Genomic DNA, 461,373 nt, shown 5'->3' with positions numbered 1-461,373 from the left:
CTCTCTTACAAACGGCTTGGTTAGATAATCATCGGCTCCGGAAAAGAAACCAGTAATTTTGTGATCCGTATCCGTTAAGCTAGATAGAATTAAGATTGGGGTTTTTATTTTTGCAGCACGCAATCTTAGTAATATCTCAAAACCATTAATATCAGGTAACATAAGATCTAAAATCACTAGATCATAACCACCGACTTTACCAAGCCTTAAACCTTCTACACCAACTGAAGCTTTATCGCACACTATACCCTCTGAAGCTAAAGTTAGCTCAATTAAGTTAGCCATTTCCGGCTCGTCTTCCATTAACAAAACTCTCATTGTTTTTCTCCATAAAATTCAATTTTTATATTGTGCTATAATTTAATTACAGTTAATTATTGTTAATTAAATTATAATTTTTTATCTAGTGCTTTATACATTCATTAATCACATAAGTAAAGAATATAATCATATTGATAAAATTTTTACTATTAAGCTCTATCCGTGATTTAAAAACCATGGCGTTTAAAACGAAGTTTATAAAATAATTAGATGATTTTCTTAGTTTTGATGCTCCGACATTTTCTTATGATATAAGGCACCAAAGTCTATAGGATCAATCATTAAAGGCTGGAATCCTGCATCTTGAGTACAACTAGCTATAATTTTTCTAGCAAATGGAAATATCATTGCCGGACAATGAACGGATAATAAAACCGGATGTTGTTCAGAATCAATATTAATTAAATTAAATACTCCGGCATATTTTAATTCTATCTGAAATAATTTATATTTTTCATTTCTTGCAATTGCTTCGATATTTAACTCTACTTCATAGAAATTTTCTTCCGATAAATTAGTAATATTTATATCTAGAGATAAATCAATTTGAGGGCGTTGATCCAAAGCCGCAAGAGAAGATGGGGCAGAAGGGTTCTCAAGAGATAAATCTTTTATATATTGTGCATTAACGGAAATATGAGGCATTGCCTCATTCGTATTGGTATTTATTGTACTCATAAAAATCCTTATTAAAAATTTAATATTTATAATTACTTACTTAATAGTATTGTTTTTTAAAGTAAGAACTAATAAAATTTTTACATAAAAAAGTTATGTTAACGGTAAAGTTACGCCTACTTGTTTCATATATTTTCCTTGTCGATCGGCATATGAAGTATCACAAATTTGATCACCTTTTAAAAATAAAAACTGACACGCTCCTTCATTTGCATATATTTTAGCAGGTAATGGAGTAGTATTAGAAAACTCTAAAGTTACATGTCCTTCCCACTCCGGCTCTAACGGAGTCACATTTACTATTATACCGCACCTTGCATAAGTGGACTTGCCGACACAAATAACTAATACATCACGCGGTATTTTAAAATATTCTATAGTTCTGCCAAGGGCAAAACTATTAGGTGGAATAATACACACATCTACTTCTCTATCAACTAAATTATATTCACTGAAATTTTTTGGATCAACCGTAGTAGAATTAATATTGGTAAATATTTTAAATTCATTAGATACTCTAGCATCATAGCCGTAAGAAGATAAGCCGTAAGAAATAATCTTTTCTTTATTATGAACTCTTACCTGCTTTTCCGCAAAGGGCTTAATCATACTTTGATTTATAACAGCTTCTTTTATCCACTTATCTGACATTATAGCCATAATCCAAACTTAATTTAATTAATAAACTAATGGTTATAACTCATAATTATTTACAATACAAAATTTTTCTTTAAAACTATAAGTCTAAGGCCACTTGAATAATGATAGTGATAATAATACAACATTATCTATTTAAAATTAAATTATTACAAATTAAAATAGTTTTTTATTGTCAATTATGAAAAAGTATTATTATATTTTAGTGTAGTTAGATTTATATTTATAATACTAAAAATTTATTTTGTATGGTAAATTTTATTATTTAGGTTTATGGAGGCTTTATAAAGTGAAAAATTTATTATTAGCTGCAAGTATTATTTGCTTTGCATCGGCTGGTCTTGCCGAAGAAAATCCAACATCCGTTATTTCTAATTCTGATACCGAAATAAAATTAGAAGGATTTTATTTATTTGAAAGTGGTTATATTAAACAGGATCATTTAATTTTATTTGATAAAAATGTAACCGATAACAGGAAAAAGCTAGGGTTTTACACGGAAGCAGCGTTTGCGGCAACTATTACTAAAACTATCAATGATGTAATAGCAGGTGCTAAAATAGTGCTTCAACCTACTACAAGAGCAAAAACCTCTACAAGTTATAATGGATCACATATCTTTATTGAAACTAGTTACGGTAAAGCAGAACTCGGCTCTCCTGCTGACGCAAGTACTAAATTGCGTATTACCGGCTCTCAAGTAACTGCAGGTACCGGAGGATGGTCTAGATATGCTCTACTCGACGGTCAGTATATGAGGTATAAAGGCTTAAAACCGGATTTTGACACTAGTGCTAGCTTTTATCTTGCATCATACTCGAATTATTTTGATCAAATCAATGATAAAGCTGAAAGAGCTAGAAGAGTAAACGTTTTTACGCCTAAAATGAAAGGCTTCCAAGCCGGTATCTCTTATACTCCCGATACTGCTAATACGGGCGGTAATAGAGATATAAATAATTTAACGCTTGAAAGCTCAGGAAGAAACGGGATTAGTGTTTCTAAAACCGGAATAAAGACGGTTAAATTAGAAAATAATGAAACTATGACTATCAATCAGAATATTAGAGATGCTTTTTCTGCCGGCTTAACTTATGAACATGAAATTAGCGAAGATGTAGACTTAAAATTATCTGTTACCGGAGAATACGGCAAGCCTGCTCGTCGTCTTATTCATGCTAAAATGGACGGAACTAAAGTAGTAGAAGTTCTAAATACTTATAAGCTTTCTAATTTAAAAGCATATAATCTTGGAGCAGTATTTACTTACGGTAATTTCTCTTGCGGGGCTTCTTACGGTAGTTTAGGTAAAAGCTTAACCGCTAAGGAATATTATAAAGTTGGTCGTGATACCTATTATTACAATGGAGCAGTTGCTTATGGACAAGGACCTATAAAAACAAGCCTTGAATATCTCAAAACTTCAAGATATAAAAACACCGTTGATACTGTAAGCTTAGCTACTGAATATAAGATCATGCCTGGTTTATTACCATATGCTGAAATTTCTCATTTCCAAGCTAAAGGTAAGCCTGTATATTACCCTAAAGCACCTAGTAAGACAACACGAGGTACTGTTGGTCTTATAGGTACAAAACTTAAGTTTTAATTGTGTACAAATTGACATCGTTTTATAGCTGATTAGCATTATTGTAAGAGTTAACAAAATTACTAACAAACTCGTTATGCTCTTCATGAGAATAAAAGAATTCCATCACTATTATAATCAAGGCTTAGAGTAATCTTATGCCTTGATTATTCAACTTTTTTAATCGAACTATCAATAAATTTTTATTATAGTTCGTCGTTGCAATAGCCTTGTTTACTCTTCTGTTAAACCTCTGAACCATTCTATTAGCCTGCAGCTTTCTAATTCTTGTCAAATTATGCTTAGCTTTGTACTTCATTTACTTAAAATATTTCAGAAAGCTACAGCCAAGATGAATTTAAAGTTGAGCCTACACAGCGTAAATTACGTGAGTACCGGCGAATCCTGAAAAATTCGCTTGTATCACGCGATCGAGAATATGCTGTACTGCCTTTTGATTAAATAAAATTATATATTTTACTTTTTTTATTGTTAGATGTTGACTTTTTTTGATTACAATATATTGTGGCACAACCATAATATATGGTAATCATGTGATATGTGATTTTTATTATTTTAAAACAGGAGTAACACTATGAATCATGCTCAACTTACAAGCTCAGGATATTCCTTTGTAAATGGATTAAAAGCAGTTACAAGATATGCAACCGCTTCTAAATTATTATTTAAAGATGCATATAATTTTGTTTCTAGTTCCAACTTAAAAAAAATATTTACAATATTACATGCTTTAAATATTCAGAAAGTCTATACAAAAGATGGTGATTTTGAGGCAGCGTTGAAGTTTTTTAATATGAGACAGGATAATTCTCTAAAGATAAAGATAGATGTAACTCAGAACATAGAAAAACCAGCGTCAGAGGACAATGAAAATTTTTTTCTCCTATATTAAATGTATTTAAAAACATGATGGAAACAAGTAATATTATAGATAAATATATTACAGCAATCCCTCATTTAATGAGTATAGGTTTTACCTTAAAAAAAATTTCAAGCCCCAACCACGTTATAAGCAAATTTGATGCAATAAAGGTACCAGCACTTATGGCAGCTGCTACCGCCATCGGAAAACCTTTGATAGATACAATTAGAGAGGATTGTTCTACTATAATTCAATTTTTCAAGGATAGTAATAAGCTCTTAACTGGTGTTTATAACCTTTTCGGTAATAATAATGAAGATTTTGCATATTATCCGTTAGAGGAAGGTCATCAGGATGATCAAGTTGATGTTATAGGAGTGGGGGATAGTAACATCTATTAATTTGAACTAGGCAAGATGAATTTAAAAGCTTACAAAAACTTTTAATAATAGACTGGTACAAGCGAATTTGTAAAAAATTCGCTTGTATCAAACCATATAAAATATGCTGGGTTTCTTGTATACACTCAATCTTTATTACAATTATGATGAAAACCTATTATTTTTAGGGAAACCCATAGGCGGTAATTTACCTGCACCACCTCTTTTCCCTAAAAATGCAATAATATTTTTCTCGAGCTTTACTTTTCCATTGTTATTCCAGCCTAAACCATCTTCTTTATTAAATATTTTAATATCTAGAAGCTTTGCATTTTTAAATTTTTGTAACGTTACGCCTTGTCCTTTTTTCATTTCAGGTATTTCATCTATATTAAACACCAGCAATTTACGGCTCTCACCGATGCAAGCAACACTATCTCCATTTGCAGGCAAGCAAATAATGCATATATGTCCGTTTGGTACGTTCATAATTTGCTTTCCTGTTTTTGTTTGAGCCATTACTTCGTTTGAATTAACTAAAAATCCCTTACCTATGCTACTTGCAAGTAATAAAAGCTGATCAGGTTTATAGACTAAAATATTTGTAATATCATTATTCCCTATATCCACAAGTAACTTTATAGATTCCCCCGTTCCTTTACCTTTGGAAATATTATCGGCAAGTAACGTAAAAAACCTCCCTTCTGAACTAACTATTAATATTTTATCGGTCGTATAAGCTTCTAAAATAAATTTTTCTGCGTCACCTTCTTTATATTTAATATTCGATAAATCAGTGTTATGACCTTTTAACGAACGTACCCACCCCATTTTTGAGCAGATAATAGTAATCGGTTCTTTAGTAATGAAAGCCGTTATATCAACTACTTGATTCGTAAGCGTTACTTCTTCAAAGTAGGTCCGCCTTGCTCCTATTACTGTATTGAATCCAAATTTTGTTTGTACTGTTTTTATTTCTTTTTTAACTACTTTCCATAGTTCTTTAGGATTATTTAAAATCTCTTCTAATATGGCTTGTTGTTTTTGTAAATTACTATGTTCATTAATAATTTCCTGCTCTTCAAGCCTGCGAAGCGAACGAAGACGGGTATTTAATATTGCTTCTCCCTGTATTTCGGTTAGCTTAAACCGCTCCATCATTCTCGCTTTCGGCTCATCCTCTTCACGAATAATTTTAATGATTTCATCAAGATTTAGATAAGCTATTCTAAGCCCTTCTAGAATTTCTAAACGATGCTTGATTTTATTTAAAAGATAAGTTGACCTGCGAGTCACAATATTTTGTCTATGATCTAGAAACTCTTGTAAAATCTCTAAAATATTCATTACTCTCGGTACGTTATTACTGCCTATTACATTCATATTTAGTTGAATTCGGCTTTCTAAATTCGTTAGCTTGAATAGAGATTCCATAACTATCTGCGGATCACAACTACGATCTCTTGGCTCTATAACCAACCTGATAACGTCGGTTGATTCATCTCTAATATTGCTAACAAGCGGGATTTTTTTATCCTTTAGTAATATCGCTATTTGTTCTATGAGTTTTGATTTTTGAACTTGATAAGGTATTTCGGTTACAACTATCTGATATGTACCGTAACTTAGCGCCTCTTTTTCCCATCTGCTTCTCACTCTAAGACTACCACGTCCCGTACTATATGCAGCATTAATAACTTCAGCTTTATCAATAATTATGCCGCCGGTCGGAAAATCAGGACCTTTGATAAAGTTCATTATATCGTTAATTTCAGCTTTCGGATGGTCGATTAAATGTATTAGAGCATCACATAACTCATGTAAATTATGCGGCGGTATATTGGTTGCCATACCGACTGCTATCCCTTCAGAACCATTAGCTAGTAAGTTCGGAAAACGTGCCGGCATTATTACCGGTTCTAAATCGGAATCATCATAAGTAGGGCGAAAATCTACCGTATCTTTATCAATATCATCCATTAATAACATACATATTTCGGTCATACGTGATTCGGTATAACGCATAGCTGCTGCATTATCACCGTCTATAGAGCCGAAATTGCCCTGTCCGTCAATTAAAGGATAACGTAATGAAAAATGCTGGGCAAGACGCACTAAAGTATCATATACCGCACCATCACCGTGCGGGTGATATTTACCGATCACGTCACCGACTACTCTTGCACATTTCTTATAGCCGGAATTCGGCTCAAGCCTTAGCTGTAGCATTGCGTATAATAACCTACGATGTACAGGCTTAAGCCCGTCACGTACGTCAGGAAGCGAACGTGACATAATTGTTGATAATGCATAAGCAAGATAACGCTCCGATAATGCATTACCAAAGTCAATATTTTCTATTTTAGCTTCTTTCATAAAATGTTTAGTATTTGTTTTTGTTGTATTGACTCCTATTTCATTCCCGCGAAAGCTTTGTTGCATGGCTCGATTTTTTTGTTGTCATCCCGCGACTTGATCGCGGGATCCAGTTAAAAATACTAAAATTATTAGTATTTTAAGTTGTAGATACCGTGGTCAAGCCACGATATGACAATAAAGCATCATTTTAACACACAACTCTGCTTGTTATAAGCTAATTTCTTACAAACCGCTTTAGCTTGGCTAAGACTACCATAATCACCGGCTAAGATTAAATAGAAAAATTTGCCGTCGTCATATTTAACTTTTTTGGTTGTGATAACAATATTTTTAAGAATTTTCGGGAATTTCTTTTTTATTCTTGCCCCTTCCTTTATTGCTTCTGCTTCAGATTTTACCGAACCAAGTTGTACTTTATAACTTTCATTATTTTTACAATTTTTAGCATTACTAGCCTTATCTTTACTTCCTTTTTCAAGCTTTATTATATTTAAATCCGTTTCATTTTTGGAGTTATTACTTGGCTCTATTAATGCAATAAGGTTAGATATTTCATCAAAAGATTCATCGCTTTGACTTTGGTTGCGAGAATCTATATTCATAGGTTTCTCAGGATCAGGAAGCAATTTTACGGTTTTAATATTTGTATCTTTAGCAATAAGATTTTCATATATCGTACTATGTACTGCTGCTATTTGGTTATTTTCTATTATAGACGGTTTTATTTTTGTAGGCAGCTCATCAGGATAAATAGTAATTACTGGCTTGCTATTCTGATAATATTGATAAGCAAAATAAATAGCGGATATACATATTAAACACCCTAGACATATTTTAACAAAAATATTATTGATCATAAATAAAATACTCTGGCTGTCATTCCCGCGAAAGCGGGAATGACATAGCAAGTTTAGTACTAACGTCTTACAATAATTACATTTTATTCATTGGTTCTACACCTATCACTTCAAGACCTCTAGCTATAACTTTTTGTATAGCTTTAGCAAGAGCAAGACGAGCGGTAGTTAATTCGTTATTGTTTTCAATTACAAATCTATAGTCACTATTTTCTTTACCGAAATTCCATATAGAATGAAATTTTGAAGCTAAATTTATTAAATAAAATGCTATACGATGCGGTTCAAAATATTTTGCAGATGCTTCTAATGTTTTTGTCCACGCAGCTAAAAGTTTTATGATCTCAATTTCTTCTTCTGATGATAATAATGATAAATCATATATACCGGCTTCAAAGCTATTATAAGATTCCGGCATTAGTTCCATAGCTTTTGATAAAATTGATATTGTTCTTACATGTGCATATTGTACATAAAAGATAGGATTTTCTCTTGATTGTTCTTTCACTTTTTCTAAATCAAAATCAAGCGGCTTATCATTTTGTCTAGTCAACATCATAAACCTTATGATATCTTTCCCCACCTCATGATTTACATCTTGCACACTAGCAAAGCTTCCAAGACGTTTTGACATTTTAACCGGCACACCGTTTTCAACAAAATTGACCAATTGACAGATTTTAACATCTACTTTAACCTGCTCTTTGCCTAGAGCTTTAACTATTGCCTCAATTCTTTTAACATATCCGCTATGATCAGCACCAAGTACATAAATTAAGTGATTCGCTCCTCTATCTATTTTATCCTTAGCATATGCAAGATCGGAAGCAAAATACGACCAACTTCCGTCAGCTTTTTCTATAGGGCGATCTTGACTATCACCATACTTGGTAGATTTAAATAATTTTTGAACTCTGTTATCCCATTCTTCATGAATTTTACCTTTAGGAGCAGGTAGCGTACCTTCATAAATTAGCCCCATATTAGTAAGTAATTTCACTGTTTCCTCTATTTCACCTTTATCATGCAATGACTGTTCAGAGAAAAATATATCATGTTTAATACCTAGCTCTTCTAAATCTTTTCTATTTAAATCAAGCATCTTTTCTACGGCAAAATTTTTGACTATTTTGAATCTTTCCGCTTCATCCATCGCTAATAATTTATTACCGTATTCTTTCACTAAAATTTGCCCAACCGGAATTAAATACTCTCCCGGATATAAACCGACAGGGATAGTAATTTTTTCGCCTAACGCTTCTCTATAACGTAATAATACTGTACTCACTAAATCATTTATTTGTGATCCTGCATCATTAACATAATATTCTTTTGTAACATTGTAACCTACCTTTTGCAAAATTCTTGCTAACACATCGCCATATACTGCTCCTCTAGCATGACCTATATGCATTGGACCCGTGGGATTGGCCGACACATACTCGATATTAATATTTTTGTTCTTATCTATATCAATTTCAAAAAACTTTTCTTCGTGCTGTAGAATATTTTTAATTGCTATCTGCCAACTTTCAGCTTTTATAGTAAAATTAATAAAGCCTGGTCCTGCTATTTCTATACTTGCAATATAAGGTAATGTTATAAGTATTTCTTTAAATTTCAGTGCCACCGTACGGGGAGGAATATTTTTTTTAGCAGCAATGATCATTGCAATATTACTTGATAAATCACCGTTAAAATTATCTTTCGGCGTTTCAATAGTAGCAATATTCGCTATTTCCTGATTATTATATAATTGCCGGCTTGCTGCAATTATGTCTTGTTTCAATTGATTAAATATATTCATAATTTTAGATGTTATTAAAATGTACAGAATAGACTTCCTGCATAACGTAGCTAATAAGGAGGAATTTGTAGGAGACACTTCGCTGCGAACCGCAGCGTACACTGAGTACGTGAGGATTTGAGCACTGGAGCGACGTACAAATTACCCTTAGAAGCACGTTATGCAGGAAGTCTAACAAAGTTGATTATATTCCTGAATAGCAAAACGATCTGTCATACCTGCTATATAATCGGCAATAACTCTAGCTTTACTATATATTTCATTAGAGTCTATTAGCATTTTCCAATTAACCGGTAATAAATTAATATCATCCATATAAACCTTAAACAAACCTTGTACGATTTTAGTACATTTAAGGCTGATGGCCGTAATTTTATTACTTTTATAAACTCGCTCATGTAGAAACTTTTTAGTTTCCTTAATACGTTCATTAGTTTTTTCCGTAAAATCCACTAGCTGATAATTCAAATTACGTATCTCATCTATATCAGTAATTTTTTCTTTATTTAAATTTTCTTTTGTTTGCCATAATAAATCGGTAATCAATTCATGCATTAGCTTACGTACTACCTCATAAATAAGACACGAGGAGCTAATATTTTTAAATTTTGACTTGAGTTCAAAAACATGCTGATCAATATATTTAAGTTCACCAAGACTATTAAAATCGATAATTTTAGCACCGATACTATCTTCCAAATCATGCGAAATATAACTAATGTCATCGGCAAGTGCTGCTATTTGAGCCTCTGCAGATGCATATGTATCAAGCTCTAAATCATTTTGCTTATTATACTCTGCTATATATTCATTTATCTCACCGGTTATAGGACCGTTATGTTTTACGATTCCTTCTAAAACTTCCCATGTTAAATTCACTCCGTTATAAGCCGCATATCTTTTTTCAAGTAGTGTTAGTATCTTTAAAGATTGAGCATTATGGGAAAAGCCGTTATACTCTCTCATACATTCGTTTAAAGCTCTCTCGCCCGCATGACCGAAAGGCGTGTGACCAAGATCGTGAGCAAGTGCTATTGTTTCGGCTAAGTCACTTGATAAATTTAAAGTATTAGCAACCGAACGTGCAACAGTCGAAACCTCTAGAGAATGAGTTAACCTATTTCTATAATGATCTCCTTCGTGATTAATAAAAACCTGAGTTTTATACTGTAAACGCCTAAATGCATTAGTATGAATGATGCGATCACGATCATGTTCAAACTCATTTCTATACGAGGTCGGGATCTCTTTATATAATCTCCCCCTACTTTTAAGAGGATCGGAAGCATATGAAGCTAGCATCGTTATCCTTTATTTTGAAAGGCGTTGTTGCATGATTCTGATGTCATTCCCGCCTTCGCGGGAATGACATCAGAATCATGCAACAACGCCACCTTGAAAAATATCAAAATATACTATATAATTTATAAGACTTTTACAAGGTAATTTTAAGTGACGATAACAATTACGGATAGAGCTTTTCAGCGAGTCCGCGAGTTAATAGGGCTAGAAAAAGATAAGAATTTAGTATTGCGAGTTTCTGTTGATAGCGGTGGTTGCTCAGGTCTGATGTACAATTATGAATTAGTCTCAAAAAATACTATAGAACAGGATGATTATGTCATTACTAAACATAATGCTACAATTATTATTGATCCTATCTCTCAAAAATTTATGCTGGATTGTACTTTAGATTTTATAGAAGAACTCGGCAGCTCATATTTCAACGTTAGCAACCCTCAAGCTAAGGCAAAATGCGGTTGCGGTAATTCTTTTGCAGTATAGATACGAATATTACGAGTGAACATCATAACTCCAATGTCATTCCCGCGAAAGCGGGAATGACATAATCGATCCACGCAACAAAACCCCGCAGTAATAACATTCACAAACATTTACTATAGTCTAATGTAGATCATTAGGTTGAAAGATACCACCAAGCCCATCCACTTCATTATTATCACCATAAGGAAGAAGGTCTACTTAATATATATTTTGAAAGGTAAAATTTGAGGTTATTTTTCTTTTGTAATTTTATCATATTTTTTCAGTTTGATAAGAATGGACTCTAGATTATCCAACTTAATCATACATGGACCGTCACTTGGAGCGTTATCCGGGTCTTGATGTACTTCCATATACATACCGGCAATACCTACAGCCGTTGCTGCCTTTGCAAGTAACTCTACATATTTTCTTTCCCCTCCGGTACTACCTCCTAGCCCTCCAGGTTGCTGAACAGAATGTGTTGCATCAAAAACTACAGGTACATTTAGCTCTGCCATTATTGCAAGACTACGCATATCAGATACCAAATTATTATAGCCAAAACATGCCCCACGCTCTGTAAATAATATATTTGCTGCTCCAAAAGCTTCTAGTTTTGCTTGTACATTTTTCATATCCCAAGGAGCTAAAAACTGTCCCTTTTTTACTTTTACTATTTTACCGGTTTTCGCTGCGGCTTGAAGTAAGTCGGTTTGTCTGCATAAAAATGCCGGAATTTGTAAAATATCTGCTACTTCGGCTGTTTCGGTACATTGGCTCTCTGAATGGACATCAGTAACAATAGGACAATCAAATTCAGCTTTTACTTTTGATAAAACTTCCAAACCTTTCTCAATACCAAGCCCTCTAACCCCATTTATAGAAGTTCTATTAGCTTTATCAAATGAAGATTTATAAATAAACGGAATATCAAGCTTGCTAGTTAATTTAACAAGTTTTTCTGCCATAAATAAAGCATGATCTTGTCCTTCAATCTGACATGGTCCTGCAATTAGGATAAACGGCAAATCATTTCCTATTTTGATATTGTTAAGTTTTACTACTTTTTGCATAATTCTTAGATTTAATTATTGAGTGAGGCACGGATTAGTATTTCTCTGTTATATCAGTTGCTGATTCATTTTCTATTAAGTCATTGTTAATTACTAACGTATAATATTTTTCTTTTATTGTCGTTAAATCATAATCACCATGATAATAACCTTCTAGGTTAATAATTTTTTTTAAATAAAAATTTAATTGTTCTGTTTCTAACGGTTCATCTATATTTTTTATAATAGAAGACTTAATATTAATTAAATACGCTTTTATTTTTTTAAATTCTTTAATAATTATAAAAATATCACTCGGTTTTGTTACCAATATTCCTACAAACAAAATTAATAATATTTGCGTTAAAGACATATTTATATTAGTTTCTTATGTTTATATTTTGGATTTAAAATACTTTCCCCGTTAGTACTTAGCATATACTCATGATAATCTTGATAATTTCCTTCAAACCATGTAGCATTATTTTCTTTATCATATGATATAATATGAGTGGCTATTCTATCTAAAAACCACCTATCATGACTAATCACTAATACACAACCTGCAAAATCTAAAATAGCATCTTCAAGTGCTCTTAAGGTATCAATATCTAAATCATTAGACGGCTCATCTAATAATATAACATTTGCTCCTTCTTTTAGTAATTTTGCTAAATGCACTCTGTTACGTTCTCCACCTGAAAGTTGCCCAACTTTCTTTTGTTGATCACCGCCTCTAAAATTAAAAGCTGCACAATAAGCTCTACTTTTAACTATTTTATTACCAAGTTGCAATTCGTCTAAACCTTCTGAAATTTCTTCCCATATAGTTTTATTATCATCCAAATGATCACGTGATTGATCAACATATCCTAATTTTACCGTTTGACCAATTTTAATAGAACCGCTATCCGGTATTATTTTACCTGTAATAATATTAAACAAAGTAGACTTACCTGCTCCATTTGGTCCAATAATTCCTACAATAGCTCCACGTGGAACTTTAAAACTAAAATCTGATAATAATATTTTATTGTTAAATTTTTTAGCTATATGCTCTGCTTCAATAACAAGATCACCTAAACGAGGTCCGTTAGGTATTATTATTTGAGTAGGGTCATTTTTTTGCTCTTGTTGTTTATTTAATAACTCTTGATATGCTGTAATACGTGCTTTATTCTTTGATTGTCTAGCTTTTGGAGTTTGACGAATCCATTCAAGTTCACGACTCAATTGTTTTTTTCTATCATCGTCTTCTTTACTTTCTAAAGCTAATTTTTTTTGTTTCTGCTCAAGCCAAGAACTATAATTTGATTCCCACGGTATACAATTTCCACGATCTATTTCTAATATCCATTCTGTAACATTATCTAAAAAATAACGATCATGGGTAATTACTATTACGGTGCCTTCATAATGATTTAAATAATCTTCAAGCCAAGAAACTGATTCTGCATCCAAATGATTTGTAGGTTCATCAAGTAACAACATATCAGGTTTCTCTAAAAGCAATTTACATAAAGCTACTCTTCTTTTTTCTCCACCGGAAATTTTTGTAATATCTGCTTCTTTTGGCGGACAACGTAAAGCAAGCATTGCGATTTCTATTTCACGTTCTAGATTCCATCCATCACAATTGTCTATTTTTTCTTGCAATTCTGCTTGTTTATCAAAAAGCTTTTGCATTTCTTCATCAGTGATTTCACCGGCAAATTTGTCACTTATATCATTAAATTCTTCAATAAGTTTTTTCTTTTCATGAAGGCCTTCTATGATATTGTCAAAAACATTTTTACTAGGATCAAGATACGGTTCTTGAGGTAAATATCCTACTTTTATACCAATTTTAGCTGTTGCTTTACCTTCAAACTCTTTATCAATACCTGCCATTATTTTTAATAAAGTCGATTTACCTGCTCCATTTGGACCTATTATACCAATTTTAGCTCTTGGTAAAAATGATAAATTTGTTTCTTTTAAAATTCGTTTACCATTTATAATTTTGCTTAAACCAACCATTTCATAAACATATTGATATGACATAAATTACTTATTTCCTTATATTATTATTTTACACCGATAAATATATCTACTACCGCATTGTATGAATTTATTGCTCTATGATCATATAATTCAAAATCAGATATTATAATTTCTATCATTGGTTTTTCTCGTTCAGATATTTGATTTGCCAAATCTTAAGAAATAAAATGCTGTATACATGCTTTAATTTTAGCAGCTTGAGGATTAAACTCTTTATTATTGCTTGTACATACTTTTATACCTACTAACTTTATTTCGTTCAAGCTTATTGATGATTTTTCCATATTGCATTTTAATTTAATTTAAATAATATCAAGTCTAATTCTTCCAAATCTTTATAATGAAATATTAATTTTCCGCCTAATGGATAATTTTCTATTGTTATTTTTATACCAAATTTTTCTGATAAAGCTTTTACTAATAATTCTAGATCATTGTCTGTAGTACTGTCCTTTAAAAAACGCTTTCCTACTTTGTTATTATTGTTAGGAGATTTCGTATACTCATTTTTATACCATTGTCTTACTAGTTCTTCTGTTTGACGTACATTTAAATCATTATTTATAATATGATCGGCTATTACTTCTGCATGTTCATGATTTATTAAACATCGAGCTTGACCCATACTTAGTATATTTTCATTTACTTTATCTTGAATAGACTGCGGCAAATTATTAAGCCTTAACAAATTAGCTATATGACTACGACTTTTACCAAGCCTCTCAGCTAATTTTTCTGCCGTATAATTAAAATTTTCCACTAAATATTTAAAACCACGAGCTTCTTCCATAACTGTTAAATCAGTTCTTTGTATATTCTCAATTAACGCTATTTCCATACTCTCTTTAGCATCTAAATTTTTTATAATTACCGGTATCTCTAAAACTTTTGCTAATTTACATGCACGCCAGCGTCGTTCTCCTGCTATAATTTGGAAATTATTATCAACAATAATAGGCTGTAATAAACCATTATTCAATATAGAATCTGCTAATTCTTTTATTTTATCATATTCAAAGTTTTTTCTAGGCTGATTCTCATTCGGTCTTATTTTATCAATATTTATTATTTGTATTATTTCTGATTCTATAGAAATAACTTCTTCTCCAAGTAATGAAGATAATCCTCTTCCTAGTCCTTTATTTTTCGCCATATCTTTCTAAGATTTCTTTTGTAAGTTCTATATATGCAACTGCTCCCGAACATTTATAATCATATATAATAGCCGGTTTTCCATATGAAGGAGCTTCAGATAGTTTAATATTTCTTGGAATAACGGTTTTAAATACTAATTCTCCTAAGCATTTCCTAACATCATCTTCTACTTGCTCAGTTAAACGATTACGCTTATCATACATTGTAAATAATATACCTGCAATCTTTATCCTAGGATTTAATTTTTTCTCTACAATTTCAATTGTTTTTAGCAAATGGCTTAATCCTTCTAAAGAATAAAAATCGCATTGCATTGGAATCAGCACTTCATCGCTTGCAACTAAAGCGTTTACCGTTAATAAATTTAACGAAGGAGGACAATCAACAATTATATAATCATATAATATTTTTATTTCTTTCAATAACTTCATTAAAATATATTCTCGGTCCTTTAATTTTGTTAAATCTAATTCAGCCGCAGATAGATTAGTGTTTGAAGTAATTATTTCTAAATTTGGTATATTTGTAGAAATTATTGCATCTTTCAATTCTATTAGATTTGTTAATACTTGATATATAGTATTTTTGCGTTGTTGCTGACTAATGCCAAAACCGGTACTACTATTCCCCTGAGGATCAAGATCTATAACTAAAACTTTTTTATTTACAGCAGCAAAAGCTGTAGCTAAATTTACAGTGGTTGTAGTTTTAGCTACTCCTCCTTTTTGATTAACAATAGCAATAACTTTCATATAATTTTTGTTAAATTACTAACTTCTAGAATTTTCCCTTCTCTAAAAGTAATACTTTGATGTATTAAATAATCAAATAACCACTTCTCTTTAGCTTCTACTATTTCAGTTAAATAATTTTTTCCTTTTAATAACAAAAATTTTTCTTGTACTGAAATATTCTTTATACAATTACATATTGTATTTAAGTTAGAAAAAGCCCTACAAGTTAATATACTACAATCCATTTCTACTTTTTCTATTCTTTGATTGATTATTTGTATGTGTTATTATTTGATATCTTTGATGCTTTTTCTAAAAATATACATTTACGTAAATCCGCTTCTATTAAACTTACTTTCGCTACACCTGCTATAGATAATACTATACCGGGAAAACCGGAACCACTTCCTATATCAACCAAGTGTATCTCTTTATCATCAATGTATTGTATTAATTGTAATGGGTCTAATATATGACGTTGCCAAAAATTATGTATATTATTATCCGATACAAGATTGATTGCTTTATTCCATTTTTTTATTAATTCTTGAAAAATTTCTAACTTTTCAATTATTTCATGTGGAACTTCCATCACTATATTTAGTTTTTAAATAAATTATAATAGCCGTAATTGCTGCAGGTGTAATCCCTGGAATTCGACGTGCTACGCCAATAGTAGTAGGTTTATGGTAAGAAAGTTTTTCCTGTATCTCTAATGATATACTTGGTATTTTAAAATAGTCAATATTTTTAGGTATTAATTGCATTTCCTCATTTTGAAACAAATTAATATCTGCTTGCTGTTTAGCTAAATATGATGCGTATTTAGCTTCAATATATAACAATTGTAAAATATTACTATTAATTTCTTGAAGCTCAGGAAAAATTTTAATAGCCTGCTCAATAGTAAAATTAGGTATTTTAAATAAATCTAAAACTGTTTTATACGTACCGTCTTGTGCTACTTGCACTCCTATTTTAACAAGCTTACTAGTAGTGAAAGATAATGTTTTTAATAAATTTCTTGTTTTTTCTATATTATAACATTTTGTTTCAAATATTTCTTTACGTTTTTTTGATACAACTCCAATATTTATTCCTAATTCCGTTAAACGTAAATCCGCATTATCTGCCCTTAAAGATAACCTGTATTCCGAGCGGGAGGTAAACATGCGATAGGGCTCCGTAGTGCCAAATATTGTTAAATCATCTATCATTACCCCAATATAACTATTTGTTCTTGTTAATATAAAAGGTGGTTGATTTTTTATTGCCAAAGCAGCATTAATGCCTGCAACTATACCTTGTCCTGCTGCTTCTTCATATCCTGTAGTACCATTAATTTGCCCGGCAAAATATAGTCCCGTTATTTTTTTTGTCTCTAGAGTAATACTTATTTCACGTGGATCAACATAATCATACTCTATAGCATAACCAGGACGTAAAATAGTTGCTTTTTCTAGACCAGGGATTGTTTTTATTAATTTGCATTGTACTTCTTCAGGCAAAGAAGTAGAAATACCGTTTGGATAAATCGTATAATCATCTAGCCCTTCAGGTTCCAAAAATATACGATGTTCTGATTTTGTGCTAAATCTGACTATTTTATCTTCTATAGAAGGGCAATATCTTGGTCCTATCCCTTCTATTTGTCCTGAATACATAGCAGATTTATCAAGATTCTCACGTATAATATCATGAGTTTCTGAGGTTGTTTTTGTGATAAAACAATTTATCTGAGGAACATCAACAATATTTGTTAATGCCGAAAAAGGACGAGGAGTTTTATCGCCGGGCTGTAGAGCTGTTTTACTATAATCAATTGTACGCCCGTCAATTCGCGGCGGTGTACCTGTTTTTAAACGGGCAATCTTAAATCCTACTCTTTTTAATGTATTAGATAATCCATAAGAAGGTTCTTCATCTACTCTACCGGCAGGAATTTTTGTCGAGCCGATATGAATAAGACCTGTTAGGAAAGTACCTGTAGTTAATATAATTTTTTGACCAGGAATTTTACTACCATCATTTAAAACAACCGCTTCAACTTTAGAAGATTTAATTTCTATATCTTCCACTTTTCCGTATAATATATCTAAATTTGGGTAATTTGTTAATATTTGATACATCGCTTCTTTATAAAGCTTTCTATCAGCTTGTGCCCGAGGCCCCCAAACTGCCGGACCTCTAGTTTCGTTAAGCATTTTATAATGTATACCGGCTTGGTCTATAACATAACCCATTAACCCATCAAGTGCATCGATTTCTTTAACTAATGTGCCTTTTGCAATTCCACCGATTGCCGGATTGCAAGACATTTCACCTAAATTTTCCGGTTTTAACGTAATCAATAGAGTAGAAACTCCAAGACGTGCAGAAGCAGCTGCAGCTTCTGCTCCTGCATGCCCACCGCCTATAACTATTACGTCATATTTTAGCATTAATTATTCTATAATTTCAGATTTATTAAAGAAAAATTCGATTTCTCTTTTTGCACTATTTTCACTATCAGAACCGTGAATACTATTAGCTTCAATTGATTCACCGAAATCTTTTCTAATAGTTCCGGCTTCAGCTTCATCAGGATTAGTTGCTCCCATAATCTTACGATTTAAAGTTATAGCATCTGTACCCTTAAGAACTTGAAGCACTACTGCTCCTGAAGTAATATATTCAACTAAGCTATTAAAAAACGGTCTTGCTCTATGCTCATCATAAAAACATTCTGCTTCATATTTAGTTAAATGCTTCATTTTTTGAGCTACTATTTTTAAGCCTGCATTTTCTAAATAAGTATTGATTTGCCCTATTTTGTTCCTTTTAATAGCATCAGGCTTAATCATTGAAAAAGTATATTGTATTGTCATTTTGTAACCTATTTATATAATTATTAAATTTATTTTTTAGCTGAACGATTCCATGTTAAAGCGAATAAACCGCCCCCTAAAAGAGCAGAAACACTAAAAAAGATAAACACCCCATTCCAATCGTAATTATCGCTAATCCATCCTACACCAACACCCGCAATGGCTGCTCCTAAATAACCAAATAATCCTGATAATCCGTTAGCAGTACCGACAGCTTGACGCGAGCTAAAATCCGCAGCAGCAATACCTACAAGGAGCTGTGGTCCTGAAACAAAAAAGCCTATTAGAGAAAGAATTACTATGCTTAATAATTCACTTTGAATAGGTATTTTCCAAAACAAGACTAGCAATAAGCTAAGCGATACCATACATATGGCAGCAACAGGACCTCGACGTCCTTGGAATAGTTTATCTGATAAAACACCTGCTATTAATGCCCCTGGGATACCTATCATTTCATATAAACCGATTTGTAAACCTGCATTTGCAAGACTTATATTACGTAAATCTCTTAAAAATGTCGGTGCCCAATAAATTACACCGGAACGTATTATATAAACAAACATGTTAGCTAGACAAACATACCATATTAGCTTGTTACAAAAAACCATTTTAAGTAATTGCGGAGTTAATAGCTTTTCATAATCACCTATGGATTCAGGTGGATATTCTTTATATTCTTCCACGGTAGATAAGCCTACTTCTTTTGGAGAATGACGAAGCCTATTATATAAGAAAAGCGATACTATACAAGCAACAACACCGGGAACAAAAAAAGCAGCTCTCCAGTCGAATTTATCGATTAAATAACCACAGCTTACCATAGCTAAAGCCCCGCCTATTTGGTTGGAAGTTGCACCCATAGCCCATTTAGTGCCAAGCTCTTTTGGAGCAAACCAGTGAGTAAGCATTTTTGTTGCAGGAGGCCAGCCCATAGATTGAAACCAATTACTGACTATCCATAAAATTCCTATAAGCCATAAAGAATCTGAAAAGCCTATTAGAATAGTAATGATCCCGACAAGTAAAAGCCCTAATACCATAAATATACGTGCATTAACTTTATCACTAATAAAGCCGTTACAACCTTTACTAACTCCATACATTATAGAAGAAGCTGTTAATATCCAACCAATTTGTGTTTTAGTAACCCCAAAATATTCTCTTATAGCAGGAGTTGCTATGTTAAAATTCTGACGACAAAAATAAAAAGTCGCATAACCTATAATAATAGAATACAAAATCCTTACTCGCCAACTATTATATTTTTTTACATATGGCGATCTTGGAGTTTTAATTTTGGATTTTGTACTTGTCATATTATAAACTCTCCGACTATAAAAAAAGCAAGTTTCTTAGAAGCTTGCTTTTTTTATAATATTAAATTTTAACAAATTCTATTTTCGGTTTTATTCACCAAAACTTGATACTCTTTATTTAAACTTTTAACGGCATATATCCATAATATTACTATTACAAAGAATATAGAAGCAAAATAAGGAGTCGCCTCTACAAAACCGAATACAGGAAATAAAATAAAGAATGTAGATTGAATAATAGCACCGCCTGATTTACCGAATCTTCCGCCGATAACTTCAACGGCAGCTTGTCCTTTTACACGTAAATCTTTATCAAGCGGAATATATGCCATATTTTTAGTCGCATCAAATAAAGAATATTTTACACCTTTACTTAAAACATTCTGAATCATACCGATCATAACCGCAAGTGCTAAAGAAGGACCTGAAGCAAGAATTCCTGTTAAATACATAGCAATAACGCTATCAAAAAAGATAAATGCAAAAAATGCAGCACCGGTCAGTAACATCATTAAAGGAGTAATCATTGCAGCAGTCAACCATGATACCTTTCTTAGAATATTACTTCCTACAATCATAAAAGCGATAGCAACCCAACCTTGATAAAATTGGAATCTGCCCATATACATAGTATAAGCTTCTTTTGTTGGATATAATTCTTTTACTTTTGACTTCCACACCCCTTCAACTAAATTTACGGAAACACCGTAAGCAATAAGGAGTAGAGCAATATAGCCCACATATTTAGACGTAAAAATCATTTTAAAGCTATCTAGGAGCGACATTTTTGCTTTAGATTTCTTTTCTTTTACAAGTGCAGGATCATAAAGAAGCGGGTCAGTCAAAACATTTTTATTCATCCATCTATATGTTAATATTATTAAAAAGCTGCTTGTTATCATAATAATAAATAACGGAACAAATTTTAGATGTTCTGCAACTATTTGTGTTTCTTCATGCAAGAAATATCCAATAATAACAGATGCTACAGGCAATGCTAAATTAGCAAGTAAACCGAACATTGAGTAAAAACGTTTAGCTTCGTCGGTTTTAGTAATTTGGTTAGCAAATTGCCAAAATAATAAACTAAGCATCATTGTTCCCCAAAGCTCTGCCATAGTATAAAAAGATGCAAAACTCCATTTCCCAACTATTCTTATAAACCATTTGAAATTAGGATAAGCTAAACTCAAATGTTCAATCGTTTCAGGATCAGGATGTACTAAATCAGGATAAGGGTACAGAACAAATGCAAATAGTGCAAAATACCCTAAGAAAAATGCAGTAATGACATAAAACACGTTTTCTTGCTTTAAAATATCGCAAAGTTTAACATAAATTACCATAGCAATTACGGCAGCAGGTAGTACTATATATGTTTTTAAGAAACTTATTGCTTCTGCCCCTATATCCGTTACTACAAACCCGTCTTTAATTGAGCGAAGGGTTGAGTAGTTTAATAAAATACAGAACATCATAAACGCCATAGGAAGAAACTTCTTATTTTCATATCTTTCTATAGGCCAAATTACTTTTCTCAGTTCCGAGATATAATTATCGCTTTTCGTAGTACTCATAAATTAAATTTTTCTATTTATTGTGAAGATAGATATTATACTAGAATATGTTAGAAAAGTCAAACCTGTTGATTTTTACTCAAAGGAAATTAAATAAAATTATTGATGTTAAGGTAAGGAAAGAAATTCATCTGAATGTAGCATATAGATGGTTTTGTGATTTAGGTTTGGATGATAAGGTACCCGATCATTCATCATTAAGTAGAATAAGAGATAGATATGGAGTAGAGCTATTTCAACAGATATTTGAAAGCTTAATTAAGCGATGGTATAAATTAGGTATTTTAAAAGGAGAAACCATTATTTCAGATGCATCTTTAGTTGAAGCGTATGCATCTATAGATAGTATGATATTAAGAAATGATAAAGATGATACACAAAAACGAGAATTAAAAATATATGAACGTCGTTATCATGATTTTAGAGAAGGGAAAAAAGTAAGAAAAATATCTAACCAACCTCATGTAAGCAAAACAGATCCTAATTGTAGTCTTGTATCAAGAACTAGTGGCTATAAAAAGCTATGTTATAAAACACATTACTCGATTGATAGCGGTACGCGTATTATAGTAGATTGTTATGTAAGTACAGGATCACAACATGAGTGTGTTATACTGCCAAATAGGGTTTGTTATATATTAAATAATTTTTCTTTTAAAATAAAAGAATGGATAGCAAATAAAGGTTACGGTAGAGGTCCAACTTATAGATACTTTCAGTTGCTAGGAATTACTACTTATATACCTTTACACGTAGACAATCTTGGTGAAGGAAAAATAAGTAGAGGTGAATTTAAATATGACAGAAAGAACGATAGGTATAAATGTCCTGAAGGACATTACCTTTATCCTTATACAAAATTAGATAAAAACGAATAAAGCGTTATCGTATTACGGGTGGACATTGTAAAAATTGTCTATTAAGACAACGTTGTATTTCTGATAATTATAGTAATAGAGCAAGATTTATATACCGTAATCCTTATCAGGATGAAATAGATGAAGTAAAAGCAAGACAGAACAGCATTGATTTTAAGCAAAAACTAATTGAGAGCAAATGGAAAATAGAAGGCATCTTTGCTGAAGCTAAAGATAATCATGGCTTACGAAGAGCACAATTTAGAAGTATACAAAAAACACAGATTCAAGTCTTCATGATTGCAATAGTGCAAAATTTCAAACGGATACTTAAAATTATTTTTTGGTTTTTTATCTATTGCTACTAAAAATAAAAAATATTTGCAACCTTGATGACTTTTTCAACAGTCCGTATAGAGACTTTAAATAGTTCAGAGGATAAAACTATCAGAATAAAGGCAAAAACTTTAAACTTCCCGTTATCTCCAGCAGATTTACGTGATATATCTATTTTAGAAAAGCAATATGATCAAGAAGAAAATTGTGCAGGACTTGCTGCACCACAAATAGACATATCAAAATGTATAATAATATTTGCAGTACATGAAAATGAAGAGTTAAAAAAATGGCATCCTGACCTTACGGATACAATACCTCAAACTATATGGATCAACCCCTCATATAAACCGATAGGTATTGACAAACATGAAGATTACGAAGGATGCTTTCCTGTTGAAAATGCTACAGGACCGATAGCAAGATATAAGAAAATTCATTATCAGGCATATGATATAAATGGAAATCAAATTCAAGGTATCGTAGAAGGATTTTTAGCAAGAGTTATCCAGCATGAAATTGATCATCTAAATGGAAAAGTATTTTTAGATTATGTAGCTCCCGAAAAAATCTTGAGTAAAGAAGAATATTTAGAAAAACGTACAAAAGCTATGCAACAGAAAACTACAACTATAAAACCTTAGAATTTTCTAGGTTTGCTAAGCTTTACAAATTGACTTTTGCATCACTCAATAAAATAAAAGTGGCACAACAAATAATCTTGAACTTTTAGTTTCTATAATTTAAATTATTTGCATTTTTAAATTACTGGATTCCCGCTTTCGCGGGAATGACATTAGAGAGACGCAACAAAATCTACCGAGGCTTATATATTTTAGTAAAATAGGGCAGTTTTGATTCTACTGTAAAAAACTTTTTCAGGCAATCTACAGATTTGAAATCTGTTATATCATAACGAGCATATTTTGCTTTTTGGCCTTGCCATGTCATATTTTCACCGGAATAATCAATCTCATGCCACTAACGTCCGATAATATGAGACGTATTTTCATCAAATGCTGCAACATTTTGGAAATTATAAGATTCTATTAGTTCTTGCAAATATTTTGCCATTAACGCTGCTTCTTTTTTATCTAACCCTCTTGCATTTATTGCTATTAATAATGCTAAAGTAGTTTTGGGTAGAAAATTTTGTAGTTCTGATAAATATACAAAATTATAATCAGTAGAATTTAGAAATTGCTCTAAGCTTTTGACATTTGATGCTTGTAGCTTCATTTTCTTAGCAGTTTGTGCTACCCTTGCTTCTAAAATAGGACAAAGCTTCTGCCATTGAGCCGGTAAATCACAATCCCTTGCTATGGCTGTTTCTGTTAAAAATAAAGTTATAATTATAATCAGGAAACGCATAAAATTTATTCTATATTGGAATAACTATTGCATCGGATACGGGGCGTACTATATGTTCTCCTAACGCTTCATCTTCATCGCCTGTAACATTATTTATAATTTTTCCGTCCATAAATAACGTGGAAGAGCCACCGCCATCTAGGTTAATTGCCGATTCACATCCAAGGCTTAGCATATAATCTGCAAGCTCTGTTTTAGTTAGCCCTACCACAGTATCATTAACAAGATGTTTTTCTAGAATTTTTAAAGCTTCGGGCATTGTTAATTTCTCAAGAGTTACCCCCTTTTCTTTTCGTAGAATTGATCTAACTTGTGCAAGCTTAAGGTCTTTTACGTGTTGCTTATAAATATGTTCGGCTACAACTATAACTATAGTACCGTCATTACGCACTCCTCAAGCAGTACGAGCATGAGCCGGATCATTTTGCTTTGGATTATCTATAACATTTTTACCATTTTGAACCAACAAGGGAATACCGGTTACTACTGAAGCATTTTTACTTAAATTTATAGGTTTATTTTCTTTATCGATAAATTCTAAATTCAGCTTTACGGAATCATTTATATTTACTGCCGGCAAACTTGTTTCTTGTGGAAAGGACAATATAAAGCCTTTAAATGGAATTTGATTATCACCATACCCACTTATTTCTGTAACAATAAAATTCCGGTCAATCAAAATTTCTTTATTAGTATAAGGCGTTAATGTAGTAGATGCCCAAACATCATTATAGAAAGTAATATCTTTTGGATTTGAAAAATAATTAACTTGATTTGGAATAATAGATTTATCGCCTATTTCTAATGAAATTTTTGCATTAGCTTTAGTAATTTGAATATTACCTTAATCTATGATTAACAAACTTTGTAATTGTTTTCTAAGACTAAATAGCTTGCCGTCAATCATTAAAGTAAGGCTTGGTCTACCGTCATCGCTACCGGCGATCTCAAAGAATCCGGCATTAATAGCAGCTATAGCATTATTACGCAGTGCCATAGCGTCTACTGTTTCTCTGCCTATAACTTGGTTATGTGCTTTAACTAATTTTAACCCAAAATTCTTAGGATCAATAGTTAATACATGAATAACATGCTTATCTTTTTCATAACGATTATAGGTTAAGCCTTTATGTTCCTTTGCGTATATTTTAAAACTGAGTATTAAAGCGAGAAATAAGTAAACTAATCTGATCATATTGTTTTACTTTTTTTCACAATAAAATTTAACCATAATGCCTCTTTACTTGGAGAGAATCTATTACTCTTTTCCGTCCATATTTTAGCCCGACAAAATAAGGCTTTATTGTATCTTCATTCATATTGTAAAAATCGCGATCATCACTTTGTATAATATCTGAACCATATCCGTAAGAAGCATAAAAAATTCCTGCCGGCTTTAATGCACTGTGAATTTTTTATAAACATTGGTTGTTTCATTATAAGGTACATGAAGGAGAGTTGCTTGAGCCCAAACACCATTAAACAACTCCTTAAAATCGATATCTTGAAAAGTTGAGTGCAGTACATTTATTCCGGTTTCTTTTGATGCTAATCTGACCATTTCTTTAGAAGCATCAAGAGCAGTTACTTGATAATTTTGATTTAAAAAATATTTCGTATCACGATCAACACCGCAAACCTGCATCTAAAATATGAGCTTTTTCAGGTAAATAGCTAGTAAATGCTTTATAGTTATCAGATAAATCTGCATTAATCGTTCTATCATAAAACTCTTGAGCATTATTATTATTTTATTATATATCTTTTCATTGACTATTAGACTTAAACATGGTCTACTTGTTAGGGATGAAATTATCGCCAATAGCAAATTACTTTTGTAATTTGCTATTGATTAAAAAGTTCTAGAAATCGGGGTTTGAAGCGGTTCTTCACCCCGATTTCAGAATAAAATGTTATTATTTTTAGTAAAAATTTATATAAAAGGTGGAAGCCGTCTTTCACCTTTTATATTCAATATTTCTAACCAAATAGCAGATTATGTAATAATTCGCTATTCGCGTAAATTAAGGTTTATATGACAAGAAAAATAATTAAAAATATCATATTTGGAATAGCTTTTTTACTTAGTACAAGCAGCTTTGCTAACAGTGTAACTTCCGACGGCTCCAAAAAAGATGCAGCAAAAACTAATGATGTTACAACACAAAAAATTATAGATGATTTTTCTGCTTACGCCGGTACTATAAAACCGGAAGTACGTGAGGAAATACAAAAATATAGAGTAGAAATAGTTAATATTAACAAAGAAAAACGTGAATTATATAATAGCCTTTCCAAAGAGGCTCAAAATTTTTTAGCAGAGCAACAAAAATATAAACAAAAACTATCTCTCTCTAAACTAACAGCAGAAAACGACCCCAAAAATAATGCTGCTAATTCTAACGATAATAAGGATAAAGATACAAAATAAATTCTGTTATTTTGCGAACTTGTAGGTATATGGTATGGGTAGGTAAAACCTGCTCTATGTCATTCCTGCTTTCGCAGGAATGACATCTTCATAAATTTGTTCTACTACGCCGTCAAGCCCCATTAAAAAGGTATAAACTTTTAATTGGGGGAATTTTTCTTTAATTATGTTACGTGCCTTATTTAAAATTTCTGCATGTGCTGCCGTTTCGTTTTCCTTGGTATTTAGCTGTTCCTGACCTATAAGTATTTTATAAGCTCCGCATTCTCTATGATCAAGAAAAACAATCTGTTTAATGTTATGTAATTCTTGCAAAATCTCGATAGTATCTTCTATTGTTTTTCTCCAATGAGTATATTTCTCATTAACAAGGGCAAGCGATGCACCCGGCAGTGATACTTTATCAAAATTATCTTCCAATCCTAATTGCTTCATTAATTTATCTGTTTCATCTATTAGTCTAAAATCTACACAACTAATTAAAAGAGTAGAAGCTTCATTTAATGTTTTTAAATGTTCATTACTTACTTCTACCTTCACGACTTTCTTATCGGCAATTATATCATTGTTAGCAGCGTAAAGATTTAAACTAGACACCATAATAAACCCTAAAATTATATATTTTACATATATCATAAAATTCTCCTTAATGCGAATAGCTAATTATACAATAATTAGCTATTCGGTACGAAATAAGTAATATCCAAGGAGAAAGGCGGCTTCCTCCTTGGATATAAATTTTAATTTTATACCAAGCTTGATTTGTACCACCTTTCAATCAATAGCAAATTACCTATAGTAATTTGCTATTGGCGTTTTTAAAAATATTTCTTACATGCTTTAAAATAAGAATAACCTGTGATGATTGTTAAAAAAGCAGCAATCCATAAAATTATTTCCCCTACTATATCTAAATAAATAATTCCTGAACCTTTTGAACCTAGTATCAATATCGATAAAGCAAACATTTGTAAAAACGTTTTTACCTTAGCGAGTCTCGATACAGGCACACTAACCTTTACTAGAGCTAAAAACTCCCGAAGACCGCTAACTAAAAATTCTCGTGCTAAAATTAATAAGCAAGGTATCTCATCTACATTATCTTTTTTTAGTAGCATTATAATAACGCAACCTACGAGTAGCTTATCTGCTATAGGGTCAAACATCTTGCCAAAACTTGTAACTAAATTATATTTCCTTGCAATATAACCGTCAAAAAAATCCGTAATACTAGCTAAAACAAATAATAATGCCCCAAATTTACGTGCAAGTGAATTATTTATATAAAATGCCAGTATAATAACCGGAATTACCATTATTCGAGCAATAGTTAGATAATTAGGTAAATTTTTATCTATTCTCATTAATTAAATTTATTAATATAATATTGTTGGATTATAGATAGAATATTATTCCAAGACCAATATATTAAAAGCCCCACAGGAAAACTACTAAACATTACTAAAAAAATTAACGGCATAAATTTCATTACTTGTGCCTGCACGGGATCGGCAGGTTCAGGACTCATTCTTTGCTGTAAGAACATAGTAATAGCCATTAAAATAGGCCATGCTCCAATCATTAAAAATGACGGCGGCGAAAATGGTAATAAGCCGAATAAATTAAAAATAGTAGTAGGGTCAGGTGCAGATAAGTCTTTAATCCAACCGTAAAACGGTGCTTGCCGCATTTCAATAGTTACGTACAATACTTTATATATAGAGAAAAATACGGGTATTTGAACAAGTATGGGCAAACAACCTGCTACCGGATTTACTTTTTCTTTTTTATATAAAGCCATAATTTCTTGATTTAAACGTACTTTATCATCACCGTATAAATTTTTTATCCTATCTATTTCCGGCTGTAAATTTTTCATTTTTTTCATCGAACGATAAGATTTATTCGCTAAAGTAAACATTAGCAGCTTAATTATAACCGTAACGATTAATATACTAATCCCGAAATTACCGACATAACCATAGAAAAAATTCATGGCGTAGAAGACCGGTTTAGTAATTACATAAAACCAACCGAAATCAATAGCTCTATCGAATAACTTAATATCATATTGTTTTTCATATTTATCCAGTAAGTCTACTTTTTTTGCTCCGGCAAAAATTCTGCTTTTAATGGAAAAATTTTCGCCGGGCTTTATTATTTGTACCGGTGAAATAAAATCTACCTGATATCTTTCAGCACCTTGCTTAAGAGCATAATTAAAATTTGAGCTGTAATTACTTGATTTATCCGGAATTAAGGAAGATAACCAATATTTATCGGTAATTCCTATCCAATCAACTTTACTTGCTGCAAATTTTTCGCTTTTCTTATCTTTAATATCATCATACGAATATTCTTTAAGATTTTCGTTTATACAACCTATAGGTCCTTGATGTAATATATTCACCGCTTTCTCTACGGCAATATACTTACGGTTTATTAAACCGTAAGATTGCACAGGAAGTTCTTTATCACTATTATTAACGATGGTTTGCTCTATAGTAAATAAATAGTTTTCATCGACAGTAATAGTAACTAAAAATTTAACTCCGTCTTCATTAACCCAAAACAAATTAACGGGTTTTTCAGGGCTTAATATTTCACCGTCGCTATTCCATATAGTATCGTTGTTAGGGAGTTTTACACTAGATAAATTACTAACTAAGCCAATTTCGGCAAAATAAGCATTCTCTGTATTAGCCGATGAAAATAACCTTACTTCAGGACTATTTTTAGATAAATCTTGTTTATATTTCTTCAATATTAAATCGTCGAATCTAAGTCCTTTTAATGAAATAGAACCGGTGAGCGATTCAGATTCTATTTTTATACGCTGTACTTGATTTTCTTCTTGAACAACAATATCAGATGCAGGTTCGACTAAAGCTTTTAACTTTTGTTTCTTTAAATTTTCTGCTTTCTGCACTGCTATTTGCTGTTGCTGTTTTTTTTGTTCAGGTTTTACAACAAAATATTGCCAACCGAAAATTATACTTAAAGACAGTACAATAGCGGCTATTAAATTAATTATATTATTATTCATTCCTAGATCTTAAATTTTCATATTTTTAAAGCTTTAAGTTTTAAAGCATTTAGAGAAAATAATCAAGTAGTATATAATACTACTTTTGAAAGAAGTTGAAAATAATGAATATCCACGATGAAAGGCGGCTTCCATCTTGGATACAAATTTAATTTATTTTTCTATTTTTACTACTCGTCATTTACTCGGATATACTATACCACTCCTACATTCTGAAATATTTTTAATTTAAATTCAGGAAGTATAGAAATTAAATGTTCAGAAATATCGTCTTGTATATTTTCATAATCTACTAAATTCACTTCTGTAACGAAGATATATATTTCTATAGGCAACCCGTTAATCGTAGGTTCAAGCTGTCTTACTAGAAAAGTAAACCCTTCGGTATAAACTGCCGGATTATTTTTCAGATATTCCTGAACGTATAATTTGAATAGTTTAATATTAGTTAAATCTTTCTCTTCTTTATCAAGAGTGATTTTATTGATTACATCCTGTGATATATAAGGAGATTTTTTTAGTTCTTTTAAAATAGTAGCATCACAGAAGTTAATAGTGGCCATATTAATATTAAATACTCTCTTTACCCTTCTTGCTCCTGATTCACTAATTCCTCTATAATTAGTTACGTTAGAATTTAAAATGCTGTAAGTAGGAACTGTAGAAATAGATTGATCAAAATTCCTAATTGTTACTACAGAAATAGTAATTTTTTCAACTGTTCCTTCAATTTCGCCGATACGTACCCAGTCTCCAATATTAATAATTTCTTGAGTAGTTAGTTGCACGCTTGCAAGTAATCCTAAAACGGTATCTTTGAAAACAAATGTTAAAAGAGCTGCGGCTGCACCTAAACTTGTTAGGAATGTACTAAGTGAAATATTTAATATGTAGGAAATAGTTATCATGGCTGCAATAACCATGACAATGATTTTTAATATTTGAAAATATAAGCTAAGCGGTGCATTTTTTGTAACGGCTTTGATCCTATTGTGATACAGATCTGCAAAAGCATCTATAAGCGTTAATAATAACATAGTCACGGATATACTAGTATATAAGATCACTATAGTATCTTTGATTCCAAGTAACACATGTGCTTTAAAAGAAGTAGGATGGACAATATTTCCCCAACATGCAAAGTACAGTGCTAATAAAGTGTGTAATAAATAACGAAATATAGGATATTTTTTTAGTATCCTTTCATAATCATCATAATGATGTCTAGTTAAATAATTTTTTACAGGAATAAAAATTAATCTTTTAATTAGAAATATCACCGGTATAAGAGATACTAACATAACAAACAATAATACTAACTCCGTACTTGAGGTATGATATAGATCCATTAAATATTGCATATTTTACCTATCATTATTATTATAAAATATAAATCTTTTTTATTATTACTAAAAATTTTATTTTTATCAATAATTTTAACTCAAAAGAATAGATTTTTTGTATAACGTAGATAATAAGGAGAAATTTGAAGGAAACACGGAACGCAGCACCGCAGCATATATAGACATATGTGAGGATGCAAGTACCGGATTGACGTACAAAAATTACCCTTAGAAGCAAGTTATGCAAAAAATCTAATTAAATAACTTATTTACTATGATATTTCCAAATATTAATCCTGTTATTTTTTCTATAGGTCCGTTTACTATATCTTGGTATTCCCTTTCATATGTAATAGGAATTTTACTAGGCTGGTTTTATGCAAACAAAATTATAGTAAAATTTAAGCCTCAAATTACCAAAAAAAATCTAGAAGATTTCATTACTTATGCAGTTATAGGCATAATAATCGGAGGTAGACTAGGGTTTGTTTTATTATATAACCCTTCTAGATATTTTTCAAATCCAATAGATATCTTAAAAACTTATGAAGGCGGGATGTCTTTCCATGGCGGAGCTTTAGGAGTAATTATTGCGGCTTATTTGTTTTGTCGAAAATATAAAGTTAATTTTTTAAGTCTCACGGACATAATAGCACCGGTAGTACCTATCGGATTATTTCTAGGTAGAATCGCTAATTTTATTAACGGTGAACTATATGGACGTACTACAAATTCTTCTTTTGGTATAATTTTTCCAAATGGTGACCTGAGCCCGCGTCACCCTAGTCAATTATATGAAGCTTTTTTTGAAGGTTTAGTATTATTTTATATCTTAGCATATGCAACATTTAAGCACAAAACTCTTGAAAAACGTGCTTTAAACTCAGGACTATTTTTAACATTTTATGCTCTTTTCCGAATAACTATTGAAATATTTAGAGAACCCGACGTGCAGATTGGGTTTATTTTAGATAGCTTAACTATGGGACAGATTTTATCAATACCGATGTTAATCTTAGGAAGTTATTTAATATGTCGATCGACTCCAAAATAAGACAATTAATCGATCAAAACAGTTATATTACTTGCGATGTTCTCATGCAAGAAATATTATATTCAAATCCTGCTTCATATTATAGACAAACAAAATCTTTGGCTAGCGAAGGTGACTTTATTACGGCTCCTGAAGTTTCACAGCTATTTGGCGAAATTATCGGCTTATGGTGTATCAAAGAGTGGCAAAGAATCGGTTGTCCAAAAAGTCTTAGTTTAGTTGAGCTTGGACCTGGTCGAGGCCTATTAATGCGTGATTTACTACGTACCGCAAAATTAGTACCGGAATTTTACAAAGCTTTATCAATTGAACTAATAGAAATTAATCAAAATTTTATTGCTCATCAAAAGTCTAATTTACAAGATATTAATTTACCGATTAAACACCTATCATTTATAGAAGATATACCCAAAAAACCTACCATAATAGTAGCTAATGAATTCTTTGATGCTATGCCGATAAAGCAATATATTAAAGTCAAGGAATTATGGTATGAAAGAATATTTGTGGTACAGCCGGTAGACGGAAGAATTAAATACGATAAAATAAGCGTTAATAAGCAATTACAAGAATATCTGCTGCGAACTCATATTGAAGCAAAAGACGGAGCAGTGCTTGAAGAATCTTATAAATCGATAGAAATTATAAAATTTATAGCTAAACATCTCAAAAAACTAAGCGGCAGCTGCTTAATAATAGATTACGGCTATGATATAGCTTCGAGTAACAGAACTAGATATCAATATAATCCAACATTACAAGCAGTTAAAAATCATAAATATTGTCCCATCCTTGAGAATCTTGGAGAAGCCGATTTATCGGCACATGTGGATTTTTATACATTAAAAATGGTAGCTAAAAATAGCAAAATAAATGTAATAGATACAATATTGCAACGTGATTTTTTAATAGAAAACGGAATCTTATTACGCAGTAAAACATTGCAAGACAAGCTTAACGATGAGCAAGCACAAATAATAGAAAAGCAGGTAGCAAGACTAATATCGCCAAAACAAATGGGAGCATTATTTAAAGTCCTACAAATAATGAATTAATATTAATCTCTCTGTAGCAAGTCTCATAATTTAGTTCTTATCTATATTAGTAGGGGTGTTAGAAGTGTTTTCTCCTGAAGACGTTTCTCCTAATAAATTTTTTGCATTTTCTTCTTCTTTACTTAAAGTTGTTATATCGGTTTTACCGGTAGTAACTTTTGAAACTAGATTTTCAGCTTTTGCATGTGACTCTTGTTCTATTTTTTGTACTTTGTCTTTAAAATCTTGAGAATTACTATAGTTTTGAACGAAAGGCTCTAATTTTTGCAAAGTGGGTTTTAAAGCTTCTTTGTTTTCTATTTGTATTACTATTTATAATAGCAATAGATGCGTATTTTGCCATAAGTGTTGCCGGTAAGCTAGCCACATCAGTTAAACTCGCTAGTGCCTGTTAATCTTATATGTTCAGCTGTAGTCCTAGGAGCGTTTTCTGAATTTTTAACTATGGTAGGAACTTCTTGTCCCATTTTAGTATTGGCTAAATTCTTTGCTGCCTCAACAGAATTCATTCCAGTAACTTGCCAAGCTGACTTATTTGTATTATCTTTCATAATTTTACTTTATAGTTAAATATAAATATATTTATATAACTATAAGTATAGTTATACACATAGTAAAATTTTATGGTTAGTTATAATTTTTTTTAAAAATATGTATTTTTATCACTTTATACAAACCGTTAAAAATAGACCTCTTGAATAACCTTTTTTATAAAGAGAAATTTGGAAGAAACACTTCAATCCCAACGTAATCAAACCTATATGAGGATTCAAACTATCTTCTAGACGTACAAATTACCTCTAGAAATAGAGTTTATGTCTGAGCAAACACAAATAATAGAAAAACAAAGTAGAAAACCCAATACCACAAAACAAATGGGAGAATTTTATTGAATTTATTATTGATGTTATAAATGATAATTTAGATAATATATGTGATTTTTTTGAAATTAGTGAAATAATAAAATTAATTAATTTAATCGAGTCTTATAACAAAAAATATTAAGAAAGGGACGAATAGTTCTTAATAATTTATACCGCAAATAGCAAATTACATAAATAATTTGCTATTCTCAATTATCTAGGTTCTGCGTCTTGATTATAAATGGACAACTTAAGTCGCCTTCTTTACATTTCAGCATGGCTTCAAATTCTTTGATACGCTCTTCGGTTTTTCCTGTAAAACACGTAAGCAGTATCATTGGATATACAGAACCGCCATAAACTCCAGAACTCTGAAATTCACACTCAGCTTTTCGGTACTTAATCCATAAGTTTTGGGGTTTTTTAAGCAAATTAACTTGTTTTTGTTCGTCTGAAATATGTTTTAATATTTCTTGGTATATTTGATTTAGTTTCTTATCAACTTTCTTATATTCTTCACCGGCACAATAATTCATGTCACCTTGTGTTAGGGCATTATTACAATCAACGGCAAAAACGCAAGATATAGAACTAAGAAATAGCCAACAGAAAATAATTGCTTTTTTCATTATTTTATCATTTTGAGAAATAATTAATTAAGAATCACACCCCATGACGTTCTGCAATTAAACTTTTTATTTTACCGATAGCTTTAGCAGGGTTTAAGCCTTTAGGACAGGTTTTAGTGCAGTTCATAATCGTATGGCAACGATAAAGCTTGAACGGGTCTTCTAAAGCTTCAAGACGTTCGCCGGTATGATCATCCCGTGAATCGGCAATCCATCGATAAGCCTGCAATAAAATCGCAGGGCCTAAATATTTATCACCGTTCCACCAATAGCTAGGACAGGAAGTAGAACAGCAAGCACATAATATGCACTCATATAAACCGTCAAGATTTTCTCGGTCCTTAATCGACTGTAACCTTTCAGAGTTTGAAGGAGCAGGGCTATCGGTTTTAAGCCAAGGTTCTATCGATTCATATTGTGCGTAAAAATGCGACATATCAGGTACTAAGTCTTTCACTACTTTCATATGAGGAAGCGGATAGATTTTGATATCGCCTGATATATCTTCTATTGGTTTTATGCATGCTAAAGTATTTGTGCCGTCAATATTCATTGCACAACTACCGCAAATTCCTTCTCGACAAGAACGTCTAAATGTTAGAGTCGAATCGATTTCATTTTTGATTTTAATTAAAGCATCTAAAACCATTGGTCCGGTTTTACTTAAATCTATCTTAAAACTATCGATAGTAGGATTCTCATCAAGGTCAGGATTATATCTATAAATCTTTACTTTACGAGGTTTTAGCATTTCCTCGTTTTCTTTATGCTCTCTACCCTTTTTTACTACTGAATTTGGCGGTAATCTTAACTCTGCCATTTAAGTACTCTCTTTTTTAGCTTTAGTTGTTTTTGCTTTTTCAGGTGATTTTTCTTTATCTATTTTTATAGTAGATGAATCATTAAAAGGAAATTTATTTTCCTCTTCTGAATCTAAAGCTCTACCGCTAAGTAAATTTTTAATTTGCTGACCGGATAATGTCTCATATTCAATTAAAGCATTAGCTAGCGTATGAAGCTGATCTATATGCTTTGTTAAAATATCTTTTGCAAATTCATATCCTTGCGTAATAATGCTTTTAACTTCGGCATCAATTAACTCTGCAGTAGCTTCCGACGTTTCATTATTAGGTTGTCTGCCATACATATCATCACTGCTTGAACCATGAAATATCGGTCCTATTAAATCACTTAAACCTGCTTTTGTAACCATCGCTCTTGCAATATTGGTTGCACCTTTTATATCCGATGAAGCTCCCGAGGTAACTTTATTTCTACCGAAAATGATTTCTTCCGCTACTCTTCCTGCCATATAAACTGCTATAGATGATTCCATTTGTTCACGATTCTGAGAATATTCATCAGTTTCAGGAAGTCTTTGCACCATCCCAAGAGCATTACCGCGCGGTATAATCGTAGCTTTATGAATAGGCGATGCTGCAGGGCAATAAAGCCCGACTAATGCATGTCCTCCTTCATGATACGCAGTCAACCTTTTTTCTTTCTCCGACATTGCAATAGAGCGACGTGCAACTCCCATCAGCACCTTATCTTTTGCCTCTTCCATGTCGTGCATATCTACTTCTTTCTTACCAAGCCTTGCAGCAATAAGAGCAGCTTCATTAACTAAATTAGCAAGTTCAGCACCGGAAAAACCTGGGGTACCACGAGCAATAATTCGTGCTAGTACCGTACTATTATATTTAATTTTCTTTAAATGTACTTTTAGAATTTGCTCACGACCATTTATATCGGGATTTGCAACGGCAATTTGACGATCAAACCTACCGGGACGTAGTAAGGCACGATCAAGAACGTCAGGGCGGTTCGTAGCTGCAATGATCACGACTCCCTCGTTTGCTTCAAATCCGTCCATTTCAACTAACATTTGGTTTAAGGTTTGCTCACGCTCGTCATTACCGCCGCCCATACCGATACCTCTATGGCGACCTACGGCATCAATCTCATCGATAAAGATAATACATGGAGCATTGCGTTTACCTTGCTCGAACATATCACGCACACGGCTTGCACCAACACCTACAAACATTTCAACAAAATCAGAACCGGATATGCTAAAAAACGGGACATTCGCTTCGCCTGCAATTGCTTTAGCAAGAAGTGTTTTCCCTGTTCCCGGAGGACCGATAAGCAAGCAGCCTTTCGGTATTTTACCGCCAAGTTTTTGGAACTTACTTGGATCTCTTAAAAAATCTACTATTTCAGTTAATTCTTCTTTTGCTTCATCGATACCTGCCACATCTTTAAAGGTAATTTTGGGTCCTTTATCCGATAACAATCTAGCTTTAGATTTTCCAAACCCCATGGCTTTCCCGCCTCCATGCATTTGACGCATGAAAAAAACCCAAACACCTATCAATAAAAGCATAGGAAACCAAGAAATTAAGAAACCTAAAAAGGTGTTCATTCTTGTTTCAAGAGGCACGACTTCAATATTAACGTCATTGCTAGTAAGACGATTTACTAAATCAGGATAATCAGGAGCATAAGTGCTAAAAGTAGAGCCGTCATTTGCAGTGCCTTCAATTACTCTACCTTGAATTTTTACCGAATTAACGGTCTTTTCATCAACTCGTGTTAAAAAATCCGAGAAAGTTATATTATTTCTTCCGCCAAGTAAACCGTCAGATTGGAAAACATTAAAAAGTAATATTACAAAAACGAAAAGTGCTGCCCAAGCTAAAATACTTCTACCTTGATTATTCATCGATATAAAACCTAACAAAATATGTATAAAATGCAAATTCAGTATTAAGATTAAATTTTAAAATCTTATCTTAATACTGATATCAGCAAAAATGTGTAAAACGAGATACAAAATTCGGAGCAAAAGAGACTCCAAAATTCCTCATATCGTTATCATAATATGATATATGTGGTATTGCTATAACTTTTTCAAGTATTTTAACGATAGGTAAGGTAAATAAAATTGCATTGTGGTTTTTGCAGGATAGATTTTTCAAAGGTTCTAAATCTAATTGTTTCTTTATCGTTTTATAATCTTCTAACGATAAATGAGTTACAAAACAATTTGGAGTTTCTTGATTTTTTGTAATACAAAATCTATTATCCCAAATAACGGATTTATCTAGTAATATCTTACTCTCAGGTAATTTTCTACCGAATTCCCTGTATATAAGTAACTCGTTTTGTATACGCTTAATTACACAACCATGAAGTGTATTCTTAAAGTTTACGTCTTGAGTAATTAGCTCCAAAATAGGAGATACTGAATAAAAACGTGCTACTCTAGATTGTCCGCTAATTATTATCAGTAAAAAATTAATTAGTTGTACTTTTACCTCATTTGAAAACTTATCAAATTTTACTAAATCAAGAAAAGCAAAACCATATTCAAAAATCTTGATCGCTTCAGCTATTGCTGATATTAACTCCGGTTTAAATTTATCATCCAGTAGATTATTAATTTTAAGCTGTTGCAAGATTATATCGGCTTTAATATAATCTTCTTCTTTAGCTAATTTTTGTCTAATAAGATTCCGCTTATATTTATCTGATAAATTCGATTCATCTTCAAACCATTTTATATTATGGCTGACTAAATATTCTACTAATTCACTTTTTGGAATATTATATAGAGGTCTAATTATTTGTGTATTATTATGCCAATTTATATTGCTGCTACTAAGACCAAATATACCGCTATTGCGTTCTAACCTCAAACAAAAATTTTCTACGTAATCATCCTCATGGTGAGCAGTTAGAAGTGCTAATATATCGAGTTCCAGGCATAGATTTGTCATTAAATCATAGCGTCCTTCTCTTGCTCTTTCTTGTAAATTGGAAAAATTATTTTGATGATCAAAAGATAAATTATAATGCTTACGATTTAGGCTGTTACTGATGTTTTGGATATAATGGGTCTCTTGCTTCGACTGTTCCCGTAAGTTATGATCAACCGATATAACAAATAATTCTATATTATTTTTTTCTGCCCAAATATTAGTAAGATAAAGAAGTGCTACCGAATCACTTCCACCGGAGACTGCAACCGCTATTTTAGATAAACCAAAATTACCTATTAGATTATTGATATTATACTCAAATTTTTCATATATACTCGCCTTACTTGAAAAATTGGTGACAATGTCTTTGAAAGTCCTCGGATGCCGAACGTGTATTATACGCTCCGCTCCTCGGCTTACAGACTCCTTGCTCTTTTCCAAGTTGATCTTCGTATCCCAACTCTTCATTTCACAGGAGTATATAGCGTCATTCAAAAAGCTTGATACAGGCGAATTTTTCGAGTTAAGTCTGTGCTCACGTACTATTTGTACTGCTTTCGCAGACTTACTCTTAAATTCATCCTGTCTGAAGCGATCGAGATTTAGCTGTAGCATGGTTGAAAAATATCTAGTATTATCCGTGGTCAAACGCAGTAATGTACGAACGTTGCTGTTATGACTTGTTTTTCGTCATTGCGAGGAAATTTACAATAGTAAATTGACGAAGCAAGGAAAAATAAAAATGCTAATTTATAGCATTTTTTAATTATTTTGCTGGATTGCCACGTTCCTTTCAGTCGCTTAGCTTATGACGATTTTGTATCCATACAGCTAGATGATAAAGAAAAATTTATGCTGATTCAGCTAATGTTTCTGAAGTTTCAGTCTTTTGTTCACGTAAATAATCTTGTGCTTCTGATTCTGATCTTGCAACAATAACCGTAACTATAGCATTAAGCTCTGCATGGAGTCTTATTTCAACCGTATAAATTCCGGTAGATTTAATTTGTTTATCAAGAATAATATTTGAATGAGAAATATTATAAGATACATTTTCAGATAATTTATCGGCTATTTCTTTATTAGTAACCGAACCGAAAAGTTTACCGTCATCTGATGTTTGACGGATAAAAACTAATTTTTGATCTTTAATAAGAGCATTGATTTTTTCTACTTCTTCTCTTATTTGCTTATCTTTTGCTTCAAATTCGTGTTTTTGTTTAACTATTAGCTCTTTATTAGGCTCAGTAGCTCTAATAGCTAATTTTTGCGGTAAAAGATAATTACGACCAAATCCGTCTGCTACTTTGAGTATGTCGCCAATTTTACCTAATTTTCTTACGGGTTTTATTAATATAATTTCCATGTATTATGCCTTTATTTAGCTTGAAATACAAAAGGTAATAACGCTAAAATTCTTGCAATTTTAATAGCATTATTTAGCTTTCTTTGTTTCTTTGCACAAACATTTGTGATCCTGCTTGGTAGCATTCTACCGCCTTCAGAGACAAACTTTATTAAAAGTTCAGGATTTTTATAATCAATAACAGGTGCATTAGGCACAGAAAGAGGGCATCCTTTACGTCTTCTAAAAAATACTTTTTTAGTAGTTTTATCTCCTACTTTGCGGGTAGCTGTTTCACTAGCATTATTACTTTTTAACATTCTTTAACCTTAATTCTTACAAATTTAATTATTAATCGTTACGTCAATTACCGGAGTATTCTCTGTACTCTGATTTTTTAATATCGGTGAAGGTTCACTACTAATTGAATCTGCTTTAATTGTAAGAAATCTAATGATATTTTCATTAAGCTTCATTTTTCTTTCTAGTTCTTCTTTTACATTCCGAGTAATGTCTAGACCTAAAAAATAATAATGTCCTTTTTTGTTATTACCGATTTTGTAAGCTAAAGTTCTTAACCCCCAATATTCTTTTTTTATGATAGTGCTGTTATTATCTTTAATAATTTTAGCAAAATCATCAACGATTTTATCTATATCGTTTAATGATACGTCTTGGCGTACAATAAAAACTGATTCATAAAAGCTCATGATATATAAGGATCTCCAACAAACAAACTTTAAAATAAAGCTATTTATAGCAACTAAAACTATTAAATTCAAGTATTATCTTTAAAAAATTATCATTTCTTTGTTTCTTTTTGTAAAAAGTTTGCTATAAACCCTAATAAATTAGAAAATTATTACAAAAGTTTTTAATTATTTGCCTAATATTAATGGAGATTAATTCAGTGTTTGATAAGCTATTACCTGAAGTTTTAATTATAGAAGAAAAAAATACAAAAAGTGTTAATATTTCTTTAAGTAATGATATAGAGCAGGCTTTAATATAATTAGGGCTTCAACTCTAGAAAAAGCATTAACTTATTTTTTTAGTCAACCGCTTGCTATCATGATTATTAGTGCAGAATTACAAGAAAATCCTTTAATAACAATAAATAACGTTAGAAAAATTAATAAATTTTCTAAAACGCCCATAATCTTTTTATTATCAAAAAAGCAATTAAATTTAATAGAAATAGACAATAACGTGCTATTTATTTTTTTTTATAAGCCTTTCTTATCGGAGCAGATAGTAGGTACTTTAAAGAGTTTATTGAGACGTTCTAAATCAGTTTTACAAGATAACATTATTAATTTATTATTATAAATATTGATTTAAATACTGAAAAAGTATACAAAGACGGACTGAATATTCGTCTAGGTCCTACTGAGTTTAAAATTTTACGACTTTTTTTCAGTTTCCAAATGAAGTATTTTCGCGTCAAGAAATAATAAAATTTATGGGAAAGTGAAGAGGCCTTTAATGAACGTCTTATAGATGTTCATATAAATAGGATTAGAGAGGCTTTAGAAAAAGACAATTTAATTATTAAAACCGTTCGGTTTATCGGTTATTGTTTAAATAAGGATAGCAACTAGAATTTTGTCGCCTAAATTTTAAATTAACTCAATAAGCCAAAATTTTCTTTGTATTTACACATTAAGTATGTTAATATCTATTAATTATATTTATGTATACTAATAATATAATAAGATTTTAAATAAAATCTTATGTGTTGCCGATTTATATATTTTATAACTAAAAACCGTAAATTTTATGTTAAGTAAACTAAATAAGCCTGCTTTATTTGCTTTAATATTTTATCCTATTTTTATTATATCTCTTATAGTTAAATATTCGTTTGATTATGGAATAGGATTAGCTGAAGTTATTTTTATAATTGCTAGCTATTATATTAATAATATTACCGTTGGGATCGGTTTACATAGGCTATGGTCTCATAATTCTTATAAAATAAATAAATATGCCGAGTTTATTTTAGTTATGCTGTCTGCCGGAACATTACAAGGACCGGCTTTATCTTGGGCATCGAATCATTATAAACATCATATTTTTACAGATAAAGATCAAGACCCGCATACTCCTTTAAAATTTGACAATAAATTTTTAGGTTTTATGTGGGCTCATATAGGATGGATGTTAGTCGGAAGCGGTAGCTATAAATCTATTGATCGCATTACTTGGGCTAAGCACGGGAAGAACAATTTATTAAAATGGCAGCTAAAATATTATTGGCAAATAGCAGCTTTTATGAATATTGTCGTACCTTTATTTATCGGTTATTTAGTCGGCGGTACTATGCAATCAGCATATGCAGGATTTTTATTTATGGGACTCGGTAGATTCCTGCAACAGCAAGCAACATTCTGCGTCAATTCTTTATGCCACTTTGCCGGTAGTAAAAAATATTACAAAGGCACTGCTGGAGATATTTGGTGGATGGCATTATTCTTACTCGGTGAAAATTGGCACAATTACCATCATGCTTTTCCTTCAGATTATCGTAACGGTGCAAAATGGTATCATTTTGACGTTCACAAATGGATAATATTTTTAATGAGTAAAGTCGGTTTAGCTTCAGAACTCGAACGTACTACAAAAGTACGGATACAGGCAAAAATGCAAGAAACTTTAAGCTATCTTAGTGAAAAGCAAAAGCAAAAATTGAGCTCAATGCAAACTAAAATAGATCAGCTTCTAGAAAATTTATGCTTAAAAATTAAAGAGCTTGAAGAATCATCTATTACAATTAAAGAACAATTTAAAAAATCTTTTGTAGAAATACAAGAATCGCTTAAAAATTTAGCGGAGCAAATAAGTTCTGCAACACAAATAACAGAAAAACCTTCGGAAAAATTACTAAAAATAGTTAATAAAAAAATTATTGATGCTGAACAATCTATTTATAAGCTGTATAATCAATTAAATACCTTAAAGGTATCTCATTAATTTTAATTTGAATGACAAAAATTTTAGGTATAGAATCAAGCTGTGATGATACAGCTGTTTCTATAATCACCGAAAACCGAGAAATCTTATCTAATATAATCATTTCACAAAATACAGAACATGCAGTTTTTGGAGGGGTAGTACCTGAGATTGCTGCACGTTCTCATTTATCGAATCTAGATAAAGCATTAAAAAGTGTTTTAAAAGAAAGCAATACCAAATTAACGGAAATTAGTGCAATTGCTGCAACTTCCGGTCCCGGTTTAATCGGCGGTGTTATAGTGGGTTCAATGTTTGCAAGATCGCTAAGCAGTGCTTTAAAAAAACCCTTTATTGCAGTTAATCATTTAGAAGGTCATGCCTTAACCGCAAGATTAACCGATAATATCCCTTATCCTTATTTACTCTTGCTAGCTTCAGGTGGGCATTGCCAATTTGTAGCAATCTTAGGACTCGGAAAATATAAAATACTAGGGTCTACTATAGATGATGCCGTAGGCGAAGCTTTTGACAAGGTAGCAAAAATGTTAAATTTAGATTTTCCCGGAGGACCTGAAATTGAGAAAAGAGCAAAACTTGGTAATTCTCATAAATATAAATTTCCAAAACCTATAATTAACAGCGGTAATTGCAATATGTCCTTTTCAGGACTTAAAACTGCCTTACGTACTTTAATAATGAGTCTAAAGGAAATTAATGATGCTGTAGTTAATGATATAGCGGCAAGTTTTCAGTTCACAATAGGAGAAATTCTAAGTAGTAAGGTACAGGATGCTATTAGAGCATATGAACAAATGATAAATAATTGTGATAAGAAAAATATAGTAATTGCCGGCGGTGTTGCTGCTAATAAATATTTACAAGAAATATTAAGTAGTTGTGCTAAAACATATGGTTATCAGCTTATTTATCCACCTATCCACTTATGCACCGATAATGCCGCAATGATTGCATATGCAGGACTTGAGCGTTACAATAATAAGTTATTTACTCCTTTGAATTTCTGTCCAAAAGCTAGGTGGAGCTTGGAAGAAATATAGTAAACTCAGCCCCATTTTGTGACAGACGTGAGGAGCGAAACCTATAATAGCGAGTCGACGAACAACGTGCTACAGCGTTCAAATCAGTTTACTATATAATTTTTAATATTGACACTTCTTAATTTAGTAGTATGATATGTAATGACCATGTTTCATGGTAATTATCTATATAAAAAAGAGGTAAGTTTATGAGCAATAACAATTATGAAAACATATACAAAGCATTTAATTGTTTTTCAGAAGCAACAAATTCTGCCTATTCAGCTGTAAATAATTTTTTAGAATTACCTAATGTATTTAATAAATATCCTACTGTTATTTCTTTAATTTTTTCTAAAACAGCAAAATTAGACTCTAATATAACCAATATAATTAAAAACGGTGTTATTATATATGAGATATCAACAACCTTAATAGGTGCCGTAAATACTTTTTATAATGATAAAAAACTAGTCGATAAAATATTAAAAGACGGACAAAATGCTATTAATAAACTTATTGAAACAACAAACTACTTATCGCCAATAGTTACAGATATTACAAACTCTTACTTAGTTGATCCGTATAAAGAAGAAAAAGCACTATTATTTGACTTACAAATTCCTAACTCTACTAGTAGTGATTATTATAAATTTTCAGGAGAAGTAATAAATTTAGCTGAAATTGAAAGTTATTAACCCTAAATTTAGGATAAGATTTAAATCTTATCCTAAATTTAATAAATATAAACCTAGATGAAGTTTTAAAGACATTGCCTGCATGGATCGAAAAATAGTCAAAATATCATACCGTGGGCTTGATCACGGTATTTAGCAAAACAACTCAAAGTACTAATAATTTTAGTATTTTTAACTGGACCTAGTTCACAAGCTTTATCCTTAGCTCTTCTTTTTCTCTACTTATTTTAACCGTTTTACCGCTACTTATTTCGCCTGCTAAAATCATCTTGGCTAAATTATTTTGTATTTCTCGCTGGATAAGGCGTTTTAAGGGTCTAGCTCCAAAGCTTGGATCATAGCCTTTTTCGGCTAAATAATTTAAGGCAGATTCATCAAATTCAAGAGTAATATTTTGTGCTAGTAAAATTTTCTTTAAGCTTTCAAGTTGTATCTTAACGATGTCGTGGATATTGTTGCGATTTAGGCGATGGAATAATATAATCTCATCTAGCCTATTTAAAAACTCAGGTTTAAATACTGCTCTAACATACTCCATAACCTCATCCTTAACTTTATAACTATCTTCACCTTCTTTTTGGTTAACAAGTATTTCTGCACCTAAATTAGATGTTAAAACTATAATAGTATTTTTAAAATCAACCGTTATACCTTGACTATCGGTTAATCTTCCCTCATCAAGTATTTGCAGCATAATATTAAAAATATCGGGATGTGCTTTTTCCACTTCATCAAATAATATTACCTGATAAGGACGGCGTCTTACTGCTTCTGTTAGTACCCCGCCCTGATCATATCCGATATAGCCCGGAGGAGCTCCTATCAGACGAGAAATAGCATGCTTTTCCATATATTCCGACATATCTACACGAAGTATTGCATTACGATCATCAAAAAGAAAAGCGGCTAAGGCTTTGGTAAGCTCTGTTTTACCGACTCCGGTCGGTCCTAAGAATAAGAACGAACCAAGCGGGCGGTTAATATCCTGAATACCTGCACGTGATCTTCTAACCGCATCACTAACGCCTTTAATCGCTTCATCCTGACCTATAACCAATTCTCGTAATTTCTGCTCCATTACAAGCAAACGCTCACGCTCACTTGACAGCATAGTATCAATCGGGATTCCGGTAATACGAGAGATAATACTTGCTATATCACTTTCCGATACAATTTCTTTTAACAACCCTTTATTATCCATACTTTCGGCTTCCTGAATCTTTTTCATAATCTCAGGTATAATTCCGTATTTTAGCTCACTAGCTTTAGCGAGATTAGCATCACGCTCGGCACGCTCTAGATCGATTCTTGCTCGTTCTAACTCTTCTTTGAGTTTTTGGGCTTGCTGTAGTTTAGACTTTTCCGCCTGCCATTTAGCGTTCATATCATATGATTTAGATTCTAACTTTTCGAGTTCTTCTGTTAAATGGGTAATTTTCTTTTTAGAATGCTCGTCATTTTCCTTTTTAAGTGCTGCAAGCTCAATCTTTATCTGAATAATACGACGATCTAATTCATCAAGCTCTTCAGGTTTACTTGACAATTCTATTTTCATACGGCTACAAGCTTCATCGATCAAATCAATAGCTTTATCAGGTAAATAACGATCGGTAATATAACGATTTGAAAGCGTAGCTGCTGCAACTATTGCACTGTCGGAAATTCGCACGGCATGATGTAGCTCATATTTTTCTTTAATTCCTCTAAGTATTGATATAGTATCCTCAACCGTCGGCTCACTCACGTAAACAGGCTGGAAACGGCGGGCAAGTGCCGCATCTTTCTCGATATATTTACGATATTCATCTAAAGTAGTAGCACCGATGCAGTGTAGCTCGCCACGAGCAAGCATCGGCTTTAGTAAATTCGCGGCATCCATAGCACCGTCGGTTTTACCGGTACCGACTAATAGATGCAATTCATCGATAAATAAAATAATCTCACTGCTTGATTCTTTGATTGCACTAAGTACTGCTTTAAGACGCTCCTCAAATTCGCCTCGATATTTAGCTCCTGCTATTAATGCTCCCATATCAAGCTCAATAATACGGCAGTTCATAAGCGATTCAGGTACATCTTTGCTAAAAATTCTTTGAGCTAAACCTTCAATTATAGCAGTTTTACCAACTCCAGGCTCACCAATCAATACAGGATTATTTTTCATGCGTCGTGATAGTACCTGCACGGTTCTTCTTATTTCTTCATCACGCCCGATTATTGGATCAAGCGTGCACCTTTCTGCAAGCTCTGTGACGTCTCTGCCGTATTTTTTTAGAGCATCATAGCTATTCTCTGCCGATTCGGTATCAGCTCTTTTACCTTTGCGAAGCTGCAAAATGCTAGCTGCTACTTTTTTACTACTAACTCCGTTATTCGTTAAAATTTTACCGGCTATAGTATTATCATAAGTTAATGCTTCAAGTATACGCTCTATGGTTACAAAACTATCACCGCTATCTTTAGCAAGGCTGCTCGCTTTTTCTAAAGCTTTAAGAGCTTCAGCAGAAGAATAAACTTGTCCTCCGCCTGCAACTTTTACTTGCGGTATTTTATTTAGCTCTGCTTCGACTTGAGTGTGTATTATATTTAAATCACCACCGATATTATTAATAATACTCCTGATAATGCCTGTTTCTTCACTTAAAAGACTAGATAATAAATGCAAAGGTAATATTTGCTGATGATCGTTTTTAGCAGCAAGCGATTGGCTACTAGCTATCACTGATTTAGCATGTGCAGTAAATTTATCAATGTTCATGTAAATAATATATTTTAATAGATTATGTTTATATAATTATATTAAATTAAAATAACAAGGGATGAAATAATTATAAAATATTAACTTATGACCGTATCACCTCTAAAACAAAATTTTGATAATGATAAAAAATTTTTAATTGATACAACTCAAGAATTTTTAAAAGATAGTAGTAAATTCGGTGAACCTTTAAGAGCTAATAGAGAAGAGGTCAATAAGGCAGTTAAAAACGGTAATTTTACTGAGGCATTGCAAAAACTCAAAATTTTGCGTGAAGACAAAACCGGTATAAAACTTATCAAAATTGAAAGAAAAGACGGTAGTACTCCTATATTAATACGTGACGGTCGAGAGAACCCTAACGAATCACGGGTTTTAGGCACTGAAGCTTTTGAAATGCAATATTTAAATGCCATCAGAGGAGCGATCGACATAGCAGAGGGTGAAAATAAACCTGAGCTTGTGCTGAAATTAAATAAAGAAGAAGTGAAATTTATTAATAGTTTTAATGCCTTGAATATGAAAGAATCTCAAGAAAATCTTTCAAAGAAAATAAAAACAGAAATTGACGGTGTAGCAAAATTACTAAGCGAAAACGGTGTTAAAGATGCCCATAAGAAACTGAATGTCGCTAAGGATTTTCAAAATTTTAACGATCACAGCATTATAATATAGTAACACTTTCTAAAGTTACCGATAAGCAAGGAAAAGATCATACGGTAGTTGAAGCAGAAGTAGCTTTAAAAGGTTTAACGGACAAGCAAAAACAAGAATATCAAAACCGAGTCGATAAAAAATGGTTTACCAAAATGCCGGTTTGGGAAAGAAAACTAGTCAATAAATATGCTGATGTAATTCAAAATGGTAAGCATGTTATCCCAACGCAATTACGGCAAATAGTCGGTATGAAGAATGCTTTTGAGAAAATTACTGCAATAGCCGACAAAGACGGTGAGAATTTTAAAGAATTACATAATTCAAAACATGCAGGCACACTTGCCTCCCTTTCGTATGATAAGGGTTCTAGGCAAGAAATTACTAATTTAAATGCAAAACAAGCACAAGAATTGATGGAAGATAAAATACTCCATACAAATACGTTAAATTCAGGACCTATCGGTGCAGGTAACGATCCGGAGATTGTTAAACTTACACGTGAAGCTATGAAAAATGTGGGAGGTAAAAACACTAACACGGCTTTTAATTTAGCAAGACTTGCAGGAGGTGCAAATAATTTATCCGGTACTAAAGCTTTTCTTGAAAAAATAGCAGAAAATTCACCTGAGGAACTTAAAACACATATTAAGCCTAGAGGCAGATTTGAGAGGCTTTTTGGAATTAATAAACCTATGGGAAATACAGAGGAATTGATAGAGAAATCATCATTAGAACTCCGCAATAAAGAGATATTAAGAAATGCCGTAAAATTAAGAGAAGAGGTTGAAAAAGCTGATATACCCTTTAGGTTATTTGGTGATAAAGAAAATATTAACCTTAAAATATCAACTACATTTAATTTTCTAACAGAGAAAATAGCAAAGACAAGTAGTACTTTGCTTAATCAAAAAGAAGAAATACTAACCATGTGTGCAAGCGGTAAGGATAGAACAGGTCTTTCTATGCATGATCAGACAGCGTGGGCGGTAGCAAATGAGTTAAATATATCAATATAGGTGAGCTAGATAAGCAATTGCTTAAAAACGATCATACTGCCAAGCAGGCAGGTAGTATTTACGCCGGCGGTGCAACTATCGGCTGTTATGGCACAAAAGGCGAAAATAAAGCGGGTATTCCAAAAAGTAGAAAATACCTTGATGCTATAATGGAGGTAACGGCTAAAACAAATAAAATTGAAGATAAAAAAAGGATGGATAAAAAGTTTGATAGGGAATATGAGAAAAGCCATCCTCAAGAATCTGTCACAATACGCAGTGATAGGAAAGTTGTTAAACCGGTAACTAAATCAGTATCACGACTTAAACCTTCGATAACACCACCGGTTAAATCTAATAAAGATCAAAATATAAGTATATAAGGAGAAATAATGTCAGAACTTGCAATTGTAACAGGCAGTACTAGAGGAATAGGAAAAGCTACTGCTCTAGAATTAAAAAATAAGGGTCTTACGGTAGTGGCTAATTTTTTCAGTAATTACGATGTTGCTAAAGAAATGGAAGAAAAATACGGCATAAAAACTAAACGTTGGAATGTAGCAGATTTTGAAGAATGTAGAAAAGCAGTAAAGGAAATTGAAGAGGAGTTTAAAAAACCGGTAAGTATTCTTGTAAATAATGCCGGTATTACCAAAGATAAAATGCTACATAAAATGAGTCATCAAGATTGGAATGATATGATTAATGTTAATCTTAATTCTTGTTTCAATATGTCTAGTAGCGTGATAGAGCAGATGCGCAACCAAGATTACGGTCGTATAGTAAATATCAGTTCAATTAATGCTCAAGCAGGGCAGATTGGGCAAACTAATTATTGTGCCGCTAAGGCTGCCATTATTGGTTTTACTAAAGCCTTAGCACGTGAATCTGCTTCTAAAAATATCACCGTTAACTGCATAGCTCCGGGATATATCGCAACAGAAATGGTAGGAGTAGTACCTGGAGACGTGCTTGCTAAAATCGTTAATAGTATCCCCAAAAAAAGACTAGGTACGCCGGAAGAAATAGCTAGAGCCATAGCATTTTTAGTTGATAAAAATGCCGGTTTTATAACAGGTGAGACTATTTCCATCAACGGCGGTCATAATATGATTTAAACAATTAACTAATATAGATTAGAATATGATAGAACAAATATTGCAAGATATTAAAGCACTCTGTAAAGCCGGTAATTATAAAGAAGCATTTAATAAGTTAAAACAAATTAAAGAACTAGCTGAATATAAACAATACTATTACTATGGCAAGGGTATGATTTATGATTGCCAAGCAGACGCTACTCATGATCCAAGAGATAAGCAAGATTTTTATTATAAAGCAGACACTTCATTTCGACAAGTAGCTCAATATCAATCTAAGCCTGAAGATACTTATTTTTTATTAGGAACCACTCTTTATAAAGCAGGTAAATTAAAGAAAGCTGCGAGTGTACTTAAAGAGTATACACCTTGCCAAGAGAATGAGGCAACAGTTCAGGAAATGCGCAAGCAAATAGACGAAAAACTTAATAATAACAATTCACCACCGTTATTGAGAGAAAGTTATTTATATAATAGTCAATTAATTACGGTTAATAATAAATATAACACTAATGAAGATCTTGCGAGAAAAGTATCAATACTAGCAGACAAAGTAGCTAAACATGATCAAGAGATTACAGAAATAAAGCTAATATTGTAGACATAAAAAAACTGTTACGATCTGCAAATATCCCTCTTACTGCAGATATAAACGATCAAATTACAGAATTGAAAGGCATTAATCCTAAATTAGAAGAATATTATAAATGTTTTAATATGGCTTTACACAATGTATTTGTTGCTGCTAGTGCTGTAAGTAGCGGCTTAGTAGTTCCTGATGCGGGGCATTTGGAACGCCTGGAGCCTATTTCTGTTATAAAATGGCTTTGTTACCTTGGTGATATAGCGGTATCCGGTTTTTACATCCTATTGTCACTGCTGTAATAGCAGTTCTGCATGATGCCGGTGATAATATGTTTAACTCTAGGGTAGAAACAAAGCTAGTAGGTGTACTTACTAATTTTAGCAAAATGATTAATAAACAATCTGATATAACCGTACCTATAGGACAAGATTTACAGAAATTAGCTTTATTTTTTTCTAATTTAAGGAGTGTGGAAATCTCAAAAATTAATAAGGCAGATACGCAAAGTAGTTTCAGTAATTTTTTTACGGCTAAACTGCCGATGCAAAATAAATTTTTTCGTTATGATACCAAAGAAATTAATAGTAATCCTATAGAAAAATTAGCGTTTCAAGATGTTATTTCTTTGATTAGTTATATGCATCATCATTCAGAGGATATACTAAAGAGTTTTAAATCGTTTTTAAAACAGATTTTAACTACTTTACAAGAGGGATTAAACACATCATGGGATGATATGAAAAGTACTCCCGGTAATGTAGAGTATGATTTATGGCAAATAGAAAAGCAAATACCTGAATCTCAAAAAATAACTGAGAAAGCAAAAAACGGACAGTTGAAAAGTATAAATATACCTTACATTTCAGTTGATCTCTCAAAACCAATTTTTCAAAAAGTAATACTTTCTTCAACGGGGGTCAGAAGAGGAATTGAAGATTTTCTTAATCAAGATATTATGCAGATAAACTTACTCAAGAAGAGCAAGGCTGTTTCTTCTTATTCTTAGCATATAAAATATTTAGATATGGTAATGAGGAATGTCTCAAATATTTTAGTAGTCAATATCCAGCACTGATTACACAAGTTCTAAAGGATTATCCTCATTTATTTTTTAGGAAAGATGCAATTAACACATGTATTAAAAATGAAGAGGATAAACAAAAAGCATTACTTGAATTACAGTTAAAATCGTCAGATAAATTTTTTAAAAATTGCTTTGAAAAAGTATTCCTTAATTTAGATGTTGTTAAAGTTTTTGTAAAACTTATATTAGAAGAAGAACCTAAACCGAACCCTGCACCTGAACCTGAACTTGTATTTGAAGCTGTAACACTACCTTTTGATATAAATAGTTCGCATTCCAGAGATGATGTTGAAATAGCAGGCGTGAATTACTAAATAAACAAGATGACCAGCATATACCACATTCTTGACCATGTTCCTGCTATTTATAAGCAGGACATGGAAATAGAGTATGAGCATTTGGCAATGCAATTAATTAAGTCCGGTAAATTACGAATAGAGACCGATGATTGCTGCAATTTTGCAAGGTTTACCGAGCCTGCTCTTAATATAAGCTTAATGGTTAGTAAAGAAGAACTAACAAACCCGCATTTAATCCCTGAAACTACCAAGCTTTTTCAAAGTTTATACAGAAATTCCGCTTCAGATCAGAAAATAAAATCAATTTTTGACAATTTAAAAAAGCAAATACAAAAGCTACAGCCGGTTAAGAAAGAAGTAACCGAAATGTTGGCACGTATTTTTGTCCAATCTGCCCATCCGATCGTAATAAGATGGCTTCTTCTTAATAAGACGGAAGTATTTCTTACCTATTCGCATAATATCGGCGATATGATGGATATGGTTAACTGGCAACAGGTAGGAGCTAATAGCGGCATGCAAAGTACTAACGGCAAGGATGTAGCTATTTTTGTTTCATGCGGCGGCAATCCTTTTGCTGAAAACAATAAAGATTATCCGACTTACGGCAACGGCTTTGCTGCGGCAGCAAGACTCCAGATTATCGCAGCTCAAGAACTTGGGCATTTTGCCGATATAAAAAGAGATGATAGAGGTCAGCAAATTACTCGCCATTCGGCTAATTTTTCCGGTACTAAAGCTACGGATAAAGTAAGAATTGCTAGAAGCAATGATATAATACATTGTCATAATTTGCTTCATAAGCTCCTTAAAGCAGGTATGAAAAAGCAGCTAGAATATGAAACGAAACTTAAATTTTATAATGCAAATAAAGTTAGCGGTTTAAAAGTTTACGCTATAAAATTCATGATTTTTATATATAAATTTCGGCTTTTAAATTATAGCAGTAGGCATAATCTAATATTTGTGAAAAAATTTAAAACCGATAAATATATGGCATTAATGATTGATGCTATGTTTAAAGATATGCAAGCTAATTTATCACCGGCAGCTGACGTGTATAAAAATAAAAACCCTGAAATTGCAGAAGCGATAGCCTGCATTGAAGCCTTAGCAAGAGTACCTCAACAAGCCGTAAAATGGGGATATTTAACTACCAAAGAAACTATGCAAGACCTTTATAAAATATATTATAATGAGGTTATACCTTCTTTAATTACTAGCTATAATGCCGTTACCGGTGAAGATTATAAACGTGATTTTAAAAAGCCGAAAAGTAATTTCTTTTCTAAAATTAATATTTTGAGTAACAAGAAATTAGTACTAAAACCGGTTAGGGAATTATGAGCTATTGCTTTAGTATGTCATTCCTGCCTTCGATGAGCTTTGGTGTATGTCTTTATGTCATGCCCGCGTAGGCGGGAATCCAGTAATCAAAAAGCATAAATGCTATTAGTTATTAAAACTAACAAATTTAAATTGCTTCACTTTTTTCTAGATTCCCCGCCTACGCGGGAATGACATACTGAAAGTTGGTACAACACATGATCAAGTCACGGGGTGACACATTTTTAGAACAATATCTTCAACTTTAATGAACCTTGATGGCTAGTATATTTGCTGCACAAATTACAGTTATACGTTGCAAGTAGCTCACTATTCTTATGAGCCGTAAGTAAACTTGCACCTACATTATAGCCGACTTTCAGTGTACTGCTACTTGTAGTGTTCTCAAAGTAATTATCTGCCCAAATAAATTTAGCTTTTACCTTAGGTTGCTTATTGTTGAAGCTATTTTCTACGGAAGCATGCAGCCCCGGTACTATTTTCGTTTGATAATCTCTTAGGAGCGGTTATTTTTATGCCCGCAATCCCTGTAGTTAAATTACCGGACTTACCTGCGATATACATATTATTCACGCCTGTACCAGTTTCGGTATAAGCATTATCTTTATATGTATTATATCTAATACCGATATTAGGCATTAAATTTATACTATCAACAACAGAGAATTGATAACCGACCATTACATTACCCTCAAAGCCGTAAGCTTTACTTGTATATTTACCGCTAGCCGTTTTATCGCTATTAGGCCCGACTTGTCTTAAATTCTTTGTGTTAATTTTACTGTTACTGTTACTTGCAGAGAATATTTCTTGTAATATAAAACCGCTACCAAATTGTTGCTGACCATATAGAGAAATAACATCGCTTTCTGCCGATAATTTATCACCCATACTTGAACCTTTAAACTTAAAGTCAGAGTTCATACGGCTATATGCAATACCGACAAGACTGTTTTCCCCGATATAAAGATCACCGCTGATTGGGTGTACCGCCTGCTACCGTGCCTTTATAGCTAGGATTACCTTTATATGCATCTTGATTACTTGAACCGAAAGTACCGGCAACCCATAATCCTTTTTTAGTAACTATAGGGTTTTCTTCATCACCTGCTGCAACTGCTATCATACTACCGCCTGATAGGTGATTATTAATGTTAGAAGTTACTGCTTCATGTAACAGGTACTACACTAAGCGATCTTGTTCCTTGTTCTGCTAAATGCTGTACTGTTGCTTTTTCTTTATTAGGTGCGATTTGAGCTAAGTGTGCTACGAATAATAAAGATTGCTCTTGCTTTGTTTTAGCCTTTATAACCGTATCATCACTAGCTACTTTAGCAACTTCTTTAAGCTCAGCTTTATTATTTACTAATTCCTTAGCAAGTTCTACCGCATGTTTTTCAGGATTTTGCATAACAAGTGCAAATTTCTCTCTGATCACTTCTTGGTGTGCTTCCACTACCTTAACTTCTTACGATGCAGCAGGAGCAGCAACATTAGCAATAACATTTGCTAGTTCCGGCTTTGGTGGTGTAACTGCTACTTGAACTTGTTGGCTCTGGCTGTTGAGCTTGCTGATTTATCTGAGCTTGTACTTGAGCATATTGCTGCTGATCTTGTTGATTACCTTGTTGGTTTTGCTGCCCCTGTCCTTGTTGCTGGTTCTGCTGCTGACCGCCTTGTTGATTCTGCTGTTGAGCCTGAACCTGTGCTTGTGCATTGATCGGTAAAGTTAAAGTTTCCTGTACCGGCATCATAATTATGACCTACAGGAGCAAACGCAGCTCCATTAACCGTGAAAAGAGCGAGTGCCGCTACTTCATCTGCCGGACGTGCACCATCAACAGTAATTGTGATATTTGTAGCGGCTGCAGCAACAGGTGCATTATTTTGGAAAATTAAACCGGTTCCTGCAACGGCATTTAAGGTAATATTATTAGAAAATACTACGTCACCGGTAAAAATTAAGTTATGTCTAAGATTGAATGTTGAACCGTTAATATTAGCATTTCCATAGATTGTAACAGGATTAGCGTGAACATTATAAGTTCCTGCATCAAAATTAACTTGAGCCGCATGAATATTTTTATGCAGATTGTGGACATGATTACCTGTAAATATTAGCTTCTCTATTCTTTTATTTACTGCACCGACACCGTAAATATCAGGAGTATTTACATAAGTTACTTCACCTTGATTAGCATTTTTAGTAGTAATATCACCGATGAAATCCTCATTGAATTTGACTTTACCACGGCCTGTAAATTCTAAATTACCGGTATTTACATTGCCTGCATTATCAACAGCATGCATATCAAGTTTTTCTTCAAATATAATATCATTGACTGCTACTTTAATTTTCTTTGCATATACATCGCTTTTAAATGTAGTTTTCTTCCCGGTTTCAATATCTATTTCAGCAACTCTTTTATCCCTTATACCTATATCCATAGAAAAATCTACAGTATTTTTGTTATGTCCTTTCACTTGAATTTTACCATAACCATCCCCCATACTTCCAAGCTCATCAATAGCAACCCCAGATTGTACATTTATATTTTGTTGAGAAGGATCTACGATTAGTGCGGAATTTTTTTCCAGTATAATATCTCTAGAATGAACATCAGATTTTAAAGTTATTGATTCATAATCATCTACTTCCATTAGATAAATACTATTACCCATTTTACCGATAGCTTTTTCAAAGACAGCATCGTTCTTTATTCCTATTATTCCTCTAGCAATACCGTTAGAATATATTGGAGCATTTACCGTAATGGCATTTTGAAAAACGAGTTTAGTACTCCCTCCTGCCATTTCTAAAGAATCAACAGCACTAATATCATCACCGGTAATAATTAATTCAGAAACCTATACCCTGACCGCTTCGAAGTCGTATCTGTACTTTTGCATTGTGTTATTACCTCCAAATGCAAGAGGTGCTCCTAAAGCTTTTTGAACTGCCGTTTGGGCTTGGTTGTTATTAACATTAACTATATTATTAATACTAACTGTACGAGTTGGATTATTCGCATGAATTACAAATCCATCTGAACTATAACCGTAAAGATTAATATTACCTATATTAATACTTGTATCAAAATTTATGTTCTGCCTATTTTCTATTAGAATAATATTATCGCCATTTTGTGGAGCATAATTACCTCCATTATGCTGCCAAGAACCCTGATTCCACATATAAACGTGTCCTCCTACGGCAGCAATATCCGCTGCCGAGCTTTCCATGCTTGCAAGTAGTCCAATACTACTGGTTGCTAGTAAAAATTTATTTAAAAAAGTTTCTTCTTAATAGTCATAATTTCCCCCTATAACTTGTTGTTTTTAATAGTTTGACCACTTAACTTATTGCATATAATATACTATTTATTTACGACATATAACAATTAATTAATAAATTTACTATTGATTAATATTTATTAACTATTTATGATTGAGCGATTTATGCAATAACACTTTATTCATCATCTATATTAGAAAGCTCATCTTGTAATTCTTGAGAAAATACATCCTCATCATCGTTAGAATCATTCAATTTCTTAAGAGAGTTTTTGAAATTATTTAAGTCTCTATTTTCAAATATTTCAATAGATTTTAAAGTCTCGTTTGGAATTATAACTATAATATTTTTACTTAATTCATCTAAATAATCAGTGGTGACGGAAACTTTCAGCACTCCTGAATATTTGCTCTGTTTGCTACTTACTATAAAATCTTTTAAAGATTTACTTTTAAAATAATTTTCAGAAGTAAAGATCATTGTTATAAAAAATAGTACTACCGAGATAGTAACGCCTACGGCAAATCCTGCTAATAGCCCTAAGAATCTGTCAATAAAACCGTTTCTCATAAACGAAATTATAGCAAGAAATTTGTAAACTATAAAAACACATAAAATTAAAGAAATAACATAAGATATAACACCGGCAATAATTATTCTTATAACCTCATTATCCATATATTTCCCGATTAATTCAGAAATATATGGATATAAGAAATATGCTAGCATTATAGAAGTAATAAAACCGAGTATTCTAGTTGAAAACCCGATTATGCCTTGACATAACCCAAAAAATGAGAAAATAGTAATAATAGCAAAAATAGTAATATCAAAAAATGTGATCATTATTGTTAACTTCTATTGAATAATTTGATTTAAATCTTATATATTAATTATTATAATTAAAGTTTTATTTATGAGCGATAAAATTTTTCATAACTTATCCGGTAAAACACTCGTTGCTACACCGCATGTAATTACAAAGGGCATTTACCATAAGTCCTTAATTTATATGTTATCACATACGGAAGAAGGAGCAATAGGATTAATTTTTAATCGTTTAGTAAATCATATAGATTTAAAATCATTTTTTAAAATAAAAAATGACGAAATAACAAACCCCGTGATGGTTCCTATATATCTTGGCGGACCAGTAGAACATGAAAAAGGGTTTTTTCTTCATTCTAGCGATTATAATAAAAATTTGTTATTGGATTTCCATAACGATTTAGCAGTAAGCTCTAATTTAGAAATTTCGGAAGATATAGCTTTCGGTAAAGGACCTAAAAATAGCTTATTCATTGTCGGTTATACCTCATGGAAATCGGGACAGCTTGAAGAAGAATTAGAAAAAAATCTATGGCTGGTTATGGATTGTAATAAAGAATTTATTTTTGCCGATAATCCTGAAAGTAAATGGCATAATGCATTAAAGCACTTAGGTATTGATGAAATACATTTCTCATCACAAATAGGAAATGCTTAGATAACGTCATTGGGCATGACTCATATGTCATTCCTGCGAAAGCAGGAATCCACACACAGTCAAAAGCACAAGTACCATTGGTTTTTAAACTGATATGGCTAAACTGTCTCACTTTTTTCTGGATTCCCGCTTTTAGCTAGGAATAACATTTTTATTTAATCAATATTTTTCGGTAAGCCTAAGCAATAATGCTTTAAAAATTTTCCCTGACTACTAATTAAATACACAAAATTAGAATGTTGTAATTCATATTTGTTTGTTTTCATATCGAATATTTTTAATGTATAAAAGACCTTAAATTGATCTGCTAATTGTTCAATATCTTGTACTTTTCCTGTTAAACCTATAAAATTAACATCTATTTTTTCTAAATATTTTTTTAACACCTCACTTGTATCATGCTCAGGATCTAGAGTAATAAAAACTACTTGTACTAAAATATTCTCTTTCTTCAAAATCTTAATAATATCTTCTACTTTTTTTAGTGCTTGATTGTCATACAAGGAATAAGTAGTACCAAAATAAATTAAACTTAAATGACCTTGCAAATGGGTACTATCAAATTTCTTTCCTTCTTGATCTATAAGAGTAAACTTAATTTTAAGCGCATCATCCATATTACTAGTTTTCGCACCGATCTTAAGCTTAGACGGCGTTAATGAAGAATAAAATAGACATCTTAACTACTCCTGCACGTGAAAATCAACCAAATTTAATGGTTTATAACAGTAATTATTTAAATAACAATAATTCATTTGCCCAGTCAATTCTTAATACGTTTTTTACAAAAGATTTTAGATACTCTGCCAACTAAATTTATTTTAGTAATAAAAGACTATTGCAATAAAAAACGATCAATCTCCCAATACTCAAAATAAGGTAAAAGAACTTGCTAATATATTATGGGAATTTACTAATTTATTTGAAGCCATAGATACAGATAATAATCTATCCGTAATTTTTACCGACACGATAAATGACAAAGAACCAGTTCAAATATCTAATATTTTTAATGAAGCTCTTAAAGAAAAAAGCTTCAGTGAAAAACAAAAATCTATTATTGCTAAACTAGCATTCAATTCATATGTTCTCTCTCAGCCTAGTAATAAGCCAAAATACGGAACAATATTAAAGCTTCAATAAAGATTGAATCACACCTAATGAAAGTAATAAAATAACTATAAATGACCGTAATTCAGAAAATATTTTAAGTGCTACAAAGATGATTAATCTAGAAATAAAGTCTAATATAGATGCGCTGAAAACAGAAATAAATAAAGTATGGAATAAAGAAAAAAATACAATATTTGATCCAGCTAAAAATCAAAAATTAGCACAACTAATAAAAATCCTAAAAAATTCTCAAACTAGGGACAATAAAGACAAAACTATAGAAAATTTTCTCAAGGTTAGTGATGAATTATATCCTATTTTACAAATTTCAAAACCGGAAAATAGTTTAAATGCTCTTATAAATTATTTGAAATATTTTTCCAATATCAACAATTTTCAAGAGAATTCAAATTTAATTAATTCTTCAGAGTGGTTTGATAATTTATTTAGCGAGGTAGCAGGCTATAATATAAATGAAGAATTATTAGTAGCTTTTATAGCGACGATAGATAATACTAAAGATGCGTTTCTTAAAAAATTAAATGAAGCTGTTCAGAATTTTTATAATAACATAAAAACTAACAAAACTTTAGATACCGCAGAAGTTAATAATATATTTAAGCTAAGAGGATTTTTAACAAAAATTAAAAGCGCTAATATAAAAAACTTAGCGGATATTAAAACTAACTTAAAATCAAATTTAATAAATTTATCTCTGACTTTATCTATAGATAAAAATATTACTAATTTACAAAACTTAATAAATCCCATCAATGAAGAAGATGCTAAATCGCTATGGGAATATATTATTGGTTCTATAACAGAAATTAGCAAAGGTGAAGATATTAATTTAGTAATCTATAACAAGCTGCTCAATTCTGAAATATCCCCACGACAAGAGATAGATACTTATAACAAGTTAGAGGAATTATTAAAAAACGCTTTTGAATCTATACCTCAAGAACATAAAAAAGGAGCATCTTATAAGCAGGAAGAGAAATCTTATAAGCGTCAATTAGATAAAATTCACTGCCAAGAAGCCAAAATATCCACAATGACGCCAGATCAATCAATAGAGTTATATAAAAAAGCTGCCGAACTTGGTTCTGTTAAAGCAAATATAGAACTCGATAAGAAGAATTATTCTGAAGCTATCAAATATTTACACAATACTAATGATACAACTAATACATCAATAGCTTTTAAAAACTTGATCAATGAGCAAAAATCGAAAATAATAAACAAACTACAAAGCAATACTCAAGATGCAATTAAATTATCTTCGGAATTAACTGAATTATCTTTAAAACAAGCTAAGTTTAAGTGCCACGGTCAAACAATATCCGCAACAAAAGCACAAGAATCAACAAAAAGAGCGTTTTATGACGTGATAACGGCAATAGAAAGGATAGGAGAAGATAGCAATTATGAAATGTTAGTTCATCTTTATAAATGTTTAGGTGATTTATCTTCATCATTTCATGATAAACTTAAATTTAATAAAAAAGCTAAAAAATACGATAATTTAGCCCAAGGGTTTAGTAGTAATATAGAAGAAGAGTCAGAAGATGAATCATCTGTTGATCTATATAATACAGAATATAATCTCCTTCACTCTAATAGAGATACGGCTCATTCATGGAATATAGCTACATTTTCTAAAGAAAATGTAGATTTTTTAGGCAATTATAATTATGACGCAGAAAAAAATATCTAATATTATATTCAAATTAATATCTCTTAATACAATTTTTATAGACAAGTAGAAATGAGTTGCTAGTATAAAAATAAGCTATATTTAACTATGAATTAGATTATGACAAATAATCAATTTTCCGAAGATACCAAAAAAATCGCCGATCAAATAAAAGATGCATTAATGGGTATTAGTGACGATCTTGTGCTTGAGAATAAAGAGGTAGAGGAAATTTTTGAAGAATTAAGCCAAAATGAAGAATTGGAGTATGAGATAGAGCGAATACTTGCTATCTTAAACGAACAAACTATGGATTTGACTCAACTGCAAAGCCGAATTATCTTATTAATCCGTAAGTATTTAGGTAAAACTAAAAACTTAAAGCTTAAAATGCTTAAAGTGGATGAGAAGCTCATTAACAAGAATGTTGCCGAAGTCAGTAATTATTTAATGCATCAACATTCTAAAATAGTTAGAGATGCTAATAAAAACCTTGCAAACCCAAAAGATAAATTGCAAGGTTTAACCAAACAAGCTAGAATAGACTTAAAACGTTTATTAAAAAGCTTTGCCGTTTATCAAATTTATATGTTTATGAACCCAAAAAGAATAGCAGGCGAAACGAAGCTAATGAACTTTTCCTATAATATGATCAGAGGTGGAATGAAACTCGCTAAAAAATATGAAGGTGGCAAGGAAAAAGACATTAAATCATATTCACCTAAACTTATTAAAAAGCTTGAAAAAGCTCATGCCGGCTTTAAAAAAAGCGGCGGTATATCAATTTAACTATTCTTCTCTTCTTTCTACTAAATGAAAAATATTTTTCTGCACTCCTTAATTCTCGAGAATTATCGTAATTTTAAAAATCTTGAACTGAAAACAGATAATTCCCCTATAATTCTTATAGGGGAAAACGGTAGCGGTAAAACTAATATTTTAGAAGCAATATCGCTGTTTTATCCAGGAAGAGGACTCCGGTCGGCTAAACTTGCCGATATATGCAAAACTTCAGAAGATCATTGCTCTATTAAAGCTTTATTACAAAGTAAATTAGGGCTTGCAGAGTTCACTACACAATTCAAGCGTAGTTCAAATAGAAGAATAACCGAATATAACGAAAGTAAAATAGCCAATAACGAGTTAAGTAAATTCACTAGTATGGCATGGTTAACTCCGCAAATGGAAGGAATCTTTACAAGCGGAACCGTAGAAAGAAGAAAATTCCTTGATAGAATAGTTTATAATTTTGATCCAAAGCACGCAGAATTAGTGGGCAAGTATGAATATTATATGCATGAGAGAAATAAAATTCTAGCAGAAGAAATACAAGATGATAATTGGCTGAAAATCATCGAAGAAAAGATGGCTGATATTTCTAACCATATTGCCGTTAACCGCTTAAAAACCTTAGAATTTATGCAGCAAGCAATAGATGATCTTGAAAATGAGTTTCCAAAAGCCGATTTATCGATTGACGGCATTGTTGAACAAAAAATATTAGACGGTGAAGAGAATATTGTTAGTGTTATTACGGCAGAACTTTATAAAACAAGAAGCAAAGATAAATTAATCGGTCGCACTAGTTTTGGAGTTCATAAAAGCGACTTTCTAGTGAAGCATAAAAAGAAAAATATCTTAGCAAAACTCTGTTCTACCGGTGAGCAAAAAGCCATATTAATTGCGATAATTCTTGCTGAAATGAATTATGCTATAAAGCTAACTAAAATAGCACCGGTTTTACTTTTGGATGAAGTCTTTGTGCATCTAGACGATAAAAGACGTGAGTATTTAACTGAATTTTTTACCGATTTAAATTTGCAGTTATGGATTACCGCTACCGATTTAGAAAGTATAGAAAATTTTGCAAGTAAAGCACAATTGATTAAATTATAATTATGATCATTTAGTTTGTATTATTTTCAAATAACCTAAATTAGCATACTCTATAATTTTTTGATCAAAAGTAAATAAATACGCATTAGCCGTTCTAGCAGCGGCTATAATAAATCTATCTGCCGGATCTTTATGTTCATAATGAGGCAAAAGGCAGCTTTGTATTAAAATTGAAACCGAAAGGTCAATTAAATTTAAGCCCGGTATAGATAGTAACTTATCAATCCAATCATTTAACTCAATTGAAAACGCTATTTTACCTTTATTTTCAAGCATTACTATTTCCCATATAGATATAGTAGAGATATATAACTTATTTTCTTCTCTTATTTTTTCTATTAAATTTATTTGTGCTTCAGATAATCTAATTCCTTCTACATACCAAATTAATATATGAGTATCTAAAATTAAACTCTCTTGGTTGCTAGCTTCAATATCAGTCATTATTTACTTCCCAATCAGATTCACAAGAAAAATTTACTATATCGTCATTAATTTTAACAGTGCCTCTTAAACAGCCAAAATAACTTTTTTTATTTTCTTTGGCATCAATCTCTAGAGGTACTATCTTAGCAACCGGCAGTTTTCTTTTGGTTATAATAAAAGAATTATGTTTACTTTTAACTTGATCAACTAGATTTAAGAAATGCTTTTTAAACTCGGTAGCAGATATTTGAACATTACTATTTTTCATAATATGAATATAATTAATATTTACCTTAAATACTATATGACCACTAATATAGGTTATATAGTACTTAAAGTATAGTCATTAAATATAAAAACATCAAATTAAATTTAATAAATGTATTGCTTAATCTTTTGAAACTGCTTAAAATTAATTTTTAATTTATGTAACTACTATGACAAAACAAACCAATAAAATATCCTATGATGAAGTACCTTATTCCCCATTTACTTTCAGTTATACTTCTCCGCCGTATTTAAGAACTATCGGCAAGCTATTTGGGCTAAATCCACCGCCTCTTGAAACTGCTAAAATACTTGATATCGGTTGCGGGGTTGGAGTTAATCTACTTAACTTTGCTGAAACATATCCTAAATCAAATTCTCTTGGTATTGATTTATCCAAAACACAAATAGAATTAGGCAAAAAAATTATCAGTGATTTGACAATAAAAAATACCGAACTAAAGGCATTATCTATATTGGACCTTGACGAGTCATACGGTAAGTTTGATTACATAGTTTGTCACGGCGTATATTCATGGGTACCTGAAGAAGTACAAAATAAAATACTTGAAGTTTGTAATAAGCTGCTAAATCCAAACGGTATAGCTTTTGTAAGTTATAATACTCTGCCTGGTTGGAATATGCAGAGAACAATACGTGAAATGATGATGTTTCACTCAGAACTTTTTAATAATAGCCACGATAAGTTACAGCAAGCTAGATTACTTTTAAAGTTTATCAATGACTCATTAGAAAGTTCTATAACGCCTTATTCTAGCTTTTTACGTGACGAAACAAAATTATTATCTGCATATACTGATTCATACGTACTACATGAATATTTAGGCGAAATTAATACAGGTACATATTTTCACCAATTCATAGAAAAAGCTCAAAAAAATCATTTAAATTACTTAGGAGATACGTCGCTTGCTTCAATGTTTATCGGTAATTTACCTGCTAAGGCAGCAGAAAAGCTACAAGCTATTGATGATATTGTTCGTACGGAGCAATATATGGATTTTATTACTAATAGAAAGTTTCGCTCGACATTGTTATGTCATAAAAACATACCTATAAACAGAAAAATTGAATTTAACAATTTAAAAGAGTTTTATACTAGCCTTAATATTAGACCGGTAACTCTGGAAAAAGAGGTTGATTTAACTAACGAACAAGAAAATATCAGCTTCTATTATGAAAATTTACCTGACCCTTTTATTTCAAGCACTTCACCGATTATAAAAGCTATTTTATATGTATATGCTGAAAATATTAGCAATCCGATAAGCTTAGAACAAGTAGCAAAAGAAGCTTTAAAAAAGCTTGGTAAATATCGATTACAAGATTTCCTAGCTGCACTAGAGCAACATTTTATCAAATTCATTTTTCAAGGTTATCTAAAAATATTTGAGACCAAACCACATACTATAGCTACTATCACCGAAAAACCTAAAACCGGTGAATTTGCAAGATACCAAGCACGACAAGCACATTTTAATAATGCAACTAATGTGTTTAGCATCACTAATAGACTTAATGATATGATAGGTATAGCATTACATGAAAAATATATTTTAGAAATGTTAGACGGTACGCATAATATTGATTATATTAAAAAAGGAATTCTTGAAAAGATTAATTCAAAACTCTTAACTGCTCGTGACGATAAAGGACAGGAAGTAACTGATCCAAAATTGTTAAAAGAATTTATTGACTATATAGTTGCTGCGTCCCTTGAGAAATTCCGAATGAACTATCTTTTAGTAGGGTAAGTTAGTATGGCTTTGTCGTCATTGCGAGCGGGCTTTGTTGTGTGGCTAAGCTTTCTGTTGTCATCCCGCGACTTGATCGCAGGATCCAGTTAAAAATACTAAAATTATTAGTACTTTAAGTTGTTTTCTGGATCCCGTGGTCAAGCTACGGGATGACCTAGAGCGTGTTTTTCGATCCACGCAACAATGCCTACTCGCAATGACAAAAAGTGCAGCTACGCTACTAATTTTTCACGCAATACTTCAACTAACTTATTAATTGCTTCGGTTGGATGTATGTTTTCAAGGATAGCAAGTTCGCCTGCAAGTCTATTTAAAGCTGATTCATAGAGTGTTCTTTCACTGTAAGAACGATCATTATCGACATTTTTATGTAAGTCACGTAATACTTCAGCTATAGCTACAATGTTACCTGAGTTAATTTTGCCTTCATATTCTTGTGCTCTTCTGCTCCACATTCTATTTCCTTGTTTTGGTTTACCTTGAAGAATCGAATATATGACATCTAAATCTTTTCTACTTGCGACCGCTCTAAGACCGACAATTGTAGCCCTATTAACCGGAACTTTTAACGTCATTTTATCTTGAGAAAAGGAAATTACATATACTTTAATTTCAGTACCTGCTATAGTATGATATTCTATATTTGTTATTGCACCCACTCCATGTGCAGGATAGACAATTCGTTGCCCTATTTTAAACTCGGATTTTTGTTCCGTTTTATGTTCGGATTGTGTTGTATTTGCCATTATTAATTCCTCCGTAGTGGTTTTAGTGCCTAAGAACTTAATGTTAGACTATTATTTTCTATAGCATAGCATATTTTGCTTTTATTATAAAGTAGATATTTTTATTGAAATAAAATTGATACAATCTTATTGTAAATAAAGTTAACGTTAATATAAGGTAAGAATAAATATGCGAAGTATTTTTATTGTGCTAATATTTTTATTATTTTTGAGTAGCTGTTCAGAAGAAAAAGCACAAGATAAGAACCACGAGGAGAAACAAATAATAGAGCAAGAAACCGTACAAAATAACGAAACTTCTCAAGAGATAAATCAAGAAGCCGTAAATTCCGAAAATGCAGCTGAATCGATAGTACCTGCTAATGATAATAATCAGACTAATGAAGTATCAACGCCGGATTCACAAGAACAAAAAAATCCTGAAATAAAGCCTATTAAAGTCACTTTTAAAGTTGATGATAATGATATGGTTCTCGGTAACAAAAAATCAAATGTTATAGTAGTCGAGTATTTTTCTCCTACATGCCCACATTGTGCTTATTATCATCAGACCATTTTTCCGGAACTTAAGAAAAAATATATCGATACTAATAAAATTGCATATGTGGTTCGTGAATTTATTGCTACAAAACAAGATTTAGACGCTGCAATTTTAGCCCGTTGCAAGGGTGATATAAATAGTTTTGTACAGTTTCATAATATTATATTAAAACAACAAGATAAGTGGGCATATAGCAATAAATACAGAGAATTATTAACCGATATAGGTCAGCTTGGCGGCATTTCTCCGGAAGAATATAAACAATGCTTAAATAGCGATAAAATTACTGAAACACTAATTGCTAATACTAATTTTGTAGCAAAAGCACCAAAATTTATAGGCACTCCTTCTTTCTTCGTTAACGGAGTACAAACCGGAAATTATAGTATAGATAATATTTCTACGGCAGTGGATAAAGCTTTAGATGAGCAAAAAGAAAAAGCAAAAAATGAGATGAATTTATAATTTAATATTATGATTGCTAGACGAAGTTTAATTTGGAAAAGAGCAAGGAGTCTATAAGGCGAGGAGCGGAGCGTACATTTAGTGAGCACCGCAGAACTTTTATACAGATAACGTAGCCAATTTTTCAAATTAAACGAGTATAGCTGTGGATACGGAAAAACTAAACAATATCAAAGCAAGAATTAAAGACTTAAAAACTTCTAAACTTTCTAATTCTAAAGTTCAGCAAGAAATTAATCCGTTCACTATCGCTATAGATTTAGTTTCAAGTACAATGGTAGGTGTCGTGAGTGGAATATTCACGGATAAGTTCTTTAATTCTAAGCCTTTATTTCTTATTATATTTACAATAATAGGAATGATTGCCGGTTTTAATATTATAAGGCAAAAAGTAAATAATAAAAAGTAAGGAAATGACTCATAGCCCTTTAGTACAATTTGATATCAAAAAATTGATAGAAATCAAAATTTTCGGTTTTGACGTCAGCTTTACTAATTCGAGTATCTATATGTTACTTGCTAGCATCTTAGCTTTAACTTATTTTTACTTAGCTTTTTATAACCGGAAGTTAATACCTTCTAGATTACAAGTAAGTGCTGAAATAGTTTATAATCTTGTAACTGATATGTTAAATCAGAATATAGGAACAAAAGGACATAAATTTATTCCCTTAGTTTTTAGTTTATTTATTTTCATTTTATTCTGTAATTTACTTGGTATGACACCCTATAGCTTTACTGCTACTAGTCATATTATCGTTACTTTTGCCTTGGCAATTTTAGTATTTTTAACGGTAACTATAGTCGGTTTTGTAAAACACGGCTTACGTTTTTTAACTCTTTTTTTACCGCACGGTACTCCTTTATGGTTAGCACCGCTAATAATAGTAATTGAACTGTTTACATATTTAGCAAGACCGGTGAGTTTATCTTTGCGACTTGCTGCTAATATGATGGCGGGGCATGTTTTATTAAAAGTAATAGCCGGTTTTACCGTTGCATTAATGATTTACTTGAAATTTCTCCCAATCCCTCTTATGGTTATATTGATTGGGTTTGAAATTTTTGTTGCAGTACTTCAAGCTTATATTTTTACTATTTTGTCTTGTATGTATCTTAATGATGCTATTAATTTACACTAGACTTCTTACAAAACTCTACTTCTAGAGGTAATTTGTACGTCGATCCGGTACTCGATCCTCACGTACGTTTGTGTACGCTGCGGTTCTGCGTTCCGTGTCTCCTTCAAATTCCTCTCTATAAGCGAATTTTGTAAGAAGTCTTAAATATTTTTAATTAAAGTTGGAATTTCTTATGGATATAGTTTCTTTAAAATTTATTGGTATAGGGCTTATGGCTATTGGTATGTACGGTGCGGCTCTAGGCGTTAGTAATATATTTAGCTCTCTACTTAATTCAATAGCACGAAACCCTTCAGCTGCAGAAAACTTACAAAGAATGGCTCTTATCGGAGCAGGTCTTGCTGAAGCAATGGGGCTTTTTTCCTTTGTGATTGCTATGTTACTTATTTTTTCTTAAAATTCATTTTTAAATAAGATGCCTCAATTTGATATTGCTACCTATTATTCGCAAATTTTTTGGCTTATCGTTACTTTCGGCTTATTGTATATCTTTGTTTATAAATTTATCACTCCAAAAGCCGAAGAAATTTTTAATAATAGACAGACAAATATTCAAGATAATATTACACAAGCCGATACACTGACCTTAGAAGCAGAAAAGCTAAATAAATATTATAATGAGGAAGTAGAAAAAACAAATACCGAAATAGATAGGCTAAAAAAAGAAAAAATAGACTCTTTAGAATCAGAATTCTTAATTAAAAAAAAGAATCTAGAACAAGATTTAAAAAATTCTATAAATCAAAATATTGAAGATATAAATTTAGTTGCTAAGCAATTTAGAACTAATAAAAGCGAAGCAATCATAAAACTTGCAGTTAATATTATTGAAAAAGTAGCCGGAACTAAAGCAGATATAGATTTACTAAAAAAAATAAAATAATGAATTTCCTCGATGAAAGCTTCTGGCTTGCCGTTAGTTTTGTAATTTTTGTATATTTAATTTATAGACCGGCAAAAAAAGCTATTTTAAATTCTTTGGATGCTAAGATTTTAGAAGTCCAAGAAAGAGTTCTAAAAGCTGAAAAGTTAAAAGAAGATGCTACCTTACTCTTTGAACAAACCAACGCACAAATAAAGAAATTAGAAACTTTACGCTCTCAAATGATAGAAGAAAGCAATGAAGTTACAAAAAAAATCATGCAAGAAAAAACTAAAGAAATTGAAGAATTTTTAGAGCATAAAAAATCTGATGCTATGAAATTAATTCAAAACCAAAAATTAATCGCAAGTAAAGAATTACAAGATGAATTTTGTGATGAAGTGATAAAACTTGTCTCCGAATATTTTCAATCAGTTAAGCTTTCAGAGAGCAACATTGCTAAAAATTTAATGGATAAATCTGATTTTTCCCATAATGATGATAAAGTTACATAGCCACACTAACCACTATCTAGCAATTTGTTTAAAATTGCTTCATCATTAACACATACCCGTAATATTGAACCGTCAATAAAATATTCAGGATGCTCATTTGTTATCTTGTTTGTTAGTTCAGGATAAGCTCTAGCAAATTCTTTTACACAAGTGAAATTTTTATTAGGGCTGTTAATCGCTCCTAGGCAGATTGCTTCAAAACACAACATTTTGGCTATTTCTATATTCTTAGCATTAGATAAAGCCCCTAATTGCTTTGTAAGTAATTATCGCTTAAATAACCTTTCACTCCGCAATTTCCTAAAATCGAGAACCTACTCCATTTCCCTTTAACAGCATTAATAAATATTTTATTTAAAACTCTTTTTTGTAATTTTTGTTTAATTTCTAATGTAACTTCCTCAAAATCGCCTCTTTGCAATATAAATTCCCCAGTTTCATTATTTCTTATAAATTCTGGTACATTATCCTCAAGATAACTTTTTAACTCCTTAGTACTAGCATAATCTGAACCTGAAGTTTGTATAAACATTAAATAAGCTTGTTTATAAAGTTCTATTGCCTTGTTTGTATCACTTCCTTAAGCTTCTTTGATATTATTTTATAGACCTTGCAATATCAGGACGGTCGTCTTGATATAATGCTTGAATTGTTCTTAGACCTTTCTCGAAACATTTTATGGCTTTTTCCCCATCATCATAAGCAAAACCAAGATTAAGAAGAGTGCTAGCAATATCATGATGTTTACCTTGATATAATCTTTTACGTTAAGTAATTTATTTTCCTTTAAATACGCTACCGCTTTAGATAATTTAAATGGTAATACGGACTCTTTATCACCACGTTCTTTTAGTAAATATTAATATCTTGATTACTGAACCTGTTCCCTAAGGATTTCTCTAAATATATTATTGCTTCATCTTGGTTAAAAGGCTCTAATGTAATATTTTCTATATCGTCACTTAATTTATTATTTTTAGTAGTAATTATTGCTTGTGCTTTATCTTTAGATATATTCATTATACCTTTAATATAAGGCTCAATGTCTTTATATGCTTCTACGTTATCAAAAATAAATAATGTATTTGAATTTAAATTGGTAATACTTTCATGTACTAATCTTATTATGTCTTCTTCCTTTTCATCTATTACGTAAATAGTAAACTCTTTGGCAAGTTGTCTATATGCTTCAAGGATTTTGTCTGCGGAATCTGCATTAAGAAAACGTACTATTTTCTTTGCTTCATCTCTTTGTTTACAACCATATTCTATAGCTAGCGTACTCTTACCTGTTCCGGCGAAAGCACTAATTATTACACATTGCTCTTTACTTAAAATATTATCTATTTCTTGCAATACTTTTTCACGAGTAATAAGATTATAAACTGATAAAGGCGGTAAATTACTGTTTATGTTTTTTATATAGTTGGAAGCGTAAGCATTTCGATCTTTCAATATTTCTTTTGCTTCAGGGCTAACTTCAATTAACCTTAAAATTTGCTCTCTTAAATCATCTACTTTAATATTAGGGGATTTTGTAAATATATAATATTTGCCATATTGAGGTTTTATTTCATATAGTTCTTTTTTTGCTTTTAACTGTTGTTTAATTAAACTCGATATTTCCTTTGCTTCAAGGTTTAATTCTGCTAGTTGCCCTAAATACCAATCACTACTTCCTTTATTATTCGTGTTTATTATATCAGTAGACAAATTTACTTCTTGCGAGCGGTAATGACCTTTGTAAGACAGTTCAAATTGATCTTTAGCGGATATTATATCTTTTTTTGACGGGTATCCTTGTGCAGGATCGTTTTCTAAATGCTTATAAACTTCTAAAAATTGTCCACCGGTGATATTACCTATTACAAATTGGTCTATTACTTCTAACAAACTTCCTAATGTTGTTGCTGTAATATTTCTATGTATTAATTTACTTGCCAAATCTTTAATCGTACTACTAACAGGTATAAAATCAAGCACCTTATCTATTGCTTTCTTACCTAATGTGTCATCTTTAGGATCATATTCTATGCAAGGCCAATCTAATATTTTCTCACATTTTATAGGTTTACCTGTTTCGGGATCAAAACTATCTAGCATTGAATCAAGTAAGTCACCGGTTAATGATAGTAGAGGAATGTAATTTTTAATAGATATGGCTTTATTTAATGTGTTTATTATTTTACTGCTATATTCAGCTGCGGTAATTTTAGGAAATAATTTATATGCTTTATGAATATGCAGGTTGCAAATATTCACAAAATTCGGTGCAGATAAATAAGTTGTTATGTTTAGATTTCTTACATCAAAATCAGTTTCATGACTATGAACATTTGATTTAAAGTTATCCATAATTTTTGCAGAACCCGGACTATCAAAAGTTATTGCTTTTGCTTTTGAGTAATTAAAATCTCGATGAGCAAAATATAAACTAAGCTCTGCAAACCAAGCACCTAAAGAATAACCGGTAAAAGATAGATTATAATTATTCTCTTCAGCGTATTCGATAATTTCCTTTGTAGCTTCATATGCTGCGGGCGCCGGCGGGGGGGGCGCGGGGGGCCGGCTTGCTGTGCTACTATTTGCCCACCCAAAACACTTTTAAAATGAGCTTTAAGCTGAGCTTTAAGCGGTGAATTAGTTTTGAGCAAATCTAATTTTTCAAATGTAGTACCACGGTGAGCAAATACTATTTGTTTTAACTTTTCATTTATATATGCTGCTGCGTAATATCTGCCTATTTTAGGCTCGTTAAATATTTTAAATACTTTCCAATCTTCTAATTGTTCATTTCGGATTCTTACCTTTTCATCATTGTCTGTAGAATCTATATAAGCATGCAAACTAAATAAACCATGCATAAAGTCATTAGGGTGATGCTTATAATTTTGATTATTTAAAATAATCCTACTTTCAATTTTTTGTACAAGATCGCTAGAAGCATTAGGCATTTTGCCCCAGCTTACATTACCGATAAAATCATTACTTTGGATTTTGCTTGCGAGTTCCCTTAACTGTTCTTGGTTCAAATGCATATTGCTAAGATCAAGATGAATAAATGAAGGATCATTCTTTTCTAGACACGCTATAATTGTTTGATAGTCACTTATATTTTGAGAATAGTTAACTGGATTTTTTGAAAAAAACCTACCTGCTTTCATAAATATACTTCATAAAATTTTATTAGCTGTATTGTATAGCTCTAATTGAATTGGACTTTACGTTTTCAACCAATTTTTTTAAGCATTATAAATTAAAAGTTATTGCTTTCAACTATTATTTTATGATTAATGATTTTTTTAATTTCTAGTTACAATTAGAATCTAAAATTAGATTATTGAGGTAATGAATTTATGGAAAAATAGAGAATGGTGACCCCTACGGGACTCGAACCCGTGTTCCCACCGTGAAAGGGTGGTGTCCTAACCGCTAGACGAAGGGGCCTGAATTTTATAAGTAGGCAGGTAGATGTATTAAAATCGTGTCATACCGTGGCTACGACCACGGTATCCAAAAAATTTTATATTTTAATGGATCCCGTGATTAAATCACGGGATGACAGTAAGTTAGAAGTTTTATACAACACCTTTGCAAATATTGCAAGTATAAAAATTATAGGTTTACCTTAAGCTTAACGCTACCTTGATGACTTCGATAATGTTTATTTAGATAATAATTATAATCCAAAGAAATAGTAGTATTTTTTATACTTCCCATAACCCCTGCTCCTAAATTATAGGATGTTTTCGGTTGTTTCGGTATTAGATAATCCTGCTTGAATGTATTATCAAATATTTTAACAACTCTATTTATTCTTTGGGTTTTCTCTTTAAAATTATGTTCTACAGCTCCTTGAAATGTTAGCCCTAAATTATTAAATTTTAAAGCATCTTTCAAAGGTACTTTAACTTTAGTGCCGACAATTCCGGACAATATATTATTCTCTTTCATTGTAAGAGCTATTTCTTGTACGTTAATACCGGTTTCATTATATACCCCGTCTCGTGACTTACCGTATCTTAAGCCGATATTTGGAGTAATAACGAGATTGTTTTTAACAAGATAATTATAATTCAGTAATGCTTCCGCATTATAACTATGATTGCGATGCTTTACATTACTTCTAATTTTAGTATCACCGTATGAATAAGTTGTCTTATCTTTAATAAAGTTTTTAGCAGCAGATACTAAAGCTTGTGCTACAAAATTCTTCGGTAATTCTTTTTGTCCGTAAATAGAAACTACATGACTATTAATAAGTTCTTTGTCATTATTTTTACTATTTTTAAATTTAAATACTGAATGAACATTACTATAAGCTATACCTACAATATTATTGTCGATTTCAACGTCAAACCCGATAGTAGCCCCTTTATTAATACCTCTATAACCGGTCATATTGTCAACACGTCCATGATTATTAGTGCCGTACATACCACGCATCCACAAACCTCTTTTTATACGAGGTTCTTCTTCATCACCGGCTGCAACGGCAGTAAGAGCTTCAGAAGAATCTAACCTTGCACCAAGAATAGACTTACTTATATTTTTAACGACTTGAACTCCTTGATTAAGGGTAGGAGCAATTGCTGCAATACTCTTTTTTGCTTCTTCTATTACTTCCTGTTTAAGAGAAATAACCGTATCAACTTCTGTTGTTTTAAGATTATCCTCTCTAGAATCAGGTAATTGATCTACTACTTCTTCTTCAGATTCTGAATCTATGCCTGAGTCATTATCGTCATCTTCATCTTCGCTACCATCGCCTAATGCTAAACATTCCTTTTCTCTACCGTCACTTAATGCTAATGCATACTCATTACTTGATGTAGGTAGTGCAAGTAATCGCTTACCTCCTGCTTCTTGAATACCTGCTTTTGTTACCTCTTCGTCTTCTGATGATTGTTCCTCTCCTGATGGCAAAGAATGTATAGTTGTATCATTGTTTGAACTTAACATTTCCTGTAATGTTGATCCATCCAAAATAGCTTCAGGATCTTCCTGGGCTTTAGATTCAAGGACATTAATAACTGATTCGGAAATCCCTGAACTCAATTTCTTAAGTGCTTCATTTATTTCTTCAAAAGAAACATTATTTAATTTTGATGGATCTGCTATACATGCATTTATAGCATCGTGCATAGTTACTTCTTCTTCTTTCAGCGCTTTAATCTGCTGAGCAGTTTGATCAGCTCCTGAGCTTGTACTTGGCAATTGTTCCAGTTCTTGCCTTTTAACCATTACTGCCATTTGATATGTCCGTAAAGCAGCTATTTTATTTTCGATTGATGTTGTTGAATCATTTGTATTAATATAATCAACACCACTAGATACACTGTTTATGCTGTCAACTGAAGATGAACGTGATAGCTCTGAGCCACCTGTGTCTGAATATCTAGCAGCTTGAAATAAAGAATCTATGGCTTTTATATCTTGTTCTAACTGTGACTGTTTTTTCTGTAGCTCCATATGTTCTATAGCTAATTTCTCAAGTTTTAGATCATCTTCACGTTGGTTACGTAATACAGAGTATTGTTCTTCCGTAGCTCTCTTAGAAGCAATCACTTTTTGGAAGTCCTCATCTAAAGCATCATATTCTCTTAGAGGTGCAAGCTTTGCTTCAAGTACTAGATCTAAGTGTTCTAATGGTTTTTGTACATTATTATTTTTTCTATTATTTTCTTTATTATCCTCTAAAGCTTTTTTAACTAATTTTATATCCGTATTATATTTTTCCAATAATTTATCCACTAATACTGCTTGCTCTTTTGCTTTATTATCATTTGGATTATTTATTACATGCAGAATGGCTTGCTCTGCTACCACCTTAGTTTCTTGCTTTCTTCTTTCTAAATCTTTGAGTAGGTCCTGAAATAATATAGGACGTTTTATACTATCTGCTCTAGCAACTGTGTCTAATGTCTGATTAATATTATCTTGATCCCCCAAAGCTTTCAAAGCAGCCAATTCAAACGAAAATTCTTTCCCAACTTGTGTATAATATGTACCTTTACCCCAACTTGGATTAAATCCAACATCTGCATCTGTTTCTTTACCTAAACTCACAAAGCCTGAATCCATACTTTTAGGGTCTGCTACTTCTTGATTCGGCAACACTGTTGTATAAGTTTGCGGCTGAGTTTGGTTTGGCAATAAGTACCCTTCTTCCTCCTCCAGTTGTTTGCCTAAAACTCCCTGAACTCCACGAGTTAATGGCATGGTTGGCTTCGCTTTTGGCGGCTGCTTATAAGTAGAACCGGTAGAACTATAAACAACAGGAGTTAATAACTTTAGATTTTCCTCTATCTTATCTAATTGTTCAGAATAACCATTCATTTTATCTTGCATGGCTCGTAATGCCGTTCTACTTGTTTCTGTTTCTGCATCATTTACTACTTTTGCTGCCTTACTTACTAATTTTTCTATATTTTTTAGTTCTTTTTTTATTCTTGATACTTCATTTTTTGCTTCTATTTTTTCCGCTTCCTGCACTTTTGTCTTATAATCCAACATTTGTGTCAGTTGCTCTGAAACGGTCAATTTTATATTTCTTGTCTCTTCAGCCTTTTCGGCTTGTTTATTTTTTTCTTTTCTTGCCTTTTCTGCTGCGGCTCTAGCCTTTTTGTCTTCAGCAATTTTCGTTTCTTCCTCAGTCTTAGTTAAGTATATTTTCTGCCAAAAGGTTTTTTCTTGTCTAACTTTATCTGCTTTTGATTTATTTTCATTCTTTATTTTTTCGCGTTTATTTGATGTCTCTGCTTTTCTTTGGTGTTCTGCAACAATATGTCGTTGATTTTGTTCTAATTGAACTTGATTCATTTGAGTTATGAGTTTTTCCGCATCTGCACTATTTCTTTTTACTTCATTTGCTTCCGCTTTCTTTTTATCAACTGCAGCGTGTCTAGCAGCATTGACGTTCTGCTGTTGAGTAAGCACATCTAGTTGTTGTTGCTGATTTAAGAATGGTCCAGCTGTCGGTATCTCCGTAACCGGAGCTTTTTCTTGGGGTTTTGTTAAAACTACTTTATTTACTGAAATATCTATTTTTTGAGATAACTTATCTGCTTCATTTTTTTTACTTGCTAACTCTTTTTCACATTGCTTTATTTTTTCTATATTTTTTGCTATTTGTATTCTATTTTTTTCTCGCTCATTATCACTTTTTATCCCGTTGTTACCATCTCGTAGACTTGTATTTGTTTCAACTAATATTATTATTTCTTTTTCTATATTTTTTGCTTGTGATTCTACTTTTTGTATTTTTTTCTGGTCAGAGGCTATTGCTGCTTTTATCTTTCGTGCTAATTCTTTAGCTTTTTTATCTGATGTCTTTTCAATAGCTGTCGTTATCGTACTTAACTTGCTTTTTGCGTTTTCATTATGTTTAGATATGCGATTTACAATTCCTGCTGTAATTTCAAGTGTGGTCGGTTTTGGAGGCATTGCGGGTTTAATCGGTGTAGTAGCTTGCCCTATCTGTTGCGGCTCACTAAACGATAATCTTCGTGCTACTGCTGGGTTGAACTGTTTATTATCTGCTACTGCATGTTGATTATTTGGAGTAGCATGCGGGGTAGGCTCATACGGAATACTAGGTGCAGTATAAATATGTTCCGGTGATGTTGGTGGAGTTGAGAATATTGGTGTAGTATTTGGGGTGTGAGGTGCAGTGACAAAGCTATTTGAAGTTGGGCTAACAGTAGGTGAAGATGCTGTTATTATAATCTCTGGTTTTTGAGGCATTTGCTCTGTCGGTTCAGGAGTATAAGTATTTTGATTTTGTTCTGTTGTTTCATTACCTACTAATGTTTTCCTTCTAGTAGGAGGTCTTTTTCTCTTATTATCAGTAGCACCAAAAGATTTAGCACGCTCAAATTTATTATTTATAACAGGTTGTAATAAACCATTATCTCCTCTTTCAATAACATCTAAATTAATAGGTTCACTACTCGCCATACCCTCAAAAGGTACTGCGATTATTGCCCCTACTGAGATAGAGGCCAGCAGAGAATATTTTAAAAATCTTAATTTTTTTAGCGGGTTTTGTTCTATTAACTTACTCATTACAAATACCTCAATTTAAATTAATATTTTATAGACATAAACGTTGGACGTTATAATAAATAAGTTAATAAAAAGCAATATATGAGTTAATTTACCTTAACTTTTAATTATAAGAGAATTTTGTTCTCATTATTGAAAATATAACGGATATGATATATAGTGCATTTTTAACTTTTAATTAAAAATGCTACGATCATTATCATCTATTTTTTGCTTGATTTTGAGCTTTCATTTACAACAATTTTTATCATTTTCTGTGTTTGCTTAATATTAACCTTTACTAGAAACTCTAACATATTTTTACAGTTTACTTATTGGATGATTATTGCTTTTATTTTTGGCATATTTATCTCTAAATATCGTGTGACAAATTTACATAGGCAAACTCTTTACAAACCAATAATCACAAAAATTAGCGGCAATATAGAATCTATAAAACCGACTATTATAGGAGGACAAGTAGTATTAAATAACATCAAGATCGAAAAAATTAATAGACATCTTTCCAAACTCTACTTCTAGAGGTAATTTGTGCGTCGATCCGATACTCGCATCCTCTCACGTACACTTTTGTACGCTGCGGTGCTGCGTTTCGTGTCTCCTACAAATTCCTCTCTATAAGCGAATTTGGAAAGATGTCTATTAATTTTTTCGATCTTGATGTTATTTAATACTACTTGTCCTCCTATAATAGTCGGTTTTATAGATTCTATATTGCCGCTAATTTTTGTGATTATTGGTTTGTAAAGAGTTTGCCTATGTAAAATAGTTTACCTTCAAAAGATTTTGCTTGACAAAATTCTTGAAATAATTCCATTATTCTATTTACTAAAACTTCTTTATTATTTTCTATATAGTCCTTAGGTAGTCTATAAGTAAGCCTTTCAAATAAAGTAGTGGCAGGAGGAGAAAAAGGAGTAAAACCACAGAAGATAAGTGGATGCGCTTCGCCATTTAAAGAGGGGTAAGTGACTTCTCCAAAACTTGTGAAGCTATTACTCATACATTTAGCAATATCATTTAAAAAGTTGTTTTACCGGTACCGATTTTTCCGGTAATTGCATATATTTTTTGTTCAAGTTCCAAATGATTAATATAAAGCATATCATTATTTTCATTTGACTTTTTTAAATGATATTCATCGATAATTAAATTACCGCCATTACTTATATTACGCTTTAATTCAAAAGGAAATGGAGTTTTTAACTGATTCAAAATTTCCTGAGTTCTAGCCAATGTTTCTAAAAGAGTTGTATCATTATAATAATTATTTGGTTCTGATTTAGATATACCGAGTAAATTATAAAAAGAATCAAGCAGATACTTAATTTCTTGCATTTTTTCAGGAGGAACTTGTAAGGCATATATTTGCCCAATGTACCCAAGAGTATCAATTATTTGTTTAAGAAATTCTATACTGCTACTTATTAAAGAGCCATTTGTGGTTGAAGCAGTATGTGCTCCCGATTGATCTCTTATATAATCTATTAATTTATGAAGCATAAATTCATTCGCCCCTATTTTGGTAATTTCCTGAATATTAGGATATGCATAACTTTCGGGAGTAGATATTGTTTTTAAAGAACAGTTAGAACCTGGCAATCGAGTTACCATAGATTCAGTGTGCTTATTTTGCTCGGTATTATTAGCAAAAATAATTTCTTGTAAATAATTATTTATGGCACAAATATTGTTACTGTTAAAAATTGAAAAAGACAAACCCTTTAATAGCATGAAAGAAGGAAATTTATTTAACATATCCTCTACTGATATTTGGTTTATAAAATTATTAGTAGTTATGCAAGGCAGCATTAAACTTCTTGTAATAGAAGAAAAATCAGTAAATAGATCTTGAGAGATAAAAGACAAATTATTTGCAATTGTATTAATATTCTCAATTTTTAAAATCTTTTCACGATTTTCACCATCAAATGCTAAATTAGCTACTTGAAGAGCAATTTCCTGTTTTATAGTACTAATTAATTTTCCTTGAATTTTATTATTTCCTAAAGTAATTAATTGACTAAAAAAGTTAGTTAGTATTACTTTGCCGATTTGTTGCATAGGATTATTGTCTTTAAATGCTAAAAATATTGCTAACTCTCCTATCTCCTTTGCTGGTAAAAATTTTTGAGTAAGTATTAAATTCCCCACCTCTGTTGCTTGGCTAGCTAAGGCATATAAAATGAATTTATTGGTAATTAATGATGAATAATTATGTAATATATAAGCTATAGCTTTCATTATAAGCAGTAATCAAACCAGCTATTACTGTATTATTGTCAAAGAATTCAGTAGTTAAACCGATAGATTTAGTAAGTTTTTCAGTATCATATTTATTAGCAAAAATATCTTTATCGTGTTTGGTCATCACTACTGCACTTCCGATAGAAAACAAATCTAATAAAAGCTTATATTTATTGTCTATTTGGGTACCATGAATTTGTCTTATAGCTTTATAAACGATATACCCCCAAAAGCTTCCGGTGCTAATATAATATTTTTTCACTCCATGAAAAGCTAATAGCTTGTCACCTATCATTGGCAATAGCTGTAGGGATTGAACCTACAGTATTATATATCCTTGCTAGATTAATTAGATCAGAAAAAGCAGGTTTTAAAAAATTTAGAGTTTTTGTTATATTAGAATATAACTGATTATTAATATTAGCGGTCATAATAATTTATCTTAATTTTTATGCAATTACCATATAATATGATAATTAATTGTCAATAAAAATTAAAATAGTCATGTGTTCAAAGAAATTGTATTATCTTACTCAAAATATATTCATTATAAAAGATGCAAATTATACAAAAAACATTAAAAATTTCTTCAAAAGGATATAAAAAAATCTTGAGCCTCTTAAATGAAAAAGGACAATCAAAACTTATAGGCGGATGCGTGCGAGATGCTCTACTTAAAAAGGATAGCTACGATATTGATATAGCTACTACTTTGATACCAAGTGAAGTAATGAATATTTTGTCTAGAGCTAAAATAAAAACTATCCCGACCGGTTTAAAATTCGGTACAATTACGGCTATTTTAGATAAGGAAAAATTTGAAATTACAACTCTCAGAAAAGATATTGAATGCAACGGCAGACATGCCAAAGTAGTATTCACAAATGATTTTGCCGAAGATGCCGCAAGACGAGATTTTACTATTAATGCTTTAAGTTATTGTCCCTTTAAGAACGAGATATATGATTATTTTGACGGGGTTAAGGATTTACAGCAGGAAAAGGTTGTATTTCTAGGGGAAGCTCTAGATAGAATTAAAGAAGATTATTTACGAATTCTACGCTTCTTCCGTTTTTCTAGCTATTATGCTAATCAGCTTGATAATGAAGGTTTAAAAGCATGTAAAGCTTTAAAAGACGGCTTAAAAACTTTATCACGAGAGCGAATAAAAAGCGAAATGGATAAAATTATTGTTTCAAAAAGAGCAGCACAAATTTTAGAAGCTATGTTTGAAATAGGAATATTAGAACTAATATTTTCTATACAAAATTATAAAATAAAATTTTTTGAGCAGGCAAATGATTTTAAATTAGAATTAGCTACTCGATATGCACTCTTATTATATAATCAAAAAGATTTAAACTTAAAGGTTTTTCTAGATTGGAAATTCTCAAAACATGAGGCAATGCAAATATTATCAATAACGCACTTTCTGAATGACGCTGAATTTAATATGAAGAAAATTTGGTTAGAAAAAAAGAATTATAAAGAATATTTATTAGCTGCTAGCATAATAGGTAAACTAGATTATTTACAAGTAAAAGAATTTATACGTAAATATGATGCGGTGTTACGTCCTAAATTCCAAGTAAACGGTAATGATTTGTTAAATATGAATATAGAAAAAAAAGAGATAGGTGCAAAATTAGAATATCTAAAAAATTTTTGGATAGAGCAGGATTTTAAACCTAGTAAATTAGAATTGTTACGTGTTATATCATTCCCGCTTCCGCGGGAATCCAGTAGTCAAAAGGAGTAAATATGAAAAATAGAAATTGCTTTACTTTTTTTCTGGATTCCCGCTTTCGCGGGAATGACATAAAGGAACGAGGGAATGACATCGGCAACCTGCAACAACGCCGATCAAGTCGCGGGATGACATACATAATATTAATATTCTTTACATTCTTCAGCTTTGCTAGTTATGCTAAGCCTAAGATAGTTGTAAGCATTACACCAATCGCTAGTATCGTTTCAATGCTTGTTAAGGATAAAGCAGATATAGAAAGTTTAGCTATTAGTAACGATTGTCCTCATCATTATAATTTAAAACCTAGTGATTTAGCAAAAGTTAAAAATGCGGATATAGCTATTTATATTAATGAACAATTTGACGGTTTTGCTAAAAAATTAATTGATAATCATAGCCAAAATATTATAAAAATCAGTGATATTAAATCTTTAACCACTATAAAAGATAATTGGCATATTTGGCTTGATCTTAATAATGCTGCGATTTTATTACAAGAATTTGCACAAATATTTAGCGAGAAGTTTCCTGAGCTACAAGAAGATATTAATAATAACCTTTCAGCAGCACTTAAAGAATTAAACAAGCTACAAGAAATTAAAAATAATGAGCTTGCTACTTTAAAAGACGTAATTTTATTAAGCGATAGTGCAGAGTATTTTTTTCTTAATACTAATATTAAAACTGCAAAATTATATAGCGAAAGTCAAAAAAGCCTCCAATATATAAGTAATTTAGAAGCTTTAATTAAAGGGTCTAATAACAAATGTGTTTTAAGTAATGAACAAACTTCACAACTATATGACAAATTAAATACTAAAATAATAATATTAAATAGCGAAAACTGGAATGTGAAAAATATTAATTCAAACACTTTTCAAAATCAATATTTACAAATAATTGATCAAGTTAAAAAATGTTTATAAACTTAAATAACGAAGAAGAGACAAAGAATCTTGCAAAACTCTTTGCACAAAACTTAAAACCAAATGATATAGTTTTACTTAACGGTGATCTTGGTTCCGGTAAAACGTTTTTTTGTCGTGAAATTATTAAATATTTTTGCGGTGAAAATACAAGCATTATAAGCCCAACTTTTAATTTACTCCAAACATACAAAGCCTCTAACTTCACTATTTATCACTACGACCTTTATCGTCTAAAATCACCTGAAGAAATCTATGAGCTTGGATTTGAAGAGGCGTTAAACGGTAATTTAATTTTAATAGAATGGTCTGAAATAATTAAGCACCTACTTCCCACTACTTTAATTGAGGTAAACCTAGAGGTATTAGACGAAAACAAACGTTTGTGTAGTATTATAACAAATTATAAAGAAAATTCACAAGAATCTTCCCTTATTGATTTTTTACAAAATTCTCCGCTATTCGGTACAAAGCTTGATATTCAAAGAGATAAAAGCCTTTCTAAAAAAATTGAATTATAGTCATATCTATTCCTTTAATATCTTATCTAAAAAATCCTTACTCTCTTTCTCTGATAAAAAACCGCTTTTACTTGCATTTTTTGCTTGCCTTGCCCAATACATATCTTCAAGCTGATTAAATTTCTCATATTCTTCATGCGATATAAGAACCACTGTGGGTTTACCGTATTTATTTATAATTACCGGCGATTTTACTGCTTGATTCATTTATTTAGTTTATATAATTATTAATATTTAGCTAATCAATTAGTACATGGTAAAAATGCTTTTTCAATAGGAAATAATTTTAGTTTTGGTAACATCGGCATAATTAAGTCTATTCCGGCTTTTTCGTTACTATTACCGTGTACTAATATAAAAAACCATCTTGAACTTTTTCGCCTTTAGCAAGCCAAGCATTACTACCGAACGGAATAAATCCAAGATCTTTTAGTTTTTCTATTAATGTTTGATCAGAAACTAATCCCGGAAAACGAAAGAAAGGCGATAGAGCAATATTATAACTTACCAATATTTTTCCTGCTTCTAATACTTCATTTTCAAAATCCTCTTTATTGGAAAGAAGGAAATTATCTTCAAGTGGTTTATCTTTAAAGTAAGGATGGCTAAATGAATGATTAACCCATGTTATTTGTAGATAACCGTTTTCTTGTTGCTTTATTAGCCACAAAAACTCTTCCGTGTGTCTGTTAATCCATAAGCCTGAAACACATATAGCAATCGGAATAGGCTTATTTAGTTTGATCGATAATTCTACAAGCGTGTTAAAAAACTCTTCTTCAAAATTTTTAGAAGAAGGACACATATCAATTGTAAGAAATTGTCCTTTTACTTTATGCATGCTACTCGTAGCACCGTAATTTTGTTGTATATAAGGTGCAGAGCTATATTTATTTAAAGCTTTAATATACGGAGTTTTAATTTTTTTAGAAGATTTTGTTTTTCTATTTTATTCGTAGGTTAAAATTACCCGTTCTTGTAGGACTAGCTCAGTTTTAAAAGAATTCGGATCTACTAAAACGAAATATGATTTTCATTACTTAAATAAGAACGAATAGCAATTTTCATTTTTTTATTTTCAGCAATTACAGGCAAAAATACCGGTTTATAATCAGTTATAATTGCTGCTTTTTCACTTACATAGCGTAAATTAAAAAACAATATTATAAAAATAAAACTTAAAATTCTTTTCATTTATTCGTATCCATAACGCTCGTATAAAATTCCTTGATTTTCTCTTTTACCACCACAGAATCGTTCATTAAATTAACGGCACCTCTAAACTCTGCTGAATTAGGCAGCCCGCTACTATACCAACCAATATGTTTACGAGCAATAGGTACGCCCACGGATTCGCCGTAATAATCAAGTATTGCCTCATAATGCTCTGTTACGATATCTAGCTGCTCTGCTATAGAGGGAGCAGGTTTTTCTTCACCTGTTTTAAGGTAATGATCAATCTGTGAAATAAGCCAAGGTTTGCCGTATGCCCCTCTACCGACCATAATACCGTCCGCACCGGATTTTTGCAGGGCTTCTTTTGCTTTGGTAAAATTAGTAATATCACCGTTAGCAATAACCGGAATCTTTACAACTTCTTTAACTGATCGTATAAAATCCCAATCGGCATTACCGGAGTAAAATTGACATCTCGTTCTGCCGTGAACGGTAACCATCTGAATACCTGAGCTTTCGGCAATTTTAGCTAAAGTCGGAGCATTTTTCGTTTGATCATCCCAGCCCATACGCATTTTAACCGTTACCGGAATTTTTACCGCTTTAACGGTTGCTTCAAAAATCTTAGCTGCAAGCTGCTCATCCCTCATTAGAGCCGAACCTGAATAACCTCCTACTACCTTTTTCGCTGGACAGCCAAAATTAAGATCGATAATTTTTGCACCCATATCCTCATTCATTTTAGCAGCTTCTGCTATTACATTCGGTTCACAGCCTGCTAGCTGCACGCAAGCACTTGTTGCGTCATCACGCATAATGGCACTTTTTTGTAGCGATTGTCTAGATTCCACAATCATTGCTCTACTTGCAACCATTTCAGAAACTACCAGCCCTGCACCGAATCTTTTTACTAATCTTCTAAATTCCAAATCCGTAACACCTGACATTGGAGCTAGTATAATATTTGAAGAAAGTACAATATCACCGATTTTGATCATAAAAACCGTTATAAAATAAATTCGTATAATATCATAATTAGGTATTTTTGTCTAATATTACTAATTAAGAATAGACAAAAGCCGATTAATCTATTATAAGCTTAAGTTATATTTCTTTCTGAGTAAAATGTCATTCCCGCTTCCGCGGGAATGACATCCAATTATTATGGCCACGTAGCTCAGTCGGTAGAGCAAAGGACTGAAAATCCTTGTGTCGTTGGTTCGATTCCAACCGTGGCCACCACCATTTTTGCTGAAGTTTTATATGGCAAGTAGTAATTTTTATAAAAATCTAGGACCACGAAAACTAACGGCAATTATAGATTTTTTACACGATATTATAGAGCCTCCTAAGATTCATAAAGATATAGCTATTCATGATATTAAAATTCTGCAAGAAGCATCCCCAAATGATATTAGCTTTTTAAGTAACACAAAATATTCCGAATTTTTAAAAACTACTAAAGCTGCTGCCTGTATCGTGCCAAAAAATTTTGCGGGAGAAGTAAATCCAAATACTCTTTTAATACATGCTGAGAACTCGTATTTTGCTTACGGCAAATTGATTGATTTTTTTTATGCTCCTATTAAATCATATCCTGCTAAAATAATGAAATCAGCTATTGTTGCAGATTCGGCAATTATAGGCAAAAACTGTTACATAGGTCACAATGTAGTTATTGAAGACGATGTTATTATAGGTGATAATAGTATTATAGAAGCCGGAAGTTTTATAGGTAGAGGCGTAAACTTAGGCAGAAACGCTAGAATAGAGCAACATGTTTCAATAAATTATGCAATTATAGGCGACGACGTTGTAATACTCGCAGGTGCAAAAATAGGACAAGATGGGTTTGGATTTTCTACTGAAAAAGGCGTACATCATAAAATATTTCATGCAAGGATAGTTAAAATCGGCAATAATGTCGAAATCGGTGCGAACACTACTATTGATAGAGGGTCACTTCAAGATACAATTATAGAAGATTTATGCCGTATAGATAATTTAGTACAAATAGGGCATGGCATAAAAATAGGTACAGGCTCTATTATCGTAGCACAAGCAGGTATAGCAGGTAGTAGCACGATTGGGAAATATTGTGCTCTTGGAGGACAAGTAGGAATCGCCGGGCATCTAAATATAGGCGACGGGGTACAGGTAGCGGCACAAGGCGGCGTAGCACAAAATATAGAGGCAGGTAAAATTGTCGGCGGCAGCCCTGCAGTTCCTATCATGGACTGGCATAGACAATCTATTATTATGAAACAATTACTAAAAAAGAGACCTAAATAAATGATGATTGATATTACGGAAATTATGGATTTGATACCTCATCGCTATCCATTTTTATTAGTAGATAGAGTACTTGAAATTGATCTTAACAAATCAATACTAGGTATTAAAAACGTTACCGTTAACGAACCGCAATTTACAGGGCATTTTCCGGTAAGACCTGTTATGCCTGGCGTTCTAATGGTTGAGGCTATGGCACAGCTTGCGGCTATATTAGTTGCTAAATCTTTAGGTTCTACTAAGAATAAAGAAGTATTTTTAATGGCAATAGAGAACTCAAAATTTCGTAGAATTGTTCAGCCCGGGGATACTATGCATATCCACGCTGTTATTGATCAGCAAAGAGCTAACGTATGGAAATTTTCAAGTACAGTTAAAATTGAAGGTGAAATAGCCGCAGAAAGTAAATTTACCGCAATGATTAAAGATAAAGCATAGGAACATAGTGTCAAATTCTAATATACATCCTACAGCTGTAATTGCCGAAGGTGCAAAGCTCGGTAAAAACGTAAAAATCGGTCCGTACTGTATTATAGGTGCTGAAGTAGTACTTCATGATAATGTAGAGCTAAAATCTCATGTGGTAATTGAAGGGATTACCGAAATCGGTGAAAACACGGTTATTTATCCTTTTGCATCAATTGGTCAACCGCCGCAAATCTTAAAATATTCTCATGAGAGATCAAGCACGATAATCGGCTCTAATAATACTATTAGAGAATATGTTACGGTGCAAGCAGGAAGCCAAGGCGGCGGAATGATAACAAGAATAGGAAATAATAATTTATTTATGGTCGGCGTTCATATCGGCCATGACTGTAAAATCGGCAATAATGTAGTATTTGCTAATTACGTAAGCCTAGCAGGTCATATTGAGGTAGGTGATTACGCAATAATCGGCGGGCTGTCTGCCGTACATCAATATGCTAGAATCGGTGAATATTCGATGATCGGCGGGCTATCACCGGTCGGAGCAGATGTAATACCGTTCGGACTTGTAAGTAGTAAACGTGCGGTGCTTGAGGGTTTAAACCTAATCGGTATGAATAGAAAAGGATTTGATAAAGCAGAGTCTTTAAGTGCTTTAAAGGCTATCGAAGAAATCTTTTCAAGCGAAGGTAATTTTGCTGAGCGTATTAAACAAGTTGCAGAGAAGTATAAAAATAATTCTATAGTAATGCAAATTATTGATTTTCTTAATCAAGATAGTAGTAGAGCATTTTGCCATTTTGAGAAGTGATTTATATGTTCTGTCATACCGCGACTTGATCGCGGAATCCAGTAAAAACTAGACAAATACTAATATTATAAGTTGTTTTTCTAGATACCGTGGTCAAGCCACGGCATGACTGCCTATCAAACTAATCTTCTCATTTTTTCTTGTAAAGAATTTTGGCATAAACGAGTTTTTAAACTCTCAAAATCAACTATTTCTGCTTTTTGATTTTGACAGCTACATGCAAAAATATATTTCTGCTCTCCTTTAACTTTTTGTATACATTGTCCACAAATTCCTTTCATCATACATTGCATCGATGAATTAACGCTAACTATTAGCTCCGTATTTTCACCGAATATTTCATTTTTTAGACTTTGCAATTCCTCTATTATTTCAGGAGAAGCATTAATTATTACTCTATCCACAGAAGTTAATTTACGGGTTTTTATATCAGGATAGGTAAAAAATATAACTTCATTATTATTTTCTTTTAAAACTTTCAATAAGCCTACATTACCGACTTCGGAATCAACAATAACTATTTTTTTATTTTGAGGTATTTCTAGCGGCATGCCTGTCGGTCCCATTAAAATCACTTTCTCATTTTCGGATAATGTTTTACATAAGCTAGTAGACTTACCTACTTCAAAAACTATAAAACTAATTAAACCTTTTTCTATATCAATATCTGTAGGGCTTAAGGCTACCGGTTCTATTAATTTAGCAGCATCTTCAGAATAATTTTGTAAGCGAAAGAACTGACCGAACTTAAAATTTTTAGCAGCAAGAGGTGAGTGAATCACCAACTCAAAAGTTTTATCATCTAAAATATTTATTTTATGGATTCTGCTGATCAATAAATAATCAAGCTGCGTTATAAAGTCTTTGTGACTATCTTTAAAACTAGGGTTATTATTTATAAGTCTTTTGTTAATATTTTCATATCCTTCCTTGCTACTTGCAAGTGCCTTAACCACACTACCTGAATATTCAGGGTTACAATCACCGAAATAACTATATTTATTCTCATCGAGTTCAAGGTTATTTTCTATACCGATTGCCATAATCACGGTTTTGGCTTTAAGTACTTCAGTGTCATCCCGCGACTTGATCGCGGGATCCATAATATTGTCCTGATACTTTCCCTGGATCCCGATCCAAGCTCGCGGGATGACACTGAACGTCACAGACTCTACATGACCGTATTTATCGGTGTTAATCCTTAAAGGCTGCATATTTTCTCTAAAATCAACACCAAGTGCCATAGCATATATTAGCTCTTCGTGATTTAACTTATATGCAGGTGATTCTTGCAATTTTCCACGATAATAGATGGTGCTACCGCCAAGCTTATTAAAAACCTTTCTTAATTCTTCATTATTCTTAGCTTCTTTAAATAATCTTGCATGAGCAATAAATTCTTCAGCTATTTCTTTATCTTCCTCCGTTAAATCTTTTTCTATATAATCTTTGCCGTATTTTTGAGCAGCAAGCTCATAATCTTTAAAAAATCTCTCTACTTGCATTTTATAGTAATATAGACTTTCCGTTGCCGCATCAATTGAAGTAAGACCACCGCCTATGATTGCAATCGGTATCCTAATTAGCATATTAGCATTAGAATTTTCTAAAAATGCTCCTCCGCTTTGCAGAGTCATTAAAAAATCAGAAGCCGTTTTTACGCCTTTAGCTTCAAAATTTTCTATATCTAAAACTTTCGGCTGACCTGCTCCAATGCAAAAAGCTATATGATCAAAGCCTAAACTAAAAGCTTGTTCTTTCGTTATATTGCTACCTAAAGTCACTCCGTCATAATATTTAAAGTTATCATTTCTCTCTAATATTAGCCGCAATATATCAAGGTTATTTTTATCCCAGCGAACAGTTATACCGTATTCTGCTACCCCTCCAAATCCCCTTGTCATTCTTTCCGATAACAAACTTTTATATTCATGCCAAAATTTGATAGGTTTATTAATATCAAAAGGCAGGAGAGAAATTTTTAAGCCGTCAATAGCCGTGACATTGTGACCTGACCGTAATAAATAATAGCTAAGGCTAAAACCTGCAGGACCAAGACCGGTAACTAAAATATTATAATTAGTAGATTCTTGCGGAAGCGGTGCATAAATATTAAGCGGATTCCAGCGGGTAAGGAGTAGATATATCTCTAGACCATAAGGTAATTTAAGCGTTTCTTCCAAAATATTTGATTCTATTAAAGGAATATTTACCGGATCTTGCTTTTGATAAATACAAGCTCTCACACAATCATTACAAATCCTATGACCCGTTGCTGCAACCATCGGATTATCAATAACAATAATAGCAAGAGCACTTAGGTTAAAACCTTGTGCCTTAACATAATTCATTTCGGAAATTTTTTGCTTTAAAGGACAACCGGTTGTCATCCCGCGATCGAGTCGCGGGATGACACTTATCCCCTTAGAACATGAATCCTTATCCTGCTTATGACAATAAATGCAATAATGAGAATCATTTAAAGCTTCCTCTAAATTTGAAAAGATATCGATATAATTAAAATCTATTCGTTGATTCCTTTGATATTTTAATATTTTTTTATCGTCTATTAGATTTTCTTTATCTAGTTTTTGTGGGAGATTGAATAATATACTATCGTTTCTTATGTTATCCCCGTGAAAACGGGGATCCAGACTTAATTTTTCTAGATTCCCGCTTACGCGGGAATGACAGCGATCGTAAAGAGAATGACATTGACCATAAACCCTATAAGCTGCATATTGTGCTGCTATGTCTAACTCTTCTACGAAACTCTCTTCCTCCTGTTGCCATATAATTATTTGTTTTGCAAATTCTCTAGAAGTAAAATTCGTACCTATAAAATCAGTTAGCTTTAAATATACCTCTTCAAAATCAATATTTTTTATTTTTTCCGGTGGATATTTTTTTACGGCAATACGCTGAACAAATTTTCTTTTACATTCATAAATAATATCAAAATCTTTATGTTTCAGCCTTGATATTATTACTTCTTTTGAAATACAAAATAACTCTGCTAAAAAATCATCTAAATAAGGGGAAATTTTTAACAAAAACTCAGAATAATCTTGTGGAATAATAGAGAAAGGAGTTGATCTAAATAATATTAAATCTTTATGCAGAGATCTATCGGCTTTAAAGAGATAATCTAAAAATATTTGATCTAATTTTTTAAGTCCGGTTAAATCTAATTCATTAAAATCTAGATTAAAACCAAGTTTCATAAATAATAAATAACTCTTTTAGAAAATTGTCTGTAAATAAAATAACTTATACAAACAGTGATAAATGCGACTATAACAGACTTAACTATTAACATCATATCCGGTAATGTTCCGTCAATCACCAATGCTTGTACAGGTCTTATAACTAAAAAGAACGGATTAAACTCAAAATATATCCTTTTAGATTCTGGAATTAGCGAATAGGGATAAACTATCGGTATACTCCAATAAATAACTCCAAGAATAACATTTAATATTTGCGGAATATCTCGAATATACGGCGTTAAAAATGCTACTGCGATAGAGCCGCTAATCACGCATATTATTAAGGGCAAAATTAATATCGGCATAAATATTATTTGCCAAGAAAATTTTTCCGGAAATAATAAAATAAAAGCAAAATACATTGCCGAAAATGAACAAATTAAAGTATATAATTGCCCTAAACTATCCGCAACAGGAAAAAAAGTCTTAGAAATTCTAACCTTTTTTATTATTTGATCACGTGTAACTAAAGAACTTGAACAAATCGTTAGGCTGCTTACTATAAAACTCCATAAAGGAATACCGCCGACTAAGTTCATTACCATAAATTCTCTTGGTTGTCTTAATAAAAAACCGAAAAAATATGAAATTACCATTATGTGAATAAAAGGCTGAATTAAACTCCATAAAGAACCTAAAAAAGAATCCTTATTTTGTCTAATTATAGAAGCTTTAACCAATAATGCTATTGCCCGCCAGTATTTTTTAGAAAAAAAATACTTTATCATTTATGAGTTTCTCCATTAGACTTCTTGCATAACGTAGCTAATAAGGAGGAATTTGCAGGAGACACAGAACACAGAACCGCAGCGTATTAGACATACGTGAGGATTCGAGTACCGGATCGACGCACAAATTACCCTTAGAAGCAAGTTATACAAGAAGTCTATTATAAATTTTAAACATTTCTGATGGGGTTCCATTACCTATAATATTACCGTCTTTTAATAAAATACATCTATCGCAATTATCTTTTATAATTTCTTCTTGATGACTTACTATTATTGAAATAGGAGTATTTTTAAATTTATTCTTCATTAAACTAAGAGATTTTTCTATAAAATAGCTATCGCCTGCCGCAAAAACCTCATCAAGTAACAAAATTTGCGGATTTTGAAATATTGACACGGAAAAAGCAAGGCGTGATAACATACCTGAGCTATAAATTTTTATCGGCAAATCAATTTTACTGCCGAGTTCTGAAAAATCTATAATCTCTTTTTCGATTTTTTTGCTATATTTATCCAGCATATTATTATATAGCATTAACATTTTTATATTTTCACGACCGGTTTGTTCTGGCTCAAAACCGACTCCCATATCTATAATTGCTGCAATATCTCCATAAACTTTTATTGTACCTGATTTTAACGGATATATTCCGGCGATTAGCTTTAGAAGTGAACTTTTTCCCGAACCGTTACTTCCTATAAAAGCTATTTTTTCTCCTTCATAACAAGAAAAATTAATATTATTTAATATGGGTATATTTGGAGAAAGAGAAACTCCTTTTTTCAAAAAAAAATGTTTTAAACCTTGAGCTCTTTTGTGAGTATCTATGCCTTCTACATAACCATTGGTTATCTCTATAAATACTTTTGAATGGCTAAGTGACATAAAATAAATATTAAATAGATTTATTAATCCAATCTAAAAGAGAGCTTTTTTGCTGCAAACCTATTTTAGTATCTTTCTGTTCACCGTTTTTAAATAACATTATTGTCGGAATACTACGAATACTGTATTCTGAAGGAGTGTTAGGATTTTCATCAATATTCATTTTAAGTACTTTTACTTTGCCTTGTAATTCTTTACTGATTTCATCTATTATCGGTGTTAACATTTTGCATGGTCCACACCATTCTGCCCAAAAATCGACTAGTACCGGTAAATCCGATTCTAATACTTCCTTTTCAAAAGAGCTATCCGTTACGTTATTTGCCATATTTGTCCTTTATATTTTTGTGGTATTGTCCATATGGCTTCTATGTCATTCCCGCAAAGGCGGGAATCCAGAAAAAATTTGAAAATATAGGACTATTGAAGTTTTTAAATTTATATAAAACTTTCTGTTTTCTTATTGTTAACTGGGTTCCCGCTTTCGCGGGAATGACATAGCGTTGTTTTCTGATCCATGTGGACAACATCTATATTTATAAATAAAATTATAAAGTACAGGCTTCTACTTGTAAATAATGAAAATCTTTTTATTTATTATATTTATTTTTTCTATTATAATACATCCGCATTATTAAAGCCGCCGTTTCCTCTATTGATCTAGTAGATACGTCAATTACCGGCCAATTTCTTTGCTCACAAATTTTTCTGACTTCCAAACACTCTTTTTGTACTATATTAAAATCCGTATAGCTTTTATTTTCATTAATTTGCAATAAATTTAACCTAGCTTCTCTTATCTCAATTAACCTATTTGGATTAATGACGAGCCCTACCACCAACTGATCTATATCTTTTTCTATAAAATCAGGAAAAGGACAATTATAAACATAAGGAATATTGGCAGCTTTTAGACCGTTATACGCTAAAAATACGGAAGTCGGAGTTTTGGAAGTCCTAGAAGGGCCTATTAATATTATATCGGCTTCCGGTAACTCATTAAGCATTTGTCCGTCATCATGTCTTATGGCATAATCTATAGCATTAAGCGTATCAAAATAAGTTTTATCGAATTTATAATTATAATTCTGTTCTTTTTCTATTTCAATACCTGAAAAAACAGACATTTCTTTAATAATTTTACCTATTACGGAAATACACGGGATTTTTAATTCATAACAAAATTTTGTCAATGTCTTTCTTAATTCTTGATAGGCAATCGTGTATAATACTATCCCATGTTTAGATTCTATTTTACTTAATACTTCATTTAGCAATTCCAAATTTCTAATCATTGGCCAATGATATAATTTTGGTTTTACGGAAGTAAATTGTGCAAGAGCAGAATTTGCTGCATATTTTGCAGTTTGCACGGAAGAGTCTGAAACCAAGTGAATAATTAGCTTTGTCATACTTTACACATGTAATTGTGGATAAATTTTTTAATAACTTGTTATTTTTCCTATTAAAATCTATTAAAAATTTCCTCAAATCCTTATTAAATCAAGTAAATCTAGTGTATTTTCTTTTAAATAAATAGTTTGTGGATAAAATTGTGAATAAATATCATTTTTCTTTGAAAAAATAGTCTTTTCTAAGCTATAAATGAATTTTACACTTAATTATCCACTTGTATAAATTCATTACAAACTTATGTGAATTATAATTAAAAATACTAATATTTTTGAGAAAATCTTAATGAAAATTTTGTTGATAACTCTGTTCAAAACATTTAATCTACATAATTCTGTTTACATAAACAAGAAATAATAAATATATTTATTAATTTAATATTTTTAGTAATAGTATGAAGCAACCTTTAAATCCATTAAAAGGAAATAGTGATAAAATACCTGTTTGGTTTATGCGTCAAGCAGGTAGATATTTACCGGAATATAAAAAAATAAGAGAAACAACAAAAAATTTTCTAGATTTTTGTTATGATGTTAACAAAGCAACGGAAGTAACATTACAACCGATAAGACGTTATCATTTTGATGCAGCTATTATCTTTTCCGATATATTAGTTTTACCTCATGCTCTCGGATGGGAAGTGGATTTTAAAGAAAACATAGGACCTATATTAAGACAATTTAGATCGCAAGAAGATTTTAAATATCTGCAAAGCGATCCGAATAATAAATTAGAAAAGGTTTATGAAATAATAAAAAAAGTCAAAAAAGAATTACCATCTACTACTTCTTTAATAGGATTTGCAGGAAGTCCTTGGACAGTGATGAGTTACATGCTAGAAGGGAAAGGAAAACAGGATTTTAAAACGAGCAAAAAATTTATCTATGAAAATAAAGCATTAGCTAAAGAATTATTGAATTTTATAATAGATAAAACAACTTATCATCTTATAAATCAAGTAGAATCAGGAGCAAATATTTTAAAGCTTTTTGATTCATGGTCAGGAGTACTTGCAGAAGAAGAATTTACAGAATTTGTAATAGAGCCGACAAAAAAGATTATACTAAAAGTAAAAGAAGTTTTTCCAAAAACTCCTATTATTGCTTTTCCTAAAGGAGCGGGATTGTTGTACGAAAAATTTATAAAAGAAGTACCGATAGATATTTTAGCCGTAGATCAAATGATCCCTCTTGAAAAAATGAAAGAGTGGAGTGATAAAGTAATAGTACAAGGTAATTTAGATCCGGTTGTATTACTTACTAATAAAGAGATTATTAAAGAAAAAGCGTACGAAATTCTTCAGGTAATGGAAGGAAAGAATTTTATCTTTAATTTAGGACATGGTATTTTGCCTGAAACACCTCCGGAAAATGTAGAATTTTTAACAGAATACGTTAGAAGTTTTAAAGAATGAAATAATATGAAGAAAAGAATAGCAATAGTACTTTTTAACTTAGGAGGTCCAAATAGCCTTGAATCCGTAAAACCTTTTTTATTTAATTTATTCTATGACAAAGCTATAATTAATCTACCAAATCCCTTGCGTTATATTATCGCCAAAATAATTTCTATTACTAGAGAGAAAAAATCTCAAAAAATTTATTCTTTAATCGGCGGTAAATCTTCCCTACTTCAGGAAACGCAAGAGCAGCGGTTAGTACTAACCGAAAAGCTAAAGCAACTTATAAAAGAAGATTTTGCTGTTTTTATAAATATGAGATATTCAGCACCATTTGCTAAAGAAACAATAAATCAAATAAAAAAATATAATCCAAGCGAAATAATATTATTGCCTCTATACCCTCAATTTTCAAGTACTACGACGGGATCGTCGGTTAAAAATTTTTTACAAAATCTTGATATTGATATTCCAATTAAAACAGTTTGCTGTTATCCTCTAGAAGAAGATTTTATAAAGGCTCATGTTTCCTTAATAAAAGAAAAACTATACGATAAAAATTTTCGTATATTATTTTCTGCTCACGGGCTACCCGAAAAAATAATAAAAGCAGGCGATCCTTATAGTTTTCAGATAAAAGAAACAGTAAAAGCAATAGTCAAAGAATTAAATATAAAAGATCTAGATTATAAGATAACTTATCAAAGCAGAGTAGGGCCTATAGAATGGTTAAAACCGAATACAGAAGACGAAATAGAGCTAGCGGGAAAGTTAAAAAAAGACATAATTATTGTACCTATATCCTTTGTATCCGAGCATGTTGAGACGCTTGTAGAGCTTGATATTGAATATAAATTAATCGCAGATAAATATGAAATTCAATATACTCGAATCCCGACGCTTGGGACAAATAAAATTTTTTTTAATAGTTTGACAAATATATTGCTACAATTTATTAATAAGGTTGATACTAATTTAGTTACGAGTAGCTCTAGTACAAGAATATGTCCAAACGAATTTACTAAATGCTTGTGTAAATTAAAGAATTAATAAGGGAAAAAATGGCAAGTTACTATCTATGGTTTAAGTCAATCCATCTGGTATCTGCTATATGTTGGATGGCAGGACTTCTTTATTTACCTAGAATATATGTTTACCATACCAAAGCTAAAATAGGTAGTGAGCTAGATAGTACTTTACAAGTAATGGAGCTAAAATTACTCAGATTCATTATGAATCCGGCAATGATTAGCACATTTATATTTGGTTTAATAAATGCTCATATTTACGGATTTGTTGCTCTTGACACTTGGTTTCACGTTAAAATGCTTGCAGTGTTAATTTTAGTGATTTTTCACGGTTTACTTGCAAGATGGAGAAAAGATTTTGCAAACGGTAAGAATGTCCATTCAGAAAAATTTTATCGTATAGTCAACGAGATTCCTGCTATTTGTATGGTTATTGCAGTACTAATGGTTATAGTGAAACCATTTGACTAGTATAATGTAACTTTTCGATGTTATACTGTGGCTTGACCGGTATTGTTGCGTGGAACGATTTTTTTGTTGTCATCCCGCGACTTGATCGCGGGATCCAGTTAAAAATAATAAAATTATTAGTATTGTAAGTTATATTTTTGGATACCGTGGTCAAGCCACGGTATGACACCTGAGCGTGTTTTTCAATTTGTGCAATCAAACTAAGTATTTAACACCATTTTACTTCGGGTGGTAGTGACATTAATATTGCTTCAACATTCCCATCGGTCATTAAACCGAATTTAGTACCGCAATCATATAGTAAATTAAATTCTACATATCTACCTCGCCTTATAAGCTGGTATTCTTTCTGCTCAGCAGTCCAAGGCAAAAATAGCTTATTTCTAACGATTTCAGGATATACCGATAGTAAAACCTTACCTACATCCTTAGTGAAAGCAAAATCCTGCTCAAAATTACCGCTATTTAAGTAATCATAAAATATTCCGCCTACTCCTCTTGGTTCCTTTCGGTGCTTTAGATAAAAATATTCGTCACATTGCTTTTTGAATTTAGGATAATAGCTAAAATCATATTTATCACATGCTTTTTTAAAAGCTGCATGAAATTTTGTGGTTTCGTTTTCTTCCGGATAATACGGCGTTAAATCTCCTCCTCCGCCAAACCAACTTTTAGAAGTTTCTATATAACGAGTATTAAAATGCATAGCAGGAATTAACGGTGATTTAAGATGTGCAACTACTGAAATACCGGTTGCAAAGAATTTCCCGTCTAGCTCTGCTCCTGGAATTTCTGTACGAAATTCGGGAGAGAATTCACCGAATACGGTAGAAATATTAACTCCTACTTTTTCAAATACTTCTCCTTTCATAAGAGACATAACACCGCCGCCTCCGCCGTTACGTTCCCAGTTTGAACGCACAAATTTAGCAGGTTCTATATCTTTTTCTTTTGCATATTCTTCTTCAATTTTTTCAAATTCCGCACATAATAAATCACGTAAATCAGTAAACCAATTACTAGTTATTTTTCTATTTTCCATATTCACATACCTACATAAATGAGGAGTCAATAGACGAAGTTTAATTTAGAAAAGAGCAAGGCATTTTGAAGCTTATAACCGCAGCGTAGTTTAATCTACGTGAGGATTATAAGCAAAAAATAACGTTGCCAATTTTTTAAATTAAACGAGTATACTATCCGATATTCGTTTAATTACATTTCTCATCATATACATAATCACTAAAAATGCGGCAGCAATAATCATGATATAAAAAGCCGGAGCATAAAATATTCCCGTATGCTCCACAAGCCAACTAGAAATAATCGGTGAAGTTCCGCCGAATATCGCTATTGCAAAATTGTAGCTGAAAGCAACACCGGTAAATCTTTGTTCTGCCGTAAATAAGGATATAACGAATATATAAGCCGTGCCTGCTATACTTCCTGCAAGCATACCAAGAATTGTAAGTGCTATAAATTGTTGCCACGTCTCTTCTGCCGACATAAGTAACATAGTAGGTAAAATTAATATCAAGATAGCAACTCCGACAAACATTGCCATTTTAAATTTTCCAATGATATCAGAAGTACAGCCGGCAAGCGGCATCGCTATCATTGCAATAAACGAGCTATAAGCCAAATATGATAAAGCAATAGTATTACTAAGATGCATAACATTATGATAGAAAACATTTATGTAAGTTTTCACTAAATACATAACGCTGCTAGCAATAGCACCTATACACATAGTTAAAAACATAGATCTCCAAGCAGTTTTAATTACGTTGGAAAAAGGTGCTTTAAGAACTTGTTTCTTTTTCTCAAGCATTTTAAAAATCGGTGTTTCCGATACACGCAATCGCAAGTAAAATCCGGCAAGACCCATAAAGCCGCCAAGCAAGAAAGCAAAACGCCAAGCAAAATCTATATGAGAAAAATAACGCTCGATTATAATACCGATAAATGTTGCAACTAAAGTACCTGCAATATTTGAACTGTGAACCAAACCAGCCGTAAAGCCGGGTCTTAAATTTTGACGATGTTCTAGAATAAAAATAGCCGCTCCCGTTCCTTCACCGCTAATACATAAACCTTGAATAAGCCGCATTATAACTAGCGTTATAGGGGCATAAATCCCAATACTTGCGTATGAGGGTATGAGACCCATAATAAAGGTTGGAATAGTCATACCTAGCATCGAGATTATTAAAGCGATACGTCTGCCGTATCTATCACCGATATAACCAAATAATATACCCCCTATCGGTCTTGTCAGAAAACCGACCGCAAATACTCCAAGGCTTAGAAGAGTTCGGATAAATTCTGACTCACCCGGGAAAAAAACTTGTCCAATAATCAGCGAAAAAACTGAATATACCGTAAAATCATAATATTCGAGTACATTACCTGAAATAGCAGATAAAAAAATAAACTTAGATCTATTCATCGAGCTTTAAATAACTTAATTACTAATTAGTTATTATAGACAAGTTACATCATTTATAAAGTGTAAAGTGTTAATATACTCGATGAACTTCAAAAATTGGCTACGTCGTCCTATAAGTTCTGCGGTACTCACGTATTAAGTATACGCTCCGCTCCTCGTCTTATGGACTCCTTGCTCTTTTTGAAGTTGATCTTCGTATACCTCCTACTCTGCATTTACTTGTAGTATATTGGCGATCTTTAAACTAATTGGGATAAGAAAGTCTTTGCCGGCACAATTATAGGGTAATTATAACTGAAGCAGTCAATTTCTTTATATTCCATATTAAGTGCTACTTGGAATACAAAAGGGCAATTTAAAAGTTCTTGAAAATATTTCAATTTTGGATTTAATTCTTGATTTGAAGAAGTTTTTGCTTCAACTAGCATCCATGGTTTTTTATCTTTTGTTACTAAAAAATCTACTTCTTTCTTTTGTTTATCTCTAACAAAATATAATTCATATTCGCCAAACCCTAAATCACTCCAAAAATGACAGAACTTTAATAAATGATTTGCAATAAAATTTTCATATTTTGCTCCTATATCCTCTATAAGCGACCAATCCCATAAATATATTTTCGGCTCTTTTATTAAACTTCTTGGAATATTATTTGACCATGGATAAATACGATAACTATAAAAAAATGACTCAAGCCATCTTGTAATGGTTGGAATTGATACTTTAATTTTATTTGCAAGAGAGCTATAAGATGCTAGCCCTCCTATAGAGGAAGTCAAAAAACTTCCTAAAACTTCCATTTGAGATAACTCTTGGATTTGTGTTAACTCTCTAATGTCTTCCTTAAAAAGTTGAGTACTTTTAGTTTTCTTCCATCTGTGCCAAAATGTGAAAGATCCTTTAAGATAAGGGTCAGGAAAACCACCAAACTTAAATAAAGATTCAAATTGTTCTTCAGATATTTTTTTTGGCAAATTTATTTCTTTGGTTAGATTACTAAAGTTTTCTATTACTTCAGCAATTGATAAAGGGTGCATACGATATGGAAAATATCTACTCATCATACTATCACCGCTTTTTTTATAAACTCCTAGTTTTGAGCTACCTTGTAACTATAATGTGAGTTCGTTCTCCGTAAACATCGTAAAACCCTTTTAAAAAAGTTTGCCAGTTTGAGAATTTATGTAACTCATCAAAAATAATAATGGAATTATTTTGATCCGGAATATGTAAACCAATCAAATCTGCTATCGCTGTTGTTCCTTTTAGAATTAGCAAACGAGCCTTTTCTTCATCCCAATTTAAATAGTAGTTTTTTCTATTACTTTTTTAGCTAAAGTAGTTTTACCAACTTGACGGGCTCCTTCTATGAAAATCATTTGCTTGTTTTCGTGCAAGTGATTTTTTATTACTACTTCATAAATCCTTTTCATATATTTATTATGACTATTATAATGTGCATATTAATTTGGTCATAACTATTATAATATACACGTTATAATGGTCAAGTACTTATAATCTAGTTATCTGTCTAGTAGGAACTACCGGAATTCCTACTTTTGTAAGTTTAGCACCTTTTGGCTTTTTAATTCCCGCAAACTTCTTTTCTTCTTGTTGTTTTCGTAGTTTTTCTCCTATTTTTGCAGCTTCTCTGCTACCTTTAAGAGCACTTCTTGCGGGCTTTGTGTTAAGATTCGTAATATCTTCATCTTTATCAAAATATTTTATGTCTGTAGCACCGCTTAAATGATAAACTCCGCTACCTTTTTGTATAAACTGATTTTGCTTTTGTAAAGCTTTACCTTCTAAATCTAAGAACTTACCATTTTTTTCAATAGCAAATACTTTTCCATCTTTTTGAAGAATAGTTTCATTATAATCAATTTTAATATTTTCATTTCTTACTAAATTTCCTTCATTATTAATATAATCAGTTTCATTATCGTTAAGGTCATAAGCTTTAGCCCCTTTATATTTTTTTAATTCTTGTACAAAGTCATTTATTGACTCTTTGTAAAATCACCTAAACTATGAAATCCGATAATGTCTTTTTTTTTGGTGACTACATCTTCTCTATATATTTCAGTTATAGTAATTTTTTTGTATTTTTAATAACACCAAGATAGGCTAAAAATTTTTTAAATTTGCCAAGGTTACGCTTTACTTCAACTTCTTTAGGTCTTTCAAAATTTTGTTTTTTTACTTCCTCTATTTCTCCTATAATTAATTGTCCATCTATATTATTACCGTTTTCATCTTTAAAATGAATTAATTTGGCATTTTTTACTCTATTTAATTCAATTTCTTCAGTTTGAAAATTTACATGTTTTTTTCCTGACATAAATTCCTCCTTGGATAAATTTTGGTTTATTTCAAGTGTAAAGGAGTAAATCAAATTTTTGCAAGAAGTTTTTATTGTTAGTTATTTCTCAATAACTAACAAATATTAAGAATTAAAAACTACTGTGCCGTCCAGCCGCCATCTATCAAGAGTCCGCTACCTGTTATTGATGATGCTTTTTCGTCACATAAGAATATTACTAAGTTTGCTATTTCATCAGCTTCAACAAATTTTTTTGTGGCTTGAGATTTTAGGACTACATCTTTTAATGCTGATTCTTCACTGATATGTCTAGCTTTAGCAGTATCTGCTATTTGATTCTTGACTAGGGGAGTATTAACGTAACCCGGGCAAATAGCATTAACTGTAATATTATGCTCAGCCACTTCTAAAGCAACGGTTTTGGTAAGTCCAAGGATACCGTGCTTTGCTGCTACATATGCCGACTTAAAGGGTGATGCAACATATGCATGAGCGGAAGCGATGTTAACGATTCGCCCAAAGCCGTTTTTTTTCATAATCGGTATTGCGTATTTTGTAGTATAAAAAGAGGCTATTAAATCTATATGTAATTTGCCTCCCATTTATCTTTAGGAAATTCATCGATAGGGGCAACATGTTGAATACCTGCATTATTTACTAATATATCTATTTTGCCGAATTCTTTTATTATTCTCTCGAACATAGAACGAATTTCATTGGGCTTTTCCAAATTTATTCCTTGATAAAATACGCTACTTGCACCAAGTTCTTTCAATTCTGCTGAAATTTTGGCTACTTCATCTTCTTTTGCAAAACCGTTAATAACTATTTTAGACTCAAGTTTTGCAAAATGTTTTGCTATCTCAAGACCGATACCGCTAGTAGAACCGGTAATAACTGCTACTTTGTCTTTCATTTATACCTCCTGTTGTGTTATGCCATGGTCAAGCTGGTCTTGTTGTATGGTGTTCGATGTCATTCCTGCGAAAGCAGGAATCCAGTAAAACATAGAAAAAACTTGTTTTTTCTATGTTTATTTTATCAAATATGTACTTATATCAATGTTACTTTTCTAGATTCCCGCTTTCGCGGGAATGACATTATGCCGATCTTTGATCCGCACAATAACTAGTCAAGTATTATTTGTCTTTTATTTAAAAGTAACTTATATTAGATTTCACTTAAAGAAATAATGTATAAATCTATGGAAATTGTTAATAGCGTTGATGCATCTGTATCTTGTTGCGGCAAAGAACCTCCATATGACCACCCAAAAGTTTATTTAGAGATAGATAAAGAAAAAAAGGAAGTTATCTGCCCATATTGTAGTAAGAAATTTAAATTAGTAACAAAATGACTATCAAGTTTCTTTCAGAAAGTACTATTAACCGAATTGCTGCCGGTGAGGTTATAGAAAGACCTGCATCAGTAGTAAAGGAATTAGTGGAAAATGCTGTTGATGCCGGTAGTACCAAAATAGATATTATTTTAGAACGTGCAGGTAAAAACCTAATCATTATTTCTGATGACGGTATCGGTATGACTGATAAGGAATTAGAAATTGCCGTTGAACGTCATACAACTTCTAAGCTTGATGAAAGCGATTTTCTAAACATTCATACTTTCGGTTTTCGTGGTGAAGCATTATCTTCGATTGCCGCTATTAGCAAAATGCTAATTACTTCTAAAAAACGAGGAACTGACAAAGCATTTCAAATTAAATTAATTGGCGGCAATGAAAAACAAGTTACTATTTCTGTCCATAATGAAGGTACTAAAATAGAGATACGAGATTTATTTTTCGCAACACCCGCACGTTTAAAATTTCTTAAAGCTGACAAAACTGAACTTGCAGCAACTGTGGATATAGTTAAGAAAATCGCTCTAGCACATCCTGAAATTTCTTTTAGTTTAACACATGACGGCAAGAATTTATTAAAACTAAAGGGACAAAATAAAGATGCAGAAACTAACCTAAAACAGCGTATAATCGATGTAATAGGTGATGATTTTATAAAAAATGCCGCTTATATAGATTTCAAAACACCGGATTTCTCTATTTGCGGCTATACTAGTATCCCGACATATAATAGAGCTTCAAGTGAAGATCAGTTTTTATTTATCAATAATAGACCGGTAAAGGATAAATTACTAAAAGTAGCTTTAAGGGTAGCATATCAAGACTATTTGGCCCGTGATCGTTATCCGCTATGTGCTATATTCTTACAAATTGATCCACAACTTGTTGATGTTAATGTACATCCGGCAAAAGCAGAGGTAAGGTTTCATGACCCAAATTATGTACGAAACTTATTAATAGAAGCGATTAAAAATGCTTTAACAAATAAAAGCCATGTTACTTCTACTACTATCGCCTCTGATACTCTTGAGTTATTTAAAAACCCTCTGATCAATAAACAACCGACTATAAATAAAGAGGTAAATGTTAATAGTAAATCGGCGGATTATAGGTCTTATAGTTCAGCTAGTACGCCTAAAATACCGCAAAATCATATTTGTCAAAAACTAATCGATACATTGCCACATGCTAAAATAGAGCAGGAAGTAGAAAATCGTATAGAACACGAGCAGCAAATCCGTAAACAATATAAACTTGGAGCAGCTAAAGCTCAGCTTCATACGACTTATATTATTTCGCAAACCGAAGATAGTATAGTAATTACCGATCAACATGCAGCACATGAGCGTCTTGGATATGAAAAAATAAAGAACTATATTAAGACGGAAGAACTCATAAAGCAGCGTTTACTTATTCCTGAAATAGTAGAGCTGCCAAATGAAAAAAGAGCAGATTGCTTGTATGAGCATAGGGAAAAATTATCTAAACTTGGTTTAACTTTAGAAAAATTCGGTGAAAAGTCTATTATAGTAACCGAAATTCCAAATATCCTTGGAGATGTAAATGTACAAAAGTTAATCCAAGATCTCGCCGATCATTTATCGGACTTTGGCGAAAATATAGCTTTGACGGAGTTAATCGAGCATGTAACCGAGACTTATGCCTGTCATTACTCTATTAGAGCAGGGCGAAAATTATCGGCGGATGAAATGAATGCTTTACTGCGTCAAATGGAAAATACGCCGTTTTCAGGACAATGTAATCACGGCAGACCTACTTATATTGAATTAAAACTTAAAGATATAGAACGTTTATTCGGTCGCTAGTTAAATTATTTCATTTTACTTGACTATTTTTCAATTTCGTTTTATTCTGCTCTTCTTAGAATAATAAATAATATCTTGATTTAAGGTGTCAGCTAATGGCAAAGAAAAATAAAAATGTTTTGGTAAGGCTAGTAAGTACTGCTGGCACAGGTGTTTTTTGGGTAAAAAAACGTAATCCGAAGACCCAAACCGAGAAGCTTTCTTTTCGTAAGTATGATAAAGTAGTTAGAAAACATGTTCTTTTTAAAGAAGAAAAAATAAAATAATTGTAAGTAATATATGGCAGTAAAAATTCGTTTAGCTAGAGGCGGTGCTAAAAAGCGTCCTTTTTACCGTGTAGTAGTAGCTAACGCAACAGCACCTCGTGACGGTGACTTTTTAGAAAAAGTTGGAACTTATAATCCAATGCTTGCTTCAGATAATAGTGAGCGTGTGGTTTTAAAAAAAGATCGTATAGAATATTGGCTTAGTACGGGTGCTAAACCAACCGAGCGAGTCGCAAAATTTATTGAGCAAGCGGGCGTTATTCTTCCTGAGAAAGTCAAAAAAGAAATGGCAGTTAAAGCAAAAAATCGCAAACCTAGACCAAGTAAAAAGGAAGCTAAAGAAGCTTAGTTTGTTTCTGTATTGTCATTCCTGCGAAAGCAGAAATCCAGTAACCTGTCATCCCGCGACTTGATCGTGGGATCCAGTAAAGCAACTTAGAAAATACGTTGTTTTAGCATTTTTAAGTGGATCCCACGATCAAGTCGCGGGGGGATGACAATGGAAAAAATTGATCGATGCAACAACAGCTCTTACAATCAGGGAACTATATACTTATTTCTAAATAGTTCCCTTTTCTCTATAATCATATTAATATGCCGGATTAGCTCAGTGGTAGAGCAACCGCCTTGTAAGCGGTAGGTCATCAGTTCAAATCCGATATCCGGCACCATCAAAAAATATCTCTAACTTATTAAACTTTAATATGGTATTGTTACTATATGAACGTTATATCGATGTCATACTGTGGCTTGACCATGTGTTGTACAAACGTTTAAGATGATCCCTAGCTAGAAGCGGCGTTGTTGCATGGCTCGGAAAGCCTGCTCGATATCATTCCCGCCTACGCGGGAAGGCTTTGTTGCGTGGATCAAAAAACGCGTTCGGTGTCATACCGTGGCTTGACCACGGTATCCAAAAAATAACTTTTAGTATATGTTTTTTGACATTTTTATCTGGATCCCGCGATCAAGTCGCGGGATGACAACCGATTTACCGAGCCACGCAACAATGCTTACGCGGGAATGACATAGAAGCCGTGCAACCAGCACCGCTTTTAAATAAGATTAACATCTTTTATTAAATTTTATCCTATGATAGTAATCGATAAAACATCTTATAGAGCTGTGGGGTTTGATAAACGTATTAAATTCCTAGTGCTACATTATACACAGTGTGATTTTAAGCAATCTTTAGATTTTCTAACCGGTGAAAAGTTAAGTAGCCATTATTTAATAAACGATGAAAACCCTGAACATATATTTCAATTAGTAGAAGAGCATGATAGAGCATGGCATGCCGGAGTAAGTTACTGGCAAGGTCATGAGCGTATTAATGATACATCAATCGGCATTGAAATCGTGAATCCTGCTTTTAAAGTAGATGCAAAAAATAATGATGTAATGTGGTTACCTTATTCGGAAAGGCAAATTAATAGTGTTATAAGTTTGTGTAAACAGATTATTGCTAGATATGATATTAAACCTACTAGAGTGGTTGGGCATTCTGATATTGCTCCAGGTAGAAAACAGGACCCAGGTCCGCTATTTCCTTGGAAGCTATTATATGATAACAGTATAGGAGCATGGTATGATGAGCAAACTTTTAACGAATTGCTGCCGCAAATCGATATAACCGATATTATGGCAATTCAGCAAAAATTTATTACATACGGTTATAAACTTGAAGTTACCGGAGTTTTAGAATCTAAAATGAAAGATGTTATAATTTCATTTCAAATGCATTTTCGTCCTAGTAATTTTTCCGGTAATTTGGATGCTGAAACCGTAGCAATTTTAGATGCATTAATATTAAAATATAAATCCGAGTTAAGCAGCTAATATGGTACAGTTTGTAACTATACCGAATCTTACAGATTATCAGGTTACTTTGAAATTAATGGAAAACTATGTTAATAAGGTAATTAATGCTAATGAGCCGGAAATTGTTTATTTAGTCGAACATTCTGAAGTATACACTGCCGGTACTAATTATAAACAAGAAGAATTATTAAATTACGGTGATATTCCGGTAATTTACACAGGACGTGGCGGTAAATTTACTTTTCATGGACCGGGTCAGCGTGTTATTTATCCAATTCTTAATTTAGCTTCACCGAATCGCAGCAAAGATTTAAAGCTATATATAAAAATGCTTGAAGAATGGATTATAAATAGCTTAAATTATTTTGGAATTAAAGCATATATTATTAAAGATAAAGTAGGTATTTGGATAAAAGTAAGGAAAGATGAATTTGCTAAAATTGCTGCAATAGGTGTTAGAGTAAGAAAATGGGTTACATATCACGGTGTAGCTATAAATATTTCAACAGATTTAAGTAAGTTTTGTGGGATTATTCCTTGTGGACTTGAAAATTCTTTAGTAACATCTTTAAATCAATTAGGAGTTCATATTGAAATGTCTAAATTTGATAAAATTATTCAAACTGAATTTAACAAAATATTTAAATGATCAGAAAATTTTTACTCACAATTTTAGCAATTTTTGCTCTTTGGATCGGTGGTTTTGGTTATTATGTATATTTAATAAATTCTTATAAGCTTAACAGTAACACTACTAATGCAATAATAGTATTTGCAGGAGGAGGGCATAAAATTGAAACCGGTATTGCGATGCTTAAGGCAGGCTATGCACCTATATTATTTATTACCGGTATAGAATCTGCGGGGCAATTAAAAAATTTGCTAAAAGAACATAGCGTAATAGAACAACAAGTAATACTTGCTCCGAATAAAACAATTTCTGAAGAAGATAATATTAAGAAAGCGGTTGATTTTATTGTGACTTACAATCTTACTTCAATAATTTTAGTAGAGCATAATTATAATATGCCTTTTATGCTAAATAAGCTTGAAAAAGCGATTCCTTCTTCTAATAATGTCTATATAGTACCATATCCTGTTTTTTCCAAACAAAAATATGATGTATTATTTAAATCCTATCATCGTTATTTAATGAGTATAGTAAACTGATCCCCACTTTGTGCTTCGTTGTTCGTCGACTCGCCTATTAGTATAGGTTTCGCTCCTCACGCCTGTCACAAAATGGGGCTGAGTTACTATATATACTCCTTTTGAAAGAAGTTTAAAATAATGAGTATTCGAGATGGAAAGCGGTTCCCATCTCGAATACAAATTTAATTTATTTTTTATTTTGACTACTTTTCATTTATCAGGAGTATATATCCTATTCCTTAATTTGCCACTTTACTCTTTTCTAGTACAATATTTTAGAACGATTACGACGAATAATGCAGAAATTAAAGAGCCTATTATTACTGCAGCTCTCATAGAGTTTGAAGGGCAACTACTCTCAAACGTAATACTACCTATAAATAAACTTAAGGTAAATCCAATGCCTCCAAGTATAGTTATAGAATAAAATTTTAACCATGAAGTATCGCTTGGTAAATTACAGAATTTGAATTTTACAAATGGATATGAAAATAACATAATGCCTAACTGTTTACCTATAAATAAACCAAATATTATTTCGTAGATTAAAGCAAATATTGAATTGGAACAAGTGCCTTTAAATAAAAAATATTCTGAAAGAATAACGGAATTCATAAATACAAAAAGAGGTAAAATAAAGTAATTTACAAAAGGACGAGTTAGGTTTTCAAGTTTTTTAAAAGAAGTGTTAAATTCTCCTTTTATATTAACAGGTATAAAAAGTGCCATAATGGCTCTACATAAAGTACCGTGAATACCTGACTCAACCATACTTACCCATAATAACGCCCCTATAATTATATAATAAAGTAGTTGTTTAACTTGTCGATAATTCAATATAAATAAGAAAATTATGATTGCAAAAGAAGCTAATAAAGCCGGAGTATTGATTGTTTTAGTATAAAACACGGCTAATATAATTAATGCAAAAGCATCATCAATTAATGAGAAACCTATAATAAAAGCTCGTAATTCTAAAGATATATGTCGGCTGAAAAAAGATAAAATACCAAGGACAAAAGCAGTATCGGTTGCTATAGGAATAGCCCATCCTTTTATTAATTCGGGTTTATCATAATTAAAAAACATGTATACTAAGGCAGGAACTACCACACCGCCAAGGGCCACAGCAGCAGGTAATATTAGTTTTTTTATTTTTATATTCACCTTTTACTAGATGAAATTTCATTTCTAAACCTATTAATAATAAGAAGAAAGTCATGAGACCGTCATTAACTAACTCTATAAAAGTTGTTTGTAAACTTACGTTTCCTATTGTTAAAGAGATTTTACTGTAGATAAAAGAAGAATAATATTTTCCTAGGCAAATATTATTGCTGACGACTATTGCTAAAGTAAAAGCAACAATTAATAATATACCGGCAAAAGTACCTGATTTAATTAATTCTCTTAACTGATTATTTATACGCATGATTTTAATATTAGTTATAACAAGCTCATAATAATAAGTTATTTAAATTCATTAAGAAAGTCAAAAATCTATATAAATCTATGGCAATAATTTATTTTTAGTGAGATAAAAGTTGTTTTTTGTACTTCTATAAGCTTGTATAATAAGTGTAAGAATATATAAATATAATATATTATGTACATTAACTACTTCAAAGATTTGATCGGTTTTAAGTCTGTAACTCCTGAGAGTAACGGGACTATTGAGTATATTGATGGTTTGCTTAAAAAACACGGCTTTAAGACCGAAATAAAAATATTCGGCGATTCTAAAAGCGAGCAAGTCACTAATCTTTATGCCGTGTATGGTAACGGCAAACCTAATATTTGCTTTGTTGGGCATGTAGATGTAGTGCCTGCGGGTGATTATCACCTTTGGCATAATTCCGCTCCGTTTAAGGCTAATGAACAAGGCGGAAAGATATACGGCAGGGGCGTAGTTGATATGAAAGGAGCTATAGCGTGTTTTCTAGCTGCAGCTTTAGATCTTATAAAAAATAACCCTGATTTTAAAGGTTCCGTTAGTTTCTTACTTACTAGTGATGAAGAGGGAAAAGCAAAACACGGTACTAAAGAAATGCTGCAATATATTTATGATCAAGAGTATAAGATTGATTTTGCCGTTGTCGGTGAGCCTACTTGCGAAAAAGAAATAGGCGATACAATTAAGATCGGCAGAAGAGGAAGTGTTAACTTTAAATTAAATATAGAAGGCTTAGCAGGGCATGTAGCTTATCCTCATAAAGCTAATAATCCTTTGCCTTGCTTAATAAAAATATTGAACGAGTTTATAAATATAAAACTTGATGAGGGAACAGAGTTTTTTCAAAGTTCAAATCTTGAAGTGACGAATATTGATGTTGGCAATAATACTTCAAACGTAATTCCGGCAAGTGCGGAAGCATATTTCAATATACGTTTTAATAATTTACATAATGCAGAAACTTTAGGGCAATTAATAGAGCAAATTGTTAAACGATATTGCAAAGAATATAAAGTAGACTATAAGCTAGAATATAGTAGTGCTGCTGAAAGTTTTATTCAGAATCCTAACGATAAAATAAAAGATTTTGCTGATATAGTAGAGAGAACGTTAAAAATAAAGCCCGAATTCTCTACAAGCGGCGGTACCTCGGATGCAAGATTCGTTAAAAATTATTGCTCCTTGGTAGAGTTCGGTTTATTATCCGAAACGGCACATAAAATAAACGAATACACCCAAATTAGCGATTTACAAAAATTATATGATGTGTATTATAATTTTTTGATGGAAATGCTGACTAATAAATAGTTATTCCTGTTATAGGCTGTTGTGTGGATCAGAAAAGTAAATTATTGTCATACCGTGGCTTGACCACGGTATCCATAAAAACAACTTGTAATCCTAGTAATTTTAGCATTTTTTACTGGATCCTGCGATCAAGTCGCGGGATGACAACCGATTTATCGGTCTATACAACAATTCTTTTACGGAAATAGCATCATTATATGCGGATGTGATGGAACACTGGTAGACATGCAAGATTTAGGTTCTTGTGCCGCGAGGCGTGGGGGTTCAAGTCCCTTCATCCGTACCACTTAAATTTTCTCATAAAAAATAATATAAAATTTTTATGCAGCAATTTAGTATTTATCAAACAAGCGATGAATTACTTCTAAAATCGATATTGCTTCTGATAGAAAAATGTTATCACTCTGATCTTAAAAGCGTTATACTTGCGACTGATAAAGAACAGCAGGAAATGCTCAATAAAAATCTTTGGACTTATTCACGTAAGCAATTTATACCTCACGGTAGTAAGCTTGATCCACAGCCTGAAAAACAGCCGATTTATATTACCGATGAGTTACAAAATCCTAATAATGCTAGTGTGCTTATCATTATTTCACCCATAGATATAGGAAAAATTTTACAAGTTAAGGACTATATAGAAGTTTTTAAAAGAATAATTATTATAACCGATTTACCGGAAGATTTAAAAGAATTAACAGTTAAAATAAATAAATTTACCGAGCAGGAAAATAAAATCGATTGTTTTAAACAAGATATGCGGGGTTCGTGGAATAAAGTAAAATAAGCTTATATTTTTTTACGTACAAATAAATATAATCCGATCGTTAAAGCAATAACCAAATTGGAATAACAAGCAAAAATAAAATCTAGATTTTTTGAAGCAAAATTTTGTAATATAAAATGAATTGAAGTAACAAGCAATACTGTCAAAGCTGAAAATAATACCGGCATAAAAGTTGTTTTTTTGCTATAAGGATATCTCAAAAAAACTGCAAGTGCTAAAAAAGGTAATACAAAATTATATAAAGGCCAAATTATTCTTTGATGTGCTTCAGCAATTAATTTAATTTTTGTAGTAATAGCTAAATCATGAGGGGGGGCAAGTAATTCGCTTATATAATATTCGTTTGCTTCTTTATTATGTTTAGTTCTTTGTGATACTAAAGGATTATCATTTTGTAGCTTTATCATTAAAGAATCGAAAGTTAGTTGTGTTAAATTACCGTTTACGTCATATTCTTGTCTTAGGCCTTTATTAAGTTCAAAAATCGGGCTATTATCATATATATTAAGAGTACCTGAATCCGTAAATACTACTGATGGGTTATCGGCGTTGCGATTATCAAATATTATTACGCCGTTCATAATATTTCCTGCTGATTTTTTATCTATAAAAACAGTGATATCTTTAGTTACTTTATTAAAAGTTTTCTCTTCAATCATAATTGATATATAATTATTCTTTATAAAGCTTAAACGTGATTTTAAGTTTATATGAGATAAAGGCATGATGGTAGAAGATATATAATAAGCAAGTAGCATAACTATTAATGCTACATACAAAGCAGGCAATGCCAGCTGTACGTTGTTAACTCCCGAAGCTTGTAATATAATTAGTTGTCGCTCGACTTTTAAATTATTATAGATATAGATTACGGCAATAACCGTTATTACCGGTAATAGAATAAATAATAAAGTAGGAAGTACTAAAACTATTAAACTGAAGAAGTCCATAACTTTTATACCTTTATCAAATAAATACAAAAGTTTTAATACTTGCGTTATCCATACTATACTAGTCACCGAAAAAGTAATGACTATAAGCAGCGGTAAAATATTTTTTATAAAGTATTTTCGGTATAGTAACATAATGTTTGTTTGATTTTTTGATATCATTCCTACTGTTCTCTTATGTCATTCCCGTCTGCACGGGAATGACATCGAGAGCCATGCAACAATACCGACCGACCTTTTTTATTACATTATTTGCAAAGATTCGATAAATTAATTTACCTATCAGTATTGTTATAAATGCAATAGCAATGCCGTAGATTATATCACTTGGGTAATGCATAGCAAGGCTTATGCGAGATAAAGACACGAGTATAATAACACAAATCATTAAGATTTTTAACCGTAATTTAATATAATCCCAAGCAAAATACGTTACCAAAACGCTAAGAGCCGCATGGCTGCTTGGAAAACTTGAAAAGCATCTTTCGTTTGCAGTATTTATTACGGTCATGAAACTATCTATAGGAAGACTGCAATAAGGGCGAGGTAAATTAACGGAAAATTTAAGAGTCGTAAAAACTAAACCGAATATTGCGTATATTATACCGACTTCGACTAATTTATTATAGTTATCCCAAAATTTATTTTGTCGCTCATTATCATTTTTGATTTTCTTTAGTTGAATATAAAGATATATACAGTATAAAATATATATTAAGGCGAAATTAGCGATATTAAAACAAAAAGAAATTATTTTCAGAAAATAAGGTATAAAACCTATATTAGTAATTTTATTTAAAAATAAGAATATTTCTTGATTTAAGCCGCAAAAATTATAAAAAACTTCAAACATTATTTTAAATATTTATGTTACAAGTAACAATACTTGGGTGTGGAGCATCTATAGGCGTACCGGTGATCGGATGCGATTGCAGTACATGCACATCGCCTTCAAAGTACAATAAAAGAACTAGATCAGCAATATATATCAATGATGAAAATAGTCAAATATTAGTTGATTTCGGTTATGATATTAAATATCAGCTAGTTAGAGAAAAAATTAGTAAGCTTGATTGTGCGATATTAACCCATGATCATTCCGATCACGTTAACGGTATTGAGGATTTGCGGGTATTTTCTTTTACCTCAAAAAAGCCGTTAGAAATCTATACCGATTATAATACAGTAGCAAAGCTACATAAGAAATTTGATTATTTATTTAAGCCGGCATCAGTTATGCCTTGGCAAGTGCTAGCTACTAAACCTATTGATTTTTTTAATAAAATTAAGATTTCTACTATAGAAATACAATTTTTTAGACAGCATCACGGTTCTATAGATAGTTTAGGGTTACGTATAGGTGATTTGGTCTATTCGCCTGATGTAATCGATTTTCCGCTTGAATCGGAAAAATTTTTAAAAGATATAAAAATATGGATATTAGATTGTATGGATTACAAATCAAATCCGAATCATGCAGGGCTTGATAAAGTTCTAGAATGGCGTGAAAAATATAAACCTGAGGAGATATTATTAACCAATATGAGACACACGATAGATTATCATGAAATTACGAAAATGCTCCCAAGTAATGTTAAGCCGCTTTATGACGGTTATAAATTTACGGTTTAGCGTATGATAGTTTTAGAAAAAGTCTGTAAGCGTTACGGCAAAAATTACGCAATTAAAAATATTGATTTAAGTTTTACTACTAAGGAAACTACTGTAATAATAGGTCCTTCGGGAAGCGGTAAAACTACTCTGCTACGAATTTTGAATAATTTAGAAGAACCAAGTAGCGGTACTTTTTTGGTAGACGGAAAGAAGCTACTGCCAAAAGATAGAAGAAAGCTTCGTTTAAAAGTAGGTATGGTTTTTCAAAATTTTAATCTCTTCCCACATTTAACGGTAGGAGAAAATCTAATATATACACCGATAAATGTTTTAAATTTGCCAAGAGAACAAGCAATTCTTAAGGCAAAGGAACTACTTGAAAAATTTAAGCTAACGCAAAAATTTGACTCATATCCGGCAAGCCTATCAGGAGGACAGAAACAACGTATAGCAATAGCAAGGGCTTTAATGATGAAGCCGGAAATTTTGTTATTCGACGAACCAACGTCAGCCTTAGATCCCGAAAATATTAAAGATGTTATAGAGAATATAAATTTATTAAAAGACCAAATGAGTATGGTAGTAGTCACTCATCATTTGAAATTTGCAAAATTAATAGCAGATCGTGTTATTTTTATGGATCAAGGGCAGATTTTAGCAAATCAGGCTGCACCGGACTTTTTTAATAAACCGGCATCGCATCGAGCTAGGTTGTTTTTGGAAAATATCGGTGATTTAATGTAAATCTTCTCTATGCAAAAATGTATTTTTTCATAGAGAAGAGTAAACAAAGAGTATCAAAGGTGAAAGGCGGCTTCCACCTTTGGATACAAATTTAATTTATTGTCTGTATGGATCGGTTTTTTCGTCTGAGCTAAGGAAAATTACGAAGTAATTGACGAAGCAGGAAGAATAAAAATGCTAAAGATTAGCATTTTTTAAATTTTTTTTGGATTGCCACGCTCCTTTCAGTCGCTCGCAATGACGATTTGGTATCCACGCAACACCGCCTATGTAGGAATGACATCGAATCAATAAACAATATTACCATATGAATAAAAAACTCATAAAATTTGTTTTTATCGTTTGCAGTACCATAATTGTAAGCGGTTTATTATACAAATATATCAATCAACATTATCCGAAATTTTTTAAAGCACCACAAAATATAGGAAGTTTTTGTGCGTCGTTATTAATATTATTTAGTATAATTTATAGTACTATTAGCCAAAATGAGGTGCGCAAATTTTGCTTACAATTAGCAATGTGGGCAGCAATTTTTTTAGTTATAATAACCGGTTATGCTTTTAGGTTTGAGCTGAACTACGCTTATCATAGAGTAATGTCTGCTTTAATTCCATCATATAAATGGTCTACTGAAGTCGGAGAAATTATTATAGCCCGTAGCGGAGACGGGCATTTCTATATCAATGCTTTTGTAAATAACATTAAAATAAAATTTATGGTAGATACCGGTGCAAGTGATATAGCTTTAACTAAAGAAGATGCCCAAAAATTAGGCTTTGACTTAACTAAATTAAAATATACTAGAACTTACCTAACAGCTAACGGTGAAAATAAAGCCGCACCTATAACCTTAAATAGTGTAGTAATCGGTACGGAATTTAAGAACATCAAAGGTCATGTAGGTCTTGGTGATCTTGATATTTCACTGCTTGGTATGTCGCTATTAGAACGTTTTAAAGGTTTCAGGATTGATAAGGATTTATTGATCTTGAATTATTAGACATCTTTCCAAAGAAGTTTACAGAACTTAGAAGGTTTTGTTGCATGGCTCTTAAAAAGAGTTCGATGTCATTCTAGCTAAAAGCGGGAATCCAGAAACCTTTTATTGTCATACCGCGAGCTTGTAGCGGTATCTTAGGACGCAATCTAGGGTACAAGACCCCGGGGGGTGACAACAGCCTAGATTCCTGCTTTTAGCTAGAATGACATAAGAGCCGTGTTAGAACGGCATTTTAAAACCCGGTGGTAAATTTATGCCGTTTAAAGCTCCTGATAAAGAATTTTGGGAATCTTCATCACATTTTTGTTTAGCATCATTAAAGGCAACTTTAATTAAATCCTCAAGCATCTCTTTTTCTTCTGCTTTTAATAAAGATTCATCAACCGAAACCTTTTCTACTTCACTACGACCGGTGATAGTAATTTCAACAAGCCCGCCTCCGGCTTTACCGGTATATCTTGCATTTGCCATTTGCTCTTGGGCTTCTTGCATTTTCTTTTGCATTGATTGGGCTTGTTTTAAAAACTGATTAAAATTTACCATAATTCTATCCTTTAATTTTTAAGTAAAATATCTGAAATCATTGCATTTGGGAAATGTTTTTTAATTAAAGCAAAATCGTTACTTGCTTCAATCTTCCCTATGAGCTGATTCTTTAAGGTTTGCTTGTTCTGCTCTTTTATTATTATAACCTCAAATTTTTCCTTGCTAAAAGCAACCAATAAATCTTCTATTTGTTTTTTTATCTTGCTTGTAACTTCAAGACTGAAGAACTCTAGTCTATTATCACCAAAATTTTTAAGTTCCGTATGATTGAGCAGGAAGTAATATATATCTATTTCATTATTTTTATATAGATATTCAAGAAAATCTACAATTTCAAATTTTTTTTTTATTGCTGGATTAATTGATTGATTTAAATTTTGATTATTAACGTCAAAATCTGCAAGCAATGGTAGCGACGTCGAATATATAGATTTTATAACTAACATTTCCGTTTCTGTCAGTTGATTATAGGAAATTTTTATTTCCACGACTCCTTTATTATATATTTGCCATAAGATTGACAGATACGGCAAACTAATTTCACTCAAGATATTTTTAATTCTATCATTAAAGGATTCATATATAGGCAAACTATAATTAGGTAACATTTTTACTTTATTAAGATAAGCAATAAAATCTGCTACCGATTCTATAAAAATCTCAAGATTAACCGAAAAACCATAAAGCTTATTTATTAAATTTATAGCTTTTTCCGTCTCTCTACGGATAATATATTCGAAAAATTCTATTATAACTGAAGTATCAACAAGTCCAAGCATTTGATTAATTACTTGAGGGCTAATTATATTATCGGATTTTGCCGACATACTAGCTGCTTGATCTAAAATAGATACTGCATCACGTGCTGAACCTTCTGATTTAAAAGATATAATTCTTAGTGCTTCTATATCGGCTTTTAAATTTTCTTGCTTAGTTATATATTCAAGTAATTTAAAAATCTCTTCAAAACTCAGGCGCCTTAAATCATAACGTTGACATCTTGAAATAATAGTTGCAGGTATTTTTTGCACTTCCGTCGTTGCAAAAATAAATATTATATGAGGCGGCGGTTCTTCCAAAGTCTTAAGAAGTGCATTAAAAGCTCCTTTAGAAAGCATATGCACCTCATCAATAATGAAGATTTTATGTTTACCTTGTAGAGGTTTATACTCAGCTGATTCTATAATTCTACGTATATCATCTACGCTAGTTTTACTTGCCGCATCAATTTCGATTATATCAGGATGATTATGATTGTTAAAACTAATGCAATTCGTACATTCTTCACATGTTCTAATAGTGTAGTCAATTGATTTAAACTTGCCTACATTGTCGCTTGTCGCTCTCCTATTATCTATAGGCTTCGCTCCTTGCTCCTTGTATTCAAGCTTAACTGAATTGACTACAGTGTCTTCAGTAATTAAAGCAGAACAGTTTACGGCTTTAGCAATAATGCGGGCCGAGGTAGTTTTACCGACCCCTCTAATACCTGTTAAAAGATAACCTCCGGCAAGCCTATTGTTTAAAATAGTATAGCTTAAAACTTTGACTAGTACCTCTTGCCCCTGAAGCTCGGCAAAGTTACTAGGACGATATTTCCTTGCAAAAGGAATATACTGATTAGATGAATTTATATCGGTCACGATTGTTATAAGATCTAGTTACCTTTAATGTCATCCTAGCTCACTTGTAGGCGTTGTTGCACGATTCGAAAAAAGTACTCGATGTCATACCGTGGCTTGACCACGGTATCCAAAAGTATAACTAATAATCTCAGTATTTTAGACTGGATCCCGCGATCAAGTCGCGGGATGACAATAAAAAATAGGTATGACATCCAATCCTTTTAAGAATAATGCTAGTAATGACCCACCAAATCCCGCTCCGGCTGCTTCCTTTCAGACCTGACCGACTAAACAGGCACAATGCCCACTACTAGCATAATTAACATAACCTGTTTATCTAGAAGAAACAATATATTTTTTTTCTATTTCTGATTTTGTTAACCTTTCAGGCGGACCAAATATTTCAGGGTTTTTTAATTTAAACAAATCATCGGCAAATTTTTGTACTTTAGCTATTTTATCAAAAGTAATAGTAACTATATTATTATCTTCAAATATTTTGAGTAGCTCAATTTGTTTAGTAGCTTTATTAAAAGTAATTTCGCTACGCTTTTCTGTTAGAGTATGGTAGATAGTAATTTTAAAAATATTTCCTTCATTAATTACTGATTCAAAAACAAAATCCTTGTCAAAATTCTCATTATCTTCTAATAAGAAATTAAATATATTTTCACTTCTATTAATACGACTTACTTGTTCCATATCATAATCATACATCGATACGAAATTTTTAGTACCTATTATAACTAAAGGAAACGGGGGATAATAATTACATCTAAAATTATAAGGTTTTCTTATTAATAATTTTCCTTTAGCTATATTATCCTTAGAATCTTCTTGAGTAAAATCTATCGCAACTGATTTTATCGTACGTAGATAAGTTTTTAGCTCTAAAATAACAGTATGATCATTTGCATATACCGTAATAGAATTTGCAAAAAAACAAATAACGGCTAAGAACAATATTTTTTTCATTTTTATTGTTTTATATTTTAAATTATGTTTAAAATACCTTAGTTATATTGTTAAAACAAATAATATTTATGAAAATCGTTGCTTTAAAAGAAAAAGCCAAGCATGAAACACGAACTGCTATAACGCCTGAAGTAGCAGGATTGCTAGTCAAAAAAGGCTATTTAGTTACTGTAGAAAAAGATATAGGGCTTTCTGCCGGTTTTCTTGATGAAGAATATATTGCCGCCGGTGCTAAGATATCTTCAGTACCGCTCGAAATTATTTCCGATGCCGATATTATATTAAAGGTACAACCTTCATCTGTTACGGATAAATATAGTAAGCTTGAATTTGCAAAAGCAGGTGCAATTATTATCGGTCTTCTATCACCTTATTTAAATCATGATTATATAAAAGCGGCAGCTAAAAAAAACCTTACGACTTTTGCTATGGAGTTCGTGCCGAGAATTACTAAAGCTCAAAATATGGATGCTTTATCTTCTCAAAGTAATCTAGTAGGGTATAGAGCGGTAATTGAGGCAAGCTATCATTACACAAAAGCTTTTCCGATGATGATGACGGCAGCGGGGGCTATTTCACCGTGTAAAACTTTAGTGCTTGGTATCGGTGTTGCGGGTCTTCAAGCTATTGCAACGGCAAAAAGGCTTGGTAGTATAGTTGCAGGATACGATGTAAGAGCTGCTACCAAAGAGCAGGTAGAAAGCTTAGGAGCTAAGTTTGTTTCACCGGCGCTACAAGAAGATTTGCAAGATAAATCAGGTTATGCTTCAGAAAGTTCGGAAGATTACAAAGTTAAACAAGAAGAGTTTTTAGCAAAAATTATTAAAGGATATGATATAGTTATTACTACTGCACAAATTCCGGGAAAAAAAGCACCGTTACTTGTTACAAAAAAAATGCTGGAATCGATGAATCATGGTTCGGTAATTGTTGATATAGCGACCTCTACAGGTGGGAATGTCGAGGGTTCGGAAATGGATAAGATCGTTACTAAACACGGAGTTACCATAATAGGTTTATCAAATCTTGCTGCTAAAATTGCTACCGACAGCTCAAAATTATATGCTAAGAATTTATATAATTTTCTAAGTTATGCTTTACAAGATGGTAAATTTAATATGGATGATGATTTAGTACGTGATATGTTGATTACTAAAGACGGCAAAATAGTAAATGAGAAAATCAATGTCATTCCCGCTTTCGCGGGAATGACATCCTAAACGTTCGTACGGTAGAGAGCCAAGTGAACTAGGTAACACTGAACAATAATAACCAAGAGAGAAATATGAATCAATTACCGATAATAGCGAAGCAGGCTGCCGAAATTGCCCATAATACCCAAGAATTATCAGACAAGTTAAAAGACTTAGTAATAGACGCTAGTTGGCAAACGAACACAAGCACTATAGACCCGCTAGTATTTGCTATAACAATTTTCGTATTAGCTTCTTTTGTCGGATATTATGTAGTGTGGAAAGTAACACCCGCACTCCATACCCCGCTTATGTCTATTACTAATGCTATTTCAGGCATTATAGTTCTTAGCTCTATGATCGCTGCAAGTAGCTCTGCTTTAGGGGTTTCCGGTCTACTTGGGTATTTTGCCACTTTACTCGCTTCTATAAACATTTTCGGCGGATTTATAGTGACAAAAAGAATGCTAGAAATGTTTAAGAAGAAATAGACTCGTCTATTAACTCTTCATTTACTTAGAGTATAAACCTAGATAAGCATAACGTAGCTAATAAGGAGGAATTTGTAGGAGATGCAGGACGCAGCACCGCAGCGTACATAAAGTACGTGAGGATGCGAGTACCGAATCGACGCACAAATTACCCTTAGGAGCAAGTTATGTAGCTAAAGTTCTAATTCTTTATATTCAACCTCAACTACTTCATATGATTTTGATCCTTTCGGTGTTGTGACTTCTACAAAATCACCTACTGATTTCCCAATCAAAGCTCTGGCTATAGGAGAAGCTATTGAAACTCTTTTTCTAGTTATATCGGCTTCATATTCTCCTACAATAATATATGTTACTTCTTCTTCAGTATCGTCGTCGATTAAAGTAACTGTAGCCCCGAATTTTATGTTATCTCCCGATAGTTTACCAATATCAATAATTTCCGCTCTTGCCGTCATATCTTCAAGCTCTTTAATACGCCCTTCTATAAATGCTTGTTTCTCACGTGCTGCTTCATATTCCGCATTTTCGGATAAATCACCGTGTTCTCGTGCCTCTGCTATATCTTCACTAATTTTTTTACGCTCTACATGTTTTAAATGTTTAAGCTCGTGTTCTAATTTTTCAAAACCTTTAGTAGTGATAGGAAATTTTGTATTCATAATTATATTGTGTAGATTTAGTAATTTTAGTATACTATTTTCAATAATATAGATCTCAGCAAGTATATTTGTAATAGTTAAATTTGTCAAATAAGCCTTTTTTAATTATTTGGTATTGCTAACTAAATATAGATATCGTTATTGCGAGCAGGCATTGTTGCGTGGATTCTGTTATGTCATTCCCGCGTAGGCGGAAATCCAGTAAAACATATAAAAAACTTGTTTTTTTATATGTTTATTTTACCAAATATGTAATTTTTGTGCCAATATTAAGGTTATTTTTTCTGGATCCCCGCTTTCGCGGGAATGACATCGAATGCTTCTCGCAATGACGCAGGCATTATTTTTCACATATCTAAAAACATATTAATGATTCTATGGAAATTAAAGATTTTGACTTCGAGAAAAAGCGTAAAATTTTCCACCTATCGGCTATAATATTTCCGCTACTTTATTTGTTTATTCCAAGAACCGCTATTACGCTCTTATTATTTATAATAACGGTTATTACATTATATTTAGATGTATCACGTCATAATAATGCAAAAATTAGCGAATTTGTAACTAGATTTTTTTCAAAAGTTATAAGGCCCCAAGAAAATAACGGCTCTTTTGCTCTAAGCGGCATTAGCTTTATGATGCTCGGTTTTTTCTTAACTGCTCTTCTTTTTCCTAAAAATTTAGTAATTTGTTCGTGGCTAATTTTAATTATTTCAGATTGTTTAGCGGCTCTTGTCGGCGTTAAAATAGGCAATAGTTTAAGTGGTAAATCGATAGCAGGTTCTATTACCTTTTTAGCTTCTGCAATTTTTATAAGTATATTAGTGTATTTCTATTTAGGATATAATACAAGTTTTATTATTATCATTATAAGCTGCATAGGGGCTACGGCAGCTGAATTTTATTCAAAAGATTTAAGAATTAACGATAATCTATCTATACCTCTTTCTTATTGTCTTTTTACTGCTATTCTTTTTTATATAATATAAAATATGCGAGTTGCGCCTGAATTTTATGAGTTCTTAAGAAACCGTATTAACATATCTGATGTAATACGGCAAAAAGTAGTTTTAACTAAAAAATCCGGTAACTATGTAGGTTTATGTCCTTTCCATCAAGAAAAGACTCCTTCTTTTACGGTTAATGATAGTAAGAGATTTTTCTATTGTTTTGGTTGTAAAGCAGCCGGTGATGTTATAAAATTTACTTCTAATATTAGCGGTTTATCCTATAATGAGTCTGCTATAAAGCTTGCAACCGATTACGGTATAGAGATACCAAAATTAACTGTGAAACAGAAAGAATTTTATGAAGAATCCGATGAAATTCTAAATATTCTAGAACTCGCCAATAAGTTTTTCAGGACGCAATTAACGTCCGAAATATTACATTATCTACACGGAAGAAATATTACCGAAAAAACAGTAAAAGAGTTTTCAATAGGCTTTGCACCGAAGAATAATAAATTTGAAAAGTTTTTTCATGATAAAAATATAGATATTGTAAAACTCGGTAAAGCAGGTTTAATCGGCAAACGAGAAAACGGAGAAATATATAATTTATTTTCTAACCGTATTACCATTCCAATTAGAAATATTTACAATAAAATTGTAGGCTTTGGCGGTAGAGTACTAGGGGAAGGGATGCCTAAATACTTAAATTCACCTGAAACTACAGTATTTCAAAAAAGCGAAACACTATACGGTGAGCATAAAGCGATAAGCAGTAGCTATAAAAAAAATCACTCGATTTTAGTAGAAGGTTATTTTGACGTTATAGCACTACATCAAGCAGGTTTTAGCGAAGCGGTTGCAAGCCTTGGTACTAGCGTCACCGAGAATCACTTATATAAATTATGGCGTGCCGGCGATGAAATTATATTATGCCTTGACGGAGATAATGCAGGCATAAAAGCTAGCATAAGAACTATTAACCTAGCATTACCGCTTATTAATAGTGAAAAGAAAATTTCTTTTATTAGGTTACCAAGCGGATTTGATCCCGACGATGCAGTAAATAAAAACGGTGCTGATTTTTTTGCAAAGCTTATAGATAAAAGAATAAGCCTATCAGAAATGATTTGGCATATAGAATATAGCGGCAAGAGTTTTAAAACTGCAGAAGAAAAAGCTAATTTAGAAAAAAAATTAAAAAATTATTGCAGCAAAATATCGGATAGTGATTTAAGAGCAAGTTATTACAGATTTTTTAAAGATCAAATATGGCAGAATTTAGTCATAAAACAGAAGAAAGTTATAACTAAAAGCTCAAATTTGACTCCTATAGTTTCAAGTCACGGCTATTCGGAGCTTGAAATGCTAGAACACGCTTTTTGTGCTTTGTTGGTTAAGTTTCCTACAATACTTGAAGAAAAAGATATTAAAGATTTCATCCTAAATTTAAATTTTAATAATAAATCGCTTGAAGAATTCCGTAATTGGTATTTAAACGAGATTATAGATAATAACGTAGAAGCAAGTGAAATTACTGCAATTGTGGAAAAAACTAGCTTTTGTGATATTTTTTTATTATTATCAAAAACGGATAATTTGTTTTTAGATATCTCATTTAATAAAAATAATATCAGACTAGATTTATTATGGCAGTGGCTACATAAAAAATATTATCTAATAAATTTACAACAAGAATACACGTACACTATAAACAGTACTGATAATCACGATTTTGAAAAAGTTTTACTATATAAAAAAGAAATTCTGAAGATTGCAAATGAACTTCAAGTTTTAAACGAATCTCTTATTAACCACACTATAATTTAATACTTCTATACTTCAAGTATAATGAAGAGTAAAGAAAACAAAAAATATAAATTAAATTTGTATTCGAGATGGGAACCGCTTTCCATATCGAATACCTGTTATTTTAATTCTTCTTTCAAAAGTAGTATTACATACTCCTTTTGAAAGAAAAAAGCATATAGGTATTTAATGAGCAATAGTAATATAGATAATGATCTAGATAAAATAGATAGTTTACTTAAAAAAGCTAAATCTAAAAAGATACCGGTCACTTACGATGATATAAACAAAGCTCTTCCTCTTAATAAAAATCCTTCAATAAGACAATTAGAGGAAGCTATATTAAAATTTTCCGATGCGGGAGTAGATATTTTAGAATCTAACGAAGATGATGAAATTAAGCTTGATATCGGAATGGATGAAGAATTTAAGCTATCTATCAATGTTGATAATGAACCTGAGGACGAGGTAGAAGAAAAAAATATAGGTACTACCGATGATCCTGTAAGATTATATCTTAAGGATATGGGAGGAGTCGATCTTTTAACTCGTGAAAACGAAGTAAAAATAGCAAAAAGAATTGAGGAAGGACGTAAAACAATGACTGCTTCCTTATGCAGAAGCCCTATTGCTATGCGTTGTTTTATAGTATGGTATGAAGATTTAGTTAATGAAAAAATGTTACTACGTGATCTAATAGATTTGGAAGCTAACATGTTACATGACGAAACACCCGAAAATGATGAAGAACATAGTAGTGATACCGAAGGAGAAGAGCATGAGGATAATCACTTATCTATGTCTAGAGTAGAAACGCAGATATTACCTAATATTATAGAGCGTATGAAAAAGATTTCTTTTATCTGCGAAGAACTACTAATTGAAGCTAAAAAATGTTATGAGAAATCTTTTGAGCCGAAGGTTTTACAAAAGAGCAAAAAATATAATAATAACTTGGAATTATTAATAAATGAAGTTTCGGAAATACATTTTAATTCTAAAAGAACAGAAGAAATTTTAGGTAAGATGTATGGAATAAATCGTGATTTAATTAATAAAGAAACAGCTTTTTTAAAACTTGCCGAAAAATACGGAGTAACTCGCCAAAATTTCCTTGATGAATATATAGGATCGGTTATCAATGCAGCATGGAAAGAAAAAATGCTGAAAAATAAAAAAATCGCTTGGAAAGAGTTAATTACTAAAGAATCGGATTATATAGATCAAATGATTACCGAATTATCGGTTATAGAATCTAATACCGGTCTTTTAGTTAATGATTTTAAAAAATTAGTGAATACTATACAAAAAAGCGAGAGACAAACACTGCAAGCAAAAAAAGATATGATAGAAGCGAATTTACGTTTAGTTATATCTATTGCTAAAAAATATGCTAATAGAGGATTGCAGTTTTTAGATTTAATTCAAGAAGGTAATATAGGGCTTATGAAAGCGGTGGATAAATTTGAATATCGCCGTGGCTATAAATTCTCTACCTATGCTACTTGGTGGATTAGACAAGCTATAACAAGAGCTATTGCCGATCAAGCAAGGACTATACGTATTCCTGTGCATATGATTGAAACAATTAATAAGATATTGCGTACTTCAAGACAAATGCTTAATGAACTCGGCTATGAACCGACGGCAACGGAAATCGCTAACCGTCTTTCAATGCCGCTTGATAAAGTGCGTAAGGTCATGAAAATAGCTAAAGAACCTATAAGTCTTGAGAATCCCGTAGGTGATGATAGTGACGGCGGTCAATTAGGCGATTTTATCGAAGATAAGAATGCAGTAGCGCCGATTGATGCGGCAATTCAGTCAAATTTACGAGAAGTTACCACTAGAGTACTTGCAACTCTTACACCTCGTGAAGAAAGAGTGCTTAGAATGCGTTTCGGTATAGGTATGAATACTGACCATACATTAGAAGAAGTAGGGCAGCAATTTCAAGTAACTAGAGAACGTATAAGACAAATCGAGTCAAAAGCTTTAAGAAAGTTACAGCATCCTATTAGATCTAAAAAGCTTAATAGCTTTAGAAGCGGAGGAAAGCGTAGTGATAGTAATCCATCGGATGTGCTAGAGGCGTGATAACACTTATATTGTTATACCGCGGCTTGATCGCGGTATCTCAGGAAATAATTCATAATATTAGATGCTTTAATACTTTTTGGATACCGCGATCAAGTCGCGGTATGACATCAGGCTAATTATGTATCGATATAAGATCACCATTGAGTATTTAGGCACGGATCTTGCAGGTTGGCAAAGGCAAGCAGGAGTAATGTCGGTACAGCAAATATTAGAAGAAGCAATTTATAAATTTTCCGGTGAACAGGTAGTATTGTTTGGATCAGGAAGAACAGATGCCGGTGTGCATGCTATAGGTCAAGTAGCACATTTTGACCTTTCAAAATATTTAGAACCTCACAAAATTATTACAGCTATCAACTATTTTGCACGACCTTATGCAGTAATAGTATGGAACTGTGAAATGGCTCCAAATAATTTTCATGCAAGATTTTCAGCTATCTCTCGTCACTACATATATAGGATTCTTAATAGACCTTACTCATCGGTAATTAATCGTGATCGTGTTTGGTGGATTAGTTCACCTTTAGATGTTCTAGCTATGCAAAAAGCTGCAACTTATCTCTTAGGTAAACATGATTTTACTTCATTTAGGGCTAGCTTATGTCAATCAAAATCACCGATAAAAACTTTAACTGAACTTAATATCATTAAAGAAGACGAAGAAATAAAATTATATCTTTCAGCACCCTCATTTTTGCATCATATGGTACGTAATATTGTCGGTAGTTTAGTACTTGTCGGTAAGAATGTTTGGCAAGCAGAATACATTAAAGAGGTTTTAGAAGCAAAAGATAGAAAAGCTGCGGGTCCTACTGCTCCCGCATCCGGTCTTTATTTTGTGAGAACGGAGTATTAACACTTTATTATATATATTCGCCCCACTTGAAAAATTGGCTACGTCGTCTTTGTAAGTCCTCGGATGCTGAACGTTTAATCCTCGCTTGGCATTGTTGCATGGCTTGGTAAAACCCGCTGTGTCACCCCCGTGGCTTGACCACGGACGGGGTCCATAAAGACAACTTAAAATACTAATAATTTTAGTATTTTTAACTGGATCCCGCGACTTGATCGCGGGATGACAATCGGAAAATCAATCCACGTAACAATGCCTACGCGGGAATGACAATAAGGTCTTTTTTAAAAATGTTCACAGAGCCTATAATACTGTTAATAAACTATATAATTTTTCATGTATTTTAGTTAGCTTACCTATATCATTTCCGCCGGCTTGAGCAAGGCTTGCCTGCCCACCGCCTCCTGTGCCGCCTAAGAATAACGAGAGTTCTTTTGCAATATTACCGGCGTTGAACTTATCTGTTATAGCTTTACTCACCGCAACCGTAATAGATAATTTATCGCTATTACCCACAATATATACTACTATTAAATCCTCTACTTTTTTCGTTAAATTTTCTGCAGCCTGACGTAGTACTTTATTGTCTAAATTCTCTATATATCGATAAATTAACTTAACTCCTTTTATCTCTTCAGCTTCTTTATTAATCTGCTCTATGCTTAAATCTAAACGGGCTAAATGGACTTGTTCAAGCTCTTTCTCAAGACCTTTATTCCGTTCTAAAATATTGTTCACTTTGGTAATAAGCTCATTTTTATTAGTTTTTAAACTGCTTTCTACCGATTTAAGTAAATTCTCTTTTTCTCTCATTAATTTAATTACGAATTCACCGCAAACTGCTTCAATTCTGCGAACACCGGCAGCTATAGCACTTTCGCTTGTAATCTTAAAGCAACCGATATCGCCAAGGCGTCTAACATGCGTACCGCCGCATAATTCTAAAGAGTTATCGCCCATCTTAACTACTCTTACCTCAGAGTCGTATTTTTCTCCGAATAATGCCATAGCTCCTTGTTTGACTGCATCTTCAGTTGCCATTAATGTAGTATTTACTTCATGATTAGCTCTAATAATCTCATTTACCTTATCTTCGATCAAAGTAATTTCTTCATTAGTCACAGCTTTAGAATGGCTAACATCAAAACGTAAATAAGTCGGAGCGACTAACGAGCCTTTTTGTGTCACATGTTTACCAAGCACCTCGTGCAGTACTGCATGTAATATATGCGTTGCCGAATGATGAATTCTTAAATTCTGTCTATATTTTATGTCTATACTAAAATTAGCATTTTCTCCTACATTAATTTTGCCTTTCTTCAAAATACATTTGTGAACTATAATAGAGCCTAAATATTTCAAAGTATCTATTACTTCTACTTCAGAATCTTTTGCAAATATCGTCCCAATGTCACCCATCTGACCGCCGGACTCACCGTAAAAAGGAGTTTGGTTGCTGATCAACAAAAATTGCGTATCTGTTTCCTGAATATTATTAACTAAATTATTATCTTTGATTAATACAATTATTTTACATTCTGTTTCATTAAGCGTATATCCTAAAAATTCCGTGCTACCATATTGCTCTTTGATATCAAACCATAGCTGATCGGTTTTGGACTCACCGGAACCAAGCCAAGATTTTCTAGCACGTTCTTTTTGTGCAAGCATTTGCTCTTCAAACCCTTTATGATCAACAGAAATATCACGGTTTTTTAGAATATCTTCGGTTAAATCAAGCGGAAATCCGTAAGTATCGTATAATTTAAATGCTATTTCTCCTGATAATTCATTACCTTTTGTTAGCGTTGCTGTTTCTTCGGAAAGTAATTTTAATCCTCTTTCTAAAGTAGTTTTAAATCTAATCTCTTCCTGTTCTAAGATATTACTTATAAAGCTTTCGGCTCTTTTAAGTTCCGGATAAACATTCCCCATTAAATCAACAAGCTTTGGCAGTAATTTATACATAAGCGGCTCTTTGCTACCTAACATATGAGCATGCCTCATGGATCTTCGCATAATACGGCGAAGTACGTAACCGCGTCCTTCATTTGAAGGGATGACACCGTCAGCTATTAAAAAGCTACTTGCTCTTAGGTGATCAGCAATAACCCTATAAGAAAATTTAGCTTCTCCCTCTACTTTCACTTTTACTATATTTTCGGTAAAATCAATTATTTCCTGAAATAAATCTATATCATAATTATTGTTAACATGCTGCAATACCGCAGTCATACGCTCAAGACCCATACCGGTATCAATAGATTTTTGCGGTAACTCTATTCTAGTATCCTTATCGACTTGTTCATATTGCATAAATACCATATTCCAAATCTCGATAAATCTATCACTGTCTTCATCTTTAGTACCGGGAAGTCCACCATATATATTTTCGCCGTGGTCGTAAAAAATTTCGGAGCAAGGACCGCAAGGACCGGTATCGCCCATAGACCAAAAATTATCGTTTGTTTTGATCCTTATTATGCGATCATCCCCAAAACCTGCTATTTTTTTCCAGTAAGAAGCTGCTTCGTTATCGGTATGATAAATTGTTGCATAAAGCTTGTTTTTCGGTAGTTCAAATTCTTTAGTTAATAAATTCCAAGCGTAATATATAGCTTGTTCTTTAAAGTAGTCACCAAAAGAAAAATTACCTAACATTTCAAAAAATGTGTGATGTCTTGCAGTATAACCGACATTCTCAAGGTCGTTATGCTTGCCGCCGGCTCTAAGAGATTTCTGACTAGTTACCGCTTTGTTATAAGGTCTTTTTTCCTGTCCTGTAAAAACATTTTTAAATTGCACCATTCCGGAATTAACAAACATTAAGCTAGGGTCATTGTGTGGAATTAACGAGCTAGCCGGTACATGCGTATGATTATTTGTTTTAAAGTAAGTTATAAATTTACTTCTAACTTCTTCGGTGGTAAATTTAGTCATATAAGTTATAATAATTTAAAGTTTCTTTATATACTTCGTTTCTTTTAAAAGTAGTATTGCATACTTCTTTTAAAAGAAGTTTAAAATAATGAGTATTAGAGATGGGAAGCGGTTCCTATCTCTAATATTAATTTATGTTTTATTTTGACTATTCTTCATTTATCGGGAGTATACTCTGAATCATGAGTAAAATAAATTTATTTATGAAAAATATTTTTGATTCGATCAAATTACATTTTGTTAAATTTGCTACAAAATTAAAAATATTTTCTTTCAAAAGAAAAAATATTGTGGTGTTACTAGGTAATAAAGGGGTGTTTCTTAGTACTTTTCTCGATAATAAATTATTAGATAAATTATTTATCCCTAATCAGGAACAGATAGACTTAAACCCTTATAAAAACTTTTTTAGTAAATTTCCAAAAAGCGATATTTATTTTTTACTTGACGGCAGCGAATGTAAAACACGGCACGATCAAATACCTATATTACAGTCAATAGTAAAACTTGATCCTATTGAACAATTTATCGAAGGTTATTTTAATAAAGAAGACATTATAGCACATTGTGTTTACGAAATTACTACTACACCAAGTGAAATTTGGTCGACTTTAATTATGTCGTGTCCATTTGAAACACCTTTAAGCGATATAATTTCATGCATTATAGATAAAAGATCGCTTGATTTAAAAGGAATTTATTTTTTAACATTAGAGCTAAAAGTTATTATAAATAAAATAGTGCAGAATATAGAAAATGATAAATATAACGATTATTTTCAAATTTGTGTATATGCATCACAAGCTAGCGGTATAAAATTTATTATCAAACATAAAAATAATATAATAACAATTAGAAATCTTGAGTATCCATTTGATAAAACGGTCGGCTATATTCAAGGTATTATAGAACAAGAAATTAATGATTGCTTTATATTATTTAAAAACTATATAAGTAATCTTGATCAAAAAGCCTGTATAATTCTTATAGTAGATGAAGAGTTGAAATCTTTATTAGAATCAACAAATTTTGAAGATCGCCCTGTAATCTTTATACCGGTTGATAATATACTAAATAAGCAAACTCTAGAAAAAGAAAGATTTGTAGATACAAATATTAGTAGGCTGTTTCTAGAATATAAGAGCTTTCCTGCTTATAATAATAATTTAAAATCAATAAAAAAACTAGTTACTATAAAAGATCTAACATTTAAATTATATGGTACATTACTTATAATATTAATATTAGTGATCGGTGTTATCACATATAATACAAAACAGAATTACAAAGACATACACTCTATTAATGAAAAATATTATGCAACAAATCAAGAATATGATAATATAAAATATAAATATCCTTATATTAAAAATACTACTAGTCTAGCTGATTTATATGTAATAGAAAAATTACTAGAAGCACCGGTACCACTGCCGTTTGATTTACTTAAAAGACTAATAATTACTTTAAATCCAGCTTTTAAATTAGAAGAAATTAAATGGGAATTAACAAATATAGATAATATTTTGCTAGTTTCTAAGAGACACTTAATAATCAAATTAATATTTAAATATCATACTAATAATCTATCGGTAGATGAATCTCTAAAGATGCTAGATGATCATATGCAAAACGTAAAAAATAAATTATCTAATTTGCAAATAGATTATGTTATATACAAGGATAAAATACTTGATATATTCGGTAAGGTAGTAATTCCTTTGTCGGTTAATATAATTGACGATAAAACGTAATATTCTATGTCATTCCTAGCTAAGGCGGGAATCTAAAAAACTTATTTTTTTATAGGTTTATTTTGTCAATTAATGTGTAATTTTTGTACTAGTATTAAAGTTATTTTTCTGGATTCCCGCCTTCGCGGGAATGACATAAACCATGCAACAACACTAATAACCCAAGGTAAAAATAATGTTTGAAAAATATATTATGTATCTAAAGAATCTTATATTTTTTCAATTTATCATATATTTTTTCTTTATTTCCTTAACTATTTGGATAATAAAAAATTTTCAGCAAGAATACAGTAAATCTATTCTTGATAAACAAGTTGTACAAGAAAATCTAACGGAAGAAGTTTTAAAGCTTTATTCTGTCATTAACTCTAAAGAAGAAATATTAGAATCTTACAAAAAATATGTAGATTTAAGCGTGCCAAGTAGTGTGAGTTGCTTAAATTATCAAGAACTAATTCCCAAAATAAAAAGCTTAAGCAATAAATATAATTTAGTAGAACCTATAGATGTATCTATAAATTCAGTATTTTTTAAAAATAATGTTCAGGCGATTGAAGGAGAAAGTGAATCGATTCATGTAAATAATTATAGTATAAATATAAAATATGCATGTGCAGATTTTTTGACTTTTCTAAAAATATTCTCTGAAATTTATTCTTATATGCCTCCTAATACTCTTATATCTTTTGTACGAGTGCGTAATGAAGAAGTATTAACGCCTAAGAATATCTATAAACTTTCAGTAAATCATGCTCCTAATCTTATTTATGCTAAATTAATATTATATATCAGAGAATTAGCCTCAAAATAAATTACTAAAATGAATAATGCAATAATACTTAATAACGTAAATACTAATTTATTTAAAAAGGATATTGTTAATAATTTTGTCAATAATCTTACGAAATCTACTTGCTCTACTATTGCAAATATGCTTGCTATAGATTATACGCTAAGGCTTAATTCTAAACTGGAAGCCGAAAAATATATTAACAAATGTATTTCTAGACTCAAAAATTATTTAGGTATGCGGGTTATTAACGATGATAATTTTTCCGTAGCACTAGAGTTATTTGCAATAATGATTACTTCTGAAGACGAAAATGAGCAAAATAAGAATAATATTTTAGAGCAATCACAAGATATAATAGCAGAAAATCTTGTAGAAGTTTATTTTGGAGATGAAAAAATAAATAGTACTGAAAAAGAAAAAATTAAAAATATATTTAAAACTCTTTTAAAAGAGAAGAATTTTGACAAAATAATACATTATGCGGAATCTCATAAAAAATTATTTAAGGCTTCCATAATGTATGCAATGAAGAAATATAATAATATTGATGAAGCCACCACGTATATAAAAAAAGAATTTAATAAAATATTAGAGATGTCTTTAGCATTTACACAAAAAAGTAATGTATTTAAACAAGCAACCGGAAAAATCGCCGGTGCTGTTTGTGCTTTATTAGTCGGAGCAATTAGTGTTGCGACTGCGGGAGCGGCTTTTTCTATCATAGTTGTACCGGCATCAATTTTTGCCGTTAGATATGCACCTGAACTTGGTGAAAAAATTGGAGAATTAATTTTGAATAATGATAATGCAATAAAACTAGAACAAAGCAATATAGATAAGTTTATGAAAACATTACAAAATAATAAAGAAAGTCTTCTATCTCAAGCAAAAACAAAAAACATCAAACAAAATATTAAAGTTTCTCCTTCTCAAATAAATGCTAAATTAACTAAGAAAGCGGTTAATGAAAAACATAGATAAAGCTATTTTTACTTGAGAATATAAAATATTACTCTTATTATCTTTTTTTTAATCAATACAATAACTTCAATGAGAAAAGTAGTAATATCCGGCATGATCGGTAACGCTTTAGAATGGTATGATTATGCATTATATGCTCAATTTGCTTATATTATAGGGCAGCATTTTTTTCCGGATTCAGAAATGCGGGATACTTTAACTTTTGCAGTATTTGCTGCGGGCTTTGTAGTACGACCGCTTGGCGGTATTATTTTTGGTAATATAGGTGATAAATTCGGCAGACGTACTGCTTTGGTAATGGGTATTATAACTATGGCAATACCGACTACCGGAATAGGTCTCTTACCAAGCTATAAAACTATTGGAATTGCCGCTCCTATTATTTTAACTATTATCAGACTCATACAAGGTTTTTCTTTAGGAGGGGAATTTAGCGGTTGTATTTCGTATATTGTAGAACATGCTTCGACAGAAGAGCGAGGACTTGCAGGGAGTAGCTCATTTGTTAGTATGTGCGGCGGTATGCTCCTTGGACTTGGTACAGCAGCCGGTTTTTCTTATTTTATGTCTGCTGAGATGCTTTTTGAATGGGGCTGGAGAATACCTTTTATTGCCGGTTTATTTATTAGCTCCGTAGGTTTATATATTAGAAAAAACCTAGCAGAAAGTCCTATTTATAAAAAAGCTAAAGAGAGCGGACGCTTAGCACGCTTTCCTTTGCGTGAAACATTAACCAAATATCCGAAAGAATTAATAGTAGCACTTGGAATCTATATTACCGTAACTGCTCCTTTTTATACTTCTACGGTTTTTATCGGTAATTTTATGCAAACACTCGGTTATACCAGTCAGCAAAGCACAATTGTTAGTAGTATAATATTAATCGTAATGATGATTGTATTACCGATATCGGCATATATTTCTGATAAAATCGGACGTCGTCCTGTGCTAATATGGGGTATTATATTATTAATTGTATCTGTCTATCCTATTTTTATATGTCTTGGATCAATGAATTTTGCTTTAGCTATAATATCTCAAATAGTATTTGCCGGAATTATCAGCATTTATATGGGACCTGTCCCAACGATTCTAGTAGAAATATTTTCAACTAGTATAAGATTTACCGGTGTTGCACTTTCTTATAATCTTGCTGCTGCCATATTTGGCGGCACCGCACCGATGGTGGCAATGATATTAACGAAAGTTACCGGCGATAATTATGCTATTGCATATTATTTAATTGCACTTGCTTTATTATCCTCTATAATTTTGAAATTCTATAAAGAGACATATAAGAAAAACTTGGTAAACTAATTATGAGTGAAGTTTTTGAAATACCAAACGGTGAAAGCAAGGTTTTACTCCATTGTTGTTGTGCTCCTTGCGTCGGTCCTTTAATGGAAAAAATGATAGATAACGGCATTAAGTTTACGCTATTTTTTTATAATCCTAATATACATCCTAAAAAAGAATATGAGCTGCGTAAAAACGAAAATATACGTTTTGCCGAGAAGCATAATATAGAATTTATCGACGCGGATTACGATCCGCAAAATTGGTTTAGAAGAGCTAAAGGAATGGAGTTTGAGCCTGAACGAGGTAAACGCTGCAGCATGTGTTTTGATATGCGTTTTGAACGTACGGCTTTATATGCTTATGAAAATGGCTTTAGGGTTATTACTAGTTCTCTTGGTATTTCTAGATGGAAAGATATGAACCAAATTAATGAATCAGGAATTAGAGCCGCATCTCATTACGAGGGGATAACTTATTGGACTTATAATTGGCGTAAAGACGGCGGTGCTAGTAGGATGTATGAAATCGCTAAAGAAGAGCATTTTTATAAGCAAGAATTTTGCGGTTGTGTTTATTCTTTCCGTGACACTAACGATTGGCGAGTAGCGGGTTGCTCGTCCTAAGATTGAGATCGGTAAGGAGTATTATTAAGACCTCTGTGTCCATAGCACGAGCTTGTAGTGGTATTGTATGAATTTTCCTGTGTCATTCTCGCGAAGGCGGGGATCTAGTAATTAATAGGTGTAAATAATTTAAATTCTTTTATTTTTTTGGATTCCCGCCTTCGCGGGAATGACATAATAACCATAATTCTTATGAAAAAACTATCATTTCAGCAAATTATACTGACATTACAAAATTATTGGCAGGATTACGGCTGTGCAATACTGCAGCCTTACGATGCACATGTTGGAGCAGGTACTTTTCATCCTGCAACGGTGCTTCGATGTCTTGGCACTAAACCTTGGTCTGTCGCTTACGTGCAACCGTCTAGAAGACCCGGGGATAGCAGGTACGGTATGCATCCTAACAGAATGCAACATTATTATCAGTTTCAAGTTATCTTAAAGCCGTCGTCGGATAATATTCAAGAGCTATATCTTAAAAGTTTAGAATGTTTAGGTATAGATTTAAAAACGCATGATATTCGTTTTGTTGAAGATGATTGGGAATCGCCGACACTAGGTGCTGCTGGGCTTGGCTGGGAAGTGTGGTGTAACGGTATGGAAGTGTCGCAATTTACTTATATGCAGCAAATCGGGGGTATTGAATGCTGTCCCGTTGCCGGTGAAATCACTTACGGGCTTGAGCGTCTTGCTTTATATATTCAAGGTGTTGATGAAGTAAAAGAACTTGACTGGAATGGGCAAGTAGGAGAAAAAGCTTTAAAATACGGTGAAGTAGCTTTTGAGGCTGAAAGGCAATTTTCAAAATATAATTTAGAGCTTGCAGATAGTGAAATGTTAGTACGGCATTTTAAAGATAGCGAAGAACAATGTGAGTGGTTAGTAGAGAAAAATGTGCCGTTAGCTGCTTATGATGAATGCCTTAAGGCAAGTCATGCATTTAATCAATTAAATGCACTTGGGGTGATTAGTGTAACTGAGCGTGCTTCCTACGTTTTAAGAGTGCGTCATTTAGCAAAAATTTGTTGCACAAAATGGTTGGAGATGAACGAGTGAGTGAGTTATTATTAGAGTTATTTAGTGAAGAAATACCTGCATTCATGCAAAAAAATGCTGAAAAGGGTTATTTAAACATATTCACAAAAATTTTTGAAGAAAACGAAATATTTGCAAAAGTAAAAGTGTTTGCAGGACCTCGCAGGATAACTCTGCATGCTACCCACTTGCCGAAAGTAACGTTACCAAAAGAAACGGAAATTAAAGGACCTAGCTTAGATGCTTCGGCAGCCGCTATTAATGGCTTTTGTAAAGCTCATAATGTTAGCAAATTAGAGCTTTCTACTAAATTAATTAATAATCAGCTATATTATTTCTTCATCAAAAAAACAGAAGAAAGAGAAATAAAAGAGATTTTACCGGAAATTATTATAGAGGCTATTAATAAATATAGCTGGGCAAAGTCGATGTTTTGGGGTGATTATAATATAAAGTGGGTTAGACCTCTGCGTAACATTTTATGCATATTTGATGGCGAAATATTACCGCTGCAATTTGGGCATTTAACCGCTAATAATATTACGTACGGGCATCGCCTAACTGATAACAAAAAAATAGAAGTAGAAAATTTTGAGGATTACAAAAATAAACTTTCAGAAAATCATGTTATTTTAGAAAGAACAAAGAGAGAAGAAATAATTAAAACCGGTTTATCAGAACTCGCAAATTCTCATGATTTAACTATAAAAGAAGATAATCGTTTAATCGAAGAAGTAGCAGGGCTTACTGAATTTCCTGTTGTGCTACTTGGAAGAATACCGCAAAAATTCTTAGAGTTACCTAAGGAGGTATTAATTTCCTCGATGCGTACGCATCAGAAATATTTCTGTCTATTCGATAAAGCGGGAAATTTCGCACCGTATTTTCTGTTTGTGAGTAATGGCAGATTTGCAAATGCTGAACTCGTTATTAAAGGTAACGAAAAAGTATTGGCAGCACGTCTTTCTGATGCTTTATATTTTTATAAGCAGGATATAGCTAAAACTTTAGAATCAAATTTATCTAAACTGCTAGCTGTAACGTTTCATGCAAAGCTTGGTAACTTAAGAGAAAAAGTCGACCGCATAACCGATATTTGTAATTATATAGCTCCAAATAATAAAGATTTAATTACGGCAGCAAAACTTTGCAAAAGCGATCTTGTTTCGGAAATGGTCGGGGAATTTCCTGATCTGCAAGGTATTATGGGTTATTATTATGCAAAACATGAGGGGTTAGATGAAGAAGTAGCTACAGCAATTAAGGATCATTATAAACCGCAAGGTCTGAGCGACAATGTACCAAACGGGAATGCTGCACTTCTTGCTACTGCTGACAAAATAGATAGTTTAGTCGGTTTAATGATAGCAGGAGAAGCTCCGACAGGTTCAGGTGATCCATATGCCTTAAGACGTCAAGCTCTTGGTATAATAAGAATAATAATTGAAAATAAATTAGAGTTAAATTTAAATGATTTAATTAATTTTTCTATAAACTTATATAAAGATTCATCTGATAAAAATAAGGATTTAATAATATCTTTCTTTGAAGAAAGAATAAAATTCTATTTCAAAAATAATTATGATATTTCATTAATTAATGCAATTCTTGATTTAAGCACAGAAGATTTGGTTAGTGTAAGTCTAAAACTTAACGCCTTACAAAAATTTTTAGCAGAAGACGCAGGAAAGCAATTATTAAATGCTTATAAACGAGCAAGTAATATAATCGGCGATCAGAAAATTACCGGTTTAGTTGATGGGAGTCTCTTTACTACGCAGCCCGAAAAAGAATTATTTGAAGTGATGCAAAAACTTTCGCCGCAAATTATAGATAGTATAACTGATAAAGATTACGAGAGAGCTTTAAATTTATTATCATCTCTATTAGCTCCGATTACTAGCTTTTTTGACAACGTACTCGTTAATGACCCTGATCCAACAATCGCACAAAATCGTTTATCGTTATTACAAAATACTTGCGAATTATTCCATAAAATAGCTAAGTTTAACTGCTTATGATTGAAATCTGTCATACCGTGGCTTGACCAATTAGTGTACGAACGTTCAGGATGTCATTCCTGCGTGATGTTGTTGCGTGAATCGATTTTTCCGTCATTGCGAAAAACTGTAAGTTTTGATGAAGCAATCCAGTAAAAAATGCTAGTTTATAGTATTTTTTTAATTTTTTTCTGGATTGCCACGCTCCTTACAGTCGCTCGCAATGACGATTTAGTATCCACGTAACAACGCTTCGCAGGAAGGACATATAAGTAACAAACTTAAATAACTAAATTAATGATTAATAAAGCAGTTCAATTTATAAAATCCGGTAAAGTGGTTGTTTTTCCAACCGAAACAGTCTATGGAATCGGAGCGGATGCTACTAATAATGAGGCTTGTTTAAAGATTTTTCAGTTTAAAAATCGTCCTGCTATTAATCCGCTTATCGTGCATGTTGCATCCATAGAGCAAGCAAAAGAAATAGGTGAGTTTAATGATTTAGCTACAAAAATAGCAGAAAAATTTTGGCCGGGACCATTATCGATAGTTGTTCCTTTAAAAAAGAATGTTAATATAGCATCGTCAGTTACGGCAGGGCTTAATACAATAGCAATTCGGATGCCGTCTTATCCTTTAGCATTAGAACTTATCAGACAATCAGGTAAGCCTATCGCAGCCCCAAGTGCTAACCCCTCAAACTATATTAGTCCAACTAACGCCGAGCATGTTACGAAACATTTTAAGGATAATGAAGAAATTTTTATTTTAGCCCCTGAAATTTATCAATCTGAATATGGGCTAGAGTCAACGATAATTGATACTACAACCGCTACTCCTACTATTCTTAGAGAAGGGTTTATAACGGCTGAAGTTCTAGAAAAAACGCTTGGTATAGAAATTCTTAAAGCTTCAGAGAAAAGTACTATAAAAGCTCCTGGAATGCTTGCAAAACACTATTCGCCAAAAGTACCAATTAGATTAAATGCTACAAATTTAGAGGATAAAGAAATTGGATTAAATTTTGGCAATAGCAACCTTACGGGAAGATTCTTGTTAAATCTAAGCCCCAAAGGTGACCTTATAGAAGCTGCTGCAAATCTTTATGCATATTTAAGAATACTTGACGATTATGCTGCTAGTCATGATATAGAATATATTGCAGTTGCTCCGGTGCCTTCTACAAATATCGGAGCTGCAATTAACGACAGATTGAAACGTGCTGCAAAATTATAAATTTCGGTGTATCTATTCGCCTTAATAGCTTTTTGATGATATTTGGTAATTATATAATTATCATGCGGCTTTAAATAATCATCTTTATTCATAATTTCAAAATTACCGTTCTGCTCTATTAACTCTATTACTTCATAAAAATAATTTTCAATATCGGAAGCAAATACTAAATTACCGTTATCTTTTAGCTTATCTTGCAAAACCTTAAGCCGCTCTTTATTGAAAATGCGTTTCTTTTTTTGCTTATTTTTTGTCCATGGATCAGGAAATAAAATATAAATGCTGTCAAGGCTATTATTAGGTAGATCGTTTAATATAAAATCTAAATTGTTGGGGAATAATAAAAAATTCGTGATATTCTGCCCGCCCGCAAGCTTTAAAACATTTGCAACGCCGTTTAAATATACCTCTACCCCAATAAAAAGTGCATTAGGATTCATTTTAGCTTGGTTAATGAAATGCTCACCCATACCAAAGCCGATTTCTATAAATACTTTATGTTTTTCATCAATAAGCTTTTTTTTTGAAAATAAATATTTCGGTAGTTCCGTATCTAACAAATTTTGTTGCAAGCTTGATAGGCTTTTACCGATACGTCTTGCATATGAACGATTTAAGTTAATAGGAGAAAATAATATTACCCTACTGTAACCTTGTAGATCCTTATAAACGCTTTCAATATTATATCCTTGATCTAAGAAAATTTGAGTTACCGTTTCTTCCTGTTTAAACCCTATCTCTAATGCCAACTTACCGTTTTGTTTCAAGAATTTTTTTGCATTTTCGGCAATTGTTTTATAACTCTGTAAGCCGTTTTCTTCGGCAAATAATGCAAGATGCGGTTCATAATTTATTGTTTCAATTGCCATCTCTGATTTTTCGGTGTTCGATATATAGGGCGGGTTGCTAACGATAAAATCAAACTTCTGATTCTCAATATTCTCAAACCAATTACTGTGAATAATCTGAATGCGATCCGTTACGTGATGTTTTAGAGCATTGTTTCTAGCAACTTCTATTGCATCAAGACTTATATCAGTTGCAATTACATTAGCATTCGGTAACTCGCATAATAGGCTGATAGCAATGCAGCCGCTACCCGTACCGAGTTCTAGGATTTTTATATTGTTAGTCTGTAGCCTTTCGGTGTCATACCCGCGTAGGCGGGTATCCATATAGTGATTTACTGGATTCCCGCTTTCGCGGGAATGACATCTCTTTACCAATTCTACTACAATATCAACCAACAATTCAGTATCGCCTCTTGGAATTAATACATGTTTATTAATGATAAATTCACGTGAGTAAAATTCTTTTACACCTATAATATATGCTATCGGTTCATGCTTTAATCTTCTCTCTAACAATTTTTCAAAAGCTTCTATCTCTGACTGATTTAATTGTTCATCAAGATTAATAAGCAAATATTGAAGCGGTTTATTTATAACATGCCGTAGTAAGATTCGTGCTTCTAATTGCGATGAATTGATCCCTATTTTATTTAATTTATCTGTTGCGTCACTGAGAGCTTGCTTTATGGAGTATTGCATGAATAGTAAAATATTAAATTATTGAGTTGTTATCTTCTAGCCCCTTGATCGTAGTATCTAATTCCATTAGACCCCGTGATCAAGTCACGGGGTGACACTTATTGTCCATGGGTTCCTGCTTTTGCAGGAATGACATCAAGCGAAATTATCTCTTCCATATCTCTTGGCAGCTCACAAGAAAATTCCATAATCTCATTACTAGTTGGATGAGTAAAACTTAAATACCAAGAATGCAGAGCTTGGCGTTTAAAATCAATTAATTTTGCTTTTAATTCAGGTGGGGAATGAGCAACTTTTCGGTCGTTATTGCCATAAGTTTGATCACCGACTACCGAATGCTTTAAATGGCTTAGCTGCACCCTGATTTGATGAGTTCTACCCGTGCTAAGCTTGCATTCCACCATACTAATAGTGCCACCGTAAAACAATTCTAGAGTCTTATAATGTGTCACGGCTTCTTTACCGCCGTATTTTAATATGGTCATTTTTTGTCGATCGCTTCGGCTGCGACCTATATTATTCTTAATCACTCCTTCTAGCGGATTAATTACTCCCCAAACTAACGCTTTATACTTCCGTATTACCTGTCTTTGCTCTATCTGATTTGCAAGTAGCATATGTGCTTTATTATTTTTAGCAACTACCATCAAGCCTGTAGTATCCTTATCTAAACGATGCACTATTCCAGGTCTTTCTGATGAACCGATATCCGATAAATTCTTCGTATGGTGCAATAAAGCATTAGCTAGCGTATCATCATGATGACCCGCCCCTGGGTGTACCGTCATACCTGCAGCTTTATTAATTACAATTAGATCATCATCTTCATAGATTATATCGAGTGCTATATTTGCTGCCTCAATTTTTAGTTCTTCAGGTTCTTTAAAAGAAAATAATATAACATCATTCTCCTTGACCAAAACATCAGGATCAGAAATAATTACATCATTAACTAGTACTTGCGAATCTTTAATAGTTTTTTGGATTTGATTCCTTGAAACATTTTCAAGAAGCAATGATAGAGCTTTATCAAGCCTTATGCCGTTTAGTTCGTGCGGTACGGAATGTTTTAACATATTTTATTTTAAGATAATGAATAATACGCTTAAATGGTTAAGTGCAATCGGTGTTGAATATTACTGCTCTACGCAGCCACAAAAATTAAATATTGATAAGCCCCAAGAAAACAATCAAATTAATCCTATGCCACGAAAAACAATTGATAAAATTCTTGAAGTAGATACCGGTAAAATGCATAATAATATTAGTTTAGCAAGATCTCTTGCCGACAAAGCTCATAATATAGAAGAACTAAGAGAATCTCTACTAAATTTTAATGGCTGTGAACTTAAGAAATTTGCTACTAATACCGTTTTTGGTGACGGTAATCAGAAAGCTCAAATTATGTTAATAGGCGAAGCTCCGGGAAGTACTGAAGATTTAAAAGGTATACCTTTTTGCGGTGAAAGCGGGAATTTACTTGATAATATGCTGCATAGCATCGGAATTTCACGGAAAAATAACGCTTATATTACTAATACGGTATTTTGGCGTCCTCCTGCTAATAGACAACCGACACTCGAAGAAGTCGATATTTGTAGACCGTTTGTTGAGAAGCATATTGCTCTCATTAACCCCAAATTAATTATCTTAGTCGGTAGTACGGCTGCAACTAGCTTACTTGGGAAAAATTCGGGTATTACTAAAATTAGACAAGAATATTATTTTTATACCAATAAATATTTATCTTCACCCATTCAAACTACTGCAATCTTCCACCCTGCCTATCTACTACGCCAACCTATGCAAAAACGTACCTCATGGTATGATTTACTAAAGATTCAGGAGTATTTAGTAAATAATAAACTCATTCTTAATTGATTTTTAAATCTCATGTTTTAAGCAACTAATTTTAGTTGCTTTGTATTAGTAAATATATTATTTTGAAATTAGAAGTAGTAGTGTACAAACGTTCAGAATATCATTCCTAGCTAGAAGCATTGTTGGGTGGATCGAAAAACGTGTTCTAGGTCATACAGTGGCTTGTACCTGAGGTATCCAAAAATACAACTAAAAAGTATGCATCGTTTAAACATTTTTAACTGGATGCCGTGATCAAGTCACGGCATGACAATAAAAAAAAGAGGGACTAATATGATAAAAACCGATTTTATGAGTTATAAAGGTTATTTAGGATCAGTGCATTTTAATACTTCAGAAGAATTATTTTTTGGCAAAGTAGAATTTATAAGAGATTTAATAACTTACGAAGCATCTGATGCTAAAACTTTAATAAAGTCATTTCATGAAGCTATAGATAGTTACTTAGAAGATTGCAATATAGTCGGTAAAACTCCCGATAAACCGTTTAAAGGTAGTTTTAATGTTAGAATCGAGCCTGAATTACATAAAGAAGTAAGCTTATATGCTATGCAACATGGTTATACCTTAAATGGAATAGTTAAAAAAGCTTTAAATGAATTTATCAAGTGTTAGTTAATAGCTATAAATTATATAAAAAGATCGCCTAAACTTTCTTATAGTAACATATAATGTTATGCTAATATTAATTATTGTTCTTTTTAAGGTAATATATGAATATTTCTTTAACCCCTGAACTTGAAAAATATGTAAATAAACAGGTAGAAAGTGGCTTTTACCATTCTTCAAGCGAAGTTATAAGAGCAGCCTTGCGTTTAATGGTTAAATCTGAACATGTTTCTCAAAACGCTCAGTTTGAAAACTATAAAATGTGGCTTAATCAAGAAATTCAAGTTGGTTTAGACCAAGCTGCTGAAGGTAAATTAATTCCCGGAAAGAAAGCTTTACAAAATATTAAAAATTTTCGCAAAGAGCAGTAAACTCTAATGTCTAATTATAGTTTTTCATTAACCTTGCAAGCTGAGCAAGATATCAAAGATATTTGGCTTTATATAGCAAGTGATAGTGTTAGGGCAGCTGAAAAAAGGTAATAGAATATTTTGAGCAATCTTTTTATAAATTAGCTGTTAATCTAAGTATGGGAAGTAGACGTGAAGATTTAACAAATAAAGCTGTACGCTTTTGAAATCGCAATATAGAAAATTTTTAAATCCTCATAGATCATAATTCATTGCTAATTTCCTTAAAGTAGGGTTATACTTACTGATGTATAAAAATAAGGTATAGCACATATGACCAATGAAAATAATAATGATTCAGAATTTGCCGAATTAAAAATCAGAGGAAAAATATTTAAATTACCTATACTTAAAGCAAGTATCGGTGAGGATGTAATCGATATAAGTAGGGTATCTTCGGAAGCTGATTGCTTTACTTACGACCCCGGCTTTATGTCTACTGCTTCTTGTAGATCCACAATAACCTACATAGACGGTGATAAAGGAATCCTACGACATCGAGGATATGATATTAAGGATTTAGCCGAGAAAAGCGATTTTTTAGAGGTAGCATATTTATTGATTTACGGAGAATTACCAAGTAGTGAGCAGTATAATAATTTTACTAAAAAAGTCGCTGTTCATTCATTAGTGAATGAACGACTACATTATCTGTTTCAAACATTTTGTAGCTCTTCTCATCCTATGGCTATTATGCTTGCGGCTGTCGGTTCTCTTTCGGCATTTTATCCTGATTTATTGAAGTTTAAGGAAGCAGACTACGAACTTACCGCTATTAGAATGATTGCTAAGATACCGACCATTGCTGCAATGTCTTATAAATATTCTATAGGACAACCCTTTATTTACCCTGATAATTCGTTAGATTTTACCGAAAATTTCTTACACATGATGTTTGCAACGCCTTGTACGAAATATGAAGTAAATCCGGTAATAAAAAATGCTCTTAATAAGATATTTATTCTGCATGCCGACCACGAGCAGAATGCTTCTACCTCAACAGTAAGAATTGCCGGCTCATCCGGAGCTAATCCTTTTGCTTGTATTAGTACAGGTATTGCCTCACTTTGGGGACCTGCTCACGGCGGGGCTAATGAAGCGGTAATAAATATGCTTAAAGAAATCGGTAGTTCTGAGAATATCCCTAAATATATAGCTAAAGCTAAAGATAAAGATGACCCGTTTAGGTTAATGGGCTTCGGTCATCGTGTCTATAAAAACTATGACCCACGTGCCGCAGTACTTAAAGAAACTTGTAAGGAAGTATTAAAGGAACTCGGGCAGCTAGAAAACAATCCGCTCTTACAAATAGCAATAGAACTTGAAGCTAGTGCTCTTAAAGATGAATATTTTATTGAGAGAAAATTATATCCAAATGTTGATTTTTATTCGGGTATTATCTATAAAGCTATGGGTATACCGTCACAAATGTTCACGGTACTTTTTGCAATAGCAAGAACCGTAGGCTGGATGGCACAGTGGAAAGAAATGCACGAAGACCCTGAACAAAAAATCAGCAGACCGAGACAGCTTTACACCGGTTATGTACATAGAGAGTATAAGGGTATTCGAGAGAGAAAATGACTCGTAAAAATTTAAAACCTATTCATCCGACTATTGAGAAATTAAACTTATCTCACAAAGTAAAAGCGTATTTTAATAAACTAGAATTTTATGAAATCATAGAAGATAAAATTATTTTAAGTGATGAATTTAATGATTTAGATGAAGCATTAGAAAATCGTTGGAGTTTTGGAGTTGAATTAAAATATTGTACTTTTGATGATTTAAAGGTTTTTTATCAGGCTATAATTAATGCACGCAAAAATTTTTTAGAAAAAAATCATATTAATAAAAAGATGATTTTTTATACTTGGTACGATCCAATGTCCGGTAATTTTTACTTTTCAACTGTACCAAAAGATTGGAAAAAATTACCAAAAGACAAAGAAGTACCTCTTGGCTGTATTGTGTATAGAGCCGAAACTATTGACGATATTATATTGGAGTTTATCAACGATAAATATAAAGGAAGAATACCATTAGATGAATTAACTCCTGTTGATCCTTCAGAAGATGATGACAATGACGTAAGTAATTTCACACTAAATGTATATTGGACAGATTTATAATAATAAAACTTACTAATAACTATTAAATTTTTAAAAACTTATACGAATAACAAGAAAATAAAATGAATTTTATTGATGAAGTTAAAATATACATAAAAGGTGGGAACGGCGGCAATGGTTGCGTTAGTTTCCATCGTGAAAAATTTATTGACAGAGGCGGACCGGACGGCGGTGACGGAGGGCGTGGCGGTAGTGTTATTTTTAGAAGTAATCACCATCTTAATACGCTAGTAAATTATCGATATAAACAGCATTTTACCGCTGAAAACGGCGAAAACGGTAAAGGTTCAAATAGAAGCGGCAAATCAGGAAAATCGTTAGTTCTTGATGTCCCGATCGGTACGCAAATCTTTTCGGAAGACGGTAATATATTATTGCATGACTTTACTGAGGATGATCAAAGCTTTGAAATAATTAAAGGAGGAAGCGGCGGTCTTGGTAACAGCCATTTCAAAACATCGGTTAATCAAGCTCCAAGGAAGCGTACAGAAGGAGAGGTCGCCGAAGAAATGTGGATTCATTTAAGCTTAAAACTTCTCTCTGATGTTGGACTTGTGGGTCTTCCAAATGCCGGTAAATCTACTTTTTTATCAGTTGTAACTGCCGCTAAGCCTAAAATTGCCGATTATCCCTTTACTACTTTAGTACCGAATCTTGGAGTGGTATATGTTGATGACGAAGAGTTTGTCATAGCCGATATTCCGGGCTTAATTGAGGGAGCTCATCAAGGTCATGGTCTTGGTGATAAATTCTTAAAACATATAGAGAGATGTAATGTATTAATACATTTAATAGAAGGCTCTAGTAATGATGTAGTTGCAGATTATAATACGGTACGCCTTGAACTTGAATCATATTCCGATTATCTAAAAAACAAAATCGAAATCATATGTCTTAATAAATGTGATGTTCTTACCGATGAGGAAATACAGGCAAAAATAAATAAGTTGCGGAAAGTTACTAATAAAGCAGTTTTTCCTATCTCTACCTATACTAATACCGGAGTAAATAAAATAGTCAAACTTGCTTTAGAGGCTATAAAAAATCAGGAGTAATATTACCTAGCGAGGAGGTATTGTTGCGTGGATCGAAAAACGTACACGGTATCCAAAAAACAATAAAAAAGACCAATAATTTTAGTATTTTAAACTGGATCCCGCTACAAGCTCGCGGGATGACAGGGGGGATCGAGTCATGCAACAAGGTCGATCAAGTCACGGAATGACAATAAAAAAATCGATCTATGCAACAAACCATATAGTCGCTCGCAATGACGATTAGCAAACTTTAAATCAAAGTAATACGTTGCTCTTCTGCTTCTAGATATTTCTCTAGTTCTTCCTTAGTATATTTCTTTTCTTTAAGCTTTATTTCATTATTAAATATATATTGTACAGCTTTATCTTCTAAAGCAGGGCCTTTAAGTCCCTCAATTGCTCTAGGATTATTTTTATAAAAATCAAAAATCATATTTTCCTGCCCGGGAAAATTACGTGCTTGTTGCATAATAACTTTTCTTAAATCATTAGGCTCTAATTGCAAATTTTTAGATTTTGCATATTCAGCAAGTAATAAACCTATTCGCACACGGCGTAATGCTAATTTGTTATAATATTCTGTTATTTCTTTAGAGGATTTATCTTTCAATAATGATTCATCTTGTTCATTTTTATCGGTCTCTGACTTTAAAATATTTTTTTCTTGCTCTAATAAAGATTCCGGTACATCAAAATCTAACAATTTTTCTAACTTATCAAATAAGTTCATTTTCATTATAGTATTAATAGCTTCTTCCGACTCATTTTCTATTTGTTTAGCAAAATGTGTACGCAATTCTTCAAGGCTATTACTTTGGAATTTTTTAGCAAATTCGTCATCAATAAGGGTAGGTTCTGCAGTATGTACTGCTTGAATTTGTACTACAAAACGAGCATCCTTACCTGCTAAATCTTTAGCATGGTAATTTTCAGGAAAAGTAACATTAACATCTACTTCACTACCTGTTTTAGAACCTATTAATTGTTTCTCAAAACCGGGAATAAGTGCATTACTACCTATTACTACCTTAAAATCATTTAATTTACCGCCTTCAAAAGTTTCATCCTTAATATACCCAATTGCATCAATAGTAACCTGATCTCCGTCCTTTATTTTTACTTTACTTTCTTTGGTATAACTTTTTGTTAATGCAGCAAGCTTTTCTAGTTGTTCTTCAACATCTTTAGGGTTTACTTCTAATTTTGGACGATCTAGTGAGATTTTCTTTAAATCCGGAATAGTAATTTTAGGTAATAGCTCTATTTTTACGGTAAATTCTAAAGCTTTGTCGGGTTCATTTTGCAATTCTTCAATTTTGGGTCTACCGATTATATTTAGATTATGCTCTTTAATAACGTGATTTACCGAATGGTTAATTCTTCTTTCTATTATATCATTCCTGACGGAAGTACCGTATTTTTTCTTAACAATTGAAACCGGTACTTTACCGGCTCTAAAACCTGCTATTTTAACTTTTTTGGTTAAATCAAGCAATTCTTTTTGAATATCGTCATCTATCTCACTTAAAGGAGTAGAGATTTTTGCATGAAAATCCAATCCTTCGTTTTTTAATACGGTAATTCCCATTTTAATAATCCATTAATTCTATATGTAGTTTGCTAATCAAAATAAACCAAAGAGTCGAAATATGCAATAGTTTTTATATACTCGATGAACTTGAAAAATTGGTGACAATGTCTTTGTAAGTCTTCGGATGCTGAACGTTTATTATACGCTCCGCTCCTTGGCTTACAGACCGATTACTCTTTTTCAAGTTGATCTTCGTTTAACAACTTTTTATTTTACAGGAATAGAGAGTACAAGCTTATTAAGCAATAAGATTCAAACGTACTTCTTCGTTAAGTTCTTTTGTAGACGACAATTCTATGCCAAGCTCGGCAAATATCTTGACTAAAGCTACAGATAAATCATTGATCATTTCATCGGTATGGGCAGGGGTTGGGATGATCCTTAAGCGTTCTGTACCCCGCGGTACAGTTGGAAAATTTATATGTTGAACGTAAATGCCATATTTATTAAGTAACATATTTGAGGCTTTAGCCGCTTTGATCGGATCGCCGATAATTATCGGTACTATATGACTCTCATTTTTCAAATAAGGTATATTAAAACGTTCAAAAGAGTTTTTAAGCTTTGCAACTACTTCTTGATGTTTTATTCGTTCTTCATTCGATTCTTTAAGATGTCTAATACTATGCGTTGCAGCGGTAGAAATTACCGGCGGAAGCGCAGTAGTAAAAATAAATCCTGAAGCGGTTAGTCTTATAGCATCGACTAAATTATGATCGCTCGTGATATAACCGCCGATAGTGCCGTATGCTTTGGCAAGCGTACCTTGAATAATATCGATTTGATTGCTACAATTAAGAAGCTCTGCAATGCCCCCGCCATGCTTACCGTATAAACCGACCGTATGAACTTCGTCGATAAAGGTTAAAGCGTTATATTTTTTGGCTAAGTTAATTATATCTTTGATAGGTGAGAAGAAACCGTCCATAGAGTAAGCCGATTCAAAAACAATAATTTTCGGCCTATTAATATCGACTGATTGCAGAAGCTCTGCTAGATGCTTAACGTCTAAATGTCTATATATATATTTCTCGGCTCTTGAACTTGTAATTCCTGCAATTATTGATGCATGATTTAGCTCATCGGAGAAAAATACTATATCCGGCATGATTTTAGCAAGGCTTGCAAGCGTTGTATCATTTGCAACAAAACCGGATGTAAAAACTAAAGCTGCTTCTTTATTGTGTAAACTTGCAAGCTCTTTCTCAAGTTCAAGAATGGCGGTATTATTACCGCCGATATTGCGGGTTCCGCCTGATCCAACACCGTATTTTAGTAAAGCATCTATAGAAGCTTGCATTACTTTTGTATGTTTACTCATACCCAAATAGTCATTAATGCACCACATAACTATTTGTTTATCTTCATGCTCTGCAAAAGGAAAATTATCTGCTTGTCTTTTTAAAGCTTTAAATTCTCGATATCTTCCTTCGCTTTTGATCTTATCTATATGTTTGCTAAATATAGTATCGTAATAAAACATTAGAACTATTGGTTTGTTAGAAATTTTTTACGTGAATTGTAAAACGCACTGTGTCATACCGTGGCTTGACCACGGTATCTATAAAAACAATAAAAAATATTATTATTTCTACTAGATCCCGCGATCAAGTCGCGGGATGATAACGGATTTCACGTTTGCAACCATTCTACATTAAAATTAAAGAAGTTTAAAGTTATAATATGGCTTTTTGTACAATATCGTTTAATCTCTTTGAAAACGCACCGGTATCAGCGACAGGTTCGCCCTCTAAAATACAGGCTTGATCAAATATTAGATTAACTAGCTCTTTATTATTTTTATTATTTGCTTTTAAGTCGTGAAAGATTTTCTCTATAATTTTATTTTTAGGATTTAGCTCTAAATTTTTAGCGGAGGCATTAGCTATTTGCTTTTGCTCTATTAAAAACCTCTCCATACGAATATCCATAGCAGATTCGCTAACTGCAAGACAAGCAGGGCTTGAAGTAAGTTTTTTGGATATCTTAACATCACTAACTAAATCCCCTAGTGTCTCTTTAAAATAATCGGTTAGCAATTTATATTCATCATCGGATTTTTTACTATCTGTATTTTTTTCCTCAGATGGTGAAGTAGTTTGCTCTACATCGATATCGCTTCTAGTAGCAGATTTAATAGCATGCCCTTTATATTCGCTATTAACATTTACCCAAAAATCATCAACAGTATCGGTGAAAAGTAATACATCGATATTTTTACTCAACAATCCTTCGATTTGCGGGCTTGAAAGTAATTTATCGGGATTATCACCGCTTAAATAATATATAGTATTTTGCCCTTCTTTAAAATTCGCTATATATTCGTCAAGGCTGATCATTTTATTATGCAAGGCACTTCTGAATATACATACCTCTAATAATTTTTCATGATCGGTAGTAGCCTCACATAATCCTTCTTTTAAAGCACCGCCGAAATTAGCCCAGAACTTATTATACTCTTCAGGTGATTCTTCTTTCTTTTTCTTAAGTTCACCAAGCACTCTTTTTGTAATAGCATTTTTGATTTTCTCAAGTACGCTATTATGCTGTAGTGATTCACGGCTAATATTTAGCGGTAAATCTTCTGAATCAACCACACCTCGTAAAAATCTTAAATATGACGGAATTAAATCAATATTCTCATCAGAAATAAATACTCTTTTTATATATAATTTTACTCGCCTTTTGTGATCAGGATGGAATAAATCAAATGTTTTGCTTGAGGGAATGAAAAGTAGGTTAGTAAATTCTATAGCACCCTCGTTTTTATTATGCAGAGTAATCCACGGATCGTCTATGGCGTAAGATAAGCTTTTATAAAATTCTTTATATTGTTCTTCCGTAATTTCTGATTTCGGTCTTGTCCATAATGCAGATGCGGAATTTAATTGTATTTCGCTGTTGCCGTTCTCATCAAAGAAATATATCGGTACTGCTATGTGATCGGAATAGCTTTTAACAATATGCTTTAACCTGAAATGATCAAGGAAATTATCTTCTTCCTTTTTGATATGTAAAACGATTTCCGTACCTCTTGTGAATTCTTTATCTGAATTTGAGACGGTATATTCACCAAGCCCGTCTGATTCCCAAACATGGACTTTATCTTCCCCTGCTTTTCTTGAAGTTACAGTCACTTTATCGGCTACCATAAAACTTGAATAAAACCCAACGCCAAATTGACCGATTAGCATATTATCTTTTTTAGAATCACCAGATAAGTTTTTAAGAAAATTTGCCGTCCCTGATCTTGCGATGGTACCAAGGTTCTCGATTAAATCCTCTTTATTCATGCCTATACCGTTATCACGAATAATAATTTGTCCGTTATTCTTATCAATTTTAACCGTAATTTTAAAGTTACTATCGCCTGCTACTAATGTATTATTACTTTGAGATAAATAACGTAGTTTATCGCAAGCATCTGAAGCATTGGAAATTAACTCTCTCATAAAAATTTCTTTATTACTATAAAGAGAATGAATCATTAAATTTAAAATCTTGCCAACCTCGGCATCAAATTTTTTCTTTTCTTGTGTCATATTAAACCAATTTATAAATTATTTGTTCCTCATTTTAAGGAAATTTAAGCTTTGTTGCATAGCTTGGTAAATACTCTTAATGTCATTCCCGCGTAGGCGGGAATCCAGTTATCAAATATGTAATTTTTGTACCAATATTAATTTTGTTTTTCTGGATTCCCGCCTACGCGGGAATGATATCGGCAGCCTAGCAACAACATCCTCTTATTTAATATAGGAATTAATAATCGAATTTAAATAGTCTTCATCAATATTTTTTATCAATATCGTTTTTAAGCTATGAGTATGACCTTTAATAATTTTGATATTACTGCGTGATAATTGCCATTCTTTTGCTAGGTAATTTATGATTTCTTCATTAGCTTTACCTTGCTCAGCTGCAGCTTTTATAGATAATTTTAGATACGGAATATTGTTAATAATTACAAAATTGCTAATTAGATTCTGTTTAGAATTAGGCTTTACTTTAAGATTAAGTAAAGCCTGATATGAAGAAGAATTGTAATTGTAGAACTTATCCATGAATATTTTTTATCACATTTGCTTATTATTTCTAATAAAAAAAGAATCCTTGAAAAATTTTGCTTAAACTGATATAAAGTTTACCGTAAATGTTTAGCACCCTTAGCTCAGCTGGATAGAGCAACAGATTTCTAATCTGTGGGTCAGAGGTTCGAATCCTTTAGGGTGCGCCATTCTTTATTTTTCGATAAATTTGTAAGTGTATAAACCAATCACACTTTGAACTGTATCGATTATCCTTGATTAACTGCTGAATCTTTTACAAACCAATAAACTAGGATTATAGTTGCTAAAATGCAAAATAACTAAAAGTTATTAATATACCTAAAGTTAAAAAGCTACTTATTATTGCAATTTTTTAATTTTTGTTTTTAATTGTAATCAACTATTATTAATATAAATAAAATAACTTTTTATGGAAGATTTAAGCTCTTGGAAAGAAAAGTTTGAAATTTGTGTTTATGGTAAAAAATTACTTGATAAACTTGAATATTTAAACACTAAAGTAAAAAACCCTGTTGATATAGAGGAAATTAAAAAAGGTATCTACTACGCCCGCAAATATCACGGCTCTCAAATGCGTAAATCGGGTGAACCTTATTATTCTCACCCGATCGAAGTGGCTTATATGTTTGCTGAATTTGTAGCCGAAGAAGTACCTAAGCTCTATAACGCTATTATGCTGCAAGCCGCACTGCTTCACGATACTATTGAAGATACAGAACTTACCGAAGAAGTAATAACCACCATTTTTGGGCTAGAAGTTGCAAAGCACGTAGAGGGTTTAACTAGAATCAAACCTTACGGAAAAATAAGTAGTGAGGAAAGTCTGAATTTGCTAGTTAGACAAAAAAGATATGATACTGCACTCATAAAATTATTTGATCGTATACATAACATCCAAACTTTGGGAGCTAAATCACCTGAGAAAGCGAAAAAGATTATTGAAGAGACTTTAGCAAATTTTGTGACTTTAGCTATGTATTTGGAAATACCAATTGTACAAAGTAAAATCATACAACTCTGTTTTCAATATTTACATATTATACAACAGTCTTTTGGGTATAATTTACAAATGGCTCTTTAGGATAATTTCCAACCTCTTTTTCTAATTTTATAAAATGATCTAATCCAAATATATAACCTACACCTATTGGAATTGTTATGATAACTAATCCCCAATTACCACAAATTTTTACTAAATACATAAGACCACACGTATTTATTATATGCATTAAAGCATGGACTATAGCAAAAATATAGCTAGTTGCTCTAAAACGCTTAAATATAGGAAAATGTTTAAAAAATATAGGTATTGCTGAAGATATATCAGGTCTAAGTAACATGGTAAGAATTTGGATTATAAAAATCTCAGTTACAGAACTTGCGTGGTTCAATAAGTATGGGCTGGTTAAGCTAAAAATAAAGTACATGTATAATTGCACTTTAAGAACTTTCAACGGATATATTTTATAATTTAAATAAGTTAAAAATGTTAATCCTAGTAAATAAACCATTGAAACATAAAAATTTTGTCTTATAACATCTGCAGCACTATATTCAAAGTTAGTTTTTAAAATGTTACCGCACAAAATATAAGCTATGTAAAAACATACAGGCCATATGCATTGTATCAAGAATAAAGATAAAATGGTTTTTTTGTTAGTTTTCATTGTCCATATTATATTATTTTGAAGTAATTTTTTATCTAATTTAACTTGCTCTAAAATTTTTTGTAGTTGAAGCTTTGCATTGGCAAATTCAGGCGTTTCTCGTAATGTGCGGTTCTCGCTAATGTTCCTACAACAGCAATAATTGCACCGATACCAAATGCATAACGCCAATTAAAGCCATAAGAAGTAACAATAGTAGCAATCCCTAAAGCCGCGAAAGTTCCTACAGTAGCGAAAACCGTAGCTAAGGCTACAATAGGATATTGTATTGGAGTTGAGTAAACTCGGTTAAATAAACTTCTGTTCCTATTACCTTTCCCATTGAGGACATACCTTGAACAATTCTACATAATATTATTATAATAGAAGCTGTTATACCAATTTCATTGTAAGTAGGAAGTAATGCCATTACTAAGTAGCCATCATCATAGTTGTTATAACTACTGTAGTTTTTCGCCCATATGTGTCGCCTAAATATCCAAAAACGAGTGCCCCTAAAGGTCTAAAGATAAAAGTAGCACATAAAGCTGCTATAGAGTAAAGCGAAGTAGCATAAGTATCAGCTTTTGGAAAAAAAAGCTCATTAAGAAGTACAGACATATGGACATATAGTATAAGATCAAAATATTCCAATAAGGTTCCTACCGATCTAACCCTACAGCTTGTTTCTGCTCTTTAGTTAAGCTTCTTTGTTCTTTTTCGTAGCCTAGCATAATTTTTGTATAAAAAATTAAATTGTAAAAAAACTTATACTGTTTTATATAAAAGTCAATAGGAGATTTCGCCTTGTATTAGGTATTGCCTAAAAAGAATTGTTTGGGGTAGCCTAGTGCTTCTATGTCATTCCTAGCTAAAAGCGGGAATCCAGAAAAAGGCGAAATTATTTGAACTTTTAATTTTAAAGATTCAGCGTATTTATACTTTTTAGCGAATGGATTCCAGCTTTTAGCTAGGAATGACATAGAACGCTTTTTTAGAACCATGCAACAATATCGGTTTCTTTTCGCCGTGATTATTCTGAATTCAAATACTAATTATCACAAATCAGAGGAATATCTAATATATTAGACCAAACTTTATCCCAACCTTTTGCGTGAGAAATATTAGGAAAAGTTTGCTTTTTTACACACGGTGAGCTGCTTGTTTTTACGTAAAGTTCTGCTATGAAAGGCGGAACGCTTTTGTCATCCATGCCGGCGAGATGTAATTGCGGGATATTATTAACCTGCTTTGCATAATTTATTGGGTTTAACGATTTAACTAAGTAACCACGATAATTATGATATTTATCAAACTTTTTAGTATCTAAATTACCGGCAATCGTTATAATATCTTTCACATTACTATTTTGACTAGCGATTAATATTGTAAGTCCACCACCGCCTGAAAAACCGACTAAGCTAAATTTTTGTCCGTTATTAATAATATTTATGACATTGTTAATTGCATCTACGACTTCTTGCCCCATTCTTTTATCTAACCAATAATCGCTAATGCATTTTGGGTTCATTTCTAAAGGCGTATATTGACAAGGTCTTGCTATATAAACGACATTCGGTCTTTTATCGATTGTAGCAAGCTTCAAGAGCATCGGATTAACGGGAGTAGGATTATCGGAATTAGCGGATCCATCTGCAAGATGCCCATCCCCTTCAATATAGAATACAAAAGGTAAGTTACGGTCGGTAATACGCTGATAAGTCGTAAGAGTAAAATTACCTCCGTTTACTAGCTGCATCTGAAAGTTATTGTGAGTTGCTATATCTTGCGAATGCTTTACCCTACTAGCTACATCATGAGTAGTAGAACACCCTGAAAGAAATATTGGTATTAAAAATATTATTGCCCAAATAAAATTTTTCATAACAATTTTGATTAAAACGGTATTTCGTCGTCTAAGTCGCTATGATCAAAGGAATGATTTTTAGTTTCAGGATGTTTATATTCGTTATGTCCTGAATCTTGAGTATGATTATTAGAGTTTTTACTATCTAATAATATTAATTGTGAATTAAAGTTTTGTAACACAACTTCCGTGGTATATTTTTCTTGACCTGAATTATCATTCCACTTACGGGTTTGCAATGAACCTTCAATATATAATTTACTACCTTTTGTAACATAGCGTTCTACAACAGATACTAACCCTTCACTAAATATCACTACTCTATGCCATTCGGTTCGTTCTTTTCGTTCGCCGGTGACGCGATCTTTCCAAGTTTCGGTTGTTGCTAAGGAAAGATTAATGATTTTTTTTCCTTCTCCCGTAGTTCTAATTTCAGGATCACGCCCTACATTACCTATTAATATTACTTTATTTAAACTACCTGCCATAGATTACTACCTATTTTAAAATATTATTATTGCAATAATAAAATAAAAGAGCCTATAATACTACAGGTTTTTTAAAAAATATCTCAAAAATTTTGTAGTGCAGTGATTATGAACCAAGAATATATTAAGGTACGTGGTGCTAAAGAGCATAATCTAAAAAATATAAATGTTGATATTCCAAGGAATAAATTTGTTGTTATCACCGGTCTTAGCGGTTCAGGCAAGTCTTCTTTAGCGTTTGATACTATTTATGCAGAAGGACAAAGGCGATATGTTGAAAGTTTATCTTCATATGCAAGGCAATTCTTACATTTACAAAATAAACCGAATGTGGAATCTATTGCCGGATTATCGCCTGCTATTGCAATTGACCAAAAAACTACTTCTAGAAATCCGCGTTCTACGGTCGGAACTATAACGGAAATTTACGATTATCTTAGGTTATTATATGCAAGGGTGGGTATTCCTTACTCTCCGGCAACCGGTCTTCCTATACATAGCCAAACAGTTTCGGAGATGGTAGATATAATTAATGAATTACCTAAAGGTACGAAAATATATTTACTCGCTCCTATTGTTAGAGGACATAAGGGTGAGTTCAAGCGTGAAATTATGAATCTGAAAAAGCAAGGCTTTCAGAAATTAATAGTTAACGGGGAAGTTTGCGAAATTGATGATTTACCGAAACTTGATAAAAATAAGAAGCATAATATAGAAGTAATCGTTGATAGAATAGTTCTAGACGAAAATTTAGGTAATAGGCTTGCAGATAGCTTAGAGAGTTCGTTAAACCTTGCCGAGGGGATTACTTATTTAGAAATTGTAGAATTGCCGTCGGCAGTTAAGACCGAGTTTGAAAAAAATCAGCGTATTACTTTTTCCGAGAAATATTCTTGTCCGGTATCTGGTTTTCAGCTTACTGAAATAGAACCTCGAATCTTTTCTTTTAATAGCCCGTTTGGAGCATGCCCTAAATGTGAAGGAATAGGTAAGGAGTTGTTCTTTGATAGAGACTTAATTGTTCCGGATCAAAGAATATGTATTAAAGACGGTGCAATAGTGCCTTGGGGTAGCACATCCTCTAAATTTATCCTAGAGACATTAAAGGCTCTTGCCGATCATTATAAATTTTCTATTGAAGTACCTTTTGTAAGTTTATCACAAAATGTTAAGGACATTTTATTTGAAGGTTCAGGAGAAGAAGCAATACAATTTGAGTTTTACGACGGTTCTAAAACGCAAATAATAAAACAACCTTTTGCTGGTATAATACCAAGTTTGCAAGAAAAGGATCGTACTATAGAATCGGTTTTAATTAAAACAGAACTTGCTAAATTTAAGTCAAAACATAAATGTACTGCTTGTAACGGATATAGATTAAAAGACGAAGCATTATGCGTTAAAATAGCAAATCTTCATATAGGCGAAGTAGCAGGTATGAGTATTGCAGCCTTGCAAAAATGGTTTAGTCACTTAGAAGAAAAATTAAATAAAAAGCAATTATTTATTGCCGAGCGTATACTTAAAGAAATTACCGAGAGATTAAAATTTCTTATGAATGTCGGGCTTGATTATCTAACGTTATCACGAGAAGCCGGTACTTTATCGGGAGGGGAAAGTCAGCGTATTCGTCTTGCATCTCAAATAGGTGCAGGACTTAGCGGTGTTTTATATGTACTTGATGAGCCGTCTATCGGTCTTCATCAACGAGATAATACAAGATTAATTGAGACACTAAAAAGGCTTAGAGATCTAGGTAATACCGTTTTGGTAGTCGAGCATGACGAAGAAACAATGTATAACGCAGATCATATTATTGATATAGGACCAGGAGCCGGTATTCACGGTGGACGTGTTATTGCGGAAGGGAATGCTGAAGAAATAAAGAATTTTGAAGAAAGTATTACAGGTAGGTATCTAAGCGGTCGTCAAACAATTAAAGTACCTTCTGAAACACGAGTAGGGCATGATAATAGGGCAATCGAACTACTGGGAGCGGTTTCTAATAATTTAGATAATGTTGATATCAAAATTCCGCTTGGTACGTTTACTGCTATAACAGGAGTATCGGGAAGCGGTAAATCAAGCTTGATGATTCATACGCTATATAAAGCGGCTTTAAAGCATTTAGAACCAACTAGCAAAGTATTTCCCGGAAAATATAGAGAGTTAAAAGGACTTGAATATGTTGATAAAATTATCGATATTAATCAATCTCCAATAGGTAGAACTCCTCGTTCAAATCCTGCGACTTATACAGGTGCATTTACTCATATTAGAGATTGGTTTGTAGAATTACCTGAATCAAAAGCTAGAGGGTATAAAGTAGGCAGATTTTCGTTTAACGTTAAAGGCGGTAGATGCGAAGCATGCCAAGGTGACGGGCTAATTAAAATAGAGATGCACTTTTTACCTGACGTATATGTAAAATGTGATATTTGTAATGGTCACAGATATAATAGAGAAACTCTTGAAATAAAATATAAAGGTAAATCAATTGCCGATATATTAATGATGACGGTAGAAGATGCGATGCAATTTTTTGAGAAAATCCCGTTAATCTACGAAAAACTAATTACCTTAAATGAGGTCGGGCTTGGCTATATTAAAATCGGTCAATCTGCTACTACTCTTTCAGGAGGTGAGGCACAGCGTGTGAAGCTTGCTAAAGAATTATCAAGACGTTCAACCGGTAAAACGCTTTATATACTTGATGAACCGACTACGGGATTGCATATCGACGATATTAATAAATTGTTGAAAGTGTTACATAAACTTGTTGATATGGGCAATACCGTTTTAGTTATCGAGCATAATCTAGATGTTATAAAAACAGCAGATTATATTATTGACGTCGGTCCTGAAGGCGGTGACAAAGGCGGTAAGATAGTTGTATGCGGTACTCCTGCCGACATTGCTGCATGCATCGATAGCCATACCGGTAGATATTTAAAGCAGTATTTGAAATAAGTCTAATGCCTATGATCGTGGTGGTGAGTATAGAAGCCTAGAGAAGAAAGTGCATTTGAAAATTCAGAGTTAGGAGTTATTTCGTTTGGTATTCCGCTGCAACATATGTGACCGTTTAAGCATATCACTTGATCGGAGTTTTTTATTACGGTAAATAAATCGTGCGAGATCATAAAAACCGTAATATTTAGCTTTTTACGAAGCAGAGTAATAAGCCAGTAAAATTCTTGTTGACTCGTTACGTCTAAAGACTGCAACGGTTCATCTAAAATAATTAAGTCGGGCTTATTAACTATTGAACATGCAAGAACCACTTTCTGAAACTGCCCTCCTGAGAGCTTAGAAATTTCTTGATCTTTTATATGTTCTAAATCAATAAACGAGTTCATCTCTTTAATATTGTTATTGAAGTTACTTGGTGCTAATAGATCTAAAAATTTTTTCACTGTGATAGGTAAGTCAGGGCTTAGCCCGAACTTCTGCGGTACATATCCGATTTTTAATTTGGGATTAATTATAATCTCGCCGCTTGTCGGTTTTTCAAGCCCAAGCATTAATCGTACTATGGTAGTTTTACCTGCACCGTTAGGTCCGATTAAAGTAGTAATGTTATTTTTTCTGACAGTGAAACTAACGTTATTTATCGGCAATTTATTACCGAATTTTTTAGATACGTTACGAAACTCTATTATAGGTTTTTCCATTTATTTATCTATGGAATAAATTCCTATTAGTTCTGCCTCGGCAAGTAGTTTTTGCAAAGCTAACACTAAATCTTGTTTGCTAGCATTCTCATCAAGTTCAAGATAATCATTTAGAGCGTATAGTTTGAAAAAATAACGATGAGGTTTACCGGCAGGCGGACAAGGACCGCCGTATTTTTTTTCTTTCCAGCTATTATTTAAAATTTTAATATTGCTATCTATTTGTCCTTCTGAAAGCTCAGTAATAGAAGCAGGAATATTATATATTATCCAATGATCCCATATACCGTGCGGCGGTGCTATTTCTACCGGTGCATCCGGATCATCCATGATAAGTGCAAAAGATTTAGTATCTGAAGGAGCATTATTCCACTCTAAATGCGGTGAAACATTCTGTCCTTTACAAGTGAATTTATCAGGAATACGGTCATTATGTTTAAACGCCGTACTTGTTATTATAAAAGTCATAATTATTTACTTCTATGAGTGTTGTGTATGTCATTCCCGCGAAAGCGGGAATCCAGCTTTTTTGGGTGTCATCCCGCGAGCTTGTAGTTGGGATCCAGTCTTTTTTAGTTTTTTCTGGATTCCCGCTTTCGCGGGAATGACATAGAACTACTTATCAATTCACAACTTGCCATTGTCCGTCAGGTTGGCGGCATGCATTACCGTATGCTTTTTGCTGTTTTCCGCCTATTACAACTGTTTGAGTGTACTCACGGCAATATTGACCAGCGCTATTTTTATAAGTTTTGCTAGGCGTTACATAACCGTAATTACCGTTATCCGGATTACGCCATTCTACGCTAGTACCGCTAGGCGTTGCTTCTAAAGCTCTTTGCGAGGTGAGTTCTGCAAGTCTTCTATCCTGCTCATCCATACCTACACCGATTTGATTACCAAGGATAGCACCTAGTAACGCTCCGGCACCTACTCCAATAAGCTGTCCTTTACCTTTACCGAACTGAGAACCAAGTAACGCACCTGCCGTACCGCCGATTAGCGTACCGCTACCTTGCTTATTCATACCGCCCGGACCGGTACATGCTTGTAACATAAAAGCTGCAAGAGCTATAATCATAATTTTAGATAATAGTTTCATATAAATTCTCTCTAAATTAATATATAATTTAATAAGTATATGGTTTTTAGAATTTTGTAAAGTATAAAACTCATTGAATTTTATATTTTCTTTGTTAAACTAACAAAACTAAATTGGAAAGATTTGTCATGGATACTAATAGCCGTAATCGGTTAATAAAATCGGCATCTTATTTATCTGTTACTACGGCATTAATTATTTTAAGTATAAAATTATATGCTTGGGTTGTTACCGATTCGCAATCAATACTTGCTTCTTTAATTGACTCGATGCTTGATATAACTTCCTCCTTTATTAATTTAATAGCTTTAAGGTTTGCTCTGCAACCACCTGATCATCATCATCGATTCGGGCATGAAAAAATGCAGGATTTAACAATTTTTTCTCAATCGATATTTTTCTTGGCTTCGGCTTTTTTTGTAGGTTTTTCTTCGGTTAAATCTTTATTTGGAAAAACAAAACCGGAGAATATTAGCGACGGTACTACTGTAATGTATGTATGTATATTCCTAACAATTATTTTAGTACTTTATCAAACTTATGTAATTAAAAAAACAGGATCGGAGATAGTAAAAGCCGATAAGCTTCATTATTTCACGGACTTACTAACTAATGTTATAGTAATTATCTCTGTAAATTTAAGCGATCATTTTTGGTTTGTTGATCCATTATTTGGGGTAGTTATTTCGTTATATATATTTCACGCTTCTTATTCTTTATTTAAAAAGGCATTTAAAAATTTAGTAGATCATGAATTACCTGAACAAGATAGGCAAAAAATTATCTCGATAGTTAATAACCATTTAGGTGTGAAAGGTATGCACGAAATGAAAACTAGATATGCCGGTCAAAAAGCTTTTATCCAGTGCCATTTGGAAATGGACGGCAATATGTCGCTTTATAATGCTAATAAAATTAGTGATGAAATTGCTTTTGAAATATTGCAGGAATTTCCGGAAGCTGAAATAATTATTCACCAAGATCCGTATGGACTCGAAGAACATGTAAATTATCGTGAATATATTGTTAGATAAAGAAACTAGTTTTAATAACTTTTTCATGCAGCAAGCTTTAAAACAAGCCAGGATTGCTTTTGATAAAAATGAAGTTCCGGTTGGAGCAGTGATTGTAGATAGATTAAATCAGAAAATTATTGCTAGTAGTCATAATAATGCCGAAGAAAAAAACAATGCTCTTTATCATGCTGAAATCATTACTATTAATGAAGCATGTAACATTATATCTTCTAAAAATTTAAATGATTATGATATTTACGTTACTTTAGAGCCTTGTGCTATGTGTGCGGCAGCGATTAGCCATAGCAGGTTGAAACGTTTGTTTTATGGAGCATCTGATCCTAAACATGGGGCTGTTGAAAGTAATTTGCGATATTTTAACAGTAGTGCTTGTTTTCATAGACCGGAAATATATAGCGGAATTCTTGCCGAAGATTCGGGGCTATTAATGAAAGAGTTTTTTAAAAAAATAAGAACTGCTATTCCTAATCATGGTAGAGCATTGTTACGTAACTCAAATGATGTCATTTCAGTGAAAGTGGGACATTGTTGCATGGCTCGAAAAATAGCCCAAATGTCATTCCTGCGTAGGCGGGAATGACATAATAGTCATGTAACAGCATCGCTTTTAACTAGGAATGACATCGAGAGTAAGAAAATAAAATATGTTAAAACTATTAACCCCCTATTATTTTAATAAATTATCAAAGGTTATAATACCTATATTAACTATATCTACTTTCGTAATGACGGTTATAGGTCTTTATTTAGCCCTCATAGTTTCGCCGGTAGATTATCAACAAGGTGAGTTTGTACGCATTATGTATGTTCATGTACCTGCTGCTTGGATGGCCCTTGGTATTTATGTTTTTATGGCAGCATGCAGCTTTAGTTATTTAGTATGGAAAACTACTATTAGCTATTTGCTAGCTGTAGCTTCTAGTTACATTGGAGCTACTTTTACTTTGATTAGTTTAGTAACAGGCTCTTTATGGGGAAAGCCTATATGGGGAACATGGTGGGTTTGGGATGCAAGACTTACCTCTATGCTTATATTATTTTTATTATATTTAAGCTATATTATAATAGTGAATAGTGCGGATAATATAAGAAAGGCACAAAATCCTGCTTCGATTATTGCTCTTATCGGTTTGATTAACATACCGATAGTAAAATTCTCGGTAAATATTTGGTATAGCCTGCATCAGCCAGCTAGTGTTTTAAGACTTGGTTCTCCTACTATTCATTCTTCAATGTTGAAACCCTTAATTATTATGTTTATAAGTTTTGTGCTATATTTTTTATTAATACTAACTATGCGAACTTCTGTATTAATTTATAAAATTAAGAATCGATAATAAAATGACTTATGTTGTAACCGATGAATGTGTAAAATGTAAATATACCGATTGCGTTGAAGTATGTCCCGTAGACTGCTTCTATGAAGGGGAATTCATGCTAGTCATTAACCCCGATGAATGTATAGATTGCGGCGTATGCGTTCCTGATTGTCCTATATATGCCATCAAACCCGAATCACCGGCGTTAATAGAATGGGTAGAACGTGCAAAAGATTTTATAGAGAATAAGGGATGGAAAAATATTACCAAAAAAAAGCCTGCTTTGCCTGATGCCGATAAATTTAAAGATGAGAAAGATAAGTTTAATAAATACATGTTTGCTGAAGTATACTCCGAAGTAAAATGAAGAGTTAGTTATACGAAGTTCAACTTGAAAAAGAGCCAGGAATCCACAGAGTGAGGAACGGAGCGTATTAATACGTGAGTACCATAGTTCTTGTAGGATTACTTAGTCAATTTTTCAAGTGGGGGGAGTATATATGTGTTTATTTGGTCACAAAACTTAATAAAAGCTTTTTATATGAATCTAATTGCCGATTAAATATAGAACTAAAAAATATAATATGTTATATATACCATTAAGATAATGTTTAATTATTTAATTTGAGGTGCTAATCATGAAAAAGTTACTTTTAATAGCTGCTACAAGTGCAACAATTTTATCTTCTACCGTATTATTTGCTGATGGCATGGATAATGAGTGGTATTTAAGAATAGATGCCGGTGCAGCAATGTTTAATAAAGAAAAAGATAAGGCAACCGGTGTTAAATTAAAATCTAATACGACTGTTCCCGTTGATTTAGGTATCGGTTATTATATTTCCGAAAATTTTAGAGCTGATTTAACTTTAGGTACTATAATCGGTGGAAAGGTAAAGAAATCCGGAACTGCGACTAATGCACCTTTTTCCGGTACTAATGTTTCAGTAAGCCATAAACCTACTATTACACGTTTACTTATTAACGGTTATGTAGATTTAACTAATTTCGATATGTTTGATGTTTTTGCTGGTGCCGGTGTTGGTCCTTCATTAGTTAAAGAGAAAATTACATATAACGGGATAACCGGTCTTGCATCTACAACTCAAAACAGAACTAATATCTCTTACAAGCTAACTTTAGGTACTTCTGCACAAATTGCCGACGGTGTCAAAGCAGAATTAGCTTATAGCTGGATAGATGACGGTAGAACAAAAAGTAAAAACGTAGTGTACCAAGGGCAAAACGTACAAACCGGTGGAATGCGTTATCAAAGCCATAACTTAACAGCAGGTATAAGATTTGATATATAATTACACAAGAATATATTAATAGTTTTAAGTAATAACCTAGTGTCATACCGTGGCTTGACCACAGTATCCAAAAAAACAACTTAAAATACTAATATTATTAGTATTTTAAGTTAGATCCCGCTACAAGCTCGCGGGATGACAAGTCAGGAATATCACTTAAAACTATTTTTTATCGAATTTAGGTAAAAATTGTAAAATATTATCTAATATCGTTTTTACTAACAACAAATAAAATTTAAAGGAAAAATTTAACAATATGAAAAAATTACTTTTAATAGCAGCTGCAAGTACAGCACTTTTAACTTCCGGTCTTTCATTCGCTGATTGCGATATGAATTCCTCTGTAGATTCATCTACTAATTCATCGATATCATCATCATCTATGGAAAATCAATGGTATTTAAAACTTAATGCCGGTGGCGTGATTTTTAACAAAAAAAAACCTAAAGGTACAGATTTTAAACTAAAATCTAATACTGGTTTTATCGGTAATATCGGAGTAGGTTATTATATCATGGATAATTTAAGAACCGATTTAACACTTGGAACAGTAACAAATGTTCATCTGAAAAAATCAATAACTGAAACTAGTCCAAGAGGTACTACTCCTACTCAGTCAGTAAAACATAAGCCTACTATTGTAAGTGCGTTACTTAACGGTTATGTAGATTTTGTTGATTTAAGTATGTTTAAAGTTTTTGCCGGTGCTGGTGTTGGTCTTGCAATGGTAAAAGAGAAAATCACAGAAAAAGACGTTACTACAAATGCTAATGGTATAACTTTGACTGTTAATGATCCTAGCCTAACTACTAAAAATAAAACCAATTTTGCTTATCAATTATCTTTAGGTACTTCATTTGAAGTAGCACAAGGAGTAAAAGCAGAACTCGTTTATAGCTGGACAGATTACGGTAAAACAAAAAATACCACTAAAACTATTGATGGAGTCACATATAAATTTGGCGGCACCCGTTATAAAGGTAATAACCTAATGGCAGGATTAAGATTTGATATGTAATTAGCTCTCAAATCTTTTTACAAGCTATTAACACGAAAAAGGAGTCTTTAATTAAAGACTCCTTTTTTTGTTTGTGTGCTTTGGCTTTGTTTTGTCATTCCTGCGAAAGCAGGAATCCAGAAAAACATATAAAAAACAAGTTTTTTATATGTTTATTTTATCAATAATATGTAATTTTTGTACCAATATTAAGGTTATTTTTTCTGGATTCCCGCATACGCGGGAATGATATTAACCGCTTTTAAGAAAACCACACAACAACAATGTCATAAGATTTGTGGGAACGCATGCAGAATATGATAAGATAAATGTTAAGGAGATTTGAGTATGGAAATAAATATTATAAAAACAGAAAAAGAATATGAAGAAGCATTAAAAGAAATAGATAATTTATTAGATGCAAAAGAAAATTCCTCAGAAGCTGAAAAATTAGAAATATTATCAATATTAGTAGAAGATTATGAGAATAAACATTATAAAATAGAAGCACCTGATCCAATTGAAGCAATTAATTTTAGGATAGAGCAGCTTGGTCTTTCTAGAAAAGATTTAGAAAAGAGCATAGGTTCGAGAAGTAAAGTATCTGAAATTCTTAATAAAAGAAGACCTCTTACTTTGTCTATGATTAGAAAATTACATAAAAATTTAAATATTCCGGCAGATATTTTAATTCAAGAAATTCACAAGAAGAGAGCATAATTTAATTGTCATGCCTTAGAGGCTGTCTGTAAAGTTATTTTAAAGCTAATTAAATTCTTTTTTGCTATAAATTATAAGTTTTTTTGAAATAGGAACAGCTATTCCAGCAAAAAACTTATTAATTTTCGCTATAAAATCTCTTTAATTATCAATTAAAATAACTTTACAGACAGCCTCTAAGGCTTTTGCTTATAAAACGTTACGTTCATTTGATGTATTGCTTCAAAGCCTAAATAAATTTTAATACGTTCTAGTATAATATCTTGATAATAAGGTAATTCTGCTGCAATAGCATTATCTTCTGCTTGTATAAATAGCGTATTAATTTTCCGTTTTTTATAAGTATATGTGGTGATTTTTAAAGGTAAGGCTTTAGTGCTGAAGTTAAACCCGACTATTTTATTCCAGTTAATCATGATTTCAGGCAGCAACGGATGTTGTTTGGCAAATATACGTCTAACTATTTTATCAATATCCTCTTGAATTAGCTTCATTTTAATAAACTCTGCACTGTTAAAGTTATGACGGCTAAAGCAAGCATTATAGATATTACGGGAAAATATAAAGATGTAACCGATATGATCATTAAAAATATATTACAAACTGCTATAATCGATACTACTTGTTTATGAGACTTACCTTTTTGTACTGCTTTTTGAAAAAAATGCTTTAAATGAGGTTGCCAAATTTTTTCTTTATTGAGTAGCCGAATTAATATGGTTAGCACGGCATCGGTAATGTAATATAAGCTAGCAATAACACAAGCTATAAATAAATTAGTATTTGTAAGAGCAAGTAAGAGCAAACAAAGACCCGTTAAGAATCCAAGGCTAATACTTCCTACATCTCCTAAAAATATTTTTGCCGGATGCCAATTAAATATTAAAAAACCACAAGAACAACCAAGAATAATAACATTTACACTAGATATAAAATACGGGTTATCAATAGCCGAAAATTGTAAAAAACATAATATAAGCATAGTGCTAGCGAGATGAATAGATTCTATGCAACTCATACCGTCTATACCGTCCATAAAATTATATATATTAATAAAACTGCTTAAAGCTATAACTAAAATAGAATATATTAGTATATGCACGTAGTTTACCTGCGAGAAAAGAAAAATAGCAAAAGCTGCACAAATTAAATGGACTATTAAGCGAATTAGAATAGGTACGGCTTTTAAGTCATCTAAAAAAGAAACCGCGGAAATTACCAATAATAGTGGTAATATTTTTATTGAATTAACAAGGTTATTGCTCGTTATATATTCAAACCCGCTCAAAGCAATCATTACAACAATTACAATAGCAAGACCGCCGCCGCGCGGTGTTATCTTATCATGAGAGCGACGACTACTCGGTACATCAACTAAACCGATTACAGGAAGATATTTAGTTAATATATATGTTAATATAGCGGTTGCTATAAAAGAAAAAATAAATAATGTGCTATAGCTATTTATATTCATAGTAACATATTAGATTTAAAACTATAATATTTGTTATTACTTATAATGACATGATCATGTACTATAATATTTACGGTTTGGCATGTCTCTACTATCTTATTTGTCATATGAATATCGGCTTTTGAAGGTTCAGGGCTACCACTTGGATGATTATGCACAAGTATAAGGCTGCTTGCTTCATTAAATAAAGCTCGTTTAATTATCTCGCGTGGATATACCGCAGCTTGGTCTATAGTTCCTTGGCTTAAAACCTCATCGGCAATTAAAATATTTTTCTTATTCAAAAATAATATACGAAATTGCTCTAAACGCATATTGCCCATATTAACTTTTAAATAATCAATCAAAGAACTCCAAGAAGCAATAATATTTTTATTTATTATTTTTTGTTTCAATACTCTATTTATCAACTCACGTATTAGAGCAAAATTAATATATAAATTTTCATTGGTACCTTTAATACTAAGTAATCTTTCCTTATCAAGATTAATTAAATCCGTAATATCAAAATGGTCAAGTAACTTTTTAGCAAGAGGTTTTACGTCTTTACGAGGGATAGCCGAAAATAGCATTATTTCAAGTAATTCGTAATCGGAAAAATGTTCTGCTCCGGCGGCAACGAAGCGTTCTTTTACTCTTTTGCGGTGACCTATATAATGAGGTATACTCGATGAACTTGAAAAATTGGCGACGTCGTCTTTGTAAGTCCTCGGATGCTCACGTATTATTATACGCTCCGCTCCTCGGCTTATAGACTCCTTGCTCTTTTCCAAGTTGAGCTTCGTATAACCATTCTTTATTTCACAGGAGTATACGTCTATTTCATTATTGCAGAATTCTATCAGCTTATTATTTAACATATGGAGGATAATCAAGTTTTTTATGCGATAACGTAAATATTTCAAAGCCGTCTTGAGTCACGCCTATAGTATGCTCAAATTGAGCTGATAATGATTTATCACGCGTGGTAACCGTCCATCCATCTAGCTTACTTAATATTGTGTCGTAATTACCGGCATTTATCATAGGTTCAACGGTGAAAAACATCCCTTCTTCTAACGTTAGACCTGTGCCGCTGCGACCGTAATTTAATATTGACGGCTCATCATGAAAAACTCTTCCGATACCGTGACCCGTATAATCCCTCACCACCGAATAATTATGCTTCTCGGCATAGCTTTGAATAGCATGCCCAATATCACCGAGTTTAGCACCAGGTCTCACTACTTCAATGCCTTTCATCATTGCATCATAGGTTACCTGAATAAGACGTTTTGGCTTAATTGCTACGTCACCGACATAATACATACGGCTAGTATCGCCGTACCAACCGTCTAAAATTACCGTAACATCAATATTTACTATATCACCGTTTCTTAAAGGCTTATCGTTTGGAATGCCGTGACAAACTACATGATTTATCGAAGTACAAATCGATTTCGGAAAGCCTTTATAATTTAACGGTGCAGGAATAGCATTATGAGAAGTGATAAAATTATGACAAAGGTCATTTAAACTATTGGTAGTAACATTCGGTTTTACGTGATCAGTAATAAAATCGAGCGTCTCTGCAGCCAATTTTCCTGCTGCCCGCATCTTTTCAAAATCTTGTTCCGTGTGGATTTTTATGGTCATGAATTTTAATTACCTTTCATTATAAATTACTTGAGAGTTATATAATCAAGTAAAAAAATATATTTTTCATAATACAAAATGGTTCTTTTAATGTAAATAACTTATCCTATTATTGAGAAGTGCTGCTATGTTACTTGATTTAGGTTTTGGATAATATATAATTGCTAATATAATTATTATTTAACATAATGGGTGTAGTTAGGTTATTATTGGTTCTTTCTGTTGTGGCCGCACATTCAAATTCTCATCCATTTCTTAAATTTGTAGGCGGAGAAATCGCAGTACAATCTTTTTTCATGATTTCCGGCTTTTATATGGCTATGATTCAAAGCAATTATACAAGCAAAATAAAATTTTGGAAAAGTAGATATTTAAGGCTTTATCCTACTTATATCTTCTGTATTTTAACTACTTTCTTCTTGCAGCAAAAATTTTCTTCTTTAAGGCAATTATATACTATTCCATTGCCAGCTAGTTTTTTTTAATTTTTACAAACCTAACAATGTTGTTTCAAGATGTAACAATGTTTATTGGAATTAATAATAATACAGTACATTTTACAAAATACTTTATTGACTCTACACCTTCTCTTTATCAATTTTTGTTGATGCCTTCTGCTTGGTCAATTGGGTTAGAAATTTCTTTGTATTTAATAGTACCTTGGATTCTAAAAAAGAAAAATATCTATATTTTATCCATAATTTTTATATCTTTAATTACTAGAATTATTCTTCAATTTAATGGATTTATAGGAGATCCTTGGTCTTATAGATTCTTTCCTTCTGAACTTGCAATTTTCTTAATTGGCAGTCAAGCATTTTATATTTATACTAATAAAGAAGTAAATGAAGAAAAGTCTTGGCTTAGTCAATTACTCTATTTATATATTATATTAATAATTATTACTTTTCCGTTTATCCCAATAGAGCCTCAATTAAAAAAATTACTTTTTTATTGTTTATTTGCTCTATCTTTAGGAAAAATATTTGACTTAACCAAAGATAATAAGTTAGATAAATTAATTGCTTTACTCTCTTACCCAATATATTGTTGTCATTTAATTGTCTTGTATAATATATTACCTGCTATTTCATATTGGGCTGATAATGGGAAATTTCTTAATACATTAGTTACTTTTATAACAGTAATAATTATTTCTTTATTGAAAAGCCTATAGAGTATTATAGAAAAAGATATTAAATTCATAATTTAGCTTAATATTTAAAACTATGCTATATTACATAAACAAAATTCTTGCAAACAATAAAATACAAGCTGTTATCTTAGGGATAATCGGGCTTGGTATTGTTACTGTTCTCACATCATATAATATAGACGATCCTTCTTTTAACTCGGTCACAACAGAGTATCCTAGTAATTTAGTCGGAATTTTTGGCTCTTATTTATCGGATTTTTTATATCAATTTTTTGGGTTAGCTGCTTTTATCATACCGCTTGCCTGCTTTGTTTGGGGGAGAAATTGTTGGTATGGAAGATATCGTGCATCATTTATACGTGTGTTTGTAATGTTGTTTGCTCTCTTAAGCAGTAGCACATTATTATCTAATCTCAAACTAGAATTCATACCGGCAAATGCAGGCGGAGCTATTGGAATAATAGCCTTTAATTTCTTTGAACGATTTACAAATCAACTTTACTTATTATTAATATTTTGTACCTTTATTATATTAGTCGTTTTACTTGAAATTAAATTTACTTCTTTAGGTAATTTTATTATTAAGCTAGGTAAATTTTTAGCCTACCGGATACAATCTTTTTTACATAATGTATTTTCACGGTTGTCTTCAGTAAGATTATTCCCTAATAAGAATAATGATAAGATAAATATCACTTCTTCTTACCAAAAACCCGTGAGTAAAAAAGTAAAATTCGTTGAAGAAAATAAACCTGTACCTGCAAATCCTATAAAATTCTTTAGCAAACCCCCTGCTCCTAAAATATCTCAAAGTGAAATAGCAGAATTGCCGCCTATTTCGTTATTACGTGATCCTGGAAACCATCATGTAAAAGGGGCTTCTTCCTCAGAGCTTAAACAAAAAGCCGAAGAGTTATTAACAGTGTTGAATGATTTTGGAGTTAAGGGACAAATTATTAATATAAACCAAGGACCGGTGGTAACTCAATATGAATTTGAGCCGGCAGCAGGTACTAAAACTTCAAGAGTGGTAGGCTTATCAGACGATATAGCACGCTCGTTATCTGCTTTATCAACAAGAATAGCAGTAATACCGGGAAAAAATGTACTTGGTATTGAACTTCCTAATAAGCAACGTGAATTCTTCTGTTTAAAAGAACTTATAGAGACACCTGAATATCAAGATAAATCAACTTTATTGCCGTTAGTCTTGGGTAAAGATTTGGCAGGTAAGCCGCTGATTGCCGACCTTGCTAAGATGCCTCACTTGCTTGTTGCAGGAACCACCGGTTCAGGTAAATCGGTTGGGATTAACGCCATGATCGTCTCGCTGTTATATCGCTATACTCCTGAAGAATGCCGCTTTATCATGATTGATCCGAAAATGCTTGAGTTATCAGCTTATGATGGAATACCGCATTTGCTAACGCCCGTGGTAACCGAGCCTTCTAAGGCGGTAGTTGCTCTTAAATGGGCAGTTAAGGAAATGGAAAACCGCTATAGAATGATGAGTAATATCGGGGTTAAAAACATCGCAGGTTATAATGCAAAAATCTTAGAAGCTGTTAAAGAAAATAGAGTAATTGAGCGTTCGATTCAAACGGGTTTTGATCCTGAAACCGGCAAACCTATTTATGAAACCGTTACGATGAATATGGAAAAACTACCTTACATAGTGGTAATTGTTGATGAGATGGCTGATTTAATGCTAGTTGCCGGTAAGGATATTGAAATGCTGATTCAAAGGCTTGCTCAAATGGCAAGAGCGGCAGGTATCCATATTATTATGGCAACGCAAAGACCTTCGGTAGACGTTATTACCGGCGTCATTAAAGCCAATTTTCCAAGCCGTATTAGCTTTAAAGTTACCTCTAAAATCGATAGCCGAACGATTTTAGGCGAGCAAGGTTCCGAGCAGTTACTCGGTATGGGTGACATGCTATTTATGGGGAACACTTCAAAGATAAGTAGGGTACACGGACCATTTGTTAATGAAGCCGAAATTGAGAAAATTACGGAATATTTGAAAGAAACCGGTACACCTGAGTATATATCTGCCGTTACCGAGCAGCCTGAGGAGGACGACAGTAGCATTGATATCGGCGACGGTACATCTGATGAAGTACTTTACAAAAAAGCTGTGCAGATAGTGCGTGATGAGCGGAAATCATCCATTAGCTATATCCAAAGATCGCTTAGAATCGGTTATAACAAAGCTGCCAATTTAGTTGAGAAAATGGAAAAAGAGGGGATAGTTTCACCACCGAACCATACCGGTAAGAGAGAAATATTATTGCCTGAGAGATAGAGGGCTTGTGTCATCCTGCGACTTGATCGCGGGATGACATCGAACATGCTTTATGCTCTACAAAACAAAGCAATCCCCATATTACCAACATTTATTATTGACATTATTATTAATATATTTATTAATAATTGCCGCCGAAATATATTAAATAATGGAGATAATCTATGACTGTTCTAAATTCCTTTAAACCATTTATTCATACTGTAAAAAATTATCAAAAAAATATTTCAAATCTGCTCAACATAATAATTATTATATAGAAGAGCCGGCAAAAACCTTACTTACACCGGAAATTAATTCTAATAGTGATATAATATCTTGGAGTCCAAAAGCAACGTTCAAACTTCAAACATTAGTAAAAGCTTTAATGGATAAAGGAATAGATATTAATAATTTATATTTTGATGGTCAAACTCCTCTACATTTAGCTATCAAAGCGGGAGATTTAGGAACAGTAAAATCCTTAGTCCAGATTGGAGGTAAAATCGCTCCTAATGAAGGTAACTGGTCGGCTATTAATATAGCAATTAAAGCCGGAAATTTAGAGATTGTAGAGTATTTATATGAGAATACGGAATTTGGAAGATACGATGAAATATGGTTGATCTCTAATACATTGGGCAGCAGCTAGCGGAAATGTACAAATAGTACAATTTTTCCTTGATAAAGGTCATAATCCTAATGTTATTACCGATAATCATAAAACTCCTTTAGATTTAGCTGTAGAATCGAAAAATATCTCATCAGTAAAAGCATTAATTAGCAAAGGTGCTAAATTTGATATTAAAAGCGAACTCGGCTATAAGATTTTTGATCTCGCTATTGATTCTGAAGATGTGAGATTAATAGGGTATCTAGTAAATCTACGCTAGTCGGTAAAAACACTAAACAACAAACTCTTCTAGAAAAAGTAACGCAAATTTATGACAAGAATATAAATACCTCAAAACTAGTAAAAATTTTGATTAAAGACGGTGCAGAATTTGATAAAGCTTTAGGACAAAAGCTTTTACAAAAAGCAATATATGCGAGTGACTTAGAATTAGTAGCAACTTTACATAGTAAGGGTATTAATATTGACTACAAAGACCATTAGGACGCCTAGCTCTGCATCATGCTATAAAAGCTAACTGCGGTGAAGAATTAATACAGTTTTTAATTGAACACACTACTGATATTAATTGTCGTGATAAATCAGGCTCAACTTTCCTCCATTGGGCAGCAAATAATCATCATACTCTAGCTACAAAATTACTGCTTGCAGCCGATGCTGATTTTTATATTCTGGATTATTTAGGGCAAACTCCCTTAAGCCTAGCTAAATATTATGGACATGATGATATTGCGGATATTCTAGGAGCGGTTGTTCATAGCTCTTGAAAAATGCTCTGATGTTATGCCGTGGTCAAGCCACGGGATGACACCGAATATACTTTAATAATGCTACACTGTCCCCGCCTACCTACTTCTATTATGAAATAATGCCACAAATGCATACCAAATATTGTAAAAATATCATCTATATTGTTAATTATAATAGACATATTTAAAAAGTTACTTTAGAATCGGGGTAATGTCTAAGTTATTTAATTTTTATTAAGGTTTATATATGGCGAATATTTCTCCAAAACTATTTCAAAAAGTAATTCAAAAAGGTCTTAAAACCGCTTTATTCACCACCTCAACCGCAGCATTAATGCTGAGTAGTAGCGGGGCATTAGGCATTGCCGCAAGTGGTGTTATTTCTACTAATAATGCAGCATTTAGTGATGATGCTGGTACCGGTAATTGGCATGATATAACGGATGCAGGAGCAGATTATGGTATTCTTGTTGACGGACCTCAAGACGATGATGCATTTACTTTCGGTGGTAATCATACTATCACTGCAGATAAAGTTGACCGTATTATTCAGGCTATAAATGTTGCAGGTACTAATCCCGGAGGTCTAAATATCACTCAAAATACCAACGTCGGTTCTATTGTTACAGAAGGTAACTTGTTGCCTGTTACTATTACTGCCGGCAAAGATTTAACTTTAACCGGTACAGCTGCAGTTAACATGCATCATGGTTTTAAGGCTGCTGCTAATATTTATACTGGTTTAGGAGATATAACTTTAGGGGGGGCGAATGCTGGATTAACCATTCACTCTAAAACGCCTGCATTGATAACGCTTGCAGGAAATATAGATGGAAGAGGTATAATAACTGCCGATACAGATACTACAATTAATGGAACAATAGGTAATGCTAATCCATTAGCTGAAATAAGTGTTGGGGCAACTACACTTTCTCTTGGAGGATTGGTAGTAAAAGCGAATGCGATAAATTTAACGGATGATGCATCAGCATTGACATTTACAAATCCAGTAGTAGTAACCGGAGCAATAGATAACACGGGTAATGCTAATAACGGTATAGTAACCTTTACAGGTGCAAGTACAGTAACCGGAAATATAGGTAATACAAACGTCTTAGCAACATTGAGTGTAGGAGCCGGCTTAGTACAAGTACAGGGCGGAGTAGTAAAAGCGAATGCGATAAATTTAACGGATAATGCATCAGCATTGACATTTACGAATCCAGTAGTAGTAACCGGAGCAATAGATAATACGGGTAATGCTAATAATGGTGTGGTGACCTTTAACGGTGCAAGTACGGTAACCGGAAATATAGGTAATACGGCAGCATTCGCAACAATGAATGTAGGAGCCGGCTTAGTACAATTACAAGGCGGCGTAGTAAAAGCGAATGCGATAAATTTAACGGATGATGCATCAGCATTGACATTTACAAATCCAGTAGTAGTAACCGGAGCAATAGATAATACGGGTAATGCTAATAACGGTATAGTAACTTTTACAGGTGCAAGTACAGTAACCGGAAATATAGGTAATACAAACGCCTTAGCAACATTGAGTGTAGGAGCCGGCTTAGTACAAGTACAGGGCGGCGTAGTAAAAGCGAATGCGATAAATTTAACGGATGATACATCAGCATTGACATTTACAAATCCAGTAGTAGTAACCGGAGCAATAGATAATACGGGTAATGCTAATAACGGTATAGTAACCTTTACAGGTGCAAGTACAGTAACCGGAAATATAGGTAATACAAACGCCTTAGCAACATTGAGTGTAGGAGCCGGCTTAGTACAAGTACAGGGCGGCGTAGTAAAAGCGAATGCGATAAATTTAACGGATAATGCATCAGCATTGACATTTACGAATCCAGTAGTAGTAACCGGAGCAATAGATAACACGGGTAATGCTAATAATGGTGTGGTGACCTTTAACGGTGCAAGTACGGTAACCGGAAATATAGGTAATACGGCAGCATTCGCAACAATGAATGTAGGAGCCGGCTTAGTACAATTACAAGGCGGCGTAGTAAAAGCGAATGCGATAAATTTAACGGATGATGCATCAGCATTGACATTTACAAATCCAGTAGTAGTAACCGGAGCAATAGATAATACGGGTAATGCTAATAATGGTGTGGTGACCTTTAACGGTGCAAGTACGGTAACCGGAAATATAGGTAATACAAACGCCTTAGCAACATTGAGTGTAGGAGCCGGCTTAGTACAAGTACAGGGCGGAGTAGTAAAAGCGAATGCGATAAATTTAACGGATAATGCATCAGCATTGACATTTACGAATCCAGTAGTAGTAACCGGAGCAATAGATAATACGGGTAATGCTAATAATGGTGTGGTGACCTTTAACGGTGCAAGTACGATAACAGGTAGTATAGGTAATACGGCAGCATTAGCAACAGTGAATGTAGGAGCAGGAGCAACATTACAAGCTGGAGGAAGCCTAGCTGCGCATAATATAGATTTTGGAGCCGGTGGTGGTACATTAGAGTTTAACGGTCCTGCTGGTCCAACTTATAACTTAACCGGTGTTATAGCAAACGGTAATAACGGTACACTTAATATTAATGCTGCCAGTACAGTGGTCGCAAATGATGCTAGTATCGGTGAAGTTGCACAAATTGACATTCAAAATGGTAAGAATTTTGGAATAAATGCTAAGAATGCTGATGTTAATTTATTAAACGGTCAGGTGATTAGTTTTAAAGGGGCAAATTCAAGCCTTTTATTACGTAACGATAGCACTACAGATGATAGAGTTATAACTCTTAAAAATGATTTACCGGCGTTTGCAACCGGCGGCGGTAAGTTAACTCTTATTGGTACAACAAAACTTATAACCTTACAAGGTGACGGTGGAGCTAAAGCAATAGGTACGGGAGGAAATGAATTAGGATCATTAAACATTGTTGGTAATGTAGCATTTAATAATATAGATACTACAAATGTTATTGAATTTAATATCCTAAGTAATACAAAGTTTGTTGATGTAGGCGGTATTACTAACCAAATTAATAGAATAAATATAGGAGCTGCAAATGCACTAGTTGCTGCCGGTGAAGGTTCTTATACTATTGATACAGAAGGTGCTAATGCAATAAATATTTTAGCCAATGGTCAGACTATTAATTTTGCACATGAAGATGCTGAATTAGTATTACAAAATAGTGCAGCCGGTAATGGTACGATAACATTAAATGCCGTACTTGACCCTCTTGCTCCGAATAAAGGTAAACTTGTTGTAGATTCAGGAGCTGCGGGCGGGAAAATAATACTTGCAAGTGTCGGTGGTGCTACTTACGGTACTGCAGTAAATAGGTTAAAAGAATTAGAATTTAAAGGAAACGGAACATTCCAAATAGATACGGATATATTTGCTAACGATTTAGAATTATCAGTACCGGCAATTACTTACAATAAGGATATCAATTCTAATTTAACATTTGGAGCTAATACTGCTTTAACTCAAAACGGCAATATTAACGGTAATGTAGATTTCAATAATCAAGCAGCGGTTATAACACTCGGTGCAGGTAAAAATATCAACGGTAGCGTTACAAGCAGCAACGGAGTTAACGGTACGATAATTGCAAGCGGTGCTAGCACTATTAAAGGAGCTATTACGAATCTCGCTATGTTAAAAGTAGGTGCGGGTAATGTAACTATAACCACAGGCGGTAATACTAGCATCACTGAAATCCAAGGTAACGGTATGGGAATGTTAACAATGCCCGCTATTAACTTAACAGGCGGTATAAATAAAACCGGAGGTCAAGCGTTAAAGTTGAACTTCACTGGTGGTAGTGTCAGCGATGTTGTCGGTAATGCAAATAATCCAGTGGGTGATATTACCACCGCAGGCACAATGAGTTTTGCAAGCAGTGTTAACGCAAAAGGTACTGCGACATTTGGCGGTACTACAAGTTTTGCCGATACGTTTACTAATACAGGACCAGTGACTTTAGCCAAAGGTTCTACCTATAATTTTGCTAAAGACGTAACGGCGACGAGCTTTAAAGCTGACGGTGCTACTATGAATTTCGGTAATAGCCTAGCGTTTAACAGTGCCATAACAGGTAGCGGTACTACTATTACCTTAGGAGCAAATCAAGTAACCTATACAGGACAAGGTAGCTTTACCGACACATTAACCTTAAACACTACTTTTGACGGAGCAGCTAAGTCAGGCGGTAATATCTTAATTAAATCGGGTAGTACTCTTGATTTATCAGGGGTTTCAACTTTAGCACTTGTTGTTACTGCTACTAATTTCGATATTAATAATATAGATCCAAATACAAAATATACAGTAGTATCTGCAGAAACAGCCGGCGGTTTAAAGCCTGCTCCCGCAGATAATGTTAAAATAACTATTAACAATGAAAACCGTTTTGTCGACTTTACTTTTGATGCATCGTCTTTAACTTTATTTGCAGAAGACGTATCTGAAGAAGTGATAGCAAAAGAGTTTACAGGGGTTACTCAAACATCGTTTGAAAGAATGGCACAAGCACAAAACGGTTCAGATGCACGTCAGGCTCTTAATGACTTTGGATGTATGACAAATTCACAGGTAGTAGATGCCGTAAGTCATCTGATACAAGACGTTGTAAAACCTAGCGATACTATAGCTGCTGTTAATAATCAAATTATAGCAAGTAATATATCAAGTAGCTTAATTAATCTAAATGCTAGAATGGATGAACTACAGCCGGCTGCCGTAGCTGCAGGTGATGAGGATAGAGATGCTAAGTTTGGTGCGTGGATCAGCCCATTTGTCGGTAATGCAACGCAAAAGATGCGTAATAACATAAGTGGTTATACGTCTGATACAACCGGCGGCACTATAGGTTTTGACGGCTTAGTTAGCGATGATTTAGCGTTAGGGCTTGCATATACAAGGGCTGATACCGATATCAAACTGAAAAATAATAAGAAGGGCGATAAGAATAAAGCACAGAGTAACATCTATTCTTTATACGGTTTATATAACTTACCTTATGAAAATTTCTTTGTTGAAGCTATAGCATCTTACTCGGATAATAAAATAAGAAGCAAATCAAGACGTGTTATTGCAACGGCAGTGGATACTATTGCTTATCAAACTGCAAGCGGTAAGTATAAATCCGAAAGCTATACAGGTCAGTTAATGGCAGGCTATACCTATGTAATGCCTGAGAACATTAACCTAACACCGGTAGCAGGGTTTAGATACTCAGCTATCAAAGATAAAGGCTATAAAGAAACCGGAGCTACTTACCAAAATCTTATCGTTAAAGGGAAGAACTATAACAGCTTTGACGGAATATTAGGGGCTAAAGTATCAAGTAATATCAATGTCAGTGATGTAGTTCTAACACCTGAGCTTTACGCAATGGTTGATTATGCATTTAAGAACAAAGTTCCGGCTATTGATGCAAGATTACAAGGTATGGCACAACCGTTCCCGACTAACAGCTTCAAGCAGAACAAAACAAGCTTTGATGTCGGCGTTGGTGTTACTGCTAAGCACAAAATGATGGAATACGGCATTAACTACGATACAAATATCGGAAGTAAGTATTTCGCACAGCAAGGTAGTGTAAAAGTTCGTGTAAACTTCTAATCAACTATTCTATATTACAGAAAAAACCTATATAGTTTTTGACTATATAGGTTTTTTTGCTTTATAATATGGTCTTGAGATGTAATGGTTAAAATGTCATTCCCGCGAAAGCGGGAATCTAGACGTGAGTGTCACCCCGTGGCTTGACCACGGGGCCCATAAAAATAACTTTAAAATACTAATAATACTGGATCCCGTGGTCAAGCCGTGAGTCTTAAATAAAAAATTATGTTAGATAATATTAGAAAAACTGCCGATAGTTTTATAATGCGGGTTTTATTCGCAATGATCGCTTTTGCTTTTATCGGCTTTGGTATTAAAGATGTATTAAACGGAAGAAGAGGTGGCGATATTGTTACTTTTTCTCATGCGAAAAATATATCTCAAGAAGATTTTTTGCGAGCAAAATCTTTGGAAATTAACGCTATAAGTAAGCAAACTGGAACAAGTTTAACCGATGAAGAAATAGCACCGTTAAATATTGATAACCGAATCCTAAAAAGGCTTGTTTACGATAATGTTTTAGATTATTTAGTTAGTTATTATGACTTAGATCTAAGTGATGATACAGTTAAAATTTTAGTTAAAGAATCACCGGTTTTTAAAAATGAGCAAGGTGTTTTCGATATAAAAACTTTTAAAACTTATTTTAGAAATTCTTATATGGATGAAGAAAAATATTTATTAAATTTCAAAGAAAAAGCTTTAAAAAATATTTTTGTCGGTACTTTTGCAGAAAGTTTCTATGTTCCTAAAGCTATGACTGACAATATAGTAGATTATATGGCTGAAAAAAGAGAGGTAGAATTAGTACAAATAGATTTACAAAATAAACCGAAAGATTTACAAATTCCTACTCCTACCGATCAGCAATTAAAGGATTTTTACCAAGATAATAAAACCTCGTTTGAAGTACCTGAGAAACGCAGCTTTTCTTATATTAAAGCTAATAGTAAGGATCTAAAAGTCTCAGTTACTCAAGATGAGTTGTTAGAATTTTATAATGAAAATGAAGATGAATTCGGAAATCAAAGTTTTGAAGCGGTACAAAAACAATTACATGATTTATTAAAGGCTCAAAAAATCGACATACTTAATATGGAATTTGCTAAAAAGCTGGAAGATGAGACGGCAGCCGGTTCTAGCTTAGTTGAAATTGCTGAAAAATATAAGCTACCGATACAAAACGTTCACTATGTCAGTTATGCAGAGCTTATTGAAGATAAAATAATTGCCGAAAATGCCGATAGTATTTTTGAGCTTTCGGAAGGAGAATTATCTTATCCTATAGAAGCAGAAGATAAAAGCTATCTTATATTGGTGGAATTAAAATCAATTCAGCCGGCAAAAATACCTGAATTTGATAGTATTAAAGAGCAGGTAAATAAAGTTTGGATAAAGCAGAATATCGCAGATGTAAACTTAAAAATTATCAAAGATTTAGCAAAGGAATATAATTCAGATCAAGAGAATATAGAAGAGCTTAAAGCTACCGGAATAAAAATAAGCAAAAAAAATTATATTAGATTCGAAATGGAAAATGAGCTAACATTAACTCCTGAGATATTATTATCAATTTTTAATACTAAAATAGGAAGCAATACACCTGTATTTCAGGTAGGCGATGAAGTATATTTTGCACATATTAAATCTAGAAGTATAGATGAATTAACGGCTAAAAATATTCGTGTCAATTCAGAAAAAAATATAATATATAATATTAAAAATTCTGTAATTGATGAGTTAATTAACTATGCAATTATTCAGAATGATATGCAGGTAAAGGCTAATTTTAGTAAGTAGGGAAAAGTGTCTCTGATGTCATTCCCGCGAAAGCGGGAATCCAGCTTTCTCCATTGTCATCCCGCGACTTGATCGCGGGATTCAGTCTTTATTTTTTTCTGGATACCGTGGTCAAGCCACGGTATGACACTCATTTCTGGATTCCTGTTTTCGCGGGAATGACATAGGAGCCATACAATAAGCCACGTATTATAAACAAAAAAATAAAACTATGAGCTTTAAAGATTTACTGGAATTTTTAAAATTTTTAGAAAAAAACGGTGAGTTAAAGCGTATTTCTACCGAAGTTAAAACTGATTTAGAAATTACCGAAATTAGCAGGAGAGTATTAGCACAAGGCGGACCTGCCTTACTTTTTGAAAATGTTATAAAAGCCGATGGCACTAAGTCCGATATACCTGTTCTAACTAATCTTTATGCTCGCATAAAGCGTATTTGCATGGGGCTCAAGCTTCAGAATGTCGAGGAATTAAGAGAGCTTGGCGTTTTACTAGCATTTCTTAAACAGCCGCAACCTCCGGCATCTTTTAAAGAAACATTGTCAATGTTACCGCTTGCTAAGCGTATATTTGCTATGTCTCCTAAAACCATATCAAAAGCAGCTTGTCATGAAGTCATTATTGACAAACCGAATATCAATATATTACCGATTCAAAAATGTTGGCCTGATGATATTTCACCTTTAATTACTTGGGGGATAGTAGTTACTAAAGGTCCAACTAAAGATAAGATTAGACCTCTTTCCAAATTACCTCTAGAAGTAGAGTTTGGGAAGAGGTCTATTGATAATTATAATCTTGGCATATATCGAATGCAGGTTATTTCAGAAAATAAGCTATTGATGCGTTGGCTTAAATTGCGGGGCGGAGCAGAGCATCATAAACGTTGGAGGGAAGCAAAAAAAGAACCATTTCCTGCTGCTATCGTTATCGGGGCAAATCCGGCAGTAACTTTGGCAGCGGTTACGCCTATACCTGAAAATATTTCAGAATATAATTTTGCCGGTTTACTCGGTAATGAAAAAGTAGAGTTAGTACAATGCAAAACCATTGACTTAAAAGTACCGGCACATAGTGAAATAGTGCTGGAAGGCTATGTAAGTTTAGAGGAATATTTGCCTGAAGGTCCTTTTGGTGATCATACCGGATATTATAATGATGTTGAGGAATGTCCGGTATTTATCGTAACGGCAATAACGATGAAGAAAAACCCCGTATATTTAAGTACTTATACAGGTAAGCCGCCTGATGAGCCGTCAATACTCGGTGAAGCATTAAATGAAATTTTTATTCCTATCTTGCAGCAACAATTCCCTGAAATAGTCGATTTTTGGCTTCCCTCTGAAGGATGTTCATATAGAATTGCAGTAGTATCAATTAAAAAATCTTATCCCGGTCATGCTAAAAGAATAATGCTTGGTATTTGGTCTTATCTGCGGCAATTTATGTATAGTAAGTTTATTATTGTTGTAGATGATGATATTGATGTTCGTAATTGGCAAGAAGTAATTTGGGCAATAGCAACAAGAAGCGATCCAAGGCGTGATACGACTTTTATAGATAATTCTCCGATAGATTATTTGGATTTTGCATCACCGCAGTCAGGGCTTGGTAGTAAAATGGGAATAGATGCAACAGATAAAATATACCCTGAAACAAATAGAAAATGGGGTAAAAAAATAGAAATGAGTCAGGAAGTTATCGACAAGATTGATAATATGTGGGATGGTTTAAAGATATAAGCTTTGTTTATGTGTCATCCCGCGACTTGATCGCGGTATCCAGTCTTTTTTAATTATTTTTTGGATACCGTGGTCAAGCCACGGTATGACACACCTGATTTTAATACCGGAACTCAATATGTATAATATCCCACACGAGACGATAATTAATAATTTCAAAGAAATTGCCGATAAATATCAAGAGCTTATTTTGCATTTCATGCAAGGTAGAGGGAGTATGATTCCTAGGCGTCTAATTGATAGTGATAAAAACAGAATTATAGCCTCTTTAATGGTAGAACAGTTTTGGGTAAATCCTGAAAAGTTTTGTAGGCTTAATGTTGAGTATATTGATAAATTAAGAGAGCTTACAGCGAATAGCTTTGCAAAATTTGTCGGTAGTCCGGCAAAAGCTGTATTTTCTCCGGATAATCGAGATAAAAGATTTAAAGATTCTTCATGGGAGGATAATGCTTATTTTAACTTTGTTAAACAATATTACCTGCTTTCTTCGGAGTGGCTTAAGAAGAATATAGAACAGTATGAGCTATCAAATGATCTCAAGCAACATTTAGAGTTTGCAACTAAACATTTTATAGATGCGTTTTCACCTTCAAATTTTGCTTTTTGTAATCCAAAAGTTTTACGTGAGACATTAGAAAGCGGCGGTCAAAATCTAGTACAAGGACTAGAAAATTTCTTAAGAGATATAAAAAGTTCCGGTGATATATTAAATATTAAAACTACCGATAAATCCGCCTTTAAACTCGGTAAAAATATTGCGGCAACAAAAGGAAAAGTTATATTTCAAAATGATTTAATGCAATTAATATGTTATGAACCGAAAGAGCAAGTTCACAAAATTCCGATATTTATTATTCCGCCATGTATAAATAAATATTATATACTCGATTTATCTCCGCATAATTCTCTAGTATCTTTCCTAGTAGAAAATAATTTTCAAGTTTTTCTTATTTCATGGGTTAATCCTGATATCTCTCTATCGGAGAAAGGCTTCGAGGATTACTTAAAAGACGGTATTTTCGCACCTTTTGAGTATGTTAGAAATCTTGGTTTTAAAAAAATTGATTTTATCGGATATTGCATGGGCGGTACATTTCTTGCTATAATTATCGCCTACTTCAAAGCAAAAAAATAGATTCTGTCCATAGTGCTACTTTCTTTACTACTTTGCTTGATTATGCGAGTCCGGGCGAGCTTGGAATATTTTTTAATGAAGCTACGATTAATTACATTAAAGAAGATATAAAACTAAAGGGTTATTGTGACGGGTAGTATTTATCAAATAGTTTTAGTTTGCTAAGGGCGAATGATTTAATTTGGACGTTTTTTGTCAATAATTATTTGCTTGGTAAAAAACCAATGCCTTTTGATTTGCTATATTGGAATGCGGATTCTACCAACTTACCGGCAAAAATGTATGAGGAATATTTGCAAAATACATATTGTAATAACTTGCTAAAAGAGTCTAATAATTTAGAGATACTCGGAACAAAATAGATCTTGGAAAAGTTGATTGTAATTCTTTTTTTGTAGCAGCAAAAGAAGATCATATAGCTCCGTGGCGTTCAATATATGATGGAGTAAAATTATTAAACGGACATAAGATTTTTTGTCTCACGGATTCAGGGCATGTAGCAGGCGTAGTTAATCCTCCGGCTAGTGCTAAATATAATTATCGGCTTAATGATGACTTAAGTTTAAGTAGTTATGAGTGGCTTATGAAAGCTACGGAATATAAAGGCTCATGGTGGAATCATTGGTTTGTAAAAAATAATGATAATAAGCTAGTAGATTCTTTAGATTATCAGAATCTAAAGGCTATTGAAGCAGCTTCGGGAAGTTATGTAAAAAAATAGACGTTGTTGCGTGGATCGGTAAATACTCTTTATGTCATTCCCGCAAAGGCGGGAATGACATCAGGTTCCATGCAACAAAGCCTTTAGTCGCTCGCAATGACGATTTACAAGTCTACAGGCAATGTCTAAAATATAAATAAGTCATGAAGAGAAAAAATAATAAGTTTATAGAAATAAGTATTGTCTTTATCTTGGGAGTTGCTTTAGGTATTTATGGACAGAATCCGGATTATTTTACTAATCTAATAAATCAAAAATTATTAGTTTCATCTGCTCCACAAATAAAGCATTACAATATTTCAGAGCTTTCAAGAAGTAAAGTTAGTACATGTTTTACCCCGCCTGCCGGCTGTACTAAGTTTATAGCCAATCAGATAGATAGAGCTGAAGAATCTATTTATATGCAGGCATACGGTATGAGTGATGCATTGATTACTACTGCACTTATTAACGCACAAGCACGAGGAGTAAAAGTCAGAATATTGCTTGATCGTAGTAATTTAAAGCAGAAATTTTCTAAGTTACACGAATTACAACGAGCAAAAATTGATGTAGGTATAGATAAAGTACCGGGAATCGCTCATAATAAAGTTATAATTATCGATAAAAAGAAAGTAATAACCGGTTCGTTTAATTTCACAGCTGCCGCTGATAAACGTAATGCCGAAAATGTAATTATTATAGAAGATCAGGAACTAGCAGAGTCTTATTTACAAAATTGGTTAAACAGAAAAGCAAGTAATGGAGGGGAATTTCTACCATGTCATACCGCAACTTGATCGCGGTATCTTTTGAGGTATACTAACTGCTTTACAAGATACCGCGATCAAGTTGCGGTATGACAGTTTTAGTTATTTTTTAAGCAGATTTCTTATTGAAGTTTTTTGTACTTGTTCTGCCATATTCTGCACATTATTAGAAGCATGATGAACATTCTCGGCAATATGCTTATTTGCGGCTTCTAATATTTTGGTTGAAGACTCATAAGCTATATTAGCGAGTTCCTTAGCATTATCCATAGATGTTTCATAAATAGATTTTAAACATTTTTGATGACATTCACTAGCTTGTTTGAAATCTTTAGAATTTGCTGCTTCTTTAGTAGTATTCAAAATAGTATTAACATTATTTTGTATAATCTCGGAATTTTTCTTAAGCAAAGATTGCATGCTTTCCGTAGCAATTTGGTTAGTTGTTAAAAGAATATTCATAGCTCTTTGCATTGTACTTGCGATAGATGAAAGGTCTACACTAGGGATATTTTTCATAGAACTCATATAAAATTCCGGATTCATATAGGACTGCATTAAATCTAAAAATTGTGTATTATTTAACATTATTCATTCTCCTAAAATAAATTAAATTTTGTAAATATTTTTACTTAAGAAATTGTGTTGCTTTTGTGTTTTATAGGTCACGTAATGTAAACATAAACCCTTAATTCATGCTAACATTTATAAAATTATGAGTCAATAATTGTTAGCATTAAGAATAATATTAAAAATAGTTAAGTTTTTATAAATGTTAGATACATCAATTCAGGAATTAATAAATAAGTGGCAAAAATACCTCATTTTGCAAAAAAATTACTCTAATTATACAGTAATTTCTTATAATAATGACCTTAAGCATTTCCTGGAGTTTATGAATTATTATAATGCAGACCTTGTGACGATAAATCATATTAAAACCGCAGATATAAGATTAATCAGAAGTTGGCTTGCAAAACGTAACTGTAATAATTTTACTACATCTTCAATTTCACGTGGTTTATCTGCGGTAAAAAATTTTTATAAGTTTTTAGAAAAAACAACACAATTAAATAGCCATATAATTTTTTCTATAAAATCTCCTAAAAAAACTAAATTGTTACCAAAAGCTTTATCGGAAGATGATGTAGTAATATCACTTGAGTATATCGAAGAATACGGGAATGTTAAGTGGGTAGAACTTAGAAATAAAGCTCTACTTGTTCTTATATATGCTGCAGGGCTTCGTATATCGGAAGCATTATCAATTACGAAACTTCATCTACAAAATCTAGAATTTATAAGAATAATAGGTAAAGGTAGTAAAGAAAGAATAATTCCATGGTTACCGATTGCTAAAAATTTAATTACCCAATATTTAGAAATATTGCCATATAAGTTAGGTGATAATGAACCGATATTTAGAGGAAAGCAAGGTAAGAAATTGCAACCACCGGTATTTAATCGTGAATTAATTAAATTAAAGCGTTTTTATGGTTTACCTGAACATTTAACTGCTCATTCATTTAGACATAGTTTTGCTTCACATTTGCTTGAACATGGTGCAGATTTACGCTCTATTCAAGAGCTATTAGGTCATAAAAGTCTATCTACTACACAAAACTATACTAAGACAAGTATAAAGCATTTAGAATCTGTATACACTAACGCATATCCAATTAAAAAATAAAATATATTAATATTCATAATCTTCTTGCGTTAATTTTAAGTTATATATTATATTATTTTAAAAACCTTATAAACATAATAGATTAAAGCTAATATTGAGATATTAATATGCTAGAAACACCTAAATTACCTATGGGATATAAACCTTCTAAGGATGAAGAATATATGTGTCCTAATCAACGAGAATATTTTAGACAAAAACTTTTAAGATGGAAAGATGATTTAAGATGGAAAGATGATTTATTAAAAGAGTCTCAAGAGACTTTAAATAATTTAAAGGAAGAAAATTTGAAAGAATCCGATCTTAATGATTGTGTTACTCATGAAACAGAAAGAGCTTTTGAGCTTCGTAGTAGAAATAGATATTGTAAATTAATGAGTAAAATAGAAGAGGCATTATTACGTATTAAAAATGGGGAATACGGTTACTGTGAAGAAACAGGTGACCCAATAGGTATAAAAAGATTAGAAGCACGACCTATTGCTGCATTATGTATTGAAGCTCAAGAGCGTCATGAAAATTATGAGAGAAGTCATTTTGATGAGCCTGGAAACTGAGCAGCTAGGTAATTTATGTGCGTGGATTAGTTTTTTATTGTCCCATATCCCCCCCGCGAGAAAGACTGGACCCCGTGGTCAAGCGAACTAGGTGACACTGTGCGATATAAAAATCTTAATGATATACCTTAAAACCTAGAGAAGTTAGAGCATTTACCGTTTCAAATAAAGGTAATCCCATAACATTTGAATATGAACCGGAAATAAATGAGATAAAAGCTTCTGCATAACCGGAAATTTTACAGCCGCCAGCTTTGTTTATTCCTTCATCTAAAGAATAATAAAAGTTAATCTCTTCATCACTTAATTTTTTGAACTTAACAATAGTCTGAACTATTTTTTGTCTAACTGTAAGCCTGTCATTCTCTTTTTTGATAATACATAAACCGGTATAGACACGATGACGACGCCCTGATAACATCTTAATACAATTCTTGACTTCGTCGTAAGTAGTAGCTTTCGGCAATATTCTTCTACCTACTGCTGCTACGGTATCAGCAGCTATAATTATAGCTGATTCTTCTATTTGAGATACAACTTTTATAGCTTTTTCGTAAGCAAGCCTTACGGCTAAGGGAGCAGGTAATTCACGCAAATTAGGTGTTTCGTCTATATCTGCCGGAATAATTCGTGAAGGGATGATTTTTATTCTGTTTAATAACTCAATTCTTGCAGGAGACCCGGAAGCTAATATAATCGGTAAGGTTTTTTGGTTCCGCTTCATACTTTAAGATTAGTGACGATGAATCACACGCCCCTTAGTTAAATCATAAGGAGTCATTTCTACCGTAACTTTATCCCCTAGTAATATTCTGATACGATTTTTACGCATCCTACCGGAAGTATGAGCAATAATTAGATGATCATTCTCAAGCTTTACTCTGAAAGTAGCATTAGGTAAGAGCTCAAGTACCTTACCCGTAAACTGAATTAGGTCGTCTTTTGACATTATAATTTATGTTTTTATGGTCGGGGCGGAGAGATTCGAACTCCCGACCCTCTGGTCCCAAACCAGATGCGCTACCAGGCTGCGCTACGCCCCGAGAATTAATTTATGTTTATACTATATACTCTATTATTCGTAGCAAATCAATTTGTTTATTTAAAAATTTATAGATTTTGCCTAGAAAAAGTGGTTTTGTTTATATCTAAGTGTCATTGTGTCAAGCAGGAATTCAGTAAAACATATCAAAAACTTAGTTTATTTTGTTAAAGATGTAATTTTTGTATCAATATTAAGATTATTTTTTCTAGATTCCTGCTTACGCAGGAATGACATAAGAGTCACAAAAATTAATAAAATTTTGCTGTTTTCATTGAGGAGCCAAAATATATAGGTTTTATCCTCGTATTCTTTAAGTTGTATATACGATTTACCAAATTTTTATAAAAAAATAATTTATTTTAAATATAAAAAAGTAACTTATAGTTACCTTTTTTTATGTAAAAATTCTTTATTTTTTTTTAAGTATTTTTATAGATCATTTAGTATTTAATTAATGTTTTTCAACTAAAAGTAATGTGTTATTTATATAACAAAATTATAAGTTAGAAAAATTTTTGTTCTTTTAATAATTATTAATCATTTCTTCTTATCCTCTTTTATTATTAATATTAATTAAAGCCCTGAATAAAAAAAGCCCTGAATAAAAATTTAATTTTATTATTAACTTTTTCTAAAAGTGCAACATAACGAAAACATTAAGATTTTTTATCTTAATCTACATTTTGTTAGAAGTTTTCACAAAATCTTCCTGCAATGCAGAATATTTATATTTGTTAAGAAATACTAGCCTAAAATTTTAATTTCGAAATTAAGTCCAAACTTAGGAGATGTTATGTCAATTCAACACAAAAATACTCTAAAAAATTTAATAAAAAAAAGCATGTTCGCATCAACTGCAGCAGTGATGCTTGCAAGCACGAGTGCCCTTGGTACTGCTAACCGAATCGTAACAACACCGGGTTTAATATCTGATGGGAGTGCTTTTGGCGGAGTAAATAATTTTACCGCGGATGTACCGGCAATTCCTGCTATGTATTTAGATACCTTTGACAACGCAGTAATGACTGTGTAGAATGACCTAATCCTTGGACCTATCGTAACTATTAATCTTAATCATGATCCTCTTCAACCGATTGTAGGATTGAAGGTAAATGTTACTGCTCCTTCAAACATCACTTTAACAGGTACGCCGGTTACACAGGCAGAAGCAGCTGCGGCGGTTCCTCCTTTTGCACCAAATCAAGTACCGGGACCAGGGGAAGCACCGGGGAACACTTACTATTTTCACAGCTTTAATTTTAATAACACTGCTAGTAATTTAATTTTTAAGTCTACATCCATTTTTCCCGGTAGTGATGATAAAATTCCTTTTAACGCAAATAGTATAGTAGCTGATGTTCAGGGCCAAGCAAATCTTACGGTAGAGCTTACTACCGGCTTCATATATAAAAATCCTCACTGGTCTGAAGTAAAAGCGTTTAATATTGGAAATGCAGCGGTGCTTGAGTTTGCCACTGATACTTCAGATCCGACACTTTATCCTCCGGGGCCTCCTGAAATTATGGATATACAGCCTGTAGAAAATATTAACTTCCTTGATCAGGATTCTACCTATATAGTGAGTAATGAGTCTGCAAATCCGGCAGAATTTGCAGCTACGATACCTGTAGTTCCAGCAAATGATTTAGTTGGTGAATTGATAGTACACGTCTCTAACGCTAGCCGGAATATTACACTGAATGCAGGTAGCGGTAATGGAACCGGAAATATAAAAAGGCTTAACATATTTGCGATCGATGGGATGAGGTCGGTGGTCCTGCGAATTTAGATCCGGCTACAGTTACAGGAACTATCTTTGCACAAACTATTGTGATGGGTAGTGCGTATACACCTCTAGTTGGAGGGGATCCTGCTTACGGTATAGATTGGGCAACGGCAATTGATACAGGTGTAGGAGGGTTAGTAAAATTTACGAGAAACTCCTTAGTACGATTTCAACAAAATGTAACTTCTGATATAGATTTTAACGGTACTGCCGGGCAGATTACTTTAAATAACGGAGTTAATGTCGGAGGGGTTACCGACGGTAATATAATTAATTCTGTAGCAGGAGGAAATAATGCATTGAATTTTGTCGGTAATAGTACGGTTAGTGGGGATATAGGAGGTCTTAACGGCATTGGTGGGAACACTACAGGGAGCTTTCCGGTTAATATATTAAATGTTCAAGGAAACAATGGTACAGCTGTTGATTTAAATGGAGCTTCTAGTACAACTAATCTAACAATAAATGATGCAGGTGTGGTAGCTACTGCAGCAGCAGGTTTTACCGGTAATGTTGCAGTCGGAGCCGGTCAATTGACTACAGATACTACAGGTAACGTAACTGTCGGAACCGGTATATATACTGGAGGTATTACAGGTACGGCAACTTTTGGCGGAGCCGGTACCATTAATGCTACAAATATTGGTGGACAAACGGATTTTGCAAATAACGCCGGTACGGTAAACCTTGCTAATAACGGACAATTAGCAGCAGTAATAAGTACCGGAGGTGTTAACGGTACAGTTAACCTAGCAGGAGCAAGTATTATCGGACCTGTGACGGGTATTGCGGCTTTAAATCTTAATGGAGCAGGAAATGTTACGATAAATGGAGCTTCTAGTGCAACTACGCTTACCATAAATAATGCAGGGGTAGAGTAGCTACTGCTGCCGGTGGCTTTACCGGTAATGCTCAAGTAGGAGCCGGTCAATTGACTACAGATACTACAGGTAACGTAACTGTTGGAACCGGTATATATACCGGAGGTATTACAGGTACGGCAACTTTTGGCGGGAACGGTACTATTAATGCTACGAATATCGGTGGACAAACGGATTTTGCTGGTAATGCAGGTACGGTTAACGTTAATGACGGCGGTAATTTAGCGGCCGTAACAAGTAGTAACGGCATTAACGGTGATTTAGTATTCGATGGAGCAGGTACTGTTACCGGTGCTGTTAATAATATTAATGCAATAGAGATTAACGGAGTAGGCGGTGATATAGTCACTTTCCAGCAAAATGTTTCAGCTGCTTAATTAACACTTGGTAACGGAGGAACGGCAAATTTACAAGGATCACTCACTACATCAGGTGATGTAGATTTCGGTGCTGGCGGTATCCTAGAATTTTCGGGAGCAAATCCTGCGGGTTACACATTTAATAGTGTTGTTACAAACGGTGCTAATGCAACATTGAACGCCTATGCTAACTTAACGGCTACGGACGTATCTATCGGCAGCGTACAAACAATTAATATTGGGCAGGGAAAAATGCAGCTAACACATTTACGGTAGATGTTAGTAAAGGTCTGCTAACTCTGCTGTAGCCACCGGGTAGTACTATCACTTTCGGTAATACTAACTCCGTATTTGGTTTAACTACTAACAACAATCAATAAGTTACCTTTGCTAATAGTTTTGGCGGAGTTGCTAATGGAGGCGGTAGCGTCAATTGAAGTAGTACGGGTGGTGCCGTGCTTGAGCTTCAAGGTCTTACCGGTGCTGAAACACTTGGTAAGGGAGGAGTTGCACTTGCTGCTATAAATGTTACCGCAGGTAGTGAGGTCGGAGTTGTAGGAGGTGCTAATAGTCTTGACGTAAGTAACACGGCAGTACTTAATATTGCAAATGGAGCTGTATTCGCCGACCAATCAATTACTTCGGCTAAGATTAATAAAATCAATATCGGTATAATGCGGGCTTCGGTACTTACGCACTTGATGCATTAAACGGTGATTTCCCATTAAATGCTCCGGGTGTAACTTTTGTAAATCCTGCATCGGTATTTAGATTAATGACTACCCCGTAGCTAGCGGCAAGAATAGTACTATAACCTTAACAGGTGATATAGATCCGGGTGCTCCAAATACCGGGGTAGTTGAAATAAATGCTAATACGAAGTTAACAATAGACGGTACGGCTAATGGGTATGCTATCGGAACAAAAGTAAATCCGATGAGTAAAATACAATTTACGGGACTCGGTACAATAGAAGTAACTGAGATTAATACCAAGAGTATAGACGTCTCGGTGCCGAAGCTTGCTATAGGAATCGTCAATGCAGATGCTTTCTTCTCAGGTGCTACTAAGCTTGGGGTCGTACAGGTTAACGGTGATATGGATTTCCAAAATAATGCCGGTACTGCTGTATTTGCTAGTGATATAGCAAATAATATACCGGCAGCTATTACGGGTAACATAACAAGTACCGGCGGTACTAACGGTACTGTAGTGTTTATGGATAACGGTACTATAGGTACGGTTGACGGTAACGGAAACTCAACGAATACAATTACAAACCTTGTAATGCTGCCGGGGCTGACAATAGCACCGTTACGATTAACGCCGGCGGTAATATGTCAATTGCTGAAATTCAAGGAATCGGCACGGGCGATATAATATTTACGCAAGCTACTAATTTAACCGGTAATATCCACGAAACCGGTGGTACAGCTGTTAACTTAACATTTAATCAAGGCGGTAGTGTCCGAGGTAATATAAGGTAATAGCCGGTGATATTACGATTCTAGATGGAACCTTAAGTGTTGGTGTACCTAATAGCAATCCTGATAGTATTATTAAAGGCGGTAACATTTACCTAGGTCCAAATGCAATAATTGATTATGATTCAAGTAATATATCATTTACAGGAGTGTTCAATTATACCCCTCTTGGTCCTATCAATCCTGCTCCTATTAATATAAAAGGTGGGGTAAGATTTGATGATGCTGATCCTAAAACATATAATTTTGCTAAGGGTTATGGTACGGCGACTAGTCCTTTAGGGATAATACAAATAAACGGTGGAGATGTAACACTTAATAACCAAGTATATATTAACAATGTCAATTTCACCTCTTCACAATCTGCTACATTAACTTTTGCTAATACAAGTGTAGTTGGTGGGGCTACGACTACCGGCAATAAAATTCATACTCTTGCAATAACAAGTGATTTAACAACAGGTACTTCGCCGTTTGGTTCAGACTCAAATCACCTTAAAACCGTGCAGCTTAACGGTGACGGTACAATCACAATCGACAGTGAAGATTTTTACTCTAGTATAACAACCAAGACAAAGGATCAAGGTACGGCAATATTTAATGCCGATAACGGTTTTACCGATGATTTAGGTACTGAGAATTTAAGTCTTAAACTAGTTCAGTTCAGTAGTAATAAAGGCACGGTAAAAGGGGATATCTATGCTAAAGATATTACTATTGATGCCGGTAAATCAGCCGTATTTACCGGTAATAACAGTAGAAGCTTAGATATACCTGCGGCAACCGTCGGCGGTGTTAAAGTGCCGAGAGCAACAACGAAATTTAATTATAAAACAAAAATCGTTTCAGATAGTTTCAAAGGTAGCAGTAGCCACTCTTCAGCCGAATACACTAATGCCGCGCTTGTACAAGCGCCGATTAACGGCGGTAGTCATAAATTTAACGATGACGTGTGGCTACAAAAATCGCTAACCGGTACTAATGTTATTACTTTTGCACCGAAGAAAACAGCCTTCATCCAATCAGATTTAGGAGCAAATACCATAGTTGCCGATCAAGCAACGATGATGTTTACCGGAGATAACACTAGCGTAAATGTTGGGGGTAATATCTCAGGAAGTAATATAACTTTTGACCTTGGTAATAATAAGATCACTTATAGGGATCGGCAACTCCTACCAGTGAGATTATTAATGTCTTCTATGATACGACAAATGCCGATCAAACAGGTAATGCTAATAGCGGTAATATAGTCTTAGCAAGCGGCGGTACTATAGATCTATCAAATGTTTCTTCAATCAAAGTATTTTTAACTGCACAAAATAATCCTTCTGCTATCGGGCAAGGTAGTGCTTATCCTATTATTAGTGCAGCAGGAGGTAATATAATAGTCGGTAATGCGGCAAATCTACCGTTTAACGTTACAGCTAATGAAGGAGGTTTTGTCAGATGGCAGATCACCGGTAATTCATTTGTACTTTTACCTATAGAACCAACAGGGGATGTAACAATAGATAATATCATCAAAATTTTAATAACGGTAATGTTATAGTAAATACCCCTGTAGGACAAAGACGTGAAGTAGTTGAACACCTATTACCTATAATTCAAAGACCTTCAAATGAAATACATAGAATAACTACACCGCTTATTACTCCAATGAGTCCGTCTGTCGGTCCCAGCGTTGGAGGTTTCAGTCCTGTACAACCGCCTCCAACTGCCGGCAATGTAGTTAACAATCTATATGTTCCTCCTAGTGTGCCTGGCGGTTACGACGTAACGCCTAGCAATCCGGCAGGATATAATACTCCATCTACTCCGATTACAGGCGGTGTGGCACCGGTGGATTTGGTCCTAATGGTTCTGGTACGGGAGGTGGTAGCCCGACACGGGCGGTTCTATAATTGGAGGTGTATTTTACCCCAAGTGACCCAAGCAATCCCGCTAATAACACTGTCCCTGTCGTGGGTACCGGCGCTTTGGTCCTAACGGTCCCGGCACAGGCGGAGCTACTGGAGGTGGTAGCCCATCAATCGGTAGCGGCGGTACTACTCCAACAGGTGTAACTATTCCAACCTCAAGTGTAGGGGGTAGCCCGGCAGTTGGTACAGGCGAAGCTACAGGCACTACGGGTAGTGGTCCTGCTAATGTCAGTATAATACCAACTTCAAGCGTAAGAGATAGTCCGACAGTTGGTATAGATGGTAGCCCATCATCAACCGGTGGTGTAGGTAACAGCGAAACTACTCCAAGCGGTACAGGTTCTAATATTGGTACGGGTGGTAACTCACCTGCAGGTGGTAATAACGTATATAGCCCATCAACAAGCGGTACTCGTAATAATGTTGGAGGATATACTCCTTCTGTAGGTCAGGGTGGATCTACAGGTAGCACAGGCTATAATGGCCCAGCATCAACTGGTGGCGTAGGTAGTGGTGGCTCAAGCTACGGCGGTACAGGCTCTAACGGCGGTATCACCAACGGTGGAAGCAGCCCATACGGTAATAACGGCAATCCTGCTACAACAGGTGTATCAATAATAACGGTATAGGAGGTAGTGCCGTAAGCGGTATGTCTGCTATAATAGGTACTAGCAGAGATAACTCTACAGGTACAGGTAGCGGTGGAAAACCAGGTAGCGGAATAAGTCGTTCTAACGCGAATGACGGCTTTAATGCTGCACATGATAATACAAACACACCGGTGCTCAAGAAGTAGGTAAGAGATTAAGACTCTTAAAGATGCAGATGACGGTACAAATCCTGCAGCAGAGGAAGCTACTTCTAGAAGACGCGGTGCAGCTGTCGGAGGCGGTGACTGTGAACTTGATGAAAATTCCGTTTACGGCGTATGGGCTAGCCCATATTACGGCAAAGCGGTACAAAAAGCCTTTAACGGACTTAGCGGTTATAAAGCTAAATCTACCGGTGGCTCAATTGGGGTCGATACCGTTATAAACGATAATATAGTTCTTGGAGCTGCTTATACTAGAGTCGATACGAAGTTACGTTACCAAAATGCCAAAGCCGGTAATACTACTAAGGTCGGAACTAACATGGGTTCTATATACGGTTTATATAACTTTATAAATAACTGGTTTGTAGAAGGCGTAACTACCTATTCACGAAGCGATATTAAAACCAATGAGCTACGTAATATTATAGGCGGTTATGAGACGGCACACGGTAAGTATCATTCAACTTCTTATAGTGGTCCAGTAGTTGGGGGTTATAATTATCTATGGAAAGAAACTTCATTTGCACCGATGGCAGGTTTAAGACTTACTAAGATTAAAGATTCCGGTTATCAGGAATACGGTACTTCTTTCCAAAACTTAACTATTCAGAAGCGTCAATATAATAAGGTTGAGAGTATACTCGGCGGTGAAATTACAACAACTTTCTATAAGGATGAATTTATAATTAGACCGCAAGTTCATGCCTTTATTAATTACGACTTCAAAGGTAAAACGCCGGCAATCGTTGCAGATCTTAACGGTCTTAATGAACCTCTACCGGTACCGTCACCTAAACCTACTAAAATGCTATATGATTTAGGAGCAGGGGTAGTAGTTAAGAAAGGTAGAATGGAGTATAGAGTACATTATGGGCTGAACTTAGCTAAAAAATACCATGCTCAATCCGGTACGCTAAGACTTAAAGTAAACTTCTAAAAATCTGCATTAATTAAGGATAAGGACTCTAAAATTCTTATCCTTAATTGAGCGGTAAATTTTTATTTTATAATCAAGGGCGAAGCTTAATGATATCCTTAATTACTTAATTCGCTATTCGGTTAGCAATACTGAATATAAAAGGTGAAAGACGGCTTTCACCTTTTATATAAATTAATTATATTGTTTTTTATTAAACACTTATCAGCTTTTACTTAAAATAATAATATATAATTTTGAAATCGGGGTGAAGAACCGCTTCAAACCCCGATTTCTACAATTTTTAAATCAATAGCAAATTACAAAAGTAATTTGCTATTGGTGATAATTACTATTCAGGATAAGTTTTTATCCTGAATAGCTCGCTATTTAATATTTTCTATCTATTATCCTCATGGCTACCTTTATGAGAAGCATGTCCTCCTTTAGCGGCTATTTCTTTCACTTTTTCTTTATCCATAGAGGCGAAGACCTGTTTTCCTGATCCGTGATCATGATCGTTATGACTATGATGTCCTCCGTGCGAAGCATGCCCTCCTTTAGCAGCTGTTGCTCTTACCTTTTCTTTGTTCATGGCAGCAAAGCCTTTGTTATTATTAGTCATAATTCCCTCCTAAATATTCGGGTTAGTTAATAATACAGAACTACTTTTATCTCGTTTTCAGTAGTTCCATATATGATGGTAGAAACATTTATAGGGTAAGTCAACCTAAATTAACAATAAAACATTATAAATTATTATTCTTAACAATAAAGTTAATTTTTGTTTATTTATAAAAAATTTATTTTTATTGTTGTTTTTTAAACCTTGACTCAAAAAAAATTAAGGAGTAGGCTTATAATTACAACCAAAAATTAAGGAGGCTAACATGACAACTTTAGTAGGAACCCAAAATAATTTTGCCGATGCAATAAAAGAACTTATTGAACTTGATTATGATGCTATCGAAGCATATAAAACTGCTATTAATAGAATTACTAATGAAGATTATAAAAAACAGCGGGATGCATTTAAAACAGACCATGAAAGATACGTAAAAGAGTTAAATGAACTTTTATCAAAACATAACGAGAAGATAGTAAAGGGACCGAGTAGTAAGCAATGGCTAACAAAAGGTAAAGTGATACTTGCTGATTTAGTTGATGATAAAGCTATATTATATGCTATGCATACAAATGAAGAAGATACTAATACTGCTTACGAAAGATTAAATGAGTATAATAATAAATGGCATGATGCATCAAAAACCTTAAAACAAGGTCTTTTAGATGAACAAAAACATAAAAAATGGATAGAAAAACAACTGGAAGAGTAAATTTTAAATGTAAATAGACCTCTTGCCTAACCTATCTTATAAAGAGGAATTTGAAGGAAACACGGAACGCAGCACCGCAGCGTATATAGACAATCGCACAGATGTGAGTACCGGATTGACGTACAAATTACCTTTAGAAGGAGGTTATGCGAGAGGTCTAATTAATAAGGAGTAAAATTTAATTTTACTCCTTATATAATCAAAAGACAATAATGAGGCACCCCACAAAATCCCAATAGACTCAGGACAATCAAAATCTAATATCAACATCACCTTATCCAAAATAATTTATAATAAAGAAGAGTAAAAATATCAAGGCTACAAGAGTTGCTAGCTTGAAAATTAAATAATAGGTTGAATTTGTACAGGATTTATTATATTTATATCTGTAATTATTTTTTAGAAATCTTTACAGAGACTAGGAACTGCGATAGTTTTTATGGTAATTGCATGTAGTTTTTTATTTAATATTTCAGACAGGGCGTTTTTTACTAATTTATGTTGATTAATTAAAGAAAGTCCATTAAATTGAACATCTGATATTTCTAATGCATAATGGTCTTGATCTCCTACTAAATCAGTAATTTTTATTATACTGTTTGGAAAGGATTCCTTAAGTATTTTTTCTAACTCTTCTTCAGATATTGCCATTATTTTATCAATATTAATTTAAATATTAATTAAAGTTTTTTTTGCTTAAAGTAAAGCTTTATATGAATTTTTATTACAGAATTTTAAACATTCATTGATAAAAGCTACTCTTATGCATATAATAATTAATATTAAATTATGTCATTTATTAATTATTATGAAAAAAGAAGCCGAAGAATTAAAATTATTTATCTTAGAATGTTTGCGTGAGAAAAAAGCAGAAGATATTGAGGTAATTGATTTAACAGGAAAACATAAATTAGCCGATTATATTATATTTGCTAGCGGTCGTTCGACTAAAAATGTTGGAGCAATTGCTGAATATGTAGCTTTAGAATTAAAAAATAATGCCGGTATAAATAGTAATATTGAGGGGCTTGGTAAATCAGAATGGGTGCTGATAGATGCAGGTACTATTTTAATTAATATTTTTTATCCTGAAGCACGGGAGTATTTTAAGCTAGAAGAAATTTGGAAAAGATGAACGATCATATTCTTATTAACGTTATAATTTTACTCGGTACTGCGGTTTTTATCGTGGCTATACTTAAGCGTTTTAGGCTAAGTCCGGTACTTGGTTACCTAATTGCCGGAGCTGCAATAGGTGATCACGGTTTAAAAATCGTAACATACGATCAAACTAAGTTACTAGGCGAGCTTGGTGTGGTATTCCTATTATTTGCGATAGGTCTTGAGTTATCTTTTGAGCGATTAAAAGCTATGAGACGATATGTCTTTGGTCTCGGTAGTTTGCAAGTTTTAACGACTGCTATAGTAATTGCCGGTGCAATGGTACTTATAGACGGTAATAGTAGTGCGGCTATTATTACCGGTGGCGGTCTTGCTCTCTCATCTACGGCACTTGTTATGCAGGTTATTGAGGAAAATCGTAGCCAATCGACACAAATAGGAAGAATTTCTTTAGCAATTCTTTTACTGCAAGATTTAGCCGTAGTGCCATTGCTTGTGATAGTTCCGTTACTTGCCGGTAACAATAAAGCCTCGCTTGCAGCTGCCCTGGGTATTGCACTCTTAAAAGCCGTAATGGCCTTACTTACAATATTTATTGTCGGTCGTGTTTTACTTCGCCCTGTATTTTCATTCATTTCATCAGAAAGTAATAATGCAAGCGAGTTACCTATTTCGCTGACTTTGTTAATAGTACTTTCTGCTGCTTGGGCTACCGAAACATTTGGTTTATCTTTAGCTCTTGGAGCGTTTGTTGCCGGAGTATTAGTTGCAGAAACTGAATTTAGATTGCAGGCGGAAGAAAGTATTTATCCTTTCAAAAGTTTATTTTTAGGACTGTTTTTCATGACCGTCGGTATGAATATCGATGCTCTAGAAATGTATGAAAAAATATCTCATATCCTTACTTTATCTATTGCTTTAATAGGTATAAAAACCTTAATTATAACGGCTTTTTGTATTTTATTCGGTTTTAATAAAGGAGTTGCTTTTTATTCGGGCTTGTTATTATCGCAAGGCGGGGAGTTTGGTTTTATATTATTCAGTTTAGGCAAAGATAGTGGAATATTAGAAGAAAGTACTGCCGATATATTATTACTCGTAGTTACTTTTACTATGGCACTTACACCGTTACTTGCAGCTTTAGGGAAAAAGATTGCTGAGAAAGTTGATAAAGGATTCAGTAAAACTCCGACTCAAATGATTGAGCTTGGTGCAAGAGATTTAACAAACCATATTATTATTGCCGGACTCGGTAATACCGGTAAAATGGTAGCAAGAGTTTTGGAAGCAGAAGGTGTAAGTTACGTAATACTTGATTTAGATGATGATAGAGTCAAAGAAGAGCTATCAAACGGTTTGCCGGTTTTTAAAGGTGATGTATCGCAAGCCGATACTCTAAAGGCGTTAGGTACGGAAAGAGCATTCGCTATAATACTTACTATGAATAATCAAGTAACTATCAAGAAATCGCTTAAAACAATTAGCGGTAATTATCAGGATATACCTGTTGTCGTTAAGTTAAAAAATTTAAAAAATGCTAGAGAGTTTTATGATTTAGGGGCCACAACTATTATTCCGGAAAGCTATGAGACGGGATTACAAATCGGTGGAACAGTCTTAAAACATATAGGTATTAGTGAGCAGGAAATTAATAGAATAAAAGTGCAATTTAGGCTTGGTAATTATATAATAGCAAAAAAAGAGGATGCTTTATCTGAAGCGGAAGATAATGATTAAAGTTTTTATCATTTTAATTACGATAATATTATCAACAACAATTAATGCCGATAATAAAAAATTGCCTGTTCCGAGATTTGTTTCAATAAAATCTAATGAAGTAAATGCAAGGAGCGGACCAACCACTAAATCTGCCGTAGAATGGGTTTTTATTAAAAAAGGCGAGCCGGTAGAAATAATTGCAGAGTACGAACAATGGCGACAAGTACGTGACATTAACGGCGAAGGTGGCTGGATACATTCAAGTGTTTTATCAGGTAAAAGATCAGTAGTTATTATGGGTGATAAAGAAATAGAGCTTACCAAATCCGTCAATCCTAAAAGCCGAGTTATAGCAAAATTAATGCCTAAGGTTCGTTGTGGCTTGAAAAAATGTAAAGAACAATTTTGCCAAATTACTTGTAAGGATTACACAGGTTGGATTTCAAAGCAAGTAATTTGGGGAGTGTATAATGATAAGGATAGGTATTAGAATTTAAATGAAAACCACTTTACCCGAATGTTCTCTTAAAATTAGTGCTAGACTTAATTTTATAGTGCAGCAAATTCTAGATATTGCACAAGATAAAATCGCTATGATTATCTTGTATGGCTCTTTTGCTAGAGGTGATTGGGTGCGTGATCTACCTAACAGCTATCATAGTGATACTGATATTTTGATTATACTGAAAAAAGTAAATATAAAGGGCATGCTACTTTAAGATTAAAAGATAAAATATATAAAAGATTAGAGAAGACGGGAGTAATAAACCCTAAGCAAATTATTCCGTATGATTCGTTAATATCTATAATTCTTGAGTCAATAGATGAAATAAATAGGCAGTTAGAAAAAGGACGTTATTTTTATACGGATATCAAAAAAGCAGGTATTCTTTTATATGATAGCGGTGAATTTACACTTAGCGAAGCTAAGGAGTTACCTTGGAGCGAGATGAAAGAAATTGCTAAAAAATATTATGAAGAGTGGTTTAAACATGCTAACGAATGTCTTATTGATGTTCATAATATTTTACTAAGAGGTAATTTAAACAAATATGCTTTTGAGTTACATCAAGCTACGGAAAGTCTTTACAGTACTATTTTATTAGTTTTTTTTAATTATAAACCGAAGTCGCATGATATAGAAGAATTAGGTAGTATGGCAGGAAATTACGATAATGAATTATGGACGGTATTCCCTCAGTTAACCGAAGAACAAAAAAATGTTTTGAGTTGCTTCAAAAAGCATATGTTGATGCAAGATATGATAGAAATTATAAAATGAGTAAAGAACAGCTTTTATATTTAATTGATAAAGTAGAAAAGTTGAAAGAAATAACCGAAAGAATCTGTACAGCACGAATAAATCAGTAAATTATAACACTATTGCAGTTCTGTTTTTAATAGATCAAGAAGATGATGCAAAGGCACTACTTCAACTTGTGAATTTAAGTAATATTTATCATTTCCCGGGTATACTATATAAGCTTTCTTTGGTTTTAAATCTTGTAATGCATTATAGAAACCTTTTGATATAGAAGGAGTAAGAGACCTTTTAATTTCAATTGTCGTAAGATTATTTATGCTTGATTCTAGTATTAAATCTACCTCTGCCCCTCCGGCGGTTCTATAAAACCAACTATTCATTTTATTCTTAACTATAGATAAAATGTTTTCTATTACAAATCCTTCAAAGCTTCCTCCGAGAATATAATGTCCGAGTAGTTCATCATAAGATTTAATATTTAATAATGCATGTAGGATACCGCTATCACGAATGTATAGTTTAGGGGCTTTGACTAATCGTTTCTTTACATTACTCGACCAGGGTCTTAGCAATCTTATGAGAAATAAATCTTCAAATAGATCTATATATCTCATTATAGTAGGTACTGATATTCCCAGGCTTGCCGCTATTTTGCTAGCATTTAATAAATCACCTTGGCAATGAGCGAATATAGTCCAGGTTCTACGTAAAACTTCTGTAGATATATTATAGCCGAGTTGCGGTATTTCACGTTCTAAATAAGTCATTATGAAAGATTGACGCCAATTCATACTGCTATTATCCGAAGCACTGAGAAAGCTGTCGGGAAAGTTACCTCTAAGCCATAATAAATTATCATCAATATATCCGGCTTTTCTAATTTCTTGAACATTAAAACCACAAAGCTGAGTATAAATTATACGACCTGCTAACGATTCCGAAGAATGTTTTAATAATTCTTTAGAAGCAGAACCAAGAAGTAAGAATTGTTTAACTTTTTGTCCCTGCTGACGTCTTGCATCAATAACGCTACGTAACACTTGAAAAAGCTGAGGCATTCTTTGAATTTCATCAATAATAACTAAGTGGTTAGTATGAGTTTGAAAGTAAAGTTCAGGATCGGATAATTTTGCCAAATCTGAAGGCTTCTCTAAGTCTAAATATAAAGGTGTAGGAAATATCCGTTCTGCTATTTCTTTTGCTAAAGTAGTTTTACCTACTTGTCTTGGTCCTAAAATAGCTACAGCTGAAAACTCGTTTAAAAAAAATTCAATTTCTTTTGCTAAAAAACGCTCAATCATTATCCATGCAAATTTAATATTTCATGTTAAATTTACATGGATAAAATTAATACGTCAAGATGTTAATTTAATTCTCTTGCACGCGAGCTTAAAAGATATTAAAAGACATTTTTATCGTTATTTGACAACATTTAAAAAATAAGATGAAAATAATATTCATCATTAAATATTATTAACATGGCAAAAAAACGAATAAAGGACAAAATTCATAAAAAAGAGAATTTTGAAGAAGTTATGCGTACTAAGCTTGGTTAGGGGGAGAGTTATTATTCCTTCAGCTTTTAGACAAAGCCTTCATCTCTCAATCGGTGATGATATAGTGCTACATATGAAAGAAGATGTAATTTATATTACTACTCCAACTCAAGCTTTAGCAAAGCTGCAAGCAAAAGTAAAAGATTACACGGATGGTACAGGAGAAAAAATTTCTCTAGTGGATGAATTGATTAAAATAAGAAGAGCAGAGGCAAAACATGAATAATATAGTACTAGATACTTCAGCTTTACTTGCTTTAATTCAAAATGAAAGAGGTAGCAAAATAATAAAGCCTCTACTGTCATATGCGGTTATGTCGACGGTGAATATTACCGAGGTGTTAACTGCTTTAATAACGCACTAATATAGATACTGCGGAGATATTAACTTTAATTACGGATTTTATAGCAATAATTGTTCCGTTTGATTTAGAGCAAGCAAAATATGCTGCGGAGTTGCAGGCATATACACAGTATAAAGGATTATCTCTTGGAGATAGAGCTTGTATAGCTTTAGGTGTTAAACTTAATATACAATATATACTGCCGATAAAATATGGGCAGAGTTAAAAATAAAAGATGCTAATATTAAACTAATTCGCTGATTGTAAAGACTTTGTTGTATGGATCGCAAAACGCATTCGGTGTCATACCGTGGCTTGACCACGGCATGACACATGCCTGCTTTCAGTTTATTTAAAATTTGATAAAATTATTTAAATATATTATAATATAAAACTTTTTATAATATTAAAAATTTTATGAGTAAGAAGCTTTATATTAAGACCTACGGATGTCAGATGAATGTTTATGATTCTGTCAAGATGCAAGATTTGCTTTATCCCTTTGGTTATGAGTCCACGGAAAATATTGAAGAAGCAGATGTTATTATTCTAAATACCTGTCATATCAGAGAGAAAGCAGCCGAGAAAACTTATTCTGAACTTGGTCGTATTAAGAAACTGCAAGATACGCGAAAAAAACAAGGTTTAAGCTCTGCAATAATAGTTGTAGCCGGTTGTGTTGCTCAGGCAGAGGGGGAGGAAATTTTTACAAGAACTCCTTATGTGGATATTGTTGTCGGTCCACAATCTTACTATAATTTACCGGAATTGATTTCTAAAGTCGTTAGACATGAAAAACATTTAATCGATCTCGATTTTGTTGAAGAAGCAAAGTTTGATCAGCTACCTGAGCAATTATATCCGCAAGGAGCAAGTGCCTTTATATCGGTACAAGAGGGGTGCGATAAATTTTGTACTTTCTGCGTAGTGCCTTATACTAGAGGTGCTGAATTTTCAAGGAACGTAGAACAGGTCTATAGAGAAGCGTTAAAAGTAGTTAGCAGCGGTACTAAAGAAATTATGCTACTTGGACAAAATGTAAATGCATATCACGGTAAGGGCGTAGGCGATAAGATATTTAGTCTAGCCGATTTAATAAGACATTTAGCACAAATTCCAAATTTAGAAAGATTGCGTTATACCACGTCACACCCGATAGATATGACGGATGATCTAATAAAACTGCACGGCACTGAACCCAAATTAATGCCATTCCTACATTTACCGGCGCAATCAGGTTCAAATAAAATATTAAAAGCAATGAACCGCAAACATGATAGAGAATATTATTTTGATATAATTAATCGCTTAAGAGAAGCAAGACCCGATATAGTGTTATCTTCTGATTTTATTGTCGGTTTTCCCGGTGAAACAGATGAAGATTTTGAAGATACTTTAGATTTGGTACGCAAGATAAAATACGGTCAGTGCTATTCATTTAAATATAGTCCTCGTCCAGGCACCCCTGGAGCAACTCGAACAGACCAAATACTCGAACATATAAAATCAGAGAGATTAACTATATTGCAAAAAGAACTATCAAGCCAACAATTAGCTTTTAATGAAAGTTGTATTGGTAGTACCATGAAAGTTCTATTTGATCGCAGCGGTAAATTCGACGATCAAATAATAGGTAAAACTCCATATATGCAGTCCGTATATATCACAAATCCTAATAAAGATTTACTTTGTAAAATTATTGATGTAAAAATTACAAAAGCTGCAAGTAATAGCTTAACCGGTGAAATATATACTTAGATAGAACTTCAAAAATTGGCACAAAGTCCTTACAAGTACGGTGGTACGAACTATATTAATATACGCTTCATTCCTTGTCTTGTGGGCCGATTACTCTTTTTGAAGTTGATCTTCGTCTATTTTATTATAATGTAAAAAAATATTATCTATAAATGTATAAATCTCTATTTTTTTGTTTAAAAATTTTTGCCGTACTTATTTTAATTGGCTGCGTTGTTGTAGGGTATATAATATATTACTATTCACGTGATTTACCTGATTACTCACAGCTTGCACGTTATTACCCTCCGTCAGTAACGCGTATTTATTCCTGTGACGGTAAATTAATGGAGGAGTACGCTTTTGAACGCCGAGTATTTGTACCGATTAATAGCGTGCCGAGTTCATTAATAGAAAGTTTTATCGCCGCTGAGGATAAGAATTTCTATAACCACCCGGGGGTCGATTTGCTTGGAATAATTAGAGCAGCATTTTTAAATATATCTAATTATCTACATCATAGGCGTATGGAAGGAGCGTCTACCATTACTCAGCAAGTGGTCAAAAATTTTCTACTAACTAACGAGGTTTCTCTTGAACGTAAGATTAAAGAAGCGATTCTTTCTTATATGATTTCGAGAGTATTTACTAAGGATCAAATTTTAGAATTATATCTTAATCAAACATTCTTTGGTTGTGGTGCATACGGGGTTGCAACAGCTGCACAAAATTATTTTAATAAATCGGTAGAAGAGCTTACCATTGCAGAATCAGCTTTTATTGCGGCACTGCCTAAAGCTCCTTCCGAACTTAATCCAGAGAAAAATTATGTTAGGGTAAAAGGGCGTCGTGATTACGTAATAACACGTATGTTTGAAGATGGTTATATAACAAAAGAAGCTGCAAAAGAAGCTATAGACAGTCCGATAGTTCTACGTAAACGAGCTAAAGAAGAAACTGTTGCGGCTGATTATTATGCCGAGCAGGTGCGAGAAGAAGTAATTAAGATGCTAAATAGTAAGGAAGAGTTTTATACCGGAGGTCTTACTATTATTACTTCTTTAGATGCCAAGATGCAGCAATTAGCCGAAAATTCTTTAAGAAAAGGTCTTAGGGAGTTTGATAGAAAACGCGGTTTTAGAAAACCTATAGCTAATATCTCTATCCAAAACTGGCAAGAAGAGCTAAAAAAATTATCCCCGCCTCAATCCCTTTTAGAGTATAAATTAGCTGTAGTTCTAGATGTAACCGATAACCATGCAGAGATTGGACTTATAGACGGCAGCAAATCTAAAATTCCTATTTCTGAAATGAAATGGGCAAGAAGTAACCTTAAGTCAGTTAAGGCTTTGCTTAAAAAAGGTGATGTAATAGTAGTTGAGGCTATAAAAGAGGGGTATGCTCTTCGTCAAATCCCTGAGGTGAATGGGGCTATTATGGTTATGAACCCAAATACTGGACAGGTACTTGCAAGCGTCGGCGGTTATGATTTTTCTACCAGTAAATTTGATAGAGTAACTCAAGCACTTCGTCAACCGGGTTCTTTGAGTAAAACCTTTGTTTATTTAGCAGCTCTTGAAAACGGTGTTAAGCCGAATCAGATTTTTAACGATGGACCTATTGAGATCTCACAAGGTCCACGTATGCCTAGTTGGCGTCCTAAAAATTATGAAGGTAAGTTTTTAGGTGAAATCACTATGCGTGCCGGACTTGAAAAATCTCGTAATCTTATAACCGTAAGAGTTGCAACTGCCGTTGGACTTACAAAAATCGTTGATATAATTAAGCGTTTCGGTATTAATAATGAACCAAAAAAAGTCTATTCTATGGTACTTGGTTCAATTGAAACCACGCTTGCACGAATGACTAATGCTTATGCAATTATTGCTAACGGCGGTAAAAAAGTTGAACCTCATTTTGTAGAATTAATTAAAGATCGTAACGGACGTATTATTTATCGTAGAGATAATAGAAATTGTCCGTCTTGCATTGTTTCGGATAGTAATTTAGATACCGCAATATTAGAAATACCCACAGAAGATATCTATAGAGTTACGGATGAAGCTAGCGACTATCAAATTACTTCGTTTTTAACAGGAGCAATAGATAGAGGAACCGGCTATGCTGCAAAGAAGTTAGGGAAAATTATCGGTGGAAAAACCGGCACTAGTAACGATAGTAAAGATACATGGTTTGTAGGCTTTACGCCCAAAATAGTAGTCGGCAGCTATGTTGGCTATGATACCCCAAGAACCCTTGGACAAAGAGCAACCGGATCAAACGTTGTATTACCGATCTTTATTGATTTTATGAGTAACGCTTATAAGGATGAACCGGTGCTGCCTTTCAAAGTCCCTGATTCAATAAAATTATTAGCAGTAGATAGGGCGACCGGTAAAATTACGCCAAACGGTAGTGTGATAGAAGCATTTAAAATCAATAACGTTCAAATGCTTGAGAATGAAGACATGATCGATAATCGTGATAACAGTGATATTTTTGATTATGTGCCGAGTATAAAGGATCAGTCTCAAGAAATTTATTAAACTGTATACTTGTTTAATTTGAAAAATTGGCGGCGTTACTTTTCGCTTATAATCCTCACGTAGTATACCTACGCTGCGGTTATAAGCTTCAAAGTGCCTTGCTCTTTTCCAAATTAAACTTCGTCTATCCACTTTTCATTTACTTGGAGCTTAATATATGAAAAAATTATTTTAACATCTAACTGCCCTAATATCACTTACTATACCTTTTATAACTAAAGCGGATTGTTTTTTAGTTAAAGAAAATGATAAATTTATTAGACAGGAAGGTAATTGCAATTCACGTTCTGCTCCATGCTCAACATTTAAAATTGCTATAAGTTTAATGGGTTATGATGATGGGTTTTTAATTGATGAAACTCATCCAAAATTACCTTTTAAAGAAGGATATGCTGACTATCTTGAAGTTTGGAGGCAACCTCAAACACCTAAAGACTAGATGAAGAATAGCTGTATTTGGTATTCTCAGGTTATTACCAAAGAATTAGGTATTGAAAAATTCCGTGATTATGTAACGTAATTTAATTACGGTAATCAGGATATTTCCGGTGATAAAGGTAAAAATAACGGCTTAACCAATGCATGGCTTTCTAGTTCTGTAGAAATTTCACCGGAAGAACAATTCACTTTTCTTCAAAAACTAGCAGAGAGTAAATTACCTGTAAGTCTTAAAGCCCAAGAAATGACTAAAAATATTTTGTTTATTGAAGATTTTGTAGATGGTTGGAAGCTTTACGGTAAAACAGGCAGCGGTAATAAACTGAGTCAAGATAGAACTCAAAAGTTACAAGATAGGCAAATCGGATGGTTTGTAGGTTGGTTACAAAAAAATGACAGAACAGTTTTCTTTGTACATTTCATTGAAATAATAAAACTTATGATCTTATGCAGGACGACGCTCTAAAGAAGCAGCGAAAGAAAAGCTAAAAGAATTGATAAAAAAAGAATTAAAATAAACCTCAATTTTGCGGCTTCGGGATAATAAATCCTTTGCAGCCGCTTTGCACACTTCTAATAAACTCCTACCGATTTTTATACTTGTATTGTCTGAGTGACGTAAAACTGTTACAATTACGATATTAATCAAAAAATTAAATCTCTTAAATTCCAAAAAATTAATGCTTAATACTCTTGAAATGAGAGAATATTTATTTTTATCAAAAATTGCTAAAAAACTTGATAAAGAAAATGCTAAAACTTACTCTCATGAAGAAACGTGGAAATGAATTATAAATTTTGTTATCTCTTGAAGTATCTAAAGAAATGTTATAAAGTCAAAAAGTTCATAGAAATTTGAGGGTGTTATGCAAGTCGTAAAAGCTTTAGAGCAAATTTTAGCAGATAGCTATGCTTTATATTTTAAAACACAGAATTATCATTGGAATGTAGAAGGAGCAGAGTTTAGAAGTCTACATTTATTATTTGAAGGACAATATGAAGATTTAGCTGAAAGCTTAGATGAACTTGCCGAAAGAATAAGAAGTTTAGGTGCTAAAGTCCCCGCATTATCAAATTTAATAAAACTTACCTCTATAGATGAGGCAAATCCAAACGCAACAGCGAATGAAATGCTTAAAGTTCTCACAAAAGATCAAGATATTATTAGAGATACATTATATAAAGGTCTTAAAATAGCACAAGCAGAAGGCGATGAGGGTACAGCCGATATGATTATTGGACGGATTAAAGTGCATGAGAAGAATAGGTGGATGCTAAAAAGCAGTATGGTTGCTTGAAAGTTGCTTATGTCATTCCCGTGGGGAGTTGTTGCGTGGATCGGTAAAATCCGTTGTGTCACCCCGTGGCTTGACCACGGGGTCCATAAAAAATTAAAAAAAACTGGATACCGTGGTCAAACCACGGTATGACAATATAAACAAATTAACGAAATAAAAATAAAATGGAACAATACGATGTAGCCGTTATAGGCGGTGGTCCCGGTGGATATGTTGCAGCAATTAGAGCAGCACAATTAAAGAAAAAAGTTGTATTAATAGAAAAAGAACATTTGGGCGGGGTATGCCTTAATTGGGGATGTATACCGACTAAATCTCTGCTTAAATCTGCTGAGGTTTTTGAGTACATAAGACATGCTAAAGATTATGGAATTGATGCTAAAGGTGCTGAAATCAATCTTAAGAAAATAGTTGAGCGTTCAAGAGAAATTTCAGGTAAGCTTGCAGGCGGCGTTAAGTTATTATTAAAAAAAAATAAAGTTACCGTGATAGACGGAGTAGCAAGCCTTGCAGGACATAAGATAATAAATATAGATGGACAAGGTAATAAATTATCTATAAAAGCAGAGAATATTATTATAGCTACCGGTGCTAGATCTAGAATATTAAAAGGATTCGAGCCTGACGGTAAACAAATTTGGACGTCTAAGGAAGCTATGATACCTCAGCATGTGCCGAAATCTATAATTATCGTAGGTTCGGGGGCAATCGGTATAGAATTCGCTTCGTTTTATAATAGTATCGGCGTCGATGTTACCGTAATTGAAGCTCACACTAGAATATTGCCTGCCGAAGATACGGAAATTGCCGGAATCGCTCATAAGAGCTTTGAGAAAAAGGGAATAAAAATTATTACAAATGCTAAGTTAATTAAGCAAACAAAATCAAAAGATAAGATAGAAGTGGAGTTAGAGTTAGGCGGGAAAACACAAAAATTACAAGCTGAAATCTTACTTATGGCAGTAGGTATTACGGCGAATACGGAAAATTTAGGACTAGAGAAAACAAAAGTTAAAGTAGAAAACGGCTATATAGTTACTAACGGATTAATGCAAACTGCGGAATCAGATATTTATGCTATAGGAGATGTAGTAGGAACACCTTGTCTAGCACATAAAGCAAGCCATGAAGGTATTATTGCAGCGGAAAGCATAGCCGGCTTAAAACCCCATGCTATTAATAAACATAATATTCCCGGCTGTACTTATTCTGCACCGCAAATAGCAAGCGTCGGTTTAACCGAAGAAGCAGCAAAAGCCTTAGGTTATGAGCTTAAAATAGGCAGATTTCCTTTTATGGCTAATGGCAAGGCTTTAGTAAGCGGTGATAGCGATGGGTTAATAAAAACCATATTTGATGCTAAAACCGGTGAGTTACTCGGAGCTCATATGATAGGCTCGGAAGTTACGGAATTAATACAAGGATACGTGGTTTCAAAAAATTTAGAAGGAACCGAACTGGATTTAATTAATACTATCTTCCCGCACCCGACTTTATCGGAAATGATGCATGAGTCGGTACTCGCTTCTTATGATAGAGCAATACATATATAATCCCAGTAAATGAAGAGTAAGAAAAATAAAAACATAAATTAAATTTGTATTTGAGATGGAAACCGCTTTTCATCTCAAATACCCATTATTTAAAACTTCTTTTAAAAGTAGTATATATATGAATAAAAATAATTTAATAGGGAATTATGCCATAGCTTTATTTAATAATGCTATGGTTGATAATATTCAGGATAAGGTATTTGAGGAAATCACCTCTATAAATAGTATAATTACCGATAATTTTTATATTAGAGAGTTCTTATTTTCTCCTATAGTAAATAAGAATGATAAAATTAATGCAGTCAATTCGTTAGCAAAAAATACCAAAATTAACACAATAGTACATAATTTTTTATTATTATTGATAAAAAATTCCCGTATGACTATCTTATCAGATATAGTAGGTGTATTTAATAAGTTACTATATGAAAGTAAAAATATAAAGATAGTTCAGGTTATTTCTGCAAATAAGTTACAACCTAAAGAGCAAGAGTGGATTAAGTCTCATATAGAAAAAGAATTAAATCAAAAAACAGAAATATTATTTGATATAGATAGCACTATTATTGGTGGTATTGTAATTAAATATGATAGTATGTTGCAAGATTACTCAATAAAAGGTAGTTTAGATAAAATAACGAAAGCTTTAAAGAAAGTTAATATTGCTGCTTGAATATTGTTGTCATACCGTGGCTTGACCACGGTATCCAGAAAAACAACCTGTAGTAGTCAAATTTTACTAGATCCCGCGATCAAGTCGCGGGATGACAATGTGCATATTAGGGAGACGTAAACCACATGAAACTAAAGCCTAGTGAAGTAGCTGAAATATTACAAAAGGAAATAGCTAATATTAATTGCTTAAGTGAACTTGAGGAAGTAGGGCAGGTAATAACCGTCTGTGACGGTATAGCTAAAATTTACGGTCTTGCTAATGTAAAATCCGGTGAAGTAGTAGAATTTAAATCCGGTGTTAAGGGTCTTGTTTTAAATTTGGAAAATGATAGCGTCGGTGCTGTAATTATGGGGGATGATAACCAAGTACAGCAAGGCGATAATGTCAAAAGAACTAAAGAAGTTTTAGAAGTACCGGTAGGAAAAGCTTTACTTGGTCGCGTTGTTGATGCTCTTGGTAACCCCATGGACGGCAAAGGCGATATTGCAAGTAAAGAGTACAGACATATCGAAATGAAAGCCCCGGGGATAATAGAAAGAGCGAGTGTTAGTGAATCTGTGCAGACCGGTATAAAGGCTATTGATTCTTTAATTCCGATAGGCAGAGGACAAAGAGAACTAATAATAGGTGACAGACAAACCGGAAAAACGGCTATAGCTGTCGATACTATTATTAATCAAAAACAAGCTCATTCACTTACTAATGAACACGATAAAATTTATTGTATTTATGTAGCTATTGGGCAGAAAAGATCAAGTGTTGCACAGATAGTAAGAAAACTAGAAGATGCCGGAGCAATGGACTATACAATTGTTGTTTCGGCTACTGCATCAGAAGCTGCTGCTCTTCAATTCATTGCCCCTTATTCTGCCTGTAGCATGGGTGAATATTTTCGTGATAACGGCATGCATGCACTTATTATTTATGATGATTTAAGTAAGCATGCTGTAGCATATAGACAAATCTCATTATTACTTAGAAGGCCGCCTGGGCGAGAAGCTTACCCGGGTGACGTATTTTACTTGCATTCAAGATTGCTTGAGCGAGCCGCTAAAATGTCAGAGGAAAAAGGTAGCGGTTCACTTACGGCACTTCCTATAATCGAGACGCAAGCAGGTGACGTATCCGCATACATCCCGACAAATGTTATTTCAATTACCGATGGACAAATCTTTTTAGAAAGCGAGTTATTTTATAAAGGCGTAAGACCGGCTGTTAATGTTGGTATTTCAGTAAGCCGAGTTGGTTCTGCAGCACAAATAAAAGCTATGAAGCAAGTGGCAGGTTCGGTAAAGCTAGAACTTGCTCAATTTAGAGAGCTTGAGTCTTTCTCGCAATTTGGATCAGATCTAGACCCTGCAACTAAAGCACAAATCGACCATGGTAAGAGATTAGTTGAGATATTAAAACAAGCACAATATCATCCTTTTCCGGTAGAAGAGCAAATAGTAAGTATTTATGTTGGAACTAAGAAATATTTAAATGATGTACCGCTTCAGAAAGTAAAAGAATTTGAAGATAAAATGCTTACGGAAATAAGGTTAAATAAAAAAGATATTTTGGAATCAATAAAAAACGAGCAACGTATAACCGAAGAAACTGAGCAGAAACTAAAAGCATTTTTAGAAAATTTTGTTAAGGATTTTGTTAAAGCCGGTTAATTAGCGTAATGTCATTCTTGCACTCTATGTCATTCCCGCGAAAGCGGGAATCTAGAAAAAAGCGAAATTATTTGAGCTTTTAATTTTAAAAATTTAGTATGTTTATACTTCTTAATTACTGGATTCCCGCTTTCGCGGGAATGACATCAGCAGTCTAGCTTTTGGCTAGGAATGACATAGAATTTAAAAGAACTAAAGTATATGTCAAATTTAAAGCAGTTAAGAACTAGAATTAAAAGCGTTAAATCTACACAAAAGATTACTAAAGCAATGCAACTAGTATCAGCTTCTAAGATGATAAAACTAAAGAGTCAAATAGCCAATTCAAATTTTTATATTGAGGCTGTTAGTAAAATGATGTCTGCTATATTATCAATTGATATGTATGAGCTATCTATAGAAGAACAAAAATTTTTTAATACCGTACCGAATAAAGCAAATTTATTGATAGTTATGACATCACAGCGTGGTTTATGCGGAACGTTTAATTACAGCATAATTAAGCAAGTTAAGAATGATATTAAAGAGTTAGAAAATAAAGGTGAACAAATAAAACTTATCATTATTGGAAAAAAAGGTTACGCAGCACTAAAAAGGCAGTATGCAAATTATATTGATAGTTATTTTGAGTTACCCAAAATTCATGATGAAAATCTGATGCTACAAGTAAAACAAAAAATTATGTCGGCAGCCTACAATTTGGAAGTTAGTAATTGTGTTATATATTTTAACAAATTTAAAAACGCAATGACTCAAATTATGACTAGACAACAGATTTTACCGGTAGAAAAATATCAGGATGATTCTACAGTAAAAAATGATCATTATGAGTATGAAGGAGAAAATTTAATTTCTAACTTGATTAATTTATATGTTAATTCCCAAATAAATTACGCGCTGCTGCAAAATAGAGCAAGCGAGGAAGGGGCAAGAATGACTGCTATGGAAAATGCAACAAATAATGCTAATGATTTAATAAGCAAGTTAGTTTTAAAGCTGAATAGATCAAGACAGGCTATTATTACTACGGAGTTGATAGAGATTATAGCCGGCTCTGAGGCTGTTTAGATATAAGGCTGTGTCATCCCGTGGCTTGATCCACGGGAGATCCAGTCTTTTTGATTTTTTATGGATCCCGTGGTCAAGCCACGGGATGACAAACCTTAACAAAAGAAAAAATAATGACAAAGAATATCGGGAGCATTACTCAGATTATTTCAGCGGTGGTGGATGTAAAATTTATGAATAACGGCAAATTACCGGAAATTTTAAATGCCCTTGAGTGCTATAGCGATAATCAAAGGATAGTGTTGGAAGTAGCACAACATATAGGCGATGATACAGTGCGTTGTATTGCTATGGATTCTACTGAAGGATTAGTAAGGGGGCTAGAAGTAGTGGATACAGGCAGTCCTATTCGCATTCCTGTAGGTACTGAAACGTTAGGGCGTATTATGAATGTTATAGGTGAGTCGATTGACGGCAGGGGAGAAATTAAAAGCTCAAATGTTTCTTCTATATATAAACCAGCACCTAGCTTTACCAATCAATCAACCGAGCGTAATATATTAGTAACCGGTATTAAAGTAGTCGATCTACTTGCTCCTTATACTAAAGGCGGTAAAATAGGATTGTTCGGCGGTGCAGGAGTCGGTAAAACCGTGTTAATAATGGAGCTTATCAATAACGTAGCTAAGGCTCACGGTGGATATACGGTATTTGCAGGAGTCGGCGAGAGAACTAGAGAGGGTAATGATCTTTATCATGAAATGATTGACTCGGGTGTTATTAATCTTGAAGAGCCTGAAAAGTCAAAAGTGGCTCTTGTGTATGGACAAATGAACGAGCCGCCCGGAGCAAGGGCAAGAGTTGCGTTAAGCGGGCTTACTATTGCAGAAAGCTTTAGAGATATGAAAGAGGGACAAGATGTTTTATTCTTTGTGGATAATATTTTCCGTTTTACTCAAGCAGGCTCTGAAGTATCGGCACTGCTTGGTAGAATTCCATCGGCGGTAGGGTATCAGCCTACTCTTGCAACCGATATGGGAGCACTACAGGAGCGTATCACCTCTACTAAGCACGGCTCAATAACTTCCGTGCAGGCTATATATGTACCGGCGGATGATTTAACCGATCCTGCGCCTGCTACTTCTTTCGCACATTTAGATGCTACAACAGTACTTAGCCGTCAGATAGCCGAGCTTGGGATTTATCCAGCAGTTGACCCGTTAGATAGCAATTCTCAAGTACTTGATCCGATGATTGTCGGGGAAGAACATTATAGCGTAGCAAGACAAGTGCAGCAGGTTTTGCAAACTTATAAATCGCTGCAGGATATTATTGCTATTTTAGGTATGGATGAGTTATCTGAAGAAGATAAATTAACCGTGTCACGTGCTAGAAAAATACAGCGTTTCTTATCGCAACCTTTCCATGTAGCCGAAGTATTTACCGGAGCGGAAGGAAAATTTGTTGATTTAGCCGATACTATAGCAGGTTTTAAAGGACTTGTGGAAGGTAAATACGATGATTTACCGGAAGCTGCTTTTTATATGGTCGGAACTATAGACGAGGCTATTGAGAAAGCTCGGACTTTAAAATGATGTTGATATCATTCCCGCCTACGCGGGAATCCAGCTCTTTTGTGTGTCATCCCGTGGTCAAGCCACGGGATGACATTAAGGATAAACCAAAATATGAACGAAACAATTACCGTTAAAATAATTACTCCTTTAAGTATTGCATTTGAAAAGCAGGCTAAAATGGTAACGTTACCTGGTGAGGAGGGTATGTTTGGGGTGTTGCCGAGTCACGCTCCGATGCTTGTTAGTTTGAAAACTGGTTTAGTGCAGGTTTATATAGATGATATGCATAAACCCAAAAACACTTATCTTATTTCCGGCGGCGTAACCGAAGTAACAGGAAGTTATATTAATATAGCTACAGACACAGCTATCAACGTTACGAATTTAAGTGAAGCGGAAATAGCAACTAAGCTTTTCGATCTTCAAACAAATTAGCATTAAGTTGTTTGAAAAAGATGTATTTTAGGATAGGGTTATTTTAACATCATTGCGAGCGAATGTGGCTTTGTTGTATGGATCAAAAAACGCGTTCGGTGTCATACCGTGGCTCGACCACGGTATCCATAAAAACAACTTGTAGTAGTCAAATTTTATTAGATCCCGCGATCAAGTCGCGGGATGACAACGGGAAATCGATCCACGCAACAACGCCTACGCGGGAATGACATAGCTGGCAATGCCACTAAGTACCACATAACGAATATTAGAATGAGGAACGCATGCAAAAAGTGCATAATTCAGAATATCTTAAGGAATTATCAGTCAATAATATTTTATATAAAATTTACGATATAAATAAAGCTGCAGATGATATCGATTTTCCCTTAAAAAAGCTTCCGTATAGTTTAAGAGTGTTATTCGAGAATGTATTACGTTCTAATGGTTCAAAGCAAAACTTACTTGCATTTAAAGAATGGTTAAAAACTAAAAAATCTGATGCGGAAATAGATTTTATGCCGGCAAGAGTTTTGATGCAGGATTTTACCGGCGTGCCTGCTATTGTAGATTTGGCGGCTATGCGTGATGCGATGAAGAAAATAGAAGGCGATCCGTTAAAAATTAACCCGCTTATTCCTGTTGATTTGGTAATAGACCATTCCGTAAGCGTTGATTCTTACGCAGCTAAGGATTCATTCGATAAAAATGTTCAAATGGAAATGAAACGTAATATAGAGCGTTATGCATTTCTTAAATGGGGGCAGCAAGCATTTAATAATTTCAAAGTAGTGCCGCCAGGTACGGGTATTTGCCATCAGGTAAATTTAGAGTATTTAGCAAAAGTCGTGTGGCATAAAGACGGACTTGCTTATCCTGATAGTTTAGTTGGAACGGATAGCCATACAACTATGGTAAACGGGTTATCGGTACTTGGTTGGGGAGTCGGCGGCATAGAGGCGGAAGCTGCAATGCTTGGTCACCCTCTTACTATGATCCTACCGGAGGTAATTGGAGTGAGACTCACCGGTAAATTAACCGGTATTGCTACTGCAACCGATTTAGTTCTAACTGTTACTGAATTGCTACGTAAGAAAAAAGTAGTAGGTAAATTTGTTGAGTTTTTCGGTGAAGGGCTTAAAAATCTAACGATTGCCGATCGTGCAACTATTTCTAATATGTCGCCTGAATACGGTGCAACTTGCGGCTTTTTTCCGATTGATCATGAAACAATAAAATATCTAGAACTAACAGGAAGAGAAAAAGCACAAATTAAATTAGTAGAAGAGTATGCTAAAATGCAAAATCTTTGGTATGATTCTTCGGAAACGCTAGAATATACCGAGGTTTTAGAGTTAGATTTATCGCAAGTACAAAGTTCTTTAGCCGGTCCGAAACGTCCGCAAGATAGGGTAAATTTAAACGATGTAGCAAATAATTTTAAACAAGAATTACCGAATTTTGCTATAGAAAATAAAGACATTGATAAAAAATATGTCGTAGCAAATCAGAGTTATGAAATCGGTAACGGTGATGTAGTAATTGCAGCGATTACTAGCTGTACTAATACCTCAAATCCTAGCGTTATGATCGGTGCAGCACTTCTTGCTAAAAAAGCACTAGAACACGGATTAAAGGTAAAGCCTTGGGTTAAAACTTCTCTTGCTCCGGGTTCACAAGTTGTAACAGAATATTTGAAGCTTAGCGGTCTTGATAAATATTTAGATGAATTGGGGATTCACCTAGTAGGGTACGGCTGCACTACTTGCATCGGTAATTCCGGACCTCTAAATCCGGAAATAGAGGAAACTATTAACAAAAATGGGTTGGTTGTTGCTTCCGTTTTATCGGGTAATAGAAATTTTGAAGGACGAATTAATCCCCTTACTAAAGCAAGTTATCTCGGCTCGCCTATTTTAGTCGTAGCATACGCACTTAGCGGCACTCTTAATATAGATTTAAATAGTCAACCGATAGAAAAAAATATTTATTTAAAAGATATTTGGCCAAGCAAGGAAGAGATAGATAACGTTATTGCAAATTCAATTAATTCCTCTATGTTTATAGAAAAATATTCCGATATATTTACCGGAACGAAAGAGTGGAAAGATTTACAGGTTACTACTAGCTCTACTTATAACTGGAATAAGAATAGTACCTATATTAATAATCCGCCTTATTTTGAGGATATAGACAGCAAGAATAATATAAAAGACATAAAATCTGCACGAATTTTAGCAATTTTCGGTGATTCTATTACTACCGATCATATTTCACCGGCAGGCAGTATTAGTAAAACTAGCCCTGCTGCTAAATATTTAACGGATCATCATATAGAGCTTCTAGATTTTAACTCTTACGGATCACGTAGAGGAAACCATGAAGTAATGATGCGTGGCACATTTGCTAATATCCGTATAAAAAACGAGATGTGTAAAGGTGTAGAAGGTGGTTTTACTATAAACCAGTTAAGTGGTACGCAGCAAACTATTTATGATGCAGCTATGGACTATAAAGCACATAACACACCGGTAGTGATTTTTGCCGGTAAAGAGTATGGTAGCGGCTCATCAAGAGACTGGGCAGCAAAAGGGCCGCAACTGCTTGGCGTAAAGGCAGTGATTGCCGAGAGCTTTGAGCGAATACATCGTTCAAATTTAGTCGGTATGGGTATTTTACCGCTAACTTTTACCGGTAACAATACAAGGTTAGATTTAAAGTTAGACGGATCGGAATCTATTGATATTATAGGCTTAAATGAGCATATAAGACCTTATAATCCTGTTAAATGCGTGATAAAAAAACAAAACGGAGAGACTCAGACAATAGATTTAATATTGCAAATATTTACGGATAATGAGATAAATTATATAAAGCACGGAAGTATTATGCATTTTGTGGTAGAGAGTTTGAAATGATGTCATTCCCGCGTAGGCGGGAATTTAGAAAACAGTAAAGCAAAAATAATAAAAATGTATTGGGTACATATATTATGTTCTGATCGTAATGGTACTTTGTATATTGGTATTACTAATAATATGCTGCGTCGTGCTTATGAACATAAGCAAAAAGTGATCAAGGGATTTACAGCAAAATATAATGTTATAAAGCTTGTCTATACAGAAGAATTTGCTGATATTAAAGAAGTACTTGCTAGAGAAAAAGCATTCAAAAAATGGAATCGTAGTTGGAAAATAAAATTAATAGAAAAAATCAATCCTGATTGGAAAGATTTAGGTAAAGATTTTTTTGGATTCCCGCCTACGCGGGAATGACATAAGGAGGTAAACATATGGATAAGCATCTTAAAGAATATACCGAGAGCGGTAAGAAAAATTTAATTGTAGTATATATATTATATCTATGTGGGATAGTAGCTCCGATATTGCCATTAATTGGAGTATTTTTTGCATATCTCAATAAAGATAAAGGGGATAATCTTGCTATCAGCCATTATGTATTTCTATTTCGTACTTTTTGTCTCGGAGTTCTTGGGTGGATTGTATGTTTCATATTTACGTTTATCATTATTGGAGTAGTACTGTACTTTGCATTGGCAGTTTGGTATATACTTCGTGTTGCCATCGGTTTTAAGTATATGATAGCAGATCAAGTTTATCCGAACCCTATGACTTATTGGATAAAATAATACGAATAGCGAATTATTACATAATCCACTATTCGGAAAAAGTAGTCAAAAATTGTCTTGTAGCGGTACAGCGACAATTTTTGAAATTAATAATTTTAGTAAATTTTTGTAAAAAACAATGATTTTTTTAAAAATTTATTTCCAAATCAAGCGAAGAACCGCTTCAAGCTTGATTTGTACAACTTTTAAAGCAGTAGCAAATTACTTAAGTAATTTGCTACTGGAGATAAATAAAAGATGATAAAGCTTACTATAGACGGCTCTGAAATAGAAGTATCAGAAGGTAGCACCGTTTATCAAGCCTGTACACAAGCAGGCAAAGAAATTCCTCATTTTTGTTATCATGGGCGTCTAAAAATCGCCGGTAATTGCCGTATGTGCTTGGTTGAAATGGAAAAATCTCCAAAGCCTATAGCTTCTTGTGCAATGCCAGTCAGCAGCGGTATGGTTATTCATACCGATACACCGATGGTTAAGAAAGCACGTGAAGGGGTGATGGAGTTTCTGCTGATTAACCACCCTTTAGATTGTCCTATTTGCGATCAGGGCGGTGAGTGTGATTTGCAGGATCAGGCTTTTAGATACGGTAAAGGTACTAATAGATTCCATGAAAATAAAAGGTCTATTAAAGATAAATATATGGGTCCGCTGATTAAAACAGCGATGACTAGATGTATACAATGCACTAGATGTATTAGATTTGCCAATGATATAGCGGGAATAGAAGAAATGGGAGCTATTCATCGTGGAGAACACATGGACGTAACATCTTATCTAGAACAAGCGCTCGATTCAGAAATTTCCGGTAATATGATTGATATTTGTCCCGTTGGTGCTTTGAACTCTAAGCCATATGCCTTTAAAGCCCGTAAATGGGAGCTAAGACACACAAATTCTATAGGCGTGCATGATGCCGAAGGCTCTAATATTCGTATTGATAGTAGAGGTGATGAGGTAATGAGAATATTACCTCGTGTTAATGAAGAAATAAATGAAGAATGGCTTTCGGATAAAAATCGTTTTAGCTATGACGGGTTGAAATATCAGCGTCTAGATCGTCCTTATATCAGAAAAAACGGTAAATTAGTAGAAGCTAGCTGGAGTGAAGCTTTAAATACGATAGCTGATAAAATTAAATCTATTCATCCTAAACAAATTGCTGCTTTTGCCGGCTGTTTTGCACCAGTTGAAGCAATGTTTATGCTAAAAATGTTACTTCAGAAACTTGGCAGTAATAATTATAGTGTTAATCAGTTTAACTATAAAATAGATACAAGCGAGAGAGGAAATTATTTATTTAATACAACTATTGCCGGCGTAGAAAAGGCGGATTTATGTTTACTAATCGGAGCAAATCCAAGACAAATAGCACCTATATTAAATAGTCGCATAGGGCAAAGGGTGCGTGCAGGTTCATTAAAAGTAGCAAGAATAGGAGAAGGGCATAATCAAACTTATGAAATTCAGGATTTAGGAAGTGATATTAAGATTATTGAGGAGCTAGCCATTGGTACTCACGAATTTACGAAAGCCTTAAAAGCAGCAAAATATCCGATAATTATAGTAGGTGACGGTGTATATGCAAGAGATGACGGATATGCTATATTGTCGCTTATTCATAAGATAGTAGCTGAATATAATATTATGCGTGATGATTGGAAGGGCTTTAATATATTGCATAATCACGCTTCTATAGTTGGTGGTCTTGATATCGGTTTTAATAGCTCGGTTGATGAATTAAAGGAAATAAAATTAGCTTATTTACTAGGTAGCGATGAAGCCCTATTTAATAAACTTAAATCGGCTTTTATAGTATATCAAGGACATCACGGGGACGCAGGTGCTACTAATGCAGATGTAATTTTACCTGCGGCTGCTTATACTGAGCAGAGCGGAATTTACGTAAATTTAGAAGGTAGACCACAAATAGCAGAAAAAGCAGTATCGCCTGTAGGAGACGCTAAAGAAGATATAGCAATTATTAAAGAGCTTGCCGGTTATTTAAAAATAGATATTGGAATGGATAATTTGCAAGCAGTACGGACTAAGCTTGCTGAAGAATATAAGGTGTTTGCTAGTATTGGTAAAATTATAGAGAATAAATTTACTAAATTTAGCTCTAAAGATAAATTATTAAAAGAGCCTATAACTGCAGAACCTATTAATTATTATATGACTGACATAATTAGTAAAAATTCGGTAACTATGGCTAAGTGCGTAGAGGCTAAGCAAAGTAGAGAAAATATAGTGTCATACCGCGACTTGATCGCGGTATCTAGTATTTAAAAATGAACGAATACTATGTTTATATACTTTCAAATAAATACGATGGTACTTTATATATCGGTGTTACTCCTGATATTATAAAACGTGTTTGGCAGCATAAACAAAAAATAATAAAAGGATTTACTACAAAATATAATTTAGATAAATGAGTTTATTTTGAACAGTTTAATGATATTAATCTAGCAATTAGTCGTGAGAAACGCTTAAAAGAATATAAAAGAAAATGGAAATTAGATTTAATCGAAGCTAACAACCCTAATTGGCATGATTTATATGAAGATATTATAAAATAAAATAATTTTGCTTAGATCCCGCGATCAAGTCGCGGTATGACAATAAAATATGACAGAACTCTTTTTTGAATATATTTTTCCGTTAATTATAATCGCTTTAAAGGTGGTGGCGCTCACTATCCCTTTAATATTGTGCGTTGCGTATTTAACATATGCAGAACGTCGCGTAATTGGTCTTATGCAACTTAGAAGAGGTCCAAATGTTGTTGGACCGTTTGGGCTTTTGCAGCCTATTGCCGATGCGGTTAAGCTCTTATTCAAAGAGCCGATCCTTCCAACCAATTCCGATAAAATATTATTTATTTTAGCACCGATGATAACTTTTATATTAAGTTTAATCGGTTGGGCGGTTATACCTTTTGCAAAGGGCGTAGTTCTTGCAGACATTAATGTCGGTGTTTTATATATTCTTGCTATTTCTTCCTTAAGCGTTTACGGCATTATTATTGCCGGCTGGGCTAGTAACTCAAAATATGCATTCCTTGGTGCTATACGCTCATCTGCTCAAATGATTTCTTATGAAGTATCGATGGGACTCGTTATTATTACCGTGTTGCTTACTACCGGTACTCTCAATTTAAGTGGGATCATTGAAGCACAAAGAACAATTCCATGGTGGATCGATTTAATGCTATTGCCGATGGGTGTTGTATTTTTTATCTCGGTGCTTGCCGAAACAAATAGATTACCTTTTGATTTACCTGAAGCAGAGTCAGAGTTAGTTGCCGGCTATAATGTTGAATATTCCTCTATGGGATTTGCTTTATTTTTCCTAGGCGAATATGCTAATATGATACTTGTTAGTGCAATGACTACTACTTTCTTTTTAGGTGGTTATTTACCGCCTTTTAATATCTCGTGGTTAGATTGTATTCCCGGTTTCTTTTGGTTTGCTTTTAAAGTCGGATTTTTGCTGTTCTGCTTTTTATGGATCAGAGCAACGCTACCAAGATATCGCTATGATCAGCTAATGCGTTTAGGGTGGAAAGTATTCTTGCCGCTCACGCTATTTTGGGTGGTATTAGTGTCAAGCGTGCTTATGTATACCGATAATTTGCCGAGTGTTTAAGAATAATAACATTAACTATAGTAAATTGTGAATGAGTAAAGATATTAAATCATACTCCTTTATTGAGAAATTGAAATCTTTACCGTTTATAAAGGAAATATGGCTTTTTGGTTCTCGCAGTCGAGGTGACAATAAAAAGCGTTTCTGATATTGATCTTGCAATTATTTGTCCCAATATTACAGATCAAGAATGGTTAAAAGTTGTAGATATTGTAGAAAATGCAGATACTCTTTTAAAGATAGATTATGTTAGGTTCGAGTCTACAAAAATAAGTCCTGAGCTTTATGAAAATATATTGAAGAATAAAAAAGTTATATATGTCAAAAATAAACATCAAGCTTGAAAATTTTCGTAGAGCTTTTATGAAGCTTGAAGCTATTTATTTAAAACCGATAACAGAAGATCGAGCATATATTGATGCAACAATTCAAAGATTTGAATTTACTTTTGAACTTGCATGGAAATTTTTGAAAGAATATTTTGCGGAGCAAGGTATAGTCCTTAATTATCCTAAAGAAGTTCTCAAAAGAGGCTTTTACTGCTGGTATAATAAATGATGAAGATCTATGGATTTATATGCTCGCTGACCGTAATATGACATCGCATACTTATGATGAGAAACTTGCAGATGAAATTTATAAACGAATAAGAGATTATGTTCCTGCTATTAAGGAATTACTTAATACTATCGATTCAAACTTAAAATTTTAATAGATATAATCTAAAAATGATAAACTACTTAAAATCGTTTTTTCTATATGAGATAGTAAGAGGGATGGCTTTGACTTTAAGATATTTTTTCAAAGCTAAAGTTACAATCAATTATCCTTATGAAAAAAGCCCTGTTAGCCTAAGGTTTAAGGGTGAGCATGCACTGCGTCGTTATGAAAACGGCGAAGAACGTTGCATTGCTTGCAAACTCTGTGAGGCGATTTGTCCTGCACAAGCGATAGTGATTGAAGCAGACGAACGAGATGACGGCAGTAGGCGTACTACTCGTTATGATATCGATATGACAAAATGCATTTATTGCGGGTTGTGCCAAGAAGCTTGTCCCGTAGATGCAATAGTTGAGGGGCCTAATTTCGAGTTTGCAAGCCTTACCCATACCGCACTTATTTACGATAAGGAAAGATTATTGCAAAATGGCGACAAATGGGAACAGGCACTCGCTAGTAAATTACATAAGGATTATGAGTATAGGTAAATTACACAAGTGTTACTATATCCTTAACCGGAACAACAGTGATATTACTTGATAATTGGTATTTTTTCTGCCCGAAATATATAACAAATAGTTCGTCTAATTTTAAATATTCTACTGCTTTATGCATCGAAGAAGTAAGAGTAGGAGCATCGCTAAACTTAAATTCGAAGCCCAATTTTAAACCTTTATGCCTTATAAATAACTCAAGTTCTCCTTCTTGATGTATTCCCCAGTAATAGCAATCCTCGCTGCGTTTATTAAAAATCCGTATTATTTGTTCTAGAGCAAATCCTTCAAAACTTGCTCCTAGTTTTGGATGTCTTAATAATTGCTCAGGTGAATAAATATCAATTAAATGATGCAATATCCCTGAATCAGTACAATATATTTTAGGTCGTTTTTTCTGACGTTTAGAAATATTTTCAAACCAAGGATATAATTGACGTACCATAAAAGTACCCGATAAAATATCTAGATAATTTTTTATAGTATGATCGCTTACTGCTAAGGATTTCCCAATTTCAGAAGCATTAAAAATATTTCCGTGATAATGAGCAAGTATAGTCCAAAAACGACGTAATGTAGCAGGCGGAATTGAGAAAGCCAAGATTTGGAATATCACGCTCTAAAAAAGTCCTAATATATTGCTCTAACCAGTCAAAACCTGTTTTTGGATAGAGATAACAATTTGGAAATCCACCAAAAAAATGTAATTGTTCTACATTATCTACTTCTAATAAAGAAAAAGGATGCACTTCTATATAAGATATTCTGCCTGCAAGTGTTTCTGAAGATTGTCTAATTAAATCTCTTGAAGCACTACCTAGTATTAAAAAACTCTGCCCTGCATCTTTGTCTGCTAAAACTCGCAAAGTAGGAAATAAATCGGGTAATCTTTGAATTTCATCAATAATAATTAAGCTTTTTTACCCTCAAGTGCTATATAAGGGTTTTCTAAGGCAGCTAAATCTCTTATATCTTCCAAATCAAAAAAATGTACATCTTTTTGCTTATCGGCAAATTGACGGGCTAAAGTAGTTTTCCGCATTGCCTTGGTCCTAAAAGAGCTACAATCTTATGGCTTGAAAATTGCGTTGTTATCTTTTCTAAATAATGAGTACGCTTAATAATTGCTTTCACGGATTATAATACTTATTTTTTTAAAAAGACTATATCATGAAAATTCGAACTTTGCATTCGAAATTTCATAAACCTTTATAATTTAATTATTGCTTTTCTTTTTTTGACTTCTATTCTGTTAGTTGTAAACAATTATAAAAACTAAAAAATTATGTTTATAAAGCAAATTTATAGTATGGTAGTTTGTTTTGTTACTACTATCGTTCTATTAATAACACTTTCTATTACATTTAACGCATTCATTACATTATTTCTACCGAAATATACTAAATAAAGAGGAGCTGATAAAGTACAGTACTAATGAGCAATATTTAAAGCTAAAATCATATGATAAGGATTTATATTAACAATTAAAAAACTTGCCTCCAAAAGAGCTAGAAGAAAAGAGAATTAGTTATAAGAATGAATATATAGAAGTTACTAAAGCACGTGCTGTAAGTACAATAATTAATTGTTCAATTTGGATTATAGTTAGCCTTGTATTTTTTATTTTACATTGTAAGATTTATAAAAATACAAAACAATAATAATTAATCCAGTTGTAATATCTGTGCAGATTTTATAGAACTTTCTAGATGAGAGGAGAGGAGAACAATACCGCCGCTATTTGCTTTCATGACAATTAAATTATTTAGCAAATCTCTATTTTCTTGGCTTAAGTTAGTTTCAACTTCATCAAGTAACCATAAATCCGATTGGCAAGCAATAAGCCTTGCTACGGCTACGACTTTCTGCATCCCGCTAGATAAACTATAGCATTTTTCATCCAATAAATCGTGTAATTTGAAATAATGAATAGCGGCATATAGGGTTTCAGCGGAATTATAAATTTCTGACCAAAATTTTAGATTCTCAAAAACAGTCATTTCAAGCTTTAGACCTAAATTATGACCTACATAAGTACAATAAGGTTTAGCTACAGCATATTTCGTAAAGCTTGATACAAGCGAATTTTGCAGGATTCGCCTTTGCTCACGTATTTTTATACGCTGCGCAGGCTCACCTTTAAATTCATCTTGTCTGAAGCTTTCTGAAATATGCTGTGTATTGTTAATATTACAGTTTTTATAGTAGATATTACCGCTACTCGGTTGCATAATTCCTGCTATCATGCGTAGCATCGAACTTTTACCGCAACCGTTAGCTCCTTTTATATACGTAATAGAAGAAGGAAGAAAAGTAAGGCTTAGATCAAATAAATTTCTTTGTTCTATGTTAAATTGTAATTGATGAAGTGATAGCATGCTTTTATTACTATGTCATTCCCGCGTAGGCGGGAATCCAAAAAAATAATCTTAATATTGGTACAAAAATTACACATTAATTGATAAAACAAACCTAAAAAAACAAGTTTTTTATAGGTTTTACTGGATTCCCGCCTACGCGGGAATGACATTAAGTGCGTTTCTTGATCCATGCAACAAGACCCAGCCGTTGCTGGAATGACAAAAGAATGCAGAAATAACATTAATCATCAAAACCTAACTAACAAACTTTCTAGCGATAGACGGAATATATTTAGAATAGAATTCGGCATTAGACCAAAGTAAATAATCAATAATATTAAAGGAGCTATTGAGATTATTTCGTATTTATATAAATCTCTGAAATGCATAATTTCTTTATTGGTAATTTCGCCCAGCATAACCTCTTTATATAATTTCAGCATGTAAACCGCCCCAAGGATTATGCCGAGAGCGGCTACAAAAGTTGCTGCTACATTCACCTTATAAATTCCAAGCAAACTTAAAAATTCTCCGATAAATCCGCTAGTACCAGGTAGTCCGACAGAGCCAAGCATTGCAATCATAAAAAATGTAGCAAGCACAGGCATTTTATTTGCTACACCACCGTATTTAGCTATTTCTTTAGTGTGTAGCCTTTCATATAAAGTACCGACTATTAAGAATAGACATGAAGCAATTATGCCGTGGCTAAGCATCTGAAATATTGCTCCACTAATTCCAGCTTCAGTAAAACTAAAAATGCCTATCGTAACATATCCCATATGTGCAATTGATGAATAGGCTATCATCTTCTTCATATCTTTTTGAGCGAGGGCTACGAGTGATGCGTATATTATAGCAATTACACTAAGGCAAATTACGTAAATTACAAATTCTTGTGAAGCAGTCGGTAGTAATGGAAGTAGTACTCTTAAAAAACCGTAGCCGCCAAGTTTTAATAGAATACCGGCAAGAATAACCGAGCCGCTGGTTGGAGCTTGTACGTGTGCATCAGGTAGCCAAGTATGACAAGGAATCATGGGGATTTTAACGGCAAAGGCTATAAAAATTGCCCACCATAAAACTTTTTGAGCAAATAATGGAATATTACCGGTAAGCTCAGGAATATAGGTTAAATCAAAACTATGAATTTTGCTATAAATATAAATTAATGAAAGTAGGAAAAATACTGAGCCGCAGAAAGTATATAAAAAGAATTTAAGAGCCGCATATATTCTATTGTCGCCGCCCCATACACCAATAATAATATACATCGGCACTAATATTGCTTCAAAAAACAGATAAAATAATAGTAAATTTATTGAGGTAAATGCTCCTATACAAAAAGATTCCATTAATAAGAAACATACTAAATATTCCTTAATATATTTTTTAACGGTAAATAAGCTTCCGATTATGCAAATAAGAGTAAGAAAAGAAGTTAGAACCACGAAAAATATCGATATACCGTCAACACCTACATGAAATTCAAGACCAATCTTATCAAGCCATGCATAATGTTCGACAAATTGATAAGCGGGATTTGAGGAGTCAAACTCTACTAAAATATAAATAGTTGAGATGAATGTTAAAACAGAACTAAGCACTGCAACATACATTACATATATTGGTTTATCTGCCTTTTTACTTTGACTAATAAACAGCAAAATATATAGCACGCTTATTAGCGGCAGAAAAATACTGATAGATATAACAGGTAATTCTAGCATCCTTGTATATAATATCCCAATAAATAAAGAATAGTGAAAATAAAAAATAAATTAATTTGTAATAAAGATGGAAGCCGCCTTTCATCTTTATTACTCAATATGGCTTAATTCTTCTTTCAAAAGGAGTATGAAATACTACTTTTGAAAGAAAGTAAAAACAAAATAACTAATTGTTACAACAATAAACGATACTATATATAAAGCATAATTAAAAACATATCCTGTTTGTGTTTTGCCGGTAAGAACGCTAAAACAATTAACGACTCGTGAAAAACCGGTCGGTCCAAAACGATCGATTATTTTCTGATCACCAAGATAAAATAAACAGGCTAGGCAGTTAATAGGCTTCACAATTAAATAATTATATAATTCATCAAAGTAATATTTGTTATATAGGATATTACCTATTAACCTGAAAGGTGTCATTTTGCTAAAAAATGTCATACCGCGGCTTGACTGCGGTATCCAGTTTTTGATATTTTTACTGGATTCCCGCTTTCGCGGGAATGACATAACAGTACTTGACTTATATAAGTAAATCCCCGTAATAATCCCTATTATACCAACCGCCATAGGTAGTAATTTTATATATAAAGGTGGATGGCTAATTAGTAATTTATAAATATGTAAATTAAATAGGCTTTCATGGAAATAGCCGTTTGGTTTATCCATAGAGAGTAAATAATAGCCGATCATACCGCTAAAAAAGCTCCCTGCGACGAGTAATATAAGTGGATTATTCATTGTTTTAGCCGGTTCGTGAGCTTGCTCAAACACATCTTTTTCTAGCTTAGTTTTGCCATGAAATACCAACATAATAATCTTCATTGAATAAATAGCAGTAAGTATTGCTGCCGCTATTCCAAAAATAAACATAAACGATCCGCTACTATAAGCCGCTTCTAAAATCGAGTCTTTAGAGTAAAATCCTGCAAGCGGATAAATTCCTATTAATGCAAGTGAACCGATTAAGAAGTTTCCGTAAGTGATCGGCATCTTATTCCGTAAGGCACCCATTTTAAAAATATCCTGCTCATGAACTGCATGTATTACGCTGCCGGCTGATAAAAATAATAAGGCCTTAAAAAAAGCATGAGTTACTAAGTGAAATATCCCGCTATTATAGGCAGATACTCCGCAAGCCATGAACATATAACCAAGCTGACTGCAAGTTGAGTAGGCAATAATTTTCTTAATATCGCTTTGCATAATAGCAATGCTTGCTGCAAAAAGACAAGTAATTCCGCCGATAATTGTAATAAATTGTAGAACTATAGGGCTGTATTCAAACAAATACGAGCAGCGTGCCACTAAAAATACTCCTGCCGTTACCATAGTTGCTGCGTGAATAAGTGCAGATACCGGAGTTGGTCCTTCCATCGCATCAGGAAGCCATACATGTAAACCAATCTGTGCAGATTTACCCATGCAGCCGATAAATAATAATAAACAAATAATATCGAGAATGGAAAACTGTAACAATATTTTTGTATTAGATAATAACTCTGTAGATGAAAATACATCTTTATAATTTGCCGAACCACAGTAAAAAATTATTGTTATTACGCCTAAGATAAAAGCAAAATCGCTGGCTCTATTTGTTATAAAAGCTTTAATTGCTGCTTTATTGGCTGATTCTTTTGAATACCAAAATCCGATTAGTAAATATGAGCAAACTCCAACGCCCTCCCAGCCAAAAAATAACTGTAAGAAATTATCTGCCGATACTAGCATTAACATAAAGAAAGTGAATAAAGAAAGAAATGATAAGAAACGTACAATCCCTTTATCTTCTGCCATATAGCCAAGCGAGTAAATATGCACAATGCTTGATACCCATGTTACGGCTATAAACATTATGCTAGTGAGCTGATCTACATAAATAGCAAAGTCTACTTTGAATTGCTCTAAGACAATCCACGGGAATAATTTTATATGGATAATATTCCCCTCTAAGCCCGTATGGCAAAATATTATTAATGAGAATAAAGCAGATAAAGATAAAAAACCGGTTGCAATTACTTGAGCTAATTTTTTATCTATTACTCTTGAGAATAACCCGTTTATTATCGTAGAGGCAAGCGGTAACATGATGATCATTATGGCAAGGGTCTTATACATCTTTATCCTTTCATCTGATTAATATCAGTAATTTCAATTGAGCCTTTATTACGGAAATATATAAATAATATTGCAAGCCCTATAGAGGTTTCGGCTGCTGCTACGGTTAAGATTATGATACTAAAAATTTGTCCCGATAATTCTTGCATATACACGGAAAATGCAACAAAATTTATATTAACTGCAAGCAGCATTAACTCAATGGACATTAATATATTGATAATATTTTTGCGATGCATAAATAATCCAAACATTCCGATAGTAAAAACTAAGCTGCTTAAGATTAAATAATGATTAAGCGAAATATATTCATTCATATTTAATATCCTCAATTCCTTTATTGAGAAGAGGTTTTGTCATTAATACAGCATTTTCTTTATTGTGGCTTAATTGTTTTGATATATCTTGACGTTTTACTCCCTCACGCTTTCTAAGAGTTAATACAATGCAACTAATCATAGCAACAAACAAAATAAGCCCCGCCATTTGAAACGGTAGCATAAAATCAGTATAAAGTATATTACCTATTGCTTTAGTATTTGAGATATTATTTGTTATGGCAAACGATATATCGGAGCTGAAATTAATATTTTTAGTACCAAGTAAAATAATTGTTACTAAATCAGCAAACATTATTAGAGCTATAAAAATACTTAAAGCCAGATTTTCTTTTAACTGTGTTATTGCCTTATTAAAATGCATATCTAGCATCATTATCACAAATAGAAATAATACCGCTACAGCTCCAACATAAATCACTATCAGCATCATAGCTAAAAATTCTGCACCAAGCAAAATCATAAGACCTGAGCCGTTGAGAAACACAAAAATTAACCATAATACCGAATATACGGAATTTTTGCTTAAAACAACGCAAAAGCTGCTTATAGTTATTAATGTTGCAAATAAATAAAAAAATATGGGCATGAGTTATTTTTATGTTTTTCAGTATCGCTTTGGTGTCACCCCGTGACTTGACCGGCGTTGTTGCATGGATCAATGTCATTCCCGCTTTCGCGGGAATGACATTGATCCATGCAACAAAGACTTCAGTCGCGTAGCTCATGATGAAATATAATATTACACCAACAAAGCGTTAGAAGAAAATTTCTCAATCATCGGAGTAAATAATACTTCGAGTTCTTTACGTATTTCTTCTTTGTTTTCTACTTTTTGACCTTCTTTACTTAAAGTTAATTCGCCTTTTTCTACATGACCAAGTACAGCCTCAATGATTGCTTTTTTATCATGTTTTCCGTCCATATATCTAAGCGCAAACTTCTCAAAGAAATTAACGCCGATCGGCTCATGTTTTAAATTTGTTACCCACATATAAGGTGTGTGGCTTGCTTGATGTATCACCATTTTTGTTGTTTTAGGTTTATCAAGCTCAGGGTTATTTCGATGTGTCTGATTTGTAATACTAATATAACCTTGCAATACTAGCTTCATTGCATTATTTAAAAGCTCAGCTTTGATTTCGTTTAATTTAGTATTATGTAGCTTTTTATTGGCTTCTGCAGTTATTTTCTCAAAGCTTAACGGGTTATTTAGATTCTCGCTGAAAGTGTATAAAATAGCTTTCATATAAGGTGAGCTAGTTGTTAAGTTAGAGTCTTTATTACCGTTTAAAAAGAATTTTAAGCTTTCAGAAGCATTGTTAAGATCCACTTCTTTAAGTGGCTTTTCAGGTACTATATTAAAGATCATATTAAATTTCGTTATATCATCATTATTAATATTTCTATTAATTTTGATATTACTATGACATAACAAAGTAGTTCTAAAACGACGATTCGTAATAAAATCCATATATTGTTCGGTTCTAACTATATCGTTCACCGCTTTTAACTGCTCTACTACTTTTGGCGGCATATTACCGAGATACATAGTCGAGAGATTACAATCGGCTAAATATTGTAAATTGTGCTTTCTTGCCTCATTCATAAATTCATGGAAGTAGAATTGAGCATTGTCTTCTTCTAGATGATCATGACGTAAGTAATGATCGGTTTGTTTAGCAAGCAGCCCTGCTTCGGTTTTTAATACTTCTGCATAAGGAGTTTTGGAGTTTTCTAAGCTATCCTTAACAAATTCTAGTAACAATCTAGATTGAGCTATTCTATCCCGCACATTTGCAAAGGAGCTAGAATGATACATCATCATATCTCTAATAGTACGGACCATATTCCAGCCTGGTAGCGTATTATAGCTAATATATGCTATTCCGTTTGGGCTAAGATTTTTATTACAAACTTCAAAAATTTTATCTCTAACGGTTTTTGGTACCCAAGAAATTACGCCATGGCAAATTATATAATCAAACTTACCGAAAGAATCGTCAATATCGGTTATCGAACAATGATGGCACTCTATATTTTTTAATCCTAGTCCTTTAACATTTTTGTTTGCTTCGTCAATTTGTACCTTAGACAAATCAACACCAACAAAATGAGCTTTTGGGTAAAGAACAGCGTGCGGTATTAAATTACCGCCTGCAGCACAACCAAGCTCTAATATTCTGCTATTTTCAACTTTAGGAGCATTTACACCGAAAAGGGTTGCAAGTGTACTTAAGTGATAAGGATTGGTAAGGGCATACGGGTAGCTTTCATATGGTACTTCATCATAAGTGTTATGATCTGAAATCGCACCGTTAACAACGGATTGTACGGAATGCGGTTTTTTTGCCGTCTTATCATGACCGTTAGAGGTAGAAGAAGAGTTAGTAGCTTTTGGGGACATATTTTTTCCTTATATAGTTGGTTTATATTTGTGTTATTGCATGGAGCGGAAAAAGTCTTCTGTGTCATCCCGTGGCTTGACCACGAGATCCAAAAAATATAACTTAAAATACTAATAATTTTAGTATTTTTTACTGGATCCCGTGGTCAAGCCACGGGATGACAACGGAAAGAACTGAATTCCGGCTTTTTTCATGTAAATATTTCACAGAATTCTTAAAATGGCAATCTATAAGTAAATCCTACGCCAAATTCTCCAACGGCTATAGTTTTTTTGATAGGATTTGCCGGCACGAATTGTCCCGTGTTTATATCAAGCGTATCATAATTAATCCTTACTCTATATGCCGTTTGTAATTTTGCAGTTGCATCAATACTTAAATTTGAAGTTACATCTTGTGAAACCCCAAGCCCTGCTTGCCAAGCAACACAATTTTTATGAGTTCTTCTTAATTTAAAATAATCACTATTTATAACACTCCACCTAGAATAGGTAGGCTTAACTTTTACTTGTGCTATTCCGCCTCCAAGTATTACAAAAGGTGTAAAAGTTTTTATTTTTTCCAAATCATAAATAAGATTTAGCATATATATATTTGATAATACTTTAGTGTTGCCTGGAGTAGGGGGGATAGTAAGACCGTTACTTAAATTTTGCTGAGGTAATACGTAATGTAGACGATATTTAGGTTGATAAGTTGCCGAGAATTCAATAGCTATCTGTGGATATATTATATAGCCTATTTTCCCGCTATACATGCTTGATTTTTTTAAAATTATTTCGGTATTTGAGTGTTTATGTCGGAATTTACTAACGACCGGCTCAACTATTCCGCCTTCTGCTCCTATATACAAACCTGTTTCTTTTGCAAAAGCAATGTTATTAAAAATGATGATGGTAATAAAAAATAATGTTAGTAATTTAGTCATTATAATTGTTTAAAAAATAAAAGAATATTATATACCCCCTTTATTAATGGTCAATCATATTTTTTCTAATTATGGAAGCAATTATACCAAATAGTAATAAAGTAATAGTTACAGTGAGGGAAACATATGCCGGAATCGCTATATAATGATGAATAAATATTTTAAAGCCGATAAATATTAAAATTAAAGCCAAAGAATATTTTATATAACTGAAACGTTCTACAATCTCTGCTAAACAAAAGAATAACGCTCTAAGCCCTAAAATAGCAAAAATATTTGAAGTATAAATTATATAAACATCATTAGTAATTGCAAATATTGCCGGTATACTATCTATAGCAAAGACTAAATCTATTGCTTCTATCAGTACTAGAGATATAAAAAGGGGAGTAAAATATAATTTGTTATTACGTTTAACAACAAATTTATCCCCTTCAAGATTAGGAGTAATATTTAGATTTTTTATTATTGACTTGTAAATATAAGAATTCTGTATATCAAAAGTTTTATGTGATACATAAAAAGTTTTTATACCGGTAGCAATAAGTATTACGGCGAAAATATATAATAACCAGGCAAATTTATTTATAAGAATAATACCGCCGTAAATCATTATGGCTCTGAATATTATTACGCCTATTATACCGAAAAATAAAACACGATATTGATATTTCCCGGGAATTCTAAAAAATTGGAAAATAATCGAGATAACAAAAATATTATCAAGTGACATAGCTTTCTCAATGAGAAAGCAAGTATAATATTCACGAGCATGATCTGCCCCCGTATTATAGTAAACATAGATACCGAATAAACAAGCTATTATAAAATAGAAAAGACTAAAAAGTACGCTTTCTTTAAAGCTCATTACGGTGTTTTTGTTGTGTACTATTCCCAAATCGAGAATCAGTAAAGCAGCAATGACCGTATAAAAAATAATCCAACTCATTTATTTATCTCTTCATTTTATATTGCATGTGATAATATAGCCCTCCGCCGTTCATCACTCTTAATTGGAACTTTATGAAATTTTCACCTTGATGTAGATAGGGTCTGATGTCAATAGGATTGCTTGTACTAATAGGTTGGTTATTAACTTTAGCTTGTAATGCCTTACCTTGATCTCTACCGTTATTACATTGGTTTGGACTGTCTAAAGAATCAATAGAAGGTATGGGGGCACTAAGAAGTTTTGTGCCGTTGACATATACTAATGTACAATCGTCGTACCATAAATCTAGTATTTTGAAATAATCTATATCATCCATAATTGCATCTAAAGTTACTTTAAAAGTTATAGTATATAATTTTGTACCTCCTGGTTCATTTGATGCATCTATAAAAGTATCCGGATTATTAGGAAATGCTATAACTTTCCATTGTGAACTCCATTCTGGTACTACATTTAAAATAAAGTCGCCTGTTTTAGTTGCCTGATCATAAGGAGTGTTAACTAATTGTGTTGGAAAGGTATTTTCAATAATATCTACCGGTAATCCTTTTGATTCTCTACAGCCGACATTTTGACCTAAAGGTTCGAACTCGACAACCTTTCTATCAAAGTATGATACACAATAGCGTTCTAAAGGTTTACTAGGGTCAATAACTACCCAATTAATCGGGCATGTTCCTTTTGCAAGTTCCCCTATATCGCTTTCAGGCCATAATGCATTACCATGTTGATCTGAAGGAGTATTAATTGCCTTACAAGTAGGTACTAATATAGGAGCACAAAGATTTAGCTCTTGCCAAGTTTTATCTCTTACATCTGAAACTTCAGTTTTATATGTCGGCTCAGGAGGAGTATTTTCATCTCCTTTTGTATATGTCACTGTATAATATCTTGAAGCATCTAATATTGGTCCTATGCTCGGTTCTGGCTCGATTCTATCTGTATAATCCCTACTTAAAACACATATTGGAGTATTAGGGTTATCGTTATTGGTATAGCAGTTACTCGGAATATTATTTATATTGCAAGTATAAATAGTAATGCCTCTTCCTGGACCTGATACTGTTTCTTTTAGAGTGCAGCTACTTGTATCTCCGCATAATCCAAGATTTGGATAGGTAACGTTATATTTATTTTTAAAATCCTTACAATTTATAGTATCTTTGCTATTTAGTTTAGCAAGTACGCAATTTATCGAGTCATTATTGTAACCGGGAATAGGCGAGCCATCAGGTAAGGTAGGAATCGGAAGAGGGTTACAATGTTGGAAATTTTTCGGCATCAAGCAGGCATGCGTTCCGCCTTGGATATATTTACCGTTTATATATTCTAAATATTTTAAATATACCGCATTTGGGTTTGAATTTCCCTTATTATCGTAAGGTTTCTGATCATCTTTATATTTACCGTGGATGGTCAATTGATTTAGAGCATTCTCTCCTGAAAACGGCATAGCAATATATTTATCTTCCGTCGGATTTTTTGGCGGATCTTTAGGTATAAACGCAACGGAAGAACTATAAGTATAACCGGCAAGCATTACTATGCTTTCTGTGTCAGTGGGGGTGGGAGGTGGAGGTCCGGCGTATGATAACGGCGTTACAAGAGTGCTTGTTTCATCTATAATATTGTTGCCGTCCCTTACCTGCACTGAAGCAATGAATTGCGGTTTATAATAAGCATCGTTGGAATTGTTATTAGTACAGGTAATCCCGGCATATTGTTTTGCACATTCATAAGCAGTTAAGCTGTAAGAATGATTTACTCGCGGTACGCAATCTATTAAATTACTAGACTCAAATAAGCAAATATTATTAGGATTTTGCTTATCGTCTTCGGTATTACTAATAGAGACATAAAGATTTCTCTCTTTACCGTTATTGTCTTTTAAAGTGAATCTTGTCGGTTCAGGTTTACTTAAGCCAGCTTGATCTTGTCCTTGTATTTTAGGAAATTGTACGCTTACATCTTTAAATTCGCCAATGTTAACTCCCCACACTTTTTGGCAGGTAGTTGAATTAGAACTTGGACAGTCCGGTATATCGCTTATGTAATAATCGCTAGGTGTTTCTACAGTTCCAATTTTCTGCGAATATACTATTCTAAATCCATCATTACAACCGTCAGCCGTAACACTACATGGTGTAGGGATTTCTGTATTAATACATGGGGTGCCGCCTGAAGTGTTCTTACACGATTTGATAAGATCTCTAAAAGCCGTATTAGTATGAGTAATTTTTGCTGAAGAAAAATCTATATTATTTGGTTGTACACAAGTTTTGAGGTCAGGGGTAGGTCCTGTGCAAAGTGGAACAAGATTGCTAAAGCTAACACGTATGGTATTATTAACAATATTGTTTCTAACATTAGACACCACACAAGCCGGACTAGTAGAAGATTGGTCAAACTGGCCGTTGGCATCTTTTATGCTACATACATTATTAGCGTTAGCATTAATGCTAATATAATCTAAATTTGGACAATATGGTGGTGGAAAAGGTCCTAAAGGTATTTGTACACAACCAAAAGAATAGCTATCTACAGAACCGTTCAATGATCCAAGTGCTTCAATAACTTTTATTATTAAACTAGGAAAAAAATTAAAAACCTCTCCTATTGCATTAAGTATTGATTGAAGTACTTTTATAAATTCTGAATCTTGAGTTATCATACCAAGAAGCTGTCCTAATAAACTTGGTAAACTTGCTCCTTTTACCGTTTCAACTAAAAATTTTAATACTTTTGCAATAGGGCTAAGTTCATTAGTTTGGTGAAGAGGTTGACGATTAGGATTCCAGTCCATCGGATCAAGATGTGCACCGGAATCTGAAACAAGGTTAACAAGTCCAGGATCACTATAAGCACAAAGTTTAGGAGATTTTAAAGTAACTATTTTTCCGTCTACACCGATTATCTTATTATCACTTTCTGTGTAACCGACTTTATTGAGATGTACTCCATCGGTATAACCTGGATCTGCAGGAGAAGGGTTAGCATTTATTCCGGGAAGCGGAGGCATGTCCGGTACGGCAATTCTAGCACAAACTCTAGTGAGAGGTAGACCATAACCTGTAGGCCATAATACACATTCTCCATCCCAATTTAAAGTAGAGTTTTGGTGCCAACAAGCTGCAGCATTACAGCTTTGAACTCTAATACGAATTTTTGGAGTAAAGTAACTACTATCAGGGGCTTCTTCCGCACATCTATTGAGTAAAAAACCAATAAATCTACCTGGGTAATCAAATTTTAATAAACAAGTATCATTACCGCGACCGTCGCTTTTATTCCAAGGAGGACACAATGTATCGGGTTTAAAAGGTCCTCTTTTTACTTCATTGTTGCCGCCCTTATTCCAAATTTCCGTTCTTTCACTTTGACCACAATTACATGGGTCGCTAAGACAGTCGGCTATATCACCCCAAATAGATGCATATATATTAAATGAGAAAAATGAAAATAAGAAAAATAGTAAATATTTTTTTAACACTTTGAGTATTCTTTATGCTCGTTGTTTTTATAATTAGTTACTTTGTAATTATCGCCAATAACATATATAATTAATTTATATAAAAGGTGGAATCCACCTTTCACCTTTTATATTCTATATTTTAAACCGAATAGCGAATTATGTAATAATTCGCTATTCGCATTAGTCTGTATTTAACGCATTATATAAGTAATTAACCCAATTATCCGGAGGACCTTGGTGTTGTTCAAGTATTTTTTTATAAATATCCATTTCCTCTTGTCTGCTTGATAAAATACGGACAATTCCTATTAAAGCGGCAATACTTAATTCAGAAGCTATAGATTCATTATCCTTACTAATTAAGAACATCCTTGCAGAAAGTATTAGCTGTGATAATTTTCGTATTTCCGGTTCGCTTAAACCTAAAATTTTGTCTAAATCTTCTATTTTAACGTCAGACGGTAGAATAATTTTAGTATTAATTAAATCAAGCCAAGGTTTTATAGTATATTTTGGATATGACTTAAGATAAATAAAATTGAAATTACTGACGAAAATACCGTTATTTTGAGATAAATTATTAAAAATTAAATTTATATTATTGTAATAAACTTCAGGTTTGTAAAGTTTATCAAAATTATCGGCAGCAAATATTTTAGGTTTTGTGCCGACTAGGCTTAAATGATAAGTAAAAGCATAAATTACTGCTACACTAATACTTTGGTGCTTCTTTAAATTATTATTAAACTGTTCTAAAAATTTTCTCTCCGTCGGGTAAAATTGTTTAGAAAACGGCTCGTCAGAAAGTTTATATAAATTAAACCCTATGACTTCCCCTTCTTGAATGTTAAGAGACGGTCCGTCAAATAATCCATAATATAATTGTCCTTCGGTAAAAACTTTAAATTTATCAAGTATTTGTATTCCCCCTTCCTCTTTAAAATCTGCTAATTTTAAAATATCGGAAAAAATACGTTTTTCTTTTTCAATTGATAAAATTTTATTTTTTAACTTCTCTAGGAAAGATATCTCTATTTCACTAAGAGGTGAAATATAATGACCGCTGATTAATTTTAAAAATTCTAAAATGAAGGCTTGTGATTTTTCTGTATCATCTACTAAAAACGGATTGATAATTTGTTTGTCCGGTTCTAACCATTTGCCTTCTATTGCTTCAATAAAAATTTTAGCATCATTATTATTAGAGATATAAATTATTGTTGGGTCATATTTAGTCGATTCTGATATTAGAAAGTTCAATAATACGGTTTTGCCGGTTTTTTCCGTACCAAAGATGCAAGTATTACCTTTATTCGTTTTATCATGAAAATTCATGAAATATGGAGTACCTTTTTCAGTTCGCAGTAAAGTGATAGCTCTACCCCAAGGATTATATTGATTACCGAGTGTAGTATTATGAAGAGCGGCAAGAGAAGCAATATGTTCTACGGATAATGGTGACATTCTACGGATAAAGGCAAAGTTAGCAGGTAATTGCGACCAAAATATTTGTTCAATATTAAGATCTTCTTTTATATGCATAATGCCAAGTTTAAAAAGTTCGGTTGATGCTTTAGCTACGGCTGCATCGAGTTTATTTTCATCTTCTTCTATAACGGCAATTGAAATTTGCTGATTACAAAATTGAAAAGCTAAGTTAGCTGCATCAAGCTTATTAATCCCTTTGTGATTAAGTAAAGTTGAGTCGTTGGTAATTTTTAGAATATAATCTTGACCTTGCAATTTGGATGTTACTTGTTTTTTGCTAACAAAGTAAAATATTTCAGTTATTATTAATTCAATCGGTAACTGTAAAAATTTATCAAGTGCGTTAGAAGGAGTTTCTTGATATTCTTTTATAGATAGTAAAGAAGCGAATTTGTTATTTTTCTCATGATCCGTAACTACCATTTTATCGCCGCTAATTGTATAAGTACTTCTACCTAGTGCATCAGATAAATCTATTATAGGTACCAAACAATCATTATTATTAAGGTTAGCTATTCGATTATATAAAAATAAAGGGTTAGAAAAAACATTATCATTTTCAAATATTATACCGAGTTTTTCAGCACCGAATTCATTTAAATCTTTTAAAATATTATTAGTGATATTTTCTAGTTTTTGAAAAGCTGAATCTAAGTAGTTATTTTCAAAATCAGTAATTAATTTATTAGATAAGGAATTTATTAAAGAGTTAAAATTGTTGATATTAACTTTAGCGGAATCATGTACTATAGATACATATAAAGTATTAACGAATTTATCATTCCAATGATTTTTGCTTTGCCATAGTGCATGAATATTTGCCGGTAATAATTTTTTGTAAGGAGTGGAATCGTCTAAATTTTGTTTTTCTCGTATTGTATGTAGCCAAAAAGCAAAATCATAATCGGTTATATTCTTTTTTATAGAAACTCTAACCATTTCACGTAAATTCTGTAAGTTATCGCTAATTTTTTCTGAATTAATGCCGTGTATTTTGATAATTTGTAGTAATTTACCGTCTTTGGTAAGTAAAGTATTTTCATTATAATGACATGCTATAGGTATAAAATTAGGAGCATTATAATTGTATATATCCTTATCACACTTTCGTAAATCACTAAACACAAATAACCTGAATTTAAATTGCCATTTTGTAAGGGCTTAGTATTAGTTTTCATAGTTCTTGAAAACTTCTCTATGTCATTCCCGCAAAAGCGTTGTTGTGTGGATCAATTTTCCGATTGTCATCCCGCGATCAAGTCGTGGGATCCAGTTAAAAATACTAAAATTATTAGTATTTTAAGTTGTTTTTATGGACCCCGTGGTCAAGCCACGGGGTGACACAGCGGGTTTTACCAGTCCACGCAACAATACCTTCGCGGGAATGACATATAAACTATATAACCATCTTGATCTAGCTTACTATAAACCCTAGCATTATTACAAAACTTTACCTTATTATTTATATTTAATAAACAATTATTCACTATATGTAGTGATTTTTTGTAACCCTCCCATGTAATTTATCAAGACATCAGGTATAGTTATTGATCCATCTTCATTCTGATAATTTTCTAATATTGCAACCATAGTTCTTCCGATAGGTAATCCTGAAGCGTTTAAAGTATGAACTAAGGTAGTTTCGTTACTGCCGAATTCTTTATATCTTGCTTTCATTCTACGTGCTTGAAAATCTCCACAATTAGAACAGCTCGCAATTTCACGATATTGCTTTTGTCCCGGAAGCCATACTTCTATATCATAGTTTTTTTTTGCTGCAAATCCCATATCTCCGGTGCAAAGTAACATAACACGATAAGGTAGATTAAGTTTTTGTAAAATAGTCTCTGATGCATTAGTTATATATTCATGTTCATTTTTTGACTCTTCCGGAGTAGTAATAGATACAAGTTCTACTTTACCGAATTGATGTAATCTAATCATACCTCTTGTATCTCTACCGCTACTACCTGCTTCTGATCTAAAGCACGGGGTGTAAGCAACGTAACGCATCGGTAATTTTTCTCTTGGTATAATAGTATCGGCGACTATATTTACTAAAGATACTTCTGCGGTTGGAATTAGTCTGTAACCGTTTGTTGTTGCAAAAGACTCTTCGGCAAATTTAGGTAGTTGTCCTGCATTATACATAGCATTATCTCGAACTAATACCGGAGGTGATATCTCAAAGAAGTCAAACTCTTTAGTATGAACATCAATCATAAAGTTAATTAAAGCACGTTCTAGCTTTGCTAAATCGCCTTTTAACGTTACAAATCTAGCTCCTGAAATTTTAGCAGTTTGTTCAAAATCCATTAAATTTAATTTTGTGCCTAGTTCAAAATGCTGCTTATTTAAAGCATTTGGATTTATCTCTCCGTAAGTACGAACTAATTTATTCATACTTTCATCAATTCCGTAAGGTACTTCCTCGTCCGGAATATTAGGAAGCATATTTAATAGCTCATTTAATTCGTTATTATTATTTAGATCCTGTTCAAGTTCTTCCAACTTCTCATTTATATGTTTGACATCTCTTTGTAACCCTTCAAACTCTTCACCGCTTTTAGAGGCCATATTACCTAAAATCTTTGATTTCGCCCTACGTGCATGCTGAAATTCTTGAATTAAACTCGTAATTTTTCTTTTCTCTCTGTCGAGCATAGCAATTTTACTAGACATAGGTTCAATAAATCTTTGGCTAAGCTTTTCATCGAACAATTCTTGATTTTCTCTAATCCATTTGATATTTAACATTTAGTGTCCTCGGTTTTTCTATAAAATTACATATCATTATTGAAGTTTCATATAATAAAAGTAGCGGTATTGCAAGAGCAAACTGGCTTAAAATGTCAGGAGGTGTTAATATTCCCGCAATAATAAAGTTAATTACCACGGCAATGCGTCTTTTTTGCTTAAGTGTCTGTACCTTAACTATTTTTAGTATATTTAATATTATTATCGCAACTGGTAGTTGAAAAGCAACTCCAAAAGCAATAATTAAATGAATAACTAAACTTAGATACTCGCTAATTCTTGCTTCCAAAACTATCGGTACTATCATATCACGTTTTTCAAAACTAAGAAAAAAATTCCAAGCTTTCGGCATTACAAAATAAAAAACAAACATACTACCGCACCAAAATAAAATAGGTGACATAAAAAGAATAAAAGCGATAATTTTTTTTTCATGGCGGTGTAGCCCGGGACTGATAAATAAATAACACTCTAAAGCAATTATCGGTATAATAATATTAAAAGCAGTAAAGGCTGCGAGTTTAATATAGGTAAAGAATGCTTCCGTAAGCCCTGTGTAAATTATATTGCGCACCGTATCACCGCTTAGCTTAGCAAGCGGTTTTAATAAAAAACTATAAATATTGTCGCTAAAATAATAGCAAATAGCAAATATAATTATAAAAGTAGTAAATATTCTAAGAAGCCTTATTTTTAATTCTAATAAATGTTCTTGAAAACTATATAATTTCATAAAAATTCCGACTCTTCATTTCACAGAAGTATATATATTATAAACCTTTTTTAAGAATTGTCATATTTTTTTAATAACTAGTTTCTTTCTATATATTTTATAAAATATTGGTATAAATAACATACTAAACAGAGTATTACCTAAAAAGAATACAGGCCAAGTAAGATATTTTGCACAAATACCGCCAAGGCTAGCTAGAAGAATACGGCTAAGAGAGCTAAAAGATGCAATAATGGAATATTGCGTGGCAACAAATGCACTATTGCAAAGGCTAGCAAAATAGATAGAGATAATAGTTCCTGCAAAGCCTGCACAAAAATTTTGCACTGTAACGGTTATTATAAATGTCCTTATATCATAGCCGATAGTAGCAAGAATCATAAACATAAGAGGTGACAATAATTGAATAACTCCACCAATTAAGACACTATGAAATATACCTATTTTTGCAGCTAAAACGCCGCCTAAAGCTCCCCCGACGATCATGATTAGTAACCCGTAAGCTTTGTAAATAACGGCAATTTCATGAGTAGTAAAACTTAAATCTAGAAATAAAGGCGAACTCATAGCCATAGGTATAGAATCCGCAGCTTTGTACAAAAATACAAACAATATAATTAGCAGGGAATATTGCTGTTCATTTTTTAAGGATATAATACTTTTTTTAATAACTTCAAAATATTGTTGTAATCCTATTAAATTAGTAGTTGTATGACGTATTTCTTTTGATTTTGGTTCTTTGATACATAAAATTACTATAGGTCCAAGTATAGTAATGAATAGAGCAAATTTATATACAATATTCCAGCCAAAAATAATTGATGAATATAAAGCACCGACGCTGCCAAGTAACATACCTAAACGAAACCCTATGCTACTAAAAGTAAAAGCCATTGAAAGTTCTTCTTTCGATGTAGGTCTCTCAATTCTATATGCATCAAGTACAATATCTTGAGTAGCACTGCAGAATGAAATAATAAATAAGATAACGGCAGTAATATATAAGTTATTGCAAGGGCTTATGTTTAAGAACCCCGTCATTGCTAGGATTAAACATATTTGCGATACTAATGCCCAGCCACGCCTGTGACCGAAGTTAGAGCATAAAAAAGGTATAGAGTATTTATCTATAAAAGGTGACCATATGACCTTTAAGCAATACGGAAAAGCAGCTAATGATATCGAACCTATTACATCAGTGGTGTATTTTGCTTCGGATAATTGATATGGAACCGTGAAAAAAATTAAATTAAACGTAAGACCGGAAATTAAGCCTAAAAGTAAAATACCGATTAAATATGTATGGCTATGTATGTTATTCCCGCGAAAGCGGGAATCCAGAAAAAAGTAAAACAAATTAAGTTTTCTAACTTTAGAAGCTGTGGTTATTTGAGCTTCTTGATTTCTAGATTCCTGCTTTCGCGGGAATGACATAAAGGAATGATTTAAAATTTTGTACACGAAATCTAATAGCTTTAAATAGTTACTTAATATTTCATTTTTAGTGAGTAAGGGGCTACTTTGGAAAATATTTTACCGACTACCGGTATTTTGGTTACAATAGTGCTGATTAAGAAAAAGGAAGGAATAACGTTTCCTTTAACCGTAATTAATTGCTGCTTGGTATCAATATTACCTTTCATAGTAAAATCAAAAAACGGTCCATGTGCTTCTGTATCGAAAATTGTAATAATATTCCCTCTATAATTAAATTTACCGGTCATATCTTCAAATAAAATATTTTTATTATTAGTTATTGAACTAAGAAAACCCGGTAGAGAAACAAAGGAAACAAGCCGTGTTAAAAAAGGAGTATCAACTACCGTAAAATGTTTTATAGAAAATTTGCCGTCTAATATCGGCACTATTTCGCCTTTTTTTACTTCATATCTTTTTGTATTTAAGGTGATGTTAATCTGACCGTTTTGCATAGTGGTATACAGTCCGAGTCCTTTAAGCAATGCTCCGGCATTATCGGATTCAATTAGCCATTGTTCAAAAGCTTCCTTAGCGGTAAGCGACATCTTAACTTTTTTATTAGCAATATTAGCATTTAGAAAACCGGAGAAACACCGTACTTTATCACATTTAATTGCTAAATCAAGATTACTTAGAATTATATTATTCTTTAAAAGGATTTTTGATATATTAGTTTTTAAATTAATATTACGTGTAGAATCCCCCTCTTTTTCTAAAAACTGCATCATATTAGCATTTGATAAATCTAATCTGCTTCCATAAAGTTCCGTATTAAGATTATGGTTATCTATGATTATTTTTCCTTTTAAATCCGTATGATTATGTTTAACAGAGGCTAGATTAATATTATAAATATTTTTCTTAATTAAGGCATTACCGTTAATTTTTAGATTATCCTGCCCTGAAAGGTTAAATTCGATATTTCTATCGAAATTTTTATCATTTAATTTAGTATATAAATATAAATTGGCTTTTTTATATAATTTTTTATGAATAGATACTTTATCTATATAAAATTCTAAATTATCAAGATTAGAATTAACGGTAATAAAACTCTCATTATTATGCTGTTTTTTATACTCAAAATTTAGAACGGTACTGCCTGAAATTAATTTAAATACTCCAAATCTTTGATTATTTGCCGCAATATTGCTTTTTATTTTAAGTAAACACTCATTATTTTTATCTGATATATCATGATCATAAGTAAAGCTACTTGCATAATTATTAATTTTACCTTTACCGCTAATATTTAGTTTATTATCTTTAAAGCTACCTTTGGCTTCGCCGTTTTGTAATAAAATATTATTGTCTAAAGTATTAAAAGAAATATTTGTTAATGTCGATAAAACATTATAACTATTAGGGATATTTGGGCTAATAGGGATTATTAACTCTATTATTGAATTTGCCGTCCCTTTTATTTTTTTTAGATCAATATTTTGATATGCATCACTTGGAACAAAGGCAATTAAGTCGTTAATTTCACCTTTAGCAGTAGCATTAAAAACAAATTGCGATTTATCCGGTCCTTCCCATTTGAAAGTCATAATACCATCTGAAATAACACTTTTACCTCTATATGCTTCATTAATTAGAAATTTTATTTCCGGTCCTGAAATGATTATATTAGTATCAACTTTAGTTAAAGGCGGTAAATCTTTATGATATTTATATTCAAAATTCGAGATATGTAAATTTGCTTTTAAATTATCTTCTACTAAAATATTTTTTTTAAAAAATTTTTTATCTAATTTAATATTTAATTCTCCGTTTTGGATGTAACCTTGTTTTATATGTTCTCGTAAATATGAGATTATAGGATTATCCGGAATAATTTTTTCGACTGTTTGATAAATTATTAAAGGCATATTTGCGGCAGCTGCACTTGCGTCGATATTTTTATCAGTTATTATACCGTTTAGTGATAAAAAAGCTTTGTCTCCAAAGGTAAGTTTGCAATTAACGCTTTTTGGATTATCTGTAGAATAGGTGGTTTTATACGAACATAAAGCATTTCCTAGAGGTAAGCCTGCTCCTTGCTCATCGGCTAAGATATCACTTTTTATTGAAGTTAACCGTATGTCGGTTAGAACATCTTTTTTGATTATATTTAACGAGTAATCACCGGTCGTTGAAGCATTTATAATTGCTTCATCGTTATTTGAGATTACGGAAAATTTATCAATATTAAAATTAGCCTCTATTAACGAATTAGAGAAGAAATTTTTGAAATTAAAGAAAAGATTAAAATCGTTAATTTCTCCTCTAGCATTATCTATAAGACTTAAGGAAATTTTATCTATAGATAATCGGTTTTCTTTAAATTCTAAATTATGTAGTACAGCCTTTATATCATTTTTACTTAAATAAAATTCAATTATTTTTTTCAAAGGTTCATTTAAGTATCCTTTGTTTGCACTATAAACAGTTAGAGTTATAGCAACAAACAATGAAATAAGAATTATAAAAATACTAATAAAGGTTTTTTTAATAAAATTCATTTGAGCTTGTAAATCTATTGAAATATGATAAAAGCTTTGTATACTCGATGAACTTCAAAAATTGGCGTTGTCGTTCTACAAGAGCTACGGTACTCACGTATTAAGTATACGCTCCGCTCCTCGCCTTGTGAACTTTTAGCTCTTTTTGAAGTTATGTCGAAGTATACTGATCCTTCATTGACTCGAGGTATACTTGTCACGTTAGTTTAATATAACGTATAATCTAAAAATTTAATATAAAAATCACAAAAATTATGAATATTACATTTATCGGTAGCGGATATGTGGGATTAGTCTCAGGTATTATTATGAGCTATTTAGGTCATAATGTTACTTGTCTTGATAATGATGAGGTTAAAATATCCAAGTTAAATAAGCAAATATTACCGATTTATGAGTTGAGCCTTGATGAATATTTACAAAAAGCTCTGCTAGCTAGAAGATTAAAATTTACAAATATTTATAATAATGAACTTCAAAATGCCGCAGCAATATTTATTACGGTCGGCACGCCTTCAAAAGAGTCGGGAGCAGCGGATTTAAAATATGTTTATGATGCTATTGATAAGGTATCAGTGCATATAAATAAGGATTGTTTAATAGTCATCAAATCCACTGTTCCGCCTGATAGCTGCAGTAATATTATAGCCTATTTAAAATCAAAAGGTTTTTCATTTAATGTTGCTTCCAATCCTGAGTTTTTAAGGGAAGGCAGTGCGGTAGAAGATTTTTTATATCCTGATCGTATAGTTGTCGGTGTAAATAATGAAAAATCAGAGGAGATCTTAAGAAAAATTTATGCACCTTTAATAGAACAAGGAGCAAAGTTTGTGGTTACTGATTTAGTGACAAGCGAGCTTATTAAATATGCTTCAAATAGTTTTTTAGCTACCAAAATTGCTTTTATTAATGAAATGGCTGATTTATGCGAAAAAATTGGCGGTAATATTAAAGATTTATCTAAAGGTATAGGGCTTGATCAAAGAATCGGTCAAAATTTTTTAAATGCAGGACCTGGTTTTGGTGGTTCGTGTTTTCCGAAAGATATTCTAGCATTAAATAATCTTGTAGAAAACCATCATATCGATTGTAAGATTCTTCAGGCAGTAATTACAAGCAACAAGCAGCGACCAAGTAACATGGTAGATAAGATAGCTACTTTGTTAGACAGAGATTTAAAAGGTAAGAATATAGCAATTTTAGGCTTAACATATAAAGCAGGGACAGATGATGTTAGAGCAAGCCCTGCTATCGAAATTATAAAGATTTTATTAAATAAAGGTGCATATGTTAAAGCATTTGATCCAATTGGTCGTGAAAATGCTAAAAAGAATTTTGAAAATAAAAATTTGCTATATTTAGACTTAGCAGTTGAAGCCTGTAAATCAGCAGATATTATAGTTATTGCAACTGAGTGGTTAGAATTTAAAGAACTTAATTTTCAAGAAATTTATGATTTAGTAAAATCTCCGATAATAATTGATCTTAGAAATATACTAGATAGTGAAGCAGTGAAAAAAATCGGTTTTAGATATTATGCAGTCGGAAGTAAACTCGATGTCATTCCCGCGTAGGCGTTGTTGCGTGGACTGAAAAACGCATTCGCTGTCATACCGTGGCTTGACCACGGTATCCAAAAAACAACTTATTATACTAATAATTTTAGTATTTTTAACTAGATCCCGCGATCAAGTCGCGGGATGACAGAGGTGGAATTGATCCACGCAACAATGCTTCGCAGGAATGACATAAAAAACCATATAACATTAATTTAAAATGCAACCTGAATTTATTCATTTAAGAACACAAAGCTCTTATTCTTTTCTAGAAAGTGCATTAACAATCGACAAAGTAGTAGAGCTTGCTTCATCAAATAAAATGTCTGCTATTTGTTTGGCAGATAGGGGGAATTTATTCGGCTCATTAGAATTTGCGTTATATGCAGTAAAAAAAGGGCTGCAGCCGATACACGGGGTTATTCTCAACATACAATATGATATCAATATTTTTGCTCAAATTTTGCTTATAGCTAAAGATGAAGTCGGCTATAAAAATTTACTCAAACTATCAAGCCTTACTTTCACTAAAAATGATCGTAAGATCTGCGATCACATTAATTGTGAAGATTTAGTAAAATATCAAGAAGGGTTAATAGCATTATGCTGTTATACCGACGGTATTGTCGGAAAATGTTTACTGGCTCGTAATGAAGAGCAAGCGATGCTGTTTGCACGTAAATTACGGGAAATTTTAGGAGATCGATTTTATTTTGAAATTATGAGGCATGATTTACCGGAAGAACAGTTTATTGAGGATAGTTATATTAGAATTGCTGCCGAGCTTGCTATTCCGCTTGTTGCTACTAATAAAGTTTTGTTTAGTGAGAAAAGCATGCATGATGCACATGATGTATTGTTATGTATATCAGCCGGCGTTACTAAAGAATATCCTGACCGTAAAACAGTTAGCGAGAATTGTTATTTTAAATCACCACGTGAGATGATAGAGCTTTTTTCCGACTTACCCGCTGCTATTGAAAATACCGTGAATTTAAGAGAACGTTGTTATTTTGCAGCACATGCAAACCCGCCGATGCTGCCTAATTTTGCCACCAAAGATATTAGTGAAACGGATTTAATTAGAAAAGAAGCAAAAGAAGGGCTACTTGCAAGGCTTGCTACAAAGTTTAAATCCGAAAATATTTCGTTAGAGAATCAAGAAGAATTGAAAACAGAATATTTTTCTCGTCTTAATTATGAGCTGGATATTATCTGTAATATGAATTTTGCCGGTTATTTTTTGATTGTATCAGATTTTATTAAATGGAGTAAACAAGAGGGGATTTTAGTTGGACCGGGTAGAGGTTCGGGAGCAGGCTCGGTTGTTGCTTGGAGCTTGCTTATTACTGATCTCGATCCGATTAAATTTGGCTTATTATTTGAAAGATTTTTAAATCCTGAACGTATTTCAATGCCTGATTTCGATATTGATTTTTGTCAAGAAAGGCGTGAGGAAGTAATTAATTATGTACGTTCTAAATACGGCAATAATAGAGTAGGGCAGATTATAACTTTTGGTAAGATGCAGGCAAAGGCTGTAATTAAGGATGTTGCTCGTGTGCTTAGCTTACCTTATAAATTCGCTGATTATCTAACAGAACTTGTACCTTTTAGTGCAGTTAATCCCGTTACGCTTGAACAGGCGATGCATGAAGTTCCGGAGCTTGCAAATGCTGCTAAAGGTAATGGACTGTATAATTTAGAGGGTGAAGCGGAGTTAATTAAGCTGGTGCTTGATACTTCGTTAATTCTTGAGGGGCTACATAGGCATTCCTCGACTCATGCTGCAGGAATCGTAATAGCAGGCACTGATTTAGTCGATATAGTACCGGTATATAAAGATGCTAATTCCGATATGCTGATAGTCGGTTATTCTATGAAATATTCCGAGATTGTCGGTTTAATTAAATTTGATTTTTTAGGTCTACAAACCCTAACGGTTATTACCGATTGTAAGAAACTGCTTAAAGAGCGAGGGATAGAAGTAGATTTTAACAATATGACGTTTGATGATAATAAGACCTATCAAATGTTATGTAAAGGTAAGGGAGTCGGAGTTTTCCAATTTGAAAGTGTCGGGATGAAAGATGCACTTAGACGCCTTAAGCCTGATTCTATACATGATTTAATAGCTCTTGGTGCTTTATATCGCCCGGGTCCTATGGAAAATATCCCTACCTATATAGCTTGTAAGCATAAATTACAGCAGCCTGATTATTTACATGAGCTATTAAAGCCGATTTTAGAAGAAACTTACGGAGTGGTGATATATCAGGAACAAGTACAAAGAATAGCACAAGTTCTTGCCGGTTATACACTAGGTGCTGCCGATTTGCTTCGTAGAGCAATGGGTAAGAAAATTAAAAAAGAAATGGAGGAGCAGGAAGAAATTTTTGTTAAAGGGGCAGTTGCTAATAATATTTCGGAATCTCAAGCTAAATCCATTTTTGCGACCGTGGCTAAATTTGCCGGATACGGTTTTAATAAGGCACATGCTGCGGCTTATGGCGTTATTTCATATCAAACTGCATATCTTAAAGCTAATTATCCTGCAGAATTTTTGGTTGCCTGCTTAAATCTTGAATTAAATAATCACGATAAAATTAATTTATTTTTACAAGAAGCAAAAGACAGCGGAATAAAAATTATTGCTCCTAATATTAATATTTCTGAAGGGTATTTTAGTGTAAAGTCTGTCATACCACGAGCTGCGACTTGTCATTCCCGCGAAGGCGGGAATCCAGAAAAAATTAGTGAAATGAAAATGGATTCCCGCTTTCGCGGGAATGACAAAGAAGGTACTGAGAATGAAATAAAAAGTTGTGAGTATGACAAAGAAGAAAGTGCAATAATATTTGCTTTAGGTGCTATTAAAGGAGTTACGCCGAATTTCGGTAAGTTAGTAACAGACGAGCGAAAAGCAAGAGGAACGTTTAAATCAATTATCGATTTTATTGAACGATTACCGCCAAAATCTATTAACAGTAAATTACTGGAAAATTTAATTAAATCCGGCTGTTTTGATGCGTTACATGATAATCGATTGCAATTATTTTCAAGCATTCCAAAATTACTTTCTTATTCAACTTCATATCACGAAGAGCAGGAATCTAATCAATTTAGCTTAATTAAAGTTTCTAGTTTAAGGCCAACTATTTTAATAGCTAGTGATTATGCAGATAAAAATACTTTAGCTTTTTATGAATTTGAGGCTATGGGTTTATTTATTTCTAATCATCCTCTTATGCAGTATCAAGAAATATTTAGCCGTTTAAATATTTTAAATACTGCGGATTTGCATAATAACTTGCCCGACGGTACTAACCGAGTAAACCTTGCCGGTGTAATACAAAAAAAGGATTCTCGTATGTCGGCAAGAGGTAGGTTCGTGACGCTCGTGCTTTCCGATCCTGAGAATATCTTTGAACTTAGTATTTTTAGTGAGGAAGTTCTAAAAGCTTATGTACATTTACTTGATGTTAAAAGTTTGGTAGTCGTTAATTGTGACATAGTTAAAGATGCAGGAGGAATAAAACTAACGGCAAAAAGCTTTTCGTCAATTGAGGATGCAATTAATAATAAACAATTTGAACTACAGCTTTACCCACAAAATTATGAAGAATTACAGCAGATAGTAACGATACTTGCATCTTGCACTAATAATAATGAAAGTAATGCTAAAGCTACGATATATTTACAAAGTGAAGAGGTAAAGAATTTTGTAGCAAAAATTACATTACCGGCAAAATTCTTTCTCCAAGCACAAGATTTTGAGATTTTAAAAGGATATAGTAAATAGTGGTGTTGTTGCATGGCTCGCTTTATGTCATTCCCGCGGAGGCGGGAATCCAGTAAAACATATAAAAAACTTATTTTTTATATGTTTATTTTATTAAATTATATCAATATTAAAGTTATTTTTCTGGATCCCCGCTTTCGCGGGAATGACATCGAAGCCAAACAATACCTAAGCAAGACCCCTAATGTAGTTCTCACAATTTAATAGAAATATTCTTTGATGTTTTTTTACCGCTAAATACTGCATTATTATTTTTATTATCGCTAAGCTCCATATATTTTGTTAGTCGATGTTTTTCTGCTATTAACCTTGCTTCTTTTTCTAAATTGATATTTTGCTCAAGATGCAGATCTTTAATTAATTCTTTAAAATAATTACTTATGGATTTTAGTTCCAATTTTTCCGTTAATTTACTTAAGTACTTATAAAATTTATTTTTGATAGTTTGTTTTTTAGGCTCTGAGTTTTTATTGAATATATTATCAGTTTTAACTTCCTGTTTTTTGTCTTCTAATACTCCCGTATTATTAGGTAGATTTTTATTAACTTCAGTTATTAGTTCATTTACTAAATTTTGTTTTTCTTCTTTAGGAAAACTATATCTAAGTTAAGGTTAGTAGGTTCTTGTTTTTCTACGTTTGGGAGCGGTATATTAATATGCTCGTTTTTTGTTTCAATTATAGGTGAGTCTGTTAATTTATTCTCTCCAAAAATATCTAGAGTTTGCTGCGTAAATTCATCTACTCATTTTTGAGCTTTTATAGGTGTTATTTCTTCATTAAATTTATTTCCACTATAATCTTTAACCACCTGAGTAATTTCTTCGGATGCTTTTGCTTCCGGTATAGTCATTTTGTATTTTTGTGCCATATCTTTTATGACGTCATCCAATTTCTGATGTTCTTCTGATAGCTCTAGCGGTTTAGGGTTAGTATTACTTTGTTTCATTTGCCGGAAAACATCTATAGCAGGGCGATTTTCTATTTTTGCTTGCCTTTAATAAGTATATTTACATCTTTATCATTTAAGCATTTTTCCGATAGCTCCTTAATAATTTGTTCTTTATTAGACTTATATAAATTACAGTTTTCTGAAAATGTTTTATTAGAAGTGATCCCGTGATCTTCAAAACAAGTCTTAATATGCTTTATGGTAGGATTTAAAAGATCTTCAGTAATAGGTAAATCATTATCTTTATAAGGAAACACTGTAGATAAGAGATCTACTACTCTACCGCGGCTTCTTTATAGGCAATTTTATTAAATAATCTTTCCTTTGTGCCTTGCGTATGTCCTTCATTATAAAAAGAAGTATCAAAATAATTGATAGCTGAAATAATAGGAGTATTTTGCTGAATTTTATCTTTTTTTGCTAAACCGGTAGCTAAGAAATGTTTGGCATTAATTTTGGCAAATTCTATTTGTGCTGTCTGTTCGTACCTTAAAATTTTATCGTAAGCTGGTAATTTATCTTTTTCAATCGTTGTAGATAAGCCAAGGCTTTTATTTATTGCTTCTTGAAATTTATTGATAAACAAATCAGTTTTATTTGATAAAATCTCCTCTTTAACTTCAGGTTCTTTTATTAAAGGTATATTTAGTGTATTTGCTAGGTGTTTTTGTTCTTGTTCTAGGTTTAATATTATTTGTGATACTTGATTTTGTGTAATGAAATCATATATTTCGCGAAATTCTGAATCCGGTACATTATCTCTTAAAGCCTCCCTTATTGACCTGCTAATACAATTCCCTAAAGTTTGTCCGGTAACTGTTCTATCAACATTAACTTTAGGGTTAGTAAACTCTTCTAAATTTGCTTTATTAATTTTATCGTTAAGAGAAGTAATATTATCTTTATTTTTACTAAATAACGTGGAAAATAAATCATTTTCTATTTCCCTAGATATTACATTTTTTACTCCTTTATCTGATTGATCCTTAAATTCATATTTAATTGTACTAAATATTGGAATATTTCGTACATCTTCTTCTTTATACATTGGTAACTGAGCTTTCAATCGTGTATCTAGTTTTAAATTATCTGAAACTGCTCCCCCTCCGGCATTATAAAAAGTGCGATAAATTTTTCCATCTTCTTTAGAATATTTTATGACATTTCCGTGTAAGCCTGCATTATTAGGAGCATTAGTATATGACAAATATGCCTCTCCGGTTTTTTGCAGTTTATCATATATTTTGTCTGTAGTTTCTTTTAAAAAATTTTTTAGTTGTTCTGTGGGTAGTGATTTAGTTGAGTCGGTTAAATTACGAACTAAAACTGATTGCTTATAAATTTCATCTAAGCCATCCATAAAATTTTCTAATTTTTTCTGTATTTTCATCGGGATGTAAAGCTTTATAAGCTCCCAGCAAGGCTTTATAACCGCTAGTCGTTATAAAATGAGCTGAGCCTAAATCATAATTTTTTGTGGATTTATCATAGGTGCGGGCATCGTCAAGCATTTCGCGGTACTGAGTTGCCTTCGCTTCATATTCCCGTATGTTATTTAAGGCCTGAGTGATATTTTCATAATGCTCTTTCAGCTTATTTTGGTTATGCTCTTTTAGGGCAGTATTTATAAGCTCATTTTCATAGTTTTCCGAGTTGCCGAACTTTATATCATTATTTATATTCTCAGTCATATGTTTAACTAATTAGTTAAACAAAGATAAAAATAATCATGTATTATGAATAAATAAATGTCAATAATTATACTCAGATAGAACTTCAAAAATTGGCGCAAAGTCTTATAAGTTCTGCGGTTATTATACGTTCTGCTCCGAGGGCTTTAGGTTCCTTGCTTTTTTTAAAGTTGTGGCGAAGTATCTCTACTCTTTCTTTACTTAGGATATCTCACTCAATATATCTACTTTATCTAATTGTTCCCATGTAAAATTTTCGTCTTCTCGACCAAAATGACCGTAAGCAGCCGTTTTTTGATACATGGAGTACGAAGTTTAAGATGTTTAATAATTCTGCCTGGACGCATATCAAAATGCTGTGTTATTAGCTTAGTAATTTGTTCGTTGCTTTCATTTGCTAATACCGAAAGTTTCAGCGTAAACAGATACGGGAGCAGCCACGCCTATTGCATAAGATATTTGTATTTCACATCGATCGGCAAGCCCTGCTCCCACTATATTCTTAGCAATATAACGTGCCATGTAAGCAGCCGACCTATCTATTTTAGTTGGGTCTTTTCCTGAAAAACAACCCCCGCCGTGTCTTGCCATTCCTCCATAGCTGTCCACGATAATTTTCCTACCGGTTAAACCGCAATCTGCAACAGGACCGCCTATAACAAACCTACCTGTCGGGTTAATTAGGTATTTAGTGTCTTTATGAAGCAAATTGCTTGGTAATGCCTGTTTAATGATTTCTTCCATTACTGCTTCAATAAGGTCTTTTTGCTATATTTCTGGATGATGCTGAGTTGATAAAACTACTGCATCAATGGCAACTGGTTTGTTATTTTCATATCGTAACGTGACTTGTGATTTTGCATCGGGTCTAAGCCAAGGAAGTATATTTTGTTTACGTGAATATGCCTGTCTTTTCATTAAAAGATGAGCGTAGTAAATTGGTGCCGGCATTAAAACTATCCGTTTCATTACAGGCATAACCGCAAACCATGCCTTGGTCTCCTGCACCTATTTCATCTTCATTGTTATTATCAACCCCCATAGCTATATCGGGTGATTGTTTAATTATAGACGAAATTACGGCACAACAATTACCGTCAAAACCGTAACTTGGGTTGTTATAGCCGATTTCTTGTACTTTACTGCGTACTATTTGTTCAATATCTACATAGGTACTAGTAGTAATTTCGCCACCCACAAGAACTAGACCGGTTGTTACAAAAGTTTCGCAGGCGACTCGACCGCCAGGGTCTTGTTTTAGAATTTTATCAAGTACCGTATCTGAAATTTGATCGGCAATTTTGTCCGGATGCCCTTCAGAAACTGACTCAGACGTGAATATAAAATTTTTCATACATTACTCTCTTTTTAATTTAATGTTACTGCTAGATTTTGAAAAACATTCAATTTGTCATCCCGCGACTTGATCGCGGGATCCATTTTTATTTTTTTCTAGATACCGTGGTCGAGCCGCGGTATGACACCGAGCGTGTTTTTCGATCCATGCAACAAGGTCGATCAAGTTAGCTAGGATGACAACGGAAAGCTTATCCACGCAAGCAAGCCATAACATATTTATTATATTACCTAATGAATCTCCATCCAGTTATTACCAGCCCTCATTTCAGTAATAATCGGTACGACCATATTAGTAGAGTTTTCCATGATTTTTTTGATAATAGGTATTACGAGTTCTACTTCATCAGGCGGTGCTTCAAACAGTAATTCATCATGAATTTGCAGCACTAGTCTTGTTTTAAGCTTAAGTTTTTCTATTTCTTGATCTAGATTGATCATGGCAATTTTAATTATATCGGCATTAGTTCCTTGAATAGGTGCGTTAATAGCCGCACGCTCTGCAAATTGTTTAAGCTTTTTATCATGAATTAAAGGTACAAAACATTTCCTGCCAAAGAAATTTGTAACATAGCCGTTGCTATTTGCAAAAGCTTTTGTTTGCTCCATATATTCTTGTACTCCTTTATATTCGGCAAAATATTTCTTAATATATTCGGCAGCTTCGCTATTAGTAACGTTTAATTGTTTAGCAAGCCCAAAAGCACTAATACCGTAAATAATACCAAAATTTATAGCTTTTGCTTTACGTCTATGTTCACTAGTTAGTTCATCTTTTTGCAAATTAAAGATCTGACAAGCAGTTTGAGTATGTATATCGTCTTTATTGGTAAATGCTTGTTTTAGTGCATCTATATTTGCAATATGGCTTAATATTCTAAGCTCAATTTGAGAATAATCGGCAGATATTAATTTATAACCTTCTTCAGCAATAAAAGCTTGTCTGATTTTATTCCCCTCACTAGAGCGAATAGGTACATTTTGCAAATTAGGTTCTTGTGAGCTAAGCCTTCCTGTAGTGGTAGAAGTTTGTAAAAATGTCGTATGTACTCGCCTAGTTATATTATCTATTTGTTTTGGTAAACTATCAGTGTAAGTATTTTTTAATTTTGTAAGTTGCCGCCACCTTAGTAACAAATCGGCAATATTATATCCATGCTCGCTAAGTTTTTCTAGTATTTCTGCCCCTGTGGAGTAAGAGCTTGCTTTAGCCGAAGCTTTACCGAAAGGTAATTGCATTTTTTCAAACAAGATTTCGCCTAATTGTTTTGGCGAACCAATATTAAATTTAGTTCCGCTAAGAGCAAAAATTTCTTCTTCAAGTCTAGCTATTTCTGTTCCAAATTCAGCGGATAATTGTTTTAAGTAATTAGCATCTACTTTAATACCGACTTTCTCCATTTTATCTAAAATAAAACAAATAGGTAAATCAATGTCGCTGTAAAGTCTAAAGGCTTTATTATCTTTAAGCTCCAATATATTTTGCTTATAAAGTGAGATAAAATTTATTACTATTTTTGCCGATTCATTGATTATATTTTCTATTACAGTTTCTTTTTGAGCTTCTTCAAATAAATTTTTCTGTGATAAACCTGCCGATAATGCATATTGTATTAGCTCTAAATCTTCAATCGCCGTAATCTCATGAGATTGGTTTGCATAAAACTTAAGTAAAGGTTTAAGAGAGTAAGTAATTTTTTTTATGGATTTATCGGTTAGTAAATTAAAAATAATATCCGAAAACCAGCTGTTATTAGTTTTAGTATTATAGGAAAAAAGGTCATTGGTCGTATTTGAAATTTTAATAATATAACTTTTATTTTGTAGTGATAAAATAAAAGCAAGATTATCTCCTTTATACTGTAGTAAATATATTCCGAATATTCCTACTGTTTCAGCTTCTTTAGCAACATTTTCAAGTTCAATTTTATTACTAATTTCTTTTATTTCCGCTACTTTATTATCTACTATCTCTTTGTGGTCATTAATTTTAATATCAAATAAATTTTCTGCTCTTCTATATAAAGATCTAAAACCGTATTCCTGTAAAAATCCTGTTAATTTATCGCTATTTGGAGGTGACCATTCTAAATTATTCAGCTGAAAATCCAAATTAACATTAGAATCAAGCCCTATTAACTGCCATGAAATTAAAGCTGCTTCTCTTGAATTGTGTAAAGTTTCACGTTGTTTTACGCTTGAGATTTGGTCTAAAGAGTTAAATATATTTTCTATCGAACCAAATTGCGTTATAAGACTACTTGCCGTTTTTGGTCCAATAGAGGGTACGCCTGGAATATTATCCGATCTATCGCCGATTAAAGCCATTACTTCACGTAATTTATTAGAAGTAGTGCCGAATTTTTTAACAACATCATCCTCTGTAATATATTTCCCTTTTAGTGGATCATATATTTTGATGTTTTCATTCATTAACTGCAATAAATCTTTATCGGAAGAGATAATGACTACATCTTCGCCGAGTGCAGCCGTTTTAGTAGCAAAGGTTGCGATAATGTCATCGGCTTCATAGCCGTTTTTCTCTAGAATAGGAAAATTTAAGTTACTTGCAACATCACGAACTAATGGTAATTGCATTATTAAATCTTCAGGGGGAGGGGGGCGATTAGCTTTATATTCAGGATAAATATGATGGCGAAAATTTTTCCCGCCGCTATCCAATACTACAGCGACATGTTTAGGCTTAAAGTCGCTCAGTAATTTTAGCAGCATTGAAGTAAAACCGTAAAGAGCACCGACAGGCTCGCCTTTCGGCGAAGTTAAAGGCTGTTGTGCATAATAGGCTCTAAAAACAAATCCGTATCCATCTATTAGTAATAAGGTATTTTTTTGGGTCATTTTATGATTTAAGTGTTTTTTATTCTCTGTGTCATACCGTGGCTTGACCACGGTATCTAGTAAAAATAAGAAGATAAGTTATTCATCTCTGTAAGTTGTTTCTTAAGATACCGCGATCAAGTCACGGTATGACAATAGTAATTTTTATAAACAAAATCTCACAGCCCTACTAAACTTTTAGCAAAATCATGTCGATCGAATATTTTTAAATCCTCTATCTTCTCGCCTATGCCGATAAAATACACCGGTAAATTAAATTTTTGTACTACTCCGACAATTACGCCTGCTTTAGCACTTCCATCTAGTTTAGTCACGATAAGTCCTGTTAAGTTAGTAGCATCATTAAAATGCTCGGCTTGGTTATAAGTATTTTGTCCTGTAATAGCATCAATTACTAAAATGCTATGAGTAGGTGTGCCCTCATCTAATTTTTTTATAACTTTTACGATCTTGGCGAGTTCATCCATTAAGTTTTTTTTATTATGAAGTCTACCTGCCGTGTCAATAAAAAGTATATCGATATTTTGTTTTATCGATTCTTCCATCCCGCGGTAAGCAACACTTGCAGGATCAGCCGATTCTTCACCGGTAATAAGTAGTGCATTTGCTCTATCTACCCAAGTACTTAGCTGATTTACGGCAGCTGCTCTAAAAGTATCGCAGGCAGCAACCGCTACTTTTTTTCCTTGTGCTGAGTACATTGCAGCAAGCTTACCTATAGTCGTAGTTTTTCCTGCACCGTTAACACCGCAAACTAATACTACATTTAATTTATTTGCAGCTAGAGTAAAAGGAATTTCTGATTTTAACAGCTGCTCTTCTATCAATTTAGCCAGGGCTTCCTTTATTGTACTACTATCTATTTCTTTGTCAAATTTTACCTTTTTAAACTCTTCAATAATATTAGTTACTACCGAAACGCTCATATCGCTTGAGATAAGTAGCTCTTCTAGCTCTTCTAGAGTTTCTTCGTCTAATTTTTTCTTGTAAAATATTTTGTCGATACCTTCTGATATTTTATTAGAAGTTTTAGATAAACTTTGTTTTAATTTACTAAATATCGAAATCATATTAGATAGTTTTTGTTATGGGTGTTGGTGTCATTCCTGCGTGGATCGGTTTTTCATCATTGCGAGGAAAATTACGAAGTAATTGACGCAGCAATCCAGTAAATGGATTGCCACGCTCTCTACGTTCGCTCGCAATGACGATTAAGGTACTTATCTCTTCTTCTTATTCTTGCTTTTATTTTTATTCCCGTCGGTAGTTTTATTGAATCTACCTAAATTTTTAACAAATTTTTGTAGTCCGTTAAGTTCCGTTCCATATGTCCTAGTATATTCACGGACTATTTCTATATCTTGTCTATGAGAATCATCTATTATTACTACTTCCTGCATAAAATTATTAGCATCAAAGGTAATTTTGACTATTTTTTGCTTTTCAATTTTTGGATTAAGCCAAGCTCTTTGAGACATAACCCTTTCAACATAATACCAAGTATTTTGGGAATATTCCGGTACCATAGTAGGCGTACCGATTAATTCTACGACTTCTGCTTTATTTAGTTTTTTAGACTCTAATTTTACAAGTGCCGCATCATCTATGGATTGTCCTCTATTTTCGATAGTTTTGCAGCCGCTTAAGGAAAAAAAAGCTAATATACTAAAAATGTATGTTATAAAAATTTTCATAAGTTTAATTTTATCTAGATTTTATTACAAGATTATAATATACTGCTTCACTAATTTGACAAATACTTTTTAATTTATATTTAGAGAGGATAATAATGGCAGTTCCAAAGAAGAAAACATCAAAATCAAGACGTAATATGAGACGTTCGCACTTAGCACTCGGTAAAGTTAACGTAATAGTTGACTCACAAACCGGTGAATATAAACTTCCGCATCACGTTTCTTTAGTTGACGGGACTTATAATAATCGTCAAGTAATAACAAAAAAAATTGAAACTGAAGAAGAAGTAGCCTAAAGCTTAAGATTTATGACCTGTAAAATTATTGGTTGCGGCGGATATCTTCCTTCAAAAATAGTTAGTAATGACGAGCTTACAAAATTCGTAGATACTAACGATGAGTGGATTAGAACAAGAACAGGTATTACGCAGCGTCATATAGCAGGCGATACAGAATATACTTCCCATTTTGCTTTAAAATCAGCTGAAAAAGCTATAGAAGATGCAGGGATATCGGCAAATGATATCGATTTAATAATTACATGTACTACTACTCCGGATAATAGCTTCCCTTCGGTTGCCACTAAACTTCAAGGCTATCTTGGTTTAACTAATATACCGTCTTTTGATTTACAAGCAGTATGTGCCGGTTTTGTGTATGGGTTGCAAGTAGCAAATTCTCTTATTGCGTCCGGTAAATATAAAACTGTTTTGCTTATAGGTGCCGAGAAAATGACATCGCTATTAGACTGGAATGATAGGTCTACCTGTGTTTTATTCGGTGATGGAGCAGGGAGTGTGATATTGCAGCGTAGTAGCGATGATTCCGGTTTAATAGATAGTAATATTTTTTCAAGCGGTATCGATTATGAAATACTATATACAAACGGTGGTGTAAGTATGAATGGTACTAGCGGTAAAATCATTATGCAGGGTCAAAAATTATTCCGTCATGCAATAGAAAAAATGCAACAATCTATAGAAGAGTTATTGCGTGCTAATCAATTCAGCGTAAGCGATATTGATTATTTTATACCTCATCAAGCAAATGTCCGTATTATCAATAAACTCGCTGAGTTGTTAAATATAGAAGAACATAAGATAATAAAGACCGTAGAGAAACACGCTAATTGTTCAGCGGCTTCCATTCCTCTTGCTTTAAGTACTCTCAAAGCATTAGGTAAAATAAAAAAGGGCGATATTCTACTATTTTCAGCTATCGGTGCCGGTTTAACTTGGGGCAGTGCATTAATAAGATGGTGAATATACTCGTTTTATTTGAAGGTCTGCGGTGCTCACTATAATATATATATATATATATATATATATATATATATATATACGCTCCGCTCCTCGACTTATATACTCCTTGCTCTTTTCCAAATAAAACTTCGTCTATCTACTTTTATTTATCCAAAGTATCTACTAGCATTATCAAAATGATATTTTTACCACATTTATACATAAGTAATTGCATTTTATAATATTTTAGCCTTTAAACTAATAAAATAATAATATATACTAACTCACATAGCTTTTGGTTAGTTTGAGTTTATAACTAACTAAAATGAATTCAATATTAATAAATTATAATCTCAAGGAGTTTAATTATGAAAACAAAAATTACATTAGCTTTTCTTGCATTATTTGTGCTTGCAGGGTGTAATACAACAAAAAGAGCACCACAATTTGACGGTGGGATGAATCAAGGAGAAGAAACATCATTAATGAAAGATTTCGAGAAGCATGCAGGGAATGCAGTATGGTTTGCTTTTGATAGTTCTGCTTTATCACCAAAGGCTAAAGAAGAACTAGAGAGACAAGCTTGCTGGTTATCAAAGCATCCTGAAGTAAAAGCTACCGTTGAAGGACATTGCGATGAAAGAGGTACTAGAGAATATAACTTAGGTTTAGGTGAAAGAAGAGCAGCAGCAGCGAAAAAATTCTTAGCTCATAAAGGAATCGATCATAACAGATTAAATACAATCTCTTACGGTAAAGATAGACCTGCTATGATGGGTAATACTGAAGAAGCTTTCGCTTATAATCGTAGAGCTGTAACAGTTGTACACCACTAAAATTATTTACTAATTATAGTATCTTAAAAGGTCGAGTTTACTACTCGGCCTTTTTTTATTTATAACTTGATGTCATTCCTGTGGAAGTGTTATTGCGTGGAATGATAAAATCCGCTGTGTCACCTAGTTCGCTTGACCACGGGGGCCATAAAAATAACTTAAAATACTAATAATTTTAGTATTTTTAACTGGATCCCGCGATCAAGTCGCCGGGATGACAAGCAGAAAATCGATCCACACAAGCAAGCCTTTGCGGGAATAACATAGAGTAGGTTTCTTGATCTACATTGCCCTCTTTTTTAGGCGATATATCAAAAAGATAAAAATTTTACTAGACTTAACTGCATAATAATTATATAAATTTCAAATGAAAAGGGGCTGTAGCTCAGTTGGTTAGAGCACGCCGCTCATAACGGTGTGGTCGTAGGTTCAAGTCCTACCAGCCCCACCACACAAATTCTTATTTAAATTCGCATTAGACCTGAATTTATAATGATTAATCTAAAAACACTTTCTTGGTATCTGACTAAATTATATTCTAAGTGTTTCTTTATTATATTATTTCTTTTAATCGGGCTGTTAATTATCTCAAATATTTTTGATCTTTTGCAAAAATTCAAAAATATTTATGTTCCTTTTAGTTTTTTTTGGAGACTTATCTTATATAAGATTCCTTATTTACTAGGTCAAGTATCTTCGTTAATTAGTTTTACCGCTATGTTATTTTTTCTTAGAAATCTAACAAAAAATAATGAACTAACGGCTATATTATCTAGCGGTATTCATATTTGGCAAGTGCTTGTTATTCCATGTATCGTAACTTTAATTTTAGGTATAGTTTTTACGACCATATTGAATCCTATCGGTACTATAGGTTTACAAAAATATGAGTTATTAGAGGCAAAACTGACTAAAAAAGCCTTGAGTGAGGGTATAATATCTAAATCAGGTTTATTATTTTTTGAATCTTTAAATGATGCAAATCAAATTATTCAAACACAATTTATTAATGTTGCCGAGAAAAAATTAAATAATATTACAATTTTATTTGTTGATAGTAATAATTCTTTTTTAAAGAGAATTGATGCATTATACGGTATTATTGAAAATAAAATGTTACATTTAAATAGAGTTAAGGTTTGCACAAAAGAGGAAACTAAGGCTTACAACAATTTAACTATACAGACAAATTTATCAATTAATAGTTTAGTAAATAAATTTATTCGTCCTGAAATGGTTTCTATTTGGGCTTTACCTAAATTAATTAATGAATTATTAAATTCAGGTTTACCGGCTATTAATTATCAAATTTATTATTACAAGCAATTATTTCAGCCTATAATGATGATGGCAACCGTAATTTTAGCAAGTTGTTTTATTAGTCTTAAACAACGTGATAATTCCCAAGAAAAAATACTGATATTAGGTTTATTTTCAGGTTTTATAGCATATTCGTTATCAGAAATATTATTAAAAATACTTACTTATAATAATTTGTCTTTAATGGCTGCTATTTTATTACCTAGTATGCTAATATTTTGTATTAGTCACTTTATTATTTTACATTATAAAGAAATTTAAGATATACTCGTTTAATTTGAAAAATTGGCATCGTCGCTTCTCATTTTTGATCCTCACGTAGTATCGCTGCGGTCAAAAATTCCGAGGCTCCTTGCTCTTTTCCAAATTAAACTTTGTCTATATTAAATTTTTGTTTACTGTAGAAGTGTTTTTAGCATTTAGAGAGAAAAAATAAAATGATAATGAAATTTTTGGAAGGGTTTTCTTCCGGTATGGCCATAGACCTTGGTACGGCAAATACTATTGTCTATCAAAAAAGTCGTGGAATTGTTCTAAGGGAACCTTCTGTTATTGCTTTAATAAAAAAAGATGGTGCTTTTGTGCCTTATGCTTATGGTCATGAAGCAAAAATGATGCTTGGGCGTACTCCTACGGATATTGAAGCAAAAAGACCTTTAAAAGACGGTGTTATAGCCGATTTTAAGGGTGCAGAAGAAATGATAAAGTATTTTATTAGAATGGTGCATAATCGTCGCTCTTTTTTTGGTCCGACAATTGTTATTTGTGTACCTTCCGGTTCTACGCCGGTTGAGCGTCGTGCTATCCAAGAAGCAGCAGAAAGTGCAGGTGGTAGGGATGTCTATTTAATTGAAGAGCCTATGGCGGCGGCGATCGGAGCAGGGCTACCCGTAACGGAAGCGACCGGTTCGATGATTGTGGATATCGGCGGTGGTACTACGGAAGTTGCAGTTTTGTCACTAGGGGGCATAGTATATGCAAGGTCGGTAAGAGTCGGCGGTGATAAGATGGATGAAGCTATTATCGCATATATAAGAAGGCACTATAACCTATTGATCGGTGAGGCTACTGCCGAAAAGATAAAGCAAGAAATAGGTACGGCTTATGTAGATGAAAATGCTGAGCCGAGAAAGATGGAACTTAAAGGACGTGATTTAATTTACGGTATTCCTAAAGAAATGATATTGAATGAAAGACAAATTGCTGATAGTCTAATTGAACCGGTAAGTCAAATTGTTGAAGCGGTAAAAGTAGCACTAGAGGCAACGCCTCCTGAGTTATCTTCAGATATAGTCGATAAGGGAATTGTTTTAACAGGCGGCGGTTCATTATTACGAAACCTTGATTTTGTTCTTAGTGAAGCCACTAAATTGCCGGTGATAGTTGCAGATGATGCCCTCTCTTGTGTAGCACTTGGAACAGGAAAAGTACTTGAAGATTTTACAAAGCTAAAACATGTACTATTTAAACAGGATTAAAAATGGCAATACTTGCAAATAGAGTAAAAAATTCTTCAAATTCGTTAGAATTAATAAGAATAATATCAAATACTCTTAAGCGTTTTTTTGTTATATTTGGGTTTGGATTGTCTATATATTTATTTTTTACTACGCCTAAAAAAATATCTAGTATATCTCTTGAGGTAACCGGTAGTATATTATCAACCGGTTTAGCAGTTTATGAAGATATATTTGAATATATAAATTCAATAACACAAAAATTTGTTTATTTTCAAGATTTAGAACGAAAAAATGTAGAGCTTAAACTTGAGATAGCAAGATTACAACATTTGCAAAGTGAAGTAGAATCGGTAAGAGCCGAAAACATTGCATTAAAAGATTTGTTAACGATTGCCGAGGAAGAAGAATTTGAATATGTTACTACTAAATTACTGAGTGTTTCCTTTAATCCTTTTTCTAGAACTGCTTTGATTTCTGCAGGTAAAAAGCAAGGCATTGAACCTGATCAAATCGTTGTTAATTCAGGAAAATTAGTAGGAAAAGTAATAGAAGTGAGTAATAATTATGCTAAAGTGATGTTAATTAGCGATGTTAATTCTAGAATACCTATTAAAGCTAATTCTTCAAGAGAACAAGGTATTTTAGCAGGTAATAATAATAATAGTAAAATTTTATACTTGCCTAACAATCATTTAGTACAGAAAGACGAGGAGATAGTAACCTCCGGACACGGTAATATTTATCCTGCAGGTATTTTAGTAGGCTATGTGTCTAAAGTTACGGAACATGACGTTATAGTGGATATAGCAGCTGATCTATCTAAAACGGAATTTGTACAGATATTATTGCCTAAAGAGTAATTTCTGTTCTTTCAAAGTTGCACTCAATGTCATTCCCGCGGAAGCGGGAATGACATAGATCCATGCAACAATGCCCATCTTTAAATTTATTTTACCTAGTATGAAAAAGGATTATTTCGGCATTATTGCCGAATATATTTGTATAATAATCTATAAATTAAAATTTTATCAAATCCTTCATCATAGAAAACGTTATTATGTCGGCGAAATAGATATTATTGCATTACGTAATAAAGAAGTTGTTTTTATTGAAGTCAAAGCAAGAAGCTCTAAAATTGATGATAGATTTGTATCTTTCAATCAGCAAAAAAGAATTACTAGGGCTGCTGAAATGTTTTTAAGTAGCGATTCTAAATATAGAAATTATAATATCATGTTTGATTTGGTAATTATAAACACTTATAAATTACCTATAATTATAAAAAATGTTTGGTAATACTCGATTGAACTTCGTATACTATTCTTTATTTATCAGAGGTATATAATATGGCACTTGCTACTAAAGTAAAAGAATTTTTAGAAGAAAAATTAAAACAAGAAAAGATAGATCGTAAATATCTTGCTCAAGTTACTGATATCCCTTACACGACCGTTAGCAGAATTATGAGAGCAGAAGTTAATCGTGAATTTAATCCTGAAATAGATACTATTTTAAAAATAGCAAGATATTTTAATTGTACTATGGATGAGGTAATAAAAAGAAAAGTACCTACAAAATAAAACATAAAATATGACAACAAAAAATAAAGGACTGATTATAATTTTGTCTTCTCCTTCAGGTACAGGTAAGTCAAGTTTAGCTAAAGAATTATTGAAAATAGATAATAATTTGCGTTTATCTATTTCGGCAACTACAAGAAAACCACGTTTAGGAGAAGTAGAGGGCATAAACTATTACTTTAAGACCGGTCTAGAGTTTGAAGAATTAGTTAAGCAAAATAAATTCCTTGAATATGCTAAAATATACGATAATTATTACGGTACGCCTAAAGAATATGTCGAAATGTTATTAAATCAAGGTTTGGATGTTTTGTTTGATATTGACTGGCAAGGAGCAAGGAGTATTAAGAAAAATGTTACTAATGTTGTTGCTATATTTGTATTGCCTCCTAGTATTGAAGTACTGGAACAACGCTTAAGAAATAGAGCAACCGATAATGAAGAAGCAATAAAATTACGTATGCAGTCAGCACAAAACGAAATATCACACGCTAATGAGTATGATTATGTAGTTACTAACGATGATTTCGACCATACGCTTAAAAAAATACATGCGATTATAGTTGCAGAGCGAGGAAAAAGTAAATAATAACTTGACCCTAGCGTTTATGCTATTATACTGAAATTTGGAAGGTAAGCTTCCAAATGTCATAGATAATTAACTCAAATGATTAGAACAGAATTTCTTTCTTTAATTACAAAGCATTTTAAAACTCATAAAGTTTGTGCTTTGTTAGGTACCAAGGCAGTGCGGAAAAACTACTCTTTCTAAACAATTTATAGAAGCTCATAATATTCCTCAAATCAATATTTTTGATCTTGAAAATCCTTTAGATTTAGCAAGATTAAATGAACCGATGCTTGCTTTGTCTTATCTAAAAGGATTTGTTATTATTGATGAAATCCAGTATAAACCAAATCTATTCCCTATTTTAAGAGTTCTTGTTGATACGGCTGATATTAAATTTTGGTACTGGGTAGTGCATCAAGAGACTTAATGAAACAAGGTCCTGAAACACTAGCAGGTAGAATAGGTTATATTGAAATGACACCATTTACCTTATCTGAAGTGTCAGGCACTCAGAAATTATGGATACGTGGTGGATTGCCTTTGTCATATCTTGCAGATGATGAAGAGTTAAGTACTTTATGGCGTCAGAATTACATTAAAACATTTTTAGAAAGAGATATACCAAATTTGGGTTTTACAATTCCGTCTATGCAGTTACGTAGGTTTTGGTTAATGCTTTGTCATTATCACGGTATATTTAATGCTTCTGAACTTGGAAATTCTTTATCTATATCACATCATACCGCAAAATATTACCTTGATATTTTAGAGGGAACTTTTATGATCCGTGTTTTGCAGCCCTGGTATGAAAACCTTAAAAAAAGACAAGTTAAAACTCCAAAAATTTTTTTTAGAGATAGTGGAATATATCACGCTTTATTAGGTTTAAATAATTATGAAGCTTTAAGTACTCATCCTAAAATGGGTGCATCATGGGAAGGATTCGCCTTAGAACAAATTATTAGATATTATAGCTGAAGCAGAGGAGTGCTATTTTTGGTCATCTCATAATAGTGCAGAAATAGATCTTTTAATTTTTAAAAATGGAAAACGTTTGGGGTTTGAAATTAAATATACAAATACACCGAGTATTACAAAATCAATGCAAATATCCTTAGAAGATTTAAAACTTGATCAAATTAATATAGTATTCCCGGGAAATATTAGCTTTAAATTGTCAGACACAATATAGGCAATAGGTTTAGATATATTAGGTTCTGTGTGAATTTAAAATAATACGAGAACTACGACTATATAGTCGTAGTTCTTAGAATGTTATATTATTTCACACACGCTTTTAGAACCTTTACCGGCAAGTTTGGTATCTTGCATCTTATAAGCATTATCCACACAATGACCTAAATCTTGATTATATTGGTGGATTTGACCACTTGCTTGTGTAGCTTCTTTAAATATTTCGTTATGTTGTTGCTGTTTTTGTTCAATTTGCACTTTTGCAGCTTCTAAAGCTGCTTTTCTTTGTTCAGGAGTTAAATTTTTAAATTTAGACATAATAATAATATTATTTAGTTAAATTCCTCTCGTTTGATTATGTGTAGGATTATTAGGAGTACGAGAAGGAGATAAACTCCTAATATTAGTATCTTTTACTTGAGTTTGCTCTCTTATTTTATTAGCTAAAGATTTAGTTTTATCCGCGTTAATTTTATTTATTACTTTATTATGATGTTCTGTATCCTTTACAACGCCGTCTGTCTCAATTGCTTTATGCTGATTTTTTAGAGCTACATATTTTTCATATGCTGCTAAATATTTTTCTGGTTCTTTTTTATGACGCTCTTTAATATCACTTCCTAATTTCTTTATTTTATCTTTATTTATTTTTTGTTCTTTTTCACGTTTAATAATTTCTTGATCTAATATTTTTTTACTATTTTCAATCTGTTCTACATATGGCTTATGTATTTTTAGCATTTCTTGGTGAAATTCTAATTCTCCTTTTAATTCTTTAACTTTTTCCGGTGCTAAGCCTTTTTCTTGCAATTGTTGTGTTAAATTTGTTATTGCTGAATTTAATTCATTTAATTCTGTATGTGCTTGTTTATGTTCTTCAGTTATTTTTTTATGGTTTGCATGTAATACCTTATGTTCTTGATTTAGTTTAAATATTTCTTCATGAGTTAATATTTCACGATTTAACTCTTCATGATCAATAATATTTTCTTTTTCCAGTTTATTTATTATCTTATCTAAACGTTTATTACTTTCTTCAATTCTTTTAGTATCTTTAGTAATATTTTTTATAAATTCATTATGAAAATTATTAAGTGCAGCAATTCTTTGTGCGATTTCTTTTTCTTCTTCGGCAAGTTTTATTGCTCTTTGTGATTGTAGAAATTCTGCTTCTTGAGTTTGAGCTTTATCAATATTTTGTTCTACTTCAAAATTTTGGATCTTAGTTTCGGCATTCTCTTTTAGATTGGATATGTCAAAATTCAAGCCATATGAAGCTGCCTCGCTTTGCAAACTACTTAATTCTCCTAGAATTGTTTCTATTTGAGAGCGAGAATAAGAATTTTTAAGATGCTCTTTTAAATTCTCGAATTTATATTTTAATGTAGCTGTGATATCAGACATATATGCCAATCATCTTGAATATTAACACCAAGAAACGTTAACAAAAGTTAATAATTAAGTCAAGAAAATTTTAACAAAAATTAATTTTGTATTTCTAGCCACTGATTTAATAACTCGTCTAGTTTCTTTTTATCATTAATTAATTGGCTAGTAATGTGATTATATTTTTGAGGATTATCTAAATATAAATTAACATTCTCAAGTTCTTTTTCTAAGCTTTTGATTGATATTTCTAGTTTTTCAATATCATTTGGCAATGTTTCAAGCAAACGCTGATATTTGTAAGATAATTTTTTATTAGGAGGGTCTTTTTGAGAAGTTGATGGTAGTGGTTTGGAAGCTTTTTTAGCTATAGAAGACGTAGTAAAATACTGCTTATAATCTTCATAACCTCCTGTTAGGTCATGAATTTTACCTTGAGCGAAAACTAAAGTTCTAGTAACTAACCTATCTAGGACGTCACGATCATGGCTAACTACGATTAAAGTGCCTGAATAATCTGCAAGTATATCTAGTAAAATTTCTAGACTATCCATATCGAGGTCATTGGTCGGTTCATCTAATATGAGTAAATTACCTGGATTTATTAAAATTTTTGCCAGTAATAACCTATTAGCTTCACCGCCTGATAAAATAGCGGTTTTTGCATTAAGTAGTTTAGGATTAAACATGAATTGTTTTAAATAACCGGCAAAATGCATGGTTTTACCGTTTGGTAAAAATACTTGATCACCGCCTGTAGGACATAAAGTTTGTTGTAATGTATGATTAAGGTTTAGTTTTTCTCTATGTTGATCAAAATATGAAATATCTAAATTACCGCCATATATAATTTTACCTAAATCAGGCGTAAGCTGCTTTGTAAGTAATTTGATAAAGGTAGATTTACCTGAGCCGTTTGCACCGATTATGCCGATTTTCTCACCTTTTTTTACACGAAAGCTAAAATTATCAATAATTTTAGTATTTTTATAACTAAAAGTAATATTATCTGCTTCAATAATGAATTTACTTTTAGCTATATTTTCGGCAAGCTCCGCCCTAACTCTTTGTTTTGAACGAGCTAGTTTTTCGGTCTGCTCTCGTGCTATAGCTCTTAAGGCTTTCAACTCCGCAAGCCTTTTTTGATTTCGTTTACGTCTAGCCGTAACACCGGCATTTAACCACTCGTTTTCTTGAGATAGTTTTTTATTTAATTTTCGAAGAGCTGCTTATTCTTGCTCTATGATAATTGTTTGCCATTCATCAAAAAATTTAAATCCTTTATCGGATTTACGCAAAATCCCACGATCAAGCCACCAGATTTTATTAGTAACATTTGAGAGGAATGTTCTATCATGACTAACGCAAATAATAGCACCGTTATAAGATTTAACAAATTCTTCTAGCCACTCGATTGTTTCAATATCTAGATGGTTGGTCGGTTCATCAAGTAATAATATTTCCGGCTCTAATATTAAAGCTTTAGCAAGGCTTGCTCTTCTAAGTTGACCGCCTGAATAGGTGGATAGGTTATCCGCTCCGCTGATTTGTAATTTTTCTAGGATTATATCGATTTGGTATTTATCTATTTCTTTTGTACTATCTGTTTGTTGTAAGACAAAATCATAAACATTTAGATTAGTTTTTATAGAAATATCTTGTCTTAAATAACCGGTTGTAACTAAAGGATCTTGAAATAGCTCGCCATTATCTAGTTCATAATCACCTGATATTACTTTCATTAAGCTTGATTTGCCGCAGCCGTTACGACCTATAAGACAAATCTTATCGCCTTTGTACAAATAAAGCTCTAAATCAGATAAAATTACTTTATCCGCAAAACTTAAATTACCGTTTTTAATGTAATAAATTGGGGTCATGAAGGATATTATCATCCCGCGACTTGATCGCGGGATCCAGTAAAAATATTAAAAAATGCACATTATAAATTATTTTTATGGATACTGTGGAGGGGTCACGGTATGACAATGATTTAGACTAAATCTTCTTAATCACTAAACTAGCATTAGTACCGCCAAAGCCGAAAGAATTAGACAGTACATAGTCTATTTTAGTTTCTCTAGCTTTTAATTTTACTAAATCTATCTTAACCTCATCCATAGGGTTTTCTAAGTTTAAGGTTGGCGGTGCAATCTGATCTCTAATTGCAAGAGCTGAAAAGATAAACTCAACGCTGCCTGCTGCACCAAGCAAATGTCCTATTGATGATTTAGTAGAAGACATTAAAATTTTTGGATTAGCTTCTAAAAATAATTTTTGCACAGCGTTTAATTCAATTGCATCACCAAGATTAGTAGAAGTACCGTGTGCGTTAATATAATCAATCATATCGGGAGTGATAGCTGCATCTAGCATTGCGTCTCTCATTGCTCTATAAGCCCCTCTACCTTCAGGATGTGGGGCTGTCATATGATATGCATCACCTGTCGAGCCGTATCCTATAACTTCACCGTAAATTTTAGCCCCCCGATTTACGGCATGCTCATATTCTTCTAAAACTACAACGCCTGCTCCTTCACCCATAACAAAGCCGCTGCGGTCTTTATCCCAAGGTCTTGATGCTTTTTCAGGATTATCGTTATATTTAGTACAAAGAGCTCTAGCTGCAACGAAACCTGCAACTCCGACAGGTGTAACGGGAGCTTCTGCACCGCCTGCGACCATAACGTCTGCATAGCCGTGCTTTATCATACGCATAGCATCGCCTATAGCATGTGCCCCTGTAGAGCAAGCTGTTACTGCTGCTTGGTTCGGGCCACTAAAACCGTATTTTATAGAAACAAGACCCGCTAAAAGATTAATTAATGAAGCCGGAATAAAGAATGGACTAACTTTGCCGTTATTTTCTTGATAAAGTTTGATAGAGGTATCTTCGATCATTTTCAGTCCGCCGATTCCTGAACCTAATATCAAGCCGGTTCTATCACGAGATTTTTCATCTTCGGGTAACCAGCCGCTATCTTCAACTGCTTCGGTTGCGGCTGCTACTCCGTAATGGATAAATTTATCCATTTTACTTAGTCTATTAACGTCATCAGCCTGCGTGAAATTTTCAAGTTTAAATCCATCTTTCTCCGAGTTATCTATAAATCCGGCAATTTTACACGCAAGTTTGGAAGTGTCAAATTCCGTAATAGTTTTTATACCGCTTACCCCATTTACAATATTTTTCCAAGATGAGCTAACATTAAGCCCAACAGGAGTAACAAGTCCAAGTCCGGTAATAACTACTCTTTTATTTACTCTTTGATTCGACATTTTTAATGATCTATCAGGGATTTAATTTATGCAGCTTAAGATTGGCGTTCTTTGATATATTTTATAACATCGGATACAGTTTTAATTTTAGTTGCTTCATCATCAGGGATATCAATACCGTATTCAACTTCTATTGCCATCATTAACTCTACGGTATCAAGGCTATCGGCTTTCAAATCTTCTATAAATCTCGAATCCGTAGTTATTATCGATTTATCTTTATTTAGCTTTTCAGCAACCATTGCAATAACTTTCTGTTCGATCTTGTCCGTTGTACTCATAATTTTGAACTCCATAAATCATTTAAGTTTATATGCCGTATAATAGAGGTTATTCAGCTATTAGGCTTTATTTTAACTTGTATGAATATTTATTTAAAATATTCATAGCATTTTATCTTTAAAAGAACTTCTAGCACAAAAAATTATTTTATGCTAGCACAAAATAATCTTATTAATTTTTATACCATTAACATACCGCCGTTTACATGTATAGTTTGACCGGTAATATATGATGCTTGATCGCTTGCTAAAAATGCGACTGCGTTTGCCACGTCTTCCGGCATACCGTAAGTGCCTAGCGGAATTTTCTGCACTATCATTTCTCTTTGTTTTTCGTTCAGTTTATCAGTCATATCAGACTTAATAAATCCTGGAGCTACTGCATTAACCGTAATACCTCTGGTTGCAACTTCATAAGAGAGCGATTTGGTCATACCGATTAAACCTGCTTTAGAAGCACAATAATTAGCCTGCCCAGGGTTGCCTGAAACCCCTACTATTGAAGATATGTTAATAATGCGTCCATACCTGTTTTGCATCATTTTTTTTATTGCTTCACGATTTAAAATAAAATTTGCTTTTAAATTAATATCAATAACTTTGTCAAAATCTTCATCTTTCATTCTAATTGCTAGCGTATCGCTAGTAATACCGGCATTACATACTAAAATATCTAGCTTTGATGCTTTAGATATTAAATTGCTGCATTCTTCCTTATTTGCAAGGTTGCATATTTCTATCGTATAATTATCTTTTAAAACATTTCCAAGGGATTTTAATTTTTCCTCATTACTACCGCTAATAATTACATGGCTTCCGAGTTTGTGCAGTAACCTCGCTATAGCTCCGCCTATACCTCCTGAAGCTCCTGTAATTAAGGAAGTTTTACCTGTTAAATCAATCATTTTCTTCCTCCGTTTGATCAAGATTGATATTAGTAATTTTTGATGATCTTTCACGTATTATTTTCTCAATTTCGTTGGAAATTTGTGGATGTTCTTTTAAATATTGTTTGACGTTTTCACGCCCTTGACCGATGCGTACGTTATTATAGGAAAACCACGAACCGGATTTCTCAACAATATCAAGCTTAACTCCAAGATCGATTATTTCACCTTCTTTTGAAATACCTGAGCCGTACATTATATCAAAATCTGCGGTTTTAAACGGAGGTGATACTTTGTTTTTAACTACTTTTACTTTAGTTTGACTACCTATTACTTCTTCTTTATCTTTAATAGAACCGATTCTTCTTATGTCTATTCTGACTGAAGCATAGAATTTTAAGGCATTACCGCCTGTTGTAGTTTCAGGGCTACCGAACATTACTCCTATTTTCATTCTGATTTGGTTGATGAAAATGGCAATACAGTTAGTACGGGAAATTGAAGCGGTAAGCTTACGCAAAGCCTGGCTCATTAATCTTGCTTGAGATGCCATTTGTGCATCGCCCATTTCTCCCTCAATTTCTGATTTAGGTACTAAAGCGGCGACACTATCTATTATTATCATGTCAATACCGCCTGAACGGATTAAAGTATCGGTAATTTCTAAGGCTTGTTCACCTGTATCGGGCTGCGAAATAATAAGCTCGTCAATATTTACGCCTAATTTTTTAGCATAAGCAGGATCAAGAGCATGCTCGGCGTCAATAAAAGCACATGTGCCGCCTTTTTTCTGTGCTTCGGCAATTAAATGCAATGTTAGAGTAGTTTTACCTGAGCTTTCAGGACCAAAAATCTCGATGATTCTACCTTTGGGAACGCCGCCGATCCCAAGAGCTATATCTAGCCCAAGTGAGCCGGTCGATACGGCTTCTATATCAACATTCGGACGCTGCCCTAGTTTCATTACCGAACCTTTACCGTAGCTTTTTTCGATTTGTGCGAGTGCTGCGGCAATGGCTCTTTCTTTATCTGTATTTGACATAAATTTCCTATTATAAACTTATCAATTAAAATATAAGCTTGAGAAAAAAAATCAAATTTTATTTATTTTATTGTGCTTGTAAGATTAAATATACGGACTGTTGAAAAAGTGATAAGAAGGAGCGGAATGCAGTTAAGTTAAGAAATAAGATGTATTTTTATGCTTAAATAAAGGTATAAAGATGCATGGTTATAAAGCTGATCAAGATGTAATGAGTGGTAGTATTAGCTTAAGGCAAATGATACCCAATGATCATTTATTAGTAAGGATTCATGAAAATAAAGCATTAGATTTTTCTTTTATCTATGGAATAACCAAAAAATATTATTGTGCTAACAACGGACGTCCATTAATTGATCCTGTATTATTTTTCAGGATGAAAATAATATCTTACTTATATGGTATAAGGTCAAATAGAAGATTATGTAAAGAAATTCATCTGAATGTAGCATATAGATGGTTTTGTGATTTAGGTTTGGATGATAAGGTACCCGATCATTCATCATTAAGTAGAATAAGAGATAGATATGGAGTAGAGCTATTTCAACAGATATTTGAAAGCTTAATTAAGCGATGGTATAAATTAGGTATTTTAAAAGGAGAAACCATTATTTCAGATGCATCTTTAGTTGAAGCGTATGCATCTATAGATAGTATGATATTAAGAAATGATAAAGATGATACACAAAAACGAGAATTAAAAATATATGAACGTCGTTATCATGATTTTAGAGAAGGGAAAAAAGTAAGAAAAATATCTAACCAACCTCATGTAAGCAAAACAGATCCTAATTGTAGTCTTGTATCAAGAACTAGTGGCTATAAAAAGCTATGTTATAAAACACATTACTCGATTGATAGCGGTACGCGTATTATAGTAGATTGTTATGTAAGTACAGGATCACAACATGAGTGTGTTATACTGCCAAATAGGGTTTGTTATATATTAAATAATTTTTCTTTTAAAATAAAAGAATGGATAGCAAATAAAGGTTACGGTAGAGGTCCAACTTATAGATACTTTCAGTTGCTAGGAATTACTACTTATATACCTTTACACGTAGACAATCTTGGTGAAGGAAAAATAAGTAGAGGTGAATTTAAATATGACAGAAAGAACGATAGGTATAAATGTCCTGAAGGACATTACCTTTATCCTTATACAAAATTAGATAAAAACGAATAAAGCGTTATCGTATTACGGGTGGACATTGTAAAAATTGTCTATTAAGACAACGTTGTATTTCTGATAATTATAGTAATAGAGCAAGATTTATATACCGTAATCCTTATCAGGATGAAATAGATGAAGTAAAAGCAAGACAGAACAGCATTGATTTTAAGCAAAAACTAATTGAGAGCAAATGGAAAATAGAAGGCATCTTTGCTGAAGCTAAAGATAATCATGGCTTACGAAGAGCACAATTTAGAAGTATACAAAAAACACAGATTCAAGTCTTCATGATTGCAATAGTGCAAAATTTCAAACGGATACTTAAAATTATTTTTTGGTTTTTTATCTATTGCTACTAAAAATAAAAAATATTTGCAACCTTGATGACTTTTTCAACAGTCCGGCTTGACTTCCATACCAGGTGATGCTTAGATGTTAAATTTACTTGTGTTATAGTCAATTGATTTGGGCTCGCGCCTACTATGTCACTCGTCGCTCTCCTATTAGTTATAGGCCTTGCTCCTTGTATGCAAATCCAACTGAATTGACTATAGTTCCTGAAAAAGATAGAGTTAGTATAATCCTTATTAAATAACTTATCACATATGGTATCACAATTCCCACAAACTGAATATATCGCTAAAAAAATAGATAATTCATCATCTTCGTCTTATAAATTTAGATGGCATATTTTAATTATTTTAAGCATTTGCTTACTTTTGGTATCGATGGATGCTACAATCTTGCATGCTGTTATGCCTACTATAATTCTTGATTTAAAACCATCTAATTTACAACAATTATGGATAATCAATGCATATGCATTAGTATTATCAGATCTTCTAATTACCGTAGGTGCACTAGGAGATAGATTTGGTCGTAAAAGATTATTACTTTGGGGGCTTTTAGTTTTTTCCATCGCTTCAATATTAGTTTATGTATTTGATAACCCATGGGGATTAGTATTATGCCGTGCTTTACTCGGGTTAGGAGGATCAATGATTATGCCTTCCACTTTATCTATATTGCGTAACATTTTTACTAATATGCATGAACGTATGATCGCAATATCTGTGTGGGGAATAATGGCAACCGTAGGGGCAGCTATAGGACCTGTACTAGTGGAGTATTGGTTGAGCTTTTAAGTTGGCAATTTGCATTTTTTGTGAACGCTCCTATTGCATTAGTAATTATTGCTTTTGGCATAGTTTGGATTTCTGAATCATCTAATCCTAGTAATGAGCCATGGGATTGGATAGGAGTATTGCAGTCATTTTTTGGGATGACAGCTTTAGTTCAAGGCATTAAGATGTCGGCTAAATACGGTATTATGAATCTAGCATCCGGTGGAATGCTCTTAATTGGCATTGTATTACTGATAATATTTACCTTACGTCAACTTAAAAGTGATGATCCATTAGTGGATATGCGTCTATTCTTAATTAGCAATTTTAGTATAGGAGTAATAGTTTATTTGCTGATTACTTGTGTCTTAGGATCCATAATGTATCTCATGTCCTTATGGTTACAGTTTATCAAAGGGTTAAGTCCTTTGCATGCAGGTCTTTATATGTTGCCTGCAGCAGTTTTTGCTTTAATTGCATCTTTAGTTATGCCATATTTACTCACACGATTTACCGCACGTGTAATAATGTTTAGTGGGCTTATCTTTACTACTGTATCATTGATTTTACCTAGTATATTAGACTATAGAGATTTACTATCGAATACTATATATCTTGGACTGCTTGGTATAGGAAGTAGTCTATGCCTCTCTACCACCGTAACAGTTATGATGAATGCAGTAGAGATCCGGAGGTGCAGCAGCACTACAAGAAACAGTATATGAATTAGGTAATGTATTAGGTATAGCTGTTATTGTGAGTATTACGTCTTTTATATATAGTAACAATATAGTAATCCCTCACGGTGTTTCTGTATCAATGGCAGAAATAGCTCGTGACTCAATTGGCGAAGGAATAATTATTGCTCAGCAACTACCACCTTCATTTGCTCACGAATTAATTAAGGAGGTTAATATTGCTTTTATAAATGCATTCAATATAGTAGGTATTATTCTAGGAATAATCATGCTAATTGGCGGGTGTGATTATGTATGTTCTTCCTCCTTTTAAAGCATCAACTCCTCTACATTAATGGCTTTGTTACATGATGAAGCGGGTATAGAAACCTTACCGCCTTTTGCTATTTTTGAACTATTTACCATAATGGTTACTATAATTATTTTAGTGCTTATTTTTGTAGTAGGTAGTTAATAAAATGAGATGATGATATTTTCAAGTCTATAAATCATTACTAAATATTTTCTCTAATTTTGCTAAGTGATGCTCTATCACGTCTATATCCCTCTTGTTTATAGGTCTTTCTAGCAAATCTGCTATATCAGCTCTTAGATTTTTTTTATTTTCATTGGACATGCATTTGCTCCCGATTAATTAAACTTAAATTGCTCAAGTTTTAACCACCGAAGAGAAATAAACTCTTGGTGGTCGGGGAGGTCGAAAACTGCAAAAAGTCAGCCACGCTAGATTTTAAGCTCAAAGTAATACTTTAAGCTCTGGACATGCCTAACATCTCCCCGACCGTGAAGTCGAGGATTACATCGGTTTTGTGAGCGATGTTCTCACTTTTTGTAGAGGCTTCGACGCCCCGAAATAGCGTTTTGCTATTTTCGAGTATCATTTTATATATAACTTTCAAAAAGTCAATGATGGTTTGTGGCTCTTTTTATGTCATTCCCGCGTAAGCCGGGAATCCAAGAAATAATATGGAAATAGAGTATTTCACATAAATTTTTTAAGAATAATTATCAAAACTCTTTAACCTTATATTCTCAAGGTTTTTTTTGGATTCCCGCTTTTGCGGGAATGACATACTTTAAATCCATGCAATAAGGTCTTAATTATACTGAATCTGAGCTTACACCTGAGCTTGATTCCCCTATTAAAAAAGTATCTTCATGTGCATAATCAGCGTAGGTATTCTCAATTGGTAACATACTGAATAGTTGCTGAAAACTATCTTCATAAAGAGGAAATTGCGCTTTAATACTAATTTTATTATTGTCTAGATTTCTAATATTTTGCAATATCTCTTCAAAGGTTTTTATTGTTATTTTATACGGTAGAATAGGATTATTAGTAGGACAGTTATTAACACTAGGCTTTATAAAAGAATATATATTATTCAGTATCTCGCCTAGAGAATTTATATTAGAGAATATTTTATCTAAAGAATTTAAGTTTTTAAATTCTTGGTTTAAATTTTTCATTATTGTTTTTAGACCTACTAAATCGTAGTCTTGTGAAGTTAATGTTATTATACTTTTATTATTTATTTGTGTACACTCATCAGTATTCTCTAATTTATCTAACATTTTAATTATATCATCTAAGTCTTTAATTTTTAAAATGGTATCTAATATATCTTTATCAGAATTTAAAATTTGATATTTTAAATTTCCATATTCTAGTTGTGAGAATTCTTTATTCTTAGTTCTTCCCTTATACCAATCCCATCCATATTTAGCTACCATCAATGAGGCTGCTATAAATCCTACTGCTCCAATAACATAACCCCACGATCCACCGCCATTTGTATCATCGTTAGGGCTTTCTGTAGTGGGAGTGGTTGCCTCAGTGAAAGGTTTACTTAGTAGATCTAAAATATTTTTACCTACTTCTGTAGGGGATATATCGTCCAAAGTTACGTTGAAAGCCTCTAGAATAATCTTAAGATTATCAGTAGTGAATTTGACTGGTATATTCAATAAATTAAAAATTTTTACCCCTACTTCTTGAACATTGTTCAAAGTTATTTCCAAATGATTTAAAATATCTCTCAAATTATTAACAAGCATTTTGGCATTATGCTCTCGTAAAACGGCTTCGCCTTCGGTAGTAGTGCATTCCTTTAACTCTACGAGGGTATCGTTTTGAAGTAAGTGCTTGCCTTCTTCTAAAATAACGCTAGTACTGTTTCCATAAGTAACAATAGACTTTATAGGGATTTTAATCCCTGTACATTGTTGAGTTACTGCTGATAAATCATTATGTACTTTTGCTAAATGATTAAAGATTCCTGCCCAATTACATTTTATATTCTCAACTAAATAACCATTAGTAAAACTTCCTTCAACAGTATTATATACTGATGAAAGTATAGTATGGCCTAACTTATAAATAATATGCTTTGTATTTCCAGGTAAGCTACTCACCATTTCATTTGCAAATATAGGCATGAAACAGTTTAAGTTTATATTTAATACAGGTGCCATAATACTACTCCTTCAATTTAAATTAATAAAACCATGAAACGTGATTTCTAAAGCATGTTAATATTTTTGTCAAGAGAAGTTAAAATAAATTAATATATAAAAAGAGGATTTGAGAGGGGTTATTGTGGTTGGACCTTTATGTCATTCCTGCGGAAGGCTTGCTTGCGTGGATCGATTTTTCCGTTGTCATCCCGCGACTTGATCGCGGGATCCAGTTAAAAATACTAAAATTATTAGTATTTTTTATTGTCTTTTGGATACCGCGGTCAAGCTGCGGTATGACAATAAAGATACTAGACCCCGTGATCAAGTCACGGGGTGACAACGGAAAAATCATTTCCCTATGCAGAAATTTTTAAAGATCTCGCCTAGTATTTCTTCCACATTAATAACGCCTGTAATAGTACCGATGCAGCGTACCGTCATTCTAATATCTTCAGTTGCTAGGACTAAATCATTATCTAGAGTGAAATTTTTTAAATAGGTAAGAGCTTGTTTTAAATAATGACGATGACGCTGATTTGTTATGTAAGGCGTTTCGGTAAATCCTGCCATATTTTCGGCAATATTTTCAATATTTTTCAATATATCGTTTAAGGCTATATTATTCTTAATCGAAACTCTTAAGCATTTATATTTATCTTCAATTAAAAATATTTTGCTCGGTTCAATTAAATCGATTTTATTAATTATAATGATAGTATTTTCATCAATTAAATCGATAATATCTTCATTTATAGATGAATCTAATTTCTCGGCATCAAACATAATAATTTTAATATCCGCTGTTTTAGCTGAATTTATAGCTCTTTTTATACCTTCTTGCTCTATAATGTCGCTACTTTCTTCTCTTATACCTGCTGTATCTTGCAAAATAATAGGATAGCCGCTAATGTCTAAATGACCCTCAATTATATCTCTAGTAGTGCCTGCGATATTTGAGACAATTGCTATATCTCTTTGCATTAAGAAGTTTAGTAGGCTAGACTTACCTGCATTCGGCGGTCCGATAATTGCAAGCTTAAGACCGCTATTTAGTAGCTCTCCTCGTCTATTGTCGTTAAGATAATTAGATATTTCATTTATAAGGTTTGTATGAGTGTTATTAACATCGTTAAGGACGCTATCCGGTATATCTTCATCAGGAAAATCTATATAAGCCTCAAGTAAAGAGATAATTTGAAGTAACTGTTCTCGCCAATTATTATATAATTCTTCAAGAGCCCCACCTGCTTGTCTAATTGCTTGCCTATGCTGCATAATAGTTTCAGCATTAATTAAATCGGCTATTCCTTCAGCAGCCGTTAAATCAAACTTATTATTTAAAAAAGCTCTTTTGGTAAATTCTCCAGCTTCCGCTAAACGAATATTCGGTATATTTAACAATGCATTAATAAGCATTATAGAAATAGCTTTACTGCCGTGCGTATGAATCTCTGCTACGTCTTCGCCTGTAAAGCTACCCGGTGACTTAAAATAAACGACCATAGCATTATCAATTAGTTCGCCGCTCTTAGGGAAAGTAATTTGTTGATAATACATTAATCTCGATTTAAAGTCCTTTCTACCGGTAAGTAGCTGCAAAACTTCTAAGCTTTTAGGACCGGAAATCCTAAAAACCGCTACGCCTGCTTTACCGAATGCAGAGCTTTGTGCAAATATCGTTTCCACTTATTTTTTATGCCTCTTGCTCAAGTTATTTTATATAATATAATAACAAAAGAAATAATCATATTATTATTATTACTTGAGAAAATCATGACCCCAAAAACAACCTCTTTAAACTTTAGTCGTTTAAATTGTCAAATCCCGAATTATAAAACTAAAATTCTAGAACTTAGCAAGGAACGTGAATCAAATTCCATATATATAGATTTTGTTCAAAAATTTTTAAATTATATTCCGATCGATTATGATTTTGAGAATAGAGAAAAATTATTCCAAAATTTTGCAGATGAAGCCTTTAAGTTTTTTAGGCAAAGGGTAGAAAGAGCAAGAAAAATAGCAATAACAAAGGCGGTTATAGAAAATAATCCGGCAATAAATGTCTTGATATTACTTGATAATAAACCGCATATTGTTGATTTTATCAGATGTTTGCTTAAAAACATGAATTTGCAAACTAAGTTTTTACTCCATCCGGTAATAAACTGTATCCGAAATAGTAAAGGAGAATTAGAAAAAATATTAGAAAATTCTGCACCGAATGAAAAATCAGAATCGATATTACATTTAACTATATTAGGAAATTTTGACGATAAAACTACTACATTTTTAACTGGGGCTATAAATGAAAGATTAGAAGAACTAGAGCAAAGCTATAGAAGTTTGCCGCATTTACTCACCAAATTACAAGATTTATCTAAAAATGTAATTAGTAACGATAAATTAAATTTTGAAGAGGCTAAAGAATTTTTAAATTGGCTGCAAAATAACAATTTTGTTTTATTAGGTGCCCTTGATTTTAAAGTAGAATCTTTAAAATTAAACAATGAAATCGGTGCAACGGAAATATGGCAAGATATCAATACCGAAATTGAAGATATTATAAAATGTTCAGCAGATCTACCGTATCAAAATCAATTGATAATACTAGGTAAAATAAACAGTGGCTCACTTATGCATCCGGACAATTTAATCGATTACGTGTTAGTAAAGAATTTTAATTCTTTGGGTGAGTATATTTCAGGAAGTATAATATTTGGGATATATAGTTCAAATATGTACTATCATTCAATAAGTACTATCCCAATCCTCAGACAGAAATTTAATTTTGTAATAGAGAAAGCAGGATTCGCCCTATCAGGTTACAATGCCGATAAATTAAAAATTTTAATGGAATCATTGCCGCGTGAAGCTTTAATACAAATCGATCAAGGCGATTTATATTGTATGTGTCTTCATATGCTTTCAAGTATGATGAGTAAAAAGCTTAAATTGTTTATTCAATATGACTGGTCGAGTTCTTTTCTTAATATCATAATTTTCTTACCGAGAGAACGTTTAACGGCTGAAATACATAATGTGATAGATTGTTATTTAGCGGAAAAATTCGGTAGTAAAATTTTATCCAATTATATCACCGAAGTAGCCGGTAATTTTTCTTATCTTTTTGTAACTCTTGAAGCACAAGGTGAACATAAAATAAATTTTGAAGCAGAAATAATACAGCAAGATTTAGATCGTATCTCTACACGTTGGAGTGAAGATTTTTATTTTAAGCTTTCTAAAAAATTCGGCGAATATCAAGCAGGTATTAATTTAAAGCGTTTTGATAATATTTTTCCGGCAGACTATAGGCAAAAATTTTCTCCGGAAATAGCTTTGGTAGATATTGAATATCTAACGGAAGCAAGCAAGTTGCAAAAATATATGTTTAATTTAGTCGCTGTAAGTGAATCGGAATTTTACTTAAAAATATATAGTCCAAAAGTAAAACTTGCACTTTCTAACATATTGCCGCCAATCGAAAATTTAGGTTTTAAAGCAATTGATGAACAGACTTTTGTCATTAAGGAAGCCCTCGAAATCAAAGAAAGCTGGATATATAATTTTCTCTTAACTTCTATTGTACCCGTAAAGGATAATATTACCGAATTAAAAATAAATGTTGAAGAAGCTTTAGATAAAATGGCACTTGGGGTGCTTGCTAATGATTCTTTAAGTAAACTGATAGTGCTTGCCGGTTTTAATTGGAAGCAAGTTAAATTAGTAAAAGCTTTAACAAGATATTTACATCAAACAGGATTTAGTTACGGCAAAGGTTATGTACAGTTAACGCTACTTAAACATTCCGAATATACAAAAATGTTGGTAAATCTATTTGACATAAAATTTAATCCTAAACATTCTGATAATAATTGTGACGTAATTAAAGATAAGCTAACTAATTACTTAGCAACCGTTGATATGAGTAGTGAAGATAAAGTACTACGTAATATGCTTGGTATAGTTAATGCTATTACTAGAACAAATTACTATCAACTACATAAACATATTTTTTCATTTAAGTTTGATTCTTCAAAAGTACCGAATTTACCTAAACCGATTCCATTCGCCGAAACCTTTGTTTACTCTAGAAATTTTGAAGCCGTTCATTTAAGAGGCGGTCCCGTATCGCGCGGAGGACTTAGATGGTCAGATAGAGCAGAAGATTATAGGTTTGAGGTCCTTGGGCTTATGAAAGCACAAATGACGAAGAATTCCGTTATTGTCCCTGTCGGCTCTAAAGGAGGTTTTTATGTTCATTTTACTGAGGAAGGGCTTACTCGTGATGAATATATGGAAAAAGTCATTGAATGCTATAAGAATTTCCTGAGAGGTTTATTAGACATAACCGATAATATCGTTGAGGGTAAAGTAGTACATCCGAAAGACACTATTATTTATGATAAAGAAGATCCTTATTTAGTGGTTGCTGCCGATAAAGGTACAGCCTCATTTTCGGATTACGCTAATAGTGTAGCAAGAGAATATAATTACTGGCTTGATGATGCGTTTGCTTCAGGTGGTTCTGCAGGTTACGATCATAAAAAAATGGCTATTACTTCTAAAGGAGCTTGGATTTCCGTAACTAATCACTTTAAAACTTTAGGGTTAGATGTCCAAAAAGACCCTATTACCGTCGTAGGTATAGGGGATATGTCGGGAGACGTGTTCGGTAACGGTATGCTAAGGTCAGAGGTTATTAAACTAGTCGCTGCCTTTAACCATAAGCATATATTTATTGATCCTACTCCTGATCCTTTATCAAGTTTTAATGAGCGTTTGCGTTTATTTAATTTCAAAGGTTCTAATTGGTCTGATTATGATTCTAAGCTTATTTCTAAGGGAGGCGGAGTATTTGAACGCAGTAGTAAATTAATAAAATTATCGCCGGAAATTAAAAAATTACTTGATATAAATGATAATGAGATATCACCGGAAGAGTTAATTAAAGCTATTTTAAAAGCAAATGTTGATCTGTTATGGAATGGCGGAATAGGTACTTATATTAAGGCTAAAACGGAAAATCATTTAGAAATCGGTGATAAAGCAAATGATAACCTTAGATGTAATGGGGAGGAAATTAGAGCAAAGGTTATAGCAGAAGGCGGTAATGTCGGTGTATCACAGAGAGGTAGAGTTGAGTATGCTAAAAAAGGCGGACGCATAAATGCCGACTTTATTGATAATTCAGCAGGTGTTGATTGCTCCGATCATGAAGTAAATATTAAAATTGCTTTAAGTAGTGCGGTAACCTCAGGAAAAATTACTTTAGAAGAACGTAATAAACTTCTAAACGATATGACAAAGCAAGTTGAAGAGTTAGTATTGCTTGATAATTATAAGCAAACCGAAGCAATAACGATTATGCAACTATCTCCTACTTTAACCGTTAATATACTTAGTCAATTTATAGACATTTTAGAAGAAGAAAAAGTATTAGAACGGGAAAATGAATTCTTGCCTAGTGTAGAAGAATTGAATAGAAGAGCTATCAGCGGGGAAGTATTAACTCGTCCTGAGCTTTGCGTACTGCTATCATATAGTAAAAGGTCGGCTTATCACGAGTTACTTAATTCTACTTTTTCCCATGATAAATATTTTGACGCATATCTTATAGATTATTTTCCGGAAATGATGCAAAAAAAGTTTCGTAATGAAATTTTATCTCATCCTCTTAAACATGAGATTATTAAAACCGTTACTATAAATAAAATAATTAACCAGCTTGGAGGACCGCTTATTAGTATTGTAAAGCGTGAGATTGGGGCTCCTCTGTGTGATATAATAAGGTCATATACCATTATTTGTGAAATTTTTGATCTTGATGACATATGGGAAACAGTGAGCAATTTACCCGCTAATATTGATTACAATGTAAAAATTGATATGTTTACCGAAATAACAAAATTAATGCGTCGTGGTATTTCTTGGTTTATTAAAAATTTAAAACATCCTATTAATATTAGCGAAACTATAGAAGAGTTTAGAGTGCCTGCACAAAACTTAAGAAAAATGGTAGGTACTTTATTAGTCGGAGAAACTAAAATAAGATTTGAAGAAAAATTAAATTATTATACAACTAGCGGAGTAGAGGAATCATTTGCTGCTACTATCGCTACATTTGACAATTTAATTTCAGTATTTGACACTATATACATAACAAAACAGACTTCAGGAAATAATAAAGAGATAGCAGAAGCCTATTTTGCGATAAGCGATATGTTTAGTCTTGATTGGTTACGTAAAGCTTGCGATAGGCAGTTGAACGATTCATTTTGGCGTCGTCTTGGAATTCAATCGCTAAAAGATGATTTATATGACAAACAACGTAGATTATTAATAAAAATAATTAATAAATCTAAAACAACTCTTGATTTAGATTTATGGATTGATAATAATAATAATTTAGTTAGAAATTTTCTTGATTTTATTCAAGAAATTAAATCTCAAGAAACTATAGACTTAAATATAATTATTTTAGCAAATAAGAAATTTGAAATATTCTTACAAAAACTTGAGTAAATTATGTCGTCAATGCTTAAGCAAATTAGGTTAGATTCAGGTAAAACTTTAAATCAGGTATCTAGTGATTTAAAAATTAGAAAAAAATATTTAGTAGCTTTAGAAGAGGGTGATTTTGACGTTTTACCGGGAGAAGTATACGTAAGAGGTTACTTAAAATTATACTTAGATTATCTTAATGTAAAAGATCGAAATGCAGAGCAGATAGAAGCTACTAAACAGAACGAGACAGAAAAATTATTAAATAATAAAAGAGCTACGGCATTAATAAATTATAAACGTAAAAAACAATTAGTACTTATATCTATTATAATGTTATCGATTATTATTGTAAGTCATCCATTCATAATTAATGCTTAGACAAAAATGGATAATGAAATATTAGACTGCTTACAGAACGAAGCGCATAAAGAGGAATTTGAAGGAGACAAGGAACGCAGCACCGCAGCGTACAAAAAAGTACGTGAGGATGCGAGTACCGGCTCGACGTACAAATTACCTTTAGAAGCAAGTTATGTAAGCGGTCTAAAGAAATTAATGGAAGAAGTGGAGTATAAACTCGATGATTTATTGAGTATGCTTGTAAATAATCAAAATGAAATTAAAAAATTACAAAACGAAAATAAAGAATTAAAAGATAATTATATAAAAATGCTAGATCAAATTAACATTTATATTAATGAACTTGAAGAAATAAAAAAACAGCAAAAATAATTATGTCAATTGTTACAGTAACATTAAATAACAAGAGTTTTCAATTATATTGTAATAATGGAGATGAGGAAGAATTACTATCTTTAGCGAATAAATTGAATGATAAAATAACTGACATTAAACTTGTTAATCCTACAGCCTCTTTTGAGCTATTATTAGTTATGGCATCCCTTAATGCTCAAGCTGAAATAGCAAGCCTAACAGAAAAGTTTGAAAAAAACGGTTTTCAAAAAAATCATCCCGATGAAGAAAAATTCGCAGAAACCTTAACTACTATAGCAGGTTATCTAGAAAACCTTGCACGTAAAATGGGAAAGTGATATATTAGCACTTGGCTGCTTGGTTCGTGAGCTTAATATTAACCTAGGACTACCACTAACTTTTAGGACATCGTCCCTGTCTAATACTCATTTAAGTTTAGACATATGAAGTCCACCTTTACATCAAGGTCTTTGAAGGATTTTAAGTAACGGCCAAAGCGGTCATGTATACTCGTTTAATTTGAAAAATTAGCTACGTTGTCTCTTGCTGATAATCCTCACGTACTAGTATGTACGCTGCGGTTATCAGCTTCAAGACATCTTGCTTTTTTCCAAATTAAACTTCGTCTACCTACTTTTCGTTTACTCACAGTATACCTTTAAAATGAAACAAACAAAATCAAGCAATAAAGTTCTCGGTGCTTTTTTAGGCACTATCATTGAGTATTACGACTATAGTTTATATGGTTTCTCAGCGGCAATTATTGCCGACAAATTCTTTTCAGCCGGTACTGCTCCATTAACAAAGCTTGTAAATGTTTTTGCCGTTTATGCGGCGGCATATTTATCAAAGCCTATCGGGGCTTATATTTTTGGATGCATAGGGGATATATACGGTCGAAAGAGAGCATTAAGTTTTACGATTATCGGCATTGTAATTCCTACCTTAATAATCGGTTTATTGCCTGATTATTCTTCGATAGGAGTTTGGAGTACAATAATTTTAGTTTTATGTCGCTTCATGCAAGGTATTTTTATTGGAGGGGAATATGACGGTGCAGCGATTTATGTTATTGAACATTTAGGGGCAAAATACCGATTTACTGTTTCAGCTATAACTAGATGTACGGGGGTGATGGGTTTATTATGCGGGATTGGTGCAACTAATTTCTTTAATTCTCATATTTTTCCGGAGTGGGGTTGGCGTATTCCGTTTTTGTTAAGTTTACCGCTTGCATTAATAACTCTTTATTATCGTCAGAAATTTGATGAAACACCGGAATTTAAAGAAGCAGATGATAGCCAAGATGCTATTGAAAAACTTAACTTCATAATTAAAAAGCAATGGAAATATATTTTATCGCTTATATTCTTAGCCGGAGGTTTTGGAGCAACATATCAAATTGCAATCATTTTTATGAAGCAATATTTACCGATCGTACTGCCTTCAGTCGGTATTATTATGAGTGCTTTTTCAGTCTTAATAGTAATATGCTTTGCTATTTGCATGCCGATTGCCGGCTTTATTGCTGACCGCTTAGGAGTTAATTCGGTATTAAAAACCGCATTTATATGTACTATTACAGCAAGTGTATTTTTTGTGATAGCAGTAAAATATCAAATGACTAATTTAGGGCTTGCAGCTAGTTTAATGTTAGCTGCATCGGTCGCCCCTTTTAATGCTCTTGCTCATAGTATAGTTATTAAGTCTTTTGTAGTTAAAGAACGTTACCGTGTTATAAGTTTAGGACATAATATCGGCTCAATGTTAATGTCCGGTACTGCTAATTATATTTGTGCAAAGGTAATAAAATCATTTGATTTTAACCTATTCCCGATTTTATATCTTTGCATGTTTGCCGTACTTGCTTATTCTATGACTATGTTGTTGAGTAAAAATACCGGAGAATAATATAAAATGGAAGACAATGTAATTGATGAGATGCATAAGATTTTTACCAAAAATCAAATTGATAAAAATATTTCTATAGTAGATGATTTTATTTCTAAAAGACGTCAAGAATATTTAATTGAAGAAGAAAGAAAATACATACCTGCTATAATTACTACAGGCGTTTTATAGATTATAAACCGTTTTTATCAAATAGAAAAAACTCACCTATTTCAGGAATAATAAACTTATTTTCATCAATATTATGCTTTTTCATAGCTTGCCGGAGTTCCAAAGGAGCCACGTTAAAGGCTTCATCAGCTAATTGAAAGACGTCAAAATGACTAGCTATAGAGTATTTAGAGCCTAAGTCCAAATGAGTAAATACGGCTTCTTCAGGATTCATATGCACCGGCTTCATAAACCATCTTGGTTCATAAGCCCCTATTGGAATAAGGCTTATTAAAATATTATATTTTTTTCCGATCTCTTTAAAAAGAGTATCGTTATAACCCGAATCACCTATAAAACAAATATCTCCTATCTTAGTTTTAATGATAAAAGTTCCCCATAATGCTTTATTTTTATCAAATATTCCTCTAGCTGACCAATGCTGTGCCGGTTCTAAACAAATATTTTGTTCTTTATAGCAAACTGTTGTGCTTCGTTGTTCGTCGTCTCGCCTATGAGTATATAGGCTTCGCTCCTCACGCTTGTCACAAAATGGGGCTGAGTTTACTTTATATGATTCTCCCCACCCTAAGGTAACAATTTCTGCATCGGTAATATGTTTTTTGATTATTACGTCATTCATTAGCGGTGTAATAATCTTAGGCTTATCTCGTACCCATAGATCTTTAATTGTTTTAATATCTAAATGGTCATAGTGATTATGACTTATTAATATAATATCTATTTTAGGTAAATCAGTAAAATTAATACCTGGTTTTACCACTCTCTTTGGTCCTGCAAAAGTAAAAGGACTAACTCGTTCTGACCATACCGGATCAGTTAGGATATTTAAACCTTCTATTTGAATTAAAAATGTTACATGCCCTACATAACTTATTCGTATACTCGATGAACTTGAAAAATTGGCCACGTCGTCTTTGTAAGTCCTCGGATGCTCACGTATTAATATACGTTCCCCTCCTCGGCTTACAGACTCCTTGCTCTTTTCCAAGTTGATCTTCGTATCCCAACTCTTTATTTCACAGGAGTATATATTTTTGTTGCTAGTTATTTTTTGGGGAGGAATATCGGTGAAAGGCAGTGGTAGTGCTGCCGGCCATTTCGGTCTTTTTGAAGTTATTTTCCATTTCAAAATATCAAGTAAAGTTTTAGGTTTGATATTAGGATCAATATTGAAAAACATATTTTTATTTAGATAGACCTTCCTTTTGGTTTATTAGAGCTTTTAATTTGTTCAGTAAAAGATTTTGTTTCTTTAGTTGTTGGTGTATGCATAAATTCTCTAGTTTTTTCTCCTATCAACATGGCTTCTTGAAGTATGTCTTTTGGTAGTTTAGCTATAGATGCCGATATTTCCGGAGTTTGTTTTACTTCTATCGTTATCTTTTTTTCTTTATTTATATCTCTGCCTATCACTTCATCTAGTGGAACATTTTTGTAATCTGCAAGAGCAACAATTGCTCCGGTGTCAGGCTTGTGTGTACGACCGTCTACGACATTTTTCCATAATGTTTCATGAGTATTGGTTCTTCTACTTAACTCATATGGGGTTATGTTTTCTTCTCTTAACACACCTTGTACAAATATTTCTAAATTATCTCTAATTTTTTTTAAATCTAAATCATCTTTATTTGTTTCTGATATATCGTTAATTCGATTAAATCTTTCTTTTGACCTTATATCTTCGCTCATTATTTTTTCCTGTAAAATTTACTCCTAAAAATTGAGAGTTAAAATAATTTATTTTTAAATGATAAGAATTTATGATTTGTAAGACTTATTTATTAATATAAACTAATAAATGGTCAATAGAAGATAATTATAATGAAAATAATAAATTTAAGCTATTTAATTAAGTATTTAGGTCCTATATATGAAATTTAAATTAATCTATTTTAACTTTTTTTGTCACAAATTATAAGATTTTTCTGAAATAGGAGCCGTGTCTTTTCAAAGTCTTATAATTTTAACATAAAATAACTTAAGATATAAATTAAATTTCAGATGCAGAACCTAGGATATTTTAAAAAGATTATATAAATTAAAAATTGTTTTCTCTGCATCTTGATCATTTATTAATAAGGTAATTTTAACTTCTGATAATTGCATCATGTTAACATTTATATTATCTTTCGTTAACTTTGATAATATCGTTTCAAGTAATTTACAATCATTTTTAATCCCATAACCAATAAGGGAGATTGTAGCAATTTCGGTGTCAAAAGTAAAATCTTGTATTTGCTTATCATCTTTTAAATTAGTAAGTAAAGTTTGTAAATTATTTTTATCGGTTAAATTTGTAATAAAACTATATTCCTCATTATTTTTTATCTCTTGCATAAACTCAATATGATTATTGTTTTGCGTAATCATATTTGCAATTTGCAGAAAATTTAACGAAACGCTCTTTATAGATATTTTTAATAAATTTTTATTAGAGGTAATACCGCTAATAACGCCGTTTTCCATATTCTTATCTCTTGAAGTAATTAACGTACCTTCTGTATTCGGTGAAAATGTTGAAAGAACACGCATATCTATTTTATATCGCATTACTAACTCTACGGCTCTAGGATGTAATACTTTTGCTCCACTTGATGCTAGTTCTAACATTTCTAACAAATCTATTTCTTTTATCTTCTTTGCATTTGGAATAATTCTTGGATCAGCAGTAAATATTCCCTCTACATCGGTATAAATATCACATCTATCGGCTTTCATAGCCGCAGCAATTAAGGCGGCAGTAGTATCGGATCCTCCTCTACCTAAAGTAGATAATCTATTAAACTTGTTAATTCCTTGAAAACCGGCTATTATAGGGATAGTATTGAGCTGTAAATATTTTTCTAGTAAATCTGTAGTAATTGATTCCACTAAAGCTTTACTATGATTATTATCGGTGAGAATCGGTAATTGCCAAGCTAGAAATGATCGTGCCTTTATATCTTCTTCTTGAAGAGCTAATGCAAGTAATGAAGCCGTGACTATTTCACCGCTAGAAAGTGCTACATCATATTCTGCAAATTGAGAAGTTTTGTTAAGGCTTGATACTTCATTGCACAATGTGACAAGTTGATTAGTAACACCTGCCATAGCCGAAACTACTACGATTACCTGGTTATTTTTAGCTATTTCAGCTTTTATAATAGGAACGATTTTTTTTATTCTGTCAATATTTGCAACGGAAGTGCCGCCGAATTTTTGAATTATTAAGGCCATAACTAAAGGAAGCCTAATAGAATATTATGTTATATAATTAATTTTCCGCTTGTTGTCATCTAGCTCACTTGTAAGCTTTATTGCATAGCTCGGAACATGCCCTTAATGTCATTCCCGCGTAGGCGGGAATCCAGAAAATAACCTTAATGTTGGTACACATTATTGACAAAATAAACCTAAAAAAACAAGTTTTTTATAGGTTTTACTGGATTCCCGCCTACGCGGGAATGACATAGAAGCCATGCAACAACGCTGGTCAAGCTACGGGATGACACATCTTTTGAGCATATCTTATGGTTCACGCAAGCAAGGCCTATCGCAGGAATGATATCAGCACCATACAGTGCCAAGCATTATTCTTTTAAGCACTTGCAATTTCTTTAACGTTCACGACTTTATGATTTCGCTTAGTTAAAAATTCTACTCTACCTTCTATCAAAGCAAATATTGTATGATCTTTACCAAGCCCTACATTTGTTCCAGGATGAATTTTTGTGCCGCGTTGCCTAACTATAATATTACCGGGTATTACATATTGCCCGTCTACTTTCTTTACTCCCAGTCTTCGACCTGCTGAGTCTCTGCCGTTCCTAGAACTACCACCGGCTTTTTTGGTTGCCATTTTATAATTCCTTTTAAGTTATTATTATTGTTTGGTAATATCTAATATTTTTAATTCTGTCAATTCTTGACGATGACCGGCTTTACGACGATAATTTTTTCTACGCTTTTTCTTGAAAACTATAATTTTATTATCCTTAAGCTGGTTAGTAATTTCAGCCGTAACGACAGCCCCTTTAACTATTGGAGTACCAATAAAAGAAGGCTTTGAATATTCGCCAATCATTAAAATTTGATCAAACTGAATTTTAGAGCCAAGTTCTCCATCAATTTTTTCGACTTTAATAACACTATTTCTGTCTACTTTATATTGTTTTCCACCTGCTTTTATAACTGCGAACATGAAAAATATCTCTTTAAAAATTTATAAATATTTGTCGTATCATATTATTATATTAGAAATTAGTCAATGATAATATTATGTTATATCTATTAATACGAATATAATTGCGTATTGAGTTACCGCAGCAAATATTGCGGCTAGCAAATCATCAAGCATAACGCCGATACTGCCCTTAAGATTTTTATCAAACCAATTAATAGGCCAGGGCTTTACTATATCAAAAAATCGGAATAGACAAAAAGGTAATATGAAAAGTAATATAATATTTATTATTAGTGGACTAAAATATTTTACTAAATGCGATTCATTAGCAAATAAAGCTGAAAAAAATACTAAAACGATAGTTAGCATTTGTCCGACTACTTCATCAATTACTACTTCTTTAGGGTCTTCTGAATTTGTATAATTTAAATATATTCTAGTAAAATAAGTACCGAGAATTAACAACATCAAACATATACTAAAACTTATAATAAATATACTTACAAGCTGTGCTTCACCGAGGGTTAGATTTGAGCAAGGAATAATTATTTTATTATTAACAATAAAATATATTAAGAAGTAAGTTAGAGGGAAAGCGGCAAGCGAACCAAACGTGCCAGGGCAATATTTAATTTTCCCAATATAAAAAAAAGTAACAAAAAATTCCGAGAACCATTTTTTAGTGAACATTTTTCTAAATAAAATATACTAGATTAAATTTAGTTAAAATCTTATAATAAGATTTTAACTCACACAATAATAAATATCATGGGCATGAGTTTTAGCCATTTATTAATAGTTTTATTAATTATTTTTGTATTATTCGGTGCCGGTAAGCTACCGCAAGTCATGTCCGACCTTGCCAAAGGTCTTAAAGCTTTTAAAGACGGCATGAAAGACGACGGCAATGATAATGACAGAAAAAATAATTAATCTTTATTGTCATTCCTGCGTAGGCGGGGCTTTGTTGCATGAAGCCCGATGTCATTCCCGCCTTCGCGGGAATGACATCGAACGCTTTTTTAGAGCCATGCAATAACTCCCTAATTTCCTGATACAGTAGAATATACACCATTCTCTTTCCTAATAATATCATACCGTCTCTGAGCTACTCCATCGATGAAATGAATATTACCCGATAAACCTATATAAGGCTGTCTACTGTTGATTCTATTTAAAAATCTTTCAGACGCAAATTCGTTGCCTATATAGTTTGCAGTCATACGACCTAAATCATAAGCAAGAAGATGCATGAAACCCATATGGTTAATACCCAAGTCTTTTGCCCTATCCGGAACGTTGCTATTGAGTAAATTTAAAGAACCGGTAAAGCTAATATCGATATTTTCAGGGTAATCGATATCAATACGATTATCACCGATTAAAATAGCTTTTTTATCTAAATTATATTTACGAATACTATCAGCAAGTAGGTTTAAATTTTTTGGATCATCCGATAGATAAATAACCGGTTTTGTAGTATCGCTACGTTCATTTATAATATCGGTATTGTCTGAAATATTTCTTACGGCTTTTGCTATAGATTCAGGATTATCCTCATAGAATTCAGTGCGTGATAATGATGCATTTTTCTGAATCAATATATTTTGCATTACTTGACTAATAGTCCCGGAATGTTTCCCTTTAGGTAATAATGCCATAAAATCTTTATGGTCGTTACTTGCGTAATAATTAACGATGCGTATCAGTTGTTTTAAAGGTGCATGACCGAATACAAATAATTTATCTTCTGCAAGAGCCGGATTATTTGACATAGTTATTATGATAATATCATTAGTTTTTGCTTTTTCGGCTATCAATGAAGTAAAGTTAGAATATAGAGGACCTAAAATAATCTTAGTTTTACGTGCTACTATTTTATCCATAGCGGCTAAAACGTTTTTTTCGTCCGAGCCGTCATAAGACGTAACATGTATGTAAGATTTTATCCCGTCGTTAAGCCCCATTTTAATCAGATCTTTATATTGTTTACCTGCAATACTATCAGGACCCTGATTTGGCATTAAAATTGCAATCTCAATTTCTTTTTGTTCTTTTTTAGGGAAACTTATAGGTTCTTCTTTAGGAGTTTGACATGACGATAAATATATCAAACAAAAAAATGATAGAATAATTCTTAGTGTATGTTTTATACTAGCCATAATATTACTTAAAATTTAAAAATTATGATTTTAAAACCAGGGTTATATATTGTTTCAACACCGATAGGCAATTTTGAAGATATAACGCTTCGTGCTATATCAACTTTAAAAAATTCGGATATTATTTTATGTGAAGATACTAGAATATCACAAAAATTGCTAGCAAAACATGACATGCATACAAAATTACAAATTTATAATGATCATAGTGACAAGAAAGATAGGGAACATATTATAAGTCTGATAAAAGCAGGTAATATAGTAAGTTTAATTTCCGATGCAGGAACGCCTTTAATTTCCGATCCAGGGTATAAGTTAAGTAGAGATTTACGTATGCTTAACTGTCATATAGACGTGATACCCGGGGTATCTGCACCGATTACTGCCCTAACTTTATCGGCTCTTCCTACCGATCGATTTTTATTTCACGGTTTTTTACCTAAAACTATAGAAAGTAAAAAAAAGATTTTTTCTGAGCTAGTAAATCTTAAGGCTACTTTGATTTTTTTTGAAACGGCTCCTCGTTTGATAAACACTTTATCAGTAGCTAAAAAAATACTAGGAAACCGAGAAATATGTGTGGCTCGTGAGTTAACTAAACTGTATCAAGAAATAAAAACAGGGGATATAGATGAAATAATAGCGTTCTATCAAAATAATATTTTAAAAGGTGAGATAGTATTATTGATTTCAGGAAATTTACAAGAAAAAGAAGAAAAACAAGAAGTTGATTTAGAAAAATTTATAGAATTTTGTTTAAATAGAAATTTAAGTAGCAAAACCACTACCGAACTTGCTTATGAAAAATTCAAAAATATTTATAGTAAGAAAGAGATATATAAATTGGTGAATGAGAGTCAGTAGAGTAACTTACTTACGTCATTGCGAGCAGCCGTAGGCTTTGTTGCTAGGCTGTCGATGTCATTCCCGCGGAAGCGGGAATCCAAAAAAATAACCTTAATACTGGTAAAAAAATTACACATTTGATAAAATAAACATATAAAAAAACAAGTTTTTTATATGTTTTACTAGATTCCCACTTCCGCGGGAATGACATTAAAGGCTTTTTAAAGCCATGTAACAAAGTACGGCAAGTATATTAATGGCAACCGCAACCTTTTTTAGGTTTATTTCTTTCTGCCGAATCTTCAAGTTTTTTACCGGCTAGCTGCATATCTTGACCTGCACCTTGCATTGTATTACAAGCACTTGTTAAGAAAGCTACAGCTACTAATATAGAAGTTATAAGTGCTGAACGCATAAATTGTACCTTTATCAAATTAAGCCTAGATATTATGAATTAAGCAAAAAATTGTCAACTTGAAAATGCATTAAGATAATACTCACAATACTTTTTAATAGGGCAAATATCGCAATCGGGTTTCCTAGCTTTGCATATATATCTGCCGTGTAAGATTAGCCAGTGATGGGCATGCGTTAGCCATTTCTCATCGATAATTTGCAGCAACTCTTTTTCTACTACTTCAGGAGTGCCGCCTTTAGCAAGTCCGATCCTTTTAGCTACTCTAAAAACATGTGTATCAACTGCCATTGTCGGCATACCAAATAAGCAATTTAGTACAACATTAGCAGTTTTTCTGCCGACACCGGGCAGTTTAACTAACTCTTTAAAGCTATTCGGTACTGAACCATCATACTCATTTATCAATATTTTACATAATGCGATAATATTCTTTGCTTTGCTGTTAAATAGTCCGATAGATTTTATATATTTTTTAAGCCCTTCTTTACCGAGTTCTAAAATTTTTTCCGGTGTATCGTAAATTTCAAATAAAGATTTAGTTGCTAAATTTACCGATATATCGGTTGCTTGAGCAGATAATATTACCGCTACTAATAAGGTAAAATCATTCTTACATATTAATTCGGTTTTTGGATTTGGATTATTCTTGCTTAAAATCTCAAAAATTTTATTAACTATTTGTGCTTGCATATTTTGCTATAGAAAGTGTATTCTAGGTGCTGTAAGTATTTCTAAAAAGATTTAATTTTGGTTATTTTTTGCTGCAAATTATAAGATTTTTTTGAAATAGGTATACTATTCCTGCAAAAATCTTATTAATTTTCGCTAAAAAATATCTTAAAATAGTAAATCCATTAGAAATGCTCACAGCACCTAGAAGATAAATTATTGAGTCTTAAAATGCTAGAAAATAAAAATTTTGAATTTATAGAAAATGAAATAAAAAATAATAAAGTAGTGTTGTTCATGAAAGGTACTAAGGACGCCCCAATGTGCGGCTTTTCTGCTAAAGTAGTGGCTATTTTGAATAAATTAGATGTAGAATTTCGTGATATTAATGTGCTTGCTGATCCGGAATTGCGTGAAGATTTAAAGAAGTTTAGTGATTGGCCGACATTTCCGCAGTTATATATTAACGGGGAATTAGTCGGCGGGTGTGATATTGCAACGGAGCTATACAATAACGGTGAGCTTGAGAAGGTATTGAAGGGGTGAGGGTGTCACTGTCATCCCGTGGCTTGACCACGGGATCCATAAAAATATTTATTAACTAGATTCTGTGAAAAAACATGAGCAAATATTTAGAATACCCTGAAGTAACAAGCACCCAGCAGCCACCAAAAAAGCTAGTAGTATTATTGCATGGTGTCGGCTCGGACGGGCATGATTTAATAGGGTTAGTCCCTTATATTAAGAATGATTTACCTGATTGTCATTTTATTTCACCGCATGGAAGCCAGCCTTACGATATGGCACCGTATGGTAGGCAATGGTTTAGCCTACAAGGTCGCAGTCCGCATATTATAGCTAGATTGATTGCAAGTAATATTAAACTTCTTGAGGATATAATAAAGCAAAAGCAAGAGGAGCTAAATCTAACCAACAAAGATACTGTCATTATCGGTTTTTCCCAAGGTACAATGATTGGTTTATATTTAACTCTGATTCAGCAAGAGCCGTTTTTCTGTACTATAGGTTTTTCAGGGGTATTAATTCCACCGACTGAAGTTAATAATAAGCTTACTCCTATATGCTTGATTCATGGAGAGCTTGACGATGTGGTTAGTGTTAGTGAAATGTATAATGCTTCAAACTATTTATCTAAGCTGCATATAGATCATAGCGGACATAAATTAACTTCTCTTGCTCATTCAATAGACGGGCGGGGGCTTGAAATCGCACTGAATTTTATAAATAACACATGCGTTGTTACATGACTCCTATGTCATTTCTGCGAAAGCAGGAATCCAGTAAAACCTATAAAAAACTTGTTTTTTTAGGTTTATTTTGTCAATTAATTTGCAATTTTTGTACCGGTATTAAGGTTATTTTTCTGGATTCCCGCCTACGCGGGAATGACATCAGTAGTCTGCAACAAAACCAAAAACACATGAGGATAAATGAATATTTTTAATAATAATTTACATGCAACGGATAAAGAAATTGATGAAATAATAAAGCATGAAAAGGTACGTCAAAGTAGCGTAATCGAGCTTATTGCATCAGAGAATTTTGTAAGTCCTGCGGTTCTTGAAGCTCAAGGGTCGATTCTGACTAATAAATATGCAGAAGGGTATCCGAGTAAGCGTTTCTATAACGGTTGTGAGGAAGTCGATAAAGCTGAAAACTTAGCTATAGAGCGAGCACAGAAATTATTTAATTGCAAATATGCAAATGTGCAACCTCATTCAGGCTCACAAGCAAACCAAGCTGTGTATCTTGCTTTGTTACAGCCTGGGGATACAATTCTTGGTATGTCCTTAGATAGCGGCGGACATCTAACGCACGGTGCAGCCCCTAATATGTCCGGTAAATGGTTTAATGCCGTTTCTTATAGCTTAAATAAAGAGACTTATTTAATTGATTATAATGAAATTGAGAGGTTAGCTGATTTACATAAGCCAAAATTACTTATAGCAGGTTTTTCTGCTTATCCTCGTAATATTGATTTTGCAAAATTTAGAGAAATTGCGGATAAAGTTGGAGCGTATTTCATGGCAGATATTGCTCATATTGCAGGACTCGTTGCCACAGGTGAGTATCAAAGCCCGCTTGCCTTTGCACATATTGTTACCTCTACTACTCATAAAACATTGCGAGGTCCAAGAGGCGGTTTAATTTTATCTAACGACGAAGAGATCGGAAAAAAGATAAATTCTGCATTATTCCCGGGATTGCAGGGTGGACCGTTAATGCATGTCATCGCTGCAAAAGCCGTAGCTTTCCAAGAAGCATTACAGCCTGAATATAAAAGTTATATTCAGCAAGTTATAAGTAACGCTAAAGCTTTAGCAAGTAGCTTACAAGAAAGAGGATATGATATATTAACAGGCGGTACCGACAATCATATTGTTTTAGTGGATTTGCGTAAAGACGGAATCACGGGTAAGCTTGCTGCGAATTCTTTAGATAGAGCAGGTATTACATGCAATAAAAATGCTATTCCGTTTGATGAAACTTCGCCTTTTATCACTTCAGGTATTAGGCTCGGTACTCCCGCCTGCACTACTAGAGGGTTTCAAGAAAAGGATTTTGTATTAGTTGCTCATATGATAGCAGATATTTTAGACGGCTTAAAAAATAATGAAGATAATAGTAAGGCTGAGCAGACAGTATTAACTGAAGTGACACAATTAATTAAATTATTTCCTTTTTATGGCTAATTTAAATAAACGACCTGATTGGATAAAAGTAAAAGCTCCTAATTCCGCAGAGTACTATAATACAAAAGATTTAATAAAGAATCTGAGATTAAATACTGTGTGCGAGGAAGCAGCGTGCCCTAATATCGGCGCATGCTGGTCAAAAAAACATGCAACCGTGATGATTTTAGGTTCGGTTTGTACTAGAGCTTGCAGGTTTTGTAATGTCAAAACAGGTAGACCTGATTTGCTTGATCCGCACGAACCTCAAAGACTTGCTGAAGCAGTGCAGAAATTAAATCTGAAGCATGTAGTAATTACTTCGGTTGATCGTGATGATCTTGAGGATGGCGGAGCTTCGCACTTTGCGGAGTGTATTAATGAAATTAGAAAATCATCACCAAATACTACTATTGAGATTCTAACTCCCGATTTTTTAAGAAAAGAAGGAGCAGCTGAAATAATAGCTAATTCAAAGCCTGATGTTTTTAACCATAATGTCGAAACAGTACCGTCTTTATACAAAACGATTAGACCGGGAGCTAGATATTATAACTCTTTAAGCTTACTGCATAATATCAAAAAATTATCTCCTGAAATTTTTACAAAATCCGGTATGATGGTAGGGCTTGGCGAAGAAATAAGCGAAGTAATACAAGTTATGGATGATTTAAGAGAAGCAAAGGTCGATTTTCTAACTATCGGGCAGTATCTGCAACCTACCAAAGATCATGCCGAGGTCGCAAAATATGTTACTCCTGAAGAGTTTAAATATCTAGAGCGAGTAGCAAGAACGAAAAGATTCTTAATGGTTTCCGCAAGCCCGTTAACCCGTTCTTCATATCATGCTGACGAAGATTTTCAAAAATTAAAAGAAAATTACCGGCAAAAACTGGTATCTTGAGATATGTGTATGATTATAAAGGCAATTGATATCATTCCCGCTTTCGCGGGAATGACAAGGAGTCGTGCAAATGCTTAAAACATAAGAAAATGATAAATGTAGAAATTATAAGAAATGACGACAAATGGCGTGAGCATAAACAAATAAATAAAGCATTAATTAAAAAAATAACTCAAAATGTTTTATTGCGATTTGATAATTTTAGTAAAATAAAACAATTTGAATTATCAATTTTACTAACAAATACTGCAGAAATATTGACCTTAAACAAACAATTTCGTAATATAGAAAAAGCTACTAACGTTCTTTCTTTTCCAAGCAACGAATTAAATTGGCAAGATTTACGTTTTAGTAATGTTAGCCCTAAACTTGAATTGTTAATCGACTATGATTATATGCATTTAGGCGATATAGCATTTTGTTATGAGGTAATATATAATGAGTCATACGAGCAACAAAAAACTTTTGGAAATCATTTTATTCATCTTTTAATACATAGTATTTTACATTTAATTGGGTTCGATCATCAAAATGACACAGAAGCAAATATTATGGAAAATCTAGAAATTGAAATATTATCATATTTCGGTATTTCGTCCCCTTATTAACTAAATAAAAAAATTTATGTTAAAATCTTCAAAAAAAGAAGATTCTAGTAAAAAAAATCACAATAATAAGTTAATGTTTACTATACGAACATTATTCTCTCCGATAAAAAATTTTTTTAGAAAAACAAAAACACCCGATAATTTTTTTGGTATCATAAAACGCCTTAAAATTAATAGCCAAAAAATGACTTTAGACGAGCGTAATATTTTAGCTAATTTACTGAAGCTAGAAGATAAGACTATTGAAGATATAATGGTACCGCGTTCTGATATTGCGGCAATAAAATTAACTACGAATCTAGAAGAATTAAGTGAGTCTATTAAGTTAGAAGTCCCTCATACACGAACTCTTATATATGACGGTACTTTGGATAATGTAGTAGGATTCATACATATTAAGGATTTATTTAAAGCATTGGCTACAAAGCAAAATGGTCGTTTAAAAAAGCTTATACGTAAGCATATAATTGCAGCTCCTTCTATGAAATTATTAGATTTGCTAGCAAAAATGCGTCGTGAGAGAACGCATATTGCAATAGTTGTTGATGAGTACGGCGGTACTGACGGTGTAGTTACTATTGAAGATCTTATAGAAGAAATAGTAGGACGAATTGATGATGAACATGATCAGCAATTAGATAGCGATAATTTTAAGGTTATTAATAACTCAACAATTATTTCAAATGCACGTGTTGAAGTAGAAGTGCTTGAAGAAATAATAGGAGAAAAGCTAAAAAATGATGATGATGAGTTTGATACGATAGGTGGATTAGTTCTAACTAGAGTCGGTAGCGTTCCTGCTATCGGTACTAGAATAAATATTTCGGAAAATATTGAAATTGAAGTGACGGACGCAACTCCTCGTTCTTTAAAACAAGTCAAAATTAGACTAAAAAACGGTTTGAATAGTGATAAAATTTGATTTTAAATAAATACGAATTTAGAGGTACTTATCCTCTAAATTCATTAAAAATATTTTATTATTATATTTCTGTGTTATACTCTACTTCCCCGATTAGTCCTTCTTGGGTATTTGTTTCCATATAATAATTATAACAGGCTTCTCCTACTTTAATTGCAGCCAATGTTCCCATTATTCCTGCAGCACATGCCATAGCAAATTTCAAAGGTGGATCAAGTACTACTACATAAATTCCAACAGCACATGCTCCTACTACTGCAAGCTTACCATACCAAGGGTTTGTATTATCGTTTACTATATCATTGATTATTTCTTTAAGCATAAATATAAATTTATTAGTTAATATTAAATTCGCTAAAATCTCAATATCTTTAATAAAAGGTTAAACATTATTAAATCTTAGAAGCATAATATATAACTCAATATTAATCAATTGTCAATAATAATTACCACGAAACATGGTAAAAATAATAATTTAAAGAGGATTTTACGGCATTATTTTCATTTGACTTAGTAGAGAAATTTGAGTTAAATATCAAAGCTCAATATATAAAAAATTATCGTTATGAATGAATTGCATATTAAATTACAAAATTACAGTAGTATATATCCGGAAAAAATTGTTACAAAAACAAAAATGCTTGAATTTTTAAATGAATATGAAAACCCTTTTAGCCGAGATTTACAAATAGGACATTTCACTGCTTCGGCTTTCTTACTTAATAATGATAAAACTAAATTTTTATTGATGCACCATAAAAAGCTTGATAAATGGCTTCAGCCAGGTGGTCATTGTGATGGAGATAGTAATATATTAAATGTAGCAGTTAAAGAAGCTATGGAAGAATCTGGAATTAATGAGATCAAAACGATAAATAAGGAGATTTTTGATATAGACACCCATTATATTCCGCAAACTCATAATGAGCAGGCTCATTATCACTATGATATACGATTTTTACTAAAAACAGTAAATAATGATAATTTTATAAAAAATAATGAATCGAATGAACTTAAATGGTTTAACTTTTCTGATTATTCAAAATTAGATATTGAGCTAGAACGTTCCGTTACTAGAATGATAGAAAAGTTTATGAAAAGTTCTATGTGTTATACCGTGGCTTGACCACGGTATCTAGAAAGTAACTTAAAATATTAATAATTTTAGTATTTCTACTGGACCTCGTGATCAAGTCACGGGGTGACAGTAATTTATTTTATGCTATTTTTTGATATTCAAAATATATGTTCCTTACTGCATAAATCCACGCTAAGCATACAAAAGTAAATACTACCATTAAAATTGGTGAGATTGAGGTAAAAGTAGCGGTTGGAACTAAAGTAAAAATAATAGATTGTACGAGACCGCTAGAGGATTTGCCGACTTTCGCACTTATCACGTCAACAGCAGCTTTGCCTTTAGTTTTAAGTTCTTCATCAAGCGGGATATATAACATTTCTCTTGAAGTATCCCATATAGAATATTTAGTACCTTTAGCTAAAATATTTTGAATACCGCCGATCGAAACGGCAAGAGCAAGAGGCGACATTAAAATTGCTCCGTCAAATAATGATAAAATTTGTTGATCAAATACTATAAGTACAAAGAACAAAACGCCGGTCACCATTATTATAACCGGTGAAATTACTGCCGCTACAAACCAATTATGCATACGCATTACATTATTACCGATGATGGTCATAACCATTATTGCAACGCCTGTCCAAAGTATATACAGACTGTTAAATTCAGCGTAAGTATTTACGGTTGGATATAACTCCTTAATTTTTGCTTTCCATACGGCTTCGACTAAGTTAATAGCGAACCCAAAAGCTGCAGAACAAATTAAAAGTAGCCATAAATATTTTGATTTTGCAATATACTTAAAGCTTTTGATTAATCCCATACGTTCTGAAGTTGATCTGCCGCTTTTTGCTTTAGCGTAAAATAATGGGTTAGTAAAAACATTTTTATTAATAAACCTGACTAGCAAACAACAAATAATAGCAACAATTGCCACAATTGTCGTGGATACTTGAACTAAAGTGATTTTACTATCCGAAATACTCATAAACTTCTTAATAATAGTATCTTCCGATGATAGATTCATCATTAAAAAGCCGACTAATATTAAAGAAGAGTTGCCAAATAACGAAAAAAGAGTATAGAATCTTTTTGCTTCTTCGGTAGTAGTAAGTTCATTAGCAAACTGCCAAAATAATAATACGTAAAAAATATTAGGCCAAAGCTCGGCAAGGCTATAATATACTATATAACCCCAATTACCTACTAGTGATATATACCACTTAAAATGAGGATAACGCTCCATCCAGTCAGCTAAATTATCGGGATGTACATGAAAAATATGGATATTAGGATAAATAACGAAAGCAAATAAAACAAAAAAGCTGATGAAAAATGCACTTAAATAATAAAAGATCTTTTCAAAAGTAAGGTGATTAATCATTTTAGCATAAATAATCACGAATAAAGCAGCGGCAGGTGTAACACAATAAACTTTGGCAAAACCTGCTATTTCTGCACTAATCTCGGAGATTAAAATACTATCTTTTAAGATTCGCAAAACATTTTGATTAAATAAAATACAAAACATTAAGGCACTCATCGGAATAAACTTTCCGAGTTCGTAATTATGCACAGGCCAAAATGCCGCTCTGAATTTGCTTTTAAACGATCGTGATGAGGTACTTAGCATTATAAATCCCTAAGGACAAAAAAAAAACTTAAGCACTTCAATTATGAAAAGATATTTCCCCTAAAAATTTAGAGCCTATATACTGTTATTACATTCTGAAGGTGCTGAACTTATACAATATATTTAGCCTTTTGTCAAGAATTACTAATATAAGATTAAGATACTCTCAATGCTAGATAGTAATAAACTACAGGAATATTTTGACCTCTATAATAATTATACAAAGACACATAAGCTTGGTAATAAATATTTAGAATCCAGTAAAATAGTAATGCAAACTGAGCATTATAGGGTGTTGTATTATTCTTCAACCAATGTCATACCGTGGCTTGACCACGGTATCCAGAAAAACATTAAAAAAGACTGGATCCCGCGATCAAGTCGCAGGATGACAAATCGATTTACCAATACGCATAATAAAACATTCCTAATCATCCCTTCTATCTTCAACTCATCTGAAATATTTTTTCTAGCTCGTGATAAAAGCTTCATAGAAAATTTAAGAAATTATGGCGAAGTCTATTTAATAGATTGGCTAGAGATTGAAAGAACCTAAAGATTTACTAGACGACTATGTACATACGATAATTAAAGTAATAGATAATTTGAAAATTAAAGACATTAATTTAATAGGTCATTGCATCGGCGGTAACCTTGCGATAGCTACAAACGTAATAGTGCCTAAAAAAGTTGAAACCCTGACTTTACTTACTTGTCCGTGGGATTTTTCTCATTTTTTTTTATATAAGGATGCTACACAAATATTTAAAACTAGATTATTATGTGGAAAACTTACCGATGATTCCTAAAATTCATATTCAAATTTTATTTTTTCTTTTATTTCCTGATTATTTCAATGCTAAATTAAATAAATTTTTCTCTATAACTTCCGATAAGGAGCAAGAATTAGCATTTAGAATAGAAAATTGGCTTATGTCAGGTAATAATATATCTAAGGGGGTTTATAATCAAATCATACAAAATATATTAGATGAAAATATGTTTATGAATCTTAAATGGAAAATTGATAATTTTATTATTGATCCGAGTGTAATTGATTGTCCTGTATATATAGTACAGCGGAAGATGATCAAATAGTGCCTAAATCTTCCATTTTACCTTTGCAAAAATTATTAAAAAATTCTAAGCTTATAGAAGTAAAAGGCGGACATATTAGTTATTTGATAAACAATAATAAATTAGATAAGTTATTTAAGGAGTATACTTCTTTTTTTGAACTTTGTTGCTAGGTTTTGAAAGGTTGCAAATGGCATTGTTGAATAGCTTCTATGTCATTCCCGCTTTCGCGGGAATGACACAAACGATCCATGCAAAAAAGCTTTTTATGCTTGCTAAACTTTTTTATATTTTTTTTCCAAGCTTACTCTCGGATTTCTTGAAAAGAAAGAGTTGTATTGTTCTTATAATCAGAGAGTGAGCCACTAAGTTCATGCATAGGTTAATTATTGCTATGCATGTAATCTATCATTCAAAAGTTTACATTTTTAAATTATATGGTAAATTTACTATATTACTACTTTCAATATAAATAAATAAATTATTTAAGGAGTATATACCATGACAAAACCCGTTTATATAACCCATGCGAAAAGGACGGCTTTCGGTTCGTTTATGGGTAGCCTTAGTACCATTTCAGCACCTATGCTTGCTGCTCATTTAATAAAAGATATGATACAAAATAGCAAAATCGACCCTGCTTTAGTAAATGAAGTAATACTTGGACAAGTAATAACAGGCGGTAGCGGGCAGAATCCGGCAAGGCAAACTCTGATTCATGCAGGAATACCGAAAGAAGTGCCAGGCTATACGATTAATAAAGTATGTGGCTCAGGTCTTAAAAGCGTAGTACTTGCTGCAAACTCAATTATGACAGGCGATAACGAAATCGTTATAGCAGGCGGGCAGGAGAATATGTCGCTCGGTATGCATGGCAGCTATATCAGAGCAGGAGTTAAATGCGGTGATACTAAAATGGTTGATTTAATGCAGTATGACGGGTTAACAGATGTATTTTCAGGAGTATTTATGGGGATTACTGCCGAAAATATCTCGAAGCAGTTTAATATTAGCAGACAAGAGCAGGACGAATTTGCTTTAAGTTCTCATAAGAAAGCCGCGAAAGCTGGGGCGGAAGGAATATTTAAAGATGAAATTCTGCCTATTGAAGTAACGATGAAAAAAACTACTAGTTTGTTTGATCATGATGAAACGGTAAGACCTGATACCAGCCTTGAAATTCTAAGTAAATTACGCCCTGCTTTCGATAAAAACGGTGTAGTTACAGCGGGTAACGCTTCTTCAATCAATGACGGTGCGGCATGCCTTATGGTAGTTTCCGAAGAAGCTTTGAAAAAGCATAATTTAACGCCGCTAGCTCGTATTGTCTCTTATGCTTCAGCCGGTGTTGATCCAAATATTATGGGTACTGCCCCTGTTCCTGCATCGAAAAAAGCTTTAAGTAAAGCAGGCTGGAGCGTGGATGATTTGGAAGTTATCGAGGTTAATGAGGCATTTGCTGCCCAAAGTATTTATGTAAACCGTGCAATGAAATGGGATATGAATAAAGTGAATATTAACGGCGGAGCAATAGCAATCGGGCATCCGATCGGGGCAAGCGGCGGGCGTGTGCTTATTACTTTAATACACAACTTGCGAGGAGCCAAAGCCAAAAAAGGCTTAGTTACTTTATGTATCGGCGGCGGTATGGGTATGGCTATGTGTGTTGAAGCGGTTTAACTATAATTTAAATATAAATTAATAAACAAAAAAGTTGTTTACTTTTTCTAGTGTCATACTTAGGATATTTCTATTTTAAGTATGAACTTCTTTTTATGTACAACCAATCTGATGAACAAATCAAATCTATCCTAGATGTATGGAAGATTATTGAACTTGCTACTCCTCCTAAAAATGAAACTTTAAATAGTTACTTCGCTTATGAACAAAAACATGCTACGCAGCAAAGAGGGTTTTATAAAGAAATTAATAAAAAAGAAGCTCTTTTTTTGTTACAAGATGCACCTTGTGAAAAATTTAATAAGGCAAAATTAAAAGCAGAATTACCGGATTATGATATATGTGTTCATTGGCACCTATATCTTGGTTATTTAAATTGGACCGAAGCTGAAATTGCTATTGAAGAAAAAATCAATGAATTATTTAGGGTAAAACCTAAAATTTTGTATAGCCATAAGAATCGCAAAAACCTGTATTAACTCCGGTCGTTGCACTAACGCTTGATGAAGATATGCATCTTATAGATAATTCAATGGTTATATCTACCGGTGCTTATGTTCTCGGTAAAGTGGTACAAGAAGGATTTTCAGAAGATGATTTTGAAGATTTGATTGAGTTTGAAGATAATAGGTGCCGCATTAATAGTAAATGCATTAAAAGATTCTTTCGATAAAACCGGTCAACAAAAGAAATTTAATTTAGAAAGAGTTAATTATATTGCTAAGTTTATAATTAATGAATTAAAGATCGATGGGAAGTTTTTGCTCAGTAATCCTGAAATATGCGTTAGAAAAATCACTTATAGAAAACTTAGGAAAAATGAAAAAACTAAAAATGTTGATACTTAGTCAAAAAGTAAAAAATAATAATTCAAAAGCAGATACTAAAGAAGAATTGGATTGGGCCACCGGCACCGGCTTTAGAAATGTTCAATAGTTTTTTTCTCAAACCTCTTGATTTAGTACGCAATAATTTTAATAAATTTACTGCAAATTCTCCAATTACTAAATATCTTGGAGCTGATGATAAACCTGATATACAAGATGTGTTGAGTGAGTCGTTATTATTAAAAGAGTTACTTGAACCTTCTAAAATGCAGTTTGCTAGATGGCCTTCATCACAAAAAAATTGCTTAGCTGCTTTACAAACTGCTGCCATTAATACGATATTACAAAAAATAGAAAATACAGAGCATATTTTTGCAGTTAACGGTCCACCTGGAACCGGTAAAACTACTTTACTATTTGACATAATAGCAAATATTTACGTCAAAAGAGCATTAAACCTTGTTAAATTAAAAACTCCCGATGAAGGATTTAGTGATGATCAACATTGCTTTAAAGTTGCAGGATTTGAATATAAAATAAAAGTTCTTGTCCCTTCTCTTCAAAATCATGAGATTGTTATAGCTTCTTCTAACAATAATGCAGTTGAAAATATTTCTAAAGAGTTACCACTATACGCAAAGATAGATAAAATTTATCATGAAGAGTTAAAATTTTTTGATTGGCTAGTAAATGATACAGATAGAAATACAAACTGGGGAATATTTACGGCAGTACTTGGAAGAAGTGCTAATCGTCAAATTTTTATGGAAAAATTTTGGAAACCTGAATTTCCTAAAGAACAGGCAAGCTATAAATGTAAAACAATGTTTCAATATTTAAATTTACTAAAAGGTAAATCTGAAGCTCATAGCTTAAAGTATTTAATGCCTAAATATTGTAACTCATATGTAGATACTAAAGAAGAATGGCAAAAAGAATGTTTATATTTTAATGAATTATATCAAGATATCTTAAACGTTAACGATACAATAGAAAAAGTTATTGCTCTTAATAAACAAAAAAGTGATTTATTAAAAGATTACCCAAATAAAGCTTTGTTAGCTATTTTAGATGAATATGTAGAAGAAATAAAAAATTTAGAATCAACCTCAAAATATATTGACTCTAAAATCCAAGAATTTGATTATGAAATTGGTTCAGTATCATTAGGATTTTTAAAACCTATACATACTTTTTTTAAAACAAAGAGATATAATAATTTTGTTCAAAATAATTTACGTTTAATTCGCTTAAAAAATGAACAATTAGAGTTAAAGTAAAAAATTAAAAACGATATTAAAAAACTGCAAGATAAATCCAAACAATTAAAACTCGATATTGAAAAGCTTACAAAAATAGAAGAGTCCTTATCTGTTGGTATGGAATTTTTAACCTCTAAAAATTTTGCTGTGACAATCTTTAATGATAATGATTTTGAGCAAAATTATTCTACCGATTATGACGAATTTCATAAAATCACACCTTATTTTAATCAAGAAGTAGAGAAATTACGGTCCAAATTATTTATTCAAGCAACTAAACTACATGAAATATTTATAAATGCTAATGCTCGTAATTTTTGGGATAGTTTAAGTTTATTTTCTGAAATAATGAATGGAAAATTTGGTAATATAGAACCTGATATATGGAAAGCCGTGTGGCAAAACTTTTTTATGATTGTACCGGTTGTCTCTCAACAACTTTTCATTCATTTGATAAAATGTTTAAACATTTTAGCCATAATGATCTTGCTTGGCTTATTATTGATGAAGCAGGGCAAACACCTCCGCAATATGCAGCAAGTGCTATTTACAAATCAAAAAATGTTATAGTAGTCGGTGACCCAATGCAAACAGCTCCTATATCAATTTTAGGTCAAGCATTAATAGATAAGCTTTGTCAAAAACTTAAGGTAGATTATTCAGCCTGGTCGCCTTCTGAAGTTTCGGTACAACACTTAGCGGATCGTAATTCTTTGTATCAGACAAGGTACGGTAATATTACCGTAGGTTTTCCTTTATTGGTGCATAGAAGATATCAAAGCCCAATGTTTGAAATATGTAATAAGATTGCTTATGATAATAAAATGATTTTTGCTGCACCTAAATCTGATTCTTATCTTAGAACAATTCTAAAAAAATCAAGATGGATTGATATTCAAGATGATCATACTAAAAAATCTCAATATGAATCGGAAGCCGAATTTAAAGAATTGTTTAAACTATTAACATTAGTTTTTGAACAAGATAATCCTACTCAATTATTAAATCACATCTACATAATAACCATGTATAAAAATTATAGTTCTTATATAAAATTTAGGTTAAAGCAAGAAGCACATAAACTTAGAATGGAAAATAACGTTAGTAATTTTTGTGATAGTAATATCGGTACTATGCACGCTTTTCAAGGTAAAGAGGCGGACACGGTTATTATGGTACTAGGGGCACAACATCCTGAAGATTGGGGAGCAAGAAATGTTATGACCGATAAGCCAAATGTCTTAAACGTCGGTATTAGTAGAGCTAAGAATAACCTTTATATTATCGGTAATCTTGAGATTTGGCTGAAGCATAAATATATGCCGGAAATTTATAATATGCTTGGTGATCAGGTTTAATTTATGCTAAAATACTGTCTTAAAATAAAAAGCAGTTATTTTAGTGTCAAAATTTTCATTTAACATTCATCATAGGCATAAAAAAGCTAGAAGCGGTGTTATCACAACCGCACACGGCGAAATTCGCACTCCTGCTTTTATGCCGATCGGTACACGAGGCACTGTTAAAGCTATGCTGCCTGAATCGGTAGCTGAAACAGGTGCCGATATACTCCTTAGTAATACTTACCATTTAATGCTGAAACCTAGTAGTGAGCGTATAGCACGCCTTGGCGGTTTGCATAAATTTATGAACTGGCATAAACCTATATTAACCGATTCCGGTGGTTTTCAGGTAATGTCGTTATCAAAATTACGCAAGATAACCGAAGAGGGAGTAAGTTTCAGCTCCCATATTAACGGTGATAAATATATGCTAACGCCTGAACGTTCTACCGAAATACAATATTTGCTCGGTAGCACGATCACTATGGCTTTTGATGAATGTACGCCTTATCCTGCAACTTTTGAAGAAGCTAAAACTTCTATGCAATTAACGACTAGATGGGCAGATAGATCACGAAAGGCTTTTGTTAAGCGGGAGGGCTACGCACAATTCGGCATTATTCAAGGTAGTGTTTACGAAGAATTACGTGAGCAATCGGCTAAAGATTTAGTAAAGCTTGATTTTGAAGGTTATGCTATAGGCGGGCTTGCGGTAGGCGAAGGGCAAGAACTTATGTTTAAAGTACTTGATTATGCTCCTAATTTTCTGCCGCAAAATAAGCCGCGTTATTTAATGGGAGTCGGTAAACCTGCGGATATTATTGGCGCTGTTAGTAGAGGTATTGACATGTGCGACTGCGTAATCCCGACTCGTTCAGGTCGTAACGGTCAGGCTTTTACCAAATACGGTACGGTAAATATCCGCAATAGCAAATATGCCGATGATGATGAGCCGCTTGAATATGATTGTCTATGTCCTGCTTGTAAAAACTATAGCAAAGCTTATCTGCATCACTTAGTTAGAATCGGTGAAATACTTGGCTCTATGCTAATGACATGGCATAATTTAACATATTTTCAAAACCTCATGAGCCGTATTAGAGAATATATTAAAGCCGGCAAGGATTTTGATTTTATAACTTAATTAATATTTAGTTTCAAGAGTTGAGAGCTTAATATTAGTAACCAAAATCAGGCTTGTGTTTTTATTTTCATATAATCAAATATTATTATAAGTTTTTTCGAGTAAAAAATTATGGAAAGCTTTTCTTTGCAGAACCTTGAGACTATTAACAATGAGGCAGATGTTGAGGCTATAATTGTTGAACCGTTATTGAAATTTCTTGGTTATCCTCAGGATTCTATAAAAAGGAAAGATAGTATTCAAAAACTTGTTATAACGAAAGGTAGTAAAAAAGAGCATTATAGATTATATCATATTTCATGAAGATAAACCGGTTATCGTAATAGAAGCCAAAACTCCTAATGCAATTCTTGAGGATTTTATATATCAAGTATCAGGATATGCATTACAACTAAATCAAAGTTTTACAAAAATGAACCCTTGTCAAATAACGGTTTTAACAAATGGGAAATATATCAAAATCTTTGGCTGGGACGAGGCTACTCCAATTTATGACACGGCGATAAGCCAAATAGATTATGCTCATTTAAAATCAATATTAGGACAACAAAAAGTTTTAAGTTTATTTACAGAATTAGAGCAAAAATTAAAAAATCCTCTTTATAATAAGTTAGAGCTTACAAAACCTACAAAAGATGAAATTTCAAAAGTATTTTTTGAAATTAATAATTATATTTGGAAAAAAGAAGGGATGAAGCCGACAGATGCTTTTTGGGAATTTGTCAAGTTATTCAGCTTAAAAATGGATAATGATAAAAATATCAATAAAAAATTAATGAATAACCAAGAAATATCAATGGACGATATATTTTTTTCTACTAATTATATAGATTAAAATTTAAGTTTATTTCCTACGCAAGACCCTATAAAAAAATATTCAATAATTTTAGAGAAGAACTTGAAATATTGATCATCAAAGAAGGTAAAAAAGACTTTTCACTCAAGGAGAAGAATTAAATTTAAGTTTAGATACTATAAAATATGTAGTAAAGCGATTAGAAAAATTTTATTTAAGCGATATAGACGAAGATTTAAACGGAAGAATGTTTGAAGTTTTTTTTTAAGCGCAGCAGTAAGAGGCCGAGAATTTGGACAATATTTTACTCCAAGGGACGTTATAACATTTATGGTAAAACTTGCTGAACCGAACGAGCATACAAAAATACTAGATGCTTGTTGCGGTAGCGGTGGATTTTTAATTGAGTCTTTTGCTTACATAATGAACAATATACCTAAAAACTTATCCAAATCTAAACACGAAGAAATAGTAAAAAATATAAAGGAAAATCTTATTTTTGGAGCAGATAAAGAAGAAAAAGTTGTACGACTTGCAAGAGTTAATATGTATGTTCACAAAGACGGCAGCAGTAAAATATTTAGGCTACAAGACGCTTTAGACAAAAATTTAACTATAGACCCTACCTTATCAGATGAAGAACAACAACAATATAAAGACGCAAAAGAAGTTTTAATTAACGGGGCTTTTCAAATAGTGCTAATGAATCCTCCTTTTGCAAGTAATTATAAAATGAAAGATAAAGATACTAATAAGAGCGATACACGAATTCTAACAAATTATACGGTAGTAGGGAAAAAAAATAGTATTAATTCCAACATCCTATTTATAGAAAGATATTATGATTTACTAGAACTCGGAGGAAAATTAATTACCGTTATAGACGATTCTCTATTAAACGCTAAAAATCAAGAATTATTTAGAGAATGGATTTTAGAAAGATTTCATATAAAAGCCGTTATTTCTTTACCGTTTAATGCTTTTGTCAATGCTTCTACTACTATAAAAACAAGTATTATATATCTTGAGAAGAAAGAATATAAGTCAATTAGCAAAAACAAAATATTTATGGCAATATGTAATAATGTAGGGCATGATGATTCTGGCAAGGATACTCCTGAGAGAAATAATTTAAATATAGTTTATAGTAAGTGGTTAGATTTCAACAAAGACTCTTCTCTACCTGATATTATAATTGAAAACCAGAATAAAAGCGAATTACTAACATGTTCTTTACAAATTTTTAGTATAGATTATAGCAAAATGTCTTCTAAAAGATTTGATGCCTTTTTCTATAGCCCTGAATTGCAAAATACATATCAAAAGATTAATTCGTTAGATAAAAACAAATTTATTATAAAAACCAGTAATGAATTTACTTTACAAAAATCAGTCAATGCAAAATATGTACAAAATAATTTTAATAATATATTTAACTATATTGAAGTTGGAAGTTGTAATAAAAAAGGCGATATAGTAAGTAGTCAATCCAATAATTTAGGAAATTTACTTACCAGAGCAAGAATCACGGTTCAAGAATTTGATATTATAACTCCTAAGCTTATCGGTTGTTTATATTCAACATGTATAATACATAACGATATTAATAATTCCCTTGTCTCTACAGGCTTTTTTGTTTTTACTAATTTATCAGAAAGAAATTCTTACTTACTTTGGTCAAGCTTAAGGAGCGAATTAGTACAGAAACAGTTTTATTATTTATCTTCTACGGCAGTGCAGCTGGAATTATCTAAAGAATATTTAGAAAACTATGTTAAAATTCCAATTCCGATAAATGAGTATGCCGACGAAATTTATGAAGATGTTAAATTATGTACTAAATTACGGCACGATCTTGATCGTAAATTAAATGAAATAAGTAATAATTTGAAGTTTGATACAAACTTGAGTTTTAAATAAAAGTATGAACTATTAATGCAAAATATTGATTTAATATCTGAAGAGGAAGCAAAAAAATTATTAAAAGCACTAGCTGATAAAATAGAACGCTATAATCATGCTTATTATATAGAAGATAATCCTTTAGTTTCAGATGCCGAATATGATCAGCTATTTAATACCAATCTCAAGTTAGAACAAAAATTTCCTCATTTAATTTTAGAAAATAGTCCTAGCAAAAAAGTAGGGGCTAAAATAGCAAATAAATTTGCTAAGGTTACGCATCAAGCACCGATGCTCTCTCTTAGTAATGTCTTTGATGAGCAAGATGTTAAAGATTTTGTAGATCGTATAAAAAATTTCTTACGCCTTGATGAGTTTGCTCCTATCTTTTGTGAGCCTAAAATAGACGGTTTGTCTTTTGCTGCTATTTATAAAAACGGGCTGCTTACAACAGGAGCTACAAGAGGGGACGGATATATAGGTGAGGATATAACGGCAAATATTAAAACAATCAAAAATTTTCCTCATAAAATTAATAATGCTCCGGAGTTTTTAGAAGTACGAGGAGAAATTTATATTGGAAAACAAGATTTTTTAAACCTAAATAAAGAACAAGAAGAGCAGGGCAGAGATAAATTTGCAAATCCGCGTAATGCTGCTGCCGGATCACTTCGTCAGTTAGATTCTTCAGTTACTGCAAAAAGACCGCTAAAATATTTTGTCTATTCAGGAGGAGCAGCTGAACAAAATCTCGCTTCTTCTCAAAATGAATTACTTAAAAAATTAAAAGAATTCGGCTTTAGCGTTAATGAAATATCTAAACTTGCAGATTCCGAAGAAGAAATTTTTGCTTTTTACGAATATCTAAAAACAAATAGAGAAAATTTACCTTATGAAATTGACGGTGTAGTATGTAAGCTAAATGATTTTGCACTGCAAAATAGAATGGGATTTATAGCTCGTTCTCCAAGATTTGCTACTGCTCATAAATTTCCTGCTATAATAGGACAAACGAAGCTGCTTTCTATTACGGTGCAAGTAGGCAGAACCGGCACATTAACTCCGGTAGCCGAGCTTGAACCCATAGAAATAGGCGGGGTAACCGTTAGCAGAGCAACACTACATAATTTCCAAGAAATTATACGAAAAGACGTGCGGATCAGGGATTATGTATTCCTGCAACGTGCCGGTGACGTTATTCCTCAAATCACGGGAGTTGATATAGGGAAGCGTTCCACCGATACAACAACATTTAATACTCCTTTATTTTGCCCTTCGTGCAATTCTAAGTTGCATTATGTTCCTGAAGATATTATTATACGCTGTGATAACGGTCTTAACTGTCCTGCTCAGAATTATGAGCGTATACGCCATTTCGTATCGAAAAATGCTATGGATATTGAAGGGCTGGGGCGTAAGCAAGTTGAGTTTTTAATAGATAAGGGATTAATTAGCAATCCTTTAGATATATTCTTCTTAAAAGAAAAAAATGAAGCTAGCTTAACAAAGCTTGAAAATATGGATGGGTGGGGCAGAAAATCAGTAGAAAATCTTTTTAAAAATATCGAAAAATCAAAAAATGTCAGTTTGCCGAGGTTTATATATGCATTAGGCATAAGGCATATCGGTGAACAAAACGCTAAATTGCTTGCTAGAGACTTTGAAAGCTATAATAACTTTATAAGTCAAATAGAATTACTTAGTAAAAACGATTCGGATATCTATCAAAAACTAAACAATCTAGAAGGAATCGGCGATAAGATTCTAGTAGATATTATTGATTTTTTTGATGTTAAAGCAAATATTGAGCTTATCAAAAAACTTGGTGAAGTATTAAATATTGAAGATTATAAAGAGACTAGAGAACAAAGTAGTGTAACAGGTAAAATAGTGGTATTTACCGGTAGCTTACCGACGATATCTAGAGCAGAAGCTAAAGCAATGGCTGAAAAGCTTGGAGCTAAAGTTGCGGCTAGCGTATCCTCTAATACGGATTTAGTCATAGCCGGCGTTGATGCAGGTAGTAAGCTTAAAAAAGCTAAAGAGCTGGGAATTAAAATTATTGATGAAGAAGAATGGCTTACCATAGTAAAAAATGTTTAAAACAATGAATAAAGCAAGAGAAAATCAGGTAGTAATTTATCAAGACGAAAATGGGGAAGTTAATGTTGAGGTTAAGATGGTAGAAGCAACAGTTTGGCTATCTTTAAATCAAATAGCAGCACTATTTGCACGAGATAAATCAGTAATTTCAAGACATTTAAAGAACATATTTAAAGAAGGAGAATTGGAAGAAAAAGCAGCTGTTGCATTTTTTGCAACAGTTCAAATAGAAGGAGAGCGTAGGGTTGAGAGACAAGTAGAATATTATAATTTAGATGCAATAATATTAGTAGGGTATAGAGTAAATTCTAAGCGAGGTATAGCTTTCAGAAAGTGGGCTACTAACTTACTTCGAGCATATCTCATTAAAGGTTATAGTATTAATCAAGATAAAATCACTCAAAAGAAATTAAATAATCTACAACAAACAGTAGAACTTTTAACAAATACTTTGATAAATCAAAATTTGGTAAATAGTACAGGACAAGAATTAATTAACCTTATAAAGAATTACTCTAAAACATGGGAGATACTGCTTTTGAAAGAAGAATTAAAATAATGAGTAATAAAGGTGAAAGACGGCTTCCATATTTATTACAAAATAATTTATTTTTGTTTTGACTTGGGTATACAGAAAGAATTAATGATTAGTTTTATGGTTAGTAAAGCTCAATTAATACGAGTGGCAATTAAGAATTACTTACGTGAATTAAACAAAGATAAAGAAGATGCAGAAATTGCTTTAGAAAGAAGAAATAATAATAGTGATAAACTTCTTACTTCAGAAGAAGCAGCAGAATTGTTAAAAAAGAAATATGGATTATAATTTTGAACTATCGTCATATTTATCATGCAGGCAATTTTGCCGATATAGTGAAACATCTAGTGCTTATTGCGATCTTAGAGCAGTTTAAGAAAAAAGAAAAACCTTTCGCAGTTTTAGATGCTTTTGCAGGTCTAGGTCTTTACGATTTAAGTTCGGAAGCTGCTTGTAAAACTCTAGAAAGCGATACGGGCATTAATAAATTACTGCAAGCTACCGATCATATTCCTGAACTTTTAAAGGTTTTTTTTAATATAGTAAACCTAGCTGGGAAAAATTATTATCCTGGCTCACCTTTTATAATTAAACAATTATTAAGACCAAATGATCGCTTAATTGCTTGCGAGCTTCATCCAAGCGATTACTTGAGTTTAAAAAAACTACTACCGAATAATACGCATAATATAGATGCTTATAATGCTATAAAAGCTTTTCTACCGTTTAAAGAAAATAGAGGATTAATTTTTCTTGATCCGCCTTTTGAGGTCAAAAACGAGTTTCAAAAATTGCTCAAAGCACTTAAAAAAATTAAGCTACGATCTCTTAATAATACCATCTTAATTTGGTATCCTATAAAGGGTTTACCTTTAGTCCGTGATTTTTACCACAATTACAAAAATATCGGATTTAAAGAAACCATAATTATTGAATATGAGCTTTTATATAGTGATAAAAATATGGTAAAGTGTGGGTTAATGTTAATTAATCCTCCAAATATGAGAGGAGAATTAGAAAAATTAACAGAATATTTAAACACCGCTCTTAATTTAAAATTTACTTATATTTACTTTTAATGTTTTTTCGGAAATATATCTTTTTACTGTTTATAGTTTTTCTTGTTCAAGGTTGTAGCAGTATTAAAGAATCTAGCGATACTAATTTACTTTCTACAACTTCATCTCAATTAAAGCAAAAATATAAAATCAGTCATGCGGATTTAGTAGTACAATATGATTTAGCAAATAAAAATAGCAAATGTATATATGCAAAAAACTTAGGTCTAATAATTAATAACCCTAAACAAAATAAGATTTTTTTACAAAAATTTCATAATAAAAATCCGGCAGAATTTAATAAAGCAGCCGAAATAAAAATAGCCGATATAAAGGCACTTATAACAAAACTAAATTCAAAATATAAGTTTCTCTCTAAACCGGAAGCTAGTTATTTTGCAAAAAAACAAACTCATAGGAATAATATTTCAGAACTAACCAAGCTTGACAAAATAATTGCTACAATACCGCTCATGTTACCGGAATACGAACCGAAAATTACCAGTCATTACGGAACTAGAAAAAGTCCTCATAAAAAGAAAAGAAAAAAGAAATGTTTCCATAGCGGTATTGATTTACAAGCTAAAAAAGCAACCCCGATATATGCAGCGGCAAGCGGGGTCGTTATAAAAGCCGCTAGAGCACCTGATTACGGGAATTTTGTCGAGATTAAACATGGACGCAAATTTGTTACGAAATATGCTCATTTAAAGGAAATACAAGTTAAAGAAGGAAACAAAATTAAGCGCGGTCAATTTATCGGTATACAAGGCAGAACCGGTAATGCAACGGGTGAACATTTGCATTTTGAAATTCTACTAGACAATAAAGCAATCAATCCGTTTGACTTTATTTTTAACTGCCGTAAATGCTGAAAATAGGCTTGTTGTGTGGTTCTTGAAGAACACTCTGATGTCATACCGTGGCCCATAAATACAACTTATAATACTAATAATTTTAGTATTTTTAACTGGATCTAGCTCACAAGTTGCGGGATGACAATAGGAAAAGCTGAACCATACAACAAAACCAATATTAACCTAATTTATATTAATATGATCAAACTTTTATATCCTAAATTTTGGCAGAAGCAAAATATTATAGCTTATTTGCTTTTGCCGGTAAGTTTGATATATCAATTTTTAGGTTATTTGCGAGCTAGTCTAGCTCAACCTATTATGTTGCCTGCTAAAGTTATTTGTGTCGGTAATTGTAGCGTAGGAGGTACTGGTAAGACACAAATAGTAATATATCTAGCCAAATTACTAAAAGCTAGAAATGTAAGTTTTGTAATAGTTACTAAGGGTTATGGTAGCAAGCTTAAAAACGCAGCTATTGTAAATGCAAGACATACTGTTCTAGAGGTAGGAGATGAGGGGGTAATACTTGCAAAATACGGACTAGTTATTGCTACTAAAAATATCAAAGAGGTTTTGCCGTTAATTAACGAGCTTAAACCTGATGTAATAATAGTTGATGATTTTCTACAAAATCCTCATTTTCATAAAGATTTTACTATAGTTTTAGTAGATAGCCAAAGGCTTTTCGGTAACGGATTTTTGATTCCGGCAGGTCCTTTAAGACAGTATCCAAATAAAGCTCTTGATGTGGCTGATTTGGTTTTTTTAGTCAGTAGCACCAATGATAAAATGTCGAATATTTTAACTCCTTATGTAAATAAGTTAATAAATGCTCAAATAGTTCCCTTAAATAATATAGACAAAACTAAAAATTATTTTGCTTTTAGCGGTATCGGTAATCCTGAGCGTTTCTTTTCGACTTTAAAGAATTATGGACTGAATATAGTCGGTTACAAAATTTTTCCTGATCATTATAATTATTTACAAGCAGATTTAGAAAATTTATATTCGTTAGCTAAAGAGCATAACGCTACCTTAATTACTACAAGAAAAGATTATGTGAAATTTAATGATTTAAATAATAATATTGTCTGTTTAGATGTAGAATTATCTATAAACAACCCTGATTTATTAAATGAAAAAATTTTTAAAAAAGCTCAGATATTTAATTGAGTATTTTATCGTTGTTATATTCCTTAAAGTAATAGGAATGTTCGGTATAGATAAAGCAGCGGATATTTGTAGTTTTATAGCGAGAAAAATCGGTATATTATTTGCCGTTAATAAAATTGCTAGAAGAAATATTAAAGCAGTATTCGGCGATATGTGTGATGTTGAAAAAATCATAGATCAAACTTGGGGTAATTTCGGTAGATTTATCGGTGAATTTGCATATGTCAACAAGATGGATGAAGCCGAGTTAGAGCGTAGAATCGAAATAATCGGCATAGAAAATATTAAAAAACTTGAAGGACAACCCTTTTTATTATTTAGCGGTCACTTTGCGAATTGGGATATCAGTCTTAAGCGTCTTCATAAATCTTATCCCAAATTTGCCGTAATTTATCGTAAAGCAAATAACCCGTATGTTAACAAGTTGGTTAATGAAAGTCGTGCCGGTGACAAATTAAGACTTATACCGAAAGGTCCTGAAGGCAGCAGAGCTTTAGTTAGGGCTATCAAGGAGGGTGAATCTATTGTTATGCTTGTTGACCAAAAAATGAACGACGGAATTGAGGTACCTTTTTTAGGATATCCTGCTATGACTGCTAACGCTATCGCTAAAATTGCATTGCAGTATAAATATCCGATTATACCTTGCCAAATCATTAGAACTAAAGGCAGTTATTTTAAAGTAATAGTTCACTCACAATTGATGTTTGAGCAAAGCGGTGATAATAAAGTCGATTGCTATAATATTATGCTTAATATTAACCAAATACTAGGAGAATGGGTTAAACAAAATCCTTCTCAATGGTTTTGGTTTCACAATAGATGGAAGAAGTATACTCGATGAACTTCAAAAATTGGCTACGTCGTTCTACAAGATCTGAGGTACTCACGTATTAAGTATACGCTGCGTTCCTTGCCTTGTGAACTCCTTGCTCTTTTTGAAGTTGATCTTCGTATACCGCATTTTCATTTTACTTCGGAGCAATCTGCTATAGTTTTGAAATTGTACTTAATTTTTCAAGTACCTCTTGAGCGTGATTTTTAGCATTTACCGATCGCCAAATATGTTTAACGATGCCTTCCTTATCAAGTAAAAACGTAGCTCTATCAAGGCCCATATATTTTTTACCGAACATTGATTTTTCTATCCATACCCCTAATTGTTCACATAAATTTGAATTTGCATCAGAGGCTAATTCAAATCCCAAACTATATTTTTCTTTAAATTTATCATGAGAGTCAAGCTTATCTTTAGATACTCCGATAATTACCGTATTAAGTTTATCAAATTCTGGTTTTAGCTTGTTAAAATCTTGTGCTTCAATAGTACATCCGGGTGTATCGTCTTTTGGATAAAAATATAATACTACGAATTTTCCTTTTAAATTCGATAGTTTAATTATTTTATCTTTACCTATGTGTAAAGATAAATCAGGAGCTTTTGTTCCTAGTTCTAATGTCATAACATCCTCAAATTCATCTTATATAATAACTATATATTAAATATATATTTTTTGAAATTGCTTTTTAAAATTATATTATTTATGATTCTGGTATATAATACCTAAGTTTAATTTTTATTAACTATTTTCAAAAAGAGGTTATGAGAACTATAGGGGAAGCACTTGAAGAATTACATAACAACCTTAAAGGTTCTGCTAAAATTATTACTGCTGACTTTAATAAAAAATGTCATGAAGTGGCGGATAAATTATCTGTCAAAATTAATGATTTGGAGAAATATGCTAAAGATAGTAAAGATCATTCTTTAGAAATTATAAAAGAGCAATATAAAAATTTAACGAAAGAGTTTCAGGATTATCAAAAAATCAAGGATGATAAAGTGGAAGAATATAGACAAAATCTTGTAAAAAAACTGGATGATTTAAGTAAGAAAATTGAACAATAAACATAAATAATTGGAGAATATAATGAAAAAATCTTAATAACATTAGGGGCTGCCGCTGCCTTATTATTAACGCCTAACATTTTTGCGGATTCGCCTCCTAAGGACGAAACACAAGCAAATGAAGTGCAAACTGAAGAAGTAGCTACAAGCAGTACAAAAACAATTACCGAAAACTTACAGGAATTAAAAGACAATTTAACAAACCTAGCACAAACGGGTGCCGATAAATTTAATCAGACCTTAAGCAATACTTATGATCAGATAGCACAAAGCGTTGCAGAGATGAACGAAAATATGAAAGATCAGGAAGATAAAAAAAAGTGCAGAACTGCAAAAATCTATAGATGATATAAAAGTAAAGATAGAAGCTTATAAAAAAGCGGGAAGCAAAAAGCAAGAAAAAATACGTCAGCACCTTGTTGATAAATTAGAAGAGCTAAATAAAAATATTAATGAATATAATAAAGAAAAAGCAAATTCGTAATTTTGAGTGTATGACACCCAGGGCTTTTTTCGATCCATGCAACAAAGCCGATCGAGTTGTGGGATGACAATATACCCTTAAAAAATCGGTATTATTTATGACTATTACTAAAGAAAAATTGCAGCTATGTTAAGCTCCAAATTAGGTTTTTCAAATAATTTATGTGAAGAAATAGTTAATACGGTTTTTTCTAACATTTTAGAAGTCGCCAAGAAACAAAAATTAACTTTAAAGAATTTCGGTAGCTTTGAGGTTAAACAAAAAAATCCACGTCCCGGAATAAATTTTCATACTCAATCACTGGTAATTATAGAATCAAAAAAGAATTTACGTTTTGTCCCTTCTTCCAAATTAAAAGCTTTAATTAATGAATCTACTTGATCAACTTCAAAAATTGGCTACGTCATCCTACAAGAGCTGCGGTGCTCACGTATTAAGTATACGCTTCGCTCCTTGCCTTGTGGATTCCTTGCTCTTTTTGAAGTTGATCTTCGTATATAGTACTTTTCATTTATTCGGAGTATATGACAAACAATAAACTAACAAAAAAATATTATTCTGCTAGTGAGGTGATTAAGCATTTAAATATTGCTTTACATCAATTAAGATATTTAGAGACAAAAATCCCTGATTTATCTAGTTATAAAATAAATAATAGAAAATATTATACCGTTAATGATATCGATCTACTTCAAAAATCTTTAAATAAAGATGCTATATCTCTTCCTACCGATAGAATCGATATATTACTTACTAAATTCCATAATTTATCTCTTCAAATAAACAAAATCTTGCCGATTACTCGATGACTTGCGTATAGTACTTGTCATATCATGTTTTAAAGAGAGCATATTATGACAATAAGACAAACGGTAAAGCCGGTAATTATCGGTATATCCGGTCCTGAATTAACCGATGCCGAAAGAGAATTATTTGAAGAGCATAATCCTTTAGGTGTAATTTTATTTCGTCGTAATATTAAAAAGCATGATAATGGTGAGCAGGATAAAGAAGCACTTAAAACCCTTATTGACGATATAAAAGGAGTACTAGGGGAAAATACTATCATCTCTATAGATCAAGAAGGGGGGAGGGTAAAAAGGCTTATTGCACCAACTTTTTATGATGCTCCGGCTGCTCAAACTTGCGTTGATGTGCAGGGGTGCAAACAAAATTATAGTAATATCGCCAAAGAGCTAAGAGAAGTAGGGATTAATTTAGACTTTGCACCGGTAGCGGATTTGATCCACGAAGGAGCACACAATATAGTCGGAGATAGAAGTTTCGGCTCAGAGCCGGAAGTAGTGGTACCTTTATGTTTAGCTGCTGTAAACGGATTACAAGAAGAGAAAGTCCAAGCTTGCATTAAACATATTCCAGGGCATGGTAGAGCTAAAGTAGATAGCCATATAGGGTTACCTATTATTGATACTAGCTTAAAAGAATTAGAAAGCACAGACTTTAAAGTATTTAAGGAGCTAGCGAAGCAAAATAATATTAAGCTCGCTATGACGGCACATATAATTTACAAAGCTCTTGATCCAAGCAACCCTGCAACCCTATCAAAAAAAGTTATTGATTATATTAAAAGTAATATTGGTTTTAAAGGGCTTATTATTTCTGATGCAATAGATATGAAAGCTTTAAACGGTAATATGAAAGATATTACCAAAGGAGTTTTAGATGCAGGCGTAGATATAGTGCTTGAATGTACCGGAGAATGGGACAAAATGTCTGAAGTTCTCAGTAGTGTTTCTGAGGTATCTATGGATAAATTTCCCGACTTATTTATTGTTTAACTTTATGTTATTCCCGCGAAAGCGGGAATCCAGAAAAAATAACCTTAATATTGGTACAAAATATATTTGGTAAAATAAACATATAAAAAATAAGTTTTTTTATATGTTTTGCTGGGTTCCTGCCTTCGCGGGAATGACATACTGAACGTTCGTACAACACAGGGTCAAGCCACGGTATGACATGTAAAATTGCTATTAAGAAACTATTCAATTAATCTAAGTTAAAATTAATTAAACAATTATATTGAAAAAATTTATTTTTACTATTAATCTATTTTTTAATTTTTAGTTAAAGAATTAATTTTATTAATTACTTAAATAGTATTATGAACAGTCTTGTGGATTTAAGTTCTAAAAGCTATAGGTCATTTTTACTAAAAATAGAGATATATAGAATTTTAGGTAGCAGGAGGGGATGTGATTTGTGATATTATTAATCTGCTTAAAGAAGATTTAAATAAAGCAGAGATAGAAAATGAGATATATATGCGTCTTAAAGAACCTTACTCTGTTTTAAAAAAGATGAAAAGGAAAGAAGTGCCACTTGATGCATTGAAAGACTTAATTGCATGTAGGATTATAGTGAAATCTAAAGGTCTATGCTACAATGCTTTAGACGTAGTTAAGAATTCTTCGCATTTAGCTTGGCTATATACCAAAGATTATATCAATAGACCAAAAAGCAACGGCTATCAGTCTCTTCATAATATAATGCAGCTTTTATACTCTAAACGTAATTTTGAAATACAAATAAGAAGCGAGGAGATGCATAAAGATGCCGAGCTTGGTAGAGCGGCTCATTTAAATTACAAAGAAGAACAAGACCGTCATTTGAAAAAAGTTTTTGACGTTACTAACGACACGATACTTTCTAAAGCACGTCAAATGGTGAAGCAATTTGAAGGATTAGAAGCGCAAATTGTAGAATATGAAAAAGAAATTATGCGTATTTGGCATACCAAATACGACGAAATGCTAAAATGGGAAAATACGGCTGAAATGCTAATATTTAATGAAGCGTAGGGGATAATATGTCATACCGTGGCTTGACCACGGGATCCAGTCCTCGGTGTCATTCCCGCTTCCGCGGGAATCCAGGAAAATATTAAGTCATCCTAGCTAACTTGATCGCGGGATCCAGTTAAAAATACTAAAATTATTTAGTATTTTTAAATTATTATTATAGATTCCGTGGTCGTAGCCACGGAATGACTTAGTTGTGATAAAAATATAACATTTATTAAAACTTTATAAAAAAACTACCGTGTGGCTTGTAATTATATATAATGTATAGTATACTCAGCCCGTAGTTTAGAGACTATTAAAGCAAAATATTAGGTTATTTCCTTGTTCGGTGCGGGTAATCTTGCCTGTAGCCGGCTATATTGTTTTAATACTAAGTACTAAATTTTTAACTTAAATATAGGCAAAAAATATGGCTCAAAAACCAAATTTTCTAAAAAAATTAATTTCCGCAGGATTGGTAACTGCTTCCACAGCTACCATAGTAGCCGGTTTTGCAGGCTCAGCTATGGGTGCTGCTAACCGCAATATTAATGCAAACGTTAATTTAAATGCTGTTGGTATTCCTGGAATAGTAACAGGTGATTCTTTAACTTATGTTGTACAAGCAGGCGGCCCTTTCACTGCCACAGCTGATGGAGGAAATGATAACGGTGGTAACCCTACTGTGCTTTTCGGATCGATTAACATGTTACAAAGTGGTGTTTTTGCAGTTAACGGTGCGGATATAGCGATTGGTGCTGTTTCCGGTACTGCAGGTCAATTATTAACGGTCAATAATGCTGCAGGAAATACCTTAACTTTAAACGGTGCTCCTGGAGTTGTAGCTTGTCCTGTAAATACTTACACTAACCTCGGACCTATTAATTTTGCAGATGCTAATTCTGTATTCAAAGTTAGCCTTGCAGCTAATGGTGCAGACGGTACTAAAACAGCTGTTTTCGGTAATACTGCTACTTTCAACGGTACTGCTGCAGGTAAAGGTCAAATTAACATTGATAACGGGAATAGAGCTATATTTAATGGTACGATCGGTAATACTAATGGTATACAAGGTTTCATATTAGGGGCAAACGCACAAGTTACTTTAAATGCAAATGCTAAACTTGACGGTATTGTTAGAGCTGATGGTATTACTTTAGGTAATGCTGCTGTATTAAATGTTGCAGATGGAGTTAATATAACCGGTATTACTGCTGCTAATAATATAGATATTGGCGGTGCAGGTGCTAATAACGGTACGGTAAATTTCTTAGGTGATTCTACGGTTAGTACAGACATAGGGGCTAATAATCCTGTAGCTACGGTTAATGTTGCCGGAGAATTAACATTCCAAGGTGGAAACAATGGGAACGGCGGTACTTTTGCTGCTCAAGCTATTAATTTAACTAGTGCTGATTCCTTAATCAAATTTACAACACAAGATCATAATGTAGTAGGTAATATACTTAATACTAGTGGGACTAATAACCAAGGTGGTTTCAGTGTTAATGGTGGTAATGTAACAGTTACCGGTAATATTGGTGCTAATGGTAATAGTTTAGCTACAATTAATTTTGAAACAGATAATACTTTAGTAGTGCATAAAGCAGCTGCTAATGCTACAAATGCTCTTTTCGTTCAAAATGTAAATACTGCTACGGCTAATAAAGGTATATTAGAGTTACACGGTGCTAATTTCGCCATTAACGGTAATATTGGTGGAAATAATGCTTTAAAAATTGTTACTTTAGCAGATGATGATAATGGTGCTGCTACAAACTTTACTTTAAAGCAAGGTAGTAAAATTAATGCGCAAAATATATATTTATCTAATGCATTTGATAATACCCTTACCTTAGAAGAAGGCACAACCGTAACCGGTGATATTATAAATATGCTAGCAGCAGGTAACGGTACAATCGCTTTAACCGGTAATGCAACTATTAATGGTAATATAGGTGTTAATGCTGCTGTCGGTGGTAATGTTGGTAATGCCCTAAAAAATATTAATTTAGCCGGTAAAAATTTATCTTACGGCGGAAACAGTGTTTTATTAGTTAACAATCCTGCTAATGCTATTACTTTTGGAGCTAACGAAACATTAACTCTAACTAATACTACAGATGCAGCTTTACAAATTAAAGCTAATTTAGCCGTAACTACCGATAAACAAGGTATATTAGATGCGAGTAGCCTAACAAATGCTCAAACTTTAACTATTAGCGGTAATATCGGTACTATTGCACCCGGTGCTAATAAAATCCTTGGACAATTAAAAGTCGGCTCAAGTAAAACCATTTTAAATGCTGGTGATGTTGCTATTAATGAGTTAGATATAGGTAATAACGGTTCAGTACAACTTGGTCACAATACTTATTTAATAACAAAAACTACCAATGCTGCAGGTCAAGGTAAAATAATAGTTGCCGGAGATCCTGCTGCCCCTACTACTACTCTTTCTGCGGGTACAAATTTAGGTAGTGCAGCAAATTCACTTGCTGAGATTAATTTTGCAGCTCCGACAGCTCCAAATGATTCTGTATTAACGGTTGGTAAAGGTGTTAATTTATACGCCACTAACATTACTACTACTGCTGCTGACACAGGTTCGTTCAGCTTTACTGCCGGTGGAACAAATATAGTTAGCGGTATAGTCGGTGGGCAGCAAGGTAATAAGTTGAATACTGTAGAATTAGATAACGGTACTACTGCTCAGTTCTTAGGTAGTGCTATTTTTAACGGCAAGAGTACAATTGCTGGTAATTCTACCTTACAAATCGGAGACAATTATACTACAAGCTTTATCGCATCTGCCGACAATACCGGTATAGTAGAATTCGTTAATGCTGATGATATGACCGTAACATTACAAACACAAGCTGCCGCTGTTGATGCTTTAAAACAAATAACAGTTTCCGGTCCCGGTGGCGTAGTATTTAATGAGACCGGTAATTTAGCTGGGCATGGTATTAATACCACTAAAATTGCTTTTGCAAATGCAAGCTTAGGTGCACGTTTATGCTTACCTAGCAAAATTCCATTTGACGGTTTAACAATTACAAGTACAGTCGGTAACGGTCCGGTAGGTGACTTTAATGTTCCTACAGTTATTGTTTCAGATGTTGATAGTACAATCGCCCCAGGTCAAGCAATCGGGGATCAGAATAATATCGTAGGTCTTGGGCTTGCAAGTGATGGTACGATCACTGTTGATGCTACTACATTATATGCAGGTCTGTTTACTGTAAATGACGGTCAAGGTACTATAGAGCTTAACGGCGGTGTTCCTAATACCCCTGGTACAATTTACGGTTTAGGGATAAAGCCAGAAGATAAGGCTGTTCTAAAATTAAAGCTCGTAACTGTTACTACAAACTATAAGAACTTAGGAAATACTTTCGTTAATAACTTAATAGTTAATGATGGTTTAACATATCAAGCAGGCGGTGTAGCCGGAAAAGATTTCGATGGTACGATCACTCTTGGAAGTGCTAACGGTAACTCTAATGTAATTTTTGCTGATGGTACAAACTCTACTTCTACAAGTACGGTTGCTACCGTTAAAGCTAATAACGGTGTCGTAACTTACTTAGGTAGTGCATCTGTCGGTAATATAGGTAGCTCTAATACTCCTGTAGCTTCCGTACAATTTACGGGTCCTGCCGGTTCATTAGAAAAATTACAAGGAAATATATATTCTACGGCAACCAATTTTGGTAATGTTAACTTAAATGTTGCAGCATCGAACGTAATTTTAGGCGGCGGTACAACTGCTATTAACGGTAATATAGATCTTGCTACAAACACCTTAACATTTGCAAGCGGTACTTCAACATGGGGAGGCAATACTTCTCTTAGCACAACGCTAACAGTAGCAAACGGCAATATAGGTCATATCGTTATCGCAGAAGGAGTTCAAGTTAATGCAACAACTACAGGAACCACAACCATTAACGTACAAGATAGTGCTAATGCAAATTTCAGCGGTACACAAACTTATACTTTAATCCAAGGCGGGGCTCGTTTCGCAGGTACTTTAGGTGATCCTAAGTTTAACGTAACCGGAAGTAATATTTTCGTAAAGTATGGATTAATACGTGCCGATAATAAAGATTATGTATTAACACGTACTCACGATGCAGCAAATGTAGTTACAAAGGCTATCGAAAGTAGCCAGTTTGCAGGTGTAGCCGGTATAGGTCAGAACGTTACAACATTTGTAAATGCAACTAATACCGCAGCATATAATAATCTTCTTTTAGCTAAAAACACTACTGATGCAGCTAACTTTGTCGGAGCTATTACTACCGATACAAGTGCGGCTGTAACTAATGCACAATTAGATGTAGCTAAAGATATCCAAGCTCAACTTGGTAACAGGTTAGGTGCTCTTAGATATCTTGGTACTTATGAAACTCCTGAAATGGCAGGAGCTGAAGGCGGGTTAGTATCTACACCGCAAGGTCCGGTTGCAGCAGGTGACGAAGCTGTTGACAATGTAGCTTACGGTATATGGGCAAAACCTTTCTATACTGATGCACATCAAAGTAAGAAAGGCGGTTTAGCAGGTTATAAAGCTAAAACCACCGGTGTCGTAATCGGTTTAGATACGCTAGCTAACGATAACTTAATGATCGGTGCTGCTATCGGTATCACTAAAACCGATATAAAACACCAAGATTATAAGAAAGGTGATAAAACCGATATTAACGGTTTCTCATTCTCTCTATACGGTGCACAGCAGCTTGTTGAAAACTTCTTTGCTCAAGGTAGTGCAATATTTAGCTTAAACCAAGTGAAGAACAAACGTCAGCGTTATTTCTTCGATGCTAACGGTAATATGAGTAAGCAAATTGCTGCCGGTAATTACGATAACATGACATTCGGCGGTAACTTAACAGTCGGTTATGATTACAATGCAATGGAAGGCGTGTTAGTAACTCCAATGGCAGGACTTAGCTACTTAAAGTCTTCTGACGAAAACTACAAAGAAACCGGTACAACAGTTGCAAACAAGCAAGTTAACAGCAAGTTTAGCGATAGAACCGATTTAATAGTAGGTGCTAGAGTAATGGGTAATACTATGAACTTTAGTGATCTTGCGGTATATCCGGAAGCTCATGCTTTTGTGGTTCACAAAGTAAACGGTAGATTATCTAAAACTCAGTCTCAGTTAGACGGACAAGTTACTCCGTTCATCAGCCAGCCTGATAGAACCGCTAAAACATCTTATAATTTAGGTTTAAGTGCAAGCATAAGACCTGATACTAAGATGGAATACGGAATCGGTTATGATGCTCAGATTGCAAGTAAATATACTGCACATCAAGGTACTCTAAAAGTCCGTGTAAACTTCTAATTACTTCTGTAAGTTTAAGTTTATAACTTTCTCAAGAAACAAGCCCTCTTTGAAAAAAGGGGGCTTTTTTTTATTCTATATTCCAATTTTCATTTATCCTCGTAGGCATTGCTAGTGACGGCTTATATCCCCACGAAGGAGTGTTGTTGCATGGCTCGTTTTATGTCATTCCTGCGAAAGGCTTGCTTGCGTGGATCGATTCCACCCCTGTCATCCCGCGACTTGATCGCGGGATCCAGGTAAAAATACTAAAATTGTTAGTATTATAAGTTATTTTGTATGGATACTGTGGTCAAGCCACGGTATGACAACCGAACACGTTTTTCGATCCACGCAACAATGCCTACGCGGGAATGACATCCTGAACGTTAGTACATTAGAGGACTTGATCTGATCACGGGGTTCAGTTAAAAAACTGCACGCTTTAAGTTGTTTTTATGGATACCGTGGTCAAGCCACGGTATGACACCTAGGACTTTTTTCAATCAATGCAATATCCACAAACCTAACTCAAAATTTTATTGACTTTTAGTCGAAAAGTTATCAATTTTTACAGCTTTTAATTTAAAATTAATAAATATTATGAAAAAATATATATAATAGTGATTATTATGCTTCTAATAAGCGGAAGTATATTTGCTCAAGGTCAAATATCTAATTTAGTTGTGCCGGTTAGCTATTTTATAAATCATGTATCGCAATTGGAAAAACTTAAAAGAAAATCTTAATAAATATAAGCAATCTAGTGTAGTAGGAGGGGTAAGCGGTATGGGTAAAACGCAGCTTGCTAGGATGTACGCTTATGAAAATAAAGATAACTATGATATAATTTGGTTTATTGATTGTAATCTAAATATAGAGAGCAATTACTCAAATTATCTAAAGCTATTAATACCGAGGTAAAATCACCGGTGATTGAAGATATGGCAGTGATGAGGAAAGATTTAATGGCTTATCTAGCAAGTAAAGATAAATGGTTATCGGTGTTTGATAATTTAAAAATAGGCGAGAATAAGAAAATAGAGAATTTTATTAATTGGGAGTATAACGGTAATATTATAGTTTGTTCCCAAGACGATGAATTATTGTCTAACATAATCAAAGCAAACGCGTTCACTAAGCCGGAAGCTGCATTACTTGCAAAAAATATATTAGAAAATAAAAATCCGGAATTAATAAATGTTTTGACTCAAGAATTTGGAGGTTATCCGATTCTCGTAGTTCAAGGAGCACAAATATTAAATCAAGTACAAGATTTAAACTAAATTCTATACCTAAAAGTTTAGTAAAGGGGCGTATTTTTAGAAATGCTAAAACTATACCGGATAATATTGAGATAATTACAAAAAATGCAGAAAAATACGATATATCGATATATAAAATTTTAGAGTTAAAATTAAATTTATTAATACAATATGCTAATTCTTCCGATTTATATAACTCAAAAAAATTAGTAATGTGGTTTGATAAAAACGATCAAAAAGGTAAATTTAAATTATGGACAATGAGTAATGAAGAAAAATTTGCTTATGCTGCATATTTAGGCCGCATAGGGTGGTATTATAGAACTTGGTCAGATCCTAAAAAAGCAATTGAATATGACACGAAAGCTAAGCAGGTATTTGATGAAGTGAAAGGATATGATTCCATAAAATGTAATGTAGTTTTCGGCTCAGCTATATCCAATCTTCAACTGGGAAATCTAGAGGAGGCAGAAAAAAAATATCCAAATTATGGAAGATATGTTCAATCAAAATCTAGTAGATCAAACTGACATAGCAACTATATATTATGCAAAAGCTAAATTATTTAATATCCAAGGTAAAAATTATGAAGCATTAAGAAGAATTGACGATACTATAAATGTTTGTATCGAAAACGGGATAAAACCTCAAGATTTATTTCTTACCGGTTCGTATCTCATTAAAGTAGATGTATTAAATAATCTTAAGAAATATCAGGAAGCTCTTTCCTTATTAGAACAAGTATATGACATGAATAAACTAAGTAAAAAAGAAGAAAATCAAGTATTTGGACGAATTGTTACCCAAAAATCAAGAGCAAAACTAGGTTTAGGTGATGTTACCGAAGCTTAGAATACGCCAAAAAGGCTAAAGCAATTTTTCTTAACGATCCAACTAGACCTAATAAAGAGGTTATTATATCACCGGATATAGATTTGGCAAAAGCGTTTGTTGCTGAAGGGGATGCACTAGTGTTACTTAATCAAAATAAAGAGGCGGTAGATGCTTATGCTACTGCCGAAAATATATATTGGAATAACTATAGAGAAAATATGAAGAATGTGTATGAAATAAGTAATATGTATATTGCAGCCGCTAAAGCTAGCTGTACTTTACCTAAGAAATTTTGGTATGAAAAATTCCGTAATAATCAGATAGAAAAATTCGGAGCTGATCATCCGAATAGTATAAAAATTTTAAATCTTAAATATAATGGTTCAAATTAGATGTTTACATTAACTAGAATTTTTTCTGATTAGTGCAATAAAAAAGCCGGAAGCGGTCAGAATAATTCCAAGCCAAATAAAGCTCATCATTGGCTTGTAATATATTTTAGCGTGAATTATATCACCGTCTATATTACTTAAAACGGCGTAAAGATCATATGATAAATAAGAGTATATATCGCTTTCTTGCGATAAACTCTTTTCAACTATATAAAGCCTATTTTCCGGCTTTAATATAGTTATATTACGGCTATTATCCTCAAGCCAAAATTCAGCGATTTGTCTATAATAATTTTTACCTTGAGCAAATTTAATATTTTGCAATGTTACTTTAAATTCGTTAAATGTTTTATTTGTTCTTACCTCTCCGGTAAAATCCATTTCACTTTGTAATAATGCATTCATAGTGATACTAAAGCTAATCAGTGCAAAACCAAAATGCCCAAGGATCATACTAGCGTTACTTGCTTTAAGTCTATTTCTAAAATAATTAGTTTTAATCAAAAGATGATGAACATTATGAAGCATCAGAAATATAGATGCAATTATAGTTAAAATCGATATAGCACTAAATGTTACTTTTGATGATATTAAATAAGTAATTATTAGAGATAATATTAGAATTATAATATGTTTTTTAATAGAGCTTCTAGTAGTAAATAATCCTATGGTACAAAGAATAGGAATAACGAATATAATAAAATTATTAATAAAAAATGTTTCACTAATAATAATAGGTTTATCGTCGAATAAAGAGTAAATTGGCGGATAAAGTGTGGCAGCTATTAGCACAATAAGGCTAAGGAGGAAAAATATATTGCCGAGGAGTATGCCGAGTATGTCATACCGTGGCTTGACCACGGTATCTTGTAAAACAGTCTGTGATGGTAAACTTCCTGAGATCCCGCGATCGAGTTGCGGGATGACACTATACAACCCTATACTTCCAATACTCAAAATTAAAAATATCCCAAGCAGGTATATCCCTCTCTCAGGTGAGGATGCAAAAGAGTGAATTGAGGTAACAAAACCGGAACGTACTAAAAAAGTGCTAAATATTACCAATAAGAAAGTAACGATTGATAAAATTATCATCCAACTTTGCATACGTCCGGTTTTTGCTGTTACAATTATAGAATGATATAGCATAATTCCGGATAACCAAGGAAATAACGAAATATTTTCTACCGGATCGAAAAACCAAAATCCACCCCAGCCCAGTTCTCTATATGCCCACCAAGAACCAAGACTAATTCCGATAGTAGTAAATAAGATACCGAAGCCCGCAAATGTTTTGAGAAGACATAAAGGGCTATAATTTATGTCATACCGTGGCTTGACCACGGTATCCATATTATCAATTTTTTTCTGGATACCGCGGTCAAGTCGCGGTATGACAGGAGTAAGCAACATTGCAGTAGCAATAGTAAAAGGTACTACGTAGCTAACATAGCCGAGGTAAAGTAATGGTGGATGAATGCTAAGAGCAATATCTTGTAGCATTGGGTTTAGCCCGAGTCCCTCTTTAGGGCTAAATGAAAAAACGTTAAAAGGATTCGAGGTAAAATAAATAAAGCTACTAAAAAATAATTGTAGAGCTGATAATATGATAATAGATAAAAATTTAAGCCGGTTATCTTCAAGTAAAAATATATAACAACAGCTAATGATTTGTAATAAGGAAAACCATAATAACATCGACCCTTCGTGACTCGACCAACTACCGGCTATTTTATATATTAACGGCTTTAAGGTACTAGAATTTAAGAAAACATTTTGTAGTGAAAAGTTAGAGATAATAAAAGCGTAGACTAGGGTATAAAAGGCAAATAATGTACATAAGGCAGCTATGTAGAAAGGGAGTATGGTTGTCATCCCGCGACTCGATCGCGGGATCCAATCTTTTTTGATTTTTTTCTGGATACCGTGGTCGAGCCACGGTATGACAGATAATACCGGCACACCGCTTAAGCACATCGTAGCTAGCAGTAAAAAATTACCGATTTCACTCACTGCTTATTGTTTCCTCAGTAGTAGGTAATACGGTAATTTTTACGCTATCAATCTTATTGGCAATTTTCTTTAAAATAATTACCTTTAAATTAAATATTTCAATTACTTCTCCTTGATTTGGAATCCTAGCAATTTTATGGATTATTAATCCTGCTATAGTGTTTGCATCCTCATCCGATAAATTCCAATCAAGTTCTCGGTTAATATCTCTAATAGTCGTAGTTCCTTTTATAATGAACTCGGTATTAGACTTCTTGATAATTTCATTATTAAGCCTATCATGTTCATCGGTAATAGGTCCTACGATTTCTTCTATAACATCTTCAAGAGTAATAATACCTAGTAGAGTACCATACTCATCTACAACACAAGCAAAATGATTATTACGTTCTCTAAATGCATGTAACTGGTCTACTACAAGTGCATTCTCAGGGATAAACCAAGGTGGGGTTAGAAGTTTATTAATATCAACTTTTTTTGCATCATTATTATTTTCGTATAATGCTTTAAGCAAATTTTTTAAATTAAGAATCCCTATTATATTATCTCTATTATCTTGCCATAAAGGTATACGTGTATGAGCACCTGATAATAAAGTTTTAATTATTACTTCATGAGGTAGGTCGATATTAAGGGCTATAATACTACTCCTGTGAGTCATAATTTCCGATACCGTCATATTACGTATATCTAATATCCCGCCGAGCATATTACGATCGGATTTATAAACTCCGCCTTCTTGATGGTAATGCTCAATCACGCCTCTTACTTCCTCGGTGCCTGAGATTTGAGGTTTTAAATTAATACGAAATATAAAGCAAAATATTTTTGTAATATAATCAAGAGCAATATTAATAGGTTTGAAAAGCTTTAAAAAAATTACTATAGTTGAAGCCATTTTTAATGCTAATTGTTCAGGTTTAGCAACGGCTATTGCTTTCGGTACTACTTCAGCAAAAACAATAATTATAAAAGCCATAACGCCGGAAGCAACTATCGGTCCGTTATCTCCGAGAAAGCTAATAAAGAGAGTAGTTGCAATAGTGGTACAAACAGTATTGATTAAGCTGTTACCGATTAATAAAGTCCCTATGACTTTTTCTTTTTTCTTAAGAACCTCTAAAACTGTTTTAGCACGCTTATTACCGGCGATTTTAAGCTTATGAATCTTCCCGGGAGAAGAGGCAGTAATAGCAGTTTCGGTAGCAGCAAATAAAGCAGATAAAGCGATCATTATTATAATAACGATCACAAGTATTGTAGTCATTCTTTGTTAAAGTATAAATTAACTATAAATAATTATATTAGTAATTAGAAATTTTGCCTAATGTTTTTTTATTATTAGAGTCGTCTAGATTGATCATTCGTTTTTTGACTAACCATCTTCTGAAATTTATTACTTGGTTGTTGCCCTATATTTGTTTTTAATGGTTGTCCAATTATCTTTGCTTGTTGTTGTATTAATAATGTATTAGCTTGAGCCTCCCTTAAATTTATACCTTGTCCTTTAGATTCTTCAGTAGTTAGAATTTTTTGCCCTTTAGAGAGTTTTATCGCACTATTGCATACGAAAACTCCGCAATCGTACGCATTTTCTTGTTGTTTTGTTTTTAGATCTATTATTTTTACATCGGGATAAACTTCGTTAATATATTCTGCTACTTTTGGACGAGCTTCCAATGGCTGACCGGTAGGGTCATTATATATAAAGGTTATATTACCTTTATCATCTTTACTAGCCGTCATGAATAGCCAATGCTCATGCCCTGTATTGAGCGGTATAATTGGCTTTTTATTATCTACAATTAGATCCTCTAGTGCAGCACGAAGAGTATCTTTTAATAGTTCCGGTTCTTCTAAAGAGGCATGCTGGAATATAGAGAATTTATTCTTATCTATATTTGCTTCTAATATATTTTTTATATCATCTTCAGTGTATAAATAATTAGGTTGTTTTATATCTTCTGTATTATAAATACCAATTTGAGCTTCAGTATTTATAACCGGTGATGATTTTTTGTCAGATATTTGTGGTTTCTGTCCTGCTATCGGTGTAGAACATTGCTTTTCTGCTTGCAGAGATTCCTCGTACACTTTTTGTGTGATTCCTAATTCTTCCCATGGTTTTGTATTACTAACGGAAGCTTGTTGCTCCGGTTGAGTTATAGAAGGTGCAACAGTTGCTTGCGGTTCTTGTGTTACTGTTGGTTTTGGTTGCGGGGTTGGAGTTACTAGAGTTTGAGGTTCTTCTTTCTTGCCAAGAAAACTAGTTACTATATCTTTAAAATAGTTAAAAACTCTTCTAAAAAAACCTTGCGATTCTGGTTGATTTTCTTTTGGAGGTTCATATGACGTTGCTTGTTCTTTTTGTATATCCTCAGGTCCATTTTTTATAATTTTTTCTATATTAAAATCAATAGGATTTATTTCAGATTTACCTAAATCTTTTTGAAATTGTCGAGATATTTGTGATACATATTTTTTAAAATTTTCGGCAGCATTATTTGGATCTTTCAAGATTTCATTGATTTCGAGTTTTAGTCCGTAAATTTGATCTTCAGAGGTAATACCGAATTTAGCAGTGATAAGATTTGTTGCTTCGTCTGCAGAAATAGGCCAGGTTTCTATAATTACTCTACCGCCTTGATTTTTAGCTTTTTTTATTATTTTATCTAATTTTGCTTTATCAGGTATTGTATTAGAGAGTAATTGGTCAATTTCGCGATTATATATAAGATTATTAAAAACCGATGTTAAATCTATATTTGCATCTTTAATTGTAGTGGTTTTATCTTTATTTATAATATTTTCATTTATAGCTAAATTTTGATCTGCTTCATTGACAAAAAAAACATGATCAACTTTTTCCATAATTTGCTTCCAGTAAGCTTCTAGTTCAGGATTTTGGGTTAATGAATTATATTGATCAAAAGTAATAGTAGTTTTTATATTTAAATTTTGTGAATTAATTAAATCTTGTACCTGAAAAATGGGTCTTACATTATTATTATTAAGTTGAATGTTAAAAATCGGTGTTTTGCCCTCTTTGCGGGATTTTTCTAAGATCTCCGCAAAAATACGTTCTTTATCGGATATATGTGATTCTTTATTAACTTGTAGCGGGATAATAGGCAGTTTATTTTGAGCTTCCTGATTGTTTATTCTCTCTAATATCTGATCTTTATTGCCAAGTAAAAGAGTAAATATAATAGGCTCAGCCATTACTAACCTTTATTAAAGAATATTAATATAATTATTAGAATTTTTGAGCTTTAAATCAAGTTATATTTAATAATCCGTGCTTTAGCTTATATAATTTATCCATTTTATGTGCTAACTCATGGTTATGTGTTACCATAATAACGGCAATATTTTGTTCTCTCGCTACTTTTAAAAATAAATTAAATACTTCATTTGTGGTTTTGGGGTCTAAATTACCCGTAGGCTCATCTGCTAAAATAATTTTCGGCTTATTAATTAAGCTCCGAGCTATGCTAACGCGTTGTTGTTCTCCTCCCGATAATTCTCCAGGCATATTATAGAGTTTTCCCCCAAGCCCTAGATCATCTAATATCTTTGTTGCATCTTCTATTGCTTCTTTTTGATCAAGACCGCTAATAAGTCTTGGCATAATGACATTTTCAAGGACGGTAAAATCTTTAAGTAAGTGATGTTGTTGATAGATAAAACCTAAATAATGAAGACGAATGAGATAATTTTTCGTATACTCGCTATTTGGTATGATGACTTGACCGTTTGTAGGTTTATCAAGCAAGCCGGCAATATGTAGTAAAGTCGATTTGCCGCTACCTGAAGTACCTATTATAGCGATTAATTCACCCTCACTAACCGTTAAATTAAGATCATCTAATACTCTAACAATAGTTTTGCCTTGGCTGTAATGTTTTGAGATATTTTTTAGAATGAGGACTTTATTATTCATATCTTAGGGCATCCACGGGATTTAATTTTGAGGCTTTATAAGAAGGATAAATTGTCGCAAGAAAACACAATATTATAGATAAAGAGGTAATTAAAATAATATCCTCAGCTCTTACTTTTGAAGGTAACCTATAAAGAAAATAAATAGCTGCCTCGAAAATTTTAGTACCGGTTATACGCTCCAAATAATTCTTGATAGTTTGAATATTATGAGAGAAGGTAACACCAAGGATTACGCCTAGTGTTGTGCCAAGCAATCCTATAAACATTCCGTTATAGATAAAAATAAGCATTATTTGCTTTGTACTCGCTCCTATAGTCCTAAGAATTGCGATATCTGAAGTTTTATCTTTAACGAGCATAAATAAGCTTGAAATAATATTAAATGCGGCAACCGTAATAATTAAAGAAAGAATAGTAAACATAGCCGTACGCTCAACGGCAAGGGCACTTAAAAACGGTGCGTTTAATGTTTGCCAACTAGTTACTCTTAACATTGCTCCTAATAATATTTGCAATTTATATGAATATGAAGGAGCTTTATCGGGATCTAAACTATTAATTTCGATTAAATTAATATCGTCGCCGAGAGATAAAAAATTTTGTGCTGCGGTAAGCGGCATTAATATCGTTGCCGAATCATAATCGTACATACCGCTATTGAAAATTGCTATAATTTTAAATTCTTTTGACCTTGGCATGTTGCCAAAGGCGGTAGAAACGGAATTTGGTGAAATTAATCTGATCTTATCCCCAACAGTTACACCTAAATTACTTGCTAATTCTCCTCCGAGTGCTATTACGTTTTTGCCGTGAAAATTATCAAAACTACCAAAATTCACATTTTTAAAAATTTCATTTCTTAAGCTTAGATCCTTTAAATTAATACCCTTAACAAGTACACCGCTATTATTACTTTTACCAAGAGCCAAAGCTTGACCGTGAGCAATAAACGTTACATGTTTTATATAATCTTGTTTTAGGAGTTTAGCTTTAATCTCTTCATAGTTATCAATGCTACCGGCTTGCGGATTTATTACTATATCCCCATTTAACCCAATAATATTTTTAGTAAGCTCTATGTGAAAACCGTTCATAATCGACATGACTACTATTAATGCCGCAACGCCGATCATTACGCCCACTAAAGAAAAGGCAGAAATAATAGAAACAAACTTTTCATTTTTCTTAGCTCTAAAATATCTGAAAGCTATTTTGAAGATAAAAGCTTGATTAGTCATTTTTTATTTTTACCTCACCGGAAATTTCAAAGATTCTATCATATTTAAATAATTTAGGTAATGTTACTAACCCAAATAGCGTCACAACACATATAGTAATACCAAGTGGGACAAAAGTACCGTTATATAAAAAGCCTACTAATTGCAGCCCAAATGCCGTTAAAATCAATCTAGCCGCAGTAAAAATAGCCGTCATACGTGCTTTGCCGTCCGGAATAGCTTCTAAAAGCAGCGGCCATAATATGTTAATCGGATATATCACGCCAAGAGATAATAATAAAGTAACTATTGTTATAGTTAAAGGATTATTAATATTATATACAATTAATATGCTATTTCCTAGTAAGAATAGTATTATAAATATAACTCCAAAATAGAAGCAATTTTTAATACCGAATTTTTTAAAGCAATAACCGCTTGTAAAGCTCATGATTGAGAATAAAGCTGCCATTGATCCTTGATATAATCCAAAATATTCTAAAGTTACGCCTAAATCTTGCATATATAAAATAGGAGCAATGCCGATAAATATCCAATATCCTTGTGCAAGAAATATCATTGTAAGTATATAATATATAGCTTTCGGTGATTTAAAAACCGGTATATATTCTTTTAAAGAAATGCGTATTTTTTTATTAACTTCTCTTTTTGGAATATAAAATATACCTAGAATTAAGCTAATTAAACCAAGTGCGAATAATAAAACAAAATTACCTCTCCATCCCCAAAATAAATTGACGTAACTGCCTAGAACCGGTGCAAAAGCCATAGAAAGCGTAATAGTGCCGTTTAAAATGCCCATTAATTTTTGCTGTTCTTGTACCGAATAAATATCGGCAAGCACGACATATACTAGTACTGCAACCGATGATATCCCGCATCCTTGCAAAAATCTTCCAAATAATATCGCTTCATAATTATTTGCAAATACGCAAAATAAACTACCAAGATTGAAAATCAGTAAACCGAGTGTAATAATCGGTCTGCGTCCGTACCTATCTCCTAAATTACCGACTATAAGCGAAGTAATACAATAAGCAGTTAGATTAATACCGAGTAGTAACTCCGTCATAAAAGTTGAAAGGTTGAATGTATCTTGTATTTCAGGGAAACTTGGAATGAATAAATCTATTTCCGCTCCGGCGAGTATTTCCATGATGATTACGGTAATAAGTAATTGCATAAGTAATATTTTTTTGTTATAGCTTTTATGTCATTCCTGCTTTTGCAGGAATGACATTGGTGGATTAGCTTCTATATTCTTATAGTTTATTGTTTTACTAAAGGATAAATGAATATTTATACATGACACGATAACCGGAGGACTGAAAGGAGAGCGAAAGCAAAAACTTTTAGTGATATATACTTTTTTTCTTTCAAAAGTAGTATTACATACTCCTTTTGAAAGAAGTTTGAAATAATGAGTATTCGAGATGGAAAGCGGTTCCCATCTCGAATACAAATTTAATTTATTTTTTTATTTCGACTACTTTTCATTTATCAGGAGTATATGTTAAGAATAATTGATTCCTAACATATATTGATTTTAAAAATTAATTAAAATATTACTGATTAATTCCTAAAGCTTGTTTTTGAGCATCGGTAGTATTCTCCATTACCCACTTTTGAACATCAGGACTTAACATATTATACTGACCTGCTGTTAAGCTAGCAACCCAAGCTTGTTGATCGTCAGTACTCATAGCTTGTATTTGGGTTGTTGTAACTGAAGTAGGATCGGACGGTATATCAGCAAATACTGGTGCTGAGAAAGCTAGAATTAATAAAATCTTTAATAAATTTTTCATTTTGTAAACCTTTTTTGTTTTGTAATTACAATTATAACAAAGCCACGGTAGCTTTCAAGCTAAATTATATTAAACATTTAAATTTTTTTATACTAAGGAACTTTTATTGTAACAAATATATCATTAGACTCCTTACATAACTTGCTTCTAAGGGTAATTTATACGTCAATCCGGTATACTCGCATCCTCACGTATTTTTTTGTACGCTGCGGTGCTGCGTTCCGTGTTTCTGGAGGGATTCCTCCTTATTAGCTACGTTATGTTAAGAAATCTATTTAAGCTAGCTGTTCTCTCTACAAATATTCCGATAAATTTCTGAATTTTGCAACAAATTATCATGGGTTCCGCTAACTGCTACTCCACCTTTATCTATTACTAAAATACGATCAGCTGATTCTATACTACTAATTCGATGGGCAATTGATATCATAATTTTCCCTTTCATTATTTTTTTTATAGCATTTAATAATTTCTGTTCACTTATTGTATCTAAAGCACTCATTGCTTCATCAAGAAGTAAAATTTGCGGCATGCGTAGTAATGCTCTAGCAATAGCTATGCTTTGTTTCTGCCCTCCTGATAATCTCACCCCTTTCTCACCGATTTTAGTATTTATACCGTCATGAAGTTTAGTAGCAAAGTCTTCTATTCCCGTAATTTTTATTACCTCGTTTATTTCATCGTCGCTTGCTTCCGTATTACCGAATATAATATTTGATTTTATGGTGCCGGAAAAAATACCGGCTTCCTGAGGAACATAAGCAATTAATTTACGGATTTCGATAGGGTCTAAATAAGATATATCTTGATTGTTAATAAGGATAGTGCCGCTTTCTTGCCGGTAAAAATGTAGTAATAGCTGCATTATAGTACTTTTCCCCGCTCCTGATCTACCTACAATACCAACAAATTTATTGGCAATAAATTTATCGGCATTTATCTTGAAAGACATGTTATTGATAATTCTTAAATTAGGTCTTGAATGATAGGTAAAATCTACATTTTTAAATTCTATTGATACGGAGTCGGAATTATTTAATTCTAAATAATGTTTATGTGTTGTAGGCGTCTTATCTATAATTGTAATTATTCTCTCCAGTGCGGTAACAGGTAAATGTATTTCGCTTAGTAGCTCAAAAATACCGCCACAACTAACTCCGGCAATAATTGCATAATAAATAAACGATATAATTTGTCCTGCCGATAAATGACCTTTAACTATATCCGAAGCTCCGATCCAAACGATTAAAGTAATTGCAAGAAATATAACGGCTATTGAAATCGCAAAGAATAAAGCACGAATTTTTAAACGGGTTTTACAGTATGCTAAATAGTTTTGTAGTTTAGTATCAAAATCGGCAATTTTATTTGTTTGATTGTTAAAAGTATAAATAGCTCTAATATTATTAAAAGTTTCATCAATATCTGAGGCTAAAAGTGATTTAGATTCTAGAGCTTTTTTAGATAAAGCCTTAACATGCTTGCCGAATTTAATTAAAGGAATTAATAAGATAGGAATGGTAATAATTACTATAGAAGCGAGTTTAAAGCTTTCAAAAAACATTAATGTAATGCCGCCGATTAGCATCACTGAATTGCGAATAAAAAAAGATAAGAAATTAACGATGAGCGTAGATATTTGATCTATATCATTTGTTAGGCGTGAAATTATATCGCCAATTTTTAATTCTTCAAACTCTTCAATTTCATAATTAATTAAATTACTATAAGCTTCTTTTCTTATTTGATTAACTGCCTTTTCAGCAACATTATTGATAAAATATGAACGGAAAAAACTGGCAATACTTAAGATGATAATTAATGAACAAATATATAATATAGGTTTATCAACCGATAAAATATGGTCTTTGCTCAAGCCTTTATCAACTAAATTTCTAAAAACATTCCCGATTAGTAATAATGAAGCTGATACGCTAAGTAAAGAGATCATAACGATGACCAAGTCTTTTTTATAGAACCTTAGATATTTAGCCAGTCTATATAAAAGTTTGATATCCATGAATTACTTTACATGAAGAAAAAAATGGGGCGAGTGACGGGATTCGAACCCGCGGCCCTCAGAACCACAACCTGATGCTCTAACCAACTGAGCTACACCCGCCATATTAGTAACCTAACAGCGTAACCTTAGATTATTATAAGAATTTAGTCAAGAATATTTATGTTTCATTTCTTGAGAAAGGTGTGTTATACCCCTTTCTAAAGAAAATTATAAAATAATGAATAACAAAGACGAAAGGCGGCTTCCGCCTTTGTTATGAATTTAATCTTTGTATATTTTATGGTAAATCTCGTGTTAATTTCATTATTTCATCGGTAGACATATTTGATGTACTCTTACCTGATAATTGTTGTATTAATTTTATAACTCTTTGATTGGAATTTTTTTCTTTTTTAATTAAAACACTATCTTTAGTACTAGCTACTTGTTTTTGGATAGATATTTTTCTAGTCATAAAGATTTATATATATATACTAATTACTTATATAAGTAATTAGTATATGTAAATGAAAAAATCAGTTAATTTGGTTAGTGGCGGGGCGGATTCTGCTACGGTTCTTGCAATAGCCCAAAAAATGGGTTATGAAATCTATGCTATGAGTTTTAACTACGGACAGCGTAACAATGCAGAACTACGAAAAGTTAAAGAGTTAGTAAAAGAATATAACGTCAAGCAGCATAAGATTGTGGATATAGATTTACGAGCTTTCGGCGGCTCTGCTATCACCGACGATAATATAAGTGTCCCTCATTATCACGGCGTAAACGAACTACCCGAAGATGTGCCGGTTACTTACGTGCCTGCTCGTAATACTATATTTTTAAGCTATGCACTCGGTTTTGCAGAAGTAATAGGAGCAAAAGACATTTTTATAGGTGTGCATACAAGCGATTCGGCAAATTATCCTGATTGTTGTCCTGAATATATTAAATCTTTTGAAGAAATGGCGCATTTAGCAACCAATATGGGAGTACAAGGTAAAAAAATTACTATTCATACGCCTTTAATTGATATGACTAAAGAGCAAATAATTAGAACCGGTCTTGAACTTGGTGTAGATTACAAAAATACGATATCATGTTATGAACCTACCGAAGATGATTTATCTTGCGGTACATGTCTTGCCTGCATGATAAGGCTTGATGCTTTTAAAAAGAATGATATACAAGACCCTATTAAATATGTATGATAAGTAGAGAATATTTATATGCTCCCTTTCCCGTACTTGATTTAAACGATATAGTTTTACGCGAGTTAGTTGAAGATGATGCACAAGATTATTTTAATTATATGAGTAAGTCGGAAATGGCTATTTATATAACTGATAGTAATAGACCTAAAGACTTAGAAGAAGCTAGAGAAGAAATACGTTATTGGTCTAGTTTATATAAAAATCATAGAAGCTTTTATTGGGGCATTGCCCTTAAAGACGATAATAAATTAATAGGTACTGCGGGTTTTAATATAATAAATCTAGAACATCATAGAGCAGAAATAAGCTATGATTTAGATTGTAGCTTTTGGGGTCAAGGTATAATGTTAAAATCTATAAAGAATATTTTAAAGTTTGCTGATTATATAGGCATTGTAAGAGTCCAAGCAACAGTCATTACAGATAATTTTCGTTCAATCAATCTGCTTGAGAGATGCGGTTTTGCTAAGGAAGGAATCCTTAAAAAATACGAAATAGTTGCAAATGAGCATAAAGATTATTATATGTATGCAAGAGTAGCCTAAAATATTGTTATATGGCTCGTTTTATGTCATTCCCCGCCTACGCGCGGGAATGACTTCGAGTAGGCCTTCCGATCCGTACAACAATGCTGTAATATAGGAAGAATTGTTAAATTAAATACAAAAAAAGAAAGTTAATGGTAGTAGAAGCTGATAAAAAAGAATTGATTTGTTCGTTTTGTAGTAAAAAACAGCATGAAGTAAAAAAACTGATAGCAGGTCCTGCAGTATTTATTTGTGATGAATGTATAGATTTATGCATGGATATTATGAAAGAAGAAAGTAAAGTTGCGTTAAAGCAGATTACTTCTTCAATTCCAACGCCGCAAAAAATATGTACAATTTTAAACGATTATGTAGTTGGGCAGGATCAAGCTAAAAAGATTTTAGCAGTAGCGGTATATAATCATTATAAAAGACTTGAGTATGTACAATCCGGCAATAATGAAGTTGAGCTTAATAAGTCGAATATCTTACTGATCGGTCCTACCGGTTCAGGAAAAACTTTACTTGCTCAAACGCTTGCTAAAATTTTAGACGTGCCTTTTACTATGGCGGATGCTACTTCTTTAACAGAAGCCGGTTATGTCGGTGAAGATGTTGAGAATATTTTGCTACGCTTATTGATAGCAGCCGAGTTTAATATAGCAAAAGCACAAAAAGGTATAATTTATATTGACGAGGTTGATAAAATTGCCCGTAAATCGGAAAATCCTTCTATTACACGGGATGTATCGGGTGAAGGAGTACAGCAGGCATTACTTAAAATTATGGAAGGAACAGTTGCTTCCGTGCCTCCTCAAGGCGGTAGGAAACACCCACAACAAGATTTCGTACAGTTAGATACTTCAAATATCTTATTTATTTGCGGCGGTGCTTTTATGGGGATTGATAGCATTATAACCGCAAGAACTAATCATAGTTCTATAGGTTTTGCAGCTAACGTAAATATAGATAACGAGAAAAATAATAGTGAGATTCTTAAATCCTTAGAGATTGAAGATTTAACTAAATTCGGTTTAATTCCTGAATTTATCGGTAGGTTACCTATCGTTACTACTTTAGATGAGTTAGACAAAGAAGCTTTAATTACGATTCTAACTAAGCCTAAGAACGCCATAGTAAAGCAATATCAGAAACAATTTGAGCTTGATGATGCTGAGCTTATAATTGAGAATTCCGCTCTAGAAGCTATTGCCGAAAAAGCTTTAGCTAAAAAGACAGGAGCAAGAGGGCTTCGTTCAATACTTGAGCATCTGTTGCTTGATAGTATGTATAAAGTCGCCGAGTTAAAAAAACATCGTGTTACCATTACAAAAGAGGTGGTTAACGGATTAGTAGAACCGATAATGACCTCTCTCATTTCTACAAAATCAAATAAAAAACAACCGGTTATTGAAGATATACCGGCGTAAATATTATTTCTTCTCTATGTTATTCCCGCAAAAGCGGGAATCCAGTAAAACATATAAAAAACTCGTTTTTTTATATGTTTATTTTTTTCAATATTAAGGTTATTTTTTCTGGATTCCTGCTTTCGCAGGAATGACATAATAGAACCCATTAACCTACTTTGTGGTTTTAATGTTATCTCATAATAAAATAATTAAAAATTATAAATAATTACATATAAAAGATTTTAATAAATATTAAGGGGTTTTTATATTTTTTATTTTAACTTTAATATTTATTTAATTGAAATTATGAGTAATAAACTAGAAGTAATAATAAAATATTATAATAATATATCAAATTTAGGTGTAAGATTATGGAAAACTACTACAGCACTTGTTAGTTTTAATTTAGGTGAGGTATTGAAAATATGGTTCTGTGATTAAAATTTTAAAGATTTAACAACACTAGATCAAAGTTTTATTTATACTCAATATTTAGAAACAATGCTAAGTAAATTAGCTACTACCGGAAAGTATCAAGATAAGAATATAGATCATTCTCAATGGAGCAATTGTTTTGAAGAGATAAATAATCGCGATCATTGTTTATATATAAAGCTACAGGAGTTAGTAGGAGTAGAAAACAAGAATATTATTGATTCTATGCTAGATGGTATAGGGGATATAAATTCATTAGAATTTAATACCTTGGTTACTAAAGCCCAAGTATTTTTAAAAAATAATTTAGATCAATCTGAAAAATTGATTAAAGCAGCCAAAAAAATCGACAGTATGGCATATCCTCTTACTGCCGAGTATTTTTTATATCGCTATATAGCTAAAGCAATATTACTTACAAATACTTTAAGTGTATCTTCCTCTTATGAAACCGAGTTTAATATAGTCAAAAAAGCTCATTTAAATTTTGCAAATTATCTTAATTCATTAGAGTAAAGTCTTACTAGAATAGCAAGAGCTACTAATAAATATAATGAAGATCACAAAATTGCTTCTTGGTTAACTGAAAAATCAGATTTAGTTAGTAATCATTCAGGTAAAATAGCAATTACTTACGCTTCTCTTATAGCGGGTGTAATTGCTTTACGTTCATATGTAATTGATGAAAAGGATCCTTGGTATGAGTTATGTGCTTTACCGACTACTAGTCTTGCGATGCTACAAATTTTATTATCTTTTCCCGGTACGGTCTTATAAAATAGACAAACTAAAGAGATTAATAATAATAATATGTTTCAAGCATTAGAAAATAACACCGAAAATGCTAAAGATATTGAATTTTTATTTGATCACACTCCAAATTTTGCTAATGATGCCGTAAATACAACTGCAATTTGTTTTAGATATGCTGCTAATTTAGGGTTGCAGCCTATTGATTTATTAAATAATGATATTCTTTACGATGGTCTGCGGCTGCAGGAGTAGTAGAAGAACAAAGTAAAGTTACAAATTTTATGCAAAATAAATTAATTAAATTTTTGCATGATAAAATTGTACCGGCTTTAATTGAGAATAAGGAACTTGCACCTGAAGAAATTAAACCATATTTTCAGTTACTATATAAACATTCCGAAAAAGATAAGAACACGCAAATAAAACTTCAAGAAATATATAATAACCTTACTAATCAAGATATAGATTTTAACAATATTGAATCAGACATTAGTACCTATCATGGATGGAAGAGTGCTGCTAGTGTTCGGCAATAGCCACACTGATTTGGGATTATATCTGTTTTTACTTGCGTAATTCAGAATTAGAATTCTATGAAGATCCAATGTTTTATGCATCAACATCTATTAAATTAATGCATCTTGCTTCTTTATTAGTATCAACATATTGCGGCAATAAAGTTATAGAAAATATCACCGGCGAAAAATTAACTAATGATGTGTTTTTTCAAAAGTTTTACTATAATGATGCGGTAAGACTGACTGTAGCGATAGTACCGTTAATAATGTTTGAGTCTATTAAAGATTTAAAATTCTTAAGTCTTGCAACTTTAATAGATGTTTTAACAACTGCTATATCAGATTTAAATGTCGGTAAGGCAATTAGTAGTGCAGGTAAGAATATTGCCGAGCAAACCGCTACTACACTTACTTGGCTTAATAAGATTGCCTCAGGCACAAACGATGATACAGTTATTAATATTGGATCCTACAGAAGAAGTACCATGCCTAGGCTCCTGCGAGCATTTCTAATTGATTTGTTATTTAATGTGCTCTTCCCATTTCAAAGATAATTGAATCTTCAGAATTAAATGTTGCATGTATTAAAAAAGCGACGTGACATAAGCTTGCACTTTGTGATGCATAAAAGCTTGATGTATTACATTATCAATCTCTAAAGTAAAGCTTTTGCTATATTCAAGAAGTTTTTGAGCAGCTTTTAAGTGTATCAAATAACCTGTAGTTGTATTAAAGTAACCATTAAGACCTATCTTCTTTAAATACGGATTATTGTAAATATTATAAAATATTTTGTTTTTAAAATGTAATAAGGACAAATAAATTAAATCCCAGTCAGTAGGTAAATGCTTAAGCATTGTTAAAAATTTATTACGGAAATCGTCATTTAGTATAGCATCATCTTCTATTATTAGGGCATACGGTATATTTTCTTTAACCATTTTAAGCCAAATTTCTCTATGGCTACAATAACAACCGAGTGCTCCGGCCGTTAAAGTATGATTTAATATTTTGCTATCGGGACGATAATTTATATTTTCTGAAGGACAAAGTACGGTATAAATATTATCAAACGATAAAAGTGAAGGATTATTTTTTACATCTAAGCCGGTAAATCTTTTTCCAGCTGCATCAGTTATAGATAAATTATAACCGTCTACTGCACTAAACCTTTCATAGGTTAAATTATTATTGTCGAATTGTTTACTAATATTGTTATATCTATCAGTACTGCGATCTAGGTTTACTATAAAAATTTTAATATCTTTTTCTTTAAGTGGAGCAGTGCTTATTTGGTAAGTTTTTAAAAATATAAAAATCAATAATAAACAAATAATTATAATTGATATTATAAAAAAATATTTTTTAATTTGTCGCATTATAGATTATTTAATAAAGGTAATAATTTTTTTCTTAATTTTTCTTTTACTGCGGTGTAATTATGTTCTGAAGTCGGTACAATCTGATTATTATATCTCTTACAATATTTTTCATCATCTTTATCAACAGAAATAATATAATTATATAAATCTTCTTCTGAATAATCTTGAGCAAATATTACTGCATTAGGGTTTACATCTTTAATATAACTTTTGTCTGCATAATATATAGGTACTGCTCCCGCTAGATAAGCTTGAAAAGGTTTTTCAGTAACATACCCCTTATATGTTTTTTTTCAAAAGCAATAACAAATTTACATTTAGATAACCATTCACGAGTTTTTTCTTTTGGTATAATTGTAGATTCAGTATTTAAATGTTTACCGCCGCTTACTACTTTTTTATATAGCGACAATCTATGAAAAATCGATTTCTTGCTATGCAACCATCGTTTTTAGGATCTTCTATACCGTTAGAGATTAAGAAACAAGCAAAATACGGTTTATTCGGATTACATTTTGATCGTTTATATTCAGTACTGACTTCATTAGTAAAATACATATAATATAAAGGTATTCTTATATAATTTGGATGATCTATATAATCAAAACCTATAAATATATCATAATTTTCTAGCTTTGGGCTAACGGGTTCACTGGTGCAAAATATCTTTATACTATCTTTATTACTAATCTTTCTTTGACCAAAAACACTATCAATAATAAGGTCATAATTGTTATGATCTATAACAATTGTTTTTTCGTTTTCTTCAATTATCTCTTTTATATTGGTAGCTCGTCTATTGTAAAGCCTGGCCACATATTAATAAAGCTTACTCTTATAATATGTTTATTTTTTTCAGGAGAAACTATGGAAAGTTTTTTAACATTTAAATTACCTGTTACGATAAACATTTATTTATAATTTTTCTTCTATTTGTGGTGGATTTGCTGCTTCTACTTCAATAATTTCTGATTTAGAGGAAACGATTTGATAACGCTCAAGGCTTGCCAGTATGGCTTTATTCCCTGAATCAATACCGAGTTTTTGCATATTCTTCACTCTTGACATAAAATTACGATTAAACGAGGCAGCAAATTTATCGTAATTAGTAACCATATTTTGTAGGTTATTACCGATCTTTTGAGAATAATCGGCTATACTACCTATAGAGCTTAATAACTTTCTAACTTCTTCAATGATTACCTTATAATTTTCCGAGCGGCGATGATCGGTAATTTGAAATCTTGCAAATGATAGCATATTCATAAGCCCTGCAGGCCCTACCGGAAAAATATTACAACCCCAAGCTTTTTGTAAAAATTCAGGATCGGCTGCAATAATTTTCTCAACGGCTTGTTCAGTCGGCAAAAACATTAAAGTAATAACATTGTTAAAACTCTGATCCTTTTTGTTTAGATTAGTTAGAATATTTTCGGCATAGTCTTTATTAGCTAGAGATTTTAAATGATAATTCATAGTTTTACTAAGGTTCCCACTATTATCTTGCTCGTCTACTAGAAATTTAGAAGCTTTGGAATCAATAACCATTAAATTACCGGAAGGAAGAAAAATAAGGGCGTCGGGTCTTAGCTTCCCGCTATCTGTCGTAGTTAAGCCATATTGCATAATGAAATCTAAATTAGGACGTAATCCCGAAGACTTTAGGATATTCTCAAGCGTAATCTCGGCAAGTAATCCCGCACCTATAGGAGAAAGCAGAGACTGTTTTATCAAATCAACCGTACCCTTGGACTGCTCTATATCTTTATTTAATGCTCCTACCATAGTAATTAATCGCTCAAACTCACTATTAAATTTTCCGGAAGCAGTAGCAATATTTTTCTCGGCTAGCTCTCTTGCTGCCGTATTTTCCATTTTATGTATCTCTATTAATTGCTTGGACAAATCTTTCCCAAGATCAAATAAGGCAGCTTTTGCTGATGAAAACGACTCTTCTCTTATTTTTTCCGAATCCTTAATAGTCTGCTCTTGATATTCTACTTTACACTTTAATTGCTCAATTTTCTGTAAATATCCTATTTTTTCTTGGTTCAATAATTGGTTGTTATTGCTAATTTCTCGATTCTGCCCTGATAAGAATTGTAGCTGCGTCCGTAAGGTTTTAGTTTTTATATAAAACCAAATTATCAAAGCTAATAAAATAAATGCTGTAGTTATGATAACCGGTAACAAGTAAGGCATATGTTTTATGTGACCATTTCGACATTTACTTATAATATTTTTATAAACTATAGAGTTATTATAATGGATAGGTTATATAAAAAGCAAGTTGAAGAATATCTAACAAATTACGATAAGCTTGTATTTATAAGCGGAGCAAGACAAGTAGGAAAAACTACAATATCAAAACAAGTAATTAAGCCTAACCCCAATTCAATTTACCTAAATTGGGATTATCTAGAAGATAGAAATAAAATCTTAAACAAGCATATAGAACTTTTTGAAAATCTACTGTCTACTATATCTGATAAGAAACCATGCTTAATACTGGATGAAATTTATAAATATAAAGATTGGAAAAATCTTGTAAAAGGATTTTATGATAAATTCGGAGAAAATATTGAATTTATTATAACCGGCAGTGCTAAATTAAATATATATAAAAAAGGTGGTGATAGTCTAATGGGACGCTACATAAATTGAACTGTGCATTCGTTATCGGTATCTGAAATAGCTAAAAATTTTGATAATAACATTGATTATATAAAAATCCTAAAAATATCACTACCGATGAATTTGAAGCTCTAATAAATTTTGGAGGATTTGCCGAAGCATATTTAAAAGCAACTACAACATTTCATAGAATATGGAGTAATCAAAGATTTGAGCAATTATTTAGGGAAGATATAAAAAATACTGAAGATATAAATAATATTTATGCGTTAGAATTACTTGCTACCATTATAAACGAGCAAGCAGGCTCATTAATAAGCTATACAAATCTTGCTAACAAAGTTAGAGTTTCAGATCAAACAATAAGAAGATGGCTCTCTTTGCTAGACAAACATTATTATTGTTTTGCGATCAAACCTTGGTCTAAAAATGTTGTAAGGAGCTTAATAAAAGAACCTAAATATTATCTTTGGGACTGGTCACAAATAAAAGATATAGGAGCAAAATTTGAAAATCTTGTAGCTTCTTACTTTTAAAAGCCGTATATTTTTGGAATGAAACAGGGCTGGGTGATTTTGGTTTATACTATCTTCGTGATAAACAAAAACGTGAAGTTGATTTAGTAATAACTAAGGATAACAAACCTTGGATTTTGGTGGAAGCAAAAGTAAGTGATTCAGTAGTTTCTCCGAGTTTAAAATATTTTCATGAATTACTTAAACCTGAGTTTAGTTTTCAAGTAATTCAAAATAAACAAGCTATTTCCAATTCTTGCTTTGATAAACCGGGCTTATGGATAGTACCGGCTATTACTTTTTTATCTCAACTTATTTAATGCGAATTTTTGTAAAAACGGGAATCCAGTCAAACGTATAAAAAACTTGTTTTTATACGTTTATTTTATCAATAATATATAATTTTTGTATCAATATTAAGGTTATTTTTTCTAGATTCCCGCCGTTGCTAGAATGACATCGGATCCATGCAACAACGCTGCTAGAAGTAGAAATGATATTATCAATATTCGTACAATAGTGAGCTTTGTTTACACATGCAAATTATATGACCATTCTATTGTAAATGTCGAAATAGTCATAACCAACTCGACATTTAATTATAAGCTGTATCCTTGCACATACCACTAAATGTGGCTGAATTGACTATATTCACTTTATCTTCTAGCGGCCCGAGCGGCTGAGCCGGTTTTAACAATTCCGGTGTGAGTATAAATTTGGTTTTTTTCTCGATATTCGATAAGAAAGGCAAATGTAAGCTATGGGAATGCTCTATCACTGCATACTTATCCCATTCCGGATATTGCCTATTTAGGTTCCCTATAGGATCAGCTGGACCATAAACCTCTATACTACCGAATTTATATTTTTTTAATGGGTATAATTCATTATCATAAAACGAACTCTTTGGATACTTATTTCGAGCGGCTAAATTAGTGTATATAAATTTATCTCTCTCCTTATGAGAAATGAAAATATCTAAACACCCTGCTTTACATATATTATAAGCTCTCTCGTAGGAAACAGTATAACCGAGCTGCTCAAATTGCGGTAATATTTGTTGCAGACGTATTTCGTCTTCATGCATAATACCGATATCTAAATCATCATCAAAAGGAATTATGCCTTTATGTCTTACTGCACCAAGTAGAGTTCCGCCTTCTATCCAATAATTAATATTATTCTTACCAAGTAGCTCATGAGTGTCTTTCATTAGCTGATAAAGAGCAGTAGCTCTTTTCTCGCTAATTCTGTATTGTTTTACTTGTTCATCACTTAACAGTACATATCGCCAATCATGCTCTAATATATAAGCATAAAAAAATATACCGGCAAAAATAATAAGAATTAAGCCTAAAATATTTTTAAAGGATAATATCGATTTTAATTTTATCACCTTGAATCTCAAATTTTATTTCTTCTGCTGATGTGACGTTTTTTAAATCTTCTGCTAATTCTTCAGATAATACTATGCCACTAATTTTAAGCAATTTTATCGGAGCTTTTATAGATAAATTCTTCTCGGCTTTAAATTTCCTGACGATATCTAGGATTTCAAGCAGCCCTTCTGCTTGTTTTGTATCTATATTGTAATGTAAATTATCATAGTTAGCAAAGGTACCTTTTATATGGATAGATTCTTTATCATTGTATAATATTTGGTATAATTCTTCGGTAATATGCGGCATGAACGGTGCAAATAGTTTCAGTAACGTTTGCATCACATGATATAAAGTTAATATGCTACTATATTGTCCGCTTAGGTTTTTATTTTCTTCATCATAAGCTCGTGTTTTACTAATCTCTAAATAATTATCACAAAATACCGCCCAAAAGAATTTTTCCGTCAGATGCATAGTATTTGCATATTCGTAGTTTTGTAACTCATTTGTTGCTGCATTCACTAGCTCTACTAACTTATTAATCATCCATTTATCAAACTCGTTAGTGATTTTTTCTTTAACCTCTAAAAGCTTTGCTTTTTTATCTTCATCTTTTAATTTATCAAAATGAATAGAAACGAATTTAGCAGCATGCCGCAGCTTATTAACTAGTCGTTTGCCGTTTTTCATAACGTCTTCCGAGTAGGCGGTATCGGCACCTAGCCTTGAATTTGCCGACCAATAACGTATTACGTCAGAACCGTACTGCTCTAGCAGCTTTTCAGGAACTAAAACATTGCCCTTAGATTTTGACATTTTACTTCGATCTTCAGCTAAACACCAACCGCTTACCATGATATTTTTCCACGGCAAAGTATTTTGATGTAGATGTGCTTTTAGGATAGTATAGAATGCCCAAGTCCTGATAATTTCGTGTGCTTGAGGTCTTAAATCCATCGGAAATAATTTATCGTGCCTATTTTTATTAACAGCGAAATCATCAGAGATACCATGAGTTGAAAGTTGCGGCGAAACGGAGCTTGTGGCCCAAGTATCCATGACGTCTAGATCAGGTTCCACTTCATCTCTACTATAACCAATAGGTAAATCTCTTAAAGGATCAACTGGTAGCTGCGAAATATCGGCATATAAAATCTTACCTTCTTCTCCTACTCTTTTAGAGTACCAAACAGGAAACGGTACACCGAAATAACGCTGCCTACTTATACACCAATCCCAGCTAATGGCATTAATCCAATTTTCTAAACGAATCTTCATATTTTTAGGATGCCAATTTAGCTCATTTGCTCTTTTCAGTAATGCTTCTTTATGTGATATCGTTTTAACGAACCATTGCGGCACGGTTAAAATTTCAAGCGGTGAACCTGACCTCTCGGCACATTTGACGGTATGAGTTATTTCTTCTTGTTTAATAAGTAAATTCTGCTCTTGTAAAATATCTATTATTTTTGCTCGAGCTTCTTTAATTTTCAATCCGTCTATACCGATATCATTAGGGAAGTCTATCGTACCTTTTGTGGTGATAATAGTTTTTAAAGGTAGATTATGTGTTTTCCACCAAGTAATATCCGTTTGATCACCAAACGTACAGCACATAACTAAACCTGTACCTTTATCTTGTTGTACTAAAGGATCGGCAAGCAGTGGAACTTTATCTTTAAAAAGCGGAGTTATAACAAATTTGTCTGCTAGATGCTTATAACGTCCATCGTCAGGGTGATGAAATACGGCTACGCAAGCCGGTAATAACTCAGGTCTTGTAGTTGCTATAGTAAGCGGGTCTCCTTGCTCGGTTTTAAAAGTGATATAATTCATGAACGAGGTTTTTTCGGTGTCCTCAATATCGGCTTGAGCAAGAGCAGTACCGTCTACCGGATCCCATAATATAGGCTGATCATTGCGGTATACTTCGCCTCTCTTAACTAAATCAAGAAAAGACATTTGGGATATTTTTCGAGATAACAGACTGATAGTTTGATACTCTAAACTCCAATCAACCGATAAGGCTATTTGGTTAAATAGACTTCTAAATTTTTCTTCTTCACTTGCTACTACCTCTTCGCAAATTTTTATAAATTCGTCTCTTCCCATATTATAAGCTTTGATCTGCTTCTGCTTTTCAACAAGTCTCTCGGTCGGTAGTCCGTTATCGTCAAAACCCATAGGATAAAAGATATTTTTGCCTATCATACGCTGAAATCGTACAATAAAATCAGTTTGCGTATAGCTGTAAACATGACCGATATGTAGTTGTCCTGAAACAGTCGGAGGCGGCGTGTCAACTATATAAGTTTCTTCTTTTGAAATATTTGGATCATAAGCATAAATTTGTTTTTCTTGCCAAATTCTCTGCCATTTTTTTTCATTTTCTGTAAAATTATAATTTTTCGGAAATTCTTTCATAGATTTTGTAGTTGATTCAAGAATGTTATTATAAAGGTTATATGTGATTATGACAATATATGCATTGCTTTTTTCGTCATTATGACAACAGCAACGTTACTTTTCTTTTGGAAGATATGGAGATTTAGAATTTGTGCAAGAGGTGCTTGCACAATTATTGCGGTTTTTTAAACTTATACAATTTAAAAAATCACTTTTTTACAATTGAACGAATAAAGGTTTCTTTAAGACCGGTAAGATCAGCGATAATAGGAATTTTGAATCCTTGAGAGAGCATTTTTTTGCTATTATTACTGCTTGATTATGCTCACCTTTAGCCTCTCCTATCTTAATATCTTCTTGCATTCCTTGTTTTATCCCTTCTTGCACTCCTTGTATCAGACCTTCTCTCATATATTTTTCTGCATATTTTTGTGCTATAGTTTTCATAATGCTATCCTTATATTTAGATGATAAATGCTTAGTAAATACTTGTACTAATTCCGGTTGTTTCTGTTCTGATAATTTTGCGTCAGTATACCATAAAAATGACCTAAGGTAAATATAACCTTTCTCTTTGTCCAATATTATAATATGTTTAAACTCTGTTAAACATTTCTCCCATAGTTTTATCATATCCCGCATATGGATATGCTTCATCATGTATTCTAGCATACCTAAATGCTTTTTCTTTACAATTTCATCATCTGACATAGCTTGCAAATCAACTAGTTTATAGTCTGCTGTCATTAATTTTTTTGCCATCGTGCTATCAGTAAATAAACTCCATAGATTTTTGGGAGCATTATAAACTTCTTTACCGTTATAAATAACTAAATTATCAACTAGCGGCAATTTATTTCTTCCTTTCTTATGTCTTTCACATAATAATAACGTATATTTCCATAACCGCAAAGCCGTCCAATAATCAACGGTTGATTGAGCTTCAATTAGTATATAAACAAATGCTTCTTCTTTACGCTTAGTACTAATTATTATATACTATATTATTTAAAGATTCCTCTATATAGCTTTCTTGCTCTATTACTATTTTTGACAAATCTACTAAGTTCTTAAAATCATCATGCAAATAATATTCTAGAAATTCTTTGGCTGCTACCGGATCGGTCATTATTATTTTTACTAAAGAATCGTGTTTTAATTTTTTGACCATAAAATCTAGTAGCTTTATTTTGCAGCGTATTTTATCTTAAATTATGTATAATATCTATATTTATTTAAATTTAAAGTTTAATATAGTAATGCTAAATAAACTTCTACTTACTTTAAAATTAATGCGGGCAGATAAGCCGGTAGCTTATTTGCTAGTTTTCTTTCCTGCTTTATTTGGATTATTACTAGCAAATCCTTCTAACACAGAATTAGCTCATTTATTACCGCTATTTATTTTAGGAAGTATAACGACTAGAAGTAGTGGATGTATTATTAACGATATATTTGATCGGAAATTTGATAAGCATGTAGCAAGGACTAAAGATCGACCTTTAGCAAGCGGTGCTTTATCTGTTTCTTATGCTATTTTTATACTCTTTATTCTTAGCATTATCTCGCTTTTTATTTTATTACTTTTAAGTAAAACAGCTATATATACGGGGTTTTTTGCAGTAATAATGATTAGCATATACCCGTTAATGAAACGTATTACCTACTTCCCGCAAATATTTATGGGATTTACCTTTAAGCTAGGAGCGTTAATAGCTTATGCGGCAGTTCAGGATAAGCTTGATGTGGCAGCAATTATTATGTATTTAGCATGCTGTTCTTGGGCAACCGGCTATGATACGATTTATGGCTTTATGGATATAAAAGACGATAAGAAAATAGGAGTGAAATCATTAAGCGTATATTTAGAGAACAAGCATTATAAGTTTTGGCTTTATATATGTTATATAGGTTTTACATTGTTATTTATTCTAGCAACAAAGATAGCTAATCATAATATCAACTATCTACCTATCTTAGCTGCTTTGATTTTATTGATATTACAAGTAGCAACTCTAGATATTCAAAACCCTGCTAATTGTATGACAAGGTTCAGAGCTAATAATTATGTCGGTATATTATTGAGTGTGACTTTTTATTAACTTCTCACTCTCACAGCCCATAAGGTTATTGCAGATATTACAGTTATATAAACCGCAATTGACAAAGAGCTACCTGTTACATGCCAAAGCATTAGGTAGGTAGAAGGGGCGAGACGTCCGATTAGTGAAGAGCCGATACTACTGCTGATACCGACTAGCATATATTTATCGGCGGTTTTAAACAAATCATTTAGCCAGCAATTTAAAGGTGCTAAGAAACTAACTCCAAGTACTATAATCCAAATACGTACAAAATTAACATACCATATAGACGAGTTATTCAAGAATAACCATAAAGGAATTATACTGAAACTCATTAAAATAAGAGTGCCGCTTAGTATTTTAAGATAATGTAGTTTTTTAGTTAGATGTCCAATTATCGGAATCATAACCATATCGAAAATTAGAAACTCGGTATTAAACTTCATCATTGTTTCGAGTGGTATATCGGTAATAAGAGGAATAAAACTATTCATAAATACAAAAGGCACTATATAAGTCATATATGAGAAGCCTACGGCAAAACTAACCCGTAAGATGCTTAGTTTACTGTTCCAAATTGTAACGAGATCGTGTAAAAATGTCATTCCCGCGAAAGCGGGAATCCAGAAACCTTTATTGTCACCCCGTGGCTTGATCACGGGGTCCAGAAAATAACTTATAGTATTAGTTTTTTTAAGGTTTTTACTGGATTCCGCGATCAAGTCGCGGAATGACAGTGAAGGGCTTACTCTAATAGAATCACTCTTCCTTAAAAAATAACCTACAAGAGCCGTAAACCCACCGAATATAAAACATAAACGCCAATATTCATTATAATCGACATTTAACACTATAGTGCTGATAAATGAAGCAAGAATAATACCGACCATAGTAGAGGTTTGATAAAGGTAAGAAGCTTTAAATGCTTTTGTTTCGTCTTTATTTTCTAAAATATATAATTTAGCAATAGCACATTCACCCTCGGAATATACTCCTTGCAACGTTCTAAGCACAACTAGTAATAGTGGTGCAAGCCAGCCTATTTGGGCATGAGAAGGTATTAGACCGATTAGAGCAGTGCTTAAAGTAACTCCAATCAAAGAATGAGACAAAGCAAAAACCCCGCCGTATTTTTTAGCAATAACACCAAAAAAATAAGAACCAATCGGACGTGTAAATAAAGAGGTAGCAAGAACGCTATAGGTAAGTATTAAGGCGACGACTTTATCATGATTTGGAAAGAAAATACCGGCAAGTAACGGTGCAAGAAACCCATAAAGTGCAGTATCGAAATGATCCATTGTATTACCGATTAGGATGGAAAAATCCCTTTTGCTTAACGAATTGTTCATATGTTAATAATTTAAAATTTTAATGAATTATAAGTATATAATCTTCCTTGTAAATATTTTTTTAAGAGATATTATTATTATAAAATGATGAGTTATTTCCCTATGTCATTCCTGCGAGAGCAGGAATCTAGAAAATAACCTTAGTATTGGTACGTATTTGATAAAATAAACATATAAAAAAATAAATTTATATGTATTTTACTGGATTCCTGCTTACGCGGGAATAATATTGAACCGCTTTTTACAATCCACGCTGGGTAAGCTTTCCGCAGAAATAACACATCATTTATTAAGTTTTAAAAATGACTGATATTAATGAATAATTTGAAACAAGGAAAGTTTATTACGTTTGAGGGAGGGGAGGGGATCGGTAAATCTACCCAATCTCAAATGCTCTATGAATATTTAAAATCTCAAAATACTCCCGTTATTTTAACTCGTGAAGTCGGCGGTACTATCGTAGCCGAAAAAATGCGTGAAATTCTAGTGCATGAAGAATTACTGCCAATGTCTGAATTATTACAAGCTATGGCAGCACGTTATGATCATATGGTGCGGAAGATTATACCGGCTCTGCAAAAGGGGTATATCGTAATATGCGATAGATTTCTTGACTCAACGGCATGCTATCAAGGATTAGAGCTAGAAAACGGCATAGATTTAGTATATAATCTGCACAAAACTTTAATGCCTCCTCTTATACCGGATATTACTTTCTTTATTGACGTAGAGCCGGATACTGCTATTAAGAGAGTAAATTTACGAAATATGAGTAATAAATTTGACATAAGAGGTATAGATTTTTATAAAAAAATCTATGATTGCTTTAAAGAATTAAGTAGTAGATTTCCCGAGAGAATAAAGACAATTAAAGCTTCAGATTTCAGTCCGCTTGAAGTACATGAGTTAATAAAAAAGCATTTATGAAGAATACTTATTATATCACGACCCCTATATATTATGTTAACGATGTTCCCCATATCGGTCATGCTTATACCAGCGTTGCTAGTGACGTAATTGCCCGTTTCATGCGTCTTTGCGGCTTCGATGTAATGTTTCTAACAGGTACCGACGAGCATGGGCAGAAAGTAGAAAAAGCAGCTATTAATAAAAATATCGATCCTCAACAATTTACCGATCAGACCTCCGAGAGTTTTCGTCATCTCATGACCTCTATGCATATTTCTAATGATGATTTTATTAGAACAACGGAAAATAGGCATAAAGAAGCTGTAGCTGTTTTTTGGCAGAAATTACTAGATAACGGCACTATTTATGAGGGTTTTTATGAAGGGTGGTATGCAGTACGGGATGAAGCTTTTTATGATGAGTCGGAACTTACGAGTGACGGCTTAGCACCGACTGGAGCTTCGGTTGAATGGGTTAAAGAGCCTAGCTACTTCTTTAATCTTTCAAAATGGCAAGATAAATTGCTTGAGCTTTATGAGCTAAACCCTGATTTTATTAGACCTATATCAAGGCGTAACGAAGTAATTAGCTTTGTTAAATCGGGCTTAAAAGATTTATCGGTATCACGTACTACTTTTAACTGGGGAATAAAAGTCCCAAATAATGAAAAACACGTAATTTATGTTTGGCTTGATGCTCTTGCTAATTATATTTCGGCACTCGGTTATCCTGATGAACAAAGTAATTACGGTAAATTTTGGTCAGCTGATTTACATGTAGTCGGTAAAGATATCTTACGTTTTCATGCCGTTTATTGGCCTGCTTTCTTAATGGCTGCTGCAATTCCTCTGCCGAAAACAATTATGGCTCACGGTTGGTGGACGAATGAGGGACAAAAAATTTCTAAATCTCTTGGTAATACCATTGATCCGATTAAGTTAATTGATGAATTTGGCGTTGATCAGGTTAGGTATTTTTTGATGCGTGAAGTAACTTTTGGTGCGGACGGTAATTTTGCCCGTAGTAATTTAATTACTCGCATCAATAGTGAGTTATCAAACAAAATCGGTAATTTATTGCAGCGTACTACGGCTTTTGTTTATAAAAATAATGATGGCAAAGTGCCGCTACTTACGCAAAGCGTTATAGATAAAATATATGAGCTACCGATTTTAAAAGCTGCAAGTAAATTTGCTGAGCAGAATATTTTATTGATGGAAAAAATTGAAATTAATAAGGTTCTTGAGAATATTATTAATTTGGCCGAAGAGGCAAATATCTATATTGATAGTGCAGCTCCTTGGAATTTGAAAAAAACCGATCACGATAAGATGTTAGAGGTGTTATACGCTTTACTAGAGGTTTTACGCTATATTGCGATAATGCTTCAACCTTTTGTGCCGACTTCAGCAAACAAAATGCTTGATCAGTTAGGGGTAAATAAAAAAGAGCGTCTATTTAAGCATTTAGTGCGTGGTTATGCTTTAACTGTAGGAACTGCTATTTTAGAACCTACTATAATATTTCCAAGAGTAGAAGAGGTTTAGAGATTATATCAACTGTGTCATGCCGTGGCTTGACCACGGCATCCAGTAAACAGCCTACAATATTACTATTTTTCTATTTTTAACTGGATACCGTGGTCAAGCCACGGTATGACAGCGAATGCGTTTTTCAGTCTACGCAACAACGCCTCCGCAGGAATGACATAGAATACGCTTAACCTACGCATAAATACTAGAAATATGAATAATAATATTTTGATAGATTCACATTGTCATCTTAATTTACTTACCAAAGATACAGATTTAGATTCTGTCATTCAAAGAGCGTTAGAAAATAATGTGCAGTATATGCAAACTATCTGCACTAAACTTGAAGATTTATCAAGTATTTTAGAAATAGCCGAAAAATATGAAAATGTTTTTGCGAGTGTTGGGGTACATCCGTGCGAGGTAAATGAAAGCAGCCGGCTAATTACTAATTCAGCAATAATAGAGCTTACCAAGCATCCGAAAATTATTGGAATCGGTGAAACAGGTCTTGATTATTATCACGAACCTTACAATAAAAAATTACAAAAAGATTCGCTTGTAGCACATATACATGAGGCATCTGCCGCAAGCCTACCTGCTATTATTCATACAAGAGAAGCAGATGAAGACACTATTGATATTTTAACTTCAGAAATGCGTAATAGCAAATTTCCTGGGCTGATTCACTGCTTTACCTCCTCAAAAAATCTAGCAACAAAAATGCTAGACATAGGCTTATATATTTCAATGTCCGGTATTATTACTTTCAAGAATGCAACCGATTTGCAAGAAATAGTCAAATATGTACCGCTTGATAGGTTATTAATCGAAACAGACTCACCTTATTTAGCACCAATCCCTATGCGTGGCAAACAAAACGAACCGGCGTTTGTTAGATATGTTGCCGAGAAAATTGCCGAACTCAAAAATATCACCTCCAAAGAAGTAGCAAATGTTACTACTCATAACTTCAACACGTTATTTTCTAAATTTGAAAAATATATAAATAATACTTTATAAAATCATCAAGATTGATAATTTAAAGTTGAAATTTTTAAAATAACATGTATATTTTATAGTATTTCAATTATTAGTATATTTAATATGGAATTTAATCGCAAAAATGCCATCATTGGTTTTTTAAAAGAACATGACGATCAGACATTTACTCCTTATGAAATAGCTAAATGGCTTGTCGAAAATTATCCTGAAGAAGCTAGACGCAAAGCAAATACAAGTAAAAATAAGAGAATAATAAAAGCAAAAACTCAAGAAGAAAAAATTAAGGAAGTTATAAAGGCTTATGCAGCTGAAATTAGTAGAGGTAGGTTTGATGAGTGGAAATCAAAGCCTAACATTAGAATAGAGTCAGAACCTCATGTAAGGTTGTACTATAGTCAAAATCCCGATTATCAAATTAATAATGAACAAATAACAAATCTTAAAAATAAAGTAAGCAAAGAAAATGATATAACTGAAGAAGAAGCATGTGAGGTACTTGAATTATATCTTAATGAATTGGGTATCTATAATATGCAAATTAAACATAGTTTTGCCTCAAATAAACAAGGAGCCGGAAGTAATATATGGTTACATCCAGATTGGGTAGGCATGGCAGTTCTTAATAAAAAATGGAGTCTACTAATTAAAGATTGTGCTAAATATTATGGAGGAAAACAAGCAAGACTTTGGTCTTTTGAAGTAAAAAAGAAAATAAACCGTAGGAACGTAAGAGAGTCTTGTTTTCAGGCTTTATCAAATTCATCATGGGCACATTATGGTTATTTAGTCGCACCTATTCTAGACAAAACTAGGTCTGATACTAGGTATGAACTCGAAATGTTATGCACTAGGCACGGAATAGGTTTTATTTTAATAAATATGGAATTCCCTGAAGATAGTGAAATATTAATCCCTGCTAGAGAAAAATCTGAAATAGATTGGAATATGGCTAATAGGATGGCAGAAGAAAATAAGGATTTTGAAAATTATCTAAATAAGGTTGATATATTTTGTAAAAAACCAACAGAAACAGTGATAGAGAGTATATGGTATAATATTAACAAACATGTGATTCCTAAGCAAAACAAGAAGAAAAAATAAGCATATTTATATGTAGACTATTATTATCACGCATTTATAAAAACTTAAGTCGTAAATCCTAAAATTAATGTACTGAGAAATTTTTAGTGTTAAACTAAACACATACCTCGAGTAAATGAAGAATCGAGATTTTAAAATAGAATAAAACGTATAAATTAAATTTGTGGATAAATTATGCTTAACTGTAATTTAAGTACTAATTATACATATTATATGTTGAGGGGCTTAGAGCACAAATTGCTCCAATGCATTTAGGTATAAAAATTCTAAAAGAAGCATATGAACATGAGTCATTAGAAGATAACGGTTTTGCAAGAATTATGCATGCTTATTTAACACTTTGTGAACGCATGACTAGAAAATATGAAAAACCCGAATTTAATATTCTTGAAACAATTATTGATGATAAAACCTATAACATTAATGAAAAAGTTATACTAAAAAAGCCTTTTTGTGAATTAAGGCATTTTGAAAAATTAGGTTTTAAAAAAGAATGACCTAAATTATTAATAGTAGCACCTATGGCAGGGCATCACGCTACTTTACTTAGATCAACTGTACAAGAATTGTTACCGTATACCGATATTTATATTACGGATTGGACGGAAGCTAGTTATGTGCCGCTTGAAGCAGGGCATTTTGATATGGATGATTATATTGATTACGTAATGGAGTTTATCAATTTTATAGGATCAAATGTTCACACTATGGCAGTTTGCCAACCTACCGTACCTCTGCTTGCCGCCATTAGTTTAATGTCGGAAAGTAATAGTCCAAATGTTCCAAGCTCAATGATTTTGATGGGCGGTCCTATAGATGCTAGAAAAAACCCCACGGCAGTTAATGAATTTGCTCAAAGTAACAGTTTAGAATGGTTCTGCAAAATGGTTACAATGCAGGTACCGCCAAACTATCCTGGACATGGAAGAAAAGTATACCCTGGATTCTTCCAACTTGCCGGCTTTATGAGTTTAAATTTATTCCGTCATATAGATTCACATTTAGAATTATGGCAAAGTTTATTAAATTCTGATTATAAAAAAGCCGACCATACTATTAAATTTTATGATGAGTATTTAGCCGGTATAGATATGCCGGCAGAATTCTATCTTCAAACTATAGATGAAGTATTTCAACAATTTTCGTTAGCAAGAGGTAAATTAGTTTCTGAGAAGCGTCCTATTGATTTAAAAAATATTACTAAATGTGCTTTACTTGGTATTGAAGGGGAATTAGATGATATTGCAGCCGTGGGACAAACAAAAACTGCTTTAAAACTTTGTTCAAATATACCTGAATCAATGAAAAGATACCATTTACAAAAAGGGGCAGGGCATTACGGGGTATTTAGCGGAAGTAAATTTAAGCAGTTTATAGTACCTATTATTAAAGATTTTATTTATGATTTTGATAAAACCGGCTTCAAGCACTCTAAACTTAAAGCAATATAAAAATTAAATCTTTTTCGGCATACTCGATGAACTTCAAAAATTGGCTATGTCATTCTACAAGAGTTGCAGTACGAACTATATTAAGTATACGCTCCGTTCCTCGCCTTGTGAATTCCTTGCTCTTTTTGAAGTTGATCTTCGTATACTATTCTTCATTTCATATTAGTACATTGTGTGCGACCTCTATGTCATTCCTAGCTAAAGGCAGGAAGTAAGAAAAAACATATAAAAACTTGTTTTTTTATATGTTTTGACATCTTGAACGTTCGTACAATAATGGGTCAAGCAACTAGATGAGACTGAATGCGTTTCCTGACCCATGCAACAACATCCCGCTTCTAGCTAGAATGACATTAAAACTAGGCAACAAGACCGTAACTAAAGGAAGCGTGGTAATATAATATTTAATTTTATTGGTTATTTTGAGTTTCTTGTTGTTGCTGTTGTTTGTATTCTGCTGCTTTTTCTTCTATGTAATTAAAAAAGAAATAAGTAAAAGTTAAAAAACCGGTCACAATAATACCAAATGTTATTAGTATTGCTTTTAAGTTGCTTTCGTGAATCTTCTGCTTTTAATCTTTGCTCTTCTTCATCTGCGTCTTCATCATTTGTGAACTCAGATATTATTATTTGTTCTTCTGTAGTATTTTCCATGTTGTAACTCACAATGTTATTAGTTTTTAGTAACACAGAAGTTAATTTTATTATCAACTATAGTCAATTCAGATAATTTGGGACTAGGCGTGAGGAGCAATGCCTATAATAATAGGTGAGCGATGAGCAACAACGTTCCAAGTTTATATCACTTGACTATAAAAAGAAAAAATACTAAAATGCACCTCTTTATTACTAAGTTGTGCCTATAACTTACAGATTTTTGAAGTTTATAAGATTAGCTATATTTTAATGATGAGGTTTAAGCCTCATCTCGTTTAGGTAAAAATAGGATATATAAGCAATAACACTATGTCAATAGCCTTGAATATTAGCGGTAAATTATATCATAATATATGTTCAAGCAAGGTTATACATATTATTATAATTTGTGTCTCCTAACATTGAAGTATTTAAAGGATCGTGGCAAGCAGTTGATAATATAGCATCATCAAAAGTGATATTAGGCTGTCCTATATAGTTTTGAATAAAATTGTTAACAGTAGGTTCAAAGCTTGTATATTTTGTAGGATACAAGCTTTGTACATTCTGTATTTCCTAATTTACTTCCAATCAACGTGAATAACATAGAGTTATATTCATCTTGTGGGTTACGATTAATTATTTCGTAAGTTTTAGCAAGAATATAACAAGCTTCGTTATTTCCTTTCATAATTTCTAATTTTATTGCTTCAGAAGATAAAATGTTATTTAGAAAAGCTTTTTCATATATTTCATAATGCGGTAATGAATCAGATTTCCCATTAAGAAGAGCAGTAAATAGGATTTTAGCTTTCTGTAGATCATTCATTTTAATTTTACTCTATTTTCATTACTAATTCTTTTATTTCAGTCATTTTTGATTTATCGGCAACCAAAAGACCGTTCATAGTATCGATAATTATTACATTGTCAAGACCTATTACGGTGGTTAATTTATTATTAGAACTAATGCAAGAGTTTGTAGTATTGCTTGTTACTACGTTTCCCTCGCAATAATTATCATTTATATTTCGGTGTTTTGCCTGTAATAAGGAATGCCAAGTACCAAGATCGTTCCAAGCAAAATCGGCTTTTATCATAATCACCCCCGAGATATATTCCATTATGGCATTATCTATCGAAATAGCTTCAATTTCATTATAAGCATCACGATTTATTGTTATAGTATCTTCATTTTGTAAGCACTATTGAAAGCTTTTTCTGCAATATAAAATAAATCAGGCTGAAGATTCATTGCTAAATTTAGAAACAAACTAATGTCATATATAAAAATTCCGGAATTCCAAAAATATTCATTATTTTGAAAATATTTTGTTGCTTGCTCTAATATAGGTTTTTCAACAAAATGATCTGTTTGATAAATATTTTCTGCAATTGGAAAGCCTGTTTTTATATAACCATATTCAGTATTTACGGCATTTATAGAATTTATAGGAATACCTATAGTGCAAATACCGAATTCATTAACATAATGTAAAGCTTTATTTATAGTATTAAGGTAATTTATATCGTCCACTATATGATGATCCGAAGGGAGTAACACTACGATATCAAACCCTTGTGCTTTAGCCGATAATGCCGTAATAATAGCACAAATGGCGGTATTTTTTTGTAAAGGCTCGGTAATTAATTCTATTTCTATATCTATTTCGACTGCTTGTTCTTTAGTGATTGATTCATACTTTTTGGCATTAATAATAGTAGGTTGTCCTAAGAATTTATTTCGATTTAATGTTTGCTGTAGTAAAGTTAGATCACCCAATATTTTTTTAAATTGTTTTGGTTGATCCCTAGATGATAAAGGCCATAGTCTTTTACCATTGCCACCTGCCATAATAACCGGCTTTATTAGACCCCTTGTATAACCTCCTTCTAAAGGTAATTTGTACGTCGATCCGATACTCACATCCTCACGTACTTTTTTGTACGCTGCGGTGTGAGGTGAAGTGTTTCCTTCAAATTCCTCTTTATAAGATAGGTTATGCAAGGTGTCTACTTCCATATATTTTATAACTATTAATTGAATAAGTAATAAAGAGCTTTATATGATGTGTCAAGTATATTGGCAAGTTTTACAATAAAAAGTACTTCTTCCTGAGTGCTTTGTTTTGAGAATAGTACTGGAGCAGTTGAGGCATTTTTGTCCTTCTCTACCGTAAACCGTAAGTTGCTGAGTAAAATAACCAGGTTTACTATCACCGTTTATAAAATCTTTAAGAGTAGTGCCGCCGGCAGTTATGGCTTTAGTTAACACTTCTCTAATCGATTTAATTAAATTTTCTATTTCATCATCCTTTAAATCGCTACCTAGTTTATTCGGATGAATTCTAGCTAAATGAAGACTTTCGGAAGCATAAATATTACCGACTCCGACTATAACTCTATTATCCATAATCAAGTTTTTTATCGGTATTTTGCGAGTAATTAATTTGCTTTTTAAATATCCGAGTGTTAATAAATCAGAAAGTGGCTCTATTCCTAGATTATGAAAAAATTCCTCTTCTAAGAAATTAGTTTTAAAGCTATAAACCATTCCGAAGCGTCTAGTATCGTTGAAAATTAACTTTTCGCAGTTATTTAAATCAAAAATCACGTGATCGTGTTTTTGAATTTTATAATTAGCAGGTTGCACGGTAAACCTACCGCTCATACCTAGATGGATAACTAAAGAATAATAATTACCAAAATCGATAATTAAATATTTTGCACGACGCCTAACATTCAGTATATTAGTATTTGAGATTTCGGTAGCTAAAAGCGGAGATAATTTATAACGTAAATTATCTCTTTTTAACTCTACATTTTCTATAATAAGCCCGATTAGCTTATCTTTCAGAGAGTTTTTAAGAGTTTCTACTTCAGGAAGTTCCGGCATTTGATACTATATTATAATAAAAAACTATGAACCAAACAAATTTTGGCTTTAAAAAAGTAGACTACACTAAAAAACAAGGGTTAGTAAATAACGTTTTTTCTAACGTCGCGGATAAGTATGATTTAATGAACGATCTTATGAGCTTTGGATTGCATCGCTTGTGGAAAGATGAGTTTATTAGGCAAATTCCAAATCTTAACTCTCATATATTAGACGTTGCTAGCGGTAGCGGTGATATTGCTTTAAAGCTTGCTAAAAAAGCAAGAGATAGAGGAAATAATGTCTCTTTAACTTTAAGTGACATAAATGAAGAAATGCTGAGACATGCTAAAAAGAAAGCAACAGATCTTAATTTATTTCAAAACCTTAAATTTATTGTAGCAAGTGCCGAAGAATTGCCTTTTTCGGATAATAGTTTTGATTATTATACTATAGCATTCGGCATTAGAAACGTACCTGACATTAATAAGGCTTTAAAAGAAGCTTATCGAGTTCTAAAACCGATGGGTAAGTTTATATGTCTTGAGTTTTCAAAAGTAAAAGAGGGAGGCTTAAAAGATTTTTATAAATTTTACTCATTTAATATTATACCTAAAATTGGTCAAATGATAGCAGGTAATAAAGAGGCATATGAATATTTGGTCGAAAGTATAGATTTATTCCCCTCACAGGATGAGTTTAGAATAATGATTAAAGAAGCCGGTTTTGCAGAGGTTAATTATAAAAATTTAAGTAACGGTATAGTAGCGGTACATAGTGCATATAAGATATGATAAGTAATTTTTTAAATTTAATACGTATTTTTCGTATCATCAGTAAAAAACAAATCCTAATTGATTCTAGAGTTCCTAAATATTTTAGGTTTATCGGTTATATATTAGCTTTATTTTTTGCTCCGATATCATTAATAAAAAAATCACGTGAAGATTACGGCAAACGCTTAATAGATTGTTTAAGCAACCTTGGACCTATTTATATAAAATTCGGACAAACGCTTTCTACAAGAGCTGATTTAGTAGGAGCAGAAATAGCAGAGTATTTAAGATTATTACAAGATAAGCTACCTCCGTTTGATAGTGGGGTGGCTAGAGAAATTATAGAGAGGGAGTTTGGTGAGTATGATGTCATTCCGTGGCTTGACCACGGAATCCATAACAGCAACTGGATACCGCGATCGAGTCGCGGTATGACAATATCACACTTCGATGACAACCCGGTCGCTGCCGCTTCAATCTCGCAAGTACATAAAGCACGGCTAGCAACCGGTGAGTATGTTGCGGTAAAAATATTGCGTCCCGATATTCATAAAAAATATAACCGAGATATTAAGCTGCTATATTTTCTAGCAAGAATCGTCTCAAAATTTTCTAAAGCAAAAAGGCTAAAACCGATTAAAGTAGTCGATAAATTTCATGAAACTATGAAATTTGAGCTTGATTTAAGGCTAGAAGCGGCTGCTGTTTCCGAGCTTATGGATAATATGCGAAATGATATTAACGTAATAATTCCTAAAATATATTGGGATTTAACATCGGAAAATATACTAACTACCGAGTGGCTAGAAGGAACTTCTATATATGATACTTCGCTGCTAAAAGAAATGGGCTTAGAACCAAAAAAAATAGCTCAGGATTTTGCCGTAATGTTTTTTAATCAAGCCTATAGAGACGGATTTTTTCATGCTGATTTACACGCAGGAAATATTTTAGTAAACACGCAAGGTAAGATAATCCTGCTTGATTTCGGTATTATGGGCAGACTTAAGGAAAAAGACCGCTTAGCCGTTGCTGAAAGCTTATTCGGTTTTTTAAAGCGTGATTATAAATTAGTGGCTAAAGTACATTTAAAAGCAGGTTATATCCCTTCAAATACCGATTTAGATTTGTTCGCTCAAAGTTGTAGAGCAGTTACCGAGCCTATAGTAGGTACCCCCACAAAAAATATTGCCATAGGTAAGTTGCTTGCACATTTATTTAAAATTACTGAAGATTTTGGCATGGAAGTACAACCGGAATTGTTGTTATTACAAAAGACTTTGATAATGGTTGAAGGGATAGGTAGACAGTTAGATAGTAATGTTAATATGTGGCAACTAGCCGAACCTTGGATTAAAAAATGGGCAGTGAAAAATTTAAGCCCTGAAGCAAAGTTGTTGCGATTAATTAAGCATTATATAACTACCTTAGAGGATATTATTTGAGTGCGCCAAGGAAAGTGCGTAAAAATCAGTTGGTGAAAATCCCACCTATGCAAAGTCTAACCAACAGCATAGAAGCAACTATTGCATTACAGGAGGCGACAAATGTGATGAAGCCAGTAGAAGCGACATACCAGGCTGCAACGCAAGTGAAGGTGTTGAGCCCCGAAATATCCAACATTATAGAGGCCGACGTTTTTCATAGTGCGGAAGGCAGCATGAAGGGTGACGTAATGGTAAGTCACAACTCACTCTATCGGGGTCGGAGTCCGGTGGCATGGTATGAGATGGAGTTTACGTAAACTTGGGAGATCTTCTGTATTCTCGAAAGAGTATGTTGGGACAAGTCAAAATAGGCAAGAACTGACAAATGATACAGAAGAAGTCGGACTGACTGATAGTACTCGGAGTATAGGAAAGCTATGTACATGGGGAAGCGGTCAGCAATGGAAAGCTTGGTTGAGTACCGTTCAAGATAACACGCTGAGGTTATTATAGTGATGCAGGTTAAACTCAATCAAATAGCTAAAAGAGCGAAGCAAGATAAAAGGCTAAAATTCACATCATTAATACATCATGTTAATGAGGCTAATCTTGCAGAATGCTATCAAGTGCTCAAGCGTAATAAAGCTTGTGGGATTGATGGTGAGACAGTGGAAGCATACGGTATTAATCTAGAAGATAGGCTTAATCAATTAGTGGAATCGATAAAGTTGAAGCAATATCGTCCTAAACCAGTAAAGAGGGTATATATCCCAAAAGCTGGTAAGAATGAGAAGCGTGGCCTTGGTATACCATCAGTTGAAGATAAGTTAGTTCAAATTATGCTAAAGCAAATCTTAGAACAGATTTATGAAGCTGAGTTTTTGGATATGTCTTATGGATTCAGACCTAAGTTAAGCTGTCACGATGCAATAAGAGCATTACACAAAACGGTTATGACTAAGCCAATTAATTACATTGTGGAAGTAGATATTAAAGGGTTCTTTGATAATGTTAATCACTATTGGCTACAACGTTGCTTAGAGGAGAAAATTGTTGATCGTAATTTATTGTGGTTAGTAAGAAAATTCTTAAAAGCTGGAGTAGTTGAGGATGGAAAGCAGTTAGTAACGGAGGTAGGCACTCCTCAAGGAGGAGTGATTAGTCCATTACTTGCAAACATCTATCTTCATTATGTACTAGACTTATGGTTTAAGAAAGTTAAATCACAAGCAAAAGGACACATGGAGCTAATACGCTACTGTGATGACTTTGTAGTATGTTGTGAAAGTGAGAAAGATGCAAAGAATTTTCTAGATCTGCTACATGTAAGGTTAGAAAAGTTTGGTCTACAGGTATCAGAAGATAAGACTAGAGTTCTTAAATTTGGACGAAAAGTTTGGAAACATGCTCAGGGAAGTAAAGAAAAAGTAGAAACTTTTACCTTTCTTGGGTTTACGCATTATTGCGGTAAGAGTAGACAAGGGTATTTCGTTATGGGTCATAAGACGAGTAAGGAGAATCTTTGTCAGAAGCTTAAGGAAACTAAGGAATGGTTAAAGAATATACGTAATAAATTGTGTCTTAAAGCATGGTGGCCAGTACTTAAATCTAAATTAACGGGCCATTATAATTATTTTGGAGTGAGTGGTAATTATCGCTGTCTCTATAAATTTTATAAGTCGATCTTTTGGATAGTATTCAAGTGGATAAATCGTCGCAGTCAGAAAAAGAGTATGAATGTCAAAGAGTATCAAAATTATCTACAGTGGAATCCACTACCAACACCGAGGATATGTAATGCAATGTATTAATTCTAGCTTTATAGTAAATGTTTCATTGAGGAGCCGTGTGCGGGAAAATCGCAAGCACGGTTCTGTGGGGGGTTACCATAGCATGGAACTAATTTAATTAAAATATGGAGTAAATGTTATGGTTTCTACCCGACCATATAGAAAACTTTTAATATTATAACCTCATATATAAAAAGCTTATTAATATGAAACTAAAAGATTTATTTATTAAATTTCAAACTCCTTTCCTAGTTGATTGTAAAAATGATAAATTAGTATTTCCTTTGCATAAAGAACAAAAATATAAAAGTGACCTAAAAGAAACAATAGGAGAGGAAGAGTGTGAAAAATTAACAGCTTTAGATAGAATTGTTCACTGTCCTGAAAACTTAGAAAATATAGCTTTAGTAAGTATAGAAAAGCGCCCCGATATATCACTTATAGTAGCAGAATTTCTTAATGATGCAAAACGTGAATATTATAAAATCTTTATAGATACAAATAATAATATTAAATTGATTTGGCATTACTCAGAAATATATTTTATCGGTGATGTAGGGTGGACGCCGGCTAAAGCTTTAATGCTTGAGTATCGGAGCGGTGTTAGAAAAATAGAGCCTCTACCGAAAATCATGGAGTTATGGCCGGAGCCTTGCTGCTACAACTGGCTTAAGGAAAATACAGAGTGTAACAATCCAAATATAGATCCTAAGGTAATGGAGAATATTGTTTCATTGTGTGGAGAGGTTAGTATGGATCTAGGCTCTGTGAATGAAATGGAAGAATTATAGTAAAAAACCATTGTAAGATAACCATGACTTTTAAAATTAACAAAAATTAAAAAGTAAAATTTTATTAACCTTTAAATAATTATAGTACAATAATATTAAATTATATAAAGGTATTTAAAATGTCTACAAGTCAAGAGCAGGAATCCATTGATAATATAAGGCAACAACTTGATGAAGAATATAAAAACCTTTCTTATCTTGAAGCAGGATGGGCAGCTATTGGCATTGAAACCGGTAACAAAAAATATGATGAGTTAAATAAACAATATCTAAATCTTAATAAAGATAATTTAGGTATAGTGCAAAGAGTTATCCAAGCAGTCGGGGATGGTGCTAGTGCATTGCAATTTACATGGGAAGCGGCTCAAGTGTTACCTGATCTTGCAGGGGAACTTAATAACTTAAGAAATGCTAAAAGTGCTGCCGGTAGTGCAGGTTCTATTGAAGCCGGTTGCAAAATGATAGCAGATGCAGAACCGCTTATAAAAAAAATGTGCTTCTGTTTTACATTCTGAAACTATCTCAGCTAGTTCAAAAGAAGCTATCTTGCAATCTACCGTTAATTCTTACCCCTATTTTAAACAAGAGGTTTAATAAAATAACAAAGAATTTTCAGGTTTCCGAAACAGAAAAATAAATGTATTAGATGGAATAAGCCCTAAATTTATCAGAGAATTATCTACGTTAGGGGTAGATCTAATATCTAAGGCACTAGAAGGCGATTTAAACCCAAAAGTACAAGAAATATATAAGAATATTAAACAAAAAAATGAATTATCCCAAGCTGCTATATTACAAAATATACATGACCTTATTACTTCAGACAAAGTAAAGCCGCTTCTTAATCACGATTTAGTACAATTTTTAAAAAATCCCGATAATCACAAAGCATTAGTTCAAGTTGCAGAAAATATACTAAATAATAAAGCACAAAAATTCGCTAAACCTGAATTAATTGCAAATACGGTAGAATTAATTGTAAATTCTAGCGAAAGATTAATTGGAAACGCCCCTTTAGTTATAGAAGCTTATAATCAATTTAAAGAAAAGCAGCGTTGGGTTAGCATTAACCTAACTATGGAAGGGTTAGATACTGAAATTAAAAAAGAACTATTGAAAGGAAAAAAGCCTCAAGTAGTAGAGTTAGTTGAAAACGCTAAAAAAATTATGGATAATTTATCTCCTGTTTTCGTAAAAGAATTACCGCAATATTTAGATAATAATAAACAGAGTATATTAGATGTTTTAAAACACCCTAAAGTAACGGAAAAAATAAAATCAGCAGGGCAAGGTCCGGAGTTTATACATAATGCACTAGATGCATCTATGCCTTTTTTAAAAGATGCTCTGCCGTCAATTACTAAACTTGCTAGCCACGCTCTTTCCAATAGTGATAAAGTCACAGATATAATACAAAAAACTCAGTTAATTACGTCACTTCCAAAAGAAGAAAAATCAAAAGAGGTGAAAGCATTGCTTAGCACTTTGATACAAATTAAAGATAATAATCCGGAAATAAACAAAATAATTGAAAAAGACCTTCCTGAACTATTAACAAAGCGTGCAAGTAGTTTAGGACCGGTAGTAGACGAGTTTTTAAGCAAAACGCCTATAGAGCAACAATTAAAATTAGACGGTGAAAAATTAGTAAAGATAGCCGGCAAACATGCACCTGAATTAATTAAAATAGCCGATAAATTTAGCAAACATGAGTACGGCAAAATTTATAGTACCGGCGTTAAAACTATTGTCAGATCCGGAAATCCTAGGAGTAGTAGCAGAAACTATAGTTAATTTAGGAAAAAGTAAATTTAGTAAAGATAGAAAACCGATAGGACCGCATACAAGCAAGGTGTTAAATGAAAGACAAAGAGAGATAGGAAATAAACAAACCGGTAGAGGGGTGTAGGAAGCCCGCAAATTATAGCACAATTAAAGTAAAAAAATCTTGTGATTTTTTGATTAAAATTATATTGTAAATTCAAAGTATCATTATGAAATTACAAGGATGATAGAAAGAAATTATTATTTAGCACATATCAAAGGTTCTTTTGAGATATTCCCTATTTGTGCCATTCTCGGTCCAAGGCAATGCGGTAAAACTACTTTAGCTCACTCTTATATTAAACAGCTTAAAGAAAGTGAAAAGAGTTACTTTTTTGACCTTGAAGATCCGGCTCACTTAGATCAATTTAAGAATCTTAAAACAACTCTTGAACCTTTAAACGGTTTAATAGTGATTGATGAAATTCAAAGACAACCTGAAATTTTTCCTTATTTAAGGGTTCTTGCTGATTATTCAAGCAAAAAATTTTTAATTTTAGGTAGTGCTTCAGGAGCATTACTACGTCAATCTTCAGAATCATTAGCCGGTCGTATTGAATATACGGAGCTTACCCCATTCAATTTAACAGAGATAAATGATTTTAGGGAATTATGGTTAAGAGGAGGGTTCCCTAAATCATGTTTAGCAAAAAATTATGCTCAAAGTCTTAGATGGCGTAATAGTTATATTACTAGTTTTATCGAGCGTGATTTACCTAGTTTAGGAATATCTCTTAATGCACATGTGATGAGGCAATTATGGATGATGCTTGCTCATAACCATGGACAATTATTAAATTACAGTGAACTTGGAAGGTCGCTTGGTTTAACAGATATGACTATCAGACGTTATACTGAGATATTAGCGCAAACTTTCATGATTCGGTTATTAAAACCTTGGTATGAAAATATCTCAAAACGTCAAGTGAAAGCACCGAAAGTCTATATACGAGATAGTGGAATACTACATGCATTATTAGGGGTTCACGAACATGATTGGTATGTTCATCCAAAACGCGGTCTTTCATTTGAAGGGTTTGTAATAGAGGAGTTAATACGTAAATTTAAAACGGATGCAGAATATTTTTTTTGGCGAACGCAAACAGGAGCAGAATTAGATTTATTAGTTATTAAGAACGGTAAAAAATATGGTTTTGAAGTAAAAAATGCTGATGCTCCTAGTATTACTAAATCAATTCATACTGTTCTTGTCGATTTGCAGTTAGAGCATTTATATATTGTTACTGCCGGTAATAATACATATAAAAAAACGGAAAAAATAAGTGTAGTAGGAATAGAGAACTTATCTAATTTACAGCTTGATAAGTAACTAACAAGTTCTCTGATATTATTGCTTTTTATACTAATTGGTAATATACTACAAAATAGTAATACTATTATGTATCATTATGCTAAATAGACAATTAAAATTAAATCTATCTAAAGAAAAAAAGTTTATATTGACTATAGAATGAATGTTTTATTTTATAAAAGTAATTTTAATTTATATATGATTTCATTTATAAGTATTTTATTTAATGTTAAAATTTTATTTGCTTTACGTGCTTTGAAGTCCATTGATCTAACTTGATCACATAATACCGCTCCCTTTATTTGCTGAAAATCTATTACCACTTCAAATGGATAATTTTTTATTTGACTAGTAATAGGAACAAATAAAGCAAGACCGCTTTTTAGATTATATTTATAAGGGCTAAGGACAACTAACTGCCGGACGTATCTTTTGAATTTCTTTACCTTTTTGCGGTTCAAAATCAAGCCAAATTACATCACCTTTTTCAGGTATATAAGTTACCATGTTTCATTACCTTTAGTCTTATCATTACTTAATAATTCATGATGACGATTAGAGTCAGTAATATTATCTAGTAATATATCCAATGCAGATTTTTCTGTACTAATAATTAAACTATTATTAATTAATTTTAAATTAACTAATGTACCTTCACTAACATGTAATTTCCCGGCTAAGTGCTTAGGTATTCTAATGCCTAAACTATTTCCCCATTTTTTAATTTGACTTTGCATAATAATATACTTGATTATTGTATAAACAAGTATATACGTAAAATTAAATTTTGTAAATTAGTTAATTTTAAACTACACATACGGGTTTTTGGTTTTGACGTAAGTGAATCTGATAGGAATGCCCGGCATGTCGAAAGCTTCACGCATATTATTTACTAAATATCTAGTATAACTATCGGTAATTTTTTCTGGATTATTGGAGAATAATTTGAAAGTAGGGGGGCGAGTTTTTGTTTGAGTCATATATTTTATACGTACTCTTTTGCCGCCTTTTTGTAGAGGCAGTGGATGTGCTTCCGTAGTAAAATTAAGCCATTCATTTAATTTGCTAGTGGTTATTTTCTTATTCCAAATTTTATAAATTTTAAGACAAGCATCTAAAACTTGTTCAATATTTTGTTTATTTATCGCTGAAATGAATAGCACAGAGACGCCTTTAACCTGAGGTAAATGAGTATTTATCTGATAATAAAATTCTTCCTGAAATGCTTCTTTTTCAGATTCTTTAACTAAATCCCATTTATTCACTACTATAACGATACTTCTGCCCTCATTTGCTACATGGCTTGCAATATTTAAATCTTGCTGTTTTAAAGGAGATAAAGCATCGATCATTAGAATTACGGTATTAGCAAATTTAATACTGTTAATAGCATCTGATGCCGATAATTTTTCTAAAGACTCTGTAATAGTAGATTTCTTGCGGAGTCCTGCCGTATCGATCAATTTAATATGATTATTTTTATATTGCCAATCAATTTCAATCGATTCGCGAGTAATACCTGCTTCAGGACCGGTTAATAACCTTTCATCGTTAATAAGAGCGTTTATAAAAGTAGATTTTCCTGCATTAGGTCTGCCGCTAATTACTATTTGCAAACAATCTCCTTTAATTGGATCGGCTATATTTGTCTCGATTGATTCTTCTTCAGGTAACTTGGCAATAATCTCGTCATATAAATCAATTAAGCCTGTGCCATGCTCGGCAGAAATAGCCACCATACTATCAAAGCCTAATTGGTAGTATTCTTTATCAAAATCAAAAGCTTTTTCGCATTTATTAACTACCAGTATTGCAGGTTTATTATATTTTCTAATAAAACTACTAAGTAACTTATCATCAGGCAATATTCCGCTTCTACCGTCAACCATAAAGCAAATTAAATCTGCCTCTAAAATTGCTTTAGTAGTCTGCTCCATTAGTCGTACACTCATACTATCAGGATTCTCTTCAAGTCCTGGAGTGTCAATTAGCAAAAATTCAAAAGAGCCGATTTTGCCGTCTGTATATTTTCTATCTCTAGTGACGCCGGGTAGATCATGAACAATAGCTTTTTTACGTATGCTTAATCTATTAAAAAGCGTTGATTTGCCGACATTAGGCCTTCCCACCAAAGCAATGATTTGTTTAGTCATTATATTTAATACATTAGGATAGTTATTAAAACTAGTAATGCCCCGATAAAACCTACTATATTTGCTATTATAATAGGTGTGTTTTTTATTAAAATACCATATATAAGCCAGCTACAAAGAGCAATAGCACTTATAGTAAAAGCAGGCATAGAAACAGAAGCCGAAGATTTGCAGGTGAAAATCTTATGAGCTTGTACGTAAAACATAAAATTGCCGATTGTACCGACAATTGTCATGTATTTTTTATAAAATTTTATAAATTTTGAAGACATATTATCCCTTAAAACTAGCAATTACCGGTATATGATCTGAAGGTTTTTCTTGAGTCCTTAAATTATAATCCATATAGCAATTTTCTAAATAGTCAATAGTATTATTACAACCAAGGATCATATCAATCCTCATACCTTTATTTTGTTCAAAACATCCGGCTCTATAATCCCACCATGAAAATTCTTGTTTACTCGGATGCATCAATCTGTATAAATCCTCAAATCCGGAATTTAGAATAGTTCGTAATTTTTTTTGTTCAACCTCAGTAAAACAAGTAGTTTCAGCTAATGCTTTAGGTGAATATACGTCTATATCAAACGGTGCAATGTTGAAATCACCGCCAATGATAGTTTTTTCATCAAAAGATTTTTTAGTTGATAGATAATTGATGAGAGCTTCATAAAATGCTAGTTTTGCTACAAATTTATCGCTACCGACAAATGAACCGTTAGGAGCATAGAGCGAGATTATATTACAAAACCCTATAGGTAGTGATAATTTTATTTCTAAGAACCTCGCTTGATCACTGCAGTAATTATTCGGAAAATCCTTAATTATTTCATCGGCAGGAAATTTTGAGATTATAGCAACACCGTTATATGATTTTTGTCCGTGAACGTAAAAATTATAAGGTAAATCGGATAATTCATCAAACGGGAATTTTTCGGTTTCGCACTTTATTTCTTGCAATAATAAAATATCGAGATTTTCTTTAGACAAAAAATTATGCAATAAATTAAGTCTTGTTTTTATGGAATTAATATTCCAAGTAGCTATCTTCATGTTTGTTTTTCTAAGCTTGTGTTTTCATTACGGAATCTCCACTCAAGAAAACCAAAATGATAAACTAAAAGATTAGTAATGAATGCTCCGGAAATTACTATAATCATTGAATATTTTATTGTATTGTAATTTGGATTACTGCCGTACATATCTAATAATACGCTAAAGGCTATGCCCCATAATATAGTTATTGCAATACTCACTCCTCTTGGTATCCTCTTGATTGAATTTTCTTTCATAATAAAATCTCGTAATATCGCACCGCAATTAGCTGTAATAAAAGCAAAAAATGGTCCCCAAAAACTTAGAGGCTCAATTTTGTGAATAATAACCATCGCAACTCCTATAATTATAAAAGTTGCGTGTCCGAATGAATCGCAAATTGCTACTATATTATTTAATGATTGTTCTAAATAATTATCTTCAGCAATCTGTTTATTATAATAGCTGAATAATTTAATAATAGTAAAACCAAGCAAAACTACTACAAATATATAATAGAAATAAGAAGGAGTAAAATAGAAGTTTAAATGTCCGGTATCATGGTTTACTATTAAGTCGTATACAGCTACTAATGGACGGTAATACCGCAAATAAAAATGTACCGAATAAAGTACTATTTTTTCTGCTACTCAAAATAATTCCTGAAAAAGCAAAAGCAAGGCTATAATATGACACCAACGAGAATCTATAGATTTAGGTAATAGAATATGACATATATATATATATATCATATTGATTTTTTTGTACTCGTTACTTGCAAGAAAATCATCTATCGCACAATTAAATTGCTCAACTATATTTAAAGATACGGTTTTTTTGCTAAACATCAAATGTATAGGAGTTTTAATATTTAAAGGAATTTCTACTATGTTCCTGTCTATCGCTCTTCCTAATATATATTAACGGAACCAACTATTCTATCACTAATAAAACCGTCAATTTCTTTCTTTATTATTTCATTTGCTAATTCTATATCATTTTGATATACTTCAATTATATCCCGATTTTTCTCATTATATAAAACATCCGTAAATTTGGGGTCTCCGTATCCGTATACGGTACCTTTCACTATTCCTAACTGAAGATTAAATAAACGTATTTGTGCTATTAGTTCATTAACATTTTGAAAATTTAACTTTTTTGCAAGCGGTTCAATAATAAATAATGATAGTTCTTCGAGACGATAAGGTTTTGAAAAATGAGCGTAGTTACTTCTCTCAGCAGTATAAGTAGCTCCTGCAGCCATATCGGCATTGTCGCTTTGGATATCTAATTGATTTTGATACTAGCTATCTTGATTGTACTCAATGTTGATACCTATTTTTGTGGCAATAGCGTTAATTAATTCTATATCCATACCGGAAACGGTAGTACGACCGTTTGAAGTAGCAATTAAGTATTGGTAAGGCTCATTTACATACCATGCATTTATCAAAGTTTTTTTATCGGCTGTCCCCTCGCATTCTAAAGTTGCTTGTTGTTCGTTTGCACCTATGCTTTAAGCATAAAAATTTTTAGAAATGAGAAGTATAAAAATAAAAAGCTTTTAAATTTTCATAATTTGTATTTTTTAAAATTAAAATGTCATCCCGTGGCTTGACCACGGAATGACATTTTTAGTTACGAACTACTTTAATTTCGCCGTCACAAAATTTAATATTAAAAATTTTTTCATCCGCAGCAGTAATTTTAGAAGATAAAAAATTACCCGTTTCTCCTTTAACTATAGCAAAACCTCGTTTTAATACGTTATGATAATCAAGGCTTGCAAGTAACGTGCTATTTAAGTCTAATTTATACTCAAAGTTTTTCAAAGTATTATTTGCCGATTTTGATAGATAAGCTGTTTGATGTGTTAATTCTAATGTTTTGTAATTGATTATTTTAGCAGGGTTAATTCTTTCTTTAGAAAAAGATTTAAGCTTTGTTTCTTGTAGTGCAATAAAGCACGGTAAAGCATCTAGTAAATTAAAACCGGTCTCGTCCAGTAATTGCTGTCTATTATTTATATAGTGAGCGAGATATCTGTGTATTTTATCATAATTTACTATATTTTGTTCGTGATACTTAATTAACTGTCTAGTATTATTTAATAATACTTTTTCATAAGATTGTAGGATATTATTTAAAATAGATCGTACCGGTACGGCAAATTCTGCGGCAGCAGTAGGGGTTGGAGCTCTTTTGTCGGCTGCTAAATCTATTAAAGTATAATCCACTTCATGACCTACTGCAGAAATAATAGGAATTTTTGAGTTATAAGCGGCACGTACTAATATCTCATCGTTAAATGACCAAAGATCTTCTATAGAGCCGCCGCCTCTAGCAACAATTATAACACTTGGTTTATTTGCCTCTTCTAATTTGTTAAATCCTTCAATTGCTTCGGCAATTTCATTACCGGAATTTTCTCCTTGTACGCTAACCGGCCATATTATTATATGAGTCGGAAAACGTTCACGAATACGATGAATAATATCTTTAATAACAGCACCGGTTATTGAGGTGATAACTCCTATTCTAGTAGGCAAGAAAGGTATAGGAATACGTCTCTTATTAAATAGCCCCTCTTGCTCTAACCGTGCTTTACGCTCGTTTAGAATTTGCAGCATAGCCCCAAGTCCTGCGGGTTGCAAATTATCTACCGATAATTGATAGCGTGAATTACCTGCATAACTTGAGAGTTTACCGCTAATCACTACTTCCATGCCATCATTTAAAGGAAATTTGATTTTAGCAAGAATAGGACGCCAGCAAGTACAGGCTAAAATAGCAGTATTTTCTTTTAAGTTAAAATAAGCATGCCCTGAGCTTGCTATTTTTAAACCTGAAATTTCTCCTTTTACCTTAATATAGCCAAAATTATTTTCTAATAATTCTTTAATTTTATTAGAAATCTCACTAACTGAAAACTCTTTAGTTGCTTGATTCGCAATGAAATTGTCTAGCATTTTATCATGACTCTTGTGTCATTTCCGCATAGATTAGTTTTATTACTGTCATACCGCGACTTGACCACGGTATGACACGGTGGTGTACCAAAGTCATGCAGGAATGACATCAACAAAATTATATAACATACATCTCTCCATAGAATAACCTTGCACTGCAAAAGAGCAAGCAAAAATTTTTATTATTTGATATATTACTAATAGCTTGCTATTATTTTTTACTATTAAAATATAGTTATTAATATAAATGCTACTGCGAATAATATGCTTGTTTATTATTATAATATCTCCTCTGATAAGTTTTGCTGATAATTTTAAGAATGGCCAAAATATTAAGATAAGCAATATGATAGCCGACTTCGTAGAGTATAACGAAAGTCAGGATTTGATATATGCTAAAGGTAATATAAAAATTATCACGGATGAGTATTTATTAACGGCAGATAATTTACTTTATGATATAAAAAACGATATTTTATGGGCAGAAGGTAATATCCGAATTAAGGATAAACAAAATAGAATAATAGAGGGTGAGACAGCAGTTTTAAAAGATGAATTTAAAAAGGGTATCATATCAGAATTCATTTTGCTTTCGGGTGATAATAATCTTTTAATTGCTAAACTTGCTGAAAGAATAGATGAAAATAATCTTAAGCTGCACCATGCCGAATTTACCCCTTGCGTTGTTACTTGTAATAGAAACCCTATTTGGCAAATTGCTGCTAAGGATACTTATATCCACTCCGAAGAGTATAGAGTAGTTTATAAAAACGTGTTTTTTGAAGTATATGGAGTACCGATTTTTTTCTTACCGTATTTTTTCCATCCGACTCCTACGGCTCCTGCAACTTCTGGATTATTAGTACCAGACGTAAAAAACAAAGGGTTTGGTATACCTCTATATCTACGTGCAAAACCTAATATGGATTTTACTCTCACTCCAAGAATTTTTAGTAAATATCAAACTTTTGAGCTAGAAGCACGTTATCGCCCGAATGATACCGATAATATGAATTTTCAAGGTAGTTACGGTAAATTACCCTATTTTCTAGAAAAAGACGGAAGTATAGTAAAAAATAAAAAAGTTTCTTCTTATCATTATATAGCAAGCGGCAATTTTATTAGTACCGATAAAGTTTATGATTACGGTTTTAGGATAGAACGTACATCGGATAAAGCTTATTTAAAAAATTATTATAATAACTACGCTTCATATCTAACTTCTAAAATATTCTTAAATAAAATTCATGAGGCTGATTATTTTTCGGCGGAAGGATTAAGTTTTCAAGGCTTAGGTAGTAATGATAGTCAGTATACTGATCCGCTAGTATTACCGAAAATCAATACAAAAAACGTGATAAATTTAAATGATAGTGATAATAGTTTTATTGTTGTTGAAAATAATACGTTAATGTACAAAGAAAGAATAGGAAAACAACTTGCTAGAACTTCTTTGCAATTCTCTATTCTTCATAATTTTATAACTTCCTCAGGACAAATTTTTGATTTTGCCGCTAAGGATAGAGGTGATTTTTACCTTGCAAGACGAGTCTATTTAGATAAAACGAGCGACACTAAATCATTCCAAAGAAATATACCGGAATTACAAACTTTGTGGCATTATCCGTTCGTAGGTAATATAACAAGAACGATAAATTTACTTATTGAGCCGGTAGTTTCTTTTACTATGGGACGTAAATTATCTAAGAAAGACAAAAAATTTGTTATAATTGATCCTGCTAAATATGAATTATCCGAAAAAAATATCTTTTTATCCAAGCGTTATAGCGGTATTGATTGCCATGATTTCGGTAATAGATTAAGTTACGGCTTAAATACTAGTATTGTTAAAGAAGAAAATTATTTAAAATTATTTTTAGGACAGGCGCGTAATACAAGATATAGTATAGATTTACCCGCTGATGATACGGAAAATGTCGGTCAAATCTTAGGTAATATTTCTAATAATTTAGAATTGTTTTATGGTTTCCGGAAAGATAAATATTTCAGACCTATCAGAGATGAAGTGGGAGGAAATTTTAACTATAATAAAATTAACTTTCTAGGTAGTTTTATTCAGCTTATAAATCTTAAAAAATATTATTCCGTAGAAAGTATAAAGGTTTCAAATAATAGAGTGCGGCAATTTTATGGAGACATAAATTATCAGCTAGCGGAACATTGGATTGTAGGCTTTGGTGCACGTATTGATCTCTCTAAACGATCCCCAAATTTACTTACTCGAACTATTAGGGTGACATATGCTAAAGATTGTGTTAGAATTACTGCAAAGATTTATTCCGATTATTTAGCCGACGGAAGTAGAGGAATCAAAAAAACTACTTCTTCACCTACTATTTCTATCGGTTTAAAAGTATTAAACATGTAAGTTTCAAATGGCTAGAAAAAGTGCCATATGTCATTCCCGCGTAGGCGGGAATCTAGAGAAAGGTGTCACCCCGTGACTTGATTACGGGAGCCAGTCTTTAATTTTATTTTTTTCTAGATACCGTGGTCAAGCCACGGTATGACATCGATCCATACAACAAAGCCCTTGATTATTTAACCTTTTATCGATAGTCAGGATAAAAATTGTTCTAACTATTGCGTTATGTGAGTCTGAAAAAATATGAAAAAATTATTACTTATAATTGGTATCATTTTTACTTTTAATGTAGCACAAGCTTCGCTACCGAATATAGTAGCATCCGTAAATGATGAACCTATTACTCTTAATGAGTTCCGTGCTAGAAAAAAAATGATTATGGCACTAAATAATGTTGAGAGTCTAACGCCTGCTCAAGATAAGCAGCTAAGTGACTTAGCAATCAAGAGCTTAATTGACGAATCTTTGCTTTTTCAATATGCCGGAGATAGAGAAATCCCGCAAGAAGAAATAGATAATGCTATTAAATCTATTGAAGATCGTAATAAAATGCCTCACGGCTCTCTTCTTCAGTATCTAAAAAGCAGATCGGTCAATCCTGATAGTTTTATTTCTCAAATTAAATCTGAGTTGATTAAAATGAATATTTTGTCAAGCTTATCAAGGTCGGTGCAAGTAAGTAATAAAGAAATAGATGTCGCAATTTTATCTAGCGATCAAAAAGATGTAGAAATTTCAATGCAAGTATTTACATCTAAAGATAGCGGCAATAAAGCGTTTACGCAGATGAATAATTTAAAAAATCGATTAAAAAAATGCACCGACGTCAAAAAATCGCTTTATGATAATTTTGCTACTATGCAAATTATTACCGATAAGCTTAGTAAAATAGAAGATGTAAAACAAACTATTGTAAAGGACTTAACCCCTGATAAAGCAAGTAATGTTTTTGAAGTAAATAACAAATTTGAAATAATATTAGTGTGCAGCAAAAAAATCTTAAATGTTAATGAAGATGAAAATAATTATGTAGTAAACTTCCTAACCAATAAAAAGATTTCACAAAAAGCACAAAAAATGTTTGAAAATATGCGTAAAAAGGCATCTATAAAAATAATGTTGCCGTCTTAATTGTTGTATGGTCAATGTCATTCCCGCGAAAGCGGGAATCCAGAAAAATAACCTTAATATCGGTACATATTTGATAAAATAAACATATAAAAAAACAAGTTTTTATATGTTTTACTGGATTCCTGCTTTCGCAGGAATGACACCAATAGCATTTTCTGATCAATGCAACAAAACTCTACTTTTTAGAACAACATTACTCTATGCTCCCTTCAATTGCAAAACATGCAGCCTCACATCAAATTAATCCTCTTAAAAAGCACGGACAAAATTTTATTTTTGACAGTAGTTTATGTGATAAAATCGTACGTGCGAGTAACCTTGAAGAAAATAGCCGAGTATTAGAAATAGGTCCCGGCAGCGGAGGGTTAACTAGAGCGATATTACAGAAAAATCCTGAATCCTTAACTGTTATAGAAACAGATGAGAAATGTATTCCATTACTCAATGAGATTAAAGAATATTATCCTAATCTAAATATTATTAAGCAGGATGCTCTTAAAATAAATTTAACTGATTTAGGCTATGATAAAGTAACTATAATTTCTAATTTACCGTATCATATAGGTACGGAATTAGTAATTAGATGGCTGAAAGAAGTACGGCTAATTACTAGTATGACACTAATGTTACAAAAGGAAGTAGTAGAACGTATTTGTGCTATGCCTTCAACTAAAGCATATGGCAGGTTATCGGTAATATGTCAGTTAATAGCTAAAGTGGAAAAATGCTTTGACGTAGCACCGACTGCTTTCTATCCACCTCCTAAAGTATATTCTGCGATAGTTAAACTAACACCTTTAGAAAATCTGCCGTCTATTGCTCTGATAAATAAAGTTGAGCAAATAACAAAACTTGCTTTTGCAGGGCGACGTAAAATGATCAAATCATCATTGAAGAATTTGGTACCTGCTATAAATGAAGTACTAACTCAGCTGAAAATCAATGATAATTATCGTGCTGAAAATCTTACTCCTCAAGATTATTTGAGGATTGCTGCTTGTGAAATGTTATAAATACGAATTTAGGATCAGTAATTATCCTAAATGCGTATTTATAAGCTCACATCTTATTTTAATTCAGCTTTATCTACTTTTTTGCTTCTGCTTCTTGTGGTAATTTATACTCTGCTGCTTTTTCTTCTATATAGTTAAAAAAGAAATAACAAAAAGTTAAAAAGCTAGTTAAAATGATTGCAAACGTTATTAATATTAACTTAAGTTCTTTTTTAGAGTTTTCAGCTTTTAGTCGCTTTTCTTCCTCTGCATCAATTATAAACTCAGGTAATATATTTGATTCTTCTTCTTTATTTTCCATGCGTTACCATATCTTAAGTTTATTAAAAATTAATTATATAAATATTATTTAAGTAAATTATGATATTAAGATACTTAAAATAAGTCAACAATTTTTAATCATTAGTTGTGATTTAATATAAATGACCTGTGCTTTTTAAAATAATTTTCTAATAGACAGTTTTGAAATTCAAAATTTTTAATTAAGATATTATTTATAAATTCTTTATAGGTTTTAAGATTAGTTATTCTTCTTTCTTGATCTTCTGATTTTATTTTCGGAAAGCCTACATTATCTTAGCCCAGTATATGAAAGTGTTTAAGCTTTCTTCTGCACTGATTTTTCCATAAGGTTTTACCCTAGTTAAACCCTCTACATGTCTTGCTACTTCTATTTCAAAAATTTTGGTGATCATTTCTTCAGTAAGTTCTGTATCTTCTATGGTGTTATGAAGTAGAGCAGCTTGCAGCATAATAGCAGTGTAAAGCTTAGGGCTTCATCTGCTACAAATTCAAGCAAGCATAATTGCCACCTCAATTGGATGTGAATAATAAGGGTCGCCTGACTGACGCATTTGTGAACCATGATACTTGCGTGCGTAATAGATACCTTTTGTGATTTCCTCTATATCAACAGGATTTTTTACTTGAGTGTTTAAATATTCGAGTTTATCGAGTAGCTTTTTAGCGTAAACGCAAATTTCAAATTTTTCTTTCCAAGAGCTTATATATTCCATAAAAGTTATTTCTTATTTTTGTTAATAATAGTTGATTATATTTAAAGTAAAAATTAAAAAATGGCAATAACAAATAATTTTTTAACTTTAAATATATTAGTAGCTTATATTAACGAAGCTTTAGAGCAATATTCGTTAGATCATAACAAGAAGTTATGCCTTGCTACTTTAAAGGAAGCTGTTATAGCAAGAGGAGGGGTAGCCACAATATCTAAAGAAGCCCATATAAACAGACAACATATATATAAAATGTTGTCTAGCAAAGGAAATCCAAGTTTTGATAATATTGGTTCTTTATTAAATGCTTTAGGATTACAGTTGAAAGTAGAGACTTGTGCGTTTTAATTTTAATGGTACCCGCGGCCGGACTTGAACCGGCAAGAGCTTACGCTCCACGGATTTTAAGTCCGTTATGTCTACCATTCCATCACGCGGGCAGCTGTGGATATTAAGGTTGCATTTGCTAAGTGGACAGATTAATAAAAAAAATGAAAAAAAGCAAGTGTTTTTATTAGGTTCTGCACAGGAAATGTAAATTATTTATATTTTAAATTATTTTTAGCGAAAATTAATAAGATTTTTGTAGGAATAGCTATTCCTATTTCGAAAAAATCTTATAATTTACAGCAAAAAAGAGCCAAAATTAAATCTTTTTAGAAATCTCCACAGAGTCTAGATTATATAGCACTAAATAAATTATGAGATAGCACTAATATAATATGCACAAGTTAAAGAATAAGCTCATTTTTACTATTATTTGTTAGATAATTAACTTAAATAGTGACAAAATAGTAATAATATGATAGATTAGTTTCAGAAAGTAATACTTTCTCTTGCATGTTATTGATATGTTTATTGACAAATGCCGCAAGGTAAGGTAGTTTTGCATAATGAATTTTTATCGGCTCTTATATTAAGTAAGGCTTAAAGTAAAATTTAAGTTTTAGTTATTATAAGTGCGAGTTAAGTTCAAATAAGTAATTTCTATCTAATAAAGGTTTTTATGGCTACAAATATAGTAGGTAAAGTTAAGTGGTATAATTCTACGAAGAATTTTGGATTTATTGAACAGGAAAACGGCGGCAAAGATGTGTTTGTACACAAATCAGCCGTAGATGCAGCAGGTTTACATAGCCTTGAGGAAGGACAAGATGTAATTTTTGATCTTGAAGAAAAGCAAGGAAAAGGCTATGCTGTTAACCTCAGAATTAAATAAATATATTTATAATACCAAAAGCAGCTATCCAAAATTTTTTATAATTTATTTTATCATTTAGGGTAGCCTAGTCATCTTTATCAAAATAGTAAATATTTTGTTTTTGTCTTATAATAACCTATATAATTTTAAGTATAATAAATTATTTTTACTAGAGGGCATGAAAATGCCCTCAATCTAATAATATTATTCTGGCTTGAATAAGATTCTAAAATAGTTTCATTATTCATTATCGTTTTATATATTTAGTTGGTGTTTTGTAATCTAGTTAAGCATATTTTTTGATTCAGGATAATTATATAAGTCGTTATTTTAATTTACTATAACTTTTTTTATACAATAGACCTCTTGCATAACCCATTTATAAAGGGAATAAGACACTTTTACTCTACGCAGTGTACATAGTTAAGTGCGTGAGGATGAGAGGGCAGAGTTGATGTCTTAATTATCTTTAGAAATGGGTTATGTAAGAGGTCTAATAAATAATGTGCATATTTTGATTTAAAACTATATTGGATTATATAATGAAAAACTTTAATTTATCTGAAGAATTAATTATTGCTCTTGAGACAATGAATATAACTGAGCCGACTGAAATACAAAAGCAATCGATTCCGATTGCGATGATAGGTTCGGATATACTTGCTTCTAGTCAGACAGGCTCAGGGAAAACCCTGGCTTATTTATTGCCGGTAATTGATTCATTTATTAAAAATAAAACTACTGCTTTAATTCTTGTTCCGACTAGAGAATTAGCAACGCAAATATACAGTACTTTAAACAAAGTAACTACATCCTATAAAATTAATAGTGCAGTTTTGATAGGCGGTGAACCAATGCCTAAACAATTTATGCAATTAAAAAAGAATCCGAAAGTGATTATCGGTACCCCGGGGCGTATTATCGATCACTTAAATAGGGGAAGTCTAAAAATTGATCGCATAGGCATAACCGTACTTGACGAAATGGATAGAATGCTTGATATGGGGATGAAAGAACAGTTAGAAGAAATCAATAAATTTTTACCGGAAAAAAGACAAGTTGTAATGTTTTCCGCTACTATGCCAAAACATATTATTGCTCTTTCTCAAAAATATCTAAATAATCCGGTACGTATTACGGTAGGTGCTACTAATAAAGCAGCTGCAGAAATAAAACAGGAATCAATACATATTTCTGATAAAGAAAAATTTAGTGAATTAACTAAACAACTTGATAATAGGGAAGGATCGGTAATTATTTTTGTGAAGACTAAACGCTCTGCCGATCAATTAGCTAAAATGTTAAAATATGAAAATCATAAAGCGGAAGCTATACACGGTGATTTAAGTCAGCGTCAACGTGAAAGAGTAATTTTATCGTTTCGTAAGTCGAACCATAGAATAATGGTAGCGACTGATGTAGCTGCTAGAGGGCTTGATATTCCTCATACACAGCATGTTATTAATTATGATTTACCTATGTGTCCTGAAGATTATTTACATAGAATAGGTAGGACGGGTAGAGCAGGGGCTACCGGACATGCGTTATCTTTTATTTCTCCTGAGGATGTTATTAGATGGCGTGCAATTGATCGTCTAGTGAATAAAGGAGAATCTACGCCACGCAGTGAGTTTAGAAATGGTAAAAATAATCGTAAAAGATCATTTGGTAAAAGGGCCGGCGGTGATAGCAAAAAGTTTAATTCATTTGATAATAACCGTACAAAAACTTTTGACGGTAACAGTTATGGTAATAAAAGAAAGAAAGTGTCGTAGTTTGTAGGACGTATTGTATGGCTCTGATGTCATTCCCGCGAAAGCAGGAATCCAGTAAAACATATAAAAAACTTGTTTTTTTTTATATGTTTATTTTACTAAATATGTAATTTTTGTAGCAATATTAAGGGTATTTTTTCTGGATTTCTGCTTTCGCAGGAATGACATAGATTTTACAAGGATGACATCAAATCATTTTATATAAGGAGGACAAATTCATAAATTTTAATTTTTCACGATTTCAATATATATCTAATATTTTCTTTATATTAATAATTTCTTTTCCCGGAGGTTTAATTTATTTACTTACCGGTTCAACTCTTTCTTTTTGGCTTCGAGAATCCGGTTTTGATAAAATCACTATAGGGCTTTTTAGTTTAGTTAATTTTATTCATATATTTAAATTTTTATGGGGACCTTTACTTGAAAAAGTAAGTTTTGCTCCTTTAAGTAAGCGAGGATATAAATATTGTTTAATTCTTGCTTTGGTTAGTTGCATTTTTTGTGTATATGTTTTAACAAATTTTAACCCTAACACTCATTTTATACCATTTGCTTTATGCTTAGTAGCTGTGGCATTTTTTTCTTCCATTTATGATATGTTACTTCAATCATCGCAGATGTTACTGATTACAAATAAAAATTGGGGCATAAGTGAGGCAGCTTGTACTACAGGTTTTAGAATAGGTATATTTATAGCAGGTTCAGGAGCGTTATATTTATCAACTATCATATCTTGGCAAGATGTTTATCGTGCTATGGCAATTTTATGTATACCGTCATTACTATTAATTATAATCTATCCGCTTAAATTTAAAGATAAGATAATTGTTAATAATTTTGATAGATTTTGGCATGCTTTTTATGACTTTATCAAGAAACCTAAATGGCTAATAATTGTTAGTTTCATGCTTCTATATCGTCTTCAAGATAATTTTCTTTCAATTATGCCGAATATGTTTTATCTAGATATCGGCTATACTAAAAAGGATTTAGCTCTTGGATATAAAGCTTTCGGTATGTGTGCTGCTATAGTTGGAGGCTTTATAGGTGGATTTTTATGTCGAAAATATGACTATTCCTATATATTTAAAAGGGTACTAATTTATCATGCTTTATCTAGCCTATCTTTTTTATTTCTCTATTTTTATAGTCAAAATATTATAAGTCTTTACTTGTCGGTATTTTTCCAAGAGTTTACTAAAGGGTTGACTATGTCGCCATTTTTTGCCTATCAATTAAGATGTTGTAGCTCTAAATATTGTATAACCCAAATTGCTTTAATTACCTCTATTGCTTATATTAGTACTATACTGCTTGGTAGTATTTCGGGTTATGTAGCTACTTATTTAGGTTGGACTTATTTTTTTGTTGTAGCAGGGTTTTGTTTTATACCGGCTTATATATTAATTAGATATTTACCTAAATCGTAGATTATTCTATAATAGTTAAAAAATTTATTAATGTGCTTTAATTATGTTTATTCAAACTGAAGATACTCCAAATCCCGATGCAATAAAATTTTTCCCTGGACAGGAAATAAGTAGCGAAGGGCCTATATTTTTTAGTGAGCTTGCTGAAGTAAAAGGAAAAAGCAAACTTGCAGAATCACTATTTCATATTAATAATGTAAAATCAGTGTTTTTCGGTAGTGATTTTATAACAGTAACTAAACAAGCTGAAAGTAATTGGCAAGTTATAAAGCCTGAAATTTTAATGGTTATTATGGATCATTTTGTTTCAGGATTGCCGGTATTTGAAGAAAGCACAAAAGCAGATAATGTAAAGCATAACCTTGATGGGCTTTCAGAAATAGAGAAACAAATCATAGAAATTATTGAAACTAGGGTGCGTCCTTCTGTTGCTCAAGACGGTGGTGACATAATATATAAAGGTTTGGAAAACGGTGTAGTTAAATTAGCTCTTCGCGGTGCATGCCTTGGATGTCCAAGCTCTACGATTACCTTAAAAAACGGCGTTGAGTCCATGCTTAAACATTTTGTGCCGGAAGTGCAAGAAGTTGAAGCTGTAGAGGAAGATTTCTAGTAAGTTGGCATTGCTAACTATAAGAATTTAACGTCATTGCGAGGAAAAACTGTAAGTTTTGACGAAGCAATCCAGTAAAAATTCTGATTTACAGAATTTTTTATTATTTTTTCTGGATTGCCACGCTCCTTTCAGTCGCTTAGCTCATGACGATATCTGTACTTAGTGAGCAATGCCATATAGGAGATTAAATTTTTTTTGAAGAATAGTATAAAGTACTATTCTTCCTTTGCAGAATTAATTGTTTTATCTCGATTCCAAATAACGTAATACAGTTCAACATCTTTTGGAGCATATACTACAATTGGTAGTTTGCTATTATATCTTAAAAATGTTTCATCGCCTAAAAATACACTCACCGGTTGCATTGTTGCCTTTACGTTTGGGCATGCCATCATTGTACTAGCAGGCTGATCGCTCACCGGATCGATTACATAATAATTATATCCCCATCCTTCTAAGGTTTTTGTTTCCAGCTTACCACCGAACCAAACATTGTTACAATCTTTCATTGCGTTTTTTTGTTGCTTGCAATTCTACTTTTAGCTTTTCTTCATTGGACTCGGTAGGTAAATGAATTACATATCGCTTTTGATCATCTGCCGGTAGAGGATAGGGAGCAATATCTTTTAATGTCTTATCGGTATTAGCTAGTAAATGAGTATTTAAAAAACATAATATAAGAAATAATATAATTTTACTTGGCATATGGTTATTTGTTTAATTAAAATCCATTATCTCACCTAAAGGAGTTATATAAGAAGAATTTATTTTGCCATCAGCTATATCAGCACTAAAGCCTCCACTATAGTCAACATCACCATTTTCGTTTATTTTTTTACTTAAAAATAATAGAGCATTTTCAAATTTATTTTCTTTTAATATAGGCTGATTATTTAAACTAAAAACTTTCATAGCCAGTCTTTCATTATTAGGTAATCTAAAATATACTTCTGATCCTTTATTAGATTCAAAAAATTACGTTTATTATAAGCACCTAATAATCATAAATCATTTAATACATTTATAGTCACTTGTTCTTCAAGGTTTATACTTTTAGGAAATAATATGTAATTATTGTGATTATTTTGTATATTTGAAATAAGAATACTTTGAGAGCTATATGGTGGATTTTCCAAATATATATTTGCAAAATTATTTTGTTTTAATCCTATAAAGGCTAGTTCAGCCTTATATTTTTGTTCGTCACTAATATCAAAAAAGTTAGGCAGTAGTTTCTATTAAATGAAGATCAAGAGAGCTTTCACTGAGTCCTGTATTCAGCATATTATTTTGATTTAATTCGGTGAAATCTAATTCGGCATAATATGTTGCTCCGTCAATGTCTAAAATATATACAGGCTTATCTTCCAATGTTTCTTCAAATAAATCTTCCCATAGTTCTTGCAGTTCTTGTAAAAAATTTTGAGCATGTTCTTTAATTTTACAAGCATCAATTTGATTTGTAAAGCTTTTTGCTATAAAAAACTTTAAATCTTTTTGATCCGATAAAGATAAATCATGAATATGACATTTAAATGTTTTATCTATATAATTTATTAGTGATGCAATATCTGCGGGAGAATTTTCAGTTATTTCTAATAATTCTTTTTTATGCTGCTCTGAAATTGTATTCATATTCTAATCTAATCCCGTTTCTTTCTTAAAAAAGCCGGTATGTCATGAATATCAGACTCTTTATTATCTTGATCTAGCGTACTAACAACAACGTTTTTGCGTTCTAAAGTTTGATTATTTGAAGCACGCAGAGAATCCCATATTTTGCCTAAAAATGATGGTTTTGGTGACTCCTCTTCAGATTTGTTGAAAGTGTTTACATGTAATCCTAGTTCATCTTCATTTCCGATAAAATTTTGATTTATTGGAGAATCGGTAATTTCAATATTTTCGGTACTGTAGCTGTTAAAATCAGGAATTGCTTCTATTTGAGTAGGTTGTGCTATAGCTTCGTTATAGGCTTCTTCAGGAACTGCATTGGTAGTTTCAGCTATTGCGGGTTTATATGTCGGTACTTTATCGGCATCAATGCCGGTAGCAACTACCGATACTCTGATAATCCCTTTTAGTTCCGGGTTAAATGTTGAACCGAAAATAATATTAGCATCAGGATTGTTGACTTCTTCTCTAATTCTATTAGCGGCATTGTCAACTTCAAATAAGGTCATATCGGAACCGCCGGTAATATTAATTAATACTCCTCTTGCACCGCACATTGAGCTATGATCCAGTAAAGGATTTGAAATTGCAGATTCTGCTGCTTTAATTGCCCTATCTTCGCCGCTAGCTTCACCCGTACCCATCATTGCTTTACCCATTTCACTCATTACTGCTTTAATATCAGCAAAATCAAGATTAATAAGTCCGGGCATAATCATTAAATCCGTTACGCCTCTAACGCCTGCATGTAATACGTCATCTGCCATTTTAAACGCATCGGCAAACGTCGTTTGTTCGTTGGCAATACGAAATAGATTTTGGTTCGGTATTACAATTAAAGTATCAACAAATTGCTGTAATTCAATAAGCCCTTTATCGGCAGTTTTCATACGATGACCACCTTCAAAGTGGAAAGGTTTAGTTACTACTCCGACCGTAAGGATGCCTAGTTCTTTAGCAATGCGTGCAATAACCGGTGCAGAACCGGTACCTGTACCGCCTCCCATACCTGCTGTAATAAATACCATATTGCTATTTTCTAGGTAACTAAGGATTGCGTTTTCTGATTCTTGTGCAGCGAGTGCTCCGACCTCAGGAGAAGCTCCTGCCCCAAGACCTCTAGTCGTAGAAACACCAAGTTGTATTTTGTTGGTGCATAAAGAATGCTCAAGCGATTGTGCATCGGTATTAGCTACTACAAAATTAGCACCTTGCAGATTAGCACTAATCATATTATTTACCGCATTACTACCTGCACCTCCAACGCCGAAAACCGTAATAGTCGGCTTTAATACTATATTTTCAGGAGCTTTTATATTTAAAACCATGATAATTTTTTATTTATATAATTTATGTTTAAGTATAATAAAAGATTTTAAAATTTCCATAGTCTTTTATGAAAAATGCGGATTATTTTCTTTTAATAGCGGAACGCCGTTATTATGACAGGCTTTGATTAATGCTTTATCGTTAGTAGCTATAGGAAATCCTTCATGCATGGCAGTTAATAAATAAGTTGTATCATATGTAGTAAGATTGTTGCTTCTTGCAGCTTGTGTAATTTCATGTATGGAAAAATTAAAATTTGATATGTTAAGAGGTAGAGAATTATATAAATCTATAAATTTAACGGTATCGGCTATATATAATCTATTACGTTTTTCTGATACTAATAGTATATTAGTTATTTCAAGTTTCCAAAGATATGGTACTGTAGCTCCATGCTTCATACAATAATTTAATACAAATTTTGAATATTCGTTATTTTCATCTTCAAAACACCATGTTATAGCTATAGAGCAGTCTAATATAAAAGAAGGGTTATTCATCTTCTACCCTCATCTCTAAGCTCTTTAATAGTATAAGGAGCTAATGTCTTGCCTTTACTAAATTCAGCAAATTTTTCCACAATATTTTCTATTTTAGGTCTTTCTGTTATAGGTATCAGCTTGGCAACCGGCGTATTATGCTTACAGATAGTAATTTGTTCGCCATCTTGTACACGTTGTATAAGGTTTGAGAAATGGGTTTTTGCTTCAAATAAATTGATTTGGTTAGGTAGATGTTGTTTCATATAGATAATATACTCGTTGAACTTGAAAAATTGGCTATGTCGTCTTTGTAAGTCCTCAGATGCTCACGTATTTAGTATACGCTGCACTCTTCGGCTTACAGACTCCTTGCTCTTTTCCAAGTTGCACTTCGTATCCCAACTCTTCATTTCACAGGAGCATACACAAAATAGACTAGTTTAATACTAGTCTATTTATAATATAATGTAAAGAGAATTTAGTATTGCCCAACCATTTTTTCAGGAACTACTATTTTGTCAAATTCTTCTTCCGATAAAAAATTGAGTTTTTTAGCAGCTTCTTTTAAAGTTATTCCGTGTTTATGTGCTTCTTTAGCTATTTTTGCGGCATTATCATAGCCGATATGCGGATTAAGAGCTGTAACAAGCATTAGAGATTGATCACGTAAATCATTAATACGTGCTATGTTAGGTTCTAAACCTTTAATACAGTGAGTCACAAAGCCATTTACGCTATCGGATAGTAGCTCAATAGATTGTAGGATATTATATATTATTACGGGTTTAAATACGTTAAGTTCAAGATGCCCGTTTGAGCCGGCAATAGTAACCGTAACATGATTCCCCATCACCTGACTGCACACCATTGTTAAAGCTTCGACTTGCGTAGGGTTTACTTTACCTGGCATGATTGAAGAACCCGGCTCATTCTCAGGTAAATGCAGCTCACCAAGACCACATCTTGGACCGGAACCAAGCAGCCTTATATCATTTGCTATTTTCATTAAGCTAACTGCTATAGTATTAAGAGTTCCCGAAAATTCTACTAGTGCGTCGTGGGCAGCTAGGCTTTCAAATTTATTAGGAGCTGTCTTAAAAGGTTGTTTGGTAAACTCTGCTACTTTCTCAGCAAATTTTATATCGAATCCTATCCTTGAGTTAATACCTGTACCGACTGCCGTTCCTCCTTGAGCAAGTAGATAAACTTTTTTTAATGCATCTTCTATGCGTTCTAAAGCATACTCTATTTGTGTAATATACCCGGAGAATTCGTGTTTAAGAGTTAAAGGAGTCGCATCCTGCAAGTGGGTACGTCCTATTTTTATAATTTTATCCCAATCTTTTGACTTGTCTTGCAAAGAGGTAAGTAAATTATTCAAAGCCGGTATCAGTTGCTGCTTAGTTGCAAGTACGGTTGCTATATGCATACCGGTGGGAAAAGAGTCGTTGGATGATTGTCCTTTATTAACATGATCGTTAGGATGTACCGGAGATTTGCCGCCTTTTTTGCCTGTTAATTCTTCGTTGGCAATAGAGGCAATAACCTCGTTCATATTCATGTTTGTTTGTGTACCTGAACCTGTTTGCCAAACTACTAAAGGAAAATTATCATTAAATTCACCGCTTAGAATTCTAGTCGTGGCTTTATCGATACTTGTAGCTATTTTAGCTTCTAAATCACCAAACTCATGATTAACCTGTGCTGCACATTTTTTTAAAATAGCAAGAGCACGAATTAAAATTTCAGGCATTTTTTGCCTGCCTATTTTAAAATTTTCTAAAGATCTTTGAGTTTGAGCCCCCCAATAAAATTTTTCTTCTATTTGAATTGCTCCAAAAGAATCGCTTTCGGTTCTGTAATTTTTCATAAATTGTTAAATGTTATATAATTATCTATTTTTTTCATAAAATGATCACTTACTGCATTTAAATCTAATTGCTTGGCTAATTAGCAAAGCTATAATATAATTTATCTTTTAAAGAAGCTTTTTTTAGATTCTTGGCAATAAATACTAATGTGCTTTCTATCATAAGATTACGATTAAAACTATAAAATTTTTGCCAATGTTCGTTATATTTAGGTTCGGAAGATTCGATATAATCGGAATATATAGGTTTAGTAATTACTGCTTTACCTTGATATATATCAAATATAGTATTATTAATTAATCTTTCATTTTTGAGATTATTGATTACTTTATCAAAAAAATTGTTTAATATAGCCTTTGTTATCTCTTCTTCTGCAAATTCGTTTATACATATGTCTAATTGTTTTGCAAAACTCTCGATAATTTGTTCATTTGGTCCCCTTTTCATGACTTTTCTCTCAAATTAATTGATATAACTAAGTATGATTTAAAATTTAGGTTCTTGCGTGTGGAAAATTAAATTAATCTATTTTTGTTCTTTTTGGCTGCAAATTATAAGATTTTTGTGAAATAGGCATAACTATTCCAGAAAAAATCTTATTAATTTTTTCCACAGAACTTAGTTACTTAAGTAGACTAAATATTTATATCGAAGTAAACAAAAAACAATATTTGATTTATTAAAAAAATTTTCAGATGTAATGTCTAATATAATAAGTGAAAAATTATAGAAGCGGCATTTGATACGTTAAGACTTTCTACTCTCTTAGAAATAGGGATTTTGGCTAAATAATCGCAGGTTTCTTCGACTAATCTTCGCATGCCTTTATCTTCCGAACCAAATACTAATGCTATTTTGTCGGAAATTAATTTATCGGTAAAGTAGTCATTTGCAGAACCTGTTAGACCTATAATCCAAAAGCCGTGTTTTTTAAGATAATTCATACATGAGCGTAAGTTAGTAACTTTAATGATAGGTATTAATTCTAAAGTACCGCAAGCCGCTTTAGCAATGCCGCCGCTTTCATTCGGAGAATTATCTTGAGGTAATAGTATAGCATTTATATCAAAAGCAGCGGCACTGCGAATAATTGCTCCAATATTTTGTGTGTCTGTTATTTGATCAAGAATCGCAATTTTACATTTTGGGTTTTTTATATCTATGTCCTCTAGATTGTAAGAAAAAATTGGCTTAACTTTTGCAGCTATGCCTTGATGTGTTTGATTTTCCAGTAATTTAGATAAAATATCGTTATTAACAATTTCATAAGATCTAGTACCTATTAATTTTTTGTTTTCATCAAAAATTTCCCTAGTGCATAAAATATTTTCAATTTGACGTTTTGGATTATTTAGAGCAGAAAATACAGGATGTTTCCCATACATATAATAACAATTTTTAGAATCAAGTTTTTTATTTTGCATCTTATTGAAAACCGTTAGTAATTTGTTCTTGACAGAAACTACTATTTATTATAGAAAGTTACAACTAAATAAATGTGCAAGCTGCTATTTGTTTACTTGATGATTCGGCAAGAAGTTTTATTAAGTCCTAATACTAATTATATATTGTATTTTACAGTGAGTTAGTCTATTTAATACAGTAAAGTTCTTTAGGAGGGGTGGCCGAGTGGTCAATGGCAGCAGACTGTAAATCTGCCCGCGTAAGCGTTCGAAGGTTCGAATCCTTCTCCCTCCACCACTTAAATGGTTCAGGGAAGTATATCATTTTGTTTTAAAAAATTTCATGTATATATGTTTAATTTTATTTAAAAATAAAACATCATTGTGTATATTTATAAATCTGAATAAAGTTGATATAGCACTGTTCACAAAATAGCTTTGAAATTATTTTATTAACAGTGCCACAATGCGGGTGTAGCTCAATTGGTAGAGTTCCAGCCTTCCAAGCTGGCTGTGTGGGTTCGATTCCCATCACCCGCTCCAGAGATAGTGGTAACAAATAAATTTAACAAAAAAATGCACTTATAAAAAATTAACTTGTATTAAACCTAAAAAATTGTAGAGAGTAATAATATGGCAAAAGCAAAATTTGAACGAACTAAACCGCACGTTAATATAGGTACGATCGGTCACGTAGACCATGGTAAAACTTCCTTAACGGCAGCAATAACTATAGTACTTGCTAAGACAGGTGGAGCAAAAGCTACAGCGTATGATCAAATTGATGCTGCTCCTGAAGAAAAAGAAAGAGGTATAACTATTTCTACTGCACACGTAGAATATGAGACTAAAAATAGACACTATGCACACGTAGACTGTCCGGGACACGCTGACTATGTAAAGAACATGATCACAGGTGCTGCTCAAATGGACGGTGCAATATTAGTAGTTTCTGCTGCTGATGGTCCTATGCCTCAAACAAGAGAACATATATTACTAGCAAAACAGGTAGGTGTACCTGCTATGGTAGTATTCTTAAATAAAGTAGATATGGTGGATGATCCTGATTTATTAGAACTAGTAGAGATGGAAGTAAGGGAATTATTATCAAAATATGGTTTCCCGGGTGATGAAATACCTATTATTAAAGGTTCTGCACTTCAAGCTTTAGAAGGAAAGCCTGAAGGTGAAAAAGCTATTAATGAGTTAATGGATGCAGTAGATAGCTATATACCGCAGCCTGTAAGAGCTACGGATAAGCCTTTCTTAATGCCGATAGAAGATGTGTTCTCTATTTCAGGAAGAGGTACTGTTGTAACCGGTAGAGTAGAGTCAGGAATAATTAAGGTAGGTGAGGAAATTGAAATAGTCGGTCTAAAAGATACGCAAAAAACTACCTGTACCGGTGTAGAAATGTTCAGAAAATTGCTTGATGAAGGGCAAGCTGGAGATAATGTCGGTATATTACTACGCGGTACAAAAAGAGAAGAAGTGGAAAGAGGGCAAGTTCTTGCAAAACCGGGTAGCATAAAACCACATGATAAGTTTGAAGCTGAAGTATATGTGCTTAGTAAAGAAGAAGGTGGACGTCATACCCCATTTACTAATGACTATCGTCCGCAGTTCTATTTTAGAACAACAGACGTTACCGGTACAATAAAATTGCCTGCTGATAAGCAGATGGTTATGCCTGGAGATAATGCTACTTTTACAGTGGAATTAATTAAACCGATTGCTATGCAGGAAGGGTTAAAATTCTCTATACGTGAAGGTGGTAGAACAGTGGGTGCCGGCGTAGTAACTAAAATAAATAATTAATTGATTTTATAAATACCTATTATTTTTTAATAATAGGTATTTATATTTTAAGATGTCTATTAAAACATCTTGCTGTTTAAAACATAGGTTTGCTAAATGAAAAATAAAAATAAAATTAAAATTCGTTTAAAATCATTTGATCATCGTAGTCTTGATCGAGCTACAAAAGAGATAGTTAGTGCTGTTAAAAGAACGTTTGCTAACATTAATGGTCCTATTCCTTTACCTAGAAAAATTGAAAGATTTACCATAAATAGGTCTCCTCATGTACATAAGAAGTCAAGAGAGCAATTTGAAATTAGAAAGCATAAAAGATTATTAGTTATAGATGATCCGAATTCGGCGGTTGTTGATGCTTTAAGTAAAGTTGATTTAGCAGCAGGTGTTGATGTAGTGATTGAATTAGAGAGTGGGGAATAAATGAGAACCGGTATAATTGCTCAAAAAATTGGGATGACTAGTGTTTTTAATGATAAAGGAGAAAGAATTTCTTTAACATTAGTAAAAGTTGATGATTGCCAAGTAGTAGGGCATAAAACTCTAGAAAAACATGGATATAATGCTTTGGTTATCGGTGTAAAAGATAAAAAAATATCTAGAGTAACCAAACCTATGAAACAGGTTTTTGCTAATGCTAAAATATCTCCTAAAACTAAATTAAAAGAATTTAGAATTTCTGAAGAGAATTTTATTGATATAGCAGCAAGTCTAGAAGTAGATCATTTTACGGCAGGACAGTTTGTGGATATAACGGCAACTACTATAGGTAAAGGATTTGCCGGTAGTATGAAAAGACATAATTTTAGAGGTCTTGAGGCTTCTCACGGTGTTTCGATATCCCATCGTTCGCACGGTTCTACAGGACAAAGACAAGATCCCGGAAAGGTTTTCAAAGGCAAAAAAATGGCCGGTCATATGGGATGTAACCAAGTTACTATTCAAAATTTGAAAATATTTGCTGTTGATAAAGAGCGTAAGCTTATTATGATTCAGGGTAGTATACCCGGTCACAAAAATTCGTATCTTTCAATAAAAGATGCAATAAAAAAGATTGCAATAACTGTATAATAGATATTTAGACATGTTTGTTGAGGTTAAAGATTATCAAGTTAACAAAACGCCATGCAATAATTTATTTATATACAAGTTTTATATAAGACTGTATAAGGTTAAATAAAGATGAAAACTAAAATATTAAGTCTTGCTAATGAAGAAGTTGGTGAGATTAGCTTAAATGAAGATATATTTGCTGTTGAATTTATCAGAGATGATATAATAAAGCAGGTTATTGATTGGCAGAGAGCTAAAGCAATGTCCGATAACCACAAAACTAAAACAGTATCAGAAGTATCAGGAACCACAAAAAAGCCTTTTAAGCAAAAAGGTACAGGTAATGCACGACAAGGTTCACTTAGATCGGTACAAATGCGTGGTGGTGGTGTAGCTCACGGACCTAGAGTACGTAGTCATGCAACAAAATTACCTAAAAAAGTACGAAAACTCGGTTTAATTCATGCTTTATCCGAGAAATTCGCTGAAGGAAAATTATTAGTAATAGCTTCTTTAAAGCTAGATAAGCCTAAAACTTCTGTTCTTGTAAATATATTAAACAAATTTCAAGGGAAAAGTTTCTTTGTAATAGACGGAAACGAAGTAGATATTAATTTTTCTTTAGCTGCAAAAAATATTTATAATACCGTGATTGTTCCACAAATAGGAGCAAATGTTTATGATATAATACGACATGAATATGTCCTATTATCACAAGAAGCAGTAAGCGTTTTAGAAGAGAGGTTAAGATGAGTTCTTATAAATATTACGATTTAATTAGAAAACCTATTATTACAGAAAAAACTACGACTCTTTCAGAACAAAATAAATACGCTTTTTATGTAGATAAATTTGCTGAAAAACTTACTGTTAAAAAGGCTATAGAAGAAATATTTAAAGTAAAAGTAAAAAAAGTAAATATTTTAAACGTTAAAGGTAAGAAGAAAAGATTTAAAGGAATTATAGGGACTCAAATCAATAGAAAGAAAGCTATTGTTACATTAGAAAAAGACCATAATATCGATTTTGCCGGAGGAATTAAATAAATGGCTTTAAAAAACTTTAATCCAATTACTCCTTCTCTTAGAGAGCTAGTTCAAGTTGATAAAACTAGTTTATGGAAAGGCAGACCTTTAAAATCTTTGACCCAAGGTATATCTAAAACCGGTGGACGAAATAATCAGGGCAGAATTACTTCTTGGCATAGAGGGGGAGGACACAAAAAATTATATCGTATTATTGATTTTAAAAGAAATAAAATAGATATTTCTGCCGTTGTCGAAAGAATAGAGTATGATCCTAATAGAACTGCTTTTATTGCTTTAATAAAATATGAAGACGGGGAATATTCTTATATTTTAGCACCGCAAAAATTATCTGTAGGTGATAAAGTAATATCAAGTCAAGATGCTGATATAAAAATAGGAAATTGTTTACCTTTAAAGTTTATTCCTATCGGTACTACTTTACATAATGTTGAAATGAAAGTCGGTAAAGGCGGTCAAATTGCAAGGTCTGCAGGTACTTCAGTAGATTTAGTAGGTAAAGATTCAGGATATGCTCAGATTAAATTAAGATCAGGTGAATTTAGGTTGGTACCTTTAGATTGTAAAGCTACTATAGGTAGTATATCTAACCCGGATCAAAAAAATATTAATTTAGGCAAAGCAGGTAGAAATAGATGGCTCGGTTGGAGACCGCATGTTAGAGGTGTAGCGATGAATCCTGTAGATCACCCTCATGGTGGTGGTGAAGGTAAAACTTCAGGAGGACGCCATCCTGTTACTCCTTGGGGATTCCCGACAAAGGGTAAGAAGACACGTAAAAATAAACGTACTTCAAAATTTATCGTAAAGAAAAGAAAATAGATTTTAAATTAATTAGGTATTAGTATGGCACGTTCAATATGGAAAGGGCCTTTTGTAGACGGTTATTTAATAAAGAAAGTTCAAAAATTAATGGAATCAGGTAAATCTGAAATGATTAAAACTTGGTCTAGAAGATCAACGATTTTACCTATTTTTGTAGGGTTTACCTTTTCTGTTCATAATGGAAATAAATTTATTCCGGTTTCTGTAAATGAGGAAATGGTTGGAAGAAAATTAGGTGAATTTGCTCCTACTAGAACATTTTATGGTCATGGAGCAGACAAAAAAGTCAAAAGAAAATAAAAATTTATATGGTACAGGAAAACAAAAATTTTGCTACGGCAAAAGCTAAATCTATTAGAGTAAGCCCAAGAAAGTTAAATTTAGTTGCGGCTTTTATTAGAAATATGAAAGTATCTGAAGCATTAGTGCAGTTGACTTTCTCTCCTAAAAGAATTTCAAAAGTTGTAAAAACTTGCTTACAATCTGCTATTGCAAATGCCGAAAATAACTTAGGTCTAGATATAGATAGGTTGGTTATTACTAAAGCGACGGTAGGTAAGGCTTTAGTAATGAAAAAAGTTATGCCGAGAGCAAAAGGGAGAGCAACTAGAATAAATAAGTTTTTTAGTAATCTTTATATCACTGTTACAGAAAAAGAGGATAATTAAAATGGGACAGAAAGTTTGTGCACATGGTTTTAGAGTTGGACCGACTTTAATTAAAGGTTGGGATTCCGTATTATATGCAGAAAAACATTATAAAACTCTTTTTATACAAGATTTAAAAATTAGAGATTTAATAAATAAGGGTTTTAATCAAGCTCAGATTAGCAGAGTTTTAATCGAACGTCCTTCTAACAAAAGTATTATAATTAATATTAATGCCAAAAAACCAAATATAATTATTGGTAGAAACGGTAGTGAAATTGATAAGCTAAAAAAAGCTACCGAGAAAATGACTTCTTTAAAAGAAGTTTATATAAATATTCATGAAGTTAGAAAGTTTAATATAGATGCTGCTATAGTAGCTCAAACTATAGCATTACAGCTTGAAAAAAGAGTTTCTTTTAGAAAAGCCATGAAAACAGCAATTCAGGCTTCATTTAAACAAGGTGGACAAGGTATAAGAGTTAGTTGTTCAGGACGGCTTGGAGGTGCTGAAATTGCTAGAACTGAGTGGTATATAGAAGGAAGAATGCCGTTACATACTTTAAGAGCTGATATTGATTATTCGACAGCTGAGGCTATAACTACTTATGGAGTTATAGGGGTTAAAGTGTGGATTTATAAAGGTGAATATACAGAAAATAAAAGATATAATTAATTTTAAGTATTAAAATGTTAGCTCCGAAAAAACAAAAATTTAGAAAAGCTCATAAGGGTAGAGTTGCTTCAAAAGCAAAAGCAGGTACGACGCTTGCTTTTGGATCATTTGGTCTAAAATCTATAGACGGTTGGCGTGTTACTGCAAGACAAATAGAAGCAGGAAGAAAAGTCGCTACTAGATGTATGAAAAGGCAAGGAAGATTATGGATTCGCATTTTTCCGGATGTTCCCGTTTCTAAAAAGCCTGCCGAAGTAAGAATGGGTAAAGGTAAAGGTTCTCCTGAATTTTTTGCAGTTAGAGTTTCGCCTGGAAGAATTATGTTTGAAATTGAAGGGGTAGAAGAAAATATTGCACTTAGAGCTTTGGAACTCGCAAGTGCAAAATTACCTGTTAGAACAAGGATAGTGAGACGTTATGAATGATTTGAAATTATTAAGAAGTAAGTTATCTACTGAAACAATAGAAGAGCTTTATAAAAACCTTAATCTTTTAAAGAAAGAATTGTTTAATTTAAGATTTCAGCAAGCTTTAGGTGAGTTAAAAAATACTAGTAGGTTTTCGTTAGTCAAAAAGTCTATAGCACGTATTAAAACTGAATTAACAAAAAGATCTAATAGTGAGGAATATTAAAATGCCGAAAAGAGTGTTACAAGGCGTGGTTATAAGTTCAAAAGCTGATAAGACGGTTACAGTAAAAGTAGAAAGAAAATTTAAGCATCCTATGTATAAAAAATTCGTGAAAGTATCTAAAAAATATGCTGCTCATGATTCAGAAAATAGATATCAAGAAGGAGATAAAGTTAGTATAATTGAAATTCGTCCTATCTCAAAAACCAAAACATGGATAGTGGTAAATGGAGAATAAAGTTTTTTAATCTTTGACTTTATAAGGTAGATTGTTTATTTTATCTCTCGTGTATAAAAAATTGGAAGTAGTTTATGATTCAAATGCAGAGCATCTTGGAAGTTGCAGATAATTCCGGTGCTAAAAAAGTTATGTGTATTAAAGTTTTAGGTGGCTCTCACCATATGGTAGCAAAGCTAGGCGATGTTATAGTTGTATCTGTTAAAGAAGCTATACCCGGCGGTAAGGTTAAAAAGGGTGATGTTTATAAAGGTGTGATCGTTCGTACAAAGACCGGAGTAGTAAGACCTGACGGTAGTACAATAAAATTTGATAAAAACGCATTAGTGCTTTTGAATAAACAAGACGAACCTATCGGTACTAGAGTTTTTGGTCCTGTTACAAGAGAACTTAGAGCGAAAAAATATGTTAGAATAATGTCGCTTGCAGAGGAAGTGTTATAAATGATTAAATTAAAAGTAAAGAAAGGTGATGAAGTTGTTATTATTACCGGAAAGCACAAAGGAAAAAAAGGTAAAATATTAAAAGTTTTTCCTGAAGACAGTAAAGTAATTGTTTCTGGAGTAAATTTAGTAAAAAAGCATACTAAGCCTAATCAAATGAGTGAAGGCGGGATAATAACTAAAGAATTACCTATACATATCTCAAATATTGCACACATCGATCCCAAAACCGGTAGACCTACCAAAGTAGCTTTTAAATTCTTAGAAGACGGTTCTAAGGTTAGAGTAGCAAAGAAATCAGGGGAAATTATCGGTAAGGAAGGTAAATAATGTTAAGATTTAAAGAATTATATCAGCAAAAAATTATTGAAAACTTACAAAAAGAATTTTCTTATAAAAATAAACACGAAATACCGCAAATTAAGAAAATTGTTATAAATATGGGAGTAGGGGAAGCAATAGCCGATTCCAAAGTAATTAATAATGCAGTAAATGATCTTACCTTGATTTCCGGTCAGAAGCCGGTTGTAACGTTAGCAAGAAAATCTATTGCAACCTTTAAGTTACGTGAAAATATGAAAATAGGCTGTAAGGTTACATTACGTAAAGATAGAATGTATGATTTTTTAGAAAGGCTAGTAATTGTTGCATTACCTCGTGTTAAAGAATTTCGTGGTTTTTCTTATAAAAGTTTTGACGGTAAAGGAAATTTTACTTTTGGATTAAAAGAGCAGATAGTCTTTCCTGAAATTAATTACGATAAAATCGATACAATAAGGGGTATGGATATTACAATCGTTACATCTGCTAAAACGGATAAAGAAAGTAAATTTTTGTTATCAGGGTTTAATTTACCTTTTTATAATTAATTTTTAGGATATATATAATGGCAAAAGTAAGTTTGATAAAAAAAAACGAAAGTAGGAAAAAAAAATCACAGAGTTTGCATAATAAACGTTTAGCACTAAAAAGTAAAATTTATGATAAAAATATTTTATTAGAAGAGCGTTTTTCTTTGGTAATGTCGCTTGCACAATTACCTAGAAATTCATCACCTACTAGAATAAGAAATAGATGTGAGCTTACAGGTAGACCAAGAGGTGTTACAAGAAAATTTGGTATATCGAGGAATAAGCTTAGGGAATTAATAGGTAGAGGCTTAGTTCCCGGTGTAGTTAAGTCAAGTTGGTAAAAGTCGATAGGTAAATAATATGTCAATGACGGATAATGTAGCAGATATGTTAACTAGAATTAGAAATGCTTATAAAAGTAAATTGATAAATGTTTCTTTTCCTAGTTCTAAAATTAAAACTTCAATTTTAGATGTTTTGAAAAAAGAAGGTTATATAAAGGATTATATAATTACTCAAAAAAATAATATTAGTTATACTGAGGTAGCTTTAAAATACTCTGTTAACGGTGATGCTTCTATATGTGAAATTCATAGAGTATCAAAGCCCGGAAAAAGAGTATATTCTGCTATTAAAGATTTGAAAGGATATTATAATAATATGGGTATATATATTCTTTCTACTCCTTACGGTGTTATGTCTGATAGAGAAGCTCATATTAAAAATGTCGGCGGCGAAGTAATTTGTAAAGTATTTTAAGGTAAAAAAATGTCACGTGTTGGAAAATTGCCGATTACTATACCTGAAGGTGTAAAAGTTGGTTTAAATGATTTAGAAGTAAAAATATCCGGACCTAAAGGTGAATTATCAAAAACTTTTAAAGGTAATATAGCAATTTCATTGGCAGAAAATAAGCTTTTAGTAAAACCTTTAGCCGCAAGTAAAAATGCACGTGCTATGTGGGGTACTGCAAGAAGCATAATATCGAATATGGTTACCGGCGTTAAAGAAGGGTTTAAACTTACACTCGAAATTAACGGAGTCGGTTATAGGGCAATGGTAAAAGGTAAATATTTAAATTTAATGCTTGCTAAAAGCCATAATACAAAAATTGAAATACCTTTAGATATTAAAATAGATGTGCCTAAGCAAAATATTATTATTCTTGAGGGAACAGATAAAGAAAAGTTAGGACAATTTGCTTCAATTATTATAAAACAGAGACCACCTGAGCCTTATAAAGGAAAAGGAATTAAATTTGAAAATCAATTTATACCGCGTAAAGAAGGTAAGAAAAATTAAATTTAAGAGTTAAATATGCGTAGTGCTAAGCTAAAATTTGAAAAAAGAAGAAGTAGAATAAGACATAAAATATCTAAAACATCTAATAGAGTTAGATTATCGATATTTAAGTCAGGTAGACATATATATGCACAAATTATAGATGATTCTAAGTCTATAACGATTGCCTCCGCTTCAACTTTAGATGAAAAAATTAAAAAATTAAAAAAATCTCATTGTAATATTGAAAATGCTATCAAAGTAGGTGAAGAAATAGCAAAAAAAGCTGATTCTGCGGGAATAAAAGAAGTAGTATTTGATAGAGGCGGATATAAGTATCACGGTGTTGTAAAAGCTCTAGCTGATGCAGCTAGAGAGAAAATAAAATTTTAGGTTATAAGGTTGTAGTAATGTCTAAAGTTAAAAAAAATGAAGAGACTTTAAGCGAAGTTTTAGTTGATGTAAATAGAGTTACAAAAGTAGTAAAAGGCGGTAGAAGATTTGCTTTTGCTGCTTATGTAGTTGTCGGTGATAAAGCCGGCAGAGTTGGAGCGGGACACGGAAAAGCTAAAGAAGTAAACGAAGCTCGAGGAAAGGCAAAACAAGCGGCTAAAAAGAGGATGATGAAAGTGCCTCTATATCAAAATAGGACTATTCACCATGATGTTGTCGGTAAAAGTGGAGCTGCTAAAGTGATTTTAAGAAGAGCTAAAGCAGGTACAGGCGTTATAGCCGGAGGGTCTATGAGAGCAATTTTTGATTCTTTAGGTGTTCATGATATTGTTGCTAAATCAATAGGTTCAACGAATGTTTACGCAATGATTTCTGCAACATTTGATGCATTAAATAAACTTGCATCACCAAAATCTATTGCTATGAGAAGAGATAAAAAAGTAAATGAAATATCTGTAAAATCTTCTGATATTCAAGTTAATGAATAATATTGTGAAGTAAGGTGAAGTTATGAATAATAAGATCAATAATATAAAAATTACCCAAGTTAAAAGTGCTATAGGTCGTAAGTATGATCAAAGATTGACATTAGTTGGGCTTGGTTTAAACAAAATTAATAAGACTGTTATTCTTGAAAATACTAATTCAATCAAAGGAATGGTTGAAAAAGTAAAGCATTTGTTAAAAATAGAAAATATGTAATTAGAGTTTTTAAATGAAATTAAATGAATTATATAATAATATAGGTGCTAAAAAAAATAAGAAAAGAATAGCACGCGGTATTGGTAGCGGTAAAGGAAAAACCGGCGGTAGAGGAATTAAAGGTCAAAAATCTAGATCCGGAGTTGCAATAAAAGGTTTTGAAGGTGGTCAAACACCTATGATAAAAAGACTACCTAAAAGAGGATTTAATTGTATTGCAACTAAAAAATACAATATAATAAATATTTACAATATTGAAGCAGCATTAGCCGATGGGCGTTTAAGTGTTGCTGATACCATTACTAAGGAAAAATTGATAGAAGCCGGAGTAGTTAATAATAAAAACAATAAGAAATTAGTGAAATTATTATCTCTTTGTAGTGATGATTTTGCTTCTCCTCTATCATTAAAATTAGATGCATATTCTTCTAAAGCTAAGGATTTAATCGAGAAAGCAGGTGGAAAGTTGTTATAGTATATGGGTCAAAATTTTTCTAAAAAGTCCGGTAATGATTTAGTTAGTCGCATTGTTTTTACTATTCTCATTCTTATAGTATGTAGATTTGGGTCTTTTATACCTATACCCGGTATAGATTCAATTGCTTTAAGTAGTGTGGCTGAAAAGAATCAATCCGGAATACTCGGAATGTTCAATATGCTATCCGGAGGATCGCTAGGTAGAATGTCTATTTTTGCTTTAGCAATTATGCCGTATATTACCGCCTCAATTATTATCCAATTAATGTCAGTTGCATATAAACCTTTGGAAAATTTAAAAAAAGAAGGGGAAGTTGGTAAAAGGAAAGTAAATCAGTTATCGAGATATTTAACAGTTCTGCTTGCTTCTTTTCAGGCCTACGGAGTTGCTATAAGTTTAGAGTCAATTGTAACAAATACCGGTCCCGTAGTAATTTTAGCGGGTTTTTTCTTTAGAGTTACAACCGTAATTACTTTGGTTGTAGGCACCATGCTATTAATGTGGTTAGGAGAACAAATTACGCAACGTGGAATAGGTAACGGCACATCTTTAATTATATTTATAGGTATAATTTCGGGAGTACCTAGTGCTATTATTAGTATGTTTGAATTATCAAGAAAAGGAGCATTATCGCCTTTAATAGCGATCGCTGTTTGTATTGGAGTAGTTGTATTAATAGCTATAATTATATTTTTTGAAAAAGCCCAAAGAAAATTATTGGTTCAGTACCCTAAAAGACAAATAGGAAATAAAATTTATGGGGGAGAAGCAACGCATATGCCTCTTAAATTAAATACTTCGGGTGTAATACCTCCAATATTTGCTAGTTCAATTTTACTATTCCCTGCTACGCTTGCTAATTTTTCTAATAGTAATTCAGAAACTATGGGCAGGCTTACTTATTATTTAGGGCATGGCAAACCCGTATATATTTTATTGTATGTAGCATTAATTATGTTTTTTAGTTTTTTTTATACTGCAATAGTATTTAATTCTGAAGAAACTGCTAATAATTTAAGAAAATACGGTGCTTATATTCCCGGTAAAAGACCAGGGAAAAATACGTCTGATTATTTTGATTATATACTTACAAGGCTTACGGTTATAGGGGGGATATATTTAAGTGTAATATGTGTAATTCCGGAGCTATTAATGAATAAGTATGTAATCTCTCTTTCTTTAGGAGGTACGAGTTTTTTAATTGTAGTGAACGTGGTACTTGATACTATGACTCAGATTCAAACTTACTTATTTAGTAGTAAGTATGAAGGTTTAATGAAGAAAGTAAAATTAAAAAATTAAAAATGAGCTTAAGTAGTGATAGTAATTTTTTTAGGTCCTCCAGGAGCCGGAAAGGGAACACAAGGAAAAAAGATAGCTAAAAAAATTGATTTACCACATATAGCAATCGGTGATATATTTAGAACAATTATAAAAACATCAACTAGTGAAGCAGAATTAATTAATAATTATGTTAGGCAAGGAGAGCTTATACCTAATGAAATAGTTAATCAAGTAATCAAAAATTTTTTATTATCCTCTGAATATAAAAACGGTTATATATTAGATGGATATCCGCGTAATTTAGAGCAAGCGAAATTCTTTGAGTCATTTATTACAGAAAAAATTAAAATAATATATTTTGATGTTTCAGATGAATTATTAATTAAAAGAGTTTTGGGGAGATATAGTTGTAAAAATTGCGGTAAAATATATAATAGTTACTTCTTGCAGCCTAAAACTGACAATGTATGTGATGTTTGCGGTTCAAGTACATTTGATTATAGAAAAGACGATACTGAAGAAGTAATAAAAAAAAGAATTGAAGTATATAAAACAGAAACATATCCGTTAATAGATTATTATAAAAATAGTGGTAATTTTTATATAGTTAATGGAAGTAAAAATGAACAAGAAATAGAAATTGATATACAGAAAATACTAAAAATAAATTGACTTTATTAAAGATTTTTATATTATTTTCTAGTTACTAGTAAAATTTGGAGATTATTTGTGGCAAGAATTGCAAGTGTTAATATTCCCGATAATAAACGTTTAGTTGTGAGTTTAACTTACATTTACGGTCTTGGGCCTACTATGGCAGCAGAGATTTGTAGTAAAGCAAAAATATCGAAAGATAAAAAAGTTAAAGAACTTACGGATCAAGAGTTAATAAGCTTACGTAATATTATTGAAAGTGAATATAAAGTTGAAGGGGATTTAAGACGAGAAGTTACGCTTAATATTAAGAAGAAGAAAGATATAAGATGTTATCAAGGCCTTAGACATATACGTAAATTGCCGGTGAGAGGACAGAACACGCATTCTAATGCTCGAACTAGAAAAGGTAAAGCTATTGCGATAGTCGGAAAGAAAAAAGCTGTAAAATAATAGTTTAAGTATAGAGTATAAATAATGAATCAGACGGTTAAAGTTAAGAAAAAGAAAAAAACTATCACTCTTGGTGTTGTGCATATCCGAGCATCATTTAATAATACTATAGTAACATTTACTGATATTCAAGGTAATACTATCTCTTCTGCATCAGCAGGAGGTAATGGGTTTAAAGGGGCAAGAAAAGCAACACCTTATGCAGCTCAAGTAACAATTGATAGAGCATCAGAAAAAGCAAAAGAATATGGTCTAAAAATTATTTCTATTAGGATTGGAGGACCTGGAGCTCAGCGTGAATCGGCAATGAGAGCTTTATTCGGACAAAATTTTGTGGTTACATCAATTTTAGATGTATCGTCAATTGCTCATAATGGAGTAAGACCGCCAAAAAGAAGAAGAGTATAAGAGAATCATAGGTATTAAATGTTATCGTTAAGTAAAAATTGGAATACTTTAATAAAGCCGAATAAAGTCGCTTATGAAAATTTTTCGGAAACCAATAATAAAGCTAAAATTGTAGTTGAACCTTTAGAAAGAGGTTTTGGTTTAACTTTAGGTAATGCTATGAGAAGAGTATTACTTTCTTCTTTACAAGGAGCGGCTATCACTTCTATAAAAATCCCTGCTATAGAACATGAATTTTCTTCTATACCTGGTGTAAAAGAAGATGTATCGGAAGTGATTTTAAACATTAAAGGTATTGAAGTAAAAATGCATGTTGCGGAAAAACGTATCATGAAGTTAAAAGCAACAGGACCTTGTGTTGTAACGGCCGGTATGATTGAAACAGGGCATGATGTAGAAATACTGAATCCGGATCATGTAATTTGTAATCTAGCTAAGAACAAGCAGCTTGAAATGGAATTAACTTGTAAGGTTGGTAAAGGATACGTACTTAGCACAAATAGTTATGAGGATAATTTACCTATTGGTGAAATAGCTATAGATGCTTTATTTAATCCGGTAAAGAGTGTTACTTATAAGGTAGAAAATACTAGGGTAGGTCAGGTTACCGACTATGATAAATTAATTATGTTTGTAGAAACTAACGGTGATTTATTACCTGAAATGGCTGTAGGGTTAGCTGCACGTATCTTACAAGAGCAATTACAATTATTTATTTCTTTTGAAGAACAGGAAGAAGATAAGCAGGTTAAAACTGATTCTTTACCGTTTTCACCTTATTTACTTAAGAGAGTTGATGAATTGGAATTATCGGTTAGATCAGCAAATTGTTTGAAAAATGATAATATAATATATATAGGGGATCTAGTAAAAAGAACGGAATCCGATATGCTGAGAACTCCAAATTTCGGTAGAAAATCTTTAAATGAGATTAAAGAAATATTGGCAAAATTTAATTTAAGGTTTGGTATGGATGTACCGGATTGGCCACCGGAAAATATTCAGGAATTATCTAAACGTTATGAAGATTCTTATAATTAAGGACTAATAAAAATGCGACATAAAATTAAAGGTAGGAAGTTAAATGTAACAAGTAGTCATAGGCAAGCAATGCTTGCTAATATGGCTGTAGCACTTGTAACCCATGAACAAATTAAAACTACTCTACCAAAAGCTAAGGAATTAAGACCTTACATTGAGACTCTAATCACTAAAGCTAAAAAAGCTGATTTAGCGGTAAGAAGAAGCGTTTTATCAAAAATAAAAGATAAAAAAGCAGTAGAAAAGCTTATAAATATTTTAGGTACTAGATATAAAGATAGACCTGGTGGTTATACTAGAATAATAAAAGCCGGATTTCGTTATGGTGATTTAGCACCGATAGCATATATTGAATTTGTAGATAGAGATGTTAATGCTAAAGGAAATATAAAGCAAGATGTTAATGAAGATATTAAAAATTAAATATAAGGGACTCGGTAATGGCTAATCATTCTTCAGCAAAAAAAGCTGCTAGACAAACAGTAAAAAGAACTCTAATCAATAAAAAAAGATCTAGTGCAATAAAAACTTTTATAAAAAAAGTTGTACATGAAATTAGTCTTGGTAATAAAGAAAATGCTAACTTAGCTTTATCTGTTGCTCAATCTAAGATAATGCAAGGTGTGAAAAAAAATATAATTAAATTAAATACCGCCTCAAGAAAAATCAGCAGATTATCAAGACAAATAAAAAGTATGGATGAAAGTAAATAACACTTTATAGATAATTTAAAAGCAAAAACTAATAAAATTTTGCTAAATTATTTATACATACTTCTTATTAATTAGAATAATGTTATTTTACTAATTAATAAAAAATATGGGCGATTAGCTCAGCTGGTAGAGTATCTCGTTTACACCGAGAGTGTCGGGAGTTCGAATCTCTCATCGCCCACCAATCAAAAGTTTTTAGCATTTTAATGAAATGCATCAAACAATAAATGAAGCTTAAACTCAAGCCTTTCAGTCTTAAATGTTACAATAGTTAAACCTATCAAGAAAAACGATACTTTTAAGAAATAGCATTCCTAACTAAGTATAGATTAGTTAATAATTTAATGTCACTGCGAGAAAATTACGAAGTAATTAACGAAGCAATCCAGTAAAAAAATACTAAATTTTAGCATTTTTTATTACTTTTTCTAGATTGCCACGTTCCGAGCAAATGCTTGCAATGACGATTCGATATCCACGTAACAATGCCATTTAACCCTATTGCTTCTTTTTGCTTACGTGTCAAACTTCTTTGTTCATTCTCATAGCCGAGCATAGTTTCTTTACAAAAGTTAAATTGTAAAGAAACTATACTGTTTTATATAAAAGTCAATAAGAAATTTCGCTTTACACGATAAATAAGGAAACGAAGTGCAACTTATCATTAGCTTATTATTGCCTATTCATTAATGAGGTTAATAGTATGATAAATAAACTAATTGAGAGAAAAATAAGTATATAGAGAACAAAGTTCATTTTTGGATTGAAGAGCAAAAATATTACACTACTGTCGATAGCTATAATTAAATATAGTAAAAATATGTTTTTTCAATCACTAAATTTATGCTCTATTTTAGTTGCAGGGCTTACAGCTACGATTATCGTTTTTATGCATCAAATATATTTCAACAAATTATTAATAAGGACTTAAAAATAATACCGGCCTATTTAGATAAAACGTTTTTATACAAAATGCTTAATAATAACTGCGATAGATATTCTGCCCTTGAGATGATTAAATCGTATGTTAAGTTAGAAAATGCTGAGTCGTTATTATGGGAAGAACTTGAGCATAATAAACAATTAAGCGAATTATTTAAAGATTCTCTAAACTATTCCATAGGTAATTTTATGTCAAAATCTAATAAATCAATTACTACAAATCAAGCATTTAGTATTAGAGATGAATATAGCATTTAAATTATATGCGTTTTTAGAGAGACAAAACATATCAAATGCTTATATATGTTAAAGTTTCTTATATAATGACCCAAGATGAAGAAGAAAGTTTAAATACTTTTATTCACTTGGCTAAAATAATGTAATCTTATTCGGTAAATAATTACCTAGAACAATTTATTTTTATAATCGAGGCGTAGAACGGCTCTAAGACTTGATTATGCTACTTTTTACCGAGTATATAGCAAACTGATTTGAATGCTGTAGCACGTTGCTTATCGTCTCGCCTATTAATATATAGTCTTCGCTCCTCGTGGCTGTCACAAAATGGGGCTGAGTGCACTATAGTATAATTCCTTACCCTAAATTCACATTAATGATTTCCTATTTTACCTTATTAACCCTAAATCCTTTTTTGCAATTCTTTTTATATAATTACTTGGCGTACCTGAATTTTTAGAAATAGTATTGTTATTAATTAGTTGTTTCCTAATTCTATTCGCTATATTTTCTGTGCCGCTTAGCTCTAATTTCTTTTCTAACGGTATTGTTTGGTATTCCTTGTGATCTTTAGTATTTGCACTTTCAACTGCTTTTGTTAACACGCTTTTATTAGTAGTTATTTGTTCCGGTTGTTTATAAAAAGGACTATGTGCTCTACCTATGTCTTTCAGTACATCTACTATTATATTTTGTGATGTTATTTTTTTTGTATCAGCATATTCTAATGCTGTCCTTAATGTTATTTCTTTATTAAGCTGATTAAATCTCTGTTGTTTTTCTTGATCGGTAAATCTAAAGTAATTCTTATCTTGTAGTAAAGCGGTTAATGCTTCGGTTTGAATAGTTTGTTTATACCCTATCTCTGCTAATGCGTGTATATTTTTATAATTACCTATATCTGTTTTTTGTTTTTCTTGATTAATATTATGGTTTAGCTCCTTAATTAACTTTATCCTATCCTGAATCTGATTTACTGAATCTTTAGAACCTTTTAATGATTGTAATCCTATATTTATTGATGAAATTATTTGTGCTATATTATTACCGACTATAGCTGCAGATATCCCCGCCACGTTTACTATATTACTTATTCCATTTGTTATAACCGATGCTATAAATAATGACTTGGTACCTCTATTACTTTTGTCTTTCGTTTGAGGTTGATTATTATGTATATATAAATCATCTGTTAAAATATCTTTTAACTTTGGATCAATTTTTAAAAGGGCTTGTTGTTTACTCAAATCATCACGATGTTTTACTAATAATTTATTTTCTTACGTAAGAAGACGTATCTTTCGAGTATGTACTACATCTATTATTGCTTTACCTACTATAGATGTTGCCATAGCAGTAGCTGATACAAACATAAATGGAGCTGTTGCGGGTGCTATAGTTGCCAGCATAATACTACTTGCTATTAATCCTAATACACTAGCCGTGGTTTTATTAAAAAGAATCTTTCCTGCTACGTTGCTTATTTTCTTTATATTATCCCATGTCTTTGAGGTCTTAATACTATTTATAATATTGGATGTTCTTGAGCTAGTTTGTGCTTTATACATAGTGTTTGGGTATTGTTCATGGTTTTTTAAGGCGTTTGTGCCTCTATTCATTAATTTGTGTAACCTTTCTTGCTCTATTATATATATAAATCATCTTTACTTTTTACTGTTTCTTGAGAAATTATACGCTCCAAGTTACGCTTTTGTATAACCTCCATATCATCCATACTTCTAAATATTGGAGGCTGCTTTTTAGGTACTGTGTCTATATTATTAGATGATACCTTTTTTCTCTGCTCCTTAGGAATTACAATATCTAAATCTTTTTCTAATGATTGTGCATATTTATTTTCTTCTTCTACAGGTCTTGCCATTCTATTCGCTCTGTTTGTATGTCTTTAATCTGTTTTATGGTGCATTATAGATAATTATTAAAATTTGTTAATAGTTATTTATAATTAAATTACTTAAAATGCAAATTTAGGGTAAATCTTTATCATAAATTAGTGTTAATAGAGTAAAGAGAGATAAATAATAACATAAACTAACTAAAAGTTATTGTATTATTAAAAAATTCATATATTAATTAAAATACAAAGTTGTTTATTTATCATTATGTCAAATACATCTAAGTTAGACAATCACTATAATAAATTGTTACAAGATATCATGCTTAAAACATTAGAGCAGAATAAAACTGTAGAAACCTATTTAATACAAGAAGATTTTAGTAGTGCTTTAAATGAACTGCAAAAAATAAACGAACAGCTAGAAGAATATTGTAAGGTTTTTTCTCTGCTTGAAATAATTAAAACCGAACTCTCTGAAGAAGATAAAGTATATAACTAATTTAATTTATATAAAAGGCGAAAGGCGACTTTCGCCTTTTATATTCAATATTTTGTACCGAATAGCGGATGATGCAATAATTCGCTATTCGCATTCAGTAATAATTTCTGGCTTCAACTTCTAACTTTTTAAAATGTGATATACCGAGGCTATACCCTATAATAATAGGAATTACTATCATCAACAATCCTAAATTATTAAAACGTTCTATTAAATAAACAAGCCCAAAAGAACTAATTACATACATAGCGGCTCTTGAAGAAGCATATATAAAGCTAGCATAGGTCAATCGTTTAAAAACCGGAAAACTTTTATAAAATATTAGAATTGCCGGAAATTCACTTAGAGACAAAGTAACTACAATTAGTTGAATTAAGAGAATTTGCCAGCTTTGGGTTATATTATCCAATATTAATGGACTAAATATAAAAATATTACTAATTGTGTTTTTAAAATTTTTAGTGGATGAAATTTATAGCATAGACATAAGTGCTAGTGCTACAAAAAATTCTACTATAGAAATAATGAAATTTTGATGTATTACTGCTTCAGCGGTATAGTGCAGTGAATCTTTAAATTACTACAATGAATATAAGCAAAATAAAACCATACAGGTTGTGCTAGTTGTATTAAAAAATAATAGATTGCAGTTTTCTTATTAACTTTTTCCTGCCATACAGGATTATTTTTTATCTTTGCTACATCAATTATATTACTCTTTTATAGTTTCTTGTATTCTACGCTTAGCATCAACAAAATCCGGTGTTTCACGTAAAGTAGTCCGAGCAGCACTACCTATTAATGCAATGCCTGCACCTACCCAAAATGCGATACGCCAATTAAAGCCATAGGATGTAACTAAGGTTGCTACACCGAGGGCTGTCGTTAATCCTAAGCTAGCACACACCCCTACAAATGCTACGGCAGGAAAGCGTTGAGGAACTCCGACACAGATTCCGTTAAATATAATTCTGCTCCTATTCTTTCTCCCATGGATGATATCGACATATAGTTACTATCCAAGCAGCACTAGCACCTACTTGGGCATAAGTAGGAAGATTAGCCATGACTACGCAAGCAACCGACATTAAAATAGTGGTAATAATGACTCTGTGGATTTCCGATCTATAATTATCTCCTATCCAGCCAAATAATAGAGCTCCCAAGGGTCTAAAAATAAAAGTAGAGCAAAAAGAAAAAGCTGCAAGAAGTCGATTAACGTGAGTATCGTATTGCGGAAAGAAAAGCTCATTAAGTAGTACTGCCATATGAACATATAGCATAAGATCAAAATACTCTAAAAAAGTACCTATAGATAATAAGCCTATAGCCCGTTTTTGTTCTCTATTTAAACTTTTTTGTTCTTTTTCGTATCCCAGCACAATTTTTTCTAAAAAATTAAATTATAGAAAGATTATATTGGGAAGATTTAAAGTCAAAGAAAAAGTTACAATATTTTATGACTATACTTATTTAAAACTTTTTTGACTAATGAAGTGGTTATTTTTCTTTTGGAAGTTAGAGCAAATTGATTGATATTCTCTAATATTTCTATGATTTTAGAATATTCCCTAGGTAAATTTACTAAAAGAAAATCTATTATTTGCCTGGATATTATTACTGAAGAAATAGAAAAATGCTTAAATATTAGAACTTTGATTAATTCATCATCAGGGGAATTTAATACTATACTAAGCACTGATTTAATACGTGAAGATAAATCGGGTAAAGCAAAATTTCTGCTTTTATCAAATGAGGTAAGTAAAAGATATTTTTGTTTTTCGTTAATAATATTAAATATATGCAGTAATGCCGGCTCTTGCCAGTTTTCAATATCTTCAATAATAAAAGCATTATATTTTTCTAAAATTTCTTCATTAAAAATGATATCTTTAATAATATAGGCATTGCTTAAATTTTGCCATATTTTGGTTAAATAAGTTTTGCCTGAAGAAGAAGGGCCTTTAATTAATAAAGTAAATTTATAAGGATTAACGCCAAAGCCGTGCTGCCAATTTTGTATAATATTATAAGCTTGATCGTTAGAACTAGAAACAATAAATTCATCAGGATGATATTTATTAGGAGTAGTAAAACGAAATATATATTGCTGCATTTATTAATCCTTAGCAGCGTTGTTCTAGGTTGAGGGTGTCATTCCCGCGAAAGCGGGAATCCAGAAAAATAACCTTAATACCGGTACAAGAATTACACATTAATTGACAAAATAAACCTAAAAAACAAGTTTTTTATAGGTTTTACTGGATTCCCGCTTTCGTGGGAATAACATTGATCGCTTTTTAAAAATCATACAACAATACTATACTTATCCCTCTAATCGATAGAACTTACTGGATTTATAAAATTTAATTAGATTCAAGAGTAAAATTTTAGTAATGCCGGCAATCGGTATGGCAAAAAATATTCCAATAATTCCAAATAAACTACCGCAAGCAAAAATTGAGAATATAATCCAAAGCGGATGCAAACCTATTTTATCACCGATAATTTTAGGGGTTAAAATATAAGATTCACAAATATTCCCGACTAAATAAATCATCATTATATATAATAATTTTGCAGTCATGCCGAAAGTTAAATAACCGATAATTAGAGTCAAGAGAAACGATATAAAAGTACCGATAAAAGGAATAATAACTAAAAACCCTGTTAAAATGCCAAGTAAAAGAGCAAGATCAATACCTATTACGGTAAATGCAATACTATAATAAGTAGATAATAATAAGCAAATATTTAGCTGTCCTCTTATGTAAGCAGATAACAGATTATTAATTGCCGATAATATTTCAAGGATTTTTTTTCTGCTTTTTATAGGTAATAATGATTTCATATTTTCAATAATATTAGTCCAGTCACGTAGGAAATACAATAATATTATAGGTATAAGTAAAAATAAAACAAATATGTTAATAGTGATAATAGTATAACGCCAAAAATTATTAGCAATACTACCAAGTATAGTAAATATACTATTTATAAAATTGCTTAAAGAATTCTTGATGTTATCGGCAATATCCGGTGCTATCGAATAAATTTTTGCCATTATAGGCGGCAATATTTCTCCTTGAAAATAATTTTTATATTTCGGAATATTATTTATAAAAGTAAAAATTTGCCCATAAATTATCGGTACTAAAATAGTTAAGCTTAAGAAAAATATGCTCAAAAATATTAGATAAATTATGCTCGATGCAAATTTATTTGATATTTTAAATTTTGATGCGATAAAATCGCTAGCAGGTTGTAGTAAGTAAGATATTATAAACGCAATAAAAAATGGTTTTACTGCATCTGAAATTAGCATAAAGCCGCTTATAAAAAGCCCTAAAAGAACTAGCCAAAATATAGCGGTTTTACTCATATTATTCTTCTTGTTTAGGTTTTTTAGTAACCTGCACAGTAGCAGGGCGAAGTAGCCTATCTTTAATTTTATATCCTGATTGCATTAAAGTAATAACGCTATTCGGTGCATACTCCGTATTATCTATTTGTGAAATTGCATTATGTAGATTATAGTCAAACATTGATCCTATTTCCGGCTTTATTTCTTCAATATGATGTTTATGAAAGATTTTGTCCAGCTCATCTTTAGTCATCTGAACGCCTGCAATAATATTTGTGACTTCTACATCAAGATTTGCCGGTTTATGTGCTAATGCTCTTGAAAGATTATCACTAACATTTAGTAGCTCTTTAGCAAATGCAGCAATCGCATAATCTTTTGCTTCGTCATGTGCTTTTTCTAAACGCTTTCTTGTATTGTCTATTTCGGCAGTAGTTCTTATTAGCTTATCTTTTAGCTCTTCAATTTGTGCTTTTAACTCTGTTATTTCCTCGTTATTGTCAGCACTTAGTACTTCTTTTATTTCTTCTTCGTTATTTTCTATATTATTATCCGTCATATTATCTACTTTTTATTTTTAGATTAATAAGATATAATAAAAAATCTAAAATTTTCAATATAATATTATAGTATTATGAGACAGTCAGGAAGAAAAAGCAACCAATTACGTCCTATTTCATTAGAATTATCACCGCTTGTTAATGCAGAAGGTTCATGTCTTATTAAAATAGGTAATACGCATGTCATGTGTAGTGTTACTTGCGAAACTACCGTGCCGCCGTTTTTACGTGGGCAGAATCAAGGCTGGGTTACTGCTGAGTACGGTATGCTTCCAAGCTCTACATCACAGCGTATTAAAAGAGAAGCGGCACTCGGAAAACAAGGCGGAAGAACGCAAGAGATACAGCGTTTGATAGGTAGGGCGATGCGATGTGTAATTGACCTAAAAAAACTTGGTGAAAGACAAATTATTATAGATTGTGACGTTATTAATGCTGACGGCGGTACTAGAACGGCAGCAATAACAGGGAGCCACGTAGCATTGCACCTAGCTATTAGATCATTGATGAAAAAGAGAATTTTAAAAGTAAACCCGTTAATTAGCCAAATTGCAGCTATTTCTTGCGGTATATATAAAGGGGAGGCGATACTAGATTTGGATTATTTAGAAGATAGTGATGCCGAAGTGGATAGTAATTTTGTGTTTGCAGGTAACGGTAATTTAATCGAAGTACAAGGCACGGCAGAGAAAAATCCTTTTTCCGAAGAGCAATTTTTCGCAATGTTAAAACTTGCTAAAGGTGGTGCAGCGGAATTGTTTAAACTACAAAATCAGGTACTGCTTGGGTCTTAATATATGGCTCTAAAGAAGTCCTCGATGCCATACCGTGGCTTGACCCTGCGTTGTACGAATGACATAGAGGAGTGCAGGAATAACATGAGACGTGATTTCCTATCGTCTTCAACACATTATAATCATTGCGTGGATGACAGAGTGAGTAGTATCCAAGATTATCAGATGAAACCAAAAATTTCTCAAAATGAGGAAAAAGCTTTGCCGATTTATACAATTTTAGTGCCGTTATATAAAGAATTAAGTAAGCTAAAGTCAATAATCAAAAATATTTCATTAATTAATTATCCGAAAGATAAGCTAGATGTCAAAATAATTATCGAAGATGATGATCACTTAATGATTAAAGAAATAGCTTTATATAATTTACCGTCTTACTTTCATGTGGTATTTGCTCCAAAAAGTTTACCTAGAACTAAACCGAAAGCACTTAATTATGCTCTAGAATATTCACGGGGTGAGTATTTAGTGGTTTATGATGCTGAAGATAAACCTAAAGCTGATCAGTTGCTTAAGGTTCTAGCAATGTTTAGAAACTTGCCATCCGAATATGCTTGTCTTCAAGCTAAGCTTAATTTTTATAATAAAAATGAGAATATTTTAACCAAAATGTTTAATATAGAATATAGTTTATGGTTTGAATATATCTTGAAAGGATTAAGTTTGCTAAAACTTCCTACACCTCTTGGTGGTACTAGTAATCATTTTAAAACGGATATATTACATAAGCTTGGCGGGTGGATGCTTATAACGTAACGGAAGATGCCGAGCTTGGTATAAGAATCTACTCCCGGAATTATAAAGTAGCTATTCTTGATTCCTATACTCTAGAAGAAGCACCGAATAGTTTAGGGAATTGGCTAAATCAAAGATCACGATGGATTAAAGGCTTTTTACAAACATTTTTTGTATTTAAAGCACAAAAAGATAAATACCGAAAGTTTACTTTATTACAAATAATAACAATTTATATTTTCATCGGCTTATCTACTTATAATTTTTTGGAGTTTACCCTTTATAATATTTTCTATTGTTATAAATAAAAATTCCATAATTAATTATTTATGGCTTGTTAATAGTGTTTTTTCGCTTTTATATTTGTATGGTACCGCTCATATTAAAGAATTCTTTGAAAAGTAGAAAAGTAAAATTTCAAGATATAGTAGCTTTGATCTTATGGGCTAGTTATTTTATATTACATACTGTAGCTTCATATAAAGCAGTATTTGAAATAATTTTTTGTCCCTTCAAATGGAGTAAAACTAAACATGGAGTTAGTTTAGAGGATTTTGATAAAGAATAGACCTCTTGCCTAACCTCCTTCAAATTCTTCTTTATAAGATAGGTTATACAAGAGGTCTATTAAAAAATTTTTGCTCTTTCCCCTTGAATTAACAAAAATAAAATATATATAGTATGTACATCTATAATAATTGGAGGTTAAAATGTCTTTTAAACCATTACATGATAGAATTGCAATAAAGCCTATCGAACACGAAGAAAAAACTAAAGGTGGAATTATTATTCCTGATACTGCTAAAGAAAAGCCTATGCAAGGTATCGTCACCGCTGTAGGCACAGGTACTCGTAATGAAAAAGGTGAAGTTCATTCTTTAGAGTTAAAAGTCGGTGACAAAGTTTTATACGGTAAGTGGGCAGGTACCGAAATTGAAATTAAAGGCGAAAAACTGATCGTTATGAAAGAAAACGATGTTCTTGGTATAATTAATTAATTGTTTATTTGTAAAAGGAGAAATTAAATATGGCAACAAAACTTATTAAACACGGTTCAGAAGGCCGTGAAGAAATGCTAAAAGGTGTTGATATACTTGCAAATGCAGTAAAAGTTACTTTAGGTCCAAAAGGAAGAAACGTACTTATCGAGCAATCATTCGGTGCACCGAAAATTACTAAAGACGGTGTTACGGTTGCAAAATCGATTGAGTTAAAAGATAAAATTAGAAATGCAGGAGCTCAGCTATTAAAATCAGCCGCCACTAAAGCTGCGGAAGTAGCAGGTGACGGTACTACTACAGCTACGGTACTTGCTAGAGCTTTGGCTCGTGAGGGTAATAAGCTAGTAGCTGCCAGTTATAATCCTATGGACTTAAAGCGTGGTATGGATTTAGCGGTAAACGCAGTAGTAGAAGAAATTAAAAAATCTAGTAAAAAGATTAATAGTCAAGAGGAAATCGCACAGGTCGGTACTATATCTTCAAACGGCGATAAGGAAATCGGCGAGAAAATTGCTAAGGCAATGGAGGAAGTCGGTAAAGAAGGTGTGATAACCGTTGAAGAAGCAAAGAATTTTAGCTTCGATGTTGAAGTAGTTAAAGGTATGATGTTTGATAGAGGTTATCTATCACCGTATTTTGTAACAAATTCCGAGAAGATGGTTGCTGAGCTTGAAAACCCTTTCATCTTATTATTTGAGAAAAAATTATCAAATTTACAACCGATGTTACCTATACTTGAGGCTGTAGTGCAATCGCAGCGTCCACTATTAATTATTGCTGAGGATGTTGAGGGCGAAGCTCTTGCAACGCTTGTAGTCAATAGATTACGTGGTGGTTTAAAAGTTGCGGCAGTAAAAGCTCCCGGTTTTGGTGATAGAAGAAAAGCAATGATGGAAGACATCGCTATCTTAACTAAAGGTGAGCTTATTACTGAAGATTTAGGTATGAAGCTTGAAAATGTTAGCATTAAGAGTCTAGGGACTGCAAAAAGAGTAACCATTTCCAAAGAAAATACCGTAATTGTTGACGGTAGCGGTGATAAGAAAAATATTGAAGATAGAGTGCTGCAAATTAAATCTCAAATAGCTGAAACTACTTCTGATTATGATAAAGAAAAACTACAAGAGCGTTTAGCTAAACTTTCCGGCGGTGTTGCCGTATTAAAGGTCGGCGGTGCTACGGAAGTTGAAGTGAAAGAGCGTAAAGACCGTGTTGAAGATGCACTTGCTGCTACAAGAGCTGCAGTTGAGGAAGGTGTTGTTGCCGGCGGCGGTGTAACATTACTTCATGCATCACAAACTTTAACAAAGCTTAAAGTAGAGAATAAGGATCAACAAGCAGGTATTGAAATAGTAATAGAAGCTTTAAAGGATCCGCTAAAACAGATTGTTGAAAATGCCGGTGAAAACGGTGGCGTAGTAGTTGGTAAATTACTAGAACATAAGGATAAAAATTTCGGCTTTAATGCTCAAGATATGCAATATGTCGATATGATTAAAGCAGGAATTATTGATCCTGCTAAAGTAGTACGTACTGCTCTACAAGATGCGGCTTCCGTTGCGTCGTTAATTATTACCACGGAAACTTTGATTGTTGACGAACCTTCTGATAAGGAAGAGCCAATGCCAATGCGTGGCGGTATGGGAGGCATGGGCGGTATGGACTTCTAAGTCTATATCTCCATAAGATAAGTTATGCGATAAGTCTAATAAGCTGGTCTTGTTGCATGGATTGATGTCATCCTCTCGAATGCGTGTATTGAAAAACGCACTCTAGGTCATACCGTGGTCAAGTCGCGGTATGACACTGAAAAAACTGATTTATGCAACAAGCATAAAAGTTGTACAAATGGGTTTTAAAGCGATTTTTCGCTTGATTTGCAAATAAATTCTTTGATAAAACTCTTCCACAAAAAATAAAATATATGGAATTTCTTGTAATTATTTCAATAAATGATTGCAAATATTTTTTAATTAATTATAATAGCTCAACCTTTGTTAACAGTGCCATATAGGATGATCAAAAGGTTTAAAGCGGTTTTACGCCTTAATTATAAGAAGAGATTTCTTTATTGAAGCTATAAGCAAGGTTAATCTATAATGTATATATTCGTTTAATTTAAAAAATTAGTAATAAAAGTTTCTAGCTTTTGGTCGGTTAAACTATGCTAACTAAAATTAATAAGATTTTAGAAAAATTACTATTCTTATTTTAAAAAATCTTATAATTTATACAGTTAAGAAAGACTAAAATAAGATAATTTAAATTTTATATGTAGAACTTAAAAAAATTAGAGTTCTAAAAGAAGTCTAAATAATGCGAATTTAGGATAAAAGATAAAATAATAGGGTAGGGTAGTGCGAAGCTCGCCACAAGCTTAATTTTTCCTATGAATATCAACTAAAGCTAAGTTTTATTAATATTTCTAAAAATAGCAAATCAATTAGAAATGTTAACAGAACTTAATAAATTTATTGCTTTAATTGGAGTTATTCGTAAAGTATAACTATTAACTGAATGAGTATAAATTAAGGAGGTAGTTTTGCTCCAAAGGGTTATTAAACATTTAAATCATAATTTATCTAAACATGATATTACTGCTCAAATAACAGGTAGGATCAAACATCCAATATCAATTTTATATAAATTATATCGTAAGGGTATAAAGTTAGAAGAATTAACAGATATTTTTGCGATAAGAATAGTGGTAATAGATGAAGAGAAATGTTATAAAGCTTTAAAAGTAGTTCATAATCTTTATGAGTATGAAAAGGATAAATTCAAAAATTATATTCTTAATCCTAAACCAAACGGCTATCAATCTTTGCATACTATTATTACAACTGAGGATAATTATAAAATAGAGATACAAATACGTGATCATAAGATGCATTATCATGCAGAGAGCGGTGAAGCTGCACACGGGAAATATAAAAATAGTTTTTTAGGCTAATATACATAAAAGCTGAATTTTTATTTTGTATTATTTTGAAGTTTTAAAAAGACATTTCGTAAACCGACTTTTTGAAATATCTCTTTTTGTTCTGAAGGGAAATGTTGCTTGATAAAATTAGTGCAAACATTTAATAGTTGTTGTTCTACGGTTCGTATTTCTAAATAAGCTGCTATAAGCAAGAAGCTTTCTATAGTCTCTTTTACTGTTTCTAAAGCCTTTTCCGGATTAGCATTTATAGTTTGTAAATTATGGCGATCAAATACTTTAATAAGTGCGATATCATATCTTTGTTCTTGAATTAATAAATTTAACATTTCACCTGAGCTAATTTTACCGTACGGCTTAATTCTTGTTAAACGTTCTACGCTATCGGCAATATTCTTATCAAAAATTTTGCTGATATCAGCATGTGTAAGTATTGTATCCTCTATAGTATCATGAAGAAGGGCAACATTTATCATATATGATTTATAAAGTTTAGGAGCTTCAAGAGCCGTAAAATCTGCAAGCATGATTGCAACTTCTATAGGGTGAGAATAATAAGGCTCCCCTGATTGACGCATTTGAGAAGCGTGATATTTACGGGTATAATAAAGACCTTTTTCAATTTCTGTTATATCTATAGGTAGGTCTACTATAGTATTCAAATATTTAATTCGATCAATTAATTTTTTACTATAATCACAAATCTCAAATTTTTTCTGCCAAGTATCAATATCTTCCATAAACCTACTAATTTTTTATAAACATGTATACTTGTTTAATTTAAAAAATTGGCTACGTCGTCTAGCAAATACTTCGGTACTCACGTAGCTTATCTACGCTCCGCTACTCGTTTTGCAGACTCCTTACTCTTTTCTAAATTAAACTTCGTCTACAGATTCTTCATTTACTCAGAGTATACATACAATTAGTATAAAATATTTTTATAAGAAAATTAATAAGATTTTAGAAAGAGATGATATTTATTTTTTTAAAACTTATCGATAATCAATGGTTAAGCACAAGTTAAACTATATCTTGATTTTTAAATAGGGTTATATTTTTGTGATTTTTTTGCACAGTCATATCACATTAATATTAATTTTTGTTAACATAATAAATCGAATATATCCCTATAATAATAACTATTAGTTTAAGTAAAAATATAAAAATAGTAATAAAAAGAAGAACGATTTTTTATTTATTTTCAAATATTTTTTCAATTTAATGATTTATAACTTCTTGCAATATATCAAAAATTTAGTAAGCATTGTTAATTGTAAAGGTAGATTATTATTCAATCTATTTTTATATATTAAATATAGGTAAATTATGACTAGAAAATTAGTTGATAACAAAATAGCTCCTAATAAATCAGAGTACTATAAAAAATTTTCGCATCCTTCAGTTACTATTAACAGTCAGGCAGATTATGATAGAGCACCTATTGAAGTCAAACATGGTGCAGCAATCTCACCTAAGACAATGGCAATGGTTTGTGAAGATCTAGGGTTAAATAGGACGTTGGCAGAATAATGAGATGGAAGGAGGACAAAAATCCTTTCCTGGTGATGTTGATTTTCCTGATGATGCTGTAAGTGCACCGGCAATTAAAGAGGGATATCTTCTTAGTGGCGGAAAAGAAGATGCTAGAGATTGCGTTAATTATACCAATGCAGAAATGAAACAATTTTCATCTGACAAAGCATTTGATTGGAGAGATGGAAGCAAGTATCATCATGTTCATAAAGTAAAATCCGGTGACAAATTTGATATACATTGGGATTATACTATGGCACATAAATCACGTGGTTATTCATATGCGATCACTGATCATCCTACTGATTTTTCTCAAAGACTAACTTTTAACGAGCTTAAGACATTTTACCAAAATATAAGCCACGATAAACCATTTGGGAGCCATCCATTACCTGCTTCTACAGATCACTCAATAATTCTTCCAGAGAGAGGCAGGATTTCATGTTCTTTTAGAAAGATGGATAGTAGCTGATACCGGCATGGCATTTCATCAATCATGGGTTCTTGAATATGAAGCAAGTTTAGGCGGTGAAGACCTGGACATGGACACCATCATCACGATGCTTAATTAAGCTTTAAAGCAACTTAATAGCGAATCGTCATGAGTTAAGCGACTCAAGGCTTTGTTGTGTGGATACCCAAGTCGTCATTGCGAGCAGCCGTAGGCTGTGAGGCAATCCATAAAAAAATAAAAATGCTGAAGATTAGTATTTTTTGACTGGATTGCGTCGTCGAAACTTACAGTTTCTTCTTGCAATGACGATGAAAAACAGTCCACGCAACAATGCTTAAATTACCACGTTATTATCTACTCAAAGCTTTTAGTCCTTCCTTTAAGCCGTCTTTTATAAATGAAATTTTAGCTTGTTTACCGTCTGCGGTGATTAGTTCTACATAATTGTTGTTTGATAAAATCATGTCTAGGTCATTTTGTGTAATAGTAGCTAGAGCCTGACAGCCATTTACCGTACAATTTACATATTTTCCGGCTGCTATTCGTTTATCACCGCTATTAATAACTGTACCTGCCGGAATTTGAACATTTGACGGGACTATTTCGATTATCTTTAGTTCCTGTTCTTCTTGTTCCTGATTAAAGTAGCCTATATGATAAATGGCTAATATTTCCTTTTCTTTATCTTTCTCTAGATTATTAATTTGTTGTGATAAGAAGCAAAGTTGTTTTTTCTCATTATTAAGAGTACAGTTTAAAGTCCAAGCTCCGTACTTTTTTGGTGTCGTTGATGCATCGACGTTTTCTATGCTATACAAAACAAAAGTGCGGGTTATTATAAATAACCCGCTAAAAACAAAAGCAATTTTCTTTACATAATCTTTCATATCATTTTTAACCTCTTTAAAATATTTTCTTTTCCTAAAATTTCTGCGATCTCAAACACACTAGGTGAAGCCGTCATGCCGGTTATTAAAGCTCTAACCGGTTTCATAAGCTCATTTAGTTTTAAGCCATTATGAGTTGCTATTTCTTTAAATTTATTCTGCACGGATTCCTTATCACACTGCTCAAGCTTGTTTAAATTTTCTATAACTTGCTTGATTAAACCCTTATCGCAATTTTCTATAATTTCTTTTGCATCTTGCTTGTAGATGATAGGAGAATCTACGAGATAAATTTGAGCAAGCCGTGCTAGATCTAGCAACGTTTCACTTCTGACTAACAAACTCTGTATTGCTTGATTTATATAGATTACTTCCTGCTTGCTAATATTATAATTTTGTCTCAATATCTCTACAGTCTTTGAAGTTAAACTATCATTATCAAGTAGTCGTAAATAATGGGCGTTAAGGCTATTCATTTTAGCAAAATCAAGCTTAGCCGGTGATTTACCGAGCGAATCAAGATTAAACCATTTTATAGCCTGATCCATTGAAATAATTTCATCATCGCCGTGGCTCCAGCCAAGACGCAATAAATAATTACACAAACTTTCCGGTAAATATCCCATATCTTTATAAGCTTCAACGCCTAAGGCCCCATGCCTTTTGGATAATTTTGCCCCATCTGCTCCATGAATTAGCGGTATATGAGTCATACTTGGCACTTCATAGCCGCAAGCCTGATAAATAGCGATTTGCCTGGCTGCATTGGTTAAATGATCATCACCTCTAATAATATGAGTTATACCCATATCGTGATCGTCTACTACAACGGCTAGCATGTAAGTAGCAGTGCCATCGCTACGCAATAACACCATATCGTCAATATGAGAATTTTCTATTACTACATCGCCTTGCAAAGTATCACGAATTGCTATACTACCTTCTCGTGGGGTTTTTAGACGTATTACCGGCTTAATATCAGTAGGGTAGGCAGCCGGATCTTTGTCACGCCACTCGCTATTAAAAATAAAACGCTGCTTATTTTCTAAAGCTTTATGTCGCTGTTTTTCTATTTCTTCTTGGCTAGTAAAACAATAATATGCTTTACCTGCTTGCAGTAATTTTAGTGCAGCTTCTTTGTAAAGATCATTACGTTTTGACTGAAATATAACTTCACCGTCCCAATCAAGCCCTAGCCATTTTAGACCTGAGAATATAGCTTCTACAGCTTCGTTTGTTGATCTTGCTTTATCGGTGTCTTCAATGCGAAGCAAAAACTTACCGTTATGATGCCTTGCACATAAATAGTTAAACAAAGCGGTTCTTGCCGAACCTATATGTAAAAACCCCGTCGGTGACGGAGCAAATCTAGTAATTACGTTAGTCATTTATTATATCCTCCTTGTTATCCCGCGACTTGATCGCGGGATCCAGTCTTTTTTAATTTTTTTCTGGATACCGTGGTCAAGCCACGGTATGACACCTAATGCGTTTTTCTTTCCAAACACATAAAATAATTTACTTCTATATTGTCGCTTAATTTCCATTCATTTTTAGCCATATCATATACCAAACCTTTCAGCTCCTTAATTTCAACGCCGGTATCCGTAAGCATTTCATAAATTTCCGAGGGTTTTAAAAATTTACTATAATTATGAGTGTTTTTCGGCACCCAGCCTAAAATATATTCAGCAACTATTATTCCAAGTACATAAGCTTTTTTAGTGCGGTTAATCGTAGAAATTATTGCCATACCGTTTGGCTTAATATGCTTCACCAAATTTAGTATAAATTGCTGTACGTTTTCTACATGCTCAATAACCTCAAGACAAATTACCACATCATATAGCTTGTCGCTCTTTAATTCTTCTATAGTAGATTGTAAATAATTTATCTTTACACCGTTTTCCTTAGCATAAGCAGTTGCCGTTTCAATGTTACTTTGCAGTGCATCAATGGCCGTAACGTTAAAATCTTGAACCGCTAGAGGCGTTGCAATTAATCCTCCCCCGCAACCGACGTCTAATATTTCTAATTTAGAAATATCGTTGTAATGTGAGGTTATTTTCTCTATTATATACTCAAGACGAATAGGGTTGATGCGGTGTAAGATACCGAACTCTCCGTCCTTATTCCACCAATTATGAGAAATTGTCTCAAATTTTTCTAATTCTTTTTTATCAATTGAAGACATAGTCTATGATATAGGTATATTATATGATTCTTTCCAATGTCATCCCGTGGCTTGACCACGGGATCCAGAAACAACTTTATAGTACTAACAATTTTAGTATTTTTCCTGGATTCTCGCTTTCGCGGGAATGACATGAATATTATCCCACTGTGCAACAAACATATATAATATACTTAGATGACTTTAATAATACTAGCCTTAATTTTCATTAGCTGCATATTTGCCCCCCTTGGCTGCATTGCCTTATGGAAGAGATATATTTATTTCAGCGACGGGCTTGCTCATAGCAGTTTTTTAGCAGCTAGCATAAGTATTATAGCACATTTTCCATTAATATATTCAGGCATAATAGTTGCGATTCTTTTTTCGTTTTTTGTGTTCATTTTTAAAAATAATTCTGAAAAAAATGCAGTTATTAACTTAATTTCTAGCTTTATGTTAGCTATAGCTTTAGTTATTAATTATTTTACTTCTTTGCAGAATAATATAGTAAATTTGTTGTTTGGGGATATTTTATCTGTATCTTTTAATGATTTGATTATACTTGCAATAGTGCTAATAACTATTATAGGCTTTATAATATATTTTTATAATCAAATTCTTCTTATAATTATCAATAGAGATATTGCAGTCATAAAAGGCTTAAAGGTTAATATTATTGAGCTAATATTTTTACTTCTTCTCTCATTATCGGTATTTTTTGCTATAAAGATTGTTGGGATACTTATGGTGACTGCTATTTTACTTATTCCTGCTATGATCGCACGGTTTGTGGCATATAGTCCCTCTCAGATGATTATAATATCAATTCTTATCTCTTTATTTATTAATTTTTGTGCCGCACTGAGCTCTTTCTATTTTGACCTACCTTTAACTCCAATATTCATCATAATAGGTGTGTTTATTTATGGTTTGCTGTATTTAAAGCAATTATTCGTGGGATAACACGTAGTAGTGTACGAACGTTCAGGATGTCATTCCCGCGTAGGCGGGAATGACATCGAACGTATTTTTCGAGCCATGTAACAACGCCGATCAAGTCGAGGGATGACGCTGGAAAAGCTAATTCACAAACAATTCCTACTTTAAAAACTACCCAATAGTGCTATGATAATAATATTACTTTACTTGTATGTAAGGATATTGTCCGTTAAGTTTTTTTATACGTTCTTCAAGGCTTGTCTTAGGTTTATATTGTTCCCATTTTTTCATGCCTTCTTCAATTTTTCCTATTGGTGTATTGAGAAATGCAATAGCAGGATCAATATCTTCTTGTGTTATAAAATCTAAATTAGCATTTCACAATATCAATATGCTATAATGTCGCGTGTTACAGAGTCATCTTCTCCATTTTCCCAATCCAAAAATTTTGTATTACCACCAAAAAGTATTTCTATGGTTTCATAAAATTCTGCAGTAGTTATCTTATCTTGCTGCCAAGCTCGTAGTAAATTTATTAGATATTCTCTAGTTACTACAAATATTCTATCATGTACTGACATATATTTTCCTTTTGTTAAAATTCATTGTATATACCTATCCACGTTTTTCATCATTTCAAGATAGTCAATCTTACCGTTTGCAAGCAGAGGTATTTCTGAATCGGTAATAATTACTTTCGGTAAATGTAGTAAAGAAATTTGAGCGTTAGATACGGCATCTGTAAAGTTTTCTCTATTTATACCGGAACCGGTAGTAAATAAAATAATCTTTTCTCCGTGTGTTTTGTCGGGGACAGAAATAGCGGCATGCAGAGAGTCAGGATCAATCTCACTTGCAAGTTCTTCAATTTTTGTAAGAGATATCATTTCCCCTGCTATTTTAGCAAAGTGCTTAACACGCCCTAAAATTGTTATATATCCTTCAGAATCTATTTTGACTATATCGCCGGTGTCGTGCCATTCTCTATAAGTATGGTTATTTTCTAAGTCTAAGTAACCAAGCATTATATTAGGTCCCCTGATGAATAAACGTCCCCCTTCATTTATGCCTTCTACTTTTTCAAGTTTATAATCAATTTTTGGTAATAATCTTCCGACTGTGCCTGCTTTATTGTGCATAGGAGTATTACAAGCTATAATAGGTGCGGCTTCTGTAATCCCATATCCTTCAAAAATACGTATGCCGTATTTATTAAGCCAAAATTGTCTTGTAGGTTCTTTTAATTTTTCGCTACCGGCAAATATATAGCGTAATGAGTAAAAATCATATGGGTGAGCGTAATTAGCATAACCGTTTAAAAAAGTATCGGTAGAAATTAATATAGTTGCTCCGACATCGTATATAACTTCAGGAATAATACGATAATTTAGCGGAGAAGGATATAAAAATAGCTTAATACCGTTTAAAGTTGTAATAATTGCACCTCCAAGACCGAAACAATGAAATAAAGGTAATGAGTTAAATACTATATCTTCAGGGCTAAAAGGTACTTTAGCAGTTATTTGATATCTATTAGTTTGTAAATTTCTGTGAGATAGTAATACGGCTTTAGGTTCTCCTTCAGTACCTGAAGTAAAAATTATCACTGCCGGTTTTTCGTCATCACGATTACGACAAAAATAATTGTAATAAGTGTGTGCAAAATAACTTCCTATTTTGGCTTTTAGTTTTAGAGCTATACTAATCTGATTTTTAAAATCTTCTAAATATATTATTTTAATACCGAAATCTAATAAGTTAGTTATCAATTCATGTAAATTTGCTTTCTCGATAAATTGTTTTGAAGTGTAAACTACTTTGATTTGTGCAAGTTTACAGGAGTTAATAATAGTACTTATGCCGCTGCTCCAATTAATTATAGCAGGAACATAATCGCTAGATTGCATAGCATAAAAAACGATTAACGTATTCGTGGTATTAGGTAATATTAAGCCTAAATTTCTGCCAAAGATGTTGTTCGTTTTGATTAAATCACCGAGGATAAAAGATTTTAATATTAAATCTCGATAAGTAACCGCATTATTTTCAAAATCATCAACTATTTTTTTCTTAAATCCATGAATTTTAGCAGCTTCTATAAGAGACGAAAATAAAGTATTTTTATAGTCTGAACTCTCAAACATCATGTCAGCCATGATATCATAAAGAGTCCTGGCTATATAACTGCGTCGTTCTTGATTACTTGCAGCATCCATATTAGCAAATTTTACCGGCGGTAAAACCGTTATAGTAATTTTAGGGAATATTTTTCTTTTTAATATGTTTTTTAATTTTGATAAGTGAGTAAATTGAGTTCCGTCTATTCTAACCGGTAAAACGGTAGCACCGGCTTTATCGGCAATCATGCCCGGACCTTCATAAATTTTCATTAAAGAGCCGGTAACGCTTATTCTACCTTCCGGAAAGATAGCTACTTTCTGATCTTTTTGTACTTCTTTTACTAAGGTCTTTATTGCCATTGGATTACTTGGATCAACCGGCAAAGTTTTTGCCATACGTAAAAATGGTTTAATCCACCATATTTTTTGTATATCGGGACTAATTGCAAAAGTCATTTCTTCTCGTAAGTAAGTAGCAATTAGCGGCGGATCAAGATATGAAATATGATTAGCAACTACTACTACTTTTTTACCTGCTTTTTGAAAATTTTCAAATCCTTTAACTTCAACCTTATACATAAGATCAAAACAGATTTGGAATATTCTCCGCAATAGTTTATACGGAATAATTTTAACTTCAGGTATTAATCGGTAAATATGTATAGTAACGATTATATTAGCTAGGCTAATAAATAATATAATCCAGGGTATAGTGAAATTTAGGTAAAATAATAAAGATAAAATAATTGTTGATCCCACCATGAAAATGGAATTGATAAGATTGTTAACGGCAATAATTCGGCTACGATGAGCAGGGTTTGCGTAATGCTGTAATATCGCAAAAAGTGGAACGATATATAAACCGCCTATTGCTGCTAAGAAAAATAAATCGATAACTATTCGCCAATTATGTCTTTTCGATAAAAATACTAAAATACTTTTTAGTTGAGTAGGTTCGTAGTTAACTGAACTAATTCTACTTGCAAAGAATAAATCAATACCGAAAATACTGATACCTAGTGCTGAAATAAATAGATATTTAACGGTAATTTCATCTTCAAATATTTTGCTACATAAAAACGAACCGACCCCAACACCAAGCGAGAAAACCGCTAAAAATAAGTTAGCAACATTCTCATCGGCTTTAAAAGTTATCTTAGCAAGTAAAGGTATTTGAGAAATTATAGCAGCTCCGATAAACCAAAACCATGAAATGCCGAGTATAGCTAGATATATCTGTTTTTTTGCTTTAGCATATTTAATCATGTTTATGCTTTCATCTATAATATTAAAATTTATTTTAATATCACGATTTGCGTTACCCGATTTTGGTGCAAAAAGGCTTGTAATGAAGCCGAGAAAGGCGATGGTAATTAAGGAATAAATTATAAAATTATTGCTGATTGTATAATAGCTACCGATTATAGTACCGATAAAAATACCGATAAAAGTTCCGGCTTCAACAAAGCCGTTAGCTCCAAGTAATTCGTCTTTATTTAGGTGATCGGGTAATACGCTATATTTGATTGGACCGAAAAAAGTAGAGTGTATACCCATTAAGCAAATAGAACAAAACAGAATTAGCAGATTATTATGATGAAATCCATAAATTGCAAAGGCAATTATACCGATTTCACAAATCTTAATTATTTTAATAAGATTAGCACGTTCGTATTTATCGGCAATTTGTCCTGCTATGCTTGCGAATATTATAAAGGGTAGTACAAAAGTAGCATTAGCAATTAAAACAAGTAGATTATTATATTTACTTAAAGCTCCTGAAATACCGTAAGTAATAAGAATTACAAGAGCATTTTTTAATATATTATCATTAAGACAACCACATAATTGTATTATAAAATTCGGTGAAAATCGTCTATCTTTGAAAAGATATAATTTGTTTGTGTCCATAATATCCAAATACTATGCAATTTATATTAATATGTCAAATCGGGTTTATTGCCAATATTATTCTTTTCCTTTTGTACTTTTTTCCTCCTTTGTAAATTCTTCTTTAAGGCAGTTGATAAGTTATTAAATTTAGCAGTTGATTTGGCTCTTTTCGCTTTTTCTTTAGTATCTTCGGTAGATGACATAAATAATTATCTTTTCAGGGTAACATTATTATATTATACTATCGATATTTTGGAAAATAAAACTATAAATATCTATGAATCAAAGTAATATAATATCTCCTGAGTTACTGGATGAGAGAAAAAATATTGCAAGGCAAGGGGGCGGTGAAGCTAGAATCAAAGCACAACATCAAAAAGGTAAGTTAACTGCACGTGAGCGGATAGAAGTATTATTAGATCCAAATAGCTTTACCGAAACAGGTATGTTTGTAGCACATAGATGCGATAATTTCGGAATGCAGGATAAAAAGTTTTTAGGTGACGGTGTTGTAACGGGACACGGTACGATAAACGGTAGGTTGGTATTTATTTATAGCCAAGATTTTACCGTACTCGGCGGCTCACTCGGCGAATATCATGCTAAGAAAATCTGCGATATTATCGATCAAGCTATAGCAACCGGTGCTCCCGTAATCGGTATTAACGACTCAGGAGGAGCAAGAATTCAAGAAGGTGTAGACGCTCTTGCCGGATACGGTGAATTATTTCAGCGTAATGTTTTAGCTTCGGGTGTTATTCCGCAAATTACCTTAATTATGGGACCTTGTGCCGGCGGTGCGGTATATTCTCCTGCCTTAACCGATTTTATATTTATGGTTAAGAATAGTTCTTATATGTTCGTAACCGGTCCTGATGTAGTAAAAACTGTTACGGGTGAAGAAGTGAGCCAAGAAAAGCTCGGCGGTGCTAGGATGCATACCACTAAAAGCGGCGTTGCCGATCTTGCATTTAACAATGATATAGAAGCATTGCTCGAAATTCGTAAGTTCTTTAATTTCCTGCCGTCATCCAATCGTAGTCCTCTTCCTGTTCGTTCGACTGTTGATCCTGCCGATAGAGTCGATATGTCTCTTAGCACGTTAATACCTAATACTCCTAATAAGCCTTATGATATGAAAGAGCTTGTTGAGCGTATCGTTGATGAGGGAGAATTTTTTGAACTACAACCTGATTTTGCTAAGAATATCATTATTGGCTTTGGTTATATGGAAGGTTATCCGGTAGGTTTTGTTGCTAATCAACCATTACATTTAGCCGGATGTTTAGATATAAATGCTTCAAGAAAAGCAGCAAGATTTATTAGATTTTGTGATGCTTTCAATATTCCTATAGTGAGCCTTGTGGATGTGCCTGGATTTTTACCCGGTACATCTCAAGAGCATGACGGCATTATTAAACACGGTGCTAAACTGTTATATGCTTATGCGGAAGCTACAGTGCCGAAGATTACCGTAATTACCCGTAAAGCCTACGGAGGTGCTTATATAGTTATGAACTCTAAGCATCTTAGAGGCGATATAAACTATGCTTGGTTTAATTCTGAAATCGCCGTTATGGGTGCAGAGGGAGCAGCCGAGATAATATTTAAGGAAGAATGTAAAGCCCCTGAAGCTAAAAAACAAAAAATCGATGAATATAGAAAAGTAGTAACTTCACCTTTTGTTGCGGCATCTAGGGGATATTTAGATGATATTATAAGACCGCAAAATACTAGATGGCGAATATGTAAGGCATTAAATTTCTTACGTACTAAAAAAGTAGAATTACCTTGGAAAAAGCATGATAATTTGCCGCTATAAATGTCATTCCCGCGAAAGCGGGAATCCAAAAAAAGTAATAAAAAAATGCTCAAAATTAGCATTTTTAACTGGATTGCTTCGTCAATTACTATGTAATTTCCTCGCAATGACAAAAAAAGTCGATCTATGCGGGAATGAAATCGAGCACCACGCAACAAAGCCGGCTTGATATGCAGTATGACAGTAATTAAAAAATTTGAATATAAATATTGGATAGTTAATATGAAAACAAAAACTCCTCCTCCTTTAGATCTCACAAAAATACCGGAACAAATATATATGAAACCTCCTACTCCTAAAGATCAAAATGGTAATAAATTAGTGACTGCATATGCAGTTACTAGAATTATTAGAGATATTAAAGAAATTAAGGATACATCTACAGTTTCTATGACTCCGGTAACTCCTGTTACTCCGCATACGCCAACTTTAGATAACAAATTTTATCATTTGGAAAGTAAAAATTATTATCTATATCATCCGAAGCATACACTTATTAGACCTATTAAAAACTCAGCACCAGCAGAAGCTCCACCGCTTGTACCTGTGAAAGTTCAAGATGTATATGCAACGCCGTTAGAAGAAAGCAATATATATGCTATACCTGAAGAAAATAGTAATAATATGGAATGTATTGCACTAATAACCGAGTTGTTTAATTATTTAGATTCTTACTAAGTTAAGAATAAAGCTTATTTTATAATAAAAAACTATGAATAAACCATTATTTGATAAAATTTTAATTGCTAATCGTAGCGAGATCGCCGTTAGGATAATACGTACCTTAAAAAAGATGGGTATAAAGTCGGTTGCAGTATATTCTGAAGCAGATACAAACTCAATGTATGTGCAGCATGCGGACGAGGCTTATTATATAGGCGATTCTCCTGCAACGGAAAGTTATTTATCTATTAAAAATATTATTTCGGCGATTCGTGAAAGTGGGGCAAGTGCAGTACATCCAGGTTACGGTTTTTTATCGGAAAATCCGAATTTTGCCAATATTCTTAAAAGAGAAGGAGTAGTTTTAATAGGTCCTAGTGCTACAACCATTAAGAAAATGGGCGATAAAATCGAAGCAAAGAAAATTGCGATAGAGGCGAGCGTTAGTACCGTTCCCGGTTATATGGGGACTATAAAAGATGTTAAACAGGCAGTAGATATTGCCAAAGAAATAGGTTTTCCGGTAATAGTAAAAGCGGCTGCCGGTGGAGGCGGGCGTGGTATGAGAGTGGTGAATAATCCTGCTGAAATGGCAAATGCTTTTGAGTCGGCAAAACTTGAAGCAGCCAATAGTTTTAGTGATGATAGATTATTTATTGAGAAGTTAATTCAAACTCCCCGTCATATCGAAATTCAGTTACTTGCCGATCAATACGGTAATAGTGTATGCCTTGGAGAGCGTGAATGTTCAATACAGCGTCACCATCAAAAAGTAATCGAAGAAGCACCAAGCTCTTTTATTACCGAAGATGTAAGACAAGAAATGTATAGGCAGGTAATATCTTTATCTCAAAAAGTTGGATATTATTCGGCAGGTACTGTTGAGTTCATAGTAGATAGCAATAAAAATTTCTATTTTTTAGAAATGAATACTAGGTTGCAAGTGGAGCATCCTGTTACTGAGCTAATTACCGGTATAGATATCGTTGAAGAAATGATAAAAATTGCTGCCGGTGAAAAATTATCTTTTACGCAAGATGACGTAAAATTAAAAGGTTGGGCATTTGAATCCCGAATTTGTGCTGAAAATCCAAGCCGAGGTTTCTTACCTTCTAGCGGTAGAATTATAGCTTATTCCGAACCTGCAAAGAGTCCTAATATCCGTATAGATACAGGGATCGGGCTTGGCGGTGAAGTAAGTATGTTTTATGATTCGATGATTGCAAAATTATGTACTTACGGTGAAACAAGAGAGCAAGCAATTGAGGTAATGCGTTCTGCTTTGAGTTCTTATATAATTAACGGTATTGCTCATAATATCAGTTTCTTAGAAGCAGTAATGCTACATCCGCGTTTTGTTAGCGGTGATATTTCTACTGCCTTTATTCAAGAAGAATATCCTGACGGTTTTTCAGGAGCTAGTCTAACCTCAGAAGTAACAACCGTATTTCTAGCAACGGCTATTTTCATTTATATATCGGAACAAAGGCGTGCTTCTTTAATTTCCGGCAATATTAATAATCAAGCTAATAAAATAGGTACTAGATGGGTGGTAACTATCGATGATAAACTATTCCCCGTATTAATTACCCCTGTTGAAAACGGCTATAATATACGTCACGAAAGCGACCGAATATATATTCGTAGTAACTGGAATTTAGGTAATGAACTTTTTACGGCTATAATTAACGGTAAAAAGACAAATGTGAAAATTGAGAATATCAGAACCGGTTATTTATTATCACATGCCGGTATTAGTGTAAAAGCATTTGTTCGCTCTCCTCGTATATCGGAACTTGAAGCGTTGATGGTCTCAAAAGTAGTAGTAGAAGAAAGTACTGAATTACAGGCTCCTCTAAGCGGTCAGATTGCATCAATAAAAGTTACGGAAGGGCAGCAAGTAATAGCAGGGCAAGAAATTATGGTTTTAACTGCTATGAAAATGGAAAACCTGATTCTTGTCGAAAGAGACGGGAAAATAGCTAAAATTTATGTCAATGAAAAGGATAATGTTGTAAGAGGACAGATATTGTTGGAATTTGCTTGATATACTCGTTTAATTTGAAAAATTGTTGCAGCATATTTTAGAAAGCTCGATACAAGCGAATTTTGCAGGATTCGCCTTTGCTCACGTAGTTTATCTACGTTCCGCAGGCTCACCTTTAAATTCATCTTGTTTGGAACTTTCTGAAATATGCTGCATATTGTTTTTCGCTTATAATCCGCTACTATATTATATATACGCTGCGGTTATAAGCTTCAAAGTGTCTTGTTCGTTTTCAAGTTAAACTTCGTCTATCTACTATTCATTTTTTCAGAATATATCCATATTAATTAAGTCAAAATTTTCTCCAATACATAAAATATTTGAGTTAGTTTCTTCTTCGAGGATATATTCCATTAAGTTAAAATTTTTCTCAATATATGAAATATTTGAGTTGGCTTTTTCAAATAGATAATGATTTTTGTTTACCTTATTATATGCCTCTATAGCTTCTATAAATTTTTCTTGTTGAAAGTAACACTCTCCTATATTAAACAGAGCATAAGGATAAGATGTACTACTTTTATCTATTCTGCTATAAGCTTCTCTAGCTTTCTTTATATCTACCGTTCTTAAAATGATTATTTCCTTCCGTAAGATGTGGATTAGACATATTCCCTCTATATTTTAATTAGATTTTTTTATAAAAAAGTATATATTACCATGAAATGTGATAACCATGTTTCATGGTAATATATATGTATCTAATAAATGTGCAAGAGGTTTTTTGTTTTATTTTTTCTGGTACTAGATTATTATATTTAGTATAATGTGACGATAAACTAGTTATTGATATTGCATCTAATATATTTTCAAAATTAGTATTGTTAGATTTTTTACATAATGTAGAAATCTCAGTTAGCTGAGTTAGTTGAAACAATACATCGCTATGTAAATTCTCTTTTCCCCATCCTCTAACATTATAGTTAGCCCCTTGTTCGAGTACTACCGTGGCATGCCCATGTTCTGATACAAGCATTAAGGGTGATGCATCTTTATTACCGTTAATTTTTGCCCCTGCATTTAATAATGTTTTTACCCCTGTCAGATTACCGTATATTATTGTTACTTCCATAGCTACATCTAAATTAGCATTTTTAGATAAAAGATATTTTGCAACATTTTTGCTGTTTTTTAAATTAATTGCGGTACTTAATGGTGTGTTAAGACGATATTCAGTATTAACATCAAAACCATATATTTCAACAAATTTTTTAATTACTTCAAGTTTTTTTTTCGTTTATTGCTTTAAAAAAGGTTTGCTTATGAAGATCGTTTATATTTTGACTATTTTGTTCTGTTTCTTCTGAGGTTGTATTAAAAGGAATTGCTCCTTTTATTAAAAGATAACATATAATATCTGTTTTATGAGGTTCTTCCAAACCAGTAGCGAGACTTAGTAGATTAGAACCGAAATAACTAGTATTAACATCCCTTTCTTTTTCATCAATAAAATACTTTACTAAAGTTAAACTTTGGTTTTGTATTGCTTGTATTACATTAATGTTAAGATGTTCAATTAAATCATCAGTTTGCTGATAATTTTTTTCTGAATTGCAAATTCTAATGCTTTGTATTTATCTACCTTTCTATGTAAAAGGTAAACTATAACATCATATTTATTAGGGTCATTTGAACTAAATAATATATTAAATGCAATTATCTTCTTCAGGATGGATTTCATCAATGTATTTATCTAAATATTCTTTAGTTATTACATTCGTGGCTTCTGATTCTGTTTTAGTAGTTTCCGGCTCATTAGTTTTAATCCCAGAACCTTTTTCCCTCGGAGTTACGGAGGAGTTTTTCGACATAATTTACCTAAATTAATTTATAGCGTGCATACTATATATTAACCTAAGTAAATTATCAATATCTTAATTGATAGTAAAATAATTTACTATCTTTTAATCTTAAGTTGTATTTTATGGTTCTTTAATTCTATTTCATTGACATAATCGGGGGTAAAGTCTTTAGCAAACTCGCTTAAAGTTTGTTCTTTAATATAATCTCCATAAATATTGATTATTTTAGATAAATCAGACTCGCTTATTATCTCAATTAAAATCCTGTCAGTTATAGAGAAATCGGCATCTTTACGAGCTTGTTGTATGAAGCGTACAATATCTCTAGCTATTCCTTCTTCTATTAATTCAGGTGTTAGCTCTAAATCAAGTATTAACAAACTGCTATTATCCGCAAAACTTGCTGCTCCTTTAATGTGTGAGTAAGGCTCTAAAACTAGCTTATATTCTTCATTATTTAAGGTTTCGCCGCATATAGCTAAATCACTTGCAGTAGCTTCCCACTCGCCTTTTTTAGAAGCGGCTATAATCTCTTTCATTTTATAAGGCAAACGTTGACCGAGCATAGGGAAATTAATCGATAATTTTTTAGCTGCATAATTCTCTAGATCATCACGATAAATTATCGCCTTAACATTAATTTCGTCTTTAATTAAATCTTCAAAATCTTTAAGTTTATCATTATGTTTACTGATGATAGTTATACTAGCAAGCGGTTGTCTTACTCGTACATTTTCATTACTTCTAATAAACAGACTATTACTGCAAATATCAAGCACAGTATCCATAGTAGCCACTAGCTCGTGATTTACCTCAAAGTTTGAGAGATCGGGATAGTTGCATAGGTGGACGGATAAGTTGTCATTCCCGCATCCTCTTATGTCATCCCGCGACTTGATCGCGGGATCTTGTGCCCCAGGTTTATCTCCTGAGATCCCGTGGTCAAGCCACGGGATGACAGTATTGCGTAACCCCAAATATATTGCTTCGGAAATCATAGGCACTAGTACCGACATCGCAATAGCCATGGTCTCTAAACATGAATATAGAGTATTATAAGCATTTTGTTTATCTGCATCTTTTTCACTTTTCCAAAATCTTGCTCGGCTTCGTCTTATATACCAATTGTTTAAAACTTCAAAAAATCCTGATACTTCATGATAAGCCGTTTGCGTATCGAAATTATCTAAACTTTCTTCAATTTTTTGTACGGCTATTTTAAGCTTAGATAATATATAAACATCAAGCACGTTTTCAGAAGCAAAATCAAGCTCGCCTTTAAGTGAATCGGCATTAGCATACATCGTAAAGAAATGGTAGGCATTCCAAATAGGTTTGATGAATAAACGCAGCGTATCGAATACCATCTTACCATCTTTATCGATTAACAGCTCCTGACCTTTAACAACGTTTGAAGATAGCATCGTAACTCTTAAAGCGTCAGAGCCGTATTTATCAAATAGCTCCAGCGGATCGGCGTAGTTATTAAGACGCTTTGAAAGTTTTTGACCGGTAGCGTCTAAAATCACGCCGTGGCATATACAATTTAAAAACGGCGGACGATCAAATAAAGCGGTAGATAGCACCATTAAAGTATAGAACCATCCACGTGTTTGTGCCGAATACTCAACTATAAAATCAGCCGGAAAATGATCCTCAAACCACTTTTTATTTTCAAAAGGGTAGTGGGCTTGCGAATAAGGCATTGAGCCGCTTTCAAACCAGCAATCAAACACGTCTTCTATTCTACGCATTGTTGATTTATCGGTTGGATCATCAGGATTGGCCCGAGTAAGTTCATCGATAAACGGACGATGTAAATCAGTAACTTTAACGCCAAAATCTTTCTCTAATTCCTCTATAGAGCCGTAAACATCTATGCGTGGATATTTTGGATCATCGGACTTCCATACAGGCAAGGGGGTTCCCCAAAATCTATTACGACTTATCGACCAATCACGGGCATTTTCAAGCCACTTACCAAACAAATTATCTTTAACGTGGAAAGGTATCCAGTTAATTTGCTGATTTAACTCTACCATTCTATCTTTAAAGTTTGTCACTTTTACGTACCATGATGGAACGGCCTTATATATAAGAGGTGTATCGGTACGCCAGCAATGAGGATAATTATGAATATACTGCTCGGTTTTTAGCCAATTTCCTTGCTCTTTAAGTTTGATTATTATTTTGTCATTTGCATCAAATACTTGCAAACCCTCTAAATCAGGAATTTCTTTAGTGAACTTACCGCTATTATCAACAGGACAAACTAGCTCGATGCCTTTTGATTCACAAAGTATTTGGTCATCTTCACCAAAGCCCGGAGCCATATGAACAACACCCGTGCCGTCACCCTCAACGACAAAATCGCCGGCAAATATCTTAAAGCTATTTGGATGATTCTCGAAATAGTCGAATAAAGGCTTGTAGCTTAATCCTTGAAGCTCTGAGCCTTTAATAATAGTAAATTTCTCATCACCTTTTAATTCTAATTCTTTAGCATATTTAGAAACTGATGAAGCAGCTATAATATAACAAATATCATTTTTAGGGGCTAATGCATAATCTATATCACTACCGACTGCAAGGGCTAGATTTGAAGGAAGCGTCCAAGGTGTTGTCGTCCAAGCAAATATACGATATTCTTTATATTCACCGTGCGGTAGTTTGTCTCTTAACACGAAACTCACCGTTACTGCTTTATCGGCTCTCTCACGATAAGAATTATCAAGCCTTGTTTCAAAATTAGAAAGCGGCGTTTCGCATGCCCAAGAATAAGGCATTACCCGCATAGATTCGTACAATAACCCCTTATTATATAGCTCCTTAAATGCCCAAAGGACGGATTCCATAAAATTCTTATCCATCGTTTTATAAGAATTTTTAAAATCCACCCATCTTGCTTGACGAGTTACATATTGCTCCCACTCACCGGCATATTTCATTACCGAAGCTCTGCAATGACTATTAAACTTCTCTATACCGAAGTTAGTTATTGCAAGACGCCCTGAAATGCCAAGTTCTTTCTCTGATTGCATTTCTGCAGGAAGACCGTGACAGTCCCAGCCAAAACGACGCTCGACTTTCTTACCTTTTACGGTTTGGTATCTAGCATATACGTCTTTAATAAAGCCGGTAAGCAAGTGACCGTAATGCGGCAAACCGTTTGCAAAAGGCGGACCGTCATAAAAGGTAAACTCGGCATCTTTAGTTCTATTATCAATAGATTTTTGGAATATATTATTGTCTTGCCAAAATTTTAGTATTTCTCGTTCTATAGCTGCAAAATCAGCATTTGAACTAACTGCAGGATAATATTTAGTATTTGTCATTATTTTAGAAATCATTATAATAGTTTGGTTTATAATAATAGATAATGATAAAGAGATAAATACATAATTTGTACTAAACTATTTAATTTTAGGAGACAAATGAAAACCAAGGAACTTCCTAACACTAATATTATTAACAAGAAAATTAATAATGATAACCAAGCTGTGTTATCTCCTATGCCGGATGTAGGAGGAATATTTTCAAAATATAAGAAAAATAACGGGCTTTCTTTTGAAGAAATAAGAGATAAAGCTTGGAGAGAAAATCTTGAAGATAATTATTGGGCGAAAGCATCAACAAATATCGAACAACAACCGCAGTGGTTATCAGCAAAAGAATCAGAAAAGTTTCTTAAATGAAGTATTTAAGCCCTTTAAAAATATTTTTTGATAAAAATTAGCGAATCAAAACAATATTACAACTTAATTGCAAGCTAGCCCAAGCTTTGTCTGCTGTATATACCGGATAATTTTTTGATAGTGCAAGAGCAAGGTAGGCTCTATCACCAAGTGATAATCCTAGTTGTTTAGTTTTAATTATTAGTTCTCCGTTTAAAAAAGCCTGCTCCTCATCAAACGGTAAAATTGTTGGAATAAGATTTTGTATTAGCTTATGTATTTGCTCCTTTGTTAAACCTTTTCGATCTATTAAGAATTTTACTACTTCTGCAATATTTACAGTACTCATTATAGCGTAAGGTAGCACGTCTATAATTTTTTCTTGTCCTTTTTCTTCAGCAAGTAAAGCTATCAAGGAAGAAGAATTGAGAACCGCAGATTTATCCTGATGAGAAGACATTATTTTACCACAAATTAAAACTTAGAATTTTCTTTATTTGCTTCTTGATATTTCTGCTTTAACAATTCATCAACAAATGATTCTGATTTGGAGCCGTATTGTTGAACAATGCTTGAGCTTCTTTTACTGCTTTGTGAAGAGTTACTAAATGTAGTTCATTATTAACTTTATTTATAATGAAAGAATCGCCGGCTTTAAGTTTCATAGCATTTCTAATGTGATATGGAATTAATAATCTATCGTTTTTATCAATGCTACTATGTAAAGCTTTCATGATTATACAACTTAATAAATTCTAAAATAGAATATTATCTATATTATGTCAATAATCATACGCTTATTTAAAACCTACCGGATAATTAATTTTACCCATAAATATATTTACGTAAACATTCTAACTATGGGAATATTTGAAGGGTCGAGTAGTTTTTTCATCTGTGAGAAAGTTTTGACTATATTTTCTACGGAATTCTCAATAAATTTATCAGTATCAATATAATTTTCCGATTCGTCTTGAATATAAAAAAGAATAGACGAGACATAAACTGAGAGTAATAAGCTTCTTTTAGTGTAGTAATTAAAATCAAGAGATTTATCGCCGGCATAACGCCACATAGCATCACAGCTACGGAATGCAACCTGAGTACCTTGTATTGGGTTTAATGCAAAATAAGCAGCATTCTTACTATGAATAATAGGGAGTACCGATTTGATTCTGATCTTTACGGCTAAAGATATTTTCTCTCTTATTTTTGCCGGTTCTTCTATTATGCTTAAGCTTTCTAGTAAAATTTTATCTAAATAGCTCTCAAAGAATTCTACTATTTCAGATAACCCTTCTGGAAAAAGCATTAAGCTATAGCCTTTGGCAAAGCCACACTTTTCTTCTGCTGCTTCAAGTAGCGTATTATTCCATTCATTAAACGGTAATAATTCTAATAAAGATTGCACGAAGCTTAATTTTTTGATATAGTGTTCTTCCTGGATGCTCATATTTTTAACCTTGACATATAACTTAATTATAGGTTATAGTTCAATATAGTTCAAACCACAAATATCTTTTAAGGAGAGTAATTTTAGTGATACTAGTGAATGTTCACGCCGGTAATTGTGACAATACGCTTAAGAATTTTAAGAAAAAGCTACAAAGAGAGCTTTATTTTCGTAAGATGAAAGAACAGCGTTATTATGAAACGCCTTCAGCAAAGCGTGTCCGTAAAGCACAAGACGCAGCGAGAAGACAAAGAAAATTTGCTCGTAAAAAAATGTTTGATGAATAAAATGTCAAACTATTTTAATACTAAATTAAAGCTAGAAATATTAATATTTCTAGCTTTTTTGTTATGTAGATTACTCTAGTACGAAAGTTACCCCAATATCATTTCTGCGAAAGTGTTATTGCATAACTTTTAAAAAGCATTAGATGTTATTCCCGCGGAGGCGGGAATCTAGTAAAACATATAAAAACTTGTTTTTATCAAATATGTAATTATATTAAGTTTTTTTTCTGGATTCCCGCTTTCGCGGGAATGACATAGAGCAGTTTTATCAATCCGTGCAACAGCGTCTACTCTTGTTCGTGTGTAGTAGTATGTTCGCCGCCTAAACTAATACCGAATTTTTGCTCTAAAACCACAGAGCATGTGAGCTTTAAGGAATCCCAAAGGTTTACATCGTCTAGCGATTCTATCTCTTCCCGATCCAATACTTCCTTATTTGGTGTAGTATTGTTAAGTATAGAGAGCTTTATACTATCCCATGTGTTTTTACAAGATGATTTTATACTATTAAATATACCAACTTCACTACTTAATAAGTTTATCATATCTGTATGCCCCTTAATATATGCTATATCTAAAGGAGTTTGATTATTTTTATTTGTAAGATTTATAGAAGCTTTTATTTCTATAAGATATTTCATTAAATCTGTATTACCGCTGCTAGCTACTTTATGTGCTATATTTTTAGTTAATTTTGAGCCGTGTTCTATAAGAAATTTAATTATATCGGGATCGTTTGTTATATTTAAAGGAATATGTTCACCATAGTCTTTTATTTTTATATTAACTGATGCACCGTATTCAACAAGTAGTTTTACCATCTCCTTATTATTTTTTTGAACCGCTATATACAAAGGAGTGTCAAAATTGCTGCGTCTAATATCTAAAATAATTTTATGTTCTTTTAAAAGACTTGTTACTTTTTCTATATTTCCTTCTTCAACTGCAGTGAAAAAAATATTTGGTTCTATATCCATTACTTGAATGTTATATTTTTCACTATTCTTTTCAAGAAATTCTCTCATTTGCTTATTTGGATCATCAAACCTTAGGATACACATATAAGCGGTTTCGCATAATCTATTATTAGTAATATTAGGATCAGCCCTTTATCTAGTAATAATTGAGTCATTGGGAAATTGTTGTTCATAGTGGAATAATGAACGGCTGTATTTCCTGTACACTCTTGAAAATTAATATCAGTTCCGTTCTCTAAAAGCTCTATAACTTTCTTTATATTACCGTCTTGTACGGCTTCTATAAATTCCTCATTTATTGAATTTGGTTTTTCATTAATCATAAAATAATCCTTAATTTGTTAATATTTAGTACATGTTTAGAATAGAATAATTATTTGATTAGTCAACCCGATAGATTAAGAATTTTACCGGCATTGCAAGATAAAGATTGATATCGTCATTGCGAGCGACTGTAAGGAGCGTGGCAATCCAGAAAAAAATTAAAAAAATGCTATAAATTAGCATTTTTTTACTGGATTGCTTCGTCAATTACTTCATAATTTTCCTCGCAATGACGTAGAATTTTCAAGCCCTCAATAATTATTTAGCAATGCCATTTCACTATAAAACTTGAAATGTTTCCAATTAACTTTTTTTATGTTATAAAGAACTGTTATAGTCATATAAACAGTATCTATGCTTAGTTATCTTAAACAAAATCTACGTTCTTATTTTTCTAGTAGAATGCTGATTTTTATTTTAATGGCAGCTGCCGTTATTTTTGCCTGTGCTACTTTTTATGTGATATCTTTAGAATCGAAGAATTTTAGTACGATTATTGGGTTTTTATTAGTTGATTTAGCAATTTTTTTAATTTTAGGTATTTTATTAACTCAAAAATTCTTGGCTAAAAACAATAATAATGATACTTCTAAATTACAAAATCGTATTGTAATTGCCTTTAGTTTAGTTTCTGCTATTCCAACCATAATTGTTTCGGTATTTTCTGTTTATTTTTTTAATCTTAGTGTTCAAGTATGGTTTGATAAGAAGATTTCTACGGTTCTTGATCAATCCGTAATAGTTGCCGAATCTTATATTGCCGAGCATAAATTACAGCTAAAAGAAACGGCTTTAGCTGTTGCTGAAGATTTAGGTGATATGTATTACGATTTAATTCATAATCCTGCTTTGTTTACTAAAACGCTTAATACCGAAGCAGAGATGCGTTCGCTTGATGAAGCAATAGTTTTAAACAAATCTACCAATACTATAGTAGCTAATAGTTATTTAAGTTTTTCTTTGTCGTTTGCAACTATCCCTGCACATTTAATTAAAAAAGCGGATTTAGGTGAACCGGTGGAAGTAAAATCCGATCCGACCAAAATAAGAATGCTTATTAAATTAAAAGAATATAATGATGTATATTTATTGGTCGGTAGATTAGTAGATAATAAAATTATCGATCATATAGATGCAACTAATGGAGCGGCTGCCGAGTATAATAGTCTTAAAAATGAAATAGATAATATACAAATCAAGTTCTCTATAATGTTTATCTTTATTGCCTTATTACTTCTTTTTGTAGCTATAAGTTTCGGGGTTATATTTACTGCTAAAATAGTAAACCCTATTAAAAAATTAGTTACTGCAACCGACAAAGTTAAAGACGGTGATTTAACGGTACAAGTGCCTGAAAGTGAAGTAGATAAAGACGAAATAGGAACGCTTTATGCGGCATTTAATAGAATGATTAAGCAGCTTTCCCGTCAGCAACGTGACTTAGTTATAGCACAAAGGGCTATGGTTTGGTCGGATGTTGCTAAGAAAGTAGCACATGAGATTAAAAACCCTCTCACTCCTATTTTACTTGCTTCTGAAAGGTTGCTTAAGAAATTTAGTCCTGAAATAAAAGGAAGAACGGAATTTGAAAATTATTTAAAAATGATTATCCGTC

At 32.5% G+C, this 461,373-nt stretch carries 471 protein-coding genes, 12 tRNA genes, 2 other RNA genes and 42 pseudogenes (2 of these 527 cut by a window edge); 297 read left to right on the top strand and 230 right to left on the bottom strand.

All coding sequences use genetic code 11. The annotated features are described in order from the left end of the window. The 3 genes from ctrA to dcd all read right to left on the bottom strand — a co-directional run. On the bottom strand, window positions 1–318 hold the start of the coding sequence (ctrA, locus tag ACIAS7_RS02780) for a response regulator transcription factor CtrA (RefSeq protein WP_473199252.1). 396 nt of this gene lie to the left of the window's left edge; 318 of the gene's 714 nt are visible here — the first part of the coding sequence; the start codon lies at window positions 316–318; its stop codon lies beyond the left edge, outside the window. A gap of 222 nt (window positions 319–540) precedes the next feature. Further along, window positions 541–999 (bottom strand): protein-export chaperone SecB, encoded by a 459-nt coding sequence (gene secB / locus ACIAS7_RS02775; RefSeq protein WP_473199251.1) that lies wholly within the window; start codon window positions 997–999, stop codon window positions 541–543. Between the two features lie 93 nt (window positions 1,000–1,092). Beyond that, window positions 1,093–1,659: a dCTP deaminase gene (gene dcd / locus ACIAS7_RS02770; protein WP_473199250.1), complete on the bottom strand. Its 567-nt coding sequence runs from the start codon at window positions 1,657–1,659 to the stop codon at window positions 1,093–1,095. 286 nt (window positions 1,660–1,945) lie between these two features. On the opposite strand from dcd, the gene ACIAS7_RS02765 reads away from it, so the two are divergent. The 4 genes and pseudogenes from ACIAS7_RS02765 to ACIAS7_RS02750 all read left to right on the top strand — a co-directional run bounded on the left by ACIAS7_RS02765 (window position 1,946) and on the right by ACIAS7_RS02750 (window position 4,528). Then, on the top strand, window positions 1,946–3,265 hold the full coding sequence (locus ACIAS7_RS02765) for a porin (protein ID WP_473199249.1): 1,320 nt from the start codon (window positions 1,946–1,948) through the stop codon (window positions 3,263–3,265). Window positions 3,266–3,574: 309 nt separating this feature from the next. Further along, window positions 3,575–3,691 (top strand): annotated as a pseudogene (locus ACIAS7_RS02760) (palindromic element RPE3 domain-containing protein); the annotation flags it as partial. A 148-nt stretch (window positions 3,692–3,839) separates the two neighbouring features. Continuing rightward, on the top strand, window positions 3,840–4,157 hold the full coding sequence (locus ACIAS7_RS02755; RefSeq protein ID WP_473199458.1) for a hypothetical protein: 318 nt from the start codon (window positions 3,840–3,842) through the stop codon (window positions 4,155–4,157). 14 nt (window positions 4,158–4,171) lie between these two features. Beyond that, window positions 4,172–4,528 (top strand): hypothetical protein, encoded by a 357-nt coding sequence (locus ACIAS7_RS02750; protein WP_473199248.1) that lies wholly within the window; start codon window positions 4,172–4,174, stop codon window positions 4,526–4,528. A gap of 141 nt (window positions 4,529–4,669) precedes the next feature. Here ACIAS7_RS02750 and parC read toward each other — a convergent pair whose 3' ends face one another. The 3 genes from parC to argS form a co-directional block, all read right to left on the bottom strand. After that, on the bottom strand, window positions 4,670–6,883 hold the full coding sequence (parC, locus tag ACIAS7_RS02745; RefSeq protein ID WP_473199395.1) for a DNA topoisomerase IV subunit A: 2,214 nt from the start codon (window positions 6,881–6,883) through the stop codon (window positions 4,670–4,672). Window positions 6,884–7,068: 185 nt separating this feature from the next. Then, window positions 7,069–7,743, bottom strand: coding sequence for an SPOR domain-containing protein (locus ACIAS7_RS02740; protein WP_473199247.1), 675 nt, complete (start codon window positions 7,741–7,743; stop codon window positions 7,069–7,071). A gap of 76 nt (window positions 7,744–7,819) precedes the next feature. Further along, window positions 7,820–9,550 (bottom strand): arginine--tRNA ligase, encoded by a 1,731-nt coding sequence (gene argS / locus ACIAS7_RS02735; RefSeq protein ID WP_473199246.1) that lies wholly within the window; start codon window positions 9,548–9,550, stop codon window positions 7,820–7,822. Window positions 9,551–9,569: 19 nt separating this feature from the next. Between argS and ACIAS7_RS02730 the strand changes: the two are divergent. Then, window positions 9,570–9,724: pseudogene (locus ACIAS7_RS02730) on the top strand (palindromic element RPE1 domain-containing protein); the annotation flags it as partial. On the opposite strand, the gene ACIAS7_RS02725 reads toward ACIAS7_RS02730, so the two are convergent. After that, window positions 9,722–10,852 (bottom strand): deoxyguanosinetriphosphate triphosphohydrolase, encoded by a 1,131-nt coding sequence (locus tag ACIAS7_RS02725; protein WP_473199245.1) that lies wholly within the window; start codon window positions 10,850–10,852, stop codon window positions 9,722–9,724. The pseudogene ACIAS7_RS02730 and the gene ACIAS7_RS02725 overlap by 3 nt on opposite strands. 150 nt (window positions 10,853–11,002) lie before the next feature. Between ACIAS7_RS02725 and ACIAS7_RS02720 the strand changes: the two genes are divergently transcribed. Next, a complete protein-coding gene (locus ACIAS7_RS02720) occupies window positions 11,003–11,335 on the top strand; it encodes an iron-sulfur cluster assembly accessory protein (RefSeq protein ID WP_473199244.1) in 333 nt (110 codons plus the stop codon). 230 nt (window positions 11,336–11,565) lie between these two features. Here the strand turns inward: ACIAS7_RS02720 and kdsA are convergent, their stop codons facing one another. From kdsA to tlc1, 12 genes and pseudogenes are all read right to left on the bottom strand, one after another. Then, window positions 11,566–12,390 (bottom strand): 3-deoxy-8-phosphooctulonate synthase, encoded by an 825-nt coding sequence (kdsA, locus tag ACIAS7_RS02715; RefSeq protein WP_473199243.1) that lies wholly within the window; start codon window positions 12,388–12,390, stop codon window positions 11,566–11,568. A gap of 34 nt (window positions 12,391–12,424) precedes the next feature. Further along, window positions 12,425–12,742, bottom strand: coding sequence for a DUF2672 domain-containing protein (locus ACIAS7_RS02710; RefSeq protein ID WP_473199242.1), 318 nt, complete (start codon window positions 12,740–12,742; stop codon window positions 12,425–12,427). 2 nt (window positions 12,743–12,744) lie between these two features. Then, window positions 12,745–14,412, bottom strand: coding sequence for an energy-dependent translational throttle protein EttA (gene ettA / locus ACIAS7_RS02705; protein WP_473199241.1), 1,668 nt, complete (start codon window positions 14,410–14,412; stop codon window positions 12,745–12,747). Window positions 14,413–14,435: 23 nt separating this feature from the next. Then, window positions 14,436–14,564 (bottom strand): hypothetical protein, encoded by a 129-nt coding sequence (locus ACIAS7_RS02700; RefSeq protein ID WP_473199240.1) that lies wholly within the window; start codon window positions 14,562–14,564, stop codon window positions 14,436–14,438. A gap of 3 nt (window positions 14,565–14,567) precedes the next feature. Continuing rightward, entirely contained in the window at window positions 14,568–14,696 is a 129-nt protein-coding gene (locus ACIAS7_RS02695) for a hypothetical protein (RefSeq protein ID WP_473199239.1), read from the bottom strand. A gap of 8 nt (window positions 14,697–14,704) precedes the next feature. Then, entirely contained in the window at window positions 14,705–15,565 is an 861-nt protein-coding gene (locus ACIAS7_RS02690; RefSeq protein ID WP_473199238.1) for a ParB/RepB/Spo0J family partition protein, read from the bottom strand. Beyond that, window positions 15,552–16,319 carry a ParA family protein gene (locus ACIAS7_RS02685; protein WP_473199237.1) on the bottom strand — a complete coding sequence of 256 codons (768 nt, stop codon included), beginning with the start codon at window positions 16,317–16,319 and terminating at the stop codon, window positions 15,552–15,554. The genes ACIAS7_RS02690 and ACIAS7_RS02685 overlap by 14 nt, the downstream gene beginning before the upstream one ends. After that, window positions 16,316–16,893 (bottom strand): annotated as a pseudogene (rsmG, locus tag ACIAS7_RS02680) (16S rRNA (guanine(527)-N(7))-methyltransferase RsmG). Before rsmG ends, ACIAS7_RS02685 begins: the two are co-directional and overlap by 4 nt. Beyond that, window positions 16,877–18,742 carry a tRNA uridine-5-carboxymethylaminomethyl(34) synthesis enzyme MnmG gene (gene mnmG, locus ACIAS7_RS02675; protein ID WP_473199236.1) on the bottom strand — a complete coding sequence of 622 codons (1,866 nt, stop codon included), beginning with the start codon at window positions 18,740–18,742 and terminating at the stop codon, window positions 16,877–16,879. The pseudogene rsmG and the gene mnmG overlap by 17 nt, the downstream one beginning before the upstream one ends. Before the next feature lie 3 nt (window positions 18,743–18,745). Then, window positions 18,746–19,168: a nucleoside-diphosphate kinase gene (ndk, locus tag ACIAS7_RS02670; protein WP_473199235.1), complete on the bottom strand. Its 423-nt coding sequence runs from the start codon at window positions 19,166–19,168 to the stop codon at window positions 18,746–18,748. A 29-nt stretch (window positions 19,169–19,197) separates the two neighbouring features. Then, window positions 19,198–20,487, bottom strand: coding sequence for an MFS transporter (locus tag ACIAS7_RS02665; RefSeq protein WP_473199234.1), 1,290 nt, complete (start codon window positions 20,485–20,487; stop codon window positions 19,198–19,200). Window positions 20,488–20,555: 68 nt separating this feature from the next. Then, window positions 20,556–22,064 carry an ATP/ADP exchange transporter Tlc1 gene (gene tlc1 / locus ACIAS7_RS02660; RefSeq protein ID WP_473199233.1) on the bottom strand — a complete coding sequence of 503 codons (1,509 nt, stop codon included), beginning with the start codon at window positions 22,062–22,064 and terminating at the stop codon, window positions 20,556–20,558. Window positions 22,065–22,111: 47 nt separating this feature from the next. Here tlc1 and ACIAS7_RS02655 point away from each other — a divergent pair, with 47 nt between their 5' ends. The 3 genes and pseudogenes from ACIAS7_RS02655 to ACIAS7_RS02645 all read left to right on the top strand — a co-directional run. Then, window positions 22,112–22,942, top strand: a complete 831-nt coding sequence (locus ACIAS7_RS02655; protein WP_473199232.1) for a transposase — start codon at window positions 22,112–22,114, stop codon at window positions 22,940–22,942. Further along, the gene (locus ACIAS7_RS02650; RefSeq protein ID WP_473199382.1) at window positions 22,939–23,289 is read left to right on the top strand and encodes a transposase; all 351 of its coding nucleotides are present in this window, start codon (window positions 22,939–22,941) and stop codon (window positions 23,287–23,289) included. Before ACIAS7_RS02655 ends, ACIAS7_RS02650 begins: the two co-directional genes overlap by 4 nt. A 42-nt stretch (window positions 23,290–23,331) precedes the next feature. Next, window positions 23,332–23,901: pseudogene (locus ACIAS7_RS02645) on the top strand (peptide deformylase); the annotation flags it as partial. Between the two features lie 337 nt (window positions 23,902–24,238). Here ACIAS7_RS02645 and ACIAS7_RS02640 read toward each other — a convergent pair. The 5 genes from ACIAS7_RS02640 to ACIAS7_RS02620 form a co-directional block, all read right to left on the bottom strand. Then, window positions 24,239–24,628: a hypothetical protein gene (locus ACIAS7_RS02640; RefSeq protein ID WP_473199231.1), complete on the bottom strand. Its 390-nt coding sequence runs from the start codon at window positions 24,626–24,628 to the stop codon at window positions 24,239–24,241. 10 nt (window positions 24,629–24,638) lie between these two features. Then, window positions 24,639–24,803: a phosphodiester glycosidase family protein gene (locus ACIAS7_RS02635; protein WP_473199394.1), complete on the bottom strand. Its 165-nt coding sequence runs from the start codon at window positions 24,801–24,803 to the stop codon at window positions 24,639–24,641. Between the two features lie 219 nt (window positions 24,804–25,022). Then, a complete protein-coding gene (locus ACIAS7_RS02630) occupies window positions 25,023–25,307 on the bottom strand; it encodes a hypothetical protein (protein WP_473199230.1) in 285 nt (94 codons plus the stop codon). A 165-nt stretch (window positions 25,308–25,472) separates the two neighbouring features. After that, window positions 25,473–25,823: a hypothetical protein gene (locus tag ACIAS7_RS02625; RefSeq protein WP_473199229.1), complete on the bottom strand. Its 351-nt coding sequence runs from the start codon at window positions 25,821–25,823 to the stop codon at window positions 25,473–25,475. 201 nt (window positions 25,824–26,024) lie between these two features. Continuing rightward, window positions 26,025–26,273, bottom strand: coding sequence for a class I SAM-dependent methyltransferase (locus tag ACIAS7_RS02620; RefSeq protein ID WP_473199228.1), 249 nt, complete (start codon window positions 26,271–26,273; stop codon window positions 26,025–26,027). Between the two features lie 402 nt (window positions 26,274–26,675). Between ACIAS7_RS02620 and ACIAS7_RS02615 the strand changes: the two genes are divergently transcribed. Continuing rightward, complete coding sequence (locus ACIAS7_RS02615) at window positions 26,676–27,059, top strand: hypothetical protein (protein WP_473199393.1); 384 nt, start codon at window positions 26,676–26,678, stop codon at window positions 27,057–27,059. 54 nt (window positions 27,060–27,113) lie between these two features. On the opposite strand, the gene ACIAS7_RS02610 is transcribed toward ACIAS7_RS02615, so the two are convergent. From ACIAS7_RS02610 to ACIAS7_RS02595, 4 genes are all read right to left on the bottom strand, one after another. Then, window positions 27,114–27,695 (bottom strand): carbonic anhydrase, encoded by a 582-nt coding sequence (locus tag ACIAS7_RS02610; protein ID WP_473199227.1) that lies wholly within the window; start codon window positions 27,693–27,695, stop codon window positions 27,114–27,116. Between the two features lie 182 nt (window positions 27,696–27,877). Beyond that, window positions 27,878–28,423, bottom strand: coding sequence for a CDP-diacylglycerol--glycerol-3-phosphate 3-phosphatidyltransferase (gene pgsA / locus ACIAS7_RS02605; RefSeq protein WP_473199226.1), 546 nt, complete (start codon window positions 28,421–28,423; stop codon window positions 27,878–27,880). Beyond that, complete coding sequence (yidC, locus tag ACIAS7_RS02600) at window positions 28,423–30,105, bottom strand: membrane protein insertase YidC (protein ID WP_473199225.1); 1,683 nt, start codon at window positions 30,103–30,105, stop codon at window positions 28,423–28,425. The genes pgsA and yidC overlap by 1 nt, the downstream gene beginning before the upstream one ends. A gap of 194 nt (window positions 30,106–30,299) precedes the next feature. Beyond that, the gene (locus tag ACIAS7_RS02595; protein ID WP_473199224.1) at window positions 30,300–31,466 is read right to left on the bottom strand and encodes a mechanosensitive ion channel family protein; all 1,167 of its coding nucleotides are present in this window, start codon (window positions 31,464–31,466) and stop codon (window positions 30,300–30,302) included. An 88-nt stretch (window positions 31,467–31,554) separates the two neighbouring features. Here ACIAS7_RS02595 and ACIAS7_RS02590 point away from each other — a divergent pair. From ACIAS7_RS02590 to ACIAS7_RS02580, 3 genes and pseudogenes are all read left to right on the top strand, one after another. Continuing rightward, window positions 31,555–31,691, top strand: a pseudogene (locus tag ACIAS7_RS02590) (palindromic element RPE1 domain-containing protein); the annotation flags it as partial. Window positions 31,692–31,722: 31 nt separating this feature from the next. Then, the gene (gene lgt / locus ACIAS7_RS02585) at window positions 31,723–32,502 is read left to right on the top strand and encodes a prolipoprotein diacylglyceryl transferase (RefSeq protein ID WP_473199223.1); all 780 of its coding nucleotides are present in this window, start codon (window positions 31,723–31,725) and stop codon (window positions 32,500–32,502) included. After that, window positions 32,481–33,557 carry a class I SAM-dependent methyltransferase gene (locus ACIAS7_RS02580; RefSeq protein ID WP_473199222.1) on the top strand — a complete coding sequence of 359 codons (1,077 nt, stop codon included), beginning with the start codon at window positions 32,481–32,483 and terminating at the stop codon, window positions 33,555–33,557. Before lgt ends, ACIAS7_RS02580 begins: the two co-directional genes overlap by 22 nt. A 30-nt stretch (window positions 33,558–33,587) precedes the next feature. Here the strand turns inward: ACIAS7_RS02580 and ACIAS7_RS02575 are convergent, their stop codons facing one another. From ACIAS7_RS02575 to rpsF, 9 genes are all read right to left on the bottom strand, one after another. Next, window positions 33,588–33,827 (bottom strand): hypothetical protein, encoded by a 240-nt coding sequence (locus tag ACIAS7_RS02575; protein ID WP_473199221.1) that lies wholly within the window; start codon window positions 33,825–33,827, stop codon window positions 33,588–33,590. 98 nt (window positions 33,828–33,925) lie between these two features. After that, window positions 33,926–34,108, bottom strand: coding sequence for a hypothetical protein (locus ACIAS7_RS02570; RefSeq protein ID WP_473199220.1), 183 nt, complete (start codon window positions 34,106–34,108; stop codon window positions 33,926–33,928). Between the two features lie 521 nt (window positions 34,109–34,629). After that, the gene (locus tag ACIAS7_RS02565; protein ID WP_473199392.1) at window positions 34,630–34,956 is read right to left on the bottom strand and encodes a lysozyme inhibitor LprI family protein; all 327 of its coding nucleotides are present in this window, start codon (window positions 34,954–34,956) and stop codon (window positions 34,630–34,632) included. A gap of 127 nt (window positions 34,957–35,083) precedes the next feature. Continuing rightward, window positions 35,084–35,869, bottom strand: coding sequence for a succinate dehydrogenase iron-sulfur subunit (locus ACIAS7_RS02560; protein WP_473199219.1), 786 nt, complete (start codon window positions 35,867–35,869; stop codon window positions 35,084–35,086). Then, window positions 35,870–37,777 carry an ATP-dependent zinc metalloprotease FtsH gene (gene ftsH, locus ACIAS7_RS02555; protein WP_473199218.1) on the bottom strand — a complete coding sequence of 636 codons (1,908 nt, stop codon included), beginning with the start codon at window positions 37,775–37,777 and terminating at the stop codon, window positions 35,870–35,872. Window positions 37,778–37,859: 82 nt separating this feature from the next. Further along, the gene (tilS, locus tag ACIAS7_RS02550) at window positions 37,860–39,464 is read right to left on the bottom strand and encodes a tRNA lysidine(34) synthetase TilS (protein ID WP_473199217.1); all 1,605 of its coding nucleotides are present in this window, start codon (window positions 39,462–39,464) and stop codon (window positions 37,860–37,862) included. Window positions 39,465–39,666: 202 nt separating this feature from the next. Further along, window positions 39,667–40,182: a 50S ribosomal protein L9 gene (gene rplI, locus ACIAS7_RS02545; protein ID WP_473199216.1), complete on the bottom strand. Its 516-nt coding sequence runs from the start codon at window positions 40,180–40,182 to the stop codon at window positions 39,667–39,669. 11 nt (window positions 40,183–40,193) lie between these two features. Continuing rightward, window positions 40,194–40,481, bottom strand: a complete 288-nt coding sequence (gene rpsR, locus ACIAS7_RS02540) for a 30S ribosomal protein S18 (protein WP_473199215.1) — start codon at window positions 40,479–40,481, stop codon at window positions 40,194–40,196. Window positions 40,482–40,505: 24 nt separating this feature from the next. Beyond that, entirely contained in the window at window positions 40,506–40,871 is a 366-nt protein-coding gene (gene rpsF, locus ACIAS7_RS02535) for a 30S ribosomal protein S6 (protein WP_473199214.1), read from the bottom strand. A gap of 361 nt (window positions 40,872–41,232) precedes the next feature. Between rpsF and ACIAS7_RS02530 the strand changes: the two genes are divergently transcribed. The 5 genes from ACIAS7_RS02530 to ACIAS7_RS02510 all read left to right on the top strand — a co-directional run bounded on the left by ACIAS7_RS02530 (window position 41,233) and on the right by ACIAS7_RS02510 (window position 44,851). Continuing rightward, complete coding sequence (locus tag ACIAS7_RS02530; RefSeq protein ID WP_473199213.1) at window positions 41,233–41,490, top strand: hypothetical protein; 258 nt, start codon at window positions 41,233–41,235, stop codon at window positions 41,488–41,490. Window positions 41,491–41,657: 167 nt separating this feature from the next. Continuing rightward, complete coding sequence (locus ACIAS7_RS02525; protein WP_473199391.1) at window positions 41,658–41,762, top strand: winged helix-turn-helix domain-containing protein; 105 nt, start codon at window positions 41,658–41,660, stop codon at window positions 41,760–41,762. A 178-nt stretch (window positions 41,763–41,940) separates the two neighbouring features. Further along, complete coding sequence (locus ACIAS7_RS02520; protein WP_473199212.1) at window positions 41,941–43,134, top strand: acyl-CoA desaturase; 1,194 nt, start codon at window positions 41,941–41,943, stop codon at window positions 43,132–43,134. An 11-nt stretch (window positions 43,135–43,145) separates the two neighbouring features. Beyond that, window positions 43,146–44,174: a tRNA (adenosine(37)-N6)-threonylcarbamoyltransferase complex transferase subunit TsaD gene (tsaD, locus tag ACIAS7_RS02515; protein WP_473199211.1), complete on the top strand. Its 1,029-nt coding sequence runs from the start codon at window positions 43,146–43,148 to the stop codon at window positions 44,172–44,174. Window positions 44,175–44,362: 188 nt separating this feature from the next. After that, on the top strand, window positions 44,363–44,851 hold the full coding sequence (locus ACIAS7_RS02510) for a DUF5424 family protein (protein WP_473199210.1): 489 nt from the start codon (window positions 44,363–44,365) through the stop codon (window positions 44,849–44,851). 181 nt (window positions 44,852–45,032) lie between these two features. Here the strand turns inward: ACIAS7_RS02510 and clpB are convergent, their stop codons facing one another. Then, entirely contained in the window at window positions 45,033–47,609 is a 2,577-nt protein-coding gene (gene clpB / locus ACIAS7_RS02505) for an ATP-dependent chaperone ClpB (RefSeq protein WP_473199209.1), read from the bottom strand. An 87-nt stretch (window positions 47,610–47,696) separates the two neighbouring features. Here clpB and ACIAS7_RS02500 point away from each other — a divergent pair, with 87 nt between their 5' ends. The 8 genes from ACIAS7_RS02500 (at window position 47,697) to ACIAS7_RS02465 (ending at window position 53,677) form a co-directional block, all read left to right on the top strand. Then, window positions 47,697–48,284 (top strand): hypothetical protein, encoded by a 588-nt coding sequence (locus tag ACIAS7_RS02500; protein WP_473199208.1) that lies wholly within the window; start codon window positions 47,697–47,699, stop codon window positions 48,282–48,284. A gap of 134 nt (window positions 48,285–48,418) precedes the next feature. Continuing rightward, entirely contained in the window at window positions 48,419–49,282 is an 864-nt protein-coding gene (locus ACIAS7_RS02495) for a hypothetical protein (protein ID WP_473199207.1), read from the top strand. Between the two features lie 17 nt (window positions 49,283–49,299). Beyond that, window positions 49,300–49,644: a hypothetical protein gene (locus tag ACIAS7_RS02490; RefSeq protein WP_473199206.1), complete on the top strand. Its 345-nt coding sequence runs from the start codon at window positions 49,300–49,302 to the stop codon at window positions 49,642–49,644. A gap of 9 nt (window positions 49,645–49,653) precedes the next feature. Next, window positions 49,654–50,379 carry an SDR family oxidoreductase gene (locus ACIAS7_RS02485; RefSeq protein ID WP_473199205.1) on the top strand — a complete coding sequence of 242 codons (726 nt, stop codon included), beginning with the start codon at window positions 49,654–49,656 and terminating at the stop codon, window positions 50,377–50,379. Window positions 50,380–50,404: 25 nt separating this feature from the next. Continuing rightward, a complete protein-coding gene (locus ACIAS7_RS02480; protein ID WP_473199204.1) occupies window positions 50,405–50,962 on the top strand; it encodes a hypothetical protein in 558 nt (185 codons plus the stop codon). A gap of 68 nt (window positions 50,963–51,030) precedes the next feature. Continuing rightward, window positions 51,031–51,246 (top strand): hypothetical protein, encoded by a 216-nt coding sequence (locus ACIAS7_RS02475; protein ID WP_473199203.1) that lies wholly within the window; start codon window positions 51,031–51,033, stop codon window positions 51,244–51,246. A 29-nt stretch (window positions 51,247–51,275) separates the two neighbouring features. Next, window positions 51,276–51,953 carry a hypothetical protein gene (locus tag ACIAS7_RS02470; protein WP_473199202.1) on the top strand — a complete coding sequence of 226 codons (678 nt, stop codon included), beginning with the start codon at window positions 51,276–51,278 and terminating at the stop codon, window positions 51,951–51,953. Window positions 51,954–52,354: 401 nt separating this feature from the next. Next, a complete protein-coding gene (locus ACIAS7_RS02465) occupies window positions 52,355–53,677 on the top strand; it encodes a DUF2748 family protein (RefSeq protein ID WP_473199201.1) in 1,323 nt (440 codons plus the stop codon). Between the two features lie 224 nt (window positions 53,678–53,901). Here the strand turns inward: ACIAS7_RS02465 and ACIAS7_RS02460 are convergent. From ACIAS7_RS02460 to ACIAS7_RS02435, 6 genes and pseudogenes are all read right to left on the bottom strand, one after another. Next, window positions 53,902–54,601, bottom strand: a pseudogene (locus ACIAS7_RS02460) (autotransporter outer membrane beta-barrel domain-containing protein). Window positions 54,602–54,647: 46 nt separating this feature from the next. Beyond that, on the bottom strand, window positions 54,648–54,803 hold the full coding sequence (locus tag ACIAS7_RS02455) for a hypothetical protein (protein ID WP_473199200.1): 156 nt from the start codon (window positions 54,801–54,803) through the stop codon (window positions 54,648–54,650). Window positions 54,804–54,846: 43 nt separating this feature from the next. After that, on the bottom strand, window positions 54,847–55,134 hold the full coding sequence (locus ACIAS7_RS02450; protein WP_473199199.1) for a hypothetical protein: 288 nt from the start codon (window positions 55,132–55,134) through the stop codon (window positions 54,847–54,849). 164 nt (window positions 55,135–55,298) lie between these two features. Continuing rightward, the gene (locus tag ACIAS7_RS02445) at window positions 55,299–56,492 is read right to left on the bottom strand and encodes a hypothetical protein (protein WP_473199198.1); all 1,194 of its coding nucleotides are present in this window, start codon (window positions 56,490–56,492) and stop codon (window positions 55,299–55,301) included. Window positions 56,493–56,546: 54 nt separating this feature from the next. Then, window positions 56,547–56,921 (bottom strand): hypothetical protein, encoded by a 375-nt coding sequence (locus ACIAS7_RS02440; RefSeq protein WP_473199197.1) that lies wholly within the window; start codon window positions 56,919–56,921, stop codon window positions 56,547–56,549. A gap of 229 nt (window positions 56,922–57,150) precedes the next feature. Continuing rightward, on the bottom strand, window positions 57,151–57,819 hold the full coding sequence (locus tag ACIAS7_RS02435) for a CvpA family protein (protein ID WP_473199196.1): 669 nt from the start codon (window positions 57,817–57,819) through the stop codon (window positions 57,151–57,153). A 70-nt stretch (window positions 57,820–57,889) separates the two neighbouring features. Between ACIAS7_RS02435 and ACIAS7_RS02430 the strand changes: the two genes are divergently transcribed. After that, window positions 57,890–58,459, top strand: coding sequence for a YqgE/AlgH family protein (locus ACIAS7_RS02430; RefSeq protein WP_473199195.1), 570 nt, complete (start codon window positions 57,890–57,892; stop codon window positions 58,457–58,459). Window positions 58,460–58,614: 155 nt separating this feature from the next. On the opposite strand, the pseudogene ACIAS7_RS02425 reads toward ACIAS7_RS02430, so the two are convergent. Beyond that, a pseudogene (locus tag ACIAS7_RS02425) lies at window positions 58,615–59,136 on the bottom strand (SCO family protein); the annotation flags it as partial. Between ACIAS7_RS02425 and ACIAS7_RS02420 the strand changes: the two are divergent. From ACIAS7_RS02420 to recF, 4 genes are all read left to right on the top strand, one after another. After that, complete coding sequence (locus ACIAS7_RS02420; protein WP_473199194.1) at window positions 59,118–59,273, top strand: hypothetical protein; 156 nt, start codon at window positions 59,118–59,120, stop codon at window positions 59,271–59,273. The pseudogene ACIAS7_RS02425 and the gene ACIAS7_RS02420 sit on opposite strands and share 19 nt — an antisense overlap. 408 nt (window positions 59,274–59,681) lie before the next feature. Continuing rightward, window positions 59,682–61,289, top strand: coding sequence for a hypothetical protein (locus ACIAS7_RS02415; RefSeq protein WP_473199193.1), 1,608 nt, complete (start codon window positions 59,682–59,684; stop codon window positions 61,287–61,289). A 99-nt stretch (window positions 61,290–61,388) separates the two neighbouring features. Next, complete coding sequence (locus tag ACIAS7_RS02410; RefSeq protein ID WP_473199192.1) at window positions 61,389–62,057, top strand: DUF5394 family protein; 669 nt, start codon at window positions 61,389–61,391, stop codon at window positions 62,055–62,057. Between the two features lie 24 nt (window positions 62,058–62,081). Beyond that, a complete protein-coding gene (gene recF, locus ACIAS7_RS02405; RefSeq protein ID WP_473199191.1) occupies window positions 62,082–63,164 on the top strand; it encodes a DNA replication/repair protein RecF in 1,083 nt (360 codons plus the stop codon). Between the two features lie 6 nt (window positions 63,165–63,170). Here the strand turns inward: recF and ACIAS7_RS02400 are convergent, their stop codons facing one another. Beyond that, window positions 63,171–63,608 (bottom strand): type II toxin-antitoxin system VapC family toxin, encoded by a 438-nt coding sequence (locus tag ACIAS7_RS02400; protein WP_473199190.1) that lies wholly within the window; start codon window positions 63,606–63,608, stop codon window positions 63,171–63,173. Further along, on the bottom strand, window positions 63,601–63,858 hold the full coding sequence (locus tag ACIAS7_RS02395) for a type II toxin-antitoxin system Phd/YefM family antitoxin (RefSeq protein WP_473199189.1): 258 nt from the start codon (window positions 63,856–63,858) through the stop codon (window positions 63,601–63,603). Before ACIAS7_RS02395 ends, ACIAS7_RS02400 begins: the two co-directional genes overlap by 8 nt. 169 nt (window positions 63,859–64,027) lie before the next feature. On the opposite strand from ACIAS7_RS02395, the gene ACIAS7_RS02390 reads away from it, so the two are divergent. Then, window positions 64,028–65,632: a methyltransferase regulatory domain-containing protein gene (locus tag ACIAS7_RS02390; protein ID WP_473199188.1), complete on the top strand. Its 1,605-nt coding sequence runs from the start codon at window positions 64,028–64,030 to the stop codon at window positions 65,630–65,632. Window positions 65,633–65,847: 215 nt separating this feature from the next. Here the strand turns inward: ACIAS7_RS02390 and ACIAS7_RS02385 are convergent, their stop codons facing one another. Beyond that, the gene (locus ACIAS7_RS02385; protein ID WP_473199187.1) at window positions 65,848–66,381 is read right to left on the bottom strand and encodes a CarD family transcriptional regulator; all 534 of its coding nucleotides are present in this window, start codon (window positions 66,379–66,381) and stop codon (window positions 65,848–65,850) included. Window positions 66,382–66,550: 169 nt separating this feature from the next. On the opposite strand from ACIAS7_RS02385, the gene ACIAS7_RS02380 reads away from it, so the two are divergent. The 6 genes from ACIAS7_RS02380 (at window position 66,551) to ACIAS7_RS02355 (ending at window position 69,906) form a co-directional block, all read left to right on the top strand. Beyond that, window positions 66,551–67,387: a DsbA family protein gene (locus ACIAS7_RS02380; protein WP_473199186.1), complete on the top strand. Its 837-nt coding sequence runs from the start codon at window positions 66,551–66,553 to the stop codon at window positions 67,385–67,387. Window positions 67,388–67,532: 145 nt separating this feature from the next. Continuing rightward, window positions 67,533–67,796, top strand: coding sequence for an AtpZ/AtpI family protein (locus tag ACIAS7_RS02375; protein WP_473199185.1), 264 nt, complete (start codon window positions 67,533–67,535; stop codon window positions 67,794–67,796). A 4-nt stretch (window positions 67,797–67,800) separates the two neighbouring features. Next, window positions 67,801–68,529, top strand: a complete 729-nt coding sequence (locus tag ACIAS7_RS02370) for a F0F1 ATP synthase subunit A (RefSeq protein ID WP_473199184.1) — start codon at window positions 67,801–67,803, stop codon at window positions 68,527–68,529. A 172-nt stretch (window positions 68,530–68,701) separates the two neighbouring features. Next, complete coding sequence (locus ACIAS7_RS02365) at window positions 68,702–68,926, top strand: F0F1 ATP synthase subunit C (protein WP_473199183.1); 225 nt, start codon at window positions 68,702–68,704, stop codon at window positions 68,924–68,926. An 18-nt stretch (window positions 68,927–68,944) separates the two neighbouring features. Beyond that, the gene (locus ACIAS7_RS02360) at window positions 68,945–69,412 is read left to right on the top strand and encodes a F0F1 ATP synthase subunit B family protein (protein WP_473199182.1); all 468 of its coding nucleotides are present in this window, start codon (window positions 68,945–68,947) and stop codon (window positions 69,410–69,412) included. Further along, window positions 69,412–69,906 carry a F0F1 ATP synthase subunit B gene (locus ACIAS7_RS02355; protein ID WP_473199181.1) on the top strand — a complete coding sequence of 165 codons (495 nt, stop codon included), beginning with the start codon at window positions 69,412–69,414 and terminating at the stop codon, window positions 69,904–69,906. The genes ACIAS7_RS02360 and ACIAS7_RS02355 overlap by 1 nt, the downstream gene beginning before the upstream one ends. Window positions 69,907–69,911: 5 nt before the next feature. Here the strand turns inward: ACIAS7_RS02355 and ACIAS7_RS02350 are convergent, their stop codons facing one another. The 6 genes from ACIAS7_RS02350 to ACIAS7_RS02325 all read right to left on the bottom strand — a co-directional run bounded on the left by ACIAS7_RS02350 (window position 69,912) and on the right by ACIAS7_RS02325 (window position 77,973). Beyond that, complete coding sequence (locus ACIAS7_RS02350) at window positions 69,912–70,115, bottom strand: hypothetical protein (RefSeq protein ID WP_473199180.1); 204 nt, start codon at window positions 70,113–70,115, stop codon at window positions 69,912–69,914. Between the two features lie 38 nt (window positions 70,116–70,153). Beyond that, window positions 70,154–70,438, bottom strand: a complete 285-nt coding sequence (locus tag ACIAS7_RS02345; protein ID WP_473199179.1) for a hypothetical protein — start codon at window positions 70,436–70,438, stop codon at window positions 70,154–70,156. A 317-nt stretch (window positions 70,439–70,755) separates the two neighbouring features. Beyond that, window positions 70,756–72,261, bottom strand: coding sequence for a hypothetical protein (locus ACIAS7_RS02340; RefSeq protein ID WP_473199178.1), 1,506 nt, complete (start codon window positions 72,259–72,261; stop codon window positions 70,756–70,758). Between the two features lie 101 nt (window positions 72,262–72,362). Beyond that, complete coding sequence (locus ACIAS7_RS02335; protein WP_473199177.1) at window positions 72,363–73,070, bottom strand: hypothetical protein; 708 nt, start codon at window positions 73,068–73,070, stop codon at window positions 72,363–72,365. Between the two features lie 208 nt (window positions 73,071–73,278). Then, window positions 73,279–73,353, bottom strand: a tRNA-Glu gene (locus ACIAS7_RS02330). Between the two features lie 168 nt (window positions 73,354–73,521). Next, window positions 73,522–77,973: an autotransporter outer membrane beta-barrel domain-containing protein gene (locus ACIAS7_RS02325; RefSeq protein ID WP_473199176.1), complete on the bottom strand. Its 4,452-nt coding sequence runs from the start codon at window positions 77,971–77,973 to the stop codon at window positions 73,522–73,524. A gap of 318 nt (window positions 77,974–78,291) precedes the next feature. Here ACIAS7_RS02325 and ACIAS7_RS02320 point away from each other — a divergent pair, with 318 nt between their 5' ends. Next, window positions 78,292–78,495: a hypothetical protein gene (locus ACIAS7_RS02320; protein ID WP_473199175.1), complete on the top strand. Its 204-nt coding sequence runs from the start codon at window positions 78,292–78,294 to the stop codon at window positions 78,493–78,495. On the opposite strand, the pseudogene ACIAS7_RS02315 reads toward ACIAS7_RS02320, so the two are convergent. From ACIAS7_RS02315 to ACIAS7_RS02295, 5 genes and pseudogenes are all read right to left on the bottom strand, one after another. Further along, a pseudogene (locus tag ACIAS7_RS02315) lies at window positions 78,469–78,635 on the bottom strand (palindromic element RPE1 domain-containing protein); the annotation flags it as partial. The gene ACIAS7_RS02320 and the pseudogene ACIAS7_RS02315 overlap by 27 nt on opposite strands. Window positions 78,636–78,706: 71 nt before the next feature. Then, entirely contained in the window at window positions 78,707–78,976 is a 270-nt protein-coding gene (locus ACIAS7_RS02310) for a hypothetical protein (RefSeq protein ID WP_473199174.1), read from the bottom strand. A gap of 17 nt (window positions 78,977–78,993) precedes the next feature. After that, window positions 78,994–80,217: a hypothetical protein gene (locus ACIAS7_RS02305; protein ID WP_473199173.1), complete on the bottom strand. Its 1,224-nt coding sequence runs from the start codon at window positions 80,215–80,217 to the stop codon at window positions 78,994–78,996. Beyond that, entirely contained in the window at window positions 80,189–80,515 is a 327-nt protein-coding gene (locus ACIAS7_RS02300; protein WP_473199172.1) for a hypothetical protein, read from the bottom strand. The genes ACIAS7_RS02305 and ACIAS7_RS02300 overlap by 29 nt, the downstream gene beginning before the upstream one ends. Further along, complete coding sequence (locus ACIAS7_RS02295) at window positions 80,505–80,651, bottom strand: hypothetical protein (protein ID WP_473199171.1); 147 nt, start codon at window positions 80,649–80,651, stop codon at window positions 80,505–80,507. The genes ACIAS7_RS02300 and ACIAS7_RS02295 overlap by 11 nt, the downstream gene beginning before the upstream one ends. A gap of 125 nt (window positions 80,652–80,776) precedes the next feature. Between ACIAS7_RS02295 and ACIAS7_RS02290 the strand changes: the two genes are divergently transcribed. From ACIAS7_RS02290 to tsaE, 3 genes are all read left to right on the top strand, one after another. Continuing rightward, the gene (locus tag ACIAS7_RS02290) at window positions 80,777–81,979 is read left to right on the top strand and encodes a CCA tRNA nucleotidyltransferase (protein WP_473199170.1); all 1,203 of its coding nucleotides are present in this window, start codon (window positions 80,777–80,779) and stop codon (window positions 81,977–81,979) included. A 116-nt stretch (window positions 81,980–82,095) separates the two neighbouring features. Then, on the top strand, window positions 82,096–82,896 hold the full coding sequence (locus ACIAS7_RS02285; RefSeq protein WP_473199390.1) for a metal ABC transporter solute-binding protein, Zn/Mn family: 801 nt from the start codon (window positions 82,096–82,098) through the stop codon (window positions 82,894–82,896). Continuing rightward, window positions 82,887–83,417, top strand: coding sequence for a tRNA (adenosine(37)-N6)-threonylcarbamoyltransferase complex ATPase subunit type 1 TsaE (gene tsaE, locus ACIAS7_RS02280; RefSeq protein ID WP_473199169.1), 531 nt, complete (start codon window positions 82,887–82,889; stop codon window positions 83,415–83,417). The genes ACIAS7_RS02285 and tsaE overlap by 10 nt, the downstream gene beginning before the upstream one ends. 6 nt (window positions 83,418–83,423) lie before the next feature. Here tsaE and ACIAS7_RS02275 read toward each other — a convergent pair whose 3' ends face one another. The 3 genes and pseudogenes from ACIAS7_RS02275 to dusB all read right to left on the bottom strand — a co-directional run bounded on the left by ACIAS7_RS02275 (window position 83,424) and on the right by dusB (window position 85,591). Next, the gene (locus ACIAS7_RS02275) at window positions 83,424–83,624 is read right to left on the bottom strand and encodes a type II toxin-antitoxin system prevent-host-death family antitoxin (protein WP_473199168.1); all 201 of its coding nucleotides are present in this window, start codon (window positions 83,622–83,624) and stop codon (window positions 83,424–83,426) included. 35 nt (window positions 83,625–83,659) lie between these two features. Then, a pseudogene (locus ACIAS7_RS02270) lies at window positions 83,660–84,611 on the bottom strand (polysaccharide deacetylase family protein). Beyond that, window positions 84,608–85,591: a tRNA dihydrouridine synthase DusB gene (gene dusB / locus ACIAS7_RS02265; protein WP_473199167.1), complete on the bottom strand. Its 984-nt coding sequence runs from the start codon at window positions 85,589–85,591 to the stop codon at window positions 84,608–84,610. The pseudogene ACIAS7_RS02270 and the gene dusB overlap by 4 nt, the downstream one beginning before the upstream one ends. A 168-nt stretch (window positions 85,592–85,759) precedes the next feature. On the opposite strand from dusB, the gene ACIAS7_RS02260 reads away from it, so the two are divergent. The 4 genes from ACIAS7_RS02260 to lpxA all read left to right on the top strand — a co-directional run bounded on the left by ACIAS7_RS02260 (window position 85,760) and on the right by lpxA (window position 88,125). Next, window positions 85,760–85,835, top strand: a tRNA-Phe gene (locus ACIAS7_RS02260). 21 nt (window positions 85,836–85,856) lie between these two features. Further along, on the top strand, window positions 85,857–86,885 hold the full coding sequence (gene lpxD, locus ACIAS7_RS02255; RefSeq protein ID WP_473199166.1) for a UDP-3-O-(3-hydroxymyristoyl)glucosamine N-acyltransferase: 1,029 nt from the start codon (window positions 85,857–85,859) through the stop codon (window positions 86,883–86,885). Continuing rightward, window positions 86,886–87,323 (top strand): 3-hydroxyacyl-ACP dehydratase FabZ, encoded by a 438-nt coding sequence (fabZ, locus tag ACIAS7_RS02250; protein ID WP_473199165.1) that lies wholly within the window; start codon window positions 86,886–86,888, stop codon window positions 87,321–87,323. It abuts the gene before it with no gap. 7 nt (window positions 87,324–87,330) lie between these two features. After that, window positions 87,331–88,125, top strand: a complete 795-nt coding sequence (lpxA, locus tag ACIAS7_RS02245; protein WP_473199164.1) for an acyl-ACP--UDP-N-acetylglucosamine O-acyltransferase — start codon at window positions 87,331–87,333, stop codon at window positions 88,123–88,125. Window positions 88,126–88,241: 116 nt separating this feature from the next. Here lpxA and ACIAS7_RS02240 read toward each other — a convergent pair whose 3' ends face one another. Together ACIAS7_RS02240 and ACIAS7_RS02235 are read right to left on the bottom strand one after the other, a co-directional pair. Beyond that, on the bottom strand, window positions 88,242–91,349 hold the full coding sequence (locus ACIAS7_RS02240; protein ID WP_473199163.1) for a 2-polyprenylphenol hydroxylase: 3,108 nt from the start codon (window positions 91,347–91,349) through the stop codon (window positions 88,242–88,244). Then, window positions 91,346–92,122, bottom strand: a complete 777-nt coding sequence (locus ACIAS7_RS02235) for an ABC transporter permease (RefSeq protein ID WP_473199162.1) — start codon at window positions 92,120–92,122, stop codon at window positions 91,346–91,348. The genes ACIAS7_RS02240 and ACIAS7_RS02235 overlap by 4 nt, the downstream gene beginning before the upstream one ends. A gap of 24 nt (window positions 92,123–92,146) precedes the next feature. Here ACIAS7_RS02235 and ACIAS7_RS02230 point away from each other — a divergent pair. Beyond that, window positions 92,147–92,286, top strand: a pseudogene (locus tag ACIAS7_RS02230) (palindromic element RPE1 domain-containing protein); the annotation flags it as partial. Here the strand turns inward: ACIAS7_RS02230 and ACIAS7_RS02225 are convergent. The 3 genes from ACIAS7_RS02225 to ACIAS7_RS02215 form a co-directional block, all read right to left on the bottom strand. Beyond that, the gene (locus ACIAS7_RS02225; protein ID WP_473199161.1) at window positions 92,268–93,011 is read right to left on the bottom strand and encodes an ABC transporter ATP-binding protein; all 744 of its coding nucleotides are present in this window, start codon (window positions 93,009–93,011) and stop codon (window positions 92,268–92,270) included. The pseudogene ACIAS7_RS02230 and the gene ACIAS7_RS02225 overlap by 19 nt on opposite strands. 10 nt (window positions 93,012–93,021) lie before the next feature. After that, window positions 93,022–93,339, bottom strand: coding sequence for a thioredoxin (gene trxA, locus ACIAS7_RS02220; protein WP_473199160.1), 318 nt, complete (start codon window positions 93,337–93,339; stop codon window positions 93,022–93,024). A 262-nt stretch (window positions 93,340–93,601) separates the two neighbouring features. Beyond that, window positions 93,602–94,423 (bottom strand): pyruvate, water dikinase regulatory protein, encoded by an 822-nt coding sequence (locus ACIAS7_RS02215; protein ID WP_473199159.1) that lies wholly within the window; start codon window positions 94,421–94,423, stop codon window positions 93,602–93,604. Window positions 94,424–94,818: 395 nt separating this feature from the next. Between ACIAS7_RS02215 and hemE the strand changes: the two genes are divergently transcribed. The 3 genes from hemE to hemJ are packed head-to-tail and all read left to right on the top strand — an operon-like array spanning window position 94,819 to window position 97,322. Next, window positions 94,819–95,838, top strand: coding sequence for a uroporphyrinogen decarboxylase (hemE, locus tag ACIAS7_RS02210; protein WP_473199158.1), 1,020 nt, complete (start codon window positions 94,819–94,821; stop codon window positions 95,836–95,838). A 6-nt stretch (window positions 95,839–95,844) separates the two neighbouring features. Beyond that, window positions 95,845–96,873: a ferrochelatase gene (gene hemH, locus ACIAS7_RS02205; protein ID WP_473199157.1), complete on the top strand. Its 1,029-nt coding sequence runs from the start codon at window positions 95,845–95,847 to the stop codon at window positions 96,871–96,873. 11 nt (window positions 96,874–96,884) lie between these two features. Continuing rightward, window positions 96,885–97,322, top strand: coding sequence for a protoporphyrinogen oxidase HemJ (gene hemJ, locus ACIAS7_RS02200; protein ID WP_473199156.1), 438 nt, complete (start codon window positions 96,885–96,887; stop codon window positions 97,320–97,322). Between the two features lie 208 nt (window positions 97,323–97,530). Here hemJ and hemF read toward each other — a convergent pair whose 3' ends face one another. From hemF to ACIAS7_RS02165, 7 genes and pseudogenes are all read right to left on the bottom strand, one after another. Then, the gene (gene hemF / locus ACIAS7_RS02195; RefSeq protein ID WP_473199389.1) at window positions 97,531–98,370 is read right to left on the bottom strand and encodes an oxygen-dependent coproporphyrinogen oxidase; all 840 of its coding nucleotides are present in this window, start codon (window positions 98,368–98,370) and stop codon (window positions 97,531–97,533) included. Between the two features lie 135 nt (window positions 98,371–98,505). After that, a complete protein-coding gene (locus ACIAS7_RS02190; RefSeq protein ID WP_473199155.1) occupies window positions 98,506–99,771 on the bottom strand; it encodes an MFS transporter in 1,266 nt (421 codons plus the stop codon). Between the two features lie 239 nt (window positions 99,772–100,010). Beyond that, the gene (locus ACIAS7_RS02185; RefSeq protein WP_473199154.1) at window positions 100,011–100,808 is read right to left on the bottom strand and encodes an ATP-binding protein; all 798 of its coding nucleotides are present in this window, start codon (window positions 100,806–100,808) and stop codon (window positions 100,011–100,013) included. 64 nt (window positions 100,809–100,872) lie between these two features. Then, window positions 100,873–101,150 (bottom strand): annotated as a pseudogene (locus ACIAS7_RS02180) (ATP-binding protein). 707 nt (window positions 101,151–101,857) lie between these two features. Beyond that, a complete protein-coding gene (locus ACIAS7_RS02175; protein ID WP_473199153.1) occupies window positions 101,858–102,112 on the bottom strand; it encodes a hypothetical protein in 255 nt (84 codons plus the stop codon). A gap of 119 nt (window positions 102,113–102,231) precedes the next feature. Then, the gene (locus tag ACIAS7_RS02170) at window positions 102,232–102,630 is read right to left on the bottom strand and encodes an SDR family oxidoreductase (protein WP_473199388.1); all 399 of its coding nucleotides are present in this window, start codon (window positions 102,628–102,630) and stop codon (window positions 102,232–102,234) included. Window positions 102,631–102,674: 44 nt separating this feature from the next. Further along, a complete protein-coding gene (locus tag ACIAS7_RS02165) occupies window positions 102,675–103,010 on the bottom strand; it encodes an SDR family NAD(P)-dependent oxidoreductase (protein WP_473199152.1) in 336 nt (111 codons plus the stop codon). Window positions 103,011–103,286: 276 nt separating this feature from the next. Between ACIAS7_RS02165 and ACIAS7_RS02160 the strand changes: the two genes are divergently transcribed. The 8 genes from ACIAS7_RS02160 to ACIAS7_RS02125 all read left to right on the top strand — a co-directional run bounded on the left by ACIAS7_RS02160 (window position 103,287) and on the right by ACIAS7_RS02125 (window position 108,537). After that, the gene (locus ACIAS7_RS02160; RefSeq protein ID WP_473199151.1) at window positions 103,287–103,451 is read left to right on the top strand and encodes a zinc-finger domain-containing protein; all 165 of its coding nucleotides are present in this window, start codon (window positions 103,287–103,289) and stop codon (window positions 103,449–103,451) included. After that, complete coding sequence (mutL, locus tag ACIAS7_RS02155) at window positions 103,448–105,280, top strand: DNA mismatch repair endonuclease MutL (RefSeq protein ID WP_473199150.1); 1,833 nt, start codon at window positions 103,448–103,450, stop codon at window positions 105,278–105,280. The genes ACIAS7_RS02160 and mutL overlap by 4 nt, the downstream gene beginning before the upstream one ends. Before the next feature lie 95 nt (window positions 105,281–105,375). Beyond that, window positions 105,376–105,546: a 50S ribosomal protein L33 gene (gene rpmG / locus ACIAS7_RS02150; RefSeq protein ID WP_004997072.1), complete on the top strand. Its 171-nt coding sequence runs from the start codon at window positions 105,376–105,378 to the stop codon at window positions 105,544–105,546. A 13-nt stretch (window positions 105,547–105,559) separates the two neighbouring features. Then, complete coding sequence (gene rpsP / locus ACIAS7_RS02145; protein ID WP_012149230.1) at window positions 105,560–105,895, top strand: 30S ribosomal protein S16; 336 nt, start codon at window positions 105,560–105,562, stop codon at window positions 105,893–105,895. A gap of 247 nt (window positions 105,896–106,142) precedes the next feature. Continuing rightward, window positions 106,143–106,217: transfer RNA gene (locus ACIAS7_RS02140), tRNA-Thr, on the top strand. Between the two features lie 421 nt (window positions 106,218–106,638). Further along, window positions 106,639–107,385 carry an N-acetylmuramoyl-L-alanine amidase gene (locus tag ACIAS7_RS02135; RefSeq protein ID WP_473199149.1) on the top strand — a complete coding sequence of 249 codons (747 nt, stop codon included), beginning with the start codon at window positions 106,639–106,641 and terminating at the stop codon, window positions 107,383–107,385. Window position 107,386: 1 nt separating this feature from the next. Continuing rightward, the gene (gene lipB, locus ACIAS7_RS02130) at window positions 107,387–108,016 is read left to right on the top strand and encodes a lipoyl(octanoyl) transferase LipB (RefSeq protein WP_473199148.1); all 630 of its coding nucleotides are present in this window, start codon (window positions 107,387–107,389) and stop codon (window positions 108,014–108,016) included. Further along, complete coding sequence (locus ACIAS7_RS02125; protein WP_473199147.1) at window positions 108,013–108,537, top strand: YdcF family protein; 525 nt, start codon at window positions 108,013–108,015, stop codon at window positions 108,535–108,537. Before lipB ends, ACIAS7_RS02125 begins: the two co-directional genes overlap by 4 nt. Before the next feature lie 234 nt (window positions 108,538–108,771). Here the strand turns inward: ACIAS7_RS02125 and nhaA are convergent. Continuing rightward, window positions 108,772–109,951 (bottom strand): annotated as a pseudogene (gene nhaA, locus ACIAS7_RS02120) (Na+/H+ antiporter NhaA). Between the two features lie 174 nt (window positions 109,952–110,125). Here nhaA and dapE point away from each other — a divergent pair. From dapE to ACIAS7_RS02105, 3 genes are all read left to right on the top strand, one after another. After that, window positions 110,126–111,280, top strand: coding sequence for a succinyl-diaminopimelate desuccinylase (dapE, locus tag ACIAS7_RS02115; RefSeq protein ID WP_473199146.1), 1,155 nt, complete (start codon window positions 110,126–110,128; stop codon window positions 111,278–111,280). 199 nt (window positions 111,281–111,479) lie between these two features. After that, window positions 111,480–111,566: transfer RNA gene (locus tag ACIAS7_RS02110), tRNA-Leu, on the top strand. A gap of 36 nt (window positions 111,567–111,602) precedes the next feature. After that, window positions 111,603–112,067 carry a DNA polymerase III subunit chi gene (locus tag ACIAS7_RS02105; protein WP_473199145.1) on the top strand — a complete coding sequence of 155 codons (465 nt, stop codon included), beginning with the start codon at window positions 111,603–111,605 and terminating at the stop codon, window positions 112,065–112,067. Between the two features lie 2 nt (window positions 112,068–112,069). On the opposite strand, the gene ACIAS7_RS02100 is transcribed toward ACIAS7_RS02105, so the two are convergent. Next, window positions 112,070–113,152 carry an LptF/LptG family permease gene (locus ACIAS7_RS02100; RefSeq protein ID WP_473199144.1) on the bottom strand — a complete coding sequence of 361 codons (1,083 nt, stop codon included), beginning with the start codon at window positions 113,150–113,152 and terminating at the stop codon, window positions 112,070–112,072. Window positions 113,153–113,192: 40 nt separating this feature from the next. Then, window positions 113,193–113,870 (bottom strand): phosphatase PAP2 family protein, encoded by a 678-nt coding sequence (locus ACIAS7_RS02095; RefSeq protein ID WP_473199143.1) that lies wholly within the window; start codon window positions 113,868–113,870, stop codon window positions 113,193–113,195. 14 nt (window positions 113,871–113,884) lie between these two features. Here ACIAS7_RS02095 and ACIAS7_RS02090 point away from each other — a divergent pair, with 14 nt between their 5' ends. From ACIAS7_RS02090 to ACIAS7_RS02080, 3 genes are all read left to right on the top strand, one after another. Beyond that, the gene (locus ACIAS7_RS02090) at window positions 113,885–114,649 is read left to right on the top strand and encodes an MBL fold metallo-hydrolase (RefSeq protein WP_473199142.1); all 765 of its coding nucleotides are present in this window, start codon (window positions 113,885–113,887) and stop codon (window positions 114,647–114,649) included. A gap of 3 nt (window positions 114,650–114,652) precedes the next feature. Beyond that, window positions 114,653–115,375 (top strand): amino acid ABC transporter ATP-binding protein, encoded by a 723-nt coding sequence (locus tag ACIAS7_RS02085; protein ID WP_473199141.1) that lies wholly within the window; start codon window positions 114,653–114,655, stop codon window positions 115,373–115,375. Window positions 115,376–115,682: 307 nt separating this feature from the next. Continuing rightward, a complete protein-coding gene (locus ACIAS7_RS02080; RefSeq protein ID WP_473199140.1) occupies window positions 115,683–116,378 on the top strand; it encodes an aspartic protease APRc in 696 nt (231 codons plus the stop codon). 219 nt (window positions 116,379–116,597) lie between these two features. Here the strand turns inward: ACIAS7_RS02080 and ACIAS7_RS02075 are convergent, their stop codons facing one another. From ACIAS7_RS02075 to ACIAS7_RS02060, 4 genes are all read right to left on the bottom strand, one after another. Then, window positions 116,598–116,921, bottom strand: a complete 324-nt coding sequence (locus tag ACIAS7_RS02075) for a YbaB/EbfC family nucleoid-associated protein (protein WP_473199139.1) — start codon at window positions 116,919–116,921, stop codon at window positions 116,598–116,600. Between the two features lie 11 nt (window positions 116,922–116,932). Then, on the bottom strand, window positions 116,933–118,567 hold the full coding sequence (gene dnaX, locus ACIAS7_RS02070; RefSeq protein WP_473199138.1) for a DNA polymerase III subunit gamma/tau: 1,635 nt from the start codon (window positions 118,565–118,567) through the stop codon (window positions 116,933–116,935). Window positions 118,568–118,774: 207 nt separating this feature from the next. Further along, an RNA gene (gene ffs, locus ACIAS7_RS02065) (signal recognition particle sRNA small type) lies at window positions 118,775–118,868 on the bottom strand. Window positions 118,869–118,882: 14 nt separating this feature from the next. Beyond that, window positions 118,883–119,524, bottom strand: coding sequence for an outer-membrane lipoprotein carrier protein LolA (locus ACIAS7_RS02060; protein ID WP_473199137.1), 642 nt, complete (start codon window positions 119,522–119,524; stop codon window positions 118,883–118,885). Window positions 119,525–119,592: 68 nt separating this feature from the next. On the opposite strand from ACIAS7_RS02060, the gene ACIAS7_RS02055 reads away from it, so the two are divergent. Together ACIAS7_RS02055 and ACIAS7_RS02050 are read left to right on the top strand one after the other, a co-directional pair. Next, on the top strand, window positions 119,593–120,744 hold the full coding sequence (locus ACIAS7_RS02055; protein WP_473199136.1) for an NAD(P) transhydrogenase subunit alpha: 1,152 nt from the start codon (window positions 119,593–119,595) through the stop codon (window positions 120,742–120,744). A gap of 65 nt (window positions 120,745–120,809) precedes the next feature. Continuing rightward, the gene (locus tag ACIAS7_RS02050) at window positions 120,810–121,208 is read left to right on the top strand and encodes an NAD(P) transhydrogenase subunit alpha part 2 (protein WP_473199135.1); all 399 of its coding nucleotides are present in this window, start codon (window positions 120,810–120,812) and stop codon (window positions 121,206–121,208) included. 173 nt (window positions 121,209–121,381) lie between these two features. Here the strand turns inward: ACIAS7_RS02050 and greA are convergent, their stop codons facing one another. After that, window positions 121,382–121,870: a transcription elongation factor GreA gene (gene greA, locus ACIAS7_RS02045; RefSeq protein ID WP_473199387.1), complete on the bottom strand. Its 489-nt coding sequence runs from the start codon at window positions 121,868–121,870 to the stop codon at window positions 121,382–121,384. A gap of 377 nt (window positions 121,871–122,247) precedes the next feature. Between greA and ACIAS7_RS02040 the strand changes: the two genes are divergently transcribed. From ACIAS7_RS02040 to truA, 4 genes are all read left to right on the top strand, one after another. Further along, window positions 122,248–122,859, top strand: a complete 612-nt coding sequence (locus ACIAS7_RS02040; protein ID WP_473199134.1) for a diacylglycerol/polyprenol kinase family protein — start codon at window positions 122,248–122,250, stop codon at window positions 122,857–122,859. Between the two features lie 3 nt (window positions 122,860–122,862). Next, the gene (gene dnaG / locus ACIAS7_RS02035; protein ID WP_473199133.1) at window positions 122,863–124,650 is read left to right on the top strand and encodes a DNA primase; all 1,788 of its coding nucleotides are present in this window, start codon (window positions 122,863–122,865) and stop codon (window positions 124,648–124,650) included. A 168-nt stretch (window positions 124,651–124,818) separates the two neighbouring features. After that, entirely contained in the window at window positions 124,819–126,726 is a 1,908-nt protein-coding gene (rpoD, locus tag ACIAS7_RS02030; RefSeq protein ID WP_473199132.1) for an RNA polymerase sigma factor RpoD, read from the top strand. Window positions 126,727–126,847: 121 nt separating this feature from the next. Then, window positions 126,848–127,585, top strand: a complete 738-nt coding sequence (truA, locus tag ACIAS7_RS02025) for a tRNA pseudouridine(38-40) synthase TruA (protein WP_473199131.1) — start codon at window positions 126,848–126,850, stop codon at window positions 127,583–127,585. A 300-nt stretch (window positions 127,586–127,885) separates the two neighbouring features. On the opposite strand, the gene alaS is transcribed toward truA, so the two are convergent. Next, window positions 127,886–130,522 (bottom strand): alanine--tRNA ligase, encoded by a 2,637-nt coding sequence (gene alaS, locus ACIAS7_RS02020; RefSeq protein ID WP_473199130.1) that lies wholly within the window; start codon window positions 130,520–130,522, stop codon window positions 127,886–127,888. Window positions 130,523–130,704: 182 nt separating this feature from the next. On the opposite strand from alaS, the gene ACIAS7_RS02015 reads away from it, so the two are divergent. From ACIAS7_RS02015 to ACIAS7_RS01980, 8 genes and pseudogenes are all read left to right on the top strand, one after another. Further along, window positions 130,705–132,276: a hypothetical protein gene (locus ACIAS7_RS02015; RefSeq protein ID WP_473199129.1), complete on the top strand. Its 1,572-nt coding sequence runs from the start codon at window positions 130,705–130,707 to the stop codon at window positions 132,274–132,276. Between the two features lie 175 nt (window positions 132,277–132,451). Then, on the top strand, window positions 132,452–133,087 hold the full coding sequence (locus tag ACIAS7_RS02010; RefSeq protein WP_473199128.1) for a hypothetical protein: 636 nt from the start codon (window positions 132,452–132,454) through the stop codon (window positions 133,085–133,087). A gap of 9 nt (window positions 133,088–133,096) precedes the next feature. After that, entirely contained in the window at window positions 133,097–134,050 is a 954-nt protein-coding gene (locus ACIAS7_RS02005) for an RP853 family protein (RefSeq protein ID WP_473199127.1), read from the top strand. Window positions 134,051–134,119: 69 nt separating this feature from the next. After that, the gene (locus ACIAS7_RS02000; protein WP_473199126.1) at window positions 134,120–135,367 is read left to right on the top strand and encodes a metabolite/H+ symporter; all 1,248 of its coding nucleotides are present in this window, start codon (window positions 134,120–134,122) and stop codon (window positions 135,365–135,367) included. Window positions 135,368–135,369: 2 nt separating this feature from the next. Then, a pseudogene (locus tag ACIAS7_RS01995) lies at window positions 135,370–136,000 on the top strand (epoxyqueuosine reductase QueH). Window positions 136,001–136,164: 164 nt separating this feature from the next. Further along, on the top strand, window positions 136,165–137,031 hold the full coding sequence (locus tag ACIAS7_RS01990; RefSeq protein WP_473199125.1) for a glycine--tRNA ligase subunit alpha: 867 nt from the start codon (window positions 136,165–136,167) through the stop codon (window positions 137,029–137,031). After that, window positions 137,028–139,031 (top strand): glycine--tRNA ligase subunit beta, encoded by a 2,004-nt coding sequence (gene glyS / locus ACIAS7_RS01985; RefSeq protein WP_473199124.1) that lies wholly within the window; start codon window positions 137,028–137,030, stop codon window positions 139,029–139,031. Before ACIAS7_RS01990 ends, glyS begins: the two co-directional genes overlap by 4 nt. A 276-nt stretch (window positions 139,032–139,307) precedes the next feature. After that, window positions 139,308–140,246: an L-threonylcarbamoyladenylate synthase gene (locus ACIAS7_RS01980; RefSeq protein ID WP_473199123.1), complete on the top strand. Its 939-nt coding sequence runs from the start codon at window positions 139,308–139,310 to the stop codon at window positions 140,244–140,246. Here ACIAS7_RS01980 and trmB read toward each other — a convergent pair. Both trmB and ACIAS7_RS01970 read right to left on the bottom strand, forming a co-directional pair. Next, window positions 140,212–141,796 (bottom strand): annotated as a pseudogene (gene trmB / locus ACIAS7_RS01975) (bifunctional peptide chain release factor N(5)-glutamine methyltransferase PrmC/tRNA (guanosine(46)-N7)-methyltransferase TrmB). The gene ACIAS7_RS01980 and the pseudogene trmB sit on opposite strands and share 35 nt — an antisense overlap. 98 nt (window positions 141,797–141,894) lie before the next feature. After that, window positions 141,895–142,872 carry an RluA family pseudouridine synthase gene (locus ACIAS7_RS01970; protein ID WP_473199122.1) on the bottom strand — a complete coding sequence of 326 codons (978 nt, stop codon included), beginning with the start codon at window positions 142,870–142,872 and terminating at the stop codon, window positions 141,895–141,897. Between the two features lie 16 nt (window positions 142,873–142,888). Between ACIAS7_RS01970 and ACIAS7_RS01965 the strand changes: the two genes are divergently transcribed. The 6 genes from ACIAS7_RS01965 to obgE all read left to right on the top strand — a co-directional run bounded on the left by ACIAS7_RS01965 (window position 142,889) and on the right by obgE (window position 147,883). Continuing rightward, complete coding sequence (locus ACIAS7_RS01965; protein ID WP_473199121.1) at window positions 142,889–143,677, top strand: uracil-DNA glycosylase family protein; 789 nt, start codon at window positions 142,889–142,891, stop codon at window positions 143,675–143,677. A 273-nt stretch (window positions 143,678–143,950) separates the two neighbouring features. Continuing rightward, entirely contained in the window at window positions 143,951–144,292 is a 342-nt protein-coding gene (locus tag ACIAS7_RS01960) for a type II toxin-antitoxin system HicB family antitoxin (RefSeq protein ID WP_473199120.1), read from the top strand. A 98-nt stretch (window positions 144,293–144,390) separates the two neighbouring features. Next, window positions 144,391–144,657, top strand: a complete 267-nt coding sequence (locus ACIAS7_RS01955) for a type II toxin-antitoxin system ParD family antitoxin (protein WP_473199119.1) — start codon at window positions 144,391–144,393, stop codon at window positions 144,655–144,657. A gap of 312 nt (window positions 144,658–144,969) precedes the next feature. Further along, entirely contained in the window at window positions 144,970–146,280 is a 1,311-nt protein-coding gene (locus tag ACIAS7_RS01950; protein WP_473199118.1) for a citrate synthase, read from the top strand. Continuing rightward, window positions 146,277–146,828 carry a hypothetical protein gene (locus tag ACIAS7_RS01945; RefSeq protein ID WP_473199117.1) on the top strand — a complete coding sequence of 184 codons (552 nt, stop codon included), beginning with the start codon at window positions 146,277–146,279 and terminating at the stop codon, window positions 146,826–146,828. Before ACIAS7_RS01950 ends, ACIAS7_RS01945 begins: the two co-directional genes overlap by 4 nt. 62 nt (window positions 146,829–146,890) lie before the next feature. Beyond that, on the top strand, window positions 146,891–147,883 hold the full coding sequence (gene obgE / locus ACIAS7_RS01940) for a GTPase ObgE (protein ID WP_473199116.1): 993 nt from the start codon (window positions 146,891–146,893) through the stop codon (window positions 147,881–147,883). 232 nt (window positions 147,884–148,115) lie between these two features. On the opposite strand, the gene tig is transcribed toward obgE, so the two are convergent. From tig to ACIAS7_RS01920, 4 genes are all read right to left on the bottom strand, one after another. Beyond that, window positions 148,116–149,453 carry a trigger factor gene (gene tig, locus ACIAS7_RS01935; RefSeq protein WP_473199115.1) on the bottom strand — a complete coding sequence of 446 codons (1,338 nt, stop codon included), beginning with the start codon at window positions 149,451–149,453 and terminating at the stop codon, window positions 148,116–148,118. Window positions 149,454–149,694: 241 nt separating this feature from the next. Beyond that, window positions 149,695–150,939, bottom strand: a complete 1,245-nt coding sequence (gene hemA / locus ACIAS7_RS01930) for a 5-aminolevulinate synthase (RefSeq protein ID WP_473199114.1) — start codon at window positions 150,937–150,939, stop codon at window positions 149,695–149,697. 193 nt (window positions 150,940–151,132) lie between these two features. Next, on the bottom strand, window positions 151,133–152,998 hold the full coding sequence (htpG, locus tag ACIAS7_RS01925; protein WP_473199113.1) for a molecular chaperone HtpG: 1,866 nt from the start codon (window positions 152,996–152,998) through the stop codon (window positions 151,133–151,135). A 204-nt stretch (window positions 152,999–153,202) separates the two neighbouring features. Further along, a complete protein-coding gene (locus ACIAS7_RS01920) occupies window positions 153,203–153,520 on the bottom strand; it encodes an A1G_07140 family DUF167 domain protein (protein WP_473199112.1) in 318 nt (105 codons plus the stop codon). A 96-nt stretch (window positions 153,521–153,616) separates the two neighbouring features. Between ACIAS7_RS01920 and ACIAS7_RS01915 the strand changes: the two genes are divergently transcribed. Further along, a tRNA-Arg gene (locus ACIAS7_RS01915) sits at window positions 153,617–153,693 on the top strand. A gap of 242 nt (window positions 153,694–153,935) precedes the next feature. Further along, on the top strand, window positions 153,936–154,607 hold the full coding sequence (locus ACIAS7_RS01910) for an HD domain-containing protein (protein ID WP_473199111.1): 672 nt from the start codon (window positions 153,936–153,938) through the stop codon (window positions 154,605–154,607). Here ACIAS7_RS01910 and ACIAS7_RS01905 read toward each other — a convergent pair. The 4 genes from ACIAS7_RS01905 to ACIAS7_RS01890 all read right to left on the bottom strand — a co-directional run bounded on the left by ACIAS7_RS01905 (window position 154,564) and on the right by ACIAS7_RS01890 (window position 157,527). Then, window positions 154,564–155,193 (bottom strand): hypothetical protein, encoded by a 630-nt coding sequence (locus ACIAS7_RS01905; RefSeq protein WP_473199110.1) that lies wholly within the window; start codon window positions 155,191–155,193, stop codon window positions 154,564–154,566. The two genes, ACIAS7_RS01910 and ACIAS7_RS01905, sit on opposite strands and share 44 nt — an antisense overlap. 411 nt (window positions 155,194–155,604) lie before the next feature. Then, window positions 155,605–155,793 (bottom strand): MFS transporter, encoded by a 189-nt coding sequence (locus ACIAS7_RS01900; protein WP_473199109.1) that lies wholly within the window; start codon window positions 155,791–155,793, stop codon window positions 155,605–155,607. 430 nt (window positions 155,794–156,223) lie between these two features. Beyond that, entirely contained in the window at window positions 156,224–157,057 is an 834-nt protein-coding gene (locus ACIAS7_RS01895; RefSeq protein ID WP_473199108.1) for an alpha/beta hydrolase family protein, read from the bottom strand. Window positions 157,058–157,068: 11 nt separating this feature from the next. Continuing rightward, window positions 157,069–157,527: a single-stranded DNA-binding protein gene (locus tag ACIAS7_RS01890; RefSeq protein WP_473199107.1), complete on the bottom strand. Its 459-nt coding sequence runs from the start codon at window positions 157,525–157,527 to the stop codon at window positions 157,069–157,071. Between the two features lie 108 nt (window positions 157,528–157,635). On the opposite strand from ACIAS7_RS01890, the gene uvrA reads away from it, so the two are divergent. Then, window positions 157,636–160,497 carry an excinuclease ABC subunit UvrA gene (gene uvrA / locus ACIAS7_RS01885; RefSeq protein WP_473199106.1) on the top strand — a complete coding sequence of 954 codons (2,862 nt, stop codon included), beginning with the start codon at window positions 157,636–157,638 and terminating at the stop codon, window positions 160,495–160,497. Window positions 160,498–160,499: 2 nt separating this feature from the next. On the opposite strand, the gene ACIAS7_RS01880 is transcribed toward uvrA, so the two are convergent. The 3 genes from ACIAS7_RS01880 to ACIAS7_RS01870 form a co-directional block, all read right to left on the bottom strand. Continuing rightward, complete coding sequence (locus ACIAS7_RS01880) at window positions 160,500–161,201, bottom strand: ATP-binding cassette domain-containing protein (protein WP_473199105.1); 702 nt, start codon at window positions 161,199–161,201, stop codon at window positions 160,500–160,502. After that, window positions 161,202–161,669 (bottom strand): YbhB/YbcL family Raf kinase inhibitor-like protein, encoded by a 468-nt coding sequence (locus tag ACIAS7_RS01875; RefSeq protein ID WP_473199104.1) that lies wholly within the window; start codon window positions 161,667–161,669, stop codon window positions 161,202–161,204. 154 nt (window positions 161,670–161,823) lie between these two features. Further along, window positions 161,824–162,303, bottom strand: a complete 480-nt coding sequence (locus ACIAS7_RS01870; RefSeq protein ID WP_473199103.1) for an RT0821/Lpp0805 family surface protein — start codon at window positions 162,301–162,303, stop codon at window positions 161,824–161,826. A gap of 128 nt (window positions 162,304–162,431) precedes the next feature. Here ACIAS7_RS01870 and ACIAS7_RS01865 point away from each other — a divergent pair, with 128 nt between their 5' ends. From ACIAS7_RS01865 to ACIAS7_RS01835, 7 genes are all read left to right on the top strand, one after another. Further along, window positions 162,432–163,337 carry a cation diffusion facilitator family transporter gene (locus ACIAS7_RS01865; RefSeq protein WP_473199102.1) on the top strand — a complete coding sequence of 302 codons (906 nt, stop codon included), beginning with the start codon at window positions 162,432–162,434 and terminating at the stop codon, window positions 163,335–163,337. Continuing rightward, window positions 163,318–163,920: a nucleoside deaminase gene (locus tag ACIAS7_RS01860; RefSeq protein WP_473199101.1), complete on the top strand. Its 603-nt coding sequence runs from the start codon at window positions 163,318–163,320 to the stop codon at window positions 163,918–163,920. The genes ACIAS7_RS01865 and ACIAS7_RS01860 overlap by 20 nt, the downstream gene beginning before the upstream one ends. 64 nt (window positions 163,921–163,984) lie before the next feature. After that, window positions 163,985–164,677: a heme ABC transporter permease gene (locus tag ACIAS7_RS01855; RefSeq protein ID WP_473199100.1), complete on the top strand. Its 693-nt coding sequence runs from the start codon at window positions 163,985–163,987 to the stop codon at window positions 164,675–164,677. Window positions 164,678–164,681: 4 nt separating this feature from the next. Next, on the top strand, window positions 164,682–165,026 hold the full coding sequence (gene fdxA / locus ACIAS7_RS01850) for a ferredoxin FdxA (RefSeq protein WP_473199099.1): 345 nt from the start codon (window positions 164,682–164,684) through the stop codon (window positions 165,024–165,026). A gap of 271 nt (window positions 165,027–165,297) precedes the next feature. Next, window positions 165,298–165,972 (top strand): adhesin Adr, encoded by a 675-nt coding sequence (gene adr / locus ACIAS7_RS01845; RefSeq protein ID WP_473199098.1) that lies wholly within the window; start codon window positions 165,298–165,300, stop codon window positions 165,970–165,972. A 256-nt stretch (window positions 165,973–166,228) separates the two neighbouring features. Further along, on the top strand, window positions 166,229–166,990 hold the full coding sequence (locus ACIAS7_RS01840) for an outer membrane protein (RefSeq protein WP_473199097.1): 762 nt from the start codon (window positions 166,229–166,231) through the stop codon (window positions 166,988–166,990). Between the two features lie 327 nt (window positions 166,991–167,317). Then, window positions 167,318–167,689, top strand: coding sequence for a helix-turn-helix domain-containing protein (locus ACIAS7_RS01835; RefSeq protein WP_473199096.1), 372 nt, complete (start codon window positions 167,318–167,320; stop codon window positions 167,687–167,689). Between the two features lie 176 nt (window positions 167,690–167,865). Here the strand turns inward: ACIAS7_RS01835 and ACIAS7_RS01830 are convergent, their stop codons facing one another. From ACIAS7_RS01830 to map, 4 genes and pseudogenes are all read right to left on the bottom strand, one after another. Continuing rightward, window positions 167,866–168,183 (bottom strand): DciA family protein, encoded by a 318-nt coding sequence (locus tag ACIAS7_RS01830; RefSeq protein ID WP_473199095.1) that lies wholly within the window; start codon window positions 168,181–168,183, stop codon window positions 167,866–167,868. Then, window positions 168,180–169,163 (bottom strand): MraY family glycosyltransferase, encoded by a 984-nt coding sequence (locus tag ACIAS7_RS01825; RefSeq protein ID WP_473199094.1) that lies wholly within the window; start codon window positions 169,161–169,163, stop codon window positions 168,180–168,182. The genes ACIAS7_RS01830 and ACIAS7_RS01825 overlap by 4 nt, the downstream gene beginning before the upstream one ends. Then, window positions 169,150–170,023, bottom strand: a pseudogene (radC, locus tag ACIAS7_RS01820) (RadC family protein). Before radC ends, ACIAS7_RS01825 begins: the two are co-directional and overlap by 14 nt. Further along, window positions 170,013–170,798, bottom strand: a complete 786-nt coding sequence (map, locus tag ACIAS7_RS01815; RefSeq protein ID WP_473199093.1) for a type I methionyl aminopeptidase — start codon at window positions 170,796–170,798, stop codon at window positions 170,013–170,015. The pseudogene radC and the gene map overlap by 11 nt, the downstream one beginning before the upstream one ends. Window positions 170,799–170,986: 188 nt before the next feature. Here map and ACIAS7_RS01810 point away from each other — a divergent pair, with 188 nt between their 5' ends. From ACIAS7_RS01810 to pld, 13 genes and pseudogenes are all read left to right on the top strand, one after another. Then, entirely contained in the window at window positions 170,987–171,283 is a 297-nt protein-coding gene (locus ACIAS7_RS01810; RefSeq protein WP_473199092.1) for an acyltransferase family protein, read from the top strand. Between the two features lie 17 nt (window positions 171,284–171,300). Then, window positions 171,301–171,975, top strand: a complete 675-nt coding sequence (locus tag ACIAS7_RS01805; protein ID WP_473199091.1) for an acyltransferase family protein — start codon at window positions 171,301–171,303, stop codon at window positions 171,973–171,975. Between the two features lie 52 nt (window positions 171,976–172,027). Further along, a complete protein-coding gene (locus tag ACIAS7_RS01800) occupies window positions 172,028–174,262 on the top strand; it encodes an FtsK/SpoIIIE family DNA translocase (protein WP_473199090.1) in 2,235 nt (744 codons plus the stop codon). 367 nt (window positions 174,263–174,629) lie between these two features. Further along, window positions 174,630–174,893 (top strand): ankyrin repeat domain-containing protein, encoded by a 264-nt coding sequence (locus ACIAS7_RS01795; RefSeq protein WP_473199089.1) that lies wholly within the window; start codon window positions 174,630–174,632, stop codon window positions 174,891–174,893. Beyond that, window positions 174,874–175,134, top strand: coding sequence for an ankyrin repeat domain-containing protein (locus ACIAS7_RS01790; protein WP_473199386.1), 261 nt, complete (start codon window positions 174,874–174,876; stop codon window positions 175,132–175,134). Before ACIAS7_RS01795 ends, ACIAS7_RS01790 begins: the two co-directional genes overlap by 20 nt. Beyond that, a pseudogene (locus ACIAS7_RS01785) lies at window positions 175,104–175,642 on the top strand (ankyrin repeat domain-containing protein). Before ACIAS7_RS01790 ends, ACIAS7_RS01785 begins: the two are co-directional and overlap by 31 nt. A 229-nt stretch (window positions 175,643–175,871) precedes the next feature. Beyond that, the gene (locus tag ACIAS7_RS01780; RefSeq protein WP_473199088.1) at window positions 175,872–181,247 is read left to right on the top strand and encodes an autotransporter outer membrane beta-barrel domain-containing protein; all 5,376 of its coding nucleotides are present in this window, start codon (window positions 175,872–175,874) and stop codon (window positions 181,245–181,247) included. A gap of 228 nt (window positions 181,248–181,475) precedes the next feature. Further along, a complete protein-coding gene (locus ACIAS7_RS01775; RefSeq protein WP_473199087.1) occupies window positions 181,476–183,050 on the top strand; it encodes a SurA N-terminal domain-containing protein in 1,575 nt (524 codons plus the stop codon). 211 nt (window positions 183,051–183,261) lie between these two features. After that, window positions 183,262–184,791, top strand: a complete 1,530-nt coding sequence (locus ACIAS7_RS01770) for a UbiD family decarboxylase (RefSeq protein WP_473199086.1) — start codon at window positions 183,262–183,264, stop codon at window positions 184,789–184,791. 118 nt (window positions 184,792–184,909) lie between these two features. Further along, window positions 184,910–185,929: a poly(3-hydroxyalkanoate) synthetase gene (locus ACIAS7_RS01765; protein ID WP_473199085.1), complete on the top strand. Its 1,020-nt coding sequence runs from the start codon at window positions 184,910–184,912 to the stop codon at window positions 185,927–185,929. Between the two features lie 158 nt (window positions 185,930–186,087). After that, on the top strand, window positions 186,088–186,291 hold the full coding sequence (locus ACIAS7_RS01760) for a hypothetical protein (protein ID WP_473199084.1): 204 nt from the start codon (window positions 186,088–186,090) through the stop codon (window positions 186,289–186,291). Between the two features lie 221 nt (window positions 186,292–186,512). Beyond that, on the top strand, window positions 186,513–186,650 hold the full coding sequence (locus ACIAS7_RS01755) for a hypothetical protein (protein WP_473199083.1): 138 nt from the start codon (window positions 186,513–186,515) through the stop codon (window positions 186,648–186,650). A 143-nt stretch (window positions 186,651–186,793) separates the two neighbouring features. Then, complete coding sequence (pld, locus tag ACIAS7_RS01750) at window positions 186,794–187,429, top strand: phospholipase D (RefSeq protein WP_473199082.1); 636 nt, start codon at window positions 186,794–186,796, stop codon at window positions 187,427–187,429. Window positions 187,430–187,501: 72 nt separating this feature from the next. On the opposite strand, the gene ACIAS7_RS01745 is transcribed toward pld, so the two are convergent. Then, window positions 187,502–187,987 (bottom strand): phasin family protein, encoded by a 486-nt coding sequence (locus ACIAS7_RS01745; protein WP_473199081.1) that lies wholly within the window; start codon window positions 187,985–187,987, stop codon window positions 187,502–187,504. Window positions 187,988–188,171: 184 nt separating this feature from the next. Between ACIAS7_RS01745 and ACIAS7_RS01740 the strand changes: the two genes are divergently transcribed. Both ACIAS7_RS01740 and dksA read left to right on the top strand, forming a co-directional pair. Continuing rightward, window positions 188,172–189,089 (top strand): tyrosine recombinase XerC, encoded by a 918-nt coding sequence (locus ACIAS7_RS01740; protein ID WP_473199080.1) that lies wholly within the window; start codon window positions 188,172–188,174, stop codon window positions 189,087–189,089. Between the two features lie 107 nt (window positions 189,090–189,196). Next, a complete protein-coding gene (gene dksA, locus ACIAS7_RS01735) occupies window positions 189,197–189,646 on the top strand; it encodes an RNA polymerase-binding protein DksA (protein WP_473199079.1) in 450 nt (149 codons plus the stop codon). Window positions 189,647–189,761: 115 nt separating this feature from the next. Here dksA and ACIAS7_RS01730 read toward each other — a convergent pair whose 3' ends face one another. The 3 genes from ACIAS7_RS01730 to ACIAS7_RS01720 form a co-directional block, all read right to left on the bottom strand. Then, window positions 189,762–190,370 carry a Maf family protein gene (locus ACIAS7_RS01730; RefSeq protein WP_473199078.1) on the bottom strand — a complete coding sequence of 203 codons (609 nt, stop codon included), beginning with the start codon at window positions 190,368–190,370 and terminating at the stop codon, window positions 189,762–189,764. 9 nt (window positions 190,371–190,379) lie between these two features. Continuing rightward, entirely contained in the window at window positions 190,380–190,595 is a 216-nt protein-coding gene (gene infA, locus ACIAS7_RS01725; RefSeq protein WP_473199077.1) for a translation initiation factor IF-1, read from the bottom strand. Window positions 190,596–190,612: 17 nt separating this feature from the next. After that, a tRNA-Pro gene (locus ACIAS7_RS01720) sits at window positions 190,613–190,689 on the bottom strand. A 795-nt stretch (window positions 190,690–191,484) separates the two neighbouring features. Here ACIAS7_RS01720 and ACIAS7_RS01715 point away from each other — a divergent pair. The 8 genes from ACIAS7_RS01715 (at window position 191,485) to ACIAS7_RS01680 (ending at window position 196,454) form a co-directional block, all read left to right on the top strand. Next, window positions 191,485–191,724 (top strand): cell surface protein, encoded by a 240-nt coding sequence (locus ACIAS7_RS01715; protein ID WP_473199076.1) that lies wholly within the window; start codon window positions 191,485–191,487, stop codon window positions 191,722–191,724. 69 nt (window positions 191,725–191,793) lie between these two features. After that, complete coding sequence (locus tag ACIAS7_RS01710) at window positions 191,794–192,480, top strand: hypothetical protein (protein ID WP_473199075.1); 687 nt, start codon at window positions 191,794–191,796, stop codon at window positions 192,478–192,480. Window positions 192,481–192,524: 44 nt separating this feature from the next. Further along, window positions 192,525–193,358, top strand: a complete 834-nt coding sequence (locus ACIAS7_RS01705) for a hypothetical protein (RefSeq protein WP_473199074.1) — start codon at window positions 192,525–192,527, stop codon at window positions 193,356–193,358. 50 nt (window positions 193,359–193,408) lie between these two features. Then, complete coding sequence (locus ACIAS7_RS01700) at window positions 193,409–193,735, top strand: hypothetical protein (RefSeq protein ID WP_473199073.1); 327 nt, start codon at window positions 193,409–193,411, stop codon at window positions 193,733–193,735. A 437-nt stretch (window positions 193,736–194,172) separates the two neighbouring features. Next, window positions 194,173–194,427 carry a hypothetical protein gene (locus tag ACIAS7_RS01695; RefSeq protein ID WP_473199072.1) on the top strand — a complete coding sequence of 85 codons (255 nt, stop codon included), beginning with the start codon at window positions 194,173–194,175 and terminating at the stop codon, window positions 194,425–194,427. Between the two features lie 226 nt (window positions 194,428–194,653). Then, the gene (locus ACIAS7_RS01690) at window positions 194,654–195,097 is read left to right on the top strand and encodes a hypothetical protein (RefSeq protein ID WP_473199071.1); all 444 of its coding nucleotides are present in this window, start codon (window positions 194,654–194,656) and stop codon (window positions 195,095–195,097) included. Next, window positions 195,055–195,204 (top strand): hypothetical protein, encoded by a 150-nt coding sequence (locus ACIAS7_RS01685; RefSeq protein ID WP_473199070.1) that lies wholly within the window; start codon window positions 195,055–195,057, stop codon window positions 195,202–195,204. The genes ACIAS7_RS01690 and ACIAS7_RS01685 overlap by 43 nt, the downstream gene beginning before the upstream one ends. 146 nt (window positions 195,205–195,350) lie before the next feature. Next, on the top strand, window positions 195,351–196,454 hold the full coding sequence (locus ACIAS7_RS01680) for a hypothetical protein (RefSeq protein WP_473199069.1): 1,104 nt from the start codon (window positions 195,351–195,353) through the stop codon (window positions 196,452–196,454). 100 nt (window positions 196,455–196,554) lie between these two features. Here the strand turns inward: ACIAS7_RS01680 and ACIAS7_RS01675 are convergent, their stop codons facing one another. Together ACIAS7_RS01675 and ACIAS7_RS01670 are read right to left on the bottom strand one after the other, a co-directional pair. Beyond that, complete coding sequence (locus tag ACIAS7_RS01675; RefSeq protein WP_473199068.1) at window positions 196,555–196,725, bottom strand: hypothetical protein; 171 nt, start codon at window positions 196,723–196,725, stop codon at window positions 196,555–196,557. A gap of 83 nt (window positions 196,726–196,808) precedes the next feature. Beyond that, window positions 196,809–196,940, bottom strand: a complete 132-nt coding sequence (locus tag ACIAS7_RS01670) for a hypothetical protein (RefSeq protein ID WP_473199067.1) — start codon at window positions 196,938–196,940, stop codon at window positions 196,809–196,811. An 832-nt stretch (window positions 196,941–197,772) separates the two neighbouring features. Here ACIAS7_RS01670 and ACIAS7_RS01665 point away from each other — a divergent pair. Together ACIAS7_RS01665 and ACIAS7_RS01660 are read left to right on the top strand one after the other, a co-directional pair. Further along, a complete protein-coding gene (locus ACIAS7_RS01665; RefSeq protein ID WP_473199066.1) occupies window positions 197,773–197,919 on the top strand; it encodes a hypothetical protein in 147 nt (48 codons plus the stop codon). Between the two features lie 7 nt (window positions 197,920–197,926). After that, window positions 197,927–198,874: an autotransporter outer membrane beta-barrel domain-containing protein gene (locus tag ACIAS7_RS01660; protein ID WP_473199385.1), complete on the top strand. Its 948-nt coding sequence runs from the start codon at window positions 197,927–197,929 to the stop codon at window positions 198,872–198,874. Between the two features lie 379 nt (window positions 198,875–199,253). Here ACIAS7_RS01660 and ACIAS7_RS01655 read toward each other — a convergent pair whose 3' ends face one another. Then, entirely contained in the window at window positions 199,254–199,478 is a 225-nt protein-coding gene (locus ACIAS7_RS01655) for a KGG domain-containing protein (RefSeq protein WP_473199065.1), read from the bottom strand. A 265-nt stretch (window positions 199,479–199,743) separates the two neighbouring features. Here ACIAS7_RS01655 and ACIAS7_RS01650 point away from each other — a divergent pair, with 265 nt between their 5' ends. Together ACIAS7_RS01650 and ACIAS7_RS01645 are read left to right on the top strand one after the other, a co-directional pair. Beyond that, on the top strand, window positions 199,744–200,190 hold the full coding sequence (locus ACIAS7_RS01650) for a DUF2383 domain-containing protein (RefSeq protein ID WP_473199064.1): 447 nt from the start codon (window positions 199,744–199,746) through the stop codon (window positions 200,188–200,190). Between the two features lie 22 nt (window positions 200,191–200,212). Continuing rightward, window positions 200,213–200,365 (top strand): palindromic element RPE1 domain-containing protein, encoded by a 153-nt coding sequence (locus ACIAS7_RS01645; protein ID WP_473199063.1) that lies wholly within the window; start codon window positions 200,213–200,215, stop codon window positions 200,363–200,365. A 224-nt stretch (window positions 200,366–200,589) separates the two neighbouring features. Here ACIAS7_RS01645 and ACIAS7_RS01640 read toward each other — a convergent pair whose 3' ends face one another. Then, window positions 200,590–200,841 (bottom strand): BolA/IbaG family iron-sulfur metabolism protein, encoded by a 252-nt coding sequence (locus ACIAS7_RS01640; RefSeq protein WP_473199062.1) that lies wholly within the window; start codon window positions 200,839–200,841, stop codon window positions 200,590–200,592. A gap of 157 nt (window positions 200,842–200,998) precedes the next feature. Here ACIAS7_RS01640 and rsfS point away from each other — a divergent pair, with 157 nt between their 5' ends. From rsfS to ACIAS7_RS01620, 4 genes and pseudogenes are all read left to right on the top strand, one after another. Further along, window positions 200,999–201,325: a ribosome silencing factor gene (rsfS, locus tag ACIAS7_RS01635; protein ID WP_473199384.1), complete on the top strand. Its 327-nt coding sequence runs from the start codon at window positions 200,999–201,001 to the stop codon at window positions 201,323–201,325. Then, the gene (locus ACIAS7_RS01630; RefSeq protein WP_473199061.1) at window positions 201,322–203,049 is read left to right on the top strand and encodes a cation:proton antiporter domain-containing protein; all 1,728 of its coding nucleotides are present in this window, start codon (window positions 201,322–201,324) and stop codon (window positions 203,047–203,049) included. The genes rsfS and ACIAS7_RS01630 overlap by 4 nt, the downstream gene beginning before the upstream one ends. After that, window positions 203,042–203,521: an SH3 domain-containing protein gene (locus ACIAS7_RS01625; RefSeq protein WP_473199060.1), complete on the top strand. Its 480-nt coding sequence runs from the start codon at window positions 203,042–203,044 to the stop codon at window positions 203,519–203,521. The genes ACIAS7_RS01630 and ACIAS7_RS01625 overlap by 8 nt, the downstream gene beginning before the upstream one ends. Window positions 203,522–203,528: 7 nt before the next feature. Continuing rightward, window positions 203,529–204,402: pseudogene (locus ACIAS7_RS01620) on the top strand (HEPN domain-containing protein). Window positions 204,403–204,411: 9 nt separating this feature from the next. Here ACIAS7_RS01620 and ACIAS7_RS01615 read toward each other — a convergent pair. Then, window positions 204,412–205,596 (bottom strand): ATP-binding protein, encoded by a 1,185-nt coding sequence (locus ACIAS7_RS01615; protein ID WP_473199059.1) that lies wholly within the window; start codon window positions 205,594–205,596, stop codon window positions 204,412–204,414. Window positions 205,597–205,819: 223 nt separating this feature from the next. On the opposite strand from ACIAS7_RS01615, the gene ACIAS7_RS01610 reads away from it, so the two are divergent. From ACIAS7_RS01610 to nuoI, 22 genes and pseudogenes are all read left to right on the top strand, one after another. Beyond that, the gene (locus tag ACIAS7_RS01610; RefSeq protein ID WP_473199058.1) at window positions 205,820–206,077 is read left to right on the top strand and encodes an AbrB/MazE/SpoVT family DNA-binding domain-containing protein; all 258 of its coding nucleotides are present in this window, start codon (window positions 205,820–205,822) and stop codon (window positions 206,075–206,077) included. Beyond that, the gene (locus tag ACIAS7_RS01605) at window positions 206,070–206,216 is read left to right on the top strand and encodes a hypothetical protein (protein ID WP_473199057.1); all 147 of its coding nucleotides are present in this window, start codon (window positions 206,070–206,072) and stop codon (window positions 206,214–206,216) included. Before ACIAS7_RS01610 ends, ACIAS7_RS01605 begins: the two co-directional genes overlap by 8 nt. A 396-nt stretch (window positions 206,217–206,612) precedes the next feature. Then, the gene (gene miaB / locus ACIAS7_RS01600; protein WP_473199056.1) at window positions 206,613–207,953 is read left to right on the top strand and encodes a tRNA (N6-isopentenyl adenosine(37)-C2)-methylthiotransferase MiaB; all 1,341 of its coding nucleotides are present in this window, start codon (window positions 206,613–206,615) and stop codon (window positions 207,951–207,953) included. A gap of 152 nt (window positions 207,954–208,105) precedes the next feature. Next, window positions 208,106–210,478 (top strand): penicillin-binding protein 1A, encoded by a 2,373-nt coding sequence (locus tag ACIAS7_RS01595; protein ID WP_473199055.1) that lies wholly within the window; start codon window positions 208,106–208,108, stop codon window positions 210,476–210,478. A 190-nt stretch (window positions 210,479–210,668) separates the two neighbouring features. Then, window positions 210,669–211,434: pseudogene (gene blaOXA / locus ACIAS7_RS01590) on the top strand (class D beta-lactamase). Window positions 211,435–211,782: 348 nt separating this feature from the next. Next, window positions 211,783–212,214: a Dps family protein gene (locus ACIAS7_RS01585; protein WP_473199054.1), complete on the top strand. Its 432-nt coding sequence runs from the start codon at window positions 211,783–211,785 to the stop codon at window positions 212,212–212,214. Between the two features lie 164 nt (window positions 212,215–212,378). Then, a complete protein-coding gene (gene lpdA / locus ACIAS7_RS01580) occupies window positions 212,379–213,767 on the top strand; it encodes a dihydrolipoyl dehydrogenase (RefSeq protein WP_473199053.1) in 1,389 nt (462 codons plus the stop codon). Between the two features lie 118 nt (window positions 213,768–213,885). After that, window positions 213,886–214,440: an ATP synthase F1 subunit delta gene (atpH, locus tag ACIAS7_RS01575; protein WP_473199052.1), complete on the top strand. Its 555-nt coding sequence runs from the start codon at window positions 213,886–213,888 to the stop codon at window positions 214,438–214,440. 125 nt (window positions 214,441–214,565) lie between these two features. Then, window positions 214,566–216,104, top strand: coding sequence for a F0F1 ATP synthase subunit alpha (atpA, locus tag ACIAS7_RS01570; RefSeq protein WP_473199051.1), 1,539 nt, complete (start codon window positions 214,566–214,568; stop codon window positions 216,102–216,104). Between the two features lie 201 nt (window positions 216,105–216,305). Then, window positions 216,306–217,172: an ATP synthase F1 subunit gamma gene (gene atpG, locus ACIAS7_RS01565; RefSeq protein ID WP_473199050.1), complete on the top strand. Its 867-nt coding sequence runs from the start codon at window positions 216,306–216,308 to the stop codon at window positions 217,170–217,172. 113 nt (window positions 217,173–217,285) lie between these two features. Continuing rightward, complete coding sequence (gene atpD, locus ACIAS7_RS01560) at window positions 217,286–218,707, top strand: F0F1 ATP synthase subunit beta (protein ID WP_473199049.1); 1,422 nt, start codon at window positions 217,286–217,288, stop codon at window positions 218,705–218,707. 93 nt (window positions 218,708–218,800) lie between these two features. Further along, window positions 218,801–219,124 (top strand): F0F1 ATP synthase subunit epsilon, encoded by a 324-nt coding sequence (locus ACIAS7_RS01555; protein WP_473199048.1) that lies wholly within the window; start codon window positions 218,801–218,803, stop codon window positions 219,122–219,124. Window positions 219,125–219,408: 284 nt separating this feature from the next. Then, window positions 219,409–222,042 (top strand): aconitate hydratase AcnA, encoded by a 2,634-nt coding sequence (gene acnA / locus ACIAS7_RS01550; RefSeq protein ID WP_473199047.1) that lies wholly within the window; start codon window positions 219,409–219,411, stop codon window positions 222,040–222,042. Between the two features lie 54 nt (window positions 222,043–222,096). Continuing rightward, window positions 222,097–222,399 (top strand): GIY-YIG nuclease family protein, encoded by a 303-nt coding sequence (locus tag ACIAS7_RS01545; protein WP_473199046.1) that lies wholly within the window; start codon window positions 222,097–222,099, stop codon window positions 222,397–222,399. Window positions 222,400–222,416: 17 nt separating this feature from the next. Further along, the gene (locus tag ACIAS7_RS01540; RefSeq protein WP_473199045.1) at window positions 222,417–222,773 is read left to right on the top strand and encodes a DUF4870 family protein; all 357 of its coding nucleotides are present in this window, start codon (window positions 222,417–222,419) and stop codon (window positions 222,771–222,773) included. A gap of 237 nt (window positions 222,774–223,010) precedes the next feature. Beyond that, entirely contained in the window at window positions 223,011–225,059 is a 2,049-nt protein-coding gene (gene nuoG, locus ACIAS7_RS01535; protein ID WP_473199044.1) for an NADH-quinone oxidoreductase subunit NuoG, read from the top strand. A 2-nt stretch (window positions 225,060–225,061) separates the two neighbouring features. Continuing rightward, window positions 225,062–225,352 (top strand): annotated as a pseudogene (locus ACIAS7_RS01530) (GIY-YIG nuclease family protein). Between the two features lie 49 nt (window positions 225,353–225,401). Then, window positions 225,402–226,421: an NADH-quinone oxidoreductase subunit NuoH gene (gene nuoH / locus ACIAS7_RS01525; protein ID WP_473199043.1), complete on the top strand. Its 1,020-nt coding sequence runs from the start codon at window positions 225,402–225,404 to the stop codon at window positions 226,419–226,421. A 125-nt stretch (window positions 226,422–226,546) separates the two neighbouring features. Then, window positions 226,547–226,765 carry a nucleotidyltransferase domain-containing protein gene (locus ACIAS7_RS01520; protein ID WP_473199042.1) on the top strand — a complete coding sequence of 73 codons (219 nt, stop codon included), beginning with the start codon at window positions 226,547–226,549 and terminating at the stop codon, window positions 226,763–226,765. Then, entirely contained in the window at window positions 226,740–226,979 is a 240-nt protein-coding gene (locus ACIAS7_RS01515) for an HI0074 family nucleotidyltransferase substrate-binding subunit (protein WP_473199041.1), read from the top strand. Before ACIAS7_RS01520 ends, ACIAS7_RS01515 begins: the two co-directional genes overlap by 26 nt. Before the next feature lie 19 nt (window positions 226,980–226,998). Continuing rightward, the gene (locus ACIAS7_RS01510) at window positions 226,999–227,133 is read left to right on the top strand and encodes a nucleotidyltransferase substrate binding protein (protein WP_473199040.1); all 135 of its coding nucleotides are present in this window, start codon (window positions 226,999–227,001) and stop codon (window positions 227,131–227,133) included. A 16-nt stretch (window positions 227,134–227,149) separates the two neighbouring features. Further along, window positions 227,150–227,629: an NADH-quinone oxidoreductase subunit NuoI gene (nuoI, locus tag ACIAS7_RS01505; protein WP_473199039.1), complete on the top strand. Its 480-nt coding sequence runs from the start codon at window positions 227,150–227,152 to the stop codon at window positions 227,627–227,629. Between the two features lies 1 nt (window position 227,630). Here nuoI and ACIAS7_RS01500 read toward each other — a convergent pair. Next, window positions 227,631–228,757: pseudogene (locus ACIAS7_RS01500) on the bottom strand (ATP-binding protein). Window positions 228,758–229,128: 371 nt separating this feature from the next. On the opposite strand from ACIAS7_RS01500, the gene ACIAS7_RS01495 reads away from it, so the two are divergent. Beyond that, window positions 229,129–229,296: a hypothetical protein gene (locus tag ACIAS7_RS01495; protein ID WP_473199038.1), complete on the top strand. Its 168-nt coding sequence runs from the start codon at window positions 229,129–229,131 to the stop codon at window positions 229,294–229,296. A 3-nt stretch (window positions 229,297–229,299) separates the two neighbouring features. Here ACIAS7_RS01495 and ACIAS7_RS01490 read toward each other — a convergent pair whose 3' ends face one another. The 14 genes from ACIAS7_RS01490 to ACIAS7_RS01425 form a co-directional block, all read right to left on the bottom strand. Further along, entirely contained in the window at window positions 229,300–230,013 is a 714-nt protein-coding gene (locus tag ACIAS7_RS01490; RefSeq protein ID WP_473199037.1) for an ATP-binding cassette domain-containing protein, read from the bottom strand. Window positions 230,014–230,243: 230 nt separating this feature from the next. Next, complete coding sequence (locus tag ACIAS7_RS01485; protein WP_473199036.1) at window positions 230,244–231,725, bottom strand: NADH-quinone oxidoreductase subunit M; 1,482 nt, start codon at window positions 231,723–231,725, stop codon at window positions 230,244–230,246. 135 nt (window positions 231,726–231,860) lie between these two features. Continuing rightward, window positions 231,861–233,846 (bottom strand): NADH-quinone oxidoreductase subunit L, encoded by a 1,986-nt coding sequence (gene nuoL / locus ACIAS7_RS01480; protein ID WP_473199035.1) that lies wholly within the window; start codon window positions 233,844–233,846, stop codon window positions 231,861–231,863. 2 nt (window positions 233,847–233,848) lie between these two features. Next, on the bottom strand, window positions 233,849–234,163 hold the full coding sequence (gene nuoK / locus ACIAS7_RS01475) for an NADH-quinone oxidoreductase subunit NuoK (RefSeq protein WP_473199034.1): 315 nt from the start codon (window positions 234,161–234,163) through the stop codon (window positions 233,849–233,851). Then, window positions 234,156–234,773: an NADH-quinone oxidoreductase subunit J gene (locus ACIAS7_RS01470; RefSeq protein ID WP_473199033.1), complete on the bottom strand. Its 618-nt coding sequence runs from the start codon at window positions 234,771–234,773 to the stop codon at window positions 234,156–234,158. Before ACIAS7_RS01470 ends, nuoK begins: the two co-directional genes overlap by 8 nt. A gap of 153 nt (window positions 234,774–234,926) precedes the next feature. Then, window positions 234,927–236,591, bottom strand: coding sequence for a methyltransferase regulatory domain-containing protein (locus ACIAS7_RS01465; protein WP_473199032.1), 1,665 nt, complete (start codon window positions 236,589–236,591; stop codon window positions 234,927–234,929). A 215-nt stretch (window positions 236,592–236,806) separates the two neighbouring features. Further along, entirely contained in the window at window positions 236,807–237,520 is a 714-nt protein-coding gene (locus ACIAS7_RS01460; RefSeq protein WP_473199031.1) for an outer membrane protein, read from the bottom strand. 43 nt (window positions 237,521–237,563) lie between these two features. After that, complete coding sequence (locus ACIAS7_RS01455) at window positions 237,564–238,469, bottom strand: TerC/Alx family metal homeostasis membrane protein (RefSeq protein WP_473199030.1); 906 nt, start codon at window positions 238,467–238,469, stop codon at window positions 237,564–237,566. A gap of 4 nt (window positions 238,470–238,473) precedes the next feature. Next, complete coding sequence (locus tag ACIAS7_RS01450) at window positions 238,474–241,962, bottom strand: hypothetical protein (RefSeq protein WP_473199029.1); 3,489 nt, start codon at window positions 241,960–241,962, stop codon at window positions 238,474–238,476. Window positions 241,963–242,124: 162 nt separating this feature from the next. Then, window positions 242,125–244,557: a VirB4 family type IV secretion/conjugal transfer ATPase gene (locus tag ACIAS7_RS01445; protein WP_473199028.1), complete on the bottom strand. Its 2,433-nt coding sequence runs from the start codon at window positions 244,555–244,557 to the stop codon at window positions 242,125–242,127. Window positions 244,558–244,911: 354 nt separating this feature from the next. After that, window positions 244,912–246,189 (bottom strand): serine--tRNA ligase, encoded by a 1,278-nt coding sequence (gene serS, locus ACIAS7_RS01440; RefSeq protein WP_473199027.1) that lies wholly within the window; start codon window positions 246,187–246,189, stop codon window positions 244,912–244,914. Continuing rightward, the gene (gene tatC / locus ACIAS7_RS01435) at window positions 246,167–246,922 is read right to left on the bottom strand and encodes a twin-arginine translocase subunit TatC (protein WP_473199026.1); all 756 of its coding nucleotides are present in this window, start codon (window positions 246,920–246,922) and stop codon (window positions 246,167–246,169) included. Before tatC ends, serS begins: the two co-directional genes overlap by 23 nt. A 60-nt stretch (window positions 246,923–246,982) precedes the next feature. Then, window positions 246,983–248,356, bottom strand: coding sequence for an MFS transporter (locus ACIAS7_RS01430; RefSeq protein WP_473199383.1), 1,374 nt, complete (start codon window positions 248,354–248,356; stop codon window positions 246,983–246,985). Window positions 248,357–248,409: 53 nt separating this feature from the next. Further along, complete coding sequence (locus ACIAS7_RS01425) at window positions 248,410–250,905, bottom strand: transporter AmpG 3 (RefSeq protein ID WP_473199025.1); 2,496 nt, start codon at window positions 250,903–250,905, stop codon at window positions 248,410–248,412. Window positions 250,906–251,159: 254 nt separating this feature from the next. Between ACIAS7_RS01425 and ACIAS7_RS01420 the strand changes: the two genes are divergently transcribed. Together ACIAS7_RS01420 and dnaE are read left to right on the top strand one after the other, a co-directional pair. Next, window positions 251,160–252,479: a UDP-glucose dehydrogenase family protein gene (locus tag ACIAS7_RS01420; RefSeq protein ID WP_473199024.1), complete on the top strand. Its 1,320-nt coding sequence runs from the start codon at window positions 251,160–251,162 to the stop codon at window positions 252,477–252,479. Window positions 252,480–252,681: 202 nt separating this feature from the next. Next, on the top strand, window positions 252,682–256,263 hold the full coding sequence (dnaE, locus tag ACIAS7_RS01415; protein ID WP_473199023.1) for a DNA polymerase III subunit alpha: 3,582 nt from the start codon (window positions 252,682–252,684) through the stop codon (window positions 256,261–256,263). A 193-nt stretch (window positions 256,264–256,456) separates the two neighbouring features. On the opposite strand, the gene ACIAS7_RS01410 is transcribed toward dnaE, so the two are convergent. From ACIAS7_RS01410 to ACIAS7_RS01370, 9 genes and pseudogenes are all read right to left on the bottom strand, one after another. Further along, window positions 256,457–256,660 carry a hypothetical protein gene (locus ACIAS7_RS01410; protein WP_473199022.1) on the bottom strand — a complete coding sequence of 68 codons (204 nt, stop codon included), beginning with the start codon at window positions 256,658–256,660 and terminating at the stop codon, window positions 256,457–256,459. Window positions 256,661–257,007: 347 nt separating this feature from the next. Then, window positions 257,008–257,211 (bottom strand): hypothetical protein, encoded by a 204-nt coding sequence (locus tag ACIAS7_RS01405; protein WP_473199021.1) that lies wholly within the window; start codon window positions 257,209–257,211, stop codon window positions 257,008–257,010. Between the two features lie 32 nt (window positions 257,212–257,243). Continuing rightward, window positions 257,244–257,471, bottom strand: coding sequence for a hypothetical protein (locus tag ACIAS7_RS01400; RefSeq protein WP_473199020.1), 228 nt, complete (start codon window positions 257,469–257,471; stop codon window positions 257,244–257,246). An 860-nt stretch (window positions 257,472–258,331) separates the two neighbouring features. Beyond that, window positions 258,332–258,574: pseudogene (locus ACIAS7_RS01395) on the bottom strand (hypothetical protein); the annotation flags it as partial. Between the two features lie 70 nt (window positions 258,575–258,644). Further along, window positions 258,645–258,905, bottom strand: a pseudogene (locus tag ACIAS7_RS01390) (hypothetical protein); the annotation flags it as partial. 201 nt (window positions 258,906–259,106) lie between these two features. After that, window positions 259,107–260,259 (bottom strand): annotated as a pseudogene (gene metK / locus ACIAS7_RS01385) (methionine adenosyltransferase). A 233-nt stretch (window positions 260,260–260,492) separates the two neighbouring features. Beyond that, the gene (polA, locus tag ACIAS7_RS01380) at window positions 260,493–263,120 is read right to left on the bottom strand and encodes a DNA polymerase I (protein ID WP_473199019.1); all 2,628 of its coding nucleotides are present in this window, start codon (window positions 263,118–263,120) and stop codon (window positions 260,493–260,495) included. A 158-nt stretch (window positions 263,121–263,278) separates the two neighbouring features. Next, window positions 263,279–264,190: a signal recognition particle-docking protein FtsY gene (ftsY, locus tag ACIAS7_RS01375; protein WP_473199018.1), complete on the bottom strand. Its 912-nt coding sequence runs from the start codon at window positions 264,188–264,190 to the stop codon at window positions 263,279–263,281. 150 nt (window positions 264,191–264,340) lie between these two features. Further along, window positions 264,341–264,814, bottom strand: coding sequence for an outer membrane protein assembly factor BamE (locus ACIAS7_RS01370; protein WP_473199017.1), 474 nt, complete (start codon window positions 264,812–264,814; stop codon window positions 264,341–264,343). 95 nt (window positions 264,815–264,909) lie between these two features. On the opposite strand from ACIAS7_RS01370, the gene rpmF reads away from it, so the two are divergent. The 11 genes and pseudogenes from rpmF (at window position 264,910) to ACIAS7_RS01315 (ending at window position 273,014) form a co-directional block, all read left to right on the top strand. After that, window positions 264,910–265,110 carry a 50S ribosomal protein L32 gene (gene rpmF, locus ACIAS7_RS01365; protein WP_473199016.1) on the top strand — a complete coding sequence of 67 codons (201 nt, stop codon included), beginning with the start codon at window positions 264,910–264,912 and terminating at the stop codon, window positions 265,108–265,110. A 12-nt stretch (window positions 265,111–265,122) separates the two neighbouring features. Then, window positions 265,123–266,076: a beta-ketoacyl-ACP synthase III gene (locus ACIAS7_RS01360; RefSeq protein WP_473199015.1), complete on the top strand. Its 954-nt coding sequence runs from the start codon at window positions 265,123–265,125 to the stop codon at window positions 266,074–266,076. Between the two features lie 347 nt (window positions 266,077–266,423). Continuing rightward, a complete protein-coding gene (gene pal / locus ACIAS7_RS01355) occupies window positions 266,424–266,891 on the top strand; it encodes a peptidoglycan-associated lipoprotein Pal (RefSeq protein WP_473199014.1) in 468 nt (155 codons plus the stop codon). 374 nt (window positions 266,892–267,265) lie between these two features. Then, a tRNA-Ile gene (locus tag ACIAS7_RS01350) sits at window positions 267,266–267,342 on the top strand. A 41-nt stretch (window positions 267,343–267,383) separates the two neighbouring features. Then, the gene (locus ACIAS7_RS01345) at window positions 267,384–268,472 is read left to right on the top strand and encodes an LptF/LptG family permease (protein WP_473199013.1); all 1,089 of its coding nucleotides are present in this window, start codon (window positions 267,384–267,386) and stop codon (window positions 268,470–268,472) included. Window positions 268,473–268,648: 176 nt separating this feature from the next. Continuing rightward, the gene (locus ACIAS7_RS01340; RefSeq protein WP_473199012.1) at window positions 268,649–269,689 is read left to right on the top strand and encodes a rod shape-determining protein; all 1,041 of its coding nucleotides are present in this window, start codon (window positions 268,649–268,651) and stop codon (window positions 269,687–269,689) included. Window positions 269,690–269,691: 2 nt separating this feature from the next. Beyond that, a complete protein-coding gene (mreC, locus tag ACIAS7_RS01335; RefSeq protein ID WP_473199011.1) occupies window positions 269,692–270,531 on the top strand; it encodes a rod shape-determining protein MreC in 840 nt (279 codons plus the stop codon). 100 nt (window positions 270,532–270,631) lie between these two features. Then, on the top strand, window positions 270,632–270,967 hold the full coding sequence (locus ACIAS7_RS01330; RefSeq protein ID WP_473199010.1) for a YraN family protein: 336 nt from the start codon (window positions 270,632–270,634) through the stop codon (window positions 270,965–270,967). Window positions 270,968–271,017: 50 nt separating this feature from the next. Further along, the gene (locus ACIAS7_RS01325; RefSeq protein WP_473199009.1) at window positions 271,018–271,251 is read left to right on the top strand and encodes a helix-turn-helix transcriptional regulator; all 234 of its coding nucleotides are present in this window, start codon (window positions 271,018–271,020) and stop codon (window positions 271,249–271,251) included. 10 nt (window positions 271,252–271,261) lie between these two features. Then, entirely contained in the window at window positions 271,262–271,840 is a 579-nt protein-coding gene (gmk, locus tag ACIAS7_RS01320; protein ID WP_473199008.1) for a guanylate kinase, read from the top strand. A 78-nt stretch (window positions 271,841–271,918) separates the two neighbouring features. Then, a pseudogene (locus ACIAS7_RS01315) lies at window positions 271,919–273,014 on the top strand (ATP-binding protein). A gap of 83 nt (window positions 273,015–273,097) precedes the next feature. Here the strand turns inward: ACIAS7_RS01315 and ACIAS7_RS01310 are convergent. The 7 genes and pseudogenes from ACIAS7_RS01310 to recA all read right to left on the bottom strand — a co-directional run bounded on the left by ACIAS7_RS01310 (window position 273,098) and on the right by recA (window position 279,891). Next, window positions 273,098–273,334, bottom strand: a complete 237-nt coding sequence (locus tag ACIAS7_RS01310; protein WP_473199007.1) for a hypothetical protein — start codon at window positions 273,332–273,334, stop codon at window positions 273,098–273,100. An 18-nt stretch (window positions 273,335–273,352) separates the two neighbouring features. Beyond that, window positions 273,353–274,420 (bottom strand): actin-based motility regulator RoaM, encoded by a 1,068-nt coding sequence (roaM, locus tag ACIAS7_RS01305; protein ID WP_473199006.1) that lies wholly within the window; start codon window positions 274,418–274,420, stop codon window positions 273,353–273,355. 80 nt (window positions 274,421–274,500) lie between these two features. Then, window positions 274,501–276,282: pseudogene (locus ACIAS7_RS01300) on the bottom strand (ABC-F family ATP-binding cassette domain-containing protein). A 118-nt stretch (window positions 276,283–276,400) separates the two neighbouring features. Continuing rightward, window positions 276,401–277,681: a beta-ketoacyl-ACP synthase II gene (gene fabF / locus ACIAS7_RS01295; RefSeq protein WP_473199005.1), complete on the bottom strand. Its 1,281-nt coding sequence runs from the start codon at window positions 277,679–277,681 to the stop codon at window positions 276,401–276,403. Between the two features lie 35 nt (window positions 277,682–277,716). Beyond that, entirely contained in the window at window positions 277,717–277,977 is a 261-nt protein-coding gene (acpP, locus tag ACIAS7_RS01290) for an acyl carrier protein (protein WP_473199004.1), read from the bottom strand. Window positions 277,978–278,141: 164 nt separating this feature from the next. Beyond that, a complete protein-coding gene (gene fabG, locus ACIAS7_RS01285; protein WP_473199003.1) occupies window positions 278,142–278,867 on the bottom strand; it encodes a 3-oxoacyl-ACP reductase FabG in 726 nt (241 codons plus the stop codon). Beyond that, entirely contained in the window at window positions 278,860–279,891 is a 1,032-nt protein-coding gene (recA, locus tag ACIAS7_RS01280) for a recombinase RecA (RefSeq protein ID WP_473199002.1), read from the bottom strand. Before recA ends, fabG begins: the two co-directional genes overlap by 8 nt. 181 nt (window positions 279,892–280,072) lie before the next feature. On the opposite strand from recA, the gene ACIAS7_RS01275 reads away from it, so the two are divergent. The 4 genes and pseudogenes from ACIAS7_RS01275 (at window position 280,073) to ACIAS7_RS01260 (ending at window position 283,200) form a co-directional block, all read left to right on the top strand. Further along, window positions 280,073–281,077: a transposase gene (locus ACIAS7_RS01275; protein WP_473198628.1), complete on the top strand. Its 1,005-nt coding sequence runs from the start codon at window positions 280,073–280,075 to the stop codon at window positions 281,075–281,077. Continuing rightward, window positions 281,074–281,424, top strand: coding sequence for a transposase (locus ACIAS7_RS01270; RefSeq protein WP_473199382.1), 351 nt, complete (start codon window positions 281,074–281,076; stop codon window positions 281,422–281,424). The genes ACIAS7_RS01275 and ACIAS7_RS01270 overlap by 4 nt, the downstream gene beginning before the upstream one ends. Window positions 281,425–281,670: 246 nt before the next feature. Continuing rightward, window positions 281,671–282,914 (top strand): annotated as a pseudogene (locus ACIAS7_RS01265) (MFS transporter). A gap of 31 nt (window positions 282,915–282,945) precedes the next feature. Further along, the gene (locus ACIAS7_RS01260; protein ID WP_473199001.1) at window positions 282,946–283,200 is read left to right on the top strand and encodes a hypothetical protein; all 255 of its coding nucleotides are present in this window, start codon (window positions 282,946–282,948) and stop codon (window positions 283,198–283,200) included. 168 nt (window positions 283,201–283,368) lie between these two features. On the opposite strand, the gene ACIAS7_RS01255 is transcribed toward ACIAS7_RS01260, so the two are convergent. The 3 genes from ACIAS7_RS01255 to mnmE form a co-directional block, all read right to left on the bottom strand. Next, window positions 283,369–283,503 (bottom strand): hypothetical protein, encoded by a 135-nt coding sequence (locus ACIAS7_RS01255; protein ID WP_473199000.1) that lies wholly within the window; start codon window positions 283,501–283,503, stop codon window positions 283,369–283,371. A 485-nt stretch (window positions 283,504–283,988) separates the two neighbouring features. After that, window positions 283,989–285,362 (bottom strand): SrfE family effector protein, encoded by a 1,374-nt coding sequence (srfE, locus tag ACIAS7_RS01250; RefSeq protein WP_473198999.1) that lies wholly within the window; start codon window positions 285,360–285,362, stop codon window positions 283,989–283,991. A gap of 333 nt (window positions 285,363–285,695) precedes the next feature. Beyond that, window positions 285,696–287,033 (bottom strand): tRNA uridine-5-carboxymethylaminomethyl(34) synthesis GTPase MnmE, encoded by a 1,338-nt coding sequence (mnmE, locus tag ACIAS7_RS01245; RefSeq protein WP_473198998.1) that lies wholly within the window; start codon window positions 287,031–287,033, stop codon window positions 285,696–285,698. An 87-nt stretch (window positions 287,034–287,120) separates the two neighbouring features. Between mnmE and ACIAS7_RS01240 the strand changes: the two genes are divergently transcribed. From ACIAS7_RS01240 to ACIAS7_RS01210, 7 genes are all read left to right on the top strand, one after another. Further along, window positions 287,121–291,872, top strand: a complete 4,752-nt coding sequence (locus ACIAS7_RS01240) for an NAD-glutamate dehydrogenase (protein WP_473198997.1) — start codon at window positions 287,121–287,123, stop codon at window positions 291,870–291,872. A gap of 3 nt (window positions 291,873–291,875) precedes the next feature. Continuing rightward, window positions 291,876–292,232 carry a helix-turn-helix domain-containing protein gene (locus ACIAS7_RS01235; RefSeq protein WP_473198996.1) on the top strand — a complete coding sequence of 119 codons (357 nt, stop codon included), beginning with the start codon at window positions 291,876–291,878 and terminating at the stop codon, window positions 292,230–292,232. Window positions 292,233–292,238: 6 nt separating this feature from the next. Then, window positions 292,239–292,586: a palindromic element RPE1 domain-containing protein gene (locus ACIAS7_RS01230; protein WP_473198995.1), complete on the top strand. Its 348-nt coding sequence runs from the start codon at window positions 292,239–292,241 to the stop codon at window positions 292,584–292,586. Between the two features lie 2 nt (window positions 292,587–292,588). Then, window positions 292,589–292,906, top strand: a complete 318-nt coding sequence (locus ACIAS7_RS01225) for a cell division protein ZapA (RefSeq protein ID WP_473198994.1) — start codon at window positions 292,589–292,591, stop codon at window positions 292,904–292,906. Between the two features lie 9 nt (window positions 292,907–292,915). Next, window positions 292,916–293,075, top strand: a non-coding RNA gene (ssrS, locus tag ACIAS7_RS01220) — 6S RNA. Between the two features lie 156 nt (window positions 293,076–293,231). Then, the gene (locus tag ACIAS7_RS01215) at window positions 293,232–294,479 is read left to right on the top strand and encodes an MFS transporter (protein WP_473198993.1); all 1,248 of its coding nucleotides are present in this window, start codon (window positions 293,232–293,234) and stop codon (window positions 294,477–294,479) included. A gap of 6 nt (window positions 294,480–294,485) precedes the next feature. After that, complete coding sequence (locus ACIAS7_RS01210; protein WP_473198992.1) at window positions 294,486–294,650, top strand: hypothetical protein; 165 nt, start codon at window positions 294,486–294,488, stop codon at window positions 294,648–294,650. A 1-nt stretch (window position 294,651) separates the two neighbouring features. On the opposite strand, the gene ACIAS7_RS01205 is transcribed toward ACIAS7_RS01210, so the two are convergent. From ACIAS7_RS01205 to ACIAS7_RS01175, 7 genes and pseudogenes are all read right to left on the bottom strand, one after another. Next, window positions 294,652–295,560: an MBL fold metallo-hydrolase gene (locus tag ACIAS7_RS01205; protein ID WP_473199381.1), complete on the bottom strand. Its 909-nt coding sequence runs from the start codon at window positions 295,558–295,560 to the stop codon at window positions 294,652–294,654. Between the two features lie 123 nt (window positions 295,561–295,683). Further along, window positions 295,684–295,833: pseudogene (locus ACIAS7_RS01200) on the bottom strand (palindromic element RPE3 domain-containing protein); the annotation flags it as partial. An 8-nt stretch (window positions 295,834–295,841) separates the two neighbouring features. Continuing rightward, on the bottom strand, window positions 295,842–296,342 hold the full coding sequence (locus ACIAS7_RS01195) for an XRE family transcriptional regulator (protein WP_473198991.1): 501 nt from the start codon (window positions 296,340–296,342) through the stop codon (window positions 295,842–295,844). Window positions 296,343–296,663: 321 nt separating this feature from the next. After that, window positions 296,664–297,869 (bottom strand): aspartate kinase, encoded by a 1,206-nt coding sequence (locus ACIAS7_RS01190; RefSeq protein WP_473198990.1) that lies wholly within the window; start codon window positions 297,867–297,869, stop codon window positions 296,664–296,666. Between the two features lie 361 nt (window positions 297,870–298,230). Beyond that, window positions 298,231–298,491 (bottom strand): 50S ribosomal protein L27, encoded by a 261-nt coding sequence (rpmA, locus tag ACIAS7_RS01185; RefSeq protein WP_473198989.1) that lies wholly within the window; start codon window positions 298,489–298,491, stop codon window positions 298,231–298,233. A 24-nt stretch (window positions 298,492–298,515) separates the two neighbouring features. Beyond that, window positions 298,516–298,833 (bottom strand): 50S ribosomal protein L21, encoded by a 318-nt coding sequence (rplU, locus tag ACIAS7_RS01180; RefSeq protein WP_012149079.1) that lies wholly within the window; start codon window positions 298,831–298,833, stop codon window positions 298,516–298,518. A 75-nt stretch (window positions 298,834–298,908) separates the two neighbouring features. Beyond that, window positions 298,909–299,505, bottom strand: a complete 597-nt coding sequence (locus ACIAS7_RS01175) for a phosphatidylglycerophosphatase A family protein (protein ID WP_473198988.1) — start codon at window positions 299,503–299,505, stop codon at window positions 298,909–298,911. A 78-nt stretch (window positions 299,506–299,583) separates the two neighbouring features. Here ACIAS7_RS01175 and tatA point away from each other — a divergent pair, with 78 nt between their 5' ends. After that, window positions 299,584–299,748, top strand: a complete 165-nt coding sequence (gene tatA / locus ACIAS7_RS01170) for a twin-arginine translocase TatA (RefSeq protein WP_012149077.1) — start codon at window positions 299,584–299,586, stop codon at window positions 299,746–299,748. Window positions 299,749–299,858: 110 nt separating this feature from the next. Here tatA and ACIAS7_RS01165 read toward each other — a convergent pair whose 3' ends face one another. Then, on the bottom strand, window positions 299,859–300,977 hold the full coding sequence (locus ACIAS7_RS01165) for a penicillin-binding protein activator (protein WP_473198987.1): 1,119 nt from the start codon (window positions 300,975–300,977) through the stop codon (window positions 299,859–299,861). Window positions 300,978–301,001: 24 nt separating this feature from the next. Here ACIAS7_RS01165 and rsmI point away from each other — a divergent pair, with 24 nt between their 5' ends. After that, entirely contained in the window at window positions 301,002–301,841 is an 840-nt protein-coding gene (gene rsmI / locus ACIAS7_RS01160; protein WP_473198986.1) for a 16S rRNA (cytidine(1402)-2'-O)-methyltransferase, read from the top strand. Window positions 301,842–302,076: 235 nt separating this feature from the next. Here the strand turns inward: rsmI and ACIAS7_RS01155 are convergent, their stop codons facing one another. After that, a complete protein-coding gene (locus tag ACIAS7_RS01155) occupies window positions 302,077–302,238 on the bottom strand; it encodes an entericidin A/B family lipoprotein (protein ID WP_473198985.1) in 162 nt (53 codons plus the stop codon). A 54-nt stretch (window positions 302,239–302,292) separates the two neighbouring features. Continuing rightward, window positions 302,293–302,931 (bottom strand): endonuclease III, encoded by a 639-nt coding sequence (gene nth, locus ACIAS7_RS01150; RefSeq protein ID WP_473198984.1) that lies wholly within the window; start codon window positions 302,929–302,931, stop codon window positions 302,293–302,295. A gap of 210 nt (window positions 302,932–303,141) precedes the next feature. Here nth and grxD point away from each other — a divergent pair, with 210 nt between their 5' ends. The 6 genes from grxD to tlyC all read left to right on the top strand — a co-directional run bounded on the left by grxD (window position 303,142) and on the right by tlyC (window position 308,037). Further along, a complete protein-coding gene (grxD, locus tag ACIAS7_RS01145; RefSeq protein ID WP_473198983.1) occupies window positions 303,142–303,456 on the top strand; it encodes a Grx4 family monothiol glutaredoxin in 315 nt (104 codons plus the stop codon). A 74-nt stretch (window positions 303,457–303,530) separates the two neighbouring features. Further along, on the top strand, window positions 303,531–304,178 hold the full coding sequence (locus tag ACIAS7_RS01140; protein WP_473198982.1) for an alpha/beta hydrolase family protein: 648 nt from the start codon (window positions 303,531–303,533) through the stop codon (window positions 304,176–304,178). A 183-nt stretch (window positions 304,179–304,361) separates the two neighbouring features. Further along, window positions 304,362–305,624, top strand: a complete 1,263-nt coding sequence (glyA, locus tag ACIAS7_RS01135; RefSeq protein ID WP_473198981.1) for a serine hydroxymethyltransferase — start codon at window positions 304,362–304,364, stop codon at window positions 305,622–305,624. Beyond that, a complete protein-coding gene (gene lipA / locus ACIAS7_RS01130) occupies window positions 305,617–306,507 on the top strand; it encodes a lipoyl synthase (RefSeq protein WP_473198980.1) in 891 nt (296 codons plus the stop codon). The genes glyA and lipA overlap by 8 nt, the downstream gene beginning before the upstream one ends. A gap of 89 nt (window positions 306,508–306,596) precedes the next feature. Then, on the top strand, window positions 306,597–307,115 hold the full coding sequence (gene ybeY, locus ACIAS7_RS01125) for an rRNA maturation RNase YbeY (protein ID WP_473198979.1): 519 nt from the start codon (window positions 306,597–306,599) through the stop codon (window positions 307,113–307,115). A gap of 16 nt (window positions 307,116–307,131) precedes the next feature. Continuing rightward, on the top strand, window positions 307,132–308,037 hold the full coding sequence (gene tlyC / locus ACIAS7_RS01120) for a hemolysin C (protein WP_473198978.1): 906 nt from the start codon (window positions 307,132–307,134) through the stop codon (window positions 308,035–308,037). Between the two features lie 61 nt (window positions 308,038–308,098). Here the strand turns inward: tlyC and ACIAS7_RS01115 are convergent, their stop codons facing one another. After that, window positions 308,099–308,359, bottom strand: coding sequence for a hypothetical protein (locus ACIAS7_RS01115; RefSeq protein ID WP_473198977.1), 261 nt, complete (start codon window positions 308,357–308,359; stop codon window positions 308,099–308,101). 366 nt (window positions 308,360–308,725) lie between these two features. Between ACIAS7_RS01115 and ACIAS7_RS01110 the strand changes: the two genes are divergently transcribed. Then, window positions 308,726–309,163 carry an NUDIX hydrolase gene (locus ACIAS7_RS01110; protein WP_473199380.1) on the top strand — a complete coding sequence of 146 codons (438 nt, stop codon included), beginning with the start codon at window positions 308,726–308,728 and terminating at the stop codon, window positions 309,161–309,163. A 91-nt stretch (window positions 309,164–309,254) separates the two neighbouring features. Here ACIAS7_RS01110 and tlc5 read toward each other — a convergent pair whose 3' ends face one another. Further along, the gene (tlc5, locus tag ACIAS7_RS01105) at window positions 309,255–310,754 is read right to left on the bottom strand and encodes a GTP/GDP exchange transporter Tlc5 (protein ID WP_473198976.1); all 1,500 of its coding nucleotides are present in this window, start codon (window positions 310,752–310,754) and stop codon (window positions 309,255–309,257) included. Between the two features lie 169 nt (window positions 310,755–310,923). Here tlc5 and ACIAS7_RS01100 point away from each other — a divergent pair. The 20 genes and pseudogenes from ACIAS7_RS01100 to ACIAS7_RS01005 form a co-directional block, all read left to right on the top strand. Next, window positions 310,924–311,065: pseudogene (locus ACIAS7_RS01100) on the top strand (poly-beta-hydroxybutyrate polymerase); the annotation flags it as partial. A gap of 77 nt (window positions 311,066–311,142) precedes the next feature. Further along, window positions 311,143–312,004: pseudogene (locus tag ACIAS7_RS01095) on the top strand (alpha/beta fold hydrolase). A 328-nt stretch (window positions 312,005–312,332) separates the two neighbouring features. After that, on the top strand, window positions 312,333–313,511 hold the full coding sequence (locus ACIAS7_RS01090) for an acetyl-CoA C-acetyltransferase (protein WP_473198975.1): 1,179 nt from the start codon (window positions 312,333–312,335) through the stop codon (window positions 313,509–313,511). A 95-nt stretch (window positions 313,512–313,606) separates the two neighbouring features. Then, on the top strand, window positions 313,607–313,990 hold the full coding sequence (locus ACIAS7_RS01085) for a hypothetical protein (RefSeq protein ID WP_473198974.1): 384 nt from the start codon (window positions 313,607–313,609) through the stop codon (window positions 313,988–313,990). Between the two features lie 138 nt (window positions 313,991–314,128). Continuing rightward, the gene (locus ACIAS7_RS01080) at window positions 314,129–314,359 is read left to right on the top strand and encodes a hypothetical protein (RefSeq protein ID WP_473198973.1); all 231 of its coding nucleotides are present in this window, start codon (window positions 314,129–314,131) and stop codon (window positions 314,357–314,359) included. 77 nt (window positions 314,360–314,436) lie between these two features. Beyond that, window positions 314,437–315,618, top strand: a complete 1,182-nt coding sequence (locus tag ACIAS7_RS01075; protein WP_473198972.1) for an AAA domain-containing protein — start codon at window positions 314,437–314,439, stop codon at window positions 315,616–315,618. A gap of 99 nt (window positions 315,619–315,717) precedes the next feature. Beyond that, entirely contained in the window at window positions 315,718–316,170 is a 453-nt protein-coding gene (locus tag ACIAS7_RS01070) for a hypothetical protein (RefSeq protein WP_473198971.1), read from the top strand. After that, window positions 316,059–316,958, top strand: coding sequence for a DEAD/DEAH box helicase (locus ACIAS7_RS01065; RefSeq protein WP_473198970.1), 900 nt, complete (start codon window positions 316,059–316,061; stop codon window positions 316,956–316,958). The genes ACIAS7_RS01070 and ACIAS7_RS01065 overlap by 112 nt, the downstream gene beginning before the upstream one ends. A gap of 43 nt (window positions 316,959–317,001) precedes the next feature. Further along, window positions 317,002–318,087 (top strand): tRNA guanosine(34) transglycosylase Tgt, encoded by a 1,086-nt coding sequence (gene tgt / locus ACIAS7_RS01060; protein WP_473198969.1) that lies wholly within the window; start codon window positions 317,002–317,004, stop codon window positions 318,085–318,087. Between the two features lie 111 nt (window positions 318,088–318,198). Continuing rightward, window positions 318,199–318,390, top strand: a complete 192-nt coding sequence (locus tag ACIAS7_RS01055) for a hypothetical protein (protein WP_473198968.1) — start codon at window positions 318,199–318,201, stop codon at window positions 318,388–318,390. Next, window positions 318,365–318,493, top strand: a pseudogene (locus ACIAS7_RS01050) (type I restriction endonuclease); the annotation flags it as partial. The gene ACIAS7_RS01055 and the pseudogene ACIAS7_RS01050, both read left to right, overlap by 26 nt. 6 nt (window positions 318,494–318,499) lie before the next feature. Beyond that, the gene (locus tag ACIAS7_RS01045) at window positions 318,500–318,922 is read left to right on the top strand and encodes a hypothetical protein (RefSeq protein ID WP_473198967.1); all 423 of its coding nucleotides are present in this window, start codon (window positions 318,500–318,502) and stop codon (window positions 318,920–318,922) included. Window positions 318,923–319,213: 291 nt separating this feature from the next. Then, window positions 319,214–320,803, top strand: a complete 1,590-nt coding sequence (locus ACIAS7_RS01040) for an HsdM family class I SAM-dependent methyltransferase (RefSeq protein ID WP_473198966.1) — start codon at window positions 319,214–319,216, stop codon at window positions 320,801–320,803. Window positions 320,804–320,818: 15 nt separating this feature from the next. Further along, window positions 320,819–322,888 (top strand): NAD-dependent DNA ligase LigA, encoded by a 2,070-nt coding sequence (gene ligA, locus ACIAS7_RS01035; RefSeq protein ID WP_473198965.1) that lies wholly within the window; start codon window positions 320,819–320,821, stop codon window positions 322,886–322,888. A gap of 4 nt (window positions 322,889–322,892) precedes the next feature. After that, window positions 322,893–323,447, top strand: a complete 555-nt coding sequence (locus ACIAS7_RS01030; RefSeq protein WP_473198964.1) for a virulence RhuM family protein — start codon at window positions 322,893–322,895, stop codon at window positions 323,445–323,447. A gap of 12 nt (window positions 323,448–323,459) precedes the next feature. Beyond that, window positions 323,460–323,714 (top strand): hypothetical protein, encoded by a 255-nt coding sequence (locus tag ACIAS7_RS01025; RefSeq protein ID WP_473198963.1) that lies wholly within the window; start codon window positions 323,460–323,462, stop codon window positions 323,712–323,714. 2 nt (window positions 323,715–323,716) lie between these two features. Continuing rightward, window positions 323,717–324,505, top strand: coding sequence for a 23S rRNA (adenine(2030)-N(6))-methyltransferase RlmJ (gene rlmJ, locus ACIAS7_RS01020; protein WP_473198962.1), 789 nt, complete (start codon window positions 323,717–323,719; stop codon window positions 324,503–324,505). Further along, a complete protein-coding gene (locus ACIAS7_RS01015) occupies window positions 324,505–325,359 on the top strand; it encodes a M23 family metallopeptidase (RefSeq protein ID WP_473198961.1) in 855 nt (284 codons plus the stop codon). The genes rlmJ and ACIAS7_RS01015 overlap by 1 nt, the downstream gene beginning before the upstream one ends. 180 nt (window positions 325,360–325,539) lie before the next feature. Continuing rightward, on the top strand, window positions 325,540–326,517 hold the full coding sequence (gene lpxK, locus ACIAS7_RS01010) for a tetraacyldisaccharide 4'-kinase (protein WP_473198960.1): 978 nt from the start codon (window positions 325,540–325,542) through the stop codon (window positions 326,515–326,517). Then, on the top strand, window positions 326,480–327,361 hold the full coding sequence (locus ACIAS7_RS01005; protein ID WP_473198959.1) for a lipid A biosynthesis lauroyl acyltransferase: 882 nt from the start codon (window positions 326,480–326,482) through the stop codon (window positions 327,359–327,361). Before lpxK ends, ACIAS7_RS01005 begins: the two co-directional genes overlap by 38 nt. A 145-nt stretch (window positions 327,362–327,506) precedes the next feature. On the opposite strand, the gene bcp is transcribed toward ACIAS7_RS01005, so the two are convergent. Next, window positions 327,507–327,980: a thioredoxin-dependent thiol peroxidase gene (gene bcp / locus ACIAS7_RS01000; protein ID WP_473198958.1), complete on the bottom strand. Its 474-nt coding sequence runs from the start codon at window positions 327,978–327,980 to the stop codon at window positions 327,507–327,509. Window positions 327,981–328,120: 140 nt separating this feature from the next. On the opposite strand from bcp, the gene ACIAS7_RS00995 reads away from it, so the two are divergent. The 12 genes and pseudogenes from ACIAS7_RS00995 (at window position 328,121) to ACIAS7_RS00940 (ending at window position 339,543) form a co-directional block, all read left to right on the top strand. Next, window positions 328,121–328,426 carry a hypothetical protein gene (locus ACIAS7_RS00995; protein WP_473198957.1) on the top strand — a complete coding sequence of 102 codons (306 nt, stop codon included), beginning with the start codon at window positions 328,121–328,123 and terminating at the stop codon, window positions 328,424–328,426. Window positions 328,427–328,435: 9 nt separating this feature from the next. Next, window positions 328,436–328,910, top strand: a pseudogene (locus tag ACIAS7_RS00990) (hypothetical protein). Between the two features lie 97 nt (window positions 328,911–329,007). Further along, window positions 329,008–329,291, top strand: a pseudogene (locus ACIAS7_RS00985) (HU family DNA-binding protein). A gap of 143 nt (window positions 329,292–329,434) precedes the next feature. Next, window positions 329,435–329,719, top strand: a complete 285-nt coding sequence (locus ACIAS7_RS00980) for a MerR family transcriptional regulator (protein ID WP_473198956.1) — start codon at window positions 329,435–329,437, stop codon at window positions 329,717–329,719. 45 nt (window positions 329,720–329,764) lie between these two features. Then, window positions 329,765–330,709, top strand: coding sequence for a beta-N-acetylhexosaminidase (nagZ, locus tag ACIAS7_RS00975; RefSeq protein ID WP_473198955.1), 945 nt, complete (start codon window positions 329,765–329,767; stop codon window positions 330,707–330,709). Window positions 330,710–331,126: 417 nt separating this feature from the next. After that, window positions 331,127–331,732 carry a bifunctional (p)ppGpp synthetase/guanosine-3',5'-bis(diphosphate) 3'-pyrophosphohydrolase gene (locus ACIAS7_RS00970; protein WP_473198954.1) on the top strand — a complete coding sequence of 202 codons (606 nt, stop codon included), beginning with the start codon at window positions 331,127–331,129 and terminating at the stop codon, window positions 331,730–331,732. Window positions 331,733–332,144: 412 nt separating this feature from the next. Then, complete coding sequence (gene ompB, locus ACIAS7_RS00965; protein WP_473198953.1) at window positions 332,145–337,073, top strand: outer membrane protein OmpB; 4,929 nt, start codon at window positions 332,145–332,147, stop codon at window positions 337,071–337,073. Between the two features lie 690 nt (window positions 337,074–337,763). Then, complete coding sequence (locus tag ACIAS7_RS00960; RefSeq protein ID WP_473198952.1) at window positions 337,764–337,976, top strand: hypothetical protein; 213 nt, start codon at window positions 337,764–337,766, stop codon at window positions 337,974–337,976. Window positions 337,977–337,984: 8 nt separating this feature from the next. After that, on the top strand, window positions 337,985–338,338 hold the full coding sequence (locus ACIAS7_RS00955) for a hypothetical protein (protein ID WP_473198951.1): 354 nt from the start codon (window positions 337,985–337,987) through the stop codon (window positions 338,336–338,338). A 191-nt stretch (window positions 338,339–338,529) separates the two neighbouring features. After that, window positions 338,530–338,847, top strand: coding sequence for a hypothetical protein (locus ACIAS7_RS00950; protein WP_473198950.1), 318 nt, complete (start codon window positions 338,530–338,532; stop codon window positions 338,845–338,847). Continuing rightward, the gene (locus tag ACIAS7_RS00945) at window positions 338,807–339,169 is read left to right on the top strand and encodes a tetratricopeptide repeat protein (RefSeq protein ID WP_473198949.1); all 363 of its coding nucleotides are present in this window, start codon (window positions 338,807–338,809) and stop codon (window positions 339,167–339,169) included. Before ACIAS7_RS00950 ends, ACIAS7_RS00945 begins: the two co-directional genes overlap by 41 nt. An 83-nt stretch (window positions 339,170–339,252) precedes the next feature. Further along, the gene (locus ACIAS7_RS00940) at window positions 339,253–339,543 is read left to right on the top strand and encodes a hypothetical protein (protein ID WP_473198948.1); all 291 of its coding nucleotides are present in this window, start codon (window positions 339,253–339,255) and stop codon (window positions 339,541–339,543) included. 9 nt (window positions 339,544–339,552) lie between these two features. Here ACIAS7_RS00940 and ACIAS7_RS00935 read toward each other — a convergent pair whose 3' ends face one another. The 11 genes and pseudogenes from ACIAS7_RS00935 to ACIAS7_RS00885 all read right to left on the bottom strand — a co-directional run bounded on the left by ACIAS7_RS00935 (window position 339,553) and on the right by ACIAS7_RS00885 (window position 351,024). After that, entirely contained in the window at window positions 339,553–341,418 is a 1,866-nt protein-coding gene (locus ACIAS7_RS00935; protein WP_473199379.1) for a heme lyase CcmF/NrfE family subunit, read from the bottom strand. Window positions 341,419–341,548: 130 nt separating this feature from the next. Beyond that, window positions 341,549–342,823: an HlyC/CorC family transporter gene (locus ACIAS7_RS00930; protein WP_473198947.1), complete on the bottom strand. Its 1,275-nt coding sequence runs from the start codon at window positions 342,821–342,823 to the stop codon at window positions 341,549–341,551. A 74-nt stretch (window positions 342,824–342,897) separates the two neighbouring features. Beyond that, window positions 342,898–344,778, bottom strand: a complete 1,881-nt coding sequence (locus ACIAS7_RS00925) for a Ulp1 family isopeptidase (RefSeq protein ID WP_473198946.1) — start codon at window positions 344,776–344,778, stop codon at window positions 342,898–342,900. A gap of 55 nt (window positions 344,779–344,833) precedes the next feature. Beyond that, window positions 344,834–345,499, bottom strand: coding sequence for an ABC transporter ATP-binding protein (locus tag ACIAS7_RS00920; RefSeq protein WP_473198945.1), 666 nt, complete (start codon window positions 345,497–345,499; stop codon window positions 344,834–344,836). After that, on the bottom strand, window positions 345,492–346,739 hold the full coding sequence (locus tag ACIAS7_RS00915) for a lipoprotein-releasing ABC transporter permease subunit (protein ID WP_473198944.1): 1,248 nt from the start codon (window positions 346,737–346,739) through the stop codon (window positions 345,492–345,494). The genes ACIAS7_RS00920 and ACIAS7_RS00915 overlap by 8 nt, the downstream gene beginning before the upstream one ends. Next, entirely contained in the window at window positions 346,732–347,922 is a 1,191-nt protein-coding gene (locus ACIAS7_RS00910; RefSeq protein ID WP_473198943.1) for a multidrug effflux MFS transporter, read from the bottom strand. Before ACIAS7_RS00910 ends, ACIAS7_RS00915 begins: the two co-directional genes overlap by 8 nt. 382 nt (window positions 347,923–348,304) lie before the next feature. Next, the gene (locus ACIAS7_RS00905) at window positions 348,305–348,547 is read right to left on the bottom strand and encodes a DUF2673 domain-containing protein (RefSeq protein WP_473198942.1); all 243 of its coding nucleotides are present in this window, start codon (window positions 348,545–348,547) and stop codon (window positions 348,305–348,307) included. 103 nt (window positions 348,548–348,650) lie between these two features. Next, window positions 348,651–348,775, bottom strand: a pseudogene (locus ACIAS7_RS00900) (palindromic element RPE1 domain-containing protein); the annotation flags it as partial. A 52-nt stretch (window positions 348,776–348,827) separates the two neighbouring features. Continuing rightward, window positions 348,828–350,567 (bottom strand): ABC transporter ATP-binding protein, encoded by a 1,740-nt coding sequence (locus tag ACIAS7_RS00895; protein WP_473198941.1) that lies wholly within the window; start codon window positions 350,565–350,567, stop codon window positions 348,828–348,830. Window positions 350,568–350,592: 25 nt separating this feature from the next. Then, a tRNA-His gene (locus ACIAS7_RS00890) sits at window positions 350,593–350,669 on the bottom strand. 178 nt (window positions 350,670–350,847) lie between these two features. Further along, a complete protein-coding gene (locus ACIAS7_RS00885) occupies window positions 350,848–351,024 on the bottom strand; it encodes a hypothetical protein (protein WP_473198940.1) in 177 nt (58 codons plus the stop codon). A 52-nt stretch (window positions 351,025–351,076) separates the two neighbouring features. Here ACIAS7_RS00885 and queC point away from each other — a divergent pair, with 52 nt between their 5' ends. From queC to ACIAS7_RS00845, 8 genes are all read left to right on the top strand, one after another. After that, window positions 351,077–351,760 carry a 7-cyano-7-deazaguanine synthase QueC gene (gene queC / locus ACIAS7_RS00880; RefSeq protein ID WP_473198939.1) on the top strand — a complete coding sequence of 228 codons (684 nt, stop codon included), beginning with the start codon at window positions 351,077–351,079 and terminating at the stop codon, window positions 351,758–351,760. After that, window positions 351,757–352,308, top strand: a complete 552-nt coding sequence (locus ACIAS7_RS00875; protein ID WP_473198938.1) for a GNAT family N-acetyltransferase — start codon at window positions 351,757–351,759, stop codon at window positions 352,306–352,308. The genes queC and ACIAS7_RS00875 overlap by 4 nt, the downstream gene beginning before the upstream one ends. A 134-nt stretch (window positions 352,309–352,442) precedes the next feature. Beyond that, the gene (gene clpX, locus ACIAS7_RS00870; protein ID WP_473198937.1) at window positions 352,443–353,720 is read left to right on the top strand and encodes an ATP-dependent Clp protease ATP-binding subunit ClpX; all 1,278 of its coding nucleotides are present in this window, start codon (window positions 352,443–352,445) and stop codon (window positions 353,718–353,720) included. Window positions 353,721–354,008: 288 nt separating this feature from the next. Beyond that, a complete protein-coding gene (locus ACIAS7_RS00865) occupies window positions 354,009–354,143 on the top strand; it encodes a hypothetical protein (protein WP_473198936.1) in 135 nt (44 codons plus the stop codon). A 60-nt stretch (window positions 354,144–354,203) separates the two neighbouring features. Further along, the gene (locus ACIAS7_RS00860; RefSeq protein WP_473198935.1) at window positions 354,204–354,653 is read left to right on the top strand and encodes a hypothetical protein; all 450 of its coding nucleotides are present in this window, start codon (window positions 354,204–354,206) and stop codon (window positions 354,651–354,653) included. A gap of 294 nt (window positions 354,654–354,947) precedes the next feature. Next, complete coding sequence (locus ACIAS7_RS00855; RefSeq protein WP_473198934.1) at window positions 354,948–355,142, top strand: hypothetical protein; 195 nt, start codon at window positions 354,948–354,950, stop codon at window positions 355,140–355,142. Window positions 355,143–355,171: 29 nt separating this feature from the next. After that, window positions 355,172–355,426 carry a hypothetical protein gene (locus ACIAS7_RS00850; protein ID WP_473198933.1) on the top strand — a complete coding sequence of 85 codons (255 nt, stop codon included), beginning with the start codon at window positions 355,172–355,174 and terminating at the stop codon, window positions 355,424–355,426. Window positions 355,427–355,458: 32 nt separating this feature from the next. Then, window positions 355,459–355,962, top strand: a complete 504-nt coding sequence (locus ACIAS7_RS00845) for a hypothetical protein (protein WP_473198932.1) — start codon at window positions 355,459–355,461, stop codon at window positions 355,960–355,962. A 30-nt stretch (window positions 355,963–355,992) separates the two neighbouring features. Here ACIAS7_RS00845 and ACIAS7_RS00840 read toward each other — a convergent pair whose 3' ends face one another. The 4 genes from ACIAS7_RS00840 to ACIAS7_RS00825 all read right to left on the bottom strand — a co-directional run bounded on the left by ACIAS7_RS00840 (window position 355,993) and on the right by ACIAS7_RS00825 (window position 358,992). Beyond that, the gene (locus ACIAS7_RS00840) at window positions 355,993–356,787 is read right to left on the bottom strand and encodes a glycosyltransferase family 25 protein (protein WP_473198931.1); all 795 of its coding nucleotides are present in this window, start codon (window positions 356,785–356,787) and stop codon (window positions 355,993–355,995) included. After that, window positions 356,787–357,017: a hypothetical protein gene (locus ACIAS7_RS00835; RefSeq protein ID WP_473199378.1), complete on the bottom strand. Its 231-nt coding sequence runs from the start codon at window positions 357,015–357,017 to the stop codon at window positions 356,787–356,789. The genes ACIAS7_RS00840 and ACIAS7_RS00835 overlap by 1 nt, the downstream gene beginning before the upstream one ends. A gap of 163 nt (window positions 357,018–357,180) precedes the next feature. Continuing rightward, the gene (locus ACIAS7_RS00830; protein ID WP_473198930.1) at window positions 357,181–357,606 is read right to left on the bottom strand and encodes an alpha-1,3-fucosyltransferase; all 426 of its coding nucleotides are present in this window, start codon (window positions 357,604–357,606) and stop codon (window positions 357,181–357,183) included. A gap of 99 nt (window positions 357,607–357,705) precedes the next feature. Then, window positions 357,706–358,992: a DNA recombination protein RmuC gene (locus ACIAS7_RS00825; protein ID WP_473198929.1), complete on the bottom strand. Its 1,287-nt coding sequence runs from the start codon at window positions 358,990–358,992 to the stop codon at window positions 357,706–357,708. 63 nt (window positions 358,993–359,055) lie between these two features. Between ACIAS7_RS00825 and ACIAS7_RS00820 the strand changes: the two genes are divergently transcribed. The 3 genes from ACIAS7_RS00820 (at window position 359,056) to ACIAS7_RS00810 (ending at window position 360,259) form a co-directional block, all read left to right on the top strand. Next, entirely contained in the window at window positions 359,056–359,454 is a 399-nt protein-coding gene (locus tag ACIAS7_RS00820; RefSeq protein ID WP_473198928.1) for an ATP-binding protein, read from the top strand. Between the two features lie 77 nt (window positions 359,455–359,531). Then, on the top strand, window positions 359,532–359,960 hold the full coding sequence (locus tag ACIAS7_RS00815; protein WP_473199377.1) for a DUF4143 domain-containing protein: 429 nt from the start codon (window positions 359,532–359,534) through the stop codon (window positions 359,958–359,960). Window positions 359,961–360,079: 119 nt separating this feature from the next. Next, window positions 360,080–360,259 carry a hypothetical protein gene (locus ACIAS7_RS00810; RefSeq protein ID WP_473198927.1) on the top strand — a complete coding sequence of 60 codons (180 nt, stop codon included), beginning with the start codon at window positions 360,080–360,082 and terminating at the stop codon, window positions 360,257–360,259. A gap of 275 nt (window positions 360,260–360,534) precedes the next feature. On the opposite strand, the gene ACIAS7_RS00805 is transcribed toward ACIAS7_RS00810, so the two are convergent. From ACIAS7_RS00805 to ACIAS7_RS00795, 3 genes and pseudogenes are all read right to left on the bottom strand, one after another. After that, complete coding sequence (locus ACIAS7_RS00805) at window positions 360,535–361,335, bottom strand: LicD family protein (RefSeq protein WP_473198926.1); 801 nt, start codon at window positions 361,333–361,335, stop codon at window positions 360,535–360,537. Continuing rightward, on the bottom strand, window positions 361,304–363,745 hold the full coding sequence (locus ACIAS7_RS00800) for a valine--tRNA ligase (protein WP_473198925.1): 2,442 nt from the start codon (window positions 363,743–363,745) through the stop codon (window positions 361,304–361,306). The genes ACIAS7_RS00805 and ACIAS7_RS00800 overlap by 32 nt, the downstream gene beginning before the upstream one ends. Window positions 363,746–363,935: 190 nt before the next feature. After that, window positions 363,936–364,898: pseudogene (locus ACIAS7_RS00795) on the bottom strand (Rpn family recombination-promoting nuclease/putative transposase). Window positions 364,899–364,986: 88 nt separating this feature from the next. Here ACIAS7_RS00795 and ubiA point away from each other — a divergent pair. Then, a complete protein-coding gene (ubiA, locus tag ACIAS7_RS00790; RefSeq protein WP_473198924.1) occupies window positions 364,987–365,829 on the top strand; it encodes a 4-hydroxybenzoate octaprenyltransferase in 843 nt (280 codons plus the stop codon). Here the strand turns inward: ubiA and ACIAS7_RS00785 are convergent. Further along, window positions 365,826–367,163, bottom strand: a complete 1,338-nt coding sequence (locus tag ACIAS7_RS00785; RefSeq protein WP_473198923.1) for an MFS transporter — start codon at window positions 367,161–367,163, stop codon at window positions 365,826–365,828. The genes ubiA and ACIAS7_RS00785 overlap by 4 nt on opposite strands. Before the next feature lie 315 nt (window positions 367,164–367,478). Between ACIAS7_RS00785 and tmk the strand changes: the two genes are divergently transcribed. From tmk to ACIAS7_RS00760, 5 genes and pseudogenes are all read left to right on the top strand, one after another. Further along, complete coding sequence (gene tmk / locus ACIAS7_RS00780) at window positions 367,479–368,090, top strand: dTMP kinase (RefSeq protein ID WP_473198922.1); 612 nt, start codon at window positions 367,479–367,481, stop codon at window positions 368,088–368,090. Beyond that, entirely contained in the window at window positions 368,087–369,619 is a 1,533-nt protein-coding gene (gene metG / locus ACIAS7_RS00775) for a methionine--tRNA ligase (RefSeq protein WP_473198921.1), read from the top strand. The genes tmk and metG overlap by 4 nt, the downstream gene beginning before the upstream one ends. A 210-nt stretch (window positions 369,620–369,829) precedes the next feature. Continuing rightward, a complete protein-coding gene (locus ACIAS7_RS00770; protein WP_473199376.1) occupies window positions 369,830–370,627 on the top strand; it encodes a TatD family hydrolase in 798 nt (265 codons plus the stop codon). 84 nt (window positions 370,628–370,711) lie between these two features. Next, entirely contained in the window at window positions 370,712–371,710 is a 999-nt protein-coding gene (locus tag ACIAS7_RS00765) for a hypothetical protein (protein WP_473198920.1), read from the top strand. Between the two features lie 174 nt (window positions 371,711–371,884). Next, window positions 371,885–373,161 (top strand): annotated as a pseudogene (locus tag ACIAS7_RS00760) (polyhydroxyalkanoate depolymerase). A gap of 410 nt (window positions 373,162–373,571) precedes the next feature. Here the strand turns inward: ACIAS7_RS00760 and ACIAS7_RS00755 are convergent. From ACIAS7_RS00755 to mutM, 6 genes and pseudogenes are all read right to left on the bottom strand, one after another. Continuing rightward, a pseudogene (locus ACIAS7_RS00755) lies at window positions 373,572–373,815 on the bottom strand (RP671a family tick cell line-upregulated protein). 360 nt (window positions 373,816–374,175) lie between these two features. Next, window positions 374,176–374,352 (bottom strand): hypothetical protein, encoded by a 177-nt coding sequence (locus ACIAS7_RS00750; RefSeq protein ID WP_473198919.1) that lies wholly within the window; start codon window positions 374,350–374,352, stop codon window positions 374,176–374,178. Beyond that, the gene (locus tag ACIAS7_RS00745; RefSeq protein WP_473198918.1) at window positions 374,324–374,626 is read right to left on the bottom strand and encodes a hypothetical protein; all 303 of its coding nucleotides are present in this window, start codon (window positions 374,624–374,626) and stop codon (window positions 374,324–374,326) included. The genes ACIAS7_RS00750 and ACIAS7_RS00745 overlap by 29 nt, the downstream gene beginning before the upstream one ends. 7 nt (window positions 374,627–374,633) lie before the next feature. Next, complete coding sequence (locus ACIAS7_RS00740; protein WP_473198917.1) at window positions 374,634–374,897, bottom strand: hypothetical protein; 264 nt, start codon at window positions 374,895–374,897, stop codon at window positions 374,634–374,636. Window positions 374,898–374,977: 80 nt separating this feature from the next. Next, window positions 374,978–375,820, bottom strand: coding sequence for a sugar phosphate nucleotidyltransferase (locus tag ACIAS7_RS00735; RefSeq protein ID WP_473198916.1), 843 nt, complete (start codon window positions 375,818–375,820; stop codon window positions 374,978–374,980). Between the two features lie 51 nt (window positions 375,821–375,871). Next, window positions 375,872–376,693: a bifunctional DNA-formamidopyrimidine glycosylase/DNA-(apurinic or apyrimidinic site) lyase gene (gene mutM / locus ACIAS7_RS00730; protein ID WP_473198915.1), complete on the bottom strand. Its 822-nt coding sequence runs from the start codon at window positions 376,691–376,693 to the stop codon at window positions 375,872–375,874. 26 nt (window positions 376,694–376,719) lie between these two features. Between mutM and ubiE the strand changes: the two genes are divergently transcribed. From ubiE to ACIAS7_RS00690, 8 genes are all read left to right on the top strand, one after another. Next, window positions 376,720–377,466, top strand: coding sequence for a bifunctional demethylmenaquinone methyltransferase/2-methoxy-6-polyprenyl-1,4-benzoquinol methylase UbiE (ubiE, locus tag ACIAS7_RS00725; RefSeq protein WP_473198914.1), 747 nt, complete (start codon window positions 376,720–376,722; stop codon window positions 377,464–377,466). Further along, window positions 377,463–378,893 carry a 2-polyprenylphenol 6-hydroxylase gene (ubiB, locus tag ACIAS7_RS00720; protein ID WP_473198913.1) on the top strand — a complete coding sequence of 477 codons (1,431 nt, stop codon included), beginning with the start codon at window positions 377,463–377,465 and terminating at the stop codon, window positions 378,891–378,893. The genes ubiE and ubiB overlap by 4 nt, the downstream gene beginning before the upstream one ends. Before the next feature lie 279 nt (window positions 378,894–379,172). After that, the gene (locus ACIAS7_RS00715) at window positions 379,173–379,388 is read left to right on the top strand and encodes a hypothetical protein (RefSeq protein WP_473198443.1); all 216 of its coding nucleotides are present in this window, start codon (window positions 379,173–379,175) and stop codon (window positions 379,386–379,388) included. Between the two features lie 2 nt (window positions 379,389–379,390). Next, window positions 379,391–380,686, top strand: coding sequence for a group II intron reverse transcriptase/maturase (ltrA, locus tag ACIAS7_RS00710; RefSeq protein ID WP_473198444.1), 1,296 nt, complete (start codon window positions 379,391–379,393; stop codon window positions 380,684–380,686). A 185-nt stretch (window positions 380,687–380,871) separates the two neighbouring features. Next, a complete protein-coding gene (locus ACIAS7_RS00705) occupies window positions 380,872–381,456 on the top strand; it encodes a hypothetical protein (RefSeq protein WP_473198912.1) in 585 nt (194 codons plus the stop codon). 119 nt (window positions 381,457–381,575) lie between these two features. Further along, the gene (locus tag ACIAS7_RS00700; protein WP_473198911.1) at window positions 381,576–381,971 is read left to right on the top strand and encodes a hypothetical protein; all 396 of its coding nucleotides are present in this window, start codon (window positions 381,576–381,578) and stop codon (window positions 381,969–381,971) included. A gap of 562 nt (window positions 381,972–382,533) precedes the next feature. Further along, on the top strand, window positions 382,534–383,250 hold the full coding sequence (locus tag ACIAS7_RS00695) for a hypothetical protein (RefSeq protein ID WP_473198910.1): 717 nt from the start codon (window positions 382,534–382,536) through the stop codon (window positions 383,248–383,250). A gap of 214 nt (window positions 383,251–383,464) precedes the next feature. Next, entirely contained in the window at window positions 383,465–384,610 is a 1,146-nt protein-coding gene (locus ACIAS7_RS00690; protein ID WP_473198909.1) for an ATP-binding protein, read from the top strand. Between the two features lie 155 nt (window positions 384,611–384,765). Here ACIAS7_RS00690 and ACIAS7_RS00685 read toward each other — a convergent pair whose 3' ends face one another. The 11 genes and pseudogenes from ACIAS7_RS00685 to ACIAS7_RS00635 all read right to left on the bottom strand — a co-directional run bounded on the left by ACIAS7_RS00685 (window position 384,766) and on the right by ACIAS7_RS00635 (window position 391,037). Next, a complete protein-coding gene (locus ACIAS7_RS00685) occupies window positions 384,766–385,053 on the bottom strand; it encodes a type II toxin-antitoxin system PemK/MazF family toxin (protein ID WP_473198908.1) in 288 nt (95 codons plus the stop codon). Continuing rightward, window positions 385,052–385,099: pseudogene (locus tag ACIAS7_RS00680) on the bottom strand (mRNA-degrading endonuclease); the annotation flags it as partial. The pseudogene ACIAS7_RS00680 and the gene ACIAS7_RS00685, both read right to left, overlap by 2 nt. After that, entirely contained in the window at window positions 385,093–385,329 is a 237-nt protein-coding gene (locus ACIAS7_RS00675) for an AbrB/MazE/SpoVT family DNA-binding domain-containing protein (protein ID WP_473198907.1), read from the bottom strand. The pseudogene ACIAS7_RS00680 and the gene ACIAS7_RS00675, both read right to left, overlap by 7 nt. A 72-nt stretch (window positions 385,330–385,401) precedes the next feature. Then, window positions 385,402–386,745: a ribosome biogenesis GTPase Der gene (gene der / locus ACIAS7_RS00670; RefSeq protein WP_473198906.1), complete on the bottom strand. Its 1,344-nt coding sequence runs from the start codon at window positions 386,743–386,745 to the stop codon at window positions 385,402–385,404. Window positions 386,746–386,750: 5 nt separating this feature from the next. Continuing rightward, on the bottom strand, window positions 386,751–387,017 hold the full coding sequence (locus tag ACIAS7_RS00665) for a SemiSWEET family transporter (RefSeq protein ID WP_473198905.1): 267 nt from the start codon (window positions 387,015–387,017) through the stop codon (window positions 386,751–386,753). Between the two features lies 1 nt (window position 387,018). After that, a complete protein-coding gene (xth, locus tag ACIAS7_RS00660; protein ID WP_473198904.1) occupies window positions 387,019–387,801 on the bottom strand; it encodes an exodeoxyribonuclease III in 783 nt (260 codons plus the stop codon). Beyond that, a complete protein-coding gene (locus ACIAS7_RS00655) occupies window positions 387,798–388,394 on the bottom strand; it encodes a trimeric intracellular cation channel family protein (protein WP_473198903.1) in 597 nt (198 codons plus the stop codon). Before ACIAS7_RS00655 ends, xth begins: the two co-directional genes overlap by 4 nt. Window positions 388,395–388,693: 299 nt before the next feature. Beyond that, entirely contained in the window at window positions 388,694–389,050 is a 357-nt protein-coding gene (locus ACIAS7_RS00650) for a hypothetical protein (RefSeq protein ID WP_473198902.1), read from the bottom strand. Between the two features lie 39 nt (window positions 389,051–389,089). Continuing rightward, window positions 389,090–389,239 carry a hypothetical protein gene (locus ACIAS7_RS00645; protein WP_473198901.1) on the bottom strand — a complete coding sequence of 50 codons (150 nt, stop codon included), beginning with the start codon at window positions 389,237–389,239 and terminating at the stop codon, window positions 389,090–389,092. 181 nt (window positions 389,240–389,420) lie between these two features. Then, window positions 389,421–390,755, bottom strand: coding sequence for an exodeoxyribonuclease VII large subunit (gene xseA / locus ACIAS7_RS00640; protein ID WP_473198900.1), 1,335 nt, complete (start codon window positions 390,753–390,755; stop codon window positions 389,421–389,423). Between the two features lie 93 nt (window positions 390,756–390,848). Then, window positions 390,849–391,037: a hypothetical protein gene (locus tag ACIAS7_RS00635; protein ID WP_473199375.1), complete on the bottom strand. Its 189-nt coding sequence runs from the start codon at window positions 391,035–391,037 to the stop codon at window positions 390,849–390,851. Between ACIAS7_RS00635 and ACIAS7_RS00630 the strand changes: the two genes are divergently transcribed. From ACIAS7_RS00630 to rsmA, 3 genes are all read left to right on the top strand, one after another. Next, on the top strand, window positions 391,003–393,144 hold the full coding sequence (locus tag ACIAS7_RS00630) for an LPS-assembly protein LptD (protein WP_473198899.1): 2,142 nt from the start codon (window positions 391,003–391,005) through the stop codon (window positions 393,142–393,144). The two genes, ACIAS7_RS00635 and ACIAS7_RS00630, sit on opposite strands and share 35 nt — an antisense overlap. Window positions 393,145–393,384: 240 nt before the next feature. Then, complete coding sequence (locus tag ACIAS7_RS00625) at window positions 393,385–394,272, top strand: SurA N-terminal domain-containing protein (protein WP_473198898.1); 888 nt, start codon at window positions 393,385–393,387, stop codon at window positions 394,270–394,272. 200 nt (window positions 394,273–394,472) lie between these two features. After that, window positions 394,473–395,285 (top strand): 16S rRNA (adenine(1518)-N(6)/adenine(1519)-N(6))-dimethyltransferase RsmA, encoded by an 813-nt coding sequence (gene rsmA, locus ACIAS7_RS00620; RefSeq protein ID WP_473198897.1) that lies wholly within the window; start codon window positions 394,473–394,475, stop codon window positions 395,283–395,285. A 73-nt stretch (window positions 395,286–395,358) separates the two neighbouring features. On the opposite strand, the gene ACIAS7_RS00615 is transcribed toward rsmA, so the two are convergent. Together ACIAS7_RS00615 and ACIAS7_RS00610 are read right to left on the bottom strand one after the other, a co-directional pair. Then, window positions 395,359–395,586 carry an RP671a family tick cell line-upregulated protein gene (locus ACIAS7_RS00615; protein ID WP_473198896.1) on the bottom strand — a complete coding sequence of 76 codons (228 nt, stop codon included), beginning with the start codon at window positions 395,584–395,586 and terminating at the stop codon, window positions 395,359–395,361. A 286-nt stretch (window positions 395,587–395,872) separates the two neighbouring features. Then, window positions 395,873–396,301 (bottom strand): annotated as a pseudogene (locus tag ACIAS7_RS00610) (HD domain-containing protein); the annotation flags it as partial. Window positions 396,302–396,361: 60 nt separating this feature from the next. Between ACIAS7_RS00610 and ACIAS7_RS00605 the strand changes: the two are divergent. Beyond that, window positions 396,362–396,646, top strand: a complete 285-nt coding sequence (locus tag ACIAS7_RS00605; RefSeq protein WP_473198895.1) for a helix-turn-helix domain-containing transcriptional regulator — start codon at window positions 396,362–396,364, stop codon at window positions 396,644–396,646. A gap of 6 nt (window positions 396,647–396,652) precedes the next feature. Here ACIAS7_RS00605 and ACIAS7_RS00600 read toward each other — a convergent pair. Beyond that, window positions 396,653–396,738: transfer RNA gene (locus ACIAS7_RS00600), tRNA-Leu, on the bottom strand. Between the two features lie 566 nt (window positions 396,739–397,304). Here ACIAS7_RS00600 and ACIAS7_RS00595 point away from each other — a divergent pair. The 4 genes from ACIAS7_RS00595 (at window position 397,305) to ACIAS7_RS00580 (ending at window position 401,320) form a co-directional block, all read left to right on the top strand. Next, the gene (locus ACIAS7_RS00595; protein ID WP_473198894.1) at window positions 397,305–397,517 is read left to right on the top strand and encodes a cold-shock protein; all 213 of its coding nucleotides are present in this window, start codon (window positions 397,305–397,307) and stop codon (window positions 397,515–397,517) included. 524 nt (window positions 397,518–398,041) lie between these two features. Continuing rightward, complete coding sequence (locus ACIAS7_RS00590; RefSeq protein ID WP_473198893.1) at window positions 398,042–399,274, top strand: DEAD/DEAH box helicase; 1,233 nt, start codon at window positions 398,042–398,044, stop codon at window positions 399,272–399,274. Between the two features lie 218 nt (window positions 399,275–399,492). After that, window positions 399,493–400,707 carry an MFS transporter gene (locus ACIAS7_RS00585; RefSeq protein WP_473199374.1) on the top strand — a complete coding sequence of 405 codons (1,215 nt, stop codon included), beginning with the start codon at window positions 399,493–399,495 and terminating at the stop codon, window positions 400,705–400,707. Window positions 400,708–400,750: 43 nt separating this feature from the next. After that, complete coding sequence (locus ACIAS7_RS00580) at window positions 400,751–401,320, top strand: NifU family protein (protein ID WP_473198892.1); 570 nt, start codon at window positions 400,751–400,753, stop codon at window positions 401,318–401,320. Between the two features lie 218 nt (window positions 401,321–401,538). Here ACIAS7_RS00580 and ACIAS7_RS00575 read toward each other — a convergent pair whose 3' ends face one another. From ACIAS7_RS00575 to rlmB, 10 genes and pseudogenes are all read right to left on the bottom strand, one after another. Then, window positions 401,539–401,832: an ecotin family protein gene (locus tag ACIAS7_RS00575; RefSeq protein WP_473198891.1), complete on the bottom strand. Its 294-nt coding sequence runs from the start codon at window positions 401,830–401,832 to the stop codon at window positions 401,539–401,541. Beyond that, window positions 401,819–402,028 (bottom strand): ecotin family protein, encoded by a 210-nt coding sequence (locus ACIAS7_RS00570; protein ID WP_473198890.1) that lies wholly within the window; start codon window positions 402,026–402,028, stop codon window positions 401,819–401,821. Before ACIAS7_RS00570 ends, ACIAS7_RS00575 begins: the two co-directional genes overlap by 14 nt. Window positions 402,029–402,040: 12 nt before the next feature. Beyond that, window positions 402,041–402,235 carry a hypothetical protein gene (locus ACIAS7_RS00565; RefSeq protein ID WP_473198889.1) on the bottom strand — a complete coding sequence of 65 codons (195 nt, stop codon included), beginning with the start codon at window positions 402,233–402,235 and terminating at the stop codon, window positions 402,041–402,043. Between the two features lie 309 nt (window positions 402,236–402,544). Beyond that, the gene (locus ACIAS7_RS00560; protein ID WP_473198888.1) at window positions 402,545–402,958 is read right to left on the bottom strand and encodes a hypothetical protein; all 414 of its coding nucleotides are present in this window, start codon (window positions 402,956–402,958) and stop codon (window positions 402,545–402,547) included. Between the two features lie 8 nt (window positions 402,959–402,966). After that, window positions 402,967–404,325, bottom strand: coding sequence for a cell division protein FtsZ (ftsZ, locus tag ACIAS7_RS00555; protein WP_473198887.1), 1,359 nt, complete (start codon window positions 404,323–404,325; stop codon window positions 402,967–402,969). Between the two features lie 66 nt (window positions 404,326–404,391). Further along, window positions 404,392–404,826: a type II toxin-antitoxin system VapC family toxin gene (locus ACIAS7_RS00550; protein ID WP_473198886.1), complete on the bottom strand. Its 435-nt coding sequence runs from the start codon at window positions 404,824–404,826 to the stop codon at window positions 404,392–404,394. Then, window positions 404,823–405,071 carry a type II toxin-antitoxin system Phd/YefM family antitoxin gene (locus ACIAS7_RS00545; RefSeq protein ID WP_341789532.1) on the bottom strand — a complete coding sequence of 83 codons (249 nt, stop codon included), beginning with the start codon at window positions 405,069–405,071 and terminating at the stop codon, window positions 404,823–404,825. The genes ACIAS7_RS00550 and ACIAS7_RS00545 overlap by 4 nt, the downstream gene beginning before the upstream one ends. Before the next feature lie 215 nt (window positions 405,072–405,286). Continuing rightward, window positions 405,287–406,678 carry a class II fumarate hydratase gene (fumC, locus tag ACIAS7_RS00540; protein WP_473198885.1) on the bottom strand — a complete coding sequence of 464 codons (1,392 nt, stop codon included), beginning with the start codon at window positions 406,676–406,678 and terminating at the stop codon, window positions 405,287–405,289. Then, window positions 406,675–407,126: pseudogene (locus ACIAS7_RS00535) on the bottom strand (hypothetical protein). Before ACIAS7_RS00535 ends, fumC begins: the two are co-directional and overlap by 4 nt. Before the next feature lie 257 nt (window positions 407,127–407,383). Then, complete coding sequence (gene rlmB, locus ACIAS7_RS00530; RefSeq protein WP_473198884.1) at window positions 407,384–408,103, bottom strand: 23S rRNA (guanosine(2251)-2'-O)-methyltransferase RlmB; 720 nt, start codon at window positions 408,101–408,103, stop codon at window positions 407,384–407,386. Window positions 408,104–408,294: 191 nt separating this feature from the next. Between rlmB and ACIAS7_RS00525 the strand changes: the two genes are divergently transcribed. The 33 genes and pseudogenes from ACIAS7_RS00525 to ACIAS7_RS00365 all read left to right on the top strand — a co-directional run bounded on the left by ACIAS7_RS00525 (window position 408,295) and on the right by ACIAS7_RS00365 (window position 425,098). Further along, window positions 408,295–408,380 (top strand) — tRNA-Tyr (locus ACIAS7_RS00525). Window positions 408,381–408,550: 170 nt separating this feature from the next. Further along, window positions 408,551–408,625, top strand: a tRNA-Gly gene (locus ACIAS7_RS00520). Between the two features lie 90 nt (window positions 408,626–408,715). Then, window positions 408,716–409,900, top strand: coding sequence for an elongation factor Tu (gene tuf / locus ACIAS7_RS00515; RefSeq protein ID WP_045803554.1), 1,185 nt, complete (start codon window positions 408,716–408,718; stop codon window positions 409,898–409,900). A gap of 96 nt (window positions 409,901–409,996) precedes the next feature. Further along, entirely contained in the window at window positions 409,997–410,320 is a 324-nt protein-coding gene (rpsJ, locus tag ACIAS7_RS00510) for a 30S ribosomal protein S10 (RefSeq protein WP_473198883.1), read from the top strand. Beyond that, window positions 410,321–410,968 carry a 50S ribosomal protein L3 gene (gene rplC, locus ACIAS7_RS00505; protein WP_473198882.1) on the top strand — a complete coding sequence of 216 codons (648 nt, stop codon included), beginning with the start codon at window positions 410,321–410,323 and terminating at the stop codon, window positions 410,966–410,968. Between the two features lie 111 nt (window positions 410,969–411,079). Then, the gene (rplD, locus tag ACIAS7_RS00500) at window positions 411,080–411,703 is read left to right on the top strand and encodes a 50S ribosomal protein L4 (protein WP_473198881.1); all 624 of its coding nucleotides are present in this window, start codon (window positions 411,080–411,082) and stop codon (window positions 411,701–411,703) included. After that, complete coding sequence (rplW, locus tag ACIAS7_RS00495) at window positions 411,700–411,996, top strand: 50S ribosomal protein L23 (RefSeq protein ID WP_011270632.1); 297 nt, start codon at window positions 411,700–411,702, stop codon at window positions 411,994–411,996. The genes rplD and rplW overlap by 4 nt, the downstream gene beginning before the upstream one ends. Then, the gene (gene rplB / locus ACIAS7_RS00490; protein ID WP_473198880.1) at window positions 411,997–412,818 is read left to right on the top strand and encodes a 50S ribosomal protein L2; all 822 of its coding nucleotides are present in this window, start codon (window positions 411,997–411,999) and stop codon (window positions 412,816–412,818) included. Window positions 412,819–412,842: 24 nt separating this feature from the next. Next, window positions 412,843–413,121: a 30S ribosomal protein S19 gene (gene rpsS / locus ACIAS7_RS00485; protein ID WP_012148990.1), complete on the top strand. Its 279-nt coding sequence runs from the start codon at window positions 412,843–412,845 to the stop codon at window positions 413,119–413,121. 8 nt (window positions 413,122–413,129) lie between these two features. Beyond that, on the top strand, window positions 413,130–413,489 hold the full coding sequence (rplV, locus tag ACIAS7_RS00480) for a 50S ribosomal protein L22 (RefSeq protein ID WP_473198879.1): 360 nt from the start codon (window positions 413,130–413,132) through the stop codon (window positions 413,487–413,489). 1 nt (window position 413,490) lies between these two features. After that, a complete protein-coding gene (rpsC, locus tag ACIAS7_RS00475) occupies window positions 413,491–414,144 on the top strand; it encodes a 30S ribosomal protein S3 (RefSeq protein ID WP_473198878.1) in 654 nt (217 codons plus the stop codon). Between the two features lie 14 nt (window positions 414,145–414,158). Next, the gene (rplP, locus tag ACIAS7_RS00470) at window positions 414,159–414,569 is read left to right on the top strand and encodes a 50S ribosomal protein L16 (protein WP_473198877.1); all 411 of its coding nucleotides are present in this window, start codon (window positions 414,159–414,161) and stop codon (window positions 414,567–414,569) included. Beyond that, the gene (gene rpmC / locus ACIAS7_RS00465) at window positions 414,562–414,777 is read left to right on the top strand and encodes a 50S ribosomal protein L29 (RefSeq protein ID WP_004596213.1); all 216 of its coding nucleotides are present in this window, start codon (window positions 414,562–414,564) and stop codon (window positions 414,775–414,777) included. The genes rplP and rpmC overlap by 8 nt, the downstream gene beginning before the upstream one ends. Window position 414,778: 1 nt before the next feature. After that, window positions 414,779–415,012: a 30S ribosomal protein S17 gene (gene rpsQ, locus ACIAS7_RS00460; RefSeq protein ID WP_473198876.1), complete on the top strand. Its 234-nt coding sequence runs from the start codon at window positions 414,779–414,781 to the stop codon at window positions 415,010–415,012. Between the two features lie 74 nt (window positions 415,013–415,086). Continuing rightward, the gene (gene rplN, locus ACIAS7_RS00455) at window positions 415,087–415,455 is read left to right on the top strand and encodes a 50S ribosomal protein L14 (protein ID WP_008580952.1); all 369 of its coding nucleotides are present in this window, start codon (window positions 415,087–415,089) and stop codon (window positions 415,453–415,455) included. Further along, window positions 415,456–415,785 (top strand): 50S ribosomal protein L24, encoded by a 330-nt coding sequence (gene rplX, locus ACIAS7_RS00450; RefSeq protein WP_473198875.1) that lies wholly within the window; start codon window positions 415,456–415,458, stop codon window positions 415,783–415,785. After that, the gene (rplE, locus tag ACIAS7_RS00445; protein ID WP_473198874.1) at window positions 415,785–416,324 is read left to right on the top strand and encodes a 50S ribosomal protein L5; all 540 of its coding nucleotides are present in this window, start codon (window positions 415,785–415,787) and stop codon (window positions 416,322–416,324) included. Before rplX ends, rplE begins: the two co-directional genes overlap by 1 nt. 17 nt (window positions 416,325–416,341) lie before the next feature. Beyond that, window positions 416,342–416,647, top strand: coding sequence for a 30S ribosomal protein S14 (gene rpsN, locus ACIAS7_RS00440; protein WP_473198873.1), 306 nt, complete (start codon window positions 416,342–416,344; stop codon window positions 416,645–416,647). 19 nt (window positions 416,648–416,666) lie between these two features. Next, window positions 416,667–417,065 carry a 30S ribosomal protein S8 gene (gene rpsH, locus ACIAS7_RS00435; protein WP_473198872.1) on the top strand — a complete coding sequence of 133 codons (399 nt, stop codon included), beginning with the start codon at window positions 416,667–416,669 and terminating at the stop codon, window positions 417,063–417,065. Window positions 417,066–417,074: 9 nt separating this feature from the next. Next, on the top strand, window positions 417,075–417,608 hold the full coding sequence (rplF, locus tag ACIAS7_RS00430; protein ID WP_473198871.1) for a 50S ribosomal protein L6: 534 nt from the start codon (window positions 417,075–417,077) through the stop codon (window positions 417,606–417,608). Window positions 417,609–417,623: 15 nt separating this feature from the next. Continuing rightward, window positions 417,624–417,980: a 50S ribosomal protein L18 gene (gene rplR / locus ACIAS7_RS00425; RefSeq protein WP_202068896.1), complete on the top strand. Its 357-nt coding sequence runs from the start codon at window positions 417,624–417,626 to the stop codon at window positions 417,978–417,980. A gap of 17 nt (window positions 417,981–417,997) precedes the next feature. After that, the gene (gene rpsE / locus ACIAS7_RS00420; RefSeq protein ID WP_473198870.1) at window positions 417,998–418,528 is read left to right on the top strand and encodes a 30S ribosomal protein S5; all 531 of its coding nucleotides are present in this window, start codon (window positions 417,998–418,000) and stop codon (window positions 418,526–418,528) included. Between the two features lie 22 nt (window positions 418,529–418,550). Further along, the gene (gene rpmD / locus ACIAS7_RS00415; RefSeq protein WP_473198869.1) at window positions 418,551–418,742 is read left to right on the top strand and encodes a 50S ribosomal protein L30; all 192 of its coding nucleotides are present in this window, start codon (window positions 418,551–418,553) and stop codon (window positions 418,740–418,742) included. A 13-nt stretch (window positions 418,743–418,755) separates the two neighbouring features. Then, window positions 418,756–419,217 (top strand): 50S ribosomal protein L15, encoded by a 462-nt coding sequence (rplO, locus tag ACIAS7_RS00410; RefSeq protein WP_473198868.1) that lies wholly within the window; start codon window positions 418,756–418,758, stop codon window positions 419,215–419,217. Window positions 419,218–419,220: 3 nt separating this feature from the next. Next, the gene (gene secY / locus ACIAS7_RS00405; protein WP_473198867.1) at window positions 419,221–420,522 is read left to right on the top strand and encodes a preprotein translocase subunit SecY; all 1,302 of its coding nucleotides are present in this window, start codon (window positions 419,221–419,223) and stop codon (window positions 420,520–420,522) included. Between the two features lie 15 nt (window positions 420,523–420,537). After that, entirely contained in the window at window positions 420,538–421,176 is a 639-nt protein-coding gene (locus ACIAS7_RS00400) for an adenylate kinase (protein ID WP_473198866.1), read from the top strand. A 57-nt stretch (window positions 421,177–421,233) separates the two neighbouring features. After that, window positions 421,234–421,611 carry a 30S ribosomal protein S13 gene (gene rpsM / locus ACIAS7_RS00395; protein ID WP_473198865.1) on the top strand — a complete coding sequence of 126 codons (378 nt, stop codon included), beginning with the start codon at window positions 421,234–421,236 and terminating at the stop codon, window positions 421,609–421,611. Window positions 421,612–421,635: 24 nt separating this feature from the next. After that, window positions 421,636–422,019 carry a 30S ribosomal protein S11 gene (gene rpsK, locus ACIAS7_RS00390; RefSeq protein WP_473198864.1) on the top strand — a complete coding sequence of 128 codons (384 nt, stop codon included), beginning with the start codon at window positions 421,636–421,638 and terminating at the stop codon, window positions 422,017–422,019. Between the two features lie 18 nt (window positions 422,020–422,037). Further along, the gene (locus ACIAS7_RS00385; RefSeq protein WP_473198863.1) at window positions 422,038–423,060 is read left to right on the top strand and encodes a DNA-directed RNA polymerase subunit alpha; all 1,023 of its coding nucleotides are present in this window, start codon (window positions 422,038–422,040) and stop codon (window positions 423,058–423,060) included. 12 nt (window positions 423,061–423,072) lie between these two features. Then, window positions 423,073–423,483, top strand: coding sequence for a 50S ribosomal protein L17 (gene rplQ / locus ACIAS7_RS00380; RefSeq protein WP_473198862.1), 411 nt, complete (start codon window positions 423,073–423,075; stop codon window positions 423,481–423,483). Window positions 423,484–423,500: 17 nt separating this feature from the next. After that, window positions 423,501–423,773 carry a 30S ribosomal protein S20 gene (gene rpsT / locus ACIAS7_RS00375; RefSeq protein ID WP_473198861.1) on the top strand — a complete coding sequence of 91 codons (273 nt, stop codon included), beginning with the start codon at window positions 423,501–423,503 and terminating at the stop codon, window positions 423,771–423,773. 108 nt (window positions 423,774–423,881) lie between these two features. Next, a tRNA-Val gene (locus tag ACIAS7_RS00370) sits at window positions 423,882–423,957 on the top strand. Between the two features lie 636 nt (window positions 423,958–424,593). Continuing rightward, a pseudogene (locus tag ACIAS7_RS00365) lies at window positions 424,594–425,098 on the top strand (hypothetical protein). Window positions 425,099–425,341: 243 nt separating this feature from the next. On the opposite strand, the gene ACIAS7_RS00360 reads toward ACIAS7_RS00365, so the two are convergent. From ACIAS7_RS00360 to ACIAS7_RS00350, 3 genes are read right to left on the bottom strand one after another with little or no spacing between them, the layout of a single operon-like run. Continuing rightward, window positions 425,342–426,199: a hypothetical protein gene (locus tag ACIAS7_RS00360; RefSeq protein ID WP_473198860.1), complete on the bottom strand. Its 858-nt coding sequence runs from the start codon at window positions 426,197–426,199 to the stop codon at window positions 425,342–425,344. Window positions 426,200–426,232: 33 nt separating this feature from the next. Further along, the gene (locus tag ACIAS7_RS00355) at window positions 426,233–426,571 is read right to left on the bottom strand and encodes a hypothetical protein (RefSeq protein WP_473198859.1); all 339 of its coding nucleotides are present in this window, start codon (window positions 426,569–426,571) and stop codon (window positions 426,233–426,235) included. A gap of 26 nt (window positions 426,572–426,597) precedes the next feature. Further along, a complete protein-coding gene (locus ACIAS7_RS00350; RefSeq protein WP_473198858.1) occupies window positions 426,598–426,834 on the bottom strand; it encodes a hypothetical protein in 237 nt (78 codons plus the stop codon). 241 nt (window positions 426,835–427,075) lie between these two features. Here ACIAS7_RS00350 and ACIAS7_RS00345 point away from each other — a divergent pair, with 241 nt between their 5' ends. After that, on the top strand, window positions 427,076–427,309 hold the full coding sequence (locus ACIAS7_RS00345) for a hypothetical protein (RefSeq protein ID WP_473198857.1): 234 nt from the start codon (window positions 427,076–427,078) through the stop codon (window positions 427,307–427,309). 94 nt (window positions 427,310–427,403) lie between these two features. On the opposite strand, the gene ACIAS7_RS00340 is transcribed toward ACIAS7_RS00345, so the two are convergent. The 6 genes from ACIAS7_RS00340 to grpE form a co-directional block, all read right to left on the bottom strand. After that, a complete protein-coding gene (locus tag ACIAS7_RS00340) occupies window positions 427,404–427,661 on the bottom strand; it encodes a proline/betaine transporter (RefSeq protein WP_473198856.1) in 258 nt (85 codons plus the stop codon). A gap of 360 nt (window positions 427,662–428,021) precedes the next feature. After that, entirely contained in the window at window positions 428,022–428,216 is a 195-nt protein-coding gene (locus ACIAS7_RS00335; protein ID WP_473198855.1) for a hypothetical protein, read from the bottom strand. A 70-nt stretch (window positions 428,217–428,286) separates the two neighbouring features. Continuing rightward, a complete protein-coding gene (locus ACIAS7_RS00330) occupies window positions 428,287–428,691 on the bottom strand; it encodes a hypothetical protein (RefSeq protein WP_473198854.1) in 405 nt (134 codons plus the stop codon). Between the two features lie 65 nt (window positions 428,692–428,756). Next, entirely contained in the window at window positions 428,757–429,425 is a 669-nt protein-coding gene (locus ACIAS7_RS00325; RefSeq protein WP_473198853.1) for an HdaA/DnaA family protein, read from the bottom strand. Window positions 429,426–429,635: 210 nt separating this feature from the next. Further along, the gene (locus ACIAS7_RS00320; RefSeq protein WP_473198852.1) at window positions 429,636–430,691 is read right to left on the bottom strand and encodes an AI-2E family transporter; all 1,056 of its coding nucleotides are present in this window, start codon (window positions 430,689–430,691) and stop codon (window positions 429,636–429,638) included. Window position 430,692: 1 nt separating this feature from the next. Then, the gene (gene grpE, locus ACIAS7_RS00315) at window positions 430,693–431,232 is read right to left on the bottom strand and encodes a nucleotide exchange factor GrpE (RefSeq protein WP_473198851.1); all 540 of its coding nucleotides are present in this window, start codon (window positions 431,230–431,232) and stop codon (window positions 430,693–430,695) included. A 75-nt stretch (window positions 431,233–431,307) separates the two neighbouring features. On the opposite strand from grpE, the gene rph reads away from it, so the two are divergent. The 7 genes from rph to ACIAS7_RS00280 all read left to right on the top strand — a co-directional run bounded on the left by rph (window position 431,308) and on the right by ACIAS7_RS00280 (window position 436,716). Further along, on the top strand, window positions 431,308–432,027 hold the full coding sequence (rph, locus tag ACIAS7_RS00310) for a ribonuclease PH (protein WP_473198850.1): 720 nt from the start codon (window positions 431,308–431,310) through the stop codon (window positions 432,025–432,027). An 84-nt stretch (window positions 432,028–432,111) separates the two neighbouring features. Next, window positions 432,112–432,783, top strand: a complete 672-nt coding sequence (locus ACIAS7_RS00305; protein WP_473198849.1) for a glycosyltransferase — start codon at window positions 432,112–432,114, stop codon at window positions 432,781–432,783. Beyond that, window positions 432,765–433,070: a glycosyltransferase family 2 protein gene (locus ACIAS7_RS00300; protein WP_473198848.1), complete on the top strand. Its 306-nt coding sequence runs from the start codon at window positions 432,765–432,767 to the stop codon at window positions 433,068–433,070. Before ACIAS7_RS00305 ends, ACIAS7_RS00300 begins: the two co-directional genes overlap by 19 nt. Before the next feature lie 86 nt (window positions 433,071–433,156). Continuing rightward, window positions 433,157–433,330, top strand: a complete 174-nt coding sequence (locus ACIAS7_RS00295) for a hypothetical protein (protein WP_473198847.1) — start codon at window positions 433,157–433,159, stop codon at window positions 433,328–433,330. 142 nt (window positions 433,331–433,472) lie between these two features. Then, window positions 433,473–433,760, top strand: coding sequence for a co-chaperone GroES (locus tag ACIAS7_RS00290; RefSeq protein WP_473198846.1), 288 nt, complete (start codon window positions 433,473–433,475; stop codon window positions 433,758–433,760). A 29-nt stretch (window positions 433,761–433,789) separates the two neighbouring features. Next, the gene (gene groL / locus ACIAS7_RS00285; RefSeq protein WP_473198845.1) at window positions 433,790–435,433 is read left to right on the top strand and encodes a chaperonin GroEL; all 1,644 of its coding nucleotides are present in this window, start codon (window positions 433,790–433,792) and stop codon (window positions 435,431–435,433) included. Between the two features lie 872 nt (window positions 435,434–436,305). Then, window positions 436,306–436,716 carry a bifunctional (p)ppGpp synthetase/guanosine-3',5'-bis(diphosphate) 3'-pyrophosphohydrolase gene (locus ACIAS7_RS00280; protein WP_473198844.1) on the top strand — a complete coding sequence of 137 codons (411 nt, stop codon included), beginning with the start codon at window positions 436,306–436,308 and terminating at the stop codon, window positions 436,714–436,716. A 20-nt stretch (window positions 436,717–436,736) separates the two neighbouring features. Here the strand turns inward: ACIAS7_RS00280 and ACIAS7_RS00275 are convergent, their stop codons facing one another. After that, entirely contained in the window at window positions 436,737–437,444 is a 708-nt protein-coding gene (locus tag ACIAS7_RS00275; RefSeq protein ID WP_473198843.1) for an HD domain-containing protein, read from the bottom strand. Window positions 437,445–438,033: 589 nt separating this feature from the next. Between ACIAS7_RS00275 and ACIAS7_RS00270 the strand changes: the two genes are divergently transcribed. Continuing rightward, window positions 438,034–438,237, top strand: a complete 204-nt coding sequence (locus ACIAS7_RS00270) for a hypothetical protein (protein WP_473198842.1) — start codon at window positions 438,034–438,036, stop codon at window positions 438,235–438,237. Between the two features lie 4 nt (window positions 438,238–438,241). After that, on the top strand, window positions 438,242–438,712 hold the full coding sequence (locus ACIAS7_RS00265; protein ID WP_473198841.1) for a lytic polysaccharide monooxygenase: 471 nt from the start codon (window positions 438,242–438,244) through the stop codon (window positions 438,710–438,712). 332 nt (window positions 438,713–439,044) lie between these two features. On the opposite strand, the gene ACIAS7_RS00260 is transcribed toward ACIAS7_RS00265, so the two are convergent. The 3 genes from ACIAS7_RS00260 to ubiG all read right to left on the bottom strand — a co-directional run bounded on the left by ACIAS7_RS00260 (window position 439,045) and on the right by ubiG (window position 441,775). Beyond that, complete coding sequence (locus ACIAS7_RS00260; protein ID WP_473198840.1) at window positions 439,045–439,581, bottom strand: invasion associated locus B family protein; 537 nt, start codon at window positions 439,579–439,581, stop codon at window positions 439,045–439,047. Then, on the bottom strand, window positions 439,578–440,969 hold the full coding sequence (gene gltX / locus ACIAS7_RS00255) for a glutamate--tRNA ligase (RefSeq protein ID WP_473198839.1): 1,392 nt from the start codon (window positions 440,967–440,969) through the stop codon (window positions 439,578–439,580). The genes ACIAS7_RS00260 and gltX overlap by 4 nt, the downstream gene beginning before the upstream one ends. Window positions 440,970–441,064: 95 nt before the next feature. Next, window positions 441,065–441,775, bottom strand: a complete 711-nt coding sequence (gene ubiG / locus ACIAS7_RS00250; protein ID WP_473198838.1) for a bifunctional 2-polyprenyl-6-hydroxyphenol methylase/3-demethylubiquinol 3-O-methyltransferase UbiG — start codon at window positions 441,773–441,775, stop codon at window positions 441,065–441,067. A 177-nt stretch (window positions 441,776–441,952) separates the two neighbouring features. Here ubiG and ACIAS7_RS00245 point away from each other — a divergent pair, with 177 nt between their 5' ends. Then, on the top strand, window positions 441,953–442,720 hold the full coding sequence (locus ACIAS7_RS00245) for a metal ABC transporter permease (RefSeq protein WP_473198837.1): 768 nt from the start codon (window positions 441,953–441,955) through the stop codon (window positions 442,718–442,720). A gap of 362 nt (window positions 442,721–443,082) precedes the next feature. Here ACIAS7_RS00245 and ACIAS7_RS00240 read toward each other — a convergent pair whose 3' ends face one another. The 3 genes from ACIAS7_RS00240 to ACIAS7_RS00230 are packed head-to-tail and all read right to left on the bottom strand — an operon-like array spanning window position 443,083 to window position 446,912. Then, window positions 443,083–443,277: a hypothetical protein gene (locus tag ACIAS7_RS00240; protein ID WP_473198836.1), complete on the bottom strand. Its 195-nt coding sequence runs from the start codon at window positions 443,275–443,277 to the stop codon at window positions 443,083–443,085. A 21-nt stretch (window positions 443,278–443,298) separates the two neighbouring features. Further along, window positions 443,299–446,727, bottom strand: coding sequence for an acyl-[ACP]--phospholipid O-acyltransferase (locus ACIAS7_RS00235; protein WP_473198835.1), 3,429 nt, complete (start codon window positions 446,725–446,727; stop codon window positions 443,299–443,301). A gap of 26 nt (window positions 446,728–446,753) precedes the next feature. Beyond that, entirely contained in the window at window positions 446,754–446,912 is a 159-nt protein-coding gene (locus tag ACIAS7_RS00230) for a hypothetical protein (RefSeq protein ID WP_473198834.1), read from the bottom strand. A 74-nt stretch (window positions 446,913–446,986) separates the two neighbouring features. On the opposite strand from ACIAS7_RS00230, the gene ACIAS7_RS00225 reads away from it, so the two are divergent. The 3 genes from ACIAS7_RS00225 (at window position 446,987) to ACIAS7_RS00215 (ending at window position 451,241) form a co-directional block, all read left to right on the top strand. Continuing rightward, complete coding sequence (locus ACIAS7_RS00225) at window positions 446,987–448,531, top strand: acyl-CoA carboxylase subunit beta (RefSeq protein ID WP_473198833.1); 1,545 nt, start codon at window positions 446,987–446,989, stop codon at window positions 448,529–448,531. Window positions 448,532–448,708: 177 nt separating this feature from the next. Further along, on the top strand, window positions 448,709–449,209 hold the full coding sequence (locus ACIAS7_RS00220; RefSeq protein ID WP_473198832.1) for a hypothetical protein: 501 nt from the start codon (window positions 448,709–448,711) through the stop codon (window positions 449,207–449,209). A 34-nt stretch (window positions 449,210–449,243) separates the two neighbouring features. Beyond that, window positions 449,244–451,241: an acetyl-CoA carboxylase biotin carboxylase subunit gene (locus ACIAS7_RS00215; RefSeq protein ID WP_473198831.1), complete on the top strand. Its 1,998-nt coding sequence runs from the start codon at window positions 449,244–449,246 to the stop codon at window positions 451,239–451,241. A gap of 267 nt (window positions 451,242–451,508) precedes the next feature. On the opposite strand, the gene ACIAS7_RS00210 is transcribed toward ACIAS7_RS00215, so the two are convergent. From ACIAS7_RS00210 to ileS, 4 genes are all read right to left on the bottom strand, one after another. Continuing rightward, window positions 451,509–451,727, bottom strand: a complete 219-nt coding sequence (locus ACIAS7_RS00210) for a hypothetical protein (RefSeq protein ID WP_473199373.1) — start codon at window positions 451,725–451,727, stop codon at window positions 451,509–451,511. 169 nt (window positions 451,728–451,896) lie between these two features. Beyond that, a complete protein-coding gene (locus ACIAS7_RS00205) occupies window positions 451,897–452,313 on the bottom strand; it encodes a hypothetical protein (protein WP_473198830.1) in 417 nt (138 codons plus the stop codon). Window positions 452,314–452,887: 574 nt separating this feature from the next. Beyond that, window positions 452,888–453,052 carry a hypothetical protein gene (locus ACIAS7_RS00200; protein ID WP_473198829.1) on the bottom strand — a complete coding sequence of 55 codons (165 nt, stop codon included), beginning with the start codon at window positions 453,050–453,052 and terminating at the stop codon, window positions 452,888–452,890. An 86-nt stretch (window positions 453,053–453,138) separates the two neighbouring features. Continuing rightward, window positions 453,139–456,378: an isoleucine--tRNA ligase gene (gene ileS / locus ACIAS7_RS00195; protein WP_473199372.1), complete on the bottom strand. Its 3,240-nt coding sequence runs from the start codon at window positions 456,376–456,378 to the stop codon at window positions 453,139–453,141. A 99-nt stretch (window positions 456,379–456,477) separates the two neighbouring features. On the opposite strand from ileS, the gene ACIAS7_RS00190 reads away from it, so the two are divergent. After that, window positions 456,478–456,738, top strand: coding sequence for a hypothetical protein (locus ACIAS7_RS00190; RefSeq protein WP_473198828.1), 261 nt, complete (start codon window positions 456,478–456,480; stop codon window positions 456,736–456,738). A 37-nt stretch (window positions 456,739–456,775) separates the two neighbouring features. On the opposite strand, the gene ACIAS7_RS00185 is transcribed toward ACIAS7_RS00190, so the two are convergent. The 3 genes and pseudogenes from ACIAS7_RS00185 to ACIAS7_RS00175 all read right to left on the bottom strand — a co-directional run bounded on the left by ACIAS7_RS00185 (window position 456,776) and on the right by ACIAS7_RS00175 (window position 458,170). Continuing rightward, the gene (locus ACIAS7_RS00185) at window positions 456,776–457,177 is read right to left on the bottom strand and encodes a type II toxin-antitoxin system VapC family toxin (protein WP_473198827.1); all 402 of its coding nucleotides are present in this window, start codon (window positions 457,175–457,177) and stop codon (window positions 456,776–456,778) included. A 14-nt stretch (window positions 457,178–457,191) separates the two neighbouring features. After that, window positions 457,192–457,382 (bottom strand): annotated as a pseudogene (locus tag ACIAS7_RS00180) (hypothetical protein). 176 nt (window positions 457,383–457,558) lie between these two features. Continuing rightward, window positions 457,559–458,170, bottom strand: coding sequence for a COQ9 family protein (locus ACIAS7_RS00175; RefSeq protein ID WP_473198826.1), 612 nt, complete (start codon window positions 458,168–458,170; stop codon window positions 457,559–457,561). 86 nt (window positions 458,171–458,256) lie between these two features. On the opposite strand from ACIAS7_RS00175, the gene rpsU reads away from it, so the two are divergent. Then, a complete protein-coding gene (gene rpsU / locus ACIAS7_RS00170) occupies window positions 458,257–458,457 on the top strand; it encodes a 30S ribosomal protein S21 (protein WP_473198825.1) in 201 nt (66 codons plus the stop codon). Between the two features lie 287 nt (window positions 458,458–458,744). On the opposite strand, the gene ACIAS7_RS00165 is transcribed toward rpsU, so the two are convergent. After that, window positions 458,745–459,518, bottom strand: coding sequence for an ankyrin repeat domain-containing protein (locus ACIAS7_RS00165; RefSeq protein WP_473198824.1), 774 nt, complete (start codon window positions 459,516–459,518; stop codon window positions 458,745–458,747). After that, the gene (locus ACIAS7_RS00160; protein ID WP_473198823.1) at window positions 459,506–459,757 is read right to left on the bottom strand and encodes an ankyrin repeat domain-containing protein; all 252 of its coding nucleotides are present in this window, start codon (window positions 459,755–459,757) and stop codon (window positions 459,506–459,508) included. The genes ACIAS7_RS00165 and ACIAS7_RS00160 overlap by 13 nt, the downstream gene beginning before the upstream one ends. 129 nt (window positions 459,758–459,886) lie before the next feature. Between ACIAS7_RS00160 and ACIAS7_RS00155 the strand changes: the two are divergent. Then, a pseudogene (locus ACIAS7_RS00155) lies at window positions 459,887–459,998 on the top strand (lytic transglycosylase domain-containing protein); the annotation flags it as partial. Window positions 459,999–460,112: 114 nt separating this feature from the next. After that, window positions 460,113–461,373: the 5' portion of a sensor histidine kinase NtrY-like gene (locus ACIAS7_RS00150; RefSeq protein ID WP_473198822.1), read on the top strand. It continues 548 nt past the right edge of the window; only the first 1,261 of its 1,809 coding nucleotides appear in the window; it begins with the start codon at window positions 460,113–460,115; its stop codon lies beyond the right edge, outside the window.

The organism is Rickettsia sp. 109562A South Dakota, from assembly GCF_055791265.1.
The sequence above is the reverse complement of the archived record's forward strand: the minus strand, read 5'-3'. Positions and strand labels throughout refer to the sequence as shown.

What these genes read in the sequence shown, in the direction of transcription:
- ACIAS7_RS01950 (WP_473199118.1), top strand. Translation starts at nt 144,970, where the DNA reads ATGACCAATGAAAATAATAATGATTCAGAATTTGCCGAATTAAAAATC.
- secB (WP_473199251.1), bottom strand. Translation starts at nt 999, where the DNA reads ATGAGTACAATAAATACCAATACGAATGAGGCAATGCCTCATATTTCC.
- fdxA (WP_473199099.1), top strand. Translation starts at nt 164,682, where the DNA reads ATGACTTATGTTGTAACCGATGAATGTGTAAAATGTAAATATACCGAT.
- ACIAS7_RS00745 (WP_473198918.1), bottom strand. Translation starts at nt 374,626, where the DNA reads ATGAATGATCTACAGAAAGCTAAAATCCTATTTACTGCTCTTCTTAAT.
- ACIAS7_RS01830 (WP_473199095.1), bottom strand. Translation starts at nt 168,183, where the DNA reads ATGAAGCTAATTCAAGAGGATATTGATAAAATAGTTAGACGTATATTT.
- ACIAS7_RS00270 (WP_473198842.1), top strand. Translation starts at nt 438,034, where the DNA reads ATGACTAGAAAATTAGTTGATAACAAAATAGCTCCTAATAAATCAGAG.
- ACIAS7_RS02160 (WP_473199151.1), top strand. Translation starts at nt 103,287, where the DNA reads ATGTATAAATCTATGGAAATTGTTAATAGCGTTGATGCATCTGTATCT.
- ACIAS7_RS00275 (WP_473198843.1), bottom strand. Translation starts at nt 437,444, where the DNA reads ATGGAAGATATTGATACTTGGCAGAAAAAATTTGAGATTTGTGATTAT.
- ACIAS7_RS02415 (WP_473199193.1), top strand. Translation starts at nt 59,682, where the DNA reads ATGATTAATCTAGAAATAAAGTCTAATATAGATGCGCTGAAAACAGAA.
- ACIAS7_RS02085 (WP_473199141.1), top strand. Translation starts at nt 114,653, where the DNA reads ATGATAGTTTTAGAAAAAGTCTGTAAGCGTTACGGCAAAAATTACGCA.
- dnaE (WP_473199023.1), top strand. Translation starts at nt 252,682, where the DNA reads ATGCAACCTGAATTTATTCATTTAAGAACACAAAGCTCTTATTCTTTT.
- ACIAS7_RS01900 (WP_473199109.1), bottom strand. Translation starts at nt 155,793, where the DNA reads ATGTCTGTACTTCTTAATGAGCTTTTTTTTCCAAAAGCTGATACTTAT.
- ACIAS7_RS00190 (WP_473198828.1), top strand. Translation starts at nt 456,478, where the DNA reads ATGAAAACCAAGGAACTTCCTAACACTAATATTATTAACAAGAAAATT.
- grpE (WP_473198851.1), bottom strand. Translation starts at nt 431,232, where the DNA reads ATGACGGATAATAATATAGAAAATAACGAAGAAGAAATAAAAGAAGTA.
- ACIAS7_RS02005 (WP_473199127.1), top strand. Translation starts at nt 133,097, where the DNA reads ATGAATAATGCAATAATACTTAATAACGTAAATACTAATTTATTTAAA.
- rsmI (WP_473198986.1), top strand. Translation starts at nt 301,002, where the DNA reads ATGATTTTAAAACCAGGGTTATATATTGTTTCAACACCGATAGGCAAT.
- ACIAS7_RS02740 (WP_473199247.1), bottom strand. Translation starts at nt 7,743, where the DNA reads ATGATCAATAATATTTTTGTTAAAATATGTCTAGGGTGTTTAATATGT.
- rpmG (WP_004997072.1), top strand. Translation starts at nt 105,376, where the DNA reads ATGGCAAAGAAAAATAAAAATGTTTTGGTAAGGCTAGTAAGTACTGCT.
- ACIAS7_RS01905 (WP_473199110.1), bottom strand. Translation starts at nt 155,193, where the DNA reads ATGAAAACTAACAAAAAAACCATTTTATCTTTATTCTTGATACAATGC.
- srfE (WP_473198999.1), bottom strand. Translation starts at nt 285,362, where the DNA reads ATGGCACCTGTATTAAATATAAACTTAAACTGTTTCATGCCTATATTT.
- ACIAS7_RS02075 (WP_473199139.1), bottom strand. Translation starts at nt 116,921, where the DNA reads ATGGTAAATTTTAATCAGTTTTTAAAACAAGCCCAATCAATGCAAAAG.
- ACIAS7_RS02655 (WP_473199232.1), top strand. Translation starts at nt 22,112, where the DNA reads ATGTTAGAAAAGTCAAACCTGTTGATTTTTACTCAAAGGAAATTAAAT.
- ACIAS7_RS02470 (WP_473199202.1), top strand. Translation starts at nt 51,276, where the DNA reads ATGTTTAACTCTAGGGTAGAAACAAAGCTAGTAGGTGTACTTACTAAT.
- ACIAS7_RS02595 (WP_473199224.1), bottom strand. Translation starts at nt 31,466, where the DNA reads ATGCAATATTTAATGGATCTATATCATACCTCAAGTACGGAGTTAGTA.
- rsmA (WP_473198897.1), top strand. Translation starts at nt 394,473, where the DNA reads ATGCTCCCTTCAATTGCAAAACATGCAGCCTCACATCAAATTAATCCT.
- ACIAS7_RS01810 (WP_473199092.1), top strand. Translation starts at nt 170,987, where the DNA reads ATGGGTGTAGTTAGGTTATTATTGGTTCTTTCTGTTGTGGCCGCACAT.
- tsaE (WP_473199169.1), top strand. Translation starts at nt 82,887, where the DNA reads ATGTTTATAAACTTAAATAACGAAGAAGAGACAAAGAATCTTGCAAAA.
- rplR (WP_202068896.1), top strand. Translation starts at nt 417,624, where the DNA reads ATGCGTAGTGCTAAGCTAAAATTTGAAAAAAGAAGAAGTAGAATAAGA.
- ACIAS7_RS00350 (WP_473198858.1), bottom strand. Translation starts at nt 426,834, where the DNA reads ATGGCAAGACCTGTAGAAGAAGAAAATAAATATGCACAATCATTAGAA.
- ACIAS7_RS00205 (WP_473198830.1), bottom strand. Translation starts at nt 452,313, where the DNA reads ATGGAAGTAACAATAATATACGGTAATCTGACAGGGGTAAAAACATTA.
- ACIAS7_RS01485 (WP_473199036.1), bottom strand. Translation starts at nt 231,725, where the DNA reads ATGCTAGAATTACCTGTTATATCTATCAGTATTTTTCTGCCGCTAATA.
- ACIAS7_RS02060 (WP_473199137.1), bottom strand. Translation starts at nt 119,524, where the DNA reads ATGAAAAAAATATTGTTCTTAGCCGTTATTTGTTTTTTTGCAAATTCT.
- ACIAS7_RS01470 (WP_473199033.1), bottom strand. Translation starts at nt 234,773, where the DNA reads ATGCCCATATTTTTTTATTTATTTGCAACATTAATAACTATAAGCAGC.
- ACIAS7_RS01840 (WP_473199097.1), top strand. Translation starts at nt 166,229, where the DNA reads ATGAAAAAATTACTTTTAATAGCAGCTGCAAGTACAGCACTTTTAACT.
- ACIAS7_RS02010 (WP_473199128.1), top strand. Translation starts at nt 132,452, where the DNA reads ATGTTTGAAAAATATATTATGTATCTAAAGAATCTTATATTTTTTCAA.
- hemE (WP_473199158.1), top strand. Translation starts at nt 94,819, where the DNA reads ATGAAGCAACCTTTAAATCCATTAAAAGGAAATAGTGATAAAATACCT.
- hemA (WP_473199114.1), bottom strand. Translation starts at nt 150,939, where the DNA reads ATGTTTTATTACGATACTATATTTAGCAAACATATAGATAAGATCAAA.
- ACIAS7_RS00550 (WP_473198886.1), bottom strand. Translation starts at nt 404,826, where the DNA reads ATGAATAACCCTTCTTTTATATTAGACTGCTCTATAGCTATAACATGG.
- ACIAS7_RS00875 (WP_473198938.1), top strand. Translation starts at nt 351,757, where the DNA reads ATGATAAGTAGAGAATATTTATATGCTCCCTTTCCCGTACTTGATTTA.
- htpG (WP_473199113.1), bottom strand. Translation starts at nt 152,998, where the DNA reads ATGACACAAGAAAAGAAAAAATTTGATGCCGAGGTTGGCAAGATTTTA.
- ACIAS7_RS02105 (WP_473199145.1), top strand. Translation starts at nt 111,603, where the DNA reads ATGCAGCAATTTAGTATTTATCAAACAAGCGATGAATTACTTCTAAAA.
- ACIAS7_RS01980 (WP_473199123.1), top strand. Translation starts at nt 139,308, where the DNA reads ATGATTAATAAAGCAGTTCAATTTATAAAATCCGGTAAAGTGGTTGTT.
- ACIAS7_RS00625 (WP_473198898.1), top strand. Translation starts at nt 393,385, where the DNA reads ATGAAAAAATTATTACTTATAATTGGTATCATTTTTACTTTTAATGTA.
- infA (WP_473199077.1), bottom strand. Translation starts at nt 190,595, where the DNA reads ATGTCAAAAGACGACCTAATTCAGTTTACGGGTAAGGTACTTGAGCTC.
- ACIAS7_RS01455 (WP_473199030.1), bottom strand. Translation starts at nt 238,469, where the DNA reads ATGAGTTGGATTATTTTTTATACGGTCATTGCTGCTTTACTGATTCTC.
- ACIAS7_RS00960 (WP_473198952.1), top strand. Translation starts at nt 337,764, where the DNA reads ATGTATCGCAATTGGAAAAACTTAAAAGAAAATCTTAATAAATATAAG.
- rlmB (WP_473198884.1), bottom strand. Translation starts at nt 408,103, where the DNA reads ATGCAAAATAAAAAACTTGATTCTAAAAATTGTTATTATATGTATGGG.
- rpsC (WP_473198878.1), top strand. Translation starts at nt 413,491, where the DNA reads ATGGGACAGAAAGTTTGTGCACATGGTTTTAGAGTTGGACCGACTTTA.
- rplQ (WP_473198862.1), top strand. Translation starts at nt 423,073, where the DNA reads ATGCGACATAAAATTAAAGGTAGGAAGTTAAATGTAACAAGTAGTCAT.
- ACIAS7_RS01800 (WP_473199090.1), top strand. Translation starts at nt 172,028, where the DNA reads ATGCTATATTACATAAACAAAATTCTTGCAAACAATAAAATACAAGCT.
- rpsS (WP_012148990.1), top strand. Translation starts at nt 412,843, where the DNA reads ATGGCACGTTCAATATGGAAAGGGCCTTTTGTAGACGGTTATTTAATA.
- ACIAS7_RS01085 (WP_473198974.1), top strand. Translation starts at nt 313,607, where the DNA reads ATGTACAACCAATCTGATGAACAAATCAAATCTATCCTAGATGTATGG.
- ACIAS7_RS01255 (WP_473199000.1), bottom strand. Translation starts at nt 283,503, where the DNA reads ATGTCCAATGAAAATAAAAAAAATCTAAGAGCTGATATAGCAGATTTG.
- metG (WP_473198921.1), top strand. Translation starts at nt 368,087, where the DNA reads ATGAAGAATACTTATTATATCACGACCCCTATATATTATGTTAACGAT.
- ACIAS7_RS01945 (WP_473199117.1), top strand. Translation starts at nt 146,277, where the DNA reads ATGACTCGTAAAAATTTAAAACCTATTCATCCGACTATTGAGAAATTA.
- ACIAS7_RS00895 (WP_473198941.1), bottom strand. Translation starts at nt 350,567, where the DNA reads ATGGATATCAAACTTTTATATAGACTGGCTAAATATCTAAGGTTCTAT.
- tatC (WP_473199026.1), bottom strand. Translation starts at nt 246,922, where the DNA reads ATGAAATTATATAGTTTTCAAGAACATTTATTAGAATTAAAAATAAGG.
- ACIAS7_RS01545 (WP_473199046.1), top strand. Translation starts at nt 222,097, where the DNA reads ATGTATTGGGTACATATATTATGTTCTGATCGTAATGGTACTTTGTAT.
- recF (WP_473199191.1), top strand. Translation starts at nt 62,082, where the DNA reads ATGAAAAATATTTTTCTGCACTCCTTAATTCTCGAGAATTATCGTAAT.
- rplV (WP_473198879.1), top strand. Translation starts at nt 413,130, where the DNA reads ATGGTACAGGAAAACAAAAATTTTGCTACGGCAAAAGCTAAATCTATT.
- ACIAS7_RS01990 (WP_473199125.1), top strand. Translation starts at nt 136,165, where the DNA reads ATGAAAAAACTATCATTTCAGCAAATTATACTGACATTACAAAATTAT.
- pld (WP_473199082.1), top strand. Translation starts at nt 186,794, where the DNA reads ATGAAGAGAAAAAATAATAAGTTTATAGAAATAAGTATTGTCTTTATC.
- uvrA (WP_473199106.1), top strand. Translation starts at nt 157,636, where the DNA reads ATGAACCAAGAATATATTAAGGTACGTGGTGCTAAAGAGCATAATCTA.
- grxD (WP_473198983.1), top strand. Translation starts at nt 303,142, where the DNA reads ATGCTAGAAAATAAAAATTTTGAATTTATAGAAAATGAAATAAAAAAT.
- ACIAS7_RS02465 (WP_473199201.1), top strand. Translation starts at nt 52,355, where the DNA reads ATGACCAGCATATACCACATTCTTGACCATGTTCCTGCTATTTATAAG.
- ACIAS7_RS02285 (WP_473199390.1), top strand. Translation starts at nt 82,096, where the DNA reads ATGACATACATAATATTAATATTCTTTACATTCTTCAGCTTTGCTAGT.
- ACIAS7_RS02755 (WP_473199458.1), top strand. Translation starts at nt 3,840, where the DNA reads ATGAATCATGCTCAACTTACAAGCTCAGGATATTCCTTTGTAAATGGA.
- ACIAS7_RS00765 (WP_473198920.1), top strand. Translation starts at nt 370,712, where the DNA reads ATGGAATTTAATCGCAAAAATGCCATCATTGGTTTTTTAAAAGAACAT.
- dksA (WP_473199079.1), top strand. Translation starts at nt 189,197, where the DNA reads ATGCTAGAAACACCTAAATTACCTATGGGATATAAACCTTCTAAGGAT.
- ACIAS7_RS00220 (WP_473198832.1), top strand. Translation starts at nt 448,709, where the DNA reads ATGACAGTAATTAAAAAATTTGAATATAAATATTGGATAGTTAATATG.
- ACIAS7_RS00735 (WP_473198916.1), bottom strand. Translation starts at nt 375,820, where the DNA reads ATGGAAGTAGACACCTTGCATAACCTATCTTATAAAGAGGAATTTGAA.
- ACIAS7_RS00980 (WP_473198956.1), top strand. Translation starts at nt 329,435, where the DNA reads ATGACAAACAATAAACTAACAAAAAAATATTATTCTGCTAGTGAGGTG.
- ACIAS7_RS02050 (WP_473199135.1), top strand. Translation starts at nt 120,810, where the DNA reads ATGAATCAATTACCGATAATAGCGAAGCAGGCTGCCGAAATTGCCCAT.
- ACIAS7_RS02520 (WP_473199212.1), top strand. Translation starts at nt 41,941, where the DNA reads ATGTTAAGTAAACTAAATAAGCCTGCTTTATTTGCTTTAATATTTTAT.
- ACIAS7_RS01730 (WP_473199078.1), bottom strand. Translation starts at nt 190,370, where the DNA reads ATGAAGCGGAACCAAAAAACCTTACCGATTATATTAGCTTCCGGGTCT.
- ACIAS7_RS02235 (WP_473199162.1), bottom strand. Translation starts at nt 92,122, where the DNA reads ATGATAAAGTATTTTTTTTCTAAAAAATACTGGCGGGCAATAGCATTA.
- ACIAS7_RS02055 (WP_473199136.1), top strand. Translation starts at nt 119,593, where the DNA reads ATGAAAATCGTTGCTTTAAAAGAAAAAGCCAAGCATGAAACACGAACT.
- ACIAS7_RS00240 (WP_473198836.1), bottom strand. Translation starts at nt 443,277, where the DNA reads ATGTCAGTACATGATAGAATATTTGTAGTAACTAGAGAATATCTAATA.
- ACIAS7_RS02325 (WP_473199176.1), bottom strand. Translation starts at nt 77,973, where the DNA reads ATGAGTAAGTTAATAGAACAAAACCCGCTAAAAAAATTAAGATTTTTA.
- ACIAS7_RS00915 (WP_473198944.1), bottom strand. Translation starts at nt 346,739, where the DNA reads ATGACTAATCAAGCTTTTATCTTCAAAATAGCTTTCAGATATTTTAGA.
- rsfS (WP_473199384.1), top strand. Translation starts at nt 200,999, where the DNA reads ATGAAAAAAGAAGCCGAAGAATTAAAATTATTTATCTTAGAATGTTTG.
- rplX (WP_473198875.1), top strand. Translation starts at nt 415,456, where the DNA reads ATGATTAAATTAAAAGTAAAGAAAGGTGATGAAGTTGTTATTATTACC.
- mnmG (WP_473199236.1), bottom strand. Translation starts at nt 18,742, where the DNA reads ATGCTAAAATATGACGTAATAGTTATAGGCGGTGGGCATGCAGGAGCA.
- ACIAS7_RS02365 (WP_473199183.1), top strand. Translation starts at nt 68,702, where the DNA reads ATGGATATAGTTTCTTTAAAATTTATTGGTATAGGGCTTATGGCTATT.
- ACIAS7_RS00925 (WP_473198946.1), bottom strand. Translation starts at nt 344,778, where the DNA reads ATGGCTGAGCCTATTATATTTACTCTTTTACTTGGCAATAAAGATCAG.
- ACIAS7_RS00165 (WP_473198824.1), bottom strand. Translation starts at nt 459,518, where the DNA reads ATGTGTATCCTAAGGTTTGATGATCCAAATAAGCAAATGAGAGAATTT.
- ACIAS7_RS00740 (WP_473198917.1), bottom strand. Translation starts at nt 374,897, where the DNA reads ATGATAAAAGCCGATTTTGCTTGGAACGATCTTGGTACTTGGCATTCC.
- ACIAS7_RS02500 (WP_473199208.1), top strand. Translation starts at nt 47,697, where the DNA reads ATGACCGTATCACCTCTAAAACAAAATTTTGATAATGATAAAAAATTT.
- dcd (WP_473199250.1), bottom strand. Translation starts at nt 1,659, where the DNA reads ATGGCTATAATGTCAGATAAGTGGATAAAAGAAGCTGTTATAAATCAA.
- clpB (WP_473199209.1), bottom strand. Translation starts at nt 47,609, where the DNA reads ATGAACATTGATAAATTTACTGCACATGCTAAATCAGTGATAGCTAGT.
- ACIAS7_RS02685 (WP_473199237.1), bottom strand. Translation starts at nt 16,319, where the DNA reads ATGAAAGTTATTGCTATTGTTAATCAAAAAGGAGGAGTAGCTAAAACT.
- ACIAS7_RS01890 (WP_473199107.1), bottom strand. Translation starts at nt 157,527, where the DNA reads ATGGCAGGTAGTTTAAATAAAGTAATATTAATAGGTAATGTAGGGCGT.
- serS (WP_473199027.1), bottom strand. Translation starts at nt 246,189, where the DNA reads ATGTTAAATATCAAATGGATTAGAGAAAATCAAGAATTGTTCGATGAA.
- ACIAS7_RS01910 (WP_473199111.1), top strand. Translation starts at nt 153,936, where the DNA reads ATGGAAGATTTAAGCTCTTGGAAAGAAAAGTTTGAAATTTGTGTTTAT.
- ACIAS7_RS02710 (WP_473199242.1), bottom strand. Translation starts at nt 12,742, where the DNA reads ATGTCTTTAACGCAAATATTATTAATTTTGTTTGTAGGAATATTGGTA.
- bcp (WP_473198958.1), bottom strand. Translation starts at nt 327,980, where the DNA reads ATGACATTAGAACTAGGAACAAAAGCTCCTGATTTATCTTTACACATA.
- mutM (WP_473198915.1), bottom strand. Translation starts at nt 376,693, where the DNA reads ATGCCGGAACTTCCTGAAGTAGAAACTCTTAAAAACTCTCTGAAAGAT.
- nuoG (WP_473199044.1), top strand. Translation starts at nt 223,011, where the DNA reads ATGATAAAGCTTACTATAGACGGCTCTGAAATAGAAGTATCAGAAGGT.
- ACIAS7_RS02215 (WP_473199159.1), bottom strand. Translation starts at nt 94,423, where the DNA reads ATGACAAAGCTAATTATTCACTTGGTTTCAGACTCTTCCGTGCAAACT.
- rplB (WP_473198880.1), top strand. Translation starts at nt 411,997, where the DNA reads ATGGCTTTAAAAAACTTTAATCCAATTACTCCTTCTCTTAGAGAGCTA.
- tmk (WP_473198922.1), top strand. Translation starts at nt 367,479, where the DNA reads ATGAATAATTTGAAACAAGGAAAGTTTATTACGTTTGAGGGAGGGGAG.
- fabF (WP_473199005.1), bottom strand. Translation starts at nt 277,681, where the DNA reads ATGTCGAATCAAAGAGTAAATAAAAGAGTAGTTATTACCGGACTTGGA.
- rpmC (WP_004596213.1), top strand. Translation starts at nt 414,562, where the DNA reads ATGAATGATTTGAAATTATTAAGAAGTAAGTTATCTACTGAAACAATA.
- ACIAS7_RS00855 (WP_473198934.1), top strand. Translation starts at nt 354,948, where the DNA reads ATGTTTCAAGCATTAGAAAATAACACCGAAAATGCTAAAGATATTGAA.
- ACIAS7_RS01140 (WP_473198982.1), top strand. Translation starts at nt 303,531, where the DNA reads ATGAGCAAATATTTAGAATACCCTGAAGTAACAAGCACCCAGCAGCCA.
- ACIAS7_RS01460 (WP_473199031.1), bottom strand. Translation starts at nt 237,520, where the DNA reads ATGACTAAATTACTAACATTATTTTTTATTACCATCATCATTTTTAAT.
- ACIAS7_RS02225 (WP_473199161.1), bottom strand. Translation starts at nt 93,011, where the DNA reads ATGTCACTTAGCCATTCAAAAGTATTTATAGAGATAACCAATGGTTAT.
- ACIAS7_RS00325 (WP_473198853.1), bottom strand. Translation starts at nt 429,425, where the DNA reads ATGCAGCAATATATATTTCGTTTTACTACTCCTAATAAATATCATCCT.
- ACIAS7_RS02445 (WP_473199198.1), bottom strand. Translation starts at nt 56,492, where the DNA reads ATGGCAGGAGGGAGTACTAAACTCGTTTTTCAAAATGCCATTACGGTA.
- nuoI (WP_473199039.1), top strand. Translation starts at nt 227,150, where the DNA reads ATGATAAACTACTTAAAATCGTTTTTTCTATATGAGATAGTAAGAGGG.
- tlyC (WP_473198978.1), top strand. Translation starts at nt 307,132, where the DNA reads ATGTTAAAATCTTCAAAAAAAGAAGATTCTAGTAAAAAAAATCACAAT.
- fumC (WP_473198885.1), bottom strand. Translation starts at nt 406,678, where the DNA reads ATGAAAAATTACAGAACCGAAAGCGATTCTTTTGGAGCAATTCAAATA.
- ACIAS7_RS01340 (WP_473199012.1), top strand. Translation starts at nt 268,649, where the DNA reads ATGATAATGAAATTTTTGGAAGGGTTTTCTTCCGGTATGGCCATAGAC.
- ligA (WP_473198965.1), top strand. Translation starts at nt 320,819, where the DNA reads ATGCAAAATATTGATTTAATATCTGAAGAGGAAGCAAAAAAATTATTA.
- atpG (WP_473199050.1), top strand. Translation starts at nt 216,306, where the DNA reads ATGTCAAATTTAAAGCAGTTAAGAACTAGAATTAAAAGCGTTAAATCT.
- ACIAS7_RS00590 (WP_473198893.1), top strand. Translation starts at nt 398,042, where the DNA reads ATGAAAAACTTTAATTTATCTGAAGAATTAATTATTGCTCTTGAGACA.
- ACIAS7_RS01835 (WP_473199096.1), top strand. Translation starts at nt 167,318, where the DNA reads ATGGAAATAAATATTATAAAAACAGAAAAAGAATATGAAGAAGCATTA.
- rpsJ (WP_473198883.1), top strand. Translation starts at nt 409,997, where the DNA reads ATGAAAAATAAAAATAAAATTAAAATTCGTTTAAAATCATTTGATCAT.
- secY (WP_473198867.1), top strand. Translation starts at nt 419,221, where the DNA reads ATGGGTCAAAATTTTTCTAAAAAGTCCGGTAATGATTTAGTTAGTCGC.
- ACIAS7_RS01510 (WP_473199040.1), top strand. Translation starts at nt 226,999, where the DNA reads ATGCTCGCTGACCGTAATATGACATCGCATACTTATGATGAGAAACTT.
- ACIAS7_RS01210 (WP_473198992.1), top strand. Translation starts at nt 294,486, where the DNA reads ATGGAAGACAATGTAATTGATGAGATGCATAAGATTTTTACCAAAAAT.
- ACIAS7_RS02340 (WP_473199178.1), bottom strand. Translation starts at nt 72,261, where the DNA reads ATGGATAACTTTAAATCAAATGTTCATAGTCATGAAACTGATTTTGAT.
- ACIAS7_RS01920 (WP_473199112.1), bottom strand. Translation starts at nt 153,520, where the DNA reads ATGGATAAGTTCTACAATTACAATTCTTCTTCATATCAGGCTTTACTT.
- ACIAS7_RS02380 (WP_473199186.1), top strand. Translation starts at nt 66,551, where the DNA reads ATGCGAAGTATTTTTATTGTGCTAATATTTTTATTATTTTTGAGTAGC.
- acnA (WP_473199047.1), top strand. Translation starts at nt 219,409, where the DNA reads ATGCAAAAAGTGCATAATTCAGAATATCTTAAGGAATTATCAGTCAAT.
- ACIAS7_RS00345 (WP_473198857.1), top strand. Translation starts at nt 427,076, where the DNA reads ATGTCAAATACATCTAAGTTAGACAATCACTATAATAAATTGTTACAA.
- ACIAS7_RS02495 (WP_473199207.1), top strand. Translation starts at nt 48,419, where the DNA reads ATGCCGGTTTGGGAAAGAAAACTAGTCAATAAATATGCTGATGTAATT.
- ACIAS7_RS00910 (WP_473198943.1), bottom strand. Translation starts at nt 347,922, where the DNA reads ATGCAATTACTTATTACCGTAATCATCATGGAAATACTCGCCGGAGCG.
- ACIAS7_RS00995 (WP_473198957.1), top strand. Translation starts at nt 328,121, where the DNA reads ATGAGAACTATAGGGGAAGCACTTGAAGAATTACATAACAACCTTAAA.
- lgt (WP_473199223.1), top strand. Translation starts at nt 31,723, where the DNA reads ATGATATTTCCAAATATTAATCCTGTTATTTTTTCTATAGGTCCGTTT.
- ACIAS7_RS02385 (WP_473199187.1), bottom strand. Translation starts at nt 66,381, where the DNA reads ATGGCAAATACAACACAATCCGAACATAAAACGGAACAAAAATCCGAG.
- ACIAS7_RS02665 (WP_473199234.1), bottom strand. Translation starts at nt 20,487, where the DNA reads ATGACAAGTACAAAATCCAAAATTAAAACTCCAAGATCGCCATATGTA.
- ACIAS7_RS02165 (WP_473199152.1), bottom strand. Translation starts at nt 103,010, where the DNA reads ATGAAAGACAAAGTAGCAGTTATTACCGGTTCTACTAGCGGTATCGGT.
- ACIAS7_RS02435 (WP_473199196.1), bottom strand. Translation starts at nt 57,819, where the DNA reads ATGATCACATTTTTTGATATTACTATTTTTGCTATTATTACTATTTTC.
- ACIAS7_RS00945 (WP_473198949.1), top strand. Translation starts at nt 338,807, where the DNA reads ATGGAAGATATGTTCAATCAAAATCTAGTAGATCAAACTGACATAGCA.
- ACIAS7_RS02635 (WP_473199394.1), bottom strand. Translation starts at nt 24,803, where the DNA reads ATGCTAAGCCTTGGATGTGAATCGGCAATTAACCTAGATGGCGGTGGC.
- ACIAS7_RS02135 (WP_473199149.1), top strand. Translation starts at nt 106,639, where the DNA reads ATGATAGTAATCGATAAAACATCTTATAGAGCTGTGGGGTTTGATAAA.
- ACIAS7_RS01795 (WP_473199089.1), top strand. Translation starts at nt 174,630, where the DNA reads ATGGATAAAGGAATAGATATTAATAATTTATATTTTGATGGTCAAACT.
- ACIAS7_RS01865 (WP_473199102.1), top strand. Translation starts at nt 162,432, where the DNA reads ATGGATACTAATAGCCGTAATCGGTTAATAAAATCGGCATCTTATTTA.
- ACIAS7_RS02345 (WP_473199179.1), bottom strand. Translation starts at nt 70,438, where the DNA reads ATGTTTATACAAACTTCAGGTTCAGATTATGCTAGTACTAAGGAGTTA.
- ACIAS7_RS01705 (WP_473199074.1), top strand. Translation starts at nt 192,525, where the DNA reads ATGGGTAGTGCGTATACACCTCTAGTTGGAGGGGATCCTGCTTACGGT.
- ACIAS7_RS02610 (WP_473199227.1), bottom strand. Translation starts at nt 27,695, where the DNA reads ATGATATATGTAAAATATATAATTTTAGGGTTTATTATGGTGTCTAGT.
- nagZ (WP_473198955.1), top strand. Translation starts at nt 329,765, where the DNA reads ATGACAATAAGACAAACGGTAAAGCCGGTAATTATCGGTATATCCGGT.
- ACIAS7_RS01325 (WP_473199009.1), top strand. Translation starts at nt 271,018, where the DNA reads ATGGCACTTGCTACTAAAGTAAAAGAATTTTTAGAAGAAAAATTAAAA.
- ACIAS7_RS00825 (WP_473198929.1), bottom strand. Translation starts at nt 358,992, where the DNA reads ATGCCTTACTTGTTACCGGTTATCATAACTACAGCATTTATTTTATTA.
- ACIAS7_RS00560 (WP_473198888.1), bottom strand. Translation starts at nt 402,958, where the DNA reads ATGAATACAATTTCAGAGCAGCATAAAAAAGAATTATTAGAAATAACT.
- ACIAS7_RS02580 (WP_473199222.1), top strand. Translation starts at nt 32,481, where the DNA reads ATGTCGATCGACTCCAAAATAAGACAATTAATCGATCAAAACAGTTAT.
- ACIAS7_RS01605 (WP_473199057.1), top strand. Translation starts at nt 206,070, where the DNA reads ATGAATAATATAGTACTAGATACTTCAGCTTTACTTGCTTTAATTCAA.
- dusB (WP_473199167.1), bottom strand. Translation starts at nt 85,591, where the DNA reads ATGATCAAAATCGGTGATATTGTACTTTCTTCAAATATTATACTAGCT.
- adr (WP_473199098.1), top strand. Translation starts at nt 165,298, where the DNA reads ATGAAAAAGTTACTTTTAATAGCTGCTACAAGTGCAACAATTTTATCT.
- ACIAS7_RS01515 (WP_473199041.1), top strand. Translation starts at nt 226,740, where the DNA reads ATGTCAAAAATAAACATCAAGCTTGAAAATTTTCGTAGAGCTTTTATG.
- ACIAS7_RS00260 (WP_473198840.1), bottom strand. Translation starts at nt 439,581, where the DNA reads ATGAAAGATTATGTAAAGAAAATTGCTTTTGTTTTTAGCGGGTTATTT.
- ACIAS7_RS02395 (WP_473199189.1), bottom strand. Translation starts at nt 63,858, where the DNA reads ATGAAAAATAGTAATGTTCAAATATCTGCTACCGAGTTTAAAAAGCAT.
- ACIAS7_RS02420 (WP_473199194.1), top strand. Translation starts at nt 59,118, where the DNA reads ATGAAGAATAAAATAGACATCTTAACTACTCCTGCACGTGAAAATCAA.
- ACIAS7_RS00930 (WP_473198947.1), bottom strand. Translation starts at nt 342,823, where the DNA reads ATGACTACAATACTTGTGATCGTTATTATAATAATGATCGCTTTATCT.
- tsaD (WP_473199211.1), top strand. Translation starts at nt 43,146, where the DNA reads ATGACAAAAATTTTAGGTATAGAATCAAGCTGTGATGATACAGCTGTT.
- yidC (WP_473199225.1), bottom strand. Translation starts at nt 30,105, where the DNA reads ATGAATAATAATATAATTAATTTAATAGCCGCTATTGTACTGTCTTTA.
- ACIAS7_RS02620 (WP_473199228.1), bottom strand. Translation starts at nt 26,273, where the DNA reads ATGCAGGTTTGCGGTGTTGATCGTGATACGAAATATTTTTTAAATCAA.
- ACIAS7_RS00200 (WP_473198829.1), bottom strand. Translation starts at nt 453,052, where the DNA reads ATGTCGAAAAACTCCTCCGTAACTCCGAGGGAAAAAGGTTCTGGGATT.
- rpoD (WP_473199132.1), top strand. Translation starts at nt 124,819, where the DNA reads ATGAGCAATAGTAATATAGATAATGATCTAGATAAAATAGATAGTTTA.
- ACIAS7_RS00950 (WP_473198950.1), top strand. Translation starts at nt 338,530, where the DNA reads ATGTGGTTTGATAAAAACGATCAAAAAGGTAAATTTAAATTATGGACA.
- ACIAS7_RS01960 (WP_473199120.1), top strand. Translation starts at nt 143,951, where the DNA reads ATGATAAAAACCGATTTTATGAGTTATAAAGGTTATTTAGGATCAGTG.
- rpsN (WP_473198873.1), top strand. Translation starts at nt 416,342, where the DNA reads ATGGCAAAAGTAAGTTTGATAAAAAAAAACGAAAGTAGGAAAAAAAAA.
- hemJ (WP_473199156.1), top strand. Translation starts at nt 96,885, where the DNA reads ATGGCAAGTTACTATCTATGGTTTAAGTCAATCCATCTGGTATCTGCT.
- ACIAS7_RS00650 (WP_473198902.1), bottom strand. Translation starts at nt 389,050, where the DNA reads ATGGCTGCAGGAGCTACTTATACTGCTGAGAGAAGTAACTACGCTCAT.
- ACIAS7_RS00385 (WP_473198863.1), top strand. Translation starts at nt 422,038, where the DNA reads ATGTTATCGTTAAGTAAAAATTGGAATACTTTAATAAAGCCGAATAAA.
- ACIAS7_RS02090 (WP_473199142.1), top strand. Translation starts at nt 113,885, where the DNA reads ATGTTACAAGTAACAATACTTGGGTGTGGAGCATCTATAGGCGTACCG.
- rplO (WP_473198868.1), top strand. Translation starts at nt 418,756, where the DNA reads ATGAAATTAAATGAATTATATAATAATATAGGTGCTAAAAAAAATAAG.
- ACIAS7_RS01465 (WP_473199032.1), bottom strand. Translation starts at nt 236,591, where the DNA reads ATGTCCCCAAAAGCTACTAACTCTTCTTCTACCTCTAACGGTCATGAT.
- atpH (WP_473199052.1), top strand. Translation starts at nt 213,886, where the DNA reads ATGAATAAAAATAATTTAATAGGGAATTATGCCATAGCTTTATTTAAT.
- ACIAS7_RS02095 (WP_473199143.1), bottom strand. Translation starts at nt 113,870, where the DNA reads ATGTTTGAAGTTTTTTATAATTTTTGCGGCTTAAATCAAGAAATATTC.
- ACIAS7_RS00920 (WP_473198945.1), bottom strand. Translation starts at nt 345,499, where the DNA reads ATGAATAATAAAGTCCTCATTCTAAAAAATATCTCAAAACATTACAGC.
- ACIAS7_RS02640 (WP_473199231.1), bottom strand. Translation starts at nt 24,628, where the DNA reads ATGCGTTTCCTGATTATAATTATAACTTTATTTTTAACAGAAACAGCC.
- ACIAS7_RS00690 (WP_473198909.1), top strand. Translation starts at nt 383,465, where the DNA reads ATGATAGAAAGAAATTATTATTTAGCACATATCAAAGGTTCTTTTGAG.
- lpxD (WP_473199166.1), top strand. Translation starts at nt 85,857, where the DNA reads ATGGCAAGTAGTAATTTTTATAAAAATCTAGGACCACGAAAACTAACG.
- ACIAS7_RS01370 (WP_473199017.1), bottom strand. Translation starts at nt 264,814, where the DNA reads ATGAAAATTTTTATAACATACATTTTTAGTATATTAGCTTTTTTTTCC.
- ACIAS7_RS02560 (WP_473199219.1), bottom strand. Translation starts at nt 35,869, where the DNA reads ATGGCAGAGTTAAGATTACCGCCAAATTCAGTAGTAAAAAAGGGTAGA.
- tuf (WP_045803554.1), top strand. Translation starts at nt 408,716, where the DNA reads ATGGCAAAAGCAAAATTTGAACGAACTAAACCGCACGTTAATATAGGT.
- rplI (WP_473199216.1), bottom strand. Translation starts at nt 40,182, where the DNA reads ATGGAAATTATATTAATAAAACCCGTAAGAAAATTAGGTAAAATTGGC.
- rpsH (WP_473198872.1), top strand. Translation starts at nt 416,667, where the DNA reads ATGTCAATGACGGATAATGTAGCAGATATGTTAACTAGAATTAGAAAT.
- ACIAS7_RS02625 (WP_473199229.1), bottom strand. Translation starts at nt 25,823, where the DNA reads ATGATCAGATTAGTTTACTTATTTCTCGCTTTAATACTCAGTTTTAAA.
- ACIAS7_RS02305 (WP_473199173.1), bottom strand. Translation starts at nt 80,217, where the DNA reads ATGAAAGCTATAGCTTATATATTACATAATTATTCATCATTAATTACC.
- rpmF (WP_473199016.1), top strand. Translation starts at nt 264,910, where the DNA reads ATGGCAGTTCCAAAGAAGAAAACATCAAAATCAAGACGTAATATGAGA.
- ACIAS7_RS00580 (WP_473198892.1), top strand. Translation starts at nt 400,751, where the DNA reads ATGTTTATTCAAACTGAAGATACTCCAAATCCCGATGCAATAAAATTT.
- ACIAS7_RS01230 (WP_473198995.1), top strand. Translation starts at nt 292,239, where the DNA reads ATGGATAATGAAATATTAGACTGCTTACAGAACGAAGCGCATAAAGAG.
- ACIAS7_RS02015 (WP_473199129.1), top strand. Translation starts at nt 130,705, where the DNA reads ATGAGTAAAATAAATTTATTTATGAAAAATATTTTTGATTCGATCAAA.
- ACIAS7_RS01585 (WP_473199054.1), top strand. Translation starts at nt 211,783, where the DNA reads ATGCAAGTCGTAAAAGCTTTAGAGCAAATTTTAGCAGATAGCTATGCT.
- ACIAS7_RS01740 (WP_473199080.1), top strand. Translation starts at nt 188,172, where the DNA reads ATGTTAGATACATCAATTCAGGAATTAATAAATAAGTGGCAAAAATAC.
- ACIAS7_RS00785 (WP_473198923.1), bottom strand. Translation starts at nt 367,163, where the DNA reads ATGAACAATTCGTTAAGCAAAAGGGATTTTTCCATCCTAATCGGTAAT.
- rplN (WP_008580952.1), top strand. Translation starts at nt 415,087, where the DNA reads ATGATTCAAATGCAGAGCATCTTGGAAGTTGCAGATAATTCCGGTGCT.
- tatA (WP_012149077.1), top strand. Translation starts at nt 299,584, where the DNA reads ATGGGCATGAGTTTTAGCCATTTATTAATAGTTTTATTAATTATTTTT.
- pal (WP_473199014.1), top strand. Translation starts at nt 266,424, where the DNA reads ATGAAAACAAAAATTACATTAGCTTTTCTTGCATTATTTGTGCTTGCA.
- ACIAS7_RS01310 (WP_473199007.1), bottom strand. Translation starts at nt 273,334, where the DNA reads ATGTCTAAATTTAAAAATTTAACTCCTGAACAAAGAAAAGCAGCTTTA.
- ACIAS7_RS02300 (WP_473199172.1), bottom strand. Translation starts at nt 80,515, where the DNA reads ATGATAGGTGACAAGCTATTAGCTTTTCATGGAGTGAAAAAATATTAT.
- tlc5 (WP_473198976.1), bottom strand. Translation starts at nt 310,754, where the DNA reads ATGCTAAGTACCTCATCACGATCGTTTAAAAGCAAATTCAGAGCGGCA.
- rph (WP_473198850.1), top strand. Translation starts at nt 431,308, where the DNA reads ATGAGACAGTCAGGAAGAAAAAGCAACCAATTACGTCCTATTTCATTA.
- ACIAS7_RS02360 (WP_473199182.1), top strand. Translation starts at nt 68,945, where the DNA reads ATGCCTCAATTTGATATTGCTACCTATTATTCGCAAATTTTTTGGCTT.
- ACIAS7_RS01055 (WP_473198968.1), top strand. Translation starts at nt 318,199, where the DNA reads ATGGAAAGCTTTTCTTTGCAGAACCTTGAGACTATTAACAATGAGGCA.
- ACIAS7_RS01215 (WP_473198993.1), top strand. Translation starts at nt 293,232, where the DNA reads ATGAAACAAACAAAATCAAGCAATAAAGTTCTCGGTGCTTTTTTAGGC.
- ACIAS7_RS00715 (WP_473198443.1), top strand. Translation starts at nt 379,173, where the DNA reads ATGAGATGGAGTTTACGTAAACTTGGGAGATCTTCTGTATTCTCGAAA.
- ACIAS7_RS00320 (WP_473198852.1), bottom strand. Translation starts at nt 430,691, where the DNA reads ATGAGTAAAACCGCTATATTTTGGCTAGTTCTTTTAGGGCTTTTTATA.
- ACIAS7_RS01555 (WP_473199048.1), top strand. Translation starts at nt 218,801, where the DNA reads ATGAACGAAACAATTACCGTTAAAATAATTACTCCTTTAAGTATTGCA.
- ACIAS7_RS01615 (WP_473199059.1), bottom strand. Translation starts at nt 205,596, where the DNA reads ATGATTGAGCGTTTTTTAGCAAAAGAAATTGAATTTTTTTTAAACGAG.
- ACIAS7_RS00615 (WP_473198896.1), bottom strand. Translation starts at nt 395,586, where the DNA reads ATGGAAAATAAAGAAGAAGAATCAAATATATTACCTGAGTTTATAATT.
- ACIAS7_RS02400 (WP_473199190.1), bottom strand. Translation starts at nt 63,608, where the DNA reads ATGACTGATATTGAAGCTAGCAACCAAGAGAGTTTAATTTTAGATACT.
- ACIAS7_RS00935 (WP_473199379.1), bottom strand. Translation starts at nt 341,418, where the DNA reads ATGACAACCATACTCCCTTTCTACATAGCTGCCTTATGTACATTATTT.
- rplU (WP_012149079.1), bottom strand. Translation starts at nt 298,833, where the DNA reads ATGTTCGCAGTTATAAAAGCAGGTGGAAAACAATATAAAGTAGACAGA.
- atpD (WP_473199049.1), top strand. Translation starts at nt 217,286, where the DNA reads ATGACAAAGAATATCGGGAGCATTACTCAGATTATTTCAGCGGTGGTG.
- ACIAS7_RS00885 (WP_473198940.1), bottom strand. Translation starts at nt 351,024, where the DNA reads ATGACTAGAAAAATATCTATCCAAAAACAAGTAGCTAGTACTAAAGAT.
- xseA (WP_473198900.1), bottom strand. Translation starts at nt 390,755, where the DNA reads ATGCTAGACAATTTCATTGCGAATCAAGCAACTAAAGAGTTTTCAGTT.
- fabZ (WP_473199165.1), top strand. Translation starts at nt 86,886, where the DNA reads ATGATGATTGATATTACGGAAATTATGGATTTGATACCTCATCGCTAT.
- ACIAS7_RS01690 (WP_473199071.1), top strand. Translation starts at nt 194,654, where the DNA reads ATGAGTAAAATACAATTTACGGGACTCGGTACAATAGAAGTAACTGAG.
- ACIAS7_RS01855 (WP_473199100.1), top strand. Translation starts at nt 163,985, where the DNA reads ATGTTAAAACTATTAACCCCCTATTATTTTAATAAATTATCAAAGGTT.
- ACIAS7_RS02355 (WP_473199181.1), top strand. Translation starts at nt 69,412, where the DNA reads ATGAATTTCCTCGATGAAAGCTTCTGGCTTGCCGTTAGTTTTGTAATT.
- ACIAS7_RS02455 (WP_473199200.1), bottom strand. Translation starts at nt 54,803, where the DNA reads ATGATAGCAGTTGCAGCAGGTGATGAAGAAAACCCTATAGTTACTAAA.
- rplW (WP_011270632.1), top strand. Translation starts at nt 411,700, where the DNA reads ATGAGTTCTTATAAATATTACGATTTAATTAGAAAACCTATTATTACA.
- glyA (WP_473198981.1), top strand. Translation starts at nt 304,362, where the DNA reads ATGAATATTTTTAATAATAATTTACATGCAACGGATAAAGAAATTGAT.
- ACIAS7_RS01075 (WP_473198972.1), top strand. Translation starts at nt 314,437, where the DNA reads ATGTTCAATAGTTTTTTTCTCAAACCTCTTGATTTAGTACGCAATAAT.
- ACIAS7_RS00290 (WP_473198846.1), top strand. Translation starts at nt 433,473, where the DNA reads ATGTCTTTTAAACCATTACATGATAGAATTGCAATAAAGCCTATCGAA.
- ACIAS7_RS00595 (WP_473198894.1), top strand. Translation starts at nt 397,305, where the DNA reads ATGGCTACAAATATAGTAGGTAAAGTTAAGTGGTATAATTCTACGAAG.
- ACIAS7_RS02310 (WP_473199174.1), bottom strand. Translation starts at nt 78,976, where the DNA reads ATGAGTAATAGCTTCACAAGTTTTGGAGAAGTCACTTACCCCTCTTTA.
- ACIAS7_RS02440 (WP_473199197.1), bottom strand. Translation starts at nt 56,921, where the DNA reads ATGGAAAGCTCGGCAGCGGATATTGCTGCCGTAGGAGGACACGTTTAT.
- lpxK (WP_473198960.1), top strand. Translation starts at nt 325,540, where the DNA reads ATGATCAAACTTTTATATCCTAAATTTTGGCAGAAGCAAAATATTATA.
- ACIAS7_RS01540 (WP_473199045.1), top strand. Translation starts at nt 222,417, where the DNA reads ATGGATAAGCATCTTAAAGAATATACCGAGAGCGGTAAGAAAAATTTA.
- ACIAS7_RS02170 (WP_473199388.1), bottom strand. Translation starts at nt 102,630, where the DNA reads ATGAAAAAAAACGGCTTTGGGCGAATCGTTAACATCGCTTCCGCTCAT.
- ACIAS7_RS02125 (WP_473199147.1), top strand. Translation starts at nt 108,013, where the DNA reads ATGATCAGAAAATTTTTACTCACAATTTTAGCAATTTTTGCTCTTTGG.
- rpsT (WP_473198861.1), top strand. Translation starts at nt 423,501, where the DNA reads ATGGCTAATCATTCTTCAGCAAAAAAAGCTGCTAGACAAACAGTAAAA.
- recA (WP_473199002.1), bottom strand. Translation starts at nt 279,891, where the DNA reads ATGTCAAATACAGATAAAGAAAGAGCCATTGCCGCAGCACTCGCACAA.
- ACIAS7_RS02185 (WP_473199154.1), bottom strand. Translation starts at nt 100,808, where the DNA reads ATGCACCCTTTATCAATTGCTGAAGTAATAGAAAACTTTAGTAATCTA.
- ACIAS7_RS01190 (WP_473198990.1), bottom strand. Translation starts at nt 297,869, where the DNA reads ATGGCCTTAATAATTCAAAAATTCGGCGGCACTTCCGTTGCAAATATT.
- ACIAS7_RS01595 (WP_473199055.1), top strand. Translation starts at nt 208,106, where the DNA reads ATGTATAAATCTCTATTTTTTTGTTTAAAAATTTTTGCCGTACTTATT.
- ACIAS7_RS01070 (WP_473198971.1), top strand. Translation starts at nt 315,718, where the DNA reads ATGGAATTTTTAACCTCTAAAAATTTTGCTGTGACAATCTTTAATGAT.
- ACIAS7_RS02570 (WP_473199220.1), bottom strand. Translation starts at nt 34,108, where the DNA reads ATGAAAGATAATACAAATAAGTCAGCTTGGCAAGTTACTGGAATGAAT.
- ACIAS7_RS01155 (WP_473198985.1), bottom strand. Translation starts at nt 302,238, where the DNA reads ATGCGTTCAGCACTTATAACTTCTATATTAGTAGCTGTAGCTTTCTTA.
- ACIAS7_RS01780 (WP_473199088.1), top strand. Translation starts at nt 175,872, where the DNA reads ATGGCGAATATTTCTCCAAAACTATTTCAAAAAGTAATTCAAAAAGGT.
- ACIAS7_RS02410 (WP_473199192.1), top strand. Translation starts at nt 61,389, where the DNA reads ATGACAAATAATCAATTTTCCGAAGATACCAAAAAAATCGCCGATCAA.
- ftsZ (WP_473198887.1), bottom strand. Translation starts at nt 404,325, where the DNA reads ATGGTTTTAAATATAAAAGCTCCTGAAAATATAGTATTAAAGCCGACT.
- ACIAS7_RS02240 (WP_473199163.1), bottom strand. Translation starts at nt 91,349, where the DNA reads ATGAAACTTGGTTTTAATCTAGATTTTAATGAATTAGATTTAACCGGA.
- alaS (WP_473199130.1), bottom strand. Translation starts at nt 130,522, where the DNA reads ATGACTAAATTTACCACCGAAGAAGTTAGAAGTAAATTTATAACTTAC.
- ACIAS7_RS01650 (WP_473199064.1), top strand. Translation starts at nt 199,744, where the DNA reads ATGACAACTTTAGTAGGAACCCAAAATAATTTTGCCGATGCAATAAAA.
- queC (WP_473198939.1), top strand. Translation starts at nt 351,077, where the DNA reads ATGAAAAAATCAGTTAATTTGGTTAGTGGCGGGGCGGATTCTGCTACG.
- ACIAS7_RS00665 (WP_473198905.1), bottom strand. Translation starts at nt 387,017, where the DNA reads ATGTCTTCAAAATTTATAAAATTTTATAAAAAATACATGACAATTGTC.
- lipB (WP_473199148.1), top strand. Translation starts at nt 107,387, where the DNA reads ATGGTACAGTTTGTAACTATACCGAATCTTACAGATTATCAGGTTACT.
- ndk (WP_473199235.1), bottom strand. Translation starts at nt 19,168, where the DNA reads ATGACAATACAATATACTTTTTCAATGATTAAGCCTGATGCTATTAAA.
- ACIAS7_RS00245 (WP_473198837.1), top strand. Translation starts at nt 441,953, where the DNA reads ATGACTTTAATAATACTAGCCTTAATTTTCATTAGCTGCATATTTGCC.
- ACIAS7_RS00605 (WP_473198895.1), top strand. Translation starts at nt 396,362, where the DNA reads ATGGCAATAACAAATAATTTTTTAACTTTAAATATATTAGTAGCTTAT.
- ACIAS7_RS01715 (WP_473199076.1), top strand. Translation starts at nt 191,485, where the DNA reads ATGTCAATTCAACACAAAAATACTCTAAAAAATTTAATAAAAAAAAGC.
- rpmD (WP_473198869.1), top strand. Translation starts at nt 418,551, where the DNA reads ATGAATAATAAGATCAATAATATAAAAATTACCCAAGTTAAAAGTGCT.
- ACIAS7_RS00865 (WP_473198936.1), top strand. Translation starts at nt 354,009, where the DNA reads ATGAGTAATAAACTAGAAGTAATAATAAAATATTATAATAATATATCA.
- ACIAS7_RS00265 (WP_473198841.1), top strand. Translation starts at nt 438,242, where the DNA reads ATGGAAGGAGGACAAAAATCCTTTCCTGGTGATGTTGATTTTCCTGAT.
- obgE (WP_473199116.1), top strand. Translation starts at nt 146,891, where the DNA reads ATGAATTTTATTGATGAAGTTAAAATATACATAAAAGGTGGGAACGGC.
- ACIAS7_RS02750 (WP_473199248.1), top strand. Translation starts at nt 4,172, where the DNA reads ATGATGGAAACAAGTAATATTATAGATAAATATATTACAGCAATCCCT.
- tig (WP_473199115.1), bottom strand. Translation starts at nt 149,453, where the DNA reads ATGGGAATTACCGTATTAAAAAACGAAGGATTGGATTTTCATGCAAAA.
- ACIAS7_RS01225 (WP_473198994.1), top strand. Translation starts at nt 292,589, where the DNA reads ATGTCAATTGTTACAGTAACATTAAATAACAAGAGTTTTCAATTATAT.
- ACIAS7_RS00185 (WP_473198827.1), bottom strand. Translation starts at nt 457,177, where the DNA reads ATGTCTTCTCATCAGGATAAATCTGCGGTTCTCAATTCTTCTTCCTTG.
- clpX (WP_473198937.1), top strand. Translation starts at nt 352,443, where the DNA reads ATGGTAGTAGAAGCTGATAAAAAAGAATTGATTTGTTCGTTTTGTAGT.
- ACIAS7_RS02190 (WP_473199155.1), bottom strand. Translation starts at nt 99,771, where the DNA reads ATGAATAGATCTAAGTTTATTTTTTTATCTGCTATTTCAGGTAATGTA.
- ACIAS7_RS01330 (WP_473199010.1), top strand. Translation starts at nt 270,632, where the DNA reads ATGAAAAAGGATTATTTCGGCATTATTGCCGAATATATTTGTATAATA.
- tlc1 (WP_473199233.1), bottom strand. Translation starts at nt 22,064, where the DNA reads ATGAGTACTACGAAAAGCGATAATTATATCTCGGAACTGAGAAAAGTA.
- rplF (WP_473198871.1), top strand. Translation starts at nt 417,075, where the DNA reads ATGTCACGTGTTGGAAAATTGCCGATTACTATACCTGAAGGTGTAAAA.
- ACIAS7_RS01115 (WP_473198977.1), bottom strand. Translation starts at nt 308,359, where the DNA reads ATGCTTAAAGAAATAATCAATGATATAGTAAACGATAATACAAACCCT.
- ACIAS7_RS01825 (WP_473199094.1), bottom strand. Translation starts at nt 169,163, where the DNA reads ATGAATATAAATAGCTATAGCACATTATTTATTTTTTCTTTTATAGCA.
- ACIAS7_RS01880 (WP_473199105.1), bottom strand. Translation starts at nt 161,201, where the DNA reads ATGGAAAAACCTATAATAGAGTTTCGTAACGTATCTAAAAAATTCGGT.
- ACIAS7_RS01630 (WP_473199061.1), top strand. Translation starts at nt 201,322, where the DNA reads ATGAACGATCATATTCTTATTAACGTTATAATTTTACTCGGTACTGCG.
- mreC (WP_473199011.1), top strand. Translation starts at nt 269,692, where the DNA reads ATGGCAATACTTGCAAATAGAGTAAAAAATTCTTCAAATTCGTTAGAA.
- ompB (WP_473198953.1), top strand. Translation starts at nt 332,145, where the DNA reads ATGGCTCAAAAACCAAATTTTCTAAAAAAATTAATTTCCGCAGGATTG.
- ACIAS7_RS01870 (WP_473199103.1), bottom strand. Translation starts at nt 162,303, where the DNA reads ATGAAACTATTATCTAAAATTATGATTATAGCTCTTGCAGCTTTTATG.
- rpsE (WP_473198870.1), top strand. Translation starts at nt 417,998, where the DNA reads ATGTCTAAAGTTAAAAAAAATGAAGAGACTTTAAGCGAAGTTTTAGTT.
- ACIAS7_RS02510 (WP_473199210.1), top strand. Translation starts at nt 44,363, where the DNA reads ATGAGCAATAACAATTATGAAAACATATACAAAGCATTTAATTGTTTT.
- ACIAS7_RS02695 (WP_473199239.1), bottom strand. Translation starts at nt 14,696, where the DNA reads ATGGAAAAATCATCAATAAGCTTGAACGAAATAAAGTTAGTAGGTATA.
- ACIAS7_RS01965 (WP_473199121.1), top strand. Translation starts at nt 142,889, where the DNA reads ATGAATAATACGCTTAAATGGTTAAGTGCAATCGGTGTTGAATATTAC.
- pgsA (WP_473199226.1), bottom strand. Translation starts at nt 28,423, where the DNA reads ATGAGAATAGATAAAAATTTACCTAATTATCTAACTATTGCTCGAATA.
- ACIAS7_RS00570 (WP_473198890.1), bottom strand. Translation starts at nt 402,028, where the DNA reads ATGCCAAGTAAAATTATATTATTTCTTATATTATGTTTTTTAAATACT.
- rplP (WP_473198877.1), top strand. Translation starts at nt 414,159, where the DNA reads ATGTTAGCTCCGAAAAAACAAAAATTTAGAAAAGCTCATAAGGGTAGA.
- rpsF (WP_473199214.1), bottom strand. Translation starts at nt 40,871, where the DNA reads ATGAGCTTTTATGAATCAGTTTTTATTGTACGCCAAGACGTATCATTA.
- ACIAS7_RS01765 (WP_473199085.1), top strand. Translation starts at nt 184,910, where the DNA reads ATGTATAATATCCCACACGAGACGATAATTAATAATTTCAAAGAAATT.
- ftsY (WP_473199018.1), bottom strand. Translation starts at nt 264,190, where the DNA reads ATGATTTCGATATTTAGTAAATTAAAACAAAGTTTATCTAAAACTTCT.
- ACIAS7_RS02725 (WP_473199245.1), bottom strand. Translation starts at nt 10,852, where the DNA reads ATGCTAGCTTCATATGCTTCCGATCCTCTTAAAAGTAGGGGGAGATTA.
- ACIAS7_RS01970 (WP_473199122.1), bottom strand. Translation starts at nt 142,872, where the DNA reads ATGTTAAAACATTCCGTACCGCACGAACTAAACGGCATAAGGCTTGAT.
- ACIAS7_RS01405 (WP_473199021.1), bottom strand. Translation starts at nt 257,211, where the DNA reads ATGAAACAAAGTAATACTAACCCTAAACCGCTAGAGCTATCAGAAGAA.
- ACIAS7_RS01015 (WP_473198961.1), top strand. Translation starts at nt 324,505, where the DNA reads ATGTTTTTTCGGAAATATATCTTTTTACTGTTTATAGTTTTTCTTGTT.
- ACIAS7_RS01175 (WP_473198988.1), bottom strand. Translation starts at nt 299,505, where the DNA reads ATGTTCACTAAAAAATGGTTCTCGGAATTTTTTGTTACTTTTTTTTAT.
- dapE (WP_473199146.1), top strand. Translation starts at nt 110,126, where the DNA reads ATGTACATTAACTACTTCAAAGATTTGATCGGTTTTAAGTCTGTAACT.
- ACIAS7_RS02295 (WP_473199171.1), bottom strand. Translation starts at nt 80,651, where the DNA reads ATGACCGCTAATATTAATAATCAGTTATATTCTAATATAACAAAAACT.
- nuoH (WP_473199043.1), top strand. Translation starts at nt 225,402, where the DNA reads ATGACAGAACTCTTTTTTGAATATATTTTTCCGTTAATTATAATCGCT.
- ACIAS7_RS01065 (WP_473198970.1), top strand. Translation starts at nt 316,059, where the DNA reads ATGTTTAAACATTTTAGCCATAATGATCTTGCTTGGCTTATTATTGAT.
- ACIAS7_RS01625 (WP_473199060.1), top strand. Translation starts at nt 203,042, where the DNA reads ATGATTAAAGTTTTTATCATTTTAATTACGATAATATTATCAACAACA.
- rpsP (WP_012149230.1), top strand. Translation starts at nt 105,560, where the DNA reads ATGGCAGTAAAAATTCGTTTAGCTAGAGGCGGTGCTAAAAAGCGTCCT.
- ACIAS7_RS00800 (WP_473198925.1), bottom strand. Translation starts at nt 363,745, where the DNA reads ATGAAAGAATTTCCGAAAAATTATAATTTTACAGAAAATGAAAAAAAA.
- nuoL (WP_473199035.1), bottom strand. Translation starts at nt 233,846, where the DNA reads ATGTATAAGACCCTTGCCATAATGATCATCATGTTACCGCTTGCCTCT.
- gmk (WP_473199008.1), top strand. Translation starts at nt 271,262, where the DNA reads ATGACAACAAAAAATAAAGGACTGATTATAATTTTGTCTTCTCCTTCA.
- ybeY (WP_473198979.1), top strand. Translation starts at nt 306,597, where the DNA reads ATGATAAATGTAGAAATTATAAGAAATGACGACAAATGGCGTGAGCAT.
- ACIAS7_RS01360 (WP_473199015.1), top strand. Translation starts at nt 265,123, where the DNA reads ATGACCTGTAAAATTATTGGTTGCGGCGGATATCTTCCTTCAAAAATA.
- ACIAS7_RS01195 (WP_473198991.1), bottom strand. Translation starts at nt 296,342, where the DNA reads ATGAGCGAAGATATAAGGTCAAAAGAAAGATTTAATCGAATTAACGAT.
- trxA (WP_473199160.1), bottom strand. Translation starts at nt 93,339, where the DNA reads ATGGCAAATAACGTAACGGATAGCTCTTTTGAAAAGGAAGTATTAGAA.
- ACIAS7_RS00355 (WP_473198859.1), bottom strand. Translation starts at nt 426,571, where the DNA reads ATGAATAGAGGCACAAACGCCTTAAAAAACCATGAACAATACCCAAAC.
- ACIAS7_RS01420 (WP_473199024.1), top strand. Translation starts at nt 251,160, where the DNA reads ATGAATATTACATTTATCGGTAGCGGATATGTGGGATTAGTCTCAGGT.
- nth (WP_473198984.1), bottom strand. Translation starts at nt 302,931, where the DNA reads ATGCAAGCACAAATAGTTAATAAAATTTTTGAGATTTTAAGCAAGAAT.
- ACIAS7_RS01090 (WP_473198975.1), top strand. Translation starts at nt 312,333, where the DNA reads ATGACAAAACCCGTTTATATAACCCATGCGAAAAGGACGGCTTTCGGT.
- ltrA (WP_473198444.1), top strand. Translation starts at nt 379,391, where the DNA reads ATGCAGGTTAAACTCAATCAAATAGCTAAAAGAGCGAAGCAAGATAAA.
- rpsR (WP_473199215.1), bottom strand. Translation starts at nt 40,481, where the DNA reads ATGTTAAAAAGTAATAATGCTAGTGAAACAGCTACCCGCAAAGTAGGA.
- ACIAS7_RS00235 (WP_473198835.1), bottom strand. Translation starts at nt 446,727, where the DNA reads ATGGACACAAACAAATTATATCTTTTCAAAGATAGACGATTTTCACCG.
- lipA (WP_473198980.1), top strand. Translation starts at nt 305,617, where the DNA reads ATGGCTAATTTAAATAAACGACCTGATTGGATAAAAGTAAAAGCTCCT.
- parC (WP_473199395.1), bottom strand. Translation starts at nt 6,883, where the DNA reads ATGAAAGAAGCTAAAATAGAAAATATTGACTTTGGTAATGCATTATCG.
- ACIAS7_RS01675 (WP_473199068.1), bottom strand. Translation starts at nt 196,725, where the DNA reads ATGATATTATCTATTGTTACATCCCCTGTTGGTTCTATAGGTAAAAGT.
- ileS (WP_473199372.1), bottom strand. Translation starts at nt 456,378, where the DNA reads ATGACAAATACTAAATATTATCCTGCAGTTAGTTCAAATGCTGATTTT.
- gltX (WP_473198839.1), bottom strand. Translation starts at nt 440,969, where the DNA reads ATGACTAACGTAATTACTAGATTTGCTCCGTCACCGACGGGGTTTTTA.
- groL (WP_473198845.1), top strand. Translation starts at nt 433,790, where the DNA reads ATGGCAACAAAACTTATTAAACACGGTTCAGAAGGCCGTGAAGAAATG.
- ACIAS7_RS01685 (WP_473199070.1), top strand. Translation starts at nt 195,055, where the DNA reads ATGTCAATTGCTGAAATTCAAGGAATCGGCACGGGCGATATAATATTT.
- ACIAS7_RS01345 (WP_473199013.1), top strand. Translation starts at nt 267,384, where the DNA reads ATGATTAATCTAAAAACACTTTCTTGGTATCTGACTAAATTATATTCT.
- ACIAS7_RS02370 (WP_473199184.1), top strand. Translation starts at nt 67,801, where the DNA reads ATGACTCATAGCCCTTTAGTACAATTTGATATCAAAAAATTGATAGAA.
- ACIAS7_RS02530 (WP_473199213.1), top strand. Translation starts at nt 41,233, where the DNA reads ATGATTATTAGTGCAGAATTACAAGAAAATCCTTTAATAACAATAAAT.
- ACIAS7_RS01165 (WP_473198987.1), bottom strand. Translation starts at nt 300,977, where the DNA reads ATGGCTAGTATAAAACATACACTAAGAATTATTCTATCATTTTTTTGT.
- ACIAS7_RS02000 (WP_473199126.1), top strand. Translation starts at nt 134,120, where the DNA reads ATGAGAAAAGTAGTAATATCCGGCATGATCGGTAACGCTTTAGAATGG.
- ACIAS7_RS02480 (WP_473199204.1), top strand. Translation starts at nt 50,405, where the DNA reads ATGATAGAACAAATATTGCAAGATATTAAAGCACTCTGTAAAGCCGGT.
- ACIAS7_RS00840 (WP_473198931.1), bottom strand. Translation starts at nt 356,787, where the DNA reads ATGCGACAAATTAAAAAATATTTTTTTATAATATCAATTATAATTATT.
- rplD (WP_473198881.1), top strand. Translation starts at nt 411,080, where the DNA reads ATGAAAACTAAAATATTAAGTCTTGCTAATGAAGAAGTTGGTGAGATT.
- ubiE (WP_473198914.1), top strand. Translation starts at nt 376,720, where the DNA reads ATGAACCAAACAAATTTTGGCTTTAAAAAAGTAGACTACACTAAAAAA.
- atpA (WP_473199051.1), top strand. Translation starts at nt 214,566, where the DNA reads ATGAAACTAAAGCCTAGTGAAGTAGCTGAAATATTACAAAAGGAAATA.
- ACIAS7_RS02175 (WP_473199153.1), bottom strand. Translation starts at nt 102,112, where the DNA reads ATGTCAGGAAAAAAACATGTAAATTTTCAAACTGAAGAAATTGAATTA.
- kdsA (WP_473199243.1), bottom strand. Translation starts at nt 12,390, where the DNA reads ATGCAAAAAGTAGTAAAACTTAACAATATCAAAATAGGAAATGATTTG.
- ACIAS7_RS00905 (WP_473198942.1), bottom strand. Translation starts at nt 348,547, where the DNA reads ATGAAAAATTTATTAAAGATTTTATTAATTCTAGCTTTCTCAGCACCA.
- miaB (WP_473199056.1), top strand. Translation starts at nt 206,613, where the DNA reads ATGAGTAAGAAGCTTTATATTAAGACCTACGGATGTCAGATGAATGTT.
- ACIAS7_RS00305 (WP_473198849.1), top strand. Translation starts at nt 432,112, where the DNA reads ATGAGACGTGATTTCCTATCGTCTTCAACACATTATAATCATTGCGTG.
- ftsH (WP_473199218.1), bottom strand. Translation starts at nt 37,777, where the DNA reads ATGAATAATCAAGGTAGAAGTATTTTAGCTTGGGCAGCACTTTTCGTT.
- ACIAS7_RS01755 (WP_473199083.1), top strand. Translation starts at nt 186,513, where the DNA reads ATGAAAGCTACGGAATATAAAGGCTCATGGTGGAATCATTGGTTTGTA.
- ACIAS7_RS00160 (WP_473198823.1), bottom strand. Translation starts at nt 459,757, where the DNA reads ATGATTAATGAAAAACCAAATTCAATAAATGAGGAATTTATAGAAGCC.
- ACIAS7_RS02390 (WP_473199188.1), top strand. Translation starts at nt 64,028, where the DNA reads ATGACAAAACAAACCAATAAAATATCCTATGATGAAGTACCTTATTCC.
- ACIAS7_RS01425 (WP_473199025.1), bottom strand. Translation starts at nt 250,905, where the DNA reads ATGAATTTTATTAAAAAAACCTTTATTAGTATTTTTATAATTCTTATT.
- truA (WP_473199131.1), top strand. Translation starts at nt 126,848, where the DNA reads ATGTATCGATATAAGATCACCATTGAGTATTTAGGCACGGATCTTGCA.
- nuoK (WP_473199034.1), bottom strand. Translation starts at nt 234,163, where the DNA reads ATGAATGAATATATTTCGCTTAATCATTATTTAATCTTAAGCAGCTTA.
- fabG (WP_473199003.1), bottom strand. Translation starts at nt 278,867, where the DNA reads ATGATTGATTTAACAGGTAAAACTTCCTTAATTACAGGAGCTTCAGGA.
- ACIAS7_RS02100 (WP_473199144.1), bottom strand. Translation starts at nt 113,152, where the DNA reads ATGTTACTATACCGAAAATACTTTATAAAAAATATTTTACCGCTGCTT.
- ACIAS7_RS02350 (WP_473199180.1), bottom strand. Translation starts at nt 70,115, where the DNA reads ATGTTGTGTTTTGAAGCAATCTGCCTAGGAGCGATTAACAGCCCTAAT.
- ACIAS7_RS01775 (WP_473199087.1), top strand. Translation starts at nt 181,476, where the DNA reads ATGTTAGATAATATTAGAAAAACTGCCGATAGTTTTATAATGCGGGTT.
- argS (WP_473199246.1), bottom strand. Translation starts at nt 9,550, where the DNA reads ATGAATATATTTAATCAATTGAAACAAGACATAATTGCAGCAAGCCGG.
- ACIAS7_RS02040 (WP_473199134.1), top strand. Translation starts at nt 122,248, where the DNA reads ATGGAAATTAAAGATTTTGACTTCGAGAAAAAGCGTAAAATTTTCCAC.
- mutL (WP_473199150.1), top strand. Translation starts at nt 103,448, where the DNA reads ATGACTATCAAGTTTCTTTCAGAAAGTACTATTAACCGAATTGCTGCC.
- ACIAS7_RS01275 (WP_473198628.1), top strand. Translation starts at nt 280,073, where the DNA reads ATGCATGGTTATAAAGCTGATCAAGATGTAATGAGTGGTAGTATTAGC.
- ACIAS7_RS01895 (WP_473199108.1), bottom strand. Translation starts at nt 157,057, where the DNA reads ATGAAAAATTTTATTTGGGCAATAATATTTTTAATACCAATATTTCTT.
- ACIAS7_RS00820 (WP_473198928.1), top strand. Translation starts at nt 359,056, where the DNA reads ATGGATAGGTTATATAAAAAGCAAGTTGAAGAATATCTAACAAATTAC.
- ACIAS7_RS01655 (WP_473199065.1), bottom strand. Translation starts at nt 199,478, where the DNA reads ATGACTAATAATAACAAAGGCTTTGCTGCCATGAACAAAGAAAAGGTA.
- ACIAS7_RS00175 (WP_473198826.1), bottom strand. Translation starts at nt 458,170, where the DNA reads ATGAGCATCCAGGAAGAACACTATATCAAAAAATTAAGCTTCGTGCAA.
- der (WP_473198906.1), bottom strand. Translation starts at nt 386,745, where the DNA reads ATGACTAAACAAATCATTGCTTTGGTGGGAAGGCCTAATGTCGGCAAA.
- ACIAS7_RS01005 (WP_473198959.1), top strand. Translation starts at nt 326,480, where the DNA reads ATGAAAAAATTTTTAAAAAAGCTCAGATATTTAATTGAGTATTTTATC.
- hemH (WP_473199157.1), top strand. Translation starts at nt 95,845, where the DNA reads ATGAAGAAAAGAATAGCAATAGTACTTTTTAACTTAGGAGGTCCAAAT.
- acpP (WP_473199004.1), bottom strand. Translation starts at nt 277,977, where the DNA reads ATGGAGTTCAAAATTATGAGTACAACGGACAAGATCGAACAGAAAGTT.
- ACIAS7_RS00565 (WP_473198889.1), bottom strand. Translation starts at nt 402,235, where the DNA reads ATGAAAGTTTTTAGTTTAAATAATCAGCCTATATTAAAAGAAAATAAA.
- ACIAS7_RS01665 (WP_473199066.1), top strand. Translation starts at nt 197,773, where the DNA reads ATGTCTGCTATAATAGGTACTAGCAGAGATAACTCTACAGGTACAGGT.
- ACIAS7_RS00225 (WP_473198833.1), top strand. Translation starts at nt 446,987, where the DNA reads ATGAATCAAAGTAATATAATATCTCCTGAGTTACTGGATGAGAGAAAA.
- ACIAS7_RS00630 (WP_473198899.1), top strand. Translation starts at nt 391,003, where the DNA reads ATGCTACTGCGAATAATATGCTTGTTTATTATTATAATATCTCCTCTG.
- lpdA (WP_473199053.1), top strand. Translation starts at nt 212,379, where the DNA reads ATGGAACAATACGATGTAGCCGTTATAGGCGGTGGTCCCGGTGGATAT.
- rpmA (WP_473198989.1), bottom strand. Translation starts at nt 298,491, where the DNA reads ATGGCAACCAAAAAAGCCGGTGGTAGTTCTAGGAACGGCAGAGACTCA.
- ubiA (WP_473198924.1), top strand. Translation starts at nt 364,987, where the DNA reads ATGCTAAATAAACTTCTACTTACTTTAAAATTAATGCGGGCAGATAAG.
- ACIAS7_RS02485 (WP_473199205.1), top strand. Translation starts at nt 49,654, where the DNA reads ATGTCAGAACTTGCAATTGTAACAGGCAGTACTAGAGGAATAGGAAAA.
- ACIAS7_RS01030 (WP_473198964.1), top strand. Translation starts at nt 322,893, where the DNA reads ATGAATAAAGCAAGAGAAAATCAGGTAGTAATTTATCAAGACGAAAAT.
- ACIAS7_RS01640 (WP_473199062.1), bottom strand. Translation starts at nt 200,841, where the DNA reads ATGGCAATATCTGAAGAAGAGTTAGAAAAAATACTTAAGGAATCCTTT.
- ACIAS7_RS01875 (WP_473199104.1), bottom strand. Translation starts at nt 161,669, where the DNA reads ATGACTTTTATAATAACAAGTACGGCGTTTAAACATAATGACCGTATT.
- ACIAS7_RS01040 (WP_473198966.1), top strand. Translation starts at nt 319,214, where the DNA reads ATGGTAAAACTTGCTGAACCGAACGAGCATACAAAAATACTAGATGCT.
- roaM (WP_473199006.1), bottom strand. Translation starts at nt 274,420, where the DNA reads ATGTCTGATATCACAGCTACATTAAAATATAAATTCGAGAATTTAAAA.
- ACIAS7_RS02335 (WP_473199177.1), bottom strand. Translation starts at nt 73,070, where the DNA reads ATGAAAGCAGGTAGGTTTTTTTCAAAAAATCCAGTTAACTATTCTCAA.
- ACIAS7_RS01490 (WP_473199037.1), bottom strand. Translation starts at nt 230,013, where the DNA reads ATGCTATCACTTCATCAATTACAATTTAACATAGAACAAAGAAATTTA.
- rpsK (WP_473198864.1), top strand. Translation starts at nt 421,636, where the DNA reads ATGAATCAGACGGTTAAAGTTAAGAAAAAGAAAAAAACTATCACTCTT.
- ubiG (WP_473198838.1), bottom strand. Translation starts at nt 441,775, where the DNA reads ATGTCTTCAATTGATAAAAAAGAATTAGAAAAATTTGAGACAATTTCT.
- ACIAS7_RS00215 (WP_473198831.1), top strand. Translation starts at nt 449,244, where the DNA reads ATGAATAAACCATTATTTGATAAAATTTTAATTGCTAATCGTAGCGAG.
- ACIAS7_RS02275 (WP_473199168.1), bottom strand. Translation starts at nt 83,624, where the DNA reads ATGAATCAAGCAGTAAAATCGCCGGTAATTATAAATAAATACGGTAAA.
- ACIAS7_RS00700 (WP_473198911.1), top strand. Translation starts at nt 381,576, where the DNA reads ATGTCTACAAGTCAAGAGCAGGAATCCATTGATAATATAAGGCAACAA.
- ACIAS7_RS00675 (WP_473198907.1), bottom strand. Translation starts at nt 385,329, where the DNA reads ATGCAAAGTCAAATTAAAAAATGGGGAAATAGTTTAGGCATTAGAATA.
- ACIAS7_RS01745 (WP_473199081.1), bottom strand. Translation starts at nt 187,987, where the DNA reads ATGTTAAATAATACACAATTTTTAGATTTAATGCAGTCCTATATGAAT.
- ACIAS7_RS02565 (WP_473199392.1), bottom strand. Translation starts at nt 34,956, where the DNA reads ATGAATTATTGTGCCGGTGAAGAATATAAGAAAGTTGATAAGAAACTA.
- ACIAS7_RS01430 (WP_473199383.1), bottom strand. Translation starts at nt 248,356, where the DNA reads ATGTCATTCCCGCGAAAGCAGGAATCTAGAAATCAAGAAGCTCAAATA.
- ACIAS7_RS02430 (WP_473199195.1), top strand. Translation starts at nt 57,890, where the DNA reads ATGAGCGATAAAATTTTTCATAACTTATCCGGTAAAACACTCGTTGCT.
- ACIAS7_RS02690 (WP_473199238.1), bottom strand. Translation starts at nt 15,565, where the DNA reads ATGGCGAAAAATAAAGGACTAGGAAGAGGATTATCTTCATTACTTGGA.
- ACIAS7_RS00705 (WP_473198912.1), top strand. Translation starts at nt 380,872, where the DNA reads ATGAAACTAAAAGATTTATTTATTAAATTTCAAACTCCTTTCCTAGTT.
- ACIAS7_RS02320 (WP_473199175.1), top strand. Translation starts at nt 78,292, where the DNA reads ATGATTATTGCTTTTATTTTTGGCATATTTATCTCTAAATATCGTGTG.
- polA (WP_473199019.1), bottom strand. Translation starts at nt 263,120, where the DNA reads ATGACCCAAAAAAATACCTTATTACTAATAGATGGATACGGATTTGTT.
- rplC (WP_473198882.1), top strand. Translation starts at nt 410,321, where the DNA reads ATGAGAACCGGTATAATTGCTCAAAAAATTGGGATGACTAGTGTTTTT.
- dnaG (WP_473199133.1), top strand. Translation starts at nt 122,863, where the DNA reads ATGCGAGTTGCGCCTGAATTTTATGAGTTCTTAAGAAACCGTATTAAC.
- ACIAS7_RS01235 (WP_473198996.1), top strand. Translation starts at nt 291,876, where the DNA reads ATGTCGTCAATGCTTAAGCAAATTAGGTTAGATTCAGGTAAAACTTTA.
- ACIAS7_RS02080 (WP_473199140.1), top strand. Translation starts at nt 115,683, where the DNA reads ATGAATAAAAAACTCATAAAATTTGTTTTTATCGTTTGCAGTACCATA.
- ACIAS7_RS00230 (WP_473198834.1), bottom strand. Translation starts at nt 446,912, where the DNA reads ATGTCATCTACCGAAGATACTAAAGAAAAAGCGAAAAGAGCCAAATCA.
- ACIAS7_RS00860 (WP_473198935.1), top strand. Translation starts at nt 354,204, where the DNA reads ATGCTAAGTAAATTAGCTACTACCGGAAAGTATCAAGATAAGAATATA.
- ubiB (WP_473198913.1), top strand. Translation starts at nt 377,463, where the DNA reads ATGATAAGTAATTTTTTAAATTTAATACGTATTTTTCGTATCATCAGT.
- ACIAS7_RS01805 (WP_473199091.1), top strand. Translation starts at nt 171,301, where the DNA reads ATGTTGTTTCAAGATGTAACAATGTTTATTGGAATTAATAATAATACA.
- ACIAS7_RS00850 (WP_473198933.1), top strand. Translation starts at nt 355,172, where the DNA reads ATGCAAAATAAATTAATTAAATTTTTGCATGATAAAATTGTACCGGCT.
- ACIAS7_RS01955 (WP_473199119.1), top strand. Translation starts at nt 144,391, where the DNA reads ATGAATATTTCTTTAACCCCTGAACTTGAAAAATATGTAAATAAACAG.
- ACIAS7_RS02290 (WP_473199170.1), top strand. Translation starts at nt 80,777, where the DNA reads ATGCAAATTATACAAAAAACATTAAAAATTTCTTCAAAAGGATATAAA.
- ACIAS7_RS00695 (WP_473198910.1), top strand. Translation starts at nt 382,534, where the DNA reads ATGGAAGGGTTAGATACTGAAATTAAAAAAGAACTATTGAAAGGAAAA.
- xth (WP_473198904.1), bottom strand. Translation starts at nt 387,801, where the DNA reads ATGAAGATAGCTACTTGGAATATTAATTCCATAAAAACAAGACTTAAT.
- ACIAS7_RS01240 (WP_473198997.1), top strand. Translation starts at nt 287,121, where the DNA reads ATGACCCCAAAAACAACCTCTTTAAACTTTAGTCGTTTAAATTGTCAA.
- ettA (WP_473199241.1), bottom strand. Translation starts at nt 14,412, where the DNA reads ATGTCATATCAATATGTTTATGAAATGGTTGGTTTAAGCAAAATTATA.
- rplE (WP_473198874.1), top strand. Translation starts at nt 415,785, where the DNA reads ATGTTAAGATTTAAAGAATTATATCAGCAAAAAATTATTGAAAACTTA.
- ACIAS7_RS00575 (WP_473198891.1), bottom strand. Translation starts at nt 401,832, where the DNA reads ATGAAAGATTGTAACAATGTTTGGTTCGGTGGTAAGCTGGAAACAAAA.
- rpsQ (WP_473198876.1), top strand. Translation starts at nt 414,779, where the DNA reads ATGCCGAAAAGAGTGTTACAAGGCGTGGTTATAAGTTCAAAAGCTGAT.
- map (WP_473199093.1), bottom strand. Translation starts at nt 170,798, where the DNA reads ATGACCATAAAAATCCACACGGAACAAGATTTTGAAAAGATGCGGGCA.
- greA (WP_473199387.1), bottom strand. Translation starts at nt 121,870, where the DNA reads ATGAATACAAAATTTCCTATCACTACTAAAGGTTTTGAAAAATTAGAA.
- ACIAS7_RS01770 (WP_473199086.1), top strand. Translation starts at nt 183,262, where the DNA reads ATGAGCTTTAAAGATTTACTGGAATTTTTAAAATTTTTAGAAAAAAAC.
- ACIAS7_RS01045 (WP_473198967.1), top strand. Translation starts at nt 318,500, where the DNA reads ATGAACCCTTGTCAAATAACGGTTTTAACAAATGGGAAATATATCAAA.
- ACIAS7_RS00545 (WP_341789532.1), bottom strand. Translation starts at nt 405,071, where the DNA reads ATGAAACAACATCTACCTAACCAAATCAATTTATTTGAAGCAAAAACC.